Source organism: Planctomonas sp. JC2975 (assembly GCF_012985205.1).
Taxonomy (GTDB): Bacteria; Actinomycetota; Actinomycetes; order Actinomycetales; family Microbacteriaceae; genus Humibacter.
Map to the genome: position 1 here is coordinate 113210 of NZ_JABEKS010000001.1, position 461373 is coordinate 574582.

425 protein-coding genes, 9 tRNA genes, 1 other RNA gene and 2 pseudogenes (2 of these 437 only partly in view) are annotated in these 461373 nt (G+C 67.3%); 183 read left to right on the top strand and 254 right to left on the bottom strand.

Annotated features, from left to right (window positions below):
- Both HII28_RS00560 and HII28_RS00565 read left to right on the top strand, forming a co-directional pair.
- On the top strand, positions 1 to 706 hold the 3' portion of the coding sequence (locus HII28_RS00560; RefSeq protein ID WP_170023454.1) for a Ku protein. The gene continues 170 nt to the left of window position 1, outside the view; the window shows 706 of its 876 coding nt (coding positions 171-876); its start codon lies beyond the left edge, outside the window; it ends in the stop codon at positions 704 to 706.
- 162 nt (positions 707 to 868) lie between these two features.
- Complete coding sequence (locus HII28_RS00565; RefSeq protein WP_170023455.1) at positions 869 to 1753, top strand: NUDIX domain-containing protein; 885 nt, start codon at positions 869 to 871, stop codon at positions 1751 to 1753.
- A gap of 39 nt (positions 1754 to 1792) precedes the next feature.
- Here the strand turns inward: HII28_RS00565 and HII28_RS00570 are convergent, their stop codons facing one another.
- Both HII28_RS00570 and HII28_RS00575 read right to left on the bottom strand, forming a co-directional pair.
- Positions 1793 to 2254: a hypothetical protein gene (locus tag HII28_RS00570; RefSeq protein ID WP_170023456.1), complete on the bottom strand. Its 462-nt coding sequence runs from the start codon at positions 2252 to 2254 to the stop codon at positions 1793 to 1795.
- A 78-nt stretch (positions 2255 to 2332) separates the two neighbouring features.
- Positions 2333 to 3157, bottom strand: a complete 825-nt coding sequence (locus HII28_RS00575; protein WP_170023457.1) for a DUF1295 domain-containing protein — start codon at positions 3155 to 3157, stop codon at positions 2333 to 2335.
- A gap of 165 nt (positions 3158 to 3322) precedes the next feature.
- Here HII28_RS00575 and HII28_RS00580 point away from each other — a divergent pair, with 165 nt between their 5' ends.
- The 4 genes from HII28_RS00580 (at position 3323) to HII28_RS00595 (ending at position 5798) form a co-directional block, all read left to right on the top strand.
- Complete coding sequence (locus tag HII28_RS00580; protein WP_346769125.1) at positions 3323 to 3955, top strand: CDP-alcohol phosphatidyltransferase family protein; 633 nt, start codon at positions 3323 to 3325, stop codon at positions 3953 to 3955.
- The gene (locus HII28_RS00585) at positions 3948 to 4421 is read left to right on the top strand and encodes an FHA domain-containing protein (RefSeq protein WP_346769126.1); all 474 of its coding nucleotides are present in this window, start codon (positions 3948 to 3950) and stop codon (positions 4419 to 4421) included. Before HII28_RS00580 ends, HII28_RS00585 begins: the two co-directional genes overlap by 8 nt.
- Positions 4421 to 5128, top strand: a complete 708-nt coding sequence (locus HII28_RS00590; protein ID WP_170023459.1) for a MerR family transcriptional regulator — start codon at positions 4421 to 4423, stop codon at positions 5126 to 5128. The genes HII28_RS00585 and HII28_RS00590 overlap by 1 nt, the downstream gene beginning before the upstream one ends.
- 121 nt (positions 5129 to 5249) lie before the next feature.
- A complete protein-coding gene (locus tag HII28_RS00595; protein WP_170023460.1) occupies positions 5250 to 5798 on the top strand; it encodes a MerR family transcriptional regulator in 549 nt (182 codons plus the stop codon).
- Positions 5799 to 5987: 189 nt separating this feature from the next.
- Here the strand turns inward: HII28_RS00595 and HII28_RS00600 are convergent, their stop codons facing one another.
- Positions 5988 to 6791 (bottom strand): ParA family protein, encoded by an 804-nt coding sequence (locus tag HII28_RS00600; RefSeq protein ID WP_346769127.1) that lies wholly within the window; start codon positions 6789 to 6791, stop codon positions 5988 to 5990.
- Between the two features lie 79 nt (positions 6792 to 6870).
- Here HII28_RS00600 and HII28_RS00605 point away from each other — a divergent pair, with 79 nt between their 5' ends.
- The 3 genes from HII28_RS00605 to HII28_RS00615 all read left to right on the top strand — a co-directional run bounded on the left by HII28_RS00605 (position 6871) and on the right by HII28_RS00615 (position 12448).
- A complete protein-coding gene (locus HII28_RS00605; protein ID WP_170023464.1) occupies positions 6871 to 10275 on the top strand; it encodes a pyruvate carboxylase in 3405 nt (1134 codons plus the stop codon).
- 141 nt (positions 10276 to 10416) lie between these two features.
- Entirely contained in the window at positions 10417 to 11856 is a 1440-nt protein-coding gene (locus HII28_RS20575) for a MinD/ParA family protein (RefSeq protein ID WP_346769128.1), read from the top strand.
- A 100-nt stretch (positions 11857 to 11956) separates the two neighbouring features.
- On the top strand, positions 11957 to 12448 hold the full coding sequence (locus HII28_RS00615) for a peptide deformylase (RefSeq protein ID WP_170023466.1): 492 nt from the start codon (positions 11957 to 11959) through the stop codon (positions 12446 to 12448).
- 406 nt (positions 12449 to 12854) lie between these two features.
- On the opposite strand, the gene HII28_RS00620 is transcribed toward HII28_RS00615, so the two are convergent.
- On the bottom strand, positions 12855 to 14684 hold the full coding sequence (locus tag HII28_RS00620; protein WP_170023468.1) for an AMP-dependent synthetase/ligase: 1830 nt from the start codon (positions 14682 to 14684) through the stop codon (positions 12855 to 12857).
- Between the two features lie 102 nt (positions 14685 to 14786).
- On the opposite strand from HII28_RS00620, the gene HII28_RS00625 reads away from it, so the two are divergent.
- The 3 genes from HII28_RS00625 (at position 14787) to HII28_RS00635 (ending at position 17918) form a co-directional block, all read left to right on the top strand.
- On the top strand, positions 14787 to 15731 hold the full coding sequence (locus HII28_RS00625) for an ROK family glucokinase (RefSeq protein WP_170023478.1): 945 nt from the start codon (positions 14787 to 14789) through the stop codon (positions 15729 to 15731).
- A gap of 66 nt (positions 15732 to 15797) precedes the next feature.
- The gene (locus HII28_RS00630) at positions 15798 to 16487 is read left to right on the top strand and encodes a lysophospholipid acyltransferase family protein (RefSeq protein ID WP_170023480.1); all 690 of its coding nucleotides are present in this window, start codon (positions 15798 to 15800) and stop codon (positions 16485 to 16487) included.
- Positions 16488 to 16589: 102 nt separating this feature from the next.
- Positions 16590 to 17918, top strand: a complete 1329-nt coding sequence (locus HII28_RS00635; RefSeq protein ID WP_346769310.1) for a 3-deoxy-7-phosphoheptulonate synthase class II — start codon at positions 16590 to 16592, stop codon at positions 17916 to 17918.
- A 61-nt stretch (positions 17919 to 17979) separates the two neighbouring features.
- On the opposite strand, the gene pknB is transcribed toward HII28_RS00635, so the two are convergent.
- Positions 17980 to 19905 carry a Stk1 family PASTA domain-containing Ser/Thr kinase gene (pknB, locus tag HII28_RS00640; protein ID WP_170023484.1) on the bottom strand — a complete coding sequence of 642 codons (1926 nt, stop codon included), beginning with the start codon at positions 19903 to 19905 and terminating at the stop codon, positions 17980 to 17982.
- Between the two features lie 112 nt (positions 19906 to 20017).
- Here pknB and HII28_RS00645 point away from each other — a divergent pair, with 112 nt between their 5' ends.
- A complete protein-coding gene (locus tag HII28_RS00645; protein ID WP_346769129.1) occupies positions 20018 to 20371 on the top strand; it encodes an Rv2175c family DNA-binding protein in 354 nt (117 codons plus the stop codon).
- Positions 20372 to 20466: 95 nt separating this feature from the next.
- On the opposite strand, the gene HII28_RS00650 is transcribed toward HII28_RS00645, so the two are convergent.
- Positions 20467 to 21567, bottom strand: a complete 1101-nt coding sequence (locus HII28_RS00650; protein WP_170023486.1) for a polyprenyl synthetase family protein — start codon at positions 21565 to 21567, stop codon at positions 20467 to 20469.
- An 80-nt stretch (positions 21568 to 21647) separates the two neighbouring features.
- Between HII28_RS00650 and HII28_RS00655 the strand changes: the two genes are divergently transcribed.
- The 25 genes from HII28_RS00655 (at position 21648) to HII28_RS00775 (ending at position 50616) form a co-directional block, all read left to right on the top strand.
- A complete protein-coding gene (locus tag HII28_RS00655) occupies positions 21648 to 22031 on the top strand; it encodes a DUF3040 domain-containing protein (RefSeq protein ID WP_170023488.1) in 384 nt (127 codons plus the stop codon).
- A gap of 700 nt (positions 22032 to 22731) precedes the next feature.
- Positions 22732 to 23163 carry a division/cell wall cluster transcriptional repressor MraZ gene (gene mraZ, locus HII28_RS00660; protein WP_170023490.1) on the top strand — a complete coding sequence of 144 codons (432 nt, stop codon included), beginning with the start codon at positions 22732 to 22734 and terminating at the stop codon, positions 23161 to 23163.
- Positions 23164 to 23272: 109 nt separating this feature from the next.
- Positions 23273 to 24238 carry a 16S rRNA (cytosine(1402)-N(4))-methyltransferase RsmH gene (gene rsmH, locus HII28_RS00665; RefSeq protein WP_170023492.1) on the top strand — a complete coding sequence of 322 codons (966 nt, stop codon included), beginning with the start codon at positions 23273 to 23275 and terminating at the stop codon, positions 24236 to 24238.
- Positions 24235 to 24882, top strand: a complete 648-nt coding sequence (locus HII28_RS00670; RefSeq protein WP_170023494.1) for a hypothetical protein — start codon at positions 24235 to 24237, stop codon at positions 24880 to 24882. Before rsmH ends, HII28_RS00670 begins: the two co-directional genes overlap by 4 nt.
- 21 nt (positions 24883 to 24903) lie before the next feature.
- Positions 24904 to 26685 (top strand): penicillin-binding protein 2, encoded by a 1782-nt coding sequence (locus HII28_RS00675; protein ID WP_170023496.1) that lies wholly within the window; start codon positions 24904 to 24906, stop codon positions 26683 to 26685.
- A gap of 2 nt (positions 26686 to 26687) precedes the next feature.
- Complete coding sequence (locus tag HII28_RS00680; RefSeq protein ID WP_346769130.1) at positions 26688 to 28244, top strand: UDP-N-acetylmuramoyl-L-alanyl-D-glutamate--2,6-diaminopimelate ligase; 1557 nt, start codon at positions 26688 to 26690, stop codon at positions 28242 to 28244.
- Positions 28241 to 29656, top strand: a complete 1416-nt coding sequence (gene murF, locus HII28_RS00685) for a UDP-N-acetylmuramoyl-tripeptide--D-alanyl-D-alanine ligase (RefSeq protein WP_170025878.1) — start codon at positions 28241 to 28243, stop codon at positions 29654 to 29656. Before HII28_RS00680 ends, murF begins: the two co-directional genes overlap by 4 nt.
- Positions 29653 to 30762, top strand: coding sequence for a phospho-N-acetylmuramoyl-pentapeptide-transferase (mraY, locus tag HII28_RS00690; RefSeq protein WP_170023498.1), 1110 nt, complete (start codon positions 29653 to 29655; stop codon positions 30760 to 30762). Before murF ends, mraY begins: the two co-directional genes overlap by 4 nt.
- The gene (murD, locus tag HII28_RS00695) at positions 30759 to 32258 is read left to right on the top strand and encodes a UDP-N-acetylmuramoyl-L-alanine--D-glutamate ligase (RefSeq protein ID WP_346769131.1); all 1500 of its coding nucleotides are present in this window, start codon (positions 30759 to 30761) and stop codon (positions 32256 to 32258) included. Before mraY ends, murD begins: the two co-directional genes overlap by 4 nt.
- A gap of 355 nt (positions 32259 to 32613) precedes the next feature.
- The gene (gene ftsW / locus HII28_RS00700) at positions 32614 to 33753 is read left to right on the top strand and encodes a putative lipid II flippase FtsW (RefSeq protein WP_240977190.1); all 1140 of its coding nucleotides are present in this window, start codon (positions 32614 to 32616) and stop codon (positions 33751 to 33753) included.
- Entirely contained in the window at positions 33750 to 34856 is a 1107-nt protein-coding gene (locus HII28_RS00705) for a UDP-N-acetylglucosamine--N-acetylmuramyl-(pentapeptide) pyrophosphoryl-undecaprenol N-acetylglucosamine transferase (protein ID WP_170023504.1), read from the top strand. The genes ftsW and HII28_RS00705 overlap by 4 nt, the downstream gene beginning before the upstream one ends.
- Positions 34857 to 34925: 69 nt before the next feature.
- Entirely contained in the window at positions 34926 to 36323 is a 1398-nt protein-coding gene (gene murC, locus HII28_RS00710) for a UDP-N-acetylmuramate--L-alanine ligase (RefSeq protein ID WP_170023506.1), read from the top strand.
- A 3-nt stretch (positions 36324 to 36326) separates the two neighbouring features.
- Positions 36327 to 37529 (top strand): FtsQ-type POTRA domain-containing protein, encoded by a 1203-nt coding sequence (locus HII28_RS20580; protein ID WP_170023508.1) that lies wholly within the window; start codon positions 36327 to 36329, stop codon positions 37527 to 37529.
- A gap of 196 nt (positions 37530 to 37725) precedes the next feature.
- Positions 37726 to 38904, top strand: coding sequence for a cell division protein FtsZ (gene ftsZ, locus HII28_RS00720; RefSeq protein WP_170023510.1), 1179 nt, complete (start codon positions 37726 to 37728; stop codon positions 38902 to 38904).
- Complete coding sequence (locus tag HII28_RS00725; protein WP_346769132.1) at positions 38901 to 39602, top strand: YggS family pyridoxal phosphate-dependent enzyme; 702 nt, start codon at positions 38901 to 38903, stop codon at positions 39600 to 39602. Before ftsZ ends, HII28_RS00725 begins: the two co-directional genes overlap by 4 nt.
- Before the next feature lie 63 nt (positions 39603 to 39665).
- On the top strand, positions 39666 to 40145 hold the full coding sequence (gene sepF, locus HII28_RS00730) for a cell division protein SepF (protein WP_170023512.1): 480 nt from the start codon (positions 39666 to 39668) through the stop codon (positions 40143 to 40145).
- A gap of 64 nt (positions 40146 to 40209) precedes the next feature.
- Positions 40210 to 40512, top strand: coding sequence for a YggT family protein (locus HII28_RS00735; protein ID WP_170023514.1), 303 nt, complete (start codon positions 40210 to 40212; stop codon positions 40510 to 40512).
- Positions 40513 to 40612: 100 nt separating this feature from the next.
- Positions 40613 to 41293, top strand: coding sequence for a DivIVA domain-containing protein (locus tag HII28_RS00740; RefSeq protein ID WP_170023516.1), 681 nt, complete (start codon positions 40613 to 40615; stop codon positions 41291 to 41293).
- Positions 41283 to 42026 carry a signal peptidase II gene (gene lspA, locus HII28_RS00745; RefSeq protein ID WP_205864528.1) on the top strand — a complete coding sequence of 248 codons (744 nt, stop codon included), beginning with the start codon at positions 41283 to 41285 and terminating at the stop codon, positions 42024 to 42026. Before HII28_RS00740 ends, lspA begins: the two co-directional genes overlap by 11 nt.
- Positions 42027 to 42095: 69 nt before the next feature.
- A complete protein-coding gene (locus HII28_RS00750; protein ID WP_170023518.1) occupies positions 42096 to 43019 on the top strand; it encodes an RluA family pseudouridine synthase in 924 nt (307 codons plus the stop codon).
- Between the two features lie 114 nt (positions 43020 to 43133).
- A complete protein-coding gene (gene dnaE, locus HII28_RS00755; protein ID WP_170023520.1) occupies positions 43134 to 46664 on the top strand; it encodes a DNA polymerase III subunit alpha in 3531 nt (1176 codons plus the stop codon).
- A gap of 124 nt (positions 46665 to 46788) precedes the next feature.
- Positions 46789 to 47529, top strand: coding sequence for an SDR family oxidoreductase (locus HII28_RS00760; RefSeq protein WP_170023522.1), 741 nt, complete (start codon positions 46789 to 46791; stop codon positions 47527 to 47529).
- A 56-nt stretch (positions 47530 to 47585) separates the two neighbouring features.
- The gene (hisD, locus tag HII28_RS00765; RefSeq protein ID WP_170023524.1) at positions 47586 to 48893 is read left to right on the top strand and encodes a histidinol dehydrogenase; all 1308 of its coding nucleotides are present in this window, start codon (positions 47586 to 47588) and stop codon (positions 48891 to 48893) included.
- A 26-nt stretch (positions 48894 to 48919) separates the two neighbouring features.
- Positions 48920 to 49390 carry a transcriptional regulator NrdR gene (gene nrdR, locus HII28_RS00770; protein ID WP_170023526.1) on the top strand — a complete coding sequence of 157 codons (471 nt, stop codon included), beginning with the start codon at positions 48920 to 48922 and terminating at the stop codon, positions 49388 to 49390.
- Positions 49391 to 49578: 188 nt separating this feature from the next.
- Positions 49579 to 50616, top strand: a complete 1038-nt coding sequence (locus HII28_RS00775) for a quinone-dependent dihydroorotate dehydrogenase (protein ID WP_170023528.1) — start codon at positions 49579 to 49581, stop codon at positions 50614 to 50616.
- Here the strand turns inward: HII28_RS00775 and HII28_RS00780 are convergent.
- On the bottom strand, positions 50613 to 51533 hold the full coding sequence (locus tag HII28_RS00780) for an RNase H family protein (protein ID WP_170023530.1): 921 nt from the start codon (positions 51531 to 51533) through the stop codon (positions 50613 to 50615). The genes HII28_RS00775 and HII28_RS00780 overlap by 4 nt on opposite strands.
- 15 nt (positions 51534 to 51548) lie before the next feature.
- A complete protein-coding gene (locus HII28_RS00785; RefSeq protein ID WP_170023532.1) occupies positions 51549 to 52118 on the bottom strand; it encodes a DUF3043 domain-containing protein in 570 nt (189 codons plus the stop codon).
- Between the two features lie 39 nt (positions 52119 to 52157).
- Here HII28_RS00785 and HII28_RS00790 point away from each other — a divergent pair, with 39 nt between their 5' ends.
- From HII28_RS00790 to HII28_RS00810, 5 genes are all read left to right on the top strand, one after another.
- Entirely contained in the window at positions 52158 to 53564 is a 1407-nt protein-coding gene (locus HII28_RS00790) for a dipeptidase (protein ID WP_170023534.1), read from the top strand.
- Positions 53565 to 53610: 46 nt separating this feature from the next.
- Positions 53611 to 53985, top strand: a complete 375-nt coding sequence (locus HII28_RS00795) for an iron-sulfur cluster assembly accessory protein (protein ID WP_170023536.1) — start codon at positions 53611 to 53613, stop codon at positions 53983 to 53985.
- A 268-nt stretch (positions 53986 to 54253) separates the two neighbouring features.
- Complete coding sequence (coxB, locus tag HII28_RS00800) at positions 54254 to 55138, top strand: cytochrome c oxidase subunit II (protein ID WP_170023538.1); 885 nt, start codon at positions 54254 to 54256, stop codon at positions 55136 to 55138.
- Between the two features lie 12 nt (positions 55139 to 55150).
- Positions 55151 to 56890, top strand: a complete 1740-nt coding sequence (gene ctaD / locus HII28_RS00805) for a cytochrome c oxidase subunit I (protein ID WP_170023540.1) — start codon at positions 55151 to 55153, stop codon at positions 56888 to 56890.
- A 1-nt stretch (position 56891) separates the two neighbouring features.
- Positions 56892 to 57317: a cytochrome c oxidase subunit 4 gene (locus tag HII28_RS00810; RefSeq protein ID WP_170023542.1), complete on the top strand. Its 426-nt coding sequence runs from the start codon at positions 56892 to 56894 to the stop codon at positions 57315 to 57317.
- 515 nt (positions 57318 to 57832) lie between these two features.
- On the opposite strand, the gene HII28_RS00815 is transcribed toward HII28_RS00810, so the two are convergent.
- The 5 genes from HII28_RS00815 to HII28_RS00835 are packed head-to-tail and all read right to left on the bottom strand — an operon-like array spanning position 57833 to position 62945.
- Positions 57833 to 58726 (bottom strand): putative RNA methyltransferase, encoded by an 894-nt coding sequence (locus HII28_RS00815; protein WP_170023544.1) that lies wholly within the window; start codon positions 58724 to 58726, stop codon positions 57833 to 57835.
- A 31-nt stretch (positions 58727 to 58757) separates the two neighbouring features.
- The gene (locus tag HII28_RS00820) at positions 58758 to 60365 is read right to left on the bottom strand and encodes a cytochrome b (protein ID WP_240977191.1); all 1608 of its coding nucleotides are present in this window, start codon (positions 60363 to 60365) and stop codon (positions 58758 to 58760) included.
- On the bottom strand, positions 60362 to 61432 hold the full coding sequence (locus HII28_RS00825) for a ubiquinol-cytochrome c reductase iron-sulfur subunit (RefSeq protein ID WP_170023546.1): 1071 nt from the start codon (positions 61430 to 61432) through the stop codon (positions 60362 to 60364). Before HII28_RS00825 ends, HII28_RS00820 begins: the two co-directional genes overlap by 4 nt.
- Before the next feature lie 42 nt (positions 61433 to 61474).
- Entirely contained in the window at positions 61475 to 62284 is an 810-nt protein-coding gene (locus tag HII28_RS00830) for a cytochrome c (protein ID WP_170023548.1), read from the bottom strand.
- Between the two features lie 22 nt (positions 62285 to 62306).
- On the bottom strand, positions 62307 to 62945 hold the full coding sequence (locus tag HII28_RS00835; RefSeq protein ID WP_170023550.1) for a heme-copper oxidase subunit III: 639 nt from the start codon (positions 62943 to 62945) through the stop codon (positions 62307 to 62309).
- 221 nt (positions 62946 to 63166) lie between these two features.
- Here HII28_RS00835 and trpD point away from each other — a divergent pair, with 221 nt between their 5' ends.
- The 4 genes from trpD to dhaM are packed head-to-tail and all read left to right on the top strand — an operon-like array spanning position 63167 to position 66626.
- Positions 63167 to 64216 carry an anthranilate phosphoribosyltransferase gene (gene trpD / locus HII28_RS00840; RefSeq protein ID WP_170023552.1) on the top strand — a complete coding sequence of 350 codons (1050 nt, stop codon included), beginning with the start codon at positions 63167 to 63169 and terminating at the stop codon, positions 64214 to 64216.
- A 31-nt stretch (positions 64217 to 64247) separates the two neighbouring features.
- Positions 64248 to 65246 carry a dihydroxyacetone kinase subunit DhaK gene (gene dhaK, locus HII28_RS00845; RefSeq protein WP_170023554.1) on the top strand — a complete coding sequence of 333 codons (999 nt, stop codon included), beginning with the start codon at positions 64248 to 64250 and terminating at the stop codon, positions 65244 to 65246.
- 46 nt (positions 65247 to 65292) lie between these two features.
- The gene (gene dhaL, locus HII28_RS00850) at positions 65293 to 65928 is read left to right on the top strand and encodes a dihydroxyacetone kinase subunit DhaL (protein ID WP_170023556.1); all 636 of its coding nucleotides are present in this window, start codon (positions 65293 to 65295) and stop codon (positions 65926 to 65928) included.
- Positions 65925 to 66626, top strand: coding sequence for a dihydroxyacetone kinase phosphoryl donor subunit DhaM (gene dhaM / locus HII28_RS00855; RefSeq protein WP_170023558.1), 702 nt, complete (start codon positions 65925 to 65927; stop codon positions 66624 to 66626). The genes dhaL and dhaM overlap by 4 nt, the downstream gene beginning before the upstream one ends.
- 59 nt (positions 66627 to 66685) lie before the next feature.
- Here dhaM and HII28_RS00860 read toward each other — a convergent pair whose 3' ends face one another.
- Positions 66686 to 67204, bottom strand: a complete 519-nt coding sequence (locus tag HII28_RS00860) for a 2'-5' RNA ligase family protein (RefSeq protein ID WP_170023560.1) — start codon at positions 67202 to 67204, stop codon at positions 66686 to 66688.
- Positions 67201 to 68100: an aminoglycoside phosphotransferase family protein gene (locus tag HII28_RS00865; protein WP_170023561.1), complete on the bottom strand. Its 900-nt coding sequence runs from the start codon at positions 68098 to 68100 to the stop codon at positions 67201 to 67203. Before HII28_RS00865 ends, HII28_RS00860 begins: the two co-directional genes overlap by 4 nt.
- A 164-nt stretch (positions 68101 to 68264) precedes the next feature.
- On the opposite strand from HII28_RS00865, the gene HII28_RS00870 reads away from it, so the two are divergent.
- The 3 genes from HII28_RS00870 to HII28_RS00880 all read left to right on the top strand — a co-directional run bounded on the left by HII28_RS00870 (position 68265) and on the right by HII28_RS00880 (position 72381).
- Positions 68265 to 70667 carry a polysaccharide lyase family protein gene (locus HII28_RS00870; protein WP_170023563.1) on the top strand — a complete coding sequence of 801 codons (2403 nt, stop codon included), beginning with the start codon at positions 68265 to 68267 and terminating at the stop codon, positions 70665 to 70667.
- A 244-nt stretch (positions 70668 to 70911) separates the two neighbouring features.
- Entirely contained in the window at positions 70912 to 71247 is a 336-nt protein-coding gene (locus tag HII28_RS00875; protein ID WP_170023565.1) for an SdpI family protein, read from the top strand.
- Positions 71248 to 71820: 573 nt separating this feature from the next.
- The gene (locus HII28_RS00880; RefSeq protein WP_170023567.1) at positions 71821 to 72381 is read left to right on the top strand and encodes a DUF308 domain-containing protein; all 561 of its coding nucleotides are present in this window, start codon (positions 71821 to 71823) and stop codon (positions 72379 to 72381) included.
- Between the two features lie 74 nt (positions 72382 to 72455).
- Here the strand turns inward: HII28_RS00880 and HII28_RS00885 are convergent, their stop codons facing one another.
- Positions 72456 to 73223 carry an SDR family oxidoreductase gene (locus tag HII28_RS00885; protein WP_170023569.1) on the bottom strand — a complete coding sequence of 256 codons (768 nt, stop codon included), beginning with the start codon at positions 73221 to 73223 and terminating at the stop codon, positions 72456 to 72458.
- Positions 73224 to 73442: 219 nt separating this feature from the next.
- On the opposite strand from HII28_RS00885, the gene HII28_RS00890 reads away from it, so the two are divergent.
- The 4 genes from HII28_RS00890 (at position 73443) to HII28_RS00905 (ending at position 76427) form a co-directional block, all read left to right on the top strand.
- Positions 73443 to 73922 carry an NfeD family protein gene (locus HII28_RS00890; RefSeq protein ID WP_170023571.1) on the top strand — a complete coding sequence of 160 codons (480 nt, stop codon included), beginning with the start codon at positions 73443 to 73445 and terminating at the stop codon, positions 73920 to 73922.
- On the top strand, positions 73919 to 75190 hold the full coding sequence (locus HII28_RS00895) for an SPFH domain-containing protein (RefSeq protein WP_170023573.1): 1272 nt from the start codon (positions 73919 to 73921) through the stop codon (positions 75188 to 75190). Before HII28_RS00890 ends, HII28_RS00895 begins: the two co-directional genes overlap by 4 nt.
- Positions 75183 to 75971, top strand: a complete 789-nt coding sequence (locus tag HII28_RS00900) for a glycerophosphodiester phosphodiesterase family protein (RefSeq protein WP_170023575.1) — start codon at positions 75183 to 75185, stop codon at positions 75969 to 75971. The genes HII28_RS00895 and HII28_RS00900 overlap by 8 nt, the downstream gene beginning before the upstream one ends.
- A 90-nt stretch (positions 75972 to 76061) precedes the next feature.
- Positions 76062 to 76427 (top strand): RNA polymerase-binding protein RbpA, encoded by a 366-nt coding sequence (locus tag HII28_RS00905; protein ID WP_170023585.1) that lies wholly within the window; start codon positions 76062 to 76064, stop codon positions 76425 to 76427.
- A gap of 125 nt (positions 76428 to 76552) precedes the next feature.
- Here HII28_RS00905 and lnt read toward each other — a convergent pair whose 3' ends face one another.
- The 10 genes from lnt to HII28_RS00955 form a co-directional block, all read right to left on the bottom strand.
- Positions 76553 to 78151, bottom strand: a complete 1599-nt coding sequence (gene lnt / locus HII28_RS00910; RefSeq protein ID WP_170023587.1) for an apolipoprotein N-acyltransferase — start codon at positions 78149 to 78151, stop codon at positions 76553 to 76555.
- Positions 78152 to 78217: 66 nt separating this feature from the next.
- Positions 78218 to 80647 (bottom strand): DEAD/DEAH box helicase, encoded by a 2430-nt coding sequence (locus HII28_RS00915; RefSeq protein WP_170023589.1) that lies wholly within the window; start codon positions 80645 to 80647, stop codon positions 78218 to 78220.
- Between the two features lie 163 nt (positions 80648 to 80810).
- Positions 80811 to 81605 (bottom strand): twin-arginine translocase subunit TatC, encoded by a 795-nt coding sequence (tatC, locus tag HII28_RS00920; RefSeq protein WP_346769133.1) that lies wholly within the window; start codon positions 81603 to 81605, stop codon positions 80811 to 80813.
- A gap of 2 nt (positions 81606 to 81607) precedes the next feature.
- Positions 81608 to 81847, bottom strand: coding sequence for a Sec-independent protein translocase subunit TatA (gene tatA / locus HII28_RS00925; RefSeq protein ID WP_170023591.1), 240 nt, complete (start codon positions 81845 to 81847; stop codon positions 81608 to 81610).
- A 1-nt stretch (position 81848) separates the two neighbouring features.
- Positions 81849 to 82202 (bottom strand): hypothetical protein, encoded by a 354-nt coding sequence (locus tag HII28_RS00930; protein WP_170023593.1) that lies wholly within the window; start codon positions 82200 to 82202, stop codon positions 81849 to 81851.
- Between the two features lie 10 nt (positions 82203 to 82212).
- Positions 82213 to 83238: a WYL domain-containing protein gene (locus HII28_RS00935; RefSeq protein ID WP_346769134.1), complete on the bottom strand. Its 1026-nt coding sequence runs from the start codon at positions 83236 to 83238 to the stop codon at positions 82213 to 82215.
- Positions 83231 to 84253 (bottom strand): WYL domain-containing protein, encoded by a 1023-nt coding sequence (locus HII28_RS00940; protein WP_346769135.1) that lies wholly within the window; start codon positions 84251 to 84253, stop codon positions 83231 to 83233. Before HII28_RS00940 ends, HII28_RS00935 begins: the two co-directional genes overlap by 8 nt.
- A gap of 98 nt (positions 84254 to 84351) precedes the next feature.
- The gene (locus HII28_RS00945) at positions 84352 to 85323 is read right to left on the bottom strand and encodes a hypothetical protein (RefSeq protein WP_170023599.1); all 972 of its coding nucleotides are present in this window, start codon (positions 85321 to 85323) and stop codon (positions 84352 to 84354) included.
- Between the two features lie 59 nt (positions 85324 to 85382).
- Positions 85383 to 86420 carry a tRNA (adenine-N1)-methyltransferase gene (locus HII28_RS00950; RefSeq protein WP_170023601.1) on the bottom strand — a complete coding sequence of 346 codons (1038 nt, stop codon included), beginning with the start codon at positions 86418 to 86420 and terminating at the stop codon, positions 85383 to 85385.
- Positions 86417 to 87088 carry an HAD family phosphatase gene (locus HII28_RS00955; protein WP_240977194.1) on the bottom strand — a complete coding sequence of 224 codons (672 nt, stop codon included), beginning with the start codon at positions 87086 to 87088 and terminating at the stop codon, positions 86417 to 86419. Before HII28_RS00955 ends, HII28_RS00950 begins: the two co-directional genes overlap by 4 nt.
- A gap of 58 nt (positions 87089 to 87146) precedes the next feature.
- Here HII28_RS00955 and HII28_RS00960 point away from each other — a divergent pair, with 58 nt between their 5' ends.
- Positions 87147 to 88088, top strand: a complete 942-nt coding sequence (locus HII28_RS00960) for a PAC2 family protein (protein ID WP_346769136.1) — start codon at positions 87147 to 87149, stop codon at positions 88086 to 88088.
- Between the two features lie 19 nt (positions 88089 to 88107).
- Here HII28_RS00960 and mshC read toward each other — a convergent pair whose 3' ends face one another.
- The 3 genes from mshC to HII28_RS00975 are packed head-to-tail and all read right to left on the bottom strand — an operon-like array spanning position 88108 to position 91598.
- Entirely contained in the window at positions 88108 to 89379 is a 1272-nt protein-coding gene (gene mshC / locus HII28_RS00965; protein ID WP_170023605.1) for a cysteine--1-D-myo-inosityl 2-amino-2-deoxy-alpha-D-glucopyranoside ligase, read from the bottom strand.
- Entirely contained in the window at positions 89372 to 90241 is an 870-nt protein-coding gene (locus HII28_RS00970) for an undecaprenyl-diphosphate phosphatase (RefSeq protein ID WP_170023607.1), read from the bottom strand. Before HII28_RS00970 ends, mshC begins: the two co-directional genes overlap by 8 nt.
- A gap of 13 nt (positions 90242 to 90254) precedes the next feature.
- Positions 90255 to 91598, bottom strand: a complete 1344-nt coding sequence (locus tag HII28_RS00975) for a M20/M25/M40 family metallo-hydrolase (RefSeq protein WP_170023609.1) — start codon at positions 91596 to 91598, stop codon at positions 90255 to 90257.
- Between the two features lie 149 nt (positions 91599 to 91747).
- On the opposite strand from HII28_RS00975, the gene HII28_RS00980 reads away from it, so the two are divergent.
- Positions 91748 to 91833 (top strand) — tRNA-Leu (locus HII28_RS00980).
- Between the two features lie 214 nt (positions 91834 to 92047).
- On the opposite strand, the gene HII28_RS00985 is transcribed toward HII28_RS00980, so the two are convergent.
- Positions 92048 to 92791 (bottom strand): SUMF1/EgtB/PvdO family nonheme iron enzyme, encoded by a 744-nt coding sequence (locus HII28_RS00985; protein WP_170023621.1) that lies wholly within the window; start codon positions 92789 to 92791, stop codon positions 92048 to 92050.
- A gap of 162 nt (positions 92792 to 92953) precedes the next feature.
- Between HII28_RS00985 and HII28_RS00990 the strand changes: the two genes are divergently transcribed.
- Entirely contained in the window at positions 92954 to 93790 is an 837-nt protein-coding gene (locus HII28_RS00990) for a mechanosensitive ion channel domain-containing protein (RefSeq protein ID WP_170023623.1), read from the top strand.
- A 42-nt stretch (positions 93791 to 93832) separates the two neighbouring features.
- On the opposite strand, the gene HII28_RS00995 is transcribed toward HII28_RS00990, so the two are convergent.
- Positions 93833 to 94543, bottom strand: coding sequence for an SOS response-associated peptidase (locus tag HII28_RS00995; RefSeq protein ID WP_170023625.1), 711 nt, complete (start codon positions 94541 to 94543; stop codon positions 93833 to 93835).
- A gap of 208 nt (positions 94544 to 94751) precedes the next feature.
- Here HII28_RS00995 and HII28_RS01000 point away from each other — a divergent pair, with 208 nt between their 5' ends.
- The 4 genes from HII28_RS01000 (at position 94752) to HII28_RS01015 (ending at position 101307) form a co-directional block, all read left to right on the top strand.
- A complete protein-coding gene (locus HII28_RS01000) occupies positions 94752 to 95657 on the top strand; it encodes a hypothetical protein (protein WP_346769137.1) in 906 nt (301 codons plus the stop codon).
- A 24-nt stretch (positions 95658 to 95681) separates the two neighbouring features.
- Complete coding sequence (locus HII28_RS01005) at positions 95682 to 97337, top strand: DNA polymerase Y family protein (RefSeq protein ID WP_346769138.1); 1656 nt, start codon at positions 95682 to 95684, stop codon at positions 97335 to 97337.
- Between the two features lie 95 nt (positions 97338 to 97432).
- Complete coding sequence (locus tag HII28_RS01010; RefSeq protein ID WP_170023627.1) at positions 97433 to 100999, top strand: error-prone DNA polymerase; 3567 nt, start codon at positions 97433 to 97435, stop codon at positions 100997 to 100999.
- Positions 101000 to 101127: 128 nt separating this feature from the next.
- Positions 101128 to 101307, top strand: coding sequence for a CsbD family protein (locus HII28_RS01015; protein ID WP_170023629.1), 180 nt, complete (start codon positions 101128 to 101130; stop codon positions 101305 to 101307).
- A gap of 105 nt (positions 101308 to 101412) precedes the next feature.
- On the opposite strand, the gene HII28_RS01020 is transcribed toward HII28_RS01015, so the two are convergent.
- Positions 101413 to 101916 carry a DUF6328 family protein gene (locus HII28_RS01020; protein ID WP_346769139.1) on the bottom strand — a complete coding sequence of 168 codons (504 nt, stop codon included), beginning with the start codon at positions 101914 to 101916 and terminating at the stop codon, positions 101413 to 101415.
- Positions 101917 to 101998: 82 nt separating this feature from the next.
- Positions 101999 to 102487 (bottom strand): Lrp/AsnC family transcriptional regulator, encoded by a 489-nt coding sequence (locus HII28_RS01025; protein WP_170023631.1) that lies wholly within the window; start codon positions 102485 to 102487, stop codon positions 101999 to 102001.
- Positions 102488 to 102590: 103 nt separating this feature from the next.
- Here HII28_RS01025 and HII28_RS01030 point away from each other — a divergent pair, with 103 nt between their 5' ends.
- Complete coding sequence (locus HII28_RS01030; protein WP_170023633.1) at positions 102591 to 103826, top strand: PLP-dependent aspartate aminotransferase family protein; 1236 nt, start codon at positions 102591 to 102593, stop codon at positions 103824 to 103826.
- 167 nt (positions 103827 to 103993) lie between these two features.
- On the opposite strand, the gene HII28_RS01035 is transcribed toward HII28_RS01030, so the two are convergent.
- A complete protein-coding gene (locus tag HII28_RS01035; RefSeq protein ID WP_170025887.1) occupies positions 103994 to 105808 on the bottom strand; it encodes a DEAD/DEAH box helicase in 1815 nt (604 codons plus the stop codon).
- Between the two features lie 473 nt (positions 105809 to 106281).
- Here HII28_RS01035 and HII28_RS01040 point away from each other — a divergent pair, with 473 nt between their 5' ends.
- Positions 106282 to 107085 (top strand): SGNH/GDSL hydrolase family protein, encoded by an 804-nt coding sequence (locus tag HII28_RS01040; protein WP_170023635.1) that lies wholly within the window; start codon positions 106282 to 106284, stop codon positions 107083 to 107085.
- Positions 107086 to 107281: 196 nt separating this feature from the next.
- Positions 107282 to 108004, top strand: a complete 723-nt coding sequence (locus HII28_RS01045) for an aminoglycoside phosphotransferase family protein (protein ID WP_170023637.1) — start codon at positions 107282 to 107284, stop codon at positions 108002 to 108004.
- A 33-nt stretch (positions 108005 to 108037) separates the two neighbouring features.
- Here HII28_RS01045 and HII28_RS01050 read toward each other — a convergent pair whose 3' ends face one another.
- Positions 108038 to 109045 (bottom strand): sigma-70 family RNA polymerase sigma factor, encoded by a 1008-nt coding sequence (locus HII28_RS01050; RefSeq protein ID WP_205864529.1) that lies wholly within the window; start codon positions 109043 to 109045, stop codon positions 108038 to 108040.
- Positions 109046 to 109210: 165 nt separating this feature from the next.
- On the opposite strand from HII28_RS01050, the gene HII28_RS01055 reads away from it, so the two are divergent.
- A complete protein-coding gene (locus HII28_RS01055; RefSeq protein ID WP_170023639.1) occupies positions 109211 to 109786 on the top strand; it encodes a dihydrofolate reductase family protein in 576 nt (191 codons plus the stop codon).
- A gap of 15 nt (positions 109787 to 109801) precedes the next feature.
- On the opposite strand, the gene HII28_RS01060 is transcribed toward HII28_RS01055, so the two are convergent.
- Both HII28_RS01060 and HII28_RS01065 read right to left on the bottom strand, forming a co-directional pair.
- Positions 109802 to 111073, bottom strand: a complete 1272-nt coding sequence (locus HII28_RS01060; protein WP_346769140.1) for a D-alanyl-D-alanine carboxypeptidase — start codon at positions 111071 to 111073, stop codon at positions 109802 to 109804.
- Between the two features lie 23 nt (positions 111074 to 111096).
- Positions 111097 to 111942, bottom strand: coding sequence for an RNA methyltransferase (locus HII28_RS01065; protein ID WP_170023643.1), 846 nt, complete (start codon positions 111940 to 111942; stop codon positions 111097 to 111099).
- A 100-nt stretch (positions 111943 to 112042) separates the two neighbouring features.
- Between HII28_RS01065 and HII28_RS01070 the strand changes: the two genes are divergently transcribed.
- Positions 112043 to 112864, top strand: coding sequence for a Sir2 family NAD-dependent protein deacetylase (locus HII28_RS01070; RefSeq protein WP_170025889.1), 822 nt, complete (start codon positions 112043 to 112045; stop codon positions 112862 to 112864).
- The gene (locus HII28_RS01075; RefSeq protein WP_170023645.1) at positions 112861 to 113571 is read left to right on the top strand and encodes a histidine phosphatase family protein; all 711 of its coding nucleotides are present in this window, start codon (positions 112861 to 112863) and stop codon (positions 113569 to 113571) included. The genes HII28_RS01070 and HII28_RS01075 overlap by 4 nt, the downstream gene beginning before the upstream one ends.
- On the opposite strand, the gene HII28_RS01080 is transcribed toward HII28_RS01075, so the two are convergent.
- Positions 113538 to 114635: a glycosyltransferase family 1 protein gene (locus HII28_RS01080; RefSeq protein ID WP_170023647.1), complete on the bottom strand. Its 1098-nt coding sequence runs from the start codon at positions 114633 to 114635 to the stop codon at positions 113538 to 113540. The genes HII28_RS01075 and HII28_RS01080 overlap by 34 nt on opposite strands.
- Positions 114632 to 115573 (bottom strand): alpha/beta hydrolase, encoded by a 942-nt coding sequence (locus HII28_RS01085; RefSeq protein ID WP_170023649.1) that lies wholly within the window; start codon positions 115571 to 115573, stop codon positions 114632 to 114634. Before HII28_RS01085 ends, HII28_RS01080 begins: the two co-directional genes overlap by 4 nt.
- A 168-nt stretch (positions 115574 to 115741) precedes the next feature.
- Between HII28_RS01085 and treS the strand changes: the two genes are divergently transcribed.
- Positions 115742 to 117448, top strand: a complete 1707-nt coding sequence (gene treS, locus HII28_RS01090) for a maltose alpha-D-glucosyltransferase (protein ID WP_170023651.1) — start codon at positions 115742 to 115744, stop codon at positions 117446 to 117448.
- Between the two features lie 118 nt (positions 117449 to 117566).
- Positions 117567 to 118253: an exonuclease domain-containing protein gene (locus HII28_RS01095; protein ID WP_170023653.1), complete on the top strand. Its 687-nt coding sequence runs from the start codon at positions 117567 to 117569 to the stop codon at positions 118251 to 118253.
- Positions 118254 to 118730: 477 nt separating this feature from the next.
- On the opposite strand, the gene HII28_RS01100 is transcribed toward HII28_RS01095, so the two are convergent.
- The 3 genes from HII28_RS01100 to glgA all read right to left on the bottom strand — a co-directional run bounded on the left by HII28_RS01100 (position 118731) and on the right by glgA (position 121177).
- Positions 118731 to 118982, bottom strand: coding sequence for a type B 50S ribosomal protein L31 (locus tag HII28_RS01100; RefSeq protein ID WP_170023655.1), 252 nt, complete (start codon positions 118980 to 118982; stop codon positions 118731 to 118733).
- A gap of 113 nt (positions 118983 to 119095) precedes the next feature.
- Positions 119096 to 119959, bottom strand: a complete 864-nt coding sequence (locus HII28_RS01105) for an ABC transporter ATP-binding protein (protein WP_170023657.1) — start codon at positions 119957 to 119959, stop codon at positions 119096 to 119098.
- A 30-nt stretch (positions 119960 to 119989) separates the two neighbouring features.
- Complete coding sequence (glgA, locus tag HII28_RS01110) at positions 119990 to 121177, bottom strand: glycogen synthase (RefSeq protein WP_170023659.1); 1188 nt, start codon at positions 121175 to 121177, stop codon at positions 119990 to 119992.
- Positions 121178 to 121280: 103 nt separating this feature from the next.
- Here glgA and HII28_RS01115 point away from each other — a divergent pair, with 103 nt between their 5' ends.
- Together HII28_RS01115 and serB are read left to right on the top strand one after the other, a co-directional pair.
- The gene (locus tag HII28_RS01115) at positions 121281 to 122522 is read left to right on the top strand and encodes a glucose-1-phosphate adenylyltransferase (RefSeq protein ID WP_170023661.1); all 1242 of its coding nucleotides are present in this window, start codon (positions 121281 to 121283) and stop codon (positions 122520 to 122522) included.
- Positions 122519 to 123178: a phosphoserine phosphatase SerB gene (gene serB / locus HII28_RS01120; RefSeq protein WP_170023663.1), complete on the top strand. Its 660-nt coding sequence runs from the start codon at positions 122519 to 122521 to the stop codon at positions 123176 to 123178. Before HII28_RS01115 ends, serB begins: the two co-directional genes overlap by 4 nt.
- A gap of 32 nt (positions 123179 to 123210) precedes the next feature.
- Here the strand turns inward: serB and HII28_RS01125 are convergent, their stop codons facing one another.
- Entirely contained in the window at positions 123211 to 124527 is a 1317-nt protein-coding gene (locus HII28_RS01125; protein ID WP_170023665.1) for an SURF1 family protein, read from the bottom strand.
- A 29-nt stretch (positions 124528 to 124556) separates the two neighbouring features.
- The gene (gene fabG / locus HII28_RS01130; protein ID WP_170023667.1) at positions 124557 to 125267 is read right to left on the bottom strand and encodes a 3-oxoacyl-[acyl-carrier-protein] reductase; all 711 of its coding nucleotides are present in this window, start codon (positions 125265 to 125267) and stop codon (positions 124557 to 124559) included.
- 167 nt (positions 125268 to 125434) lie between these two features.
- Here fabG and HII28_RS01135 point away from each other — a divergent pair, with 167 nt between their 5' ends.
- A complete protein-coding gene (locus HII28_RS01135; protein WP_170023669.1) occupies positions 125435 to 125863 on the top strand; it encodes a DUF3099 domain-containing protein in 429 nt (142 codons plus the stop codon).
- A complete protein-coding gene (locus tag HII28_RS01140) occupies positions 125860 to 126108 on the top strand; it encodes a hypothetical protein (RefSeq protein ID WP_170023671.1) in 249 nt (82 codons plus the stop codon). The genes HII28_RS01135 and HII28_RS01140 overlap by 4 nt, the downstream gene beginning before the upstream one ends.
- Before the next feature lie 62 nt (positions 126109 to 126170).
- Here HII28_RS01140 and HII28_RS01145 read toward each other — a convergent pair whose 3' ends face one another.
- The 8 genes from HII28_RS01145 to HII28_RS01180 all read right to left on the bottom strand — a co-directional run bounded on the left by HII28_RS01145 (position 126171) and on the right by HII28_RS01180 (position 133519).
- Positions 126171 to 127769, bottom strand: a complete 1599-nt coding sequence (locus tag HII28_RS01145; protein ID WP_170023673.1) for an ABC-F family ATP-binding cassette domain-containing protein — start codon at positions 127767 to 127769, stop codon at positions 126171 to 126173.
- 101 nt (positions 127770 to 127870) lie between these two features.
- Positions 127871 to 128434: a GNAT family protein gene (locus HII28_RS01150; protein ID WP_170023675.1), complete on the bottom strand. Its 564-nt coding sequence runs from the start codon at positions 128432 to 128434 to the stop codon at positions 127871 to 127873.
- Positions 128431 to 128760 carry a metal-sulfur cluster assembly factor gene (locus HII28_RS01155; RefSeq protein WP_170023677.1) on the bottom strand — a complete coding sequence of 110 codons (330 nt, stop codon included), beginning with the start codon at positions 128758 to 128760 and terminating at the stop codon, positions 128431 to 128433. The genes HII28_RS01150 and HII28_RS01155 overlap by 4 nt, the downstream gene beginning before the upstream one ends.
- A 23-nt stretch (positions 128761 to 128783) precedes the next feature.
- Entirely contained in the window at positions 128784 to 129647 is an 864-nt protein-coding gene (gene sufC, locus HII28_RS01160; RefSeq protein WP_170023679.1) for a Fe-S cluster assembly ATPase SufC, read from the bottom strand.
- Positions 129648 to 129650: 3 nt separating this feature from the next.
- Complete coding sequence (locus HII28_RS01165) at positions 129651 to 129977, bottom strand: non-heme iron oxygenase ferredoxin subunit (protein ID WP_170023681.1); 327 nt, start codon at positions 129975 to 129977, stop codon at positions 129651 to 129653.
- Positions 129974 to 131140 carry a Fe-S cluster assembly protein SufD gene (gene sufD / locus HII28_RS01170; protein ID WP_170023683.1) on the bottom strand — a complete coding sequence of 389 codons (1167 nt, stop codon included), beginning with the start codon at positions 131138 to 131140 and terminating at the stop codon, positions 129974 to 129976. The genes HII28_RS01165 and sufD overlap by 4 nt, the downstream gene beginning before the upstream one ends.
- 2 nt (positions 131141 to 131142) lie before the next feature.
- Positions 131143 to 132561 carry a Fe-S cluster assembly protein SufB gene (gene sufB, locus HII28_RS01175; RefSeq protein ID WP_170023685.1) on the bottom strand — a complete coding sequence of 473 codons (1419 nt, stop codon included), beginning with the start codon at positions 132559 to 132561 and terminating at the stop codon, positions 131143 to 131145.
- A 268-nt stretch (positions 132562 to 132829) separates the two neighbouring features.
- The gene (locus HII28_RS01180) at positions 132830 to 133519 is read right to left on the bottom strand and encodes a DUF899 family protein (protein ID WP_170023687.1); all 690 of its coding nucleotides are present in this window, start codon (positions 133517 to 133519) and stop codon (positions 132830 to 132832) included.
- A gap of 101 nt (positions 133520 to 133620) precedes the next feature.
- On the opposite strand from HII28_RS01180, the gene HII28_RS01185 reads away from it, so the two are divergent.
- Positions 133621 to 134316: a TetR/AcrR family transcriptional regulator gene (locus HII28_RS01185; protein ID WP_170023688.1), complete on the top strand. Its 696-nt coding sequence runs from the start codon at positions 133621 to 133623 to the stop codon at positions 134314 to 134316.
- Here the strand turns inward: HII28_RS01185 and HII28_RS01190 are convergent.
- From HII28_RS01190 to HII28_RS01200, 3 genes are read right to left on the bottom strand one after another with little or no spacing between them, the layout of a single operon-like run.
- Complete coding sequence (locus HII28_RS01190; protein ID WP_170023689.1) at positions 134271 to 135071, bottom strand: carbohydrate ABC transporter permease; 801 nt, start codon at positions 135069 to 135071, stop codon at positions 134271 to 134273. The genes HII28_RS01185 and HII28_RS01190 overlap by 46 nt on opposite strands.
- Before the next feature lie 33 nt (positions 135072 to 135104).
- Positions 135105 to 136100 carry a COX15/CtaA family protein gene (locus HII28_RS01195; RefSeq protein WP_346769141.1) on the bottom strand — a complete coding sequence of 332 codons (996 nt, stop codon included), beginning with the start codon at positions 136098 to 136100 and terminating at the stop codon, positions 135105 to 135107.
- A 2-nt stretch (positions 136101 to 136102) separates the two neighbouring features.
- The gene (locus HII28_RS01200; protein ID WP_170023690.1) at positions 136103 to 137023 is read right to left on the bottom strand and encodes a heme o synthase; all 921 of its coding nucleotides are present in this window, start codon (positions 137021 to 137023) and stop codon (positions 136103 to 136105) included.
- A 598-nt stretch (positions 137024 to 137621) separates the two neighbouring features.
- On the opposite strand from HII28_RS01200, the gene tkt reads away from it, so the two are divergent.
- Genes tkt through pgl form a run of 6 tightly spaced genes read left to right on the top strand, consistent with a single transcriptional unit; the run spans position 137622 to position 145784 of the window.
- Positions 137622 to 139715: a transketolase gene (gene tkt / locus HII28_RS01205; protein ID WP_170023691.1), complete on the top strand. Its 2094-nt coding sequence runs from the start codon at positions 137622 to 137624 to the stop codon at positions 139713 to 139715.
- A gap of 45 nt (positions 139716 to 139760) precedes the next feature.
- Positions 139761 to 140888 (top strand): transaldolase, encoded by a 1128-nt coding sequence (gene tal / locus HII28_RS01210; protein WP_170023694.1) that lies wholly within the window; start codon positions 139761 to 139763, stop codon positions 140886 to 140888.
- Positions 140885 to 142498, top strand: coding sequence for a glucose-6-phosphate isomerase (locus HII28_RS01215; RefSeq protein ID WP_170023696.1), 1614 nt, complete (start codon positions 140885 to 140887; stop codon positions 142496 to 142498). Before tal ends, HII28_RS01215 begins: the two co-directional genes overlap by 4 nt.
- 18 nt (positions 142499 to 142516) lie before the next feature.
- Positions 142517 to 144055, top strand: a complete 1539-nt coding sequence (gene zwf, locus HII28_RS01220; RefSeq protein ID WP_170023698.1) for a glucose-6-phosphate dehydrogenase — start codon at positions 142517 to 142519, stop codon at positions 144053 to 144055.
- Entirely contained in the window at positions 144052 to 145017 is a 966-nt protein-coding gene (locus tag HII28_RS01225) for a glucose-6-phosphate dehydrogenase assembly protein OpcA (protein ID WP_170023700.1), read from the top strand. Before zwf ends, HII28_RS01225 begins: the two co-directional genes overlap by 4 nt.
- Positions 145014 to 145784, top strand: a complete 771-nt coding sequence (gene pgl / locus HII28_RS01230) for a 6-phosphogluconolactonase (protein ID WP_170023702.1) — start codon at positions 145014 to 145016, stop codon at positions 145782 to 145784. Before HII28_RS01225 ends, pgl begins: the two co-directional genes overlap by 4 nt.
- Positions 145785 to 145887: 103 nt before the next feature.
- Here pgl and HII28_RS01235 read toward each other — a convergent pair whose 3' ends face one another.
- From HII28_RS01235 to uvrB, 17 genes are all read right to left on the bottom strand, one after another.
- Positions 145888 to 146256: an RNA polymerase-binding protein RbpA gene (locus tag HII28_RS01235; protein WP_170023704.1), complete on the bottom strand. Its 369-nt coding sequence runs from the start codon at positions 146254 to 146256 to the stop codon at positions 145888 to 145890.
- A gap of 45 nt (positions 146257 to 146301) precedes the next feature.
- The gene (gene secG / locus HII28_RS01240) at positions 146302 to 146547 is read right to left on the bottom strand and encodes a preprotein translocase subunit SecG (protein WP_022899356.1); all 246 of its coding nucleotides are present in this window, start codon (positions 146545 to 146547) and stop codon (positions 146302 to 146304) included.
- Positions 146548 to 146757: 210 nt separating this feature from the next.
- Entirely contained in the window at positions 146758 to 147558 is an 801-nt protein-coding gene (gene tpiA / locus HII28_RS01245) for a triose-phosphate isomerase (RefSeq protein WP_170023706.1), read from the bottom strand.
- Entirely contained in the window at positions 147546 to 148763 is a 1218-nt protein-coding gene (locus tag HII28_RS01250; RefSeq protein WP_170023708.1) for a phosphoglycerate kinase, read from the bottom strand. Before HII28_RS01250 ends, tpiA begins: the two co-directional genes overlap by 13 nt.
- 20 nt (positions 148764 to 148783) lie before the next feature.
- Positions 148784 to 149794, bottom strand: coding sequence for a type I glyceraldehyde-3-phosphate dehydrogenase (gap, locus tag HII28_RS01255; RefSeq protein ID WP_170023710.1), 1011 nt, complete (start codon positions 149792 to 149794; stop codon positions 148784 to 148786).
- A 101-nt stretch (positions 149795 to 149895) separates the two neighbouring features.
- Positions 149896 to 150522: a superoxide dismutase gene (locus tag HII28_RS01260; RefSeq protein WP_170023712.1), complete on the bottom strand. Its 627-nt coding sequence runs from the start codon at positions 150520 to 150522 to the stop codon at positions 149896 to 149898.
- A 351-nt stretch (positions 150523 to 150873) separates the two neighbouring features.
- Positions 150874 to 151851, bottom strand: coding sequence for a DNA-binding protein WhiA (whiA, locus tag HII28_RS01265; protein ID WP_170025891.1), 978 nt, complete (start codon positions 151849 to 151851; stop codon positions 150874 to 150876).
- A 69-nt stretch (positions 151852 to 151920) separates the two neighbouring features.
- Positions 151921 to 152811 (bottom strand): RNase adapter RapZ, encoded by an 891-nt coding sequence (rapZ, locus tag HII28_RS01270; RefSeq protein ID WP_170023714.1) that lies wholly within the window; start codon positions 152809 to 152811, stop codon positions 151921 to 151923.
- A gap of 55 nt (positions 152812 to 152866) precedes the next feature.
- The gene (gene uvrC / locus HII28_RS01275; protein WP_170023716.1) at positions 152867 to 154966 is read right to left on the bottom strand and encodes an excinuclease ABC subunit UvrC; all 2100 of its coding nucleotides are present in this window, start codon (positions 154964 to 154966) and stop codon (positions 152867 to 152869) included.
- Positions 154967 to 154972: 6 nt separating this feature from the next.
- Positions 154973 to 157864 (bottom strand): excinuclease ABC subunit UvrA, encoded by a 2892-nt coding sequence (uvrA, locus tag HII28_RS01280; RefSeq protein ID WP_170023718.1) that lies wholly within the window; start codon positions 157862 to 157864, stop codon positions 154973 to 154975.
- 513 nt (positions 157865 to 158377) lie between these two features.
- Positions 158378 to 158908 carry a hypothetical protein gene (locus HII28_RS01285; RefSeq protein ID WP_170023720.1) on the bottom strand — a complete coding sequence of 177 codons (531 nt, stop codon included), beginning with the start codon at positions 158906 to 158908 and terminating at the stop codon, positions 158378 to 158380.
- Entirely contained in the window at positions 158905 to 160167 is a 1263-nt protein-coding gene (locus HII28_RS01290) for a DUF58 domain-containing protein (RefSeq protein ID WP_170023722.1), read from the bottom strand. Before HII28_RS01290 ends, HII28_RS01285 begins: the two co-directional genes overlap by 4 nt.
- The gene (locus HII28_RS19990; protein ID WP_346769311.1) at positions 160164 to 161099 is read right to left on the bottom strand and encodes a MoxR family ATPase; all 936 of its coding nucleotides are present in this window, start codon (positions 161097 to 161099) and stop codon (positions 160164 to 160166) included. The genes HII28_RS01290 and HII28_RS19990 overlap by 4 nt, the downstream gene beginning before the upstream one ends.
- A 155-nt stretch (positions 161100 to 161254) precedes the next feature.
- Positions 161255 to 161779, bottom strand: a complete 525-nt coding sequence (locus HII28_RS19995; protein WP_240977195.1) for a hypothetical protein — start codon at positions 161777 to 161779, stop codon at positions 161255 to 161257.
- Positions 161776 to 162513, bottom strand: a complete 738-nt coding sequence (locus HII28_RS20585; RefSeq protein ID WP_170023726.1) for a DUF4129 domain-containing protein — start codon at positions 162511 to 162513, stop codon at positions 161776 to 161778. Before HII28_RS20585 ends, HII28_RS19995 begins: the two co-directional genes overlap by 4 nt.
- A gap of 9 nt (positions 162514 to 162522) precedes the next feature.
- Positions 162523 to 163278 carry an HAD-IA family hydrolase gene (locus HII28_RS01305; protein WP_170023728.1) on the bottom strand — a complete coding sequence of 252 codons (756 nt, stop codon included), beginning with the start codon at positions 163276 to 163278 and terminating at the stop codon, positions 162523 to 162525.
- On the bottom strand, positions 163275 to 165344 hold the full coding sequence (gene uvrB, locus HII28_RS01310) for an excinuclease ABC subunit UvrB (RefSeq protein ID WP_170023730.1): 2070 nt from the start codon (positions 165342 to 165344) through the stop codon (positions 163275 to 163277). The genes HII28_RS01305 and uvrB overlap by 4 nt, the downstream gene beginning before the upstream one ends.
- A 209-nt stretch (positions 165345 to 165553) precedes the next feature.
- Between uvrB and HII28_RS01315 the strand changes: the two genes are divergently transcribed.
- The gene (locus HII28_RS01315; protein WP_170023732.1) at positions 165554 to 166876 is read left to right on the top strand and encodes an MFS transporter; all 1323 of its coding nucleotides are present in this window, start codon (positions 165554 to 165556) and stop codon (positions 166874 to 166876) included.
- Between the two features lie 62 nt (positions 166877 to 166938).
- On the opposite strand, the gene HII28_RS01320 is transcribed toward HII28_RS01315, so the two are convergent.
- The 5 genes from HII28_RS01320 to HII28_RS01340 are packed head-to-tail and all read right to left on the bottom strand — an operon-like array spanning position 166939 to position 176018.
- Complete coding sequence (locus tag HII28_RS01320; protein ID WP_170023734.1) at positions 166939 to 168240, bottom strand: acyltransferase; 1302 nt, start codon at positions 168238 to 168240, stop codon at positions 166939 to 166941.
- A complete protein-coding gene (locus HII28_RS01325; protein ID WP_170023736.1) occupies positions 168237 to 169769 on the bottom strand; it encodes an AMP-binding protein in 1533 nt (510 codons plus the stop codon). Before HII28_RS01325 ends, HII28_RS01320 begins: the two co-directional genes overlap by 4 nt.
- Complete coding sequence (cydC, locus tag HII28_RS01330) at positions 169766 to 173380, bottom strand: thiol reductant ABC exporter subunit CydC (RefSeq protein WP_170023738.1); 3615 nt, start codon at positions 173378 to 173380, stop codon at positions 169766 to 169768. Before cydC ends, HII28_RS01325 begins: the two co-directional genes overlap by 4 nt.
- Positions 173377 to 174408 carry a cytochrome d ubiquinol oxidase subunit II gene (cydB, locus tag HII28_RS01335; protein WP_170023740.1) on the bottom strand — a complete coding sequence of 344 codons (1032 nt, stop codon included), beginning with the start codon at positions 174406 to 174408 and terminating at the stop codon, positions 173377 to 173379. The genes cydC and cydB overlap by 4 nt, the downstream gene beginning before the upstream one ends.
- 41 nt (positions 174409 to 174449) lie before the next feature.
- Complete coding sequence (locus tag HII28_RS01340; protein ID WP_170025892.1) at positions 174450 to 176018, bottom strand: cytochrome ubiquinol oxidase subunit I; 1569 nt, start codon at positions 176016 to 176018, stop codon at positions 174450 to 174452.
- 136 nt (positions 176019 to 176154) lie between these two features.
- Here HII28_RS01340 and HII28_RS01345 point away from each other — a divergent pair, with 136 nt between their 5' ends.
- Positions 176155 to 176544, top strand: a complete 390-nt coding sequence (locus HII28_RS01345) for a BlaI/MecI/CopY family transcriptional regulator (protein WP_170025893.1) — start codon at positions 176155 to 176157, stop codon at positions 176542 to 176544.
- A gap of 5 nt (positions 176545 to 176549) precedes the next feature.
- On the top strand, positions 176550 to 177509 hold the full coding sequence (locus HII28_RS01350) for a M56 family metallopeptidase (protein ID WP_170023743.1): 960 nt from the start codon (positions 176550 to 176552) through the stop codon (positions 177507 to 177509).
- Between the two features lie 26 nt (positions 177510 to 177535).
- On the opposite strand, the gene coaE is transcribed toward HII28_RS01350, so the two are convergent.
- The 6 genes from coaE to polA all read right to left on the bottom strand — a co-directional run bounded on the left by coaE (position 177536) and on the right by polA (position 186036).
- A complete protein-coding gene (coaE, locus tag HII28_RS01355) occupies positions 177536 to 178141 on the bottom strand; it encodes a dephospho-CoA kinase (RefSeq protein ID WP_170023745.1) in 606 nt (201 codons plus the stop codon).
- 60 nt (positions 178142 to 178201) lie between these two features.
- Positions 178202 to 178762, bottom strand: coding sequence for an MOSC domain-containing protein (locus tag HII28_RS01360; protein WP_346769142.1), 561 nt, complete (start codon positions 178760 to 178762; stop codon positions 178202 to 178204).
- Between the two features lie 107 nt (positions 178763 to 178869).
- The gene (gene rpsA / locus HII28_RS01365; RefSeq protein WP_170023747.1) at positions 178870 to 180324 is read right to left on the bottom strand and encodes a 30S ribosomal protein S1; all 1455 of its coding nucleotides are present in this window, start codon (positions 180322 to 180324) and stop codon (positions 178870 to 178872) included.
- A 179-nt stretch (positions 180325 to 180503) separates the two neighbouring features.
- Complete coding sequence (locus HII28_RS01370) at positions 180504 to 181397, bottom strand: DUF817 domain-containing protein (RefSeq protein WP_170023749.1); 894 nt, start codon at positions 181395 to 181397, stop codon at positions 180504 to 180506.
- Positions 181398 to 181488: 91 nt separating this feature from the next.
- Positions 181489 to 183165 (bottom strand): DUF885 domain-containing protein, encoded by a 1677-nt coding sequence (locus tag HII28_RS01375; protein ID WP_170023751.1) that lies wholly within the window; start codon positions 183163 to 183165, stop codon positions 181489 to 181491.
- A 204-nt stretch (positions 183166 to 183369) separates the two neighbouring features.
- Positions 183370 to 186036: a DNA polymerase I gene (polA, locus tag HII28_RS01380; protein ID WP_170023753.1), complete on the bottom strand. Its 2667-nt coding sequence runs from the start codon at positions 186034 to 186036 to the stop codon at positions 183370 to 183372.
- 235 nt (positions 186037 to 186271) lie between these two features.
- Here polA and HII28_RS01385 point away from each other — a divergent pair, with 235 nt between their 5' ends.
- A complete protein-coding gene (locus tag HII28_RS01385) occupies positions 186272 to 186703 on the top strand; it encodes a hotdog fold thioesterase (protein WP_170023755.1) in 432 nt (143 codons plus the stop codon).
- Positions 186704 to 186778: 75 nt separating this feature from the next.
- Here HII28_RS01385 and HII28_RS01390 read toward each other — a convergent pair whose 3' ends face one another.
- Positions 186779 to 187381: a response regulator gene (locus HII28_RS01390; RefSeq protein WP_170023757.1), complete on the bottom strand. Its 603-nt coding sequence runs from the start codon at positions 187379 to 187381 to the stop codon at positions 186779 to 186781.
- Positions 187382 to 187574: 193 nt separating this feature from the next.
- Between HII28_RS01390 and HII28_RS01395 the strand changes: the two genes are divergently transcribed.
- A tRNA-Leu gene (locus HII28_RS01395) sits at positions 187575 to 187657 on the top strand.
- A 105-nt stretch (positions 187658 to 187762) separates the two neighbouring features.
- Here HII28_RS01395 and HII28_RS01400 read toward each other — a convergent pair.
- The 9 genes from HII28_RS01400 to HII28_RS01440 all read right to left on the bottom strand — a co-directional run bounded on the left by HII28_RS01400 (position 187763) and on the right by HII28_RS01440 (position 196483).
- Positions 187763 to 188533 carry an enoyl-CoA hydratase-related protein gene (locus HII28_RS01400; RefSeq protein WP_170023759.1) on the bottom strand — a complete coding sequence of 257 codons (771 nt, stop codon included), beginning with the start codon at positions 188531 to 188533 and terminating at the stop codon, positions 187763 to 187765.
- A gap of 16 nt (positions 188534 to 188549) precedes the next feature.
- Positions 188550 to 189758 (bottom strand): 1,2-phenylacetyl-CoA epoxidase subunit PaaE, encoded by a 1209-nt coding sequence (paaE, locus tag HII28_RS01405; RefSeq protein ID WP_240977197.1) that lies wholly within the window; start codon positions 189756 to 189758, stop codon positions 188550 to 188552.
- Between the two features lie 31 nt (positions 189759 to 189789).
- A complete protein-coding gene (gene paaD / locus HII28_RS01410; RefSeq protein ID WP_170023761.1) occupies positions 189790 to 190356 on the bottom strand; it encodes a 1,2-phenylacetyl-CoA epoxidase subunit PaaD in 567 nt (188 codons plus the stop codon).
- Entirely contained in the window at positions 190350 to 191135 is a 786-nt protein-coding gene (gene paaC, locus HII28_RS01415) for a 1,2-phenylacetyl-CoA epoxidase subunit PaaC (protein ID WP_205864701.1), read from the bottom strand. Before paaC ends, paaD begins: the two co-directional genes overlap by 7 nt.
- A 113-nt stretch (positions 191136 to 191248) precedes the next feature.
- Positions 191249 to 191554 (bottom strand): 1,2-phenylacetyl-CoA epoxidase subunit PaaB, encoded by a 306-nt coding sequence (gene paaB / locus HII28_RS01420; RefSeq protein WP_170025896.1) that lies wholly within the window; start codon positions 191552 to 191554, stop codon positions 191249 to 191251.
- Entirely contained in the window at positions 191554 to 192576 is a 1023-nt protein-coding gene (gene paaA / locus HII28_RS01425) for a 1,2-phenylacetyl-CoA epoxidase subunit PaaA (RefSeq protein WP_170023765.1), read from the bottom strand. The genes paaB and paaA overlap by 1 nt, the downstream gene beginning before the upstream one ends.
- Before the next feature lie 58 nt (positions 192577 to 192634).
- Entirely contained in the window at positions 192635 to 193102 is a 468-nt protein-coding gene (gene paaI / locus HII28_RS01430; RefSeq protein ID WP_170023767.1) for a hydroxyphenylacetyl-CoA thioesterase PaaI, read from the bottom strand.
- Positions 193099 to 195207 carry a phenylacetic acid degradation bifunctional protein PaaZ gene (paaZ, locus tag HII28_RS01435; protein ID WP_170023770.1) on the bottom strand — a complete coding sequence of 703 codons (2109 nt, stop codon included), beginning with the start codon at positions 195205 to 195207 and terminating at the stop codon, positions 193099 to 193101. Before paaZ ends, paaI begins: the two co-directional genes overlap by 4 nt.
- A gap of 67 nt (positions 195208 to 195274) precedes the next feature.
- Positions 195275 to 196483: an acetyl-CoA C-acyltransferase gene (locus HII28_RS01440; RefSeq protein WP_170023772.1), complete on the bottom strand. Its 1209-nt coding sequence runs from the start codon at positions 196481 to 196483 to the stop codon at positions 195275 to 195277.
- A 193-nt stretch (positions 196484 to 196676) separates the two neighbouring features.
- Between HII28_RS01440 and HII28_RS01445 the strand changes: the two genes are divergently transcribed.
- From HII28_RS01445 to HII28_RS01460, 4 genes are all read left to right on the top strand, one after another.
- A complete protein-coding gene (locus HII28_RS01445; RefSeq protein ID WP_170023774.1) occupies positions 196677 to 197342 on the top strand; it encodes a TetR/AcrR family transcriptional regulator in 666 nt (221 codons plus the stop codon).
- Positions 197343 to 197498: 156 nt separating this feature from the next.
- The gene (locus HII28_RS01450) at positions 197499 to 199232 is read left to right on the top strand and encodes an HAD family acid phosphatase (RefSeq protein ID WP_240977199.1); all 1734 of its coding nucleotides are present in this window, start codon (positions 197499 to 197501) and stop codon (positions 199230 to 199232) included.
- A 236-nt stretch (positions 199233 to 199468) separates the two neighbouring features.
- The gene (locus HII28_RS01455) at positions 199469 to 200113 is read left to right on the top strand and encodes a hypothetical protein (RefSeq protein ID WP_170023776.1); all 645 of its coding nucleotides are present in this window, start codon (positions 199469 to 199471) and stop codon (positions 200111 to 200113) included.
- A gap of 81 nt (positions 200114 to 200194) precedes the next feature.
- Complete coding sequence (locus HII28_RS01460) at positions 200195 to 200788, top strand: emopamil-binding family protein (RefSeq protein WP_170023778.1); 594 nt, start codon at positions 200195 to 200197, stop codon at positions 200786 to 200788.
- Between the two features lie 190 nt (positions 200789 to 200978).
- Here the strand turns inward: HII28_RS01460 and HII28_RS01465 are convergent, their stop codons facing one another.
- Entirely contained in the window at positions 200979 to 201353 is a 375-nt protein-coding gene (locus HII28_RS01465) for a hypothetical protein (RefSeq protein WP_170023780.1), read from the bottom strand.
- A 150-nt stretch (positions 201354 to 201503) separates the two neighbouring features.
- Here HII28_RS01465 and HII28_RS01470 point away from each other — a divergent pair, with 150 nt between their 5' ends.
- From HII28_RS01470 to HII28_RS01480, 3 genes are all read left to right on the top strand, one after another.
- On the top strand, positions 201504 to 202274 hold the full coding sequence (locus tag HII28_RS01470) for an SGNH/GDSL hydrolase family protein (protein WP_170023782.1): 771 nt from the start codon (positions 201504 to 201506) through the stop codon (positions 202272 to 202274).
- Positions 202275 to 202352: 78 nt separating this feature from the next.
- Positions 202353 to 202805: a group II truncated hemoglobin gene (locus HII28_RS01475; protein WP_170023784.1), complete on the top strand. Its 453-nt coding sequence runs from the start codon at positions 202353 to 202355 to the stop codon at positions 202803 to 202805.
- 22 nt (positions 202806 to 202827) lie between these two features.
- On the top strand, positions 202828 to 203463 hold the full coding sequence (locus HII28_RS01480; protein ID WP_170023786.1) for a phosphoribosyltransferase family protein: 636 nt from the start codon (positions 202828 to 202830) through the stop codon (positions 203461 to 203463).
- A 115-nt stretch (positions 203464 to 203578) separates the two neighbouring features.
- Here HII28_RS01480 and pyk read toward each other — a convergent pair whose 3' ends face one another.
- From pyk to HII28_RS01715, 47 genes are all read right to left on the bottom strand, one after another.
- Positions 203579 to 205027 carry a pyruvate kinase gene (gene pyk / locus HII28_RS01485; protein WP_170023788.1) on the bottom strand — a complete coding sequence of 483 codons (1449 nt, stop codon included), beginning with the start codon at positions 205025 to 205027 and terminating at the stop codon, positions 203579 to 203581.
- Between the two features lie 73 nt (positions 205028 to 205100).
- The gene (locus HII28_RS01490; RefSeq protein WP_170023790.1) at positions 205101 to 206558 is read right to left on the bottom strand and encodes a glutamate synthase subunit beta; all 1458 of its coding nucleotides are present in this window, start codon (positions 206556 to 206558) and stop codon (positions 205101 to 205103) included.
- A gap of 48 nt (positions 206559 to 206606) precedes the next feature.
- The gene (gene gltB / locus HII28_RS01495) at positions 206607 to 211184 is read right to left on the bottom strand and encodes a glutamate synthase large subunit (protein ID WP_170023792.1); all 4578 of its coding nucleotides are present in this window, start codon (positions 211182 to 211184) and stop codon (positions 206607 to 206609) included.
- A 134-nt stretch (positions 211185 to 211318) separates the two neighbouring features.
- Positions 211319 to 212311, bottom strand: a complete 993-nt coding sequence (gene lgt, locus HII28_RS01500) for a prolipoprotein diacylglyceryl transferase (protein WP_170023794.1) — start codon at positions 212309 to 212311, stop codon at positions 211319 to 211321.
- Between the two features lie 178 nt (positions 212312 to 212489).
- A complete protein-coding gene (gene trpA / locus HII28_RS01505) occupies positions 212490 to 213290 on the bottom strand; it encodes a tryptophan synthase subunit alpha (RefSeq protein WP_170023796.1) in 801 nt (266 codons plus the stop codon).
- Positions 213287 to 214498, bottom strand: coding sequence for a tryptophan synthase subunit beta (gene trpB, locus HII28_RS01510; protein ID WP_170023798.1), 1212 nt, complete (start codon positions 214496 to 214498; stop codon positions 213287 to 213289). Before trpB ends, trpA begins: the two co-directional genes overlap by 4 nt.
- 59 nt (positions 214499 to 214557) lie before the next feature.
- Complete coding sequence (gene trpC / locus HII28_RS01515; RefSeq protein ID WP_170025898.1) at positions 214558 to 215328, bottom strand: indole-3-glycerol phosphate synthase TrpC; 771 nt, start codon at positions 215326 to 215328, stop codon at positions 214558 to 214560.
- An 8-nt stretch (positions 215329 to 215336) separates the two neighbouring features.
- Positions 215337 to 215567, bottom strand: coding sequence for a DUF6704 family protein (locus tag HII28_RS01520; protein WP_170023799.1), 231 nt, complete (start codon positions 215565 to 215567; stop codon positions 215337 to 215339).
- A 39-nt stretch (positions 215568 to 215606) separates the two neighbouring features.
- Positions 215607 to 216383, bottom strand: a complete 777-nt coding sequence (locus HII28_RS01525; protein WP_170023800.1) for a Trp biosynthesis-associated membrane protein — start codon at positions 216381 to 216383, stop codon at positions 215607 to 215609.
- A gap of 2 nt (positions 216384 to 216385) precedes the next feature.
- Positions 216386 to 217933: an anthranilate synthase component I gene (locus HII28_RS01530; protein WP_170023801.1), complete on the bottom strand. Its 1548-nt coding sequence runs from the start codon at positions 217931 to 217933 to the stop codon at positions 216386 to 216388.
- Positions 217930 to 218298, bottom strand: coding sequence for a phosphoribosyl-AMP cyclohydrolase (gene hisI / locus HII28_RS01535; protein ID WP_346769312.1), 369 nt, complete (start codon positions 218296 to 218298; stop codon positions 217930 to 217932). The genes HII28_RS01530 and hisI overlap by 4 nt, the downstream gene beginning before the upstream one ends.
- Before the next feature lie 104 nt (positions 218299 to 218402).
- The gene (hisF, locus tag HII28_RS01540) at positions 218403 to 219167 is read right to left on the bottom strand and encodes an imidazole glycerol phosphate synthase subunit HisF (protein ID WP_170023802.1); all 765 of its coding nucleotides are present in this window, start codon (positions 219165 to 219167) and stop codon (positions 218403 to 218405) included.
- Positions 219168 to 219186: 19 nt separating this feature from the next.
- Positions 219187 to 220044, bottom strand: coding sequence for an ATP phosphoribosyltransferase (gene hisG / locus HII28_RS01545; RefSeq protein WP_170023803.1), 858 nt, complete (start codon positions 220042 to 220044; stop codon positions 219187 to 219189).
- 49 nt (positions 220045 to 220093) lie between these two features.
- Positions 220094 to 220357 (bottom strand): phosphoribosyl-ATP diphosphatase, encoded by a 264-nt coding sequence (locus HII28_RS01550; RefSeq protein ID WP_170023804.1) that lies wholly within the window; start codon positions 220355 to 220357, stop codon positions 220094 to 220096.
- Positions 220358 to 220574: 217 nt separating this feature from the next.
- Positions 220575 to 221234: a ribulose-phosphate 3-epimerase gene (rpe, locus tag HII28_RS01555; RefSeq protein ID WP_170025900.1), complete on the bottom strand. Its 660-nt coding sequence runs from the start codon at positions 221232 to 221234 to the stop codon at positions 220575 to 220577.
- A 5-nt stretch (positions 221235 to 221239) separates the two neighbouring features.
- Positions 221240 to 222607 (bottom strand): transcription antitermination factor NusB, encoded by a 1368-nt coding sequence (locus tag HII28_RS01560; protein ID WP_170023805.1) that lies wholly within the window; start codon positions 222605 to 222607, stop codon positions 221240 to 221242.
- Positions 222604 to 223566, bottom strand: coding sequence for a methionyl-tRNA formyltransferase (fmt, locus tag HII28_RS01565; RefSeq protein WP_170023806.1), 963 nt, complete (start codon positions 223564 to 223566; stop codon positions 222604 to 222606). The genes HII28_RS01560 and fmt overlap by 4 nt, the downstream gene beginning before the upstream one ends.
- 162 nt (positions 223567 to 223728) lie before the next feature.
- Positions 223729 to 225729, bottom strand: a complete 2001-nt coding sequence (locus HII28_RS01570; protein WP_170023807.1) for a primosomal protein N' — start codon at positions 225727 to 225729, stop codon at positions 223729 to 223731.
- Between the two features lie 6 nt (positions 225730 to 225735).
- The gene (metK, locus tag HII28_RS01575; protein WP_170023808.1) at positions 225736 to 226929 is read right to left on the bottom strand and encodes a methionine adenosyltransferase; all 1194 of its coding nucleotides are present in this window, start codon (positions 226927 to 226929) and stop codon (positions 225736 to 225738) included.
- A gap of 93 nt (positions 226930 to 227022) precedes the next feature.
- The gene (coaBC, locus tag HII28_RS01580) at positions 227023 to 228273 is read right to left on the bottom strand and encodes a bifunctional phosphopantothenoylcysteine decarboxylase/phosphopantothenate--cysteine ligase CoaBC (protein WP_170025901.1); all 1251 of its coding nucleotides are present in this window, start codon (positions 228271 to 228273) and stop codon (positions 227023 to 227025) included.
- Between the two features lie 47 nt (positions 228274 to 228320).
- Positions 228321 to 228578 carry a DNA-directed RNA polymerase subunit omega gene (gene rpoZ / locus HII28_RS01585; RefSeq protein WP_170023809.1) on the bottom strand — a complete coding sequence of 86 codons (258 nt, stop codon included), beginning with the start codon at positions 228576 to 228578 and terminating at the stop codon, positions 228321 to 228323.
- 86 nt (positions 228579 to 228664) lie between these two features.
- Positions 228665 to 229621 carry a guanylate kinase gene (gene gmk, locus HII28_RS01590; protein ID WP_170023810.1) on the bottom strand — a complete coding sequence of 319 codons (957 nt, stop codon included), beginning with the start codon at positions 229619 to 229621 and terminating at the stop codon, positions 228665 to 228667.
- Between the two features lie 43 nt (positions 229622 to 229664).
- Positions 229665 to 230564, bottom strand: coding sequence for an orotidine-5'-phosphate decarboxylase (gene pyrF / locus HII28_RS01595; protein ID WP_170025902.1), 900 nt, complete (start codon positions 230562 to 230564; stop codon positions 229665 to 229667).
- A gap of 2 nt (positions 230565 to 230566) precedes the next feature.
- Positions 230567 to 233854 carry a carbamoyl-phosphate synthase large subunit gene (gene carB, locus HII28_RS01600; RefSeq protein WP_170023811.1) on the bottom strand — a complete coding sequence of 1096 codons (3288 nt, stop codon included), beginning with the start codon at positions 233852 to 233854 and terminating at the stop codon, positions 230567 to 230569.
- Positions 233855 to 233857: 3 nt separating this feature from the next.
- Entirely contained in the window at positions 233858 to 235183 is a 1326-nt protein-coding gene (carA, locus tag HII28_RS01605) for a glutamine-hydrolyzing carbamoyl-phosphate synthase small subunit (protein WP_170023812.1), read from the bottom strand.
- Between the two features lies 1 nt (position 235184).
- Entirely contained in the window at positions 235185 to 235745 is a 561-nt protein-coding gene (locus HII28_RS01610) for a hypothetical protein (protein ID WP_170023813.1), read from the bottom strand.
- The gene (locus HII28_RS01615) at positions 235738 to 237096 is read right to left on the bottom strand and encodes a dihydroorotase (RefSeq protein ID WP_170023814.1); all 1359 of its coding nucleotides are present in this window, start codon (positions 237094 to 237096) and stop codon (positions 235738 to 235740) included. The genes HII28_RS01610 and HII28_RS01615 overlap by 8 nt, the downstream gene beginning before the upstream one ends.
- On the bottom strand, positions 237097 to 238047 hold the full coding sequence (locus tag HII28_RS01620) for an aspartate carbamoyltransferase catalytic subunit (RefSeq protein WP_170023815.1): 951 nt from the start codon (positions 238045 to 238047) through the stop codon (positions 237097 to 237099).
- Positions 238047 to 238616, bottom strand: a complete 570-nt coding sequence (pyrR, locus tag HII28_RS01625) for a bifunctional pyr operon transcriptional regulator/uracil phosphoribosyltransferase PyrR (RefSeq protein ID WP_170023816.1) — start codon at positions 238614 to 238616, stop codon at positions 238047 to 238049. The genes HII28_RS01620 and pyrR overlap by 1 nt, the downstream gene beginning before the upstream one ends.
- Before the next feature lie 123 nt (positions 238617 to 238739).
- A complete protein-coding gene (locus HII28_RS01630; RefSeq protein ID WP_170023817.1) occupies positions 238740 to 239333 on the bottom strand; it encodes a DinB family protein in 594 nt (197 codons plus the stop codon).
- Between the two features lie 50 nt (positions 239334 to 239383).
- Entirely contained in the window at positions 239384 to 240124 is a 741-nt protein-coding gene (locus tag HII28_RS01635; RefSeq protein WP_170023818.1) for a thioredoxin domain-containing protein, read from the bottom strand.
- Between the two features lie 226 nt (positions 240125 to 240350).
- Positions 240351 to 241058, bottom strand: coding sequence for a thioredoxin domain-containing protein (locus tag HII28_RS01640; protein ID WP_170023819.1), 708 nt, complete (start codon positions 241056 to 241058; stop codon positions 240351 to 240353).
- Between the two features lie 32 nt (positions 241059 to 241090).
- A complete protein-coding gene (gene nusB / locus HII28_RS01645) occupies positions 241091 to 241507 on the bottom strand; it encodes a transcription antitermination factor NusB (RefSeq protein WP_170023820.1) in 417 nt (138 codons plus the stop codon).
- The gene (gene efp, locus HII28_RS01650; protein WP_170023821.1) at positions 241507 to 242073 is read right to left on the bottom strand and encodes an elongation factor P; all 567 of its coding nucleotides are present in this window, start codon (positions 242071 to 242073) and stop codon (positions 241507 to 241509) included. The genes nusB and efp overlap by 1 nt, the downstream gene beginning before the upstream one ends.
- A gap of 118 nt (positions 242074 to 242191) precedes the next feature.
- Positions 242192 to 242653 (bottom strand): type II 3-dehydroquinate dehydratase, encoded by a 462-nt coding sequence (locus tag HII28_RS01655; RefSeq protein WP_170023822.1) that lies wholly within the window; start codon positions 242651 to 242653, stop codon positions 242192 to 242194.
- Between the two features lie 45 nt (positions 242654 to 242698).
- Positions 242699 to 243238, bottom strand: a complete 540-nt coding sequence (locus tag HII28_RS01660) for a GNAT family N-acetyltransferase (RefSeq protein ID WP_346769143.1) — start codon at positions 243236 to 243238, stop codon at positions 242699 to 242701.
- A complete protein-coding gene (gene aroB, locus HII28_RS01665) occupies positions 243235 to 244314 on the bottom strand; it encodes a 3-dehydroquinate synthase (protein WP_170023823.1) in 1080 nt (359 codons plus the stop codon). Before aroB ends, HII28_RS01660 begins: the two co-directional genes overlap by 4 nt.
- Positions 244311 to 244811 carry a shikimate kinase gene (locus tag HII28_RS01670; RefSeq protein ID WP_170023824.1) on the bottom strand — a complete coding sequence of 167 codons (501 nt, stop codon included), beginning with the start codon at positions 244809 to 244811 and terminating at the stop codon, positions 244311 to 244313. Before HII28_RS01670 ends, aroB begins: the two co-directional genes overlap by 4 nt.
- Positions 244808 to 246007 carry a chorismate synthase gene (aroC, locus tag HII28_RS01675; RefSeq protein ID WP_170023825.1) on the bottom strand — a complete coding sequence of 400 codons (1200 nt, stop codon included), beginning with the start codon at positions 246005 to 246007 and terminating at the stop codon, positions 244808 to 244810. The genes HII28_RS01670 and aroC overlap by 4 nt, the downstream gene beginning before the upstream one ends.
- A 51-nt stretch (positions 246008 to 246058) precedes the next feature.
- Entirely contained in the window at positions 246059 to 246988 is a 930-nt protein-coding gene (locus HII28_RS01680) for a shikimate dehydrogenase (RefSeq protein ID WP_170023826.1), read from the bottom strand.
- Positions 246972 to 248513: an endolytic transglycosylase MltG gene (gene mltG, locus HII28_RS01685; protein ID WP_170023827.1), complete on the bottom strand. Its 1542-nt coding sequence runs from the start codon at positions 248511 to 248513 to the stop codon at positions 246972 to 246974. The genes HII28_RS01680 and mltG overlap by 17 nt, the downstream gene beginning before the upstream one ends.
- A gap of 118 nt (positions 248514 to 248631) precedes the next feature.
- Entirely contained in the window at positions 248632 to 249084 is a 453-nt protein-coding gene (gene ruvX, locus HII28_RS01690; protein ID WP_170023828.1) for a Holliday junction resolvase RuvX, read from the bottom strand.
- A 4-nt stretch (positions 249085 to 249088) separates the two neighbouring features.
- On the bottom strand, positions 249089 to 251743 hold the full coding sequence (alaS, locus tag HII28_RS01695; protein WP_170023829.1) for an alanine--tRNA ligase: 2655 nt from the start codon (positions 251741 to 251743) through the stop codon (positions 249089 to 249091).
- Positions 251744 to 251824: 81 nt separating this feature from the next.
- On the bottom strand, positions 251825 to 252040 hold the full coding sequence (locus HII28_RS01700) for a hypothetical protein (RefSeq protein WP_170023830.1): 216 nt from the start codon (positions 252038 to 252040) through the stop codon (positions 251825 to 251827).
- Positions 252041 to 252309: 269 nt separating this feature from the next.
- Positions 252310 to 252717 (bottom strand): DUF948 domain-containing protein, encoded by a 408-nt coding sequence (locus tag HII28_RS01705; RefSeq protein ID WP_170023831.1) that lies wholly within the window; start codon positions 252715 to 252717, stop codon positions 252310 to 252312.
- Positions 252718 to 253019: 302 nt separating this feature from the next.
- The gene (gene rpsD, locus HII28_RS01710) at positions 253020 to 253691 is read right to left on the bottom strand and encodes a 30S ribosomal protein S4 (protein WP_170023832.1); all 672 of its coding nucleotides are present in this window, start codon (positions 253689 to 253691) and stop codon (positions 253020 to 253022) included.
- Positions 253692 to 253981: 290 nt separating this feature from the next.
- Positions 253982 to 255349: a replication-associated recombination protein A gene (locus HII28_RS01715; RefSeq protein ID WP_170023833.1), complete on the bottom strand. Its 1368-nt coding sequence runs from the start codon at positions 255347 to 255349 to the stop codon at positions 253982 to 253984.
- A 213-nt stretch (positions 255350 to 255562) separates the two neighbouring features.
- On the opposite strand from HII28_RS01715, the gene HII28_RS01720 reads away from it, so the two are divergent.
- The 3 genes from HII28_RS01720 to HII28_RS01730 all read left to right on the top strand — a co-directional run bounded on the left by HII28_RS01720 (position 255563) and on the right by HII28_RS01730 (position 258372).
- A complete protein-coding gene (locus tag HII28_RS01720; protein WP_346769144.1) occupies positions 255563 to 256375 on the top strand; it encodes a peptidylprolyl isomerase in 813 nt (270 codons plus the stop codon).
- A gap of 98 nt (positions 256376 to 256473) precedes the next feature.
- Entirely contained in the window at positions 256474 to 257703 is a 1230-nt protein-coding gene (locus HII28_RS01725) for a DUF349 domain-containing protein (RefSeq protein WP_170023835.1), read from the top strand.
- Positions 257704 to 257805: 102 nt separating this feature from the next.
- Positions 257806 to 258372, top strand: a complete 567-nt coding sequence (locus tag HII28_RS01730; RefSeq protein WP_170023836.1) for a hypothetical protein — start codon at positions 257806 to 257808, stop codon at positions 258370 to 258372.
- A gap of 140 nt (positions 258373 to 258512) precedes the next feature.
- On the opposite strand, the gene HII28_RS01735 is transcribed toward HII28_RS01730, so the two are convergent.
- The 9 genes from HII28_RS01735 to HII28_RS01775 form a co-directional block, all read right to left on the bottom strand.
- Positions 258513 to 260768: a bifunctional (p)ppGpp synthetase/guanosine-3',5'-bis(diphosphate) 3'-pyrophosphohydrolase gene (locus tag HII28_RS01735; protein WP_170023837.1), complete on the bottom strand. Its 2256-nt coding sequence runs from the start codon at positions 260766 to 260768 to the stop codon at positions 258513 to 258515.
- A gap of 76 nt (positions 260769 to 260844) precedes the next feature.
- Positions 260845 to 261192, bottom strand: a complete 348-nt coding sequence (locus tag HII28_RS01740) for a rhodanese-like domain-containing protein (RefSeq protein WP_346769145.1) — start codon at positions 261190 to 261192, stop codon at positions 260845 to 260847.
- Positions 261189 to 262211, bottom strand: coding sequence for a protein translocase subunit SecF (secF, locus tag HII28_RS01745; protein ID WP_170023838.1), 1023 nt, complete (start codon positions 262209 to 262211; stop codon positions 261189 to 261191). The genes HII28_RS01740 and secF overlap by 4 nt, the downstream gene beginning before the upstream one ends.
- Positions 262211 to 263947 carry a protein translocase subunit SecD gene (gene secD / locus HII28_RS01750; protein WP_170023839.1) on the bottom strand — a complete coding sequence of 579 codons (1737 nt, stop codon included), beginning with the start codon at positions 263945 to 263947 and terminating at the stop codon, positions 262211 to 262213. Before secD ends, secF begins: the two co-directional genes overlap by 1 nt.
- A 63-nt stretch (positions 263948 to 264010) precedes the next feature.
- Positions 264011 to 264412, bottom strand: a complete 402-nt coding sequence (yajC, locus tag HII28_RS01755; protein ID WP_240977201.1) for a preprotein translocase subunit YajC — start codon at positions 264410 to 264412, stop codon at positions 264011 to 264013.
- A gap of 77 nt (positions 264413 to 264489) precedes the next feature.
- Positions 264490 to 265524, bottom strand: coding sequence for a Holliday junction branch migration DNA helicase RuvB (ruvB, locus tag HII28_RS01760; protein ID WP_170023841.1), 1035 nt, complete (start codon positions 265522 to 265524; stop codon positions 264490 to 264492).
- A complete protein-coding gene (gene ruvA, locus HII28_RS01765; RefSeq protein ID WP_170023842.1) occupies positions 265521 to 266138 on the bottom strand; it encodes a Holliday junction branch migration protein RuvA in 618 nt (205 codons plus the stop codon). The genes ruvB and ruvA overlap by 4 nt, the downstream gene beginning before the upstream one ends.
- 48 nt (positions 266139 to 266186) lie before the next feature.
- Entirely contained in the window at positions 266187 to 266798 is a 612-nt protein-coding gene (ruvC, locus tag HII28_RS01770; protein WP_170023843.1) for a crossover junction endodeoxyribonuclease RuvC, read from the bottom strand.
- Between the two features lie 28 nt (positions 266799 to 266826).
- Positions 266827 to 267585: a YebC/PmpR family DNA-binding transcriptional regulator gene (locus HII28_RS01775; RefSeq protein ID WP_170023844.1), complete on the bottom strand. Its 759-nt coding sequence runs from the start codon at positions 267583 to 267585 to the stop codon at positions 266827 to 266829.
- A gap of 80 nt (positions 267586 to 267665) precedes the next feature.
- On the opposite strand from HII28_RS01775, the pseudogene HII28_RS01780 reads away from it, so the two are divergent.
- A pseudogene (locus HII28_RS01780) lies at positions 267666 to 267815 on the top strand (LuxR C-terminal-related transcriptional regulator); the annotation flags it as partial.
- An 11-nt stretch (positions 267816 to 267826) separates the two neighbouring features.
- On the opposite strand, the gene pdxT reads toward HII28_RS01780, so the two are convergent.
- Both pdxT and pdxS read right to left on the bottom strand, forming a co-directional pair.
- Positions 267827 to 268459, bottom strand: coding sequence for a pyridoxal 5'-phosphate synthase glutaminase subunit PdxT (gene pdxT, locus HII28_RS01785; RefSeq protein WP_170023845.1), 633 nt, complete (start codon positions 268457 to 268459; stop codon positions 267827 to 267829).
- A complete protein-coding gene (pdxS, locus tag HII28_RS01790; protein WP_170023846.1) occupies positions 268456 to 269355 on the bottom strand; it encodes a pyridoxal 5'-phosphate synthase lyase subunit PdxS in 900 nt (299 codons plus the stop codon). Before pdxS ends, pdxT begins: the two co-directional genes overlap by 4 nt.
- A gap of 121 nt (positions 269356 to 269476) precedes the next feature.
- Between pdxS and pdxY the strand changes: the two genes are divergently transcribed.
- Complete coding sequence (pdxY, locus tag HII28_RS01795; protein ID WP_170023847.1) at positions 269477 to 270328, top strand: pyridoxal kinase PdxY; 852 nt, start codon at positions 269477 to 269479, stop codon at positions 270326 to 270328.
- Between the two features lie 30 nt (positions 270329 to 270358).
- On the opposite strand, the gene HII28_RS01800 is transcribed toward pdxY, so the two are convergent.
- The 6 genes from HII28_RS01800 to HII28_RS01825 all read right to left on the bottom strand — a co-directional run bounded on the left by HII28_RS01800 (position 270359) and on the right by HII28_RS01825 (position 274905).
- Entirely contained in the window at positions 270359 to 270949 is a 591-nt protein-coding gene (locus tag HII28_RS01800) for an HIT domain-containing protein (protein WP_170023848.1), read from the bottom strand.
- Positions 270937 to 272931: a threonine--tRNA ligase gene (gene thrS / locus HII28_RS01805; RefSeq protein ID WP_170023849.1), complete on the bottom strand. Its 1995-nt coding sequence runs from the start codon at positions 272929 to 272931 to the stop codon at positions 270937 to 270939. The genes HII28_RS01800 and thrS overlap by 13 nt, the downstream gene beginning before the upstream one ends.
- Before the next feature lie 98 nt (positions 272932 to 273029).
- Positions 273030 to 274349, bottom strand: a complete 1320-nt coding sequence (locus tag HII28_RS01810) for an alpha/beta hydrolase-fold protein (protein WP_170023850.1) — start codon at positions 274347 to 274349, stop codon at positions 273030 to 273032.
- Between the two features lie 244 nt (positions 274350 to 274593).
- Positions 274594 to 274665, bottom strand: a tRNA-Val gene (locus HII28_RS01815).
- 31 nt (positions 274666 to 274696) lie between these two features.
- A tRNA-Cys gene (locus HII28_RS01820) sits at positions 274697 to 274770 on the bottom strand.
- 62 nt (positions 274771 to 274832) lie between these two features.
- A tRNA-Gly gene (locus HII28_RS01825) sits at positions 274833 to 274905 on the bottom strand.
- A gap of 194 nt (positions 274906 to 275099) precedes the next feature.
- On the opposite strand from HII28_RS01825, the gene HII28_RS01830 reads away from it, so the two are divergent.
- Positions 275100 to 275175 (top strand) — tRNA-Val (locus HII28_RS01830).
- A gap of 105 nt (positions 275176 to 275280) precedes the next feature.
- Here the strand turns inward: HII28_RS01830 and HII28_RS01835 are convergent.
- The 5 genes from HII28_RS01835 to HII28_RS01855 form a co-directional block, all read right to left on the bottom strand.
- Entirely contained in the window at positions 275281 to 275913 is a 633-nt protein-coding gene (locus tag HII28_RS01835) for a response regulator transcription factor (protein WP_170023851.1), read from the bottom strand.
- A complete protein-coding gene (locus HII28_RS01840) occupies positions 275906 to 277165 on the bottom strand; it encodes a sensor histidine kinase (protein WP_170023852.1) in 1260 nt (419 codons plus the stop codon). Before HII28_RS01840 ends, HII28_RS01835 begins: the two co-directional genes overlap by 8 nt.
- The gene (locus tag HII28_RS01845; protein ID WP_170023853.1) at positions 277162 to 277533 is read right to left on the bottom strand and encodes a hypothetical protein; all 372 of its coding nucleotides are present in this window, start codon (positions 277531 to 277533) and stop codon (positions 277162 to 277164) included. Before HII28_RS01845 ends, HII28_RS01840 begins: the two co-directional genes overlap by 4 nt.
- 185 nt (positions 277534 to 277718) lie before the next feature.
- Positions 277719 to 278993, bottom strand: coding sequence for an ammonium transporter (locus tag HII28_RS01850; RefSeq protein ID WP_170023854.1), 1275 nt, complete (start codon positions 278991 to 278993; stop codon positions 277719 to 277721).
- A gap of 315 nt (positions 278994 to 279308) precedes the next feature.
- Complete coding sequence (locus HII28_RS01855; protein ID WP_170023855.1) at positions 279309 to 281657, bottom strand: cellulase family glycosylhydrolase; 2349 nt, start codon at positions 281655 to 281657, stop codon at positions 279309 to 279311.
- A gap of 323 nt (positions 281658 to 281980) precedes the next feature.
- Between HII28_RS01855 and HII28_RS01860 the strand changes: the two genes are divergently transcribed.
- Complete coding sequence (locus HII28_RS01860) at positions 281981 to 283564, top strand: MFS transporter (RefSeq protein ID WP_346769146.1); 1584 nt, start codon at positions 281981 to 281983, stop codon at positions 283562 to 283564.
- 63 nt (positions 283565 to 283627) lie between these two features.
- Here HII28_RS01860 and zapE read toward each other — a convergent pair whose 3' ends face one another.
- Complete coding sequence (gene zapE / locus HII28_RS01865; RefSeq protein WP_170023857.1) at positions 283628 to 284680, bottom strand: cell division protein ZapE; 1053 nt, start codon at positions 284678 to 284680, stop codon at positions 283628 to 283630.
- A gap of 146 nt (positions 284681 to 284826) precedes the next feature.
- On the opposite strand from zapE, the gene HII28_RS01870 reads away from it, so the two are divergent.
- Together HII28_RS01870 and HII28_RS01875 are read left to right on the top strand one after the other, a co-directional pair.
- A complete protein-coding gene (locus HII28_RS01870; protein WP_170023858.1) occupies positions 284827 to 285729 on the top strand; it encodes a sulfurtransferase in 903 nt (300 codons plus the stop codon).
- 88 nt (positions 285730 to 285817) lie between these two features.
- Positions 285818 to 286255: a SufE family protein gene (locus HII28_RS01875; protein ID WP_170023859.1), complete on the top strand. Its 438-nt coding sequence runs from the start codon at positions 285818 to 285820 to the stop codon at positions 286253 to 286255.
- Between the two features lie 30 nt (positions 286256 to 286285).
- Here HII28_RS01875 and HII28_RS01880 read toward each other — a convergent pair whose 3' ends face one another.
- A complete protein-coding gene (locus tag HII28_RS01880) occupies positions 286286 to 287512 on the bottom strand; it encodes an alpha/beta fold hydrolase (RefSeq protein WP_170023860.1) in 1227 nt (408 codons plus the stop codon).
- Between the two features lie 83 nt (positions 287513 to 287595).
- Here HII28_RS01880 and HII28_RS01885 point away from each other — a divergent pair, with 83 nt between their 5' ends.
- From HII28_RS01885 to HII28_RS01905, 5 genes are all read left to right on the top strand, one after another.
- Positions 287596 to 288192: a DUF3000 domain-containing protein gene (locus tag HII28_RS01885; RefSeq protein ID WP_170023861.1), complete on the top strand. Its 597-nt coding sequence runs from the start codon at positions 287596 to 287598 to the stop codon at positions 288190 to 288192.
- Entirely contained in the window at positions 288185 to 289381 is a 1197-nt protein-coding gene (locus HII28_RS01890) for an HRDC domain-containing protein (protein ID WP_170023862.1), read from the top strand. Before HII28_RS01885 ends, HII28_RS01890 begins: the two co-directional genes overlap by 8 nt.
- A 73-nt stretch (positions 289382 to 289454) precedes the next feature.
- A complete protein-coding gene (locus tag HII28_RS01895) occupies positions 289455 to 290654 on the top strand; it encodes an acetyl-CoA C-acyltransferase (RefSeq protein ID WP_170023863.1) in 1200 nt (399 codons plus the stop codon).
- 8 nt (positions 290655 to 290662) lie between these two features.
- Positions 290663 to 292804, top strand: a complete 2142-nt coding sequence (locus HII28_RS01900; RefSeq protein ID WP_170023864.1) for a 3-hydroxyacyl-CoA dehydrogenase NAD-binding domain-containing protein — start codon at positions 290663 to 290665, stop codon at positions 292802 to 292804.
- Between the two features lie 60 nt (positions 292805 to 292864).
- A complete protein-coding gene (locus HII28_RS01905) occupies positions 292865 to 293422 on the top strand; it encodes a dihydrofolate reductase family protein (protein ID WP_170023865.1) in 558 nt (185 codons plus the stop codon).
- A 28-nt stretch (positions 293423 to 293450) separates the two neighbouring features.
- Here HII28_RS01905 and dxs read toward each other — a convergent pair whose 3' ends face one another.
- The 6 genes from dxs to dut all read right to left on the bottom strand — a co-directional run bounded on the left by dxs (position 293451) and on the right by dut (position 302846).
- The gene (gene dxs, locus HII28_RS01910) at positions 293451 to 295394 is read right to left on the bottom strand and encodes a 1-deoxy-D-xylulose-5-phosphate synthase (protein ID WP_170023866.1); all 1944 of its coding nucleotides are present in this window, start codon (positions 295392 to 295394) and stop codon (positions 293451 to 293453) included.
- Positions 295395 to 295542: 148 nt separating this feature from the next.
- Positions 295543 to 298422: an aconitate hydratase AcnA gene (gene acnA / locus HII28_RS01915; RefSeq protein WP_170023867.1), complete on the bottom strand. Its 2880-nt coding sequence runs from the start codon at positions 298420 to 298422 to the stop codon at positions 295543 to 295545.
- 195 nt (positions 298423 to 298617) lie between these two features.
- Positions 298618 to 300978, bottom strand: coding sequence for an HAD-IC family P-type ATPase (locus HII28_RS01920; protein ID WP_170023868.1), 2361 nt, complete (start codon positions 300976 to 300978; stop codon positions 298618 to 298620).
- Positions 300979 to 300997: 19 nt separating this feature from the next.
- Entirely contained in the window at positions 300998 to 301792 is a 795-nt protein-coding gene (locus HII28_RS01925) for a DUF3159 domain-containing protein (protein WP_346769147.1), read from the bottom strand.
- Complete coding sequence (locus HII28_RS01930) at positions 301789 to 302391, bottom strand: DUF3710 domain-containing protein (RefSeq protein WP_170023869.1); 603 nt, start codon at positions 302389 to 302391, stop codon at positions 301789 to 301791. The genes HII28_RS01925 and HII28_RS01930 overlap by 4 nt, the downstream gene beginning before the upstream one ends.
- On the bottom strand, positions 302388 to 302846 hold the full coding sequence (dut, locus tag HII28_RS01935) for a dUTP diphosphatase (protein ID WP_170023870.1): 459 nt from the start codon (positions 302844 to 302846) through the stop codon (positions 302388 to 302390). The genes HII28_RS01930 and dut overlap by 4 nt, the downstream gene beginning before the upstream one ends.
- A 38-nt stretch (positions 302847 to 302884) precedes the next feature.
- On the opposite strand from dut, the gene HII28_RS01940 reads away from it, so the two are divergent.
- The gene (locus tag HII28_RS01940; protein WP_170023871.1) at positions 302885 to 303343 is read left to right on the top strand and encodes a DUF3093 domain-containing protein; all 459 of its coding nucleotides are present in this window, start codon (positions 302885 to 302887) and stop codon (positions 303341 to 303343) included.
- 92 nt (positions 303344 to 303435) lie between these two features.
- On the opposite strand, the gene HII28_RS01945 is transcribed toward HII28_RS01940, so the two are convergent.
- Complete coding sequence (locus HII28_RS01945; protein WP_170023872.1) at positions 303436 to 303729, bottom strand: DUF4193 domain-containing protein; 294 nt, start codon at positions 303727 to 303729, stop codon at positions 303436 to 303438.
- A gap of 213 nt (positions 303730 to 303942) precedes the next feature.
- Between HII28_RS01945 and sepH the strand changes: the two genes are divergently transcribed.
- On the top strand, positions 303943 to 304995 hold the full coding sequence (sepH, locus tag HII28_RS01950) for a septation protein SepH (RefSeq protein WP_170023873.1): 1053 nt from the start codon (positions 303943 to 303945) through the stop codon (positions 304993 to 304995).
- A gap of 64 nt (positions 304996 to 305059) precedes the next feature.
- Here sepH and HII28_RS01955 read toward each other — a convergent pair whose 3' ends face one another.
- Entirely contained in the window at positions 305060 to 306196 is a 1137-nt protein-coding gene (locus HII28_RS01955; protein WP_170025907.1) for an alkaline phosphatase family protein, read from the bottom strand.
- Between the two features lie 98 nt (positions 306197 to 306294).
- Between HII28_RS01955 and HII28_RS01960 the strand changes: the two genes are divergently transcribed.
- A complete protein-coding gene (locus HII28_RS01960) occupies positions 306295 to 308790 on the top strand; it encodes a DNA topoisomerase IV subunit A (RefSeq protein ID WP_170023874.1) in 2496 nt (831 codons plus the stop codon).
- A gap of 92 nt (positions 308791 to 308882) precedes the next feature.
- Here the strand turns inward: HII28_RS01960 and HII28_RS01965 are convergent, their stop codons facing one another.
- Positions 308883 to 310967, bottom strand: coding sequence for a DNA topoisomerase IV subunit B (locus HII28_RS01965; protein WP_170023875.1), 2085 nt, complete (start codon positions 310965 to 310967; stop codon positions 308883 to 308885).
- Between the two features lie 257 nt (positions 310968 to 311224).
- On the opposite strand from HII28_RS01965, the gene HII28_RS01970 reads away from it, so the two are divergent.
- Positions 311225 to 311467, top strand: a complete 243-nt coding sequence (locus tag HII28_RS01970) for a hypothetical protein (protein ID WP_170023876.1) — start codon at positions 311225 to 311227, stop codon at positions 311465 to 311467.
- 63 nt (positions 311468 to 311530) lie between these two features.
- Here the strand turns inward: HII28_RS01970 and HII28_RS01975 are convergent, their stop codons facing one another.
- The 7 genes from HII28_RS01975 to HII28_RS02005 form a co-directional block, all read right to left on the bottom strand.
- A complete protein-coding gene (locus HII28_RS01975; RefSeq protein ID WP_170023877.1) occupies positions 311531 to 312583 on the bottom strand; it encodes an alanine racemase in 1053 nt (350 codons plus the stop codon).
- The gene (locus HII28_RS20590; RefSeq protein WP_170023878.1) at positions 312580 to 313614 is read right to left on the bottom strand and encodes an alanine racemase C-terminal domain-containing protein; all 1035 of its coding nucleotides are present in this window, start codon (positions 313612 to 313614) and stop codon (positions 312580 to 312582) included. Before HII28_RS20590 ends, HII28_RS01975 begins: the two co-directional genes overlap by 4 nt.
- 89 nt (positions 313615 to 313703) lie before the next feature.
- The gene (locus tag HII28_RS01985) at positions 313704 to 314444 is read right to left on the bottom strand and encodes a glutamine amidotransferase (RefSeq protein ID WP_170023879.1); all 741 of its coding nucleotides are present in this window, start codon (positions 314442 to 314444) and stop codon (positions 313704 to 313706) included.
- On the bottom strand, positions 314441 to 315730 hold the full coding sequence (locus tag HII28_RS01990) for a MurT ligase domain-containing protein (RefSeq protein ID WP_170023880.1): 1290 nt from the start codon (positions 315728 to 315730) through the stop codon (positions 314441 to 314443). The genes HII28_RS01985 and HII28_RS01990 overlap by 4 nt, the downstream gene beginning before the upstream one ends.
- A gap of 8 nt (positions 315731 to 315738) precedes the next feature.
- Positions 315739 to 317112 carry an RNA polymerase sigma factor gene (locus tag HII28_RS01995; RefSeq protein ID WP_170023881.1) on the bottom strand — a complete coding sequence of 458 codons (1374 nt, stop codon included), beginning with the start codon at positions 317110 to 317112 and terminating at the stop codon, positions 315739 to 315741.
- 219 nt (positions 317113 to 317331) lie between these two features.
- Complete coding sequence (locus HII28_RS02000; protein WP_170023882.1) at positions 317332 to 318645, bottom strand: MFS transporter; 1314 nt, start codon at positions 318643 to 318645, stop codon at positions 317332 to 317334.
- Positions 318646 to 318752: 107 nt separating this feature from the next.
- Positions 318753 to 319679 carry a PAC2 family protein gene (locus tag HII28_RS02005; RefSeq protein WP_170023883.1) on the bottom strand — a complete coding sequence of 309 codons (927 nt, stop codon included), beginning with the start codon at positions 319677 to 319679 and terminating at the stop codon, positions 318753 to 318755.
- A gap of 88 nt (positions 319680 to 319767) precedes the next feature.
- Between HII28_RS02005 and HII28_RS02010 the strand changes: the two genes are divergently transcribed.
- From HII28_RS02010 to HII28_RS02020, 3 genes are all read left to right on the top strand, one after another.
- The gene (locus HII28_RS02010; protein WP_170023884.1) at positions 319768 to 321243 is read left to right on the top strand and encodes a leucyl aminopeptidase; all 1476 of its coding nucleotides are present in this window, start codon (positions 319768 to 319770) and stop codon (positions 321241 to 321243) included.
- Positions 321244 to 321350: 107 nt separating this feature from the next.
- Positions 321351 to 322724: a dihydrolipoyl dehydrogenase gene (gene lpdA / locus HII28_RS02015; protein ID WP_170023885.1), complete on the top strand. Its 1374-nt coding sequence runs from the start codon at positions 321351 to 321353 to the stop codon at positions 322722 to 322724.
- A gap of 68 nt (positions 322725 to 322792) precedes the next feature.
- A complete protein-coding gene (locus tag HII28_RS02020) occupies positions 322793 to 324406 on the top strand; it encodes a 2-oxo acid dehydrogenase subunit E2 (protein ID WP_170023886.1) in 1614 nt (537 codons plus the stop codon).
- A 32-nt stretch (positions 324407 to 324438) separates the two neighbouring features.
- Here the strand turns inward: HII28_RS02020 and HII28_RS02025 are convergent, their stop codons facing one another.
- On the bottom strand, positions 324439 to 325968 hold the full coding sequence (locus HII28_RS02025; protein ID WP_170023887.1) for a protein kinase: 1530 nt from the start codon (positions 325966 to 325968) through the stop codon (positions 324439 to 324441).
- A 111-nt stretch (positions 325969 to 326079) separates the two neighbouring features.
- Here HII28_RS02025 and lipB point away from each other — a divergent pair, with 111 nt between their 5' ends.
- The 3 genes from lipB (at position 326080) to HII28_RS02040 (ending at position 328465) form a co-directional block, all read left to right on the top strand.
- A complete protein-coding gene (gene lipB, locus HII28_RS02030) occupies positions 326080 to 326715 on the top strand; it encodes a lipoyl(octanoyl) transferase LipB (protein WP_170023888.1) in 636 nt (211 codons plus the stop codon).
- Positions 326712 to 327698 carry a lipoyl synthase gene (gene lipA / locus HII28_RS02035; protein ID WP_170023889.1) on the top strand — a complete coding sequence of 329 codons (987 nt, stop codon included), beginning with the start codon at positions 326712 to 326714 and terminating at the stop codon, positions 327696 to 327698. The genes lipB and lipA overlap by 4 nt, the downstream gene beginning before the upstream one ends.
- A gap of 65 nt (positions 327699 to 327763) precedes the next feature.
- Complete coding sequence (locus tag HII28_RS02040) at positions 327764 to 328465, top strand: DUF4191 domain-containing protein (RefSeq protein ID WP_170023890.1); 702 nt, start codon at positions 327764 to 327766, stop codon at positions 328463 to 328465.
- 65 nt (positions 328466 to 328530) lie between these two features.
- Here the strand turns inward: HII28_RS02040 and HII28_RS02045 are convergent, their stop codons facing one another.
- Positions 328531 to 328956 carry an RDD family protein gene (locus tag HII28_RS02045; RefSeq protein WP_170023891.1) on the bottom strand — a complete coding sequence of 142 codons (426 nt, stop codon included), beginning with the start codon at positions 328954 to 328956 and terminating at the stop codon, positions 328531 to 328533.
- 221 nt (positions 328957 to 329177) lie between these two features.
- Here HII28_RS02045 and glnA (HII28_RS02050) point away from each other — a divergent pair, with 221 nt between their 5' ends.
- Positions 329178 to 330602, top strand: a complete 1425-nt coding sequence (gene glnA / locus HII28_RS02050) for a type I glutamate--ammonia ligase (RefSeq protein ID WP_170023892.1) — start codon at positions 329178 to 329180, stop codon at positions 330600 to 330602.
- Between the two features lie 5 nt (positions 330603 to 330607).
- On the opposite strand, the gene HII28_RS02055 is transcribed toward glnA (HII28_RS02050), so the two are convergent.
- The gene (locus HII28_RS02055; protein ID WP_170023893.1) at positions 330608 to 331684 is read right to left on the bottom strand and encodes a site-specific integrase; all 1077 of its coding nucleotides are present in this window, start codon (positions 331682 to 331684) and stop codon (positions 330608 to 330610) included.
- Between the two features lie 3 nt (positions 331685 to 331687).
- The gene (locus tag HII28_RS02060) at positions 331688 to 332281 is read right to left on the bottom strand and encodes a helix-turn-helix transcriptional regulator (RefSeq protein ID WP_170023894.1); all 594 of its coding nucleotides are present in this window, start codon (positions 332279 to 332281) and stop codon (positions 331688 to 331690) included.
- A gap of 282 nt (positions 332282 to 332563) precedes the next feature.
- Between HII28_RS02060 and HII28_RS02070 the strand changes: the two genes are divergently transcribed.
- The 9 genes from HII28_RS02070 (at position 332564) to HII28_RS02110 (ending at position 338508) form a co-directional block, all read left to right on the top strand.
- Positions 332564 to 332821, top strand: coding sequence for a hypothetical protein (locus HII28_RS02070; RefSeq protein ID WP_170023896.1), 258 nt, complete (start codon positions 332564 to 332566; stop codon positions 332819 to 332821).
- Between the two features lie 3 nt (positions 332822 to 332824).
- Positions 332825 to 333406, top strand: a complete 582-nt coding sequence (locus HII28_RS02075) for a hypothetical protein (protein WP_170023897.1) — start codon at positions 332825 to 332827, stop codon at positions 333404 to 333406.
- Positions 333406 to 333978, top strand: a complete 573-nt coding sequence (locus tag HII28_RS02080; protein WP_170023898.1) for a hypothetical protein — start codon at positions 333406 to 333408, stop codon at positions 333976 to 333978. Before HII28_RS02075 ends, HII28_RS02080 begins: the two co-directional genes overlap by 1 nt.
- A 107-nt stretch (positions 333979 to 334085) precedes the next feature.
- Entirely contained in the window at positions 334086 to 335039 is a 954-nt protein-coding gene (locus HII28_RS02085; protein ID WP_170023899.1) for a hypothetical protein, read from the top strand.
- Positions 335029 to 336234 carry a replicative DNA helicase gene (locus tag HII28_RS02090; RefSeq protein WP_170023900.1) on the top strand — a complete coding sequence of 402 codons (1206 nt, stop codon included), beginning with the start codon at positions 335029 to 335031 and terminating at the stop codon, positions 336232 to 336234. Before HII28_RS02085 ends, HII28_RS02090 begins: the two co-directional genes overlap by 11 nt.
- A gap of 139 nt (positions 336235 to 336373) precedes the next feature.
- On the top strand, positions 336374 to 337024 hold the full coding sequence (locus tag HII28_RS02095; RefSeq protein WP_170023901.1) for a hypothetical protein: 651 nt from the start codon (positions 336374 to 336376) through the stop codon (positions 337022 to 337024).
- On the top strand, positions 337021 to 337230 hold the full coding sequence (locus HII28_RS02100; RefSeq protein ID WP_170023902.1) for a hypothetical protein: 210 nt from the start codon (positions 337021 to 337023) through the stop codon (positions 337228 to 337230). Before HII28_RS02095 ends, HII28_RS02100 begins: the two co-directional genes overlap by 4 nt.
- A 140-nt stretch (positions 337231 to 337370) precedes the next feature.
- Positions 337371 to 337937 (top strand): helix-turn-helix domain-containing protein, encoded by a 567-nt coding sequence (locus HII28_RS02105; protein WP_170023903.1) that lies wholly within the window; start codon positions 337371 to 337373, stop codon positions 337935 to 337937.
- Positions 337930 to 338508 (top strand): hypothetical protein, encoded by a 579-nt coding sequence (locus tag HII28_RS02110; protein WP_170023904.1) that lies wholly within the window; start codon positions 337930 to 337932, stop codon positions 338506 to 338508. The genes HII28_RS02105 and HII28_RS02110 overlap by 8 nt, the downstream gene beginning before the upstream one ends.
- A 270-nt stretch (positions 338509 to 338778) precedes the next feature.
- Here the strand turns inward: HII28_RS02110 and HII28_RS02115 are convergent, their stop codons facing one another.
- A complete protein-coding gene (locus HII28_RS02115) occupies positions 338779 to 339303 on the bottom strand; it encodes a hypothetical protein (protein ID WP_170023905.1) in 525 nt (174 codons plus the stop codon).
- Positions 339304 to 339471: 168 nt separating this feature from the next.
- Here HII28_RS02115 and HII28_RS02120 point away from each other — a divergent pair, with 168 nt between their 5' ends.
- From HII28_RS02120 to HII28_RS02250, 27 genes are all read left to right on the top strand, one after another.
- A complete protein-coding gene (locus HII28_RS02120) occupies positions 339472 to 339627 on the top strand; it encodes a hypothetical protein (RefSeq protein WP_170023906.1) in 156 nt (51 codons plus the stop codon).
- Positions 339624 to 339809, top strand: coding sequence for a hypothetical protein (locus HII28_RS02125; RefSeq protein ID WP_170023907.1), 186 nt, complete (start codon positions 339624 to 339626; stop codon positions 339807 to 339809). Before HII28_RS02120 ends, HII28_RS02125 begins: the two co-directional genes overlap by 4 nt.
- 596 nt (positions 339810 to 340405) lie before the next feature.
- A complete protein-coding gene (locus tag HII28_RS02130; RefSeq protein WP_205864538.1) occupies positions 340406 to 340783 on the top strand; it encodes a phage terminase small subunit P27 family in 378 nt (125 codons plus the stop codon).
- Positions 340784 to 341502: 719 nt separating this feature from the next.
- On the top strand, positions 341503 to 343182 hold the full coding sequence (locus tag HII28_RS02140) for a terminase TerL endonuclease subunit (RefSeq protein ID WP_170023910.1): 1680 nt from the start codon (positions 341503 to 341505) through the stop codon (positions 343180 to 343182).
- Positions 343183 to 343196: 14 nt separating this feature from the next.
- Positions 343197 to 343424 (top strand): hypothetical protein, encoded by a 228-nt coding sequence (locus HII28_RS02145; RefSeq protein ID WP_170023911.1) that lies wholly within the window; start codon positions 343197 to 343199, stop codon positions 343422 to 343424.
- Complete coding sequence (locus tag HII28_RS02150; RefSeq protein WP_170023912.1) at positions 343421 to 345502, top strand: phage portal protein; 2082 nt, start codon at positions 343421 to 343423, stop codon at positions 345500 to 345502. Before HII28_RS02145 ends, HII28_RS02150 begins: the two co-directional genes overlap by 4 nt.
- Positions 345499 to 346704, top strand: coding sequence for a hypothetical protein (locus tag HII28_RS02155; protein WP_170023913.1), 1206 nt, complete (start codon positions 345499 to 345501; stop codon positions 346702 to 346704). Before HII28_RS02150 ends, HII28_RS02155 begins: the two co-directional genes overlap by 4 nt.
- A 75-nt stretch (positions 346705 to 346779) precedes the next feature.
- Entirely contained in the window at positions 346780 to 348006 is a 1227-nt protein-coding gene (locus tag HII28_RS02160) for a phage major capsid protein (RefSeq protein WP_170023914.1), read from the top strand.
- 61 nt (positions 348007 to 348067) lie between these two features.
- Positions 348068 to 348190, top strand: coding sequence for a hypothetical protein (locus HII28_RS20420; RefSeq protein WP_277348393.1), 123 nt, complete (start codon positions 348068 to 348070; stop codon positions 348188 to 348190).
- A 3-nt stretch (positions 348191 to 348193) separates the two neighbouring features.
- Positions 348194 to 348796: a hypothetical protein gene (locus tag HII28_RS02165; RefSeq protein ID WP_170023915.1), complete on the top strand. Its 603-nt coding sequence runs from the start codon at positions 348194 to 348196 to the stop codon at positions 348794 to 348796.
- Complete coding sequence (locus HII28_RS02170) at positions 348793 to 349137, top strand: hypothetical protein (RefSeq protein ID WP_170023916.1); 345 nt, start codon at positions 348793 to 348795, stop codon at positions 349135 to 349137. The genes HII28_RS02165 and HII28_RS02170 overlap by 4 nt, the downstream gene beginning before the upstream one ends.
- Positions 349137 to 349454, top strand: a complete 318-nt coding sequence (locus tag HII28_RS02175) for a hypothetical protein (RefSeq protein WP_170023917.1) — start codon at positions 349137 to 349139, stop codon at positions 349452 to 349454. The genes HII28_RS02170 and HII28_RS02175 overlap by 1 nt, the downstream gene beginning before the upstream one ends.
- Before the next feature lie 2 nt (positions 349455 to 349456).
- A complete protein-coding gene (locus HII28_RS02180; protein WP_170023918.1) occupies positions 349457 to 349870 on the top strand; it encodes a DUF3168 domain-containing protein in 414 nt (137 codons plus the stop codon).
- Between the two features lie 24 nt (positions 349871 to 349894).
- On the top strand, positions 349895 to 350461 hold the full coding sequence (locus HII28_RS02185; protein ID WP_170023919.1) for a hypothetical protein: 567 nt from the start codon (positions 349895 to 349897) through the stop codon (positions 350459 to 350461).
- Positions 350458 to 350766 (top strand): hypothetical protein, encoded by a 309-nt coding sequence (locus tag HII28_RS02190; protein ID WP_170023920.1) that lies wholly within the window; start codon positions 350458 to 350460, stop codon positions 350764 to 350766. The genes HII28_RS02185 and HII28_RS02190 overlap by 4 nt, the downstream gene beginning before the upstream one ends.
- A gap of 8 nt (positions 350767 to 350774) precedes the next feature.
- The gene (locus HII28_RS02195) at positions 350775 to 351134 is read left to right on the top strand and encodes a hypothetical protein (protein WP_170023921.1); all 360 of its coding nucleotides are present in this window, start codon (positions 350775 to 350777) and stop codon (positions 351132 to 351134) included.
- A gap of 9 nt (positions 351135 to 351143) precedes the next feature.
- A complete protein-coding gene (locus tag HII28_RS02200; RefSeq protein WP_170023922.1) occupies positions 351144 to 353279 on the top strand; it encodes a phage tail length tape measure family protein in 2136 nt (711 codons plus the stop codon).
- Positions 353279 to 354136, top strand: a complete 858-nt coding sequence (locus tag HII28_RS02205; protein WP_170023923.1) for a hypothetical protein — start codon at positions 353279 to 353281, stop codon at positions 354134 to 354136. The genes HII28_RS02200 and HII28_RS02205 overlap by 1 nt, the downstream gene beginning before the upstream one ends.
- A 4-nt stretch (positions 354137 to 354140) precedes the next feature.
- Positions 354141 to 355253 (top strand): hypothetical protein, encoded by a 1113-nt coding sequence (locus HII28_RS02210; protein WP_170023924.1) that lies wholly within the window; start codon positions 354141 to 354143, stop codon positions 355251 to 355253.
- An 8-nt stretch (positions 355254 to 355261) separates the two neighbouring features.
- A complete protein-coding gene (locus HII28_RS02215; protein ID WP_170023925.1) occupies positions 355262 to 355834 on the top strand; it encodes a hypothetical protein in 573 nt (190 codons plus the stop codon).
- 517 nt (positions 355835 to 356351) lie between these two features.
- Positions 356352 to 357431, top strand: coding sequence for a hypothetical protein (locus HII28_RS02220; RefSeq protein ID WP_170023926.1), 1080 nt, complete (start codon positions 356352 to 356354; stop codon positions 357429 to 357431).
- Positions 357428 to 358309, top strand: a complete 882-nt coding sequence (locus HII28_RS02225) for a hypothetical protein (RefSeq protein WP_170023927.1) — start codon at positions 357428 to 357430, stop codon at positions 358307 to 358309. The genes HII28_RS02220 and HII28_RS02225 overlap by 4 nt, the downstream gene beginning before the upstream one ends.
- Positions 358306 to 358770, top strand: a complete 465-nt coding sequence (locus HII28_RS02230) for a hypothetical protein (RefSeq protein ID WP_170023928.1) — start codon at positions 358306 to 358308, stop codon at positions 358768 to 358770. The genes HII28_RS02225 and HII28_RS02230 overlap by 4 nt, the downstream gene beginning before the upstream one ends.
- 28 nt (positions 358771 to 358798) lie before the next feature.
- Positions 358799 to 359269 (top strand): hypothetical protein, encoded by a 471-nt coding sequence (locus tag HII28_RS02235; RefSeq protein WP_170023929.1) that lies wholly within the window; start codon positions 358799 to 358801, stop codon positions 359267 to 359269.
- Between the two features lie 108 nt (positions 359270 to 359377).
- On the top strand, positions 359378 to 359656 hold the full coding sequence (locus HII28_RS02240; RefSeq protein ID WP_170023930.1) for a hypothetical protein: 279 nt from the start codon (positions 359378 to 359380) through the stop codon (positions 359654 to 359656).
- 2 nt (positions 359657 to 359658) lie between these two features.
- The gene (locus HII28_RS02245) at positions 359659 to 360018 is read left to right on the top strand and encodes a hypothetical protein (RefSeq protein WP_170023931.1); all 360 of its coding nucleotides are present in this window, start codon (positions 359659 to 359661) and stop codon (positions 360016 to 360018) included.
- A gap of 15 nt (positions 360019 to 360033) precedes the next feature.
- Positions 360034 to 362877 (top strand): DUF4038 domain-containing protein, encoded by a 2844-nt coding sequence (locus tag HII28_RS02250; protein WP_170023932.1) that lies wholly within the window; start codon positions 360034 to 360036, stop codon positions 362875 to 362877.
- 64 nt (positions 362878 to 362941) lie between these two features.
- Here HII28_RS02250 and HII28_RS02255 read toward each other — a convergent pair whose 3' ends face one another.
- Together HII28_RS02255 and HII28_RS02260 are read right to left on the bottom strand one after the other, a co-directional pair.
- Positions 362942 to 363109, bottom strand: a complete 168-nt coding sequence (locus HII28_RS02255) for a DUF4236 domain-containing protein (protein ID WP_170023933.1) — start codon at positions 363107 to 363109, stop codon at positions 362942 to 362944.
- Entirely contained in the window at positions 363109 to 363417 is a 309-nt protein-coding gene (locus HII28_RS02260) for a TM2 domain-containing protein (RefSeq protein WP_170023934.1), read from the bottom strand. Before HII28_RS02260 ends, HII28_RS02255 begins: the two co-directional genes overlap by 1 nt.
- A 274-nt stretch (positions 363418 to 363691) precedes the next feature.
- Here HII28_RS02260 and HII28_RS02265 point away from each other — a divergent pair, with 274 nt between their 5' ends.
- On the top strand, positions 363692 to 364507 hold the full coding sequence (locus HII28_RS02265; protein WP_170023935.1) for a CHAP domain-containing protein: 816 nt from the start codon (positions 363692 to 363694) through the stop codon (positions 364505 to 364507).
- Positions 364508 to 364541: 34 nt separating this feature from the next.
- Here the strand turns inward: HII28_RS02265 and HII28_RS02270 are convergent, their stop codons facing one another.
- On the bottom strand, positions 364542 to 364826 hold the full coding sequence (locus tag HII28_RS02270) for a hypothetical protein (protein ID WP_170023936.1): 285 nt from the start codon (positions 364824 to 364826) through the stop codon (positions 364542 to 364544).
- A 129-nt stretch (positions 364827 to 364955) separates the two neighbouring features.
- Between HII28_RS02270 and HII28_RS02275 the strand changes: the two genes are divergently transcribed.
- On the top strand, positions 364956 to 365999 hold the full coding sequence (locus HII28_RS02275; RefSeq protein ID WP_170023937.1) for a P63C domain-containing protein: 1044 nt from the start codon (positions 364956 to 364958) through the stop codon (positions 365997 to 365999).
- A gap of 306 nt (positions 366000 to 366305) precedes the next feature.
- Positions 366306 to 366935, top strand: coding sequence for a TM1812 family CRISPR-associated protein (locus HII28_RS02280; protein WP_170023938.1), 630 nt, complete (start codon positions 366306 to 366308; stop codon positions 366933 to 366935).
- Positions 366936 to 366939: 4 nt separating this feature from the next.
- Here HII28_RS02280 and HII28_RS02285 read toward each other — a convergent pair whose 3' ends face one another.
- Positions 366940 to 367089: a hypothetical protein gene (locus HII28_RS02285; RefSeq protein ID WP_170023939.1), complete on the bottom strand. Its 150-nt coding sequence runs from the start codon at positions 367087 to 367089 to the stop codon at positions 366940 to 366942.
- 161 nt (positions 367090 to 367250) lie between these two features.
- On the opposite strand from HII28_RS02285, the gene HII28_RS02290 reads away from it, so the two are divergent.
- Positions 367251 to 367634 (top strand): hypothetical protein, encoded by a 384-nt coding sequence (locus tag HII28_RS02290; RefSeq protein WP_170023940.1) that lies wholly within the window; start codon positions 367251 to 367253, stop codon positions 367632 to 367634.
- A 225-nt stretch (positions 367635 to 367859) separates the two neighbouring features.
- Here HII28_RS02290 and HII28_RS02295 read toward each other — a convergent pair whose 3' ends face one another.
- A complete protein-coding gene (locus HII28_RS02295; RefSeq protein WP_170023941.1) occupies positions 367860 to 368561 on the bottom strand; it encodes a hypothetical protein in 702 nt (233 codons plus the stop codon).
- A 444-nt stretch (positions 368562 to 369005) separates the two neighbouring features.
- Between HII28_RS02295 and HII28_RS02300 the strand changes: the two genes are divergently transcribed.
- On the top strand, positions 369006 to 369632 hold the full coding sequence (locus HII28_RS02300) for a TetR/AcrR family transcriptional regulator (RefSeq protein WP_205864539.1): 627 nt from the start codon (positions 369006 to 369008) through the stop codon (positions 369630 to 369632).
- Between the two features lie 52 nt (positions 369633 to 369684).
- Here the strand turns inward: HII28_RS02300 and HII28_RS02305 are convergent, their stop codons facing one another.
- Both HII28_RS02305 and glnA (HII28_RS02310) read right to left on the bottom strand, forming a co-directional pair.
- Positions 369685 to 372657 (bottom strand): bifunctional [glutamine synthetase] adenylyltransferase/[glutamine synthetase]-adenylyl-L-tyrosine phosphorylase, encoded by a 2973-nt coding sequence (locus tag HII28_RS02305; RefSeq protein ID WP_170023942.1) that lies wholly within the window; start codon positions 372655 to 372657, stop codon positions 369685 to 369687.
- Between the two features lie 29 nt (positions 372658 to 372686).
- Positions 372687 to 374024, bottom strand: coding sequence for a type I glutamate--ammonia ligase (glnA, locus tag HII28_RS02310; protein WP_170023943.1), 1338 nt, complete (start codon positions 374022 to 374024; stop codon positions 372687 to 372689).
- 109 nt (positions 374025 to 374133) lie between these two features.
- On the opposite strand from glnA (HII28_RS02310), the gene panB reads away from it, so the two are divergent.
- Positions 374134 to 375003: a 3-methyl-2-oxobutanoate hydroxymethyltransferase gene (gene panB / locus HII28_RS02315; RefSeq protein WP_170023944.1), complete on the top strand. Its 870-nt coding sequence runs from the start codon at positions 374134 to 374136 to the stop codon at positions 375001 to 375003.
- A gap of 54 nt (positions 375004 to 375057) precedes the next feature.
- On the opposite strand, the gene HII28_RS02320 is transcribed toward panB, so the two are convergent.
- Positions 375058 to 375246, bottom strand: a complete 189-nt coding sequence (locus tag HII28_RS02320; RefSeq protein ID WP_170023945.1) for an SPOR domain-containing protein — start codon at positions 375244 to 375246, stop codon at positions 375058 to 375060.
- A 12-nt stretch (positions 375247 to 375258) separates the two neighbouring features.
- Between HII28_RS02320 and map the strand changes: the two genes are divergently transcribed.
- Together map and ppgK are read left to right on the top strand one after the other, a co-directional pair.
- A complete protein-coding gene (gene map, locus HII28_RS02325; RefSeq protein ID WP_170023946.1) occupies positions 375259 to 376125 on the top strand; it encodes a type I methionyl aminopeptidase in 867 nt (288 codons plus the stop codon).
- Between the two features lie 83 nt (positions 376126 to 376208).
- Positions 376209 to 376979 carry a polyphosphate--glucose phosphotransferase gene (ppgK, locus tag HII28_RS02330; protein ID WP_170023947.1) on the top strand — a complete coding sequence of 257 codons (771 nt, stop codon included), beginning with the start codon at positions 376209 to 376211 and terminating at the stop codon, positions 376977 to 376979.
- 30 nt (positions 376980 to 377009) lie between these two features.
- On the opposite strand, the gene rnpB is transcribed toward ppgK, so the two are convergent.
- The 4 genes from rnpB to HII28_RS02350 all read right to left on the bottom strand — a co-directional run bounded on the left by rnpB (position 377010) and on the right by HII28_RS02350 (position 381905).
- Positions 377010 to 377397, bottom strand: an RNA gene (rnpB, locus tag HII28_RS02335) — RNase P RNA component class A.
- A gap of 45 nt (positions 377398 to 377442) precedes the next feature.
- On the bottom strand, positions 377443 to 378171 hold the full coding sequence (locus tag HII28_RS02340) for a C4-type zinc ribbon domain-containing protein (protein ID WP_170023948.1): 729 nt from the start codon (positions 378169 to 378171) through the stop codon (positions 377443 to 377445).
- A 76-nt stretch (positions 378172 to 378247) separates the two neighbouring features.
- Positions 378248 to 379063: a Nif3-like dinuclear metal center hexameric protein gene (locus HII28_RS02345; protein ID WP_170023949.1), complete on the bottom strand. Its 816-nt coding sequence runs from the start codon at positions 379061 to 379063 to the stop codon at positions 378248 to 378250.
- Between the two features lie 52 nt (positions 379064 to 379115).
- Positions 379116 to 381905: a cytosine permease gene (locus HII28_RS02350; RefSeq protein WP_170023950.1), complete on the bottom strand. Its 2790-nt coding sequence runs from the start codon at positions 381903 to 381905 to the stop codon at positions 379116 to 379118.
- Between the two features lie 111 nt (positions 381906 to 382016).
- On the opposite strand from HII28_RS02350, the gene HII28_RS02355 reads away from it, so the two are divergent.
- From HII28_RS02355 to HII28_RS20595, 3 genes are all read left to right on the top strand, one after another.
- Entirely contained in the window at positions 382017 to 382826 is an 810-nt protein-coding gene (locus tag HII28_RS02355) for a thymidylate synthase (RefSeq protein ID WP_170023951.1), read from the top strand.
- The gene (locus HII28_RS02360; protein ID WP_170023952.1) at positions 382823 to 383314 is read left to right on the top strand and encodes a dihydrofolate reductase; all 492 of its coding nucleotides are present in this window, start codon (positions 382823 to 382825) and stop codon (positions 383312 to 383314) included. Before HII28_RS02355 ends, HII28_RS02360 begins: the two co-directional genes overlap by 4 nt.
- Positions 383315 to 383774: 460 nt before the next feature.
- The gene (locus tag HII28_RS20595; RefSeq protein WP_170023953.1) at positions 383775 to 385130 is read left to right on the top strand and encodes a M23 family metallopeptidase; all 1356 of its coding nucleotides are present in this window, start codon (positions 383775 to 383777) and stop codon (positions 385128 to 385130) included.
- A 96-nt stretch (positions 385131 to 385226) separates the two neighbouring features.
- Here HII28_RS20595 and HII28_RS02370 read toward each other — a convergent pair.
- Together HII28_RS02370 and HII28_RS02375 are read right to left on the bottom strand one after the other, a co-directional pair.
- Positions 385227 to 385302, bottom strand: a tRNA-Val gene (locus tag HII28_RS02370).
- Positions 385303 to 385357: 55 nt separating this feature from the next.
- Positions 385358 to 385825, bottom strand: a complete 468-nt coding sequence (locus HII28_RS02375; protein WP_346769148.1) for a peroxiredoxin — start codon at positions 385823 to 385825, stop codon at positions 385358 to 385360.
- A gap of 376 nt (positions 385826 to 386201) precedes the next feature.
- On the opposite strand from HII28_RS02375, the gene aceE reads away from it, so the two are divergent.
- From aceE to HII28_RS02405, 6 genes are all read left to right on the top strand, one after another.
- Positions 386202 to 388928 (top strand): pyruvate dehydrogenase (acetyl-transferring), homodimeric type, encoded by a 2727-nt coding sequence (gene aceE / locus HII28_RS02380; RefSeq protein WP_170023955.1) that lies wholly within the window; start codon positions 386202 to 386204, stop codon positions 388926 to 388928.
- 11 nt (positions 388929 to 388939) lie between these two features.
- Positions 388940 to 390142 carry a helix-turn-helix domain-containing protein gene (locus HII28_RS02385; protein WP_346769149.1) on the top strand — a complete coding sequence of 401 codons (1203 nt, stop codon included), beginning with the start codon at positions 388940 to 388942 and terminating at the stop codon, positions 390140 to 390142.
- 133 nt (positions 390143 to 390275) lie between these two features.
- Positions 390276 to 391205, top strand: coding sequence for an ACP S-malonyltransferase (locus tag HII28_RS02390; RefSeq protein WP_170023956.1), 930 nt, complete (start codon positions 390276 to 390278; stop codon positions 391203 to 391205).
- Between the two features lie 2 nt (positions 391206 to 391207).
- The gene (locus HII28_RS02395) at positions 391208 to 392212 is read left to right on the top strand and encodes a beta-ketoacyl-ACP synthase III (protein ID WP_170023957.1); all 1005 of its coding nucleotides are present in this window, start codon (positions 391208 to 391210) and stop codon (positions 392210 to 392212) included.
- A gap of 142 nt (positions 392213 to 392354) precedes the next feature.
- Entirely contained in the window at positions 392355 to 392603 is a 249-nt protein-coding gene (locus tag HII28_RS02400) for an acyl carrier protein (protein WP_170023958.1), read from the top strand.
- A 90-nt stretch (positions 392604 to 392693) separates the two neighbouring features.
- A complete protein-coding gene (locus tag HII28_RS02405; protein WP_170023959.1) occupies positions 392694 to 393935 on the top strand; it encodes a beta-ketoacyl-[acyl-carrier-protein] synthase family protein in 1242 nt (413 codons plus the stop codon).
- 185 nt (positions 393936 to 394120) lie between these two features.
- Here HII28_RS02405 and HII28_RS02410 read toward each other — a convergent pair whose 3' ends face one another.
- Positions 394121 to 394624: a DUF3145 domain-containing protein gene (locus HII28_RS02410; RefSeq protein WP_170023960.1), complete on the bottom strand. Its 504-nt coding sequence runs from the start codon at positions 394622 to 394624 to the stop codon at positions 394121 to 394123.
- 267 nt (positions 394625 to 394891) lie between these two features.
- On the opposite strand from HII28_RS02410, the gene HII28_RS02415 reads away from it, so the two are divergent.
- Together HII28_RS02415 and HII28_RS02420 are read left to right on the top strand one after the other, a co-directional pair.
- Complete coding sequence (locus tag HII28_RS02415; protein WP_170023961.1) at positions 394892 to 395320, top strand: YciI family protein; 429 nt, start codon at positions 394892 to 394894, stop codon at positions 395318 to 395320.
- The gene (locus HII28_RS02420) at positions 395299 to 396600 is read left to right on the top strand and encodes an RNA polymerase sigma factor (protein WP_170023962.1); all 1302 of its coding nucleotides are present in this window, start codon (positions 395299 to 395301) and stop codon (positions 396598 to 396600) included. The genes HII28_RS02415 and HII28_RS02420 overlap by 22 nt, the downstream gene beginning before the upstream one ends.
- Positions 396601 to 396631: 31 nt before the next feature.
- Here HII28_RS02420 and HII28_RS02425 read toward each other — a convergent pair whose 3' ends face one another.
- The 6 genes from HII28_RS02425 to HII28_RS02450 form a co-directional block, all read right to left on the bottom strand.
- A complete protein-coding gene (locus HII28_RS02425; protein ID WP_170023963.1) occupies positions 396632 to 397471 on the bottom strand; it encodes a DUF1684 domain-containing protein in 840 nt (279 codons plus the stop codon).
- A 137-nt stretch (positions 397472 to 397608) separates the two neighbouring features.
- Complete coding sequence (locus HII28_RS02430; RefSeq protein WP_170023964.1) at positions 397609 to 399390, bottom strand: bifunctional 3'-5' exonuclease/DNA polymerase; 1782 nt, start codon at positions 399388 to 399390, stop codon at positions 397609 to 397611.
- Between the two features lie 87 nt (positions 399391 to 399477).
- Positions 399478 to 401997, bottom strand: a complete 2520-nt coding sequence (locus HII28_RS02435; protein ID WP_240977204.1) for a phosphatidylglycerol lysyltransferase domain-containing protein — start codon at positions 401995 to 401997, stop codon at positions 399478 to 399480.
- Positions 401998 to 402127: 130 nt separating this feature from the next.
- Positions 402128 to 402949 (bottom strand): isocitrate lyase/phosphoenolpyruvate mutase family protein, encoded by an 822-nt coding sequence (locus tag HII28_RS02440; RefSeq protein ID WP_170023965.1) that lies wholly within the window; start codon positions 402947 to 402949, stop codon positions 402128 to 402130.
- 49 nt (positions 402950 to 402998) lie between these two features.
- Positions 402999 to 403385 (bottom strand): DUF302 domain-containing protein, encoded by a 387-nt coding sequence (locus tag HII28_RS02445; protein ID WP_170023966.1) that lies wholly within the window; start codon positions 403383 to 403385, stop codon positions 402999 to 403001.
- On the bottom strand, positions 403382 to 403882 hold the full coding sequence (locus HII28_RS02450) for a hypothetical protein (protein WP_170023967.1): 501 nt from the start codon (positions 403880 to 403882) through the stop codon (positions 403382 to 403384). Before HII28_RS02450 ends, HII28_RS02445 begins: the two co-directional genes overlap by 4 nt.
- A gap of 240 nt (positions 403883 to 404122) precedes the next feature.
- Here HII28_RS02450 and HII28_RS02455 point away from each other — a divergent pair, with 240 nt between their 5' ends.
- Positions 404123 to 404959 carry a hypothetical protein gene (locus HII28_RS02455; protein WP_170023968.1) on the top strand — a complete coding sequence of 279 codons (837 nt, stop codon included), beginning with the start codon at positions 404123 to 404125 and terminating at the stop codon, positions 404957 to 404959.
- Between the two features lie 199 nt (positions 404960 to 405158).
- Entirely contained in the window at positions 405159 to 405284 is a 126-nt protein-coding gene (locus HII28_RS20020; protein ID WP_240977206.1) for a DUF1776 domain-containing protein, read from the top strand.
- Between the two features lie 86 nt (positions 405285 to 405370).
- Here HII28_RS20020 and HII28_RS02460 read toward each other — a convergent pair whose 3' ends face one another.
- The 5 genes from HII28_RS02460 to HII28_RS02480 all read right to left on the bottom strand — a co-directional run bounded on the left by HII28_RS02460 (position 405371) and on the right by HII28_RS02480 (position 408372).
- Positions 405371 to 405523 carry a hypothetical protein gene (locus tag HII28_RS02460; protein ID WP_170023969.1) on the bottom strand — a complete coding sequence of 51 codons (153 nt, stop codon included), beginning with the start codon at positions 405521 to 405523 and terminating at the stop codon, positions 405371 to 405373.
- A 100-nt stretch (positions 405524 to 405623) separates the two neighbouring features.
- Positions 405624 to 405854, bottom strand: a complete 231-nt coding sequence (locus HII28_RS02465; RefSeq protein ID WP_170023970.1) for a hypothetical protein — start codon at positions 405852 to 405854, stop codon at positions 405624 to 405626.
- A gap of 103 nt (positions 405855 to 405957) precedes the next feature.
- A tRNA-Ile gene (locus tag HII28_RS02470) sits at positions 405958 to 406031 on the bottom strand.
- Between the two features lie 21 nt (positions 406032 to 406052).
- Complete coding sequence (locus HII28_RS02475) at positions 406053 to 407309, bottom strand: glycosyltransferase (protein ID WP_240977208.1); 1257 nt, start codon at positions 407307 to 407309, stop codon at positions 406053 to 406055.
- Positions 407310 to 407403: 94 nt separating this feature from the next.
- Positions 407404 to 408372 carry a DMT family transporter gene (locus HII28_RS02480; RefSeq protein ID WP_346769150.1) on the bottom strand — a complete coding sequence of 323 codons (969 nt, stop codon included), beginning with the start codon at positions 408370 to 408372 and terminating at the stop codon, positions 407404 to 407406.
- Positions 408373 to 408413: 41 nt separating this feature from the next.
- Here HII28_RS02480 and def point away from each other — a divergent pair, with 41 nt between their 5' ends.
- Complete coding sequence (def, locus tag HII28_RS02485) at positions 408414 to 408980, top strand: peptide deformylase (protein WP_170023972.1); 567 nt, start codon at positions 408414 to 408416, stop codon at positions 408978 to 408980.
- Between the two features lie 68 nt (positions 408981 to 409048).
- Here def and HII28_RS02490 read toward each other — a convergent pair whose 3' ends face one another.
- From HII28_RS02490 to dusB, 9 genes are all read right to left on the bottom strand, one after another.
- Positions 409049 to 409378 (bottom strand): hypothetical protein, encoded by a 330-nt coding sequence (locus tag HII28_RS02490; RefSeq protein ID WP_170023973.1) that lies wholly within the window; start codon positions 409376 to 409378, stop codon positions 409049 to 409051.
- A gap of 258 nt (positions 409379 to 409636) precedes the next feature.
- Positions 409637 to 410299, bottom strand: a complete 663-nt coding sequence (locus tag HII28_RS02495; protein ID WP_170023974.1) for a response regulator transcription factor — start codon at positions 410297 to 410299, stop codon at positions 409637 to 409639.
- Positions 410296 to 411591 carry a histidine kinase gene (locus HII28_RS02500; RefSeq protein WP_170023975.1) on the bottom strand — a complete coding sequence of 432 codons (1296 nt, stop codon included), beginning with the start codon at positions 411589 to 411591 and terminating at the stop codon, positions 410296 to 410298. The genes HII28_RS02495 and HII28_RS02500 overlap by 4 nt, the downstream gene beginning before the upstream one ends.
- 56 nt (positions 411592 to 411647) lie before the next feature.
- Positions 411648 to 412526, bottom strand: a complete 879-nt coding sequence (locus HII28_RS02505; protein ID WP_170023976.1) for a sulfurtransferase — start codon at positions 412524 to 412526, stop codon at positions 411648 to 411650.
- A 126-nt stretch (positions 412527 to 412652) separates the two neighbouring features.
- Positions 412653 to 412725, bottom strand: a tRNA-Asn gene (locus tag HII28_RS02510).
- Positions 412726 to 412813: 88 nt separating this feature from the next.
- Positions 412814 to 413629: an ATP-binding cassette domain-containing protein gene (locus tag HII28_RS02515; RefSeq protein ID WP_170023977.1), complete on the bottom strand. Its 816-nt coding sequence runs from the start codon at positions 413627 to 413629 to the stop codon at positions 412814 to 412816.
- Positions 413630 to 413720: 91 nt separating this feature from the next.
- A complete protein-coding gene (gene dnaG / locus HII28_RS02520; protein WP_170023978.1) occupies positions 413721 to 415610 on the bottom strand; it encodes a DNA primase in 1890 nt (629 codons plus the stop codon).
- 99 nt (positions 415611 to 415709) lie between these two features.
- Complete coding sequence (locus HII28_RS02525) at positions 415710 to 417074, bottom strand: deoxyguanosinetriphosphate triphosphohydrolase (RefSeq protein ID WP_346769151.1); 1365 nt, start codon at positions 417072 to 417074, stop codon at positions 415710 to 415712.
- Positions 417064 to 418266: a tRNA dihydrouridine synthase DusB gene (dusB, locus tag HII28_RS02530; RefSeq protein ID WP_170023979.1), complete on the bottom strand. Its 1203-nt coding sequence runs from the start codon at positions 418264 to 418266 to the stop codon at positions 417064 to 417066. Before dusB ends, HII28_RS02525 begins: the two co-directional genes overlap by 11 nt.
- 76 nt (positions 418267 to 418342) lie before the next feature.
- Between dusB and HII28_RS02535 the strand changes: the two genes are divergently transcribed.
- Positions 418343 to 418813: a YbaK/EbsC family protein gene (locus HII28_RS02535; protein WP_170023980.1), complete on the top strand. Its 471-nt coding sequence runs from the start codon at positions 418343 to 418345 to the stop codon at positions 418811 to 418813.
- Positions 418814 to 418981: 168 nt separating this feature from the next.
- Here HII28_RS02535 and HII28_RS02540 read toward each other — a convergent pair whose 3' ends face one another.
- Positions 418982 to 419686, bottom strand: a complete 705-nt coding sequence (locus HII28_RS02540) for a DsbA family oxidoreductase (protein ID WP_170023981.1) — start codon at positions 419684 to 419686, stop codon at positions 418982 to 418984.
- Positions 419687 to 419738: 52 nt separating this feature from the next.
- On the opposite strand from HII28_RS02540, the gene HII28_RS02545 reads away from it, so the two are divergent.
- Positions 419739 to 420350: an AAA family ATPase gene (locus HII28_RS02545; RefSeq protein ID WP_346769152.1), complete on the top strand. Its 612-nt coding sequence runs from the start codon at positions 419739 to 419741 to the stop codon at positions 420348 to 420350.
- Between the two features lie 88 nt (positions 420351 to 420438).
- Positions 420439 to 421719 (top strand): alpha-L-fucosidase, encoded by a 1281-nt coding sequence (locus HII28_RS02550; RefSeq protein WP_170023982.1) that lies wholly within the window; start codon positions 420439 to 420441, stop codon positions 421717 to 421719.
- 30 nt (positions 421720 to 421749) lie between these two features.
- On the opposite strand, the gene HII28_RS02555 is transcribed toward HII28_RS02550, so the two are convergent.
- Together HII28_RS02555 and recO are read right to left on the bottom strand one after the other, a co-directional pair.
- Positions 421750 to 422562, bottom strand: coding sequence for an isoprenyl transferase (locus HII28_RS02555; RefSeq protein ID WP_170023983.1), 813 nt, complete (start codon positions 422560 to 422562; stop codon positions 421750 to 421752).
- Positions 422559 to 423311, bottom strand: a complete 753-nt coding sequence (recO, locus tag HII28_RS02560) for a DNA repair protein RecO (RefSeq protein WP_170023984.1) — start codon at positions 423309 to 423311, stop codon at positions 422559 to 422561. The genes HII28_RS02555 and recO overlap by 4 nt, the downstream gene beginning before the upstream one ends.
- A gap of 105 nt (positions 423312 to 423416) precedes the next feature.
- Here recO and HII28_RS02565 point away from each other — a divergent pair, with 105 nt between their 5' ends.
- On the top strand, positions 423417 to 424199 hold the full coding sequence (locus HII28_RS02565) for a TRIC cation channel family protein (RefSeq protein WP_170023985.1): 783 nt from the start codon (positions 423417 to 423419) through the stop codon (positions 424197 to 424199).
- A gap of 91 nt (positions 424200 to 424290) precedes the next feature.
- Here the strand turns inward: HII28_RS02565 and HII28_RS02570 are convergent, their stop codons facing one another.
- The 16 genes from HII28_RS02570 to hrcA form a co-directional block, all read right to left on the bottom strand.
- Complete coding sequence (locus HII28_RS02570) at positions 424291 to 425115, bottom strand: aminoglycoside 3'-phosphotransferase (protein ID WP_170023986.1); 825 nt, start codon at positions 425113 to 425115, stop codon at positions 424291 to 424293.
- Positions 425116 to 426879 carry a 2-isopropylmalate synthase gene (gene leuA, locus HII28_RS02575; protein ID WP_170023987.1) on the bottom strand — a complete coding sequence of 588 codons (1764 nt, stop codon included), beginning with the start codon at positions 426877 to 426879 and terminating at the stop codon, positions 425116 to 425118.
- A 177-nt stretch (positions 426880 to 427056) separates the two neighbouring features.
- On the bottom strand, positions 427057 to 427923 hold the full coding sequence (locus HII28_RS02580) for a fumarylacetoacetate hydrolase family protein (RefSeq protein ID WP_170023988.1): 867 nt from the start codon (positions 427921 to 427923) through the stop codon (positions 427057 to 427059).
- A gap of 67 nt (positions 427924 to 427990) precedes the next feature.
- A complete protein-coding gene (locus HII28_RS02585) occupies positions 427991 to 428755 on the bottom strand; it encodes an alpha/beta fold hydrolase (protein ID WP_205864543.1) in 765 nt (254 codons plus the stop codon).
- Between the two features lie 63 nt (positions 428756 to 428818).
- Positions 428819 to 430159, bottom strand: coding sequence for an ABC transporter permease (locus HII28_RS02590; RefSeq protein ID WP_170023989.1), 1341 nt, complete (start codon positions 430157 to 430159; stop codon positions 428819 to 428821).
- 110 nt (positions 430160 to 430269) lie between these two features.
- Entirely contained in the window at positions 430270 to 431040 is a 771-nt protein-coding gene (locus tag HII28_RS02595; RefSeq protein WP_170023990.1) for an ABC transporter ATP-binding protein, read from the bottom strand.
- 151 nt (positions 431041 to 431191) lie between these two features.
- Positions 431192 to 431848: a response regulator transcription factor gene (locus HII28_RS02600; protein WP_346769153.1), complete on the bottom strand. Its 657-nt coding sequence runs from the start codon at positions 431846 to 431848 to the stop codon at positions 431192 to 431194.
- Positions 431845 to 433041, bottom strand: coding sequence for a histidine kinase (locus tag HII28_RS02605; RefSeq protein ID WP_170023991.1), 1197 nt, complete (start codon positions 433039 to 433041; stop codon positions 431845 to 431847). Before HII28_RS02605 ends, HII28_RS02600 begins: the two co-directional genes overlap by 4 nt.
- Positions 433042 to 433173: 132 nt before the next feature.
- Positions 433174 to 434118 (bottom strand): GTPase Era, encoded by a 945-nt coding sequence (gene era, locus HII28_RS02610; protein WP_170023992.1) that lies wholly within the window; start codon positions 434116 to 434118, stop codon positions 433174 to 433176.
- Positions 434115 to 435479, bottom strand: a complete 1365-nt coding sequence (locus HII28_RS02615) for a hemolysin family protein (RefSeq protein WP_170023993.1) — start codon at positions 435477 to 435479, stop codon at positions 434115 to 434117. Before HII28_RS02615 ends, era begins: the two co-directional genes overlap by 4 nt.
- A 10-nt stretch (positions 435480 to 435489) precedes the next feature.
- Positions 435490 to 435951: an rRNA maturation RNase YbeY gene (gene ybeY / locus HII28_RS02620; RefSeq protein ID WP_170023994.1), complete on the bottom strand. Its 462-nt coding sequence runs from the start codon at positions 435949 to 435951 to the stop codon at positions 435490 to 435492.
- Positions 435952 to 436018: 67 nt separating this feature from the next.
- Positions 436019 to 437023 carry a PhoH family protein gene (locus tag HII28_RS02625; protein ID WP_170025915.1) on the bottom strand — a complete coding sequence of 335 codons (1005 nt, stop codon included), beginning with the start codon at positions 437021 to 437023 and terminating at the stop codon, positions 436019 to 436021.
- Positions 437024 to 437093: 70 nt separating this feature from the next.
- On the bottom strand, positions 437094 to 437450 hold the full coding sequence (locus HII28_RS02630) for an HIT domain-containing protein (RefSeq protein WP_170023995.1): 357 nt from the start codon (positions 437448 to 437450) through the stop codon (positions 437094 to 437096).
- Between the two features lie 124 nt (positions 437451 to 437574).
- Complete coding sequence (locus HII28_RS02635; RefSeq protein WP_170023996.1) at positions 437575 to 438312, bottom strand: 16S rRNA (uracil(1498)-N(3))-methyltransferase; 738 nt, start codon at positions 438310 to 438312, stop codon at positions 437575 to 437577.
- 10 nt (positions 438313 to 438322) lie between these two features.
- Complete coding sequence (dnaJ, locus tag HII28_RS02640) at positions 438323 to 439426, bottom strand: molecular chaperone DnaJ (protein WP_170023997.1); 1104 nt, start codon at positions 439424 to 439426, stop codon at positions 438323 to 438325.
- Between the two features lie 59 nt (positions 439427 to 439485).
- Positions 439486 to 440520, bottom strand: a complete 1035-nt coding sequence (hrcA, locus tag HII28_RS02645) for a heat-inducible transcriptional repressor HrcA (protein WP_170025916.1) — start codon at positions 440518 to 440520, stop codon at positions 439486 to 439488.
- 315 nt (positions 440521 to 440835) lie between these two features.
- Here hrcA and HII28_RS19845 point away from each other — a divergent pair, with 315 nt between their 5' ends.
- Complete coding sequence (locus tag HII28_RS19845; protein WP_205864544.1) at positions 440836 to 441540, top strand: DUF4870 domain-containing protein; 705 nt, start codon at positions 440836 to 440838, stop codon at positions 441538 to 441540.
- A 137-nt stretch (positions 441541 to 441677) separates the two neighbouring features.
- Positions 441678 to 442082 carry a DUF4870 domain-containing protein gene (locus HII28_RS02655; RefSeq protein ID WP_170023998.1) on the top strand — a complete coding sequence of 135 codons (405 nt, stop codon included), beginning with the start codon at positions 441678 to 441680 and terminating at the stop codon, positions 442080 to 442082.
- A 10-nt stretch (positions 442083 to 442092) separates the two neighbouring features.
- Here the strand turns inward: HII28_RS02655 and hemW are convergent, their stop codons facing one another.
- The 4 genes and pseudogenes from hemW to HII28_RS02675 form a co-directional block, all read right to left on the bottom strand.
- Positions 442093 to 443316 (bottom strand): radical SAM family heme chaperone HemW, encoded by a 1224-nt coding sequence (hemW, locus tag HII28_RS02660; protein ID WP_170023999.1) that lies wholly within the window; start codon positions 443314 to 443316, stop codon positions 442093 to 442095.
- Positions 443291 to 444148, bottom strand: coding sequence for a DUF1990 domain-containing protein (locus HII28_RS02665; protein WP_346769154.1), 858 nt, complete (start codon positions 444146 to 444148; stop codon positions 443291 to 443293). Before HII28_RS02665 ends, hemW begins: the two co-directional genes overlap by 26 nt.
- A gap of 71 nt (positions 444149 to 444219) precedes the next feature.
- The gene (lepA, locus tag HII28_RS02670) at positions 444220 to 446070 is read right to left on the bottom strand and encodes a translation elongation factor 4 (protein ID WP_170024000.1); all 1851 of its coding nucleotides are present in this window, start codon (positions 446068 to 446070) and stop codon (positions 444220 to 444222) included.
- Between the two features lie 44 nt (positions 446071 to 446114).
- Positions 446115 to 447336: pseudogene (locus tag HII28_RS02675) on the bottom strand (amidohydrolase).
- A 206-nt stretch (positions 447337 to 447542) separates the two neighbouring features.
- Between HII28_RS02675 and rpsT the strand changes: the two are divergent.
- Positions 447543 to 447803, top strand: coding sequence for a 30S ribosomal protein S20 (rpsT, locus tag HII28_RS02680; protein WP_170024001.1), 261 nt, complete (start codon positions 447543 to 447545; stop codon positions 447801 to 447803).
- A 205-nt stretch (positions 447804 to 448008) separates the two neighbouring features.
- Here the strand turns inward: rpsT and holA are convergent, their stop codons facing one another.
- The 10 genes from holA to HII28_RS02730 form a co-directional block, all read right to left on the bottom strand.
- Positions 448009 to 449010 (bottom strand): DNA polymerase III subunit delta, encoded by a 1002-nt coding sequence (gene holA, locus HII28_RS02685; protein WP_346769313.1) that lies wholly within the window; start codon positions 449008 to 449010, stop codon positions 448009 to 448011.
- A 157-nt stretch (positions 449011 to 449167) separates the two neighbouring features.
- The gene (locus HII28_RS02690; RefSeq protein ID WP_170024003.1) at positions 449168 to 451657 is read right to left on the bottom strand and encodes a ComEC/Rec2 family competence protein; all 2490 of its coding nucleotides are present in this window, start codon (positions 451655 to 451657) and stop codon (positions 449168 to 449170) included.
- The gene (locus HII28_RS02695) at positions 451657 to 452325 is read right to left on the bottom strand and encodes a helix-hairpin-helix domain-containing protein (protein ID WP_346769155.1); all 669 of its coding nucleotides are present in this window, start codon (positions 452323 to 452325) and stop codon (positions 451657 to 451659) included. Before HII28_RS02695 ends, HII28_RS02690 begins: the two co-directional genes overlap by 1 nt.
- 203 nt (positions 452326 to 452528) lie before the next feature.
- Positions 452529 to 455102 (bottom strand): leucine--tRNA ligase, encoded by a 2574-nt coding sequence (gene leuS / locus HII28_RS02700; protein ID WP_170024004.1) that lies wholly within the window; start codon positions 455100 to 455102, stop codon positions 452529 to 452531.
- Between the two features lie 140 nt (positions 455103 to 455242).
- Entirely contained in the window at positions 455243 to 456730 is a 1488-nt protein-coding gene (locus HII28_RS20600) for an anthranilate synthase component I family protein (RefSeq protein ID WP_170024005.1), read from the bottom strand.
- Positions 456731 to 456852: 122 nt separating this feature from the next.
- The gene (locus HII28_RS02710; RefSeq protein ID WP_170024006.1) at positions 456853 to 457785 is read right to left on the bottom strand and encodes an ABC transporter substrate-binding protein; all 933 of its coding nucleotides are present in this window, start codon (positions 457783 to 457785) and stop codon (positions 456853 to 456855) included.
- Between the two features lie 36 nt (positions 457786 to 457821).
- Positions 457822 to 458556, bottom strand: coding sequence for an ABC transporter permease (locus HII28_RS02715; RefSeq protein WP_170024007.1), 735 nt, complete (start codon positions 458554 to 458556; stop codon positions 457822 to 457824).
- The gene (locus HII28_RS02720) at positions 458553 to 459245 is read right to left on the bottom strand and encodes an ABC transporter permease subunit (protein ID WP_170024008.1); all 693 of its coding nucleotides are present in this window, start codon (positions 459243 to 459245) and stop codon (positions 458553 to 458555) included. The genes HII28_RS02715 and HII28_RS02720 overlap by 4 nt, the downstream gene beginning before the upstream one ends.
- On the bottom strand, positions 459242 to 460129 hold the full coding sequence (locus HII28_RS02725) for an ATP-binding cassette domain-containing protein (protein ID WP_170024009.1): 888 nt from the start codon (positions 460127 to 460129) through the stop codon (positions 459242 to 459244). Before HII28_RS02725 ends, HII28_RS02720 begins: the two co-directional genes overlap by 4 nt.
- Positions 460130 to 460342: 213 nt before the next feature.
- On the bottom strand, positions 460343 to 460990 hold the full coding sequence (locus HII28_RS02730; RefSeq protein ID WP_170024010.1) for a TetR/AcrR family transcriptional regulator: 648 nt from the start codon (positions 460988 to 460990) through the stop codon (positions 460343 to 460345).
- A 138-nt stretch (positions 460991 to 461128) separates the two neighbouring features.
- On the opposite strand from HII28_RS02730, the gene HII28_RS02735 reads away from it, so the two are divergent.
- Positions 461129 to 461373, top strand: partial view of a phosphatase domain-containing protein gene (locus HII28_RS02735; protein WP_240977211.1) — the 5' portion only. It continues 808 nt past the right edge of the window; only the first 245 of its 1053 coding nucleotides appear in the window; its start codon is at positions 461129 to 461131; the stop codon falls past the right edge of the window.

Genomic DNA, 461373 nt, shown 5'->3' on the forward strand with positions numbered 1-461373 from the left:
CGAGCACATCGTGAAGGCTTACGACTCCGGCGACCAGACGGTTGTGCTGACGGATGAGGACCTCTCGTCCTTGCCGGAGGAGCGCAGCAACGAGATCGAAGTGGTCGAGTTCGTTCCCGACGACCAGGTCGATCCGATCATGTTCGAGCGCAGCTACTTCCTCGAGCCCGATTCCCGCTCCTCGAAGGCGTACGTGCTCCTCCGGCAGACCCTGGAGGCCACCAACCGCACCGCCATCGTCAAGTTCGCATTGCGCCAGAAGACGCGACTCGGTGCGCTGCGCGTGCGAGACGGCATCCTCATGTTGCAGGGCTTGCTCTGGGCCGACGAGGTGCGACAACCGGAGTTCTCGAGCCTGTCGGAGACCGTGCAGATCACCGACAAAGAGCTCGACATGTCGTCGAAGCTCGTGGCGAGCTACGAGAGCGACTTCGAGCCGGAGAAGTACGACGACGACTACCAGATCCAGCTCCAGAAGCTCATCGACGCCAAGCTCGAGCAGGGCGACACCATCGACACCGAGGCCACGTTCGGCCAAGAGTCAGAGGGGGAGAAGGGCGAGGTCCTCGACCTCATGGAGGCGCTGAGGCGCAGTGTCGAGAAGAACCGCGGCGAGAAGGGGAGTGCGGCATCGGCCGGGAAGGCCGGCGGTTCTAAGGTGAGCGGCGAGCGGGCGACCCGCGGATCCCGCAAGAAGGCGGGCTGACGCAGACCGTGCGTCATCTCCGGACACGACGGGGATCGGCTCATCGGCGGGCCGCGTTCGGCTGGAAGACTGGGCGGATGAGGTCCTGCACGTCTTCGTCCGTCCCCGAACGCCGATGCGTACTCGCAGCGCGCGTGCTCAGCGAGACGGCGGTCTAGCAGCATGGTGCTGGAGAGACGTCCGCTCGGAAGCGGCGACGGCTGGGTGAACGGTCCGGACGGCCGCCGATTCTGGGGCACGTTCGGCGCGGCTGGACTGCTGGTCACGCTTCCCGATGCCGGGGTGCTGCTCCAGCATCGCGCGGAGTGGAGCCACTTCGGCGGCACGTGGGGTCTGCCCGGCGGCGCACGCCACAAAGGGGAGAGCGCGCAGCAAGGCGCCATTCGGGAGGCCTCGGAGGAGGCCGGAGTCCCTTCGGCGTCGGTGCGACCGCGGTTCCTCTCCCTGCTCGACCTCGGCTGGTGGTCCTACTCCACGGTCGTGGCGGCGACGAGCGAGTTCTTCGAGCCGGTGATCGGCGATGCCGAGAGCATCGAGGTGTGCTGGGTCCCCGTCGACGAGGTAGCGTCGTTGCCTTTGCACCCGGGATTCGCCGAGCGCTGGCCGCAGCTGCGCGACGACCTGGGCCGCGATCCCGTCGTCATCGTCGACGCCGCCAATGTCGTGGGGTCCCGACCCGACGGCTGGTGGCGCGACCGCGCGGGTGCCGCGGCACGGCTCGTGCACCGGCTGGCGACCCTGGACCAGGTGGGCTGGCCCGCCGACGCGCTCGGTCTGCCCCATCACGCGTGGTGGCCGAGCGTCGTGGTGGTGCTAGAAGGCGAGGCGAAGCGGATGCCCGACTCCGAGCATCCGAATTCCCTCACCATCGTTCGCGCCGAAACCGACGGAGATTCCGCGATCGTGGAACAGGTGCGCTCGCTGTCGCGGCCGGATCAGGCGATCGTCGTCACCGCGGACAGGGGACTCGCAGATCGGGTGACAGCCCTCGGCGCTTCAACGGCATCGCCCGGCGGCCTGCTGCGAGCGTTCGACGCCCTCGCCTGAGACGCTCCGCCCGGCGCGGGATCGGGCTACCGCTGGCCGTCAGCCCAGGGGGACGGTCACGTCCTCGGCGAGCGATTCCTTCCACCTCACGAGCGCGCGGACCGTCGAACTGGCGTCCTGCGCCAGTCGCTCCATGGCGTCGTCGGGCACGAAGTAGTTCACGGCGACCCAGCCGCGCACGGTCTCCGACCCGTCGGATGCGAGTTCCCGCAGCACGTCGCACGGAGTCGCCTCGTTGCGCGCGACGCAGCCACGCACCCCGGCGTCCGGATCGTGAGCCAGGGTCTCGAACAGGTCGGCCGGCGTGTTGTAGTTGCTCGCAACGCTCTCCCGGATCTTCGGGTTCTCGTGCTGGGCGAGCAGTCGCAGCCGGCGGATCTTGCTGTCCGTCAACGGCGGCATGGGATGCAGTGCGGCAGCCTCCTCCGCCGTCAGCATGGCGGGCGCTGCACGCCGCATCGCCTCACGCTGGGCAGGAGTGTTGAACCGGATGCACGACATGCCCTCCACGTTAATCCAGGCGCACGATACCGTGGCGAGGCGCGGCGCAGGTTGGAGCTCCGGCGACGCGTGCCGGGATCAGCGTGTGGCTGCCTCAGCCGCCCTGCGCCGCGGCGGCCACGGGACGATCGGCGACGTCGTGGCCTGGTAATCCGCGTACTCCGGATACCGCCTGCGCGAAATGCTCTCCGTGAACACGGTCGAACCGATGAACAGCGCTGTGAGGAGGACAGCGCCGAGCACCGTCCATTGCAGCACGGATCCGGCGGCGATCGCCCCGAAGAAGAACACCACCCACCACTGCGCCTGCTCGAAGAAGAAGTTGGGGTGCCGCGAGAAGCGGAACAGGCCCGACTGGAGGAAGCGCGGAGACGGCTCGCGTCCTGCCACGACTTCCGACGCCTTCCAATGGTGGAAGTCCCATTGCTGCTGATCGGCAACGGTCTCCCCGACGAGGAAGGCGAGGAACACGACGACAGCGACGACGTCCAGCACAGTGAACGGCGTGCGATGCTGGTACGCCGTCCACGCGGGGAGCGTGATCAGAAAGAGCAGCACGTTCTGGTAGATCACGATGAAGAAGAGGTTGAACAGGAACCACTTCCAGCCAGCGATCCTCGAGCGCAGGAACGCCCAGCGATAGTCCTCGCCGCCCGGTGCGTAGCCGCCCTTGCGGGCGAAGTTGAAGGTGAGGCGCGCTCCCCACAGCGTGACGAGCGCGGCCATCACATCCAGCCGCACGTCCGTCATCCCTGCGGCCACGGCATAGACCCACACATAGGCGACGGGGACCAGCGACCAGATCCGGTCGACCCAGGAGTATTCCTTCGTGATCAACGACAGCACCCACGTCGCGACGCAGATGGCGGCGAGGATCCACAGGCACACGATCACGGGGGACATGCTTCGGATTCTAGGGCCGCCGCCGTCCCCGCCAGCGCACACAGGTGCGGCGCGGAGCGCTACGAGGCCAGGGGACAGCCGGCGTCATCCCAGGAGCCTCCGCAACCCGTCACCCGATCGAGGGTCGTCAGCGATCACGGCCGAGGCAGCCTAAGATTGCGAGGCGTGGCACAGGCATCCGGCACGGTCTCCTCGCGAGTGCTGACCGTCCCCAATCTGCTGAGCTTCTTCCGGCTCGCGCTGGTTCCTGTCTTCCTGTGGTTCGTCATCGCCGCCTGGGATGCGTGGGCGCTTGTCGTGCTCATCATCGCCAGCGTGACGGACTTCTTCGACGGATATCTGGCCCGACGCCTCGGCCAGGTATCGCGCCTCGGCCAGTTGCTCGACCCGGCAGCGGATCGGCTGTACATCTTCGCCGCCCTGATCGGCCTCGCCTGGCGGGACCTGCTGCCGTGGTGGCTCGTGATCGCGATCATCGCCAGGGACGTGATGCTCCTCATCCTCGGCATCGTGCTGGCGAACCACGGACACGGTCCGCTCCCCGTGCACCATCTCGGCAAGGTGGCGACGTTCGCGCTCCTCGTGGCGCTCCCTGTGCTGATGCTGGGCGAGGCCTTCCACGAGATCGCCTGGGCGTCGCAGCCCATCGGCTGGGCGATAGCCCTTTGGGGTGCGTTCCTGTACTGGTGGGCCGGCATCCTCTATGTTCGCGAAACCGCCCGGGTGGTGCGGCGCGCGCCTGCCAACGATGGCGTGGCATCCGATACGCTTTCCGGAGAGGAGGTCGACGGTGGCTGAGCAGAACGACCCGAACCGCGAAGCGCAGCGAGCCGGGGGAGACGACACGACCGCGGGCTTCGGTGAGGAATTCGCCGCAGCGATGAACGCGCAGGCGGCTGGAGTCACTCCCGAAGAGCGCGAGGCTATAGGTGCATTGCCGAGCGGATCGGCCCTCTTGATCGTGCGACGCGGACCCAACACGGGTGCGCGGTTCCTCTTGGACGCCGACATCACGACGGCCGGCCGGCACCCCGATGCCGACATCTTCCTCGACGACGTGACGGTGTCACGTCGGCATGCGGAGTTCATCCGCCACGGGAACGTGTTCGAGGTCAAGGACCTCGGGTCGCTCAACGGCACGTACTTCGATGGCGTCCGCGTGGAGAGCGCCATCCTGAGCGACGGTGCCGAGGTGCAGATCGGCAAGTTCCGGCTCACGTTCTACGCCGCCCGCTCCGACCTGGACGCGTCAGCGTCGGCCTGATGTCCCGCGAGTCCACCCAGGCGCGCGAATCCGCGGCAGCCCGTGGACCGCTCCTCGGCATCGGTCAGGTGCTTGCGCAGCTGACCCCGGACTTCCCGGACCTGGCGCCGTCCAAACTGCGGTTCCTCGAGGAGCAGGGGCTCGTCACGCCCGCTCGCACGGCATCGGGGTACCGCAAGTTCTGCGCGGATGACGTCGAGCGACTCCGCACCATCCTCACCCTGCAGCGAGAGCACTATTTGCCGCTGAAGGTGATCCGCGGATATCTCGCCGAGCAGGACGCCGGCCGCACCCCGATCATCCCCGGTGCGACGGGCCCCACACGGCCGAGCATTCTCTCAACGGGCCGACGCTTCAGCAGGGAAGAACTGTTGAGCGAAGCGGATGCCGCTCCCGCGCTTCTTCAGGAGGCTATCGCCTCATCGCTCATCGTCCCCGCCGACGTGTACGGAGAGGACCAGCTCACCGTGCTCAAGGCGCTCGTCGAACTGCACCGGAGCGGAATCGAGCCGCGCCACCTGCGTGGCCTGCGGGCTTCGGCCGAGCGGGACATCGGTCTCATCGAGACTGCGCTGGCACCCGTCGCACGGCGTTCCGACACGAGCGCGCGTGCCCGTGCCGGCGAACTCGGCCGGGAACTCGCAGACGATCTGGAAACGGTGCGATCGGGCATCGTTCGAGCCGCCCTCGCGCGGCTGGCGCAGTGAGTGGCGCGCGACCGCGACACGCCGACCTGTTCGACCGGATGTCGTTGCTCGCCTCCGCGGGCACGGTTACCGTTGACTGTACGCCGCTGAGACGACGTATCCGGGGTGAGAGGGACAGCGCATGACCGAAGTTCGTCGAAACGACGACGCTCGCTACGACCTCGGGTTCCTCTTCACCGACGGGCTCCCAGAGATGGATGACGTGACGGGTTACCGCGGCGCAGTCGCTGCGCGGGCCGCGGGCATCAGCTATCGACAGCTCGACTACTGGGCACGTACGGGACTCGTCGAGCCCACCGTCCGCGGGGCCGCCGGCAGCGGATCGCAACGGCTCTACGGATTCCGCGACATCCTCGTGCTCAAGCTCGTGAAGCGCCTCCTCGACACCGGGATCTCACTGCAGCAGATCCGCACCGCCGTCGAGCAGTTGCGGCGAGAGGGCGTCAGCGACCTGGCGCAGACCACCCTCATGAGCGATGGCGCCAGCGTTTACCTCTGCACGTCGGACGACGAGGTCATCGATCTTGTGGGCCGTGGGCAGGGAGTTTTCGGGATCGCCGTCGGCAAGGTGCTGCGCGAGGTCGAGACCAGCCTGGTCGAGCTGGATGTGCAGGCAACTGACTCCATGGACGAGCTCGCCCAGCGTCGCGCATCGAAGAAGATCTCGTAGCCCCCGCTCCCTGAGCGAGCACGGCGGTCGTCACGGTTCCCCAGGTGCTGGCGACGAGTCGAGGGACACTGTTCCGAGCACGCGCACACGTCGGCGCTGCGGTTTTCGTGAGCAGCCTCACGCGCCGCTTTTGACCGCCGTGTCAGCCCACGACGACCCCACGGCTAGAAGGGATGAGTCGGCTGGCCGCTAATTGTCGGCGTAGTCGCCCATGCGTGCCGTCCTGAGCACGCGCTCGAGGAGCATGTCGAAGTTGTGTGCCATCTCCTGGGCGCTCTCGCCCGGCCACACATGAAGCGGCTTCGCAGCACCCTGAGCCTGCTGCAACGATGTGCGCTCCGGCAGCTGGGGCGACAGCACCAGCGGGCCGAACATGTCGCGCAACTCTTTGATGCGGAACTGGTGCTCGAGTGACTGAACGCGGGCGCGGTTCACGATGATGCCGAGCGGCTGCAAGCGGGGGGAGAGTCCGCGACGGATCTCTTCGATGGCGCGAAGCGCGCGGTCCGCTGCCGCGACGGAGAAGAGGCCGGGTTCGGTGACGACCGACACGCGGTCACTCGCCGCCCATGCGGTGCGCGTGAGTGCGTTGAGCGAAGGAGCGCAGTCGATGAGAACCAGGTCGTAGTCGTGCTCGACGTTGGCGAGGGCCTCTTCGAGCTTCCAGATGTCGCGGATCGAAGGGTGCGGTCCGTCGAAGTTGATGGCCGACGGGCTGCCGATCATCACGTCGACCTTGCCCGGATGCCCTCGCGTCCATCCACTCGGTGCGATCGCCGCTCGCACGACCTTCTCCTTCGGAGAGGCGAGCACATCCGCCACGTTGAGGTGGCCGGCGATCGTGATGTCCATGCCGGTTGAGACATCGGACTGCGGGTCGAGATCCACCACCAGAGTGCGCAGTCCCTTGGCGAATGCCGCCGAAGCGAGCCCCAAGGTCACCGTGGTCTTTCCGACACCGCCCTTGAGTGAGCTGACGCTGAGCACATGCACGAGAGGCAACGTTACCGTCAGTAGTCTTGGAGAACCTAACCGTTCGCTGAGCGGCGCGTGCCCCGCCAGAGAGGCCTTAATGTTCACGAAAATCTTGGTGGCCAACCGCGGGGAGATCGCCATCCGCGCGTTCCGAGCCGCATACGAACTCGGTGCGAAGACGGTCGCGGTGTTCCCTTACGAGGACCGCAACTCGCTCCATCGCATGAAAGCGGACGAGGCCTACGAGATCGGCGAACCCGGGCATCCGGTACGGGCTTACCTCGACGTCGACGAGATCATCCGGGTCGCGAGGGAGTCGGGCGCCGACGCGATCTACCCTGGCTACGGGTTCCTCTCGGAGAACCCCGGCCTCGCTGAGGCGGCCGCAGCAGCCGGCATCACCTTCATCGGACCGAACGCCGACGTGCTGCGCATGGCCGGCAACAAGGTCACGGCGAAAGAGCACGCGATCGCGGCCGGCGTTCCGGTCCTGGCCTCGACGCCGCCGTCGAAGGACATCGAGGAACTCCTTGCGGGAGCTGAGGCCGTCGGCTTCCCCATCTTCGCCAAGGCCGTCGCAGGAGGCGGCGGCCGCGGCATGCGGCGCGTGAACACGCTCGCGGAGCTGCGACCCGCTCTCGAAGAGGCCATGCGCGAGGCGGACAGCGCTTTCGGCGACCCCACGATGTTCCTCGAGCAGGCCGTGCTTCGGCCACGACACATCGAGGTGCAGGTGCTTGCGGATGCCACGGGCCGCACCGTTCACCTGTTCGAGCGCGACTGCTCGGTGCAGCGTCGGCACCAGAAGGTCCTGGAGATCGCGCCCGCGCCGAACCTGCCGGACGACATCCGTCAGTCCCTCTACAGGGACGCCATCGCGTTCGCATCCTCGATCGGCTACGTCAACGCCGGGACCGTCGAGTTCCTACTCGACACCGCGGGAGAGCGAGCCGGCCGACACGTGTTCATCGAGATGAACCCGCGCATCCAGGTGGAGCACACGGTCACGGAGGAGGTGACCGACGTCGACCTCGTGCAGTCGCAGATGCGCATTGCGGCGGGCGAGACGCTCACCGACCTGGGGCTGCACCAGGAGACCATCCAGCTGCACGGTGCAGCCATCCAGTGCCGGATCACCACGGAGGACCCGACGCAGGGCTTCCGCCCTGACACCGGGACCATCACGACGTATCGATCTCCCGGCGGAGGCGGAATCCGTCTCGACGGTGGAACCGTTGCCGCGGGCGCCCAGATCAGTCCGCACTTCGACTCCATGCTCGCGAAACTCACCTGCCGAGGGCGGGACTACGGTGCGGCGATCCTGCGTGCGCGCCGTGCGCTGGCGGAGTTCCGCATCCGCGGGGTCGCCACCAACATCCCATTCCTTCAGGCGGTGCTCGACGATCCATCATTCGTCGCCGGCGATCTCAGCACGTCGTTCATCGAGGAGCGGCCGCAGCTCTTCCGCGGCCGCGTGTCGAAAGACCGGGGCACGAAGCTGCTCAACTGGCTCGTGGACGTCACGGTCAACCAGCCGAACGGCCCGCGTCCGCAGGTGGCCGACCCCGCGGCGAAGCTGCCTGTCGTCGACCTCGATGTTCCTGCACCGGACGGGTCGAGGCAGCGCCTGCTGGAGCTGGGGCCCGCCGGATTCGCGCGCGAGCTGCGAGCGCAGACCGCGCTGGCGGTGACCGACACCACATTCCGCGACGCGCATCAGTCGTTGCTGGCGACGCGCGTGCGCACCAAGGACCTCACGGCGGTCGCGCCGTACGTCGCGCGTCTGACGCCTCAGCTCCTGTCCGTCGAGGCGTGGGGCGGAGCCACCTACGACGTCGCGCTGCGTTTCCTCGGCGAGGACCCGTGGGAGCGTCTCGCCGCCCTCCGCGAGTCACTGCCCAACATCAACATCCAGATGCTCCTGCGCGGGCGCAACACCGTCGGGTACACCCCGTATCCGACGGAGGTGACGGATGCGTTCGTGCGCGAGGCCGCATCCACGGGCGTCGACATCTTCCGCATCTTCGATGCCCTCAATGACGTCAGCCAGATGCGACCGGCCATCGACGCTGTGCTCGGCACGGGGACGGCGATCGCTGAGGTCGCGGTCTGCTACACGGGCGACGTGCTCGATCCGGCGGAGAACCTTTACACCCTCGACTATTACCTGCGGCTTGCGGACAAGATCGTCGAAGCGGGTGCGCACGTTCTGGCCATCAAGGACATGGCCGGCCTCCTCCGTCCCGAGGCGGCGGCGCTGCTCGTGCGCTCCTTCCGGGATCGGTTCGACCTGCCGGTGCATGTGCACACGCACGACACGGCGGGAGGTCAGCTCGCAACTCTTCTGGCCGCCAGTGCCGCTGGTGCGGATGCCGTCGACGTCGCGAGCGCACCGATGGCAGGCACGACGAGCCAGCCACCGGCATCCGCTCTGGTCGCGGCACTTGCGCACACCGGGCGCGACACGGGCATCGAGCTCAGGAACGTCACGGATCTCGAGCCATACTGGGCGGCTGTTCGCGGCATCTACGCGCCGTTCGAGTCGGGTCTGCCCGGACCGACCGGACGCGTGTACACCCACGAGATCCCCGGTGGACAGCTCTCGAACCTGCGCCAGCAGGCCAAGGCCCTCGGCCTGGCCGATGACTTCGAACTGATCGAGGACATGTACGCGGCCGCGAACCGCATCCTCGGGCGCATCCCGAAGGTCACGCCGTCGTCCAAAGTCGTCGGCGACCTGGCACTGCACCTGGCCGCCGTGCACGCAGACCCCGACGAGTTCGAACGGAACCCGCAGAACTACGACGTTCCCGACTCGGTCGTCGGCTTCATGGCGGGGGAGTTGGGCGACCTTCCAGGCGGATGGCCCGAGCCGTTCCGCAGCAAGGTGCTCGAAGGAAAGGACGTTCGCGTCGGCGTCACGCCGCTCACGGCCGAGGAGCGCGAGGGACTCGCCGGCGACGCCACGACCCGTCGCGCCACGCTGAACCGTCTGCTTTTCCCAGCACCTGCCAGGCAGTTCGAGCAGGTCAGGGAGCTGTTCGGCGATGTCTCGGTGCTCGACACCGCCGACTACCTCTACGGGCTCGAGTCGGGTACCGAGCACGTCATCCGGCTCGGTCGAGGCGTGCAGCTCTATGCGGGCCTCGAGGCGATCGGCGAAGCGGATGACAAGGGCATCCGCACGGTGATGACCACCTTGAACGGACAGTTGCGGCCCGTCTTCGTGCGCGATCGCTCGATCACCGTGGAGTCCAAGGCTGCGGAGAAGGCGGATGCGTCCATCCCCGGACACGTCGCAGCACCGTTCTCCGGTGTGATCACGCTCCAGGTGCAGGTCGGTGATCGCGTGACGGCCGGCGCCCCCGTTGCCTCCATCGAGGCCATGAAGATGGAGGCGGCGATCGCTTCGCCGGTGTCCGGTACCGTCACCAGGCTCGCCGTGCCCGGAACGCAACAGGTGGACGCCGGCGACCTGCTCATCGTCGTGACGCCGGCCTGACCTGAGCAAGCACCGTCCCCGTTTGGGGGGCAAGCGCTTTCTCCCTGCGGTCGGGCACCCCGGCACTAAACTGGGTGCTCGACGCAGGGGGAGGCGCTCGTGGCTGTAAGCAGCAGGAAGAGCGGAACCGCACGGGGAGCGGTGGCAACCAAGGCCAAGCCGGACGGGGACGCGCCCGCAGACGCGACGACCGTCGATGAAACCGATGCCGATGACGTCGACGTCGACGTGAACGACGGCGATGGGGCCGAGATCGACGAATCGGACGTCGGGGACCCTCAGCCCGGTGGCGTGTCGAGACTCGAGGACTCCGACCTCGTTCGTGACGAGGAGAGCCTCGAGGGCCGCGACATCGTCGTCACCGAATCCGGAAGCATCAGCGTGGTGGTTGATCTGCCGCCGGCGCCGAGAGAGCATCCACCGATCGAGGAGAGCGCCGTCGCCATCGACGACGTCTCGATCGATCCGGCAAAACCACTGCACACGCAGACGGCGTCGGTCACCATCGTGACGGCTCACCCGTTGCAGCGCGAACCGCTGCCGCCGAGGCGTACGCCGCTTCCGACCCACGTCGAGGTCGACGTGTCTCCTGGGTGGCAGCCGTCGCGACGGGGGCGCCGTGTCGGCGAGGTCTCCGCCGTGCCGGAGTCGTCGGCGATGCTCACCGCGGATCGCCTGCTCGTGCCCGGCCGGTTCGGTCGTCCGGCACCGGAAGGAGCAGGACGTCTCCTGCTCTACAAGGCCACCTTCGGAGTCGTCAATCTCGGGGACTCGCCCAAGGTGCGGGAGCGAAAAGAACTCGATCGGCGCATCCAGCGTCCGCTCGAGGGTGGGGCCCGGTTCGTCCCCGTCCTCACCCGCAAAGGCGGCGTCGGCAAGACCACGGTCTCCGCACTTCTCGGCATGGCACTCGCCGACCGCCGCGACGATCGCATCGTGGCGATCGACGCCAACCCCGACCGTGGCACGCTCTCGGAGCGCGTTGCCAAGCAGACGGATGCCACGGTGCGCGACGTCGTGCACCGCGCCGCCTCGATCACCGGCTACACCGACTTCTCCACGCTCGTCTCACGGGATGTGACCCGCCTCGACGTCCTGGCATCGGATACGGACCCGCAGCTGTCTGAGGCGTTCGACGAGAACGACTACAACGTCGTCGCCGACCTGGCTTCGCGTTTCTACTCGATCGTGCTCACGGATTGCGGCACCGGGATCGTCCACTCCGTGATGCGTCCGACTCTTCGACGGGCGGACTCGATCGTGATCGTGTCAGGAGGAAGCGTCGACGAGGCACGCCTCGCATCCGAGACGCTCACCTGGCTCGAGGTGAACGGCTACGAGGAGCTCGTTCGCAACGCGATCATCGCGCTGAACACGGCGACCCAGGGGACCAGCCTCGTCAACGTCGAGGAGATCGAGGCGCACTTCCAGTCGCGGGTCCGCGACGTCGTACGCATTCCGTACGACCCGCGGCTGGCGGCTGGTGCCGCCATCGACTACCACCGGCTGCGCCCGGCGACTCGCCATGCAGCCAGGGTGCTCGCCGCTCTCGTGGTCGAGGGGCTTCCCGCCAACAGATGAGCGGGCATCAGCTCCCAGGGTGCGTCTGACGATTCTCGGGCGGCGCTCTCACGGCGACGTGGCCTCCGAGCGGTCAGGCAGGCCCCAATAGAATGGGCGGATGCCCGAACGCCCCATCCGTCTCTACGGCGATCCCGTGCTCAGCATGGTCTCCGACCCCATCGACTCGATCGACGACGGCGTGCGCGCGCTCATCGACGACCTCATGGACAGCGTCGTGGTCGAGGGCCGTGCGGGAGTCGCCGCCTGCCAGATCGGTGTAGGCCTGCGGGCGTTCAGCTATAACGTCGACGGCGTCGTCGGCTACCTGATCAACCCGGAGATCATCGAGCTCGGAGACGAGGTCGAAGAGATCGAGGAGGGATGCCTCTCCGTTCCCGGACTCTGGTTCCCGACGCCCCGCGCCACCTACGCCAAGGCCCGAGGGATCGATCTCGACGGCAACGAGGTCATCGTGGAAGGCACCGGCGTGCTCGCACAGGCTCTGCAGCACGAGACGGATCACCTCGACGGCATCGTCTACCTCAAGCGGCTCCTGCCAGAGCGTCGTCGTGAGGCGCTGCGCAAGGTCCGCGAGAGCACCTGGTTCTGAGTCTTCTTGTGCGCCGGTCCCCGCCCGGCGCACCGCGGTTGGCTACTTAGGTGGCCCGTCCGGCGCCGTCCACGCCGCCGCCTTGTGGAGCGTGCTGCGTTTGCTCGTGGTTCGCCTGATGGTCGGTGACCGAGAAGGCGTGCCGTGGTCGGCTGTTCAGGTGGCCCGTCCGGCGCCGTGCATGCCGCCGCCTTGTGGAGCGTGTTGGGTTCGTTCGTGGTGCGCCTGAGGTCGATGACCAAGACGGGGCAGCGTAGTCGGCTGTTCAGGTAGCGGGTACGGCGCCGTGCACGCCGCGGCCTTCGGAGCGTGGTGGGTTTGTTGTGGTGCGTCGGAGGTCGGTGGCCGAGACGGCGCTCCGGACCCGGCTCGCGTGAGCGGATGCGGCGTACCTCGACCCCTTACCTCAGCGGAGCGAGAAGCCCTCAGTGGCCGGGGCGTTCGAGTACAGCGACTCGATGTGGCCGGCGAAGTCCTTCAGAATCACGTTGCGCTTGATGCTCAGCTTCGGCGTGAGGTGTCCGCTCTCCTCCGTGAAGTCGGTGGTGAGCACCACGAACTTGCGGATGGACTCGGCACGCGACACCTGCGCGTTGGCGGTGTCGACGGCCTTCTGCAGTTCCGCCAACACGGCGGGATGCTTCGCCGCCACCTCGAGCGACAGGGTGGCGTCATGTCCGTTGTTCGCCAGCCACACCGGCAGCATTTCGGTGTCGAGTGTGATCAGGCAGCCGATGAACGGCTTCTGGTCGCCGACGACGACCACCTGACTCACGAGCGGATTCGCCCGGATCGGATCCTCGAGCACGGCCGGCGCGACGTTCTTGCCGCCGGCGGTGACGATGATCTCCTTCTTGCGACCGGTGATCGTGAGGAATCCCTCGTCGTCGAGACCGCCGAGGTCGCCGGTCTTGAACCAGCCGTCCTCGAAGGACGCCGCCGTCTGCTCAGGGTTCTTCCAGTACTCCTGGAAGACATCGACACCCTTGACGAGAATCTCGCCGTCGTGGGCGATCCGGATCGAGACGCCGGGAAGCGGAACGCCGACGGTGCCGATCTTCGAGCGCTGCGGAAGGTTCACGGTCGCGGGTGCGGTGGTCTCGGTCAGGCCGTAGCCCTCGAGCACGTTGATGCCCAGGCTGTGGAAGAAGTGACCGAGCCGTGAGCCCAGCGGTGCGGATCCAGACACCGCGAATCGCACGTTGCCGCCCATCGCAGCGCGCAGCTTGGAGAAGACCAGGCGGTTGTAGAGGGCGTACTGCATCCGGAGTCCGAACGGGACGGGTGCGCTGGACTCCTTGGCCTTCGAGTACTCGATGGCGACGTTCGCGGCCTTGCGGAAGATGCCGCCCTTGCCGCCCGACTCCGCGTTCTGCTCTGCCGAGTTGTAGACCTTCTCGAAAACTCGCGGAACGGCGAGCAGGAAGCTCGGCTTGAAGCTGCCGAGCGACGGGAGCAGGTTGCGCGTGTCGGGCTGGTGGCCGACGCGTACACCACCGTGCACGGACAGCACGGCGATGAAGCGGGCGAACACGTGAGCAAGCGGAAGGAAGAGCAGAGTGGATGCTCCGCGCGGGTCCTCAACGAGCTCGTGGAGCGCTACCGCGGAGTTACGGGACAGCTCCACGAAGTTCGCGTGCGTGATGACGCAGCCCTTCGGACGGCCCATCGACCCCGACGTGTAGATGATGGTCGCGAGGTCGTCGGCATTCGCCAGCTTGCGGCGGCGTGCGATCTCCTCGTCCGGAACCGCTGTACCGCCGGCGACGATCTTGTCCAGGTCGCCGAGCTCGATCTGCCAGACGTTGCGAACGGCAGGGAGATCGGCGGCCACCTCATCGAACCGTGCGAAGTGATCCGCTGTCTCGAGGAACACGGCCGTCGCACCCGAGTCGCTCAGATTCCACTGCACCTGCAGCGGCGAGCTCGTGTCGTAGACCGGCACGAGGACCGCTCCGGCGTACCAGGTGGCGAAGTCGATCAGCGACCACTCGTACCGCGTGCGGCACATGATCCCGATCTTGTTCCCGGGCTCGACCCCCGCCGCGACCAGACCCTTCGCGAGTGCGATCACCTCAGCCTCGAACTCGGCTGCGGTGACATCGGTCCAGCCGTTGCCGCTCGGCTTCGCGAAGAGCACCTTGTCCGGCGTCTCCGCGACGCGATCCGCCAGCAGATCTGCGGAGTTCGCGTTCGGGTCGGCAGGCACGGCTGCAGGCGTTTCGGCATGGTTCACGGGGGTAGCTCCTTCGGCACCGATACAACCAGTACACTCTATGCTGCAACGGCCGACTGCTCTGACGGCCCCTCACTCCCTCGACGAAAGGCGACGTCTGGCGTGCACGCGATCGGAATCGACATCGGCGGCACGAAGATAGCCGGAGCCCTCGTCGACGAGCTGGGGACAATCATCCGCGACGATCGGGTGCCGACTCCGAAGGACGCCTCGCTGATCGAGGACGCCGTGGTCGAGATGATCACGCGGCTGAGTGTCGATGCGAACCCGGTCGGAGCCGGAGTGGCCGCGGCCGGATTCATCGATGCGGCGCAGTCGACCGTCTACTACGCGCCGAATATCGCGTGGCGCAACGAGCCGCTGCGCGAGAAGATCGAGTCCCGCGTCGACGTGCCCGTCGTCGTGGAGAACGACGCGAACGCAGCCGGGTGGGCCGAGTTCCGTTTCGGTGCCGGTCGCCTCGTCAGCGACATGGTGATCCTTACGATCGGAACCGGGGTCGGCGGCGCCATCGTCAGCGAGGACCGACTGTTCCGCGGCGGCTTCGGTGCGGGCGCCGAGGTCGGACACATGCGTGTGGTGCCGGGTGGCCTGCTCTGCGGATGCGGCGCCAGGGGCTGCATTGAGCAGTACGGATCCGGACGCGCGCTTCAGCGCTACGCCAACGAACTAGCGGATCAAGGCGGCATCGGACAAGCCCTCGCCGACGTGCGCCGGCGCACCGGTGCACTCAACGGTCCGGACATCAGCGAGCTCATCCAGCAGGGCGACCCCGGCGCACTGGCCGCACTCCGCCAGCTCGGCGACTGGCTCGGTCAAGCGAGCGCGAGCCTCGGCGCCGTGCTCGATCCGCAGATGTTCGTCTTCGGTGGCGGCGTCGCGCAGGCGGGCCACCTGCTGCTCGAGCCGATCCGTCAGGCCTACCTGGAGAACCTCCCTGCTCGCGGCTATCACCCGGAGCCGGAATTCCGCATCGCAGAGCTCGTGAACGACGCGGGTGTCGTCGGCGCGGCCGACCTCGCCCGTGTGCATGCAGCCACCCACTAGGCTTCTCGTGCACGCAGCGTCGTGTTGCGAGAGCCGGGTCATGGCGAGGAAAGGGTTGCGCCGACGGTGTTCTACTGGCTGCTGAAGTACGTGATCGCGGGACCCGCGCTCCGTGCCATCTTCCGGCCGTGGGTCGTGAACCTCGAGAATGTGCCCGAGAACGGCGCGGTCATCCTGGCCAGCAACCACCTGTCGTTCATTGATTCCATCTTTCTTCCTCTGGTCGTCGGCAGGCACGTGTCGTTCCTCGCCAAAAGCGACTACTTCACCCGGCGCGGGCTTTCCGGATGGCTCACCAAGACCTTCATGAAGGCGACGGGTCAGCTGCCCATCGACCGTGGTGGCGGCCCCGCCTCCGAGGCATCGCTGAACACCGGCCTCGGAGTGTTGGCGAGGTCGGAGATCCTCGGCATCTATCCGGAGGGCACGCGCAGTCCGGACGGCAAGCTGTACCGAGGCCGTACCGGAGTGGCTCGTATGATCCTCGAGGGCCGGGTTCCTGTCGTGCCCGTTGTCATGGTCGGAACGCAGGCCATCATGCCGATCGGCAAGAAGCTGCCGCGCATCCGCAGGGTTGGCGTCGTCTTCGGCGATCCACTCGACTTCTCGCGCTTCGAGGGGCTGGAGGGCGACCGGTTCATCCTGCGATCGATCACCGACGAGATCGTCTACTCGCTGCACCGCCTCGGAGGCCAGGAGTACGTGGACGTCTACGCCTCGACAGTGAAGGAACGTCGGCCGAGCGTCGCCAGGTAGGCTGAGATGTCGCGCCGACATCCGGCGCCGTGCCCCGCAAGAAGTGGAATTCCCGCCGTGCTGCTCGACCACTCCGACCCTGTCGTATCCGCCGATGAGTCCGTGATCGCCGGTCTCGACCACTGGCGAACGCTCGAAGCCAAGCAGCAGCCGACATGGCCCGATGCGGACGCCGCGATCGCAGCATCCGAGGAGCTGGCCACGCTGCCGCCGCTCGTGTTCGCCGGTGAGGTCGACCAGCTCAAGGACCGTCTCGCGGCCGCAGCCCAAGGACGCGCCTTCCTGCTGCAGGGCGGAGACTGCGCCGAGACGTTCGCCGGTGCGACGGCCGATCAGATCCGCAACCGCGTCAAGACGGTGCTGCAGATGGCAGTCGTACTCACCTACGGCGCGTCCGTCCCCGTCATCAAGATGGGTCGGATGGCCGGGCAGTTCGCGAAGCCGCGGTCCAGCGACAGCGAGACGCGCGGCGATGTGACGTTGCCCGCATACCGCGGCGACATGGTCAACGGATATGACTTCACCATCGAGTCACGCACCGCGGACCCGCGCCGGCTCGTCAAGGGTTATCACACGGCGGCATCCACGCTGAACCTCATCCGAGCCTTCACCCAGGGCGGGTTCGCGGATCTGCGACAGGTGCACAGCTGGAACCGCGGGTTCGCCGCCAACCCGGCCAATCAGCGCTATGAGCGCCTGGCACGCGACATCGACATGGCGATCAAGTTCATGGAGGCCGCAGGCGCGGACTTCGACGAGCTCAAGCGCGTGGAGTTCTACGCCAGCCACGAAGCGCTCCTGATGGACTACGAGCGGGCGATGACGCGCATCGACTCCCGCACGGGAACCCCGTACAACACCTCGGGCCACTTCGTGTGGATCGGCGAACGCACGCGTCAGATCGACGGGGCCCACGTGGACTTCCTGAGCCGGGTGCGCAATCCGATCGGCGTGAAGCTCGGTCCGAGCACCACCGCCGACGACATGTTCCGCCTTGTCGACAAACTCGACCCGGCGCGCGAGCCCGGACGGCTCACGTTCATCACGCGCATGGGCGCCGGCACGATCAGGGATGCGCTCCCGCCGCTCCTCGAGGCGATCAAGCGTCACGGCGCGACTCCGCTCTGGGTGACCGATCCGATGCACGGCAACGGTCTGACGACGCCCAATGGCTACAAGACTCGTCGCTTCGACGACGTGGTGGACGAGGTGAAGGGCTTCTTCGAAGCGCACCGCGATGCAGGAACGACTCCGGGCGGCATCCACGTCGAGCTGACCGGAGACGACGTCACGGAGTGCCTCGGCGGATCCGAGCACATCGACGAGGCGACGCTCGCGACGCGCTACGAATCGCTGTGCGACCCGCGCCTCAACCACATGCAGTCGCTCGAGTTGGCGTTCCTCGTCGCCGAGGAGCTGGGCGCGCGCTGAGCCGGGTTGCGCCGGACATTCGGCCGGCCGGACGCGGGGATCCGCCGCCCGGAGGTGGACGTCAGAGTGCGCTGCTGATGATGAGCGTGACCTTGGTGCCCTTAGGTTCCTGCGCGTTCGCCGACGGGTCGGATGCCGTGACCTTGGTGATGCTGTCGGGGAAGCTGTCCCAGACCCCGTTGTAATCGGGAACGAACCCGGCGTCGGTGAGGGCCTTCTTCGCCTGGTCCCTCGTCATGCCGACGACGTCGGGCACCGGGAACAGCTGCGGTCCGCGGGAGATGTCGATGACGATCGTGTCGCCGGGGCGGACCGGGCCCTGGTTCTGCGGAGCCTGCGACACCACGGATCCCTGCGGGACGTCGTCGCTGTACTCCTTCTTCCCTTCGATGGACTTCAGGCCGACCGCCTGCAGCGCCGCCTGTGCGTCCGCCTCCGGCTTGCCCGTCACGTCCGGCACCGGGCCGAGGGAGACCACCAGGTTCACCTTCTCGCCCTTGAAGTACCCGCCACCCTTGGAGAGATCGGCCTCGTCGTCCTCCGCCTTGGCCGCCGAGATCACCGTGCCCTTGGCGACGTCGCCGTTGAATTGCTCGTCGACGGTGCCGACGACCGCGCCGACATCGGTGATCGCCTTCTCCGCCTGCGCCTTGCTCAGTCCGGCCAGGGGCGGGATGGTGACGGGCTCGCGGCCCTTCGACACGTGCAGTGTCACTGCCGAGCCCTTTGGCGCCTTGGCGCCCTGCGCCGGATCGGATGACACGACCGACCCGGTCGGCACGGACGACGAATACACCTGGTCGTCCTTCGTCGTGAAGCCGGCCGTCGTCAGCGCGGACTTGGCGGCATCCAGGGTCAGGCCGTTGACGGTCGGGATCGCCACCTGGGATCCCGGCCCGCCGCCGAAGTACCAGCCAGTACCGCCGGCGACCGCCGCGAGCACGAGGACGAGTGCGAGGAGCCACCATCCGCGTGCCCGTCGCCGCCGCGTCATGGTGGCGAGCGCAGCCACAGCGTCCGTCGCGGATGCTTCAGGGCGCACCTGAGCCGCCGAGGCGATCAACTGCGTGTCCGAATCGGATGCCGTCACTCCTGATCCGGGCAGCACGAGTGTCTGCTGGGTGCCGGACTCCGAATCGGGAACGTGCAACTCTCGTTCCGCCTGCAGGAGGCGATCCAGCATCACTCCAGCGTCGGCCGGGCGGTCGGCTGGATCCTTCGCCGTCGCCCACAGCACGAGCTCGTCCAACTCTTCCGGAATGTCCGGACTCAGCGTGCTCGGCGCAGGAACGGCGTCGTTGGCGTGCTGGTAGGCGATCTGCATCGGCTGCTCGCCCTTGAACGGCTGCTCACCGGTGAGCATCTCGAACATCATGATGCCGAGCGCGTAAATGTCGCTCCGGGCGTCGGCGACGCCTCTGGTCACGAGCTCAGGGGAGAGGTACGCGATGGTGCCGAGCAGGGCCTGGCCGGTGCCCGTGCTATTCGTCACCGCCCTGGCGAGACCGAAGTCGCCGATCTTGATGCGGCCGTCGTCGGCCAGAAGCACGTTCTCCGGCTTGAGGTCCCGGTGCACGATGCCGGCGCGATGCGCTGCTGCCAGTCCGGACAGCACGGCGTCGGTGATGTCGATCGTCTGCTCGGGAGTGAGCTTGCCGTAGTCGCGGAGCAGGTCGCGCAGCGTGATTCCCGGGAGGTACTCCATCACCAGGTACGCCATGTCGGCGTCCTGGCCCTGGTCGAACACACTCACCACGTTCGGATGCGCGAGCCTGGCGGCCGAGCGCGCCTCCTGCACGAAGCGGTTCTTGAACTGGGCGTCATCGGCCAGATGACCGTGCATGACCTTGATCGCCACGCGACGTTCCAGGCGCAGATCTGTCGCCAGATAGACGGTGGCCATGCCGCCCCGCGCGATGCGTGAGCGCACCTGATACCGGCCGTCGACAAGACGGCCGAGCATCGGATCGGGCTGGCTCGCGGTCACTCGATGAGTCTACGGATGCCCCGGTGCGCGCCCCGGTAGAACACGGTAACGAATGAGGCACGCCGAAGTGCGGAAATAGGGAACGTCGTGGCACGCTAGTCGGGTGGCGAAAGTGAGTCTCGAATCCGAGGAAAGAAGCCAAGAGAGAACCTGGCTGACCGTTCCCGAACTGGTCGATCTGCTGGGTGTCGGAGTCGGACGCATCCACCGTCTCCTGGAGGACAAACACCTCCTGGGCAGCAGAGTGGATGGCGTCCTCAAGGTGCCGGCCGACTTCATCGCCGGTGATGAACCGCTGAGTGAACTCCGCGGCACTCTGATCGTGCTCTCGGATGCCGGGTTCAGTGACGAGGAGGCCATGACGTGGCTGCTCGAGACCGAGGAGAGTCTCGGCACGGCACCCATCGACGCCCTGCGGGCCGGTCGAAAGGCCGAGGTACGGCGCGTGGCTCAGGCTCTGGCCTGACGACCGGTCTTCGCCCGCCGCCGCGGCCTCTGGTCAGGTCACGCGTCGTGTCGCCGTGCGCCGGGTCCACCTGGGCGTGAACCGGCCATTGACCGCTACGCGACTCGGTCGCTGACCGATCGAGTGAGGTCCCTGAGCTGGTTCACGGCGGCGTCGGCGAGCGGGGCATCGTCGAGGGCGTGGGTCGCGCGCTGCACGTTCAGCTCGATCATCCGCTCCACTTCGGCTGTGGCACCGGAGGAGCTGATGGTGCTCTGCAGCATGCGGATCTGCTCGTCGTTCAGGTCCGGGTCGCCGAGGAGTTCGTCCAGAACGTGCCGGGCCGACGACGGCATCGCGTTCCGCGCGAGGGCGACGAGCACGGTCCGCTTGCCCTCTCGCAGGTCATCGCCACTCGGCTTCCCCGTGATGTCGGAATCGCCGAAGACGCCGAGCAGGTCGTCGCGGAGCTGGAACGCGATGCCGAGCGGCAGGCCGAATTCGCGGAGTGTGTCGAGCTGTCCGAGCGTTCCGCCGGCGAGCAGTCCGCCGAGCACGAGCGGGGACTGCACGCTGTACTTCGCCGACTTGTAGACGATCACGCGTTCGGCACGGGGGAGCAGGTCTTCTTCGCGGCCCGTGCGCCAGGACCGTTCTTCGAGGATGTCGAGGTACTGACCGGCGATGACCTCGGCGCGCATCCGACCGAACTCCCGTCGCACGCCGTTGGCACGATCGGCGGGAACGGCCTCGCTCAGGGTCTCGGCGAGCACGTCGTCGCTGAATCCGAGAAGGAGGTCGCCGAGCAGGACAGCGGCCCCCGTGCCGAAATCGGCCGCGGACCCGTCCCACCCGTTCTCCTTGTGCAACGCCTCGAAGCGGCGATGCGCTGATGGGGCTCCGCGACGGGTGTCCGAACTGTCGATGATGTCGTCGTGCACGAGAGCTGCGGCATGGAACAGCTCCAGCGCCGCTGCCGTCCCGATGACGGAGTCGAGCCGATCGGATTCTCCGGCGTCGCGGGCGTCGTGCACCGCGCGGTAGCCCCAGTAGCAGAACAGCGCCCTGAATCTCTTGCCGCCACTGAGAAACTGCCGGGAGAAAGCCGCGAGCGGTCCAACCTCAGGGGCGATGGACAAGACAATGGACTCGCGCGATTCGAGAAAGCGTCCGATTCGGTCGTCCACGAGGTCGATCAGTCGGTTGCTTTCAGGCACGTGCCTAGCCTAGCTGCGGCAGCAAGACTAGAATAAGAAGTCACAACATCGTCATTCTCGTAAGCCTGAGGGGGACAAGGATGCCGCTTTCGGAGCACGAGCAGCGCCTCCTCGATGAGATGGAGCGCAGCCTCTATCAGAACGACGCCGACTTCGTCGCGAAGGTCGGTGGAGCGCGCGTGCGCCCGACCTACCGTGCGGTCGTGCTCGGCATCCTTCTCGCAGTCATCGGCGTAGGCGTCTTGCTTACGGGGGTGTTCATCCAGCAGATCATCGTGGGGGTTCTCGGCTTCGTGCTGATGCTCGCCGGCGTTCTGCTCGCCATCACACCCAGCAGGGCCAAACGCGCTGCGGCTGCAGCCGGTGAGCCGTCGCAGAATCAGCAGCCCGCGAAACCCGCTGAGCCGGGCTTCATGGACAAACTGAACGAACGGTGGGACAAGCGCCAAGAGGGCGACCACTAGCCGGCACCTCTTCAGAGGTGGGTCGGCGTCTCCTGAGGCGTTCGACACTGGGCAAGTCGATCGCGCCCGGTCCGGTGGCTGATAGTCGCTGATCGTTGACGGTCGCCCTGTCGGAGACGGCACTCCGGCGGCCTCCGCAACCTCCGTCGGGGTGTCACTCCCTACTTGCTTTCCTCCTTCTCTCGTTCTTCTTCTTCTTTCTCTCCTACTCGGCATTACGACGTCCTCGTCCTCTCTCCCTCGTTCCCTCCTTCCTGCCCGGCGGCGACTCCTCACCAGATCCTCCACGCGATGCGTGCTCTGGTTCCGTCCGCGCAGGGACGGCGTCGACTCACGGTGTTCCGGGTTGGTTCATCCCCTCATGGGTCCGCGGTTCGAAGCCGCGATCCGTCCGAGGTCGGCGGGTCGGACGTCTCGTAGGCGCGTTCTCGATGCCTGCGCACGCCGAAGCGTGGCTCGCTGCCGCGTCGTCGAGCTCTTCCGCCAGGAGCTATCCAACGAGGCCGTCTGACACGCGCGCTCGCGCCTCGGTCCGCCCTGGTCCTCCACCGCGCTCCATCCCCGTACTTCCGCGTCTTTTCGCGCCACGGGGGAGGGGCTTACGCTGTGGATCCGTCATCTTTCCACTTCAAGTGGATGGATGTGGAGTAAAGTGGAGGATGTCGCAGGCTCGCGGCGCAGAACGACGGGGGAGGGGCCGATGTTTCTTGGCACCTACGCCCCGAAGCTCGACGAAAAGGGGCGCATCATCCTCCCGGCGAAGTTCCGTGACGAGTTCGAAGCGGGACTCGTCATGACCAGGGGCCAGGAGCGCTGCGTCTACGTCTTTCCCCGACGCGAGTTCGAGTCGCTGAACGAGAAGATCCGGCAGGCACCGGTCACGAGCAAGCAGGCTCGCGACTACCTGCGTGTGTTCCTCTCCGGAGCAAGTGACGAGGTCCCCGACAAGCAGCACCGCGTGACGATCCCTCCGCTTCTGCGGACGTACGCGGGTCTGCAACGGGATCTCACCGTGATCGGTGCAGGCAATCGCGCGGAGATCTGGGATTCCGCCGCGTGGGATGCCTACCTCGAGGCGAACGAAGCGTCGTTCGCGGAGACCGCCGAGGAGGTGATTCCGGGGCTGTTCTAGCGCCTGGCGCCGGACTCCCAGCCACAACCCGCACCCTGACTCACCTTCCCCGGTGTCAGGTGGCGTGTGGATGGGGATCCGGCCCCAGGGGCTACAGGCCCCGAGCTCCATGGTCGATTCCAACGATCCGCGCGACATCCACCTCTCGGTGATGCTCGAGCGTTGCGTCGAGCTGCTGGCGCCTGCCATCGAACAAGACGGCGCGGTGCTCGTCGACGCCACTCTTGGACTCGGGGGACACACGGAGGCGTTCCTGCAGCGCTTCCCCGGGCTCACCGTGGTGGGGCTGGACCGCGACCTCGAGGCGATCGACCTCGCGTCGCAGCGACTCGAAGCGTTCGGCGACAGGCTGAAAGCGGTGCACACCGTGTACGACGGGATCGCGGATGCCGTGGCATCCGTCGGATACAAGACCGTCGACGCCGTGCTGTTCGACCTCGGCGTCTCGTCTCTGCAGCTCGACAGGGTGGAGCGCGGCTTCTCCTACTCCAAGGACGCCCCGCTCGACATGCGGATGGATGCCACGAGTGAACTCACGGCCGAGACGGTGATCGCGGAGTACAGCGAGTACGACCTGCGACGCATCTTCCTCGACTACGGCGAGGAGAAACTCGCGGCTCGGTATGCCAGAGCCATCGTGCGAGCGCGGGCGGTCACGCCGATCGTGCGGTCGGGACAGCTGGTGGCGATCATCCAGGAGGCGACGCCGGCGGCTGTCCAGCGTACCGGGCATCCGGCGAAACGCGTCTTCCAGGCCCTGCGCATCGAAGTGAACCACGAGCTCGACGTTCTCGAGCGTGCGATTCCGCGTGCGGTCGATCTGCTGCGCGTCGGCGGACGGATCGCTGTCATGTCGTTCCAATCGCTGGAGGACCGGATCGTCAAGCGGGCGCTGCAGGCCAAGGCGACATCCACGGCGCCGGCAGGGCTGCCGGTGGAACTGCCGGAGCACCGGCCGGAACTGAAACTGCTCACCAGGGGGGCCGAGCTGGCCGATGACGAGGAGAGGGCGCGGAATCCGCGTGCGATCCCTGTGAGGCTTCGCGCGGCGGAACGTGTCAGGGGGACCACATGAGCCAGGCGACCGCGTCGCTTCCAGCGACAAGGCGAACTCCGGCCGAGAGCGGTGCACCCCGTCTCGAGGCGCTGCCACGGGCATCCCGACGATCTCGTCCCAAGCTCTTCTACGCCGCGATCGCGGTGCTGACCGTGATGATCGTCGTCGTCACGCAGTTGCTGCTCTCGATCGGCGTCTCGCAGGGCGCCTACAAGATCGAATCGCTGCAGGCGGACAAGGCTCGGCTCGCGCGCCAGTACCAGCAGGCATCCGAGACCGTCGACGCGTTGTCGTCGCCGCAGAACCTGGCAGCGAACGCCGAGGCACTCGGAATGGTGAACAACGGAACACCGGTCTACCTGCGGCTCTCCGACGGCGCGTTGATCGGCTCTCCTGCGCCAGCAACCGCCGCCGGTGGTGGTGGCACCGGGCAGCTCGTCGCCAACGCCTTGACGCAGGATCTTCCGCTCGTCAACGCTCCGAAGACCTCCAAGGGCAAGAACGGTGGGACGAGTGGAACGACCGGCGCTGCAACGACCGGCGCAGCGGGAGCCGCCGATTCGTCGACGGGATCGGGCACACCGACCACGGATCAGGCCAAGGCCGATGACTCGCCCGTACCGTGGACGACAGGGGCCATCCCCGCACCTTCGACCCACTGATCCGCCTGCGAGGTTTGCCGCATGACGTCCGCGAAGTCACATCGTCGTCGAACGGTCGTGGCGGTCGTGGCAGTGCTCGCCATCGTCGTCGTGTTCGTGGTGCGCCTGGTCGACGTGCAGGTCGTGCGGGCGGACGCGCTCGACCGCCAGGCCGCTGAGAACCGCGGCAATGTGCAGGAGATCCAGGGCACGAGGGGATCGATCGTGACCACCGACGGCACCGTTCTCGCGCGGAGCGTGCTGCGCTACGACTTCATCGCCACACCCAAGTTCACGACCACGAAGTTCGACATGACGGTGGACGGCAAGACGTCCAAGGTCACTCTGGATCAGGCGGCGGCGTCGATTGCCGCGATCACAGGGCAGCAGCCGAGCGACATCACCGGGCCGATCGCGTCGGCGCTCGCGAAGAACAAGGAGTCGATGTACGCGCCGATCGTGAAGAATGTCGACGCCGCGACGTACCAGAAACTCCAGGCACTCAACCTCGACTGGCTCAACGCGACTAGCCACCAGACGAGGGTCTACCCGAACGGAGCCGTGGCAGGCAACATCCTGGGGTTCCTGAACGGGGAGGGGGTGCCTCAGGCAGGGCTGGAGGACGGCGAGAACACATGTCTTGCCGGACGGAACGGCGAGGAGACCTACCAGGTCGGTGCCGACGGAGTGACGATCCCGGGCAGTACGAAGGTGCAGAAGGCAGCCAAGAACGGCGGCGAACTGGTGACCACCATCGACCCGGACCTGCAGTGGTTCGCGCAGGACCAGCTGGCACAGGTCGTACCGGAGCTGGGCGCTCAATTCGGCATGGTCAGCGTGGTCAGCATCAAGGACGCGAAGATCCGGGTCGCGGCCCAGTATCCGTCGGCGGATCCGAACAACCTCGATGCGACTCCCGTCCAGTACTGGAACGCCATGATGTTCCAGAACCAGTACGAGCCCGGCTCGATCTTCAAGCCGCTGACCGCGGCCGCGCTGATGGACACGGGCAAGGCCACTCCGGACAGCCATCTCGTGGTGCCCGACACTCTGACGCCGCAGAAGGGCGTGTACGTTGCCGACAACGAGTACCACCCCGTTCAGCACCTCACGTTGACCGGTGTGCTAACGGAGTCGTCGAACGTCGGCATGTCGGAGCTCGGCACGAGCATGGACGACCAACAGCGCTACGAGTTCATGAAGAAGTTCGGCATCGGCAGCAAGACGGCGGTGAACTTCCCGGGCGAGCTCAGCGGCGAGTTCACGAATCCATCGACGTGGGATGCGCAGACCCGCTACGCGACCACATTCGGGCAGGGTCTCTCGACCACGCAGGCCCAGATGCTCAGCGCCTACCAGGCGCTCGCGAACGGTGGTGTGCGCCTTCCGCTCACGCTCATCGACGGCTGCAAGCAGGCGGATGGAACCATGACGGACGTCCCCTCGACGAAGGGCGAGCGTGTCGTCTCCGCGAAGACGTCGCAGCAGATCCTCGGCATGCTGGAGAACGTGCTGAAGGGCGGTCCGATCTCGACGCTGCCCGACACGGAGATCCCGGGTTATCTGGTCGCGGCGAAGACCGGAACCGCGCAGGAGCCGGACGGCAACGGCGGATACCAGAAGAGCTACTACGTGTCGGTGATGGGCGTCGCTCCGGTCGACGATCCGCAGTACCTGGTTTCGGTCAACATCGGCTTCCCGACTACGATTACATCGTCCCTGGCGGCTGGTCCGCTGTTCAAGACGATGATGAGCCAGGTGCTCAAGGCATTTCGGGTTCAGCCGTCGACGGCGCCGGCAGCGAACTATCCCGATACCTATTGAAAGTGAGCCACGTGACCGGAACGGGCAGCGCGCTGCTTCGCCCCGAGCATCCCTCCTCCCGGTCGTTGTCGCAGTTGGTGGCCGACTTCGGGTTCGAGACATCCGAGCGGGTCGACACCGTCGAAGTCAGCGGCGTGACCGTCTCTTCGAGGGCCGTCGAGCCGGGTGATCTCTACGTCGGGCTCCCCGGCGCCCGTGTGCACGGTGCGTCCTTCGCCGCCGCAGCAGCAGAGGCCGGCGCAACGGCCGTGCTGACGGATCCCGCAGGTGCAGAGCTTGCGGTCGACGCGGGCATCCCGGTCATCGTCACCGACGCGCCCCGCGCCGTCCTCGGCGACGTCGCGGCCTGGATCTACCGCACGGCCGACAACCCGGCGACCCTGTTCGCGGTGACCGGCACGAACGGCAAGACCAGCGTGGTGTACATGATCTCGGCGATCCTGGCGCAGCTCGGCGTGCGCGCGGGCCTGAGCTCGACTGCGGAGCGCAGGATCGGCGACGTCGCCGTGACCAGCTCGCTGACGACCCCTGAGGCGAGCGAGCTGCACGGCCTGCTGGCTCGGATGCGCGAGGCCGAGGTGCGCGCGGCCGCCGTCGAGGTGTCGGCCCAGGCGCTCAGTCGGCACCGCGTCGACGGGATCGTGTTCGACGTCGTCGGATTCACCAATCTGAGCCACGATCACCTGGACGATTACGCGTCGATGGACGAGTACTTCGAGGCGAAGCTCGCGCTGTTCGCGCCCGATCGCGCGCGGCGCGGAGTCGTCACGGTCGACGACGAGTGGGGAAGCAGACTCGCCCAGGAGTCCCGCATCCCGGTGACGACGCTGTCGGCCGTCGCCGGTGTGGAGACGGATTGGCGACTCGAGCTGGGCGAGCAACGCATCGACAGCACGGAGTTCACGCTGTCCGGTCCCGACGGACGGTCGGTGACCACGAGCATCCCGATCCTCGGGTCCTTCATGGCGGCGAACGCGGCGCTGGCCATCGTCATGCTCGTCGAGTCCGGATACGACCTCGAGGCCATCGGGCAGGTGCTGTCGCGTGACGGCGGCATCCAGGCCTACATTCCAGGGCGCGCGGAGCGCGTTTCCGGCGAGAGCGGACCCGTCGTCTTCGTTGACTACGGGCACACCCCTGACGCGTTCGAGCGTGCCCTCGCATCGCTCCGCGTGGTCACACCGGGCAAGATCATCATGGTCTTCGGCGCGGACGGCGACCGCGATGCCACGAAGCGTGCCGACATGGGCGCCATCGCGGCGAGGGGAGCGGATGAGGTCATCATCACGGACTTCCATCCGCGGTTCGAAGACCCGGCAGCCATCCGCGCCGCACTGATCACCGGTGCGTTGGATGCGGTGCCCGACGCGCACGTCGAAGAGATCGCCGACCAGCGGGCGGCCATCCGCGCAGCCATCGCGCACGCCGCAGAGGGAGACGTCGTCTTCTACGCCGGACCGGGACACGAGGACTATCAGGAGGTTGCAGGAGTGCACTTGCCCTACTCGGCACGCGACGATGCGAGGCTCGCCCTGCGTGAAGCGGGGTGGCTGTCGTGATCGGCATGACGGTCGGCGAGATCGCGGATGCCGTCGGCGGCCGCGTCGTCGGGGGAGCGGGCGCTGAGACGGTCGTCGTCGACGGCCTCTCCTACACCGACTCGCGCGAGGTGACCACGGGCGGGATCTTCTTCGCGAAGCCCGGTGAGTTCACGGACGGACATCTCTTCGCCCCGCAGGCCGTCGAACGCGGGGCCGCACTTCTCGTCGTGGACCACGAACTCGACACGGAGACGACGCAGATCGTGGTGTCCGACGTCGTCGGGGCTCTGGGTGAACTCGCACGCACCGTGATCGCGCGAGTCCGCGCCGGCGAGCGTCTGCGCATCGTGGGCATCACGGGATCCAACGGCAAGACGACCACGAAGAATCTGCTGTCAGCGATCCTGTCGCCGGTGGGGGAGACGGTCGCGCCCCGGGCGTCCTTCAACAACGAGGTCGGCGCACCGTTGACCATGCTCGAGGTGACGGACGAGACGGCGTTCCTCGTCGCCGAGATGGGCGCGAGTCGTGAGGGCGACATCGCCCGCCTCATCCGCATGGCCAAGCCCGATGTGGGTGTCGTGCTCAAGGTCGGTCTGGCTCACGCCGGCGAGTTCGGGGGCATCGAGGCAACGCAGCGCGCGAAGTCCGAGATGGTGACCGACCTGGAGGCCGGTGACACCGCCGTGCTGAACGCCGACGACCCGCGGGTCGCGGCGATGGCCGGCATCACCGAGGCGAACGTCCTGTGGTTCGGGCTCGACGGAGACGATTCATCGGATCGGGTACGGGCCACGGATGTGAGTGCCGACCGATCCGGCACATCGTTCACCCTGCACCTGCCTGACGGCAGCAGCGCGCCCGTGTCGTTCCGTGTGCTCGGCGAGCACCACGTGGCCAACGCCCTGGCCGCGGCCTCCGCTGCCTTCGCGCTCGGCGTGGGCATCGACCGCATCGTGGCGGGCCTGGAGTCCGTCACCAGGGCCGAACGCTGGCGCATGGAGGTCATGGGCGGCGCGAACGGCGTGACAGTGATCAACGACGCCTACAACGCGAGCCCGGACTCGATGTCCGCCGCGCTGAAGACGCTCGTGCAACTCCGCGAACCCGGCGGGCGCGCGATCGCGGTCCTCGGCGAGATGAGCGAGCTGGGGGAGGCCTCTGGGCCCGAGCACGACCGGATCGGTCTCATGATCGTGCGGCTCGGCATCGACCAGGCCGTGATCGTCGGATCCGGGGCTCGCCGCATGCACATCTCCACGATCAACGAGGGCTCGTGGGACGGTGAGTCGAAATTCGTGGAGACGCAGGACGAGGCGTTCGACCTGCTGAAAGACCTGCTGAGGGACGGTGACACCGTCCTGGTGAAGTCGTCGAACTCCGCCGGACTTCGCCACCTGGGAGACCGATTGGGAGACCTTTTCTCGTGAGAGCACTACTGACGGCCGGAGCGCTCTCCTTGGCCTTCTCGTTGTTCTTGACGCCGGTGTTCGTCAAGATCTTCCATCGGTTGGGCTGGGGCCAGTTCATCCGAGACGACGGACCGCAGTCGCACCACGCCAAGCGCGGAACGGCGACCATGGGCGGCATCGTCATCATCCTCGCCACGTTGGTCGGCTATTTCGTCGCGGTGCTGATCAACGGCGGTGACGGCCTGTCCGTCTCTCCGCTCCTCGTGCTGCTGATGATGGTGGGTCTCGGCATCGTCGGTTTCGTCGACGACTTCATGAAGACCCGCAAACAGCGCAGCCTCGGACTCGGCGGATGGTCCAAGGTCGCGGGCCAGGTCGTTGTCGCGACGGTCTTCGGCATCCTGGCGATCAACTTCCCGAGCGAGCAGGGCGTCACGCCGGCATCGACGCAGATCTCATTCATCAGGGACCTCCCGATCGACCTGATGGTGATCGGCGGCATCCCGGTGATCGGCATCATCCTGTATCTGATCTGGGTGAACCTCATCACCACGGCGACGTCGAACGGCGTCAACGTCACGGACGGCCTCGACGGCCTCGCGACCGGCGCGTCGATCCTCGCGATCGGCTCGTACATCATCATCGGGTTCTGGCAGTTCAACCAATCCTGCTTCAGCGACACGATCGATACCGACAACCTCTTCAAGTGCTACACCGTGCGGGATCCGCTCGACCTCGCGGTCGTCGCGGCGGCAATCGTCGGATCCCTCGTCGGATTCCTGTGGTGGAACACGTCTCCCGCGCAGATCTTCCTCGGCGACACCGGCTCGCTCGCGCTCGGCGGCGCACTGGCCGCGCTGGCCATCCTCAGCCACACCGAGCTCCTGCTCGTGCTCATCGGCGGCCTTTTCGTGATCGAGGCGGGATCCGTCATCCTGCAGCGGGCGTACTTCAAGGTGTCGCACGGCAAACGCATCTTCCGCATGAGTCCGATCCATCATCATTTCGAGCTCAAAGGATGGGCCGAAGTCACGGTCGTCGTGCGCTTCTGGATCATTGCGGGCCTCCTCGTGGCCGCCGGCGTGGGCTCGTTCTACCTCGAGTGGCTGTCGAGGACGACGTGACCCCATCCGACGCCGCGTCAGCCAGGCTCGCCGAGCTGACCAGCTGGCGATCGGACTGGAGCGGCCTTCGCGTGCTGGTCCTCGGACTGGGCGTCGCAGCGTTCTCGAGCGCGGATACGCTCGCAGAGCTGGGCGCTGATGTGCTGGTGGCGGCGCACACGCGGCACGATGAGCGTGCTCGACTGCTCGATGTGATCGGTGCACGCCTCGTCATCGATCCGCTCGAGTCGGTCCCGGATGCCGTCACCTCCTTCGATCCGGAGGTCGTCGTCGTCACGTCAGGCGTGTTCCATCCCGATCACGCGGTCCTGGAGTGGGCGGACGCGCACGGAATCGCCGTCTGGAGCGACGTAGAGCTCGGGTGGCGGGTTCGGGACAAGGTGACTCCTGCCGCCGAGTGGATCTGCATCACCGGCACCAACGGCAAGACGACCACCACTCGGCTCGCCGCGACGCTCCTGGTCGCGGACGGTTTTCGAGCCGCACCGTGCGGGAACATCGGGATCCCCGTGCTCGACGCCGTCCGTGATCCGCAGGGTTTCGACGTCCTCGTCGTCGAGCTCTCCAGCTACCAGCTGCACTGGCTGAATCGGAACGCCGGCGGCGAGGTCTTCCCGTTCTCCAGCGTGTGCCTCAACCTGGCGGAGGACCACCTCGACTTCCACGGCTCGATGACCGAATACGCCAGTGCCAAGGGCAAGGTGTACGACAACACGAAGGTCGCCTGCGTCTACAACCGTGCGGATGCCGCAACCCTCAGCATGGTCGAGGACGCCGACGTGGTGGAAGGCGCTCGCGCGATCGGTTTCGGTCTCGATGCTCCTGGCCCGAGCGACTTCGGCATCGTCGACGGCATTCTCTGCGATAGGGCGTTCCTTGACGATCGCGCCACCGCGGCGCTGGAGCTCACGACGCTGGACGAGTTGCGAACGGTCGGCCTCGCGGCTCCGCACGTGGTCGCCAACATCCTGGCGGCGAGCGCTCTCGTCCGTTCGTTCGGCGTTTCGGCGCAAACGATCCACGAGGCCCTGGAGTCCTTCCGGCTCGATGCCCACCGCATCGAGCTCGTCGCCGAAGCTGGCGGTGTGGCATGGGTGGATGACTCCAAGGCCACGAACCCGCATGCTGCTGATGCGTCGCTGCGTGCCTACGACTCCGTTGTGTGGGTTCTCGGCGGTGACCTGAAGGGCGTCGAGATCGATGACGTGGTGTCCCGTCACGCCGATCGCCTCACCGGGGTCGTTGTGATCGGAGTCGATCATGAGCCCGTGCTGGCAGCATTCCGACGACACGCGCCGAACGTGCCGATCGTCGTCGTCGAGGCCGGAGAGACTGAGCAGGTGATGCCGGAGGCGGTCCGCTCGGCAGCGTCATTGGCGCGTGAGGGAGACACGGTCCTCCTTGCGCCCGCGGCAGCGTCGTTCGACCAGTTCTCCGGTTTCGCCGAACGAGGGGACCGGTTCGCGCAGGCCGTGCGCGACTTCCTCGGGGGCTGAGAACCACCGGGCACTTCCGGACTGCGCGGCGAGAGTCCGCGCAAGAGACCAGAGCGCGATTGCGCGACCGATCGGGGGAGGAGGCACCGTGACAGCTCCTACCCAGGCGGGCGGATCGCGTGCAACGCCCGCTCGACGCCAGGCGCAGACCTCTCGCGCCACCGCTCGGCCCGCCCAGCGAACGACTCAGTCGGCGTCGAGTTCCGTTCGGCCGGCGCCCAAAGCCTCGCAAACGAGGTCAGCGCCGACCAAGGCCACACAGCCGAGGTCTCCTCAGCCCAGATCCGGGCAGGCCAGGTCGGCTCAGACCGAAGTCGATGCGGCCACGCGCGGGCTTCTCGCTGCCCGCATCACCATGAGCCGGGTCTTCCAGTCGGAGTCGTCCAACTACTTCCTGCTGCTCGGCATCACGCTCTTCATGGTCGTCTTCGGCCTGGTGATGGTGCTCTCGTCGTCGTCCGTCGACTCGCACACGGACGACGACAACTTCTTCGCCCGCTTCCTCAGCCAGGGCATCTTCGCGGCGATCGGTGTTCCGCTGATGCTCGTCGCCTCGCGCATCCCATCCGCATGGTGGAAGCGGCTGGCATGGCCGATGCTCATCGCATCCTGCGGGCTGCAGGCCGCCACCGTGTTCACGAGCCTCGGCGTGCGGATCAACCAGAACAAGAACTGGCTGGAGATCGGCGGATACGCGTTCCAGCCGTCAGAGCTCATCAAGATCAGCCTCGTGCTGTGGCTGGGCATGTTCGTCGCGCTGAAGTGGGAGCGCATCCGTCAGTGGAAGTACGGGCTTCTGCCGGTGTGCATCGTCTCGGTCGTCGCGATCGGACTGGTGCTCGGCGGAGGCGACCTCGGAACGACGCTGATCATGGCTGCGATCGTGCTCGGCACGATGTTCTTCGTCGGCATCCCGCTGCGTCAGCTGTTCACAACGGCAGTGATCGCCTCGGGAATCGCAGTGGTCTTCGCGGTTTCGCGCACGAGCCGGCTGGAGCGCATCCTGAGCTTCTTGCATCCCGGCGGCACGGATCCGACGAGCACCGGCTGGCAGATGCAGCAGAGCGACTTCGGCTTGGCGCGCGGCGGCATCTTCGGAGTCGGCCTCGGCAACTCGACGTCGAAGTGGAATTGGCTTCCCGCTGCCAGCACGGACTTCATCTTCTCGATCATCGGTGAGGAGCTCGGACTCATCGGTGCGATCGTCGTGCTCGGGCTGTTCGTTTTCCTGGCCGTGGTGCTGATCCGTATCATGAACGCGAACACCGACCCCTTCGCCCGAACGGTGACGGCGGCGGTGACGGTCTGGCTGATCGGCCAGGCTCTCGTGAACATCGGCGTCGTCCTCGGGCTGGTTCCCACCTTGGGCGTCCCGCTTCCCCTGATCTCATCCGGAGGTACCGCCCTGATCTCCTCGTTGTTCGGCATCGGCGTCGTTCTGTCCTTCACCAGGACCACCTCGCCCAAGAAGGCGCGCAAGGCGCAGCCGCGATGACCGTGTACCTGATGGCCGGCGGGGGCACCGCCGGCCACGTCAATCCGTTGCTCGCCGTCTCCGACGCCCTGCGCCGTGCCGAACCGGACGCCGAGATCATCGTCCTCGGCACGGCCGAAGGGCTCGAGGCCAGGCTGGTACCGGCCAGGGGCTACGAGCTGGTGACCATCGCGAAACTGCCCTTCCCCCGCCGACCGGATGCGGCTGCCCTCCGCTTTCCTGCGCGATTCCGTTCCAGCATGGCGACCGTGCGACGCCTGATCGAGTCCAGGAAGGTGGACGCCGTCGTCGGCTTCGGCGGATACGCATCGGCTCCCGCATACTCGGCGGCGCACCGCGAGGGCATCCCGCTCGTGCTGCACGAGGCGAATGCGAAGCCGGGCATGGCCAACAAGCTCGGCGCTCGTTACACACGCTTCGTCGGCGTGGCCTTCGAGAACACGGCCATCTCTCATGCGCGATTCGTCGGGATGCCGCTGCGTCGCGAGATCGAGGATCTCGACCGCGCCGCCGCTCGCCCAGACGCCCTCGCATACTTCGGACTCGAGGATCGCCCAACGCTTCTCGTTACGGGCGGATCGCTGGGCGCCCGCCGCATCAACGCGACGGTGACGTCATCCGCCGAGGCTCTCGTCGGCGCCGGATACCAGGTGCTGCACATCCAGGGCGGCTCGGCCGAGTTCTCCGACCCGGGCGTGGACGGCTACCACCTGATCGACTACTGCGACCGGATGGACTTCGCCCTCGCCGTCGCCGACGCCGCGATCTCGCGTGCCGGGGCCGCGACTGTCAGCGAACTCTCGGCGCTGGGCATCCCGGCCTTCTACGTGCCATACGCGGTGGGCAACGGAGAGCAACGGTTCAACGCGGCTGGCGTCGTGTCGGCGGGCGGGGCCGTGCTGATCGACGATGCGGACTTCACCCCGGAACGCCTGCGCGACTCCGTGCTCCCGATCCTGGCCGACCCGGCGGCCCTGGCGCACATGGCCGAGGCGGCTGCCGCGGTCGGCGTTCGCGACGGCGCCGAGCGGATGCTGTCCCTGATCGCCGAAGCGCGGGTCCGTGACACTCAGCCGGGCCGCACAGACCGCTCCGGTCGCTGACGGCATACTGGATTCAGGCCGAGCTCCAGCGCACTCTCGCCGCTACGACAGACAGGACACCCCCGCACCGTGATCAAGCCCGATCTGACACTGACGCTCCCGGAGACGATCGGACGGGTGCATTTCGTCGGCGTCGGCGGCTCTGGCATGAGCGGGATCGCGCGGCTCTTCCTCCAGGCCGGCATCCCGGTCACGGGCTCGGATCGCGTCGAGAACGAGTACACGCGGGCACTGCGCGAACTCGGTGCCGACATCCACATCGGGCACGCTGCATCGAACGTCGCCGACGCGGACACGCTGGTGGTGACGGGCGCGCTCTGGCAGGACAACCCGGAGTATCAGTACGCGCTGAGTCATGGCATTCCTGTTCTGCACCGTTCCCAGGCGTTGGCGTGGCTCACGAGCGGCAACCGACTCGTCGCGGTGGCCGGTGCGCACGGCAAGTCGGGCACGACAGGCATGATCGCAACCGCGCTGGTCGGCCTCGGCGCCGACCCGAGCTTCGTGAACGGTGCGGTCATCGAAGGTCTGGAGACGAACGCCAGGCGCGGAGAGTCCGACCTGTTCGTCATCGAGGCCGACGAGTCAGACGGATCCTTCCTCCTCTACGACACCGCAGTCGCTCTGATCCTGAACATCGACGACGACCACCTCGACCATTACGGCTCGTACGGAGCGGTGGAGGACGCGTTCGTCGCGTTCGCGGACAAGGCGCGTGACCTTGTGGTCATCTCAGCCGATGACGAGGGGGCGCGGTCGGTGACTCCGCGCATCTCGAATCCGAACGTCGTCACCTTCGGTGAGTCCGAGGGCGCCGACGTTCGCGTGACCGACATCACGACGGACGGGCCCGTCGCTTTCAGCATCCTGTGGAACGGGGGGCGGTACGACGTGCGGCTGCGCGTGCCGGGCCGGCATCAAGCCCACAACGCTGCCGGGGCCTTCGCCGTCCTGACGTATCTCGGCATCGAACCGGATGCTGCTGCGGCCGCACTGGAATCCTTCGGCGGCACGCACCGCCGTTTCGAGCTGCACGGAACCATCGGCGGCGTGAGCGTCTACGACGACTACGCACATCACCCCGCTGAGGTGAAGGCCGTCCTCGAAGCTGCAAGGACCGTCGTCGGAGACGGGCGGATCATCGCCGTTCACCAGCCGCACACCTACAGCCGCACCCAACGGCTCGCCCAGGAATTCGCCGACACGCTGGAGCAGTACGCCGATGAGACGATCGTGCTCGACGTGTTCGGGGCGCGGGAGGACCCCGTTCCCGGAGTGACCGGTGCACTCGTCTCCGGTGGATTCCACGACCAGTCGAAGGTCGCCTTCATCTCCGACTGGCAGGAGGCGGCCGATCGCACGGCGGCCATCGCGCGCGACGGCGACTTCGTCATCACACTCGGCTGCGGTGACGTTTATCGCATCGTGCCCCAGCTCCTCGACTCGCTCCGACGGGCGGACGGCTGACGCGTGAAGCGTCCCCAGGGCTTCGAGAACCAGGCCGCGCGCCTCACGGCGCGGACGCCGTCGCGCCCCGCCGGGTCCGACGCCGCGTCGCGGGCGACCATCCGAAGCGGCACCGAATCGGGGAGCCCTGTCGCTGAGCCGAAGAAGCCCTCCGCGCGGACCACGGCGGTCCTGGATGCTCCGCGACGCTCGGAACCGGACGCCGACACGCAGCCGATCCCGGTGGTCCGTTCGGGCGCGATGCAGGGGAGCCGCGACGACGAGCCGGGCCCCGAGCCGCGAGCGAAGAAGACATCCGCGTCGAAGGCCACAACGACGAAGAGCGCGCAGAAGACCGCCGCAGCGAAGTCCGCTTCGACCGAAGCCTCTGCCGCGTCCAAGACGGCGTCGTCGCGGAACAAGGGACGGACGGGCGCAGGCTCCGCACTCCAGACCTCCCCGGCCACGACCCCGAGCGTCCGGACTGCTTCGCGTCGGCGGCGCCGATACGAGCGCGCCGAGGTCAAGAGGTTCACCCGCGCCGCTCGTCGCAGGCGGCTGGCATGGCTGATCGGCACGGGGTCCGTGGTGCTCGTGCTCGCCGGCGCAGCGCTCGTGTCCATTTCCCCGGCGATGGCGCTCCGGTCGATCGACGTCGTCGGAACCCAGCGGGTGCAGGCCAGCTCGATCCGGGATGCACTCAAGGGTCAGCTCGGAACGCCACTGCCACTGATCGACTACGGTGCGGTGCGCAAACAGCTCGCGGGATTCCCGCTCATCCGCAGCTACAGCACCGAGGCGGATCCCCCCGGAACGCTCGTGGTACGGATCCAGGAGCGCACGCCCGTCGCTCTGCTGCAGATCCCTTCCGGATATCAGCTGGTCGATCAGGCAGGCGTGGTCATGCAGACCACCGCGCAGAGACCGGGCGGATACCCGATCGTGTCGATTCCGGCCGACGCCTCGGAATCCTCGAAACGCAAGGAGTTCGCGGCCTCTGCTGCAGTGTTGGCGGCGCTTCCGGCAGCGACGCTCAGTCAGGTCGATACCGCGAGCGCCACCGGCTCCGAGGACGTCACCCTGAAGTTCCTCTCCGGAGTGACAGTGGTCTGGGGCGGCCCGGAGGATGCCGATCTCAAGGTGACGGTGCTGGTGGATCTGCAGAAGGCCGCGCCCGGCGCATCCGTCTACGACGTCTCGTCTCCGAACAGTCCCGTCAGCCGCTGAGCGCCCACCCGACGAACGAACGCGTCGACTCGTCACGCGGGACTGCCGCGGACCAATACGATGGGACGTCGGACGACACGCGGCAGATCTGCACGGTGGGGGAGCAGGGCGCGCATAACGTCGGGCGTAGTAAATGCATACCGAGCATAACTTTAAGCCTCGACTTGAAGTTGAAGGTTGCCAGCGGAGGCGTGTCGTGACAATGAACCAGAACTACCTTGCCGTGATCAAGGTCGTCGGCATCGGCGGCGGCGGTGTGAACGCCGTGAACCGCATGATCGAGCTCGGGCTTCGTGGCGTCGAGTTCATCGCCATCAACACGGACGCCCAGGCGCTGCTGATGAGCGACGCCGACGTCAAGCTCGACGTCGGCCGCGAGATCACCAGGGGCCTCGGCGCCGGAGCGGATCCCGAGGTCGGTCGTCGGGCCGCCGAGGATCACGCTGAGGAGATCGAGGAGGCGCTCACCGGCGCCGACATGGTCTTCGTCACCGCCGGTGAGGGCGGTGGAACAGGCACCGGAGGCGCGCCCGTCGTCGCCCGCATCGCCAAGTCGATCGGAGCGCTGACGATCGGTGTGGTCACCAAGCCGTTCGGATTCGAGGGCAAGCGTCGACAGGATCAGGCCGAGGCGGGGGTCGCTCGCCTGAAAGAAGAGGTCGACACCCTCATCGTCGTGCCGAACGATCGACTGCTCGAGATCAGCGACCGCGGCATCAGCATGCTCGAGGCGTTCGCCACCGCCGACCAGGTTCTCCTCGCCGGTGTCCAGGGCATCACGGACCTCATCACGACGCCGGGCCTGATCAACCTCGACTTCGCCGACGTGAAGTCGGTCATGCACGGAGCCGGATCCGCCCTCATGGGCATCGGATCCTCTCGCGGAGCGGATCGCGCGATCAAGGCCGCCGAGCTCGCCGTCGCGTCCCCGCTTCTGGAAGCGAGCATCGAGGGCGCGCGCGGAGTGCTGCTCTCGATCCAGGGCGGTTCCAACCTGGGCATCTTCGAGATCAACGACGCGGCCCGTCTCGTTCAGGAGGCCGTGCATCCCGAGGCCAACATCATCTTCGGTGCGGTCATCGACGACACTCTCGGCGACGAGGTGCGTGTCACGGTGATCGCTGCGGGCTTCGACGGAGGCGAACCGCAGACGAAGCCGGCCGAGGTGAGGCGGTCGACGTTCGTGGCAGGCGGATCGGCGCCGGCCGCCGGCGGTACCGGCTCCGAGCTCGAGGACACGCAGTCTCTCGAGGAGGAGGACGTTCCGACTCAGGGCACCTGGTCCGATGTCGACTCCAAGCTCGTCGAGGCAGCGGTCAATGACCCGTCCTTCGATGACGACGACGTGCTGGACGTGCCCGACTTCCTGAAGTGAACGATGCGTCAGGGGTGGACGGCCTCGCCGAACGGCTCGTTCTGGTGCAGCAGAGCGTGGCGGATGCCGCGCGTGCGGCAGGCAGAGACCCTTCGGAGGTCACGACCATCGTGGTGACGAAGTTCCATCCGCCTTCCCTCGTGCGCGACCTCGTCGCACTGGGTGTGCGCGATGTGGGGGAGAACCGGGCGCAGGAAGCCGCAGCGAAGGCCGCGGAGGTCGGATCGGGCACGACCGCCGATCCGCTGCGCTGGCACTTCATCGGGCAGCTGCAGACCAACAAGGCTCGGATCGTCCGCGGCTTCGCCTCAGCGGTGCACTCCGTGGATCGCCCGGCTCTCGCCGACGCGTTGCGTTCGGACGAATCCGAACTCGACTGCTTCCTCCAACTGGCTCTGACGGACGATCCCGGACGCGGCGGTGTCACGGGCGCCGATTTGCCGTCGCTGGCCGACCGCGTGCTGACGACTCCTGGTCTGCGGCTGCGTGGCGTCATGGCGGTCGCACCGTTGGGCGAGGAGCCGAGGAGGGCGTTCGCCAGGGTGCGTGAGGCATCCGAAATCCTCCGCACGATCGCTCCCGAGGCCACAGCGATCTCGGCCGGGATGTCGGGCGACTACGCCGACGCGATCGCCGAAGGCGCGACACACGTGCGGATCGGCACCGCAATCACGGGAAAGCGGCCGGAGCGTGCTTAGCCTTGAGTCGGAACGCGCCGACGACCGGCCAGACCGCAAGACCTCGAGTACACGGAGGATCCCATGGCTAACCCGCTCAAGAAGACGATGGCCTACCTCGGCCTCGTCGAAGACGAGCTTGAGTACGACGAAGAACCGGTCGCCCCTGCGCATCCGGCACCTGTCGCGCCAGTGCAGCAGCATCACGCTGCACCGGCCAAGGCGCCCGTCACACCCTTGCGCAAGCCGACCCCGGCACGGAATGCGACGGTGCAAGAAATGAATGAAATCCTGACGGTCCACCCTCGCCAGTACAGCGACGCGAAGATGATCGCGGAATCGTTCCGAGAGGGCGTCCCCGTCATCCTCAACCTGTCGCAGATGAGCGAGTCGGAGGCGCAGCGGATGATCGACTTCTCGAGCGGCCTGACGCAGGGCCTGCGGGGGAAGATCGAGAAGGTCACCAGCAAGGTGTTCCTGCTCTCGCCTGAGCACGTGATGGTCTCCGGGGGAGCATCAGCGGTGGGCAACGACGTCGAGGCGTCGTTCTTCGCCGGCGCCTGAGCTGTTCGGCCGACCTGAGAATCGCCGCAGGCGAGGCACAGGCGACGTCCCCCATACTTGTTCTGTGCCCCTCGCAGTTTCGATCATCGCGACCGTCGCGTACTACGTGTTCCTGATCTTCTTCGTGGTGCTCTGGGTGCGGTTCGTGCTTGATCTCGTGCGTACCTTCGCGAGGAGCTGGCGTCCGCGAGGCTTCGGTCTCGTGCTCGCCGAGGCCGCCTTAACGGTGACCGATCCTCCGATCAAGTTCTTCCGTCGTCTACTGCCTCCGTTGTCTCTGGGCCCCGTCGCCCTGGACTTCGGCTGGACGTTGACGATGTTCGTGTGCATCATCGGCATGTACATTGCTTCGTCGTTCATCTCATGACGCAGGTCAGGCCTGCAATGGCATCGTCGCAGCCGACTTTGCTAGCGTTAGCTGAACGTTATCCACTGTTCGAAATCACAAGCTCTAAGGGTGGTAGGCCATGGCGCTAACTCCGGAAGACGTCGTCAACAAGCGGTTCCAACCGACCAAATTCCGTGAGGGCTACGACCAGGACGAGGTCGATGACTTCCTCGATGAGGTCGTCGTCGAGTTGCGCCGTCTGAACCAGGAGAACGAGGAGCTCAAGCAGCGCCTCGTTGGATCCGACTCGCGGATCGCCGAGTTGCAGCGCAACGCCGCGTCCGAGCAGACGCAGGCCATCGCGGCACCCGCGCCGGTCGTCGTGGCGCCTCAGCCCGTCGTGTCCTCCGTGGATGAGACGGAGAGCACGAACAATCTCCTTCAGCTGGCCCGTCGTCTGCACGAGGAGCATGTGCGCGAGGGTGTCGAGAAGCGCGATGCGCTCATCGCAGAAGGTCACGCAACTGCCGCCCGCGTTGTGGCGGAAGCCGAGGCCAAGCAGCGTGCCCAGATCACGGCACTCGAGAGCGAGCGCACGGGTATCGAGCGTCAGATCGAAGAGCTCCGCTCGTTCGAGCGCGACTACCGCGCGAAGCTGAAGAGCTACATCGAGACCCACCTTCGCGACCTCGACAGCACAGGCGTAGGAACGAACGGATTCAAGACGGGTGGCAACCCCGCGGTCTCCGGACAGTTCGCTACGGTCGCCGCCGGAGACGACCGGCAGACGCCGCCGACGTTCCAGAGCTTTGGAGGCTAAACCCGTCGGGAAGGTCAGCGTTCGCGCGATCATCCTGCTCGTCCTCGTCGCGCTCGTCGTTCTCACTCTCGACCAGCTGGCGAAATGGTGGGTTGTGAACAACCTGCCGTTCCGCGAGCCGCAGAACATCCTGGGCAACCTGCTCATCTTCGAATACGACCGCAATCCCGGCGCTGCGTTCTCGATCGGCACCGGATCGACATGGATCTTCTCCATCGTCGCGACCGCCGTCCTGATCTTCGTCATCTGGTACGCGCGCCGGATTCGTTCTTGGGTGTGGGCCCTCGTGTTCGGGCTCGTCCTCGGCGGTCTGCTCGGCAACCTGACGGATCGTCTGTTCCGTCCGCCGGGGTTCGGAGTCGGCGAGGTCGTCGACTTCATCCGGATCCCGCTGTTGCCGGCCATTTTCAACCTGGCGGACTCCGCGATCGTCGCAGCGATGATCCTCTTCCTGCTGCTGACCGTGCTGGGCGTCGGCCTGGACGGCAAGCGTGCAGCGAAGACTGCGGATGCTGCCGAGGTACCCGCGGACGGCGCGACGGCGTCCGAGAACGGCGGCACGGCATCGTCAGCCACCGAGGAGGCGGATGTCGAGCCTTCGACCGCGGACGCCGACGGCAGCGAATCCTCGCAGGACCCCGAGTCCGGCAACTCCACGGACGGACGCGACCGCGCCGAGTCGCGGGCGCTGCTGCTGGGCGATGCCGGGGGTCCGGTCGACGGTCGTGCCTGACTCGACCGAGGACATCCGGGCGGCCGGTGCGATCGAAGCGGTGCGAGGCCGAACGGGGCGGTCGGACCGATGACCGAGTATCGCAGTCTGCCCGTGCCGGACGGCCTCGCCGGCTCGCGTGTGGACGCAGGCGTCGCCAAGCTCCTGGGATTCTCCCGTAGCTTCGCGGCCGAGGTCGCCGAGTCCGGCGGTGTCGTGCTCGACGGCCGCGTGCTCGGCAAGTCCGATCGGCTCGACGCCGGCGCCTGGCTGGAGATCAGTTGGGCGCCGAAGGCTCCTGTCCAGATCGTCCCGGTCGTCGTCCCCGAGCTCGGTGTGGTGTATGACGACGACGACATCATCGTGGTGGACAAACCGGCCGGGGTGGCAGCGCATCCGTCGATCGGGTGGGAAGGTCCGACGGTCGTCGGCGCCCTCGCCGGCGCCGGGTACCGGGTCTCGACATCGGGCGCGGCGGAACGCGCGGGCATCGTCCATCGTCTCGACGCTGGCACCAGCGGCCTCATGGTCGTCGCGAAGAGCGAGCGGGCGTACGCGGCGCTCAAGCGCGCGTTCCACGACCGCGAGGTCGAGAAGATCTACCACGCGGTGGTGCAAGGGCATCCGGATCCCCTGAGCGGAACGATCGACGCACCCATCGGGCGGCACCCGCGATCCGACTGGAAGTTCGCGGTGACGGCTTCGGGCAAGCCGTCGGTGACGCACTATGAGACGCTCGAGGCCTTCCCGGCCGCGAGCCTGCTGGAGATCCATCTGGAGACCGGCCGCACGCATCAGATCCGGGTGCACATGGCCGCGCAGCGGCATCCGTGTATCGGGGATGCCATGTACGGCGCCGACCCCACGCTGTCCGCCCGGCTCGGACTCACGCGGCAGTGGCTGCACGCGCATCAGCTCGCGTTCGAGCATCCGGCGGACGGCGAATGGGTGACCTTCACCTCTGCCTATCCGAGTGATCTTCAGCACGCCGTCGACGTGTTGGGCGAGGCCTGATCGCCGGATTCGACGACGCCATCCGACGAGGTTCGGGAACACCGCTGTCGACCTCGGGCCTCGGGCGACCGGCGAACTAGGCTGGGACTTCAATCGATCGGGAGGCATCCAGACGTGGCGACAGATTCCTTCGTCCACCTGCACGTGCACAGCGAGTATTCGATGCTCGACGGGGCGGCGAAGATCGGCCCCCTGATGGACGCCGCCGTCGGTCACGGAATGCCGGCGATCGCCGTCACCGACCACGGCAACATGTTCGCCGCTTTCGAGTTCTGGCGTGCCGCGACCGCCGCCGGCATCAAGCCGATCATCGGCACCGAGGCCTATCTGACGCCCGGGACGCATCGCAGCGACCGAACGCGCGTGCGCTGGGGCAACGGTGGCGAGGACGACGTCTCAGGCAGTGGGGCGTACACGCACATGACGATGCTCGCCGAGACGACGGAGGGCATGCACAACCTCTTCCGGATGTCGTCCCTCGCGTCGATCGAGGGCTACTACTTCAAGCCGCGCATGGACCGCGAGCTGCTCGAGAAATACTCGAAGGGCATCATCGCCACGACGGGCTGCCCGAGCGGCGAGGTGCAGACCAGGCTTCGGCTCGGGCAGTACGACGAGGCGGTGAAGGCGGCAGCCGAGTACCGCGACATCTTCGGCAAGGACAACTTCTTCGTCGAACTCATGGAGCACGGACTGGGCCTCGAGTCGCGAGTGCGCAAGGACCTGCTCCGCCTCGCCAAGGACCTGGATCTGCGCCTCGTCGCCACCAACGACCTGCACTACACGCATGCGGAGGACGCGAAGTCCCACGCGGCGCTGCTCTGCGTGCAGTCGGGGTCGACGCTGAACGACCCGAAGCGATTCCAGCTCGAGCCGGAGGGCGCCTACTACCTCAAGTCGCCGCAGGAGATGCGCGACCTCTTCCGGGAGCTGCCGGAAGCGTGCGACACCACGCTGGACATCGCAGAGCGTTGCGAGATCGACTTCGAACTCAGCACCGGAAAGTACATGCCGAAGTTCCCGGTGCCGGAAGGCGAGACCGAGGAGAGCTGGTTCGTCAAGGAGGTCAACTCCGGGCTGGAGCAGCGTTACCCGGAGGGGATCCCGGAGAAGGTCCAGGCGCAGGCCGAATACGAGACCGGCATCATCCTCCAGATGGGGTTCCCCGGCTACTTCCTCGTCGTCGCCGACTTCATCAACTGGTCGAAGAACAACGGCATCCGGGTCGGCCCCGGCCGTGGATCAGGTGCCGGATCGATGGCGGCGTACGCCATGCGCATCACGGATCTCGATCCGCTCGAGCACGGGCTCATCTTCGAACGATTCCTGAACCCCGATCGCGTCTCCATGCCGGACTTCGACGTCGACTTCGACGACCGTCGCCGCCTCGAGGCCGTGAAGTACGTCACGGAGAAGTACGGCGCGGAGCGCGTGTCCCAGATCGTGACCTACGGCACGATCAAGGCGAAGCAGGCCTTGAAAGACGCCGGCCGCGTGCTCGGCTTCCCGTTCTCGATGGGGGAGAAGCTCACCAAGGCGATGCCGCCCGCCGTGATGGGCAAGGACATCCCGCTCTACCAGGTGTTCGACAAGACCAGCCCCAGGTACAAGGAAGCCGTCGAGCTTCGCGCCGTCGTCGAAGGCGATCCGGAAGCCAGGACGGTGTTCGACACGGCGCTCGGGCTGGAAGGTCTGAAGCGCCAGTGGGGCGTGCACGCGGCTGGCGTGATCATGTCGTCGGACCCGATCATCGACGTGATCCCGATCATGAAGCGGGAGCAGGACGGCCAGATCGTCACTCAGCTCGACTATCCGGCGGCCGAATCCCTCGGCCTCATCAAGATGGACTTCCTCGGCCTGCGGAACCTGACGATCATCAGTGACGCGCTGGACAACATCAAGGCGAATCAGGCCTTCGAGCTCGACCTGGAGGGGCTGCCGCTGGACGACCGTCCCGCGTACGACCTCCTGACCAGGGGCGACACCCTCGGCGTGTTCCAGCTCGACGGCGGACCGATGCGCGCTCTGCTGCGCCAGATGAAGCCGGACAACTTCGAGGACATCTCGGCACTCATCGCGCTGTACCGTCCGGGGCCGATGGGGGCGAACTCGCACATCAACTACGCGCTTCGCAAGAACGGGCTGCAGCCGATCACGCCCATCCATCCCGAACTCGAGGAGCCGCTGAAGGACATCCTCAACACCAGCTACGGCCTGATCATCTACCAGGAGCAGGTGATGGCCATCGCGCAGAAGGTGGCCGGGTTCTCGCTCGGACAGGCAGACATCCTCCGCCGCGCGATGGGCAAGAAGAAGAAGTCGGAGTTGGACAAGCAGCAGGCCGGATTCTTCGGCGGGATGCAGGAGCGCGGCTATTCGCAGGCCGCCATCGACAAGCTCTGGGAGATCCTGCTTCCGTTCTCGGACTACGCGTTCAACAAGGCGCACTCCGCTGCATACGGTGTCGTCTCGTACTGGACCGCTTATCTCAAGGCGCACTATCCTGCCGAGTACATGGCGGCACTCCTGACCAGCGTCGGCGATTCCAAGGACAAGATGGCGCTGTACCTCAACGAGTGCCGTCGCATGGGGATCCGGGTGCTCCCGCCGGACGTGAACGAGTCCATCGGATTCTTCGCTGCCGTCGGAGATGATGTGCGGTTCGGGCTGGGTGCGGTGCGCAACGTCGGCAGCAACGTCGTGGACGGCATCCGCCAGGCTCGCGAGGAGAAGGGACGCTTCGAGTCGTTCCACGACTACCTCAAGAAGGTGCCGCTTCACGTCGCGAACAAGCGAACCACGGAGTCTCTGATCAAGGCCGGCGCTTTCGACTCGTTCGGAGACTCGCGCCGGGCACTGCTGGAGGTGCACGAGGGCGCCGTCGAGTCGGTGGTCAACGACAAGCGGGTCGAGGCGACCGGCCAGGCCGGGTTCGACTTCGACATGCTGCTCGCCGACGAGCCGGACGCGGGTCCGGTGTCACTCGTGCCTCAGAAGCCCGAGTGGGACAAAAGGCAGAAACTCGCTTTCGAGCGCGAGATGCTCGGCCTCTACGTGTCCGACCATCCGCTCGCGGGCCTCGAACTCGAACTCGCGAAGCAGGCGAGCACATCGATCGCCGACCTGACAGCGTCGGAGTCGACGCAGGACGGCGACACGGTGACGATCGCCGGGCTCGTGACGGGTGTGCAGCATCGCGTGGCGAAGCAGTCCGGCAACCAATACGGCATGATCACGGTCGAGGACTTCGGCGGCGAGATCACCGTCATGTTCATGGGCAAGGCGTACCAGGAGTTCGGACCGGCGCTCGTCGGCGATTCGATCGTCGTGGTGCGCGGACGCGTGAGCCTCCGAGACGACGGCATGAACCTGCACGCTTACAGCCTGTTCACCCCCGACCTCGGTTCGGCGATGGCGGGCCCGTCCGGTCCACTCGTGATCACGATGCCCGACCAGCGCGCGACGACTGATGTGGTTCAGGACCTCGGGGACATGCTCATCCGCCATGCAGGCGACGGCGAGGTGCGGTTGCGGCTGGTGAAGGGGAGCACGGCGCGCGTGTTCGAACTGCCTTATCGCGTCAGCGTGTCGGCGGACCTGTACGGAGAGCTGAAGGGTCTGCTCGGGCCCGCCTGCCTCGTCTGAGGTCCGCTGGATCCCGACGACGCCGTCGTCTGGCGCGATCGTCCGGTGTGCAGGTGCAGAGCAACCCTCGTTTCGTGCAGCGCTCGACGGCGGCCACAATGGGCAGTGGCGCGAAGGAGCGAGCATGGCACGATTCACCGATCGAGTTGCGATCATCACGGGTGCGAGCAGGGGAATCGGGTTGGCCATCGCCGCCCGACTCATCGATGAGGGTGCGCGGGTGGTGATCACCGGCCGACACCAGGAAGGCCTGGACGAAGCCATCGCCGAACTGGGATCGGATCACGCCACCGCCGTCGCAGGCAAGGCGGACGACGCGGCCCATCGTCAAGCGGTGCTCGCGCACGCACTCGATCGGTACGGCCGCATCGACCACCTGGTCAACAACGCGGGCATCAACCCGCTGTTCGGGCCATCGCTCGGGGCCGATCTCGGCGCAGTCCGCAAGATGGTCGACGTCAACGTCCTCGCAGCGTTCGAGTGGACACGGGATGCGGTCGCCTCCGGCCTGAGCGGATCCGTGGTGAACATCGCCTCCGTCTCCGGCATCTCCGCGAGTCCCGGCATCGCGTTCTACGGCGTGACGAAGGCGGCGCTCATCGGACTGACCACGCAGCTCGCGGCCGAACTCGCGCCGAGCATCCGGGTGAACGCCGTTGCCCCCGCGGTCGTGAAGACGGCGTTCGCGCGGAGCCTCTACGAAGGGCGCGAAGCCGAAGCCGCTGCGCGCTACCCCTTGCAGAGGCTCGGCGAGCCGGACGACGTCGCCGGCCCTGTGGCCTTCCTGCTGTCCGACGACGCTTCGTGGATGACCGGCCAGACACTGGTCATCGACGGCGGGGCGGGCATCCGGTCGTCGCTCTGAGGGCCTGGTCGCCGTCACGACGATCCGCCTCAGGTGACCGCCCCTACAATGTCGGGGTGCAGACCATCGACCTCCGTGGCCAGACCCTCGACGACGACGCCCTTCGCGGTGCTGTTCCCCGTCCCACCATCGACATCACGGTGGCGACGGATGCCGCTTCCGCGCTGATCGACGACGTGCGCCACCGCGGGTCGGCCGCTCTGCTCGACCAGGCCGAGCGTTTCGACGGGGTCCGTCCGTCAGCACTCCGAGTTTCGGATGCCGACATCCGGGCGGCGGTGGATGCCCTTGCACCTGCCGTGCGTGACGCCCTGGAGCACGCCATCAACCGGGTCAGGGCCGTGAGCGCCGCCCAGGTGCCTCCCGCGGCATCCACCCGCCTCGGCGCAGGTGCCGTCGTCGAGCAACGTTGGCAACCGGTCACGCGTGCCGGTCTCTACGTGCCGGGTGGCAAAGCACCCCTAGCCTCCAGCGTGGTCATGAATGCCATCCCCGCACTCGTCGCCGGGGTCGGTTCTGTTGCATTGGCGAGTCCGGCGCAGCGGGAGCACGACGGGGGAGTGCACCCGGTCATCCTGGGAGCCGCCGGCCTCATCGGCCTCGAGGAGGTGTACGCCATCGGCGGCGCGGGCGCCATCGGGGCACTCGCCTACGGAGTCCCCGACCTCGGACTGGATGCCGCGGACATCGTCACCGGCCCCGGCAACATCTACGTGGCGGCGGCGAAGCGCCTGGTGCGCGGGGTTGTCGGCATCGACGCCGAAGCCGGGACTACCGAGATCCTGGTCATCGCGGATGCGTCCGCCGACCCTGCACTGGTCGCCGCGGACCTGCTGAGCCAGGCCGAGCACGACGAGGCTGCTGCATCCCTGCTGGTCACCGACTCGGAGGAATTCGCAGCCGCAGTCCGGCGGCAGCTTGACGTGGCGGTCGTGCAGACGGGCAACGCCGCGCGCGCGGCGACCGCCCTCGCCGGGCCGCAGTCGGCGATCGTCCTTGTGGACGACGAGACGCAGGCTGTCCGATTCAGCGATGCGTACGCGCCGGAGCACCTCGAGGTGCACACGGTCGATCCGGCCCGCACCCTGGCCGGCATCCGGAACGCCGGCGCCATCTTCCTGGGCAGCCATTCTCCGGTCAGCCTTGGCGACTACATGGCTGGATCCAACCACGTGCTGCCCACGGGCGGATCAGCGCGCTACTCGTCAGGCCTTGGCGCGTACACGTTCCTGCGACCGCAGCAGGTCATCCGCTACGACGCGGAGGGCCTGGCATCCGTCTCGGACGACGTCGTCGCCCTTGCGACGGCCGAGCTGCTGCCGGCGCACGGGGAAGCCGTCAGCGCACGCTTCGCCACACGATGACCGCCGTCGGATAGCCTGAGCACACCATGTTCTGCCCCTTCTGCCGCCATCCGGACTCGCGCGTCGTCGACTCCCGCACCTCGGACGACGGGCTCTCGATCAGGCGACGACGCCAGTGCCCGGAATGCGGCAGACGCTTCTCGACCATCGAGACGGCGAGCCTCAACGTCATCAAGCGGAGCGGCGTCGCCGAGCCGTTCAGCCGCGAGAAGATCATGTCCGGTGTGCGCAAGGCCTGCCAGGGCAGACCCGTGACGGACACGGATCTCGCACTCCTCGCCCAGAAAGTAGAGGAGTCGGTCCGCGCGACCGGCGTGTCCCAGATCGACGCCAATGAGATCGGACTCGCCGTGCTGCCGCCGCTTCGCGAACTGGACGAGGTCGCCTACCTGCGCTTCGCCAGCGTCTACCAGGCATTCGACTCGCTCGACGACTTCGAAGCCGCCATCACGACGTTGCGCGAGGAGCACCACGGCCGACCGGCCGGCATCGAGTAGCGACGGGACCGATCGCGGCTGGGGCCACTCTTCCGCTCGATCGGCTCGGGGGAGCGAACGCGAGTTCGCTCCCCTCTCGCTTCAATCGCCTCTATCGCGGCTCCGCCGCTCATAGGCTCAATCGGCTCGGGAGCGCGAACGCGAGTTCGCTCTCCTCTCACCTCAATCGCCTATAGGGTTGCACAGGCATGTATCGCATCCTGTTCTCGCTCGTCTTCCGGCACATGGACCCCGAACGGGCCCACCATCTCGCGTTCGCGGTGATCCGGATGCTTCCCGCACTCGGCCTGCGCCGCCTCGCGTCGCGCATCACCATGCCGCGCACGGACCAATCGGTCAGAGCGCTCGGGCTCACCTTCCCGACCCCCTTCGGCGTAGCCGCCGGGTTCGACAAGAACGCCACCGCCATCCTCGGACTCGGTGCGCTCGGATTCGGTCACGTCGAGGTCGGCACCGTCACCGCCATCCCGCAGCCCGGCAACCCCCGGCCACGCTTGTTCCGCCTCATTCCCGACCGCGCGATCATCAATCGCATGGGCTTCAACAACGACGGCGCCCAGGCGGCGGCCGCGCTCGTGGCCAAGGCGCGCACGGCACGGCGCAGGCCGGTCATCGGCATCAACATCGGCAAGTCGCGCGTCGTCGATGTCGCGGATGCTGTTGCCGACTACCGCACGTCGGCTCGTGCCGCCGCCCCCGTCGCCGACTACCTCGTGGTGAATGTCAGCTCACCGAACACGCCCGGCCTTCGGGACCTGCAGGCCCTCGACTCGCTTCGTCCGCTGCTCGCGGCGGTCAAGGAGGAGGCGGGCACAACCCCTCTCCTGGTGAAGATCGCGCCGGATCTCGCAGACGACGACATCCTCGCCATCGCGGAGCTCGTCGGCGGGCTCGGCCTGGACGGCATCATCGCGACCAACACGACGATCTCCCGAGATGGACTCGCAACGGACGCGGCGACGGTGCAGGCCGCCGGCGCAGGCGGACTGTCCGGTCGTCCGCTCGCGCAGCGGTCGATCGAGGTGCTGCGTCTCCTTCGGGCCGCGGTGGCGCCCGAGCTGTGCATCATCTCGGTGGGCGGCGTCGAAACAGCGGACGACGTGCGCGAACGTCTGGATGCCGGTGCCACCCTCGTGCAGGGCTACTCGGCCTTCATTTATCTGGGTCCGCTGTGGGCACGGTCCATCAACCGCGGCCTCGACCGGCTCAGCGCCGCGACCCGCTAGTCGGTGGCGGGCGTTCCCTGGTGGAACCGCAGCCGCCAGCGTGGTCCGCTGCGAAGCCACAGCGAACTGCGCAGAGTCGTACCGCGGGCATCCGTCGTGCGATAGACCAGCTGCATGACCCCGGGCGAGACGAGGTCGACCGAAACGATGTCTGCGATCGTCCCCTCGGTGACGGGTGAGAGCGCCACCTCGTCCTTCGACCACAGCCGACCGGATCTACCGACCTCGACGAACTCCGGGTGGAGCAGCACACCGATCTCGGCGACGTCCTCGCGGATGCGTGGATCCAAGAGCGCCCGCTCCTGTCGGAGCACGGTCTCCTCATCCGTCTCATCGAGCGGAAGTTCGTCGAAGAGCGTCGGCGCGGGCGCCTGACCGGCATCCGTCATCTCGGGGCGCTGCCCGTGCGTCGGTCCGGCATCCGTCGAGACGATCGAGGTGCCGGAGCGCCGCGTACCGCCCCATCCGGGGCCGCCGTCGACCGGCGCGCGCTTCTGATACGCGGTCGCGGCGCCGCGCGCCCGCTCGTCGGCAGCCTCGTTGAGCTCGTGACCGTTGTGGCCGCGCACCCACTCGAACGCATAGTCGCGGCCGGCCAGCGCCGCATCGAGTCGCTTGAGCAGATCCAGGTTCTGCACCGGCGAACCGTCCGCCTTGCGCCAGCCGCGACGCTTCCACCCCGGCATCCACTTGGTGACGGCATTGATGACGTACTGGCTGTCGCACAGCACGCGCAGGTCGTCGGATTCTCCAGCGGTCGACTCGAAGAGATCGATCACAGCCATGAGCTCGCCCATGTTGTTGGTCCCGTGCGGCCATCCGCCGGCCGCCCAGGTGTCGTCGTCGACATACCACGCCCACCCTGCGGGACCGGGATTACCCAGAGCTGAGCCGTCGGCCGCGGCGATGATCGTCATCGGTCGTGGTCCGGGCTATGCCGGGTACTGGCCGCGCCTGACCTGCGGCTTCGGCATACGGATCATGCGGAACTGCAGGGCCCGCATGACCGCGTACCACGTCAGACCGCGCTCGATCGTGGCGAACTTGCCACGCAGCCGACGCTTCATCGTGAACGTCATGATCGCGGAGTCGATGATCGCGAGGGCGAAGAACAGCCAGAGCACGATGATGCCGTAGTACTGAAGGGCCGGCACGGGGATGAAGGTCAGCACGATGATCACCAGCATCACCGGCATCAGGAACTCGGCAACGGTGTACCGCGCGTCCACGTAGTCGCGGACGAAGCGCCGCTGCGGACCGCGATCGCGTTGCGTCAGATAGCGCTCGTCGCCGGCGGCCATGCCGACGCGTGCGCGCTCGCGCGCCTCGGCGTTCTTGCCGCGCGCGTCACGCGCCGCCGCCTTGCGGTCGGCCGGCACCAAGGGGCGCTTCCGCGCTGCCTCGCGTGTGGCACGGCTAGGGGTCGCGTGACCCTTGCCGCTCGTCGGCGTTTGCTCGGCTTCTTCAGCCGGTGTTGCGGTGGTTTCTGCTCGTTTGGCCACGGGAAAGTCCTTGATAGTCGTCCGATTAAGATTACCCGCATGAGCGAAGAGGATCAGCCACAGGCAGACCTGACAGTGTCCCTGAGTCGAGCCGTTCAAGACGGAATGCCGCTGGCGGTCGCCGATCTCACCGATCTGGTGCGCATCCCGTCCGTCTCCTGGTCGGCGTTCGATCCGGAGAACGTCGCTCGCAGTGCGGATGCTGTCGCCTCGCTCCTGCGCGCACTCGACGTCTTCGACACAGTGGAGATCGCCCAATCGACCATCGGCGACGGCGACGAGAAGGGCCGGCCGGCCGTCATCGCTCGCAGGGAGCCCAGGAACGGTGCTCCCACCGTCCTGCTGTATGCGCACCACGACGTCCAGCCGCCTGGAAAGGACGAAGACTGGGAGACGTCGCCGTTCGAACCGACGGTCCGCGGCGACCGGCTGTACGCACGTGGCGCCGCGGACGACAAGGCGGGCGTGATGGCCCACGTCGCATCCATCCGTGCACTCACCGCCGTCATCGGCAACGACTTCGACCTCGGCCTCGCGGTCTTCATCGAGGGGGAGGAGGAGTTCGGCTCGCGGTCGTTCGCGAACTTCCTCGCCGAGCACAAGGCGATGCTCGCCGCCGACGCGATCGTCGTGGCGGACTCCGACAACTGGAGCGTCGACATCCCGGCGCTCACCGTGGGGCTCCGCGGCAACGTCACCTTCCGGCTCACGGTGTCCACGCTCGCCCACGCATCCCACTCCGGCATGTACGGCGGGGGAGTGCCGGATGCCATGCTCGCCCTCGCGAAGCTGCTCGCGACCCTGCACGACGAGAACGGCTCGGTCGCCGTCGAGGGCATGACGTCGCACGATGCCGAGGTTCCGGAGTTCTCCGAGGAACAGCTGCGCACGGATGCCGCCGTGCTCGACGGCGTCGCGCTCGTCGGGCGTGGTCCGGTGCTGTCGCGACTCTGGAACCAGCCCACCATCACGGTCACGGGTATCGATGCGCCGAGCGTGGCCAATGCATCCAACACGCTGCTTCCTTCCGTCGCAGTGCGCATCAGTGCCCGTGTGGCACCAGGACAAGCGGCGCGCGAGGCGTACGCGGCGCTGGAGCGGCACATCCGCTCGCGCGACGCTTTCGGTGCGCACATCGAGATCGACGAGGTGGACCTCGGCGATCCCTTCCTCGTCGACACGAGCGGATGGGCGGCCACGGCCGCCAAAGAGGCCATGCGAGACGCGTGGGGTGCCGAACCCGTCGAGACCGGAATCGGCGGCAGCATCCCCTTCATCGCGGATCTGGTCCGCGAGTTCCCGGATGCGCAGATTCTGGTGACCGGCGTCGAGGATCCCGACACGCGGGCGCACAGCCCGAACGAATCGCTGCACCTCGGGGTCTTCCGGCGAGCGATCCTCACCGAATCCCTGCTGCTGGCTCGCCTGAATAAACCAGTCGGCTGATTTACACTGGGGACAGATTCGACGTTATGAAAGAACGAGGCACTCGATGAGCGACACGACTCTCACCGGCACGGGCACCCTCGCCGAGCCCAAGGCTCACGGCGTGCTGCTCACGGATGCCGCGGCCGGCAAGGTGCGCAGCCTCCTGGAGCAGGAGGGCCGTGACGATCTGCGTCTGCGTCTGGCCGTTCAGCCAGGAGGATGCTCCGGCTTGATCTACCAGCTGTACTTCGACGAGCGGTTCATGGACGGCGACGGAACGGTCGACTTCGACGGTGTCGAGGTGATCGTCGACAAGATGAGCGCACCGTACCTCGACGGTGCGACGATCGATTTCGAAGACACGATCCAGAAGCAGGGATTCACCATCGACAACCCCAATGCATCGGGTAGTTGCGCGTGCGGAGACAGCTTCCACTGACGCCTCGGGCAAGCGCAGAACGCGGTTCGTGCTTCCCTGAACCGATCGAACACGTCGAGCGCGGAGCGTGAATACGCGCCTTCACCCCACTTGCTGTTCACGAAAAGGACCGGCCGATCAGCCGGTCCTTTTCGCATCTCCGACCCGCCTCCTGGCGCCACGCGAGAGCGCCTTCGGCACGCACCACCCTCTCGGATGGCGATAGGCTAGGCGAAGGTCAACGCAGGGTGGATGCCGCTCTGCTCACGATTTACTCGAAAGGTCACCGGTGCGTCACAATCGCCGTTTCCGATGGGCTGCAATTCCGGTCGCAGCTTTAGTCGCTCTGGTTCTGGCCGGTTGCACCCAGTCTCAGTTGAATGGGTTCCTTCCCGGCTTCGACGGCAAGACTCCGGTCACCAACCACACCGAACTCGTCTCCGGGCTCTGGGTCACATCGTGGATCGTGCTCCTGCTGGTCGGACTCCTGGTGTGGGGCCTCATCATCTGGTGCGTCATCGTCTATCGACGTCGCAAGGGGCAGACGGGCATTCCGGCGCAGCTCCGGTACAACATGCCGATCGAGATCTTCTACACGATCGTGCCGTTCGTGCTGATCATCGGCTTCTTCGCCTTCACCACGCGTGCCCAGGACACCATCGAGAAGCCATACGCCCACCCCGACATGACCGTGCAGGTGTATGCCAAGCAGTGGTCGTGGGACTTCAACTACCTGTCGGACGGCGTGTACGACCCGGGCATCCAGGCGCAGCCCGACGACCAGTCCGGCGCATCGAAGGGGTCGGTCGTCGAGAGCCAGATCCCGACCTTGTACCTCCCCGTCGACAAGAAGGTCACGATCAAGCTGAGCTCGCGTGACGTCATCCACTCGTTCTGGGTTCCCGCCTTCCTCTACAAGAAGGACGTGATTCCGGGGCACACGAACTACATGTACCTGGAGCCCACCAAGGAGGGCACCTACGCGGGCAAGTGCGCCGAGCTCTGCGGTGAGTACCACTCGGCCATGCTCTTCAACGTCAAGGTGGTCTCCGAGGATGAGTACCAGCAGCACATTCAGGATCTGAAGGACCGTGGATACACCGGAACGCTCGGTTCCGATGTCGACCGCAATACGAACCTGCCCGGCACCGGCGCACCGAAGAACAACGACTAAGGCACGCGGAGAATGAGTACTACCACAGCACCTGCTCCTTCGACGGTCACGCCGTCGCCGACCACTCAGATTCTCGGTGCGACGAAGATTCATCGCAAGGGCAACATCCTGGTCAACTGGATCACCTCGACGGATCACAAGACCATCGGGTACATGTACCTGATCACGTCGTTCGTGTACTTCTGCATCGGCGGCATCATGGCGCTGATCATCCGCGCTCAGCTGTTCGAGCCCGGTCTCGAGGTCGTCCAGACCCGTGAGCAGTACAACCAGCTGTTCACGATGCACGGCACGATCATGCTGCTGATGTTCGCGACGCCGCTCTTCGCCGGATTCGTGAACGTGATCATGCCGCTGCAGATCGGTGCTCCCGACGTGGCGTTCCCGCGTCTGAACGCCTTCGCCTACTGGTTGTACAACTTCGGATCGCTCATCGCCGTCGCCGGATTCCTCACCCCGCAGGGTGCCGCGTCGTTCGGCTGGTTCGCGTATCAGCCTCTGGCGTCGACGACGTTCTCACCGGGGCTCGGCGGCAACATGTGGATGCTCGGCCTCGGAATCTCCGGTTTCGGAACCATCCTCGGTGCGGTGAACTTCATCACGACGATCATCACGCTGCGCGCTCCCGGTATGACCATGTTCCGCATGCCGATCTTCACCTGGAATGCGCTCGTCACGTCGATCCTCGTTCTGATGGCATTCCCGGTTCTCGCGGCCGCCATCTTCGCTGCAGCCGCGGACCGCATACTCGGTGCCCACGTCTTCGATGCTGCCAATGGCGGTGCGATCCTCTGGCAGCACCTGTTCTGGTTCTTCGGCCATCCCGAGGTGTACATCATCGCGTTGCCGTTCTTCGGAATCGTGTCAGAGGTGTTCCCTGTCTTCAGCCGTAAGCCGGTCTTCGGATACAAGACGCTGGTCTACGCGACGATCTCGATCGCTGCGCTGTCCGTCACGGTGTGGGCGCACCACATGTACGTCACGGGAATGGTGCTCCTGCCGTTCTTCTCCCTGATGACCATGCTCATCGCGGTCCCGACGGGCGTGAAGATCTTCAACTGGATCGGCACCATGTGGCGCGGTTCCATCACGTTCGAGTCTCCGATGCTGTGGGCGATCGGATTCCTCGTGACATTCACCTTCGGTGGCCTCACGGGTGTGATCCTGGCCTCTCCGCCGCTCGACTTCCACGTCTCCGACTCCTACTTCGTCGTGGCGCACTTCCACTACGTGGTGTTCGGAACGGTCGTGTTCGCGATGTTCTCCGGCTTCTACTTCTGGTGGCCGAAGTGGACCGGAAAAATGCTCAACGACAAGCTGGGCAAGTGGCACTTCTGGCTGCTGTTCATCGGGTTCCACACCACGTTCCTGATCCAGCACTGGCTGGGCGTCATCGGCATGCCGCGTCGCTACTACACGTATCTGCCGCAAGACGGATTCACGTGGATGAACCAGGTCTCCACCTTCGGTGCCGCGCTCCTGGCGATCTCCATGATCCCGTTCCTTCTGAACGTGTACATCACCGCACGTTCGGGAGCGAAGGTGACAGTGAACGACCCCTGGGGCTACGGACGCTCGCTCGAGTGGGCGACCAGCTGCCCGCCGCCGCGACACAACTTCACGTCGATCCCGCGTATCCGTAGCGAGTCGCCGGCGTTCGACCTGAACCATCCGGAGGTGGGAGTGCCGGTGGCTATCGGCGCCGGTGCCTCGACAACATCCGTTGGTGTCGACTCTGCAGAGGTGAAGTAGCATGCGCGTCAGCGCGACAGTTTTCTGGATCATCGCGATCTTCTTCTGGATAGTTGCGATCGCGTACACCGTGTGGGCGTGGTTCTACTATCCGAACCATGAGATCGAGCCTGTCGGCACGGTGGCTCTGACACTGACCGGCATCCTCGGTGCCTTCATCGCCTTCTTCCTCGGTCGCACGCATGCCACGCAGGGTGGCGTGGAGCTTCCGGAAGATCGTCTGGACGCCAATATCGATGACGGCGATCCCGAGCTCGGGCACTTCAGCCCGTGGAGCTGGTGGCCGTTCATGCTTGGTCTGTCTGTCGCGCTCGGCGCCCTCGGTATCGCGGTCGGATGGTGGATCGTTCCGATCGGCGGCGCTCTCGCCGCGGTGAGCCTCGTCGGATGGGTCTACGAGTACTACAGGGGCTACTTCGCCCGCTGATCCCACAGCTTGCTTCAACGAAAGGAAGGCGCGCCATCTGCATGGCGCGCCTTCCTTTTTGCTTATGTCTCGTCGTGCGTAATGGCCTGTCCGTGGCAGGTTGTTCTCCCGACCGGAATGCTATGTCTGGCCGCATCGATGCCGTTGTGGGATCGCCACAGGAGAGCGTCCCGCGAGTTTCCTAGGTCCGAGTGGTCGGCGTGCCGAGTCACATGGGGGCTGCACGACGCTCAACCAAGCGTAAGTGCAAGGAAGGCGAGTGCTTCTTCGGTTCGCTACAGGCACGTCGTCCAATGGCAGTAGAGCGACCGTGTGCGGTTGCCGTACAGGCCGTACAGGCCGTACACAGCGACCGTTGCGCAGGGTTGCTTCGGTCACACATGGAGTGATCGATGGATGATCCGGGCTATGGTGGGCTGCTCATAGAGCCCGTCCCTGTCACCGTGGAGTTGCCGGGCCAGTGCGGTCGCACTGCGCGACGTCGCACGGGCGTCCGTGCGCGGGCGACCTGCCGATCAGTCGACGGATGATGATGAAGACAGCTGGTCGTCGCTGCGGCGGGTGCGCGGCCGGACGGTGTTCGGTCGGAAGCGAAGCACGTCCACCGCGACAGTGACCTCGCGTGGCAACGCGGCAGGGACCATCGGACCCTGCGCCGCGGTGTGGTGGCCCGACGGGCCCATCGTGCGCAATGCAACGGCTGTGTCACGAGTGACCGAGAGACGGTATCGAGCCGTCGCACTGTGCTCCAGGGTGAAGTGCGCAGAGAAGTCTTCGGCGAGTCGTTGAGACTTGTCAGGCGGCACATCCAGCATGGGGAGCGCCTCGCGCAGCTCGATGAGATGATCCTGCTGGGGGAGTGCGATCACGAGTCGTCCATCGTCCTTGAGGACGCGACGGAACTCCTCAGGATTCCGTGGTGCGAAGACGTTGACCACGGCATCCGCAACGCCGTCGCGGATGGGCAGGGGCCGCCAGGTGTCTGCGACGAGTCCGTCGGCTCGCTCGCGGCCGATGTGGCGCACACTGCGTCGGACGGCATCCGCGGCGATGTCCGTCGCGAGGATCCGAGCGGAACGTGACAGCCGCGATGAGATCTTCGCCGAGTAGTGCCCTGTGCCGGTTCCGGCGTCGATGACTCGCTCCGTTCGACCGCCGAGCACATTCTCGGTGATGAGGTGCGCAACCGCATCGTAGGCACCGCTCGAGAGCAAGTCCGCCCGCGCGTCGAGCATCTGCGGGGTGTCGCCGGCCACGCGCGGCTGCGTGGCGAGCATGCTGACGTATCCGTGCTTGTTGACGTCGAACCGGTGTCCGTCGTCGCAGCCCAGGGCGAGCGGAGGCATCGCCTCGAGCGGCAGAAAACAGATCGGGCACCGAAGCCACTCCGACAACGTCGTGAGGGACATCGGTGCCCGACCGTGAATCAGTTCGACGGACTCAGTGGTGACCGTGACCGGACTCGAGCTCGCCCTTGGTCACGGGCTCGAGACGATCCTCGAAGAACCAACGGGACATGCCGGAACGGAGGCGGTTGCCAGCGGTGATCTTGCCGCGGGAGTTCGGGCGGAGCATGAGCGGCTGGTACGTGTCATAGCTCACCAGGCGCCACCGCTCGTACTCGTCGAGCTGCTGGTGGACCTCGATGAACTCGCCACCCGGCAGCTTGACGATGCGTCCGGACTCGTATCCGTGCAGGGCGATCGAGCGGTCCTTCTTCTGCAGAGCGATGCAGATGCGCTTCGTAATGAAATACGCGACGATAGGGCCGAGAATCAGCGTGACCTGGAGGGTGTGGATGACGCCTTCCATCGTGAGCTTGAAGTGCGTCGCCACGAGGTCGGAGCTCGCGGCTGCCCACATCGTCGCGTAGAACGTGACGCCGGCGGCGCCGATCGCGGTGCGGGTCGCCTGGTTGCGCGGACGGTCGAGGATGTGGTGCTCGCGCTTGTCACCGCTGACCCATGCCTCGACGAACGGATAGATCGCGACGAGGACGAGGAACAGCACCAGGATCACGACGGGCACCAGAATGTTCAGCGACCACGTCCTGTCAAGCCAGACGAACTCCCAGTGCGGTGGGACGAGGCGCAGCATGCCGTCGGCGAACCCGATGTACCAGTCCGGCTGTGTACCAGCGGAGACGGGCGATGGGTCGTACGGGCCATACAACCAGATCGGGTTGATCGTGAAGAAGGACGCGATGAGCGCGACGACGCCGAAGACGATGAAGAAGAATCCGCCGGCCTTGGCGGCGTAGACAGGGAGGATCGGGTAGCCCGAAACGTTCTGCTGCGTGCGTCCAGGGCCCGCGTACTGGGTGTGCTTGTGCACGACGACGAACACCAGGTGCAGCGCGATGAACGCAACGACGAGCGCCGGCAGCAGCAGGATGTGCAGCGTGTACAGGCGTCCGACGATCGCGGTGCCGGGGAACTCACCACCGAAGAGCAGGAACGACGTCCAGGTTCCGATCACAGGGATTCCCTTGATCAGACCGTCGATGATGCGCAGACCGTTTCCGGACAGCAGGTCGTCGGGGAGCGAGTATCCGGTGAAGCCCTCTGCCATGGCGAGGACGAACAGCGTGAAGCCGATCACCCAGTTGAGCTCGCGCGGCTTGCGGAACGCACCCGTGAAGAAGATGCGCAGCATGTGCAGGCCGATGGATGCGACGAACAGGAGCGCCGCCCAGTGGTGGATCTGACGGACCAGAAGACCACCGCGGATGTCGAACGAGATGTTCAATGTGGAGTTCATCGCAGCGGACATCTGGATGCCCTTCAGCGGCACCCAGGAACCGTGGTAGATCACATCGGCCTGCGAGGCCTGGAAGAAGAACGTGAGGAACGTTCCCGTGATCAGGATGACGATGAAGCTGTACAGGGCGATCTCGCCGAGCAGGAACGACCAGTGGTCGGGGAAGATCTTGCGACCGAATTCCTTGACGACGCCCGAGATGCTCGTGCGCTCATCGATGTAGTTCGACGCTGCAGCGGTGAAGCTGCGCTTCTTGGCCGTGGTTTCAGCGGCGGTGGTGGCGGTCAATGACGCTCCCAGAAACTCGGGCCCACGGGCTCATGGAAATCGCTCTGCGCGACGAGGTATCCGTCGGCATCCACTTCGATCGGCAGCTGCGGCAGCGGCCGGTTCGCCGGACCGAAGATGACTCGTGCCTCGTGGGTGATGTCGAACTGCGACTGGTGGCACGGGCAGAGGAGGTGGTGCGTCTGCTGCTCGTAGAGCGCCACGGGGCATCCGACGTGCGTGCAGATCTTCGAGTACGCGACGATGCCGTCGTAGGCCCAGCTCGCGCGCCCGTGCGTCGGGTGGAGGTCCTTCGGATCGAGACGCATGAGCAGAACGGCGGCCTTGGCCTTCTGGTCGAGAGCGTCTTCCTTGTCGTTGAGCCCCTCGGGGATGACGTGGAAGACGGACCCGATGGTCACGTCGGAGGCCTTGATAGGCGTGCCGGACGGGTCGATCGTGAGCCGGGTGCCTTCCTTCCACATCGTGTGGGAGAGGAGCTTGACCGGATCCTGGTCCATCGGGCCCAGGCCGCGGAAGAGCACGATCGCGGGCAGCGGGAAGGCGACGAGCGCGCCGATCAGCGAATTGCGGATCAGCGTGCGACGACCGAACCCGGACTCCTGGTCGGCTTCCTTGAAGATCTCGACGGCCCGGTCGCGGGTCTCATCGGACCCCTGGACGGGGTGCCGGATGTCGATGCCCTCCTTGTCGACCATCAGGGCCTTGGCCCAGTGCACGGCACCGAAGCCGATGGCGAGAAGCGCAAGCGTGATGCCGAGTCCGATGGCCAGCGTGCTGATGCGGAGATCCGAGATCTTTCCGGACTCGATCGGGAACGCGATGTAGGCGGCGATGGCCCAGATGCTTCCGACGATCGAAAGGTAGAAGAGCGTGTAGATCGTGCGCTCGGCGCGGCGCTGCTTGCGCGGGTCCTTGTCCGTGATCCGCGCGCGGTGCGGCGGGAACCCGGGGTTCTCCACCGCGTCCTGCACGATCACGGCAGTGCCAGGGTCGCCGGGACGGTGGTCGACGGCCGACGAGGCGGCGGGCGTGATCTCCGTGCCGCCGTTATCGTCCTGTGCCATTGCTCTCCTTCTTGCGCTCGTGTGCGATCCGCGCGACGCGCATCAGTTCGATTTGGCCGTGATCCAGACCGTCAGAGCGACGATCGAACCCAGGCCGAAGATCCAGATGAACAAGCCCTCGGCGACCGGGCCGAGCGATCCGAGTTCGAATCCGCCGGGCGAAGGGTTGGCCTGGATGAACTTCAAGTACGTGATGATGTCTCGCTTGCCCTCGGGCGAGATGTTCCGGTCGTTGAACACCGGCATGTTCTGCGGCCCGGTGAGCATTGCCTCGTAGACGTGAGTGGGCGTGACGCCGCGCAGCGGAGGAGCGTACTTGCCCTCGGTGAGCGCACCGCCGGCGCCGGCCACGTTGTGGCACATGGCGCAGTTGACGCGGAACAGTTCGGCACCCTTGGCGGCATCGCCGTTGCCGTCGGTGTACTCCGAGTCGGGGACACCGGGCCCGGGCGCCAGCGACGCGACATAGGCCGCAAGCTGGTCGATCTCGTCCTGCGTGAACTGGACCGGCTTCTCCTGGGCCTGCGGGCCCTGCATGGCCATCGGCATGCGACCGGTTCCGACCTGGAAGTCGACCGCGGCGGCGCCGACGCCGATCAGGCTGGGCGCCTCGTCGGTGCCCTGGGCTTCGAGCCCATGACAGGTCGCGCAGTTCGCCTGGAAGAGCTTCTTGCCGGAGTCGATATCGCTCGAGCTCGACGACGTGGCGTCGGCGTTCGATCCGGTCGCGTTGAACGCGGCGTACGCGCCTCCGGTCAGCCCCAGCCCGATCGCGATCAATGCGACAGTGGCGAGTGGATGCCTGCGGCCCGCCTTGCGCTTGCGAGCGGTCTTGTGCGTTGTCTCGCGCATTGAGGTGCTCTGCTCCTGATTTCTATTTGAGGACGTAGATGACCAGGAAGAGCCCGATCCACACGACGTCGACGAAGTGCCAGTAGTACGAGACGACGATGGCGCTCGTCGCCTCCTTGTCTCCGAACCTGCGAACGGCGAAAGCGCGTCCGACCACGAAGAGCATGGCGATGAGCCCGCCGGTGACGTGGAGTGCGTGGAAGCCGGTCGTGAGGTAGAAGGCCGAACCGTAGGCGTTTCCGTCGATGGTGACGCCCTCACCGACGAGGGTCGCGTACTCGACGACCTGGCCGGCAACGAAGATGGCGCCCAGTGCATAGCTGAGCGTGAACCACTCGACCATCCCCCACTTGCGAGGGCTCCAACCGGTCGACCTCGACTGGAAGCGCTCAGCGGCGAAGACACCGAACTGGCAGGTGAAGGAGCTGGCGACCAGGATCAGTGTGTTCGTCAGCGCGTAAGGAACGTTGAGGTGCGCCGTCTCCGCGGCCCACAATTGAGGCGACGTGGAGCGCAGCGTGAAGTAGATGGCGAAGAGTCCCGCGAAGAACATCACCTCGCTTCCCAGCCAGACGATCGTTCCGACGGCCACCACATTGGGGCGGTTGATCGTCGGCGCCGAAGCCGAAGGGGAAATCGAGGTGCTCGTCACGCTCCCCATTATGGCCGATTTCGTGGGACCGTTTTCGCATTCGCGCGCCGAATGCGGCCCGGACAGGGGCCATCGACAAGGGATATGCCCTGACGAGGCACCGGAACGGCGCCGGTCGACGCCCAAAGCAGATCGTCGGCGCCGCACGACGAAGGCGTGCGCCTCGTCCTGGCGATTTCAGCGTTTCCGCCCTGCGCGTGCGCTGGTCGGACACCCCTAAGATTTCAGACATGGCGGAAACCCGGACCTGGCCGACGATCATCTCCACTCTGCTCGATGGCGAGCACCTGAGTGTCGCCGACGCAGCATGGGCGATGGAACAGGTGATGACCGGTCAGGCGACCGATGCACAGCTCGCCGGATTCTTGGTCGCGCTGCGCACCAAGGGAGAAACGGTCGACGAGATCGTCGGATTCCGGGACGCCATCCTTGAGCATGCCGTCCCCCTGCGACTGGACCCGATGGCGCTCGATATCGTCGGTACAGGGGGCGACCGCTACGGCACCGTCAACGTGTCGACGACGGCGTCCATCGTGGCAGCGGCATCCGGAGTCCCCGTGATCAAGCATGGGAACCGCGCCGCCAGCTCGCGTTCGGGGTCGTCGGACGTGCTCGCGGCTCTCGGGCTCGATCTCGCCATGCCGGCCGAACGAGTCGCCGAGGTCTTCGACAAGACGGGGATCACCTTCGCCTTCGCCTCCCTCTTCCACCCGGGATACGGGAACGCGGCCGCCGTGCGTCGTGAGCTCGGCATTCCGACGGTGTTCAACATCCTCGGCCCCCTGATCAACCCGGCCCGTCCCGAAGCCTCCGCGGTCGGAGTGGCTCAGCTCGACCGCGTTCCGCTGATCGTCGGCGTCTTCCAGACCCGCGGGGCGACGGCGCTCGTGTTCCGAGGTGACGACGGCCTCGACGAGCTTTCGACGACCGGTCACAGCCACGTGTGGGAGGTCGCACGAGGCCTCGTCACCGAGCACGACATCGACCCACGTGACCTCGGTCTGCCCCGTGCCGACATCGCGGACCTCAAGGGCGGAGACGCCGTCCACAACGCGGCGGTCGTGCGTGCGGTCTTGGCCGGAGAGCGAGGACCGGTGCGCGACATCGTTCTGCTGAACGCGGCGGCCGGCCTGGTGTCGTACGAACTGGCGGCTGACCCTGCGAGCGGTCAGCGCAGCATCCTCGAGCGGTTCTCGGACAAGCTCGCGGTCGCGGCGCAGACGATCGATTCCGGCGCGGCGTCCGCCAAGCTCGACGAATGGATCGCTGCCGCCGGATGAGCCGGAAGGCTGACCGGTCGGGAGGTCGAACGTGAAGAAGCTGGTGAATGATCCCAGAGCGTTCGTAGCGGATGCCGTGGCCGGCTTCGCCGTGGCGCACCGCGACATCGTGCGGGTGGGCATCGATCCGACGTACGTCGCTCGCGCGGGTCGACCCAGCGGCAAGGTCGGGATCGTGTCGGGGGGAGGCAGCGGACACGAGCCTCTCCACATCGGTTTCGTCGGCGTCGGCATGCTGGATGCCGCAGTGCCCGGCGAGATCTTCACGTCGCCGACACCGGATCCCATCCTCGCGGCGACCAGGGCCGCCGACGGAGGCCGTGGCGTTCTGTACCTGGTGAAGAACTACACCGGAGACGTGCTCAACTTCGAGACGGCCGCCGAGTTCGCTGCGCTGGACGGCATCCAGGTGCGCACAGTCGTGATCGACGACGACGTCGCCGTGCAGAACTCCGAGTTCACGGCCGGTCGACGCGGTGTGGCGGGAACGGTCATCATCGAGAAGATCGTCGGCGCGGCCGCCGAGCGCGGCGATGATCTGGACTCCCTTGTCGGGCTCGCCCAGCGGATGGTGGCATCCACGCGGTCGATGGGCGTCGCGATCGCTGCGCCCACCGTTCCGCATTCCGGCAAGCAGAGCTTCGAGCTGGCGGACGATGAGATCGAGTTCGGAATCGGCATCCACGGCGAGCGAGGTCGGGCCCGCATGACGATGGCCGCCGCCGACGAACTCGCCGACATGGTTCTCGATGCGGTGCTCGAGGATCTTCCGCGGGCTCGAGGCGAGCGCGTGATCGCGCTCGTCAACGGCATGGGCGCGACGCCGGTCGCCGAACTCTACGTGATCTATCGACGGGTGGCGGAACGGTTCGAGGCCGCGGGCGTCGAGATCGCCAGGTCGTTGGTCGGATCGTTCGCGACTTCGCTGGACATGGCCGGCTTCTCCGTGTCGTTGGCCTCGGTCGACGACGAACTGCTCGGCCTATGGGACGCACCGGTGCACACGGCCGCACTGCACTGGGGCATGTGATCACGGGCGCTGATCGGTGGACGCGAAACAGATCGATGAGGATGAGATGACTTTGGACACGGCATGGACGATCCGCTGGCTGACGCAGGCGGCCGACGACATCGAGGTGCGTGCGCCTGAACTGAGCGAACTCGACCGCGCGATCGGCGACGGCGATCACGGCGAGAACATGAACCGCGGGTTCGCCGCGGTGCGGTCGGTCCTCGCCGAGTCAGGAACGGACGCGACCCCGTCGGACGTCCTGCGGACGACGGCGATGCGGCTGATCTCCTCCGTGGGCGGCGCAGCGGGACCGCTGTACGGTACGGCATTCCTCCGGGCGGCAGATGCCGTGGCGGGCAAAGATGTGCTCGACTCCGCTGATGTGGTCGCGCTGCTCGATGCGGCGCTGGGCGGCATCGAGGAGCGCGGTCATGCCGCGCCGGGCGACAAGACGATGGTGGACGCTTGGTCTGCTGCAGTCGCGGATGCGCGAGGAGCGGCATCCGCTGGCGCAGACCCGGCAGCGGTGCTGGCTGCTGCGGCTTCAGGGGGCGAGCGGGGCGCTTCTGCGACGGATGCATTGCTGCCGCACAAGGGGCGGGCGAGCTATCTGGGTGAGCGTGCGGTTGGGCATCGGGATCCGGGGGCTGCGTCGACCGTGATCCTTCTGCAGGCCGCGGCGGAGGCGGCAGTCGCATGAGCGACCAGCCGCTGGTCGGACTCGTCGTGGTGTCGCACAGCGACCTGATCGCGCGCGGCGTCGTTGACCTCGTCGGGGAAACGAGTCCCGACGTCACGGTCATCGCGGCGGGCGGCACGGCAGACGGGCGACTCGGCACGGATGTCGAGCGCGTCATGCAGGCGATCCGCGACGCGGACACCGGTGCCGGCGTGGTCGTCGTCTCCGACCTGGGTTCGGCGGTGATGGGTGCAGAGACCGCGCTGGAGCTCCTGGGGACCGACTGGACCCGGCGCGTGGTCCCGGCGGACGGGCCGCTCGTGGAGGGCGCGGTTGCGGCCGGCGTCAGGGCTCAGACAGGGGGAGTGCTTGCGGAGGTCGCGCAGGCGGCCACCGGTCGGCCGGACAGTGGATCGGCACGCACGATCGAGGTGGGGCAGCCGTCGTCCGAGAGCACCGCAGGGTATTCACGGTCGGCGACCCTCATCAACCCCGACGGACTCCACGCCCGGCCGGCCGCAGAGTTCGTGAAACTGGCGACCTCGCTCGGTGGCAAGGTGACGGTCAACGGGAAGGACGCGCGGAGTCTGCTGGGAATCCTCTCGCTGGGGCTCTCCCAGGGCTCTTCCGTGGAGATCGCCACCGATGATCCGGCCGCGACGGATGCCGTCGACGCGTTGGTCGCGCTGGTGGAGTCGGGGTTCGGCGCCGGCTCCTGAGGGCTTGGGTTCGCGCCACTCGGACGGACTCGGGCGGAGCCGATTCCGGTCAGGCTCGATCATCCGCCGAGCACGGTCATCGACACGACCCGTCGACGGTGACGGTCGCCGTCGGGATGCTGGTCGACCGAGGCGACCGTGGGCAGCGAGACGGCGGATCCGGGCTGGATGTCCGACGCGTGCCGAGTCGTCACGTGCGGTCGGTATCCGTCACGGACATGGTGCGCGTCGAAGGGCTGCCTGATCGAAGGTTCGAGGGCGTCGAGCAGCGCGACATGCAGGCGGAGCAGCTCCGGAGACAAGTCGAGCGTGACGACGGGAACATCGCGGCGACGGCCGAAGAACTGTTTGCCGGTCGCATGCACGGTCAGCGTGGCGATGCCGTTGCAGGCGGTCTCGATGATGCGGGACAACGCAGGTGGAGCCATCGGTGCGCTGAAGGGCGGCACGAGCGTGACGTGGAGTGGCCACGCATCCGCGGCGAACTCGTCGCCGACACGAAGCGGCACCAACGGGGCGACGATGACGAACCGACGCAGCTCGCGATCGCGGGCAACACCTTCGTTTGCTTCGCTCATAGCACCAGGCGGAGAAGTCGTGTGGACTCGGCAGCGAGCTCGTCGAGACGATCCGGTCGTCGATCCAGAGCCCACCGGACGACGTCCAGTGCGTGCAGGGCCGTGAGCTCGTCGAGGACGGGTTCGACCTCCGACGAGCGGAGCCCCGCACCGCTGAGGACCACACCCCAGGCATCCGGAGTCACCACTGACTCCTCGTCGCCGAGCAGCATCCAGCGGCGGATGCGTTCGAGGTCGGCCAACAAGGTCGGGCCGACCTGCGCCGTACCCCAGTCGATGATCACGTACCCGTCGTCAGCCACCACGTTCCTGGTGGAGAGGTCGCCGTGCACGATGCCTTGCGGCAGGCTCCTGGATCTCAGAGAAGACAGGAGACTGTGGAGCGGCTTCCGGTCGCTCATTGCGTAGACACCGAGACCGATCAGCGGATCGACGTCGGCCAGCGAGCTCAGGTTGTATGCCAGGTGCTCGTCCCAGGCTGCGTCGAGGTCGCGACCGAAGCGCGAGAAGAGTGCCTCAGGCGCCGTCGACGTGTCGATGTGCGAGAGTGCGGCGATGAACTCACCGATCGCCCTCCACGCCTCGAGGTCGTCGGCGGATGCCGGTGCTCCCGGAACGTAGTCGACGACCAGATAGGACGTGTCGTCGAGCCACCCGCGGGCCACGAGGCGCGAGCTGCTCACACCGGTGCGCTCCAGCTCCCGAAGGGACCACGCTTCGATGTCGAACGGATCGTCGTTTCGTGCGCCGTCTCTCGCGAACCGGACCACGATGTCGCTCCGGTCGCCGGACACCCGTACGACGTGGTTCTCGTTGCCGCCGGGGAGGATGACTGCATGGCTCGTCGGCAGTCCGAGTGATGCGGCGATCGCGCACGCCAGCTGTCTGGGATCCACGGAACGACGCTATCGCTCGTCCTTGCTCTTCCACTCCGGTCGCGCTGTCGAATGATTCGAACATCGAATCAGACTGATAGGCCATGCGCGCGCTGGACGAGAGTAGGCTCCCACCTGCATGTGAAACGATTCATTCACCACAGTGAAACGCAAGGGAGCAGTTCATGGAGTTGGGGAAGCAAGGGTTGTCTCGACGTTCCGCGTTGGGGTTGTTCGGCGCGGTGACCGCCGGAGCCATCGCAGCCAGCACGGCGGAGGCGTCCGCCGCGCACGCGACGGCAGACCTGCCGCCAGGGCACGGCGACGTCAGCGCGACCATCGGCGGTCAGCCCGCGGCAGTGGGGGACTATGCGTTTCCCGATCAGGTGCCGTCTCTTGTGCTCGACAACGGGCTCGTGAAGTTCACGTTCGGGCGGGACGACGCCGTGGGCGGGGTTGTCACCGGGTGGACGGACACGTCGATCACGGCGACGTCGATCGTTGTGGACGGCACCGAACTGGCGCACAACCTCAACGGCGTCGATCCGCGGGATCCCGATCGCCAGCACTCGTTCTACATCGACGCCGGCGGCGGTAAGACGAGGCTCGTCTGCACGCAGGTGCGCGTGCTCCGTGTCTCGCGGGATCTCGTCGAGGTCGCGTTCCTCGATACGACCAGCACGCCGCTCCAGCACGAACACCACCTGATCATGCGCCGGGGGAAGCGAGGCCTGTACGGCTACGACATCCTCACGGCCGCGGCGGCCACGTCGATCAACGAAGTGCGCATGAACGCCCGCTGGGACAGGGCGATCCTGGACAACGCGTACAACTGGGAGCGCGGCGGCGGGAAGCAGCCCACGTACGCGTACCTCGCCACGCAGCAGCAGGTGCAGGACGAGACCTGGCGAGTCGACGGTGTGAACAACCCGAACCTGCCGTCGCCGGACGACAATTCGGGCAACCTGCCCGCCGGCTACATCTACACGAAATACAACTGGAGCCTCTACCACCACGAGAACCCGATGTTCGGGCACTACGGCCACGGCTTCGGCGCATGGCTGACACCGTTGGGCGGGGTCACAGAAGACACGCTGTGCGCGTTCTACGGAGTCGGCCCCGACCATCAGGACCTGGCGATCCACCAGGACGCACTGATCCTCAACTACTTCGGCGCGAACCACTACGGGTTGCCGAGCTACGCGCTGAACCAGGGCTATCGGCGACTGTACGGACCCTGGTACACGCACCTGTCGACGGGTGCGACGGATGACGAGGTCATCGCCAACGCGGCCGCGGCGGCCCAGATCGAGATCGCCGAGAACCGGGCGGGCGCTTCCTGGATCGTGGACGGCCTCTATCCGGATCCGGGCGCGCGATCGACCGTCACCGGGACGCTCCGGCTCGCGGACGGACGGCCCGCCGACGGCTTCTATGTGCTGCTGTCGACGCAGACGGTCACCGACGTGTACACGATCCACGAGCCCACGTACTGGGTGAAGACGGATGCGGACGGCTCATTCTCGCTGCCCGGCATCCCGCCGGCATGGGCTCCGGGAACGACCACTCCGGCCAGCTACACCTTGTATGCGTTCGCCTCCAAAGGCTCCGTGGTCGAGCAGTATCAGCAGACGGGTGTCTCCGTCACAGGAAAGAAGACGGATCTGGGCACGATCACGTGGGCGCCGACGAGCAGGTCGACGTTCTTGTGGCAGATCGGTCGGTCCGACCGCAGCACCCAGGAGTTCGCTCTGGCGACGAAGTCTCCCGTGCACTCGGAGCCGCGTGCCTACGAGAAGCCAGGGGAAGTGCCAGGAACGCTGGCGTTCGCGGTAGGGGAGAACTGGGAACCGACCGACTGGTACTACGCGCAGACCCAGGGCGGGACGTGGACCGTCTCGTTCACACTCGACCGCGTGCCGTCGGGCACGGCGTACCTGACAGTGGCGACGGCCATGCAGCAAGGCAGCCGTCCCACGGTCGCCGTGAACGGGAACACGTCCGTGGTCACAGGATCGCTGCCGAACAACAACGACTCGACGATCGCGCGCCAGGCAGACCGGAGCGGATACCCGCGCACCGCAGTCCTGACCTTCCCGGCGAGCGCCTTGGTCGTCGGGAGCAACACGATCACGTTCACCCGGGGGAGCGGCGCAGCTGCCGGCAACGGCCTGGGATGGGACACCATCCTGCTCGAGGTCGATGAAGGCCAGTCGCAGGGCAAGGCTGTGCTCGACGCAACAGCCGAGCTCGTGGAGAAGAGCGGCAACAGCAAGGGCACCTGGAAGGTGACGGTCCACAACACCGGCAATGCCGCGGCGAACGACGTGCGGTTCGACTCCGTGCAATGGCGGGCCAACGGCAGGGTTCAGGTGCGCGGCCTGCCGCCGGTGACCGGACGGGATCCCAACAAGTTCCCGGTCCCGATCGTCGCGAGCATCCCGCCAGGGGGTTCGGCCACGGCTGAGATCGAGGTGGACGCGAGCGGTGTACTGGGCGGAATCGGATCCGGAGTCCAGATCGGGGTGAGCGCCAACGGCGGTCGAGCCGTCGCGGACGTCACGGCCAAGAACGGACCGGGAGCTTGACCTCCGGCTCGAGCTGATCACCGGACATTCGCCCGGACGGGCACGTCCGAGACCGGCCCCTCCCACGTGCATGACGCCAGGGGAGGGGCCGATCTCGCGGAGTCCGCACCGATCCCCGGCCCCTTTCCGATTCGAGGGAGCCGCCGTCAGGGTGCGGCGAGGCGCCGTGGCGTCCGGTTGTCACGACATTGCCAGCGGTACATTCGCTTCGGCGAGGCGAACTCGCGGAGCGAGGGGAGTGGTCGTGCTGATCGATGTACTCGCATGGATCTTCACAGGTCTTCTCCTCGTGCTGGCGATCACCTGTGTCGTGGCGGGCCGCGGAGGACTTGGGCGGAACAGGTACTTCGGCGTCAAGATTCCGGCGCTCGAGCGCAGCGACGACGCGTGGAGAGCGGGCCACGCGGCAGCGGTGCTGCCTGCGACGATTGCGTTCGTGGTGGCCCTCGTAGCGAGCATCTTCGGGCTCATCGCACCCGCGACCTACTGGATTGCCGTTCTGGTCGCGGTTCTCGGCGTGATCTGGGTGTTCATCCGTGCGACGGCAGCCGCCCGGCAGCAGCGTCCGAGCGCTCACTGACCGCAGCCTCCGAGCAGCAACCAGGTGGGTGGCTAGCGCTGACCGGGCGACCAAAGGGGAGGCTGTCTCAATCCAATCTGACATAATGTGCATTATCGGACATCAATCGAATCGTGGCTCCGGTTATCGCCTGGCCGTTCATCCGATGTGGTTTCCGGTCCTGATCAGCGATTGTCGTCCGTGTTCGTCGGCCGAGAGGCACGGCACTGCGTCATCGAGATGGCTTCCGAAACCTTCGATAAGTACATGAAACTTCGGGTTCTGATGTCCCTGGTACACAGACCTGTCTACATCGTCTGGTGTCTTGTCGACGCAGTGCACGAGCGGCCCGCTGGGCTTATGCGACACCCGGAACGAGACGGTCCTTGCACAGTCGCGTCCGTGGTTCCCTTCGACACGAGCGCCTGGCCGACGGCACTTCATGATCGACGGACGCCCGTGCTCTCTCCCCCACGGCTGCGTCACGGGTGTGACACGAATCGGGTGAATCCGTTCGGATGAGCCGGGTTCGGCGGCGACTCGCGCTTAGGCTGCGGTCAAAGCTCACAGCATGCTCTCAGGGAAGGTAGCCTCATGTCCGCTGAAAGTCCTGCCGCGAAATCAGCGGTGAATGGGATCCGTACCGCGCTCGGCGTCGGCGGTGTCGTCGCCCTCGTGGTCGGGATCCTCATCCTGGTGTGGCCGGCGAGGACCGCCATGGTCGTGACGGCCATCATCGCCATCTATGCGATCGTCGGCGGCCTGGTCTATGCCGGCCTCGGCATCTTCGCGAGATCGATGGGTGGTTGGGCGCGAGTCGGCCACATCGTCCTCGGAATCCTCTTCATCATCGCCGGCGTCATCGCGTTTATCGAACTCGGTCAGACCACCGCGTGGCTCGCCGTGTTCCTCGGCATCCTGGTCGGAATCATGTGGATCGTCGAGGGCATCGTCTCGCTGACGGCGCTCGGGGAGGCACGGTCGAAGGGCTGGACGGTGTTCTTCGCGATCCTCAGCATCATCGCGGGCATCATCCTGCTGTTCTCCCCGCTCTGGGGTGCAGCGGTGCTCTGGTGGCTGCTGGGCATCTCGCTGGTCGTCCTCGGCATCATCCAGGTCATCCGCGCCTTCACCTGGAAGGGCGCCGACGCCTGATCCGTCATGAAGAAGGTCCCCTGAGCCGTTCTGGCTCCGGGGACCTTCTTCATGAGGAAGCGGATGTCAGACCATCACGCCTCAGCACCGAAATCGTCGATCTCGCCGATCAGCCGCGTGTGGTCCGCCGGGACCGGCTCGACGGCGGCCCTCGCCACCTCTGCGGCGAACTCACTCACGTTGTAGAGGCGACCGGCGGCATCCTTGCGGGCCTGGATCGCACCGGGGTTGGCCCGCTCCAGCAGTGTGGCCGTGATGGTGCCCTCGATCATGTCGCCCGAGACGACGACGAAGCCGATGCCGCGTTCATCCAGTTCGGGGATCAGCTCACGCAGCGCGTCCTCCCCCGCACGCTTGCTGAGCGCGACCTGCTCGTACTCCGGCATGGTCGGCGTGGTGCGGATGAAGTGCGCCTGGTGGCTCGTCACGAAGACCACGCGGGATCCGTCGCCGAGAAGCGGGAGCGCCGCTTCGAGGACGTTCACCTGCGCATCGCGGTTCAGCTTCATGGCGTAGTCGGACTCCATGCCGGCCTCCATGCCGCCCGACGCATTGAGCACCAGGATGTCCAGCCCGCCGAGCTTCTCCTCGGCGTCGGCGAACATCGCGGCGACGGACTCGGGATCGGTCAGGTCGGCGCCGATCACGACGGCGGTCCCGCCGGATGCCTCGATCGAGTCGGCGAGCTTGCGCGCGCGAGCCTCTTTGTTGCGGTAGTTGATCACGACGCTCGCGCCGGCCCCAGCGAAGTACGAAACGGTGTCGGCGCCGATGCCGCGCGAGGATCCCGTGACGAGGGCGCGCTTGCCGCTCAGGGACGACGGGGCGAGAGGACTGGTCACTGGTGGATCTCCTTGCACGATGCGGCACGAACGGTCGGCCCGAAGGCACCAAGACAGTATCTCAGGCACCGAATGCGCCCCCGAATCGCCATCCGAGCCCCGTCGCGGTCGACGGGTATGCGCGAACAGGCATCGAACTCACGGAATCGCACCGGATCTCTTGTGGTGCCGCAGTCGCATGCTGGTAGCGTCTCACCGAGCGCGGAGGGAGCAAGCGACATGGACGTCGTTTCGTCGTATGCCTGGATCGGCTGGCTGGTGCTGATCCTCGTGTTCATCACGATCGAGATGCTCTCGCTCGACTTCGTGTTCCTCATGCTCGCGATCGGATCCCTCGGCGGTCTGATCAGCGGTCTCTTCGGCTTCCCCTGGTGGGCGCAGCTCCTTGTAGCCGCCGTGCTGTCGATCCTCCTGCTCTTCCTGTTGCGACCACCGCTGTTGAAAGCACTCCGGCGTGGCGAGGATCCGACGAAGAGCAACGTCGCCCTGCTCCTCGGCCAGGAGGGCAGGGTCGTCCAGACATTCGGCGGCGACGGCAAGGGCTTGGTGCGGCTGGCCAACGGCGAGGTCTGGACCTCCCGTCTTGTCGCGGATGCAGCAGATCAGCGTGCGCAGCTCGAGCCGGGCGCGCTGGTGCACGTGAAGGCTATCGAGGGTGCGACAGCGGTCGTCGCGCCAGCGGGGGGTTCGACGAGATGACCGACGTGGAGGTACTCGTGATCCAAATCATCGTGGCGATCATCGTCGCGATCGTTCTCATCTTCGTGCTGGTCACGCTGTTCCGGTCTGTGCGCATCGTGCCACAGGCGACCGCAGGAATCGTCGAGCGGCTGGGGCGCTACCACAAGACGCTCATGCCCGGATTGAACCTGCTGGTGCCGTTCATCGATCGGCTGCGTCCTCTCATCGACATGCGCGAACAAGTGGTGAGTTTCCCGCCGCAGCCCGTGATCACCGAGGACAACCTCGTGGTCTCCATCGACACCGTCGTGTACTTCCAGGTGACGGATGCCCGTGCAGCAACCTACGAGATCGCCAACTATCTCAGCGCGGTCGAGCAGCTGACCACCACAACGCTCCGTAACGTCGTCGGCGGGCTCAACCTGGAGGAGACGCTCACCAGCCGCGACAACATCAACAGCCAGCTGCGCAGCGTGCTCGACGAGGCAACGGGCAAGTGGGGCATCCGAGTGAGCCGCGTCGAGCTGAAGGCGATCGACCCGCCCGCGTCCATCCAGGACTCGATGGAGAAGCAGATGCGCGCAGAACGTGATCGTCGAGCGCTCATCCTGACCGCGGAGGGCACCAAGCAGTCGGCGATCCTCACGGCGGAGGGCACGAAGCAGGCCGCGATCCTGAACGCCGAGGGATCCGCGCGTGCCCAGGTGCTCAACGCCGAGGGTCAGGCGAAGGCCATCCAGACGGTCTTCACGGCCATCCACGAGGGTCAGCCCGACAACCTGCTGCTGGCGTACCAGTACCTGCAGACTCTGCCGAAGATCGCGGAGAGCCCGTCGAACAAGATGTGGTTCATCCCGAGCGAGTTCACGGAGGCCCTGCGCGGAATCGGCGAAGGCTTCGCCACACGCGGCAAGGGCGGCCCGTTCGCGGGCTTCATGCCACCGAGTGCGGGCGGAGGGGCGGAGGCGCCAGACGCGGATGCTCCGGCCGCCACTGCTCGGACGATCGACTATGCCGACCTGTCGGATGACTCGGCCGACGCGGCGGTTGCGGAAGCGGAGGCCGAAGCAGCCAAGGCGGAAGAGCGTCCCGTTCCGGGCCTGACCGGTGCACCCGTCGTTCCGCCTGTCGCCTCTGGCGACGGATCATCGGCGGACGTCGCTCCGGCACCGCCTGCGGCCCAACCGGCACCGACGTCGGCCGACGAGGCATCCGGAACGAACAACGGGGCCTCGGGCGCCGATGGTCGGGGCGCCGACGGTCCTGCGCACCGCTCGGATGGCTGATCCGGTCAGGTATTTCGATGGGAAGCCCCCGCGTGCGATCGCGCACCGGGGGCTCGCCCTTGCCTGCGCGGAGAACACGTTGCCCGCCTTCGCTGCCGCGCTGAAGGCTGGGGCTGACATTCTGGAGACGGACGTGCATGCCAGTGCAGATGGCGTTTGCGTGATCTTCCACGACGACGACCTCGCCCGTGTCACCGCTGTCGCCGGCCCGGTGGAGAGTCTGCGGATGGATGAGCTGCGCGCCTTGGAACTCGCAGGCGGCGGACGACTGGCGACGTTGGCGGAAGCTCTCGCGGAGTTCCCGTCGGCGCGATTCAACATCGACGTCAAGACGGATGCCGCACTCGATCCTGCGCTGAACGCCATCGCCGCGGCGGATGCAGCATCCCGCGTGCTCATCACCTCCTTCGACCAAGGCCGTCGTCGTCGAGCCGTGCGGCGCCTGCCGGGAGCCGCCACGTCGGCATCCACACCCGGAGTCGTGCTCACCCTGATCGGTGTCTGGCTTCGACTGGGCGCTCTGGTGCGGCTGGCCTTGCGCGATGTCGACGCCGTGCAGGTTCCCCATCGTCGCGGCGCGATCCGGGTGGTCTCCCCCGCGTTCGTGCGGGCGGTGCAGAACGCCGGGCGCGAGGTGCACGTCTGGACCGTGAACGATTCACAGGAGATGCACGAACTGCTCGGGATGGGCGTCGACGGCATCATCTCGGACCGCTGCGACACCCTCGTGGGAGTGATTCGAGGCCTGGGCGAAAACGGTCGAATGAAGAAAATCTCCTGAAAGGAGGCTGAATCCCCGCGCGCGCCGGGCAGAGAATGCCCAGCTTGACGGTTTATAAGTGTGGATGCATCGCGAGAAGGAGACCACACAATGGCAGATCGCAGCTTGCGCGGTATGAGACTGGGCGCCCAGAGCCTACAGAGCGAAGAAGGCGTCACGTTTTCTGCCCGCACGACGTACAACTACAAGTGCTCGAAGTGCGACCGGGAGACGCCCGTCGTGTTCGCAGCCGACGCCGAAGCACCCGAGACGTGGGAGTGCAAGTACTGCGGGCACGAGGCCACATTGCTCGTCAACGACTCACCCGTCGAGGTGGACCGCTCAGACGTGAAGGCCCCGCGCAGTCACTGGGACATGCTGCTCGAGCGCCGCACGCGTGCCGAGCTGGAGGAGCTCCTCGAGGAACGGCTCGCATACCTGCGGGCACGCCGTGGAGAGCACAAGATCGGCGCCTGATCGCTCGTCGGCCACCGGCCGGACATTCGTGACGCAGCCTGCTCCGGCGGGCTGCGTCTTCGTGTGCGTGCCGTGACGTGCTACCGGATTCGGGCTTTCGCCCCGGCATCCGGCCGTGCGGTCCGTCAGCGCCGGCGCGCGCCCTTGGAAGCTCGGGCGGCACGCGGAGCCGTGAAGGCCGCGACCACGAGGGCGCCCAGCCCGAGCCCGCACGCCAAGACCTCCAGCGCACGGCTGAGCAAGGTCGCAGGCGTCGTCGTGGTGCCGAGCGGGACATCCTCGATCATCGCCCCCGGCTTGTAGGCGGCGATCTGCGCGATCGTGCGGCCGTCAGGATCGATGATCTGGCTGGTGCCGACCGTGGAGATGTTGACGAGGCTGCGGCCGGTCTCGATCGCTCTGAGTCGAGCGATCGCCAGCTGCTGCATGTTCTCCTTCGTGCGCCCGAAATCGGCGTTGTTGGTCTGCGCCAGAATGACCTGCGCTCCGCCGTTCATCATGTCTGTCGTGAGCTGGTCGTCGACGATGTCGAAGCAGATGGAGATGCCGGCACGTATGCCGTTCACGTCGAAGACGTTGTCGCGGGTTCCCGGAGTGTATTGACGTTGGATCAGGCCCAGCAGGCTCGGGGCGAACGGCATCCAGAACGAGCGATCCGGAACGTATTCGCCGAACGGGACAGGATGCTTCTTGTCGTAGTAGTCGACGACGCCCTTGCCCGACTTCCAGAGCAGCGACGTGTTGAAATACTTGCCGTGCCGGTTGGTGATGGTGCCGACGATCATGGGGGCGCCGAGGCGCGCGCTGAGGTTGTCGAGCACGTCGGCGGACGACCAATCCCTCGTCGGGTCGATGTCGGCGCTTCCCTCCGGCCACACCACCATGTCGGGGTGCTTGCCGATGAGTGGGATCGTGGCCTGAATCTGCGCGTTCATCACGTCGCCTGGCTGGGCGCCGTCGAAGTATCCGGCCGGACCGTTGCCCTGCACAGCGCCGATCCGTGTGGTGCCGGAGGTGGTGGCGGGCCACAGCGGGACCCCGAGCACCAGGGCGATCGCCGCCAGCGCGACGGCGATGCGGATCCAGGGACGCCGAGCCGTGGCATCCGTCCGTCCTGATGCGGGATCGAGCGACGGCGCGAACGGGCGCTGGGGGTACCGGACGCACTCGATCGCCAGCGCGACGAGCCAGACCATGATGAAGGAGACGCCTGCGATGCCGAACCACGCGACGAGGTGGGCGAGCGGACCATGCGACTGGGACAGCGCAGCCCTCCCCCATGCGAACCCGCCGTACGGCCAGTTGCCGGACAGCCACTCCCGACCCGTCCAGAGCCCTGCTATGGCCACCGGGAGCAGCCCCAGGCGCCCTGGAGCGCTCGGGAATGCTCGAGGGATCCAGCGGTACGCCAGGGTGATCGCGACCGCTCCCAGAGCGAACAACAGGGACTCGAAGACCGAGAGCGCGATCCACGGCACCGGACCGAGGTACAGCGCCGTCCACGACACCTGGGTCAGGTAGAACGCCAGTCCGGAGAGGAATCCGACGAGGATCGCTCCACCGATGGAACGGCCGATGAGCGCCACCAGCATGAGCGCCAGCCCTACGAAGGCGAGGGGCCAGACGTCGATCGCGGGGAACGCGCCGTCGTAGACCACTCCCCCGCCGATCCCGAGGATGACCGCGGCCCACAGCGGCAGAAGCGGGCGGCGCGGCGGATTCACGAAGATCGAGCATAGGGGACGGTGCCTTGCATCCACCGCACGTCGGCTCGGAGCCGCCCGCGGGTCTTATCCGACGCCCGAGTACGCGACGATCCCCCGCCGAACAGCGACCAGCGCGTCTCGCGCGACGGATGACAGCCCACCCGTTGCCACTCCCGTGAGCTGATCGAGCAGATCGATCACCTGCTTCGCCCACCGCACGAAGTCGCCGGCCGGCAGGTCAGCCTCGGTCAGCACGGCAGCCAGAGAACGTCCGGACGCCCACTGGTGCATCGCGACGCACAGTGCCGTGGCCAGCGGATCGCTTCCAGGGAGCCGGTTCTCGCGCTCCAGCTCGTCAAGCCGCGCCCAGAGCAGCTCGGTCTTCTGCAGCGCCTCGCGGAACGGCCCGCGCGGGAGGAACCGCTCTGCCGGATTCTGCTCGTCCCGTCGCGGCTCGAACACGAGGGCGCAGGCCATCGCGGCGAGACCCGGTGCATCGAGCTGGGTCCAGACGTTGCGCCGTAGGCACTCGGCGACCAGCAGGTCGCGTTCGCCGTAGATCCGACCGAGGACCCGTCCGTGCTGCGTCGGCGCCAGCGTTCCGTCGCGGTCCGTGAGGTAGCCGAGCTCGAGGAGCACGTCGGCCACTCGATCGAAGACTGTCGCGACGGCGCCCGTTCGCGTGCGGATCTGGCGCGTGAGGGCATCCGTCTCCCGCTTCAGGCGCCACCAGCGCTCAGCCCATCTGGCGTGCTGCTCGCGTTCGGCGCAGCCGTGGCAGGGGTGTTGCTTCATCCGACGTCGCAGGTCCGCCAGCTCGCGACTGCGACGCTCTCTGGCGGCATTGCTCTGCGAGCCGGACCTGGCGCTCGTGCGCTCCAGATCGCTCAGCTGACGGCGCAGGGCAGCGTATTCCGCGAAGTCGCCGAGGTGGCACTGCATGGCACGCTGGTATCCGGCGAGGGACTCCTCCTGTTTGCGCACCGTGCGCGCCAGGTCGACGACGGCGCGGTCCGCCTGGAACTGCGCGAACGACGACTCGAGGATCTCGCGGGTGCGGTCCCGGCCGAACTGGGCGACCAGGTTGACCGCCATGTTGTAGGTGGGTCTGAAGCTCGAGTTGAGCGGATAGCTGCGGCGCGACGCCAGCGCCGCCACCGCCTGCGGATCCAGCCCATCGCGCCACTGGATGACGCAGTGCCCTTCGACGTCGATCCCTCGCCGTCCGGCACGACCCGTCAGCTGCGTGTACTCCCCCGGCGTGATCGGCACCCTCGCCTCGCCGTTGAACTTCTCCAGGCGCTCCAGGACGACGGTACGGGCCGGCATGTTGATGCCCAGCGCAAGTGTCTCCGTCGCGAACACCACCTTCACGAGCTTGCGTTGGAAGAGTTCCTCGACGACCTCCTTGAAAGCGGGCAGGAGCCCGGCGTGGTGCGCCGCCACTCCGCGCTGCAGGCCCTCCAGCCACTCCCAATAGCCGAGAACGGCCAGGTCCTCGTCAGCGATGGTGCGGCAGCGCTCCTCCGCCACCCGACGGATCTCGTCGCGCTCGTGCGCTTCGGTGAGACGGATACCCGACCGCAGCACCTGCGCGACCGCCTGATCGCACCCCGCCCGGCTGAACACGAAGACGATGGCCGGCAACAGATTGTGGTCGTCGAGGAGACGCACGACATCCGGACGGTCCAGCCTTCCGGTATCCGGGCGGCCGCCTCGTGAATGCCGCCGACCGCGGTCGCCGAACTGACGGGATCCAGACGGACGTCCGCCGACACGGGCCATCTGGACGAGCTCCGGATTGACGCGGTTGGCCGCACCCCTGGCCGCCGATTCGAAGAGGTCGACGAGACGCTGCCGCACGAGCACGTGCTGCTCGAGCGGCACCGGACGGTTCTCGGACACGATCACATCGGTGTCCCCGCGGACGGCTTGCAGCCAGTCTCCGAACTCCTCCGCGTTGGACACGGTCGCCGACAGCGACACGAGCCGCACCTCGCTCGAGAGGTGGATGATCACCTCTTCCCAGACGGCACCGCGGAACCGGTCTGCGAGGTAGTGCACCTCATCCATCACGACGTAGGCGAGGTCGGCGAGCAGATCCGATTCGGCGTAGAGCATGTTGCGCAACACCTCGGTGGTCATCACCACCACCCGGGCACCCGCGTTCACGTTGGTGTCGCCGGTGAGGAGGCCGACGTCATCCGGGCCGTACTCGTCGACGAACTCCTGGTACTTCTGGTTGGACAGCGCCTTCATGGGAGTCGTGTAGAACACCTTGGCGCGCTTCTCGCGCATGGCGAGGGCGACGGCGAACGCCGCGACGATCGTCTTGCCTGCTCCCGTGGGAGCCGCGACGAGCACGCTGTGGCCGTCTTCCAGGCTCGCGCACGCTTCGCGTTGGAACGGATCGAGATCGAAACGCTGCCGTTGCCGGAACTCCTCGAGCCGAGGATGCCCGCCACGGCCGCGTGAGACGGCATACCGTTCGGCCGGCGAGAGCTGGTCGGTCATCAGGCCAGCCTATGGCGTGGCCCCTGTCGCCACGCAGGAGTGACCGCGACGTCGCACGGGGACGGCTCCGGACGGTGGAGCGTGCCCAGCACGGTCCTTGGCGCCTACCCGGACAGCGCGGAGCCCGTCACCCAAAAGGCGACGGGCTCCGCGCTGTCTGCGATCAGGACGCGAGCTCTGCCTCGATGTCGAGTGCGCGCTTGGCGATGCGGCGGTCGTGCAACCAGGACACACCCCACGCGAGCAGGTAGAGCACCACCAACGGCAGCGCGAGCAGGAACATCGAGATGACGTCGGCACTGGGGGTGGCGATCGCGGTGAAGACCATGATCGTCAGAATCGCCCAACGCCAGGCCTTGATGATCGCCTTCGCACTGATGACTCGCATGAAGTTGAGCAGCACGACGAACACCGGCAGCACGAACGCGATGCCGATGACGATGATCAGCTTCAACACGAAGTTGAAGTAGTCGGACGCCACCAGCAGCGTGGTCTCACCGCTCGGGACGAAGCTGGTGAGCACGTTGACGATGTGCGGAACAACCCACCAACCGGCCGCGCATCCCGCGAGGAAAAGAGGTACGGCGGTGAAGAAGAACCCGAAGGTGTAACCCTTCTCCTTGCGGTTCAGCCCTGGCGTGAGGAACGCGAAGATCTGATACAACCACAGCGGCGACGTGATGATGATGCCGATGTAGACACTCAGTTGCAGCTTCAGGTCGAAGGCGGCAGTGACGTTCGGCCAGTTGATGCTTGCGTGTTGCGACTTTGCAATCTCGTGCACCGGCAGGCTGATCGCGGTCCATACATACGGTTCGAGGAACCAGCCAGCGATCGCGCCGACGAGGATTCCCCCAGCGATCCAGAAGAAGCGGTTCTTCAGTTCCCGAAGGTGTGCCCCCAGGGACATCCTGCCTTCGGGGTTGCTGCCGCGCTTGGTTCGAGCGGCGGTGCTCACGGCTAGATCTTGTCGGCGGGCTTCTCAGCCGCAGCCGGCGCAGCCTTGGACTCAGCCTTCGAATCCTTGGCGGCCTCGGCGGCCTCGTCTTCTTCGTGTCCCTCGCGGATCTCCTTCTTGAAGATGCGCGTGGACTGGCCGATGCTCCGCGCCAGTGCGGGCAGACGGGTCGCGCCGAACAGGAGCACGATGATGAGCAGGATGATCCAGATGTGCCATCCGCTGAAGAGATCGCCAAGCATGTCAGTTTCGCTTTCGGAGTAAGTGGGAGAACCGACTGGGGTCGGCACTCACGAGGAGTTTACCGCGTCGGATTCGGACTTCCCGCCGAGTATGCCTGATCGTTGCAATGCGTGCACGTCGGGCCTCCCAGAGCCCAGCGTATTCACGGACGGGTCCCAGCACGGCGGGATGGAACGCCGGCTCCGCGGTCTCGTCGAACCGAGCGGACAACAAGTCGGACTTCTCGGTGAGTTCGCCCAGTGCCCGTAGAGTCGTCATCGCCTTCACGAACAGCCGGTAACCGAGGTAGCCGACCATGCCGAGCAGGGCGAGCACGAGCACCACCCAGATCACGACCCACGACCACCACGGCATGTCATCAAGCCTACGCGTCGGGCCCCTTGCCGGCGGATTCGGCGGCGGATGCCTGGCCGGCCTCCTCGTAGCGCTCGGCGCCGGCACGCACCCATTCGGCGACGGCGGCCCTTGCGTCATCCGGTGCGGTCACGACGACCTGCCCCGCGAACCGCGCGACAAGGCGCTTGAGACCGTGATAGTGCGCGACGCGCACCTTCGTATGCACGAGGTCGCCCTCGTGGACGCGTTCCGCGTCTTCCGGGATGTAGTCGGCGATCAGCGGAAGCGACGGTGCAGCGACGTCGACGGAGACGGTGAGATCCTCTGCCGAGCCCTGGAACATCCGCTCGGGGAGCACGACGCCCGCCGCGTGTTCGCTGATCGGCTTTCCGGTGGAGACGAGGTGGTCGATGCGGTCGATGCGAAAGGTGCGAACCGCTTTGCGGAGGTGGCACCAGCCGCGCAGATACCAGTCGTCGTTGACGGACTCGACGCGCAACGGGTCGACCGTACGGCGTTCCGAATCGCCGCGCGCGCTGACGTAGTCGAAGTCGAGCTGAGTGCGACGCTCGATGGCCTCGCGCACGGTCGCGACGGTGTCGCGCAACGCAGCCGGCGCGACGGCCACCTGGGCAGCGCCGGTCGCCGTTCCGCGTTCCAGCTTCGCCATGAGGGATGCCATGGCGTCGCGATCCGCGTGCTCCGGCAGCGAGCTGAGGTACTGGAGTCCGGCGATCAGTGCCGCGGCCTCGCGCGCCGACAGCCTCGGTGTGTCGTCGATCGCGACGGTGTGCGTGAGCGCGATGCGATCGTGCTCCTCCAGCTCGTCCCAATCGATGTCGAAGAGATCGCCGGGGAGATAGGCGTGCGACTCTCCGGGCAGCCCCGACACGGCGATGAGGTGAACGGCATCGCGGATCTGCTTCGGCGAGACGTCGAAGGCGGCGGCGGCATCTGCGACGGGGACGCTCTCGTTGTCCATCAGGTACGGGATGAGCGAGAGCAGCAGGGCCAGCTTGTCGCGGGCGTCGCGGGGTGTTGCGGTGTCAGCCACGGGCATCCGCCTCTCCGTTTCCGGCGGTGACGGCCGTGTGCGCGTGCAAGGCGATGCCGAGCCTGTCGCGCACCGCGTCGACGAGCCTGGACGGCCAGATGACGCGGACCTCCGGCCCGTATCCGGCGAGTTCGTCGGCGAGGAGTGCCGTGTCGGAGTAGTGCACCATCAGATTGCCGTCCTCGTTGACCCGCGTGTCTTCGCGCTTGCTCAGCCGCACCCAGGCATCCGTTCCCGGCTGCACGTCGAGTTCGGCGGCGTTGCGCTCCCAGATCGCCTGCAGTTCGTCGATCGCTTTGGAGGCGTAATCCGTGCCCCGGCGGGTGAAGGACAGCTGCGTGACGCGTGGCTTGCCGATGACGCGGGACAGGAGGAAGGTGCGCGGGGCATCCACTCCCCTGTCATGGGCGTGCAGCAGCCAGCGGCCGTGGAACTGCACGAGGGCGAGCGGCTCGACGACGCGCTTGGTCGGCTGGCTCTCGCCGGGTTTCAGGTACTCGAAGTGCACCACGGCGTTTCGCTCCAGCGCGACCTCGAACGGCTCGAAGGCGGCCTCGCGAGTGCGCACGCGCGGCGCGAACCCCACCACGGGGTCGTCGGCCTCCACGCCGAGCGTGCGCAGCTTCATGATCGCGCGGCGGGAGTCGGACGACAGGGACCCCTCGCGCCACACCGTGGCGGCGAGGCGGAGCAACGCCATCTCGCGCGGCGTGAACGTGATGTCGGCGGGCAGGTCGTAGACGGCCTTGGGGATGCGGTAGCGCAGCGCCTGGTTGTTGCCGGGGTCCCCCGGATTCTCGACCGTCTCCAACGGGATGCCGAGCTCGCGGATGTCGTCCTTGTCGCGCTCGAACTGGCGCTCGAGCGCACTGTTGTCTCCGCCGTCGCGGAAACGGGAGTTGTATCCCTGGACGCTGGAGAGGATCTCGTTCTTCGTCAGCCCCGATTCCGTGGCCACGAGCGTGAGCACGAGAGAGAAAAGGCGCTCCTCGACCGATACCTTCTGTGGGGACACGCAGGCCATCCTAAGGTGCGGCGCGAGCGCGTGCGAGGCAGCGCGCGTGGTCGTCGCGCGCTGTCCGACACCCGCCTTCCGGTGTTCCGAAGCGGTCGCTACTTGGCGATGCCCAGGATGTCGACGACGTAGGCGGTGGCGTTGCTGCCGGGGGTCACGATGATGAGCTGGCTGCCGACCTGCTGACCCGTCAGCTGCTTCGACACCGTCGTGGGCACCGAGCCGTCGCTCTCCGGCCAGATGGCCGCGGAGCCATCGCTCCACGAGGAGGACGCCACGGTGTCGGGGGCGCTCCACGCCACGGCCGTGTAGTTGACGACGACCGACTCGTTCTTCTTGATCACGGCGCCGGAGCCCTGCTTGAGCACAGCGGTCTTGAGGGCGGTCGGCGCGTCGTGCGACGGGATCTTGATGCCCGGCTGGCCGTTGGGTGCGAGCACGACGGTGGGCATTCCCGGCTGTGCGGGACGCGGTGCGCCGTTCGCGCGGGCGAGGAAGGCCTTCGTCACGTTGGTGACCGCCACGACGGTCGTCGAGGCGGGAAGGCCCGACTGCTGCTGGCTGCCGAGGATCTGCCCGACGGTGCCGGTGACGGCGATGCGGGAGCCGACCCGGCTGCACAGCAGCGCCTTCTGCACGCCAGGGATCGTGCTCCCCGACGTCGAAGCCGAGATGAGTCCGCTCTCCGGCGAGGACAGCGCTTTGCCGTTGAGGCCGTTGAAGATTCCCAGCGTGATCACGACGGGCTGGCCGGCCGTGATCTGGTCGCCGGAACCCGCCTTGATGGTGCTCTTCTGCAGCGAGTCGGCGTGCAGAGGCTTCGGGAACGAACCGGTGGACTCAGTCGGGCTGGCCGACGAACGCACCAGGGTCGAGGCATCTCCCGGCTGCACGCAGGAACTGCTCGCGGAGGCCGAGCATCCGGTGAGTGCCAAGGCGACGAGCGCCGCGGCGGACAGGACGACTCCGATCCGACGAGCGGGGACGCTGCGTCCGGTTCCAGTGCGGTCGGCGGCCGGACGGTCCGAGACGATGCGGTCCATGGCTGTGCGTGGCAGGAGTGTGCGCACGATTCCTCTTTCGATGAAAGACGACGGGATCGGAGCAGGCGGCGCTCCGGCACCCCATGCTAGTCGACGGTGTTATCACCCTCCGCCGGAGAGGAGTCCCCGGCGCTCTCGTCGCGTTCGCGAGCGAGTCGGGCGGATTCGGATGCCTCGCGCACTCGCTTGCGCAGGCTCTTCGGGCTCACCACCCGCTCGCCGAGGGCGCCTGGCGTCCAGGCCTCGACGTCTTCGTCGCTGTACTCGCTCTTCGACGCCCGTCGCTTCAACTCGGGGAGAACGGTGCCAGGAGCGAGAAGACGCGCCGTGATGAGGAATCCGGTGTGCGCGATCATGCGGTGGTCCGGTCGCACGGCGAGACCCTCGACGTGCCATCCGCGCACCATCGTCTCGTTGGAGACGGGCCGGGTGAAGGATCCGCTTGCACGGATCGCCTCAGCCACGCGGGACAGCTGGGTGACGGTCGCGACGTAACAAAGGAGTACGCCGCCGGGCTTCAGGGCGGTGGCGCAGGCATCCACGCACTCCCAGGGCGCGAGCATGTCGAGCACGATCCGGTCGACACTGCCGTCGGGGAGCGCGTTCGGCAGCTCCTCCTGCAGGTCGCCGACGGTGAGGGACCAGGTGTCGGGCAGGCGGCCGAAGAAGGTCTCGACGTTGCCGCGCGCGACATCCGCGAACTCGTCACGGCGCTCGAAGGACGCCAGGCGCCCTTCCGGACCGATGGCGCGCAGCAGCCACAGGGACAGGGCGCCGGAACCCACGCCGGCCTCGACGACGGTCGCCCCGGGGAAGATGTCGGCCTGCGCGAGGATCTGCGCTGCGTCCTTCGGATAGACGATCGCGGCGCCACGCGGCATGGACATGACGAAGTCGGTGAGCAGCGGGCGCAGTGCGAGGTGCTCGATGCCGGCCTCGTTGGCGACGACGGACCCGTCTGGCCGGCCGATGATGGCATCGTGCGGCAGCGGGCCGCGGTGCGTGTGGAACACCTTGCCCGGCTCGAGCGTGATCGTGTGCAGGTGTCCGCGCGGGCCGGTCAGCTGCACACGATCGCCTGCGCGGAACGGACCGGACGCGGCGGGAAGCTCGTGGTCGCTCACGCTGCACGCTCCTCGAACAGTGCCGCCAGGTCGGTGAAGGTGCGGCCGTCGAGCGTGGGCCACAGGGTGTGCTCGTCGCTTTCCGGCAGCGGAATCATGTGCGGAACGCCGATCGCGACGGTTCCGGCCGCGACGGCGGAGGCCAGCCCGTTCATCGAGTCCTCGATGGCGATGCAGTCCTGCGCGCGCACGCCGAGCAGGCGGGCCGCATCGAGATACGGGTCTGCGAACGGCTTCGGCCGCTCCACCTCGTCGCCCGTGACGAGCACGTCGAAGCCCTCGAACGGGATGTGCCCGACGATCTGCTCAGCCATGTCGCGGATCGACATGGTCACCAGCGCCGTCTTGACACCGTGCTGACGGATGTCGAGCAAAAGCTCCTTAGCGCCCGGACGCCACGGCACCCCGTGCTCGTCCAGCTGCTGCTGCACGCGACGCGTGAGCGTCGCCACGATCGTGTCGGCGTCGAGGTCCACACCGTGCTGCTGGAACACCTTGGCCGACTCCCAGAGACCGGATCCGACGAGGATGAGCGCGTCGTCGTGGGTCCAGGATCCGCCGTGCTCGTGCACGAGCTCCGTCTCCGCCTGCATCCAGTACGGCTCGGTGTCGACGAGGGTGCCGTCCATGTCGAACAGGACGGCGGAGGGGAATGCGGTCACGGGCATCCAGCCTATCCTGGGTAGGCGTGTCCGACCGGGCACGGAGCGGGAGCGGAATCCAAGCGTGAGCAACGACAGCCGGATCTTCGACGGACGCATCCTCGTCGTCGCGTTCGAGGGGTGGAACGACGCAGGAGAGGCAGCCAGCGGGGCCGTGCGCACCCTCAAGGACGCGCTCGACGTGGTGCCGGTGGCGACCATCGACCCCGAGCTCTACTACGACTTCCAGTTCAACCGTCCCACCCTCGCGGCAGACGAGGAGGGCCAGCGACGGCTGGAGTGGCCGGGATCTGTGGTGTACGCGCCGGTGTCGCCCGGCATTCGGATCGACCCTCTCGAGGACGTCGCCGAGTACCACGCGAGCGGCACGGGGGTCGGCAACCTCTTCCTCCTGCTCGGAACGGAGCCGTCCCGCAGCTGGAAGGCGTTCACGGCCGAACTGATCGATGCAGCGCTCGCCGCAGGGATCGACGCCGTCGTGCTGCTCGGATCCATGCTCGCCGACGTTCCGCACACACGTCCCATCTCGGTGCACTCCTCGAGCGAGAATCAGCAGGTGCGCGCGGAGCTGGGGGTGGAGCGGCCGACGTACGAAGGGCCGGTCGGAATCCTGAGCGTGTTCGCCGATGCGGCGGAGGCGGTGGGCATTCCCACGCTGTCGCTGTGGGCATCCGTTCCGCACTACGTGCACAACTCCCCCAGCCCGAAGGCGATGCTGGCGCTCATCGAGAAGCTCGAGCAGATCATCGACGTGACTGTTCCGCGCGGCGACCTCGTCGCCGACTCCGCAGCCTGGGAGAGCGGCATCGACGCGCTGGCAGCGGACGACGAGGACATGGCCGCCTACATCGAGCAGTTGGAGCAGGCGCGCGACACCGTCGACTCGCCAGAGGCGAGTGGCGAGGCGATCGCTCAGGAGTTCGAGCGCTACCTGCGTCGTCGAGGCGACGGTCGCGGTGACAAGGGCGACGGCCGGGGGCCGGACGAGCCCTGGCGTCGCGAGTAAGGACAGCGAACAGCAGCGGTCAGAGCACGACGCCGAGCAGCGCGTCCACCAGGCCGCTGACGAGTTCTGGATCGTCGACACCCGAATCGGCCGCCGCATCGACTGCGGCCAAGGCGCCAGGGGTGTCGAGGTCGTCTGCGAGGCGCGCACGGACAGTGGCGAGAACGTCGTCCGCCTTCACGCCGGCCGGATCCGCGCGGATGCTGCGCCAGGCAGCCAGCCGTGACTCCGCCTCGCGCAGGCCCTCCGGGGTCCACTCCCATTCGGTGCGATAGTGGTGGGCGAGCAGCGCGAGCCGGACAGCCGCGGGATCGACGCCCTCCTCCACCAGCCGTGAGACGAGGACCAGGTTGCCCAGAGACTTGCTCATCTTCTCGCCCTGGTAGGCGATCAAGCCCGCGTGGCTGTAGACCTTGGCGAGCGGATGTCCGCTCAGCGCAGCTGCGTGCCCGGCACTCAGTTCGTGGTGCGGGAACAGCAGGTCTGCTCCGCCGCCCTGCACGGTGAAATCATGTCCGAGGTGCTTCAGTGCGATGACCGAGCACTCGATGTGCCAGCCGGGACGGCCGCGGCCCACCACGGAGTCCCACGCCGGCTCGCCGTCGCGTGCCGCCCGCCACAGGAGCGGATCGAGTTGGTCGCGTTTGCCCGGTCGATCCGGGTCGCCGCCGCGCTCGGCCGACAGGGCGAGCATCGTGGCCCGGTCGAGGTTGCTCTCGTCGCCGATTCGCCAGGGGCTCGTCTGCGCGGCCGCCGCGACATCGAAGTACACGTCGTCGGTGTCGGATCCGTCGCCGGCCCCGGTGCCCCCCTTGGTGTCTGGGGTGGGCACGCGGTAAGCCGTGCCGCGCTCGAGGAGGAGGGCGACGGCATCCGCGATCTCATCGATCACCTCGGTGACGGCGACGTAGTCCTGAGGAGGAAGGATGCGCAGCGCCTCCATGTCGCCCCGGAACAGCTCGATCTGCTGGGCGGCGAGGTCGCGCCAGTCGACGCCGGTGGCTGTTGCGCGCTCCAGGAGCGGGTCGTCGACATCCGTGATGTTCTGCGCGTAGTGCACTTCGAGGCCCGCGTCCAGCCAGACCCTCTGCAGCGTGTCGAAGGCGAGATAGGTGTTGGCATGCCCGATGTGCGTCGCGTCGTACGGGGTGATGCCGCACACGTAGAGCCGCGCGACCGGGTCCTCGGGGGTCGAGCACTGGTAGCTGTTCGACGCGCTGTCGAACAGCTGCGGCGCCGTGCCGCTTCCCGGCAGCCGGGGAACGGACGGCCTTGGCCACGCCTCAGGCACTCAGGACCCCCGTCGCCAGAAGGATCATGAGCAGTACGCCGATGACGATGCGGTAGATCACGAACGGCAGGAAACTGTGGCGCGAGATGTACCGCATGAAGAACGCGATCACGAGCAGGCCGACCGCGAACGCGACGACCGTGGCTCCGAACGTGTCGAGCGCGTTGAACACCTCGGGCGTGCACGTGCCTGCTGCAGCCTCGGCGCTGCCCGCGATGCACGGATGCTTCACGGACTTGTACAGCTCGTACAGTCCGCTGCCGAACACGGCCGGCATGGCGAGCAGGAACGAATACCGGGCAGCAGCGCTGCGCTGATAGCCCATGAACAGTCCGGCGGAGATGGTGCCGCCGGATCGTGAGACGCCAGGAATCAGCGCGAGGGACTGGGCGAGACCGTAGATGGCCGCGTGACCCCACGTGAGCTCTGACACGCGGCGCGTCTTCGCACCGAAGTGATCGGCGAGCCACAGGACGATCGCGAACACGATGAGCATGATCGCGACGATCCACAGCGAGCGGAACGTCGTCTCGATGTCTTTCTGGAACAGCAGGCCGAGGATGACGATCGGGATGCTGCCGACGATGATCATCCAGCCCAGCTTGGCGGTCGCGTCGCCCCGCGGAATGCGCCCGAACAGTGCCAGGAACCACTGCTTGATGATGTGGGTCACGTCGCGCCAGAAGTACACGAGCACCGCCAGCTCGGTGCCGAGCTGGATGATGGCGGTGAATGCAGCCCCGGGATCCGCTCCCGTGCCGATGAGCTCGCCGACGATGCGCACGTGAGCGCTCGAGGAGATGGGAAGGAACTCGGTGAGCCCCTGCACGAGGCCGAGGATCAGCGCGTTGACGAAGTCCATCGCACCCTTTCGGTCAGTAGGTGGCCAGGAGGTGGCGCAGGACGGTGCGTCCGAACACGAGCGAGTCGAGCGGCACGCGCTCGTCGACGCCGTGGAACATGGCTGGGAAGTCGATGCCTGCCGGCAGCTGAAGCGGAGCGAATCCGTATCCGGTGATGCCGAGGCGGCTGAGTGCCTTGTTGTCCGTTCCTCCGGAAAGGAGGTACGGCAGCACGACGGCGTCGCGATCGTGCGTCAGCAGGGCATCCCTCATCGCATCGACCAGTTGGCCGGCGAACGGAGCCTCAAGCCCGATGTCGCGATGAACGATCTCGATGTCGACCTCGTCGTCGACCAACTCGCGCACCTTCAGGAGCACGTCGTCCTCTTCGCCGGCGAGCGTGCGGATGTCCACGAGCGCTTCCGCGCGCTCCGGCACCACATTGTGCTTGTAGCCAGCCTTCAGCAGCGTGGGGTTGCTCGTGGTGCGCAGCGTCGCGCGGATGAACCCGGATGCCGTTCCGCTGCGCAGCACCACCTCGTCGGGTCCGAGAGCGACCGGGTCGACCCCGAGCAGGCGTGCCAGCTCTCCGATCAGCTGCGTGGTCGTGTCGGTCAGCCGCAGCGGCCACTCGTGCCGTCCGATGGCGACGACCGCCTCGGCGAGCTTGGTGACGGCGTTGTCCGCGACCATACGGGATCCGTGGGCGGCGCGACCGCGGGCGATCAGCCGGATCCAGACCAGGGACTTCTCCCCCGTCTGCAACAGATACGCGCGCTTTCCGCCGACGTCGACCGAGTATCCGCCGACCTCGCTGATGGCCTCTGTCGCGCCCTCGAACACCTCGGGATGCTCGTCCACCATGAAATGCGAGCCGAAGAGTCCACCGTCCTCCTCGTCGGCGAAGAACGCGATGACCAGGTCGCGTTCCGGAGCCTCCCCCGCCCGGACGATGTCGCCGAGCGCCGTGAGGATCATCGCGTCCATGTTCTTCATGTCCACGGCGCCGCGGCCCCAGAGCAACCCGTCGTGGATCTCGCCGGCGAACGGATCGAAGGTCCAGTCGGCGGGATCCGCTGGGACGACATCCAGGTGCCCGTGCACGACCAGGGCCGGCTTGTCCTTGCTGCGTCCCTCGACGCGTGCGATGACCGTTGTGCGGTCTGGACGGGACTCGTACGTGCGCGGCTGGAGCCCGAGGGAGGCGAGGTGGTCGCTGACGTAGGCGGCGGCATCCGTCTCGCCCTTGGCCCGCCCCTCACCCCAGTTCGTGGTGTCGATGCGGATGAGGTCCCTGGCGATCCGGGCGGTCTCATCGAGCTGCGGCTCGGGCTCCCGCTCGACGGCACTCTGCTCGGCGTCGTTCGGGGTGGTCATGCTGCAACGCTACCGGCCATGCGCACACCGCGACCAATCGGATCCCCTGCGATCCGCCCCCTCCAGTGGTGCTCCCGGTGTGCACGGAGGCCCTCTGAAACCGTGCTAATCTCGTACGTCGGCGGTTGAAACCTCAACTTCCGAACTGCGCGCGGGTGGCGGAATAGGCAGACGCGCTAGCTTGAGGTGCTAGTGCCCTTTATCGGGCGTGGGGGTTCAAGTCCCCCCTCGCGCACAAACCAAAGAGAGCCGGTCCAGTGGACCGGCTCTCTTTCGTTTGCGCATAAGGGTGTCCCCTTGAACCGCCCCGGGTGGGCCCCCGCGGCCAGAGGCTCCGCGCGCTGCGAAGCAGGGTGTGGAGGGGCCGCAGGGACAAGTCCCCCCTCGCGGTTTCGAAGCATCGCTTCGAAGCCGAGCCTCGGTCTCGGTGCTCGACGAACCGGACCCACTCAGCGCAACGGCGTCCAGCCGAAGGGGACGGGACCGGATCCCAGCGCCCGTTCGCGGTCGGCAATGGCCGACCACCCCTGAGCCTCGTCCTCGGAGTCGAATCCACCGCGGGCGAGGCGGACGCCCACGTCGTCCTGATGTGTGCGCGGGTCGCCGCCGCGGCGAGTCGATGCGCGGACGCTCCATGCGTCATCCGCGAATCCACCGCCGCGGAACACGCGATAGGCGCCGTAGCGTGCGGGGTCGAGCAGGTCCCAGCACCATTCCCACACGTTGCCGAGGGTGTCGAACAGGCCGTTCAGGTTCGGATGCTTGCCGCCAACGTTCTGCGGCGATCCGACGCCATCTGTGCTGGTCCAGGCGATCTCCGCGAGCGGCCCGTACTGCGGACCGATCGAGCCGGCACGACACGCGAATTCCCATTCGGCCTCTGTCGGAAGGCGGTAGCCGTCCGAGTCCACGTGCCAGGTGACGTCTTCGCCGTCGAACGTGTACGCCGCATCGAGGCCCTCCCACTCGGATGCGGCGTTGCAGACGCGGATCGCGCGCAGCCAGCTGACATCGACGGCCGGCCGGCGTGGATGCGACGCCGTCTCGCCGATGAGCTCGGCCAGCTGCTCCTGGGTGAGGGCATAGACCCCGATCTGGAACGGCTCCAGCTCCACCGGGCGCTTCAGCGACCGGCGGGCATCGTGGAGGGTCACGGATCCCCCGGCGGCGGGCGCCAGCTCGATGTCGGCCACCGCGGCAGTATGCCACGGCGCCGCCGCCGGACCGTCGTGTCGGCATCGGCAGTGGGCAGCGAACGGCGGATGCAGGCGGACGCTCCGCGCGCTGCCGCGTGGCACAGGCACCCGCTGCAGACGCCGTGCCACGCTGACGTGGACGCGACGAGAGGGGACTCGATGCACGCGGACACGCCGAATGCCAGCGACGCGGCGGGATTCCTCGCAGGGCTCGATCCCTGGGATGTGGCCTTCGCGGTGATCAGCGTTGTGCTGGGCATCGTCTTCGGGGTGCTGGCCAAGCGCGGTACTCAGGCTCTGCTCGCCCGCATTCCCAGCATCCCTGAGACCGTGGCGAAGCGGATCGCCAGCACGGTGCGGCTGGTGCTCATCCTGCTCGGCGTCGGGATAGCGCTCACGTTCCTCGGTGCTCCCATCCAGCCGGTGATCGCTCTGGCGATCGTGCTCGCGGTGATCGCGGTTCTGGCGCTGCGCGGGATCGCCGAGAACTATGCGGCCGGACTCGTCATCCAGACGCGGCGGCCGTTCACCAGGGGTGACGTCGTGCGGATCGGCGACTACGAGGGCGTGGTGGCCGAGATCAATGGGCGGTCGGTCGCCGTGCGGCAGTTCGACGGATCCATCGCGCACATCCCGAACGCGAGCGTGCTGTCCAATCCGTTCCTGAACGAGTCGGAGCGCACGGCGCTCCGCGGCGAGCTCGAGGTGCGGGTGAGGTATCGGGATCGCGACGATCTCGACTCGGTCGTGGAGGGCATCCGCTCGGCCTGCGCGGGGGTGAGCTCGCTCATCGACGGCAAGCACGCCGAGGTGCTCTTCGTGGCACTCGCCCCGGATCGTGCGACGCTCGCCGTGCGCTACCGGCACCGTCCGACGCACAAGGGCGCGACTCGATCCGACATCGTCTCCGCCGTCTATGGCGCCGTTGCCGACCGGGATGCCGTCGTGACATCGGAGAAGGTGGATCCGCCGCTCACTCCCCCGGCCGTTCTCTAGTCGACGCGATGTGGTGCATCGGTGTCACCGAGTCGCGTCGCGTCAGGATGCGAGCGGCTCGATGAGCGACGGATCGTCGGGATCGGCCGTGCGGGAGTTGTTCACCTTCGGGTCGACTTCGTAGCTCGTGACGGTGCCCGCCACCTTCTCGGATTCAGCCGTCAGCAGCTGGACCATGTTCTGCTTGCCGGGCTCGTCGAGCTTGTCGGGGGTGAGGAACTCGTCCCAGGCGTCCCGCTCGAGGAAGACCGGCATGCGGTCGTGGATCTCGCCTGAGGCGTCCCTGGCCTCCCTGGTGATGATCGCGGTGGACACCTGCCACTCGTCGTCGACCTTGCGCACCGTGTAGATGCCTGCAGCTGCCAGCAGGCCGCCGTCGCCCGAGTGCAGGAAGTGGGCGCGCTTGTGGCCGGGCTCGCCCGTCCACTCGTAGTAGCCGCGCATCGGGACGATGGCCCTCGAGGAGGCGAATGCACCCTTCCAGAGTCCGTTGCTCGTCACGGTCTCGATGCGGGCGTTGAAGTTGGGACGCTTGGATTCGCGCATGAAGGCGGGGTGGAAGTCCCACACGGCGCCGTCGACGCTGCGTCGCACCTCCCCCGTGCCCTTGTCGACTCGCTCCCTCACGATGGGCACGACGTCGGTCGGCGCGATCGAGTAGCTCGGACGCCAGTCGTTCAGGTCGCCGCCCGCGGCGACGAACTCCGTGATGAGCTCGTTGACGTCGTCGTCCATCGCGAAACGTCCGCACATGTGCGACCTCCTGTCGGCGGTGCTTCTCAGCCTTGTGTTGTTCTCTCGGAAGGCTACTCGGCACCGCAGATGGGCTCACTCGTCTCGCTCAGCGGTCCACGGGTGAGCAGGAACGAGCGTCGAGGACGGAATTCTTCCCCGAATGAGTGAACGGGACAACACGCCGTAGAGGTTTGACAGTTTCGAATATGCGTTCGAAACTGGAAGAGTGACGCTTCTCGCCGAGTACTACTCCCCCGCCTCCCCGGCGGAGCCATGGGAGAGTGCCGCTGCGGAGCGGCGTGCTGGTGCCGACGAGTCGTGGGATGGCGCTCGAGCCGGCTCCTCTGAGCGCGCGGGGCAGGACGATCGCGCAGCAGTCGAGCGGGCACGAGCCGACCTGGATCGGCTGCTGAGCCTGCGTTCGAAGCTGGGCGAGCTGGAACGCACCAGGGTGGACGACGGCGCACTGCCAACGCATCCCGCGCTGGGGGCGCTTCTCCCCGGCGGCGGGCTGCAACCGGGTGGGGTGTACTCGGTCGGAGGGTCCACTTCCATCCTCATGGCGCTGCTCGCAGGCCCCAGCGCCGACGGTGCATGGTGCGCCGTGGTGGGGATGCCGGGGTTCGGCGCCGAGGCTGCCGCACTGTCCGGCGTCGACCTCGACCGGCTGGTGCTGGTGCCGTATCCCGGCGACAGGTGGTTCAGCGTGACGGCGGCGCTGGCGGATGCGGTGAGCGTCGTCGTCACCACTCCCAGGACCATGGTCGGCGATGCGGAGGCGGCCAGGCTGGCAGCCCGGTTGCGGCAACGCGGCGCCGTGCTGCTCGTCTGCGGGCGATGGCCGCGCGTGGATGCCACGGTGGGTGTGGCATCCAGCGCGTGGTCGGGGGTCGGTGAAGGGCACGGTTACCTGGCGGCACGCGAGCTCACGGTGACGGCGGAGAGCCGGTCGTGGGGGCGTGAGCGTCGGGCGACGCTCCTGCTGACACCCGATGGACGCCTGCAGGACGCCGCGCCCGCGACGAAAGCACCGCGTCCGATTCCGCTGCACGCCGTGCGCGCCGGCCAATCGCAGGGCAGTCGTCCCGCCTTGGCGTCCGACGTGTCGCAGCGGCTGAGGGCGGTGGGCTAGGTGCTCCCAGAGAGGGACCGCGATGTGCAGACCGTGCTGGCACTCGACAGCGGTGTGCCGGGCGGGGACCGGCGCACGGAACAGCACAGTCCACGCCGCACACTGCTGCTCTGGTGCCCGGACTGGCCGGTGCGGGCCGCGGTGGCTGCCGGGCTGGCGGAGGACGGGCATCCGGTCGCGCTCATCGACAAGGGGCTGGTGTTCGCCTCATCGGCAGAGGCGAGGCGCGAGGGCGTGCGTCGTGGGCTGCGCGTGCGGGAGGCGCAGTCGCGGTGCTCGTCCCTCGTCGTGCTGCCCTACGACGCCGCACTCGACCAGCGGGAGTTCGAGCCGTTGCTGACGGCGATCGAGCAGGCGATCCCCGGCGTGCAGCCCGTTCGGCCGGGGCTGTGCGCTCTGCGGGCGCGCGGGCCTGCGCGGTTCTACGGCGGGGAGGATGCCGCGGCATTCCAGCTGCTCCGCGTCGCCGCCGAGCACGGCTCCCCCGACGCCTGCGTGGGCATCGCCGACGGGCCGTTCGCCGCTGAGCAGGCGGCGCGGGCTGCATCGCGTCCGTGGGGAAGGCGGAGCGCGAGGGCGCCGGACGCCGCAGCGGCGAACGATCGTGTGCTGATCGTCGAGCCGGGCGGATCCGCAGCGTTCCTCGCCCCGCTGCCGGTCGACGCGTTCGGATACGACGTGCAGCTCACCACGCTGTTCCACCGGCTCGGCCTGGACACGATCGGGGCCGTGGCGGCGCTGGATCCGCTCGAGCTGGAGGACAGGTTCGGTCAGGAGGGCGTCCGCGCGCACGCCCTCGCCACGGGTGTGGAGCGGACAGTCGTGGTGCCGAGGGATCCGCAGGCCGTGCTGGAGCGATCCATCCCGTTCGAACCGGGACTGGAGCGTGCGGACGAGGTGACATTCGCCTTCCGGCAGACCGCTGACGACTTCGTGGCATCCCTCTCCGCCCAGAAGCTCGTGGCCACGGCGGTGACGATCGTGGTGCGCTCCGAGTCGGGGGCGGAGAGCGAGCGCACGTGGCTGCATCCGAGGTGGTTCACGGCGCCCGACGTCGTGGATCGTGTGCGATGGCAGCTGCAAGGTGCCGGCGTCGACAGCGGACTGGACTCCGCCGTCGTCGAGGTGACGGTGAAGCCGGAGGCGGTGGACGCCGCGAGCCACCACGAGGACGGCCTGTTCGGCGGCGGCCCTGACGAGCGAGTGCACCACGCGCTCTCCCGCGTGCAGAGCATGCTCGGGCACGACGCCGTCGGCACCGCCGCCGTCGCGGGAGGACGGATGCTCGCCGATCGCACGGTACTGGTCCCGTGGGGCGATCGTGCTCCGGATGCCGTGGCCGGCGACCGAGCGAAGCCGTGGCCCGGATCCCTCCCGCCGCCGCTGCCGTCAACGGTGTATTCGCCGCCGGTGCGGTGCGCGGTGCTGGCGGCATCCGGCGCTCCCGTCGACGTGGATGACGCAGGCGAGCTCACGGCCGATCCGGTGGGCTTCTCCCCCGTGCCGGGCAGGCCGCTCGGCGTTGCAGGATGGGCGGGACCGTGGCCAATCGAGGAACGCTGGTGGGATGCGGACGCCGTCCGCGCCGTGCATCGCCTGCAACTCGTCGACTCGAGCGGCGGCGCCTGGCTCGTGCTGCTCGAACGAGGCCAGTGGATGCTCGAGGCTCGCTATGACTGAGCTCCGATCGCTGGTCGGGCTTGGCGGAAGCAGGAGGGGATCTCTCGGCCGGCTGGTTCCGACAGGCTCACTCATCGGCGCGGGGGTGACCTGACATGGGCTGGAAGAACCCGCCGATCCCGTGGTCGGAACTGGAGCGCACCCTGTCTGGGCGTCGTCCGCCTGAGGGAGATCTCGCTGCGCTGGACTCTCCGGCCCGCAGCGTGAAGCGACGCACGTACCGAGGTGAGCCGATCACGCCGATCGACGGCCCGTATGTGCCGTACGCCGAGCTGCACGCGCACTCCCACTACAGCTTCCTCGACGGCGCCAGCGCGCCCGAGCGGCTCATCGAGGAGGCCGCACGGCTGCGACTGAACGCCATCGCCCTCACGGATCACGACGGGATGTACGGCATCGTGCGCCTCGCGGAGGCGGCGGAGATCCACACGGCGGTGAAGACCGTGTTCGGCGCAGAACTCTCGCTCGGGCTCGGGAAGCCGCAGAACGGCGAGGCGGATCCGGAGGGCACGCACCTGCTGGTGCTCGCTCGCGGCGAGGAGGGATACCACCGGCTGGCTGGCGCGATCACCGACGCCCAGCTGCATCCCGATGCCGAGAAGGGACGGCCGGTGTACGACATCGACGCACTCGCCGACCAGGCCGGCGGCCACTGGACCGTGCTCACCGGATGCCGCAAGGGCGCGGTGCGGCAGGCGCTCGCCGCAGGAGTGGGCGCGGGCAGCGGCGGCGGCGTCTTCGGCAGATCGGTGCACCAGGAACTCGACATGGGCACGGTGTTCGGAGACGTCAGGGTCTTCGGGGAACGGACCGCGGATGCCGCGCTGCAGGGCTTCGATGCGACATCCGGAGTCGACGTGGGGGCGGCATCCCGCGCCATCGACGAGCTCGTCGAGCTGTTCGGCGCCGAGCACGTGGTCGTCGAGCTGTTCGACACCGGGTCCCCGCTGGACACCGTGCACAACGATGTTCTGTACGCGCTGGCCGAGCGCAAGGGTCTGGCATCCGTCGCGACGGGTCTCGTGCACTACGCGTCGAAGGCGGAGCGGCCGCTCGCCACGGCGATGGCAGCCGTGCGGGCACGCCGCAGCCTGGACGAGATCGACGGCTGGCTTCCCGCGGCGGCGACCACCGGGATGCGCACGGGGGCGGAGATGGCGAAACGGTTCGCGCGCTACCCGGGCGTGATCGAGCGCACGGTCGAGATCGCCGACAGCCACGCCTTCTCGCTGAGCTCGGCCAAGCCCAAGCTGCCCAAGCAGGACGTGCCGCATGGCCACACGCCGATGAGCTACCTGCGCCGGCTCGTCGAGGAGGGCATCGCGGAGCGATACCCGGCCGACTATCCGCACGCGAGCGCCGAAGCGGTGCTGGCGCGCATGGAGCAGGAGCTGTCGGTGATCGAGGCGAAGGACTTCCCCGGCTACTTCCTCATCGTGTACGACATCGTGCGGTTCGCGCGGGAGCGCGGCATCCTGTGCCAGGGTCGCGGATCGGCCGCGAACTCGGCCGTCTGCTACGCCCTGAAGATCACGTCGGTGGACTCCATCCAGTACAAGCTGCCGTTCGAGCGCTTCCTCTCCAGCATGCGGCCGGAGGAGCCCGACATCGACGTGGACTTCGACGCCAGGCGGCGTGAAGAGGTCATCCAGTACGTCTTCGGCAAGTACGGCCGCAGAAATGCCGCCCAGGTGGCCAACGTGGTCAGCTACCGGCCGAAGAACGCGGTGCGCGACATGGCGAAGGCGCTCGGCCACTCCACGGGACAACAGGACGCCTGGTCCAAGCAGGTCGAGAGATATGGGCCGGATGTCTTCACCGGCGACCACGACATCCCGGATGCCGTGGTCACGCTCTCGAAGCAGCTGCTGACCGCGCCGCGGCACCTGGGTATCCACTCCGGCGGCATGGTGCTCACGGATCGTCCCGTCGGCGAGGTGGTTCCCGTCGAACACGCCCGCATGGAGAACCGCACGGTGCTCCAGTGGGACAAGAACGACTGCGAATGGATGGGCCTGGTCAAGTTCGACCTGCTCGGTCTCGGCATGCTCGCCGCCGTGCAGTACATGTTCGACATGGTCGAGCAGCACCTCGGGGAGAAGTGGACGCTCGCCGACCTGCCCAAAGAGGAGCCGGCGGTCTACGACATGCTGTGCAGGGCTGATGCCATCGGCGTGTTCCAGGTGGAGAGCCGCGCCCAGCTCGGCACACTCCCCCGCCTGCTGCCGCGCGAGTTCTACGACCTCGTGATCGAGGTGGCGCTGATCCGGCCGGGACCCATCCAGGGTGGGGCCGTGCATCCGTACATCCGCCGCAGGGCTGGCAAGGAAGACGTCGTGTACGCGCACGAGGATCTCATTCCGGTGCTGGAGCGCACGAAGGGCATCCCGCTGTTCCAGGAGCAGGTGATGCAGATGGCGATGGCCATCGGCGACTGCACGGGAGAAGATGCGGACCTGCTGCGGCGGGCGATGGGATCCAAGCGCGGCATCGAGAAGATCGGCACGCTGCGCGACAAGGTCTTCGGCGGCATGGCGAGGCGCGGACTCGACGAAGCGGCACAGCAGGGCATCTGGTCGCAGATCGAGGCGTTCGCCGACTTCGGATTCGCCGAGAGCCACGCGCTCAGCTTCGCGCTCATCGTTTACGCCAGCTCGTGGCTCAAGCTGCACTATCCCGCGGTGTTCCTTGCCGCGTTGATCAAAGCGCAGCCGATGGGCTTCTACTCGCCGCAGTCGCTCACCCAGGATGCCGTGCGGCACGGCGTGATCGTGCGTCACGCCGACATCAACAGCTCCGGCGTGCATCCGGACCTCGAATCGGTCGACGAGCGCACAGCCGCTGCGGCGACACCTGGCGGCATGGACTCCTGCCTCGCACAGAAGCAGCCGTCCATTCCGAAGAAGTTCGACCGCACCGACCAGGATGTCTCCCTCTCCCACCGCAGAGACGGCGCGCTCGCCGTGCGCCTCGGCCTCGCCGGCGTGAACACGATCGGTGAGAAGCACGCGGGGCGCATCGTCGAGGAACGGGATGCATACGGCCCGTACACGAGCATGGACGACCTCGCCCGCCGCGTCGGCCTCACCGCCCCGCAGCTGGAGGCGCTGTCAGCGGCAGGCGCGTTCGAGTCCCTCGGGCTCACCCGCAGGCAGTCGCTGTGGGCTGCAGGGCCGGCATCCAGGGAGCGGCGGGACTACCTGCCCTCCACAGCCGTGTTCGTGCAGCCTCCGCTGCTGCCCGTGCTGTCGGCATCCGAGCAGACCGTCTACGACCTGTGGGCGACGGGGATCTCGCCGGGCGACCACCCGATGCACCACGTTCGGGAGGCGATGGCGGGGCGTGGCATCCGCCCCATCGCCGACCTGCAGCACGTGGAGACCGGCACCAGGGTCGAAGTCGCCGGAGTGGTCACGCACCGGCAGCGGCCCGCGACGGCCAGCGGGATCACGTTCATGAACATCGAGGACGAGGGCGGCATGCTCAACGTGATCTGCAGCGTCGGGGTGTGGGGGCGCTACCGCAGGATCGCGCGCGAGTCGCCGGCGCTGGTGGTGCGCGGCATCCTGGAGCGCACGGAGGAAGGGGTCGTGAACATCGTCGCCGACCGGTTCGAGTCCCTTGCGCTGAAGGCGCGCACCGTCTCGCGCAACTTCCAGTAGAGCTTGCGCACGCAGAGACTTCCGGTGCCGGAACCCGGATGTCAAGCCCTGGTGAACACTGCGCCTCTCGACGAGCATCGAATGACTCGATCAGTTCGGGTGAGCAACCACCTCGAGAGGGAGGCGACATGGGCAACGAAGAGAAGTTCGAGAACAAGAAGGACGAGCTCTGGGGCAAGGCCAAGGAAGCGACCGGTGACGCCACCGGCGACGACGAGCTGAAGCGGCAGGGCAAGTTCGATCAGACCAAGGCGAACCTCAAGCAGGCGGGCGAAAAGGTCAAGGACGCCTTCACGGACAACGACTGACCGAGTACCCGCAATCGTCACCGTGCATCGGGCCGCCTTTCTGGCGGCCCGATGTCGTGTCTGGGGCCCTCTCGCTGCTCGGTTCGCAGATCTCTCCGTCGCGGGTCAACCTCTGGCCCGCCTGGCCGCCAGCGGCAGAAGGATCCAGAGCGCCACGACGACCGCCGCCGTGATGCCGCCGGCCACGAGCCCGGCGGCGCGCGACAGCACGACGTCGAAGATGAACAGCACGACGCCGATCACGAGCAGGCCCACCGTGGCGAGCGTGATGCGCAGCAGCACGTTGCCGATCACCACGAGCTCGCGCTTCACGTGCCTCCGGAACAGCCAGCGGTGCAGGCTCACCGGGGTGAGGTTGAGCGCGGTCGCTGTCGCCGCGAGGCACACGAGCACGAGATAGATGGTCGACGAGAAGGCGTCCAGAGTCGTGAATCGGGGCTGGAACGCCAGCGCGAGCAGGAACCCGGTGATGATCTGAGTGCCGGTCTGCGTCACCCGCAGCTCTTGCAGGATGTCCGACCAGTTGCGGTCCGACCGCTGCACGACCGTCTCCGTGCGGCCGTCGTCGGGGATGTCATCGGTGATGTCGCCGAGCTCGCTCTGATCCACTCGTGAATGCTAGGCCGAGTCCCACGATGGCGGATGTGCGCGGCGCGATCGCCTGCCGCGCACGGACATCACGCCGCCGCGGTCACGGCCCGTCGAGGAGCTGCTGCCATCCGTCTCCCGCGGCGTTCTCGAAGATGAGGCTCGTTTCGGTGTGCGCGACGGCGGGGTTGCCGGTGAGGTGGTCGAGCACGAAGTCGCGCAGCTCTCCGGCATCCCGTGCTGCGACGTGCAGCAGGTAGTCGTCGGCACCCGCCGTGTGGAACAGCGCGATCACGCCTGGCAGGTGCGGTGCAGCGGCGCGGAATGCGTCGATCTGGGCGCGGGAGTGCTTCGCCAGCCGCACCGCGATCATCGCCTGCAGCGGGATGCCCGCAGCCTTCAGGTCCACGTCGAGCCGGTATCCGGCGATCACGCCCCTTCGCTGCAGGTTCCTCAGCCGCAGCGAGACCGTCGACTCGGCGACGCCCGCCTCCGCAGCCAGAGCGGCACCGGAGATGCGGGCGTTGCTTGAGAGTGCGAGCACGAGCGCACGGTCGACGGGATCGAGTTCGGGAACCTTCGATTCGGACATCCGAACGGCCTGCTCTCCCACAGAATCTGTGATGAAAGGTGATTTCCTCGCAGCATATTCGACTCACAGACGCAAGGGTGGTGGATTCTGCTGTCATTGAGGCATGACAGTGTCGTCGATCCACCCCAGTACGCCCTCTTGCGCCCACCTGGAGACCCGCGCGGTCCACGCGGGCATGGAGGGTGTTGCCGAATCCGGATCGCACGTTCCGCCGATCGATCTCTCGACGACGAATCCGCTGCCCGGCATCGAGGCGGGCGGAGATTCGTACGAGAACCTCGCGACCGGCGGTGTGCTGAATCCGGGAGACTCTGCTGTCTATCAGCGGCTGTGGCAGCCGGGCGTCGCCCGATTCGAGCGTGCCCTCGCGGATCTGGAGGGAACGGAGGAGTCCGTCGCCTTCGCCTCGGGGATGGCCGCGCTCTCCGCCTGCCTGATGGCCGCCGTCGCCGCCGGCACGCCGCACATCGTCGCGGTGCGTCCGCTCTACGGCGGCACGGATCACGTGCTCGCCACCGGCCTGCTCGGCACGAGCGTGACCTGGGCGACGCCGGACGGTATCGCCGACGCCATCCGGCCGAACACGGGTCTCGTCGTGCTGGAGACGCCGGCGAACCCCACGCTCGAGCTCATCGACATCGCGGATGCTGTCGCGCAGGCGGGCAGCGTGCCGGTCCTCGTCGACAACACGTTCGCCTCCCCGGTGCTGCAGCGCCCGGCCGAGCAGGGCGCGCGGCTGGTGCTGCACAGTGCCACCAAGTACCTCGGCGGTCATGGTGACGTGATGGGCGGAGTCGTCGCGACGGATGACGCCTGGGCGCGCCGCCTGCGCGGACTCAGAGCGCTCACCGGCGGCCTGCTGCATCCGTTCGCGGCGTACCTGCTGCACCGCGGCCTGCGCACGCTACCCATCAGAGTGTGCGCCCAACAGGAGACCGCAGCGGAGCTGGCCAGGCGGCTGCAGGATCATCCTGCTGTGCGACGGGTGATGTACCCGGGGCTGCCGGGACAGGATCCGCTCGGCCTGCTCGGTCGGCAGCTGGAGGGTCCCGGATCACTCATCTCGCTCGACCTCGGCGACTACGACGGTGCCGTGCGCTTCACCGAGGCGTGCCGCTTGGTGTCGCACGCGGTGTCGCTCGGCGGTGTGGATTCGCTGGTGCAGCATCCGGCGTCGCTCACGCATCGCCCTGTCGAGGCCGACGCGAAGCCGAACGCCGGTGTCGTGCGGCTCTCGGTCGGGCTCGAACACGTTGACGACCTCACCGACGACCTGATGGCCGCGCTCGACGTCGCCGCGGGCATGCGGAGGGAGACGACCGACATGCTCGCTCGATAGGAGGGGTTGTGTCAACCGACCGCGGTGCGCCCGGCGGGGACGGGCGCAGCATTTCGGTAACGGGACACGCTCTCGCTTGCGGCGGCGTGTACGCCGCAAGTATCGCGACTGTCCGGCGAGTCGACCGCGGTGCGCCCGGCGGGGACGGGCGCACAAAACAAAACAGCTCAGTGGTGTCCGAGACGCTTGCGGAGCAGGTCGATGCGCGCCTGCAGCTGCGTCACGCTCGCCTGTGCGACGGTGGGACCACCGCACAGGCGGCGCAGTTCGGCGTGCACGAGCCCGTGCGCCTCCCCCGAATTCTTCGCGTACAAGCCGACGAGGCTGTTCAGAAGACTGCGCTGTTCCTTCAGCGTGCGGTACACGGGTGCCGGCGGTGACTGCTGCGGTTCACCGGATGCCGACGGCTTGCGATTCGCCGCCCGCTTGGCCTGCCTCGCCTGCCTGGTGCGCAGCAATTCGTGCACCTGGTCCGGTTCGAGCAGCCCGGGGATGCCGATGAAGTCCCACTCCTCGTCGCTGCCCGGCTCGGCGAATCCGCCGAACTCGGTTCCGTCGTACATGACGCGGTCGAAGGCCGCATGCGAGTCCAACGCCTCGAACGCGAACTCCTGCTGCAGCGAATCGGATGCCTTGTCGTTCCGTTCCGCTGCCGCCATCATGGCGTCCTCGGGGTTCCACAGGTCTCCTTCGCCGTCCGTCGACATACGGTCGAGCGCGTGGTCGCGCTCCAGTTCGAGCGCCCGCGCCAGCGCCATCAGCACTGGAACGTCGGGCAGGAACACGGATGCCGTCTCCCCGCGCCGCCTGGCCCGCACGAAGCGTCCGATGGCCTGGGCGAAGAACAGCGGAGTGGAGGCACTCGTTGCGTAGACGCCGACGGCCAGCCGTGGCACGTCCACGCCTTCGGAGACCATGCGCACCGCGACCATCCATCGCGAGTCGTCTTCGGCGAACTCGGCGATCCTCTCGCTGGACTCCTTCTCGTCCGAGAGGACGACGGTGACCTTCTCGCCGCAGATGGACTCCAGGATGGCGGCGTACGCCCGCGCCGCGACCTGATCGGTCGCGATAACCAGTCCACCGGCATCCGGAACCTGCTGCCGCACCTCGGACAGCCTCCGGTCGGCGGCGTGCAGCACCTGCGGGATCCATTCGCCCTTCGGATCGAGCGCTGTGCGCCACGCCTGCGACGTGATGTCCTTCGTGTTGCCCTCGCCGAGCCTGGCCTCCATCTGGTCGCCGGTCTTCGTCCGCCAGCGCATGTGGCCCGCGTAGACCATGAACAGCACAGGGCGCACGACGCCGTCGGCAAGCGCGCGGCCGTATCCGTAGTTGTAGTCGGTGCGCGAGGTGCGGATGCCTTCCCTGTTCTGTAGGTACGTCACGAACGGAATCGGCGACGTGTCGCTGCGGAATGGCGTCCCGGTGAGGGACAGCCGCCGCTCTGCCCGCTCGAACGACTCGCGGATGGCGTCGCCCCAGCTGAGCGCGTCGCCTCCGTGGTGCACTTCGTCGAGGATGACGAGCGTGCGGCGGTCCATGGTGATGTCTCTGTGCAGCGACGCGTTCACCGCCACCTGGGCGTACGTGACGGCGATGCCCCGGTAGTGCGATCCGTAGCGGCCGTGCGCGTTCTTGAAGTTCGGGTCGATCGGGATCCCGACCCGCGCCGCCGCCTCCGCCCACTGCCGTTTGAGGTGCTCGGTCGGTGCGACGATCGTGACCCGCTCCACAGTTCGCCGTTTCAGCAGCTCGACCGCGAGCCGGAGCGCGAATGTGGTCTTCCCTGCTCCAGGGGTCGCTGCGGCGAGGAAGTCGCGCGGCTCGTATCGGAAATAGGCCTCCAGCGCCTCCGCCTGCCACGCCCTGAGCTTGCTCGCCGTTCCCCACGGAGCTCGGGCGGGGAACGACGGTGAGAGGTGCTCGATGGCCCAGGTGCCGACCGTGCGAGACGTGTCCGCGGGCGCGGCGCGGGACATGGCTCCGATCCCGGCGTCGTCGCGCGTGGTGCCGTCGAGTGCGGTGCCGTCTGGTGCTGTGTCGTCGGGTGCGGTGCTGCCTGGCGCTGTGCCGTCGAGGCGGGTTCCGTCGATGCGCGTGAGCACGGCATCCTCGTGCGCGTCATCGGGCTGCCAGTCGTCGGCCGGGGCGGAGGCGGGGGTCGAGGTGCTCACTTGGATCCACGGTACCGAACACGGCTGACAGTCGCCGGGCATCCGCCCGGTGACCGCCGGTTTTCTCGGCCGGCTTCTCCGCCGGATCCCTTGGTGCCCCTCCTGAGCGTTCCGAATGCCGGAGGGTGCAACCGAGACCGGAGCATTCCTCCGGTCTCGGTTGCGAGAGCGTGATCTCTCCGGTCCTTGTCCCGCCGACCTCGCAGGCCGTACCGGCCGGCGGCGGGCCGGGGCGGGCTAGGGCCGGGGCAGCGGCGTGCGAGAGCAGAATGGAACGCATGACGGAACCGCTGCATCCCTTCCATCGGTACGTCGCTCTCGGCGACTCGTTCACGGAAGGGATCGGCGATCCCGACCCGAATGCGCCGGGCGGATTCCGCGGCTGGGCGGACCGCGTGGCGGAGGTGCTCGCGCGCAGCACGGACGACTTCGCATATGCGAACCTCGCGGTGCGCGGCAAGTTGATCCGGCAGATCGCCGACGACCAGGTCGATGCTGCCGTCGCGCTCGAGCCCGACCTCATCACCATCTCCGCGGGCGGCAACGACGTGATCCGTCCTGGCACGGATCCGGATGAGATCGGTCGCCTCTTCGACGACGTCATCACCTGCCTGTCGGTCACCGGCGCCACGATCGTGGTATTCACCGGCGTCGACGTCGGCTTCTCGCCCGTCTTCAAGACCATCCGCGGCAAGGTCGCGATCTACAACGAGAACGTGCGCGTGATCGCGGAGCAGCACGGATGCCTCGTCGCCGACCAGTGGGCGCTCACCGAGGTGCAGGATCAGCGCCTGTGGTCGAGCGACCGTCTGCACATGAATCCGCTCGGCCACCACACCGTCGCGCGCATGGTACTGCAGACGCTGGGCGTGCCGAACGACCTGCATCCCGCAGAGCCGCAGCCTCTGCCTGAACGCTCGTGGCGCGAGGCACGCGCCGAGGACCTCACGTGGGCGAAGGAGTACTTCGTGCCGTGGATCGTGCGTCGCATCAAGGGCGTGTCGAGCGGCGACAACGTTCGTCCGAAACGGCCGGAGCCGGAGCCTGTGACACTGCCCGGCGACCGCGACGCCGCCCTGTAGGGCGCCTGGGTGCCGCGTCGCGTGTGACTCGGCTCGACGCGCGCGCTCTGCTCAGCCGGGCCAGGGCGTCGGCGATGACTTCGGTCTTCAGCGTCCATCCGGTCACCGGAATCGTCGCGGTGGGGTCGCACGACCGACGCGCCGGTATCCTCGCAGAGCCCGTCGACGCGCGGCGGCAACGTCGCCGGAGGCCTACATGGATGAAGAGGTGCTCGAGGGCGGCAGAACCACTCCGGGTGTCGTGCGGATCGGAGACGCGGTGCATCGCCCACGCGATCACCGGTCGGACTTCGCGGCACGGGCGCTGCAGTTCCTGAACACGGTGGGGTATCCCTGGGCACCCCGCTGTCTCGGCATCGACGATGCCGGTCGCGACGTCTTCTCCTACGTCGAGGGAGCGACCACCGAGCACCCCTTGCAGCGCGACGAACGCTCCTACGCTCAGATGGGCCGCATGCTCCGACGGCTGCACGAGCTCACGGCAGGGACGGAGATCGCGCTCGGCGGTCGTTGCCTGGTCCATGGCGATCCGGGACCGTTCAACGTCGTGATGGTGGAGGGGATGCCGGCCGCCCTGATCGACTGGGACAGTGTGCACCCCGGCGATCCGATGCACGACGTCGGCTACGCAGGCTGGTCCTGGTGCATCACGACCTCCGGCAATGTGCCGGTATCCGATCAGGCGCGCAGGCTGGCCGAGTTCCGGGACGGCTACGACATCACGATGCCGAGCCAGGCGCTCCTGGCAGCCGTTGAGGAGCGGCAAGCCGCCATCATCGACGCGGAGTCCCGTCATGCGGCGGATCCCCGGTTGTCGGACGCACGTCGCGCGCACGCCCGTGCGGCTGTCGCGTGGGCGCGGGGCGACAGGGCCATCGTCGCGGCCAACCTCGGCGTCTTCCTCGAGCATCTCGGGTGAGGCCGCCTACGCCGGAGTCTCCCCCAGCACCGATCAGTCGAGCGCCGGCGGCAGGCCGAAGAGCGACAGCATACGGCTCTCGAAACGGTTCATCGCAGCGACGCGGTCGCCCGCCAGCTCGATGACCATGAGGCCGGTGCCCACGGCGGATCCGTCGGCCGTTCGCGTGTAGATGCCGAACGCCGGCTGACCGTTCGCTCTGGTCGGAACGAGTCGGATGGCGCGTCCGGACGCGAAGAGCAGCGCGCAGAACTCGCCGACGATCTCGCGTCCCCGATACTCGAGAGCCATCGGCGGCATGGACATGAACACGTCTGCGGTCAGGAGACGGATGACCGCCCGCACGTCTCCCGCCTCGTATGCGGCGACGAAACGCGCAACGGTGTCCGCCTCGGATCTCGAGCCCGCAATGGGAGGCGTGATGTCTGCCGCCGACGGGACCGCCCGCCGAAGACTGCTCCTCGCGCGTTTGAGGGCGCCGTTGACCGAGTCGACGGTGGTTTCCAGCATGTCGGCCACCTCGTCGGCGTGGAATCCCAGCACGTCTCGCAGGATCAGCACGGCCACCTGGCGAGGCGGCAGGAGTTGGAGCGCGGTGATGAAGGCGATCGAGATCGCCTCCTTCTGCTCGTAGTGCGACTCTGGACCGGGCGGTGCCACCGATGCATCGAGCAGCGCATCCGGGAACGGCTCGAGCCAGGCCACCTCGCCCAGGCTGGTCGGCTCGGGCGGCGTGACTCCGGGGATCCTCCATTCCTCGGCCTTCCTGCGCGCCGCGGATCGGCGCACATTGAGGCATCTGTTCGTCGCCACGCGATACAGCCAGGTGCGCACCGATGAGCGGCCCTCGAACCCGTGAAGCCCTTGCCACGCTGCCAGGAGCGTGTCCTGGAGCGCATCCTCAGCGTCCTGCATCGAGCCGAGCATCCGGTAGCAGTGCACCCGCAGCTCGCGAAGGTGCGGCTCGGTGAGATCGCGGAACGCATCGCCGTCACCGGCGCGAGCGCGGGTCAGCAGGTCGTCGGCCGTCACAAGGGTCATCGTCGCAGGTCTCCTTCTGCTGGGGGTAGGCATCCGCCGCACCTGTATCGACACCGCGCATCGCGCGAACTGGTCGGTGCCTGAACGACGAGTTCGCGCTCCGGCAGCTGTCTGCATCGCTGAACACGCCGGAGACACGGCGGTACGAACGAGAAGGAGATCACGATGGCCGAGCTCATCGTCACCGAGAACATCACACTCGACGGAGTCGTCTCCGTTCCGATGGAAGAAGACGGATCGAAGGACGACTGGTTCGAAACGTCCATGCGAGACGACCGGGCCGCGTGGGCGGAGGTGGAGGTCGCCGAGGCGATCGAAGCGACAGCTCTCCTGCTCGGACGTCGCACCGACGAGTACTTCGGACGGCGCTGGAACAACCGAACGGGGGTGTGGGCGGAGCGCCTCAACGCTCTGCCCAAATTCGTCGTCTCGTCGACGATCGATGAGGCGACGTGGCAGAACTCGACCGTGCTGTCGGACGACGTGGCCGACGAGGTCGCCGAACTCAAGCGCAACCTCGACGGCGTCATCGTCACCTACGGCAGCAGGCAGCTCATGCAGGCTCTGCTGAAGAACGACCTGGTCGACGAGGTGCGCCTGCTGGTGTTCCCTGTCATCCAGGGGTCCGGCGAACGATTGTTCGACGCGATCGGATCGGCGACAGCGCTCCGACTCGACTCCGTGCGACAGGTGGGCGAGGGCATCGCGCGGCTCACGTACCGGGTCGAGCGGGCCCAGTGACGCGCGGACGACCGGTTACGGGAACAGCAGCAATGGGTGCGTCAGCCTCCAGCCGAGCCCGGGATCCGTGACGGCCTTCGCCACCGTCAGCGTGCTCGTGAAGGTCTGACCGCTGCCGCTGTACGTGACGGTGCCCACGGCATCCCCCGGCTTCACCAGGGTGACGGATGCCGAACGCACGGTCACGGTGACCGGTGCGTTCGAGAAGACGAAGATGCTGCCCGCCTTCTCGCTCTTCAGGTCGGCCGAGTCGCCCCACACGCTGCGGTACGAGCCGTAGTCGGTCGACGCCGTGCCGACATTCACCTGGTGGAATCCGTCCTCGACGCTCTTCAGGAGAGTCGGCACGTCCGACCAGAGATTCGAGTAGTCGGGTGCACCGGTCACGACGCCGACGAGCTTCAGCGGATGCCCGTGCACCGTCACCGAGGCCGCGAACAGCAGGCAGTGTCCGGCCTGATCCGTCCAGCCGGTCTTGATGCCAACGATGCCGTCCTGCCCGAGCAGCTGGTTGCCGTTGTTCACGGTGCCCGCACCGGGCAGGGTGGCGGTCGGCGTGTCCACGATGACGGAGAGCACAGGGTCTGCGAGCACGAGCTTGCCGATCCCCACGAGGTCGACGGGCGTGCTCACGCTGCCTGGATCCAGGCCGGACGGATCGGTCAGGCGCGTGCCCGTGAAGTGGTGGGCGCTCAGCCAGGAGTTCGCGTACGTGAGGAACGCGTCCACGGAGCCGAATCCCCAGTTCGCCAGCGAGATGGCGTAGTTGTTCGCGCTGGGCAGGAGCATGGCCGTCAGCGCCTGCTTCTCGGTCAGCTGCTCTCCCGCGGAGACGGGCGCCCAGGAGCCGTCCTCGTCCCAGACCTGCTGCAGGATCTGCACGTCCGCGTTCGTGAACGTGATCGTCGGCCCATCGCTGCCCGCCGCAATCGGATGCTTGTCCAACAGCACCAGCGCGGTGATCGTCTTCGTCATGCTCGCGATCGGCTCGCTGGCCATGCTGCCGTTCTTCACCAGCAGGTCGTCCCGACCGACCATGCCGACGGCGGCACTCCCCCAGGCTGGGAACGCCGGTTGCACTGCTGCCGGCGTGATGGTGGACGTCGAGGACGCGGATGCAGCCTCTGCGGCGGCCGGGAGCGGAGCGATCGCGGCGAGCACGGTGTATGCGGCGACGGCGGCGACGACGCCCAGCCCGGTGAACACCACGGCGCGCCGGCGACGCAGTCCACGCCGCCGTCTCAGGGCGCGCGCAGTCCTGTCGATCGTCTCGTCATCTTCGGGCACGGCTGACATGGTACGGACCATCCCTATGCGCTCGACTCAGGAACGCGGTCTCTCTGGGAGGTCGCTGGAACCCGCAGCGCATACAGCGCCACGGCCGCAGCGGATGCCACATTCAACGAGTCCACGCCGTGCGCCATCGGGATCGTGACGACGGTGTCCGCCGCGCTCAGTGCACGACGGCTCAGGCCGTCGCCCTCTGCACCCATCACCATCGCCACCCGCTCCGGCGGATGTGCGGCGAACTCGTCGAGACTCACGGCATCGTCTGCCAGCGCGAGAGCGGCGATGTGGAATCCGGCGGCGTGAAGCCGCGGCGCGGCATCGTGCCACTCATCGATCCGCGTCCACGGCACCTGGAGCACCGTGCCCATGCTCACGCGCACACTGCGTCGATACAGCGGATCCGCGCACCGAGGCGACACCAGCACGGCGTCCGCACCGAGACCGGCGACCGCCCGGAATGCAGCGCCGACGTTGGTGTGATCAACGATGTCCTCGAGCACCACCACGCGCCGGGCGCCCTCCAGCACCTCCTCAACAGGAGGAAGCACGGGGCGGTGCATCGCCGCCATCGCGCCGCGGTGCAGGTGGAAGCCGGTGAGCGCTTCGAGCGCGCTCTCCGTGCCCACGTACACGGGGACATCCGGATGCTCCGCCAGCAGCGGCTCCAGATCCGCGAGCCACCTGTCGTGCACGAGCACCGAACGCGGGATGTGCCCAGCAGCAAGCGCGCGCGAGATCACCTTCGTCGACTCCGCGATGTACAGACCGCCGGCGGGCTCCAGCGCTCGCCGCAGCGCCACGTCGGTGAGGCGGGCGAAGTCGGACAGCTCTGGGGCATCGACCGAATCGATGGGGATGATGCGCATGCGGCGTCTTTCGCCTCAGGTCTTCCAGGTGCGGGAAACAATTCCGAAAACTGCGCTGTTTACACTGACGTCGAATGAGGGGGCGCGTGTGAGCACAGTGATGACGGCGGATCCGGCTCTGCAATCCGCTATCGACATCCTCGCAGAACGGTCGGTCGCGGTGCTCACGGGCGCCGGGATCTCCACGGACTCCGGCATACCGGACTACAGAGGTGAGGGCGCGCCGCGCCGCACTCCGATGTCGTTCGCCCAGTTCCTGGGCGATCCGCGTTCCCGCAAGCGCTATTGGGCCGGAAGCCACCTGGGATACGCCCGTTTCCGCGCTGCCGCCCCCAACGCCGGGCACCGCGCGCTCGCCGCGATGGAGGCGGCGGGCGTGATCCCCGGCGTCATCACCCAGAACGTCGACGGGCTGCACAATCAGGCCGGCTCCCGCGTGGTCGTCCCGCTGCACGGCACCATGGACCGCGTCGTGTGTCTCACATGCGGGCAGATGTACGCCCGCGAGGACATCGCTGCGCAGATCGATGAGCTCAATCCGTGGATCTCGCGACCGGAGTCGGTCACGATCGCACCGGACGGCGACGCAGAGGTGGCCGACGTCGACTCGTTCGTCATCCCCGTCTGCAGCATCTGCGGCGGCCCGCTCAAGCCCGATGTGGTCTTCTTCGGCGAGTTCGTTCCTCCGCTGCGATTCGAAGCGGCCAGGGAGCTCGTCGACGGAGCGGATGCGCTTCTCGTCGCCGGATCGTCGCTGGCCGTGAACTCCGGCATCCGCCTGGTCGAGCAGGCGCGGCGCCGTAAGCTGCCGATCGTGGTGGTGAATCGCGGAGACACGAAGGGCGACGCACGTGCGGCGCTGAAACTGAACGCCGGAACGTCCGAGACCCTCGTCGCGCTCGCCGACGCGCTGATTCCGTGACGCGCGACCACGCGCGCGGCAGCCGAGAGCGCGCCCGGGCCGCCGACCCGGTTCACCGTCGCACCCTGCTGACCCTCGTGCGGCACGGCGAGACCGATTGGAATCTTCAGCGACGCATCCAGGGTTCAGCGGACATCCCACTGAACACCACCGGAATCGCGCAGGCAGGGGCAGCGGCGGCGAGCCTCGCCGGCGCCGGATACTCGGCCGTCTACTCCAGCCCGCAATCCCGCGCGCTGCACACGGCGCGCATCATCGCAGACGCCATGCACGCCGACCCGGAGACGGATGCCGATCTGCGCGAACGCTCCTTCGGGGAGGCCGAAGGTCTCACCGATCCCGAGGTCATCGAGCGATTCCCCGACCAGGTGGTGCCTGGCAAGGAGACCAGGCGATCCGTCGTCGAGCGAACGCTGCCGGTGCTGCATCGCATCGCGCGACGGCATCCGGGCGAATCCGTGCTCGTCGTCACGCACGGCGCCGTCATCAGCTCACTGGTGCTGCACCTCACGGACGGCGCACTCCCTCGGCCCGGCGACTCGATTCGCAACCTGTCGCTCAGCCATTTCACCCACGAGGACGGCTCACTCGGGCTCGGCGACTTCAATGTGCCATCGCACGACGCCGAACTGATCCGGGCCGAATCACCCGCCGCGGTCGCGGCGGCCGCGGCTCAGGATCCTGCCGTCTCCTGGGTTCGCGCCTGACCAGCGACCTCGTTCAGCACCTCGAGAAGCGATGTGGCCGACCGTGCCCAGGTATAGCGGGATGCCGCTTCGACACTGAGTGCGGAAGCTCGCGCCCACTCCCCCGTCGCCTCCAGCCCGCGCACGGCATCGGCGAACGACGACGGATCGTGCGGGTCTGCGTACACAGCGGCATCCGCTCCGATCTCCCGGAAGATGGGAATGTCGCTCACCACCACCGGCGTCCCCACGCTCATCGCCTCGACGAGCGGGATGCCGAAGCCCTCGTCGAACGACGCAGTCACGAGCGCCGTCGCTTCGCGGAGAAGCCCGAAGTACTCCTCGTCGCTCGCCCCGTTGTGGAACACCAGTCGGGCCGTGGGCGCTGCAGCGGTGAGCCGAGCGCGATCCGCATCGCCGACCCGGCTCATCAGGTGCAGCTCGTACTCCGGCAGCTCGGCGACGGCTTTCGCCAGTGTCTCCACGTTCTTGTACGGCATGAACGATCCCATGTAGACGAGTGCCTTGCTGGACGGTGCATCGCGCGGTGTCGTCGGAACGCCGGCGGGAACCTCCGGTGCGTTCGTCACGACCCGGACCGGCTTGCGTGTGAGTCGATGCTCGGCGATCAGCGACCGAGTGGTCTCTGAGACGGCGACCACCGTGTCCGACCGGTTCAGCAGCATCCGCTGCGGCCACCACGACAGGTGATACAGCCGCCAGAGGCCCCGAACGAAAGCGGGCAGGTCGCGCGGAGGTGTGCGGTTCCGGTAGTAGATGAGGTCGTGCACCGTCAGCACGAGCCGATAGCGGCGGCCGATCGAGCCCATGGTCTGCATCGGCGTGAACACGATGTCGGGATGCAGTCTGTTCACCTGGAGAGCCACAAGCGGTTCACGCACGCTGGTGGGCGCCGACGCCATCGCCCACGGCAGGTCGGGCAGCATGTCGAGTTGCGCCCTGTCGTTGATCAGCATGGTGACGTCGTGCAGCTTCGCGAGCTCGCTGACCAGGGATGCCGTGAAGCGGCTGATCCCGTCGTGCCTGCCGATGCGCGTATACCGGCAGTCGAAGACGATCTTCATGCGTCGGTGCCGTGCTCGATCACGAAGGCGCGCACCTGGTCGGCGGCCTCCTCGGGGGCCTCGTAGTGCACGAGGTGCCCGACTCCGTTCACGACGTGCAGGCTCGCATCGGGGAACAGCGTCTGCAGGCGGCGCTGGGCAGCGATCGGCGTGATGTCGTCGCGGTCGGCGGCGATCAGCAGCACGGGCTCGGTGATCGACGACGCGTACTCCGAGACGTCGTGACCGACGGATGCCTTGAAAGCCTCCAGCACGACCGCCCGGTTCGCGAACGCACTGAAGTACTGCGCGTGCTGCCCATGGATCCATGCTCGCAGCCGTCGGTCCTTGGTCTTCGCCATCGCCTCGCTCATCACGCGCACGATGGCACGGTTGCGCAGGAGTCCGAATCCGAGGGACTCCGGCAATGCAGCGGCGAGCCAGTAGTAGAAGATGGCCAAGCGCGTGAAGATCGCCCGTGGACCCTTCAGCGCCGGTGCACCGATCGGGTTGACCAGCACGACGAGGTCGGGGCGGGGCGATTCGGGGACGGATGCCGCGGAATCCGCTCGTCCCAGCATCGCCGAGACCACGATGGAGCCGAACGAGTGCCCGAGGAGCACGAATCGGCCGGTCGGCCGCACGTCCGCGATGAAGGCGCTGAGCCACGCGGCGTAGCCGTCGATGTCGTGGACTCGCTCGGACAGCGGATCCGACGCGCCGAACCCAGGCAGGTCGGGCACGATCACACGGAACTCCGTCAGCCGCTCGGCAATCGGCTGGAGACCGTGGTGATCGCCGCGGAAGCCGTGAACCAGCACGAGCGTCGTGGCGGCGTCCGCGGCGCCGTAATCCCAGTAGGCCGTGGTGGAGCCGTCCACCTCGAGCGTGCGCGGACTCGGCTCGCGGGGTGCCGGTTGGCGCGCCGACGACGCTGTTGGCGTGGGACGGGCAGACATCACGCTCCAGTGTAGGTGGCCGATTCTGCGACCCAGCCGGGTCGGCGCTGGCAGGCACGCGGCCCACGACTCCGAAGTCCTGTACACGCGTCATAGACTCGTCAGAGCGCCATCTCGCCGCCGACGTCGTTCCGTTGTCAGCCATCGAAGCCGCAGGAGGACTCGTTCGTGACCTTCACCGCGCCCATCCAGTTGCCCGGTCTCGCCCTCGATCTCCTGTGGTACAGACGCGCGGTGTTCTACGAGGTGATGGTGCGCTCGTTCGTCGACAGCAACGGTGACGGGACGGGCGACATCCAGGGCCTCATCTCCAAGCTCGACTATCTGCAGTGGCTGGGCGTCGACGCGTTGTGGCTGCCGCCGTTCTTCGTCTCGCCTTTGCGGGACGGCGGCTACGACGTGGCGGATTACCGCGCGATCATGCCCGAGTTCGGCACCCTCGACGAGTTCCAGGAGCTCGTCACGAAGGCGCACGAGCGCAACATGCGGGTCATCATCGACCTGCCGCTGAACCACACCAGCGACCAGCACGAGTGGTTCCAGCAGTCGCGGAGCGACCCCGACGGGCCGTACGGCGACTTCTACGTCTGGAACGACACGGACGACAAGTGGCCCGACATCCGCATCATCTTCACCGACACGGAGGAGTCCAACTGGGCGTTCGACTCCGTGCGCCGGCAGTTCTTCTTTCACAGGTTCTTCTCGCACCAGCCCGACCTCAACTACAACAACCCGGCCGTTCACGAAGCCGTGTTCGAGATCGTGCGGTTCTGGCTCGACATGGGGGTCGACGGCTTTCGACTGGATGCCATCCCCTACCTCTACGAGTCCGATGAGGGCAACGGTGAGGGCGAGCCGCCGACACACGAGTTCATCAAGATGCTGCGTGCCATGCTCGACCGCGACTATCCGGGCCGCGTCATGATCGCAGAGGCCAACCAGTGGCCGCGCGAGGTCGCGGCGTTCTTCGGCACGGAAGAGGAGCCGGAGTGCCACATGGCGTTCGACTTCCCCGTCATGCCGCGCATCTTCTACTCGCTGCGGTCGCAGCGCGCCGACGAGCTCGTGCGGGTGCTCTCCGAGACCACCGACATCCCCGACGGTGCAGGCTGGGGTGTCTTCCTCCGCAACCACGACGAGCTCACGCTCGAGATGGTCAGCGAGGAGTACCGGCAGGCCATGTATGGCTGGTACGCCTACGACCCGCGCATGCGCGCCAACATCGGCATCCGGCGTCGCCTCGCTCCCCTGCTCGACAACTCGAGGGCGGAGCTGGAGCTGGCTCACGCGCTGCTCTTCGCGCTGCCAGGCAGCCCGTTCCTGTACTACGGGGACGAGATCGGGATGGGCGACAACATCTGGCTGCCGGATCGTGACTCGTCCCGCACCCCCATGCAGTGGACGCCTGACCGCAACGCCGGATTCTCCACTGCGGATCCCGGCAAGCTCTACCTGCCCGTCGTGCAGTCGCTCGTCTACCACTTCAACCAGGTCAACGTCGAGGCGCAGCTCGCACAGTCGAGATCGCTCCTCCACTGGGTGCGCAACGTCATCTACGTGCGGAAGGCGCACCCCGCTTTCGGCCTCGGCACGCTGAAGGTGCTGCCGACCGACCACTCGTCCGTGCTCGCGTTCGTACGCTCGTACGCCGGCAGCGGCACCGTGCTCGGGGACCAGTCGGAGAACATCCTCTGCGTGTTCTCGTTCTCGCACAATCCGGTCTCCGTGACCTTCGACGCCCCGGACTTCGCCGGCAGCGAGCTCTACGACCTCTTCGGCGGATCCCGGTTCCCGAACATCGCCGATGACGGCCGCTTCACCCTGACGCTCGGCACTCAGGCGTTCTACTGGCTGCACATCGAGCCGCCGCGATAGGCGTCCGGAGCTCGCTTTTACGTCGTTTCAGCCGGCGTCGCCCCTGCACTTCCGCCTTCGTCGTGCTCGTCTGGCGTGGCTCCTCGGCGTGTCGGACGTGCGCCATAACGTTGCAGTCATGAAGCAATGGCACGACGAACTGGGCGTTTTCGATCTCGAGACAACAGGAGTGGATGTCGCCACGTCGCGTATCGTCTCCGCCCACGTCGGCGTGCTCGACTCCACCGGCGCGATCGTCGAGCGTCTGGACTGGCTGGTGGATCCCGGCGTGCCCATCCCGCCCGGCGCCAGTGCGGTGCACGGCATCACCACTGAACGCGCCCGCGCCGAAGGGCGCCCCGCCGCGGATGCCGTTGTGGAGATCGTCGCGGCGCTGCGCGGGCTGCTGCTGCGCGGCATCCCGGTCGTCGCGTACAACGCGCCCTACGACCTCTCGTTGCTGCATCACGAGGCGCTTCGCCACGGAGTGGAGCCGCTCTCCGACCCGACCCCGGTGATCGACCCGCTCGTCATCGACAAGGCAGTCGACAAGTACCGGAGGGGCAAGCGAACGCTGACCGTCACGGCCGAGCACTACGGTGTCGACCTGATCGGTGCCCACGATGCGGCCGCCGATGCGATAGCCGCAGGGCGGGTCGCGCAGGCCATCGCGCGGGCGTTTCCCCTCGAGCTCGCAGTGGCCGCCGACGAGCTCCACAGCCTGCAGGTGCGATGGTCGAACGAGCAGGCTCTCGACTTCCAGGACTACATGCGCCGGGTCAAGGATCCGACGTTCACGGCGCGCGGCGAGTGGCCGATCCGGTGATCCAGCGTGCGCAGTCCTCGACTGGGACTGCGCGGGACGCGGTGCGGCCGGTGTCGACCTCGGCTCGCTGCGTTGCGACGCCGCGATGTGCTTCGGACCTGGCCACGCCGACGCCGTGCTCCGGACCTGGCAACGCCGACGCCGTGCTCCGAGGATGGGAGCGCGAGGCGGGACATCCGGCAGCCTCCGTCGCCCACTGGGACGTCGTGGCGGAGCCCAGCACGCCATCGGACGTCTCGTGGTTCGCGCCCGCGATCGCCGGGATGACGGGTCGGCCGGATCTGACCGCAGCCATCCTTCGGGAACGTCGCGATGCCTTCCTCGCCGACGCGGTCGATCGGCTGGGTGCGGTTTCGACCCGATCTCTCGCTCGGTGCGTTTGCGGCTCAAGCACACCCTGACGGCATGCGAAAGGCGGTCGACGGATCATCCCGTCGACCGCCTTCGTCGGTCGTGCAGCGCGCCGAGGCGCGGCTGCTACTTGCCGAAGTTCTTGAAGCGCTGGTTGAACTTCTCGACGCGGCCGGCGCTGTCGAGGATGCGCTGCTTGCCCGTGTAGAACGGGTGCGACTCGCTGGAGATCTCGACGTCGATCACGGGGTAGACGCTGCCGTCCTCCCACTCGATCGTCTTGTCGCTGGAGACGGTGGAGCGGGTCAGGAACGTGGCGCCCGAAGCGAGGTCACGGAACACGACCGGTGCGTACGCGGGGTGAATGTCAGACTTCATCAGGACTTCCTCGGAGGATGGGATTCGAAACTCGACGCGCCGACCGAATCAGGCGCGAAAGCGTGAAGTGCCGGGATGTGGATCCGCGGCCAAAGATCAAGTTTAGCAGACGCTCAGGCTTGGGCGGACGCCTCGGCGCCGTCGCCGTCGCCACTGCCTTCCACGTCGGTTGCGGCTTCGGCCGCTCCCCCCTGACGTGCGCGGGCCACGTAGCGCCCGGCCTCCGACGACACCGTGATCGGCAGTCCGAAGGTCTCGGTGAGGCGTTCCGACGTGAGGGTCTCCTCGAGGGGCCCCGCCGCCACGATCTTGCCGTCCGCCAGCAGCAGCACGTGGGTGAACCCGGTCGGGATCTCCTCTGCATGGTGCGTGACCATGATCATGGCCGGCGATCGCGGATCGCTCGCGTATCCGCCGAGCAGCGTGACGAGTTCCTCGCGGGAGCCGAGGTCGAGGCTTGCGGCCGGTTCGTCGAGCACGAGGACCTCGGGATCCGTCATGACGGACCTCGCGATCTGCACACGCTTCTGCTCGCCGTCGCTGAGCGTGCCGAACGAGCGGTCGGCGATGCCGTCGAGCTTCCACTCCGCGAGCACGCGACGTGCACGGCGGAGGTCGATCTCCTCGTACTCCTCGTGCCAGCGTCCGGTGACCGCGTAGGCCGCCGTGAGCACGACGTCGAGCACTGTCTCCCGCTTCGGGATGCGCTTCGCGAGTGCGCTCGATGCATAGCCGATGCGCGGCGTCAGCTCGGCGAGATCCGCCTTGCCGAGCTCTTCGTCGAGCACGGTGACCGTCCCGGACGTCGGATGGGCCGCCGCGGCGGCCATCTGCACGAGCGTGGTCTTCCCCGCCCCGTTCGGACCGAGGATGACCCATCGCTGATCGGCGTCGACCGTCCAGTCCACCCCGTCCAAGATCGCATTGCCACCGCGCACGACCGAGACGGAGTTGAACTTCAGGACGGTGTTCGACATGTGCTCTAGCTTAGGGCGCGCCACAGAGCGCTATTGCACGAGGAGTCGGCGGTAGAGCGACAGGGTCTGCTCGGCGATGGCGGACCACGCGAACTGCGTCTGCGCCCGAAGCCGGCCAGCACTTCCCTGCTCTCGCGCGCGATCCGGATCCGACACGACCTCCGTGAGAGCTCGCGCCATGTCGGCAACGAAGCGGTCCGGATCCAGGGGTGTTCCGGTGCCGTCCGTCGCCTGGTCCAGCGGCACCAGACGCCCCGTCACGCCGTCCTCGACGACTTCCGGGATGCCGCCGGTGGCGGTCGCGACGACGGGCAGTCCGCACGCCATTGCCTCGAGGTTGACGATTCCGAGCGGTTCGTAGATGGACGGGCACACGAACACGGTCGCGGCGCTGAGCAGCGCGGCGAGCTCGTTCTGCGGCAGCATCCTGTCGATCCAGACGACGCCGTCGCGGCTGGCCTGAAGGTCGCGGACGAGCCCTTCGACCTCCGCCATGATCTCGGCCGTGTCTGGGGCTCCCGCGCACAGTACGAGCTGCACCTCGGGTGGCAGGGCTGCCGCCGCTCGGAGGAAGTACGGCAGACCCTTCTGCCGCGTGATCCGTCCGACGAAGATGACGGTCGGCCGATCCGGGTCAACGCCGAGGGACCGCACGAGATCCGGCTCGTCGACGATGCGCCACCGGTCGAGGTCGATGCCGTTGTAGATGACGTGCGTGCGCGCCGGATCGACGTTCGGATAGACCCGCAGGATGTCGCGACGCATGCCTTCGCTCACGGCGATGACGGCATCCGCGCTGTCGTACGCCTCGCGCTCCACCCAGCTCGAGACACGGTAGCCGCCGCCGAGCTGTTCGGCCTTCCACGGCCGAAGGGGCTCGAGGCTGTGCGCCGTGACGACGTGCGGGATGCCGTGCAGCATGCTCGCGAGCCGCCCGCCGTGATTCGCGTACCACGTGTGCGAGTGCACGAGGCCTGCGCCGGCGGCGTCCTGTGCGAACTGCAGATCGACGCCGAGCGTTCCCAGCGCCGCATTGGCACCTGCCAGTTCCGACGGCACCGGATAGCCCGTCGTGTCCGGTTCATCGCGGGGCGCGCCGAAGCAGCGCACCTGGACTTCGATCGATCGTCGCAGCGCACGGACGAGTTCCGTGACGTGCACTCCTGCGCCGCCATAGATGTCCGGCGGATATTCCCGGGTGAGGAGGTCCACTCGCATGTCAGCGACGGTAGCGCGTGGACGGCACCGGCGCATCCGGTCTTCGGCAGCGAGCCGGAGACACGCGCTGGTACGTGACTCTCGGCGCCTCTACTGTTGAGTCATGGCGGGCAAGAAGATCTTCGGCATTGTGCTGGCTGGTGGCGAGGGAAAGCGCCTGATGCCGTTGACGGCGGATCGGGCCAAGCCCGCCGTGCCGTTCGGCGGGCAGTACCGGTTGATCGATTTCGCACTCTCCAACCTGGTGAACTCGGAACTGCGCCAGCTCGTCGTGCTCACGCAGTACAAGTCGCACAGCCTCGACCGGCACGTCTCTCAGACCTGGCGCCTCGACGGCATGCTCGGCTCCTACATCGCCTCGGTCCCCGCCCAGCAGCGACTCGGGAAGCGGTGGTTCTCCGGTTCGGCGGACGCCATCCTGCAGAGTCTCAACCTGGTCCGCGACGAGAAGCCGGACATCGTGGTCGTCGTCGGTGCCGACCACGTGTACCGCATGGACTTCGGACAGATGATCGACGCGCACATCAGCTCTGGTGCGCCCGCCACCGTCGCGGCCATCCGCCAGCCGATCTCGCTCGCTGACCAGTTCGGCGTCATCGAGGTCTCTCGTGGCAATCCGGAGCGGATCGCGGCATTCCGCGAGAAGCCGAGCGACCCGGTGGGGCTGCCGGACTCGCCGAGCGAGGTACTGGCATCCATGGGCAACTACGTCTTCGATGCGCAGGCGCTCATCGATGCCGTGCAGCGCGACGGCGAACGGCCGGATTCCAATCACGACATGGGCGGCGACATCATTCCGGACTTCGTCTCGCGCGGTGAGGCCGGCGTCTACGACTTCCAGCGCAATGACGTTCCCGGATCGACGGATCGAGACCGCTACTACTGGCGCGACGTCGGAACGATCGACTCCTTCTTCGAAGCGCACCAGGATCTCGTTTCCGCGCTGCCGATCTTCAACCTCTACAACGACGAGTGGCCGATCTTCAGCCAACAGCTCAACTCTCCGCCCGCCAAGCTGGTGCGCGACGTGCGAGGGGCCATCGGCACAACGATCGACTCCATCGTCTCGCTCGGATCCGTGATCAGCGGCGCCCACCTGGAGCGCAGCGTCCTCGGGCCGTGGGCGAAGGTCGAGTCGGGCGCGCACGTGGTCGACGCCGTCATCTTCGACCGCGCGGTGATCGAGCCGAACGCATTCGTGGGCCGGGCTATCCTCGACAAGGACGTCGTGGTGGCAGAGGGTGCCAAGATCGGCGTCGACCCGGAGCGCGACCGCGCCCGTGGTTTCACGATCACGTCGTCGGGCCTCACGGTCGTCGGCAAGGGAGTCCACGTCGTTCCATGAGCACCTCCGCGCCCACGTCCGCCCGTTTCCTCGTGGTCCTGGACGTGGACTCAACGCTCATCCACGACGAGGTCATCGAGCTGCTCGCCGAGCACGCGGCGACCGGTGAGCTGGTGGCGGACATCACCTCACGCGCCATGCGCGGCGAGCTCGACTTCGAGCAGAGCCTGCGGGAGCGGGTCTACACGCTGCGCGGACTGAGCGACGCGGTCTTCGGCGAGGTGGCGCAGCGAATCCGCGTCACCGACGGCGTTCCGGAACTCGTCGCGGCCGTTCATGCGGCCGGCGGGCTCGTCGGCGTCGTCTCTGGCGGGTTCCACGAGCTGGTCGACGGGCTCGCGGAGCGGCTCGGGCTCGACCTGTGGCGCGCGAACCGGCTCGAGGTGGTGGACGGCATCCTCACCGGTGCCGTCGACGGCCCGGTGGTGGACGCCGACGCGAAGCGCCGGGCGCTGCGCGAATGGGCGGCGGAGGCCGGCGTGCCCGCTGCTAGGACCGTCGCCATCGGCGACGGCGCGAACGACCTGCTGATGATGGACGAGGCGGCGCTATCGGTCGCCTTCTGCGCCAAGCCTGCTGTGCGTGCCGCGGCGAGCGTGGCTATCGACACCAGGGATCTCGCCCAGGTGCTTCCGCTTCTCGGACTGCGCGGCTGACACCGGATAGGTCGGATGCGGTTGCCGACCGCCTAGCGGTCGGTGTCCTCGATGCGCACTGCGTCATCGGAGCGCACCGCATCGTCGGCGCGCGTGGCGTCGCCGACCTGCGGCGTGCGTGACTGTCGGATCTGAGGATCGGACGCCGCCGCGCCCGTTCCGCGCGATTCCAGGACGTACACCTGACCGTCCTGCTGCGGGGCATCCTCATCGGCCACAGCTTCGGCCTCGTCGTCCGCCGCATCGAACGAGATGGGCGTTCCGGTCAGTGCCGGCTTCGCCGGACCGGATGCCGCTCCTAGCGGGAGTCCGGGACGTCCCGTCCACCTGCTCAGCGGGATGAAGCCGTCAAGCGACTCGTCCTCGATCTCCTCGTCGGTGAACGACTTGCCGGCCCGTTTGCGGACGCGCTCGGCCTCCCTACGCTGTTCGTCCGGGTCGTCGGCGTTGATGCGACGGAACTCGCGCACCGCGCCGCGCCAGAGCAGGAAGAAGCCGATCAGGGCGAAGGCGATCCACTGGATCATGTACGAGTAGTGGTATCCGACGCCCTCGGCCGGAGGCGACGCCTGGATTCTCGCGAGGCCGTCCGCCGACGCGCGCGGCGAAACGATGACCCCCCAGGCCGACGAGTACACGGCGCCGCCGACGACGGGGGCGAGCTCGGACAGATCCACTGACTCGATCTGGTGTGCGCTCACTCCGCCCTCACCCCGCTTGGCCTGGCTGGGTTGCAGGCGGGCGACGAGGGCGATGGATCCGCTCGGGGGTGCTGGTCGGGACGACGGCTCGGATCCGTTGTCGGTGGCTGCCACCCATCCGCGGTTCACGAGGAAGGCATCTCCGGAATCGAGACGGAACGCGGTGATCACGTCGTACCCGGTCTCGCCGCTGCGAACGCTGTTGCGCAGGTAGTACTGATGTGCGCCATCCCACCTGCCGTGCAGGCTGACGGCTCGCCAGACCTGGTCTTGTGAGTAGGACGACAGGGTCGGCAGCGCCTCGGTCAACGGCGTCGCCGCCATGGCGAAGTTGCTCGTGTACAGCTGGTTGTCGGCCGAGGCGCCCCTCCCTCTGTCGAACTGCCACAGGGCGAGGCCGCCGCAGACGAGCGCGAAGATGACGGCGATGGCGAGGTAGCCGGCCCATCGCCAGGTGCGCAGGAATTGCCAGCCCGTGAGGCCCTCTGTGACCGTGTCATACACCGCAGCGGGACGCGCGACGGCGCCCGAAGCGGTGCGACGACTCAGCTCACCCGCACTCGTGCGGGCAAGCTCGTTCGCGGTGTCGCCGGCCGTGGTCGCTCCTGACGATGGTGATGAAGGCTTGCTGAAGGAGGGTATCTCCACAGGCTGGAGAACACTCGGGATGCCTTCGCTCAGTGCCCCATGCCCATGCCGCCGTCGACGGGGAGAACAGCTCCGGTGATGTAGCCGGCGTCATCGGACGCGAGCCACGCGACGGCCTTCGCCACCTCGGACGGCTGGCCGTAGCGGCCTGCAGGAATCGACTTCTTGTACTCGGCCTGCTGTTCCTCGGGGAGCTCAGCCGTCATGTCCGTCTCGATGAATCCGGGTGCGACGACGTTCGCGGTGATCCCGCGGGCTCCGAGCTCGCGGGTGAGCGACCGTGCGATGCCGAGCAGGCCGGCCTTCGAGGCGGCGTAGTTGACCTGCCCGGGCGAACCCATGTGACCGACGACGCTGGAGATCAGGATGACGCGGCCGAAGCGAGCTTTCAGCATCCCCTTGGATGCACGCTTGATGACCCGGAAGGCGCCGCCGAGGTTGGTGTCGACGACCGCGTCGAAGTCGTCGTCGGTCATCCGCATGAGGAGCATGTCTCGCGTGATGCCCGCGTTGGCCACCACGACCTCGACCGGGCCGAGCTCGGCCTCGACGGCCGTGAAAGCGGCGTCCACCTCGGCGGAGTCCGTCACGTCGGCGCGAACCGTGAGCGATCCGACGGGCCCATCGCCGCTGCGGGCGGTCACCGCGACACGGTGCCCCTTGGCGATGAATTCCTCGGCGATGGCGCGGCCGATGCCGCGGTTGCCTCCGGTGATCAGCACGGTGCGGGGGGTCGTCATGAAGTGATCCTCGTGATGGTGGACGGCATGCAAACGGCTATCAGTCTAGGTCGTGCCGCCGTCGGCACCGACGACGCACGGATGTCAGCGCGTCGCGTTCGAGCCCGGGCACTGGCCGTAGGCTTGAGGGGTGGATCGCCCCGACGATCCACCCGGGAGCACAGACCATGAAGCACGAGTCGATCACGTCGCTGCCGCCGTCTCCGGCGGTGGAGCGTCGCAATCGCATGCTGGAGTACACGGTGATGATGTCCATCCGTGTGATCTGCCTGATCTCGTTGCTCTGGGTGCGCGGCTGGTGGCTGGTCATCCCGGCTGCCGGTGCGATCTTCCTGCCCTATTTCGCCGTCGTCGTGGCGAATGCCACGCGCTCCAAGGGCGGCACACCGGAACGTCCGGGCGCCCTTGCGACGCTCGGGCCGCAGCAAGGCGCATCCGCGGATGGCCCGGAATCCTCCAGTGCTCCGACATCGGATGATGCGGCTTCGGACGCCACCGCATCAAATGCCACCGGTTCAGAGCCCACCGAGTCGGCCGGCGCCGCTTCAGACGGGTCGGCCTCCGATCGCACGGACGAGGAGAACGGAACTCGATGACGCTTCTCGATGCGTTCGGCGGCGATCCCGTTGAGCCCATGTGCTCCCGCGCCGGATGCCGCGAATCCGCGAGCTGGCGGATCGACTGGCGCAATCCGCGCATCCACGCCGCCGATCGCCGCAAGACGTGGCTGGCGTGCGAGGAGCACGTCGAGTTCCTGCGCGGGTTCCTCGCCTCTCGCGACTTCCCGCTCGAGGTGCTCCCGCTGACGGGAGAGTCGCAAACGGTCGAACTCGACCGCTGAACCACTGGCTGTCGCGCCGGTCGAAGCGTTCGACAGCGCGCGTTGCGCCGAGCGAGACCGGATCAGGCCAGGGCGATCAGATCCGCGTAGTCGGCGTTCCAGTGGTCCTCGACGCCGTCCGGCAGGATGAGCACGCGTTCGGGATTCAGCGCCTCGACCGCTCCTGGATCGTGCGAGACGAGCACGACGGCGCCCTCGTAGTGCGCGAGCGCATCCAGGATCTGCTCGCGGCTGGCCGGATCGAGGTTGTTGGTCGGCTCGTCGAGCAGCAGAACGTTCGCGCCCGAGACCACGATCATGGCCAGCGCCAGACGGGTCTTCTCGCCTCCCGACAGCACGCCGGCCGGCTTGTGCACGTCGTCGCCGGTGAACAGGAACGAGCCGAGCACCTTGCGGGCCTCGGTCTCGGTGAGGTTCGGCGAGCTGGAGACCATGTTCTGCAGCACGGTGCGTGCCACGTCGATCGTCTCGTGCTCCTGGGCGTAGTACCCGATCCGCAGGCCGTGTCCTGGCTCGATGGCGCCGGTGTCGGGGATGTCGACCCCGCCGAGGATGCGCAAGAGCGTCGTCTTGCCCGCGCCATTGAGCCCGATCACCACGACCTTCGAGCCGCGATCGATGGCCAGGTCGACGGCCGTGAAGATCTCCAGCGATCCGTAGCTCTTCGACAGGTCGGATGCCATGAGCGGCGTCCGCCCGCAGGCGGCAGGCGTCGGAAAGCGCAGCTTCGCCACGCGATCCTCCTGACGGACCTCCTCGAGGCCGCTCAGCAGGCGCTCGGCGCGGGCGACCATCTGGTGCGCCGCCGCTGCCTTTGTGGCCTTCGCCCCGAACTTGGCGGCCTGCGCCTGGAGGGCTGAGGCCTTCTTCTCCGCGTTGGCGCGCTCCTTCTTGCGGCGCTCCTCGTCGGCGGCACGCTGGTTCTGGTACGCCTTCCAGCCCATGTTGTACATGTCGATCACCTGGCGGTTGGCGTCCAGGTAGAAGACGCGGTTGACGGTCTCCCCCACGAGCACGACGTCGTGGCTGATCACGATGAGTCCGCCCTTGTACCCCTTGAGGAATTCGCGCAGCCACACCACGGAGTCCGCGTCGAGGTGGTTCGTGGGCTCGTCGAGGATCATCGTGTCGGCATCCGAGAAGAGGATGCGGGCCAGCTCGATGCGGCGCCGCTGACCGCCGGAGAGCGTGCGCAGCGGCTGGTCCAGGATGCGATCCGGCAGCGAGAGATTGTGCGCGATGGAGGCGGCCTCCGCCTCGGCAGCGTATCCGCCGAGCGATTCGAACCGCTCGGTGAGGTTGCCGTAGCGGCGCATGGCCTTGGCCGCGACATCCGGGTCGTCCGACGCCATCTGCTGCGACGCCTCGTGCATGCCGATGGTGAGGCTGCCGAGTCCACGTGCGTCGAGGATGCGCGTGCGTGCAAGCATGTCCGGGTCGCCTGTGCGCGGATCCTGCGGCAGATAGCCGAGGTCGTCGGAACGCTCGACGCGTCCCTCACTGGGCAGCAGGTCCCCGGCCAGCACCTTGGTCAGGGTCGTCTTGCCTGCGCCGTTGCGTCCGACCAGCCCGATCTTGTCACCTGGCTGAACGCGGAAGGTCACACCCGACATGAGGGTGCGTGCGCCGACGCGGATCTCGAGATCGTGCACGGCGAGCACAGCGGACGTCCATTTCTATCGGGGAAGGGAAAGCGCGAAAGCGCCCATCAAGGCTACCGGACTTCACCGGCAGTCGGCTGCGAGTGCATCGCGGCGTGCGGCTAGGCCGCGAGCCGTTCCTCGAGGCGGGCGCGCACATCGGGCCACTCCTCCCGCAGCACGCTGAAGTAGTCGATGTCGGCGATGGTTCCATCGGCGGCAGGCCGGAAGCGCCTGAGCGTTCCCTCGAACGAGGCGCCCAGTCGCAGGATCGCACCGTGCGACCGCGTGTTCCTGTGGTCGCATCGCAGTGCGACGCGCTCGAGTCCGAGCAGGTCGAAGGCGTGCCCGAACAGCAGCAGCTTGGCGGCCGGATTCACGGTCGTGCCCCAGACGTCGCGCGCGTAGATCGTGTTGCCGATCTCCGCCTTCAGTCCGGGCACCAGGTCGTAGAACGTGGTCCTGCCGACGAAACGGTCGCGCAATTCCACCGCGAACGCCAGGTTGTGCGCATCGGCGATGATCGACTCGAACTGAGCTGCCATCTCCGCATCGGATGCAGGCAGGGGCGAACTCATGCCGGCCCATGACTCCGTGTCCACGATCGCACGCAAGCGAGGAGCGTCTTCGACGGAGAGGGGCCGCAGAGCGAGATCGCCTCGCCGCAGGATCGTGTCGTGGATCAAATCGCGAAGCCGAGCGCGCGCATCATGTCGCGGCCGTCTTCGGTGATGCGCTCAGGACCCCACGGCGGCATCCACACCCAGTTGATGCGGAATCGTTCCACGACGCCGTCGAGCGCCTCACCGGTCTGCTCCTCGAGCACATCGGTGAGCGGGCATCCGGCACTGGTGAGTGTCATCGAGATGATGAGTGCGTCGTTCTCGTCATCCCAGGCGAGGTCGTAGATGAGGCCGAGGTCGACGATGTTGACGCCGAGCTCGGGGTCCATCACGTCCTTCAACGCGTCTTCGACCTGGTCGAAGAGAGCGGGAGCGAGGGTGGTGGCCATGGTTCGAGCCTACGCTTCCGGCACTACGACCGAGCGGCCGCGTCCGCGGCCTGCTCGTCCTGCAGCACGGCGTCCGTGTCCTGTTCGCCCTCGGAGACGAAGCGCACGTAGCCCTCTTCCTCCAGCTGCTCTGCCAGCTCGGGTCCGCCCTCTTCCGCGACGCGGCCTGCGACGAACACGTGCACGAAGTCCGGCTTGATGTAGCGGAGGATGCGCGTGTAGTGCGTGATCAGGAGCACACCGAGGTTGGTGTTGTCGTGGGCACGGTTCACGCCCTCCGAGACGATCTTGAGCGCGTCGATGTCGAGGCCGGAGTCCGTCTCGTCGAGCACCGCGAACTTGGGCTGGAGCAGCTCGAGCTGAAGGATCTCGTTCCGTTTCTTCTCGCCGCCGGAGAAGCCCTCGTTGACGTTGCGCGAGGCGAACGACGGATCCATCTTCAAATTGGACATGGCCGTCTTGACGTCCTTGGTCCAGGAGCGGATCGAGGGCGCCTCGCCGTCGATCGCCGTCTTCGCGGTGCGCAGGAAGTTCGTGTTGGTCACGCCGGGGATCTCCACCGGATACTGCATGGCGAGGAACAGGCCGACGCGTGCGCGCTCGTCGACGGTCATGGACAGCACGTCCTGGCCGTCGAGCGTGATGCTGCCCTTCGTGACGGTGTACTTCGGGTGGCCGGAGATCGTGTAGGCGAGGGTCGACTTGCCGGATCCGTTCGGCCCCATGATCGCGTGGATCTCGCCGGTGTTGATGGTCAGGTCGACACCCCGGAGGATCTCCTTGGTGCCCTGGTCGGTCTCGACGGTGACGTGCAGGTCGCTGATGACCAGCGTGTGCGCGGTCTGCGTGTGCTCGGCCTTGGGGTTCTCAAAGGACTGGGTTGACATGAGTCAGATGGCTTTCGTGATGGTCGGGTCGATGAAGATGTCTCCGTCGATGATCTCGACGGTGAAAACGGGGACCGGCTCGTAGGCCGGCAGGTTGAGCGGCTTGCCGGTGAGGAGCGAGAACTGCGAGCCGTGTGCCCAGCACTCGATCGCCTCCCCTTCGACGAAGCCCTCGCTGAGGGAGATGTCGCCGTGCGTGCAGGTGTCTCCGATGGCGTGGATGTCGCCGGCCGAGTCCTTGACGACGGCGATCGGCACACCGCCGAGCACGACGCGTTTCGCCTCGTTCACGGAGATCTCGGATTCCGCGCAGACGCGTTCCGCGCTCATGCCTGCTCTCCCGCGACGGACTGGGCGCCGGCTGCGTTGCCCGTCAGTTCGGCCTCGATGGCCGCCTGCAGGTGCTCCTCCAGCTCCGGCGAACCGATCTGCTGCACGATCTCCACGAGGAAGCCGCGGACGACGAGCCGTCGTGCCTCGTCCTCGGTGATGCCGCGCGACTGGAGGTAGAAGAGCTGCTCGTCGTCGAACCGGCCGGTCGCGCTGGCGTGGCCGGCCCCAACGATGTCCCCGATCTCGATCTCGAGGTTGGGCACCGAGTCCGCACGCGCACCGTCGGTGAGCACGAGATTGCGGTTCTGCTCGTACGAGTCGGTGCCGACCGCGTTCTGGCCGATCAGCACGTCGCCGATCCATACCGTGTGAGCGGATGCGCCCTGCAGCGCTCCCTTGTAGGTCACGCGGCTGCGCTGATGCTGCTCGTCGTGGAAGACGTACACCTGATGCTCGATGTACTGGCCGGCATCCGCGAAGTACGCACCGTAGGCCTCGATCTCGGCACCCGGTCCCGCGAGGTGGATGGCCGGGTTCAGGCGGATGAACGACCCGCCGAGGGAGACGACGATGTGCTTGAGGCGCGCGTCGCGGCCGACGCGCGCGAAGTGCGTCGAGACGTGACGCGAGTCATCCGTCCACTCCTGCACGCTCACGAGCGTCAGCTGAGCGCCGTCGTCGAGCACGATCTCGATGTTCTCCGTGAGGCTCGCGTCGCCGGTGTTGCGCAGCACGAGGGTCGCCGTGCTGCCTGCTGTCGCGTGAATCACGGTGTGCGCTGCGCGGTTGGCTGTCCCGAGGCCGCCGCGTGCGAGCACGGCCTCCCCCGCCTCGCCGGAGACGGTCACCACGAGCGCTTCGTCGAAGGTCGTCCACGCGTTGGCCGATGCCTTCTCCTCCGGAATGCCGGCAGCACCCACGAGCTCGTGGTCGCGTGCGACCCACTCCGTGGTCACGTCGCCCGCTGCGCGCAGCTCGACGTCGTATCGGGAACCGTCGAGGCCCTGCTCGAAGAGCGCGGCGATCCGTGCGACGGGCGTGTACCGCCAGGTGGCCTCGCGGCCGTTCACCGTGTCGAAGTCGTCGACGCGGGTGGAAGAGAATCGCTCGGATCGGGTCTGGACCGGGATGAACGTGGGTTCGGTCTCGGTGATGGTCATCTCTAGCCGACCGATCCTTCCATGCCCATCTCGATGAGCTTGTTGAGTTCGAGTGCATACTCCATGGGCAGCTCGCGGGCGATCGGCTCGATGAAGCCGCGCACGATCATGGCCATGGCCTCGTCTTCCGGCATGCCGCGGCTCATCAGGTAGAAGAGCTGCTCCTCGCTCACCTTCGAGACTGTCGCCTCGTGACCGAGCTGCACGTCGTCGACGCGGATGTCGATGGCCGGGTACGTGTCGCTGCGGGAGATCGTGTCGACCAGCAGCGCGTCGCAGCGCACGGTGTTCGCCGCGTGGTGCGCATCCTTCTCCACGCGGACCTCGCCGCGGTATCCGGCACGGCCGCCGCCGCGGGCGATGGACTTGGAGACGATCGACGACTGCGTGTACGGCGCCATGTGGATCATCTTCGCGCCGGCATCCTGGTGCTGACCGGGGCCGGCGAACGCGACGGAGAGGGTCTCGCCCTTGGCGTGCTCCCCGACCAGGTAGATCGACGGATACTTCATGGTCACCTTGGACCCGATGTTGCCGTCGATCCACTCCATCGTCGCGCCCTCGTACGCCATCGCGCGCTTGGTGACCAGGTTGTAGACGTTGTTCGACCAGTTCTGGATCGTCGTGTAACGCACTCGGGCGTTCTTCTTCACGATGATCTCCACGACGGCGGAGTGCAGCGAGTCGCTCTTGTAGATGGGCGCGGTGCAGCCTTCGATGTAGTGCACGTAGCTGTCTTCGTCGGCGATGATGAGCGTGCGCTCGAACTGGCCCATGTTCTCCGTGTTGATGCGGAAGTAGGCCTGCAACGGAATCTCGACGTGCACGCCCTTGGGCACGTAGACGAACGATCCGCCCGACCACACGGCCGTGTTGAGCGACGCGAACTTGTTGTCGCCAGCCGGGATGACGGTGCCGAAGTACTCCTCGAAGAACTCGGGGTGCTCCTTCAGCGCCGTGTCGGTGTCCATGAAGATGACACCCTGCGCCTCGAGGTCGTCGCGGATCTGGTGGTAAACCACCTCCGACTCGTACTGCGCTGCGACGCCGCCGACGAGGCGCTGGCGCTCCGCTTCGGGGATGCCGAGCTTCTCGTACGTGTTCTTGATGTCTTCAGGCAGGTCGTCCCAGGTCTGGGCCTGCTTCTCCGTCGACCGGACGAAGTACTTGATGTTGTCGAAGTCGATCTCCGACAGGTCGGCGCCCCACGTGGGCATCGGCTTGCGCCGGAACATCTGCAGGCCCTTGAGGCGTCGCTGCAGCATCCATTCCGGCTCGCTCTTGAGAGCGGAGATGTCGCGGACCACCTCGTCGGAAAGACCGCGTCGGGCGCTCGCCCCCGCTTCGTCTGAATCGGCCCAGCCGAATTCGTACTGACCGAGGCCAGCGAGTTCGGGACGGTCGATGAGAACGTCTGACATTGTGATTACCTCGTTTTCTTGCCGCCCGTGACCGGCTTCAGACCGGCTCCGACCTCGATTCGTGCCAGCGCGGGTCGCTGGCACCGAGGCGCGGATTGTGCGGATGGCGATCGAGTGCGAACGGTGCACTCCGTGAACCCTTCGATTCTATAGGGCGCGACGCAGCCACGGGAGGATGCCCGGCATGCTCCCGGCTGGCGCCCTGACGGCGTCCATCGGCGCGTCGGCCTCTGCGGACGACGAGCCGGGGCTGTCCCCGCGCTCTACCTCACTCGGAGCCCGGCCCGTACGCCGCCGCGATGTCCTGCGAAGATCCCCATCTCGCGCCTGCCTCCTCGCCCTTCGGCCATCCATCAGGCGAGTCCTGCCACGCTTCGCGCCTGCCGTACGGCAGGAGATCGATGAGCGGGAACGTGTGACTGAGCTGTTCGGTACCGCGTCCGTTCGTGTGCCACGTTCGATAGACGGTGTCCCCGTCGCGGAGGAACACGTTCACCGCGAAGCCGCCGCCGGGAGGGGCGCCGACATCGGCGCCGAACGGGCTGTTCGCGGTCGAGTACCAGGTCATCCGGTTGCCGACGCGACGCTTGTACTCGAGCGCCTCATCGATCGGACCCTGCGTGACGATGACGAAACGCGCGTCGTAGGGCTTCAGGAAATCCAGGCGCGTGAACTGAGCGGTGTACCCGGTGCATCCAGGGCACTGCCACTCCTCGCCTTCGAACCACATGTGGTTGTAGACGATCAGCTGATGGGTGCCCTCGAACACGTCGGCAAGGCTCACCGGACCGTTCTCGCCCTCGAGCGTGTAGTCCGGCATCCGCACCATGGGCAGGCGTCTGCGCTGGGCCGCGACGGCGTCGAGCTCGCGGGTCGCCGCCTTCTCGCGGATGCGCAGCTCGTCCAGTTCGCGCTGCCAGGTGTCGCCGTCGACGACGGGAGGCATGGCCGTGGTCATCGTTGCTCCTCGGGGATTGTGCTGGCCGGATCCGCGACCGGCAATGTGTACAGTGTGAACATCTGCAACGACCGTAACAAGTGCTGCGAGGGGGATCAAGGGTGATCGCGGATTCCCGTCCCTACCATCACGGCGACCTCCGTCGGGCGCTCATCGACGCAGGACTCGACGTCACACGGCAGGGCGGGCCGGATGCGCTCGCGCTTCGCGAGGTCACGCGGCGCCTCGGTGTGTCAGCCAACGCCGCGTACCGTCACTTCGCCGACCGGGAGGCGTTGCTGGACGCCGTCGCCGCCGAGATCTTCGAGCGGGTCGCCGATCGCATGGCTGCGTCCATGCCGACGCACAACTTGTCTCGGGCGGATGCAGCACTCCAGCAGCTGCGCGCCGTTGGCCTCGGCTACATCGGCTTCGCGCGACGAGAACCCGGCTGGTTCCAGGTGGTGTTCTTCGGAGGCCGCGCCGGCGAAGCCCTCGCCACTCCCCCACCCGCTCCGTATCGTGCGTTGACCGACGCTCTCGACGCGCTGGTCGTGGCAGGGCTCCTCAGCGTCGACCGCCGCGGCAGCGCGCCATGGGTCTGCTGGTCAGCGGTGCACGGGTTCGCCGAACTCGTCATCCACGGTCCGCTGCGCACGGTCGCGCACCAGGAGGTGGATGTGCTGGCAGAGCGCTGCGTCGACGCCGTCATCGCCGGAGTGCTGGCGCCGGTCGCGTCCATGCGGCAGAGCGTTCCAGCGACGCTCGACGTTCAACGGTCGGCGAGAGCGCCGGCGATGCCGCCCAGCGAGAAGTAGCGGTGCAGCACCCCGAACAGGATGAGCGGCGGCAGCACGATCACGAGGATGAGACCCGGCGTGCGCGCGGACTGCAATCCGATCGGGAGCGTGTAGAGCGCGTTCGACTTGATGAAGACGAGTGCCACGAGGTAGTCGTTCCACGTGAGCAGGAAGCAGTAGATGGCGGTCGACACGATTCCCGGCCAGCACGCGGGGAGCACGACGCGCCAGAACCCGCCGAAGACGGAGCATCCGTCGAGCCAGGCCGATTCCTCGAGCCTGGCGGGGATCGTGTCGATGTAGGCGGTCATCATCCAGATGGCGACGGCGACCGACAGCCCGATGTAGATGAGCGTGATGCCGCCGAGCGAGTCGACGAGCCCCGCCCCCGCGAACAGGATGAAGAGCGGGATGACGAGCACGACGACCGGAAGCGACTGCACCACGAAGAGGATCAGCGAATACGCAGAGACGAGCCGTCCGCGAGCCCGTGACAGGGCGTAGGCGGCCGGCGCCGCCACGACAAGGGCGACGACGGTGGTCGTCACGGACACCAGCAGGCTGTTGCCCAGCCAGGTGAGCGCCGGCGTGAACTGGAACGTCGCGAGGATGCCGGCCAGCGGTCCGCCGGGGCCGCGCATTCCGACCGCAGCGGTCAGCGTCGGCAGCAGCGGCGATACCACCAGCAGCGTGATGATCACGACTGCCACGAGGCGCAGGATCATGCCGATGAGGGCGCCAGGGCGACGGATCAGGCGGTTGCGGCGAGGCATCGCCCGTCGGACGTCGCCAGAAACGGCCTGCACTCAGCTCGCTCGCTCGAGCGGCGCACCGGCCGCTCCGACCGACGCTGTGTCGGGTTCCGCGGTGTGCACGCTCGGGAACAGCTGCGGATTGACGTCGAGCAGCACGCGCAGCGCTCCCACCCAGACCATCGCAGCGAGAACGAGATGCACTGCGACAAGCAGGGCAGGCAGCGCGGTCAGCGCCTGGATGAGTCCGACGACGCCCTGCAGCGCAACGATGACGAGGAATCCGAGCGTGCGGACGAGTGGGAGCGTGGCGTGGGAGCGCCAGAGCAGCATCGCCAGCACGACGGCGACGACGAGCGTCGAGGCACCGAGCACACCGTGCACGATCGTGATGTCGATCCAATCGAAGCCCATGCGGGGAACGTCGGCCGAGTCGCCGGAGTGAGGTCCGGATCCGGAGACGAGGGTTCCGACCACGATGAGCACGGCGGTGAGGGCCGCCAACGCCCAGCTCAGGGCGCGGGCGGCTGCGGTGATGCGGGCGCGGGCATCCGCGGTCACCGGCTTCTCGTGCACTCGGTGCCAGGTGAGCGTCGTCGTCGTGAGCAGGCCCATCGCCATCACGAAGTGGAACGCCACGACGTACGGGTTGAGGCCCGTCCACACGCTGATGCCGCCGGCGACAGCGTTCACCACGACGAGCCAGAACTGCGACCAGGCAAGGCGCGTGATGCTGCGCACACGCGGCCGCTGCAGCCTGGCGGCGATGATCACCCACGCCACGGCGACGCACAGCAGCACGGTGAGCATGCGATTGGAGAACTCGATCAGGGCGTGGATGCCCATGGCCGGCGTCGGCGTGATCGAGCTCGCGTCACAGGTCGGCCAGGTCGGGCAGCCCAGACCGGAGCCGGTGACGCGCACGATGCCGCCACCGAGCACGATGAGGATGCTCACGACGAGAGACGCGGTGGTCGCCCAGCGGAGCGACCGCGGCGAAAGCGTCCAGCGGTCGGCGAGCCAGCCGAGCGGGGTTTTCAGCGTTGCCACGATCAGAACGGGAGGAGGGGATCGATGGCGATCGCCACGAACAGCACCGACAGATACGTGATCGAGCCGTGGAAGACGCGCATCGGCGAAGGATTCTCGTGGCGGATCGCGAGGGCGTACAGGCGGTGCGTCTCGTAGACGAACCAGACGCCGGAGACCAGCGCCGTCACGGTGTAGACGAGTCCCATGTGCGCAACGGGGATGAGCAGCAGCGAGCACGCGACAGTCGCCCAGGCGTACAGGATGACCTGCAGTCCGACGACGGCGCGACCGCGCGTCACGCCCAGCATGGGCACCCCGACCGACTTGTAGTCGTCGCGGTACTTCATGGACAGCGGCCAGTAGTGCGGCGGGGTCCAGAGGAACACCACGCCGAACAGGATGAACGGTGCCCAGTCGAGCGAGCCGGTCACGGCGGCCCAGCCGATGAGCACGGGGAAGCATCCAGCGATCCCGCCCCAGATGATGTTCTGCTGGGTGCGGCGCTTCAGCCAGAGCGTGTAGATGAAGACGTAGAAGAGGATGGCGGCCACCGAGAGCACGGCGGCGAGCCAGTTCGTCGTGAAGCACAGCCACACCGTGGAGCCGACCGCGAGTGTCCACGAGAAGACGTACGCTTCGCGCGGCGTCAGTTCGCCGGTGACGAGCGGCCGCTTCTTGGTGCGGTTCATCACCTTGTCGATGTCGCGGTCGATGTAGCAGTTGAACGCGGCGGCGGAGCCGGCGCTCATCGCGCCGCCGATCACCGTGGCGACGACGAGCCAGAGGTTGGGCACGCCGCCCTGGGCGAGGAACATCACCGGGATGGTGGTGACGAGCAGAAGCTCCATCACCCGAGGCTTCGTCAGAGCGACGTAAGCGGCGAACTTGCGCCGGAAACCGATCCGCGCCGGTGCCAACCGGCTCTCTACAGCAACGCCCATCGCTCCTCAATCACGCACAAACCCGCCTTCGAGTCTAGAGGCGATTGAGGTGAGAGTCGTGCGAGCTTGCTCGTACGACCGAGCCGATTGAGCCTTTGAGGGGCGAAGCCGCGATAGAGGCGATTGAGGTGAGAGTCGTGCGAGCTTGCTCGTACGACCGAGCCGATTGAGCATTTGAGGGGCGAAGCCGCGATAGAGGCGATTGAGGTGAGAGTCGTGCGAGCTTGCTCGTACGACCGAGCCGATTGAGCATTTGAGGGGCGAAGCCGCGATACGGGTGATCGAGGCGCGGTCGTGCGAGCGTGTGCTCGTGCGACCGCCCGGCCCATCCATCCGCGGCCTCGACTCCCTGACTTCCGGGAGGCGGCTTTGTGGGGATGGCACAGCACCGACCGGCCGCAGACCATGGCTTTCTGGCAATCTCCCTATACTTGGTGGTGCTCGCCTCTCGATGCATTCCCCTGCCCACGGATCTTCTCCGCGGGCGTCGTGTGCACGGGTGCCGAAGAAGTCTGGGGCGCGCGCACTACCTCCACCGGTGCGGGTCCGTTCTACGGGACCCCTCTCGCATCGACGACACAAGAAGGGTCAGTCTCAAGTGGCAGCACTGCAATGGGATCCCATTGACAACAAGGCAGTCGACACCGCGCGCATCCTGGCGGCGGACGCCGTGGAGAAGGTGGGCAACGGGCATCCCGGCACGGCCATGAGCCTCGCTCCGGCGGCGTACCTGCTGTTCCAGCGCGTGATGCGCCGCGATCCGAAGGACCAGCACTGGCTGGGCCGCGACCGCTTCGTCCTGTCGGCGGGTCACAGCTCGCTGACCCAGTACGTGCAGCTCTACCTGGGCGGCTATGGCCTCGAGCTCGACGACCTGAAGGCGCTGCGCACCTGGGGCTCGCTCACGCCTGGTCACCCCGAGTACCGCCACACCGACGGCGTCGAGATCACCACCGGCCCGCTCGGCCAAGGCCTCTCCTCCGCCGTCGGCTTCGCATACGCGAGCCGCTACGAGCGCGGACTCTTCGACCCGGATGCCGCGCCAGGCACGAGCCCCTTCGACCACTTCGTCTACGTCATCGCCAGCGACGGCGACCTGGAAGAGGGCATCACGAGCGAGGCCTCCTCGCTCGCCGGCCACCAGGAACTGGGCAACCTCGTCGTCATCTACGACAGCAACCAGATCTCCATCGAAGACGACACCAACATCGCCTTCACCGAAGACGTCGCTGCGCGCTACGAGGCGTACCACTGGCACGTGCAGGTCGTCGACTGGAAGAAGACCGGCCAGTACGTCGAAGACGTGCAGGAGCTGTTCGACGCGATCGAGACGGCCAAGGCCGTCAGCGACAAGCCGTCGATCATCATCCTGAAGACCATCATCGGATGGCCGAGCCCGAAGAAGCAGAACACCGGCAAGATCCACGGATCCGCGCTCGGCGCCGACGAGCTGCGCGCCGTCAAGGAGGTGCTCGGTTTCGACCCGGAGCAGACCTTCGAGGTCGCCGATGAGGTCATCGAGCACACCCGCGGAGCCATCGAGCGCGGCGCGGACCAGCGTGCCGCGTGGCAGGTCGGCTTCGACGCTTGGGCTGCCGCCAACCCGGAGCGCAAGGCGCTCCTCGACCGGCTGCTGAGCGGGGAACTGCCCGATGGCGTCGAGGATGCACTCCCGGCGTTCGAGGCTGGCAAGGACGTCTCCACGCGCGCAGCCAGCGGCAAGGTGTTGAGCGCACTCGGACCCGTCGTGCCCGAACTGTGGGGTGGATCGGCGGACCTCGCCGAGTCGAACAACACGACCATCGAGGGTGCGGCATCCTTCGTACCGAGCGAGCGCTCGACGCACGAGTGGGCCGGAAACCCGTACGGCCGCGTGCTGCACTTCGGCATTCGCGAGCACGCGATGGCCGCCATCCTGAACGGCATCGTCCTGCACGGACCGACGCGTCCTTTCGGCGGCACCTTCCTCATCTTCAGCGACTACCAGCGTCCGTCGCTGCGCCTTGCCGCCCTGATGAACGTGCCGTCGACGTTCGTCTGGACGCACGACTCCGTCGCGCTCGGCGAGGACGGCCCGACGCACCAGCCCATCGAGCAGCTCGCGACGCTGCGCCTCATCCCGAACTTCACCGTTGTGCGCCCCGGCGACGCGAACGAGGTGGCGTACGCCTGGCTCGAGATCCTGAAGCGTCGTGGCGGACCGGCAGGCATCGCGCTGACGCGGCAGAACATCCCCGTGTTCGAGCGCGGCGACGGTGCGGCATCCGGTGAGGTCTTCGCATCCGCGGCGAACGTCGCCAAGGGCGGGTACGTGCTCGCCGAGGCGCCGAACGGCACGCCGGACGTGATCCTGATCGCCACCGGATCCGAGGTTCAGCTGGCCGTGAACGCTCGCGAGGAGCTGAAGGCGGCGGGCGTCAACGCCCGTGTCGTCTCGATGCCCAGCCAGGAGTGGTTCGAGGAGCAGAGCGCGGAGTACAAGGAGTCGGTGCTGCCGGTATCCGTCACCGCTCGCGTCTCCGTCGAAGCCGGCCGCGCGCTCACCTGGCGCGACTACGTCGGCGACAAGGGTCGTAGCGTCTCGATCGAGCACTTCGGTGCGTCGGCCGACTACAAGACGCTGTTCACGAAGTTCGGCATCACCACGGAAGCCGTGGTGGCCGCAGCCAAGGAGACCATCGCCGCCCAGTAGGGCCGCGATGACAGGCGAAGAAGTCAAGAAGAAGAGGCGAGAGAAATGACCGAAACCAGCACCGCACGACTCGCGGCGGAAGGCGTGAGCATCTGGCTCGACGACCTGTCCCGCGAACGCATCACCTCCGGCGGGCTGCAGAAGCTGATCGACACGCGCAACGTCGTCGGCGTCACCACCAACCCGACCATCTTCGCGACAGCTCTCTCGAAGGGCGAGTCGTACGACGAGCAGGTCCGTGAGCTCGCGGCGGCAGGCAAGGACGTTCACGAGGCGGTCTTCGAGATCACCACCACGGATGTCCGCAACGCCGCCGATGTGTTCGCGCCGGTCTACGAGGCGTCGGCCGGCAAGGACGGCCGAGTCTCGATCGAGGTCGAGCCGGGTCTCGCGCACGACGCGGCCGGCACCATCGCGCAGGCCAAGCAGCTCTGGGCGAAGGTCGACAAGCCGAACGCGATGATCAAGATCCCGGCGACGGTCGAGGGCCTCGAGGCCATCGCCGCCGTCACCGCTGAGGGCATCAGCGTCAACGTGACGCTGATCTTCAGCCTCGAGCGTCACCGCGAGGTCATCAACGCCTACCTCACCGGCCTCGAGCGGGCGAAGGAGGCGGGCATCGACCTGTCGACGATCCGCTCCGTCGCGTCGTTCTTCGTCTCGCGCGTCGACACCGAGATCGACAAGCGCCTCACGGCGATCGGCACGCAGGAGGCGCTTGCCCTGAAGGGCAAGTCGGCCGTCGCGAACGCACGTCTCGCCTACCAGGTGTTCGAGCAGGCGTTCGACTCCGAGCGCGCCAAGGTGCTGCTCGCCGCCGGCGCGAACAAGCAGCGCCCGCTCTGGGCGTCCACCGGCGTCAAGGACCCGGCATTCCCCGACACGCTGTACGTGACAACGCTCGTCGCTCCCGACGAGGTGAACACCATGCCGGAGAAGACGCTCGAGGCCACCTTCGACCACGGCGACATCACCGGCAACACCATCGAGGGCACGTACGACGAGTCGAACGAGGTCCTGAACCAGATCGCCGCTCTCGGCATCTCCTACGATGACGTCACCCAGACGCTCGAAGACGAAGGCGTGTCGAAGTTCATCGTGTCATGGGACGAACTGCTCGACACCGTCTCCGCCGCGCTCGCACACGCCGGCGCCAAGGAGACCGTGCAGTGAGCTTCAAGATCCACGTCAGCGGCGACGCGGAGGCCGCGGTCAAGCGGCACGTGCCGTCGCTCGTTGCGGATCTGGTGGCATCCGGGATCACGGCCCAGGATGCGGCGCTCTGGGGGCCGGACGCGGAGTCGGAGGCTTCCGTCCGGCTGAGCTGGACGGAAGCGGTCGCCATCGCGCGGCCCCTTGTCCCGCAGATCGTGGAGCTTCGCGAGAGGTTTCTCGCCGAGGGCGTCAACCACTTCGTGCTGGGCGGCATGGGCGGCTCGTCGCTCGCGCCCGAGGTGATCACGCGCACCGGCAACCTCGAGTTGACCATCCTCGACACCACTGATCCAGGCCAGGTGCTCGACGCGGTCACGGACCGCATCGCCACCAGTGTGCTCATCGTGTCGTCGAAGTCCGGCTCCACGGTCGAGACGGACAGCCATCGCCGCACGTACGAGAAGGCGTTCCGCGACGCCGGCATCGACCCGGCAGGACGCATCGTCGTCGTCACCGACCCCGGCTCGCCGCTGGACGCGTCGGCCCGCGAAGCCGGCTACGCCGTCTTCAACGCCGACCCGAACGTCGGCGGTCGCTATTCGGCGCTGACCGCGTTCGGCCTCGTGCCGTCCGGGCTCGTCGGATTCGACATCGAGGAGTTGCTCGAAGAGGCGGAGACCATCTCGCTCGAGCTGGCCATCGACGATCCGACGAACCCCGGCCTCATCCTCGGCGCGGCGATCGCCGGCACTCAGCCGCTTCGCGACAAGCTCGGCATCATCACCGACGGCACGCACATCGTGGGCTTCGCCGACTGGGCCGAGCAGCTCATCGCGGAGTCGACGGGCAAGCTCGGCAAGGGCCTGCTGCCCGTGGTGCTCGACGTGGTCTCCCCCGAGCTCGACGAGAAGCTGCCCGACCTGCAGGTCGTGCGCCTCGTCGACAATGCCGAGGCGCACCATCTCTTCCCTGCGGATCGCCACCACGGCGAGATCCTGGTCTCCGGCACGCTGGGCGCCATGTTCCTCGTGTGGGAGTATGCAACGGCGATCGCGGGCCGGCTGCTGGGCATCAACCCGTTCGACCAGCCCGACGTGGAATCCGCCAAGGTCGCCGCGCGTGGCCTGCTGGACGCCCGTCCGGAGCCGACCGATCCGGCGTTCGTCGACGGCGGCATCGAGGTGCGCGGCGACGCCGCTCTGCTCGGTGACGCGGCGACGGTCGACGACGCGATCGGCAGGCTGCTGGCACTGCTGCCCGCCGACGGATACGTCGCAGTCCAGGCCTACGTGAACAGGGTCGCGCTGCCGCAGCTGGCCGGCATCCGCGATCTGCTGGCGGCCCGCGCCAAGCGCCCCGTGACCTTCGGGTGGGGGCCGCGCTTCCTTCATTCCACGGGCCAGTTCCACAAGGGCGGGCCGGCAGTCGGCGTGTTCCTGCAGATCCTGAGTCACGAGACCGACGATCTTCAGGTGCCCGACCGTCCGTTCACCTTCGGCCAGCTCATCACGGCCCAGGCGGAGGGCGATGCGGCGGTGCTCGCCGAGCACGGTCGTCCCGTGCTGACTCTCACGCTCACCGACCCCGCCGCCGACATCGAAACGCTGTTCGGCGACGTCGACGCCTGAACCGATACGAGGAGATCCATGTCACCGGTGGAGATCACCGCGAACTCCAACCCGCTGAGGGTGCCGACGGACCGTCGGCTCAACCGCATCGCCGGCCCGAGCAGCCTCATCATCTTCGGCGTGACGGGTGACCTGTCGCGCAAGAAGCTGATGCCGGCCGTGTACGACCTGGCCAACAGAGGCCTCCTCCCCCCTGGCTTCGCGCTCGTCGGCTTCGCCAGGCGCGACTGGGAGGATGAGGACTTCGAGAAGGTCGTCTACGACGCGGTGAAGCAGTACGCGCGCACCGAGTTCCGCGACGAGGTCTGGAAGCAGCTCGCGCAGGGCATCCGCTTCGTTTCGGGCGAGTTCGACGACGATGAGGCGTTCGAGCGCCTCAAGAAGACCGTCGATGAACTCGACCGGGACCGCGGAACGATGGGCAACCACGCGTTCTACCTGTCGATCCCGCCGAAGGCGTTCCCGCTCGTCACCGAGCAGCTGCGCCGATCCGGCCTCGCAGAGCAGTCCAAGGGATGGCGCCGCGTCGTCATCGAGAAGCCCTTCGGGTCCGACCTCAAGACGGCGCGCGAGCTCAACGCCGTCGTCGAGTCGGTCTTCCCGCCGGACTCCGTGTTCCGCATCGACCACTACCTCGGCAAGGAGACGGTGCAGAACATCCTCGCTCTGCGCTTCGCCAACGAGCTCTACGAGCCGATCTGGAACGCGAACTACGTCGACCACGTGCAGATCACCATGGCCGAGGACATCGGCGTCGGCGGTCGTGCCGGATACTACGACGGCATCGGAGCGGCGCGCGACGTCATCCAGAACCACCTGCTCCAGTTGCTCGCCCTCACGGCCATGGAGGAGCCGGTGTCGTTCGACGCCGCAGACCTCCGCGCCGAGAAGGAGAAGGTGCTGAAGGCGGTGCGGCTGCCGAAGGATCTCTCGACGGCGACCGCGCGCGGCCAGTACTCCAGCGGCTGGCAGGGCGGCGAGAAGGTGGTCGGCTTCCTCGAGGAAGACGGCATGAACCCGCAGTCCACCACCGAGACCTACGCGGCGATCAAGCTCGACATCGGAACCCGCCGCTGGGCCGGCGTGCCGTTCTATCTGCGGGCCGGCAAGCGGCTCGGGCGACGCGTCACCGAGATCGCGGTCGTCTTCAAGCGGGCGCCGCAGCAGCTCTTCGCGAAGAGTCAGACGTCGGCGCTCGGACAGAACGCGCTCGTCATCCGCGTGCAGCCCGACGAGGGCGTGACCATCCGCTTCGGCTCCAAGGTGCCGGGCGCCGGCATGCAGGTGCGCGACGTGAGCATGGACTTCGGCTATGGACACGCCTTCACCGAGGCGAGCCCTGAGGCGTACGAGCGTCTCATCCTCGACGTGCTGCTCGGCGATCCGCCGCTGTTCCCGCGGCACGAGGAGGTCGAGCTGTCCTGGAAGATCCTCGACCCGATCGAGGAGTACTGGGCGTCCCACGGCGCACCGGAACAGTACCGGCCGGGAACGTGGGGTCCGGCATCCGCCGATGAATTGCTTGCCCGCGACGGCCGCACTTGGAGACGCCCATGATCGTCGACCTGCCAGACACCACGACCAGCAATGTCTCGAAGACGCTGATCAAGATCCGCGAAGAGGGCGGCGCCGTCGCCCTCGGCCGGGTGCTCACGCTCATCATCGCCACGCAGCTCGGCCAAGAAGAAGAGGTCATCGAGGCCGCCAACGAGGCGTCGCGCGAGCATCCGATGCGCGTCATCGTCGTGTCGACCGCCGATCGAGACCACCCTCATGCGGATGCCGGCAGCCGGCTGGACGCGCAGATCCGTGTCGGCGGTGACGCAGGGGCCAGCGAGGTCATCGTGCTGCGCGCCTACGGCGACACCGCCAGCGATGAGGAGGGCCTGGTCACGGCGCTCCTGCTGCCGGATGCGCCCGTCGTCGTGTGGTGGCCAGGGACCGCGCCCGACGTCGTGTCCACGTCGCCGCTCGGCCGGATCGCCACCTGCCGCATCACGGATTCGTCTGCCGCAGGCGACCCGCACGAGGCGCTGCTGCACCTGGCCGAGACGTACGCCCCTGGCGACACGGACTTCGCCTGGACGCGTCTCACGCTCTGGCGTGCACAGCTCGCCGCGGTCCTCGATCAGCCGCCGTACGAGCCCGTCGTGTCCGTCGAGGTGTCGGGTGCGCCGGATTCGCCGTCGACCGTTCTGCTCGCCGCCTGGCTGCGACTGCAGCTGGATGCTCCGGTGCAGCACGACCTGACGGCTCGCCAGCGCGGCCTGAGCGGCATCCACGGCGTGCAGCTGGTCCGTGCCTCCGGCACGATCGAGCTGGTGCGCGACATGCCCGATCTGGCAACGCTCACGCAGCCGAACCAGCCGACGCACGACATCGCACTCCCCCGCCGCAACCTGCGCGACTGCCTCGCGGAGGAGCTGCGTCGACTCGATCCCGACGAGCTGTACGGTGAGGTGTTGACCAAGGGACTTCCGCTGCTGGAGGCCGAGGAGCAGGGAGCCGGAGCGCGATGAGCGGGGAACGGCGGGTGCTCGTCCACCCGGACAAGAACGCACTCGTCGCGTCGGTCGCGGCGCGGTTCCTCACGAAGACGGCGGACATCATCCGTGACCGCGGCACCGCGCACGTCTGCCTCACCGGCGGCACCGCCGGAATAGCCGTGCTGGCGGCGGCGGCCGTCTCGCCGGCGCGCGACACCGTCGACTGGGCTTCCGTGCACTTCTGGTGGGGCGACGAGCGGTGGGTTCCTGCCGACTCGGACGACCGGAACGACAAGCAGGCGCGCGAGGCCCTGCTGGACGATCTCGACCTGCCGGCGGGCAACGTGCATCCGTTCCTCGCGTCGGACTCCGGCGTGGAGCTCGACGAGGCCGCTGACGCGTACGCGAGCGAGTTGGCCCGCTTCGGCAACGACGAGCTCGCCTATCCCCGGTTCGACATCACGTTCCTCGGCGTCGGCCCCGACGGACACATCGCCTCGCTGTTCCCGGATCGCAGTGGCATCCGCGAGACGGAACGATCGGTGATCGCCGTCCGCAACTCGCCGAAGCCGCCGCCAGAACGGCTCAGCCTCACGCGCCCGGTGCTGAACGCGTCCGCCCGCATCTGGCTCGTGCTGTCCGGCTCGGACAAGGCGTCAGCCCTCGGGCTGGCACTGGCTGGTGCCAGTTACACGGAAGTGCCGGCGGCGGGAGCGAAAGGACGCAAGCGCACCGTGTTCTTCGTGGACCGCGATGCAGCGGCCGAGGTTCCTGAGAGCCTCATCTCGCCGGAGTACTGACTCCGTCCTGACGAACGACGAAAGGGGCGGTTCCGATCATCAGATCGGAACCGCCCCTTTTCGCTCCGTATGGGACTCGCTCGTGCGAATCGTCCCGTACGGGTCAGTTCGTGGGCGTGAGACGTCCTCGGCGCTCGCGCAGCTGCTGGAGCGCCTCATCGAGGAGCTGCTCCGCCTCCTCTGCCGTGCGGCGCTCCTTCACGTATGCGAGGTGCGTCTTGTACGGCTCGAGCTTCGACAGTGCCGGCGGGTTGTCCTTGTCGCGGCCGGCGGGGAGCCCGGACGTCGGGCAGTCGATGGTGTCGGGAATCTCCTCATCGGGGAGGTTCGCCGCGAAGTAGCGCACCGTCTCGTTGCCGAGCGCGTCCCAGTACCGAACCGCAATGCGGTCCGCGTGGTAACCGTGGTCCTGCTCCCCCATCGGACCGGATCCGACTCGGGATCCCCTGATCGCACTGCCGCCTGAAGCCATGAATCCTCCTTGATCGTTCGAACGTCGTACCGGCCGTGAGGGCCGCTACGCGCTGAACTTCGTGATGAGACCCAGCACCACGATGCAGGCGATCCAGACCAGGGCGAGGATGACCGTGATGCGGTTGAGGTTGCGCTCAGCCACACCGGATGCCCCGAGGTTGGAGGTCATGCCGCCGCCGAACATGTCGGACAGGCCGCCGCCGCGCCCCTTGTGCAGCAGGATGAGGAGGGTCAACAGGAGGCTCGTGATGCCGAGCAGCACCTGGAGAACGACCGTGAGAATCTGCACGAGGTGAAGCCTTTCGGGTTGTGGTCCGGTCCGGCGAACACGCGCTGGACCGACATTCATTATATCGACTAGCTGTGGCGTCGCACCGATCACCGATCGTCAGCCGTCGCGGCGGTCCGATGGCCGCCGGGACGAGAACGGGCGTCCGGACTGAGACGGCGCCCGGCGCCCTCCCCTTCCGAACGCCCGACCAGCGTGGAATTCCGTCGGCTACACGCCGACGTGCTTCTGGTATCGCGCGATGGCGGAGAACCCTTCGACGTCGAGGCTGGCGCCTCCGACGAGCGCGCCGTCGACGTCCGCCTGACGCATGAAGCCGGCGATGTTGTCCGCCTTCACCGAGCCGCCGTACAGGATGCGCGTGGCCGCTGCCGCCTCGTCGCCGAGGTGCTCCGCGATCGTGTCGCGCAGTGCCTTGGCGACCTGCTGCGCCTGTTCCGGCGTCGCGGCCTGCCCCGATCCGATCGCCCAGACCGGCTCGTAGGCCACCACGAAGTCGGATCCCTTCGGGATCGACGCCAGCGCGACCTTCAGTTGGGCGACGGGCACAGCGCTGGCGCCGCGCGTCTCGAGGTCCTCGGCGGTCTCGCCGACGCAGATCAACGGGACGACTCCCGCGCCGATGGCCGCCGCGGTCTTCGCCGCGACGATCTCGTCGGTCTCACCGTGCAGCGTGCGGCGCTCGGAGTGTCCGATGATCACGTAGGCGCAGTCCAGCTGGGCGAGGAACGGAGCCGCGATCTCGCCGGTGAACGCCCCGGAGGCGTGCTGGCTGACGTCCTGCGCCCCGTAAGCGATCTGCAGCTTGTCGCCCGACACGAGGGTCTGCACGCTGCGCAGGTCGGTGAACGGCGGGAAGACCGCCACCTCGACGGCACCGAAGTCGTGGCGGGCGTCCTTGAGACTCCATGCCAGCTTCTGCACGAACGCGATGGCCTGCAGGTGGTTGAGATTCATCTTCCAGTTGCCGGCGATGAGCGGAGTGCGTCCGCCCGTTGTCACGCTTGCCATCCGAGTACCTCCAGTCCGGGGAGGGACTTGCCCTCGAGGAATTCGAGGCTCGCGCCGCCTCCGGTCGAGATGTGGCCGAACTGGTCGTCGTCGAATCCGAGCGCGCGCACAGCGGCCGCGGAGTCCCCACCGCCGACCACGCTCAGGCCGCGGGTCTCGGTCAGCGCCTGCGCGACAGCACGCGTGCCGTCTGCGAACGGTGCCAGTTCGAAAACGCCCATCGGGCCATTCCAGAACACCGTGACGGATTCGCGGATGATCTCCGCGAACTTCGCCGCGGTCTCCGGTCCGATGTCCAGGCCCAGGCCGGCGGATCCCCATGGCGAATCCTCGATGGAGGATGCTGGGCGTACCTCGTGCTCGGCATCCGCCCCGAACTTCGAGGCGACGACGACGTCGGTCGGCAGGATGAGCTCGACGCCCAGCTCCTCGGCCTTCTCGAGGTAGCCGCGGACGGTCTCGATCTGGTCGGATTCGAGCAGGCTGGAGCCCACCTTGTGCCCCTGCGCGGCGAGGAAGGTGAAGAGCATGCCGCCGCCGATGAGCAGCGTGTTCACACGCGGCAGCAGGTGGCCGATGACGCCGAGCTTGTCGGAGACCTTCGAACCGCCCAGCACGACCGTGTAGGGACGCTCTGGGCTGCCGGTGAGGCGATCGAGCACCTCGAGCTCGGCAGCGATGAGCAGTCCGGCAGCACTGGGAAGCGCCTTGGCGAGTTCGTAGACGCTGGCCTGCTTACGGTGCACGACACCGAATCCGTCGGACACGAAAGCGTCGCCGAAGGCGGCGAGCTTCGCCGCGAACGTCGAGCGCTCCTCCTCCGATTTGCTCGTCTCCTCCGGGTTGAAACGGAGGTTCTCGAGCACGGCGACATCGCCGTCCGCCAGGGATGACACGGCATCCTTCGCGGATTGACCGACGGTGTCGGAGGCGAACCGAACGGGTTTGCCGAGCAGCTCCCCCAGCCGCTTCGCGACCGCGCCGAGGCTGTACTTCGGATCGGGAGCGCCGTCTGGACGTCCCAGGTGCGAGACGACGACGACGCGGGCGCCCTGGTTCGTGAGGGCGTTGATGGTGGGCAGCGACGCACGGACACGGCCGTCGTCCGTGATCTCCCCGTCCTTCAGAGGGACGTTGAGATCACAACGGACGACGACCGTGCGGCCGGCGAGCGAACCCAGTGAGTCGAGAGTGCGGAGCGTCACCGGAGTTCCTTCGTGGTGGACTAGAGGCGCTCGGCCACGTACTCGGTGAAGTCGACGAGACGGTTCGAGTAGCCCCACTCGTTGTCGTACCAGCTCGAGATCTTGACCAGGTTGCCGCTGACGTGGGTCAGGGTGGAGTCGAAGATCGACGAGTGCGGGTTGCGCTGGATGTCGGTGGAGACGATCGGGTCCTCGTTGTACTCGAGGATGCCCTTCAGGCGACCCTCGGACGCCGCGGCCTTGAACGCCGCGTTGATCTCGTCGACGGTCAGGTTCTCGCGCGACGTGACGAGCGTGAGGTCGACGATCGAGCCGGTGGGAACCGGAACGCGGTACGAGGAGCCGTTCAGCTTGCCGTTCAGTTCGGGCAGCACGAGGCCGATGGCCTTGGCTGCGCCCGTCGAGGCAGGGACGATGTTGATGGCGGCGGCGCGAGCGCGGCGCGGGTCGCTGTGCGGGCCGTCCTGAAGGTTCTGGTCGGCGGTGTAGGCGTGCGCGGTCATCATGAATCCGCGCTCGATGCCGAACTCGTCGTTGAACACCTTCGCCAGAGGGGCGAGGCAGTTCGTCGTGCAGGAGGCGTTGGACAGGATGTCCATGGTCGCCGGGTCGTACAGATCCTCGTTGACGCCGACGACGAACGTTCCGTCGTCACCGCTGGCGGGAGCCGAGATGATGACCTTCTTGGCGCCGGCGGCGAGGTGCTTGCGGGCATCCTCTGCCTTGGTGAAGCGTCCGGTGGACTCGATGACCACGTCGACGCCGAGGTCGCCCCAGCCGAGGTTCGCAGGGTCGCGCTCGGCGAGGACCTTGATGGCCTTGCCGTTCACGATGATGCTGTCGCCCTCGACCTCGACGGTCGCGTCGAGACGGCCGCCGACCGAGTCGTACTTGAGGAGCTGTGCCAGAGCCGCCGGATCGGTGAGGTCGTTGACGGCGACGATGTCGAGGTCGCTGCCCTTCGCCAGTGCTGCGCGGAAGTAGTTGCGACCGATGCGGCCGAACCCGTTGATGCCGATCTTCACGGACACGGAGATCTCCTGTTACTGGGGCGCCGTTCGGCGCTGGATTGCGATAAGGGAACGAACGGACGACGGTGTCCCGGGCGGATCCCACCCGGGACACCTACCCGCTAAGACAGTAGCAGCAGGCCCGACGTCTTTTCGCGGGCCTTGGTGAAGCGCTCCTGCACGTCACCCCAGCCCACGATGTTCCAGAACGCCTTGACGTAGTCCGCCTTGACGTTGCGGTAGTCGAGGTAGAACGCGTGCTCCCACATGTCCAGCATGAGGAGCGGCACGGTGGCCGTTGCGAGGTTGCCCTGGTGGTCGTAGAGCTGCTCGATGATCAGCTTCTGTCCGAGGGAGTCCCAGGCGAGGATCGACCAGCCGGAGCCCTGGATACCGAGAGCCGACGCCGTGAAGTGGGCGCGGAACTTGTCGAACGATCCGAAGAACTCGTCGATCGCGGAGGCCAGTTCGCCCGTCGGCTTGTCGCCGCCGTCCGGAGACAGGTTGGTCCAGAACACCGTGTGGTTCACGTGGCCGGCGAGATTGAACGCGAGGTCCTTCTGCAGCTTGTTCACGTAGGTCAGGTCGTCGGCGTCACGCGCTTCCTGGAGCTTCGCGATGGCGGTGTTCGCCCCGTCGACGTATGCCTTGTGGTGCTTGTCGTGGTGGAGCTCCATGATCGTCCCGCTGATGCTCGGCTCGAGCGCCGAGTAGTCGTAGGGAAGATCAGCGAGCGTGTAGTCAGCCATTCACTCTCTCCTCGTTCTTCGAGCGCGATGCGAGGGCCGCACCGCGGTCTGAGCAACGTTTCCACTCTAGTGAGACGGCACCGCGCGCGGCGGAGCGGGCCTGTGGTGCACCGCGGGAGGTCAGAGGGCGCGGGATGGTGTCGCGCGGGGCGTTGGCCCCTCTTGGAGGCGGCGGCGTGCACGCCGCCGGTGGTGTGGTCTCAGGAAGTCGACGGCAGCGCGCCGGGCAGGGACCGGCGAATTCATGGGGATGTGAGCCGCTCCTGGAGGCGGCGGCGTGCACGCCGCCGGTGGTGTGGTCGCAGGAAGTCGACAGCGGCGCGCCGGGCAGGGACCGGCGCGCAAGAAAGCTCAGAGGTCGAGGTCGGCGGGGAGGTTGGCTTCGGTGCCAGGGATGCCGAGCTCGATGGCGCGCTTGTCGGCCATGGCGAGCAGGCGGCGGATGCGGCCGGCCACGGCATCTTTCGTCATCGGCGGGTCTGCATGGTGGCCGAGCTCGTCGAGACTGGCGTCGCGGTGCGCGAGACGGAGCTCGCCCGCGTAGCGCAGGTGGTCGGGCATCGTCGGTCCGAGGATCTCCATGGCTCGCTCGACACGGGCGCACGCTGCGACGGCGGCCTGAGCGGACCGGCGCAGGTTCGCGTCGTCGAAGTTGACGAGGCGGTTGGCGGTAGCCCGCACCTCGCGGCGCTGGCGGAGCTCTTCCCAGGTGCGAACGGTGCCATCGGCGCCCATGCGCGTGAGCATGGCGCTGATCGCCTCGCCGTCGCGGATGACGACCCGATGCACCCCGCGCACCTCGCGCGCCTTCGCCGGCACCCCGAGCCGACCAGCAGCTCCGACGAGGGCCATCGCGGACTCGTTGCCGGGGCAGGTGATCTCCAGCGCAGCGGAGCGGCCGGGATCGGTGAGCGAACCGTGTGCCAGGAAGGCTCCGCGCCAGACGGCGGCGAGGTCTTCCTTCGATCCGGTCGTGAGCCTGTTCGGCAGACCACGGATAGGTCGGCGGTGCTGATCGAGGAGTCCGGTCTGCCTGGCCAGCGTCTCGCCGCCGTCGAGCACCCGAACCGTGTACACGGTGGTCTTGCGGATGCCGCTCGCCGACGTCACTGACACCTCGCTGCGCACTCCGTACAGCTCGGCGAGTGCCTTGCGCACGTGCCTGGCCAGGCCGGGCGAGTCCAGTTCGGCCTCGACGGCGATGCGACCGGAGATGAGGTGAAGTCCACCGGCGAGACGCAGGATGGTGGCGAGTTCCGCCGCGCGCACCGTGTTCTTGCCCGCCTCAACGCCGAGGAGTTCTTCTTTGACGTCAGCGGTCAGTGCCAATCGCGTGGGTCCGTTCTGTGTTTCGTGCATGGTCGCCGGGTGCGGCAGAGGAGCAGCGCTCAGTGCCCGTCATTCCCGGCCGAGGTCGCGATGCTTGATCGAGACCGCCACGCCGGGAGCATCGCGCAACCGTGCAGCCAAAGCCTCCGCAATGCAGACGGAGCGATGCTTACCCCCAGTGCAGCCTACCGCGATGGTTGCGTGCCTCTTGTTCTCACGCCGATACCCCTCGAGCACTGGACGCAGTGCACGCGAGTAGTCGTCGACGAAATCCAGGGCCCCTGGCTGGTCGAACACGTAGTCGCGCACGGGCGCGTCGAGTCCGGTCAGCGGCCGCAATTCCGGCTGCCAGAACGGATTCGGCAGGAACCGGGCGTCGGCGACCATGTCGGCGTCCGGCGGCAGTCCGTATTTGAAGCCGAAGCTGAGTAGCGTGAGCTGGATGTCTGCCGCGTTCTCCGCGGAGAAGATCTGGTTGATCTCGACCGCTAGCTGGTGGATGTTCAGGTCGGACGTGTCGATGATGATGTCCGCCGACTCGCGGAGCTCGCGCACCCGTGCCCGTTCGGCCATGATCCCGTCGAGGATCGTGCCTGAAGCCTGAAGCGGATGCGGACGGCGAACGGATTCGAAGCGGCGCACGAGCGCGGCATCCGTCGCATCCAGGAAGAGCACTCGCACCTGCGTTCCGCTGCGCAACGACTGGAGCATGTCTTGCAGGTCGGAGAAGAAGCCCCTCCCCCGAACATCGACGACGGCCGCAATGCGCGGCAGTGTCGATCCGGCACGCGCCACGAGGTCGATGAGCGGCCGCAGCATCTGAGGCGGCAGGTTGTCGACGACGTACCAGTCGAGGTCCTCGAGTGCGTTCGCCACGGTGGATCGTCCTGCCCCGGACATGCCAGTGACGACCAGCAGTTCTTGGTGCTGGCCCTCTGTTTCCGTCTGCTCCTCGCTCATCCCCCGCCTCGGATCGAGAATCGACTGTCTCTCAACCCTACGGGGTGTTGGGCGATCAGCGGCTGGAAGCGGTGCGCTCGGCGACCGCGGATTCGTCGGATACCACCTGTGCGTGCGGGGATTCCGGTCGTGATGCGGTGTTCTCGGTCTCGGTGTGCAGGGTGGAATGGATCGTCGCGGCCAGCGTCGGTCCGATCCCCTTCACCTCGGCGATGAGCTCTGGCGTCGCCTGCCGCAGGCGCGCGACCGAGCCGAAGTGCTTCAACAGCTCTCTCACGCGCGCAGGGCCGAGTCCTGGGATGTCGGCGAGCGTCGACGAGATGTCCCGACGTCGCTTCGCTCGCTGATAGGTGATCGCGAAGCGGTGCGCCTCATCGCGGATGCGCTGCACGAGGAACAGCGCGTCGCTGTTGCGCGGCAGGATGACCGGGAAGTCGGAGTCCGGAAGCCAGAGCTCTTCGAGGCGCTTGGCGATGCCTGCCAGCTGGATGCCGGTGACACCGGATTCCTCGAGGGCGCGCCGCGCTGCAGCGACCTGCGGCTGCCCGCCGTCCACGAGAAGGAGCTGCGGTGGGTAGGAGAACTTCCGCGGGCGGCGTCCCACTTCGGGAAGATCGGACTCCGCCTGCTCGGCCTCTGCAGACTCCCCGACAGCTGCGTTCTCGCCGGCGTTCTCGACGGATACCAAGGCGGCAGCCGTGTCGAGCTCATCGTCGAACGATCCGTCTCTGCCATCAGGACGCAGGTACGCGAGACGCCGCGTGAGCACCTGGTAGATGGACTCGGTGTCATCGGTGGACGCCGGAATGCTGAACCGGCGGTACTGATCTTTGCGGGGCAGTCCGTCTTCGAACACCACCATCGAGGCCACGATGTTCGTGCCGGAAAGGTGGGACACGTCGTAGCACTCCATGCGCAGCGGCGCTTCCGTCATGCCGAGCGCGTCGCGGATGTCCTCGAGCGCCTGCGACCTGGTGACGAAATCCGCGCTGCGCCGCGTCTTGTAGAGCATGAGAGCGTTCTTGGCGTTGGTCTCGGCTGTCTGCGCGAGCGCCGCCTTCTCCCCGCGCTGCGCAACGTGGAGCCGCACCTTCGATGGGGCGATCCCCCTGGTTCGCCGGGACTCGGCGTCCTCAGCCCGACGGCCTCCGAGCCACAGCTCGAGTTCGGCGGCATCGTCCGGCAGGACGGGGACCAGGATTTCCCGCGGCGGCGCGAACTCGCCATCGTAGGCATTCTCGAGCACGGTCTCGATCAGCTCCGCGACCTCGACGTCGAGTTCCTTGTCGACGACCCAGCTGCGCGTACCGCGGATACGTCCACCCCGAACGATGAACTGCTGAACGGCTGCGGCGAGCTCGTCGTCGGCGATGCCGAAGACGTCGACGTCGACGTCCTCGGAGAACACAACTGCGGTCTTCTCCATGACGGCGCGCATGGCCTGGATGCTGTCACGGTAGCGCGCGGCCGCTTCGTATTCCTGCTGCCCGGCGGAGTCGCGCATCCGCTGCTCGAGGGCACGGATGTAGCTCGTGTCGTTGCCTGCCATGAACGACACGAAGTCGTCGGCGACCTCGCGGTGCTCCTCTTGTGTCACGCGGCCGACGCACGGCGCGACGCACTTGCCGATGTCGCCGAGCAGGCAGGGGCGTCCGGTCAGCTCCGCCCGCCGATACACGCCGTCGGAGCAGCTGCGCATCGGGAACGCCTTGAGCATGAGGTCGAGCGTCTCGCGGATGGCCCACACCTTCGTGTACGGGCCGAAGTAGCGCGCCCCCGCGATCTTGCGGTTGCGCGTCACCATGGCGCGAGGGATGTCGTCTGCCAGGGTGACCGCGAGATACGGATAGGTCTTGTCGTCGCGGAACTGCACGTTGAACGGAGGGTTGAACTCCTTGATCCACGTGTACTCGAGCTGCAACGCCTCGAACTCGTTTGCGACGACCGTCCACTCGACGCTCGCCGCTGTCGTCACCATGCGGCGGGTGCGGTCGTGCAGGTTGCGCAACGGCTGGAAGTAGTTGCTCAGCCTGGCGCGCAGGTTCTTCGCCTTGCCGACGTAGAGGACCCGCTTCGTGGCATCCCTGAACCGGTAGACGCCCGGCTCCGTCGGGATCTCGCTCGTCTTGGGACGATAGGCGACGGTGTCTGCCATCGCGGCTCAGGCGGTCTTCTGCTCGGGGCGGGCGTCGGCATCCAGGATCTCGCGCAGGAAGACGCCGGTGTGACTGCCCTTCACCCTTGCGATCTTCTCGGGAGTGCCCGTCGCGATCACCTTGCCGCCTCCTGAGCCCCCCTCGGGCCCGAGATCGATGATCCAGTCGGACGATTTCACGACGTCGAGGTTGTGCTCGATGACGATGACCGTGTTGCCCTTGTCGACCAGGCTGTTCAAGACCTCGAGCAACTTGCGCACGTCCTCGAAGTGCAGGCCCGTCGTCGGCTCGTCGAGCACGTAGACGCTGCGACCGTTGCTGCGCTTCTGCAGCTCAGTGGCGAGTTTGACGCGCTGGGCCTCGCCGCCGGACAGCGTCGTGGCGCTCTGGCCGAGCCGCACGTAGCCGAGTCCGACGTCGACGAGCGTCTGCAGGTAGCGGTGGATGGCCGTGATGGGACGGAAGAACTCGGCGGCCTCCTCGATCGGCATGTCGAGGACCTCCGCGATGTTCTTGCCCTTGTAGTGCACCTGCAGCGTGTCGCGGTTGTACCGCGCTCCCCCGCACACCTCGCACGCCACATAGACGTCGGGCAGGAAGTTCATCTCGATCTTGATCGTGCCGTCGCCGGAGCACGCCTCGCAGCGTCCGCCCTTGACGTTGAAGCTGAATCGTCCCGGCAGGTAGCCCCTGGCCTTCGCCTCGGCGGTCTCGGCGAAGAGCGTACGGATGCGGTCGAAGACGCCCGTGTACGTTGCCGGATTCGAACGCGGGGTGCGTCCGATCGGCGCCTGGTCGACGTGCACCACCTTGTCGAGGTTGTCCGTTCCGAGGACGCGCGTGTGCTTGCCCGCCACCTTGCGCGCCCCGTTCAGCCGGTTGGCGAGCACTCGATACAGGATGTCGTTCACCAGCGACGATTTGCCCGACCCGCTGACGCCCGTGACCGAGACGAACACGCCGAGAGGGAAGTCCACTGTGACGTTGCGCAGGTTGTTGGCGTTGGCCCCGACCACCCGGAGCATCCGCTCGGGATCGACGGGACGACGACGCCGCGGCGTCTCGATGACCCGACGACCGGCGAGGTAGTCGCCGGTCAGCGACTCCGTGTTGTCGAGAAGGTCGTCATACGTTCCGGAGTGCACGACGCGGCCGCCGCCCTCGCCGGCGCCCGGTCCGATGTCGACGATCCAGTCCGCGGTGCGGATGGTGTCTTCGTCGTGCTCGACGACGATGAGCGTGTTGCCCAGGTTGCGCAGTGCGACGAGGGTCTCGATGAGGCGCCTGTTGTCGCGCTGGTGCAAGCCGATGCTCGGCTCGTCGAGCACGTACAGCACACCGGTGAGACCGGAGCCGATCTGAGTGGCGAGGCGGATGCGCTGCGCCTCTCCCCCGGACAGCGTGGCCGCAGCCCGCGCCATGCTCAGGTAGTTGAGGCCCACCTGGATGAGGAAGTCCAGCCGCACCTTGATCTCGCGCAGCACCTGGGCTGCAATGACCTGCTCGCGCTCGGTGAGGTCGAGCTTGTTCATGAACGCCCTGGCGTCGGCGAGGCTCAGGTCGGCGACATCCGCGATGCTGTGGCCGTGGATCAGCACGGCGAGCACCTCCGGCTTGAGTCGCTTGCCCTGGCACACCGGGCACGGGACCTCACGGAGGTACTCCGACCAGCGCTGCCGCTGCGTGTCGGAGTCGGCCTGGAGGTACTGGCGCTCGATGTACGGGACGACGCCCTCGAAGCCCGAGGTGTAACTGAGCTCACGACCGTAACGGTTGCGCCACTTGACCTTGACCTTGAAGTCCTTGCCGCGCAGGATCGCGTCGCGCACGCCGCGCGGCAGCTCATCCCACGGCGTCTGGAGGTCGAAGTCGAGGTCGCGCGACAGACCGTCGAGCAGCTTGTCGTAGTACTGGTACAGACCCTTGCCCTGCGTGCTCCACGGAAGGATCACGCCCTCGGTGATGCTCAGCGTCTGGTCGCCGAGGAGCAGCTCCTCGTCGACGGACATGCGGGTTCCGAGTCCGGAGCACTCGGGACAGGCGCCGAAGGGGGCGTTGAACGAGAAGGTGCGCGGCTCGATCTCGGTGAGCTGGATCGGGTGGCCGTTCGGGCACGCGAGCTTCTCGCTGAAGTTGCGCGTGGCATCCGGTCCGGACTCGTCGACGAACGAGACGGTGACGAGGCCGTCGGTCAGCCGGAGCGCCGTCTCGAGCGAATCGGTGAGCCGGGTGAGGATGTCGGGGCCCGCGACCAGGCGGTCCACCACGACCGAGATGTCGTGCTTGTACTGCTTCTTGAGTGTCGGAGGGCTGGAGAGTTGGATCTGCTCGCCGTCCACCATGGCACGCGAGTAACCGGACGCCGACAGCTCGGCGAAGAGGTCGACGAACTCGCCCTTCTTCTGCTTCACCACCGGACTGAGCACCAGGTAACGCGTACCGGACTCGAGTTCCATGAGCTGATCGGCGATCTGCTGCACGGTCTGCCGCTGGATTCTCTCCCCGCAGACGGGACAGTGCGGAACGCCGATGCGCGCCCACAGAAGACGCATGTAATCGAAGATCTCGGTGATCGTGCCCACCGTGGACCGGGGGTTGCGGTTGGTGGACTTCTGGTCGATGGAGACCGCCGGGCTGAGTCCCTCGATGAAATCGACATCGGGACGGTCCACCTGGCCCAGGAATTGGCGCGCGTAGGCCGAGAGGGACTCCACGTAACGCCGCTGCCCCTCGGCGAAGATCGTGTCGAAGGCGAGGGACGATTTGCCGGACCCGGAAAGACCGGTGAAGACGACGAGGGAATCACGAGGGATCTCGACGTCGACGTTGCGGAGATTGTGCACGCGGGCACCGCGAACGCTCAGTTTGGAGTGGGATTCCACTTTCGAGATCGACACCCGAAAAGTCTAGGTAAGGGCACCGACATTTTCCGGCGTGTGCGCTCAGGGCGGAGACGGACCGCCCCATAGGCGCGGATCCCGGTGACATCGACGCGACCGATCGCACGCGAAACGGGAATGTCGGTGGTCGTCGATACTGTGCCGTCATGGCGGCGATGGCAGATGACGGGTGCGGCCTGGACGACAGGCTGGAGCACGAGCTCTTCAGCAGAAGCGTGGCATCGGTGATGCTGCAGCAAACGGTGCGGCCGGCGGTGCCGAGGCAGGCTCGAGGCCGACAGGATGCCCTTCGGCACGTACCTGATCGGCACGAGCTGATCCGGCGAGAGCTGAGTTCGCAGGAACAGATTCGACACGAACGGGGCGGACACGAGCTCGTTCCGCAGGGACTGATGCCGCAGACGCCGCGGCGTCAGGCAAGCGGGCGGCTGAGCGATGTCGCACGGCGCGACGCAGTGCGTGAACATGCGTCACTCCATCGCGCCGTCGCCGCGCGCTTCCGCGAGAGCGTCAGCGCCGCCTGACGACGAGGAAGGCGGCAACCCCGACCGCCAGTACCGCCAGCACTGCGAAGACACCGGGGAGAACGGCGGAGCGCAGGCCGCCGGACGACGACAGCACCAGGGTGGCGGCGAGCACGGCCTGAGTGGGCACCTGGATGACGATCCAGCGCCTCAGCGGCCGGCCGAGAGCCCGAACCTGCATGCGTCCGACCGGCTCGACGACGAGAGTCATCGCCCCGAGCACGTGCAGGAGATGCACGACAGCGAGCACCGCATACGGATGCCAGTCGGCGGCATCCGCAGGACGCGCGAGTTGCGCCAGACCGATCACGAGCGCCGCGCCCCACGCCGCCAGGCTCGCCGGAAGCACGGTGCCCAGCAGGGCGAGCCCCGCGGAGATGACGGTGAAGGGTTCCGGCACCAGAAGGAACGAGGCCGCACCGCCGACGAGCGCGACGAGCAGGCGGGGAGTGATGGACGGCATCCAGGCGCCGATGGCGATGACGCTGTGCGGACGCCGCTGAGAGTGATCGGTCATGGCCGCCTCCGTTGCCGGGTGAGGGCGCGCAGCGCCGTGAGACGGGACTCGGCGTCGGCGTCCCAGCGAAGGCGATCTGCGCCGACCGCGAAAAGGTCGTGCAGGCGGTCGTCTCTGCGGCCGAGCACGACCCGGAGCGCCGTCAGGCGCTCGCGCGACAGGTCGTCGGTGATCAGCCTAGGCAGCGTGTCGACAGCGATGACCCGGTGTCCGGCCGCCCTCCACAACTGGGCGAGGTGTCCAGGATCGTCGTCGAGGAACGGCGAGAGCACGAAGACGAGAGCCCCAGGGGCCACCTGCGGCGTCCTCGCCCGTGCGAATCCACGCGGATGCGCGGACACCCTGGCGATCGCCGCGCGGAGGAGTTCGCGGTGCCGGGCTCCTGCACCGCGCCGCACGGATCCTCTTGCGCGGGAGAGCACCTGGAATGACACGGAGTCCCCGGCATCGAGATACCCGCAGGTGAGGCTCCACGCCGCCTCGCGTGCGACGTCGAGTGTGGTGTTGCCGCCGACAGCAGGATCGCCGAACGGCCACGTGCTGACGCGCTCCCCGACGTCGGTGTCGTCGTCGATCACGATCGCGACGTGCGCGTCGGACGTCGCATGCGTGCGACGGACGAACAGGTCACCCGGACTGCGGGTCAGTCTCGCGGTCGCCTTCCAGTCGATCCTGCGGAGACGGTCGCCTGCCACGAACGGGTGGATGTCGCGGAACTCCCCGCCGTCGCCCGGACGGGACGAATCGTGGGTACCGGTGAGTCCGCGAAGCCGGGAGGGCAGCGGCAGCGACCGGAGATCCACCGCCACCGGCTCGACGACGATCCTGGAGGCCACCTCGTCGGCCGGTCCGCTGACCCGCACCGCGTCGGCCGAGGCCTCGCGGAATGTGACCGCGAGCAGTTCCTGGTCTCCGGTGTGGAGCACGGGGATGTCGACGCGCACGTCTCGCGCGCCCGACGCCAGAGTGACGCGGCGCAGCTCGGAACCCATGGCGGTGAGGCGAAGTGTCGCGAAGTCGGTGTCCGCAGCAGTCTGCACGTGGATCTCGGCATCCACTCGACCCGCGTGCCGCTTCCCCATCGCGATCCGGGCGGATCCGGCCGCCGCGCGTGGTTTCGACGCGGCGACGCCGACGGCGGTGATCAGCGTGAGCGCGACGACCAGGACATCCGCGCGCCCCAGGATGACGGACGTCACGGTGAGGATGAGCGCAACGGCGATCCCGGCCGCGACGACCGGCGATCGCAGGGTCTTCACGACACGCCGGCGGTGCGGGACACCGCCGGCGGACCGGCGACGGCGTCGACGAGGCCGCCGACCACGGATTCCGGCAGCGTGCCTGCCGCCCAGGCGGCAGGCGTGAGCGTGAGCCGGTGCGCAAGGGCCGGCACGGCGACGGCCTTCACGTCGTCGGGCGTGACGAAGTCGCGTCCGTCGATCACGGCCAGGGCCCGCGCGACGAGCATGAGCGCCTGGGATCCGCGAGGCGATGCGCCGACTTCGACGGAGCGGTCAGCACGAGTGGCGGCGGCGAGGTCGACGCAGTAGCGGAGGATGTCGGGGTCGACGTGGAGCCGTTCGACGCCGGCCTGCATCGCCGCCAGGCCGGCGGCATCCGTCACCGGATCCACCGTCGTCGCCTCCGTGCGCCTGGCCAACCGGTTGCCGAGGATGCGCTCCTCCTGCTCCCGCTCCGGATACCCGACGGAGAGTCGCACGAGGAAGCGGTCCAGCTGGGCTTCTGGCAGCGCGTAGGTACCCTCGTACTCGATCGGATTCGCCGTTGCGATCACATGGAACGGCGCCGGCAGCGCGAAGCTGTTGCCCTCGACCGTGACCTGATGCTCCGCCATCGCCTCGAGGAGGGCCGACTGCGTCTTGGGCGCCGTGCGGTTGAGCTCGTCGGCGAGGAGGAGCCCGGTGAAGACTGGGCCTGGCCGGAAGACGAAGTCGCCGCTGGCCGGCGCATAGACGTACGACCCGGTGATGTCAGCCGGGAGCAGGTCGGGCGTGCACTGAAGCCTGCGGAACGGCAGCCCCATCGCGGCGGCGAGACTGCGCGCGGCGAGCGTCTTGCCGAGGCCCGGCACGTCCTCGAACAGCACGTGCCCACCCGCGAGGATGGCCGCCAAGGCGATCCGCAGCGGTGTGTGCTGGCCTATCACCACTTCCTCAACGGCAGCAAGGATGCGCCCTGCGCGCTCCGAGATCTCCTCAGCGCTGAGCGTCTCGGCGCTGGGTGTCTCGGCGGCGGGCGGCTCGGCGCTGTGCGATCCCGTGCCCGCCTGCACTGCGCGAGGTTCCTGGATGCGGCCGTCCGGGCCGAGGATGTCGTCGCCTTCGTTCACGTTCGTGCGGGTCCTTCCGTGGTGCGTACCGCTCGGGGGGTCACCAGCGCGCCTTGTGCGCCGAGGACGTCCAGTGCGTCCAGGCACTGTTCGACGGCGCGCAGCGAGGGCATGATGCCGTGGTGCGGGGTGAGTGTGGCGTATGCGCTCTGCCCGATGAGTGCAACGATGCGCTCTCGGTCGGCCGGATCGCCGAGCCGCAGTTCGTGCCGGTCCAATCGAGACTGTGCGAGGGCCCGTACCGCCGCGAATCCCTGTTCCCGCACCGAGCCGCGGTTCTGTTGGAACATCGGGGCGAGACGTGCGACATCCGTTCGTGATCCTGGGCGGGGCTCTCGCGACGGGGTGGCCCAGACGAGCGACGATTCGTCGTCCGAGCGGAAGACGCCCCACATCACGCAGATCAGTGCGAGGAGCACGCCCATGGCAGCGGCGAACCAGGCGTCGACGCCCAACAGCCACAGGCCGGCGCCGAGGATCAAGCCGGCCACCGACGAGCCGACGATTCGTCGTACGGTCATCGGATGCCCTCTGTGCCGACCGAATGCCAGGATGCCCGGAGCGCGAGCAGGCACGCGCGAGCCGTGTCGACATCCGCTGCCATCGCGGGATGCGCACCGAACCGCACACCCTGGTAGAGGCGGAGCAGCCGAGTCGCTGCAGCGTCGTCGGCGCCGATGCGGCTGATGATGCGTGCCGTGTACTCGGCAGGCGTCTCCGACGGACGGCGTCGCACGCCGGAGTCGGCGGCGGCCTCCTGCAGGCCGAGCCACGCCGCGACGATCGCGTCGCCTGGCTCTCGAGGCTCATCCACGAGCTGGAGTGCGCGGGCGATGCCCCGCGCGACGGCGGGTGCCGGGTCGGACTCCTCGAGCTCCTCCTCGGCCGGCGTCTCGGCGAGGGCGACGGCGCCGGATGCCGCGTCGTGGGTCAGGCGGTCGCCTCGTCTGCTCAGCAGTCGCCACAGCAGATAGGCGAGCAGGATCGCCGCAATGATCGCCAGAACGATGAGCACTTTCGGCGCGACGGTCGCCACGATCGAGGACTGCGTGTGCTGCGGATTCGCAGGCGCACCTGTACGCGGCACGACCGTCGGTGCGATGTGCACGGGACTCTCGGTCGGTGGGATCCAGGGCGGTGCACCGATGCGGATCGGTCCGGCGACGAGCACCGCGAAGACGGCCACGAGGCCGAGGACGACCGGCAGGATGACGGCGACCGCTCGGGTCCGACCTGTGCCGACGTCACTGCCCACGCGACAACGCTAGCGCGTGTTCACACGCTCGCCGTGCGCCCTCGTCCCCGCGCGGATGACACGGATCGCCTCGGCGTGCGTCACGCCGTCGTTGACGATGTACGAGCCCTGCACCAGGATCGGACGGATGCCGGCGCCCGCCGCACCCTCGACATCCGCAACGGGATTGTCGCCGATGAGCCAGACCTCGTCCGGATGGCCGAACTCCAGCAGGGCATGACGGAAGATCCCCGCATTCGGCTTCTCCCAGCCGATGGCCGCTGAGGTGAACACGCGCTCGAAGTAGTCGCCGAGGCTGAGGCTGTCGACGATCTCCGGCAGCTCCGGAACGTGATTGCTGAGGATGGCCTGCCGTGCGCCGGCATCGCGGAGGGTCTCCAGCGCCGTCCTGGCCTCGGGGATGACGCGCCACGTGTCCGGGTCCCTGAAGCGCGGACGCACGCCGGTGACGGCGTCGTCGACTACGGAGACGGACACGCCCGCCGCGAGGTACGCCGCCCGCAGCACGGCGTCGATCGCCCGCCACCAGTCGTCGGGCCGGATGAGGTGCGTTCTGTCGATGCTCGTGTCCTGCCAGGGAAAGCCGTGCCGGAGATACAGCTCGAGACTTTCCGCCGTGAGGATGCTGTCCGGCTCGACTCGGAGGAGCGCGTCGATCATGCAGGAGGACCAGTGTCCTGGGCGTTCGGCGATGGTGCCGTCGAAGTCCCAGAAGACGACCGTTCCGCTCAGGTCGCGCCCACCGAGGTCGGAGAGCGCCGTCACGCGTGCCCCGCCTTCTCCATCTGGCGCAGGTCCCGTTTCAGGTCGGAGAGCTCATCGCGCAGCCGCGCTGCGAGCTCGAACTTGAGTTCGCCGGCCGCGGCGAGCATCTGGTCGTTGAGATCGGCGATCAGCGACTCTAGCTCCTGGGCACCCTCCGCGGCAATGCCCTCCCTGCGGAGGTTCGGCGTCGGCGCCTTCTTCTTCGATGATCCGTCGCGGGCGGCGAGCATCTTCTGCGTGTCGGCACCTTCGCGCGCCAGCACGTCGGTGATGTCGGCGATGCGTTTGCGAAGAGGCTGCGGGTCGATGCCGTTGACGGTGTTGTACTCGATCTGCCGTTCACGGCGACGATTGGTCTCCTCGATGGCGTTCCGCATCGAATCAGTGAGCACGTCCGCGTACATGTGCACCTCGCCCGACACGTTGCGGGCCGCGCGACCGATGGTCTGGATCAGCGACGTCGACGAGCGCAGGAAGCCCTCCTTGTCGGCGTCGAGGATGGCCACCAGCGACACCTCTGGCAGGTCGAGACCCTCGCGCAGCAGGTTGATGCCGACGAGCACGTCGTAGACGCCCTGACGCAGCTCCGTGAGCAGCTCGACGCGTCGCAGGGTGTCGACGTCCGAGTGCAGATAGCGCACCCGAACGCCCGCTTCGGCGAGGTAGTCGGTGAGCTCCTCGGCCATCTTCTTCGTCAGCGTCGTGACGAGCACCCGTTCGTTGCGCTCAACGCGCACACGGATCTCCTCGAGCAGGTCGTCGATCTGCCCCTTCGTGGGCTTCACGATCACCTGCGGGTCGACGAGGCCCGTCGGACGGATGATCTGCTCCACGATGCCGTCGGCGATGCCCAGCTCATAGCGTCCCGGGGTCGCCGACATGTACACCGTCTGGCCGATGCGCTGCGTGAACTCCTCCCACGTGAGCGGGCGGTTGTCGAGCGCGCTGGGGAGTCGGAAGCCGTGCTCAACGAGTGTGCGCTTGCGCGAGGCATCCCCTTCGTACATCGCCCCGATCTGCGGCACTGTCACATGCGACTCGTCGATGACGAGGAGGAAGTCCTCCGGGAAGTAGTCGAGCAGGCAGTGCGGCGCCTCGCCGGGCTGCCTGCCGTCGATGTGGCGCGAGTAATTCTCGATGCCCGAGCAGAAGCCGATCTGCTCCATCATCTCGATGTCGAACGTGGTGCGCATGCGCAGCCGCTGCGCTTCCAGCAGCTTGCCCTGCCGCTCGAGCTCTTCCAGCCGCTCAGCGAGCTCGGTCTTGATGGTGCCGATTGCGCGGTGCATGGTCGCGGGGCTGGCCGCGTAGTGCGTGGCGGGGAAGACGGAGACGGCGTCGAGCTGCTTGATCACTTCGCCGGTGAGCGGATGCAGCGAGTAGAGCGCCTCGATCTCATCGCCGAAGAGCTCGATGCGGATGGCGTGCTCCTCGTACATCGGGATGATCTCGATGGTGTCTCCGCGGACCCGGAACTTGCCGCGCGAGAAGTCGATGTCGTTGCGCTGGTACTGCATGTTCACGAACATGCGGATGATGTTGTCCCGCCCGATGTTGTCGCCCACCTGAAGGGCGGCCATGGCGTCGAGGTACTCCTCGGCGGCGCCAAGACCGTAGATGCACGACACGGTGGAGACCACGACCACATCGCGCCGGCTGAGCAGCGAGTTCGTCGTTGAGTGCCGCAGACGCTCCACCTCGGAGTTGATGGACGAGTCCTTCTCGATGAAGGTGTCCGTCTGCGGGACGTACGCCTCCGGTTGGTAGTAGTCGTAGTACGAGACGAAGTACTCGACAGCATTGTGCGGCATCAGGTCGCGGAATTCGTTGGCGAGCTGGGCCGCCAGCGTCTTGTTGTGCGACAGCACGAGGGTGGGACGCTGGACCTGTTCGATGAGCCAGGCGGCCGTCGCGGACTTGCCGGTTCCGGTTGCACCGAGCAGCACGACATCCGTCTCCCCCGCATTGATGCGGGCGGCGAGCTCCTTGATCGCTTGCGGCTGGTCGCCGTTCGGTGCGTATTCGCTCACGACCTCGAAGGGGCGCACGACTCGGGTCGGTTGCATGCGTTCCAGTCTAGGAAGACCCCCCGACGAACGTGCGGCAGGCGGCCACGGTGACGGTCGCGCTGCCTCTCGGTGCCGCGCTCGTCGCGCGCGGTGTCTGGTGGAATCCATGAGCACTCAGGAGACTGCTGACATGCGCATCAGGTGTACTTACGGTTAACAGGTACTTTCCGAAGAATGCTCTCAGCTACCGGCTATGGATCGAAACGATGACGATTACTGACACGAAACCGATGACGAAGCGGGGAACCCCCATCCTGTGGCACAGGCGACGAGGACGTGTGGTGGTGCTGCTCTGCATCATGTACTTCATCGCATACTTCGACCGGAACAACATCGCCACCGCCGGTCCGAGCATCATGAAGGAATTCGATCTCACCAATGCGCAGTTCGGACTCGCGGCCAGCGTCTTCGCTTTCTTCTACGCGCTGCTGCAGGTGTTCGGGGGCTGGATCGGCGAGAAGATCGGCCCGCGCCGTGGGCTCCTGATCCTCGGACTGCTGTGGGGGCTCTCCACGCTCTTCACCGGTCTCGCCGTCGGCCTCGTCACGCTGCTCGTGGCGCGCGCCATCCTCGGATTCAGCGAGTCGGCCACCTTCCCCACCGCCACTCAGGCGATGAGCCGGTGGGTGCCGAAGGATCGCAACGGGCTCGTGCAGGGCATCGTGCACTCGGCATCCCGGTTGGGAACGGCGCTCGCGCCGATCGCCGTCGCCGCGCTGATCCTGTGGAGCGGATGGCGCTCCTCCTTCATCTACGTCGGCATCCTGAGCATGCTGTGGGCGCTCATCTGGTACGCCATGTTCCGAGACCGCCCCAAAGACATGAAGGGCATCACGAAGCAGGAGCTCGCCGAGGTGCCGGATCTGCCGAACGCGGCCGACCTGCCTCCTGTGCCGTGGAAGCGGCTCATCCGCACGATCCTTCCTGTCACGCTCGTGGACTTCGCGTACGGCTGGGTCGCGTGGGTCTTCTTCACCTGGATCCCCACGCTGCTGTCGACCACCTACCACCAGGACGTCGCGAAGTACGGGCTCCTCACCTCGCTCATCCTCATCGGCGGCGTCGTCGGCGACACGCTGGGCGGTGTCGCGAGCGACTGGCTCATCCGGCGCGGCAGCCCGGCGAGAAGCGCTCGTCGCACGCTGCTGCTGATCGGCTTCATCGGCTCGGGCGTCTGCCTGATCCCGCTGGTCTTCACTCCCCCGCTCACCGTCACCGTCGTCGCGCTCTCGCTGTCGTTCTTCTTCCTCGAGTTGACGAACGCGCAGCTGTGGGCGATCCCGATGGATGTCGCACCCATGTGGTCGGGGACCGCGAGCGGCATGATGAACACCGGCTTCGGCGTTGCCGGCATCATCTCGCCGATCATCGTGGGTTCCATGGTCGACTGGACGGGCGGATTCGCCTGGCCGTTCGGCCTGTCGATCGGAATCCTGGTCGCCGCGACCCTGCTCGCCGCGCTGATGCGGCCGAAGCCCGTGCGACCGAACGTGTCGGCGGAGGACGCGGCGTTCACCGGGCAGGCGTAGCTTCGGCACGTGCAGCGGAACGGGATCCGATCACCAATGCCCGAACCATGCGGCTGAGCCGTTCACGCCTTCGACGAGACCGGGGACCCGTCGTGCGGAGCCGGCTCGGTGACGGATCCGTCGGCCGGCGACCCGACGCGAGGCGCCTGGGTGGCTGCGCCCGGACCGCCGGACTGCGCACCTCGCGGACGTGCCTTGTAGCGACGACCGGTGAGCGCCAGGCTGAGCGGCGTGCGGCGAGCGACCTCCGTGATGAGCACGGCGCCGATGATCACGAGCACATAGGTGACGAGCGTGAGCCATGGGGTCGGAACGGTGCGCTCGAGCCAGTCGTCTCCCACCCAGAGAAGGATCCAGATCACCATCGGGTGCGACAGGAAGATGCCGAAGGAGCGGTCGGAGGCGAGATCGACGACGCGCGCCGTGACTGATCCGGCCTTCCGCCGGTCGGCCCACCACGTGCCGATCGCGAGGAATCCGATCCCGACCGCGACGCCCCAAAGGATCATCACCGGCTGCATCGGCGTGCCCGCCCCGTAGAAGCTGTGGTGCCCGACGAGCACCTCGACCCAGTACATGCCCAGCATGATGGCGGCGGACGCCAGCACCAGCCATCCGATCAGCGCGCGGTGCGTGCGCACCCACGTCAGGAATTGCGCCGCGTGATCGGCGGCGACGGCGCCAGCGATCACGAAGAACGAGTACGTGAAGACGATCTGCTTCGCCCAGTCGCCGTACCAGCTGTACGACGACTGACCGTAGTGGTACCACGCCATGAGTCCGGCTTGCACGGCGAGGGCGCCGAGAAGCAGGAGCCAGTGCTTGCCGCGAGTGCGGCGCACCAGCCACACGATCACGGGCACGAGCAGATATACCTGCATCGTCACCAGCAGGAAGTACAGGTGGTACCACGCGCTGCCGGTCAGAGTGGTCACGACGAACTTCAGGACGAGGTCGCCGACGCTGCCGGTCGGGTGGTGCAGATATCCGGCGACGACGTAGATCGCCGACCACGCGACGTACGGAACGCCGACGAGCAGGAACCGCTTCGGCCAGAACTTCCGCATCGGCACCGGACGTGCCAGGAAGCTGTAGACGAGCACGAATGCCGTCAGCGCGAAGAACACCTCGCGGGTGAAGTGCATGAGGTCGAGCAGCATGTAGAGGCCGACATCGTCGGGGCCCGCTGTGTGGCTGGTGGTGTGCACGCCGATGACGCAGACGAACGTCAGGATGCGCAGCACGTCGATTTCGTAGAGGTGGCGCTGGCTGCTGCGCGGCTTCGCAGCGGTGTCGCTCGCGGCGACAGAGTCCTCCGCGGCCGCAGAACGCTCTGGATGGAGTGCCGGACTGTCGCCGCTCACTCGGCGCTCGCCGAGACCTCGGCCACGGCGCTGCGCAGGCGCACGCGCTGGACCTTGCCCGTCGCGGCACGCGGCACGTCGTCGACCACGGTGATCGTGCGCGGTCGCTTGAACCTGGGCAGCCGCTCCTCCGCGAGACGGCCGAGCCGGTCGACGAGCTCGTGGTCTCCGTCCTCGGTGCGCGTGGCATCCGCTGGGATGACGAAGGCGACGGGCACGAATCCGAGCACGTCGTCCGGAGCGCCGACGACGACGACCTCGCGCACGGCAGGATCCGTCAGCAGCACCTCTTCCACCTCGAGCGGATAGACCTTCTCGCCTCCGCGGTTGATCACGTCGTCGACACGGCCGGCGAGCGTGACGTATCCGTCGGCGTCGATCGAGCCGAGGTCGCCCGTCTTGAGCCAGCCGTCGGCATCGAAACGGTCAGCGGCCGCACCGCGGAAGTAGGCGTCGACGACGCCGCGTCCGCGGATCCACAGCTCCCCGACCTGGTCGAGCTGGAGGACGCCCTTCTCGCCGCGTGCCTGCACTTCGGTGCCGACCGGGATGCCGACGGTTCCGGCGCGTGGAGCGTCGACGGGAGTCGCGGTGATCTGGCTGGCCGCCTCCGTCATGCCGTAGCTGACGACGAGCGGAATGCCCGCGAACGCATCGGCGACAGGGCCGGGCAGCGGAGCCGACGCCGTGCGGATGAGCCGCAGGCGCGGCGGCGGGCTGATCGTCTCGGTCGCCAGCACCGCGAGGATGGCCGGAACGGCATTGATCCAGCTGATGTCGCGCTGCTCCATGAGCGGCCAGAACCCGGTGCGGTGGAACCGCCGGTCGACGACGAGCGTCGCGCCGGCGGTGAGGGTCGCGAGCAGGCCGACCACTTCGGCATTGATGTGGAAGAGCGGAAGCGAGTTGTACCCGCGATCGGCCTCCGTGAGCCGGAGGTGCTCGGCGACTGCGGCCCCGACGAATGCCAGGCGGTCCGCGGTCAGTTCGACGCCCTTCGGCGTGCCGGTCGAGCCCGAGGTGAACAGCATCGCCGAGCCGCCGGAGCGGAACGCGGATGCCGCGTCCGTCGTGGGCTCGCCACCGACGTTCACGTCCTCGGATCCGCCGCCCTCCAGAACGTCGGCAACATGGGGCGGGGCGATGCGGCGCAGCCCTGCGGCATCGGCACGCGCGGGATCAGTCGTGACCAGGGCGGTCGGACCGTCCACGAGTCCGGCCAGACGAGTGACGTCCTCTGCCGTGAGAGCAGGATCCAGCGGCACGGATCGGTGACCGGCGGCCACCGCGCCGAGGTGGGCGACGGCGAAGACGAGCGGATCCGGCTCGTCGACGAACACCGTCGAGTGCTCATCGAGTGCGGCAGCGCTGAGGAACGCGTCGATCGCGCGGACGGTGTCTGCGTACGTCAGCATCCGGTCGTTGCGGGCGTCCTCGAGGTACGGCCGATCCCCGTGAAGGAGCGCCGCGCGGGTCAGAAGCTCTCCGATGGTCGGAATGCCTGCACCGTTCGTCCACTCTTTCGTCACCCGACGATGGTATCGGCGGCTCCTATGCGGATCCCGTGCGTGGGCTCGGCGCCATCCGAGCGGCCGTGGTACGTCGGCGTGCGACGAGTGGGCGTGTGCCGTGAGGTCGCTCCCAGCTCGATCACCTGGTCGGCTCCCCTGGCCTCTGCCGCATCGTGCGTCACGAGCACGGCAACGCGGTCCTTGAGCGCCAGCCGCAGGTCGGTCATCAGCTCGGCGGAGGCCTGGGCGTCGAGCTGCGCTGTGGGCTCGTCGATCAGCACGACATCGCCGCCGGCCAGCAGCGTGCGCGCGACGGCGACCCGCTGGCGCTGTCCGCCCGAGAGCCTCTCCCCTGCAGCGCCGATACGGGTGTCGAGACCCTGTGGAAGCGTCGCGAGCAGGGGCGCCAGACCGACGCGGGTCAGCGCATCCGTGAGCTCGGCATCCGAGGGACGGTCGGTGCGAGGGCGCGCGAGGGCGAGGTTCGCGCGCAGGGTTGAGTCGAAGAGATGACCCTCCTGCGGGCACCATGCGATGCGGGTGCGAAGAGCGTGCGGAGGGATGGCGGCGGCATCCGTGAACCCGTCGCCCTGGCGCAGCAGGTACCGGCCGGCAGTGGGATCGGCGAAGCGGAGCAGCAGCGCCAGGAGGGTGGACTTGCCGGATCCGCTCGGACCCGTGACGGCGAGCCATTTCCCGCGGTCGGCCCGTCCGCTGATCCCGCTGAACACCGGGCGGAGGGCCGCCGGGTAGCGGTAGGAGACGGCGTCCAAGCGGATGCCGTGCACGGGCGCCGTCCTCCGCTCGTCGTCCCCGAGCGCGGTGGTCGCGGCCCCGGCGGCCTCGTGAGCGGACGGCGTTGAATCGTCCAGCACGGAGGTGACGCGGTGCAGTCCGGCGAGGACGCGCGCGAGTGCCGGTGCCCTGGTCGCGGCGGCGACGCCGTCGAGCAGGGGCTCGATCATGCCGAGCGGCACGAGGACGAGCACCGCGACGAGCTCGGGACGCAGCGCGCCGGATGCTACGGCGCCGGCCGCCAGAGGCAGCATCGCGACCGCCGCCGCGCAGCACGCCAGCACAGTGATGGCGGATGCCGCGCCCTCCACCAGTGCTGTGCGGCGCTCGCTGGAGGCGGCAGCGGCATCCGCGGACTCGATGCGGCGGATCACGCGTCGCGCCGCGCGTGGCGTGAGATCCTGGGCGGCGACCAGCAGATCGGTGAACGACTCGAGAACCGCGGCCCGTGCGGCCTCGTCCCGATGCGCGGCGATTCGGCCGGCGGTGACGGCGAGCACCGGAGCCACGATGCATGCCGCGACGGCCAGGCAGGCGACGACGATGAGCGACGGCGGGTACACGAGGCCCAGCGCGACGGCGGACGCGACCAGCACCGCACCGGCGGCGACCGGAGGCTGGACGACCCGGGGAATGAGGTCGCGCACCCTGTCCGCGGAACCGATCAGCGCCGAGAGGGCGTTCACCGGGGTGAGAGCGACGCGACCCGCCGGCCCGGATGCGGCGAGCGCCTGCCACACCCGCACCCGCAGAGCCGTGACGGCGCGGAAGACCGCGTCGTGCGTGAGCAGGCGTTCGGCGTAGCGGAGCGCTGAGCGCCCGATGCCGAAGAAGCGCACGCCGACGATGGCGACGAGCAGGTACATGATGGCGGGCTCCTGGCTCGCCCGCACGATGAGCCAGCCGGAGACCGCCGTGAGCGCGATGGCGAAGCAGGTGGAGAGCACTCCGACACCGATCGCGGCGAGCATGCGGAGCCGGACCGGGTGGACCACCGTGAAGAGCTCGGACAACGCGCCGGTCGCGGGCGCGCCCCCGCGCGTCGGGTCGTCGAGAGCAGGGTCCGCCGCGCCACCCGCGCCGCGAGTGGGCTTGGTCGCGCCGGCGGGGGTACCGGCGTCGAGTTCGGGCGGGGCGGACGCGGCGGACGTTGTGGGAAGCGCCGGTGCGGCACTCGCAGGCGCCGACGCTGCTGACGATCGGGGTTCAGCGGAGATCGGCTCGACGTGATCGGCCAGCAGGTGGATGCGGGCATCGTGGGAGGCGACGACGACGGTCGTCCGTTCGCGCAATGTCGCGATCTCCTCGCGAAGCAGCGCCGCCGAGTCCGGATCCAGGTGCGCGGTCGGCTCGTCGAGGAGCACGAGCCGCGCACCGGCGTCCACGGCGGCCAGCATCCTGGCGAACGCGAGACGACGGGCCTCGCCGGGGCTGAGCGAGGCGGGATGCGCGAGGGCGCGCTCGCCGAGACCGACGCGGCGGAGGAGCGCCATGGCATCCGCACCGTCAGTGCCCGTTGCGGCGGCACCTTCGCTTGTGTTCCGGCGGTGGTCGTCGCCGTGTCGGCCGGCGGCGTAGAGGGAGACCTCGTCGAGCAGCGTGCCGGACGAGAAGTGCGGATGCTGCGGCATCCACGCGATCGCGTCGACACCCGGTGAGGTGACGGATCCGGTACACCGGGCCTCGTCGTCAAGGAGGGGGCCGCGGCCGGCGAGTACGGCGAGCACGGTGGACTTGCCTGCGCCGCTTCGTCCGGCGAGAAGCGTCATGCCGTGCGCGGGCGCGTCGAAGGAGACGCTCGCCACCGCCGGTGCCGTGCGCCCCGCGTACGTGACGGTGAGGCGGCGCACGGCGACGGTGTCGCCGTCGGTGTCGTGACGGACGAGGTGATGTCCGGCGGGAATCCGCCGGATGGCGGTGCGGACGCGGCGAAGCGCCTCGCGGCCGGCGTCGGAGGCGTGGAACGCCGCGCCGATCTCGCGGAGGGGCGCGAAGCACTCCGGCGCGAGGATGAGCGCGACGAGTCCTGCCTCGAGTGAGAGCTGTCCGTGCAGCAGGCGGATGCCGATGACCACGGCGACGAGCGCGACCGAGATCGTGGCCAGCAGGTCGAGCGCGAGCGCGGACAGGAACGCGGTGCGGAGTGCGGTCATGCTGCGTCGCCGGTGGTCGTCGGAGATCTCGGCGAGAGCCTGGGTCTGTTCCCGATCCCGACCCAGGCCGACGAGCACCGGTAGTCCCCTCGCGAGCTCGACGAGATGGTCGGAGAGTCGGCCGAGTGCGTCGAGTGACGCGGCGACCCTGTCCCTGGTGTGCATGCCGATGAGGGCCATGAAGAGCGGGATGAGGGGCACGGTGGCCACGATGATCAGGGCGCTCACCCAGTCGGCGGCGAGGTTGCGCGCACCGACGAGAAGCGGAACCGTCGCGGCCCCGACGAGAGACGGCAGGTACGACGTGTAGTACTCGTCCAGCTCGTCGAGCCCAGCGGATGCCAGTTGCGCGTCCGCTCCGACCGATCCGCCTTCACGAGCGCGGAACGACGATGCCAGCCGCGATCGCAGATCCTGCTTCACCCCTGAGGCGGCTGCCTGCGACACGACGCGCAGCCCCCACGCCGCGCCCGCCCTGATGAATGCGCCGGCAAGTCCTTCCAGCACGGCGACCGTCACGTCGCCGTGCCCGATCACCGTGACGATCCCGAAGGCAATGGCGTCGGCGACCAGCACCAGGCCGAGCGCCTTCAGAGCGCCGAGGCAGGCCAGCATAAGGATGCGTCGCCGGCCGATCTCCGCGATCCCCTCCAGCCCTCGCGGGCGTCGTGCGGCGGTCATTGGGGCTTCACCGCCGCTTCGACCGCGTGCGTCGCCGGGATGCTGGCGCCGCTGATCCGCTTGCGGAACACCCAGTACGTCCAGCCTTGGTAGGCGAGCACGAGCGGGATGCCGAACGCGGCCACCGTCGTCATGACTCCGAGCGTGTACGGCGAGCTGGAGGCGTTGGCCACTGTGAGGTCGAACGCCGGGTCGAAGGTCGACGGCAGGACGGTCGGGAACACGTTCGCGAAGATGGACGCTGCGCCCAGCACGAGGAACGCGCCCATGCCGGCGAAGGTCATGCCCTCGCGGTCGCGACGGGCAGCGATCCAGGACCATACGGCGGCGGCGACCGCGATCGCGACGAGGATCCAGGTGTATGCCTTGCCGTTCATGAGCTCTACGCCGAGCACCCAGACGGCGAGCGGGATGAGGAGCACGGGCATCCAGCGCACCGTGAATCTGCGCGAGCGGACGCGGACATCACCGTCGCTCTTCAGTGCGAGGAAAGCGGCGGAGTGCGCGAGGCAGAATCCGACGACGGCGAGTCCGCCGACGATCGCCCAGCCGTTGAACCAGCCGAACGGTCCGCCGACGCCGTCGCCGTTGGAGTTGATCGGCAGACCCGTCGTGGTGAGGGCCAGGGCCGCCCCAACCCCGAACGCCGCGACGAACGAACCGACGCCGAGCGCGACATCCCAGGCCCGCGTCCACCGCGCGGTGTGGCCCTTGCCGCGGTACTCGATGGAGACGGCTCGGAAGATGAGGCCGAGCACCGCCACGACCAGCGGGATGTACAGCGTCGAGAACAGTGACGCATACCAGAACGGGAATGCTGCGAAGGTGGCGCCGCCGGCCGTGAGCAGCCACACCTCGTTGCCGTCCCAGACGGGTCCGATGGTGTTGAGCATGACGCGGCGATCAGTCTCGTTGCGTGCCGAGAGGAGCATGTGCATGCCCACGCCCAGGTCGAATCCCTCCAGGAAGAGGTATCCGGTCCAGAGCACGGCGATCAAGATGAACCACAGTGTGGGGAGGACGTCCACGATCGTTCCTTCTTCTGGTGTCTCGTGTGGATGATGCGGTGTCAGTACGCGAAGGCGAGCACGTCGTCATCTGCGGGAGCGTCGGGATCTTTCGGCTTCTCGGTCAGCTCGGGCAGGGCGGCGGCGACTCCGCCGCGGATGTACTTGGTGAGCAGCCGCACCTCGACCACCATGAGCACGGCGTAGACGATCGTGAACGAGACGAGCGAGAAGAGGATCTCGCCGAAGCTCACGCCGGGCGACACGGCCGCCGCCGTGAACATGAACACCCCGTCGATTCCGCCCGGTGTCGGGTTCGGCGCCACCACGAACGGCTGGCGGCCCATTTCCGTGAAGATCCAGCCGGCCGAGTTCGCGGCGAATGGTGCGAAGATTCCGGTCACCGCCAGCCACATCAGCCAGCGCGGTGCGGGAACGGTCCCCCGTCTGGTGAGCCAGAGCGCGACGACGGAGGCGAACGCAGCCAGCGCACCGAACAGGATCATCAGCCGGAATCCCCAGTACGTGACGGCCATGATCGGCACGTAGTTGATGGTCTCGCCGGCCCTCGATCCGAGCTTCGGATCGTCGGGCAGGTGGGTGCCGTACTTCTGCTGGTAGATCGGTACGAGCTCGTTCACACCCTTGACGGGCTCGTTGAAGTCGCCGTTGGCGAGGAATCCGAGCACGCCCGGCACCTCGATGACGTTGACGACGCCCTTGCAGTCCTTGGAGCCGATGTCGCCGAAGGCCAGCAGCGAGAAGCTGGTTCCCGTGTGACACGCGGCCTCGGCTGACGCCATCTTCATGGGCTGCTGCACGAACATCAGGCGGGCCTGAGCGTCGCCGGTGATCGCGACGCCGGCGAACGCGATGATCGCGGTCACGGCGCCGATGCGCAGCGACGTCAGCCAGACGTTGTGGTCCGCCTTGTCCCGGCCGGGCACGTCAGGAGCCTCGCCGACGATGACGCGCTTGTCGAGCCCCACTGTGTCGATGCCGTCACGGCGCCGCTGCCACAGGTGGTACCAGCCGACTCCGAGCAGGATCGCGCCGCCCACCGCGAACGCCCCGAAGATCGTGTGGGTGAAGGCCGCGACGGCGGTGTTGTTGCCGAGCACCGCCCAGATGTCCGTCATGATCGGGCGGCCGTCGACGAGCTTCACGCCGACCGGATGCTGCATCCACGAGTTCGCCGCGATGATGAAGTACGCGGAGACCACCGATCCCGCCACGGCCAGCCACAGGCAGGCCAGGTGGATGCGCCCCTGCAGTTTGCCCCATCCGAAGATCCAGAGACCGAGGAACGTCGACTCGACGAAGAACGCCAGCAGCGACTCCATGGCCAGGGGGGCGCCGAAAACGTCTCCGACGAATCGGCTGTACTCGCTCCACGCGAGCCCGAACTGGAACTCCTGCACGATGCCGGTGGCGACACCCATGATGAAGTTGATCAGGTAGATCTTTCCCCAGAACTTCGTCATGCGGTAATAGCGGTCGTTTCCCGTGCGCATCCACAGCGTCTGCATGAGCGCGACCAGCGGACCGAGACCGATCGTCAGGGGCACCATCCAGAAGTGGTACACGGTGACGATGCCGAACTGCCATCGGGCGATGAGCAGCGGATCCAGGTCGGTGACGACGTGCACGGTTCCTCGCTTCACGAGTCTTCTACGCTGCGTAGAATTCTACGCGCTGTAGAACGTTGTACCACTGGCGCCCGAAGATTTCTACACGCGGTAGAATCGATGCATGGCAGGTCGCACGTTGGTCAATCTCGGGGAGCTCGAACGAGCCGTCATGGACGTCGTCTGGGACTCCCCCGCGCCCATCGCCGCGACCGATCTGCGCGAGAAGCTGCAGGCATCCGCCGACCAGGGCAGTGCGGAGCAAGGCGACGCGGTGCAGGGCAAGGGCCCGGCGATCACGACGGTGATGACAGTGCTCTCCCGGCTGGAGGCCAAGGGCTTCGTCGTGCGCGACAGGGATGCCAGGCCGCACCTCTACCACGCGGCCATGAGCCGCGAAGTCCACGTCGCCGAACTCATGCACGAGGTGCTCGGATCGGCATCGGACCGCGACGCCGTTCTCGCTCGCTTCGTCGGACAGGTCACGCCGCACGACGCTGAGCGTCTACGCAGGCTCCTGGACGTCTGACGTCCATGCTCGCCGTCGCCGCATCGTTGGCGCTCCTCGCCTTCGCACTCGCCTGGCCCGTGCCCGTCGCCCTGGCCCGGGCTGAGTGGCCGCGACGCATGCCGGGACAGGCGCTCGTCCTCTGGCAGGCGATAGCGCTGGCCGGGGGCCTTTCCATGATCGGATCCCTGCTGGTCTTCGGCCTGATCCCCTTCGGCTCCGATCTCCCTCACGCGGCGGGCGCCTTCACCGCAGACCTCGTGGCCGGACGCCTTCCGACCGACGCCAACTTCTTCGAGATGTTCGCGCTCGCGGGTGCCGCGCTGCTCGGCGCCCACCTCCTGCTGAACCTCGTTCGCACGGCCTGGCGTGCCGAGCGGCAGCGCCGTCATCACGCTCAGTTGCTCCGTCTGCTCTCCGATCCGATGCCGGAGCGTCCCGGAACCCGTGTGATCGACCACGCCACGCCAGTCGCGTACTGCCTGCCGGGCACACCGCGGGCGGTCACCGTGCTGTCGGCCGGTCTGCTGGAACTGCTCTCCGACGAGGAACTCGCCGCGGTCGTCGCGCACGAACGGGCCCACGTGACGCAGCATCATCACGTGCTGCTCGTCGCGTTCAGCGCCTGGCGCAGCGCGCTGCCGTGGTTCCCGATCGCCACCAGGGCGCACGAGGCGGTCGGACTCCTCGTCGAACTGCTCGCCGACGACCACGCGCGGCGAACCGTCTCCGAACGCAACCTGTCGCGTGCCGTCGCCAGGGTCGCACTGGCGGGCGCTCCCCGTGTCGATGCCTCGTCGGCGGTTCCGGCTCGGGCCTTCGCCTCCGAAACGTCGTCTCCCGGCGAGTGGGCGGATGCCAGGGTCGCCCGCCTCACGGAACTCACGGCGCCCAGCGCTCCCGCGCTGCGCTTCTCCGTGCTCGCCATGGCGCTCGCGCTCGTCGTGGTTCCGACGATGCTGCTGCTGGGACCCGCGCTGTACTGATCCGCGGACTACCGGTTCCCGTGGAGTCAGCGGGCGAGCAGCTGCTCCCAGAGCGCGTCCACCTGCCGGATCAGGGCGTCACGGTCGCCGTTGTTGTCGAGGATCACGTCGGCGACCGCTCGACGCTGCTCGTCGTCCGCCTGGGACGCGATGCGGCTGACGGCATCCGCCTCGGCCATGCCGCGATCCTGGATCAGACGGCGGACGCGCTCGTCGCGCTCCGCCTCCACCACGACGATGCCATCGAAGCGGAGCGGACGATCGGCGGATGCCTCCACCAGAAGTGGCACGTCGTACACCACGATCGCGTCGGGGTCGGACGCCTTCGCCCGCGAGAGGCGGTCCTGAACGGCCTCCCACACGGCCGGATGGGTGATCGCATTGAGGTCGCGGAGCGCCTCGGAGTCGTGGAACACGATCGCGCCGAGCGCGGCCCGATCCAGTGTGCCGTCACCCGAGATGACACCATCCCCGAAACGTGCCCGAACGGCCTCCAGGCCCTTGGTACCCGGCTCGACCACTTCGCGGGCGAGGCGATCGGCGTCGACGATCACGGCGCCGTGCTCGGCGAGCCGTGCGGACACAGTTGACTTGCCGGAGGCGATGCCTCCCGTCAGGGCGATGATCAGCACGCCCGCAAGCCTAGGGTGTGCGCCGATCCAGAGCGGACCGCTGGGCGGTTCGCGTACGCGTCACACGGGTTGGAGCGCAACGGGAACACCCGTTGGAAGCTCTACGGTCACCGAGTCGCCAGGACGTACGAGGCCGCCCTCGAGCACGACGGACATGACTCCCGCCTTGCGCACGATCGTGCCGTCGGCGGCCCGGCTTACCATCTCCTTCATCAGCCCCGGCGCGAGCCCATTGATCTGATCGCACGGGTTGCGCAGACCGGTGAGTTCGACCGTCGCCGTCTCGCCCAGGTGCAGAACGGTTCCCGTCGGCAGCGCGAGCAGGTCGATGCCGGCCGTTGTGATGTTCTCGCCCATCTCGCCCGGACGCACGGCGAAACCGTGGCCGGCGACCTCGTCGAACAGTTCGGCCTGGATCAGATGCACCTGACGGAGGTTCGGCTGCAAGGGATCTCGGGCCACCCGCGACCGGTGCTGCACGGTGGTGCCGGCGTGTGCATCGCCTTCGACGCCCCACGCCTCGATGAGCCTGATCTCGGCAACGACGGGCTTGCTGAATCGGTGACCGTCGTCCCGGCTGACGGCGACCACCTGCGCCCCACGCACGTCCCTGCTCTCCACCCGGACACTCTCCCATGCGTGGGCGCTGCCGTCCAAAGCGGTGCCGCACGCGGAAACGGCAACGGCCGGGCCCACGAAGGACTCGGCCGTTGCCGTTGATTGCAGTTCTACGAGTTGCTGGACAGCTTCTCGCGAAGAGCAGCGAGCGACGCGTCGTCGGCAAGAGTGCCGCCGGTGCTGGAGTCGCTGGAGTAGGTCGCACCGCTGCGGGCGGACTCGGCCTGCGTGGCCTCCTCCTCGATGCCCTTGGCCACCTGGCGCTTGTGCGCCTCCCAGCGAGTCTGAGCCTCGGCGTACTCCTGCTCCCACTTCTCGCGCTGAGTGTCGGAGCCTTCCTTCCACTCGCCCGTCTCGGGGTCGAAGCCCTCCGGGTACTTGTAGTTGCCCTGCTCGTCGTACTCCGTGAGCATGCCGTAGAGAGCCGGGTCGAACTCGGTGCCCTCGGGGTCGACGCCCTCGTTCGCCTGCTTCAGCGACAGCGAGATGCGGCGACGCTCGAGGTCGATGTCGATGACCTTGACGAAGACCTCGTCACCGACCGACACGACCTGCTCGGCGAGCTCGACGTGCTTGCCCGACAGCTCGGAGATGTGCACGAGACCCTCGATGCCGTCCGCGACGCGCACGAACGCACCGAACGGAACGAGCTTCGTGACCTTGCCGGGCGCGAACTGGCCGATGGCGTGCGTACGGGCGAAGACCTGCCACGGGTCCTCCTGCGTCGCCTTGAGCGACAGGGAGACGCGCTCGCGGTCGAGCTCGACGGAGAGCACCTCGACGGTGACCTCCTGGCCGACCTCGACGACCTCGCTGGCGTGCTCGATGTGCTTCCACGACAGCTCGGAGACGTGCACGAGGCCGTCAACGCCGCCGAGGTCGACGAACGCGCCGAAGTTGACGATGGAGGAGACGACACCCTTGCGCACCTGGCCCGGGTGGAGGTTCGCAAGGAACGTCGAACGGCTCTCGGACTGCGTCTGCTCGAGCAGGGCGCGGCGGGAGAGGACGACGTTGTTGCGGTTCTTGTCGAGCTCGAGGATCTTCGCCTCGATCTCCTGGCCCAGGTACGGCGTGAGGTCGCGCACGCGGCGCAGCTCGATCAGGGATGCGGGCAGGAAGCCGCGCAGTCCGATGTCGACGATCAGACCGCCCTTGACGACCTCGATGACCGAACCGGTCACGACGCCATCGGCTTCCTTGATCTTCTCCACGTCGCCCCACGCACGCTCGTACTGCGCGCGCTTCTTGGACAGGATCAGGCGGCCTTCCTTGTCCTCCTTCTGGAGAACGAGGGCCTCGACGGTGTCGCCGACGCCGACGACCTCGCTGGGGTCGACGTCGTGCTTGATCGAAAGTTCGCGGGAGGGGATCACACCCTCGGTCTTGTATCCGACGTCGAGGAGAACCTCGTCGCGGTCGATCTTCACCACGGTGCCTTCGATAAGGTCACCGTCGTTGAAGAACTTCAGAGTCTTCTCGACCGCGGCAAGAAAGTCCTCGGCCGAGCCGATGTCGTTGATCGCGACCTGCTTGGCCTTCTTGTCGGTCGTTGCGGTTGTCATTGAGTGGGTACTCCAGTGTGGACATGAATCAGGCCCGGAAAATAATGCTTCAGTTGGAATTTTGCCGGGCAGGCGAATAGGACCGTCACAAAAGTGACTCTCCAGACTACCGTTCTCCGGCAGCCTTTCGCAACAACGCTCCCCCGGGCTCCGCTATTCCACCCCTTGCCGGTGCCGAGTCAGTCCAACCCCGGCCGTAGGGACGCCACGGGCTGGGGGTCCGGCCGGCGCGGCGGATACACCCATGTGACCAGCACGACGGAGATGATCATCAGGAGGAACCACGACACCAGCTTCGCCGCCGAGACCGGATGCCATCCGTCGACCTGGTCCGGATACGTCCACGCGTGCGAGTAGGTCGCGATGTTCTCGGCGAGCCAGATGAAGAAGGCGACGAGCGCGAACGCGACGACCAGCGGCATCCTGAACCGACGACGGAAGACGTGGAACTGCATCATCGACGCGCCGAACACGGCGAGCACGGCGGCCAGCAGCACCCAGCGCAGGTCGACCATGAAGTGCTGGGTGAAGAAGTTGGCGTAGATGGCGGCAGCCACGATGGCGGTCAGCCAGCGTGGCGGGTAGCGCGTGAAGCGCAGATCGAAGAGCCGGTACACCCGCACCAGGTACGAGCCCACCGCGCCGTACATGAAGCCGGTGAAGAGCGGCACGCCCATGATGTGCAGCACGCCGCCCGGATCGTAGCTCCAGGAGCCGACGTCGGTCTTGAACAGTTCCATTCCGGTTCCGACGATGTGGAACACGACGATCACGCGCAACTCGCTCCGCGTTTCGAGGCCGCCCCACACCATGGCGATCTGGATGAGGACGGCGGCGATCGTCAGCGCGTCGTTGCGCGCAAGGACGGCGTCCGGCGGGTACCAGAGCCGGGCGGCGAGGATGACCGCCAGCAGTGCGGCACCGAACACGCACGCCCACGCCTGCTTGGCGCCGAACACGAGGAATTCGACGAGTCCGGCCCACGCCCTGCTCGTCGGGCCGCGGTCGAGCAGTCGGTTGGCTGCGTCGTCGAGGTGCCGCTCCAGTGCGGTGAGGTCGGGACGGCGCGCCATGCTCCGATGGTAGAAGGCTGCCGCACGTCACCCCGGCGGGCGACGTGCGGCAGTGAGAAGCGCTGAAGCTGCGGTCAGCCGACCGTGCCCATCAGCCCAGCAGGGCCGTCTTCAACGTGTCGAGGCCGACGCCGCCGATGTCGAGAGCCTTCTTGTGGAACGCCTTGATGTCGAATGCGTCGCCTTCACGGCGCTTGGACTCGTCGCGGAGCTGCTCCCAGATGCGCTGCCCGATCTTGTACGACGGCGCCTGGCCCGGCCAGCCGAGGTAGCGGTTCACCTCGAAGCGCACGAACCCCTCGTTCATGTTCACGTTCTGGCCGAGGAACTCGAAGGCGTAGTCGCCGGTCCAGACACCCTGGCCGTCCGGGCGCTGCTTGCCGAGGTGAACGCCGAGGTCGAGGACGACCCGGGCGGCGCGCATCCGCTGGCCGTCGAGCATGCCGAGGCGGTCGGCCGGGTCGTCGAGGTAGCCGAGCTGCTCCATGAGACGCTCAGCGTAGAGCGCCCAGCCCTCGCCGTGTCCCGACACGAACTGGTTGCGTCGCCACGTGTTGAGTTGCGCTGAGTTGTAGATCGCGATGCCGCACTGAAGGTGGTGCCCTGGAACACCCTCGTGGAACACCGTGGTGAGCTCGCGCCAGGTGTCGAACTCGGTCACGCCTTCCGGCACGCTCCACCACATGCGTCCTGAGCGCGAGAAGTCGTCGGTCGGCGGCGTGTAGTAGATGCCGCCCTCCTGGGTCGGCGCGATCATGCACTCGATCCGGCGCAACGGCTCGGGAATGTCGAACTGGGACCCGTTGAGCTCGGCGACGGCACGGTCGGCCGTCTCCTGCATCCACCGTTGGAGGGCGTCGGTGCCGTTCAGCTTGCGCGACGCATCGCCGTCGAGGAAGGCGATGGCTTCCGCGACGGATGCGCCGGGCTTGATCTCCCTGGCGATCGCCTCCTGCTCGTCCACCATGCGGCGCAGCTCCTCGACGCCCCACTCGTAGGTCTCGTCGAGATCGACGGCAGCGCCCAGGAATCCACGGGATGCGATGGAGTAGATGTCGCGGCCGACGGCGTCGTCCTCTGGCGCGTGCACCGCGAGCTCGTCCTCGAGGAACACCGCCAGCTCGCCGTACGCCGCTGCGGCTTCCGTCGCGCCCTTCCGCAGATCGATCTTCAGCGACTCCGGAAGATCGGCGCTCTCGCCCTTGGCGTTCTCGGCCAGGGCGAAGAAGAATCCGCTCGGTGCCACCTGCTTGTTCGCCTGGGCGACTCCCTCGCGCACCTGCCTGATGGCCGGAACGTTGCCGGCGTGGATGCCGCTGCGCAGCGTCGCGATGTAGCCGCGCATCGCATCCGGAATGTTGTGCAGGCGGGTGGCGATGGCCTCCCAGTCCTCGACTGATGCGGTCGGCGCGACATCGAAGACGTCGCGCAGCCCCTGCACGGGAGAAGCGATCACGTTGAGGTCACGCTGCTCGAAGCCCGCCTCGTGCTTCTCCGCCTCCAGACGCAGTTCACGGGTCAGGTCGAGCTTGGTCACGCGGTCGACGTCGTCGACGGGTTCCGCCGCCTCGATGCGGCGGAGCGCGGCTGCCGCCGCTTCGGCGGCGCGGGCGGCACCGTCGGGTGAATAGTCTGCGTACTCGCCCTCGCGCCCCGGACGCCCCAGATAGACGTGCATCTCGGGGAAGAGTTCGAGCTGGGTGTCCACCCATTCCTCAGCGATCGTGTCGATGGGGGTGGGAGTCCGTTCCTGTTCCTGATCGGTCATGCTGGCCAGCTTATGGGCGATTGAGGTGAGCGCCGCGGGAACTCGTTCACGCGGCCGAGCCGATTGAGTCCGTGAGTGGCGCAGCCGCGATATGGGCGATTGAGGTGAGCGCCGCGGGAACTCGTTCACGCGGCCGAGCCGATTGAGTCCGTGAGTGGCGCAGCAGCGACATGGGCGATCGAGTGGCGCGGGGGCACCGGCCGGTCAGTGTGCTGCTGCGTCCCAGTTCGGACCGCCGCCGACCTGCACCGTGAGCGGCACCCGCAGATCAGCGGCCCCTGACATCCGCTTGGTGACGATGGCGGAGAGGGAGTCCCACTCCCCCTCCTTCACCTCGAAGATCAGCTCGTCGTGCACCTGCAGCAGGAGACGAGACTGGAGGCTCGCCTCGCGCATGTCAGAGTCGATGCCGATCATGGCGATCTTCATGATGTCGGCCGCTGAGCCCTGGATCGGTGCGTTGAGCGCTGCCCGTTCCGCGTTGTCGCGCAGCACCCGGTTGGTGCTCAGGAGATCGGGGAATGGACGACGCCGACCGTAGATCGTCTCGGTGAAACCGTCGACGCGGGCCTTCTCGACCACGTCGCGCAGGTAGTCGCGCACGGCCCCGAATCGGGCGAAGTAGTCGGTCATCAACTGACGGGCCTCGGCCGTCTCGATGCGCAGCTGCTTGGAGAGCCCGAACGCGCTCAAGCCGTAGGCGAGACCGTACGACATGGCCTTCACCTTGGTGCGCATGATGGGCGTCACGTCTTCGGGAGCCACGCCGAAGATGCGCGCGCCGACGAAGCGGTGAAGGTCTTCCCCTGCGTTGAACGCCTCGATGAGACCGGCGTCCTCGGAGAGGTGCGCCATGATGCGCATCTCGATCTGGGAGTAGTCGGCGGTGAGCAGCGTGTCGAACTCGGCTCCGCTGATGAACGCCGAGCGGATCTGCTTGCCAACCTCTGTGCGCACCGGGATGTTCTGCAGGTTGGGGTCGTTCGACGAGATGCGTCCCGTCGAGGCGCCGGTCTGGTCGTACGTCGTGTGGATGCGGCCGTCGGATCCGACCGACTTCTCCAGCGTCTCGATGATCTGCTTGAGCTTCGTGGCGTCCCTGTGCTGCAACAGGAGGTCGAGGAACGGATGCGGGCTCTTCTCCTGCAGGTCGGCCAGCGAGTTGGCATCCGTCGAGTACCCGGTCTTGGTGGAGCGGGTCTTGGGCATTCCGAGCTCGTCGAAGAGCACCTGCTGCAGCTGCTTCGGGGATCCGAGGTTCACCTCGTGGCCGATCTCCGTATAGGCGGCCTGTGCGAGGCCGTCCGCGCGCACCGTGAGCTCTTCGCGCTGCGTGCGCAGGATGTCGGAGTCGATGGCGACGCCGTTCAGCTCCATGCGCGCGAGCACGCCGGAGACGGGTTGCTCGATGGTCTCCAGCACCCTGCGCGTGCCCTCTTCGAGGCCGGCCGAGACGGCTTCGGCGAGCCTGTGCACGTACCAGGCTTCGGTCGCCGCGCCGATCGGTTCCACCTCGGGCACCAGCTGTGCAGGGTCCGACTGCGGCAGCTGCTCGCCGAGCACCTCGTACACCTGATCGGCGAGACCGCTCGGCGTTCGGTTCGGGTTGCCCAGCCAGAAGGCCACCCGTGCGTCGAATGCGAGTCCGTCGACGACTATGCCGGCTGACCCGAGTGCTTTGAGCTGGTTCTTGGCGTCGTAGAACTGCTTCGGCGACGGCGAGGCCAGCCAGTCGACGAGCGTGTCATCCCAGAGACCGTCTTCATCGGGGCGCAGCTGCACCGACGCGTCAGCTGTGGACAGCCCGACGGCGGCGACGCGTGCGCCCGCGTAGTCGAGCTGCACCGCGATCGGACGCGAGCCATCAGCGGATGCCGCGGCGAGCCATCCGCTCAGCTCCTCGCCCTCCAGCTCCTGAACCTCGGGCGCCGAGACGGCATTCGCGTGCGAACCGGTGACGGCGCCGCTGTCCGAGCCGTCGCCATCGATCAGCTTGAACACGCGCTCCAGCAGCGTGCGGAACTCGAGCCTGGCGAACAGGTCGCGGACCGCCTGCTCGTTCATCGGCCGGCGCGCCAGGTCGGAAGGGCCGAACGGCAGCTCCACGTCGCGCACCAGCTGGTTCAGCCGGCGGTTGCGCAGCGCCTTCTCCTTCTGGTCGCGCAGGTTCTGCCCGACGACGCCCTTGATCTCATCGGCGTGCTCGATGAGATTCTGCACGTCGCCGTACTGCAGCACCCACTTGACGGCGGTCTTCTCCCCGACCTTGTCGATGCCGGGAAGGTTGTCGCTGGTCTCGCCGACGAGCGCAGCGATCTCCGGATACTTCTCCGGCGGAACGCCGTACCGTTCGAGCACCGTTGCAGTGTCGTAGCGCTTGAGCTCCGAGACGCCCCGCACGTTCGGGTAGAGCAGGGTGACGTCGTCGTTCACGAGCTGGATCGTGTCCCTGTCGCCTGAGACCACGAGCACCCGGTACCCCTGGTCGGCTCCCTCGGCCGCAAGAGTGGCCAGGATGTCGTCCGCCTCGAATCCCGCCTTCTCGATGACGGGGATGTTCATCGCGTTCAGCGCGTCCTGCAGCAGCGGGACCTGGCCGGAGAACTCGGGCGGCGTCGCCCCGCGGGTGCCCTTGTAGTCCGCGTACTCGTCGGTGCGGAACGAGTGGCGCGACACGTCGAACGCCACGGCGAGGTGGCTCGGACGCTCGTTCTGCAGAAGCAGGAGAAGCATCGAGAGGAATCCGTGGATCGCGTTCGTGTGCTGTCCGTCGCGCGTGGTGAAACTGTCGACCGGAAGCGCGTAGAACGCACGGAAAGCCAGCGAATGGCCGTCGACGATGAGGAGGGTAGGCTTTTCCGAGTCGGACACGCCTGCCAGCCTACAAGCGGCCTCGGACACTCGATTGTGGTCCAGACGCAGACGCTTGCATCTGTGGCTGGACCGATTGAGAGCGTCGAGCGGCGTGGCCGCGATCACACTCGATTGACGCTCGGACGGGGACGCTCGCGTCCATGGCCGGGGTCGATTCAGGAGCGGCTCGGCGTGGCCGCGAACACACTCTTCGGCAAGGCCGGAACCGGCCTCCGAGCACGACAGGAGAGCCATGTCCGACAGCCATGGAGCGGATGCCGCACCCGACGCGCTCGAGTACGTCCGACGTCGCGGCATGGGAGCCCTCGCCGCGAAGATGGGCATCGAGATGATCGAGTTCTCGGTCGATCGGGCCGTCGCCACGATGCCCGTCGAGGGCAATACGCAGCCCGCGGACCTGCTCCACGGCGGAGCCTATGTCGTGCTCGGGGAGACCCTCGGATCCATGTCGGCCAACCTGTGGGCAGGCCAAGGCCGGCTGGCGGTCGGCATCGAGATCAACGCCACCCACACGCGGTCGGCGACGAGCGGCTTCGTCACGGGCGTCTGCACGCCCGTTCATCTGGGCCGCACGCTCACCACCCACGAGATCGCCGTCACCGACGACAAGGGCCGTCGCTGCTCGACGATCCGCATCACGAACCTGATCAAGGATCTGACGTAGTCGGCTCTGGGGTGCTCGGGTGCGACGCACCCGGGTCGACCGGAGGCGTGGGACGTGCGGCGTCGCCGCCCGTCCCTACTTCTTCGGCGCCAGCTGGTCGATGATCGCCTTGGCGACGTCGTGCATTGTCAGGCGACGGTCCATGGACGCCTTCTGGATCCAGCGGAACGCCTCGGGCTCCGAGAGGCCCATCTTCTCATTCAGCAGACCCTTGGCGCGGTCCACCAGCTTGCGGGTCTCGAACCGCTCGTTGAGGTCGGCGACCTCGGCTTCCAGCGCGATGATCTGCGCGTAGCGCGCGAGTGCGATCTCGATCGCGGGCAGCAGGTCGTTCGGGGTGAAGGGCTTGACGACGTAGGCCAACGCGCCGGCCTCGGTAGCCCGCTCGACGAGTTCCTTCTGGCTGAAGGCGGTCAGGAGCACGACCGGTGCGATGTGGTCCTTGGAGAGACGCTCTGCCGCGGAGATTCCGTCGAGCTGCGGCATCTTCACGTCCATGATGACGAGGTCGGGACGGAGCTCCGTTGCGAGTGCGACGGCCGTCTCGCCGTCGCCTGCTTCGCCGACCACCTCGAACCCGTTGTCACGCAGGATCTCGACGATGTCGAGACGGATCAGCGATTCGTCTTCCGCAACGACGACTCGTCGCGGTGCAGCGGTGTTCTCAGTGTCTGTCACGAACGACAAGCCTACGACATGAGCGACCCGAGGTCTGGGTGGGGCAAGCGTGCCCGGGCCTCCCGAACCGCGTGCGCGTTCGCGGCGACGCCGCGGCAGGGGCGATCGAGGTTCGCGGATAGTGTGCCGTGACATGGCGGAGCGCTCTTGAGCACTGCCTGGCCGCGATAGGGTGGAGCGCGGCGTGCGGCAGGCCGGTGTGGCGGAATGGCAGACGCGGAGCACTCAAAATGCTTTGTCCGAAAGGGCGTGTGGGTTCGAGTCCCACCACCGGCACGGACTATGGCTTCGCACGTCGCAACTGATCGAGGACCCCGACTGCGCATGACGCAGGCGGGGTCCTCGACGCTCCCCCGTCATGGGACGGCATCCTTCACGGGATCATCGCCCGCGGAAGACGGGCTCCCGTTTCCCCTGGAACGCCGCGAATCCCTCTCGGTAGTCGTCGGTGTCGCAGAGCGCGGTCTGAGCGACGTTCTCCGCGGCGACGGCCGACCACAGGCCGAGGCGCTGCTCGCGGAGATCGGCGACGAGCCGCTTGCTGGCACGGAACGCGGCCGTCGCGCCGTGCGCCGCCCTGCGCGCGGCGTCCTCGGCCGCCTGAAGGACGTCGTCCCCAGGGAGCACCTGGGAGAACAGGCCCGACTGCACGGCCTCCGAACCCGACATCAGCCGGCCCGTATAGATCAGATCGAGGGTCTTGTGCGCACCGAGGCGCTCGTAGAACAGTGCGTGGCCGCCGGAGTCGAGGGTCGCGCCCAGTGCGGCGAAGGGTGATCCGATCGTGGCGGTGTCCGCAACGTAGACCACATCCGTCGCGATGAGGAGACCGAGGCCGACGCCCAGGCAGGCGCCGTGGGCGGCGGCGAAGGTCGGCGCAGGGAAGGCCGACATCTGCTTGAGGAGTGGCGTGACCAATCCGTCCAGGTAGCCCATCACGTCGTCGTCCTTCGGGTCGACACCCGAGATGTCGCGGCCGGCGCAGAACGCGCGGCCGGATCCGTGCAGTACGAGGGCCCTGGCATCCGCTCGCTCCGCGTCGGCGTACGCCTCGCTGAGGTCGCGCACCGCCTGTTCGTCGAGGGCGTTGAGCTTGGCCGGGTTGTCCAGGGTGATGTACGCGACATCGCCGTCGATGCTCAGGTCGATCACGGAATGCTCCCCTTCGTCATACGTCGTAGTCCACGCGGACGCGTTCCGACGTCGGATGCGACTGGCACGTGAGCACATAGCCCCGCTCCAGCTCCTCCGGTTCGAGCGCGTAGTTCTCGCTCATCGTCACGGATCCGTCGAGCAGCCGGGCCCGGCACGTGCCGCACACGCCGCCTGCGCATGCGAACGGCACGTCCGGTCGTACACGGAGCGCCGCGTTCAGGATGGTCTCGTTCGCCGCCACAGGGCTCTGCACCGTGGAGGACTGACCGTCGAGCGTGAAGTCGATGGCGACGACCGGCTCGTCCTCCCGCACGACGACGGGGCTGCCGCTGTAGCCGGACGGGCCAGCGCCGTGCGACGCGTCATCGTCGGTGGTGAAGAGCTCGTAGCGGATGTGCTCCCGGGGCACCCCGATGTCGGCGAGGGTGTCGCGGCAGAGTTGCACCAGGTCGAACGGCCCGCAGAGGAACCACTCGCTGATGGTCTCTGGCAGCACGAGTTCGTCGAGGATCGTGCGCAGCCGTGGCTCGTCGATGCGCCCCGAGAGCAGGGGCGCCGAGCGTTGCTCCCGCGACAGCACGTGATGGAGGGCGAGGCGGGTGGGATGCCGGTCCTTCAGATCAGCGAGCTCGTCCAGGAACATCACGTCGCTCGTCGACCGGTTCGTGTAGACGAGCGTGAACTGCGAGGTCCCTGACCGGGAGAGCACGGCGGTCGCGAGCGCCATGAGCGGGGCGATCCCGGATCCGGCCGCGATGCCGGCGAGGTGCTTGCCGTCGAGGTCCGCGATGGATGACGTGAACGTGCCCTCCGGACTCATCACGTCGAGCGTGTCGCCGACCCCCAGCTCGGTCTGGGCCCACGTTGAGAACACTCCCCCGATGTCGCGCTTGATCGCGACACTCAGCGACCCCGGCTCCGGCGGACGGCAGAGGGAGTACGACCGTCGAAGCTGCGCGCCGTCGATCGTGGCGCGCAGGGCGACGAACTGTCCAGGCAGATAGTCGTATTCGCCGACAAGCTCCGGCGGCACGGCGAACGTCACCTCGACGGAGTCCGCGGTGAGTCGACGCACCCCCGAGACGGCGAGTGGATGGAACCGCGCGCGCCGACGCGGGCCGGCGGGCGGCCCTCCGACGGTGCTGCGCAGGAACGTCGTTGCGACGTGGTCGGCCTCCGCCTGGTCGCGGGGAGCGGCGGAACGCGGTTCGATCATCGCCATCGGGATGCCCCCGACATCGCGTGGCGCACGATCAGTGCACCTTGAAGTGGTCGAACGGCTCGAGGCAGGCGAGGCACTCGTAGAGCGCCTTGCACGAGGTGGAGCCGAACCGGGAGAGTTCTCGGGTGTCGAGGGATCCGCAGTGCGGGCAGCGCACGCTCAGCTGCAGCCGGACCGGCCCGGCCTGCGCTCTGCCTGCCGGCGCGCGCCCTGTTGGTGGAGCGATGCCGAACTCGGCCAGCTTGCGCTTGCCGGCAGGCGTCATCCAGTCCGTTGTCCAGGCCGGCGCGAGTGTCAGGCGCACGACGATGTCGTCGAATCCCGCGGCGGCGAGCGCACGGACGACGTCGTCGCGGATGGCTGCCATCGCAGGACATCCGGAGTACGTCGGCGTGATCGTGACAGTGACGCGTCCTTGCTCGATTCCGACCCCTCGGAGAACGCCGAGGTCCTCGATGGTGAGCACGGGGATCTCCGGATCGCAGACGCGTGCCGCCACCTCCCACGCACGCCGCTCGTCGGGTGTGGCTGCGGTCCGCAGAGTCGTGTCAGCTTCCGGTGCCACTGCGCCGGTGGCATCGCGTGTCGTCGTCACCATGTCGCTCCCGGATGCCGTCGTGCGAGCACCTGCAGTTCCGTCAGGATGAAGCCCAGCGTCGGAGAGTGGCTGCCGTGCCGCCCTCCGGCGGAGGATGGCCGCACGTCCGGTGCCGCCAGCTCGGCTTCGGCGAACACGGCGTCGACCGTCGCGTCGAATCCCGCTCTGAGAGTGGACGGCAGCGGCGCGATCCCGGCGAGGCGATCCGCGGGCGGCTCGTCGCGGAAGAGCTCGTCGACGTAGGGCCAGACATCCGTCAGCGCGGCGATCATGCGACGGCGGGACTCGTCCGTTCCTCCTGCCAGGCGCAGCGTCCACTGCACGGCGTGATCGCGGTGGTAGTCGACCTCCTTCACAGCCTTGGCGGCGATGGCGGCGAGCGCCGCATCCGTCGAGGAACCGAGTGCCGTGTAGAGCTCGAACTGGTAGGCGGAGGCGACGAGCTGCCTGGCGATGGTGTGGGCGAAGTCGCCGTTGGGCTGCTCGAAGAGCCACGCGGATCGGAATTCGGGCTCGTCGCGCCAGTAGGCGAGATCGTCTTCGGTGCGTCCGTCGAAGCTTCCCGCGTAGCGGAGCAGGCTGCGCGCGTGGCCGAGGAGGTCGAGAGCGATGTTCGCCAGCGCCATGTCCTCCTCGAGCTCCGGCGCCCTCGCGATCCAGCCACCGAGCTGTTGCGCGAGGATCAGGGCGTCGTCGCCGAGCCAGAGAGCGTATTCGGCGACCTCCGGGCTGTCAGGCGTGCTCTCGGTGCCCTCCAGCTCGGCGGACAGGTGCACCAGGTCGACGACGACGTCGCCGTGCGTCTCCACTTCTGTGCTCGCCGGCTCGACAGGGTCGCTTGCTGCCGCTGCCGGCGCGGTCCTCGTCCGAGTGGGCGTCGTCCTCGACTCCGTCACAGGTGCGGCACCCCCTCCGATGCCGTGTAGTAGCGGGCGTGCCGGTAGTTCTTGCCTGCCGCGGATTCGAAGAAGGCGCCTTTGGCATCCGGGTCGCTCGTGGTGATCGCCTCAGAGGGGACCACCCAGATGGACACTCCCTCGCCGCGACGGGTGTACAGGTCGCGGGCGTTGCGCACGGCGAACTCGGCGTCCGGTGCGTGCAGTGAGCCGACGTGCACGTGGCTGAGGCCGCGGCCCGCCCGCACGAACACTTCCCACAGCATCCAGGTCTCCCGGTCGGATGCTCCCGGCGCGCTCATCATGCGGCCTCCCGTTCGGACTTCGCGGCCTGTTTGCGCGCGTATTCGGCGGCGGCCTCGCGCACCCACGCGCCTTCCTCGTGCGCGTCGCGCCGGTTCTGCAGCCGGAGTGCGTTCAGCGGACCGCGTCCGGAGAGCACCTCGGTGAACTCGTTCCAGTCGATCTCGCTGGTGTGCCAGCGGGCGCGTTCCTCGTCCCAGCGCAGCTCAGGATCCGGCAGCGTGACGCCCAGCACCTCCGCCTGCGGCACGAGCATGCCGATGAAGCGCTGTCTCAGCTCGTCGTTGGAGAATCTCTTGATCTTCCAGGCCATCGACTGCGCGGAGTGGGTTGACTTGTCATCCGGCGGTCCGAACATCATCAGGGACGGCCAGTACCAGCGATTCACCGACTCCTGCGCCATGTCGCGCTGCGCCTGCGTTCCCTGCATGAGTGTGAGCAGGATCTCGAAACCCTGCCGCTGGTGGAACGACTCCTCCTTGCAGATGCGCACCATGGCGCGCCCGTACGGTCCGTACGACGCCCGGCACAGCGGCACCTGGTTGCAGATCGCTGCGCCGTCGACGAGCCAGCCGATGGCGCCCATGTCGGCCCAGGTCGGGGTCGGATAGTTGAAGATCGACGAGTACTTCGCTGTGCCGTCGATGAGCTGCTGCGTCATCTCGTCCCTCGCGATGCCGAGCGTCTGCGCCGCCGAGTACAGATACAGTCCGTGGCCCGCTTCGTCCTGAACCTTGGCCATCAGGATGGCCTTGCGCTTCAGGCTGGGTGCTCGGGTGATCCAGTTGCCCTCCGGCTGCATGCCGATGATCTCCGAATGGGCGTGCTGCGAGATCTGGCGGATGAGCGTGCGACGGTACGCGTCGGGCATCCAGTCGCGCGGCTCGATGCGCTGCTCGGCTGCGACGATCGCGTCGAACGCCGCCAGTCGTTCGGATTCGCCGGATTCCTCCGCGTCGGTGGTTGTCGAACCGGCCTCAGGCGTGCCGTCCGCCGGCACGTTGTCAGGGAGTGTCGTCATCGTCCGCTCCTTTACAGAACGATCGTTCACTTATTGTAGATCGGGTGCCACGCACCGGCTAGGAGGCCGGTCGGCGGCCGAGGGACTCGGCGGTCGCTGACGCGTCTGCTGACGTGCGATCCGTCGTCAGGGAGCGCCCGCGCAGCTCGGCCACGACGTCGCCCGTCTCGTCGGTCACCGTGACGTCGTACAGGCCGCCCCTCCCCGCTACGACGCGGCGCACGGCGGAGGCGGTGAGCGTCTGTCCGGCGTGAGTCGCCTTGAGGAACGCGATGTCTGCGCCCGCCGCGACGGTCACCCGCTCGTCCTCGTTGCAGGCCAGCGCGAAGGCCGTGTCGGCGAGCGCGAAAACCAGGCCCCCGTGCGTGATCGCGAACCCGTTCGTCATGTCCTCACGCACGACCATCGAGACGACGGCCGTGCCCGGTTCGTCCCGTTCGACGACCATCCCCAGTGCCGCCGAGGCGCGATCGCGCTGCATCATCGCGCGGTGCCCCTCTCGTGCGCCGTCGAGCCTGCTCGTCATGCGCCGGCCGTCTCGTGGAGGGTGTCGGCGCTGTATTCGTGAGCCCGCTGCTCGTCGGCGTGCTTGGCGACCAGGGTCAGCACGTCGTAGGCGGCGACGGTCTCGTCGCGCTGGTTGCGGATGACGGCATCCCAGCGCACCTCGCCGTAGTCGTCCGTCTCACGCGGGGTGATCTGCTTCGCCGTGAGGGTCACGCGGATCGCGTCGCCCGGTGAGACCGGCGTCAGGAACCGGAGGTTCTCCAGTCCGTAGTTGGCGAGCACCGGACCGGGATCCGGATCCACGAACAGCCCGGCAGCCCAGGACACGAGCAGGTACCCGTGCGCGACCCGTCCGGGGAAGAACGGGTTCGCTGCCGCCGCGTCCTCGTCCATGTGCGCGTAGAAGGTGTCGCCGGTGAAGTGCGCGAACGTCTCGATGTCCTCAAGGCTCACCTCGCGCGACGCGGAGGCGAGCTGGTCGCCGATGCGCAGCTCGTCCAGCGACTTGCGGAACGGATGCCGGTCCCCAGCGGAGGCTCGGGCCCCCTGATGCCACTCCCCCGTGAGCGCCGTCAGCAGATCCGGCGATCCCTGCACGGCCGTGCGCTGCATGTAGTGCAGCACGGAACGGATGCCACCCAGCTCCTCGCCGCCACCCGCGCGGCCTGGTCCGCCGTGCACGAGGTGCGGAACAGGCGCTCCGTGTCCGGTGGACGTGCGCGCGTCGTCCCGGTCCAGGAAGAGCACGCGGCCGTTGTACGGAGCGATCCGCGTGAAGAGTTCGGCTGCGACGTCGGGGTCGTGGATGGCCACGCTGGTGACGAGGGATCCGCCGCCCAGATTCACTAGGGCCGCCGCCTCGTCGAGCGTCGAGTACGTCAGAACGGTGGACACCGGGCCGAACGCCTCCACCCGGTGCGCTTCTGGCGTGGCAGCATCCGCGAAGCCGATCAGCATCGGGGCGACGAAGGCCCCCTCCGGTGCCGGGCCCCGTGTGCCGTCCGCCCGCACGACCTCGGGTGCGTCCGTCGAGCCGAGGAGAAGCGTACCGCCGGCGTCCCGCAGGTCGCTGATGCGACCGAGCACCTCGTCGCGCTGGCCGAGCGACACGAGCGGACCCATCGTGACACCCTCAGCGTGCGGATCCCCGATCACCACCCGTTCCTCGATCATCGTCCGCACGGCACCGACGAGGGCGTCGGCGGTCGCCGCCGGAACGATCGCCCTGCGGATGGCTGTGCACTTCTGGCCGGCTTTCGCCGTGAGCTCGACGAAGAGCTGACGGACGTACGCGTCGAACTCGGGTGTGCCTGCCACGGCATCCGGCCCCAGAACGGATGCGTTGATCGAGTCCGTCTCGCTCGTGAAGCGCACGTCGGGATCCGCCTGCCTTCGCAGCCTCTCGGCCGTCGTCGCACTGCCCGTGAAGCTCACCAGGTCGCCGAGCCGCAGCTGGTCGAACAATCCGGGCACGCTCCCGCTGACCAGTTGCAGCGAACCGGATGGAAGGAGTCCCGAGTCGACGAGTATGCGCACCCACGCCTCGGCGACGTACGCGGTCGGCGTCGCGGGCTTCACGATCGACGGCACGCCGGCGAGGAACGCCGGGGCGAACTTCTCCAGCGCGCCCCACATCGGGAAGTTGAACGCGTTGATCTGCACCGCCGCCCCCGGCAGCCGCGCATACAGGTGACGACCGAGGAACGAGCCGTCCTTCGACAGCGACTCCGGCGGTCCGTCGAGATAGACCCTGGCATTCGGCAGCTCACGCCGTCCCTTCGACGAGTACGTGAACAGCACGCCTATTCCACCGTCGATGTCGCTGAGCGAGTCCCGTGCTGTCGATCCTGCGTGCTTCGACAGCTCGTACAGCTCCTCCTTGCGCTCGCCGAGCGCCTTGGCGAACTGCTTGAGCAGCAGTGCGCGCTGATGGAAGGTCAGCTCGCCGAGGCTGCGCTGCCCGACCGTTCTGGCGTGCTCGAGCGCCGCGGCGAGATCGACTCCCCTCGTGCCGACGCGAGCGACGGGTTCGCCGGTCGACGCGTCGCAGACCGAGACGGTGTCTCCGTCGTCCTCGGGACGCCACCACGCGTCCCGGAGATAGCTGGGCAGGATTTCGGTCATTGCTCGCTCCCTCGGTCGATTGCGCGATCGGGATCCGACCGGTCTTGCTGGAAGGTGGTCACCGGTCTCATGCGGCACCACCCGATGCGGCGCCGACACGTTCGAGGATCACCGCTGTCCCCTGCCCGACGCCCACGCACATTGTTGCCAGGCCGAAGCGAGCGTTCTCGCGTTCCATGCGGCCGAGCAGGGTGACGAGGATGCGGCATCCGCTCGAGCCCAGCGGATGCCCGAGCGCGATCGCCCCGCCGTCGAGGTTCACCCGGTCGAGGTCGATCCCGAGCCGTCTGGCGGATGCCAGAGACTGCGTCGCGAACGCCTCGTTCAGTTCGACGGCGCCGATGTCGTCGATGGTCAGGCCGGCCCGCGCCAGCGCCTTCTGCGTGGCCGGCACCGGGCCGAGTCCCATGATCTCGGGAGCGAGCGCTGCCGATGCGGAGGCAACGATGCGCGCCCGCGGGGTGAGTCCATGGCGCTCGACGGCGGCACCGCTGGCAACCAGGACGGCGGAGGCGCCGTCGTTCAAGGAGCTCGAGTTGCCCGCCGTGACCACACCGTCCGCGGTCACGACGGGTCTCAGCGCGGCGAGCGCTTCCATCGTCGTGTCGCGCCGGGGTCCCTCGTCCGTCGTGATGATCCCCTCCATCGTCGGCACGGACACGATTTCCGGCGCGAATCGCCCGCCGTCGATCGCGTCGACCGCCCGGCGATGGCTGCGAAGGGCGAATGCGTCGGCATCTTCCCGAGTGATGCCGTCGAGGCGTGCGACCTCCTCCGCGGTCTCCAACATCGAGAACGTGGCCTTGTCTCGCGACGCCAGTCGCGGGTTGACGAAGCGCCAGCCGAGCGAGGTGTCGAACGTCGCGCCCGGCTTGCCCCACGCCTTCTCGGGTTTGGCCTGCACCCACGGGGCGCGGGTCATCGATTCCACTCCGCCCGCGACGATGAGGTCCGCGTCGCCGGCACGGATCGCCTGGCCGGCGAGCACGATCGCCGACATGCCGGAAGCGCACAGCCGGTTGACGGTGAGCCCAGGCACGGAGTCGGGCAACCCCGCAAGCAGCACGGCCATACGGGCGACGTTGCGGTTGTCCTCCCCCGCCTGGTTCGCGGCCCCGAGATAGACCTCGTCCAGTTCCTCTGCCGGCGCTCCGGACCGGGTCAGCACCTCACGCACGACGAGCGCCGCCAAGTCGTCGGGACGCACGCGGGCGAGGGAACCGCCGTAGCGGCCGACCGGGGTTCGCACCCCCGAGACGAGAAACGCTTCGGACATCGTCATCCTCGGTTCGCCAGCGGTTCGCCACTACCATGTGGGTGTCGGATGGGATTTCCCAACCGATCGGTCAGTAATGTTGCCACGTGGAGCGCGGGCGCGCAACGCCCGCACCGGCTCGTCGTGCACAGCGCCGCACGCGAGCCGCGCAAGGAGCGGATGCCGCGCATCCGCCCGTCGAAAGGGGAACCCCATGAGCGTGGCCGGCACGGCTGCACCGCACTGCGACCCGCCGACCCGTTCGCGTCGCGGCCGGCCCGGCCACGACCGGGAGCAGGTGCTCGTGGCGGCGGTCGCGCTCTTCAACGAAAAGGGATACGACGCCACCTCGGTCGCGGACCTCGCCGACCGGCTCGGTCTGACGAAGTCGGCGCTCTATCACCACTTCGAATCGAAGGAGGAGCTGCTCTCGCTGGCCCTGGACGAGGCGTTGGCCGGACTCGAGCGGGTCATCGACGAACCCGCGGCCCGAACCGGATCTGCGGCAGCGCAGCTCGCGCACGTCATCACCGGCGCGGTCACCGTGCTGATCGAGAAACTCCCGTACGTCACGCTGCTCCTTCGCGTGCGCGGCAACAGCCCCGTGGAGGCGGCGGCGCTGGAGCGGCGCCGTGAGTTCGACAGGCGGGTTGCCGACGTCGTGCGACGGGCGCAACGCGATGGACTGTTGCGGGACGACGTCGACGCATCCGTTGCCACCCGCCTTCTCTTCGGCATGGTCAATTCGCTCGTCGAGTGGTACAGGCCGGACGGGACCTTGGACGCGCACGCCATGGGCTCGATCGTGCTCGCAACGGCGCTCGACGGACTCAGGGCGCGCGGCGGATCCGTGGACGCCTCGGCGTCACCGCTCCGTTGAGCCACGGCTTCGGCCGCACACCGAAAGCATCGTGTGCAGGTGCATCCGCATGCCTGCTCTCCTGAGCATGCCCCTTTCGGGGGCAGCTGTGCTCCTCCTATGTTGTGGGGGACGACAACCCATCCCCCGAAGAGGGGGTGAACGAGAGGCGGAGCAATGGCGCAACCCAGGAAGTCGGAACGAGCGGGCGTCCACGTGAGAGGCCGGGCAGGAGCGATCGGTGGCGTCGCGGCGACCGCAGCACTGGCCATCGCGCTCACGCTCGTCGGTGCGAGCGGCGCACAGGCGCTGCCGTCCGGCGCCGCCTCCCAGGGGCAGAACGGTCAGGGGCAGAACGGCCAAGGCCAGGGCGGACACGGCCAGAACGGTCAGCTCGCGCCGCGCACCCAGTTTACGATGGCGCCGGACGGCTCCAGCGGAGCGACCCAGGGCGGCGACGGCATTCCGAACATCGACTCCGTCAAGAAGACCATCGCCACGTACTACGGCGACCCCGGCACGGGGATCGCGAACACCCAGTCCTCGCCGTACATCTCTGAGATGACCCGCATCGTCGCGCGAGCGACGTCGCAGCTCCGGCACACCTACGACAAGGCAGTGGCCAAGGGCGAAAAGCCCGCCATCGTGTTCGATGCCGACGACACAACGCTGTGGACCTACGACATGGAAGTCGGCGACATGCACTTCAACTACAACCCCGCCGAACAGGATGTCTGGGTGCAGGGCGAGAGATTCCCGGCCGTCCCCGGCATGGTCGCGTTCGTGAACCAGGCGGCAGCCATGGGATACACCGTGTTCGGCTTGACCGGACGAGCCGACAACCAGAAGGCAGCAACCCTCGGCAACCTCGCGAAGGTCGGCTACACGGCCTTCACGTCCGACGACTACTTCACGAAGTGGACAGGGCAGGGCGCGTCGCAGCAGCCGTCGTACATCACGTGTGCGACGACCAGCTGCACGACCGTCGAGTACAAGGCGCTCACGCGCAAGCACATCGAGCAGGATCTGGGATACACGATCACGCTCAGCGTCGGCGACCAGTGGTCTGACCTGCAGGGCGGATACGCGGACAGCATCCTGAAGCTGCCCAACCCCACGTACTATCTGCCGTCGCCCGACCTTCCCGGTCTCTCCGAGCCGAAGCTGGCGCCGCGCACTCACTTCACGATGAAGCCGGACGGCTCCAGCGGGGCGACGGAACCGGGTGACGGCATCCCGAACATCGACTCCGTGAAGAAGACCATCGCCACCTACTACGGCGACCCCGGCACGGGCATCTCGAACAAGACCGCCTCGCCCTACATCACCGAGATGAGGCGAATCGTCGGCCAGCAGATTCCGTCGGTGACCCAGCGGTGCCGTCTCGAGGCCGAGCAGCACCGCAACCCGGCCATCGTGCTCGATGCCGACGACACAACGCTGTGGACCTACGACATGGAAGTCGGCGACATGCACTTCAACTACAACCCCGCCGAACAGGATGTCTGGGTGCAGGGCGAGAAGTTCCCGGCCGTCCCCGGCATGGTCGCCCTCGAAGAGGCGGCGAAGAAGGCTGGTTGCACAGTGATCGGGCTCACGGGGCGAAACGACAACCAGAAGGCGGCAACGCTCGGCAACCTCGCGAATGTCGGCTACACCGGCTTCACGGCGGCGAACTACTACACGAAGTGGACGGGGGTCGGAACCTCCCAGCAGCCGTCGTACATCCACTGCGCAGCCGCGAGTTGCACCACCATCGAGTACAAGTCGCAGACCAGGGCCCACGTGGAGTCGGCAGCAGGCGGACGGTACGACATCGTTGCCAACTTCGGCGACCAGTTCAGCGACCTGATCGGCGGCCACGCTGACCGCACGATCAAGCTGCCGAACCCGACGTACTACCTGCCGTGACGATGACGGAGCGGGTCTGAGACGCCCCGCTCGTGCGGTGATCCCTCCGACGGTCCGGTGCTCCGACACCGGGCCGTCGGCGTGTTCCTCTCGTGCGCGCACGGCAGTGCGCCACGCTTATGGGGCGCGTCATGCGCCGCGGATGGCTGCGGCGGAGCAGTGTCCGATGCGCGCTGCCGCTCGAATCCGTCTCCTCGTCCTCCGATCGTGGACGCCGAAACCGTCAAGGAGTGTCCATGGACTGGACCGCGTTCGCCGACTTCGGAACGGCGATCGGAACGCTCGTGCTCGCCTTCGCGACGTTCGCGGCCACCCGGTCGGCGAATCGCTCGGCGCGGCTCGCGGAGAAGGCGCTCCTGGAAGGCCTTCGGCCGCTGCTGCTGCCCTCGAATTTCGGCGACGAGACGCAGAAGGTGCGGTTCCAGGACGGCCGCTGGCTCGTCGTGAAAGGCGGCCGCGCGAGCATGCAGATCAACGCGGCCTCCGTGGCGCTGGTCATGTCGGTGCGCAACGTCGGATCCGGTCTCGCCGTGTTGCACGGTTGGAGCATCCCGAAGGACCCTCAGGAGGCCCCGGCGGATCCCGCGGCCTTCCGCCGCCTCACCCGCGACATCTACGTGTCCACCCAGTACGTCGGATTCGTGCAGGTGGCCATCCGCGATCCGGAGTCCGAGGCGTACCGCACCGTCGTCGAGCGTGCGCGGAGCGAGGACTTCGTGCTCGTCGACGTCCTCTACGGCGACGCAGAGGGAACACAGCGCGTGATCAGCCGCTTCAGCGTGTCGAAGGGACCGGCGGAGCATCCATCCGACGACGGGGAGGAGTACTTCGTCACGGTGTCGCGGCACTGGAACATCGATCTTCCCTCGCCTCGCGGCTGACTCAGATGCGCCTGTCGGGCGGAGTCGCGCGGCTGAGCGGAGGTCCAGAGTACGGCACGGTGTGGCGATAGTCTGCACACCATGTCACATGCCCCCGCCCCGACGGGCGTGAGCGCTGCATCCGACGCCGCGCCCGCGCAACCCGCATCGTCCACACAGCCGGAGCCGCCGTCGTCGCGTCCAGCGAACCTTCCGCTGTCCAAGCGGCCGATCGACATCGTGTTCCTGGTGATCTTCGCGATCTTCATCGTCACGTGCATCATCAGCGACTCGGTAGAGGGACTCGGTCTCGACCAGGTGAAGGACTCCCCCAACATCCTCGTGCAGTGGAACTACTGGTACGCGTCGAACTTCGACCCGCTGTACCAGTCGCACCCGGTCTGGCTTCGGTTCATCAGCGGTACGTCGGCGTTCGTCTACGTCGCGTTCTACGTGCTTCTGATCATCTCGATCCTGCGGAAGTGGAACTGGATCCAGCTCCCGAGCGTCATCTACGCGACGATGATCATCTCACTGACCGGCATCCCGATCTTCGGCGTCGAGTTCTTCGGATCCGCCGCCGAACGTACCCCGAACCCGGGCGTGTTCCTCGCATTCAACCTGCCGTACATCGTCTTCCCGCTGCTGCTGCTCATCCGCATGCGCAAGCCGCTGCCTTTCACGCGCACGTTCTGAGCCTCCGCGCGAGACGCGCTCGACGGCCGATCGATCGTCTGTGCCGGCTTCACGGCTGCGCAGGCTGCCGCATGGAACGTCTTGTCCGGCTCGGACGTGATGAGGCTTCGACCGATGATTTCCGCAGAACCGACGACGAGACCCTGATGCCCATCAAGGGCACCAGGGTCTCGTCGGAGAGAGGTCGCGGTTACGCGAAGACCTTCACGCCGTTCGCCAGCTTGAACGTCGGCGCGATGACGATCGCGAAGAACGGCACGATGATGCGCAGGAAGTAGACGAGCGGCACGATGTGCCCGAAGTCGCCGATCGCGAAACCGACGACGGCGATGAGACCGAACAGCAGCGCCAGGCCGAAACCCTTCACCGTGCTGAGGAAGGGAGCGGCGAAGCCCACGCTGGCGATCACGATGCCGACGTCCACGACGAACGGCTGCCAGGCGCCCGTGTTGCCGAGCGCTACGCCCGCCACGATCCAGGCGGCGATGGCGACGAGCCAGAACACCACGAACACGGCACCGGCGATGCGCTTGTCGAGTTCGCCCTTCGGCGGCCGAGCAGTCATCTTCGAGTAGTCCTTCCGAAGGCGGTTGTCCCCGTCGGGGACACCGGACGAGGGGCCGAACGGCCTCCTCGATAGTACCGCCGGACAAGGCTCCCCGAGCGCGACGGACGGCACAGCAGGCTGTCCGGCGCCCCCGATACGGTGGAGCTCATGTACACCAGCTACGTCGCGATCGGCGACAGCTTCACCGAAGGCGTCGGCGACGATCTCCCTGACGGCAGGGTCCGCGGATGGGCGGATCTGGTCGCCACCGGGCTGGCCGCCGCTGCCGGTGAACCGGTGCTCTACGCCAACCTGGCGATCCGTGGTCGCAAGCTCGGCCCCATCGTCGGCGAGCAACTGAATGCCGCGATCGCGTTGCATCCACAGCTGCTCAGCATCAACGGCGGCGGCAACGACATCATGCGTCCGCGGGTCTCCGTCGACGACGTCGCTTCGCAGACCGCGGTCGCGGTCGGCAAGGCAGTGGATGTCGGCATCCACGTGCTGCTGCTCAGTGGTGCGAATCCGAGCGACAACCTGCCCGGCGGGCGAACGGTACAGCGTCGAGGTGACGAGCTCGCGGACCGGGTGCGCGCCGCGGTCCCCGATCATGGTGTGACCTTCGTCGACAACTTCGCCGACGAAGGGCTGCGCGACCTGCGGTACTGGTCTCTCGACCGGCTACATCTGAACGCCTTCGGGCACGCCAGGGTGGCGTCCAACGTGCTGCGCGCCCTCGACGTTCCCGTGCCGGATTCGTGGCGCGTCGACGAGGTCGCCGCGCAGGAGCCGCTCGGCAGACGCCGGCCGTCGCTCGCCTACTACCGCGAGTACGTGCTCCCCTGGATCGGCCGTCGCCTCACCGGGCGCTCCTCCGGTGACGGGCGCAGCGCCAAGTTCCCGGCATTGGCCCCGGTCGACCCCGACATCGTCTGCTGACTCGGCCGATCGGGTGCCCGCACGTCGTCGAGACGGGAGGCGGATCCGGACCCGTTCCTGCACCGTAAACTCGCAGGCGTGACGACGGTGTACGACGCGGCGGGCGGGGCATCCGGACTTCTGAGCCTCGCGGCGGCCTGGCACGAAAGAGTCATGGCCGACGAGGTCGTGAGCCACGCGTTCAGCCACGGCTACCGCGATGACCACATCGAGCGTCTCGCGGCGTACTGGGGCGAGGCGCTCGGCGGTCCGCGCGATTACACGTCCCGGTACGGGGACGAGACCGGGGTCGTGCGGCTGCACAGCGGCAACGGGCTGCACGAAGAGATGAACCAACGTGCCATCGACTGCTTCGATCGTGCCTTGGCGGATATCGGCCTGGACGCCGACGAACGGCTGCGCGCGGTTCTCCACGACTACTGGTCGTGGGCTACGACCACCGAGATGTATCGATATCACGCATCGGCCGACGATGTTCCGCAGGGGCTCGCCGTGCCGCACTGGTCCTGGGAGGGGCTCGTCGAGGCGTGAGCCCCGGCCGGGAAGGACGCGCATGATCTTCGAGGATCGACTGGATGCGGGTCGGAGACTGGCCGCCGCATGCGCGCAGTATCGAGGGCGCTGGCCGCGCGCGATCGTGCTCGGGATCCCGCGAGGCGGGGTACCCGTCGCGGTACCCGTCGCACAGGCGCTGAACGCCCCGCTCGATGTGATCCTGGTGCGCAAACTGGGCTTCCCACGCAACGAGGAGGTCGCCATGGGCGCCATCGGCGAGGGAGTCCGGGTGCTCGACGACGGCCTGATCCGCATCATGGGCGTCACGGACGACGAACTGGAACGCGTCGAGGACCGCGAACAGCGTGAGCTCGAGCGGAGGGTGCGCAGCTACCGGGAGGGACGGCATCCGCTCGAGCTGGGCGGCACGACGGCCGTCATCGTCGACGACGGGCTCGCGACCGGGTCGACCGCTCGCGCGGCGTGCGCTGTCGTGCGCGCCAAGGGTGCGGCATCCGTCGTGCTCGCGGTGCCCGTCGCGCCCCCGGACTGGGAGCCGCAGCCGGGAGTGGACGCCGACACCTTCGTCTGCGTCGCCCGTCCGCACGGATTCTTCGCGATCGGTCAGTGGTACCACGACTTCACGCAGACGACGGATGCCGAGGTGCGGGCCGCGCTCGACGCCGCTGGTTGAGCCTGGCGGCTCCGGCACGGCGTCCCGGTGCCCGATGCCGGACGTCGCATGCGGGACCCGGAGATGCGAAACGCCCCGCCGGAGACCGGTCGAGGCGTTTCGCAGGAGCGACGCGCTACTTGAGCGCCGCGTACGCGGGCGCTGCCTCGTTGTGCACGTCGCCGACGACGTGCACGCGCACGTCGTTCGTGGAGCCGGAGATTCCGGGCGGGGACCCGGAGATGACGACGACCTTGTCGCCGACCTGGGCGAGGCCCCGGCCGATGAGCACGTCGTCGACCTGGCCCATCATCTGGTCGGTGTGCGTCACCCGGTCGACGAGGAACGACTCGATGCCCCAGGTGAGCGAGAGGCGACGACGGATGTTCTCGTTGGTGGTGAACGCCTTCATCGGGATCTTCGACCGGAGCCGCGACATGCGGCGCGCAGAGTCGCCCGACTCGGTGAAGACGCAGAGGAACTTGGCGTCGACGAAGTCGGCGACCTCTGCAGCGGCGAGCGTGATCGCGCCGCCCTGCGTGCGCGGTTTCGTGCCGAGCGGCTGAATGCGGTCGAGGCCGTGGTCCTCGGTCGACTCGATGATGCGAGCCATCGTCTGCACGGTGACCACCGGGTACTCCCCCACGCTCGTCTCGCCGGAGAGCATGACAGCGTCGGTGCCGTCGAGCACGGCGTTGGCGCAGTCGGATGCCTCTGCGCGCGTCGGCCGCGGGCTCGTGATCATCGACTCGAGCACCTGCGTTGCGACGATGACCGGCTTCGCCATGCGGCGGGCGATCTCCACGGCGCGCTTCTGCACGATCGGCACCGCCTCGAGCGGGAGCTCGACTCCGAGGTCGCCGCGGGCGACCATGATCGCATCGAACGCGTCGACGATCTCCTCGAGGGCGTCGACCGCCTGCGGCTTCTCGACCTTGGCGATGACGGGAAGGCGGCGGCCTTCCTCCTCCATGATCTCGTGCACGCGCACGATGTCCGACGCGTCGCGCACGAACGACAGCGCGATGTAGTCGGCGCCGAGCTTGAGACCCCAGCGCAGGTCCGCCTCGTCCTTCTCGCTGAGCGCCGGGACGTTCACGGCGACGCCGGGGAGGTTGATGCCCTTGTTGTTGGAGACTGGTCCGGGCACGACCACCTGGGTCTTCACGCGCACGCCGTCGGTCTCCAGAACGCGCAACGTGACCTTGCCGTCGTCGATGAGAAGCGGATCCCCTGGCTTCACGTCCTGGGGCAGCCCCTTGAACGTCGTCGAGGAGACCTCCTTGTTGCCGAGGATGTCCTCCGTCGTGATGGTGAAGATGTCGCCCTCGGCGAGGTCGTAGGGTCCGCCCTCGAACTTGCCCAGACGGATCTTCGGCCCCTGCAGGTCCACCATCACGGCGACGGCGCGGCCGGAGTCCTCGGACGCACGGCGCACGTTGGCGTAGACCGCCTCGTGCACGTCGTAGCTGCCGTGGCTCAGGTTCATGCGGGCGACGTCGACGCCCGCATCGATGATGGCTCGGATGTTTTCATAGCTGGACGTGGCGGGACCCAGCGTGGCGACGATCTTGGCTCGTCTCATTGCTTTTCTTTGTACTCCGTAGATGTGTGCGCATTCGCGCGTGATTCGGCCACATGGGCCTGGGTCGCGAGCGCTAGATCGTGATCCCGCGGTCGGTCGGCTTGATAGGCGAGGGCAGAACGGTGTCTCCTTCAAGATACCGGTCGACGGCAGCCGCTGCAGCCCGGCCCTCTGCGATGGCCCACACGATGAGCGACTGGCCGCGCCCCGCGTCGCCCGCAACGAACACGCCGGGCTCCTGGGTCTGGTAGTCCCCGTCGCGCACCACGTTGCCGCGCTGATCGAACGGCGTCCGGAGCTGGTCGGTGAGCGTGTCCTGCTCGGGGCCGGTGAATCCGAGGGCGAGGAGGACGAGGTCCGCTGGGATCTCGCGCTCGGTTCCGGCCTTCGGCACCCGGCGTCCGTCGAGGTACTCGGTCTCGGCGACACGCACGGCCACGACCTCGCCGACGTCATTGCTGACGAATTCGACGGTGGAGGCGAGGAACTCGCGCTTCCCGCCCTCTTCGTGAGCGGTCTGCACTTCGAACAGGGTCGGCGTCATCGGCCACGGCTGGTGCTCCGGACGCTCCGACGGGGGCTGGGTGCCGATCGCGAGGTTCGTGACGGACGCGGCCTTCTGACGGTGAGCCGTGCCGATGCAGTCGGCACCGGTGTCGCCGCCCCCGAGAACGACGACATGCTTGCCCTCGGCCGTGATCTGCGTGGGAACGTGGTCGCCCGCACCGGCGCGGTTCTGCTGAACGAGGTACTCCATGGCGAAGTGCACGCCTGCGAGGTCACGACCGGGGATCGGCAGGTCGCGCGGCACCATTGCGCCCGTCGCGATGACGACCGCGTCGTAACGCGCCTTGAGGTCGGCCCAGCTGATGTCGACACCGATGTTCACACCGGCGCGGAACCGGGTGCCCTCCGCCGTCATCTGCGCGAGACGCGACTCGATGTGCTTCTTCTCCATCTTGAAATCAGGGATTCCGTACCGCAGCAGGCCGCCGATGCGGTCGTCGCGCTCGTAGACCGCGACGGTGTGTCCGGCACGGGTGAGCTGCTGGGCGGCTGCGAGTCCGGCAGGACCGGATCCCACGACGGCCACCGTCTTGCCGGTGAGACGCTGCGGCGGATGCGGCTGCACCCATCCGTTTGCCCACGCCTGATCGATGATGTCGTGCTCGATCTGCTTGATCGTGACGGCCGGCTGGCTGATCCCCAGCACGCACGAGTCCTCGCAGGGCGCAGGGCAGAGGCGCCCGGTGAACTCCGGGAAGTTGTTCGTGGCGTGCAGACGCTCGATGGCCTGACGGCCCTCGCCGCGCCACATGAGGTCGTTCCATTCCGGAATCAGGTTGCCCAGCGGGCATCCCTGATGGCAGAACGGCACACCGCAGTCCATGCAGCGGCCCGCCTGGCGACGGAGCTGAGTCGGATCGCCGGCCTCGTAGACCTCTTTCCAGTCCATCAGACGCACGGAGACCGGCCGCCGCTTGGGCAGCTCGCGCTCCGTGACCTTGAGGAAGCCCTTCGGGTCAGCCACGGAATACTCCTCTGTCACAGGGCAGGAAGCCCTTCGGGTCAGACAGACTCATCCGCCGGTCACCTCCATGATGCGGTTCCACACGATGTCGCCGTCGGGGTCGAGTCCCTCGTCGACAGCGTTCTTGCGGGTTTCGAGCACCGCCGCGTAGTCACGCGGCAGCACCTTGGTGAAGCGGGCGGATGCCGTCTCGGAGTCGGCCAGCAGCCCCTTCGCAACGACAGAGTCGGTCTCCGCGACGTGCTGTTCGAGCAGGTCGCGCACGATCTCGATGTCGCCGCTGCCGAGGGCGGAGAGCTCCAGCTCGCCGCTCGCCAGAGACTCGCGGTTCACCCGTTCTTCGCGCAGGTCGAGGATGTAGGCGGTTCCACCTGACATGCCTGCTCCGAGGTTGCGGCCCGTCGTGCCGAGAATCAGCGCCAGACCACCGGTCATGTACTCGAGGGCGTGATCTCCCACGCCTTCGACGACCGCCGTCGCACCGGAGTTGCGCACGAGGAACCGTTCGCCGACCGTGCCGCGGATGAACATGCTGCCCTGCGTCGCGCCGTAGCCGATCACGTTGCCGGCGATGACGTTCCGTTCGGCAGGGAACACGCTCGAGCGGTCGGGACGCACCACGATCCGTCCGCCGGAGAGACCCTTGCCGACATAGTCGTTCGAGTCGCCCTCCAGGCGCAGCGTGATGCCGCCCGGCAGGAATGCACCGAAGGACTGGCCGGCGGATCCGGTGAGGGTCACGTCGATCGATCCAGCGGGCAGTCCGTGCTCGCCGTGACGCAGGGTGACCTCGTGGCCGAGCATCGTGCCGACCGCGCGCTCCGTGTTGCGGATCGGCAGCGACAGCTCGATGCTGCCCCCGTGGTCGAGCACGTCGGCAGCCTTCTCGATGAGCTGGTTGTCGAAGTGCTTCTCGAGTTCGTGGTCCTGCGACCGGCGGTTCCTGCGCGGAGCGTCCTCGTCGAAGACGGGTCCGTGCAGCACCGGATCCAGGTCGAGGCCGGACGCCTTCCAGTGCTCGATGGCACGGTCGACGTCGAGCATCTCGACGTGACCGACAGCTTCCTCGATGGAACGGAATCCGAGAGCCGCCAGGTACTCGCGCACCTGCTCGGCGATGAACTCGAAGAAGGTGACGACGAACTCCGGCTTGCCGGTGAAACGGCTGCGGAGCACAGGGTTCTGCGTTGCGACACCCACCGGACACGTGTCCAGATGGCAGACGCGCATCATGACGCATCCGGAGACGACGAGCGGAGCGGTGGCGAAGCCGAACTCCTCTGCGCCGAGCAGGGCACCGACGATGACGTCGCGTCCGGTCTTCAGCTGTCCGTCGACCTGAACGACGACGCGGTCGCGCATGCCGTTGAGCATGAGCGTCTGCTGCGTCTCCGCCAGGCCGAGCTCCCACGGCGTTCCCGCGTGCTTGAGCGAGTTGAGCGGGCTGGCGCCCGTTCCGCCGTCGTGACCGGAGACGAGGATGACGTCGGCCAGCGCCTTCGCGGTACCGGCCGCCACAGCGCCGATGCCCGTCTCGCTCACGAGCTTGACGTGCACGCGAGCCTGCGGGTTCGCTCGCTTCAGGTCGTAGATGAGCTGCTTGAGGTCTTCGATCGAATAGATGTCGTGGTGCGGCGGGGGCGAGATGAGTCCGACACCGGCGGTCGCGTGGCGGGTGCGGGCCACCCACGGATACACCTTCGCCGGTGGCAGCTGTCCGCCCTCGCCCGGCTTGGCGCCCTGCGCGAGCTTGATCTGCAGATCCGTCGCGTGCGTGAGGTACATGCTCGTCACGCCGAACCGGCCGGACGCGACCTGCTTGATGGCGCTGCGCCGCTCCGGATCGAGAAGGCGGTCGATGTCCTCGCCGCCCTCGCCCGTGTTGGACTTCGCTCCCAGGCGGTTCATCGCGACGGCCAGCGTCTCGTGCGCCTCCCGGGAGATGGATCCGTAGCTCATCGCACCGGTCGAGAACCGCTTCGCAATCGAGGAGACCGACTCGACCTCCTCGATCGGTACGGGCGGCCGAACGTCGGTGCGCAGCGAGAACATGCCACGCAGCGTCATGAGCTGCTCGGCCTGGTCGTCGACGAGATCCGTGTACTCGCGGAAGATGTCGTACCGACGGTTGCGTGTCGAGTGCTGTAGACGGAACACCGTGTCAGGGCTGAAGAGGTGGGGAGCGCCGTCGCGACGCCACTGATACTCGCCTCCCGTGGACATCCGCTCGTGAGCCAGTACTGCGCCCTCTTCGGGATACGCGGACAGGTGCCGTGCCAGGTTCTCGGCGGAGATGACGTCGATGCCGACGCCGCCGAGCTTCGAGGAGGTTCCCGTGAAGTACTGGTCGACGAAGTCCTGCGCGAGGCCGACGGCCTCGAAGGCCTGGGCGCCCGCATACGACGAAACGGTGGAGATGCCCATCTTCGACATGATCTTCAGCACGCCCTTGCCGAGCGCCTTGATCAGGTTCTTCACGGCCTTCTCGCTGGAGATGCCGGTGATCATGCCGCTGCGCACGAGGTCCTCGCACGTCTCCATGGCGAGGTACGGGTTGACCGCGCTCGCACCGTAGCCGATCAGCAGGGCGACGTGGTGCACCTCCCGCACGTCACCGGCCTCGACGACCAGACCGACCTTGAGTCGGTTCTCGGTGCGGATGAGGTGGTGGTGCACGGCGGACAGCATGAGCAGCGACGGGATCGGCGCCAGGTCCTTGTTGGAGTCGCGGTCGCTCAGCACGATGAACTTCGCACCGTCGGCGATGGCCTGGCTGACCTCCTCGCACATGGCCTCGAGGCGGCGCTCCATGGCATCCTTGCCCGCATCGAAGCGGTAGAGGCCGTGGATGGTCACCGTCGTGGAATGCCCGGGCCGCGGGTCGATGTGCTGGATCTTGGCCAGCTCGTCGTTGTCGATCACCGGGAAGTCGAGCACGACCTGGCGCGTGTGCTCCGGGCCGGGTTCGAGCAGGTTGAGCTCTGGGCCGAGGCCGAGGCTGAGGGAGGTGACGACCTCTTCGCGGATCGAGTCCAGCGGCGGGTTCGTGACCTGCGCGAACTGCTGCGTGAAGTAGTCGAACAGGAGGCGCGGCTTGGTGGCCAGCACGGCGATCGCCGTGTCGGATCCCATCGCACCGATCGGCTCTGCCCCGGTCTTCGCCATGGGCGAGAGAAGGATCCGCACCTCCTCCTCCGTGTACCCGAACGTGCGCTGACGTCGGGTCACCGAGGCCGGCGTGTGCACGATGTGCTCGCGCTCCGGGAGGTCTTTGAGGTGGATGCGCCCGGCATCCAGCCACTCGCCGTACGGCTCCGCAGACGCGAGGGACGCCTTGATCTCGTCGTCCTCGATGAGCCTGCCCTCGACGGTGTCCACGAGGAACATCTTGCCCGGGCGCAGACGGCCCTTGCGGACGACCCGGCTGGGGTCGATGTCGAGCACGCCCGTCTCGCTGCCGAGTACGACGAGTCCATCGTCGGTGACGAGGTAGCGGCCGGGACGCAGACCGTTGCGGTCGAGCGTCGCACCGACGAGGGAACCGTCGGTGAACACGAGCGCGGCCGGTCCGTCCCACGGCTCCATGAGCATCGAGTGGTACTCGTAGAACGCCCGGCGCGCCGGGTCGATCTCCGTCTGCTTCTCCCACGCCTCAGGGACCATCATCATGACGGCGTGCGGCAGGGAGCGGCCGCTCAGCGTGAGTAGCTCGACGACCTCGTCGAAGGACGCGGAGTCGCTCGCCCCCGGTGTGACGATCGGATACAGCGGGCGAAGGTTGCCGAGCAGGTCGCTGTGCAGCTGGGTCTGGCGCGCGCGCATCCAGTTGCGGTTGCCCTGCACCGTGTTGATCTCGCCGTTGTGCGCGATCATGCGGAACGGTTGCGCGAGCGGCCACGACGGGAACGTGTTGGTGGAGTATCGCGAGTGCACGAGCGCGAGCTTGGACGCGAATCGCTCGTCAGACAGGTCGGGATAGAACGGCTCCAGCTGGAGCGTCGTGACCATGCCCTTGTAGACGAGAGTGCGCGCAGACAGCGATGCGAAGTACACGTCGAGTTCGCGTTCCACGCGCTTGCGGAGGCGGAACGTGAGCCGATCGAGCGCTATGCCCGACAGCGGTGCGCCGTTCTCGCCCGTGCGCTCCGAGTCGACGTACAGCTGCTCGATCGCCGGCATCGCCTGCCGCGCGAGGTTGCCGACCTCGTCAGGGCGCACAGGGACCGGGCGCCAGCCGAGGACGCGGAGACCCTCTTCGTCGGCGATCTTCTCGATCGCTGCCTTGACGGGAGTGCGCTCCGACTCGTCGATCGGCAGGAACGCGTTGCCGACGGCGTAGCGTCCGACGGCGGGAAGGTCGAACTCGGCGACCGCGCGCAGGAAGGCGTCGGGGATCTGCGTGAGGATGCCAGCACCGTCACCGGTGCCCGCGTCCGAGCCGACGGCGCCACGGTGCTCGAGGTGCCGCAGCGCGTTCAGCGCGTGGTCGATGATGTCGTGCCCGGCCGTTCCGCGCAGCGTCGTGACCATGGCCAGACCGCAGGCGTCGCGCTCGGCGCTCGGGTCGTAGAGACCTTGAGCGTCGGGCACGGTACTGAACCGGGAAAACGGGGGGCGCTGCGCCATGGGTACCGTCCTCACATCGATGAAGGGTGCGGGACGACGTCGGCCCGTGGACAGGGAAAGTGTTCCGTGCTGTCCGCCCTGTGAGGTCGGATGCACGACAAGTGAACTGCCGGGTTCGCCGTTAGTGCCTGGAATCAGCCGGCAGAGCTTGTGGCTGCGGCCTTGGCTTCAGCCGATCCGCTGTCGTTCGAGGCGTCGTCTTCGTCGTTGCCCTCGTCGTCCGGATCGGTGTCGAACGAGTCTACCGCAGCGTCGCCTTTCTTCCATTCGCGGCCGGGGCGGTACACGCTGAGCTCGAGGCCGGGGTGCCGCCTGGACTGCACGATGAAGAGCACGATGCCGAGCACGAAGGCGAGGATGGCGGCCCACACGTTGAACGGGATGCCGAGGAACGAGTACTCGCTCGGGTCGATGCGGATGGACTCGAGGTAGCTGCGGCCCAGGCCGTACCACATCAGATAGCCGGCGAACATCTTGCCCCACCGCCACTGGAAGCGCTTCTCCAGCGCGATGAGCACCAGGACGCCCACCACGTTCCAGATGATCTCGTAGAGGAAGAGCGGCTGGAACAGGGTGCCGTCCGGAAGTCCCGTCGGGAACGCCGTGTTCGTGCTCTCGATCTGGAGACCCCAGGGCAGATCGGTCGGAAGTCCGTACAGCTCGTGGTTGACGTAGTTGCCGAGGCGGCCGATGGCCTGGGCGAGAAGGAGGCCGGGGGCGAGGGCATCCGCGAAGGAGAGGAAGCGTACGCCGGTCTGACGGCTCGCGATCCAGGCGCCGATGCCGCCGCCGATCAGCGAGCCGAAGATGGCGTTGCCGCCCTCCCAGATGAAGAAGATGCGCCATGGGTTGGCACCGGGGTAGAAGTAGTCGTCCGGATGCGTGAACACGTGGTAGAGCCGTGCACCCAGGAGCCCGAGCACGACGGCCCAGATGAGGAAATCGATGACGACCCCGGGCTCGCCCCCGCGCTTGGTGAGGCGGCGCGACGTCCAGAGCGTTGCGACGATGATGCCGACCAGGATGATCAGCGCATACGTCTTGATGTCCCAGTGCAACCCGAACAGGTCGATCGGGATCGACTGCCAGGACGGCGGCGGGCTCGGAATGCTGAGCGGTGCGATCACCTGTCGGGTTCCCTTTCGTTCGGACGACGGGCGTCATCCGTCTCGACGTCATGCTGAGGCCACGGCCTCGGCCAACATAGTCTAGGAGCTTAGGAGAAGAGGCTCAGTCGAGCCGGTCGCGCCAGGATCGTGAACGACCGATCTCGCGCAGCCGGGACGCCGGTCCCTGTGGTCATTCTCAGCCGGCGATGCCGGCGGCGAGGTCCTTCGTGGCGTCGATGACGCCGGCCACTCCGCCCTCGCCGAGCGCGCGGACCAGCGCAGTTCCCACGATGGCACCGTCGGCATACCCGACGACCTCGCGGACCTGGTCGCCGTTCGAGATGCCGATGCCGACGCAGACCGTCTGCGCGTCGACGGTGCGGAGCCGCGAGACGAGCGTGCGGGCCGCCGCATCCACATCGGACCGCTCCCCCGTGATGCCCATGGTCGACACGGCGTAGACGAATCCGCGCGAGGAGTCCGCCGCCATCCGCAGCCGCTCGTCGCTCGAGGTGGGAGCGGCCAGGAACACCCGGTCGAGGCCGGCACGATCGCTGGCGGCGATCCAGTCCGCTGCCGAGTCCGGCGTGACGTCGGGCGTGATCAGTCCGCTCCCGCCGGCGGCGGCGAGCTCATCGGCGAACCGGTCGAGCCCGAACTGCACGACAGGGTTCCAGTAGGTCATGACGAGTGCCGGCACGTCCACCCTCGAGCGGATCTCCCGCACGGCCGTGAAGACGTCGCGAACCCGGAATCCGGCGTGCAGGGCCTGCTGCGTCGCCGCCTGGATGACCGGACCGTCCATGACCGGGTCGGAGTACGGCAGGCCGAGCTCGAGCACGTCGGCTCCGTTCTCGGCCATGGCGACTGCGGCGTCGATGCTCGTGCCGAGGTCGGGGAATCCGATCGGCAGGTAGCCGACGAGGGCGCCACCGCGTGCGGCCTTCGCCGCGTGGATCGCCGTCTCCGCGTGCGCGAGGACCGTGGCGTCGCTCATGTCTGGTTTCCGTTCTCGTCGAGAAGGTCGAAGTATGCGCCGGCCGTCTGCACGTCCTTGTCGCCGCGACCGGACAGGTTCACCAGGATGACGGCGTCCGGTCCGAGCCGCTTTCCGAGGTCGATCGCGCCCGCCAGGGCGTGCGACGACTCGATCGCCGGGAGGATGCCTTCGGTGCGACTGAGCAGCCGGAACGCCTGCATCGCTTGGTCGTCGGTGATCGGCAGGTAGCTGGCGCGTCCGATGTCGCGCAGCCAGGCGTGCTCGGGTCCGACGCCCGGATAGTCGAGGCCGGCCGAGATCGAATGCGACTCCATGGTCTGACCGTCTTCGTCCTGCAGCACATACGTCTTGGTGCCGTGCAGGATTCCAGGGGTCCCCTCGCTGAGCGTCGCGCCGTGCTCTCCGGTCTCGATGCCGTGGCCGCCCGGCTCGAAGCCGTACAGCTGCACGTCTGGATCGTCGAGGAAGGCGTGGAAGATGCCGATCGCGTTGGATCCGCCTCCGACGCACGCGGCGACGGCGTCAGGAAGGCGTCCGGTGAGGTCGAGGACCTGCTGGCGGGCCTCCTCGCCGATCACCTTGTGGAAGTTGCGCACCATCGTCGGGAACGGATGCGGACCGTTCACCGTGCCGAGCAGGTAGTGCGTGGTGTCCGCGTTGGCGACCCAGTCTCGGAAGGCCTCGTTGATGGCATCCTTCAGCGTGCGCGAACCGGTCTTGACCGGCACGACCTCTGCGCCGAGAAGGCGCATGCGGGCCACATTGAGCGCCTGGCGCTTCGTGTCGACCTCACCCATGTAGATGGTGCACGACATGCCGAAGAGAGCGGCCGCCGTTGCCGTGGCGACACCGTGCTGGCCGGCTCCGGTCTCGGCGATGAGCCGGGTCTTGCCGAGTCTGCGAACGAGCAGCGCCTGGCCGAGCACGTTGTTGATCTTGTGCGAGCCCGTGTGGTTGAGATCCTCGCGCTTGAGGATGATGCGCGCGCCGCCGGCGTGCTCCGCGAACCGCGGAACCTCGGTGATGATCGACGGACGACCGGTGTACGTGGCGTGCAGGCGGGCGAGCTCCTCGGCGAAGCCGGGATCCTGCTGGGCAGCTTCGTACTCTGCTGACAACTCGTCGAGCGTGGCGATGAGCGACTCCGGCATGTACCTGCCGCCGTAGTCGCCGAAGTCGGGACCGCTCTGGTCGCGTAGGGCCATGGTCACTTCCTGGAGGATGGGCCGGTCTTCACAACCGGCACGGAACGTACGGGTTCTTGTCAGACCGCAAGGAATTCGGCGAGCCTGGCCATCGGATCGCCCGTGACGAGCGCTTCGCCTACCAGCACGACGTCTGCACCCGCCTCGCGGTAGTGCGCGACGTCGGCCGGGCCGAGCACCGCCGACTCGGCGACGCGCGTGACACCGGACGGGATGCGGTCGGCGAGCGTTCCGAAGAGGTCGCGGTCGAGCTCGAACGTGTCGAGGTCGCGGGCGTTCACCCCCACGAGCGACGCGCCGGCGTCGAGTGCCCTCGACACCTCGTCAGCCGAATGCGTCTCGACCAGAGCGGCCATGCCGAGCTCGGTGGCCAGGTCGTGCAGCGCCACCAGCGTCGGCTGGTCGAGTGCGGCCACGATGAGCAGCACGATGTCGGCTCCGGCGGCTCGCGCCTCGTACACCTGGTACGGGTCCGCGATGAAGTCCTTGCGCAGCACAGGGATGCCGACGGCCGCACGGACGGCCCTGAGGTCGTCCAACGACCCGAAGAACTGGCGCTGCTCCGTCAGTACGCTGATCGCGCTGGCACCGGCCTGCTCGTACACGGATGCCAGTGCAGCGGGATCCGGGATGTCGGCAAGGCGTCCGCGCGACGGGCTCGCGCGCTTGACTTCTGCGATGATCTTGACGCGGTCCACAGGCGCGAGCGCCGACAACGCGTCGATCGCCGGCGCCGCGGCGGCCGCAGCGGCCATCACGTCGTCGATGGGCGACTCGAGGGCCCTGGCGCGGGCATCCTCGACGGACCCGCCGACGAGTTCAGCGAGCAACACGGAGCTCAGTGGCCCTTCGGCTGGTACTTGGGGCCCTTCACGCCGTAGCCGGCCCTGGCCATGATGCCGCCGACGATCGGTCCGATGATCACGACGACGGCGGACCCGACGACGACCCACGGCTGCTCGAACCAGAAGGCGAACGTGCCGACGATGACGCCGATCAGCATGATGATGACGGCCGTCCATGCGGCCGGCGAGTGACCGTGGCCCGGATCCGAGGACTCAGCGCTCATGACTCTCTTTTCGCTCTGGGGGTGGGGATTGTTCCCATTCTATCGAACGGGCGGGGTGCCGCCGTCGGCCTCGCCATCGGCTTCAGATGCGTCGACTTCTGCCTCTCCGGCCGCCGGATCGTCGGCGGCCGGATCGTCGGTATCCGTCGGGTCGTCGCCCCGGCTGAGCTCGTCCCAGTCGTCGATGGCCGCGTCCCTGGCCCGCGCACGCTGATCCGCGGCTGACAGCTGGTCGTCGTCCTCGGCGTTCGCAGCCGAGTCGTCCTGATGGATCGGCGCCGAGGCATCCTGCGTCGCACCGTACCGACGGGACGCGGTCGGCCAGCGGTGCGCGGTGACGGCAGCGGCGATCGCGGCCAGGGCGAGAACGATGCCGGCGACGAGCGCGACGGCGGGCCAGGCAGTGGCATCCGCACCGGCGATCACGGCGCGCACGCCAGCGTCTCCTGCGATGCCGGTCGCCTTCGTCACGACCGTAATGCCGGTGGCGGCGGGATCGACCATGGCCGATGCCACCGATCCGATGATGCTGGCGGCCAGCACGATCCCGAGAACGGCCAGCACGTACCGCAGCACCCGGCCGGCGAGGGCGAGGGCGCCGCCGAACGCGACACCGGCGAGGGAGAGTGCCGCGATCGCGGGCGCGGCATCCGCTCCGGACACCGTGAGCGTGCCGGAGTGCCCGGATGCCGCGGTGAGGTGGAGCGTGTACCACGTCTGAGTCGATGCGGTCAGCACGAGAGCGCTCGCCAGGACGGCTACCAGGATGACCGAGTACTTGATGCGTGAGCCCGTGCGGCGCGATGAGGTTTCCACGATCAGACCACGCGTTCCAGCGCGTTCGCGATGGCGACGGCACGCAGCGGTGCAGCCGCCTTGTTCTGCGACTCGATGAACTCGCTCACGGGAACGGAATCGGCCACGAGGCCGCCGCCGGCCTGCACGCGCGCGATGCCGTCCATGATCGTCGCCGTGCGGATGGCGATGGCGAGGTCGGCGTCGCCGCCGAACCCGAAGTAGCCGACCACTCCCCCGTAGACGCCGCGCTGGGCCGGCTCGAGCTCGTCGATGATCTCCAGCGCGCGCGGCTTCGGTGCGCCGGAGAGCGTGCCGGCCGGGAACGTCGAGCGGAACACGTCGATGGCCGTCGACTCCTCGAGGAGGTCGCCCTCGACCGAGGAGACGATGTGCATGATGTGGCTGAACCGCTCGACCCGCATGAATTCGGTGACCTCGACCGTGCCGGCGACGCATACCCGTGCGAGGTCGTTGCGGGCGAGGTCGACGAGCATCAGATGCTCCGCGCGCTCCTTCTCGTCGGCGAGCAGCTCCGTCTCGAGCTCGGCGTCCTCCTCGGGAGTCGCTCCCCGCGGCCGGGATCCGGCGATCGGATGCGTGTACGCGCGCCTGTCCTGCACCTTGACGAGCGCCTCCGGCGATGAGCCGACCACGGTGTAGGGCGCCCCGCCGGAACGCTCCAGCGTGAGCAGGTACATGTACGGGCTCGGGTTGAGGCTGCGCAGCACGCGGTACACGTCGAGCGGATCCGCATCCGTCGGCAGCTCGAACCGTTGCGAGATCACGACCTGGAAGACGTCACCGGCGCGGATGTGCTCCTTCGCCGTGTCGACCGACGCCAGGAAGTCCTCGCGTCTCGTGCGCGAGGCTGCGTCGGGCACGACGGTGAAGTCCGCCGACTCCAGATGCGCCTCCGCCGGCCGGGACAAGCCGGCCTGCATCCGGTCGAGACGGGCCTGGGCATCGGACCAGAGGGCTTCGGCATCCGGCTGCGTCGCGTCGTCGACGAGCGCGTTCGCGATGAGTCGCACCGTGCCGAAACGGTGGTCGACCGAGACCAGGTCCGCAACGAAGCAGAGGGCCTGACCCGGAACGTCGAAGTCCGCCGGCGGCTGATCCGGGAGCCGCTCCAGCTGTCGAACTGCTTCCCAGCCGATGAATCCGACGAGGCCGCCGGTGAGCGGCGGCATGCCCTCCACCGGCTCGGAACGCCAGCGTTCGTACAGGCGCGCCAGCAGGTCGAGGGAAGGGGTGTCGGCGAGGTCGGGAGCGGCATCCGCTCCGAATGCACGGTCGGCAGGCAGACCGTAGTCCAGCCAGACGGAACGGTCGCCGTGCTGGGTGAGCACGCCGAACGATGCGACGCCGACGAAGGAGTAGCGCGAGAAGATGCCGCCCTGCTCGGCCGACTCGAGCAGGAACGTGCCGGGTTTCGCGGCGGCGAGCTTGCGATAGATGCCGACGGGCGTCTCGCCGTCTGCGAAGAGTTCGCGCGTCACCGGGATGACGCGTCGGGATCCGACGAGTTCGTCGAACTGCTCGCGGGTAGTCGTGCCCGGCTGGCTCATGCGTCGCCTTCGGATGATGAGACGAGCGACGGGACGTCGATCTCGACGGGGTGCAACTGGTCGGCGTCGAAGCAGGTGCGGGTTCCGGTGTGGCAGGCGGCGCCGATCTGCTCGACCCGCACGAGCAGCGTGTCGCCATCGCAGTCGAGTGCCGCCCCGCGCACGTACTGCGCGTGACCCGACGTGTCGCCCTTGCGCCAGTACTCCTGGCGGGAGCGCGACCAGAACGTTACGCGGCCCTCGGTCATCGTGCGGAGGAACGCCTCGCGGTCCATCCAGCCGACCATGAGCACCTCTTTGCTGTCCCACTGCTGGATCACGGCGGTGAGGAGTCCTTTGTCGTCGAACCGCACGCGATCGAGGATGCCGGATGCATCGTCCCGCGAGAGCGCGCCGCTCGGGTCGGTGCTGCCGATCGTGTTCGCATCCGCTGTGCCGGGGTTCTGGCCCGTTCCGCTCTCCGCTGCACTCACCGTCGAACCTCCTCGCCCGCATCGAGCAGGGCATTCTTCACGTCGCCGATGGTCATGAGCCCGTCGTGGAACACGCTCGCGGCCAGCACGGCATCCGCTCCCGCTTCGACTGCAGGCGCGAAATGCTCGACGGATCCGGCGCCGCCGGACGCGATGACCGGCACGGTGCTCACCTCGCGCATCCTCCTGACGAGCTCCAGGTCGAAGCCCTGTTTCGTTCCGTCGGCATCGATCGAGTTGACGAGAAGCTCGCCGGCCCCGAGTTCGACGGCCTGCGCGGCCCAGGCGAGGGCATCAAGTTCGGTCTCGGTGCGTCCGCCGTGGGTCGTCACGACGAAGCCGGAGGCGGTGCGCTGTGAGCGCTTGACGTCGAGCGAGAGCACGAGCACCTGAGCGCCGAACCGATCGGCGATCTCGCCGAGCAGGGCGGGGCGGGCGATCGCCGCGCTGTTCACGCCGACCTTGTCTGCGCCGCTGGCGAGGAGCCGGGCGACGTCATCGGTGGAGCGCACTCCCCCGCCGACCGTGAGCGGGATGAACACCTGTTCCGCCGTGCGGCGCACGACGTCGTAAGTGGTGGCACGCCCTTCCACCGTGGCCGTGACGTCGAGGAACGTGAGCTCGTCGGCGCCCTGCTCGTAGTAGCGCGCGGCGAGTTCGACGGGATCGCCGGCATCCCTGAGGTTCAGGAAGTTGATGCCCTTGACGACGCGGCCGTTCGCCACGTCGAGGCACGGGATGACGCGGATCGCGAGAGTCATGTCTGTCGCCCGCCCTTCGTCAGAGCCGCGCCGCGTGGATGGGCGTCACCAGGATCGCGCGAGCACCCAGCTCGTACAGGTCGTCCATGATGCGGTTCGTCGAGGTGCGCGGCACCATGGCCCGAACGGCGACCCATCCGGAGTCGCGCAGCGGCGAGATCGTCGGCGACTCGACACCCGGGGTGAGAGCGACGGCCTTCTCGATCAGGTGCGAAGGAAGGTCGTAGTCGATCAGCACGTACTGCCTGGCGACCATGACGCCCTGCAGGCGGCGGTGCAGGGTGGCCTGCCCGGATGCCGGCTCCGCATCGCCCTGTCCGTCCGGCGCCGCGATGAGCACCGCCTGCGACTGAAGGATCACCGGGCCGAAGATGTCGAGGCCCTGCTTGCGGAGGGTCGAGCCTGTCTCGACGACGTCGGCGACGGCATCCGCCACTCCGAGGCGCACCGCGGATTCCACGGCGCCGTCGAGGCGCACGAGCGTCACGTTCACCCCTGCCTCGCGGAGCCAGGCGCCGACCAGTCCGTCGTAGCTGGTCGCGACGCGAAGGCCCTCGAGCTCTTTCACGTCGGTGAACCGGCCGGCGGGACCGGCGAACCGGAACGTGGAGGCCGCAAACCCGAGCTCGTCGATCTCGCGCGCAGGCGAACCGGAGTCGAGCAACAGGTCGCGACCGGTGATGCCCACGTCGAGGGCGCCGCTTCCGACATAGGTCGCGATGTCACGCGGGCGGAGGTAGAAGAACTCCACGTCGTTCGCCGGGTCGGCGACGATGAGTTCCTTGGGGTCTTTGCGACCCGTGTAGCCCGCCTCGGCGAGCATCTGGGCGGCGGTTTCGGAGAGCGAGCCCTTGTTGGGCACGGCGATCTTCAGCATGCGGCTGGTCTTCCTGGGGTCTGCGGACGAACGGATGTCGATGTCGTCGTCACAGATGTCGGTAGACGTCCTGCAGCGTGAGGCCCTTCGCGAGCATCAGCACCTGCAGGTGGTAGAGCAGCTGCGAGATCTCCTCGGAGGTCTCGTCGTCGCTCTGGAATTCTGCAGCCATCCACACCTCGGCGGCCTCTTCGACGATCTTCTTCCCGATGGCATGGATGCCCGCGTCGAGCTCGCGCACCGTGCCGGACCCCGCGGGACGGGTCTCGGCCTTGGACGTCAGTTCGGCGAACAGTTCGTCGAAAGTCTTCACTCGTCAAGGCTAGCGGAGCTTGCGCTCCTCAAACGCTCCATCGCCTCGGCCATGCATGCGGTGCATGCGCGGCTCTCGGCTCAGTCGCATCTATCGGAGCTTGCGCTCCTCAAACGCTCCATCGCCTCGGCCATGCATGCGGTGCATGCGCGGCTCTCGGCTCAGTCGCATCTGTTGGAGCTTGCGCTGCTCAAAGGCCCCGGCTGCGTGCTGCCGTTCAGTGCGCGTGCTGCGCCGCCGTGTCGCGGAGCAGCGTGATCTGCGCGGCCGTGTCGGCGGCGCGGAAGACGCTGGATCCGGCGACGAATGTGTCCGCACCGGCCTTGGCGGCCGTGACGATCGTCTCCTCCGTGATGCCGCCGTCGACCTGCAGCCAGACATCCAGACCGCGTGCGGAGACGGCCTCCCGGAGCGCGGTCAGCTTGGGCATCGTCTCCGGCATGAAGCTCTGGCCGCCGAACCCCGGCTCGACCGTCATCACGAGCACCTGGTCGAATTCCTCGAGAAGGTCGATATACGGATCCGCAGGGGTTCCCGGCTTGAGCGCGACGCCCGCCCTGGCGCCCATCGAGCGGAGCCGTCGTGCCAGTGCCACCGGATCGGAGGCCGCCTCTGCATGGAACGTGACGGAATACGCTCCGAGCTCGGCATAGCCGGGCGCCCATCGGTCCGGATCGTCGATCATGAGGTGAACGTCGAGCGGGATCGCCGAGACGTCGTGGATGCGCCCCACCATCTGCGGCCCGAACGTGAGGTTCGGCACGAAGTGGTTGTCCATGACGTCGACGTGCACCAGATCGGCCGTGGCGATCCGATCGAGGTCCCGCTGCATGTTCACGAAGTCGGCCGCGAGGATGCTCGGGTTGATGCGCGGCATGGCTGTCACTTCTCCTTCTCCAGCAACGTGATGAACATGGCGTCAGTGCCGTGCCTGTGCGGCCACAGCTGCACCTGGGCGGGGTCGCCGGCGAGGTCGAGCGGATTAACCGCCAGCCCCTGCAGCACGTCCTGGGTCGGCAGCTCCTTCAGCTGTCCAGGGTGCCGCTTCAGCGCGTCGCTCACCTGCACGCGGGTCTCCGCGAGGTGCGGCGAGCACGTGACGTAGCAGAGCAGTCCGCCGGGCCGCAGTGCCTTCACGGCCGAGTCCAGCAGCGCCGCCTGCAGCCTGGCGAGCTCCGGAACGTCGCCAGGCGTCTTGCGCCAGCGCGCCTCTGGCCGGCGGCGCAGAGCACCGAGGCCCGTGCACGGCGCGTCGAGCAGGATGCGGTCGTACCGGCCGGGCTCGTCCATGCCGATCGTTGTCCCGTCCCGCTCGGAGAGCTCGACCGCGGATGCCGCAGGCGCGGTCGCACGCTTCACCAGTTCCAGCCTGGCCGGCACGATCTCATTGGCGACCAGTCGCGCGCCGGAGATGAGTGCTGTTGCCGCGAGGATGGCCGCCTTGCCGCCCGGTCCGGCGCACATGTCCAGCCACAGCTCGCCTTCGGCGATCTCCCGTGCGGCCAGCAGAGTCTGCACCGCCAGCTGCGAGCCTTCGTCCTGGACGCGGATGGCGCCGTTCGTCTCCTCCACGATCGCTCGCGGGTCGCCGCCCTTCCAGACGAATCCGATCGGCGAGTAGCGGTCGAGGTCGGAGTCCTCCGGGCGGTGCGCGAGAGCGGGAAGCGCGGCGAGGTTGACGCGCGGCGCCTCGTTGTCGGCGGCCAGCAGCTCCTCGAGCTCCGTCTCGCGATGTTCGGCGGCGAGCGAATGCCGGAACGCTCGGACGACCCAGGTGGGGTGCGAGTGCAGCGCGGCCAGCTGGTCGTCCTGATCGCGGGCCGCGTCGAGCACGCGTGAGCGCCAGACGTCCGGCTTCTTGCGGGCGATTCCGCGCAGCACGCCGTTCGCGAAGCCGACCGCCGACCGCGATCCCGAGGCACGCACGAGCTCGACCGTCTCGAACACGGCGGCGTGCGTGGCCGTGCGCATCGCGAGCAACTGATGGCAGCCGAGCCGGAGGGCGTCGAGGACCGGTTCGTCGATGCGGTCGACCGACCGATTGGCGGCGAGTTCGATCACGCGGTCGTAGTACCCCTGCATTCGCAGCGTGCCGTACGTGAGTTCTGTGGCCAGCGCAGCATCGGCCGGTGTCAGGTGGGCGCGCTCGAGGCGGGCGGGCAGGAGGAGATTGGCGTAGGCATCCGAATCGGTCACGGCGCGGATCACGTCGTACGCCACCGAGCGTGCTGACGACCTCTCCCCGCTCATGATGCGACTCCGCCGTTGATGGACGACGCAGCGTCCGCATCGGGTGCCTCGTCGACCCGCGCGCGTCCCTGCAGACCTCGCAGCCAGTCGGCGCCGGCCATCGCCCGCTTGCCGGCGGGTTGCACTGTCACGAGCTCCAGCGGGGCGGATGCCGTGCCCAGGTACGCGCGGGAGCCCTGCAGCAGCAACTCCCCCGGCTGCAACTGCTGCGCACCGGAGCGCGCCGCGGCGAGCACCTTGACCCGGGTTCCCCCGACGTTGACGAAGGCGCCCGGCTCAGGCGTCACCCCGCGGATCCGCGAGTACACGGCCCTGGCATCACGCTGAACATCGAGTCGCCCGTCGCCGAGGGTGAGCTTCGGCGCGAGTGTCGGCTCGCCCTCTTGGGGGGTTGCAACGGCCGTGCCGTTCGCGATGGCGTCCACGACTCGGAGTACGAGTTCCGACCCGGCGACGGCCAGCGAGTCGAGCAGCTCGCCCGCCGTCTCGTCCGCCCCCACCGGCCGCTCGACGGCGTCGAAGACGTCGCCGGCGTCGAGCTCGGGCACGAGCCGGAACACCGCTGCACCGGTGCGCTCGTCGCCCGCGATGAGCGCGCGCTGCACCGGCGCGGCTCCGCGCCAACGCGGAAGCAGGGAGAAGTGGAGATTGATCCAGCCGTTGTCGGGGGCGGAAAGGAGTGGCTCCCGTACCAACCCCCCGTATGCCACGACGACACCGAGTTCGGGGTGCGTCCTCAGGATGCCGTCGGTCGCTTCCGCATCGAGCCGCGCCGCCTTGAGCACGGGAAGTCCCAGCTCGGTCGCGGCCTGCGCCACCGGCGACGGCGTGAGCACGCGCTTCCGGCCGAGCGGGGCGTCCGGCCGGGTGACGACGCACACGATCTCGTGGTCCCCTCCGGCGAGAGCGCGCAGGGTCGGGACGGCGGCGGTCGGGGTTCCGGCGAAAACGATCCTCATCCGGTTCGGTCTCCTTCGCGGGTCGTTGGGCGGCGGGCAAGAGCAAACGCTCGACGGATCCGTTCGGAGGCGGGACGGAACGGCCGAGGCTCCAGGCGGAGCGCGGACCGCGGAGGGCACCGCTGCCCGTCGCGTGATCGATCCCCCTCGAGACTCCCGCCCTTACACGACCTCCGGGTCGTCGAGCCTGACTCTGAGTGTAGGCGGCGGACGGTATCCGCGGTCGCTGCGCGGCTTGCGTCCCTTCGTCGCCGAGCGCACGATCGACGACCGCAATGCGGATGCCACCGCCGCGCCGTGCGCGTACTCGAAGCGCACGATGGCGCGCACGGCGTCAGAGGACACGCTGCCCTGCCTCGCCGTGGTCGCGTGCGGATCGACCGGCGTCGGACCGAGCACGTCGATGACCGTCTGCGGATCGAGGGCGGCAACGGCGTCGCCGACGGCCTTCGGCGTGCCCGTCACGGTTGCGACGCGCACGGCCGGCGGGAACCGGAGAACCCGACGATCCTTGAGCTGCGCGCTCGCGTACTCCGGCTGTCGCCAGGTGGCCAGTGCCTGCGCGAGCGGTCCGGAGACCCCGACGAGCACGACGGGAGCGCCAGGAGCGGCGAGGGATGCCGCGTTCGACCACCACCGCAGGCAGTCCTCCGCCACGTTCAGGGACTCCCTGGCGAGCATCCGTTCGCCGTCGAGCAACAACACGGCTCGGTACCCGCTCGTTGCGATCGGCTCGGCACCACGGGTCGCAACGACGAGCGCCGGCCGGTCGTCGACGGCGGTCACCCGGCGTTCCCCGTCGGACACGACAACCCGCACGCCGGGGAACGCACGGCCGAGCTCCTCAGCGGTGCGGGACGATCCGCGCGAGACGAGTCTCACTCGCGTGCCGCCGCAGTTGGAGCAGGTCCATCCGGTGGCGATCGCGCCGCACCAGCGGCACGAGGGCGCGGCTCCCGCTCGGTCCTGACCGAGCGGACCGCCGCAGCGCGAGCAGTGAGCGGCCTCACGGCACTGCGCGCAGGCCACCACCGGCGCGTATCCCGGCCGTGCCACCTGTACCAGCACGGGGCCGGCGTCCAGCCCTTCTCGTGCCGCCCGCCAGGCTCCTGCGGGAACGCGCGACGGGGCTCCCTCCCCTGCCTGAGCGGCGGTGACGACGACGCGCGGGCTCTGCGCGCGCTCCGGCGCGTGAGCGGTGAGCCATCCGAGGTCGACGAGCCGCTGCACCTCGATGCTGCGGGTATGTCCGACGAACGCCAGCCCGCATCCTTCGGCTTCGGCGCGCACGAGTGCGACATCCCTGGAGTGCGCGTACGGCGCGAGCGGCTCCACGTGGAGCGGATCCGAGTCGTCCCACAGAGCGATGAGGCCCAGCCGATACGCGGGTGCGTAGACCGCCGACCGGTTACCGATCACCACCACCGGGCGCGGCTCGAGGCAGCGCAGGAACGCGCGGTAGCGATCCGGATTCGACTGGCCTGCATCGACGCGAGCGATGGCATCCGTCTCCACGGCGTCGGCGAGGGCGGCCTGGAGCTGATCCAGGTCGCGGTAGTCGGGCACAGCGAGGATCGCGCTGCGACCGGATGCCAGGCGCCGGGCTGCGAGCTCGGCCATCGTCACGGCCCACGCGCCCACCCACGTGCCGTCGCCGGTGCGCGCGAGTCGCGGCACGGCATCCACCGCGATCCGGCCGGCGGCATCGACGGATGCAGCCAGGTCGTCGCGGTATCCGCGCACCGGCAGCCGCTCGGCGACGGGGATCACGTCGGCATCCTCCGCTCGCGGATGCTGGGCCGCCAGCCATGCCTTCTCCACCCTCACCATGCGCGGCGGGACAGCCAGGCGCAGCACGTCGCTCGCGCTGCCGGCCGATCGGTCGGCGATCCGCCTGGCCAGCGTCGCCACGGATGGCGTCAGCACCCTGGCGGCCGAGACGACGGACTCCAGTTCGCTGAGGTCTCCCTCGAAGTCGGCGTGATCGGTGACCTCGACGATGTAGCCTCCGGCGAGCCGCCCCGCCGTGCGCAGCGGGACGTTCACGCGCACGCCGGGGACGGCCTCATCGGCCAGCCGTTCGGGGATCGCGTAGTCGAACAGTCGATCCAGTTGCGGAAGCGGGGTGTCGACGATCACGCGGGCGACCCGCGCAGCCGGCATGGCGCTCTACAGCCCCGCGGCCGACCGCAGGTCGTCGACGCGGTTCAGTCGCTCCCAGGTGAAGTCGGGGAGCTCCCGGCCGAAGTGGCCGTAGGTCGCCGTCTTCGCGTAGATCGGACGCAGCAGGTCGAGGTCGCGGATGATGGCCGCCGGACGCAGGTCGAAGACCTCGCGGATGGCCGCCGTGATGCGGTCCTCAGGCAGGTGGCCCGTGCCGAACGTCTCGACGTACAGGCCGACCGGGGACGCCGTGCCGATCGCATAGGCGACCTGCACCTCGAGACGATCCGCGAGGCCCGCGGCCACGGCGTTCTTCGCCACCCAGCGCATGGCGTACGCGGCCGAGCGGTCCACCTTGGACGGGTCCTTGCCGCTGAACGCGCCACCGCCATGGCGGGACGCCCCGCCGTACGTGTCGATGATGATCTTGCGTCCCGTGAGGCCTGCGTCGCCCTGCGGTCCGCCGATCTCGAAGCGCCCCGTTGGGTTGATCAGCAGCTTCACGTCGCGCGAGTCGAGGTCGACCCGGTCGAGGACCGGGCGGATGATGTGCTCGGCCACCTCGGCACGGAGCTGTTCCGTCGACACCGAAGTCGAGTGCTGCGTGGACAGCACGACGGTGTCGATGGTCGCCGGAGTGATGCCGTCGTATCCGACGGTCACCTGGGTCTTGCCGTCGGGACGGAGGAAGTCGAGTTCGCCGGCCTTGCGCGCCTCGGAGAGCCGCTCGGCGAGGCGGTGCGCGATCCAGATCGGAACCGGCATGAGTTCCGGCGTCTCCGTCGTGGCGTAGCCGAACATGATGCCCTGGTCGCCTGCACCCTGCTGGTCGAGCAGGTCGTGCGATGAGCCCTCACGGGTCTCGTACGCGGAGTCGACTCCTTGGGCGATGTCGGGCGATTGACCGCCGATCGACACCGAGACTCCACAGGACCGGCCGTCGAACCAGACGTCGGACGACGTGTAGCCGATGCCGGTGATGGTCTCGCGGACGATCGCGGGGATCTCCACGTACCCGCTCGTCGTGACCTCGCCGGCGACGTGGACGAGACCGGTGGTGACGAGCGTCTCGACAGCGACGCGACTGTGCGGATCGACCCGCAACAACGCATCGAGGATGCTGTCGGAGACCTGGTCGCAGATCTTGTCGGGATGCCCTTCGGTGACCGACTCGGATGTGAAAAGGCGCAAAGAAGTCATGGATACTCCAGCTGATCCTCAGGGCGCGCCCGGGCTCCGTAGGCTACGGAGCCGGCGTCGCGCCCCTCGCCCCATCCACGTTCTGGTCGCGGGTCAGGCGGAGGTGATGACGTCGAGAATACGATCGGCCACCGACGTCTTGCTGCCGGCGGCCTCCATCACTATATCGCCGTGCGAATCGAGCACGACGACCTCGTTGTCATCGGTGGAGAACCCCGTCTTCCAGCCCACGTTGTTGATGACCAGGAAGTCGCAGCCCTTGCGCTTCAGCTTGCGGCGACCGAGCTCGATGAGCGCCTGCGGGTCGCTCTCGGTCTCGGCCGCGAAACCCACGATCACCTGGTCCGGGCGCTTGCCGGCCGAGAGGCCGGCGAGGATGTCGGGGTTGGCGACCAGCGAGAGTTGCAGACCTTCGCCGACGTCATCCTTCTTGATCTTGCCCTCCTGCAGCTTGGCGGGCCGGAAGTCGGCGACGGCGGCCGCCATCACCACGACGTCGGCGCCGGATGCGGCATCCGTCACGGCTTTCTGCAGTTCGAGCGCGCTGGAGACGGATCGGGTCTCCAGTCCGTCGGGCACGGGAACGTCGAGGTGGGCGGCGATGAGAACGACATCCGCTCCCCTGTCGCGCGCCGCCGTCGCGATCGCGACACCCTGTTTGCCGCTGGACCGGTTGCCGAGGAATCGCACGGGATCGAGCGGCTCGCGGGTTCCACCCGCCGTGACGATGATGCGGTGACCGGCGAGGTCGCGGCGGGAGAGGCGCGCGGATTCGTCGGTGGACGACGCGGATGCTCCGCGCCCACGACGTGCTGACGGCTTCCTGACGAGTGCCAGCGCCGCCTCGACGATGACTTCCGGCTCCTCAAGACGCCCCGGGCCGGAGTCGGATCCGGTCAGCTGTCCCGTCGCGGGACCGACCAGCGTCACACCCCTGGAGCGCAGCGTCTGCACGTTCGCCTGTGTCGCCTTGTTCTGCCACATCTCGGTGTGCATGGCCGGCGCCACGACGATCGGGGCGGTCGTGGCGAGGATCGTGTTCGTCAGGAGGTCGTCCGCCAGTCCGTTCGCGATCTTCGCGAGCGTGTTGGCCGTCGCGGGCACGATGACGACGAGGTCGGCGCTCTTCCCGATGCCGACGTGGCGCACCTCCGACACGCCCTCGTACAGGTCCGTGTTGAGCGGATTGCGGCTGATCGCCTCGAACGTCGGGGCGCCGACGAACCGGAGTGCGGCATCCGTCGCGATGACGTGAACATCGTGTCCGAGGAGCACGAACGACCGGATGACCGAGACGGCCTTATATGCGGCGATGCCGCCGGTCACGCCCACGACGATGGTCAGGGGCGTGCTGGCGGCATTGCTGTTCACGGGGACGCTGCCGCGTGAGGTCACTCGTCGATGGGACGGGCGACGAGCTTGTCTTCGTTGATCTCGTGCAGCGCGACCGAGAGGGGCTTGTCATCGATCGTGGAGTCCACGAGGGGTCCGACGTTGTCGAACAGGCTGCCCTCGTGCAGATCGGCGTAGTAGTCGTTGATCTGGCGGGCGCGCTTCGACGCGAAGATGACCAGCGCGTACTTCGACTCCACGCGGGACAGCAGCTCGTCGATCGGCGGGTCGATGATGCCCTTGGCTGCGATTGCCATGAATGCTCCTTCTGTTGCGGCCGCGGTCGTGACGGGGCCGCCGAGATGGTGGGGTCGGCGGACGGCGAAGCTACTGACTTCGACGTTCAGCGACCGGATGACGTTGCGGCGCGGCGCGACCGGCGCGCGCGCACTTCCATCAAGTCTACGACCTCGCGCGCGGCGTCGGCCACGGTGCTGTTCACCACGCGGGCGTCGAACTCGTCCTGGGAGGCTAGTTCGACCTTCGCCGTCGCCAGGCGCCGGCGCTGCTCCTCCTGCGATTCCGTGCCTCTGCCGATGAGCCGGCGCACCAGCTCGTCCCAGCTCGGCGGTGCCAGGAAGACCAGCACGGCGTCCGGCATCGCTGCTCGCACCTGGCGGGCACCCTGCAGGTCGATCTCGAGCAGCACGCTGCGACCCTGTTCCAGGGCGTCCTCGATGGGAGCTCGCGGTGTGCCGTATCGATGGCTGTTGTGCACCTTCGCCCACTCGAGCAGCTCGTGCTCGGCGATCATGCGGTCGAACTCGGCGTCGTCCACGAAGTAGTAGTCGACACCCTCGACCTCGCCTGGACGCGGCGTGCGGGTCGTGGCCGAGACGGAGAGCAGCACGTCGGGATAGTTCTCCCTGATGTGCCTCGCCACGGTTCCCTTTCCGACGGCCGTCGGACCGGCGAGCACGGTGAGCCGGGTGCGGTGATGCGTGGTCGGCTGTTCGAAGCGCTCGATCAGGAACTCGCGCAGGCGGGCTCGCTGATGCTTGCCGAGGCCGCCGAGCCGTTTCACCGGCGCGATCTCGAGGCGGGAGAGGATGTCGGCGGTCTTCGTCGCCCCGATCGCCTTCAGGCTCATCAGGAAGTCGGTGATCCGCAAGGTGCCCTCTGGACCGGACGGATTCCGGGAGGCGGTGTCGAGCACCTCGACGGGCGAACGCGTGCCGGCCGCTATCTCGGTCTTCACCGAGGCACGGGCACGGCGGGCGGCGACCGCGGCGCGCGATGCGGCGACGCGGTCGACCTCTGGGGGACGGATGCGCTGGGAACGGAGTGCGGTGTCGGGCATTGTCTCGGGGGTGATTCGCAGCGGGGGCTGCAGCGTCGGATGGTCAGGCAAGTGCGGTTCGCACCTCGGCGGCGCGAGTCGCGATGGTGTCGGCAAGGCCGTCGGGTCCGGCGGACAGGATGCCGCGCGACTCGCTGACCACGAGCATCCGAGCGTACTCGCCGTAGATGCTCGCCGCGTCTTCGATGCGTGCGCCCTGGTGTCCGAACCCCGGTGCGAGCACCGGCAGTTCGGGCGTGGGCGCCGACGACACGTCGATGCCGAAGACGGACAGGTCCAGGGTCGCGCCGAGCACGACACCGAGCGGGCCTGCCACGTGCCCGATCGCCTGGTTCTGAACCGTCACATCTTCGATGATGGCACGGGCCACCGATCGTCCCGAATCAGGCGCTACGGATGTCTGGATCGCGGCGGCCTCCGGGTTGCTCGTCGCAGCGAGCACGAACAGTCCCTTGCCCGACTCCGCCGCGAGCCGGATGGGGCCGGCCAGCGAACCGACCCCCTGGAACGCGGAGATCGTCATCGCGTCCGCCTCCAGGGGGGCGCCAGGCGTCAGCCAGGCCTCGCCGTACGCCTCGACGCTGGTGCCGAGGTCGCCGCGTTTGACATCCGCGATGACGAGGAGCCCGGCGGCGCGGGCCGCGGCGAGCACCTCTTCGAGAGCCGCGTAGCCCGCGGAGCCGAAGCGTTCGAAGAAGGCGACCTGCGGCTTCACGATTCCTGCCCCGCCCCTGGCGGCAGCTTCCACGACCGCGAGGCCGAGCTCGCGGGCGCCGGACGCGTCATCGGGCAGGGCCCAGTCGGCGAGCAGGTAGGAGTGCGGATCGATCCCCACGCACAGGCCGCCGCGTTCAGCGATGATCCGTTGCAGCCGGGTTCCGAAGCCGTCAGAAGCGGCTGCGCCGTCGCCTTCTCCGGCCCGCACTCCCCCGTGCTGTGCCATGCTCACGCCCGTCCTGCCCTGTCGATCGCGTACTCCTGCAGCGATCGCACGTCGAAGCCCTCGCGGATCGCGTCGATCGACGCCACCGCAGCGCTGAGCTCGGCGATGGTCGTGAACAGCGCGATGTCCGCGGCGACGGCCGCAGCACGGATCTCGTATCCGTCAGCACGAGCCGAACGGCCGCTCGGCGTGTTCACGACGATGTCGATCTCACCCCTGTTGATCAGGTCGACGATGCTGGGCTCGTCGCCGGAGGGCTCGTCGCTGAACTTGCGCACCGTGTCGGCGGCGATGCCGTTGCGCGCCAGCACCTCGGCGGTGCCCGAGGTGGCCACCAGGCGGTACCCCTGCTGCGCGAGGCGAAGAGCCGGCAGCACGATGGACCGCTTGTCGCGGTCGCTCAGCGAGACGAAGACCGTGCCGGTCAGCGGCATGCCTCCGTACGCCGCGGTCTGGCTCTTCGCGAATGCGCGCGGGAAGTCGCGGTCGATGCCCATGACCTCGCCCGTGGAGCGCATCTCGGGTCCCAGCACAGAGTCGACCATCTGGCCGTCGCGGGTGCGGAACCGCTTGAACGGCAGCACGGCTTCCTTGACCGAGACCGGGGCGTCGAGCGGCACGACCGATCCGTCTTGAGCCGGCAGCAGGCCGACATCCTTCAGCGAAGCGATCGACTCGCCGACCATGATGCGGCTAGCCGCCTTCGCGAGCGGGATGCCAAGGGCCTTGGACACGAACGGCACCGTGCGGCTGGCCCGAGGGTTGGCCTCCAGCACGTAGAGCACACCGGCCGCGATGGCGAACTGCACGTTCAGCAGTCCGCGCACACCGATGCCCTCTGCGATCTTCAGCGTCGCCTCGCGCACCCTGTCGATCTCGGCACGGCCGAGCGTGACGGGCGGGAGCGTGCAGCTCGAGTCGCCGGAGTGGATACCGGCCTCTTCGATGTGCTCCATGACGCCGCCGATGTAGAGCTGCTCACCGTCGTACAGCGCGTCGACGTCGATCTCGGTGGCGTCGTCCAGGAAGCGGTCGACGAGGAGCGGATGCCCCGGTCCGATGATCGCCTGGTCCGCGACACGTGCGAAGTAGTCCTCCAGCGACGGGCTGTCGTAGACGATCTCCATGCCGCGTCCGCCGAGCACGTAGCTCGGACGCACCAGCACGGGGAAGCCGATCTCGCCGGCAACGGCCTGCGCACCGAGCACGTCGTAGGCGATGCCGTTGCGCGGGGCGAGCAATCCGGCGTTGTCCAGGATCTCCGAGAACAGCCCGCGCTCCTCGGCGAGGTCGATCGCGCTCGGCGTCGTGCCGAGGATCGGGACACCAGCCGCCTCGAGGCCCTTGGCGAGGCCCAGCGCCGTCTGGCCGCCCAGCTGCACCACGACGCCGACGAGCTCACCGGATTGCGACTCGGCGTGGATGACCTCCAGCACGTCCTCGAGCGTGAGCGGCTCGAAGTAGAGCCGGTCGCTGGTGTCGTAATCCGTCGACACGGTCTCCGGGTTGCAGTTGATCATGATCGTCTCGAACCCGGCGTCGTGCAGCGCGAACGAGGCGTGCACGCAGGAGTAGTCGAACTCCACACCCTGGCCGATGCGGTTCGGGCCGGATCCGAGGATGACCACCTTGCGCCTGTCGCTCGGCTCCACCTCGGTCTCGCTGTCGTAGCTCGAGTAGTGGTACGGCGTGAGCGCCGGGAACTCGCCGGCGCACGTGTCGACCGTCTTGTAGACGGGACGCACACCGAGGATGTGGCGTACCTCGCGCACCTCGGCCTCGCCGAAGCCGCGCAGCTGGCCGATCTGGGCGTCTGAGAAGCCGTGGTCCTTGGCCAGCAGCATCGTGTCGGTGTCGAGCATGCCTGCCCCGGCGATCTGGTCCGCGACCTCGTTGATGAGGACGATCTGGTCGAGGAACCAGGGGTCGATGCCGGTCGCGTCGTAGAGATCCTGGATGCTCGCGCCCTTGCGCAGCGCCTGCTGCACGGTGACGATCCGGCCGTCCGTCGGAGTGGCGGCGATCCGCACGAGCTCCTCGACGCTGCGCGACTCCTCGCTCCAGTGGAACGAGGACCCGTTCTTCTCCAGGGATCGCAGCGCCTTCTGCAGAGCGCTCGCGAAGCTGCGGCCGATGGCCATTGCCTCGCCGACCGACTTCATGGTCGTGGTGAGCGTGGGGTCCGCCGCAGGGAACTTCTCGAACGCGAACCTCGGCACCTTCACGACGACGTAGTCCAGCGTCGGCTCGAAGCTGGCCGGCGTGACGCGCGTGATGTCGTTCGGGATCTCGTCGAGCCGGTATCCGATCGCGAGCTTCGCAGCGATCTTCGCGATCGGGAAGCCGGTGGCCTTGGACGCGAGCGCACTGGAGCGCGACACGCGGGGGTTCATCTCGATGACGATGACCCGTCCGGTGACGGGATTCACCGCGAACTGGATGTTGCAGCCGCCGGTGTCCACGCCGACCGCGCGGATGATGTCGATGCCGATGTCGCGCAGCCGCTGGTATTCGCGGTCGGTGAGCGTGAGGGCAGGCGCCACCGTGATGGAGTCGCCCGTGTGCACGCCGACAGGGTCGACGTTCTCGATGGAGCATACGACGACCGTGTTGTCGGCCGTGTCGCGCATGAGCTCGAGCTCGTACTCCTTCCAGCCGAGGATCGACTCCTCGAGGAGCACCTCGTGCGTCGGCGAGTCGTGCAGGCCGGCGCCGGCGATGCGGCGCAGGTCGGTCTCGTCGTACGCGAAACCGGATCCGAGGCCGCCCATGGTGAAGCTGGGGCGAACGACGAGCGGATACCCGAGCTCGGCGGCTCCCGCCAGCACCTCATCCATCGTGTGGCAGATGCGGGAGTCGGCGACGTCCGCGCCGCACTCGATGATCAGCTCCTTGAAGATCTGGCGATCCTCGCCCTTCTGGATGGCTTCGAACTTGGCGCCGATCAGCTCGACCCCGTACTTCTCGAGGATGCCGTGCTCGTGCAGCTGCATGGCCGCGTTCAGCGCGGTCTGGCCGCCAAGGGTCGGCAGGATGGCATCCGGCTTCTCCTTGGCGATGATCGTCTCGATCACCTGCCACGTGATGGGCTCGACATAAGTGGCGTCGGCGAAGTCGGGGTCGGTCATGATGGTGGCCGGGTTGGAGTTCACCAGGATGACGCGCACGCCCTCCTCGCGGAGCACGCGGCACGCTTGGGTTCCCGAGTAGTCGAACTCGCAGGCCTGCCCGATGACGATGGGCCCGGAGCCGATGACGAGGACGCTGGAGATGTCTTCTCTCTTAGGCATGGATCAGGCAGCTCCCTTGTTCTTCTTCGACTTCTTGCGACCTGTGCCGCGCTGTGACTCAATGACCATGTCGCGGAACCTGTCGAACAGGTAGTTGGCGTCGTGCGGGCCGGCCGCGGACTCCGGGTGGTACTGCACGCTGAACGCGGGGATGTCCAGGCAGTTCAGGCCCTCGACGACGTTGTCGTTGAGGTCGTAGTGGCTGACCTCGACGCGTCCGAACCCTGCCGCGGAATCGCTCACGGCGTCGAGAGGCGCGTCCACCGCGAATCCGTGGTTGTGGGCTGTGATCTCCACGCGTCCGGTCGCGCGGTCGAGCACCGGCTGATTGATGCCGCGGTGTCCGAACGGCAGCTTGTAGGTGCCGTAGCCGAGCGCCCGTCCGAGGAGCTGGTTGCCGAAGCAGATGCCGAAGTACGGCACGTCGTTGCGCAGCACCGTTCGCAGCAGCTCGACGTGCTGATCGGACGCCGCAGGGTCGCCTGGACCGTTCGAGTAGAACAGCGCGCTCGGCTGCAGCGCCATGATGTCGTCGGCCGTCGAGGTCTCCGGCAGCACGATCACGTCGAATCCGCGATCGGCGAGGTAGCCCAGCGTGCTCGTCTTGACGCCGAGATCGAGCACGGCGACGGATCCGATCCGCTCCCCGCGCGCCGGGATCGTGTACGGCTGCGGCGTGGAGACCACGGCCGACAGGTTCAGTCCGCGCATGTCGGCGCCGCTGCGCACGAAGTCGAGCTGTTCGCTCGCGCTGGCCAGCGCATCCGCTCCGGAGAAGATGGCGGCGCGCATGGCACCTGCCGAGCGCAGGTGACGTGTGACGGCTCGGGTGTCGATGCCGCTGATGCCCACGATGCCGTTCGCGGCGAGGTCGTCGTCGAGGCTGCGCTGGGAGCGGAAGTTGGAGACCACGCGCGACGGCTCGCGCACCGCGAAACCGGCGACCCAGATGCGCTTCGACTCCATGTCGACGTCGTTCATACCGGTGTTGCCGATGTGCGGCGCCGTCATGAGCACGATCTGGCCCGCATACGACGGGTCGGTGAGCGTCTCCTGGTAGCCGGTCATGCCGGTCGCGAAAACGGCCTCGCCGAGCGTGCGGCCGAGCGCGCCGTATCCGCGTCCATCGAACCGTGAGCCGTCCTCCAGGACGAGAACCGCAGGCTCGCGCCGTGCGCCCGCCGCTGCGGCCGACGGGGCGGAGAACTCGACCTGCGGCGTCGGCGGGGCCGCGGGTACGCCGTTCTGGGCCGCGTCGTTCTGCTGGTCGGGCTGCTCCTGCTCGTGTGGCAGGTTCTGCTCGTCGGGCACGTTCTGGTCGTCTGACATGTCAGGCCTCGCTTCCGGTGGTCTTGTCAGTTGTCTCGTCTGTTGCGTCGTCGTCGGCGTCGTTCGTCGTTGAGCTGATGCTGCTGATGCCCGCGATGAGTCGTCGGCGCTCGTCCGGGTCGGTCACGCGCAGGTACGTGTCGAGCACCGGGCCTTCGGCATCGGCGGGCACGCGCCAGGCGATCATCAGCAGGCCGTCGCGCTCGACGGTGCGGTCGATGGTCCAGGTCGCCGCGCCGACTCCGAGGATCGCGGACGCCGCGATCGCCACGCTGCTCTCCCCCGGCGCCGTCAGGGTCACGCCGCCCTGGGAGACGGTGACGGATGCCGTTGAGCGGAACGCGAGACCGGCGACGACGGCTCGGTCCAACGGCTTGTCGTGGTAGGTGGTGGCCACGTGCAACGCCTTCGCGCTGAGCAGCGTCGCGCCGGCATCCTCGAGTGCGGTGGGAACGACGACCACGGAATCGCGTCGTGCCCGTCGGCGCCAGCCGAGCCACATGCCGAGGAAGACAAGCGCGAGGACGACGAGGATCAGCAGGGTCGGCCAGAGCTTATCCATGGAGCACCTCCTCGCTCGTCGCCCGGACCTCGCGCGCCAGGGCCGCAGCCTCATCGGGGGCGATGAGCTCGCCGTCGCGCAGCGTTGCCGTTCCGTCGTGGAACGTCCAGCGAACGCGTCCGGGAAGTTCGCGACCGAGGTACGGCGAGTTCACGCCCTTGCCCGCCAGGCGATCGAGGTCGAAGACTCCGCCGTCGGCGGGGTCGTAGAGCGCGAGGTCGGCCCGATTGCCCGTGCCGACGGACGTGCCGCGGTTCACGCGACCGATCCTCGCCGGCGTCTCGGACATCACCCGTGCGACATCCGTCCACTCCATCAGTCCGGTCTCCACCATGGCCTTGTGCACGACGCTGAGCGCGGACTCGAGGCCGACCATGCCGTTGGCCGCTGCGTCCCACTCGCAGTCCTTAGCCTCGATGGGGTGCGGAGCATGGTCCGTTGCGACGATGTCGATGGTCCCGTCGGCGAGCGCCTCGCGCAGGGCCTGCACGTCCTCGGCACGACGCAGCGGCGGGTTCACCTTGTACCGGGAGTCGTAGCCGGCGACGAGATCCTCGGTGAGGAGCAGGTGGTGCGGCGTCGCCTCGGCCGTGACGTCGATGCCGCGCGCCTTGGCCCAGCGGATTATGTCGACCGATCCGGCGGTCGAGACGTGACAGACGTGCAGCCTGCTGCCGACGTGTTCGGCCAAGAGCACGTCGCGGGCGATGATCGACTCCTCGGCGACGGCGGGCCATCCGGCCAGGCCGAGCGTGCCGGAGAGGGCGCCCTCGTTCATCTGCGCCCCGGCGGTCAGCCGTGGCTCCTGCGCGTGCTGGGCGATGACACCGTCGAATGCCTTCACGTACTCGAGCGCGCGGCGCATCAGCAGGGGGTCGAAGACGCACATGCCGTCGTCCGAGAACACCCGGACGCGTGCGCGGGAGGCCGCCATGGCGCCGAGCTCTGCCAGACGCTCCCCCGCCAGACCCACGGTGACGGCGCCGATGGGCTGTACAGTCGCGTATCCGGCGGAGCGTCCCAGCGAGAGTTCCTGTTCGACGACGCCCGCCGTGTCGGCCACCGGAGAGGTGTTGGCCATCGCGAAGACGGTGGTGAATCCTCCTGCGGCCGCAGCACGCGTGCCGGTGAGGACCGTCTCGCTCTGCTCGAAGCCGGGCTCGCGCAGATGCGTGTGCAGGTCGACCAGACCGGGCAGGGCGATGAGGCCGGAGGCGTCGATGCGGGTGGCGCCGTCCGCGGCATCCGCTGCTTCGGCTCCGACCGTCAGCACACCGTCCGCGACGAGGATGTCGGTGCGCACGCCGTCGGCGAGCGTCGCGCCCTCGATGAAGAACTTTTCGCGTGACACCTAACCGACCTCCCGATCGCCCGACAGCAGCAGATAGAGCGCAGCCATGCGCACAGAGACACCGCTCGCGACCTGATCGCGCACGAGCGAGCGCGGCGAATCGGCGGCTGCGGCGGAGATCTCCAGACCCCTGATCATGGGGCCCGGATGCATCACCATCGTATCCGGGCGCAACCTGACCAATCGCTCGGCGTCCAGCCCCCACGTTCGCGAGTACTCGCGCGTGTTCGGGAAGAAGGCGGCGTTCATGCGCTCCGCCTGGATGCGCAGCATCATCACGACGTCCGGATCGGCGTCGATCGCAGCGTCGAGGTCGTAGCCGATCCGCGCCGGCCACAGTCCGGTGTCCACCGGCAGCAGCGTCGGCGGTGCGACGAGGGTGACCTCGGCGCCCAGCGTGTCCAGCAGCCAGACGTTCGAACGGGCGACCCGGGAGTGCAGGATGTCGCCGACGATCACGACTCGCAGTCCGTCCAGCGCCTTGCCTCGGCTGGCGTCGCCGTGCAGGCGCTTGCGCATCGTGAAGGCGTCGAGCAGTGCCTGCGTGGGATGCTCGTGCGTGCCGTCCCCGGCGTTCAGGATGCCCGCGTCGATCCATCCGCTGGAGGCGAGCGTGTGCGGCGCTCCCGATGCCGAGTGCCGAACGACCACCGCGTCGGCACCGATCGCCGCGAGGGTCTGCGCCGTGTCTTTCAGGCTCTCGCCCTTGGAGACGCTGGATCCCTTCGCGCTGAAGTTGATCACGTCGGCCGACAGTCGTTTCGCCGCGGCCTCGAACGAGATGCGCGTGCGCGTCGAATCCTCGAAGAACAGGTTGACGACCGTCTTGCCGCGCAGGGTCGGGAGCTTCTTGACCTCGCGGGTGGCGACATCCGCCATGTCCTCGGCGACGTCGAGGATGCCGACCGCGGTGTCGCGATCGAGGTCGCGTGTGGAGAGCAGGTGCCGCATCAGGCTTCACCGCCTTCGGCCGTCGAGGTGTCGTGGTCGCCGCCGTCGATCGTCACGGCGTCCTCGTCGTCCACCTCGCTCACGCGCACGTTGATGCGTTCCCGGGTGGAACTCGGCAGGTTCTTGCCCACGAAGTCCGCCCGGATCGGGAACTCCCGATGCCCGCGATCCACCAGCACGGCGAGCCGTACGGCCTTCGCCCGACCGAGGTCGCTCAGCGCGTCGAGTGCGGCGCGGATGGTGCGTCCTGAGAACAGCACGTCGTCGACCAGGACCACGGTCTTGCCGTCGATCGAGACCGGAACGCTCGTCGGCGCAGGAGTGCGCGTCGGATGCTTCGCCAGATCGTCCCGGTACATGGTCACGTCGAGCGACCCCACCGGCGGCGCCGTGCCGTCTTCGATGCGCGCGATGGTGGATCCGATGCGCTGGGCGAGTGCGACGCCGCGCGTCGGAATGCCCAGGAGCACGAGATCGCCTGAACCCCGGTTGGACTCCAGGATCTCGTGTGCGATCCGAGTCAACGCCCGGGCGATGTCAGCCTGTTGCAGCACAGTACGTGCCGTCATGCCGACCCCCTTCCCCGCCTCACAGGACGGCCCTTAAAGGTTGCCAAACTCCACCAACCCTATCAGGGCATCGGACCCTCCTTCGCGGCCATGCCCCTCCGGAGTCGGCCGGCGGACGGCGCGTCAGCCGCCGAAGGCGTCGGCGACGGCCTGCAGCCTCGCGCGGTACGCAGCCCACCACTGCGCGTCGTGGTCAGGCAGGTTGGACACCGCCGGGCGCAACCCGACCGAGCCGTCGACGAGTTCGCGCACGATGTCGGCGTGGCCGGCGTGGTGCGCCGTCTCGTCGATCAGGTGCACGATGATCTGCCGCAGCGTGACATCGCGCCGCTCAGGGCTCCACCAAGGCACGATGCCGGGCGAATCGAGCTCGAGCTCGGCGATGGTCCTGTCGCCGAACGACTGAGCACCGACATAGAACTCGCGCACCCAGTCGATCGACTCCTCAGCCGTCGCCCACATGTCCGCGTTGTCTTCGGCGCCCGCCTCGAGCCACGGCATCGGCACGCCGGGATCCCTGCCGAAAACCTCGCCGAAGTATCCGTACTCCATGCTCGCCACATGCTTGACGAGACCGAGCAGATTCGTGCCCGTCGGCGTCATCGGGAGGCGAGCTTCACGTTCGCCGAGTCCGTCGAGCTTCCAGACGAGGGCGTCTCTCGACTCCTGGAGGTACCGGGTGAGGAACGCCTTCTCGGCCCTCTCGTCATGCGTCATGCGCACGACGGTACGCCTCCGACGACCTAGCCGCCCCGGCGAAGCCCGGACTACTTGCCGCCGGAGCCGATGTACTTCAGCAGCGCCGAGGTGTCGGTGATGGAGCCCGGATACTGGTGGCCGTTCACGAGGATGGTCGGCGTCCCCTTGATCGCCTTGAGGTCGCTGCCCGGAATCGGTCCGTTCAGCGCGGACTGCGTCGCATCGGTGATCCAGGCCTCATAGCGCGGCGACGGAATGCACGCGTCGGCAGCCGAGGCACCGACGGAGTCCGCGAGCGACTTCAGCTTGGTGTCAGAGAGGCCGGACGATTGCTCCTCGGGCTGGTTCGCGTACAGAGCGGCCAGATAGGTCAGGGTGGCTTTCGGATCGGATGCCGCAACGCAGGTGAGCGCGGCGCCCGCCCGCGACGAGTACTTCGTGCCCTGCGAATTCGGGTCGAGGAAGTTGAGCGGATGCACGCGCAGCGTGATCGTCCCGTCGTCGACCTTCTGAGCCAGGGCTCGCCCGCTCGCCTTCTCGAACTCGCCGCAGTACGGGCACATCGGATCGATGTACGTGTCGACGACCGTCTTGCCGTCGCCGACGACCAGTGCGCCCCTGTCGAAGTCCGCGGCGCCCGTCACACCGGTCGGCAGGGTGATCTTCTGGTTCTGGCTGCCGCCGCCAGTCGTGGAGGTCGGAGCGGATGAGGTGCAGGCGGCGAGCACCGCAACGAGGGCGGCCCCGAGAAGGACAGCGCCGACGCGGCGTGCGAGGGATCGGGACATCGGGTGCTTTCGGGTCGTCACGGCGCAGTCTCGGTCCCGCGCCGGTCACTGTGCGACGGCCGTGTCGATCGCCCAGAGATCGATCCGGAGGATCGCGAAGCCGGTCGGGCCCACCCAACCTACCAGCGGATCCGACGCCTCGTGACTGGTCATTCGACTCGTCACCGAAGGGTCCGGGACCTGCCGTCCACCCCGAGTCCGGCAGCGCGTCCATGCACACCAAGGCTCTGCGCTGCCTCTCGGCGACCTATTTGCCGCCCGAGGTGATGAACTGCTGCAGCGCGGCCGTTGAGGTGATGTCGCCCGCGTACAGGTGACCGTTCACCAGGATGGTCGGGGTCTGGGTGATCGCCTTGATGTCTGCGCCGGGTATGGGTCCGTTCACCGCGTTCTGCGTGATCTGCGTGACCCACTGCGCGTACCGGTACGACGTGATGCATCCGTCGGCGGCATCGGCCCCGACGATGTGGGCGAGAGACGTGAGCCCCTTGTCGCTCAGGCCGCCCGTTCCCTCTTGGGGCTGGTTGTCGTACAACTCCCCGAGGTAGGCGAGCGTGGCCTTCGGAGTCGACTCCGCCACGCAGGCGAGTGCGCTCGAGGCGCGCGACGAGTACGAGGTCCCCCGCGAGCTGCGGTCGAGGAAGTTCATCGGATGCACGCGCAAGGTGATCGCGCCGTCGTTGACCTGTTGTGTCAGCGCTTTCCCGTTGGCCCGTTCGAACGCCCCGCAGTACGGACACATCGGGTCGACGTACGTGTCGACGACGGTCGGACCCGAGCCGACGACGAGCGCATCGGCATTGAGGTCGAGGACCCCGCCCGAGCTCGTGGGAACAACGGTCTGCGTCTGGTGCGCGAAGATCGGCGAGTTGGGCGACGCGCATCCCGCGAGCAGGAGCGCTGCGGCCGCACTCAGCAGCACGCATGCCATGCGTTCTGCGAGTCGTGCGGTCATGACCGAGCGCCTTCGAATCCGCTCCGGAAGGATCAGTGCGAAGCTGTGGTACCGATCTTTGCGAGCACGCCGTTGACGAACTTCGCGGAATCATCGGTGGACAAGATCGTAGCCTGTTCGACTGCTTCCGAGATGGCGACGGGATGCGGGATCGCAGGGTTGAAGAGCAACTCCCACACGCCCATCCGCAGGATCGCGCGATCGACGGCCGGCATCCGCTCCAGGGTCCAGCCCTGCGCGTACGTCTGGATGAGCTCGTCGATCTCGTCGCTGTGGTCGATCACGCCGTCGACGATTTCCCTGGCGTAGAGCCAGGACGCCTCGCGTGCCGGCTCGTTCGCAGCGCGCTGCGCCTCGTCGGCGAGGGCGCGGCCGAACGGGATGCCCCGCACGTCCGCGCTGAAGAGGATGTCGATGGCGCGCTTGCGTGCCTTGGTGCGCGCCCCCACTAGTCGTTGACGCGACCGAGGTAGTCGCCCGAGCGGGTGTCGACCTTGACCTTGGTGCCGGTCTCGAGGAACAGCGGAACCTGGATCTGGTAGCCGGTCTCGACAGTGGCGGGCTTGGTGCCGCCCGTTGAGCGGTCGCCCTGGAGGCCCGGCTCGGTGTACGTGATCTCGAGCACGACGGATGCCGGGAGCTCGACGTACAGCGGGTTGCCGTTGTTCATGGCGATCGTCACGTTCTGGTTCTCGAGCATGAAGTTGGCCGCGTCGCCCACGATGGTGCCGGGAACGGTGAACTGGTCGTAGTCGCTCGTGTCCATGAAGACGAAGCCGTCTCCGTCGCTGTACAGGTACTGGTACTCGCGGCGGTCCACGTTCTCGAACTCGAGCTTGGTGCCGGCGTTGTACGTGCGGTCGACGACCTTGCCGCTGACCACGTTCTTGAGCTTGGTGCGCACGAACGCACCGCCCTTGCCCGGCTTGACGTGCTGGAACTCGATCACGGTCCAGAGCTGGCCGTCGATGTTGAGAACGGCGCCGTTGCGGATGTCAGCGGTATCGGATGCCATGCGTGATGATCCTTCGAAGTACGAGTGGGAAACGGGAAGTCGGACGGTCAAGGCGCGCCACGGCGCCGACCATCAGGCGATTCTACCGGGTGCGGGCAGGGAATTCGCCGGATGGACCTCAGTCGTCGACGTGTCCGGTGATCACGTCGACGAGCTTGGAGACGGCGATTCCGTATCCGGCGACGCCTTCGCCGATCACGTGCACGGCGGCGATGTCGCGCACGTACGAGAAGCGCCTGAACTCCTCACGGGCGTTCACATCGGAGATGTGCACCTCCGCGACGGGCAGGGCGACGCTGGACAGGGCATCCCGCAGCACGACAGAGGTGTGGGTGAGGCCGCCCGGGTTGATGACGATGCCCGCGCACTCCGTTCGCGCCTCGTGGATGGCGTCGATGAGCACGCCCTCGTGGTTGCTCTGCACCGCGCGCACCTCGAATCCGTGTTCCGCCGCGGTCAGTTCGACGAGGGCGACCACGTCGGCAAGGGTCTCCGTGCCGTAGATCTCGGGTTGGCGAACGCCGAGAAGGTTGAGGTTCGGTCCGTTGACGAGCAGAAGGCGGCGTGGGGTGTCGGTCACGTCGGCACCCTAGCAGCGCGGTACGCCGCCGTTGGATTCAGCGATTCAGGCCGCGAGGGATCGCGACATCACGATCTCCGAGCCGATCGGACCCTCGATCGTCTCCCCTGTCGCGGTGAACCCGGCACGGCGATAGGCACCCTGGGCTCGGTGGTTGTCGGCGTGCACGTCGAGAGTCAGCGCACGGGCGCCGACCTCTGCCGCCCAAGCGGCGGCTGCATCGAACAGTCGATCGATCGTGCCGTCCCCTCTGTGCGTAGGGGCGACGTACACGCCGACGACATCGGCTCGCGCCGTCTCCACGCGGCGATCGAGGTGGTCCATGGTGCCGGCAGGTCGCACGAGCACCGTCACGGTTCCCACCCACGCCTCGTCCTGGGCAGGCTCGCCGATGGCCACGAACTGGGCGGCCGCATCACCGCTGGCCGCGTTGTCCGTGCGGGTCATCCAGAAGTCGTCCGACTTGGTCGCCGCCTGCTCGTAGGAGTCCAAGAACGCGATCGCGGCATCCGGATCCTGCAGCGCCTCGAGACGAAGGCCGCGCACCTGGCGCCACTCCCCGTGCTCGACGCGCCGCACGATCACGACCCGATCTCCTGGTATGCGGCGAACATCAGGCTCGGATCCGGAGCCTGCATCACGGTCGGCCGGGCGAGGTCGTCGAGCACGATGAAACGCAGCGTGCCGCCGCGCGCCTTCTTGTCGCGCTGCATGGTGGCCAGCAGCGTCTGCCAGCGCCCGACCGGGTAGCTGACGGGTAAGGTCATGGACTCGAGGATGCTGCGGTGCCGGTCGGCGACGGCATCGGACAGCCGGCCGCTCAGTCGTGCCAGTTCCGCGGCGTACACCATGCCGATGGAGATCGCCGCTCCGTGCCGCCACTGGTAGCGCTCCGCGTGCTCGATGGCGTGTCCGAGCGTGTGCCCGTAGTTGAGGATCTCGCGCAGCCCAGCCTCGCGGAAGTCCTCGCTGACCACCTTCGCCTTCATGTCGATGGCGAGCTCGAGGTTGCGGCGGAAGACAGGGCTGTGCGGATCGATAGCGGTTTCGAGGTCCGCCTCCACGTTGTCGAGGATCTCCGGAGCCCAGATGAAGCCCGCCTTGACGATCTCGGCGTAGCCGGCGAGCACGTCGTTGGGCGGCAGTGCATCGAGCGTGTCGAGGTCGCACAGCACCCCGGCCGGGGCGTAGAACGCACCGACGAGGTTCTTGCCCTCTGCCGTGTTGATGCCGGTCTTGCCGCCGATGGCCGCATCGACCATGCCGAGCACGGTCGTCGGGATCTGCACGAGCCGCACGCCGCGAAGCCAGGTCGCGGCGACGAAGCCGGCGAGATCCGTTGCCGCTCCCCCGCCGAAGCCGATCACCGCGTCGCTGCGCGTGAAGTCCGCCTGGCCCATGATCTGCCAGCAGAATGCGGCGACCTCGACACGCTTGGCGGCCTCGGCGTCCGGCACCTCAGCCAGCAGCACCTCGAAGGAACCGGCGAGCGATTCCCGCAGTTCGGATGCCGCGGCCGCGAGCGTCGGCTGATGCACGATCAGCACCTTCCGCACCCCTGAGCCGAGAAGTTCTGCAGCCTCGAAGCGGATTCCCCGGCCCACCCGGATCGGGTACTCGTTCGTCCCCGTCACCTGCAGCTCCGTGGTCGTCTCGCTCATGCTTCCGCCTGCTCCTGTTCCTCGCACCACTGCGCGATCTCCTCGACGATCGTCGTCATCGGGCGATGCGACGTGTCGGCGGTGTAGTCGGCCAGCGACTCGTACAGCGGCAGGCGCTTGCCGACCAGCTCCCGCCACGACTCGATGCCCTGCACCAGTGGACGCTTGCCGTCGGTGATGCGGGCCGCGGCCGCCTCGGGTGTCACCGTGAGCAGCACGACGTGCGTGGTGCGCAGGTCCTCCTGCGTGCGCGGATCCAGCACCGCTCCCCCGCCGAACGAGACGACACCGCCGAGTGCGAGGGCCTCGCTGACCACAGTGCGTTCGATCGCGCGGAACTCCTGCTCACCGCGCTCGGCGAAGATGCCGGAGATGGGTCCGTGCTTGGCCACGATGACGGCATCCGTGTCGATGAACGGGACGCCCAGCCGCCTGGCCAGCCGCTTGCCGACCCGTGTCTTGCCAGCGGCCGGCGGACCGATGAGAACGATCGTCACGCGCGCACGGTTTCGGTGTTCAGGGCTGCAGGGATCGCATCCAGGTAGCCCTGCAGGTTGCGCTTCGTCTCGGCGAGCGAGTCGCCGCCGAACTTCTCCAGCACGGCATCCGCGAGCACGAGAGCGACCATGGCCTCTGCGACGACGCCGGCCGCAGGAACGGCGCAGACGTCGGAGCGCTGGTGGTGCGCCGGCGCCGCGTCGCCCGTCGCGATGTCGATCGTGCGCAGTGCGTGCGGGATCGTCGCGATGGGCTTCATGCCGGCACGTACCCGCAGGAGGGATCCTGTCGTCATGCCGCCCTCGGTTCCGCCCGCCTTGTCGCTCGTGCGCGAGATGGTCGTGCCGTCGGTCACGAGTTCGTCGTGCGCGGCGGATCCGCGGCGCCTCGTCGTCTCGAACCCGTCGCCGACCTCCACGCCCTTGATGGCCTGGATGCTCATCAGAGCCTGCGCGAGCCTGCCGTCGATCTTGCGATCCCATTGCACGTGCGATCCGAGGCCGGCCGGCACGCCGTACACCAGTACTTCGACGACACCACCGAGCGTGTCGCCGTCCTTGTGCGCGGCGTCCACCTCGGCCACCATGAGCTCGGACGTCGCCGGATCGAAGCAGCGCAAGGGATCCGTGTCGAGCGCGTCCACGTCGGACGGCTTCGGCAACGCCGATCCCTCGGGAACGCGCACGGGTCCGATGGACAGCGTGTGGCTGACCGTCGTGACGCCGAGCTCGGCGAGGAACGCCTTCGCGATGGCGCCGAGCGCAACGCGTGCCGCCGTCTCGCGCGCACTGGCGCGCTCAAGCACGGGCCGCGCCTCGTCGAAGCCGTACTTCTGCATGCCGACGAGGTCTGCATGGCCAGGACGCGGGCGGGTCAATGCGGCGCCACGACCCGTCGCGAGGACGGAGGGGTCCACCGGCTCCGGGTTCATCACGTCGACCCACTTCGGCCACTCCGTGTTGCCGATGCGCAGGGCGATCGGACTCCCCATGCTGAGGCCGTGGCGCACGCCGCCGGAGAACGCCAGCTCGTCCTGCTCGAACTTCATGCGGGCCCCACGCCCGTAGCCGAGCTTGCGGCGCGCGAGATCGGCGCGCACGGCATCCATCGAGACGGGCACGCCTGCGGGCAGGCCCTCCAGGAGCGCGACGAGTTCGGGGCCGTGCGATTCCCCAGCGGTGAGCCAACGAAGCATGGTGTCAATTCTGGCACGCGGGCGCGCGGCGCCCGGCCATGCGCTGAGGCGTCAGACGGGGCGGCCGGATGCGTCCAGCCCCACCGCGGCGAGCATGGCTCCCAGCACGGCCGGCTCGTCCGGTAGCTCGCGTTCCGGATCTCCCGTGACGAAGATGCGCACCTGCAGCAGCGCCTGATGCACCAGCATGGCGAGGCCGGAGAGCACGTTGTGCGACGCGGTGCGCCCCATCGCGCCTCCCCTGGCGTCCCAGACCTTGACGACCTCGGTCGGCCATGGGTCGTAGGCCACGTCGAGCAGCAGGATGCCGTCCGCCGCGGCTCTCGCCGTACCCTTGCCCCTCACAATGCGGTTCGCCCCGCCGTCTGCGCCCGCCGACCCGGGCAGAGTGCTGATCACGAGGTCGGGACGCTCGGAGACCTCATCCTGGAACGAGCGGATCTCCACCCGCAGCCCCACCGCGTGGCCGAGCCCGATCAGTTGCTCGGCGCGAGCAGGCTCGCGGACCTGCACCGTCACGACATCCGCTCCGAGCTCCGCGGCCGCCACGACGGCCGACGCCGCTGTGGCTCCGCCGCCCCAGACGAGCACGGATCTGGCGTTGGAGGTGCCGGCAGCGGTGAGGGCGCGCACGATGCCGATCACGTCGGTGTTGAAGCCCCGGAGTTCACGACGACCGGACGCATCCGTGTCGAACAGGATCGTGTTCGCGGCGCCCGTCAGCCGGGCGATCTCGTCCATCGACGACACCAGCGGCAGCACGGACTGCTTGAGCGGCATGGTCAGGGACAGCCCGCGCCAGTCATCCGGTCGGCTCTGCACGTAGTCGCCGAGCGTCGCCGGGGTGACCTCGGCGCGGTCGTAACTCCACGGCAGGCCGAGCTCTCGGTAGGCCGCCGCATGCAGCGCCGGCGACTGAGAGTGCGCGATCGGCGAGCCCAGCACGGCGAGCCCGCGCGGACCGTCACTGGCAGTAAGCATCGTTCGCCGCGCTCGCGTTGCACCAGTCCTGCAGCTGCTGCACGGCCTTGTTGTGCTCGTCCTCCGTGTTGGAGAACACCGTGGTGCCGTCCTTCAGGTCGACCGTCACGAAGTACAGCCATCCGCCCGGTGTCGGGTTCATCGCCGCCTTGAGCGCGTCGTCGCCCGGGTTAGAGATCGGGCCCACGGGCAGTCCCTCGTGTGCGTACGTGTTGTACAGGTTGCCCGCGTCCGCGCGCTGCGCATCGGTCGTGAAGACCGTCTTCACGCCAGCCCCGTACGCCACCGTCGCGTCTGACTGCAACGCCATGCCCTGGTCGAGGCGGTTCTGGAACACGCGGGCCACCTTGCCCATGTCCTCCGTGCTGCCCGCCTCCTTCTGCACCACCGACGCCAGGACCACGGTGTTCCACACCTTGTCCTTCGGAACGCCGTCCGCGTCGAAGGCCTTGAACGCCCGATCGACGAGCGTCTTGATGACGGTCTTCGCGTCCACGCCGGGATCGAAGGTGTAGGTGGCCGGGAAGAGGAAGCCGTCCAGGTTCTTCGCCTGCGACGGCACGCCGAAGTCCGCCGGGTTCGCGGCCGCCGCCTGCAGATCCTGCAGCGGGACACCCGTCGTCTTGGCGAGGGCCGGCAGGATGTCCGCCTCCGTGTCCCCCTCAGGAATGGTGAGCGTGCGTGCCAGCTTGTTCTTCGGATCCTGCAGCGCGGCCAGCGCGGACTTGGCGCTCATGTGCTTCTTCAGCTGGTACACGCCGGGCTGGAACACCGGATCCGGCTTGGTATGCAGGAGCAGCGTGTAGAACGCATCGGAGGTCATGACCACTCCGGCCTTCTGCAGCGTCGTCGCGATGTCGCTGCCGTTGTCGCCGTCCTTGATCGTGATCGTCACGGGTGAGGTGCCCGATCCGGTGTAGTCGTTCGGCTCGTTCAGTGCGAGCAATTTGCGCACTTCGGGCTGGAACGAGTTCCACACGTAGACGCCGCCGGCTCCGATCAGACCGAGCACGACGACCAGCACGATCGTGGTGATGAGCCAACGACGCTTCTTCTTCGGCTTGTCAGGCTTGCCGTCGGTCGGATAATCCAGGCTCGACCAGGTGTTGGGCCGCGTCGGGCGCTGGTCGCCGTTCCCATCTGCGTTCTCGGATGCGTCGCCGAGGTTCCCCCAGAACGCGTTCTCGAGCTCGCTCTCACCCGAGGAGTCATTGCCGTCGTCGGCGTAGCCGTCCGCGATCCTACGACCGCCCTGAGCGGTCTGCAGTTCCGTCGGTGTGGAGATGACGGGGATGGATGCCGTGTGCACGGACTCGAACGAGATGGGCGATGTGACCGGGTGTGCTCCGTCCCACTCCGACGTTTCGCCCTCACCCTGGCGTCCGCCGTCCGAGCCGGCCCCTGCGATCGGGATCGGACCGCTCAGCGGATACGACACCGGGATCTGGCCGCTCGGCGGATCGACGATCTCGCCGCGCTCCCTGGCGAGGCGTGCCTCGCGCTCGCGGGCCTCTCTCCGGGTCATCGGCGGTCGCTCGGCGTCGAGCGACGGGTCCGGCTGGGGTGCGCCGGGCGGGTTCGGATGGGTCACGTCAGGAGTCCAATGTTCACGGGTCGACTCTGTTCACTGGGCGGGAATCGACCTAGGTCGCGAGCGTTCCCGGGGGGTTCCCGCTCGCACGCTCGGCGTCGAGCGCGTGTTGCAAAATTACCGTGGCCGCCGCCTGATCGACCACGGAACGCGAATTCCTCGTGGTTCGGCCAGACGCGCGGAGCGCGGACTGCGCGGTCACGGTGGAAAGGCGCTCGTCCACGAGCCTCACCGGGATGCCGATCGCCTCGGCGAGGCGTTCGGCGAATCCGACGGCGTCGTCCGTCGAGAGCGTGTGGACTCCCGAGAGGGACAACGGAAGACCGACGATAGCTTCGACGGCTCCGAATTCCGTCACAAGCGCCTGTATGCGGGCGATGTCGCTGCCGTCATCGGCGCGTGCGACGGTCTCGACCGGGAGGGCGAGCATCCCGTCGGGATCACTCCGGCTCACACCGATCCGCGCCTTCCCCACGTCGACGCCGACGCGAACTCCGGGCCGCACGGCGCTATCCGATCGCGGTCCGAACGGATGCCAGCGCCGCGTCGATCGCCGAGGCGTCCGATCCGCCGCCCTGGGCGAGGTCGTCCTTGCCGCCTCCGCCGCCACCGAGAACGGATGCCGCACCCTTCGCCAGCTGACCGGCCTTGGTCCCGGCATCCCTGGCCGCTTTGTTCGTGGCAGCGATGACCACGGGGCGGTCGGAGACGACGGCGGCGAGAGCCACGACGGCGGGATCGGAGCCGAGACGCTCGCGCAACGTGGTGACGAGCATCCGCAGATCGTCTGCCGAGCCGAGCGAGCCGACGTTCTGCGCGACGAGTCGGGTGGACCCGATGCGCTCCGCCTTCTCGAGAAGGGCCGGGATGCGATCGAGCACCGCACGAGCCTCGAACGCCGCGATCTTCTTCTCCGCCGCTTTCAGGCTGGAAACGAGATCGTTGATGCGCTCGGGAAGCTGCTCGCGGGGTGTCTTCAACGCACCGCTCAGCTGCGACACGATCGTGCGCTCGACCGCGAGGTCGCGGAACGCCTCGATGCCGACGAGCGACTCGACGCGTCGGTTGGTCGAGCCGACGGAGGATTCGCTGACCAGGTTGATCATGCCGATCTCGGAGCTGGAGGTCACGTGCGTGCCTGCGCAGAGCTCGCGCGACCACGGACCGCCGATGTCGACGACACGCACGACCTCGCCGTACTTCTCGCCGAACAACGCCATCGCGCCGAGCGACTTCGCCTCGTCGAGGGGCATCTCACGCGTGACGACCTCGAGGTCGTCACGGATCGCGTTGTTCGAGATCTCCTCGATCTCGCTGCGCGTCTCCGGCGACAGGCCCTGGTTCCAGGAGAAGTCCAGACGCAGGTAGCCGGCCTTGTTGTACGAGCCGGACTGGTGGGCGTTGGGGCCGAGCACCTGCCGCAGCGCCGCGTGGATGATGTGCGTTCCGGAGTGCGCCTGGCGCGCACCGCGCCGGTAGTCGCCGTCCACCACGCTCGTCGCCGTGTCGTCGACGCCGACCTCGCCTTTCGTGACCTGCACGGTGTGGCTGATCAGCCCCTTCACGGGCTTCTGCACGTCGAGCACCTCGAGCTCGTAGCCCGGGCCGACGATGACACCCTGGTCGGCATCCTGACCGCCGGACTCGGCGTAGAGCGCCGTCTCCGCGAGGATGATCTCGGCGATCTGCCCCTCGGATGCCCGTGGCACGGCGACGCCGTCCACGATGATCCCCAGCACGCGCGACTCGGTCTGCAGCTCGGTGTATCCGGTGAACACCGTCTCGCCCTTGCCGCGCAGGTCGCTGTAAACGGACAGGTCCGCCAGCGCACGCTTCTTCGCCCTGGCGTCCGCCTTGGCCCGTGCCTTCTGCTGCGACATCAGCGAGTCGAATGCTCCTCGGTCGACCGTCAGTCCGGCCTCCTCGGCCATCTCGAGCGTGAGGTCGATCGGGAATCCGTAGGTGTCGTGCAGAAGGAACGCCGTCTCGCCCGCGAGCTCCGTGCGGCCGGACGACTTCGTGTTGGTGACAGCTGTGTCGAGGATGGTCGTGCCGCTGGCCAGCGTGCGAAGGAACGTGTCCTCCTCAGAGAAGGCGAGGTGCGAGATCCGGTCGTAGTCGGTTGCGACCTCCGGATAGGTCGCCTTCATCGCGTCGCGGGACTCGGCGAACAGCGCCGGGAACGTCGCGGTCTCCACACCGAGCAGGCGCATGGCGCGCACCGTGCGGCGCAGCAGGCGGCGCAGGATGTAGCCGCGACCCTCGTTCGACGGCGTCACGCCGTCGGACATCAGCATGAGGGCGCTGCGCACGTGGTCTGCGATGACGCGCATGCGCACATCGTCCTCGTGGTTCGCGCCGTACGGCTTGCCGCTGATCTCCGCTGCCTTGTCGAGGACCGGCCGCACCTCGTCGATCTCGTAGAAGTTCTCGACGCCCTGCTTGATGAACGCCACACGCTCCAGGCCCATGCCGGTGTCGACGTTCTTCTTCGGCAGTTCGCCGATGATCTCGAAGTCCGTCTTGCCCGTGCCCTCGCCGCGGAGGTACTGCATGAACACGAGGTTCCAGATCTCCACGTAGCGATCGTCGTCGGTCGCCGGACCTCCATCGATGCCGTACGCGGGACCGCGGTCGAAGAAGATCTCCGAGCACGGTCCAGCAGGCCCGGGGACGCCGGTTGACCAGTAGTTGGTGTCTTTGCCGAGGCCCTGGATGCGCTCATCAGGAAGGCCGGCGACCTCGCGCCAGTAGCGGCGCGCCTCGTCATCGTCCTCGTAGACCGTGACCCAGAGGTCCTTCGGGTCGAAACCGAGCCCGCCCTGGTCTTCCGGCGAGGTCAGGAGGTCCCACGCGAACCGGATCGCGTCCTTCTTGAAGTAGTCGCCGAACGACCAGTTGCCGAGCATCTGGAAGAAGGTGCCGTGGCGAGGGGTCTTGCCGACCTCTTCGATGTCGAGCGTACGGATGCACTTCTGCGAGTCGGCCACCCGTGGGTACGGCGGCGGGACGAGCCCCGTCAGGTACGGCACGAACGGCACCATTCCGGCGATGGTGAAGAGGAGCGTCGGATCGTCGCTGACGAGCGACGCGGACGGCACGATCGTGTGGCCGCGCTCAGCGAAGAAGTCGAGGAATCGGCGGCGGATCTCGGCGGTCTGCATGGTTCCGTTCGTTACGTGGTGGGGTGGTGAAGGGGAGTTCCCGGTCGCGTTCCGGCCGCCTGCGTGCGGCCGGAACCCTGCTCAGGAGAGGCCGGCGATGGTGTCTTCCGCGTCGTCGATGGCCGAGCGCAACTCGGCCTCGCGCTTGCGATATCCCTCGTTCACCGCGGCGCCGAAATCGTGCGCCTTGCGGTCGAGCTCGTCGAAGAACTGCTTGCCCTGCTCGGTCTTGTTCACCTGGTGCGCGATCGCGAAGCCGGCTGCGATGCCGACGACGAACCAGAGGAAGCTCTTCATGGCGGATCTCCTAGGGTCGTTGACCTGTGGTCGGTGGCTGAACGTGGTGCTGGGATGGTGCTGGGTACGTGAGGCTGTGCCCGACCCCGAACTCGACGCGGAGTCCACGGGTCGACGTGGTGCTGGACCGGTCGGATCGGGTTGGAGGTGATCGTTCAGGCGTGCGGCGGAGCGGACACCGGGGATGCCGCACGAGCCGCACGCGCACAACCCGACCCAGTTTAGTGCCGCGGCCGAAGGCACGTGCCGGGACGCGGGGAGGCGGCGGCTCACTCGGTTGCGTCTGGTCTGTCGCCGGCTCCGGCACGACCGGAAGCGCCTGACCTACCCGGTCGTCCGAAGCGGAAAGCGGCGCGAACGGCGGCGCTGAAACCCGCCAGCTTGATCAGCGGCCCGCCTACGGTCGCCGCGAACAGGGCCACCAGGGCAGAGACGTTGCCGGTGATGTCCTGCACATTTCGTGTGATCGCGTCCACCCGCGCGAGCTGCTTGTTGGTCTCGCGCAGCGTCACCGTGGTCTCGTCCAGGATCGGCGTGATCCCGTCGCTGACCTCCTTGATGGAGTCGGTCGTCTGGTCGAAGACCTTGCCCAGTTTGACCAGCGGGACCGCCAGAAGGGCGACGAGCACGGCGAAGACGCCTGCGGCGATCAGACCGGCGATGTCTCCACCAGACAAGGGCGCACCATCCATTCCGCTCGGGGAATACGTCGAAGGGCGAGCCGTCACAAGACGACTCGCCCTCCAGCGTATCGGTTGGTCCAGCCGTGAAGGCGATGGCCTGAGGCAGAGTCCGAGCGAATCCTGGGCGTGCCCGGGAATCGGACGCTCCGCGGCTGTATTCCTGGCGCCGCGTAAGCTCTGCTCTTCGGCCGCTTCGCGGCTGAGTTGTTACATCGCGCTATCGCAGCTTCGCTGCTCGAACGCTCATTCGCCTCGGTCGAACGGGCAAGCCCGCTCGACTCTCGGCTCGATCGCGTCTAGCGCGCGGCGTAATACTCGACGACCAGCTGCACGTCACAGGTCACGGGGACCTCGGCGCGCTTCGGGCGACGCACGAGGCGCGCCTGCAGCTTGTCCAGCTCGACCTCGAGGTACGCAGGGGTCTTGGCGAGGACGTCGGCGTGACCACCGGCGGCCGCGACCTGGAACGGCTCGGAACCCTCGGAGCGGGCCTTGACGTGGACGAGCTGACCCGGCTTCACGCGGAACGACGGGCGGTCGACGATCTTGCCGTCGACGAGGATGTGGCGGTGCACGACGAACTGGCGGGCCTGCGCGGTGGTACGGGCGAAGCCGGCGCGCAGCACGAGCGCGTCGAGACGCATCTCGAGCAGCTCGACGAGGTTCTCACCGGTCAGACCCTGGGTGCGACGGGCCTCGTTGAACGCGATGCGGAGCTGCTTCTCGCGGATGCCGTACTGGGCGCGCAGACGCTGCTTCTCACGCAGACGCACTGCGTAGTCGCTGTCGGCCTTGCGCTTGGTGCGGCCGTGCTCACCGGGAGCGTAGGGGCGCTTCTCGAGGATGCGCGCGGCCTTCGGGGTCAGGGCGACGCCCAGCGACCGGGAGAGGCGGGTCTTGCTGCGGGAACGTGAAGACACGTTTGTCCTTTCGTAGGTTCTTCTCACTTGTGCTACCCCCTGCCGCATCCGATCGATGAACGATCGGTTCGGTGGGCAGCCATTGGCTGATCCGGCGACGCACGTCGGATGACGCGCACGGAACAGTGCTCGTGCACAGCTCCGCCGTGGTCGCTTTCGCAATGGGAGGGATGGCCGGGGTTGCTCGGCTAAAGAGCACTGCCCTCGAAGATCGAGTCTTGCGAAGAACAGCCCTGACGATCGGATGCCCGCAGCCGCACGGAATCCAGATCTCGGCCCGTCAATGGTACCAGAGTGCGGCTCGTCTTCCGCCCGCTCCCCCGGCGACCGTGAGACACCTATTTGCCGCGCGTGATGCGCCGCAGCTTCGCCAGGCGCGCAGCGATCTCCCGCTCGTTTCCGTGCTCCGTCGGCGAGTAGTACAGGGAGTCCTTCAGCACGTCGGGCAGGTAGTCCTGCCGCACGACCCCGAGATCGTCGTCGTGCGGGTACTTGTACCCCTTGCCGTGTCCAAGTCGCTTGGCACCCGGATAGTGCGCGTCGCGGAGGTGCTTAGGGACGCGTCCGATCTTCCCGGAGCGCACATCGGCGATCGCCGCGTCGAGCGCCATGTACGCGGCGTTCGACTTCGGCGCCGTGGCCAGGTGCACGACGGCCTGCGCGAGCGGGATGCGCCCCTCCGGCATCCCGATGTACTGCACGGCGTCCGCAGCGGCGACGGCGACGCCGAGTGCCGTGGGATCCGCCATGCCGATGTCTTCGGAGGCGAGCACGATGATGCGTCGGGCGATGAACCGGGGATCTTCGCCCGCCTCGATCATCCGGGCCAGATAATGCAGCGCCGCGTCGACATCCGACCCGCGAACGGACTTGATGAACGCGCTGATCACGTCGTAGTGCTCGTCGCCGTTGCGGTCGTATCTCAGCAGCGCGCGATCGACGGCGGATGCCACCAGTTCGGCCGTGACGGTCGGCTTGACATCCGCTTCGTCCGTGCCGCGCTCGGCGTCTTCGCTCGTCGCGGCGTTGTCCTGCGCGGAGTTCGCGGCGGCCTCCAGCGCAGTGAGGGCCCTGCGTGCATCGCCCGACGCGAGGCGGATCAGGGCCGCGCGGGCGTCGGAGTCGACGACGACGGCATCCTTCAGCCCGCGCTCGTCTTTCACGGCGCGATCGATGAGCACGCCGAGGTCGTCGTCGGAGAGCTGCTCGAGTGTGAGCAGAAGGGACCGGGACAGCAGCGGCGAGATGACGGAGAACGACGGATTCTCCGTCGTGGCGGCCACGAGGATGACCCATCCGTTCTCGACCCCTGGAAGCAGGGCATCCTGCTGCGCCTTCGTGAAGCGGTGGATCTCGTCGAGGAAGAGCACTGTGGACACGCCGTACAGGTCGCGGTTGGTCTGCGCCTCGTCCATGACAGTGCGCACGTCGCGCACGCCGGCCGTCACGGCGGAGAGCTCGACGAATCGCCGTCCCGAGGAGTGTGCGATCACCTGTGCAAGCGTGGTCTTCCCGGTGCCGGGCGGACCCCAGAGGATGACGGACACCGAGCCGCGCTCCCCCGTCTTGTCGCCGGCGAGACTGACCAGCGGGGATCCGGGCGTGAGCAAATGGCGTTGTCCGGCGATCTCGTCGAGCCGACGTGGACGCATCCGCACCGCCAGCGGGGTCGCGCCCGCGCGCAGCCCCTGCTGTGTGCTCACCATGACGTCCAGGATAGGAGGTGGCGCCGACAAGCGGCCGCGGCCGGCTGCGGCGAGAAGGATGCCTGCACCGGTTCATTTGGAGCACATGGGCTCGGTGCGTAAAGTTCAGCCTGGGATCGGCCCGGCCTCGGTCCTGGGTCTCGTGTCGTACGACGAACGCGACCCCGTACACCCCTGACTCGGTGCCGCCGCGCACCCCGGTGGAGGATGCCCGTGTCCGCGAAGAAGCAGAGCGACCGCGACGCGCGCCAGGCGCGCGAACGCCTGCGCGCCTATCAAGCGCGCCAGTCGGTGCACGAGCACGCACGACGGAGACGGATCAGGGACAACGCGATCGCCGGCGGCGTCGTGGTCGTCGTTCTCGCCCTCGCCGTCGTCTTCCAGCTCACCTATTTCTCTGCCGGACCCGGCAAGCCTGTCGCCTCACCGAAGGCATCCGCCTCCGCGACTGCGACGCCGACGCCGACGCCGGCAGCGACCGCTCAGAACCAGGGCGATGTGCCCCCGAAGTCGCTGGCGGAGAACCGCACCTGGACAGGCACGCTCACGATCAACGGCATAGCCCTCGGGGTCTCGCTCGACGGCGCGAAGGCGCCGCAGGCCGTTTCTTCCATGATCTCGTTGACCCAGAAGAGCTTCTTCGACAACACCGTGTGCCACCGCCTGACGACCGGTACCACGTTCAAGGTTCTGCAGTGCGGCGACCCGAAGGGCGACGGGACCGGTGGGCCGGGGTACAGCTTCGGCCCGATCGAGAACGCCCCGTCGGACGGCAAGTATCCGGAGGGCACGATCGCGATGGCTCGGCAGTCGGGCAACGCCGACAGCAACGGCAGCCAGTTCTTCATCGTTTACGGCGACACCACGATCCCCAACGACTCGGCCGGCGGGTACACGGTCATCGGCAAGGTGACGAGCGGGCTGAGTCAGTTGAAGACCGACGTCACCGACAAGGGCACGAAGGACGGCAGCGCCGACGGCGTCCCTGCCGTCACACCGAAGATCGACTCCTTCACACTCAAGTAACGCTCGTCGAAGGCCGGATAGGCCGGGCCGGGACGTGCAATAGGCTTTTGTAGGCAATCGACGACCGAACCGGGGTCGTCTACGAACAGGTGAGGCTCGTGTCAACTTCTGATCAGCACCCGTGGGGACGCGTCGACGACGCGGGAGTCGTCTACGTCCGCACCGCCGACGGAGAGCGTGTCGTCGGCGAGTACCCGGATGCCTCCGCAGACGAGGCGCTCGCGTACTTCGAGCGCAAGTACGCCGATCTCGCAGGGCAGGTGGGGCTCCTCGAGCAGCGCGTGCGCCGCGGAACTCCGGCATCGGATGTCGCCAAGGCGGTCGCGTCGCTCCGCGAGTCGGTGGCGAACGCCAACGCCGTCGGCGACCTCGCGTCACTCGACGAGCGTCTCGCCAAACTCGGCGGCACCGTCGAAGAGCTCACCGAGCAGCAGAGCGCGGAGGCCAAGGCCGCGCTGGCCGACGCCATCGCCGAGCGAACCGCCATCGTGGAGCAGGCAGAGGCTCTCGCCGCTGAGGACCCTGCGAAGACGCAGTGGAAGCAGACCAGCGCCCGCCTGGACGAGCTCTTCAACGCGTGGCAGACCCATCAGCACGAAGGCCCTCGCCTTCCGAAGAACGATGCCAACGAGCTGTGGAAGCGATTCCGTGCCGCCCGGACCACGATCGAGCGCAACCGCAAGGCGTTCTTCGCGGAGCTGGACTCGCAGCATCGTGACGTGCGGTCGCGCAAGACCGAGCTCATCGAGCAAGCTGAAGCACTGGCACCGCTCGGCGCGGACGGCGTTTCGCAGTACCGTTCCCTCCTCGACGACTGGAAGCGCGCCGGACGGGCAGGCAAGCGAACGGATGACGCGCTCTGGGCCAGGTTCAAGGCTGCCGGCGACGTGCTCTATGCAGCGAAGGCGGAGACCGACGCCATCGAGAACGAGGAATACCAGCACAATCTCGAGCAGAAGCTCGCCCTTCTCGACGAGGCCGAGCCGCTGCTGAAGGCGACGGATCGCACGTCCGCAAGAGCGACGCTCCTGTCGATCCAGACCCGATGGGATGCCGTCGGCCGCGTTCCGCGCGACCAGGTGAAGTCCGTCGAGGAACGGCTTCGCAAGGTGGAGTCGGCGGTGCGCAGGCTGGACGACGAGCACTGGGAGCGCAGCAACCCGGAGAAGAAGGCACGTTCAGAGGGCCTTGCTGCGCAGCTGACGGATGCCATCGCGAAGCTCGAGGAGGAACTCGAGGCTGCGAAGGCGACCGGCAATGCCAAGGCCATCGCACAGGCCCAGGAGGCGCTGGACGCGCGGAAGGCGTGGCTCTCCGCCATTCGCTGATCGTAGGCCTGCCGTCCTCCACGAGACCTGCGTCCGGATTCTTATCCACGATTCGCGTGCGACGCCACCGGCGGATACGGCGCGGGCGGCAGCATGTATGCCATGGCGAACGCGATGGCATCGGTTCTCGGGCCCGGAGTGCTACCCCTGGCTGAACTCTGCGCGGCTCGCCTCGACGGCGAGCTGTTCGCCGTCGACGAGCGGTTCGCACCCGTCGATGAACCGGACGGCGTCTGGTTGCGTGCGTCAGCTCTGCGCGCGCTCGTCGGTCAGCGGTTCATCGCCGAGCTGGACAGCGCTCTGTGGGTTCACGGTGTGCACTCGTCCCCGCCTCCGGTGCACACGGTGTGCGTCACGCGTGCCGATCGCATCAAGTTCCCTCCGTCGCCTCGGGTCGTCGTGCGGGAGATCGGGCACTCGCCAGGCGACGTCGAGGTGATAGCCGGCCTGCGCGTGACGACGATCGCGCGCGTGCTGTTCGATCTCGCCTTCGCGGGAGGGCCTGACGTCTCCGAGGTGGCCGGTCGCCTCGTCTCGGCGCGGCCCGACCTCGTCTCGGCCTGCGTCGATCGGCTGTCCGACGCCCCCAAGGTCCCCGGCAAGACGGCGGCGCTCGTGCGGCTCACCGAGTGGAAGCGGTCGGCCGACGCGACGGGCGTACCGGAGTGATGCGGATCGTGACGGTTCTGGCCGGTGCGACCGCCCCGTTCAGCAGCGGCGCTGCTCGACTGCGGCGCTGGCCGACATCGGGTCGTGATCGTCGGCGGTCCTCAGCCCGCGCTGATCGACCGCGGCATCGTCGCTGGTCCTCAGCCCGCGCTGACGCGGTACACGTCGTAGACCGCGTCGATGCGGCGCACGGCGTTGAGCACGCGGTCGAGGTGGGTGGTGTCCCCCATCTCGAACACGAAGCGGCTGAGAGCCAAGCGGTCGCTCGACGTCGACACCGTCGCAGAGAGGATGTTCACGTGATGCTCGGAGAGCACACGCGTGACATCCGAGAGGAGGCCGGCGCGGTCGAGCGCTTCGACCTGGATCTGCACCAGGAACACGCTCTTCGACGACGGCGCCCACTCGACATCGATCATCCGCTCCGGCTCGCGCATCAAGTCCTGGACGTTGTGGCAGTCGGTCTGATGAACGCTCACGCCAGACCCGCGGGTGATGAATCCGACGATCGGGTCGCCCGGAACCGGCGTGCAGCATTTCGCGAGCTTGACGAGGATGTCAGGCGCCCCGCGCACGAGCACTCCGGAATCGCTGTTGCGCAGCTGGCGGCCGCGCACACGAGCCGGCGGCGGCAGCTCGGTGACGTCGCTCTCCGTCTCCGACTGCAGCGAGGCGACGACCTTCTCCAGCACCGACTGGGTGCTGATGTGCCCTTCGCCGATGGCGGCGTAGAGCGCGGACACGTCGTCGTACTTCATCTGCGCCGCGACCTCGCCCAGTGAGTCCTGGGTCATCAGCCGCTGCAGCGGGAGGTTCTGCTTGCGCATCGCGCGGGCGATGGCATCCTTGCCCTGCTCGATCGCCTCGTCGCGTCGTTCCTTCGTGAACCATTGGCGGATCTTGTTGCGCGCGCGGGGGCTCTTCACGAAGTTGAGCCAGTCCTGGCTCGGACCGGAGTCGGGGTTCTTCGACGTGAACACCTCGACGACATCGCCCGTGGACAGCGGCGACTCCAGCGGGACCAGGCGGCCGTTCACCTTGGCGCCCATCGTGCGGTGGCCCACCTCGGTGTGCACCGCGTAGGCGAAGTCGACGGGTGTCGCACCGGAGGGCAGGCCGATCACGCGGCCCTTCGGCGTGAAGACGTATACCTCTTTCGCACCGATCTCGAAGCGCAACGAGTCGAGGAACTCGCTCGGGTCCGCCGTTTCCGCCTGCCAGTCCGAGATGTGGGCGAGCCACGCCATGTCGGTGTCGACCTTGCCGATATCGTCGGACTTGGATCCCGCGACGCGCTCCTTGTACTTCCAGTGCGCGGCGACACCGAACTCGGCCCGCTGGTGCATCTCCTCAGTGCGGATCTGGATCTCGACAGCCCGCCCCTCCGGCCCGATCACCGTCGTGTGGAGCGACTGGTACAGGTTGAACTTAGGGGTGGCGATGTAGTCCTTGAAGCGGCCGGGCATCGGCGTCCACCGGGCGTGGATCTGGCCGAGGACGGCGTAGCAATCCCGCACCGAGTTCACGATGACGCGGATGCCGACCAGGTCGTAGATCTCGTCGAACTCGCGTCCGCGGACCACCATCTTCTGGTAGATCGAATAGAACTGCTTCGGGCGGCCGACGACCTTGCCGCGGATCTTCGCCGACTTGAGGTCGTCGTTGATGGCATCCGTCACCTGCTGCACGACGCGTTCCCGTTCGGGCGAGCGCTGCTTCACCAGGTTCTCGATCTCGACGTAGAGCTTCGGGTACAGCACGGCGAAAGAGAGGTCTTCCAGTTCCCACTTGATCGCCTGGATTCCGAGGCGGTGTGCAAGAGGGGCGTAGATCTCTAGCGTCTCTGTGGCCTTGCGCGTCGCGCTGGCCGCAGGCACGAACCCCCAGGTGCGCGCGTTGTGCAGCCGGTCGGCCAGCTTGATGATGAGCACCCGGATGTCTTTCGACATCGCCACGATCATCTTGCGGACCGTCTCGGCCTGGGCGCTCTCGCCGTACTTGACCTTGTCGAGCTTGGTCACGCCGTCGACGAGCATGGCGATCTCATCGCCGAAGTCGGCGCGCAGCTCATCGAGCGAGTAGTCGGTGTCCTCGACGGTGTCGTGCAGAAGTGCGGCGGCGAGGGCCTTGGAACCGATGCCCAGGTCGGCCAGAATCTGCGCCACCGCGACGGGATGCGTGATGTACGGCTCGCCGCTGCGTCGCGTCTGACCGGAGTGCGCTCGTTCCGCGGTCGTGTATGCGCGTTCGATCAGTGCCAGATCGGCCTTGGGATGGTGCATCCGCACGGTCTTCAGCAGTGTGTCGACAGCACCGGCCGGCTGCTGGGCGCGGGAGAAGAGCCGGGGAACCAGACGGCGCAGGGAAGCGGTCTGCTGCGTTGTCGCGTCGACCATCAGCATCCCCTCCCGACACTCATTATCGTGGGTGGGTTCGGGTCCTGTCGGCGGGTCCGCTCACAGCGCACGTCGCTCAGCGGTCCGACACCGACCCGTCGTCTATCACCACGTCGCCGCCGGATGCCTGCCACGCGACGAGTCCACCCGTGATGTCCACTGCCGGGTAGTCGGCACGCACCAGGGCGTCCGTCACCTGGCGCGAGCGATACCCAACGTGACACATCACGGCGATCACCGTGCCGTCGTCGGGCAATTCGTCCTGCCGCAGTCCGAGTTCGCCGATCGGGATGTGGTGCGCGCCCGGCGCGTGGCCGGCGTTCCATTCGTGGTGCTCGCGGACATCGAGCAGCCAGACGCTGTCGGATTCGATCAGGGCGATGGCGTCGCCGGCCGGAATCGATACGCCTGGCTCCAGCGTCACTTGGACGGCACCACTTCCGTGATCGGGGCCTTGGAGCGTGCCGCCATGACCTTGCGGTCGTGCTTCACGATCTCCTTCTCACCTCGGCGGAAGTCCGCGTAGAGCGGAGCTGCGATGAAGATCGTGGAGTACGTGCCGATCAGGATTCCGATGAACAGCGCGAGCGAGATGTCGCGCAACGTGTCGGCACCGAGCGCGAAGGCTCCGATGAAGAGGATCGCCGCGACGGGAAGGGCTGCCACGGCGGCCGTGTTGATGGATCGCACCAGGGTCTGGTTGACGGCGAGGTTCACGGACTCGGGGAACGTATGGTTCACCGCGTCCTTGTCGTGGCGTGTGTTCTCGCGGATCTTGTCGAACACGACGACCGTGTCGTAAAGCGAGTAACCGAGGATCGTGAGGAATCCGATCATCGTGGCCGGCGTGATCTCGAAGCCGACGAGGGCGTAAATGCCCGCCGTGATGATCAGGTCGTGGAACAGCGAGATGATCGCAGCGGCCGACATCTTCCACGTTCGGAAGTAGAGCGCCATGGCGATGAACGCGAGGAGGAGGAAGACCACCAGACCCTGGATGGCCTGCCGTGAGACATCCGCTCCCCAGCTGGGGCCGATGTAGGTGGAGGCGACATCGGTTTGGGGCACGCCGTAGGCGCGTCCGAGGTTCGCGGCGACAGCCTTCGTCTGATCGGTCGTCAGCTGGTCCGTCTGCACGCGGACGCCATCGCCGCCGGCGCCGTGCGTCACGCTGACCTGAACGGTGGCGTTCGGCTTCACATCGTGGACGGCCTGCTCGGCGAGCGACTGGTCGGTCGTCTTCACGTTGGAGACCGTGAACTGGGACCCTCCGCGGAAGTCGATGCCGAAGTTGAATCCGCCCTTGGCGATGGGGATGATCACCGACACGATGATCAACACGACGGCGATCGAATACCAGATCTTGCGCTTGCCGACGAAGTCGATGGAGCGCGCGCCGGTGTAGAGGTCGTTGCCGAACTTCTGGAAACGGGTGGCAGCCATCAGGACTCCTTCTCGTCCTTGTCGGACTTGTTGCCGGCGGCGACGAGCTCCGCCTGCTTGCGCTCGGCGATGGTCTGACGCTTGGCCGCCTCACGGCTGCTGGCTGCCCGCTTCGAGTCGCTCACGGACGCCGCGGTGCGGAACTGCGCAGCACCGCGATACACGGCGCCGAGCGCCGTCGGATCCAGGCCGGTCCACCTGTTGCCGCTGGAGAAGAACCTGGTGCGGGCGAGTAGCTGCAGTGTCGGATGCGTGAACATGATCACGATGAGCACGTCCAGCACGGTCGTCACGCCCAGCGTGAACGCGAAGCCCTGCACGTTGCCGACGGCGAGCACGTACAGCACGATCGCAGCGAGCAGGTTGGTGGACTTCGACGCGTAGATCGTGCGGCGCGCTCGCTTCCAGCCGGCCTCGACGGCGGATTCGAGACTTCGCCCGTCCCGCAACTCATCGCGTATTCGTTCGAAGTACACGATGAACGAGTCGGCGGTGAATCCGATGGCCACGATGAGTCCGGCGACACCGGCCAGCGACAGTCGGTAGTCGATGCGCCACGACAGGATCGTGATCACGAGGTAGGTGAGCAGTGCGGCCACGACCAGCGATGTGATCGTCACGAGGCCGAGCAGCCGGTACTGGAACAGCGTGTAGATGACGACCAGGAGCAGACCGATGGCGCCGGCGATGAGACCGCTGAGGAGCTGCGCCGATCCGAGGGTGGCCGAGATCGTGTCGGAGCTCTGCACCTTGAAGCTCACGGGGAGCGCACCGAACTTGAGCGAGTCGGCGAGCGACTGTGCGCTGGTCTGGTTGAAGCTTCCGCTGATCTGGGCCTCGCCGTTGGTGATCGCACCCTGCATGGCCGGTGCCTCGAGCACCTTGCCGTCGAGCACGAACGCGAAGCGGGCGCGCGGGTCGGTCGAGTCGGCGCTGTAGTAGCCGTACAGGCGGGTGCTCACCGTGGCGAAGGCCTTGGTGCCCTTGTCATTGAACGTGAGGTTGACGACCCACTGGCCGGTGGTGTTGCCGCTGGAGTCCGTGGCGATGCCTGCTGTCGCATTGGTGATGTCGGAACCCTCGACCTCGACGGGCCCGAGCAGGTACTTCGCCGAGAGGTTGTCGTCGCAGGTGATCAGCGGCTGGTCTGCAGGTGCCACGTTCGTCGTGCTGTTCTTCAGCGATGAGCAATCGAAGGCGTCGTACTGGGCCTGCAGGGCAGGAGTCACCCATGCCGTGTCGCTTCCGTTGGTGGGCTTCGCTGTCGGCGTCGACTGCAGCGTCGGCGCCGGCGTCGGATACGGTGTGGTCTTGCCGTTCGAGCCCACGAACGTGTTCGTCGGAGATCCGGTGAGCAGCACAGGGCGCAGGTCCATCTTCGAGGAGGACTTGATGCGGTTGAGCGTCGCCTGGTCGGGTCGTCCGGGGATGGACACCACGATGTTGTCGCTGCCCTGGGTGCTCACCTGGGCCTCGGACACACCCGAGGCGTCGACGCGCTCACGGATGATCGACACTGCCTGGTTGAGCTCGTCGCTGCTGATCGACTGCCCGTTGGCCAGCTGCGGAGTGAGGATGATCTCCGTCCCGCCCTCGAGATCGAGGCCGAGCTTCGGCAGCCAGCTGGCGTTCGCGAAGAGCACGCCTCCGCCGAGCACGAGCACCAGGGCGACCACGATGACGCCGAGCCAGATCAGCGATCGCGAAGCACTCTTCACGGGAGACGACTTTGCCACGGAAGAACTCAGCTTTCTGTACTCGCGCGACCGCCGTGGAAGGCGGCCGCGCGGGGGGAGGTTTTACTCGTCGGTCTTCTTCGGCGACGAGTCCGCGTCGTTCTCGATTCGCTCGCCGAACTGCGGCTTGTCGTCGACCGACGTCGCGTCGGCGGCGGATGTCGTGGCATCCGCGTCGGCGCTCTCCTCCACGACCTCGGGAGAGGTCTCCACACGGCTGATCGTCTGGCGGTGCACGGTGAGGATGTGGCCGGGGCTCGTCTCGAGCTCGACCTTGTTGTTCTCCTCGTCGATCGACACGATCGTGCCGAAGACGCCGAAGTTGGTCATGACCGAAGCGCCTGGGACGACCTGCTTCTGGAGTTCCGACTGCTGCTTCTGCCGCTTACGGCTGCTGCGGAACATGAAGAAGATGAGGACCGCCAGGACGACGACCATGCCAATGGTCAGGATGTTCTGATCCAACGTGGAGATACCTTCCGAAGATGAGGGGGGAGCATGGACAACCACCTCATACATGGGGGCTGCAGGCTGATAAAGAATTATAGGTCATCCGTGAAGAGCGCTTGCTGCGCGTCGGCCGGGCGCTTCCTTGGTATTCCCAAGTGATCCCAGGCCATCGGCGTCGCGACGCGACCTCGCGGAGTGCGTGAGAGCAGTCCGATCCGCACCAGGAACGGCTCGACGACCGACTCGATCGTGTCCGCCTCCTCCCCCACGGAAACCGCCAGCGTGTTGAGTCCGACGGGACCGCCGTCGAAGCGCGTCAGGATGGCCTGCACGACGGCCCGGTCGATCCGGTCCAGTCCCAGCTCGTCGACGTCGTAGAGCTCGAGCGCGGCACGGACGGCTCCACGATCGGCTGCTCCGCCGTGCACGAGCGCGTAGTCCCGCACACGTCGCAGCAACCTGTTGGCGATGCGCGGGGTGCCGCGGCAGCGACCGGCGATCTCCGCGATCGCCTCCTTGTCGATCTCGAAGTCGAGCATGACGGCAGCTCGAGTGAGCACCTGCTCCAGCTCGTCCTCGTCGTAGAACTCGAGGTGCGCGGTGAAGCCGAAACGGTCGCGGAGCGGGTTGGGGAGCAGTCCGGACCGGGTCGTCGCTCCGACGAGGGTGAAGGGAGCGAGATCCAGCGGGATCGACGTGGCGCCCGCCCCCTTGCCGACCATGATGTCGATGCGGAAGTCCTCCATCGCGAGGTACAGCATCTCTTCGGCCGAGCGCGCCATCCGGTGGATCTCGTCGATGAAGAGCACCTCGCCTGGCACGAGCGACGACAGCAGCGCCGCGAGGTCGCCTGCGTGCTGGATGGCCGGTCCACTCGACATCCGCAGCGTGCGACCGCTCTCGTGGGCCACGATCATCGCGAGAGTCGTCTTGCCGAGGCCGGGAGGGCCGGCGAGCAGGATGTGGTCGGGCGTGCGCTCCTGCATCCGTGCCGCAGTGAGCAGCAGCTGGAGCTGTCCGCGCACCTTGGACTGACCGACGAACTCGGCGAGCGACTTGGGACGCAGGGCACCCTCGAACGCGAGCTCTTCGGTCTGCGCTTCTGGCGTCGTGAGGTCTTCGCTCATGCCTGCTGCCTCGCCGTCGGACCCAGGCGCGAGAGTGCAAGGCGGAGCAGGCCCTGCACGGTGTCCCGCTCGGATTCGTCGTACTCGTCGACGAGCTCCCGCACGACCTCCGTGGCGGTCTTCTCAGCCCAGCCGAGGCCAACGAGCGCGATGACGACGCTGTCCGAGACGTCGGACCGCGGGATCTGCGCGACGTTCTGCACCTGTTTGGCGGGGGCGAACAGCTTGCCGGTGAGCGAGACGACGATGAGCTTCGCCGTCTTCGGCCCGATGCCGCTCACCTTGCGGAACGCCGTGTCGTCGTCGGAGGCGACGGCAAGCGCGATCTCATCGGGAGCGAGCGCCGCGAGCACGCCGAGCGCCGATTTCGGCCCGACACCCGAGACGCCGATCAGCGCTTCGAAGACGCCGAGGTGCTCCCGAGCGGGGAATCCGAACAGGGCGATCGACTCCTGCCTAACGATCATCGACGTGTGCACCGTGGCTTCGTCGCCGATCCGGAGCGACCGTGCGTGATCGGGCGTGACCTGAACGGCGTAGCCCACTCCCCCGACGTCGATGACAGCGACACCGTCTGAAGCCTGCAGCACTGTTCCGCGGAGGGAGGAGATCACCGTCCAAGCCTAGGGGCGATTCAGGTGAGAGCCGTTGAGGGCAAGCCCTCAACGGCCGCGCCGATTGAGTCCTTGAGCGCCTTTGGGCGCGATAGGGGCGGCGTCCGACCTTCCCGCGGCCTTCTCGGCTGCGCGCCATGCGCGTTGGGCCGGTGTCATGGCGGACGGATTCTCTCCCGCCGTCGCGATCGGAGTGCGCCACGCGTGGCAGATCGCGATGGCCAGTGCGTCGGCGGCGTCCGCGGGCCTCGGGATGTCCGCCAGGCCCAGCACCTTCGCGACCATGTTCTGCACCTGACGCTTGTCGGCCGTCCCGTACCCGGTGATGGCCGCCTTGACCTCGCTCGGCGTGTGCAGCGCGACGGGCAGCGCGCGCTTCGCCGCAGCGTGGAGCGCGACGCCGCTGATCTGCGCCACGCCCATCACGGTGCGCACGTTCTGCTGAGCGAAGACCCGCTCGATCGCCACGACATCAGGACGGTGCTCGTCCATGAGCGCCTCGATGCCGTCGCCGATGGTCAGGAGACGACGTTCCAGCGCGAGATCCGGGGAGGTGCGGATCACCGTCACGGCCACGAGCGTGGCGCGCCGGTCGGCCGCGACATCCACGACGCCGACGCCGCAGCGGGTGAGGCCCGGATCGATCCCGAGAACCCGCACGGTCCGCGACCCGCTCGTTGTCCTCGACCTACTCGTCGTCCTCGAGCTCGGCCTGCACCTGAGGGGTCAGGTCGATGTTCGTGTAGACGTTCTGCACGTCATCCGAGTCCTCGAGGGCATCGATGAGCCGGAAGACCTTGCGTGCCGTCTCGGCGTCAGCCTCGACCTTGACCTGGGGCACGAACTCGACGTCGGCCGAGTCGTAGTCGATCCCGGCCTCCTGGAGCGCGCTGCGCGTCGCGACGAGGTCGGTGGCCTCGGTCAGCACCTCGAAGGAGTCGCCCTGCGGGGTGACCTCCTCTGCACCGGCGTCGAGCACCGCGGTGAGCACGTCGTCTTCTGACGTTCCCTCGCCGGGAACCACGATGACGCCCTTGCGGTGGAAGTTGTACGAGACGGAGCCGGGATCGGCCATGGTGCCCCCGTTGCGGGTCATGGCGGTCCGAACGTCAGCAGCTGCTCGGTTCTTGTTGTCGGTCAGACACTCGATCAGGAACGCCACACCGTTGGGACCGTAGCCCTCGTACATGATCGTCGTGTAGTCGATCGACTCGCCCGTGAGACCGGCGCCGCGCTTGATGGCACGGTCGATGTTGTCATTGGGGACCGAAGTCTTCTTCGCCTTCTGCACGGCGTCGACGAGGGTCGGGTTGCCGGAGAGATCGGCACCGCCGATCTTCGCGGCCACCTCGATGTTCTTGATCAGCTTGGCGAACGACTTGGCGCGTCGCTGGTCGATGACCGCCTTCTTGTGCTTGGTCGTCGCCCATTTGGAATGCCCGGACATAGTGCTCCCGTACGAGAAAGAAAACCTGGGTGCTCCTGCCGCACCGCCTACCAATTGTAGGGTGCGTGCGAGGATGAGCCCTCGGCAACGCCGAGATCGCGTCGGCCACCTACCTCAGCGAAGCGACGGTAAAGAGCCACGTCAGGTCGATCCTGCAGAAGCTGGACCTGCGCAGTCGGGTGCAGGTCGTCGTCTACGCATACGAGAATGGGCTCGTGAGGGCACGATGAGCGCCGGGAGCTCACTCTCCGGCGGTCGCCCCCACCTTCGCGAGGAAGTACTCGTGGAACCTGTGCTCGCCCGTGATCTCGGGGTGGAAACTCGTTCCGATCAGGTTGCCCTGCTCCACGGCCACCACGCGACCGTCTGACAGCGTTGCTAGCGGCGTAGCAGCCGGGCCGACGGCGTCCACCACCGGTCCGCGGATGAACACCGCATGTACAGGCGGCTCTCCCAGAGCCGGCACCTCGAGATCGGTCTCGAACGACTGGTTCTGCGATCCGAACGCGTTGCGCCGCACAGTGATGTCGAGTCCGCCGAGCGTCTGCTGACCCGTGATGCCGTCCTCGATGCGGTCGGCCAGCATGATGAGGCCGGCGCACGTGCCGTACACCGGCATCCCGCCGGCGATGCTCGCACGCAGCGGTTCGAAGACACCGAACGTGCGCGCGAGCTTGTCCATCACGCTGGACTCGCCGCCGGGGATCACGAGACCCGCTACGGTGTCCAGGTCCTCCGGTCGTCGCACGAGGGACACCCGGGCACCGAGCGATGCCAGCACCCTGGCATGTTCACGGAAGTCGCCCTGAAGGGCGAGGACTCCGACCCGAGGGCCGGAGTCCGCAGAGAACTCCGATTCGTCGCGGAGTGTCACCAGCCGCGCTCGGCGAGACGGTGCGGCGCCGCGAGGTCCGCAACGTTGATGCCGACCATCGCCTCGCCGAGGCCGCGCGAGACCTCTGCGATAACGGACGGGTCGTCGTAGAACGTTGTCGCCTTCACGATCGCCGCTGCACGCTTGGCCGGGTCGCCCGACTTGAAGATTCCGGATCCGACGAAGACGCCGTCCGCGCCGAGCTGCATCATCATGGCGGCGTCGGCGGGAGTGGCCACACCGCCAGCGGTGAACAGCACGACGGGGAGCTTTCCCGTCTCGGCGATCTCAGCGACGAGCTCGTACGGTGCCTGCAGCTCCTTGGCCGCGACGTACAACTCGTCCTTGGTCATGGACTTGAGCGCGTTGATCTCGCTCGTGATCTTGCGGATGTGCTTGGTCGCCTCCGAGACGTCGCCCGTTCCGGCTTCGCCCTTCGAGCGGATCATCGCCGCGCCCTCGTTGATGCGGCGGAGCGCCTCGCCCAGGTTGGTCGCGCCGCACACGAAGGGCGTGGTGAACTGCCACTTGTCGATGTGGTTCACATAGTCAGCGGGAGAAAGCACCTCTGACTCGTCGATGTAGTCGACGTTCAGCGCCTGGAGCACCTGCGCCTCGACGAAGTGTCCGATGCGGGCCTTCGCCATCACGGGAATGGAGACCTCGGCGATGATCGCCTCGATGAGGTCGGGGTCGCTCATGCGGGCCACGCCGCCCTGGGCGCGGATGTCCGCAGGGACGCGCTCGAGGGCCATCACGGCGACAGCGCCGGCATCCTCGGCGATCCTCGCCTGCTCCGGGGTGACGACGTCCATGATGACGCCGCCCTTGAGCATTTCCGCCAGTCCGCGCTTGACGCGGCTCGATCCGACAAGGCCGGTGGTGTTCTCAGTCACGCAAAGGATCGTACCGTCACGGCGCTGAGGAAGATCACATCGGGCGGGATGAGGCCCGTGCGTCGGAGGCCACCTTGGTTGCCGAATCAAGGCCTCCGGCCGTCCGTGACATGATCGATCGGTGAAGATCCTGTCCATCCAATCGGCTGTCGCATTCGGTCATGTCGGCAATTCTGCGGCCGTCTTCCCGCTGCAGCGCATCGGCGTCGAGGTGCTGCCGGTCTACACGGTGAACTTCTCGAATCACACCGGATACGGCGCCTGGCGAGGGCCGCTGATCGCCCCGTCGGACGTCGCCGAGGTGATCAAGGGCATCGAGGAGCGCGGGGTGTTCGGCGAGATCGACGCGGTGCTGTCCGGCTACCAGGGAAGCGACGGCATCGGAGACGTGATCCTGGACGCCGTCGCTCGCGTCAAGGCGGCCAACCCGGCGGCCGTGTACGCGTGCGATCCGGTGATGGGCAACGCGAAGTCCGGATGCTTCGTCGCCCCCGAGATCCCCATCCTGCTGCGCGACCGCGTGGTGCCGGCCGCGGACATCGTCACGCCCAACCAGTTCGAGCTGGGCTATCTCACCGACACCGAGCCGGACACGCTCGAGAAGACGCTCGCATCCGCCGACCAGCTACGCGCAACAGGACCCGACACCGTGCTCGTCACGAGCGTTGAGCGACCGGATTCTCCGGCGGACACGATCGAGATGCTCGCCGTGGATCGTGCGGGAGCGTGGATCGTGCGGACACCGCTCATCCCGATGAAGGCCAACGGATCGGGCGACGTCACGGCCGCACTGTTCACGGCCCACTACCGTTCGACGGGGGATGCAGCCGACGCGCTCGCGCGCACCGCCTCGAGCGTCTTCGACCTGCTGACGAACACCTACGAGAACGGATCGCGCGAACTGCTGCTCGTGGAATCGCAGGAGTCCTACGCTCACCCGCGCATGCAGTTCACCGTCGAGCAGGTGCGCTGAACCAGGCGCGCTGCGCCGCGACTCGCCCGTTCAGCGCGGCCAGGCGTCGGCGATCGCCGTTCGGACTTCGCCGAGGAGCTGAGGCAGCGCCTTCGTCTTCGCGATGATCGGCAGGAAGTTGGCGTCGGCACGCCACCGCGGCACGAGGTGCTGATGCAGGTGAGACGCGATGCCGGCTCCGGCGATCTCGCCCTGGTTCATGCCGATGTTGAAGCCGTCGTTGCGCGACACCGAGCGGATGACACGCATCGCCGTCTGCGTGATCGTCGCGATCTCGTCGGTCTCCTCCGGCGTCGCGTCGTCGTAGAGGGACACGTGTCGGTACGGGCACACGAGCACGTGACCGCTGTTGTAAGGGAACAGGTTCAGCAGGGCATATGCGTGCTTTCCCCGGTGGACGATCAGCGCTTCCTCGTCTGACAGCGACGGTGCGACGCAGAACGGGCACTCGTCGCCGTGCGGCGACTGCTGTCCTTGCTGGATGTATACCATGCGGTGCGGCGTCCAGAGTCGCTGGAACTCGTCCGGAACTCCGGTGAGATGCGACGGGTCGTCGATCTGCACGGAGTCCCGGTTCTCGCCCTCCCCCGGCTCGTAGGAGTCGAGCGTCAGGCGGGCCATGCCGTGACGACCTGCTCGTGCTCGCGAATGGACCGCACGATGCGTTCGACCGCGTCGTCGACGGGCACGCCGTTCAGCTGGGACCCGTCCCGGAAACGGAAGCTGACGGTGCCGCCTGCGCGGTCCTGCTCCCCCACGATCAGCTGGAACGGGATCTTCTGCGTGGTCGCGTTGCGGATCTTCTTCTGCATGCGGTCGTCGGAGCGATCGACCTCGATGCGCACGTCGTGCTCGCGCAGACGACGTGCGACCTCTTCCAGGTACGGCGCGTACTCGTCGGCCACCGGGATCCCGATCGCCTGAACGGGCGCGAGCCACACCGGGAACGCGCCCGCGTAGTGCTCGAGCAGGATCGCGAAGAACCGTTCGATGGACCCGAGCAGCGCGCGGTGGATCATGACAGGACGCTTGCGGCTGCCGTCGGCGGCCGTGTACTCGAGCTCGAACAGCTCGGGCTCGAAGAAGTCCAGCTGCACGGTCGACAACTGCCAGGTGCGGCCGATCGCGTCGCGCGCCTGCACGGAGATCTTGGGCCCGTAGAACGCGGCTCCGCCCGGGTCGTCGACGAGCTCCAGCCCGGATTCGAGGGCGACCTGGCGCAACGTCTCGGTCGCGTCCTCCCAGACGGCGTCGTCGCCGACGTACTTGTCAGGGTCCTTCGTGGACAGCTCGAGGTAGAAGTCGCTGAGGCCGTACCCGCGCAAGGTCTCCAGCACGAGCTCGAGCTGAGTCGCGATCTCGCCCTTGACCTGCTCGGGCGCGACGTAGGCGTGCGCGTCGTCCTGGGTCAGCCCGCGAACGCGGGTGAGGCCGGAGAGCGTTCCGCTCTTCTCGTACCGATACACGGTGCCGAACTCCGCCAGGCGCAGGGGCAGCTCACGGTAGCTGCGTCCGCGCGCGCGGAAGATCAGGTTGTGCATCGGGCAGTTCATCGGCTTCAGGTAGTAGTCCTGGCCGGGCTTGACGACGTTGCCGTCGGCATCCGTCTCCTCGTCCACGTGCATGGGCGGGAACATGCCGTCGGCGTACCACTCGAGGTGCTTGCTGATCTCGTAGAGGTGCGCCTTGGTGATGTGCGGAGTGTTGACCAGCTCGTAGCCGTTCCGCAGCAGCTGGGAGCGCAGGTAGTTCTCGATCTCGTACCGGATGATCCCGCCCTTGGGGTGGAACACCGAGAGGCCGGAGCCGATCTCGTCGGGGAAGGAGAAGAGGTCGAGTTCTGCACCGAGCTTGCGGTGGTCGCGGCGTGCGGCCTCCGCCATCCGCTCCTGGTACGCGCGCAACTCGTCCTTCGACGGCCACGCCGTGCCGTAGATGCGCTGCAGCTGCGGGTTCTTCTCGCTGCCGCGCCAATAGGCGGCGGCGACTCGGGTGAGGGCGAAGCCGTTGCCGATGAGCCGGGTGTTCGGCAGATGCGGACCGCGGCAGAGGTCCTTCCAGAGCACCTCGCCGGTCTTCGGGTTCACGTTGTCGTAGATCGTCAGCTCTCCGCCACCGACCTCGACGTTCTCGTTGTCGGTGCCGAGCACGTGCTCGCCGTCATTCGCCGACGACGCCGAGCCGCCCTTGAGCCCGATGAGCTCGAGCTTGTACGGCTCATTCGCGAGTTCTGCCCGCGCTTCGTCGTCGGTGACGACTCGGCGCACGAAACGCTGACCCTGGCGGACGATGCGATCCATCGCCTTCTCGAGCGCCTTCAGGTCTTCCGGAGTGAACGAGCCGTCGACGTCGAAGTCGTAGTAGAAGCCGTCGGTCACCGGCGGGCCGATGCCGAGCTTCGCCTCGGGGTTGATCGACTGCACGGCCTGCGCGAGAACATGTGCTGCCGAGTGCCTCAAGATGTTGAGTCCGTCGGCGGAATCGATGGTCACCGGGATCACGTCATCCGTCGTCGTGACGGTCGTCGCCAGATCCTTCAACTCGCCGTTGACGCGCATGGCGACAACGGAACGGTCGGGAAAAAGCTCGAAACCGTCCGGCACTTGTCCACTCCTGGATCGATGAAGGAAAAGGGATGTCGTCCCACTTTATCCGCCGGAACGACCGCCCGCCGACGGCCTCGGTCCAGTCGAGCGCCGGGTCAGCGAGACGCTGTCGAACAGCGAGCGCAGGCGCTCGTCAGGCCGAGCTCCGGCGCGAGTTTCGCGAAGCCGGCTGTGAGTCCGGCCGTCAGGTTCTTGCCGACGTGGGCGACCCCAGGAAGGGTGAGCAGGGTCACGTGCATGCCGGCCGACTGCGCCGCTGCGGCGAGTGATCGCGTCGCGGGCCCGAAGGCCGTGTCCAGGGCGCCGGTCGTGAAAACGGCGTCGACACCGCCGTACGTACCGGCGTGCGCCGCGAGGATCGTCTCCGGCTTGTCCGCCGACCACGCAGAGGTACTGCCGTCGTAGACCGAGTCGATGACGGTCTGGGTGTAGTGCATCCCGGGGTACGCCTCGGGAGAGATCGAGAGCACGTTGCGGAACACGTTCGGCTTCTCGGCCGCGAACTTCACCGCGCACGTCGCTCCGTTCGAGTAGCCGGCCAGCGTCCAGTAACGCGGGTCCTCGATGACCCGCAGGTGCTTGGTGGCCCAGTTCACGACGTCCGACTCGATGTAGGTGGCCGCGTTGCCCCTCGCCACCGAGTCGGCGCACGCCGGATCGCCGTTGGAGCCCACCTGGTCGGCGACGATCACGATCGGCGCGAGACCGTCGTGACGGCTCGCGAATGCATTCATCACCGTCGAAACGGGTTCAGGGTTGGGAGTGCCCGGATAGCCCATCATCATGATGACCAAGGGCAGCGCGGGCGCGTTCTTCACGAGCGCCGCCGGCGGCAGGTAGAGCCCAGCCGGTCGGGCGTGGAAGCCGGACACCGTCGCGGGTATGACGACCGTGCCGGTCTTCCCGATAGCCGGCATGCCATGCGGTGCCACCCAGCCGGCCGTGAGTGCGGGTCCATCGGTAGAGGCAGGTGTCCCATGATTCTTCGGCAGCGCGATCGGATGTCGCACCACAACGCCCAGCAAGTCGCCGACCGTCGGGTTGAGGCCGAACGCCGCGTTCACCTGGACCACACCGGTCACGGCGAACACGCCGATCCCCACGATTGCGAGCGAGCGGCGCCACCACGTCGTCTTCCACAGACTGACCGCGCCGAGGCCGACGGCGGCGAAGGTCGCGATCGACCAGGCGGCAACGTCGATCGGCAGGGGGATCTCGAACATTGCGGTGACATCCGCGACGATGACGAGCCCCAGGGCGATGACCGCCCCGGCGAGAATCCCGGCGCCGGCGAGGATCATCCACCGAGCATGGGGTCGCCGCAGCACGAGTGCGAACACGAGGGAGGCGGACAGCACGCAGAGCACCCAGGGAACCGGCCCGCCGATGATCTGCGTTGTGAGCAGTGCGTCCATACCTTGCCTCCTCTCGAATCGGTTGTCACGCTACGTTGCGACCGTCGTGCACCGCTGTGGACGGAGAGGTCCGACGCTGAGAGTTCGATCACCACGGGATATCCGGAATCCAGCTGAACGCCAAGCCTCCGTCATGAACGCGACGCGATCCGAGTCATGGGCGACGTCGGTCGGAGGCGACACGTCTCGACGCTCAGCCGCCAGAAATGCAGAAAACCCCCGGATCACCGGGGGTTTCTCTCTGTGCGCGATACTGGGATCGAACCAGTGACCTCTTCCGTGTCAGGGAAGCGCGCTACCGCTGCGCCAATCGCGCCTGTGAAGGCTCTTGTCTTATCGATCGAGAGTGGAGGTGGCGACGGGATTCGAACCCGTGTATACGGCTTTGCAGGCCGCTGCCTCGCCTCTCGGCCACGCCACCGTGTGTGGGTTCGTGTGCGGTTTCCCACATCCTTGCATCGGCCGGCGGCCGACTCACACTCGAGCGGATGACGAGACTCGAACTCGCGACCCTCACCTTGGCAAGGTGATGCGCTACCAACTGCGCCACATCCGCATTTTGCTTCGCATTTCTGCGTGCTTTGAAACTGTAGCCGATGATCCTGCGGATATTCAAACCGAGCGCCAGTGGGTCGTATCCCGGGCGCGTCGAACGACTTCGACGCGCCCGGACGTCTCCGTAGATGTGCGGCCGGCCCCGAACGTCCGCTAGTATCGGTAGCCGCGGCGGTCGAGAGATCGAGTGCCCGCGGGCGATTGGCGCAGTTGGTAGCGCGCTTCCTTCACACGGAAGAGGTCATCAGTTCGAGTCTGGTATCGCCCACCAGCGAAGCCCCGGAGAACCGGGGCTTTCGTGCATTTAGGTGGCAGCGCGGCAGTCATGGCGACCAGCACTGTGCCGGAGCACTGCACAAACGCACACGCGGGTGGCTCATCCCAGAAGCCCGCGCCGATAGCCCTGCGATACGGCTGCCGCCCGATCCGTGACCTCGAGCTTGGCGTAGATGTTCAGCAGGTGGCTCTTCACCGTTGCCTCGCTCACGAACAGCGTGTCGGCGATCGCCCGGTTCGTGCGGCCGTCGGCGACGAGCCTGAGCACCTCCAGTTCCCGCTCGCTGAGCGACCCGTTGGCCGGTCCGCGGAGACGGCCCACCAGCTTGGAGGTCACAGACGGGGCCAGCGTCGTCTCGCCCCGTGCCGTCGCGCGGATGCCCGCCAGCAGCTCACCGCGCGTCGCATCCTTCAGCAGGTAGCCGGTCGCGCCCGATTCCAGCGCTTGCGAGACATCGCGGTCCCCGTCGTAGGTGGTGAGCACCAGAATGCGGGTGTCGTCGCCGCGCCCGCGGAGGGTCCGGATGGCGTCCACTCCCCCGCTTCCCGGCATCCGCAGGTCGAGAAGGACGACGTCGGGCCGAAGGGTCTCGCACGCCGTGACGGCCTCGTCGCCGTTGCCGGCCTCCCCGACGACGACGAGACCCGGATCGGAGCTGATCATCCCGATCAGGCCGTCCCGCACGACGGGGTGATCGTCCACCACCAGCACGGAGATGGTCTCGTCAGACATCGTGAGCACTCCCCTCGCCCGCCTGATGCGGCACCTCGGTCAGCGTTTGGTCGGTCGGATCGACGGGCAGCGCAACGGACAGCGCCGTGCCGCGGCCGGGCTCCGACTCGATCTCGACGAGCCCTCCGAGCTGCCTGATGCGGTTCCGCATCGCCGACAGGCCGTATCCGCCTTCGAGCGGGTCGCGCTCGATACCCGAGCCTGGGTCGAATCCGATCCCGTCGTCGCGCACGTCAACCAGGACCCGGTCATCGAGATAGGTCAGGGTCACTCCGACACGACTCGCGCCCGCGTGCTTCGCCACGTTCGACAGCGATTCCTGCACGACGCGCAACAGCGCGTGCTCCGCGTCGTCGCTCAACGCACGCTCCGACCCCGTCGCCGTGTAGTCGGCACGCACGGAGTGCATCCCCGCCCACTCGTCCACAGCGGACTCCAAGGCCTTGGCGAGGCTCACCCTCGAGCTGGCGTCGGGGTCGAGTGCGAGCATGGTCCTACGCGCCTCGACGAGGCTCGAGCGTGCGAGCCGGGTCGCGGCATCCAGATGGCGAGCGTGATCACTGCTGTCCGGGGGCACCTGCGCCGCTGCCTCCAGCTGCGTGACGATACCGACCAGTCCCTGGGCCACGGTGTCGTGCAGCTCCCCTGCCATGCGCTGCCGCTCGGCCTGGATGCCCGCCTCGCGTGCCTGGCTCACCACCTGTTCGCGGAGCCGTTCGTTCTCCTCGAGGGCGACACGTCGCTGCTCGCTCTGCACACCGGCCCTCCAATAGATCCAGGCGAACAGACACAGGGCGACCACGTTGAGCGCGACCACTGCGGCATAGACCAGAAGCCCTGCGACCGTGTTCTTCGGCACGGCGGATGCCTGTGCCGTTCCGGCCAGCACCGCGCAGACCGACACCGACAGGAGGCGCCAGGGCCACGGGACGACGGCGAACGAGTAGATGTAGCCGGCAACGGCGAGCACGCCGTACCAAGGGGCGAAGAAGACGAGCGACGTGAAGATGGCGAGCAGGACCGTCACGAAGACGGCCATCGCCCGGACGCTCCTGCGTCCGGCGGGGCGAAGGGTGTACGCGAGGAGCATCCAGGCGATGGCAGCCCCGAGCAGGACCAGCTGAGCGGTCTTGGCCGGCGTCGGCGCCACGGTCATGATCGTGAAGATCGAGGCGAGGACGAGCACCACGTACGGTCCATACGCGACCACTCCTGGTCCGAGGCGCGAGGTGCTCGCCGATGCGGCGCTCATGCTGTCGTCTGCCTCCTGAAGATGAGCACGGCAACGGCGATGAGGAGGAGTCCGCACACGATCTGTTCCAGCTGCAACCAGAGTGGGAACAGCCCGGGTATCGAGACGACTACGGCGATCGCCACAATCATGATGGCGACGACGATACGCCAGCGCAGTAGCGCACGGCTTGAGCCGCGCACCGCACCCCGTGCGAAGGCGAGCATCAGGAGTGAGGTCGCGAAGACGATGCAGAGCCGGATCCAGGCGGCGGTGGTCGCGACCGGCGAGTCCGCCAGGGTGAGGGCGACGAGGACGACGAGCGAGCAGGCGCTCAGGCCCGCGTAGCAGGCGACCAGGAGACGGGCTGTTTTCAGTGGAGTGTTCATACCTCTACGGTCCCGTGACGCTGAGGCGGCGGCATCCGTAGTCCGGTCGGATCCGGATCAACCGATCGGCTGGTGGACAGGTCGTGGTCTCTCCTGGTTCCTGCGGTCGTCGCGAAGCGCAGCATCACGACAGAAACGTGGGACGCCGCGCGCGCGACGTCCCACGTTTCTGTCGTGATCGAGGATCAGGCGTTCTCGAGTGCGTAGCCCTCCTCGCCGTGCACGAAGGTGTCGACGCCGGCGATCTCGTCCTCGGTCTTGATGCGGAATCCCATCGTCTTCTGGATGACCCAGCCGATCGCGAAGGCCAGCACGAAGGAGTAGATCATCACGCTGAAGGCGCCGATCGCCTGCGCACCGAGCTGCTGGAAGCTGCCGCCGTAGAGCAGGCTCGAGTACGGCTTGGTCGGGTCGCCGTCCACGTGGGTGAGGCCGAAGAAGCCGATGTACAGCGTTCCGATCAGACCACCGATGAGGTGGATGCCGACCACGTCGAGCGAGTCGTCGAATCCGAGCTTGAACTTCAGGTCGATCGAGAATGCGCACACCGCACCGACGAGCAGACCGAGAACGATGGCCCAGAACGGCGTCAGGATGTTGCACGCAGGGGTGATGGCGACCAGGCCGGCCACCGCACCGGATGCTGCTCCGATCGATGTTGGCTTGCCGTCCTTGATCCGTTCCACGATCAGCCAGCCGATCGTGGCCGCCGCCGGTGCGGCGAGGGTGTTGATCCAGGCGATGGCCGCGACGCCGTCGACAGCCGCCTCGGATCCGGCATTGAAGCCGAACCAACCGAACCACAGCAGCGCAGCACCGAGCAGTGTGAGCGGGACGTTATGCGGCTTCGTCATGCCCTTCTGGAATCCGACGCGCTTTCCGAGCACCAGGGCGAGTGCGAGTCCCGCCGCTCCGGCGTTGATGTGCACTGCCGTTCCGCCTGCGAAGTCGTTGACGTGCAGCACTGATGCGATCCAGCCGTCCTGCAGGTTGAACACCCAGTACGCGACGGGGAAGTAGACGACGGTCACCCAGATGCCTGCGAACACCATCCATGCGCCGAAGCGGGCGCGGTCAGCGATCGCGCCGGAGATCAAGGCGACGGTGATGATCGCGAACGTCGCCTGGAAGCCGGCGAACGCGAGAGAGTTCAGGTCGGGGGTCGCGCCGTCCTTGCCGAGCAGACCCGAGAGGCCCCAGTCAGGTGTGCCGAGCACGTGCGGGATCAGGGGTTTGCCGAAGGACAGCCCGTAGCCGTACAGCACCCACAGCACGGCGACGATCGCGATGGCGCCGAAGCTCATCATCATCATGCTGATGACGCTCTTCGCCTTGACCATGCCGCCGTAGAAGAACGCCACTCCAGGCGTCATGAGCAGAACGAGTGCCGCTGCGACGAGCAGCCACAGCGAGTTCACGCTCGTCTGCGCGTCGTACGCGGCCGCTGCGTGGAACAACATAGGGGTCTCCCTCTCGAAGAAAGCCGGTGTCGCCGTCACCATCCGGCTCGGGTGCCGATGTTCCTGGTGAGGTGTCGTCAGTCTCCTGCCGCCAGATTTCGCGTGAGAGGTTCGGTTGTTTCGCGGCCGTTACGGCCGAGTCCCCGATGTAAACATCGTGTTTCGGGAGGCGGGGAGGTCGCTGCCATTACGGGGTCTTCTGACGTGCCGTCAGGTGCTCTGGGCGACCGTGCTGGGCGGATCCGCGCTACGCGTCTCCAGTCACGGGTTCGCCGGGAAGGGCCGGAGCCGGGTTGCAGGCGCCCGCGAGGGCCCTCAGGATGACACGCGCGCAGCGGCAGTCAGGCTGTAGCTGCCGTCCGCGCATCCGGTGACGGTCCAGCCGCCGGAATCGGGGGTCGTCTTCACGTTCGCCAGACCCGTCGAATGGATGATCGGCCTTTTTGCGCCCGGCACCCACACGTCCAGTCCGCACGACCGGTGCCGCGTCGCTCCGGCAAGTTGCACGTTCGCACCGCTCGAGGTGAGGCTCGAGATCGTTCCGGGTGCGGACCGCGGGTAGGCGCGCCCGAGGATGGTGAGCAGGTCGTCGCGGGGAGCGGCGTCCTGACCGGTCGCGCAGTCTTCGGGGATGAGTCCGTCACCGGTCGGACCGATGCCGTTCTGCGGGTCGCCGCAGGCCTGCTTCCACACCCAGTACGCGCTACCCAGGCGGTTCGCATCCTCCGCCTTCGCGTAGCGGGTCAGCCGGGCGTCGACATCGGAGGTCGAGCCCCAGTAGCCGAATTCGCCCGACCAGACGGGGGCGTTGTACTCGTCGGCGACGCGCTGCGCGAGCGTGAACTGCCGGTCGATGCCGACGATCGGCGGGAGGCCGAGCGAGCGGTCCATCGTGATGGACTCGGCGTACAGGTGCGGCGAGAAGACGATGTCGTGGTCGGAGGTGAACGCGGGCGCGGGGCCGCTGTCGAAGCCGAGGCCCGACCACAGGATGCTCGGCTCGACGAACACCATCTGCCGTGAGCCCGCCGCGCGGATCGCCGCGATCGCCCTGTCGTAGTAGCGGCCGAGGAGATAGGACGTCGTCACCGGCGCGGTCTCGCCGAACCCGGGTTCGTTGAGGAGGTCGTACCCAGCCACCGTGGGGTCGTCGCCGAATGTCGCAGCGAGCCGACCCCACGTCCGAACCAGGGCCGATTGCACGCCGTCGGTGTCGAAGTAGAAGTTCTGGAAGGCGCGGTCGCCCGCGGGCGAGATGTCGCGTCCGGTGAACTCGCAGCGAGCTGCGCCGTCGGAGATCGTGGCCCATGCGGGAGCGCCGTCGTATCCCCACATCGGGTCGGTGCCCGGCCGGCAGGTCGTGCCCGCCGTCGTCGCACCCTTCCACCACCCGTCCTGGTGCATGTCGAGCACGATGTACACGCCGTGACGGTGCGCCCAGTCGACCGCGGAGGTGATCCGGGCGAGGTACTTCTGGTCGAAGACGCCCCGCTGCGGCTCCAGGGCCGACCAGGAGAGATTCAGTCGTACGACGTCGAATCCTTCCGCGGCGATCTGCGCGAAGTCCTCCTCGGTGAGCGGACGGGTGGCGGGCACGTCGGGCCGCGGCTGATAGAAGTCGACCAACTGGTTGACGTTGACGCCGCGCAGCAGCACCTGGTTGCCGCGGCCATCCGTGATCACGCGTCCCGATGCGCGGAGGAATCCGGCCGGCGCGGAATCCGCCTCTGATGCGCTGGCCGCTGTCTCCGGGAGTGCGACAGGCACGACGAGCGCGACTACGAGGGACGCGACGACGATCGCCGCGGAGGTCACCAGTGGAAGGCGTGCGCGTCGCGCTGCTGGAACCCGCTCGACGACCAGGGCCGCGACGCCGGCGACCCACCCCAGGCACGCGCCGAACGAGAGACCGTCGGCGATGGCGACGTAGGCGGCCATCGCCGGCCAGAGATCGCCGCTCAGGCCTCCGTCCACGAGGAAGGCGATGAGCGCCTGAACGAGACCAACGATCCCTCCGGCGACGAGAGCTGCCAGCCATCCGCCGAGGATGCCCGGGACGCGGGCGCGCATCCAGCGCAGGCAGAGCGCGGTGACCAGTGCGAGAAGGAGCATCGCGACGATGAGGGACAGAGGGCCGCGATCTGCTCGGGCAACGGGGACTCCGGGGGCATACGCCGCACTTGTCCACCAGAGTCCGGCGACGAACGGCGCGATGGCGGCGAAGAGCGCCGCCGGGATCAACGGCGATCCCGACGGGAATCGTTGCCGCGTGGTCCGTCCTCCGAACCACCGTGCGAATGCCGCCACGATGAGTCCGGTCGGCACGGCTTTGGCCGTCACATAGCCTGCTGCCCAGGTGCTCGCCGCGAGGTTCCCGGTCATCACCAGACACGCCGTGGCCTGCGCCAGGAGCACCGCGAGGACGACCCCTGCCGCCAGCGTCCAGTACCGCTCGCCCGCGCGCACAGCCGCCCACCACACCACGGCGAGGAGCACTGGGACGAACACGAGGGACGCCGCAAACGGCCAGATGCCGGAGGCGAGGACGGGCGCCGCGCCCGACCATCCCGCGAGCGCGAGTAGTCCGGTGGGATCTGCCACCGCCTCGACGACGACCAGGCCGAGCGCGGCGGACACCGCGACGAGGGGACGGCGAACCGACATCGTGACACTCCATCGTGACGACAAGCAGGGGCGCGGCCGGCGAGGGCAGCCAGCACAGAATGAACGATCGATCCCGCAGAATCAAATCCGCCGTCGCTGCTGAGACGACACCGCGGGCGTTCCCATGAGGATGTCTCTGGTTTTGCGGCACGGTTCCACGTACTGTGCGATCTAGCGGACACACCAGGACCGGGGGCCAGTCCGCAGACGCCGGCGTGTCAGCGAGGTGCTTCGCACGACGACGGCCGCTTCCCGGGTCGACGCGGCCCTGACGCCGTTGCGCTGGAGCTTGGGGGTTCGAGATGGCGGAACGATGGGGAGCGGTGACGGTCCTGGGTGCGGCCCAGTTCGTCATGGTGCTGGACAGCACGGTGATGAACGTGTCGATCTCGACCGTCGTCAAGGATCTGCACACGACGATCACGGCGATGCAGACGACGATCACCTTCTACACGCTCACGATGGCGGCGTTCATGCTGCTGGGAGCCAAGCTGGGCGACATCTGGGGTCGCAGACGCGCGCTCGTCATCGGGTCGATCGTCTACGCCATCGGATCGGGAACCACGGCGCTCAGCCCGAACATCGGGGTGCTGTTCGTCGGCTGGTCCGTGGTGGAGGGTCTCGGGGCCGTTCTGGTGATCCCTGCCATCGCCGCACTCATCGCCGACAACTACTCGGGTCACGCCAGGGTGACGGCGTTCGCTGTCATCGGCGCGTCATCGGGCGTGGCAGTCGCCGCCGGACCTCTCATCGGCGGATTCCTCACCACCTACGCGAGCTGGCGTTACGTGTTCGCGGGCGAGGTCGTCATCATGGCGGTCGTCCTGCTCTTCAGCCGCGTGGTGCACGACAGCGGCGCGCGGGAACGTGTGCCGATCGACCTCCTGTCCGTCGTGCTCTCTGCATTGGGCCTCGTGCTCGTCGTCTGGGGTCTCCTGCAGACGAAGACGTGGGGCTGGATCCTGCCCACCCAGGACGCCTCCCTGCTCGGGCTCTCCCCCGTTCCATTCATCGTCGCCGCCGGCGCAGTGGCGCTCTGGCTGTTCTTCGTCCGGCAGCGCCGCTTGATCGCAAAGGGTCGGACGCCGCTGCTCGACCCGTCGATCCTGCAGCTCCGTCAGCTCCGCGCCGGGATCGGAAGCCTCGGACTCCAGTACACGGTGACGGCGGGACTGTTCTTCATCGTGCCGATCTACCTGCAGCTCACGCTGGGGCTGAACGCCTTGACCACCGGCCTTCGGATCTTCCCGTTGTCCGTGTCGCTGGTGCTGTTCTCGATCGTCGGCACCGTGCTGGCCCGGCGGGTCTCGCCGAAGCGCATCTCACGGATCGGCCAGCTCGCGCTTGTCGTGGCGAGTCTCATCCTTCTCGGCTCGGTCGATCCCGAGCTCGACACGTTCGTCTTCGGCCTCGGCATGTTCATCGCAGGCGCGGCGCTCGGCCTGCTCGCGTCCCAGCTCGGAAACGTGACGATGTCGGCGGTCGGACCGGATCAGCTCAGCGAGGCCGGCGGCGTGCAGGGCGTCTTCCAGAACCTCGGATCGTCACTCGGCACAGCACTGATCGGTTCCGTGATGATCGCCGCGTTGTCCACAGCGTTCGCCGGAAACGTCGCCGCGAGCAGCCTGCCGCAGAGCTTGCAGAGCCAGGTGCAGGAGCAGACGCAGCACGGCGTCGGCGTCATCCCGGTATCCGGTGTCTCGCAGATCGCGCAGGATCAGGGACTCTCCTCGTCCGACAGCGAGAAGCTGGCGTCCCTCTACAGCTCGTCGCAACTCGAAGCGCTCCGGCTGTCGTTCGCCGCACTCTCGCTCATCTCGTGCGCCGCCCTGTTCTTCTCCCGGAACCTGCCGAGCGAGGTCCCTGGAAAGGACGCGCGCACGAAGGCGAAGGGGGTACCCGCTTGACGCATGTCTCTTGCCAGGCGATCGGCATGCGCCGGCCACGGGCCGAGTCGAGGTGCGGCCCACTCAGTCGTGCGGCGGGAGTTCGCCGGAGGTGAGCGCGATCAGCCGGGACGTCGCGCGCAGGTACTTCTTGCGGTATCCGCCCTGGAGCATCTCGGCATCGAACACATCGCTGAGTGGCACGCCGCTTGCGACGATGGGGATCTCGGCATCGTAGACGCGGTCGATGAATGCGACGAAGCGCAGCGCCTCCATCTGGTCGTGGAGCTGCTCGACGTCGGCGAGCGCGATCACGTCGACTCCGGCGACCAGCTTGATGTACTTGGAGGGATGCACCGTGGCCAGATGGTCGACGACCTCGCGGAAGCGGTCGGCGGTCACGTGCTCGCCGCGACTGCGGATCGCGCCGACAACACGCGCGAGCGTGCCGTCGTCCACGGACGCCGCCTCACCCGAGACATCGCGGCGGCGGTAGTCCAGCCCGTCGATCCGGATCGTCTCGAAGTGCGAGGAGAGCGACTGGATCTCGCGCAGGAAGTCCGATGCGGCGAAGCGTCCCTCACCGAGTGCCTGAGGCGGTGTGTTCGACGTTGCCGCGATGCGGGTGCCGCTGGCGACCAGCGCACCAAGCAGCCGCGTCATCATCATGGTGTCACCGGGATCGTCGAGCTCGAACTCGTCGATGCAGATCAAGCGGGACCCGCGGAGCAGGTCGATCGTCGGCTGGAAGCCGAGCGCTCCCACCAGCGCGGTGTACTCGATGAAGGTTCCGAAGTACTTGGGGGCGGGTGCCGCGTGCCACAACGCCGCGAGCAGATGCGTCTTGCCGACGCCGAAACCGCCGTCGAGGTAGACGCCCGGCTTGTGCTCGACGACCTTCTTGCGACCCCACCCGAAGAATCCGCTCGGCTGCTGGGGCGCCCACGTGCGGACCAGCGACTGCAGGGTGCTCACGGCTGCGGCCTGCGAGGGGAATTCCCGATCGGGCCGATACGAGTCGAACGTGGCAGTGTGGAACTGAGGCGGCGGAACCAACTCGGCCGCGATCTCGCGACCCGTGATCGACGGCGTCACTGCGGTGAGACGATCGGCTTCCGGAAGCGAGTTCGCGGACATCTGTTCCTTTGTGTGTCGAAGTCTTACTCTTGCCCCTGCGCAGCCGACGGGCCGTGCGTAAGTTCGCGTGAGGGACAGGCGTCAAGCTTAACCGGCAGGATCCGGCCCCTTCGCCCCCGCAGTACGCGCCCAACAAGGAGGAAACCATGAGCGTGGGATTCGACGATTCCGCGAAGTTCGCCGAGTACGCACATCCGGAGAGGCTGGTGAGCACCGAATGGCTCGCCGCACACCTCGGCGACGAAGGTCTCGTGGTGGTGGAATCCGACGAAGACGTTCTCCTCTACGAGACGGGCCACATCCCGACGGCCGTCAAGATCGACTGGCACACCGACCTCAACGATCCCGTCCTCCGCGACTTCGTCTCGGCGGAGCGCTTCGCCCAGCTGCTGGGCGAGAAGGGCATCTCCCGCGACACCACCGTCGTCATCTACGGCGACAAGAACAACTGGTGGGCCGCGTATGCCCTGTGGATCTTCACGCTGTTCGGGCACGAGGACGTTCGCCTCCTCGACGGCGGCCGCGACAAGTGGATCGCCGAAGGGCGCGAGATCACGACGGAGCAGACTCAGGTGACGCCCGCCTCCTATCCGGTGGTGCAGCGCGACGACACTGTCATCCGTGCGTTCAAGGACGACGTGCTGGCCCATCTCGGACACGGACCCCTCATCGACGTCCGTTCGCCGGAGGAGTACAGCGGCGAGCGCACCGAGATCCCCGGCTACCCGACGGAGAGCGCTCTGCGTCCCGGTCACATCCCCTCCGCGGCATCCGTGCCGTGGGCGCGCGCAGCGGCGCCGGATGCGACCTTCAAGACCCGCGCCGAGCTCGAGGCCATCTACAAGGGCGAAGCGGGCCTCCAGGACGGTGACGACGTGATCGCCTACTGCCGCATCGGCGAGCGTTCCAGCCACACGTGGTTCGTGCTCAGCCACCTGCTGGGCTTCTCGAACGTCCGCAACTACGACGGCTCGTGGACCGAGTGGGGCAGCGCAGTGCGCGTTCCGATCATCAAGGGGACCGAGCGGGGCGAGGTGCCTGCGGTCTGACCGCGACGGAAGGGGCGGCGGGGCACGTCTCCGCCGCCCCTTTTCGGTTCCAGAACTCTCCAGTCCGCCGTGCGAAAATGGATGCCTCATGACCACCGACACACTCCCCGCCACTCTTCAGGAGATCAAGGAGGAGTTCCTCGCGCTCGAACTGCGCGAACGACTCCAGCTCCTCCTCGAGTTCTCCAACGAGCTCCCGGAGCTTCCTGAGCGGTATCGGGATCATCCCGACTTGTTCGAGCGGGTCGTCGAGTGTCAGTCCCCCGTGTTCATCTTCGTCGAGGTGGATGACGACGACATCGTTCACCTCTACGCCACGGCCCCGCGCGAATCCCCGACGACCAGGGGCTTCGCGTCGATCCTGGCGCAGGGTCTCGCCGGCCTCACCGCGGACGAGGTGCTCGCCGTCCCCGACGACTACCCGCAAGAACTCGGCCTCAACGAGGCGGTGTCACCGCTGCGCGTCCGCGGGATGACGGCGCTCCTCGGTCGCACGAAGCACCAGGTCCGACTGAAGCGCCACTGAGCCCACTGGTGAACTCGTTGCGCGCGAGCGTCAACGGTCCTCACCACGTGCCGAGTACGACGTGTCCTCGTCGTTCACCGCGCCGAGGTCGGCCGAGAGCTCGTCGAGCCAGTCGGCGATCGCATTCGTCCACCGCACCGGATCGTAGTTCCAGAGCTTGGTGTGCTTCGCCTGCGCGAAGGGCACGAACGTGACGATGTCCGGACGCAGGTGCGCGAGTCGATGGGATCCGCCGGCCGGCACATAACCGTCGTCGTCACTGTGCATCAGCAGGACGGGCACCGAGAGCTCGTGGGCGCGCAGGGTGAAGTCCAGGCCTGCGAGGCCGATCGGCGCATCCTGCCCAACCAGGCTCGTCGCCCACGCCGAGTCCAGCAGGAGGAGCGCACCCTCGGTCACCGGCCGCGGCAGTCGCATCTCGTCGGCCTGGAAGTCCAGCGTCTCGACCCAGTCGATGACCGGCGAGTCGAGCACGAGCCCGCGGATGCTGTCCGCGCGCGGCGATCGCACTGCCGTCTGCAGCGCGATAGCTCCGCCCATGGACCATCCGACGAGAAGGATGTCCTTGGCACCGCTGGCCAGCGCGTAGGCGATGGCCGCATCCACATCGTGCCATTCCGTCGCGCCCAGACCGTAGCGATGGTCGGCGCTGTCAGGGGCGTCCCCGTCGTTGCGGTAGCTGATGGCAAGACTCGTGTAGCCCTTCTCGTGGAAGAGCGGGATGGCCCGCAGCGTCTCCTGCCGCCGTGCGCCGCGTCCGTGCACGTGGATGGCCCATCGGTCGGATGTCTCGGCTGCGGGGAAGAGCCACGCGGGCGCCGTGCCGTCGTCGACGACGATGTCGACGCTCTCAACGGGAAGCCCGAGCTCTGCCGGGGACGTGAAGAACCATCCGCCCAGCCGTCCGCGCCTTGCTTCGTCCAGCGCGCCCCAGCGCACGCTCTCGACAGCGCGCGTGACGGTTCCGTCCTCGGCCTCCGCGATGACGTCGCCGAGCAGCGCGTATCCGCGGTCGTCCGAGAACCACAGGCCGTAACGACCGGGCACGGCAAGGGCATCGGCCGTGCCGGAGACTGTGACGGCCGACAGGTCGGGCGCGACGGACAGGATGTCGACATCCTGCTTTCTGCGCCGGGCGGGCGTCACCACTGTGCGTGCCACCATCGTCGCCGCCGCGACGTACGCGGTGACCGCGACTGCCCCCACCGCCGCCAGGATGGCGAACGGAACCAGGATCCGCCCCACTCGGTTGCCCACGTCGACTCCCCTCAGCACGAAGGCACGCGGACGATGCGGCGTGCCTTCCTCGAACTCCCGAGGCGAAACTCTAGTCTGCCAACGTGTCCCCTACTCCCGCTGCTCCCGGCATTCCCGCGGAGTTCAGCGTGGCCGCGGATTCGGTAAGACGGATCGACGTGCGGCAGGAGCTGACCGTCGACGAGATCCCTGCGCCGACGGGCCTCGCGCCGTATGCGGTTGCCCTTGCGGCGGATGTCGCACCCGTCAGGCACGGCCGTGACTCGGACCTCGGGACCGGTCGCTTCGTGCTGCTCTACGACCCGGCCGGATCGGATGAATGGGGCGGCCGCTTCCGCGTCGTGTGCTTCGCCCAGGCTCCCCTCGAGACGGACATCGGCCTCGATCCGTTCCTGGCCGACGTGACCTGGTCGTGGCTCATCGACGCGCTCGACGAGCGCGGCGCAGACTATGTTGCGGCGTCCGGCACCGCCACGAAGGTGATCTCCACGGGATTCGGCGAACTCGCCCGGCAGGGCGATGGCGCCCAGATCGAGTTGCGCGCATCCTGGACGCCGACCGGCTTCGATATGAAGGCCCACGTGAGCGCGTGGGGTGATCTTCTGTGTATGCTCGCGGGCATTCCACCGCTCCCCGACGGGGTGCGGCTCCTGACCCAGCGAAGAGCACCGCGTGACTGAATACGAAGTCGTCGACACCCCCGAGAAGTACCACCAGGCCGTCGACGCGTTGAGCTCCGGCACGGGACCGGTGGCCGTCGACGCGGAGCGCGCGTCTGGATTCCGCTACTCGCAACGCGCCTACCTGATCCAGATGTTCCGTCGCGACTCCGGCGTTTTCCTGTTCGATCCGCCGGCGATCGGCGATTTCACCGAGCTCCAGGATGCCGTGGGCGGCGTCCCCTGGATCCTCCACGCGGCCAGTCAGGACCTGGCGTGCTTGCGCGAAGTGGGCCTCGACCCCGTGACGATCTTCGACACGGAACTCGGTGCCAGGCTCCTCGGCTTTCCTCGCGTCGGACTCGCGACCATCGTCGAGGAGCTGCTCGGCATCCATCTCGCCAAGGAGCACTCAGCTGCCGATTGGTCCACGAGGCCGCTCCCCCAGCCGTGGCTCACGTACGCCGCGCTCGACGTTGAGCTCCTCGTCGACCTGATGGAGGAAGAGGAGAAACTGCTGGCCGATGCCAGCAAAGGAACCATCGCAGAGCAGGAGTTCTCATTCGAGCTCGCTCGGGCGCCGAAGGCGGCGCGAACCGAGCCGTGGCGGCGCCTCTCGGGCGTGCACTCCATCCGCGGTCTGCGCAACCTCGCCGTCGCCCGCGAGTTGTGGAACGCGCGCGATGATCTCGCCCGTACGAAGGACGTCGCACCGGGACGACTCCTCCCCGACGCGTCGATCACTGCGGCGGCCCGCGCGATGCCCGCCAGCAAGCGGGACCTGTCCGCGATGAAGGACTTCACGGGGCGCGCCAGCCGCACCGAGATCGACCGGTGGTGGGATGCCATTTCCCTTGGCCGCACCACCGACGATCTCCCGGTGCTCCGTTCGACCGGGGAGAGCATCCCGCCGCCGCGCGCGTGGGCGGATCGCAACCCGGAAGCGAATCAGCGACTGCGGATCTCGCGCGCAGCGCTCACCGAACTGGCCGGATCGTTGCACCTGCCTGTGGAGAATCTGCTCGCCCCCGACACGCTTCGACGTCTCGCCTGGGCGCCGCCGGAGCAGCACGACGCTGCCGGCATAGCCGCGGCGATGCAGGCGGCGGAGGCTCGTCCGTGGCAAATCGCCGCAACCGCTGAGACGGTGGCGGATTCCTTTGTCGAAGCGGACCAATCGCCCGTCTCACCGTCTGATCCCGCTTCGTAGGGTTGCTCAATCGATTCCTCGCGCTCAGGTCACGTTTCTAGGATCGTGAAGAGACCTGACCATGGGAGGCAAAGTGGCCGAAAGAGCTGACGTTCTGTTCGTCGACGGGGTTCGTACCCCGTTCGGGCGTGCGGGCGAAAAGGGCATGTACTGGAACACGCGGGCGGACGATCTCGCGGTGAAGACGATCGTCGGACTCCTCGAGCGCAATCCCGGTCTGCCGAAGGATCGCGTCGACGACGTCGCGATCGCTGCGACGACGCAGCAGGGCGACCAGGGACTGACTCTCGGCCGATCATCGGCGATCCTCGCCGGCCTTCCGTCGACGGTTCCCGGATTCGCGATCGACCGCATGTGCGCCGGAGCGATGACGGCCGTGACGACCACGGGATCGGGCATCGCGTTCGGACAGTACGAGGTGGTCATCGCCGGTGGCGTCGAGCACATGGGCCACCACCCGATGGGACAGGGCGTCGACCCCAACCCGCGGTTCGTGTCCGAGAAGCTCGTCGATCCCGCTGCCCTCAACATGGGCAACACGGCTGAGCGCCTGCACGACCGCTTCCCCGCGCTGACCAAGGAGCGCGCCGACAGGTTCGGCATGCGCAGCCAGCAGAAGGTCGCGGCGGCGTACGCGGCGGGCAACATCCAGCGCGACCTGGTGCCGGTGTCCTTCCGCACGGAAGAGGGCTGGGGCCTCGCCACCGAGGACCAGGGCATGCGTCCGGAGACGACGATGGAAGGCCTGGCCACGCTGAAGACGCCGTTCCGTCCGCACGGTCGCGTCACGGCAGGCAACGCTTCGCCTCTGACGGATGGCGCGACGGCCGCGCTCCTGACCTCCTCGCGCGCCGCCAAGGAGTTCGGCCTCGCACCGAAGATGCGGATGGTCTCGTTCGGATTCGCAGGCGTGGAGCCGGAGGTCATGGGCCTCGGCCCGATCCCGTCGACCGAGCGGGCGCTGAAGAACGCCGGACTGTCGATCGACGACATCGGCCTCTTCGAGCTGAACGAGGCGTTCTCCGTTCAGGTGCTGAGCCTGCTCGACCACTTCGGCATCGACGACGACGACCCCCGCGTCAACCCGTGGGGTGGTGCCATCGCGATCGGACATCCGCTCGCCGCCAGCGGCGTTCGGCTGATGATCCAGCTCGCGCGCCAGTTCGAGCAGCATCCTGAGGTCCGCTACGGCCTCACGGCGATGTGCGTAGGACTCGGCCAGGGCGGTTCCGTCATCTGGGAGAACCCGCACCACGCGAAGTACGGAAAGTGAGCATCGGCGTGACCGACTATTCCTCCATCGATTTCACCGATCTGCTGGCCTTCGCCGACGACGAGGTCGTGACGCACAGCTTCGTACGCGACGTGAAGCTCGCATCGGGCAAGGTGCTCGCGCTCGTCACACTCGACAACGGTCGCGACCACACTCGTCCGAACACGTTCGGGCCGGTCGGCCTGCTCGAGCTGGCGAAGGCCTACGACGAGTTGTCGGCGCGCGCCGCACAGGGTGAGATCCACGCCGTGGCCACCACGGGCAAGCCGTTCATCCTGGCCGCCGGTGCCGACCTCTCCAAGGTGGCACAGGTGCCGAGCCGTGAGATCGCCAAGAAGCTGGCGCAGCTCGGGCACTTCGTGCTCAGCAAGCAAGCGAAGTTCGGCGTTCCCAGCTTCGTGTTCATCAACGGTCTCGCACTCGGCGGCGGCCTCGAGCTCCCGCTGAACGCCGACTACCGAACGGTCGACTCCTCGGCGGCCGCGATCGGCCTCCCCGAGGTGTTCCTCGGACTGATTCCGGGCTGGGGCGGCACGTTCCTTCTGCCCAATCTGATCGGCATCGAGAACGCGCTCAAGGTCGTCATCGAGAACCCCCTCAAACAGAACCGGACGCTGAGGGCGCAGGACGCCTTCGACCTCGGAATTGCCGACCGCATCTTCTCGCCGGTCAACTTCCTCGAGGACTCGATCCGCTTCGCCGACGGCGTTCTGAACGGCACCGAGAAGGTGGATCGGAAGAACACGCCGGGCAAGATCGAGCGGATGGCGAAGTGGGACATCGCCATCAAGATCGCGCGCGACACCGTCTCTTCGCGCCTGGGCACCGTTCCGAAGTCGCCGTTCAAGGCGCTGGAACTCCTGAAGGCTGCCAAGAGCGGCGACAAGGAGGCGTGCTTCGCGCTCGAGGACGACGCCTTGGCCGACCTGATCGCAGGCGACCAGCTGCAGGCGTCCATCTACGCGTTCAACCTGTCGCAGAAGCGTGCGAAGCGGCCGGCGGGAGCCCCCGACAAGGCTCTCGCGAAGAAGGTGACCAAGGTCGGCGTGCTCGGCGCCGGCTACATGGCATCCCAGTTCGCACTCCTGTTCCTGCGCCGCCTCGAGGTACCGGTCGTGATCACCGACATCGACCAGGAGCGGGTCGACAAGGGCGTCGCGTACATCACCGATGAGATCGCCAAGCTGTTCGACAAGGGCCGCATCTCGGGCGACGACGCCAACCGGCTCCGCGCTCTGATCCACGGAACCACCGACAAGACCGAGTTCGCGGACTGCGACTGGGTCATCGAGGCGGTCTTCGAGGAACTCGGCGTGAAGCAGGACGTCTTCGCGGAGATCGAGAAGATCGTCTCGCCGGAGGCTGTGCTGGCCACCAACACGTCGAGTCTTTCGGTGGAGAAGATCGGCGCCAAGCTGGAGCATCCGGAGCGTCTCGTCGGCTTCCACTTCTTCACTCCGGTCGCTGTGATGCCGCTGATCGAGGTCGTGAAGGCTCCCGCCACGGATGATGCGACGCTGTCGACCGCGATGGTCACCGCGGCGAAGCTGCATAAGAACGCCGTGATCACGGCGGACACGCCTGGATTCGTCGTCAACCGGGTGCTCGCCAAGCTGCTGGGCGAAGCGATGTACGCGGTCGACAACGGAACGCCATTCGAGGTGGTCGACAAGGCGATCGCGCCGCTCGGCCTGCCGATGGCGCCGTCCGTGCTGCTCGACCTCGTCGGTCTCAAGGTGGGCGCGCACGTGCTGGACACGCATCACGCCGCGTTCCCGGACCGGTTCTACCGGAGCGAGAACCTGCACAAGCTGGCCGACTACGGAAAGCTGCTCGAGAAGGACTCGAAGGGAAACGTCAAGGGCTTCGACAAGGGTGCACTGAAGGTCATCTCGACCGGAAAGAACCCCCAGTCCGAGCAGGAGATCCTCACCCGCCTGCAGGATGGCCTGGCGGACGAGATCCATCGCATGCTTGCAGACGATCAGGTGGTCGCGGCACCAGAGGACATCGACCTGTGCATGATCCTCGGCGCGGGCTTCCCGTTCCAGATGGGCGGCATCACGCCGTATCTCGACCGTGTCGGAGCGAGCGGACGTGTCTTCGGCGACACGTTCCACCATCCCGTGATCAAGGGCGTCGGCGCGTAACGATCAGGCTCAGGAGAACCCCCGGCACACTCTGTCGGGGGTTCTCCCTATGGTGGCCGGATGACGCGATTCAGATACTACGTGGCATCCAGTCTCGACGGGTTCATCGCCGACCGGGACAATCGCATCGATTGGCTGACCTCCCGCGAGACGGGCGTCGAACCCGATGACACCGCGGAGGCGGGGATCCCGGCTTTCATCGCCGGAATCGGCGCCGTGGTGATGGGGGCGTCGACGTACGAGTTCCTGCTCGGACTCGATCCCGACGCGGACTGGGGCTACACCGTGCCCGCCTGGGTGCTCACCCATCGGGATCTCCCGATCGTCGCTGGCCACGACGTGCGGTTCCACAGCGGCGACGTCGCAGCCATCGTCGACGATCTGGTCGCGACCGCCGGCGACCTGGACGTCTGGCTGGTGGGCGGTGGCGACCTGGTCGCGCAGTTCGCCGCGATCGGTCGACTCGACGAGATCGAGGTGACGATCATCCCGATCGTGCTGGGGGCGGGTGCACCGCTCCTCGCCGCACGCGAGCACCTCGACCTGCGTCTCGCAGACAGTGCGGCGCACGGAGACGGAACCGTCTCCCTCCGCTACGAAGTGCCCGTCCGCTCGTGACGATCCACGTCAGGGCGGAGAGGCGCGCTCAGTCCCGTGACGCGATGATCTGCTGACTGCCCGTGTCGCTGGACACGCCACGCGCGTACGGCAGCTTCGAGCCCAGCACCATGCCCATGACGTCGTGCGCGATGTGCTGCGGCGTCATCCGCGTCGCCTCCATGATGTCGGCACGAGCACCGTGTTCCAGGAACTCGTCGGGAAGCCCGATCTCGGTGACGGCGGTGTCGACGCCCGCTTCGCGCAGATCCTGCCGGATGCGCGTGCCTATGCCGCCGACGCGGATGCCGTCCTCGATGCACACCACGAGCCGATGCTCGGCGGACATGGTGACCACGGATCCGGGGACAGGCACCACCCAACGCGGATCGATGACCGTGCATCCGATCCCCTGCGCTTCGAGACGCCGCGCGACGTCTAGCGCGGTCGACGCCATGGCACCGACGGCGACGATCAACACGTCGTGCGCTGGATCCTCGCTGAGCACGTCCACGCCGTCATCGGTGCGGCGCAGCGCCACGATGGGCGCCGGCACGACGCCCTTCGGATACCGCACCACCGTCGGGGCATCCGTCACGGCGACCGCTTCGCCGAGCTCCTCGCGGAGACGGTCGCCATCTCGAGGAGCCGCGATCCGGATGCCCGGCACCACCTGAAGCGTCGCAAGATCCCAGATGCCGTGATGGCTAGGGCCATCGGGACCGGTCACACCGGCGCTCGCGAGCACGAAGGTCACGCCGGCCTTGTGCAGGCCGACGTCCATCAGCACCTGATCGAAGGCGCGGTTCATGAACGTGGCGTAGAGCGCCACGACGGGATGCAGGCCGCCGAACGCCATGCCTGCGGCGCTGGTGGCCGCGTGCTGCTCGGCGATGCCGACGTCGATCACCCGTCCGGGGAAGCGTTCGGCGAACCGGTGCAGCCCGACGGGCCGCAACATGGCCGCGGTGATGCCGACGAGCGTGTCATCCTTCTCTGCGAGGCGCACGATCTCGTCGGCGAAGACCGACGGCCACATGATTCCCGCCGCTTGAGCGATCGGCTCTCCCGTCTCGGGATCGATCGGGTTCACGCTGTGGAACTGGTCGGCGACGTCGCGCAAAGCAGGCTCGTATCCGCGGCCCTTCTCGGTGATCGCGTGCACGATGACCGGGGCGTTGTACTCCTTGGCCTGCTCGAGGGCTTCGGTGAGCGCCGTGATGTCGTGACCGTGGACGGGGCCGATGTATTTGATGTCCAGGTTGGAGTACAGCGCCTCGTTGTTCGAGAAGCGCGAGAGGAAGCCGTGCACTCCCCCGCGTATGCCGCGGTAGACAGCGCGTCCAGGCGATCCGAGCTTGTCGAACGCCGCCCGAGACGTGAGGTAAAGGCTCTTGTAGCCGCGGCGCGTGCGTACAGTGTTCAGGAATCGCGCCATTCCACCGATGGTCGGCGCATAGGACCGACCGTTGTCGTTCACGACGATGATGAGGCGACGGTCGTTGTCGTCGCTGATGTTGTTCAGCGCCTCCCACGTCATGCCCCCGGTGAGGGCACCGTCGCCGACGACCGCGATCACATAACGATCGCGTTGCCCGGTCATCGTGAAGGCGCGGGAGATGCCGTCCGCCCACGACAGGGAACTGGACGCATGCGACGACTCGACGATGTCGTGTTCGGACTCCGTGCGCTGCGGGTATCCCGCGAGACCACCCGTCTGACGCAGCGTCGAGAAGTCCTGGCGCCCCGTCAACAGCTTGTGCACGTACGCCTGGTGCCCTGTGTCGAAGACGATGGCGTCGTGCGGTGAGTCGAAGACACGGTGCATCGCGATCGTGAGCTCCACGACACCGAGATTGGGACCGAGGTGGCCACCCGTCTTCGCCACGTTGGCCACGAGGAACTCCCGCACCTCCGAAGCCAGTTGCTCGAGTTGCTCCTTCGAGAGAGCGTCGAGGTCGCGAGGACCTCGGATCGTCTCGAGAAGGGTCATTGCGGCCGCCTTTCGCTCCTGCCCCACGAGTCTACGCATGGCACCCTGCCGAACACCCGGACCTCCCCGAGCGTCCGGCACGTTCATCTCTTATGAAGGACGGGGCCGGAGGTTCCCCTCCGGCCCCGTCATCCGTGTGCCCTCTCGGCTACGCCACCAAGCTGCGCAGCACGTACTGCAGAATGCCGCCGTTGCGGTAATAGTCGGCTTCACCGGGCGTGTCGATGCGCACGACGGCGTCGAACTCGACGGGCGACTTGCCAGCCGCGGAGTGCGCGGTCGGCGTCGCGACGACGTGAACCGTCTTCGGCGTGCTGCCCTCGTTCAACTGCGTGAGACCGGTGATCGCGAACTCCTCGGTCCCGTCCAGGCCGAGGCTGTCGGCGGACTCGCCTGCTGGGAACTGCAGCGGAACAACGCCCATGCCGATCAGGTTCGAACGGTGGATGCGCTCGAAGCTCTCCGCGATAACGGCGCGCACGCCGAGGAGCGACGTGCCCTTGGCTGCCCAGTCGCGCGACGATCCGGATCCGTACTCTTTGCCTGCCAGGATGACAAGCGGGATGCCTGCGTCCTGGTAGTTGACCGATGCGTCGTAGATGAACGACTGCGGTGCGTCGTCCTTCGTGAAGTCGCGGGTGAATCCACCCTCGACACCATCGAGGAGCTGGTTCTTCAGGCGGATGTTCGCGAACGTTCCGCGGATCATGACCTCGTGGTTGCCGCGACGCGAGCCGTAGGAGTTGAAGTCCTTGCGCTCGACGCCGTGCTCGGTGAGGTAGCTGCCGGCCGGGCTGTCCGCCTTGATGGATCCGGCGGGGCTGATGTGGTCGGTCGTCACCGAGTCGCCGAGCTTGGCGAGTGCGCGCGCGCCGGCGATGTCGGCGACCGGCGTCGTGTCCAACGTCATGCCCTCGAAGTACGGGGGCTTGCGCACGTAGGTGGAGACGGCATCCCACTCGAACGTCGAACCGGTCGGCGTCGGCAGCGAACGCCACCGCTCGTCGCCGTCGAAGACGCTCGCATACTCCTTGGTGAACATCTCCTGGTTGATCGACGAGTCGATCGTGGACTGCACCTCTGCTGCGTCCGGCCAGATGTCGGCGAGGAAGACGTCCTTGCCGTCCTGGTCGGTGCCGAGGGCATCAGCTTCGAAGTCGAAGTTCATCGACCCTGCGAGAGCGTAGGCGATGACCAGCGGCGGGCTGGCCAGGTAGTTCATCTTCACGTCGGGGTTGATGCGACCCTCGAAGTTGCGGTTTCCGGACAGCACCGCTGTGACCGCGAGGTCGCTGCCGTTGACCGCGGCGGAGATCTCCTCGGGGAGCGGTCCGGAGTTGCCGATGCACGTGGTGCAGCCATAGCCGACCAGGTAGAAGCCGAGGTCTTCGAGGTAGCCGGTGAGGCCGGCCTTCTCGTAATACTCGGTGACGACCTTGGACCCGGGCGCCAGCGTGGTCTTGACCCACGGCTTGGCCTTCAGACCCTTTCGCGACGCGTTGCGTGCGAGCAGGCCGGCGGCCAGCATGACCTCGGGGTTCGAGGTGTTGGTGCACGAGGTGATGGCCGCGATGGCGACAGCACCGTGGTCGATCGTGAACTTGTCGCCGTTGTACTGCACCGGCGTCGGGTGGGATGCCGTGTGCGGTGCGTGGCTCTGGTGATGGTGCTGGTGCGCGCTGTGAGCGTCCGCCGGCTGGAGCTCACCAGGGTCGGACGCGGGGAACGACTCCGAGATCGTCAGGTCGACGATGTCGTGGTCGATCCGCGCGTAGTCGTGCAGATCGGTGTTGAACTGATCCTTGGCGTGGCTGAGCTCGATGCGGTCCTGCGGGCGACGGGGGCCGGCGATCGACGGCACGACCGTTCCGAGATCGAGTTCGAGGTACTCGCTGAAGACCGGCTCGGTCTCCGGGTCGTGCCACAGGTGCTGCGCCTTCGAGTACGCCTCGACCAGGCTGACCTGCTCCTCGGAGCGGCCGGTGAGACGCAGGTAGTCGAGCGTGACGTCGTCGATCGGGAAGATCGCGGCCGTCGAGCCGAACTCCGGGCTCATGTTTCCGATGGTGGCGCGGTTGGCGAGCGGAACCTGGGCGACACCTGCGCCGTAGAACTCGACGAACTTGCCGACGACGCCCTGCTTGCGCAGCATCTGGGTGATGGTGAGCACGACATCCGTCGCGGTGACGCCCGCCGGAATGGTGCCGGTGAGCTTGAACCCGACCACCTTGGGGATGAGCATGGAAACCGGCTGGCCGAGCATGGCAGCCTCCGCCTCGATGCCGCCGACGCCCCAGCCCAGCACGCCGAGCCCGTTGACCATGGTCGTGTGCGAGTCGGTGCCGACGAGCGTGTCGGGGTACGCCTGAAGGGCGCCGTCCACCTCGCGCGTGAAGGTGACGCGCGCAAGGTGTTCGATGTTGACCTGGTGCACGATGCCGGTTCCCGGCGGGACGACCTTGAAGTCGTCGAACGCGGTCTGGCCCCAGCGCAGGAATTGGTACCGCTCGCCGTTGCGCTCGTACTCGAGCTCGACGTTGCGCTCGAACGAGTCGAGCGTGCCGAAGACATCCGCGATCACGGAGTGGTCGATGACCAGCTCGGCCGGCGCCAGCGGATTGATCTTCTTCGGGTCGCCGCCGAGTGCGCTCACCGCTTCGCGCATGGTGGCGAGGTCCACGATGCACGGCACGCCGGTGAAGTCCTGCATGACGACGCGAGCAGGCGAGAACTGGATCTCGGTGTTCGGCTCGGCGGTCGGCTCCCAGTTGCCGAGCGCGGAGATCTGCTCCCTGGTCACGTTGGCGCCGTCCTCGGTGCGCAGGAGGTTCTCCAGCAGCACCTTCAGGCTGAACGGAAGCTTGTCGTAGCCGGGTACCGCGTCGATACGGAAGATCTGGTAGTCGGTCGAGCCCACCGTGATGGTGTCTCGGGCTCCGAAGCTGTTCACTGTAGAAACGCTGTCCGCAGACACGCTGCCCTCTCCTTCGTCGGCACGGGGAAACGAGAACTCCCGCCCCTTGAACATTCTGGTGATCGGCTCGGCGGGGTCTCTAGCAAGGCCGCCCTTACCCGCGACGTGCGCGAGGCATCCCGAATGCCGAATTTATCTTGATGTCGAGATAACTGTAGCACCATGCCGAAGTCCGGAATCGGCGTCGAACTCGGCGGAACGTCCCCTTCGTCGTGGGTGCGAAGTACCGCGGCCCCGCCTCCCGCACGGTCAGACGCGGTCGAAGATGAAGCCCCTGCGCTTCGCGAACCGGGCGAACAGCTCGATGACCGCCGCGCCGACGGCGCCGACGACGAGCCCGTATGCGAGCGCCGCATCCGCGTGCACCTGCAGCATGAAGAACGATCTGGTGAACGGCACGATGCAGACGAGAGCACCTGCAATGCTCACGGAGGCGACCAGGATGACGCGCGGAACGCTGAACGGCCGGGCGAGCACCACGACGATCCAGAGCGACACGGTGAAGAGCGTGATCGTCGCCACACTGCGCGCCTCGTCGAGGCCGACGGCATGCCGCAACGGGAGGAAGGCGAGGATGCACGCGGCGGCTGCGATGACACCCGCCGGAATCGAGAACTTCAGGATTCGCGGCAACACCCCCGGCGTGTAGATGCGGCGATTCGACGCGAGCGCGAGGAAGAACGACGGGATGCCGATCGCGAGGGTGGACACCAGCGTCAGCTGCCGAGGCAGGAAAGGGAACGGTAGCGCTGCGAACGCGGTCACGAGTGCCAGCACGATTCCGTAGGTGGTCTTGGCGAGGAAGAGGTTCGCCACCCGTTCCACGTTGGCGATCACCCTTCGACCCAGCGCCAGCACGTCCGGCAGCCCGCCGAATCGGTTGTCGAGAAGCACGATGCGCGAGACGGCCTTCGTCGCGGCCGTCGCCCCTCCCATCGCGATGCCGAGGTCGGCGTCCTTGATGGCCATCGCATCGTTCACGCCGTCACCGGTCATCGCCACCGTGTGGCCGAGCTCGCGGAGTATGCCGATCGCCTCTCGTTTCTGATCCGGCGTGACCCGGCCGAAAACGGAGTGCTGCGCGAGCGCTTCCCGCCAGGCGTCGGCGTCCGTGAGGCTCGCAGCGTCGATCGCATGCGAGTCGATTCCCAATGTGCGTGCCAGGGCCGCGACCGTCACCGGGTTGTCTCCCGACATCACCACGACGCGAACCGCCTGGCCTGCGAAGTAGTCCAACGTCCGGGCAGCGTCGGATCGAAGCGTCTCGCGAAAGGTGAGCAGTGCGGCGGGCACGACGTCGACGTCCAAGGACGGACCGGTCGCAGCATCCGGGAACCCGGTGGCGGAACGCACGAGAGCGAGCACACGAAGGCCGGATGCCGCTTGCGACTGGGCGAGCGCGAGGTCGGCCGGATGCTCGGCAAGGAGTCGTTCGGGCGCACCGAGCAGCCAAGTGGTCTCACTGCCGTCGAGCACGAAGCGCACACCGCTGTACTTCGTCGTCGAGTCGAAGGGCAGCCGAGACGTGGGATCCGCAACGGATGCCGTGAAGTGCCGGGCGAGCACACCGATCGTGGAATTGCCCGCTGCATCCGATGCGAAGGCCGCGACCGCCGCCGAGGAGTCGCGTTCGGACACCCGGTCGAGCGCGATGAGGCGGTCGAACGCCACCTCTCCCGTGGTGAGAGTGCCGGTCTTGTCCAGGCACAGTACGTCAACGCGGGCGAGCACCTCGACGGCCGCCAGCTCCTGCACCAGGACCTTCTTCGTCGCCAATTGGATGGCGGCGACTCCGAACGCCAGGCTGATGAGCAGCACGAGGCCCTCCGGGATCATCCCGACGACACTGGCGACGGCGTCGCGCACGGCGAACTCCCAGAAGTGCTGGCCGGTCATCGCCCGGAATCCGCCGTATGCGACGATCCGTCCGGCCAGCGTGATGACGATCAGCGGGCCGAGGATCCAGGAGATGTAGACGAGGATGCGGTTCGTGGCGTTGCGCAGCTCGGACGACACGAGCGAATGGCGCCGGATCTCGCTCGTCAGTCGGCCGGAGTAGGACTTCTCGCCGACGGCTGTCACTGCGGCGGTGCCGGTTCCCGCGATGACGTGGGATCCGGAGAGGAGGTCGTCTCCGGCACCCTTCAGCACGGGCTCCGATTCGCCGGTGAGGAGGGACTCGTCCAAGGCGAGGCCGTTCGAGTCGGTGAGCCGCGCATCCGCCGGCAACTGATCCCCCGGTCGCAGCACCAGCACGTCGTCTTCGACGACCTCCTCGATGCGCACCGTTCGCGGCTCGCCGTCACGGATGACGAGACTCTCCGATGCCGCGAGAAGCGCCAGCCGGTCGAGCACGCGTTTGGCTCGCAGCTCCTGCACGATGCCGATCAGGGCGTTCACGACGACGACCCCGAAGAAGAATCCGTCTCGCAGGTCGCCGATCAGCACGATCGCGATGAAGCACGCGGTCAGGATGCCGTTGAACAGCGTGAAGACGTTCTCCCGCAGGATGCCCGCGACGGATCGCGACGTGCGCTGCCTGGCGACGTTGGCCCGTCCGCTTGCGTGACGTTCGGCGACCTGCGCCGACGTCAGCCCCTGTGGCTGCATGGCTCCCGCGTCGCTCGGTTCAGTCCGCTGACGCCTGCTCGGGCTTCTTCGGCGGGTAGATCGCCCGCGCGACGAGCCACGACACCAGCACCAGCGAAGCGTAGAGCGGAAGGCCCATCAGCAGCTTCGTGAAGCCGAGCGCAACGGTGAGTCCCGCGAAGTAGAGCGGCAGCTGGACCGCGAGCCGGCCGACGAAGAGCCCGAGCCAGCACGCGGTGAGGACCTGCATGGCGCGCAGCTTGCGTCGATCCTGCCGCCACGCGATCCCATCGCCCATCAGGTAGCCGATGACGAGGCCCAGGAGCGGCCACCTCACGAGCATCGAGATGAGCACGGCCAGCGCGTAGCCGGCGTCGATGAAGAATCCGAGGAGGAAGTTGTTGGCGGCGTTGCCCGTGAGCAGAGCGAGGATCGCCGACGCGGCGACACCGATCAGGCCCGCGACGGCCTGGGTGACCTGGCTCTTGCCGATGATGCGCACGAGCGTGAAGACGAGCGCGACGAGAACCGAGGCGCCAAGCGAAACGGGCATCGCCCACTGCTGCGCCCACGGCTGTTGGATGCTCGTGAGCACCGTGAACGGAATCAGGAAGACAAGACCGGGAAGGATGGTCTCGCACAGGCCCCGCACGCCGCCCATCGCCGCGAAGAGCGCTTTGCCCGTCGGCGTCTCCTCGTCTGCGAGGGCGCCGAGCCCCGACTGGCCGGCGGCCTGTGCGATCGCCTGCTCCCACCCGGGTGCGCGCTGGTCGGTGCCGGACTCCTTCGAGTCGGATGCCGCGCGCTGCGGCACGGGTCGCTCGTCGTTGCTCACGTGTCGCTCGGTGTGGCCGGCATCCGCAGCGGGATGAGGTCACGCGGCGGCATCGGCTGACCGCCGCGCACGACGACGACGCTGCGGAAGAGGTCTTCGACCTCGACAGCGGCCTTCGCGTCGATGGCTCCGTCACCGGCGATGACGCCGCGCAGGAACCAGCGCGGCCCGTCAACGCCGATGAAGCGCGCGATCCGGGTCTCACCAGGAACGCCAGGCTGGGCGACAGGGATCTCCGCGACGAGCTCCGGCCCGAACGGACCCTGGCGTTCACTCGTGCGTCCACCCTGTCGCTGGATCTGATCGGCGATCTGGGCGCGGATCTCGTGCCAGAGTCCCGTCGAGCGCGGAGCGGCGAACGGCTGGACCTGCAGCGTGGAGCCTGCGTAGTCGAGTCCGACGGCGACGACTCGGCCGGTCTCCTCCTCCACTTCCAGGCGGAGCTGGAGGCCGTCGCGCGGCAGCACCTTGACGCCGCCGAGGTCGATGTACGGGCGAACCGGGTTGGCTTCGCTGTCGTCGAAGGGGCCTTCGGTCTCCCGGTCCTCGGGTGCCGACTTCTCCCATTCGTCGGGGGCGATGTCGCCTGTGTCGCTCACGGGTTGTCTCCTGACTGAAGTGCTGTGTATCCGGTGGAGCCGAATCCGCCCTCGCCGCGAACGCTCTCCGGAAGCGTTGCCACCGGCACGAATGCGGCCCTGGTCACCGGCATGACGACCAGCTGGGCGATGCGGTCGCCGGCCGCGATCGTGTACGGCTCAGCGGCATCCGTGTTGAGCAGCGTCACGCGGATCTCGCCCCGGTATCCGGCATCGACGGTGCCGGGCGCGTTGACGATCGTGATGCCGTGACGTGCGGCCAGGCCACTGCGCGGGACCACGAATGCGGCATACCCCTCTGGAAGGGCGATCGCCACGCCGGTGCCCACCGTCGCGCGCTCGCCGGGGGCCAGCGTGATGGCATCCCGCGAGCACAGGTCGGCGCCCGCGTCGTCGTGATGGGCGTACCGAGGGGGCTCGGCCGCCGTGGTCAGCACGTCGACGGATTCGGTCACGTGTCGAGGGTAGTGCAGAACTCTGGTCGAATAGACCCATGACCGTGTACCGAGAGCGGCTGTGGGCCGCCCCCTGGCTTTTCGTCGCGACAGCACTCGTGATCCCCGCCAGCATCATCGTGTTCGCGCCGATCAACATGACCGCCGGCATCATCGTGGCCATCGTGCTCTACGCGGCATGCGTGGTCAGCCTGATCCTCGGATCGCCGACGATCGAGCTCACCTCCGACGAGTTGCACGCCGGCCGGGCGCACATCGAGCGGAGCTATCTCGGCATGGCGGAGGCCTTCGACGGATCCGAGGCGAGTCTGCAGCGGGGACGGCTGCTGGACGCCCGTGCATGGCTCCTCATCCGCGGCTGGGCCAGCGGAGTCGTTCGCGTTGCGATCCTCGATCAGGACGACCCGACGCCGTACTGGCTGCTCTCGAGCAGGCATCCCACCGAGCTCGCCCGCGCACTCAACGACAGGGCGGGCGGTGATCTGCCTTCGGCATGACGACAATGCCGGCGGCGTTCCGCTGCCGGCTTAACGACAGAGCCGGCGACAATCCGTCGCCGGCTCTTTCTTACTTTGTGATCCTGATGACGTCAGGCCGCGCACTCCACACAGATCGGTCCCAGCTTCGTCTCGTGGTCGATCTGCGAGCGATGCTTCACGAGGAAGCAGCTCACACACGTGAACTCGTCGGCTTGCGGGGGAAGCACGACGACGTCGAGATCGAGGTCGGAGAGGTCGGCGCCGGGCAGCTCGAATCCACCGGGATTGTCGGCATCGTCGACGTCGACCACCCCGGACATCTTGTCCGGGACTCGCTCCTTCAGAGCCTCGATCGACTCGGAGTCGTCGTCGGTCTTCCGCGGCGCGTCGTAATCGGTTGCCATGCCCATCCACTTCTTGATTGACTGCGTACCGAAGAAATCGGCGGGCATAGTTTGCACCAGGCGCCCTGGAATAGCAAACAAGCCCTCAGGTTCTTCGGATCTTGCGACTGCCCACCCATCAACTCGCGGCGCGCCCCGGTTATTCCCGGGGAATCCCGTTCGCGCATGGCAAGGTGGGGGACGAACGCAACCAGGTCGAAAGAGGCGTTTCGCATGCAGGATTTGAAGGTCATCGGCGTCGAGAACGGCGCACTGCTCGCCGCGAACGACAGTGGTGAACGATTCCGCATCGCCATCGACGAGATGTTGCAGTCCAGGCTCCGTCAGCTCAAGCCGGAGCCCGTCAACGGGCCGAAGGTGTCGCCGCGCGAGATTCAGGCGCACATCCGCTCCGGCATGTCCGCGGACGAGGTCGCTGCGCTCACCGGCGCGGCGATCGGCTATGTGGAGCGCTTCGAGGGCCCCATCATCGCCGAGCGGGAGCACATCGTGTCGTCGGCACTCTCGGTTCCCGTGCGTACAGGCGCCGACATCGACCCGCTCAGCGAGGGATCGACGTTCGGCTCGGTGATCCGCGACCGGCTGGCATCCATCGGTGCTTCCGGCGAGCGGTGGACGAGCTGGAAGGAACCGGAGTCGGGCTGGCTCGTGAAGCTGACGTTCACCGCCGACGACGTCGACCACGATGCACGCTGGAGCTTCGAACCGCGGAAGCTCGCGCTCGCACCGACCAACACCGATGCGCACACCCTCTCTCAGCAGGGCGAGCTTCAGACCGGTCTAATCCCCCGGTTGCGTGCCGTGACGCCGATGGTGCCCGTTCCAGAGGAATCGAAGTTCGACAGCGGGGCTTTCGCATTCGACGATGCGCCGCAGGCCGCCGTCCGCTCCGAGCCTCCCTTCGGACGAACGCCCCAGAACATCAACAACGGCATCACCATCCAGGCCATCAAGCGTGCCGACGACGACGAGCCGCGCGACGTGCACCAGACGGCGGATCTGCTGGAAGCGCTGCGGAAGCGCCGTGGGGAGCGCGAGGCCGCCGGCCTGCGGGACTCGCAGCCTCAGGCGGTCGACATCCCACTGGATGCCTTCGAGGCGCCCGAGCCGGCCGCACCGGTGCTCCCCCAGGCTCCTGCACCCTCAGCCGCCAACGAACGGCAGACGCAGACAGGTCCCGTTCGAGGCTCGAAGCGCGGACGCAAGTCGATGCCGAGCTGGGACGAGATCGTGTTCGGTGCGCGCACCGACGACGACCTCGCCTGAGAGTTCCGGCAGAGACGTCTCTTTCCATGGGCGCCCTGCAGAGGCGCTGTCAAAGGGGCCAGGACTATTCGAATGCGCCCAGACGGACGAGCGGCACCTTCTGCTCCTCGGGCGTGAGCGACCCGTGCTGTCCGACCATGCGTCGCGACTTGGCGTTCTCCGGTTTCGAGTCGTAGTACGCGATCCGCGCCCGTGCGGCGACCAGTACGTTGCCGATGCGCGGCGCCACGGCGGCGTCGACCTCGGGTCCGAACCAGCCGGCCTCGATGGCCTCCGCCCTGGAGGCCACCCACGAGCGATGTCCCTCCGCGTCGCGCCACGCAGCGGCGAGGGCGGCTTCGTCGTCGTTCGTCGAGCCGGCCGGCAGGTAGAGCTGGAGCATCCGCGGGTCTCCCCCTACGTGCGCCACTCCGTCCGTCAGTTCGGGCACGCTGTCGTACAGCACATGCGACGACGACGGCACGTCGAGGATGCCGTGGTCGGCCGTGACGAATGCTCCTTCGCCCGAGCGAAGTGTGCGGGCGAGCATCGACATCACCGAATCGAGCTCTTCGAGGGCTATCAGCCACGACGTGGACTCGGATCCCTCGGCGTGCGCCGCGACGTCCAGTTCGGGCACGTACAGGTAGACGAGCCGCTTGCCGCCGCGATCGAACAGCTCTCGTACGAGCTCCACCCGACGCTCCATGCTGCTCGCGCCGATGTACTCCGCACCGCGCAGCACTGCTGCCGTGTACGACGACGACCGATATCGTTCAGGACCGACGGCGTAGGCCGACACCCCGAGGGGCGCAGCCTGCTCGAAGACCGTCTCGCAAAGCTGCCAGGTCGCAGGTGGCGGCGATCCGGTCCATCCGCTCAGGTGGTTGAAGACGCGGTCCGTATCCGGGTCGAATCCGCGGTAGCCGACGATTCCGTGCTCGCCTGGCATCCGTCCCGTGCAGAGAGTGGCGATGGCGGATGCCGTGGTGGTCGGCGATCCGCTGTCGATCGTGGACGACTTCGTGAGACGCAGACCGAGGAAGCGCGCGTGTCCGGATCGTGCGCGAAGGGCTTGCGCCCCCAGGCCGTCCACGAGCACAACGACGGCCCTCTGGACCTCCGGGATCGGGATGGTCGGACGCGTGCCCGTCATTGCGGCAAGACAACTGCTCAGAACGTCGGCCAGGCTCGTCTTCGACGGGAATCCGGCCGGTAGCATTGTCCCCACTTGGCCAGTCTGACACACCCGAGTCGACTGGGATCCGTCGTCGGGTCGGCGTGGGACAACCCGTCGCGGACCCCCGTGAGATTGCACGAATGAGCGCAGCAGACAACCGCAGATCCAGCCGAACACCCGCCGCGGAGTCGGCCACTCCCGAGCGCATCGAAGACATCGACGTCTCCGCCGAGATGCAGAGCTCGTACCTCGAGTACGCCTACTCGGTCATCTATTCGCGCGCGCTCCCGGATGCCAGAGACGGGCTCAAACCCGTGCAGCGGCGCATCCTCTACCAGATGAGCGAGATGGGCCTCCGTCCGGATCGCGCCCACGTGAAATCCGCCCGCGTCACGGGCGAAGTAATGGGCAAGCTCCACCCGCACGGCGACGCAGCGATCTACGACGCCCTGGTGCGCATGGCGCAGGACTTCACGCTGCGGCTTCCGCTCATCGACGGTCACGGCAACTTCGGCTCGCTCGACGACGGGCCCGCCGCCGCGCGGTACACGGAGGTGCGGTTGGCTCCTGCATCGCTGACGATGACCGACGGGCTCGACGAGGACGAGGTCGACTTCGTCCCGAACTACGACAACCAGCTCATGCAGCCGGACGTGCTGCCTTCGGCCATCCCGAACCTGCTCGTGAACGGTGCGAGCGGCATCGCCGTCGGCATGGCGACCAACATGGCCCCGCACAACCTCGTGGAGGTGGTCGGAGCCGCGCGGCACCTGCTCGTGAACCCCGAGGCATCCCTCGACGAGCTCATGGAGTTCGTGCCGGGACCGGACCTTCCTGGCGGCGGCATCATCGTCGGACTCGACGGGGTGAAGGATGCCTACATCTCCGGCCGAGGCACGTTCCGCACTCGCGCGAAGGTCACCGTCGAGCCGATCACCGCGCGCAAGACCGGACTCGTGGTCACGGAGTTGCCATATCTCGTGGGTCCCGAGAAGGTGATCGAGAAGATCAAGGACGGCGTCAACGCCAAGAAGCTCGCCGGCATCTCCGACGTCACCGATCTCAGCGACCGCAGCAGAGGTCTGCGCCTCGTCATCGGCATCAAGACGGGATTCAGCCCGCAGGCGGTCCTCGAGCAGCTGTACCGCTTCACGCCGCTCGAGGACGGCTTCTCGATCAACAACGTCGCCCTCGTCGACGGCAATCCGCGCACGCTCGGCCTGCGCGAGATGCTGCGGGTGTACCTCGACCACCGCATCGAGGTCGTGACGCGCAGGTCGAAGTACAGGCTCGCCCGCAAGCGCGAGCGTCTGCACCTGGTCGAGGGCTTGTTGATCGCCATCCTCGACATCGACGAGGTCATTCAGGTCATCCGCACGAGCGACGACTCCGACCAGGCGCGAAGCCGTCTGATGCAGGTCTTCGATCTCAGCCAGGTGCAGTCCGAGTACATCCTCGAGCTGCGCCTGCGCCGGCTGACGAAGTTCTCTCGGATCGAGCTGGAGACCGAGCGCGACACCCTCATGGCGGAGATCGCAGAGCTCGAGGAGATCCTCGCCAGCGATGCGCGCATCGAGGCCGTCGTGTCGGATGAACTCGACGCGGTGGCGGAGAAGTACGGCACGCCGCGGCGCACTCTCCTCACGTCGGCGCGTCCGTCTCGCGCCACGACGGGGGCCAGGGCATCCGCAGCTGTTCTCGAGGTGGCCGACGTTCCGTGCCGCGTCTACCTCTCATCGACGGGACGCTTGGTTCGCGTGGACCTCGAGCCGGATGCCGATGGCGTCGCTCCGCGCATCACTCCCCCGACCCGACGCAGCAAGCACGACGCGATCGCGTGGTCGATCGCCACCACCAGCCGCACCGAGATCGGTGCCGTGACCAACCGCGGACGCATCGTCAAGATCACGCCGGTCGACCTGCCGGCGGTTCCGGCGAACTCCGTGCAACTCGCGGCCGGCGTGCGCGCGTCGGATTACGTCGGTCTCACCGACAAGGGCGAGCACGTGCTGGCGCTCGTGGCGTCCGATTCCGCTGTCCCGCTCACGCTCGGCACCGCGCAGGGCGTCGTCAAGCGGCTCATCCGCGGTGATTGGGCGAACAAGCCGGAGTTCGAGGTGATCGCTCTGAAGCCGGGTGACGTCGTCGTCGGCGCATGCGAGGCATCCGACACCGACGAGCTGGTCTTCGTGACGACGGATGCCCAGCTGTTGCGGTTCGCGGCGTCGAGCGTCCGTCCCCAGGGCCGCGGCGCAGGCGGTATGGCGGGCATCAAGCTGAGCGAGGGTGTAACGGCCGTCTACTTCGGCGCGGTGTCGCAGGAAGCGGCCGCGTCCGCTGTGGTGGTCACCATCGCGACCAGCGCGGACACGATCGCCGGAACCAACCCGGGCGCGGGCAAGGTCTCCGAGTTCGCGGAATTCCCGCCGAAGGGACGTGCGACGGGCGGTGTCCGTGCGCAGCGGTTCCTCAAGGGAGAGGACCAGCTGGCACTGGCCTGGGTCGGAGCGGCGCCCGCTCTGGCCGTCTCGGGCGACGGCACGACTCGCACCCTCCCCGAGGCCGGGGCGAAGCGTGACGCGTCGGGTACGCCGCTGGACGGCGTGATCGGCGCCATCGGCGGGCCCGTTCGCTGACAAGGACTGTGCCCGGACCTAGGTCCGGGCACAGTCCGATCTCTCTGAAACGGCCGCGTACTCCGGCCGAGGGTGGCGTGGCCGCACCAGGATCAGGCGTCGATGCGCTCGCGGCTCAGCTGGTCGCTTCCCGAGATGATGAATTCCTTGCGCGGCGCCACGTCGTTGCCCATCAGCATCTCGAACACCTCCGCCGCGCGCTCCGCGTCGTCGAGGCGTACTCGGCGCAGCAGTCGGTGCGTGCGGTCCATGGTCGTGGTGGCCAGCTGGTCGGCGTCCATCTCGCCAAGGCCCTTGTACCGCTGCGGCGGCTCCTGCCAGCGGCGTCCGGCCTTCTTGAGGTTGCCGAGCACGGCGTGCAGTTCCTTGTCCGAGTACGTGTAGATCGTCTCGTTCGGCTTCGATCCCGGATTGATCGCGATCACGCGGTGCAGCGGCGGCACAGCCGCGAACACGCGGCCCGCCTCGATCATCGGCCGCATGTAGCGGAAGAACAGGGTCAGAAGCAGCGTGCGGATGTGCGCGCCGTCGACATCCGCATCGCTCATGATGATGACCTTGCCGTAGCGGGCGGCGTCGATGTCGAAGCTGCGCCCGGAACCGGCACCGATGACCTGGATGATGGACGCGCACTCGGTGTTCGACAGCATGTCGGAGACCGACGCCTTCTGCACGTTGAGGATCTTGCCTCGGATCGGCAGCAGTGCCTGGTGCTCGCTGTCCCGCGCCCGTCGCGCGGTCCCGAGTGCGGAGTCGCCCTCCACGATGAACAGCTCGCTATTGGCCACGTCGGTGGACCGGCAGTCGACCAGCTTCGCGGGCAGCGACGACGTCTCGAGCGCGTTCTTGCGCCGCTGGGTCTCTTTGTGCGCCCGCGCCGAGATGCGGGACTTCATCTCGGAGACCACTTTGTCGAGCAGCAGAGCCGACTGGGCCTTGTCGTCGCGCTTGGGCGACGAGAAGCGCGACGCGAGCCCGTCCGCCACGACCTTCGCGACGATCGCCCGCACGGCAGGAGTGCCGAGGACTTCCTTCGTCTGTCCCTCGAACTGCGGCTCGGGAAGGCGAACGGTCAGCACGCCGGTGAGCCCTGCGAGTATGTCGTCCTTCTCCAGCTTCTCGCTCGCGGTCACCTTGAGTCGACGGGCGTTCTGCTCAACCTGCTGGCGGAAGAACTTCATCAGGCCCTGGTCGAAGCCGGTCTGGTGGCTTCCACCCTTCGGCGTGGCGATGATGTTGACGAACGTGCGGAAGACGGTGTCGTACCCGGTGCCCCAGCGCAGCGCGACGTCCACCTCGCATTCGCGCTGCACCTCGGTGGGCAGCATGGCGCCGTGCTCGTTGAGCACGGGAACGGTCTCGACGAAGGATCCGGATCCGGTGAGCCGCCACGTCTCCGTGATGGCCGTGTCGGGCGCGAGGTAGTCCGCGAACTCGCTGATGCCTCCCTCGTAGAGGAAGTCGGTGCGCTCGGGGACGTCCAGGCGGGCATCCGTGAGCCCGATCGTCAGACCCGGAACGAGGAACGCGGTCTGGCGGGCGCGCCCGATGAGGTCGTCGGCGCTGAACTCCACGTTCTTGCCGAAGATCTGACGGTCGGCCCAGTAGCGGATGCGCGTGCCCGTCACGCCCTTGGCCACCTTGCCGACGACGCGCAGCTCGCTGCCCGACTCGAACGGAGAGAAGGCGGAATTCGGGCTGGGCTCGCCCTTGTCGGCGAACACGCCCGGCTCGCCGCGATGGAACGACATCGCCCAGGTCTTGCCGTCGCGATCCACCTCGACGTCCAGGCGCTCGGACAACGCGTTGACAACCGAGGCGCCCACACCGTGAAGGCCGCCGGACGACGAGTACGACCCGGATCCGAATTTGCCGCCTGCGTGCAGCTTGGTGAAGACCACCTCGACGCCGGAGAGCCCTGTCTTGGGCTCGATGTCGACGGGAATGCCGCGCGCCGTGTCGCGCACCTCGATGCTCTCGTCCGGGTGGAGCAGAACCTCGATGTCGGTCCCGAACCCGGCCAGCGCCTCATCGACGGAGTTGTCGATGATCTCCCAGAGGCAGTGCATGAGGCCGCGCGCGTCCGTTGATCCGATGTACATGCCGGGACGCTTGCGCACGGCCTCCAGTCCCTCGAGGACCGAAAGGTGTCTGGCGGAGTAGTCGTTCGTCGCCACGGAATCTCCTGTCGTGCAATCGGTGCGCTTCGGGTGCGTCCACGTGTCTGGAGGGCGTGTGTCATCCGGACCGTCTTTCAGACTATCGAGGTGACATGGTCGCGCCGGCCACCGACACCCTCCGCTGGGAGACACCTGGCCTTTCGCATACGCGCACAGCGAAATGCGGTGCATTCGGGCATACCTGCAATGCCGACGTGCTTGTATGGAATGCAAGTACTCGTAAAGGGTTCGGGTTTTCCAGAAAGGAGCTCAGCATGTCGAACTACGCAGGCCATGTCGCCACCCCCGGTGCCGACGAGCTCCCCTCGGGCCCCGCGCTCACGGCGGCTGACCGCTGTGACGCGTGCGGCGCTCAGGCTTACGTGCGGGTGACCGTGAACGGCAGCGAGTTGCTGTTCTGCGCCCACCACGCCAAGAAGCATCACGAGAAGCTCTCGAGCATCGCCACCAACTGGCATGACGAGACGGACCGCCTGTTCGAGGATCAGCGCGCCTGACCCTCTCTCGCAACCAATCGTCCGAAGCCCCATCGCGTCAGCGGTGGGGCTTCGTCGTGGTGGTCAGCGATAGATGCGCGGGATCCGCCTGTCCACCTTCAGCACGACCTCCTCGCCGATGGTGTCGATGAGCTCCGCCCACTCGGTGGCCGTCGGTTCGCCGACATCCCCTGGCCCGAAGACCGCGACGTCGTCACCCACGAGCACGTCTTCGTCGGCGGCGATCGTCATCCAGTCGGTGCCGATCTGTTGAACCAGACGGCCGCGACCTTTCACGCCGACCCGCCCACGACCGGCCGCGATGCTGGGCACGCCATGCCATGCGCCGAGCGGCAGCACGGCGCAGTCGCCGCGTCGCTCGACCACATGAGTGCGCAGCGACATGACGGGGCTGATTCCGAGCTCCTCCTCGTGCGGTCCTCCGGCCGGCGAGATGCCGTAGACGAACGCGCCGACCCTGACCATGTCGTAGCGGAACTCCGCGCGAAGGAAGGACGCAGCACTGGCTGCGAGGTGGCGATATTCCGGGGCGAGCCCCGCTGCCTCGGCGCCGGCGAGGGCGAGGTCGAAGCGGCGTCGTGCTTCGTCGTCGTCATCGTCTGAGGCCTCCGAGATGTGGCTCCACACGCCGTCGACGAGGATGCGGCCCTCATCCTGGAGCTCGGCGGCACGGGCCACGAATGCGCCCCAGTCCTCACCCCTGACGCCGTTGCGGTTGAGCCCGGTGTCGATCTTGAGGTGCACGCGGACCGGCTGCGCCGTCGCGGCCGACGCCGCAGCCTCCAGCACGGATCTGTCGCCGATCCCGAGGTCGACGCCGGCATCCGCCGCCGCGGCGAGGTCGTCGCGGGCGCTCAGCAGCCAGGCGAAGGTGCGCACGCCGGGATCCACGATTCCGCGGATGTGCAGCGCCGTCTCGACGTCGAGCGCCCCGATCCAGCGCACGCCTTGCGCGACCGCCCGAGGGACGAGTACATCGGATCCGTGTCCGTACGCGTCGTTCTTGACGACGAACATGGTCTCCGCCGGTGCGACGCGCGAGCGGACCGCCGTGAGATTGGCATCGAACCGCGCAAGGTCGACGACGGCATACGTCTGCGGGAGGGGTTCGCTCATCGGGTGTAGCTCCGTGCCACTCGAGGGCCGATGCCGGCAGCCAACTCGACGGGGTCGAGCCCCGTGATGGCGGACCAGTCGGCGACCACTGGTTCATCCGCTCCCTGGTCGCCGAGGAATACCGCCTCGTCCCCTGCCTTCGCCGGCAGGTCCCCCAGGTCGATCACGACCACGTCCATGGCGACTCGGCCGATGACGCGTGCGCGCCCGCCGTTCAGCGCCACGGTCGCGTGATTGCCGATGCTGCGCGGAATCCCGTCGGCGTATCCGCACGTGACGAGCGCGATCGTGCCGTCCGACGGCGCGCGGTAGATGTATCCGTACGACACGCCCTCCCCTTCGGCGATGCGCTTCACCGTGACGACCTGTCCGGACAAGCGCGCGACGGAGGCACCGGTCGGCGTTCCGTCGCGCAGCGGGATGCCGTACAGTCCTCGCCCAACGCGCACGTAGTCGTCATCGGCGCCGTACCCGTCGAGGACCCCGCGTGTGCCGTGCACATGGCGTGGCACTCCGGGGACCAGTTCGGCCGCAGTCTCGAGAGCGGCGGAAGCGGCGGACGGGGATGTCGCGCCATCCGTCACACCCATCACGGCGTCCACTCGTGGTGCGACGTCCGCTATCGCCTCGAACGCGTCGCGGTCGTGCGGTGAGATCCCCCTGCTGACGTCACCGCACGCGACGACGACATGGATGCCGTCCGCTCCCCTGGCGGCCGCGGCCTCGGCTTCGGCAACCGTGCCGGCCGCGACGGAGACCCCGAGAGCATCGACGTGTCCACCGGTCGGGCGCAGCGCGAGCGTCGGCGTGTCGATCCCGGCGGCGCGGAGTCGCAACGCCTCATCGAAGTCGGCGACGGCGAGCATCGCGGCTCCTGCTGCAGCGCACTCGCGTGCAACGGGAACGAGCCCGAGACCATAGCCGTCGTGATCGATCCGCGCGATGAGCGCGCGAGAGGACGACCGGTAGCGACGCACGTTCTGCGCGAGTCTGTCGAGCCGGACAGCGAGTCGGCGGGAGTCTTCGGTCACGGCATCGTGCTCCTAGGGTGTGTCCGGCAATACGGGGGTGCCGCTGTGCGCTCGGCACACCCCAGTCGCTGCAGAACGGATCGCTCCGCTCACTGGATGGTCGTGAACACCGACGATACGTGCGTGCGCATGCGTTCCGTGGAGCGCGCGGCGAATCGGTCGAACTCCGCGAGAGAGGAGTCCGGCGTGTACTCCAGCCCGGCGTGCGCGGCGGCAGCCGCGGCGAGCCGATCTGCGAGGCCGGGATTCAGCGGCAGCAACGGCCCCTGCAGAAGGGTGCCCGTAAGCGTCTCAGTGCGGATGCCGTCGGGCCGGGTCACCGAGCCCGTCACATCGCGGACGATGGTCGCGAACGGGGTCTCCACCCCAGACAACTCCGTCGCCTGGTCCTCGAATCCGATGACCTGACCGTGCACGGTGTCCGCGATCGCGTATCCGACGCGGCGCTTGCGGCCGCGGTGCGCCGTCGCCGACACGATCCCGAGGCCGTCGAGAGTGCCGGTCGGATCTTCGATCCGTGCGCAGAGCAGTTCCAGGCCGGCGCCGACGGCGAAGAATGGCACGCGCCCAGCCCAGTCCGCGAACGTCGAGCGGTGGATCACGGCATCGGGAAGCACGCGGCGCAGAGCGGACAGCGGGCCGTTGCCGATCACGACGAGATCGGGTTCGGGTCTGAGCTGGCCACCAGGACGGTAATGGTCGATGGTGACGGGAATGCCCGAGCGGGTCAGTCGCGTGCGCAGCACGTCGACGTTTCCCGCGTCACCGGTGACGCCGAGCTCGTCGGGGTACAGCTGAAGGATCCGCACTCCGGCGGTGGCGTCCGTCACAGGCGGGTCTCCAGGTCGGGGAATCCGAGGTGCTTGCGGGCGAGCATCATCTGCTCGTAGTTCACGAACCACAGCTTGCGGTCGTCGCGCGGGGCGGGGAGGCGACGCATGATCTCGATCGCCTTCTCCAGATCAGGCTCGACGGCGGTGATCGGCACGCCGGCGTAGACGAGTCGCAGCGCGACCTGCCAGGCCTTCTCACCCGTGACGACGTCGACGTGGTCGAGCGAGTCGAAGTTCACGTCGTAGATCCACGAGATGTCCGGAGTTCCCTCGTCGAGGGCGAACATCACCTGCTCGGGCGGCGTGGTCAGCGAGTCGAGGTTCAGCTGGAGGCTGGGGCCGTTCTTGAACATGATGAACTCGACCGACTCGTCGCCGAACGGGATCACCTCGCCGCGACCGTAAGCCGGCCGCATGTTCGAGAACGCGTCGACCACCTTCGACGGGTCGAAGTCGGCAGCCATCACCAGCTTCGCGGTGGCGGATGCCGCTGCGGCATCGATCGCATAGTGCAGTCCGCGCGCGGGCAGCTCGACGCTCAGTACCTCGCCTGCCGAGCCGGATCCGCTCACGGCGATGGTCGCCTCACGCCCCGCGAACGAACGCACCTCTGACAGCGCGGACGGACGGGATGCGTTCTCTCCGTCGCGGAAGTCGGGCGCGTTCAACAGGCCGTGCTTGCTCGCGGCGAGCACCGCATCCGACACTCCGAAGTACGAGACGGCCGGCACGGATCTCGATCCGAGGCGCTCCTTCACACGGCTGAGCAGCGGGTCCTCGCGGTTCGTCACGATGTGCGCCGTAGCCAGGACGGAGGCATCCAGCATCATGTCGGCCACGCGCTCGGTCTCATAGAACCGGTAGAGCTGGTCGACCTGGCAGTTCAGCATCAGCACGGTGCGCGGGCTGAGCAGCTTCGCCAGGTCGACGGCGAAGGCCTCGTCGACCTCCAGCACTGCGACGTCGGCGGGCAGTTTGCCGGACAGCGTCACCTCCGAGAGCATCGCCGAGGCGATGCCCTGCGGGAGGTTGGCGCCACTCGGATTCGTGAACACACGCAGGCCGTGTGCGCGCAGCAGCTCCGACACCATGTGCGTCGTGGTCGACTTGCCGTTCGAGCCGAGAACGAACACGACTCCGTGGCTCCACTGCGCTGAGACGTCCTCGATGAACCGAGGCCAGACCTTGCGCACGAGATAGCCGGGGAAGGCCGACCCTCCCCCTCTGAGCCGTGTGGCGAACCGCGCGAGGCGGCCGAGCAGGATCGCGAAGAAACGCCGCACGCGCCGGCCTACTCGAGGTAGTCGCGGAGCGACTGCGAGCGGGACGGATGACGCAGCTTGGCCATCGTCTTGGACTCGATCTGGCGGATGCGCTCCCGGGTGACCCCGAACGTGTCGCCGATCTGGTCGAGCGTCTTGGGCATGCCGTCACCGAGCCCGAAGCGCATGCGGATCACACCAGCCTCGCGCTCGGACAGGGAGTCGAGCAGGCTCTCCAGCTGCTTCTGCAGCATCGTGAAGCCCACCGCGTCGGCCGGAACGACCGCCTCGGTGTCCTCGATCAGGTCGCCGAATTCGCTGTCGCCGTCCTCGCCGAGAGGCGTGTGCAGCGAGATCGGCTCGCGGCCGTACTTCTGCACCTCGATGACCTTCTCAGGGGTCATGTCGAGCTCCTTGGAGAGCTCCTCAGGCGTGGGTTCGCGACCCAGATCCTGCAGCATCTGCCGCTGCACGCGGGCCAGCTTGTTGATGACCTCGACCATGTGCACCGGGATGCGGATGGTGCGCGCCTGGTCGGCCATCGCACGTGTGATGGCCTGGCGGATCCACCACGTGGCGTAGGTGGAGAACTTGAAGCCCTTCGTGTAGTCGAACTTCTCGACGGCACGGATCAGGCCCAGGTTGCCTTCCTGGATGAGATCGAGGAACTGCATGCCGCGACCGGTGTACCGCTTGGCGAGGGAGACAACGAGGCGCAGGTTGGCGCCGAGGAGGTGGCTCTTCGCGCGCTGGCCGTCGCGGGCGACCCAGCCGAGGTCGCGTCCCAACTGGGACCGCTTCTCCTGGTCGGTCATGGCGCCGAGCTTCTCCTCGGCGAACAGTCCGGCCTCGATGCGCATAGCGAGCTCGACCTCTTCAGCCGCGTTCAGCAGCGGGACCTTTCCGATCTGCTTCAGGTAGTCCTTGACCGGATCCGCCGTCGCGCCCGTGATCTGCGTCGAGTAGACGGGGACGTCGTCCTCTTCGTCGACTGCACGGAGAACGATGGCGCCGGTGGGCAGCGGTTCGCTGGGCTGCGCCGCGTCGCTGTCGGAGTCGTCAGTCGACTTCGTGGTGGTCGTGTCGCCTGCGTCGGACGAATCGTCACCGGACTCGGTGTCCTCTGACGCGTCGACAGCCTCGAGGTCGCCCGATTCGGCGTCCTCGAGCTCTTCCTCGTCGAGCTCTTCCTCGTCGTCCGACTTCGTCGGAGATGCCTTGCGGGATGCCTTGGCCGGCGAAGCCTTCGAGCTCGCCTTCGCCTTGCTCGCAGCCGGCTTGGCGGCCGTCTTCGCGGTCGACTTCGCTGCTGTCGTCTTCGACGCGGCGCGTGCCGGCGCCTTCTTCGCGGCAGCGGTCGTGGGCTCCTCTACGGTGGGGGCGTCAGCCGTTTTGGTTGCCATGGAGTTCACCTTCCAGCCTCCCGATTCACACGCGCAGCGGTGAGGATCGCGGGGGTTCGGGTCGCTTGCGGACACTATGAGGACCCATGTCAAGTCCGGAAGCTGGTAGCGCGGCCCGGGATGGCCACTGGCCGATCCGCGAACGCCGTACTGTTCCGAAGGTGAACGGGTCCAATCATCGATTATTGCACGGTTCGGACGCCGGCCACGCAGTGCCGCTCAATGGCGGCTCCGGTTCCACCGTGCAACTACTGCAACCCAGAGCGGACCCACTTCTATTCCCTCGTCGTCGAGAAGGCGCTTGCGGGTCCGCTTGCGTGCGCCGACGAGGAAGATCACTCCGACACCAACGACCAGGTATTGCACGGTGAACGCGATCTTGAACCCGTCGACCGTGTAGAGGCCGGTGGATGCCAGATGGCTGTGCCAGTCGAGCAGAACGCCCATCAGGTAGATCATCAGGAAGCTCGCAGCGAATCCTCCGACATTGACGAAACCGTTCGCGGATCCGAGCGCGTGCATCGGGTTCGATGTGCGCGCGAAGTCGAATCCGATCAACGAGCCGGGACCTCCCGCTCCGATCACCACGAGCAGGAGCACGACGAGCCACACCGGCGGCGATCCCGGCCAGAGGAGCATCAACGTCCAGACGACGGCCATCGCGATCACGATCGTGAGCACGATGTTGCTCCTGCGCAGGGGGAACCGTGCCGTGAGGATGCCGAGCAGGGGCCCGACCACCAGCGCGGCGCCGACGATGATCGTCAGCATCCAGGACGCCTCAGTCGGGCTGTAGCCCAGCGCGAACACCATGAACGGGAATCCCCACATCAAGGCGAACATGGTGCCGGAGGACTGCGTGACGAAGTGGGACCAGAACCCCAGCTGGGTGCCGGGGCGCACGATTGCGATGCCGAGCTGACGGAACGACTGACGCCAGGTCGCGGGCCGCTCCCCCTCGTCCGAGCCTTCTGGACCGTTGCGCACCGCCACCAGGATCGCGACGAAGGCGACGATGGCGACGCCGGCCGCCGAGAGGAACGCCACGGTCCATCCCGACTGGTGCAGCAGAAGCGCGAACGGCACGGCCGAGAGCACCTGGCCGAGCTGGCCGATGTTGCCAACCCACTGCGACAGCTGAGGCACTTGGCGCCCGGAGAACCACGAGTTCACCAAGCGGATGAGCGAGGTGAAGATCATCGCGTCGCCTGCGCCCACCAGGATGCGGCCGAGCACGGCGATGCCGATGACGCTCGAGAACGCGACGGTCGTCTGTCCGACGGCCATCAGCGCCGTGCCGGTCAGCATGAGGGCGCGTGGTCCGACGCGGTCGATGAGCACCCCGACCGGGATCTGCATGCCGGCGTAGACGACAAGCTGGAGCACCGCGAGGGTGGACAGCAGCGAGGCCGTCGAGTGGAAGCGTTCGGTTGCGGACACGCCGGCGACGCCGATGGTCGATCGCTCCATCACGGCGACGAGGTATCCGAACACGCCCGCGGTGAAGATCAGCCACGAACGTACGGAATTCACTCCTCTACGTTACGTGCGGATTCCAGGGGTCCCCGACGCCTCGTCCCCACAGCTTTCGGCGTGCACTCGCCGTCGCGGCACAGAGCCGCCGCCGGATGCGCCTGTGCCTATCGGCCGGACGCGTCCTCGTCGCCCTTGCGGCGATAGGCCAGGAAGTTCTCGAGCTCCGCTGCGATCTCGTCGGCCGACGGCAACGCCCCATCGAGGTGGGTCAGCGGCGACTTCACGGGGCTGTCCTGCATGTATGCATCGTGACGCTGTTCGAGTGCGCCAACGAGGCGTTCGAGCTCCGGATTGCCCGCGACCTGCTCGTCGATGTTCGCGATGAACTCGCGGTCCTCTTCGCGCAGCTTGTCCGTCGGGAAGATCAGACCCGTCACCGTGCTGATGCTCTCGATCGCGGTCACCGCCGCAGCCGGGTACTCGGTGTCTCCCAGGTAATGGGGAACGAGCAGCACGAATCCGATGGTGGAGGCGCCGACCTCCTGCAGGCGGTACTCCACGAGATGCATCGCCGTCGCGGGCGCCTGAGTGGTGGGACGCCACACCGACATCGAGTCGGCGAGGCCGTCGCGGTTGCCGCTCACGGTGACGCCGATCGGCCGTGTGTGCGGCACGGGCATCGGGATGCTGTGCACCCAGATCGTGGACCGCACCTTGAGCAGGGACACCAGGTCGAGAACAGCGGTCGAGAACCGCTCCCACTGGAAGTCGGGCTCGTATCCGGTGAGCAGGAGGAACTGCTGCCCGAGCTCGTCGCGCATCAGATAGAGGCTCAGCTGGGCGGGACGGTAGTCGGTGAGGTGGTCCTGATCGAACGTGATGATCGGACGCCGCGCGCGGTAGTCGAGCAGCGCATCCGAGTCGAACCGAACGATCTCCTCGTTGTCCATCGTCTCCAGCAGATACGTGCTCAACTGCGAGACGGCTGCGCCTGCGTCGGCGAATCCGGTCAGACCAGCGACGAGGTACAGGCCGGTCGGCACACCGTCCAGTGCCGACCGAACGTCGTAGAGCTCGCGAGGATCCTGCATGAAAACCATGCTAGCCAGCGGTCCCCGGCGCTCTGGGAGGCTGGAGCAAGCCCTCAGCGAACAGCCCGTGCGCCGTAGCATCCTCGATATGGCTTCTCCCTCTCTTGCCCTCGCCTCCACTCGTCCCGACCCGGCGTCTGGCGACGTCCTCGTTCTCTTCGTGCGCTCAGGAAGCGATGCGCCGACCGTGCTCGGCCGTGATGTCGCGACTGATCTGCTCGCGCAGGTGAAGTCGACGGGAGCTGCTGACCAGGTGATCCGGATGCCCGCCGGCGTCGTCGACGACCTGCCCGTCGTGCTCGCCGGCGTCGGACCGGCCGCCACCACCGCGGCGCTCCGAGCGGCGGCGGGTGCCGCGGCACGCTCGGCAGCAGGAGACGGACGCCTCATCCTCGATCCCAGTGCGGAGACGGATGCGCAGCTCACGGCGGTTCTGGAAGGCGCCGCCATCGGTGCATACGCCTTTCACGGTCGTTCGAAGCGCGGTGGCGATCGAGCCCCTGTCGCCGAAATCGTCGTTATCGGTTCGTCGGACGCCGCCGTGCAACTCGTCGACCGCGCACGAGTGCTTGCGGACGCCGTCTTCCTCACGCGCGATCTCGCGAACACCCCGCCGTCGGAGCAGGGACCGCAGGACCTCGCGGAAGCGGCCGTCGCCGCGGCCGCCGACCTCCCCATTGCGGTGACGGTCTGGGACGAAGAGGCGCTGGCGGCCGATGGATTCGGCGGAATACTGGGCGTCGGCAGCGGATCCGCTCGCCCGCCGAGGCTGGTCCGCCTGGACTACGCGCCTGCCGAAGCCGGTGCTCATGTCGCGCTCGTCGGCAAGGGCATCACGTTCGACTCCGGCGGCCTCTCGCTCAAGCCGCCGGTGTCGATGGTCGGCATGAAATACGACATGGTGGGTGCGGCATCCGTTCTCGCGGCCGTCGTGGCCATCGCCCGTCTGGGCCTTCCCGTGCACGTCACCGGATGGATGTGCATCGCCGAGAACCTGCCCTCCGGTTCCGCCATCCGTCCGAACGACGTGCTCACGATCAAGGGCGGCACACGCGTCGAGGTCCTGAACACCGACGCGGAGGGACGGCTCGTGCTGGCTGACGGGCTGCAGGCGGCGTCGGACGAGCATCCGGACGTCGTGATCGACATCGCGACGCTCACCGGAGCCCAGATCGTCGCACTGGGCACGAGGTATTCAGCCGTCATGGGCGACGACGAGGTGGTGACCCGCATCAGGGACGCCGCCGCACGCGCCGACGAGCTCGTCTGGCCGATGCCGCTGCCTGCGGAGCTGCGCGCCACACTGGCATCCGAGGTCGCCGACCTCACGAACGCCACGCCGGGCAACACGGCGGGAGGGATGCTTTTGGCCGGCGTCTTTCTGCGCGAGTTCGTGGGCAAGGCATCCGACGACGCTGGCGCAGGAACCGTGCCGTGGGCGCACTTGGACATCGCCGGATCCGCACAGAACTTCGGATCACCGCACGGCTACACGCCGAAGGGGGCGACCGGAGTTCTGGTGCGAACGCTGGTCGCCGTGGCCGAGGACTTCATAGCCCAGTAGTAGGGTCGTATGGGCAGGAATCGCCTGCCGACTGACGGCCGCCTGCAGCCGAAGACCGATCGCTCGCAGACGGTGACGTCCACCATCCCGACCCGAGGAGTGAATGGGTGTCTGAGCAGAACTTCGACATCGTGGTTCTGGGCGGCGGGAGCGGAGGCTACGCAGCGGCATTGCGCGCAAGCGAGCTCGGCTTCTCTGTTGCCCTTATCGAGAAGGACAAGGTCGGAGGGACCTGCCTGCATCGCGGATGCATCCCGACGAAGGCGCTCCTGCATGCAGCCGAAGTCGCCGACTACTCGCGCGAATCGTCGAAGTTCGGCGTGACCACCTCGTTCGAGGGCATCGACATCGCCGGAGTCACCACGTATCGCGAAGGCATCGTCGCGAAGAAGTACAAGGGCCTTCAGGGCCTGGTCAAGGCACGCGGCATCACAACCGTCGAGGGCGAGGGCCGTCTCGTCGCGCCGAAGACCGTGCGGGTGGGCGACGTCGACTACGTCGGCAAGAACATCGTGCTCGCGACCGGCTCGTACTCGCGTTCGCTGCCAGGGCTGGAGATCGGCGGCCGCGTCATAACCAGCGAGCAGGCTCTCGAGCTCGATTTCGTTCCGAAGAAGGTCGCCGTCCTCGGCGGCGGTGTCATCGGCGTCGAGTTCGCCAGTGTGTGGAAGTCGTTCGGCGCCGAGGTCACCATCATCGAGGCGCTCCCCCATCTCGTTCCCAACGAGGACGAGTCGATCAGCAAGTCCCTCGAGCGCGCTTTCCGTCGCCGCGGGATCGACTTCCGCCTCGGCATCCGCTTCCAGGGCGTGACGCAGAACGACGACGGCGTCGTTGTGACGCTGGAGAACGGTGACACCGTCGACGCCGAGCTGCTGCTCGTCGCGGTCGGCCGCGGACCCGTCACGGCCGGGCTCGGATACGAGGAAGCCGGCGTCACCGTCGACCGCGGATTCGTGATCACCGATGAGCGCCTCCACACCAGCGTGGAGGGCGTCTACGCCGTCGGCGACATCGTGCCCGGACTGCAGCTCGCGCACCGCGGATTCCAGCAGGGCATCTTCGTCGCGGAGGAGATCGCCGGCCTGTCGCCAATCGTCGTGTCGGATGTGAACATCCCCAAGGTCACGTACTGCGACCCGGAGGTCGCGTCGATCGGACTGAGCCAGGCGAAGGCCGAGGCGGAATACGGCGCAGAGAACGTGACGTCGTACGACTACAGCCTCGCAGGCAACGGCAAGAGCGAGATCATCGGCACCACGGGTTCGATCAAGGTCGTGCGCGTCAACGACGGACCGGTCGTCGGCATCCACATGATCGGTGCACGTGTCGGAGAGCTCATCGGAGAGGCGCAGCTCGCCGTGAACTGGGAGGCGTACCCCGAGGACATCGCGCCGTTCATCCACGCGCACCCCACCCAGAACGAGGCTCTCGGCGAGGCGTTCCTCTACCTCGCAGGCAAGCCGCTGCATGCGCTGTGACCACGGCGCCGGGCCGGGCACTGCAATAAGCTTTCGTATCGAATCGCATTCTTAAAGGAGACATAGTCATGAGCGAATCCGTCAGCCTCCCGGCACTCGGCGAGAGTGTCACGGAAGGCACGGTAACCCGCTGGCTGAAGCAGGTGGGCGACCGCGTCGAGGTCGACGAGCCGCTGCTCGAGGTATCGACCGACAAGGTGGACACGGAGATCCCGTCGCCTGTCGCCGGTGTCATCGAGCAGATCCTCGTGCAGGAGGACGAGACCGTCGAGGTCGGAACTCCGCTCGTGACGATCGGTGACGGCTCGGGCGCTGGTGCCGAGGCACCTGCCGCCGAGCCGCAGGCGGAAGCCGAGGCGCCCGCAGCTCCGGCCGAGCAGGCCGCCCCTGCGACTCAGGAAGCCCCTGCCGCCCAGGAAGCCCCTGCGTCCCAGGAGGCAGCGCCGGCGCAGCCGGTCGCTGCGGCTGAGCCCGCGCAGGCGCAGGTTTCACCGGCGGCCGAGGTTCCGTCCGCCGCCGCAGAGACTCCGGAGCAGGCGCCCGCGCCGGCTCAGGTGGAGCAGCCGCCTGCTGCGCCGGCTCCTGCTGCGCCGGCTCCTGCTGCGCCGGCTCAGGTGGAGCAGCCGCCTGCTGCGCCGGCTCCTGCTGCGCCGGCTCCTGCTGCGACCGCTCCTGCTGCGCCGGCTCCTGTTGCTTCGGCTCCGGCTGCCCCGGCCCCCGTTGCTTCGGCTCCTGCTGCCCCTGCCCCGGCGCCCGCAGCCCAGGCGCCTGCTGCTTCCGGATCCCATGCGGGATCCGGCTACGTCACCCCGATCGTGCGCAAGCTCGCGAACGAGCAGGGCGTTGATCTCGCGGCCGTCACCGGCACGGGCGTCGGCGGGCGGATCCGCAAGCAGGACGTGCTGAGCGCGGGCACTGCGGCTCCTGCGGCAGTGGCTCCGGCCAGCACGAAGCTCGAGACGTCCCCACTGCGTGGAACCGTGCAGCCGATGTCCCGACTCCGCAAGGTCGTCGCCGACCGCGCCGTCGTGTCGCTGCAGAACTCCGCTCAGCTGACGACCGTCGTCGAGGTGGACGTCACCAAGGTGGCAGGGCTGCGCACCCGTGTGAAGGGCGAGTTCGAGAAGGCGGCCGGAACGAAGCTGTCGTTCCTTCCGTTCTTCACGCTGGCTGCCGCCGAGGCGCTGAAGGCGTACCCGGTGATCAACGCGACGGTCGACGGCGACAACATCGTCTATCCGGATCACGAGAACATCTCGATCGCCGTCGACACCGAACGCGGATTGCTGACCCCTGTGGTGCGGGACGCGAGCGGCCTGACGATCGCCCAGCTGTCGCAGCAGATCTCCGACCTCGCTCAGCGCACCCGTGACAACAAGCTGAAGCCGGATGAGCTCGCCGGAGGCACGTTCACCGTCACGAACACGGGATCCCGTGGCGCGCTGTTCGACACTCCCCTGGTGTTCCTCCCACAGGTCGCCATCCTCGGCACGGGCATCGTGACGAAGAAGCCCGTCGTCGTCCAGGCGGACGGCACGGACTCGATCGCCATCCGCTCGACCGTGTACCTCGCGCTTTCTTATGACCACCGCATCGTGGACGGGGCGGATGCCGCTCGGTTTCTCGTCGCGGTCAAGAACCGCCTCGAGGAAGCCGCGTTCGACAACGACCTCGGAATCTGACTCCGATCGCGTAACCCGCGCCATCAACGACGTCAGTCTTCGAAGAATGCACGAAGACGCCAGCCGGCTTCGGTCCTGATCACCAGGAGCGAAGCCGGCTTCGTCGTCTCCGCATCATCGGGCGCGACGGCGATGACGGATGTGGCTCCCATCGACTCGATCAGTGACAGCCGCGCCTCGGTCGGCGTGTCCGTTGGCCGGCCACCTCGAGCCATGAGTGCGATGTCCGCCTCGAGCAAGGGCGAGCCCTCCTGATCGACGTCGGCGAGACATCCGGATTCCGAGCGAGCGAAGCACGTGGACCGGCGCTTCAGGAGCGCGGCTGCAGCTTTCACGGGGTCGTCATCCGGCGAGGATTCGCGGGACGCCGATGCCGGCGGAGTGGACGTCGACGGCGAACCGGTGCGGGCAGACGTCGTCCCAGCGGATGTCCGTGCCGACGGCGTCGGCGCAGCGCGCGAGTCGGCCGTGCCTGCGGGCGCCATCGTCGGTGCGGACGTCTGTGCGTTGCCGGCCGGAGGCCCGGGCATGGCGAAGAGTGCGAGCGCTGTCAGCGCGGCAGCCGCACCGATCCCCACGACCACCGCCCGCCTTCGACCGTGCAGCAGACGGCGCAGCGGATCCGAGAGCACGGCGCCGATCCCCTGCTCCATCGCGGCGGCGACGAGATGCGATCCGTGTCGCCAAGCGGCCGATTCCCGGCCTTCAGCGCTCGTCGGCGCCGTGCTCTGGCGTCGTCGATCGACGCCGGGCACGACGGTTCGGTCGCCGGCCTCTGCGCTGCGGGCCCGGCCGGTGCTGACGGGTCCGGCTGGACCCAGCGCGAAGAGTGCCTCCTCGGCGTTCGCGATCGCCGTCCTCTCGCCGCTGTCCGCGGCCATCAGCGCTCGCAGTCCGCCCCGAACGTTCGCGATCGCCGCGTCGGTTGCTCCTTCGGACCCCACGACGACGGACTCGATGACGGTCGCAGCGGCCCCCCAGTCGGCCGACATCCGCTGGCCGGTGGAGCGGAGTGCTCCGCCGAATCCGATCAGAACGGGACACCCTGCCGCATCGAACAGGATGTTCGTCGCCGTCACCGCACCGTGCGTCCAGCCCGAGCGATGGACCGCGGCGACCGCTCGAACGATGGACACCCCGATCGTGACCGCTTCCGCCACGTCGATGAAGTCCCTGTCGCGCAGCCAGGACGCCAGGGAAGGGCCGTCGAGCCGTTCCAGTACGACGCACGACGGATGGTCGGCACCCACCGCGACATCCAGGATGCGCACCACATGCGGATCGTCGAGCGCCGAGAGGCACTCGACCTCGTGACATTCCTCCGCAGAGGCGTCGTCGAGAGCGGAATCGTCGGAGTTCCTGCGCATCTTGACGACGACCTGGCCGTCGTCGCCGGTTGCGAGATAGCAGACGCTGCGCGTGCCGGACCCGAGAGTACGGAGCAGGCGGTATCCGCCGACTTGAGTGCGCACTGTCGCCGGGGCCGATGCATCGCCAGCTGCAGGATGCGGATCGCGCCGCCGTGCGTGCCGCTGCGTGCGCGGTTGGGTGCGTCGTGACATGGACAGCAGGATTCCTGGTCCACCGGGCCGGATGCCCGTCAGGACCTCACTCTGTGCACCCAGGGCGCTGGTGGAACATGAGGACGACGAGACCCACGTAGACTTGCCGCCGTGATCGACTACGTCGACACGGGGCTAAGCGCCAACTCCGTGCCGTATCTCGTCGCCCTCGACCAGCAACGCGCTGTGCACGCTGCTGTCGTCGACGGGCGGGCGCCCGACACCGTCCTCCTCCTCGAGCACGAGTCCGTGTACACAGCGGGCAAGCGCACCGAACCCGACGAACGGCCTGCCGACGGCACGCCGGTGATCGATGTCGACCGTGGAGGCAAGATCACCTGGCACGGGCCGGGGCAGCTCGTGGGGTACCCGATACTCCGCCTGCCTGAACCCATCGACGTGGTCGGCTACGTGCGCCGTCTGGAGGGCATGTTGATCGACGTGCTCGCCGACCTGGGCGTCGACAGCCACCGGGTCGAGGGCCGCAGCGGTGTCTGGGTGTCGCAGGAGGGGCCGGACGCGAAGATCGCGGCCATCGGCATCCGCGTCGCCTCCGGTGTCACGATGCACGGGTTCGCGCTGAACTGCAGCAACGACCTCGCGCCCTATGACCGCATCGTCGCCTGCGGGATCCGCGACGCCGGTGTGACGACGATCTCCAGGGAGCTCGGCCGGACAGTAACTCCTCAGGATGCCGCGCCCGTCGTGCGGGCGCACTTCGACGCTGTGATCGGCGTCGTCGCATGACGGCCGCACCTGAGGGGCGCAGGATGCTGCGCCTCGAGGCACGCAACGCCGAGACGCCGATCGAGCGCAAGCCCGAGTGGATCAAGACGCGTGCTCGGATGGGTCCGGAATACACGCAGCTGCAGAACCTCGTGAAGTCCGAGCAACTCCACACGGTCTGCCAGGAGGCGGGCTGCCCCAACATCTACGAGTGCTGGGAGGACCGCGAGGCCACGTTTCTTATCGGCGGCAGCCAGTGCACCCGACGGTGCGACTTCTGCCAGATCGACACGGGGAGGCCTGCTGACTTCGACGCTGACGAGCCTCGGCGCGTCGGTGAGAGCGTCGCCACGATGGGCCTGCGCTACGCGACGGTCACGGGAGTCGCGCGCGACGACCTGCCTGACGAGGGCGCGTGGCTCTACGCGGAGACGATCAGGGAGATCCACCGCCAGGCACCGGGAACGGGTGTGGAGATCCTCGTTCCGGACTTCAGCGGACGGCCGGAGCACCTCGGGCAGGTGTTCGACGCGGCACCCGAGGTGTTCGCACACAACGTGGAGACCGTGCCGCGACTTTTCAAGCGCATCCGTCCCGCGTTCCGCTACGAGCGATCGCTCGACGTGATCACCCAGGGTCGCGACGCGGGAATGATCACGAAGTCGAACCTCATCCTTGGCATGGGCGAGGAGCGGCACGAGGTGAGCGAGGCGCTGGTGCATCTGCGGGACGCGGGGACCGACATCCTCACCATCACGCAATACCTGCGTCCGAGTCCACGGCACCTCCCGGTGGCACGGTGGGTGCGGCCGGAGGAGTTCGTCGAGTTCAAGGAGGAGGCCGAGGCACTCGGATTCCTCGGTGTGCTCGCCGGTCCCCTTGTGCGGTCGTCGTATCGCGCCGGGCGTCTGTGGGCTCAGTCGATGGCGGCGAAGGGCCGCGAGATCCCGGCTGCGATGCAAGCGTTGGCGGATGCCTCGCTCGGCTTCGCGCAGGCAGTCTGACGCGTCCGTGTCCGAAGCAAGTGCACCCGCATTTTCGCAGGTGTTGACCCGGTATTCTTTTCTCCATGGCACGTAAGGATTCGGCAGCGACGAAGGAACCCGGCCGCATCAAGCAGATGTGGCAGGTGTTCCAGATGACCCGTCGTTACGACGCACGGGCTCCCTGGTACATGCTCGGCACGCTCCTGCTCGGCGCCGTCATCGGCGTGGTGCTGGCACTGACGATCACGGGCGGCAACGTCTTCTCGATCGTGCTGTGGATCCTGGCGGGCGTGCTCGCCGGAGCCCTCGGCGGGATCCTCGTCCTCGGCCGTCGTGCGGAGCGAGCCGCCTATTCGCAGATCGAGGGACAGCCCGGTGCTGTCGGCGCCGTGCTGCGCAGTTCGCTGAAGCGTTCGTGGCGCGGCAGCGAGATGCCGGTGGCAGTGAACGGTCGTACGCGTGATGCCGTGTACCGTGCGGTCGGCCGTGGCGGCATCGTCCTGATCGGCGAGGGGCCGCAGACGCGCACGCGCAAGATGGTCGACGACGAGAAGCGCAAGATCGCGCGCATCGTTCCGAACGTGCCGATCAACGTGTTCTCCGTCGGTCCCGATGCGGATGCCGTTCCCCTGCACAAGCTCGCCGGTCGGATGGCCAAGATCAAGGTCGCGCTGACGAAGCCCGAGGTGCTCGCGGTGGACAACCGGTTGAACTCGCTCGGCACGCAGATGCCGATCCCGAAGGGTGTCGACCCGCTGAAGGTTCGTCCGCAGCGGGCTCGCTGAAGAAATCTGAGCGGATGTGCGGCGGTCGAATCGACCGCCGCACATCCCATTTCGGGCCGGAAGGCTCAGGTGCGGATCAGCACCGTTCCCGCGACCTTGTCGTGGAATCCGCGCTGATCGGAGTCCCACACGATCGCCGGAATGACAACGCACAGCAGAACGGTGCGCACCAGCGGACGCCACAGACCCGCCCACTTGCCGTTCAGCGCGACCAGGCGAAGCCCGACGAGGCGGTGTCCGATGCTCCCCCCGATCGTCGGGATGAAGACGTACTGGAGCAGGGCGAAGATGCCGAGGGTCGCCCAGCTGTCGTAGTGCGCGAATGCGAGGGAGAGCAACGATGCGATCGCCCAGTCGATGACGAGTCCGAGGATGCGTCGCCCGGCTCGTCCAACCGAGCTCGGACCGCTCTCGGGAAGCCCGAGGCGCTCCCCTGGATAGTGACTGGGGGCGAGGTCACCGAAACGGCGCGGCGGCGTGGAGCTGGACACCGGGCGAGTCTATCCGCGCACCACGAGAGACTCCGCCGTTCATGGTCATCGACCATGCGGACGAGTTCGCCGATGCACCTGCTCGAGCGGCATGGATCGGCAGCCTCCACGTAACATCCCGGAAACAATCGCGATACGGTGGGGAAACCGCTGGCACCTAGCCTTGCAGCGGCTGCTCGCGCAGTCCGACCCGCCTCCCGACACTCGCTTGGAGATTCCGCATGTTCAGTGATTCTTCCGAGGTGCTCAAGTTCATCAAGGACACGGACGTCAAGTTCCTCGACATCCGTTTCACCGATCTTCCCGGTGTGCAGCAGCACTTCAACATTCCCGCCTCCACTGTCGATGAGGAGTTCTTCTCCGTCGGGCAGCTTTTCGACGGCTCGTCGATTCGCGGATTCGCGTCGATCCACGAGTCCGACATGCAGCTGATCCCCGACGTGACGACGGCGTACATCGACCCGTTCCGCGCCGAGCGCACGCTGATCATGGTGTTCGACATCTTCAACCCGCGCAACGGCGAGGTGTACGGCAAGGATCCGCGCCAGGTCGCCAAGAAGGCGGAGAAGTACCTTGCTTCCACCGGTATCGCCGACACCGCGTTCTTCGCCCCAGAGGCCGAGTTCTACATCTTCGACGATGTGCGCTACGAAGTGAAGCAGAACGGCGCCTTCCACATCGTGGACTCCGAAGAGGCGGCCTGGAACTCCGGTCGCACCGAAGAGGGCGGCAACCTGGGCAACAAGACCCCGTACAAGGGCGGCTACTTCCCCGTGTCCCCTGTCGACAAGACGGCGGATCTGCGGGACGACATCTCACTCAAGCTGATCGACGCCGGCCTCGAACTCGAGCGTGCGCACCACGAGGTGGGCACCGGCGGACAGCAGGAGATCAACTACCGCTTCGACACGATGGTGCACGCGGCGGACGACATCCTGAAGTTCAAGTACATCGTCAAGAACACCGCGGAGCAGTGGGGCAAGACCGCCACGTTCATGCCGAAGCCGCTGTTCGGCGACAACGGCTCAGGCATGCACACGCACCAGTCGCTGTGGAACGAAGGCAAGCCGTTGTTCTACGACGAGGCCGGCTACGGAGGTCTGTCGGACCTCGCGCGCTGGTACATCGGCGGCATCCTGAAGCACGCTCCGGCGCTGCTCGCCTTCACGAACCCGACGGTCAACTCCTACCACCGTCTGGTCCCGGGCTTCGAGGCTCCGGTCAACCTGGTGTACTCGGCCGGCAACCGTTCCGCGGCCATCCGCATCCCGATCACGGGTACGAACCCGAAGGCCAAGCGCATCGAGTTCCGCGCCCCCGACGCTTCGGGCAACCCGTACCTCGCGTTCGCTGCTCAGCTGATGGCCGGCATCGACGGCATCCGCAATCGCATCGAGCCGCACGAGCCGGTCGACAAGGACCTCTACGAGCTCCCGCCCGAGGAGGCGAAGTCGATCCCGCAGGTTCCGGGAACGCTCGACGCCGTGCTGGACGCTCTCGAGGCCGACCACGACTTCCTCACCGCAGGCAACGTGTTCACCCCGGAGCTCATCGAGACCTGGATCGATTACAAGCGCGAGAAGGAGATCAAGCCCCTCGCGCAGCGTCCGCACCCGTTCGAGTTCGAGCTCTACTACGGCGTGTAGCTAGATCACTGGGCAGAAGCGGCGCTAGTCCGCACTGAGTCCGCACGAGCAGCGAGAACATCCGCGACCGCTGCTCGTGCGGACTCGTCTTTGTCGGGCCACATGTGGCCGTACGTGTCGAGCGTCGTCTTCGCGGACGCATGCCGAAGCCGCGCCTGCACCGTCTTGATGTCGAGACCTGCCGCGATCAAGAGCGACGCGAAGTAGTGCCGAAGGTCGTGGATCCGGAACCCGTCTGGAAGACCTTCGACGGTCTTGCGAGCACGGATCCAGTGCGTCTCGATCGTGTACGGCGCGATCGGCCGGCCGATCTCGGACACGACGAGCGTGCTACTCCCCCACTCCGCCGGTATCCGATTCAGCATCAGTGCGAGCTCGTGTGGAATCGGGATCGGATTCTTCGACTCCTCCGTCTTGAGCGGCTCGGACGGGTACTGAATCGATGGCGTGATGATGCCGCGCATGAAATCCACGTCGGACACGCGAAGCGCGGCGATCTCAGCCACCCTCAGCCCAGCGAACGCGCCGAGCAGCACGACCGGCCGCAGCCCGTCTGGCATCGCGTCATACAGGGCCCACACCTGCTCGGTCGTCGCAACGTAGGGCCGCTGCTTGCCAGCCGGCGGAGACGTGCGTCGCGATGTCGGTGACTTCACGACGAGACCGTCGTGCACGGCATCCGTGAACAGCTGCGACAGCCTGGCGTGGATTGCGTAGACGTACGACGGCGCACGCCCTTCGCTTTGCAGTTCAGCCATCCACGACCGGATCTCCGATGGTCGGATCGACGAAAGCTTCCGGGCGCCGAACTTCGCCCGAATCAGCTTGATATGCGTGCGCGCCTGCCGGTAGGTCGATGGCCGCTTCGTGGCGTAGCCCTCGAGCCACGCATCGCACCACTCGCCTATCGTCGTTGCCGCTCGTCCTGGACTGATCCATGTCCCAGAGTCGATCTTCGCGAGCTCGGTGCGCTCCCACTCCTGGGCCGCATGCTTCGTGGCAAAGTGCTTCGCATGCTCGCGCCCGTCGGCATCCCTGTACCGGGCGCGCCACTTCCCGTCAGGACGACGCTTGATGCTCATCGCTCACTCGTCGATCTTGAAGTTCGTCAGATCGACACCAAGGTCTTCGAGCTTCTGTGCGACGGACTCCAGTTCCGCCTGCCGCTCGGCGAGAACGTCACCGCGCTCCGGATCCTCCTGCACCTTCTGCGCAAGGCTGTCGACCTCGTCGGTCAAGATGTCATGCTCCTTCAAGAGTCGCAGCATCGTACGGGCGAGGGTGAATGATGCAGCAACCGAGTTCGCTTTCGCCATTGCTGGGTCGGGTCGGTCGCGGTCTCCTCTGAATGGTGATGGCCAATACGTGATCCATTCAGCGAGGGCGCCAGCTCGCAAGTTCGCGACGGTCCCCTTCTGTCGGCCGTCGATTACTCGTACCCATCGCATAGGTTCCTCAACCGGCACCATGAGGACGACCGGCGGAACCTGGAGAGCGTACGCAATCGCCAGGATCTGATCGACCGTGACGTCCTTCTTTGACCCGCGCTCGATATTGGCGATCATCACCCGCGAGAGCTGCCCCCCGAGCGCGTCGCTTAGTTGCTGGGCGCTCATCCCGGCGAGCCTGCGGTATCGGGCCAAGCGTTTTCCAAGGCCATCCGATGGGTTCACACTCATGCGGACATGTTAGCCCCTAGTTGCTTCTGTTCGACAGCGCGTGTTATTGTTTCGCGCGTGAACAACTTGGTGCTCACGCGAACAATGAGGAGATGAGATGTCGAAGGGCAGGTTGCTGTTGGTCCCAGAGATCGCGGAGCGCATCAGACGTTCGGATCAGGCGACGAGGTGGCTTATTCACACAGGCGCGCTCGCGCCCACGGCTGTCGTCGGTGGCCGGCGTGTCATGGCTGAGGATGACCTCGAGGCGTGGATCGACGCTCAGTTCGCCAAGGAGTCCGCGTGAAGGATCCGACAGCTAAGGCAGCAGAACGGAACATCGAGTCTGCGGGCCTGAAGCACGCGCTGATCCTGTCGATGTCGCAAGGCCCGGTACGGATCCGCATCAGCACTGACGTCGCACGGACGTTGTCGAGCTTGCTCGTGATCCGTGCTGACGAAAACCGCGAACCCTTCGCGGTCGCACTCAAAGAAGAAGCGGCCGACCTGTTGCAGCAGGGCGACCGCGAGAAGTCAGAAACCCCCTACAAGGAGAACTAACCCGTGAACACCCTAAACCCGATCGACGCCCAGATGTACACCGAGTGGCGCGAAAGCATCCTCCGCCAACGCGCCGCGATGCCGCCTCTGACCGAGGATGACCCACGCTGGCTCGCCTACGCCGACTTTCCGGCATGGCGCGAGAACGGCTACACCACCGTCGACGAGGTGATTACTCGTCTCAAGAAGATCGAGGGTGCAAGCAGGTTCCGGATCACTAACCGGAGCCATCTCGACCTGATCTTCATGCACACCGCGGAGATCCCCGACCCGCCGCTCCCCCAGCCGTCCTGGGCGATCACCACGGAGACCAGGATGTGCGCGAACGCCCGCCACGTACAAGTCGTGTATGACGGCGAAGTTACCCAGCTCGGCGAGTGGTGCGCGAAGGTGCAGCAAGTCGTAGAGCACGATCTGAAGACCGGACGCATCGCGGAACGCGCCACCGTCGTCCGGTATGGCGAGCAGTACCGCAACGGCGAGATCGGCTGGAACCACACCCTCACCGGCCAAGACGCGGAACGGATCGGTGCGATCTTGCTGAAGACCGTGGCCGCGGCCACGGAGCTTGGGGCAAAGCTCTGATGCCGACCGACACGCCTTACACGCCGCTCGACAGCCTCAAGGAGGTCGTCAATCAGGTGGTCGGCTTGCTCGAGCACATCAGCGACTATCTCAGCGGTAACGACAAACTCGACGATGAGGATGAGACCTTCGAGATCATCGATTCCGCTCGCTATGAGCTGACCATGGCTCTCGCTCGACACGTCGGCGGCATCACATGGGATGAGTACCCGAGGTACACGGAAGGCGCCAGGCGCGCTTCACTCACATTCGACGACGGGACAGCTGTTGTGCAGCCCGTAGAGCTGCGCAAGGGTGTCACCAGTCTGTGGAGGCCGCGTCGCGACGGGACGCTCGACAAGTTTGTGTCGACGATCGTTGGGTCGCTCCAAGGAGTCTCGTCGCCCGAGGACAGAAGAGGTCTGGAAGGCATAGCCGAGGTCTATCTGCAGATGATCCCGACGTCGGACCACGTACATGACGGCTTATACGTGCGCCTGGCCGCGAAGTATGGGGTCCCGGTCGGCCGGATCAGCAACCTTTCCGGCCTCGCTCCGTCCGTCGTCATCACTTTCCTGGAAGCGAGCGACTGAGACGTGATCGGCCAGTACGAGTCAAGGACAGCCGCGACGGAGCAGTCGCGGCTGTCCTTGGGCAGGGGCGAATAGTGGCTAGGGACAGAGCGAACATTCGCGTCGACATGTGGGCAGACGAGGACTGGAGGAACCTCAGCCAAGGAGCTCAACACCTCTATCTGCTGTTGCTGACCCACTCCACATTGAACTATGCAGGCGTCGCCGAATGGCGGCCGCGACGCCTCGCAGCGATGACCGCCGGCAAGACAGCAGACGATATCAAGCACGACGCCGCGGAGCTCGCCGCCGGATTGTTCATTGTGGTCGACGAGGAGACCGAGGAGGTCCTGGTTCGGTCGTTCGTGAAGCATGACGGCCTGATGAAGCAGCCGCGGCTTGTCGTTTCGATGACCCTGGCCTTCGCGTCTGTGGCGTCGTCGCGGATCCGCCAGGTGATCGCGTTCGAGGTGCAGAAGCTCCGTGAGAAGCAGCCCGACTTGCGAGCGTGGGATGTCGCACAGGCCCAAACCGTGCTTGCGTTTTCGGGTAGGTCAGCAGCAGAGTTTGCCCTCGGGTTTGCCCATGGGTTTACCCCAAACGTTGACCAAGACTTAGGGTTGCGCACTACTACAGCTACAGCTACTAAGAACAAATCTTCTTCGTCGGAAGTCGCTGACGCGACTCCGCGACCCGAGGTTTTGGAACTGCTGGATCTCCTCGATGCTGAGATCGAGCGCAACGGAGGCAAGAAGCCTTCACGAACGAAGAAGAACGTCGACGCTGCTCGTCTCCTGCTCGATCGTGATCAGCACACGGTGGAGCAGGTGGCCGCAGCCATTCGGTGGGCTCAGGGTGACGAGTTCTGGCGTTCGAACATATTGTCGATGTCGAAGCTTCGCGAAAAGTACGACCAGTTGCGGCTTGCAGCGAAGCGGAAGCCCGGAGTTCCGACTCCAACGGCCGTCAAGCAACCACCGGCGGTAACTGTGGATGAGTCTCGGCGGCGTCGCGAGGAAGCTGCCGAGCGTGCGCGTCTCGCAACGCCGGACTTCCTGAAGGGTGCCGCTCATGTCGCTTGACCCGGAGCTGCTCCTCATCGGTGGTTGCCTCCTCAACGAGCAGGCGCTCGGCGACGTCACGGTCACAGGAGATGACTTCGAGAATGCGATCTACGCGAACATCTTCGACCGGATCCTCGAGCGCTGGTCGAAGCGGCTCGGCGTCACGCAGGCTCTCCTCGCCGAGGACTTCCCCGATCATTCGGCGACGATCTGGAACTCGACGAACGCGTACACCGACGCAGTGCGAGTCATCGAGAACAACCGGGCGGTGCGCGAACGTGCCACGCGCCGAAAGCTCCGCGAAGCGGCGGCCAGGATCATCGAGTGGTCCAACACGATGCCAGTCGAAGACCTCGTCGACACGGCGCGGCGCGAGGTCGACGACGCCGCATCCATGCGCGACCAACGCGTCACGTCGATGCTCGACGACGCCGAAGACGTGATCAACAGGCACCGTGCTGGTGTGACATTGATGCCGTCCCCGTGGCGCTCGCTGAACGCGGAAATCACAGGATTCGGCGCTGGTCGCGTGTACGTCATCGGTGCTCGGCCGAGCGTGGGGAAGTCCGCGATCGCTTCTCAGATCGCGTACGAACTGGCCGGCCACGGTGCAGTCATCTTCGCGACGATGGAAATGGACCGGGGTGAGGTCTACTCGAGGATTCTCGCCCAGCAGGCTCAGCTCCCCTATGGGCAGACCATTTCAGCCGAGTGGGCGGTCGCTCGGGAGCGAGCGTGGATGGCGAGCTCAAGGCGCGACATACGAGTGCTGGACTCCGGCACTCAGACAGTGGCATCGATTCGCGCGGCTACCCGCTCCGTGATTCGCGAAACGCATGTCGCCGCGGTCATCATCGACTATCTGCACCTGTTGTCCACGCCGCGGTCGGAGAACGAGACAACACGGATCGCGGACATCACGCGCGGGCTGAAGCAATTCGCGATGGACCTGCAAGTGCCGGTGATCGCACTGTCCCAGCTGAACAGACAAGGGGACGGCAGGCCGTCCCTGGCGCACCTTCGCGGGTCAGGCGCGATCGAACAGGACGGCGACGTCGCGATCTTCCTGTACAAGGAGGACGACACGGACGGCAATCCAATCCCAGGCGACCTCCACCTGTATGTGGCGAAAAACCGCCAGGGCCCATCACATCAGGACATCCGGCTCTGGTGGCAGGGCGAGTTCGTTCGGGCAGTGGAGCGTGACTCGTGAACGAGTGGCCGCCCGGCATCCCGGCGGATCCCCGTGACCCAGGCTCACCGACGATCGCCGCCGGCGCACGGGCCTGGGGACCGGGAGAAGCAACCGCAACGTGGTGGCTGGAACACACGAGCAATGAGCAGCCCGCAGCGTGACCAACACCAAGCCCGAGAGAGGACCAACCGGCGTCATGAGCTATCTCGAATGCATCACCAACGAACTCGAGGGAGTCCGATCCTGCACCGTCAAGGATGAGCATCGAGACAACTGCCAGTACGAGCAGTGCGGCGGATGCTTACCTCAGCCTTCCCGGGTTGGGCTGCTCTGTCTCCGTTGCTGGCGTCGCCTCGAAGTGACACTCGCGGAGTGGTACCTCGCGGAGAATGTCATCGCCTCCCATACGACGCTAATCAGTCACGACAACGCGGGCGTGCACGGCCACCAGGATGGGTACGTCAACCTGCCGATGACAACCCTCGCGGTTGACGAAGTGCGGTCATACCTTCGTGGTGCCCCCGCGGAGGCCGAAGCGTGGGTGTCATCGACGTCCGGAGCGACGAACGCTGTCCGTTTCAGCATTTGCGCCGAGCGTGCGCTTAGGGCATTTCCCATCCAAGAGCGAGAGCGTCCCTTGCGTCGCATGCGTTGCCCGAACCCAGTCCACGGCGCCTACCCGCCAATTGTGCAGTGGATCCCGCCCCAAGCATTCGCGGACCCCATCACAGTGAGATGCATCTGCGGTTGGGAACAGAGCGACCAGGACAAGATCGACGACATCTTGGCGATAGAGGCGATCCATTGAAACCCTGGCTCACCTTCCATGAGGCCGCCCTCATCACCGGACGATCCAAGCGCACGCTCCGACGGTGGGTCGCTGCGCATCTCGTGGTCATCCGCGAGGAGAACGACACAACGCTGCTCCTCGCCGCCGACGTCATTGCAGTCGAGGCCCAGAAGACCGGTTACCGAAGGCATCCGACTTTTGCCCGATCACCTGAGGGGCGCTAGGCGAACACGGCGCGCACATGCCGAGGATGCGACGAACGTCGTGTCGGGTGATCAGAACGCGCTGACCTTCGGCGGCAATTGCTCGCACCTTCTGCGAGAAGGACACTGGCGCAACGCGACGAGTACGGGCACGCTTCGTCATGGCACCCGAGGAATTCTGGGATGCCGCTGTCAGCGAGCGGCCGAACGCGTTCGCCGGGTCCGCGCTCGCGTTTCGGCCCGCTGCTGGCTTCTGGAGCAGACACGAAAGGCGGACAGCCCCAATGAAACCTCAATCGGCCGAGGAGACCGTCTCGACTTCACTCGAGGTTGTCGAGCGGAGACCTTCCCGCGAGGAATGCTTGCGTGCCGCCGCGAAGATCCTTCTCGCCGCCGCAATTCGCATCGAGCGCGAACGCCTCGAACGCGAGCTGCGCGAGAGCTCTCCGCAAGAGAGCAGTGATTCGCGACCCCCTGCAGGGCTGCGCACACCATCGACCAGGACTAACGAGATTCCTGCAGCATTCGAGGCGGTTCGCCTGTACTCCGTGGCTTCAGTGGCGGACCACCTCCAGGTGTCACGCGGCTGGGTTTACGAGCGCATTAGTCGTGGCGAACTCAGGAAGGTCGAGCTCGGGGACATGACCGCGAAGACTCGGATCCGCGCTGACGACCTTCAACGCTTCGTCGATGACAGGACCTTTCCGAAGGAGGAACACGATGGCTGACAATCCGGATCCGGTGCAGTTCCCGTCTTGGGTCGACATGCTCGCCGCCGAGCGAAGGGGTCAGGAGGACCGACTCAAGGAGAACCTCGCGGCACACCCCAAGACGTGGGAAGCCGTAAGGTGCGGGCTCGGCCGAGATATCTACCCGCTCGCGTTGATCGGGTCCGCACATCTCATGGATCTCGACGAGCTTGCTAAGGCGGTAGTAGACGCGTGGACGATGCCAGACAGCCCGCAGACTCAGCTCAGCCACCGCGACTGGCTCGGCTACTTCAACGAGGTCGGATACCTCGACAACGCCACTCGCCGGCCATTCCCGACTGAGAGCATCACCGTCTGGCGAGGAGCAACGCCGTCGAGGCGTCGACGATGGTCGTGGACCACAGACCGTGAACGTGCAGCCTGGTTCGCGAACCGCCTAACATATGCCGGGCTGGATGCCCGTGTCTGGACGCTCACAGCCCCGCCAAGTGCACGGCTCGCCCACTTCCACGGCGGAGACTCCCGAGACGAAGATGAGCACGTCATCAACACCAGCGGTTTAAGCCTCGCTGAGGTTACGCATGGCTGACTTCTGCGCTGATTCCTCGATGCCAGGTGCCTGCGCTTCAAGTCCGAAGCAAGGAACATGGCTACATCTCCGCCGCCAGCGATCGTGAGACTCGCCTCGGGTCCGGCGATAAGGAGGCGAACGCCGTGCGGGCCGCCGATTCACGACACGCCAGCCATCATGACTGGACCGGTTCAATATGTCCAATGTGACCGCACCAGAATGAAAGAGTGCCCGTAGTGGGCAACCCAAAACCCCGGGGATCTGCCAACGCGGTCGCCGGGGTTTTCCTCATGCCTTGGGCCCTATTGAATCGCGAAGTGCTTCAGTGAGGCCAGGGAGACGTCCGCGCGACCGCGGTGACTGGTCGAGCGGCAGCGCCACGACGGGCGCATCTTCGTGCACAACGACCACACGGAGATCTCCGGGCCATGACTCGAACGGGTCTCTCGACCCGAACACGCTGGTCTCGGCCTGCACGCCGATAGCCTTGATCCGCTCGCGTGGATACGCAATGGGCACCACGTCGCCGCCCTCAGCGACGTCGCTGAGGATGATCCGCGTGCCGGTGAAGACAACCACTCGAGCGAGGGTGTCTCCGTCCTGTCGAGACGCCGTGACGTATTCGACGGGCTCGCCATTCAGCATCCAGGCCAGGCTCGACAAGAGCACCCCGTACCAACGCGGCAGATCAGGTTGCATCGCAATATCCCGCCAGGTGTTCATCATCTTGAACTCGGACTCGTGCAGATCTTGTGCCGTTGTGAGGAACGGCTCCGGGATATTGACCATGCCGCTCACAGTCGCAGAGGTCAACCGCTCGCACTATCCCGCGAACAGGTCACCAGCCCTGATCTTGCCGTCGCTGCGTCAACACGGCGCGGCATGGAACGTCGCCCGTGAAGAACGCTCATGACGCCGCTCACCTTTCCGGCGAGGCGTATCTGCGCAGCGACGGCACACACACCCACCCGAGGAGTTGACATGGCTGACGCCAAGACCGACACAACGCCGGACACTGCACCCGAGACCACTGCACCCGAGGCAACAGCGCCCACGAGCGAGCAACCTGAGTGGCCGAAGATCGAGCCCGAAGCACCCAAGGGCTACGACCAGACGACGGGAGCGTTCACCGCATGATGGCCACGCCGACGCCTCGCACGCTCGAATACACGCGCACGCTCGGTGAGTTCACGGAGACAGTACTCATCCCGATCCAGCACGGTGCGCACGGCGACATCATCGAGGTCACACCCGAAGCAATGGACACCCTGCTCCGTGCAGCCGGGTACGTCCAGCGTGCCGACGAGTACGTGATCTGACCATGCCGTACAGAGCACCGACAATCTGCGCTGAGCAGGGCTGCGGTGCACTCGTCTACGACGGCAACCGATGCGAAGAACACCGCACCGAACGCCGACGCGAAGCAGACCGACGCCGACCCAACGGAACCGCACGCGGATACACACGCGAATGGGCAGCGTTCTCCAAGAACTACCTGGCACACCACCCGTACTGCACCTCACCCGAGTGCACACGACTACCACTATGGCAACGCCCCGAGAGCACCGACGTCGACCACATGCACGGGCACTCACGCACCTGCCCCCACGCATACGACGAGCAACACCTGCAAGCCCTCTGCCACCCATGCCACGCGAAGAAAACAACACGCGAAGACGGATCATTCGGCAGAACACCAGCGACGCAACGCTGCCAAGGGTGACGACGACGACCGACCACACCGGTAGGGGTCAACGAATCTCTACCGGTGTGAGCCCGAAGCCCGTCTGGGCAGTCTCGCGCGTTGCGTCTCACTACGTCGATAGGGGGGTCTGTCGTGCCTCGAGCTACTGCACCGGCCGCTCTGCGGCTCATCGGAGGGCGTAGCGTCGGCCGCGATTCGGGTGGGCGCGAGGTGGCAGAGCCTCCGAAGTTCAAGCGCTTGCCGCCCGTCGCACCCGAGTGGCTATCCCCCGAGGCACACGCGGAATGGGATCGGGTCGTGCCTGAACTCTCACGACTCGAAGTGCTCAAGAGCGAGGATCGCGCCGCGCTGGCTGCGTACTGCGAGACGTGGGCGACGTTCGTCGAGGCGACGCGCATCATTGCAACTGAGGGGCTGACGATCGAGGCGAAGCAGGGCACCCTGCCGCACCCGGCGGTCGGCATTGCTCGCAACGCAGGGCGCGAGCTCCGAACGTGGGCCGGCCAGTTCGGGCTGACCCCCGCCGCGGAGAACAGCCTCGGCATCAAGGGCGAAGACGAGGGCGATCAGAGCGACCCATTCGCCTAACTGCCCGGTAGGATCAGAAAGTCCCCGCACCTGTTGGCGCAGGCCGGGGTTTGGCTAGACCGGTTAGGGGTCCAACGTGGTCAAGAATACTTGTTCAGTCCCCGGATGTGACTATCCGACGCGGACGCCTTCGGTAGATCTGTGCGGTGCGCACTACGAGCGCAAGCGCAAGACCGGCTCGACGAGCCCCGAAGTACCCGTGAAGCGATTGAGGACATCCTGCGCAGTGGCGGGATGCGATCGTCGGCACGAATCGCTGGGGTATTGCGCGCTGCATTACGACAGGCTCCGCAAGACCGGCGATGTCCGAGCCGCAGTACCGCCGCGAATTGTTCGCGCTGTGGTCAGGGACGACGCGGGGGCGCGATGGTGCCACGTCTGCGAGCAGTGGCTTGCCGAGGTGGAATTCGATAAGGCGAACGTCTGCATCCGTTGCCGCCAAGTGAGCAACTTTGGCCTGAATCGCCTCCAGTGGGAGGCGATATTCGAAGCGCAAGGCCGCGTCTGTGCGATCTGTAGTTCGGACTCACCGGGTGGAAGCGGCTGGGCCACAGACCACGACCATTCATGTTGTCCCGGATCGCGTGCGACCTGCGGTCGATGCGTTCGAGGGATTCTCTGCTCCCGATGCAATACCGGCATCGGCTTACTTCATGATGACCCGGAGATTCTGATAGCGGCCGCTGCGTATGTGCGGAGTTATCGGGAGGTGAAGCACCATGGAGAGCAGCCCGGAAGTGCTGGCCTACATGGAGGCCCGAGGCATTCCGCTCGCTGATTGCCCGCCAAGGGTAATGACGCCCGAACCGCGCAACGTGAAGGGCGCTGGATTCGACTTCGAGCGGGTCGACAAGGTGCTGAAGGCCTTCCGCGCACTGCGGCATGTCAGCGGCCAGTGGGCCGGATCTCCATTGGTCCCTGACCCCTGGCAGATCCAGTACATCATCGCGCCGGTCTTCGGCTGGGTTGTCTGGGATGAGGATGCCGGCGGTTACGTCCGCATCATCCGGCAGCTCTACGTCGATGTGCCTCGCAAGAATGGCAAGTCGACGCTGGTCGGCGGGTTCGCGATCTACATGCTCGCGGCCGACGGCGAGGAGGGCGCGCAGATCGTCACCGCGGCGACCAGCGAGCGTCAGGCCGGGTTCGTGTTCAACCCGATCAAGACGCTCGCGGATAAGGCGCCCACGCTGAAGAAGCATGTGCGCACGGTCGGCAAGAAGGTGCTGCACCCGCGCTCGGGTTCGTACATCGAGGTTGTTTCGTCGGTCGCCGACGCGCAGCATGGCGCGAACCTGCATTTCGTGTGCGTCGACGAGTTGCACGTGCACAAGACACCGGATCTCGTGGAGACGCTTGAGACCGGCACCGGCTCCCGCCGGCAACCGCTGGTCTGCATCATCACGACGGCGGACAGCGGCAAGCCGGGCACTATCTACGCGCGGAAACGTGAGTACATCGAGCAGCTTGCGCGGGGCGCGATCAAGGATCCGTCGACGTACGGCGTCGTCTGGGCGGCCGAGAAAGGCGCTGACCCGTTCGTCGAGGCGACGTGGAAGTCAGCGAACCCGGGATATGGGATCTCGCCGACGCGCTCGTACATGAAGTCCGAGGCGGCGAAGGCGCAGAACTCGCCCGCGGATCGTGCGAAGTTCGAGCGTCTGCACCTCGGGCTGCGGACGAAGCAGGAGACGAAGTACCTCAAGCTGGACGTCTGGGATCGCAACGCGTCGCTCGTGTACGAGGACAAGCTCAAGGGCAGGGACGCGTTCGGTGGTCTCGACCTCGCGTCGACGTCGGACCTCACCGCCCTGTGCTGGCTGTTCCCGTCCGAGGAGCGCGGCGGGTTCGATGCGCTGTGGCGGATCTGGACGCCGGAGGCGAACCTCGAGGACCTCGACAAGCGGACGGCCGGCGAAGCGACCGTGTGGGTCCGTGAGGGGCTGCTGACCGTGACACCGGGGAACGTCGCCGACTACGACGCAGTCCGCACGCAGATCAACCACGACCGGGAAGCGTTCAACGTCCGCGGCATCGCGTTCGACCCGTGGAACTCGTCGCAGCTCGTCAACGACCTACTTTCCGATGGGGCGCCGATGATCAAGACGGCGCAGACGCTGCAGAAGCTGTCGGCCCCGACGAAAGAGCTGCAGAAGGTGCTCCTCGAGGGCACTGTCGAGAAGCCGTTGTTCCGGCATGGCGGGAACAAGGCTGTGCGGTGGCAGGCCGACAACTTCGCGGTGTGGATGGATGCCAACGGGAACGTGAAGCCGGACAAGGCGCACGCCGCGGACAAGATCGACGCGATCGCTGCCGCCGTGAATGCCATGTCGCTGGTGCTCGGGCTCGAGCCGAAGAAGCGATCCAAGTACGAAGACGAGGACCTCGCGGTCATCTAGAGGAGGCACTCGCCATGGGTCGACGCGACAAGCTCATCCGCCAGCACCTCCGCGAGCGTTTCGTGGTCACGCTGCGCAATGGTGAGTCGTTCGACGGGCTGCTCGTCGACGCCGACGAGAAGACCTATCGCATGGTCGACGTGGTGGCTGTTGGCGAGCGTAGCCGTGTCGCCGTCGATGGCGAGCTGTTCCTTCCGCGTGCTGACGTGCTGTACCTGCAGAAGCCGGGAGGTGTCGCGTGATCATCTCTGGCGGCCAAGCTCTCGACTTCGCACCTCAGGCTCTCGGCGAGACCACGCCGACTCTCTCGAACGGTTACTTCTACGCGCAGCAGGGTCTCGGGCTGCTGAATCAGTTCGCCACGTATGCGGCCCTGTATCGTGCGCAGCCGGCTATCGCGACGCTTGTGGACAAGATCGCGAATGCTGCCGCGCGCCTCACGGTGAAGGTCTGGGATGTCACCGGGGACGGACGTGTTCAGGACACGTCGTCGGCGTACGCGAAGCTGATCGCCCGGCCGTCGACTGAGATGTCTCCGTACGCGTTCTGGCGGTGGACGTTCTCGACCTATGAGGTCTTCGGTGAGGCGTTCTGGTACAAGCAGCGCGCCAACATCGCGAAGGATTCGTTCGGACGCACCGTCCAGTCCGGCCCGGTCGTGAATCTGCTGCCGATGCACCCGTCCCGGGTGGCTGTGCACCGCAAGGAGGACGGCCAGGTCGAGTACATCTTCACTCTCGGTGTCGCCTCTGCTGGGATCCTGTACGCGCCTGAGGAGGACGTCGTCCCGTTCCTCCGGTACAACCCGGAGAACCTGATGCGCGGGCTGTCGCGGCTTGAGCCGTTACGGTCGACGCTGCTGAACGAGGACGCTGCCCGCCGCGCGAACGCGTCTTGGTGGCTGCGTGGCGCTCGCCCGTCGGCGGTGATCACGCACCCCGGCGAGCTGTCCGCGACCGCGCAGGACCGTCTGAAGGCGAAGTTCGACGCGGCGCACGGCGGCGTGGACAACATGGCCGGCACGGTTGTGCTCGAAGAGGGCATGACCCTTGTGGCGATGCAGCTCAACGCCGAGGAGATGCAGTACATCGAGTCACGGAAGATGAACCTGCAGGAAGCGTGCATGGTCTTCGACGTGCCGCCGCCTGTGGTGCACATCCTCGATCACGCGACGTTCTCGAACATCACCGAGCAGATGCGCTCGATGTACCGGGACACGATGTCGCCGCGGCTGGAGGACATGGAGTCCGTCATTGACTACGCACTCCTGCCGGAGTTCTTCGCCCCTGGCGCCCGGGAAACCGAGTTCGACATGACCGAGGTTCTCCGCGGCGACTTCGAGACCCGCGCCGACAAGGCGGTCACTCTTCGCCAGTCGGGCATCTTCACCGGCAATCAGGCGCTCGAGATTGTGGGCATGCCGAAGTCGGATGACCCGGAGATGGACAAGGTGTACGCGAACGCGGCTCTTGTCCCGCTGGGTGTGCCGGCGCAGCGCGTGTCGATCACGGAGGCTGTGCCGCCGGATCCGCAGCAGGCGGCGCAGGCGCAGCAGAGCGCGCGGGGTGCGCAGGAGGCCGCCAGCGACGCAGCCGCCTCGGAGATCTCGAAGGCGGTCACGGTTCGCAGCGTGATGGGAAAACTCGCACGGGTCAAGGGCTCGAAGTCCGCGATCCGTGACGCCCTGACCGACGAGCACCGTAAGGAGCTCGGGAAGCTGTTCGACCGTCAGCGGGCATCCGTGAAAGCGGCGCTGACAACGAAGACGGCTGGCGTGTTCGACCCGTCTGCATGGGACGGCGACCTGGCCAGCATCCTGCACACCCTGTCGCAGGCGACCGCGCAAGCGATCGGCGCGAAGGTGGCGGCCGACCTCGGCGGCAAGTACTCGAGTGACGAGATCACCGAATGGCTGCTCTCCAACTCGCAGGCGACGGCGAAGAAGATCAACCAGGCCACGGCCGACGAGATCACGGCGGCGCTCGAGCGAGCCGCGGATGACGACGAGTCGGACGACGACACGATCGACGGTCTGTTCGACGGAACGATCGAGGCACGAAAGAACCAGATCTCCCTCACTCGTGTGCTCGTCGTCGGCGGGCTCGCCGCGCTCGTCGCCGCGCGCCTGTCCGGCGCCCGCACGAAGACATGGAGCACTGGACCGAATCCACGAGCCGATCACGCCGAGATGAACGGCGAAACCGTCCCGCTCGGTGAGCTGTTCTCCAACGGGATGAACGGCCCCGGCGACTACAGCGGCGGCGCGGACGAGGTTGCCGGCTGCAACTGCGATCTCGACTTCAGCACGGAGGAATCATGAAGATCACCCAGAAGGACGCGTCGATCACGAATACTGACGACGAGTTCCCGGGCTCGTTCGAGGTCGTGCTCTCGGCACCGACGAAGGACCGGGATGGGGACACGCTGCTGCCCGACGAGTGGAAGCAGCCCCTCCCGGACAAGATCACGTTCGATAGTGACCACGGCATGTCTGTGGCGACAACCGTCGGGTCCGGTGTTCCCTCGATCAACGACGCGGGCGAGCTGGTCGTGTCTGGCACCTACTCGTCGCTGCCGCGAGCGCAGGAGGTGCGCACCCTCGTGAACGAGGGGCACATCAACACGACGTCTGTCGCGTTCATGACGGAGCGATCGACGGCGAAGGATGGAACGAAGACCGTCACCCGTGAGCTGCTGAATGGTGCATTCGTGGCCATCCCTTCCAACAGAGAGGCGCTCGTGCTCTCGTCAAAGGCAGCAACGGTGAAGGTTGGCGCTCGCAACTCTGCGACCGACGCCGAGCACATCCAAGCGATCCACGACCACGCGGTCGCTCTCGGCGCGAAGCCCAGTACGGAGGATGACGAGAAGAAGTCATTCACGGTCGACCGGAAGACGGTCGGCGGGTCGTTCGAAGAGGCGCAGTGCGCGCTCGGCGACGCCGTGCACGCCTTGTACCCGACGGACGACATCTGGGCGTACGTCGTGGCAACTTTCCCTGACTCCGTCGTTTACCGCGTCAGCGGTGGCGCAGATACGGGCCAGTGGCAGGCGAGCTACACCATCGGCGACGACGGCACTGCAACACTCGGCACGCCGGAGAGGGTCAACCTCGTCGAGCAGATCCTGCCCGTGTCGAAGAGCGTGCATCGCAAGGACGCTGACACGGACGCGGATGATGACCCGGCCGACCTGATCTCCGCGACGGATGCCGCGATCGATGAAGCGATCGACCTGTTCTCCACGGTCGATCTCACAGACTTGCCGCCTGCCGTCGCGCAGGCGGTCGCGCTTGTCCAGGCGGCGGACACCGCCATCGACAAGCTCATGAGCGTGGTCGGGATTCCCGACCCGGACGAAGATGCCGACACTGCCGGCGCATCTTCCGCCCCCGTGGCCGGCGCTGCGAAAGCAGCCCCCGCCGCCGGCACGAAGGATGCCCCCGCCGAAGAAGCCGAATCGGTTACGGCCAAGGACCTCGAAGCGCAAGCTCTCCGGATCCAGGCCGCGCAGTTCATCTAGTTCACCCTCTTCGGCAACTCAAGGCACCCCGACCGGGTGCCTTTTTTGTTGCCCGGAAACTGATTGGAGGCTGCCATGTCGGCAGTTATCGAAGCCAAGCGGGCGATGGCCGAGCTTGGTACCAAGGCGCGGCAGGTCGTCAACGACGAGTCGCTGACGAACGCCGAGAAGAAGACGCGTCTCGACGCGTACCAGGAAGAGCTCAAGGGCTACAGCGAGACCATCGCCGTGCACGAGCAGGCACAGCGTCTGCTCTCCGGCGGCGACGCTGCACCCGAGGCCACCGCGCCCACTGTCGAGCGTCGTTCGTTCGCTCAGCAGGTCGTCGAGTCCGACGGCTACAAGTCGATGATCAGCAAGGGCGTCCAGGGAGTCCAGATCGAGGTCAAGGCAGCGGCCACCATCGACGAGGGAATCATCCCGACGTTCTCGGGCGGTGCCGGTCTCGCCGGTCAGCTCGTCGCGCCGCAGCTTCTCCCGGGCATCGTCCCGCTGAAGTTCCAGCCCCTCACCATCGCGGACCTGCTCGCGCAGGGCACGACGAGCTCCAGTTCGATCAGCTACGTGATTGAGGCCGCGTTCCAGGACCTCACCGGGGCCGTGCTGGAGAAGGGCGCGATCCCGCAGCTCGACCTCACCCTCGCGCGTCGTCAGGACAACGTCGGGAAGATCGCGAACATCGCGAAGCCGACCGTCGAGATGTTCCAGGACGCGGAGCAGTTCCAGGCGTACCTGCAGAACCGCATGGTGTTCGGCATCCAGCGCAAGGAAGAGAGCGCGCTGCTGAACGGCAACGGAACGGCACCGAACGTGCTCGGCATCCTGAACCGCTCCGGCCTTGCGACCCCCGTGGTCACGGCCGCCGGCCTCACCGCGGTGAAGGCGATGGAGGGCATCTTCAACCAGATCACCGCCCTTCGCGCCGTGTCGTTCGTCGAGCCGGATGCGATCGTCATCCACCCGACGGACTGGCAGACGATCCGTCTCGGCAAGGACAGCCAGGGCCAGTACTACGCCGGTGGCCCCTTCACCGGCGCGTACGGCAACCCGGGCCCGGCGAACGTCGCCAACCTGTGGGGCGTGAAGACGGTCATCACGACCGCGATCGCGCAGGGCACCGTCCTCGTCGGCGGATTCCAGGAGTCGGGCCAGGTGTTCCGCCGCAACGGAATCACCCTCGACATGACCAACTCGAACAACAACGACTTCGAGACCGACCTCGTCACGCTCAAGGCGGAGGAACGTCTCGCTCTCGCTGTGTACCGGCCCGCCGGGTTCGGAACCGTCACCCTCACCGCGTGATCCACCTGCGGGGCATCGGCTGCGCAAGTCGGTGCCCCGCACTCAACGAGAGGAGAGCGTCATGGCTCCCACCGATTACGTCTCGGACTACGAGACGCTCACCGGCAAGACCATCGAGACTAAGGTCATCGCCGCCCCCGAAACGCCCGAGGTCGCCCCGGCCACGACTGCTGAGGTTCAGTAGCTGATGCCGAACACGCTGCTCGCCAACGTCGAACAGCTCGGCGCGTACATGCAGACGACGTTGGCGAGCGGCGACCCCTCGGCGATCCTGTACCTGCAGATCGCGTCCGGCATGGTGCGCGACGCACTGCAGCAGGCTCTCGACGCGATCCAGGACGACATCGTCACCCTGGACCCGATCAACGGCGCATATATCGTGCTGCCCGAGCTTCCCGTCGTCTCGGTGACGCAGTTGGAGATTTTCGACGCCACGCAAGGCACCTGGACGACGGTGGATCCGAGCCTCTACACCGTCTCGACGCGTCTGGGCATCATCGCCGGTCGTCCGGGCTGCGGTGTCTTCTGGCCGCCGTCGCCGGGCTCGTGGCGTGTCACGTACTCGCACGGGTTCGTCACCGACTCGACCCCGATCGACGGTTTCGCTCAGCTTCCGTCGTCGATCCTCGGCGTCGTCCTCGGTGTCGCCGCACGCGCCTATTCCAGCCCCGTGAGCATCGAAAGCGAACGCATCGGCGGATACCAGGTCAAGTACGCGATGGAGGCCGACGGGTTCTCCGCTATCGAGGCGAAGACTCTGGCGAAGTACAAGGACGCGACCATCTCATGAGCGTGATCCGTCTGATGACGCAGCCCGTCATCGTGCAACTGATGGAACCTGGCCCGCCGGACGACTACGGAAACACGCCGCTGACCGCGCTGGGGCAGCCTGTCGACGAGCTCGGGTATCTCGACCAGAAAGACACCGTCGAGTACCTCAACGGCCGCGACACGACCGTCACGAAGTGGAAGGCGTTCCTCCACCCGGATTCCGTCGTGACGCCGCTCGCGGTGATCAGCTTCCCGGGGCAGGCGCAACCGTTCCAGGTCGATGGTCAGCCGTACCAGGTGTACAACCCGCGGACGCGGACGGTGTCGCACATCGAGGTCACGCTCACGACGGTGACGTGATGGCCGACGACGACATCCGATTCGAACCGGCCGAGGGGCTCGACGACAAGGTGCTCGAGCTGCCCCTGGTGGGTGCGAGTGCGGAGGAGATCGCGAATCGGATCGCCGAGGTCGCGCGTGACTCCGCCCCGGAAGAGACGGGCGAGTACGCGGCCGGGATCACCGTCCAGAAGACGAAGACCGGCGCCCGCGTCTTCGCATCCGACTTCAAGTCGGCGTGGCTCGAGTTCGGCGTTCCGTCGCGCGGTGTGCCCGCCCGGTTCATTCTCCGGCGCGCTGTCGAGGCGGCCGGGTACAAGTTCAAGAAGCGGAGCTGACGATGCCGAATCCCATCGTCGCCATCCCGGATGACGAGCTCGCGCTGCTGCAGTACCTCAAGGCACGGCCAGAGGTGCTCGCCCTCATCCCCGCGACGCAACTCAGCAGCGACATGCCGGCGAGCCCGGTGTATCCGATTGTGCTCGTCAACCGGGCAGGGGGGACGGCGCACGATCGCGCGTACATCGACGAGCCCGCTCTGCAGGTCGACGTGATGGCGTCCACGAAGCGTGCCGCGAAGCAGCTCACGAACGTGGTCCGCTCGGCGATCCTCGCGATCGCGAACGACGTCGTCGCGGAGGGGACGCTCGTGTCCGCCGCCGAAGAGGTCGGCCCCGGATGGCTGCCCGACACGATCTCCGTCCCGCCCGTGCCGCGCTACACGGCCCGCTACCAAGTCCTGCTCCACAAGTAACCCGCTCTCGAAAGGAGCACCACGATGCCCACGACTCCCACCCTCGACGCGACGCAGATCCGCGTCGCCGGCACGGGCGCGATCTGGAAAGCTCCCGTCGGGAGCACCGCGCCGACCGACTCCGTCACCGCCCTGGACGCCGCGTTCCACAACCTCGGCTTCGCGGCCAACGGGTTCACGGTCACGCCGTCACTGAAGACCACGCCCGTGATGGGCTGGCAGTCGGTGCAGGCGCTGCGGAACATCATCACGGAGCTGACCCGCAAGATCGCGTTCGAGCTGCAGCAGACGAACATGGACACCGCCGCGCTCGCGTGGGGCGGCACCGTCGTGCCCGGCACTGCCGGCGCCTACACCCTGCAGATCCCCGACCAGGTCGCGCTCATGGAGTACGCGTTCGTGATCGACTGGTCCGACGGCAGCGTCAGCCAGCGCATCTACATCCCGCGCGCCTCGCTCATCACCCTGCCGACGATCACCGGCACGCGCACGAAGGAAACCTCGTACGCGTTCGAGTTCCAGCCGCTCGTGCCCGCGACCGGCAACTCGATCCAGATCTTCGGTCTCGACCACGCGGTGTCCGGCGTATGAGCATCCTGAGCGAAGCGCCCGACGGCGCGGAGGTCATCGACCTTGCCGCGTCCCGTGCCGCGCGCGCCGAGGTCGACGCGACACTCCCGCCCGTGTTGCTGAAGATCGAAGCCGGGTACATCCAGGTCAAACGCGACCTCGACGTGCTGTGCGCGGAGGACTTCACCGCCGGGCGCTTCCGTACCGGGCTCGCGAAGCTGCTGCAGGATCCGGCCGACGTCGACGAGCTCGTCAAGCGTGGCCTGTCGAAGGACGACCTTTCCGCGATCGTCGCTCACGTCACCGGTTCGTCGCTGGGGGAATAACCGGCCTCGTGCTGCTACTCCGCTCGGAGTGGGAGCACCTCGAGGCCGACTTCACCCGCTACTACGGCGCAGATCTGCGAGCGCTCTGCTGGGGATCGTCCCGGTGGAGCGCTCGCCGCATCCTCGGGCACATCCGTTCACTGCCGCATGACTCCGCGACAGTGCGCGCGCACCTGACACCCGAAGCGCAGTGGGAGACCACGCACGAGCTGCTCGCGGCCGTCGTCGACGTGCTGCGCGCGCAAACCGTGTCACTCGTCCGCACGTGGGGCGGCGAGATGGACGACCCGAAACCTCTCCCCCGCCCCGGCGAGAAGCCGGCAGAGATCCCGACCATCTCACTCGCCGAGTGGGCTGCGACCTTGTAGGAGGCGTCCGTGAGCGGTGGCGAGACTCTCTCTGGCGGCACCGTTTCCGTTCCCGTCAAGCCGGACACGAAGGGCTTCGGCTCGAAGCTGTCCGAAGGGATCATGGGCGAGTCCGGCGGTCTTGCCGGTATCGGGTCGAAGCTGGGCGAGACGCTTCTCGCCGGGCTCGGCGCGGTTGGCATTGCGGTCGGTGTCGGCGAGTTCATCAAGAAGGGCGTCGAGGAGTACTCCGCAGCGGACGCCCTGAACGCACAGTTCGCCGCCGGCATCCAGTCGACGAACAACGCCGCCGGACTGACCGTGAAAGGCATGGACGAGCTCGCTGCGTCCATCTCCGGCTACTCGGGTCAGGCGTATGACTCGATCGGTAAGACCGAGCAGGTTCTGCAGACGTTCACGAACATCAGGAACGTCGGCCCGGACAAGATCTTCGACGACGCGACGACCGCTGCCGCGAACATGGCGGCGAAGCTCGGCGGTGACGCGTCATCGTCGGCGATCCAGTTAGGCAAGGCGCTGAACGACCCTGTCAAGGGGATCACGTCGCTCACCCGCGTCGGCGTCACGTTCACCCAGTCGCAGAAGGACCAGATCTCCGCGATGGTCGCCGCCGGCGACACGATGGGCGCCCAGAAGGTCATCCTGAACGAGCTGAGCACCGAGTTCGGCGGCGCAGCGAAGGCGGCAGGCGAGACGCTGCCGGGCGAGATCAACCGCTCGAAGGTCGCGTTCGGTGAGCTCACGAAAGCGATCGTGAGCGGTGTCATGCCAGCCGTGACCCCGCTCGTCGGTGGCATCGCTGACGTGATGAACAAGATCACTCCGGTCATCGAGGGATTCAGCGAGCACGTCCGCTCGGCGTTCGAGTATCTCCACGGTTACATCAGTGGCGAGGGTTCGGATGCCGACGTCGGCGCGTGGGAGAAGCCTCTCGAGACGATCGGCAACATCGCGATCGCTGTGGGGGCCGGTTTCAAAAGCACCTTCGAGGCTTTCAAGCCTGTCATCTCTGCGGTGGGATCCGCGTTCGCGCAACTGGCGCCCACCTTCGCGCCGTTGCTTCCGCAGGTGCTGCAGCTCGCCTCGGCGTTCTCACCTCTGTCGCTGATCTTCCACGCACTGCTGCCCGTGCTGCCCAGTCTCATCACGCTTGTGACGGGGCTCGCCACGCAGCTCGGCGGGGATCTGGCTGGCGTTTTCAAGGTGCTCTTGCCAGTCATCACGTCCGTCGTCACGATGCTCACGGGTGACCTCGCAGGCGTGTTCAAGATGCTCGTGCCGATCATCACTGAGATCGTCAACATCCTCGGCAAGACGCTGGGCAGCGCTTTCAAGGAATTGATGCCGGCGATAACGATGCTGGTTCAGTTCTTCGGGAAACTTGTCCAGGTCTCGATGCCAATCGTGAAAGTCATCTGGGATCTGATTGGGGCACTGCTCCCACTCCTCGAACCGCTACTTCAGCTCATTGGGCCGATCCTCACCCCACTGATCAGCCTCTTCACCGAGCTGCTGCAGCCGATCCTGCAGCTCGTGTCCACACTGCTGACCGCGCTGATGCCGATCATCACAGTGTTGATCCAGGCTCTCGCCGAGATCCTTCCTCCGGTAATCAAGGCACTCATGCCATTGATCCAGGCGGGAGCTGAGGCGTTTTCTGGGATCCTCGGGCCCGCGATCAAGATGGTCACCGACATCCTGAACGGCATCATCGTGTTCCTGACGGGCGTCTTCACCGGCAACTGGCAGAAGGCGTGGCAGGGCATCGTCGACATCTTCTCCGGGATCTGGAATGGGATCGTCGGGATCGTCAAGGGCATCATCAACGGGATCATCGATGCGATCAACGGCGTCATCAAGGGCGTCAACTCGATCGGCGGCGCGGTCGGAATCCATGTCGGCACGATCCCTCACCTCGCGCAGGGCGCGACGATCCTGCCCACACCTGGCGGCACCGTCGTGCGTGTCGCTGAGGGCGGCAAGCCGGAGTCGGTCGTCGATACGGGCAAGCTCAACGCGCTCCTCGACCGTGCGCTGAACGGGCCGTCCGGCAAGGGCGACACGTTCGAGATCTACGAAGCCGTGTCGGCTGAGGCGACGGCGAAGCAGGTCATGCGGATCAAGAATGCGAAGGCGGCGATCTGATGCCATTCCTCGACGCGTATCCGACGATCGGCTCGCTCGTCCTGATGGAGACCGACGAGAACGGGGTCGACTGGATCACGGAGGATGTCGTCGCAGACTCGCCGGCCGGCACGCTGTCACCGCAGCAGAAGGTTCGTGAGCGTGGCGCGTGGGCCGGGGATTCGTACTCGAAGCCTCGGCCCATCGTCGTCAGCGGCACCGCGATCGCCCCCACCCCGGCGCTCGCGGTCGCGGCGTACGACAACCTGGTCGCGGCCGTGTCGCTGAGCAATCAGACCTATACCCTCACCGAGCACGGTCTCGCACGCTCGTGCACCGTCCGCCGTGATGGCGACGTGATCCACAAGTGGCTGAACTCCACCGCGTTCACGTGGTCGTTTCAGGTGGCCGACCTCGACGGGCGCATGCTCGGGCAGACTCTCACCGCGACGACCCGGCTGCCGTCGTCGAGTGGCGGCCTCACGATCCCCTCCGGCGGTCTGACGATCCCGTCCGGCGGACTGACGATCCCCGCAATCGTGGCGAATGGGCAGGTCGAACTGTTCAACCCGGGCAACGAGGTCGGCCCTGTGATGCTGCGCATTGACGGCCCGTGCCAGGGGCCGCAGATCGCGCACGTCGGGTCCGGGCTTGTCCTCACGTTCTCCTCGTCGCTCGTGCTGGGCGCCGGCGAGTTCCTCATCGTCGACATGGAGAACCACCTCGCGCTCGCGCAAGGGCAGGCATCCAGGTCGCGGTTCATCACCAACCGGCAATGGTTCGGCTTCGAGCCCGGTGACAACACGTTCACGTTCTCCGCCACCGGGTACGACTCGGGCGCGCTGCTGACCGTCATGGCAACTCAGGCTTGGGGGTAGGTCGGTGCAACTGCAGTGGGTCGCGACGGAGATGCTCACCGGGGACGTCATTTGTGACCTCAACGGTCTCGACTGCTCCGAGGTGGCGCAGACCATCGGCCGGTACGAAACCGCCACGATGAGTCTCCCGATTCCGTCAGCGCCGCCGGAGTGGCAGCGCGCCACAACGGAGGGCGGCACCGGGCTGTGGCTGCTGACCGACAATGTCCCACAGTGGGGCGGCTACATCGCCACGGCGACGGATTCCGAGTCGGACACGATCGCGCTCTCGACGCCGACGTGGGAGAACTACCTCGACCAGCGCCTCACCGGGACCCGCACGTACACGAACGTCGGCCAGAACGACATCGTCGCCGACCTCATCACGAACTGCGTCGCGGCCGGCCCCGACGGCGGTCTCCCCATCCGGGTGCAGTACACCACACCCGGGGTGGGACAGCTCCGCACGATCACGTACAACGACCAGGACGACAAGACCGTGTACTCGGCGCTGCAGGATGCCATGAACTGGGAGGGCGGCCCCGAGTGGTACATCGGGGGCGAGTGGAACGGCACCGGCCGGATCACGCTCGTGCTGTACGTCGGCGACCGTGTCGGGACTGCCGTCGAGCCGGGGCTTGAGGCGAACGCGCAGTTCGACATGCCTGGCAACGTGTCGAAGTTCTCCCGCGTGCGCTCGTTCGGGCAGGGCAAGGGTGCGAACGCGATCCTTGCCTACGCATCGGGTCAGGGCACGACGCGCCTGCAATCACCGGTGCAATCGGCGCCCGACCCGCTGCGGCCGACGTTCGAGTACCGGTGGACGCCGTCCTCGTCGATCACCGACGTCAACACTCTCACCGCGTACGCGACGGCGGCGCTGGCGAACATGAAGGGCGGCACCCGGTCGCTCTCGCTCGAGGCGGATGCCGACGACACCCGCACGCCGAAGATCGGCACCGACTGGAACCTCGGCGACGACATCGGTTACGACATCGGCGGCAAGGACACGAAGGGTCGCGAGACCGTGCCAGCGTTCCCCGGCGGCATCAAGGGAACAGCTCGCGCCATCGGCTACAAGCTCACGCTCGGCCCGACTCGCACGGTCACGCCGGTGCTCGTCGGATCCGACATCTAGGAGGACACGTGCCCGGCAGCATCCTGAACAACATGCCGCCGCAGGACGACGACGACATCCGCCGTCAACGCGACGCGCAGCGCGCGAACGTCGAGCGCTCCGCCGCACTCGCGTACGCGTTTGCCACGCCTGAGTCCGAGTTCGGAAACGGCTTCGGCTTCGCCGTGCCAACCGGCGTGTCAGGTTCCGATCCGAGCGACGACACCGACGTCGCCGTCTGTCAAGTACCGGTCCCAGACGGCTTCACCACGGCGAGCGTCGTCGTGTTCGGGCAGGTCGTGGCGAACTGTCAACCGCCCAGCGGTACCACGGACTGGTTCTACAGCAGGCTGCGGACGGCCGCGTCAAGCACTGGCGGGTTCGGTGTCAGCCAAGAGATTTCGATCTACGCCCAGACGAATACGTCTGCGATCGCCGGTCCCGTCTACTACCCGAACCTCACACCTCAGTTGCTCTGGAGCTTCACTGGGCTGTCGGGTGGGCATGTCGAAGCCGCGTTGCAGGTTCGTTCGGACCACGGGTGGGCCCCATCCACGTTCAATGTCGCATCGGTGAACCTGTTCGTCATGTTCACCCGTTAGAGCCACCTGGGCCGCCAGGGTTCGGCAGCGGGATCGCAGGCGGCGCTACCGGTGCCGGCGGGTTCGGGTCGACTGGCGCCGACGTTGGAGTGCCGCCGCCGGTCCCGGAGCCAGCGCTCCCGCGGTTCGGATCAGGCACCACGACCGACTGCGGCGTCGTGGGCGACGGATCGCTCGGCACAGGCGGCGTGGAGTCACTGGGCGCCGGGTCACTGCTTGACGTCGTCGGGGTTACCGGATCCCTCGGCATCGGGGTGGGCGTTTCGGTCGGTTCCGATGTCGCGGTCTCTGTCGGTCCGGTGGTCTTGGTGATGCTCACGGGGCTCTCCCCTCCAGTCGCCTGCCGCGCCGTCGCAGCGGCGATCCCGATTCCTGTCGCGGCAACAACGATGCCGAGGGCGATGCCGCCAGCTATCAGGTTGCGTCGCAGTCGCAGTTTCGTGGTCTCCCCCGTGTCAGACACCTCGCAACTTAAACACATTCCCCCGACACGCACGTATACCCCCAAGGAGGGCACATGGCCGGCACAGCGTTCGCGTTCAACTGGTCGACGGCGGGTGACCCGTCGTACACGGCGCGGCAGCTCCGACAGATGATGGTCTCCCCGTTCGTCGCAATCGGATCCGCCGCTCGCCCTCTGGGCGCGAAGTCCGGCATCCGCGTCGGCACACCGGGCAGCATCGCCGCGGTCGTCGGCACGGGCCCGTACACGTACGCGGTGCAGCCGTTCGTCGGTGTGATCGATGCAGAATCGAACGCTGGGGCGGCCCCGTACACGTACGCGTTCGCCGCGGCCGAGACGGGGAACATCAACCCGGCCGGCGGCGTGCTGCGAGTGGATAGCCTCGACGTCGTCCTGTCCGACAAGGACGAGGGCGACAGCAGCGGCGCTCGGACGGTGCAGCTCGTCTACACGGCTGGCGCGGCGACGGGCAGCCTGCCACCTTCGGCACCCGCACGGTCGCACCGTGTCGCGTACATCAACGTGCCGACGGCTGGCGCGCCGACCATCTCGTGGGTGCCTGAGTGGTCCGGGGATCCTGGCGAGTGGACGTTCAATACGTACGCCGAGGTGCAGGCGTACGTGACGAAGATCACCGCGACGAACGTCCCACCTCAGCAGCAGGCCACCGTCCTCGCCGATCCGACACCCGCCTACAACGGGTTCTACTCGTGGAGCGGGTCCGCGTTCGTGCCCGCACCTGGTGCGGTCCGGTTCAAGGCGTCGATTCTGGCCGCGACCGCGCTCACGGGACTCGTGAATATCCCCTATTCCACGATCGTTGAGGATACGCACTCCGCGTGGAACTCGACGAACAAGAACTGGGTCGCGCCATTCGCCGGCACGTACATGGTGGTCACGGATCTGAAGCAGTCCACGGCGGTGGCGTTCTGTCTGAAGGTCATGAAGAACGGGACCTCGGAGAAGGAATCGGGGAACGCGCAGGCCATTGCGAACTCGCTCTGCTCGGTCACCGAGTACTTGCCGTTGGCCGCCGGCGACACGATCGCGATCCAGCCGAACACCGGAGTGTCGGCGACGGCATCCCCTGGAACGGCTCACGTAAACACGCTCGAGATTGTGAGGATCGCATGACCTTCTCACGCCGTTCGAGCGACGTCGGCTTCTACAACGGCCCGAACCCTGACATCAGCGGCTGCGAGAACGTGTTCGTGTGCACGCTGCGCTGCAATCAGGGTGAGGTTGCGGTCACGACGTACGCGCAGACGCAGACGGGGTGGGTGGCGCAGCAGCTCGGGTCGTCGTCGGAGTACGTGTTCAATGGTCCGTTCGACGCGTACACGGTGGGTGTGACGTTCGCGCAGCATTGCCTGTTCGCGTTCGTGGTCGGGAAGTCGGGGATCCTCATCGACTGCGAGGACGAAGGTGACACGAACACGCACGCCTGGGGGTCGAAGGAAGCGATCGACTTCGCGACCGGTGTCCGCTCGGTGCGGCCGGATATTCCGTGGTCGGCGTTCTTCCCGTACTTCAACAAGTCCGTGAACGACCGGTTCAACTGGCAACCCTGCGTCGACCTCGGCATGGGCCGCGTGTACGCGCGTCCCGGCGGTCCCGACGACTACGGGTATTGGCCGAACCCGGACCCGCGATACATCAAGCAGGACGGCACCGTGAACGGGCTCGACGCCGACTGGCACAACACGGCGTGGGCCGACATCATCGCCACCCCCGAAGAGGAAGAGAACGACATGCCCCTCATCATCCAATGCAACGACGTCGGCGGGGGCATCTTCGCCCTCGACGGCGGCAAGCTCGCGCACATCATCGAGAACGGAACCGCATCGGCGTTGCACGCCGCCGGTTCGAAGGTGATCGTCGTTTCCCTGGCGGAACTGCAGAACCTGCAAGCCCAGTTCCCTGCCGGGAACCCGACCCTCAGCACGGGCGACATCACCGTCACCGTGCCCGACTTCGACGTCACTCTCACCGGAAAGGCGGTCCACGCATGAGCGACCCCACCATCCAGGTCCCCGCAGGCCAGGACGCAACCCAGTACCCCGCAGATGCACCCCTGCCGGTGTCGAACCAGGACCCGGCCGCCGTTGCCGCAGCGATCGCCGACCCGGACAACGGGATCACGAAGGAACCCGCCACGCCGGTCGGGATCAAGATCGACCCGACGAGTGCGCAGGAGATCGGGCAGCACATCGCCGACGCGATCAACTCCACCGCAGGGCAGACCATCGAGGGCGAGATCGTCGACTCCCTGTCCGGCGCGCCGAAGTGGCTCCGTGGCACCATCTATGGCGGCATCGGCGCGATCGGTACCCTTGGCGGAAGCATCCTCGGATACGCGGCCACGAACCCTGGCATCCTCCCCGGATGGCTCGTCGTCACGGCCGGTATCCTGACCGCCCCGTCGGTCGCGCTGGTCGGGTCGACCGGATTCGCGAACCTCGGCAAGAAGTAGCCCTCCCCGCCTGAGGAGGGCACCAAAGATGGACTGGAACTGGCTGTCCAACCAGATCGGCGGCGTCACCCTGGCTCAGATCATCGTCTGGGTGATCGTCGCCGTCCTGGTCATCATCGGCATCCGTCGTGCGTGGCCGGCGCTGAAGGCGATCGTGTTCTTCGCGGACACGTGGGCGAAGCTGCCGAAGTTCATGGCGGACACGTCCACGATGATGGACCGCCTCCGAACGCAGGTGGAGAACGACCACAAGACGAACCTGCGCGAGGAGCTCACCGAAGCGCTCGAGACGGTGCGTGAGTTGCAGACCTCGATGGAGGGCATGCACGGCCGGATGGACTCGCTCGAGGCGTCGAACGACCGGCAGGAGCAGACCCTGACGGATGTGCAGGACAAGCTCGTCCGCGATCACAAGCGTCTCGGCGTCCTGGAGGACACGCTCCCGAAGGAAGCCGTCCGGGAGCTCACGGAGCGTGCGGAGGACGAGCCCGGTGAGTGAGCACTCCTGCTCCTGCCGTCACCCCTGCAGCGATCCCGACTGCTGCTGTGGCGTCACGTGCGACCACTGCGAATCCGCTTGGCATCACCCGAACAACTAGGAGAACTCATGTCCGATGAAGTGATCACGAAGCGTCGTGTGACGATGCGCAGCGTTGTGGCTCTGCCCGACGGTGGCACCGCGGAGCACAAGGCGATCGACTACGTGCGCCCCGACTTCCTCGACGCGTACGTCGCCGACGCGCGGACCCGGTGGCAGTCGGTGGAAGTGTCCGACGAACCCGACGCTGGCCCGGCCGGGTACCACGGCGCGACCCACGTCCCCGCGAACCTGAATCACCCGTTGGCGGGGCAGACGTTCCCGGCCACGACCCCTGAGGGAGAGTAGTCATGGCAATCTCGATCCTTGCCCAGCGGAACGCTGTCGCGACCGCGTACGGCGTCGCAGCCCCTTACGGGTGCCTGTTCACCTCGACCGGTCCTGGCACGTCCGGTTCGGCGACGAACGAGGTCACGGGTGGTTCTCCGGCGTACGCGCGGAAGGCCATGTCGTGGAGTGCCCCGTCGAATTCCGCGATCACCGGCGCACCGACGTTCGATGTTCCTTCAGGGACCACGGTCACGTATGCGGGTGTCGCTGTGTCCGCGACCGCTGGTACCGCCGACATCCGCGACGCGACCTCGATCACGTCGCAGGTGTTCTCCTCGCAGGGCACCTATCAGGTGACGTTCACGTACACGCAGGCGTAAGGCGGGAGGCCGGGCATGGCCGCACTAGGTGCCGAGTACGGCTTCCCTGAGAGCTCAGGCAGCACGTCGGCCGATTCGTCGGGCAATGGGAACACGGCGACCATCGTCTCGGGCACGTTCACCACGTCGGGGCACACCGGCAACGGACTGCAGACCTCATCGGCGGCCGGTGCCACGTCCACCCCGTTCCAGGCGTCTACACCGTTCTGGACGCTGATGGCGTGGGTGAAGTTCACCAGCTTCGGATCCGGGTACTCGTCCGTGATCGAGATGCCGGAAGCATCCAACCGGGCATTCTTCCTGGAAGCGTCCGGTTCCGGCGCGCTGGACACGTTCTTCCGCACCACCGCGTCATCCTCTGGCGAGGTTGACTACGGAACGACTCTGTCGACGGGGACTTGGTATCACCTGGCGGTTGCGTTCTCGTCCGGGTCCGGCGGTCACGGCACACTCACCCTGTTCGTCAATGGTGCGTCCGTGGGCACGGCGGATCTGCCGACACCGGGAGCGTTCACCTCGGCGGACACTTTCTACATGGGTGGTTCGACTGACCAGCCGGGGTCGATGATCGTCGACGATGCCCGCTTCTACCCCTCGGCGCTGGTCGCGGCGGACGTCACGACGGCGATGAACACTCCGGCGACCACGCCGAGCACGCCCGGGGCGGCAGCCTTGTCGGGCACGGGCACTCTGGCCGCGTCCGGCCACGCAGGATCCGGTACGGCGGCGCTGTCCGGCAGCGGCACCCTGACCGCGCATGGTCCGGTCGTGACGCCACCGTTCGCGACGACCGTGACCGGGAACCGTCTCCTCGACCAGTACGGGGCACCGTTCCTGATCCGCGGCGATTCGCCGTGGTGCCTGCCGCAGAACGTGTCCACCACGGACGCGATGACCTACATGGACCAGGCGCAGACGGCCGGGTTCAACCTGATCATCGTGCAAGCGCTCGGGACCTCCGGTGCCGGTGTGGCGTCGTCGGTGTCTGCCACGTTCGACGGGGTGGCACCGTTCACGAACTATGCCGACTGGTCGACCGGGTACAACGAGTCGTACTGGACCCGCCTCGACGCCATCATCACGGGTGCCGCATCCCGCGGGATCACGGTGATGCTGTTCCCCGCGTTCGGTGGGAAGTCCGGCTCCGGGGCACTGTACGACCTCGCCGCGCAGGCAAGCTCGCACTGGACCGCGTTCGGCACGTTCCTCGGCACCCGGTACAAGACCGCACCGAACCTGATCTGGGGTGCCGGCGGTGACTGGCCGTCAACGAACTGGGCGTCCAGCGTCGCATCCGTGAACGCGATGATCGCCGCCATCAAAGCGGCAGGCGATACCCACCTGTGGACGACGGAGAACTACCAGGACCAGTGGTCCAGCTCGAACACGTCCATCGTCGGCGGCGTCGACCTTGAATACGGGTACACGTACCAGGCCGCCTACAAGCTGGCCCGCACCGCGAAGGCCGCCACGTCGAAGCCGTACTTCCTCGGGGAGTCGGAGTACGAGGGCGAGAACAACGAGAACGGGCCCGCGACCACCGACCAGACGCTTCGACGGCAGGCAGCATGGTCGTACGCGCAGGGCGCGATCGGTGACATCTCCGGCACCCACTACTGGGACCTGCACACCGGCTGGTCGGGTTCGCTCGCGACAACCGCGATGGGCGAGCTCGGGAAGATCCGCAACGCTGTCGCAGCACTGACCGGGTGGCAGAACCTCGCACCGTCCACGACGCTCATCACCTCGGGCGCCGGAACGGACACCGCGACAGGAACCATGACCGGCAGCGGTGTGGATCCGCTCGAGTCGTCGTACGCGGTGGCATCCGTCACCGCAGACAAGAGCCTCGCGCTGCTGTACAACCCGGACTCGTCGGTGAACACGTCCGTGGTGCTCGACGCGACGAAGGTGGGCGCAAGCCCGAGCCTGACCCGCATCGACCCGACATCCGGGACGAGCACGTCGCTGACGTGGACGACCACGCTGACGAACCCTGGCGCGAACGCGGCCGGCGATCACGACTGGCTCTACGTCATCACCGCAGCCCCCGCCGTCACCGGCTCGGCCTCACTGTCCGGCACCGGCACCCTGGCCGCGTCCGGGAAACCGTCCACGGCGGGATCCGCAGCACTGTCCGGTACAGGAGGCTTGACCGCTACCGCGGCACCGTCCGTTCCGGCCGCCGCCACCCTCACCGGTGCGGGCACGCTGAGCGCGACAGGGAAACCGGCAGGCGTCGCAGCTGCCGCCCTGGCCGGGGTGGGCACGCTCACCGCGTCGTCGTCAAGCGCCGCCACCACGGCCGCACTCGGCGGAACGGGAACGCTCGCCGCAACCGCAACACCCGGACTCACCGGGGCCGCGGTGCTCAACGGCACAGGACTGCTCCACGCGACAGCAGCGGGGACCGTGGTCGCGATCGCAGCCCTCACCGGTTCCGGTGTCCTGACCGCAGTGGCCAGCGACACGAAACCGGTGATCCCCGCCGTGCGCACCCTGACCGGCCACGCACCCATCCACACCCTCACCGGGTACGCAGAAGTCCACACGTTGAAAGGCGATCCCATGGGCGCTGAAGTCAAACAAGGCGAAAAGCGGTCGATCACCTTCACCGCGAACGCCGACCTCACAGGGTGCACGGTGCAGCTGTGGTGCCGCCAGGTCGGCGGCACTGCGACCACCGTGCTGGACTCGACGATCACGGACCCGGTCAACGGTGTCGTCACGTGCAAACTGGACGGCACCCTCGACGCCGGAACCTACACGGTCATGCTCGAAGCGACCACGACCGACGGAGATGACGACAAGTTCCCGTCTGACGGGTTCGAGTTCCTCACCGTCGGCGCCAGCCTCTGACACCTCCACGACAACGCCCCCGCGGCTAGCCTCACGGCTGGTCGCGGGGGCGTTTCTCGTCGTGTCAGAGCTTGGTGCGGAACGTGAGCCCGGGGAGCACGCGCACGCTGAGCCGCCCGCGCGAGCTGAAGGTGACCCGGCCGACGCGCTTCGAGACGGAGGCGCCTGTCTTCGAGATGTTCACGTGGGTGCCGCGGCCGAGCGCGACCCGCTTGCGGACGTAGAGACCCATCAGCGGATCCCCGCCGCGCGGCGCGCGTTGACCGTCTTCGTCTGCGACGGCAACGTGAAGAGGTCGACGATCGTGCCGATGCCGAAGATCCCGAACGTGAGCAGCCACAGGATGCCGCGGCCGATCTTCCCGAGGTAGAAGTGCTGGATGCCGGCGACACCGATCAGGGTGAACAGCACGAGCAGGTACGCAGTGGCTGCGTTGCGGGGCGGCAGCGGCGGCCCGTACGCGCCGGTGGGCGTGGCATTCACGTAGACAGTTGTCGGCGCGGGAGGCGTCGCCTGGGGCGAGGGAGTCTCGTTGCTCATGGCGCGATCCTAGGCTCGGTCGGCGGACGGCTCTACGACCCGGTTGGGGGTAGCCAACGCAGCACAAACGTTCCGCCTCGCGTCTTGGCAAGTCGCTTCGGGGCGTCACGGGGCGCCGTGCCAAGAAGTTGAGGGCTGGTCGTTTTATTGACATTTGGCAACCAATTCCGAACCTATCGACTGCCCCCATATGAGGGATAGACCCACTATTGGGAGCTTCGCCGGCACCTTCCCTGTCGAGAGGATCTGGGCATCCAAATGCAAGGAGGAACGCTTGGTCACCTCAGATGCGAACACCGCACTCGAGTCCGGCCTCTCGCGTCGCTCGCTACTCGCCGGAGCTGGCACGTTGGCAGCCTTGAGCGTCATGGGAGGAGTCGTCATCTCGACGGCCCCGGCCCACGCTGCCTCGCCGCTGTCACTCAACCAGGTGAAGGCGATGGCGGTCGGTGAGACCGGACGCACCCTGGCCCAGGTCAAGAGCGACTTAGCAGTCACGGATCCGTGGCTCAGCTGGAGCGGAGAGTGGTGCGCCTGGTTCGTCACCTGGCTCCTCCACAACAACGGTCTTGGGATGTTGGTCGACGCTGAAGACCCGTACCCCTTCTACCGTTCACAGGGCCGAGTCGGCACGGTTCCCACGACGGGCGCCTTGATCTTCTTTGGAAGCACTACTTCCAGCATCGACCACGTTGGGCTCGTCTACGACTCGGCCAACGGCGTTGAAACGGTCGAGGGCAACGCGGGGTCAAACCCGTGGCCTTCGTCCGTCGTTCACCACAACACCAATCGCGGACAGTCCGCCATTGGATACGCATATCCGGTCTATTCCGGCTACGACTCGCTCCCAGGCGTCGGGGGCAACCCCGGCGGCGCAGCACCAGTCCCAACCTTGAAAGGAACCGACGTGTTCTACGTTGCTCGTAACGGAAGTGTCTACCTCATCGTGCCGCAGGGCGCCCAGAACTACGCGGTCGTGATGGGAGGCCAGGACAACCTCGGGAACATTCCCATGGTCACCTTCAACTGGGACACGTCGTGGGCTGCTTTCAAGAACACCGTGGTGAACGCGAGCAGCCTGCCCGCATAGTTCGCAACGCTCGTCGCCCCCGCGACTGGCCTTTTTACGGCCGGGCGCGGGGGCTTTTCACCGTCGTTGGCGGGTATCCGGCGAACGGGGTGACCCCGGTCGGTGTCGGGTCGTACAGGACGAGATCGTTCGCCTTCTCGAGCGAGTCGACAACGTTCATCAGCTGCCGTTTCTGCGGGTCTATGTCCCACCGGAACAGCAGGTACCGGTCGCCTTGCCGGTGGTGCACTCGCTGGATGACGGCCTTCGGGAGGACCTTGTCGTTCCGCATCACGATCCACGTGTCGACGTCGAAACGGATAGGGCGCGGCTCGATCATGACTCGAATGTATGTTCGACGATCACTTGATGCAAGGCGGCGGAATCACGGCGAGCGGACGGAACCCTTCGGTATACGAACGCGCAAGCATCGCGCGCAAAATGCTTGCAACCGATGTACAATGCAAGCATGACGGGCGACAATCAGCAGGCGAGCAACACGGGCCTATTTGAGGCAGAAGGGCGAGCTGCCGGGGGCAAGGCGCGAGCCGCGAGCATGAGTGCAGACGAGCGACGTGAGGTGGCGAAGAAGGGGGCGGCCGCTCGATGGGCGGAGATACCCACTGTCTACGCGGGGTCGGTGGATCGGCCCCTGATCATCGGGGACATCGAGATTGAGTGCTACGTCCTCGACGATGGAACCCGGGTGATCACCCAGGGTGCCTTGCTTCGCGCGCTTGGAAGGCACACTCGTGCCGCAGGTACAGACGCGGATGATGTCGATCCGCAGCTTCCGCCGATTCTTCAAGGAAAGGCAATCCGTCCGTACACCGCCGGGATCGGTGAAGAAGCACATCCGGTTGCCTTCCGCCTTCCGCAAGGTTCCAGAGCAAACGGTTACCGGGCTGAGCTGCTTCCGAAGATCTGCGAGGTGTATCTCGCCGCGAGGAGCGACAGGAAGCTGCCCGCGAATCAGCAGCGCATCGCAACGCAGGCAGAGATCCTGATCCGTGGACTTGCGACCGTCGGAATTATCGCCCTAGTCGACGAAGCCACTGGCTATCAGGAGATCCGCACCAAGGACGCCCTGTCGCGAATACTGCAGGCCTTTGTGGCGAAGGAACTGCAACCCTGGGTCAAGACCTTCCCGGCTGACTTCTACAAGGAGATGTTCCGGCTACGCGGACTTCCGTACGATCCGGCATCCGTGCAGCGGCCGCAGTACTTCGGGAACCTGACGAATGACATCGTCTACGACCGCCTGGCTCCTGCTGTGCGGGATGAGCTCAAGCGTGAGCAGGCGAAATCCGCCAAGACCGGTCGGATGTTCCAGTACCTGACCACAGACATTGGCTATCCCAAGCTGCGGGAGCACCTCGGATCAGTAGTCACCCTAATGAAGCTGAGCTCGAACTATGCGGAGTTCAAAGCCAAGCTCGATCTCATCCACCCTTCCTACAAGAAGAACATGCCTGCCCCGCTCTGGCTTGATGCCAGCGATCTGGGACTCTGACCTACGGCCAGCCGGCCCCGTCTACTTCGGTAGGCGGGGCCTTTTCGGTATATCGCCCCACAGGGCGCGGGTGGCGTGCCAGTCTGGGCCGTGCGCGCCGGCCGGGGTCTTCAGACATTCTCCGACCGGTGCGTGCCCGACATCAGCGGCGGTCATCGAGGATGCGGATCTCATCCTCGCGCGCTCGCAGGTTGTACAGCCGCCGCATCCACTCGTCGACGCGTGACTGATCTGAGTCTGGGGCATCCGCCGCCGACCGACTGTAGCTCCTTCCGGTACGGTGAGCAGCTAGACAAGGAGGCCACGATGGCTGACTCACCCGAATCTGGCTGGGAATACGAGACGAGGCGCCACGCCAATGATCCCGTTCATCCCAATCCTGCCTATCGCATGAGCGCATACGAATTCGTTGACCATCGGCTTGAACCAGCGATCTCTAGCATTCTCTTCGAAGAGAACCGATTGCCATGGGCCGTAATCGATGCGTGGGCGCGCGCCGAATGGGCGCTTCGATCTGCGCGAGCCTTCCTGTCCTCCGAAGACGACGAGATTCGAAGGCAGACTTGGCTCGAGCTGCCGAAGCGTAAGGAACTAATCGAGGATGTCATCAGGTTGATGCAAGAGCGCAACCAACCGCTGCCCAACGACTTCAAGAACGTTCTCACAAAGCTGTATTCGTTCCGGAACGACTTCGCACATAGTCAGATGCGGCCGGTACCCGACGAGCTCGCGCGAGGGGTCCGCTTCCTTCGGAAGCTTCAATGGGACCGAGGCGAGATCGTGACCCGTTCATACAAGGAACTGCACAGCACAATGAATCGTGCCACTGATCTGATGAAGCTACTAACCGAGCGTGTGCCAGAAGCGCAGATCACGAATCAGGACCTACCCGAGCGCGAGAAGAAGCTTCTGCGCTCGGTGATCGGAGTCGACTGACCAGTCAGCGCTGGTCGTTGATGTCGGGGATCTCGTCCTCAATCGCGCGCTCGGCAGCGAGCCGGCGCATCCCCTCATCGACACGCGCCTGCTCTTCTGGCGTCAGCAGAGCGTCGTCGGGTTGCTCGGAGTCGAAGGTTGGGCGTTCGCGCACACTTCGACCGTACGCCCAAGGACTTCTGGCGCGTGACGGCGACGTGTGCAGCATGGACCTCACGGCTCCGACAGTTGCCGGAGCTCGAGACAGACGAGACTATGGGCTGTATGCAGCCGCAACTTCCGGCGAGTCCGTCCTTGGCCCAAGTCCGAGAAACGGTGAGCGCATCCCGCGGTTCTGATTGGTACCGCATTGGAAACCGGGATCGAGCCATCTTCCAGCGCGCGGTCGCTCTAACGATCACATGGTCGGAGGAACGTGACGAGCCGGACTACACCGGGCATCCAGCATTCAAAAGCCCGAACCCACACCCCTACCTCATTGAACTGGCGTGGCACGGAGCCGTCATCGAGGAGGCAAGGGCGGTTTACGAGAACAAGGGAGGCGCCTACCTCCCGCAGCCGAGCAGACGCGGGAAGTTCTGGTACGCCACTCCCTGGCAGCGCGACATTGCCGCGCTAGTCACCGAACTCACGACGGGTTTGCCGTTCGACGAAGTGCTCGTGGCCTCCGACATCCGGATCAGGGAACGTGGAGTCTAGTCCGCATTTAGTCCGCAAAACATCCAAATCCGGCCCGGCATGCTCAATCGCCACCGATCATTGAATCCCTGATCAGCTAAAGAATCCAATCAGTCTCAATCAACGTCGAAACGGGCTCGAATGTTCGAGCTCTACTACGGCGTGTAGGCACCAGACCGCCAAGACGCAAGTGGGTCGTCTCCTCTGGGAGACGACCCACTTCGTCGTTCAGGCGCGCGCTCCTAGTCAGCAATCTGCGTTGAGTGAGGACGGCGCCACGATCGAATCAATCGCGCCATTCGTGGCCCTGACGATGACACCGAGGGAAGGATCGGCCGTTTGTGCAGTGTCGAGAACTCGGTCCCAATGACCCTCATAGTCACCGGAGTCATGCGGATGTCCTGAGACACCCGCGAAGTACGAGGCCCAGTCGCTGCCGATTCTCGCGCCGTTGGGTGTCGTCAGCGCGATCGGGGCCGACGAAACGCGGCTGAACACCGAGTATCCGCCGTTGGGCCACATCGTCTTGTCGGTGTACTCGGTGAGCTCGAGCGCGGGCCACTGGTATGTGGTCCAGCCTCCGCCGCACTTCTCCGGGGCATCGGACGCCACGACCGGGTCGCCGAGCAAAGTCGTCAGTTCATTGATGGCATCCTTGGGCGAGCCGGAATACGCGTAGTCGCCGAGACTGGATCCATCTGTCGCGTGAACGCGCAGGGAGGATGCGTCGACGATGATCGCGTCCGCTACGGGAACAGTCGACGTGGGTTTCGCCGTCTGGCCCGAATGTTGCGCCGTCTGCGAAGCCGTCGGGCCCGAATGTTGCGCCGTCTGCAAAGTCGTCGGGTCGGCGGACGCTACTGGTGACGCGCAACCGGAGAGCAGCAACACGGTCGCGGAAATGACCGCAAGGGAGGCTGAGATGCCTTTCAGGGACGAGATCTGCACGTGTGCAAAATAGCAGAGCGCCTACGCAACCGGGGAGCAAACGATGATCACGGTTTCGACTCGGAAGGTTCGGCTGGCCGGGCATGATGAAGGGGCCGACGTCCCCCCGAACGCCGGCCCCCATCGATCACGCCAGACAAAGCTGGCGACGAATTCCGGAACGAGGTCGTCATCGCGAGCCGACCCGAACAGCTCGTGGCACTGAGCACCGAATGGTCCGGAACTCGATCGCCCGACCGCCGCGAGATCTACTGAACTCGTTGCGTCCGTTGCAGTCGCCGCCCCGGTGCTCTCCTCTCCTCGCCGGAACCCGTTATGCAAAGCAGACCAGACTGTTGGACAGTTGGCAAGCATAAACTTGACAAGCGCCCAAACTGTGAGCGGCCGCAACTGGCCGAACCGGCACAAAGTTAGGATCGTCAGAAGCCCGGAGAAGGGATCGCCGTGTCGAATGCATCAGTGCGCGCCGAGAACGCGCGCGTCGACAAGTTCGGCGATCGGCGCCGCATGCTCGCAGAATCCGCTCTCGCTGCCATTGCCGAGCACGGCTACGCCCAGACGGGTCTGCGGGACGTCGCACAGCACTCCGGACTCTCGCACGGCTCGTTGCACTACTACTTCGATGACAAGGACGACCTCGTCGCTCTCGCGGTATGGAACTACAAGTCCGAGTGCGCACGGCGATACGACCCGATCGTCGAGACCGCGGCCGACGGTGTCGAGTTCGTCCAACGGATCGGCAATGAGATGGCGAGCACGATGCGTGAGGACGCGTCACTTCATCGGCTCTGGTACGACCTCCGCAATCAGGCGCTCTTCACGCCGGGATTCCGCGAGACGATCATCGACATCGATCGGCTGCTGGAAGAGATGGTCTGGGCGATCGTCTCCAGGTATGCGGAGCTCGCCGGGCGACGACCGGCTATCAACCAGGAGATCGCTTACTCACTGTTCGACGGCCTTTTCCAGAACGCCCTCATCCGGTTCCTGCGCGGCGACAAAGAAGCGGGCGATCGGCTCAGCATGGAGATCGGGCTCCTTCTCGATCGCACCCTTGGCGATCCGGTGTGATCGCCGCAGTCCGGTGAGGCGTTCGACGCACGAGTTCCACGCACGCGCAGAGTCAGGAATCGTAGAAGTTGCGCTCGAACACCGCGCGTGACCGCCGTGTCACAGCGAGATACTCCTCCTCGAGCTGTGTCGCCGATCCGCGCGGATAGCCGAGCAGACGCGCCACGCCCTCCAGAGCGCGGCGCTCGGTGGGCAGCAGATCCGAGGTCTTGTCCGTCCAGAGCGTGACGGCACTGCGCGCACGGGATGCGAGGATCCATGCCTCGCGCAGGCGCGCGGCATCAGTCGCGTCGAGCAGCTCGAGCTCCACGCAGGCCGTGAGCGCGTCGAGTGTGGAGGTCGTGCGGAGCGACGGCGAGGAGGCCGCATGGCGCAACTGCTGCAGCTGGACGAGCCATTCGACATCGCTGAGCGATCCGCGGCCGAGCTTGAGGTGCCGGGCCGGATCCGCGCCCTGCGGCAGCCGCTCGTTCTCCACCCTGGCCTTGATGCGCTTGACCTCGCGCACGTCGCGATCCGAGATCGAAGTCGGATATCGCACGGAATCGGCGAGCTTGGTGAAATCGGCCAGCAGCCCTTCGTCCCCCGCGAAGCCACGCGCTCGCAACAGTGCCTGGGCTTCCCAGGTGAGCGACCAGCGCTCGTAGTACGCGCGGTAGGAGTCCAACGACCGGGCCGGTGTGCCGTTCTTGCCCTCTGGGCGCAGGTCCATGTCGAGCTCCAAGGGCAACCGTGCGTCTTCGGTCAGCCGCTTCAGCTCGGAGACGATGCTCAACGCAGCGCTGTGTGCGACGCCGTTGTCGACGCCCTCGCCGGGACGGAACACGTAGATCACGTCGGCGTCGGATCCGAAGCCGAGCTCCCGTCCGCCGAATCGACCCATCGCGATGACCGCGAACTCGAAGTCGGTGGTCTGGCGCTGCCTGACGGCCGCCAGGATACCCGTGATCGTCAGTTCCGTGACATCCGTGAGACCGCGGGCGAGGTCTTCGACGCTTCCGATGCCCAGGATGCCCGCGAACGCCAGCCGCAGCACCTCGCGACGTCGCACGGCGCGGATGGCGCGCGCCGCGGCGTCCGGCTTCTCGTGGCGTTCGAGGATGGCAGCCACCTCATCGTCGAGGGACGCGCGCGTGCGCGCATGCAGGTCGGCGTCGTCGTCCAGCCAGGCAACGCTCTCCGGGATCAGGCCGAGCAACTCGCCGGCGAATCGGGATCCGGAGAGCACCCTGGTGAGACGCTCGGCGGCGCCCGACGAGTCGCGCAGCATCCGCAGGAACCAGTGCGTGCTCCCCAGGTCCTCGCTCAACCGCCGGAACGTGAGCAGGCCGTAGTCGGGATCCACGCCATCCGCGAACCACTGCAGCATGACCGGCAGAAGGGTTCGCTGGATGGCGGCTCGCCGTGAGACGCCCGCGGTCAACGCCGCGATGTGCACCAGCGCACCGTGCGGGTCGACGAATCCGATCGCTGCGAGGCGCGCCTCCGCCTGCTCCCCCGTCAGAGCACTCTCGTCGCCGGGGAGTGCCGCGACCGCGGCCAGCAGCGGACGATAGAAGAGGCGTTCGTGGAGTCCGCGGACACGACGCTTGACGCCGTTCCACAGCTCCGTCAGCTCGGCAGCGTTCGATGCGATGCCCGTCGCGCGTGCCAGCGTGCGAAGACGGTGCTCGTCGCGGGGCATGAGGTGCGTGCGACGCAATTCCGACAGCTGGATGCGGTGCTCGATGAGCCGCAGCACACGGTAATCGCGGGCGAACTCGGCGGACTCGGACCGTCCGATGTACCCGCCGGCCGCCAATGCCTCGAGGGCGGGCAGCGTTCCTGCAACACGCACCGCGTCATCCGTGTGACCGTGCACGAGCTGCAGCAGCTGAACGGTGAATTCGATGTCGCGCAGCCCGCCCGGACCCAGCTTCACCTGGCGGTCGACCTCGTCGGCCGGGATGTTGTCGGTCACGCGCTTGCGCATGCGCTGGACCGACTCCACGAAGTTCTCACGTGCGGCGCTCGCCCACACGAGCGGACCGATCGCCTCCGCATACCGCGCACCGAGGCCCGGATCCCCGGCGATCGGGCGCGCCTTGAGGAGGGCCTGGAACTCCCAGCCCTGCGCCCAGCGGTCGTAGTAGGCCATGTGGGACTCGAGAGTGCGCACGAGTGCGCCGTCCTTGCCCTCGGGCCGCAGGTTCGCGTCGACTTCCCAGAGCGGCGGTTCCACGGCGAAGGAATCGATCCCGCGCATCGTCAACGACGCCAGTCGCGTGCCGATGTCGACGGCTCTGGCCGAGGAGACTGCCGCCGACTCGTCGCCTTCGACCACGTAGATGACGTCGACGTCGCTGAGGTAGTTGAGCTCCTCTGCGCCGGTCTTGCCCATGCCGATGATCGAGAGCCGGGTCGCCGCGACTTGCCCAGCGGGGAATCGACCAGGTCCGGATCCGGACGCCATGGCGCGCGCAACTGCGAGTGACGCGTCCAGCGCGGCTCCCGCAAGGGCGGCGAGGGTACGTGCCACGGCATCGAGGCCGCCGACAGGATCCCGCTGCTGCAGGTCGAAGGCGGCGATTTCCGTCAGCCGCGTGCGGTATCGGGCCCTCAGTGCCGTCCACGCCGTCTCATCCTCAGCGGATGCCACGCCGTCGGCAGCTCCGACCGCATCCAGCAGGTCGGCGCGCAGCTCGGCCTCGGACGGCAGGGCGTGCACTGGGTCGTCGAACACGCGCAGCGCGGCTGGAACGCGAACAACGAACTCCGCCAGGCCGCTGGATGCTCCCAGCACGAGGAGGAGGCGCTGCAGCGCATCGGAATCGGCCAGCGTCGCTGCGGATGCGGCAGGATGTCGCTGCAGAAGGGTCAGCAGCCGTGCGAGAGCGGCGTCCGGATCCGCGACACGCGCCACCAGGGCTATGAACTCCTCGGGCGCCGGTCCGCCGAGTCCGGCGAGCTCATCGAGCTGCGTGCGGGCATTCGACAATCCGACGAAGCCCGCTCGCGCCAGCGCGGTCAGCGTGATCGGCGTCACGCGCGAGACCCCTCCCGCCGACGCACCGCTCAGAGGATCTCGAGGTTCGTGCGCAGCTCGTACGGCGTCACCTGGGCGCGGTACTCGCGGAACTCGCGCTGCTTGTTGGCGAGCACGTAGTTGAAGACCTGCTCCCCCAGCGTCTCGGCGACGAGCTCGGACTCCTCCATGCGCTGCACGGCCTGCTCGAGACTGGCGGGCAGCGGGTTGAATCCGAGCGCACGACGCTCTGCGTCGCTCAGAGCCCAGACATCGTCTTCCGCCTCGGCCGGAAGTTCGTACTCCTCCTCGACGCCCTTGAGACCGGCGGCCAGCAAGAGCGAATAGGCGAGGTAGGGGTTCGCAGCCGAATCGATCCCGCGGTACTCGATGCGCGCGCTCTGGCCCTTGCTGGGCTTGTAGAGCGGCACTCTGACAAGCGCGGACCGGTTGTTGTGGCCCCAGCACACGTAGCTCGGCGCCTCGTCACCGCCCCAGAGTCGCTTGTAGGAGTTGACGAACTGGTTCGTCACGGCGGTGATCTCCGGCGCGTGGTGCAGCAGCCCGGCGATGAACTGGCGAGCTACCTTCGACAGCTGGTACTGCGCACCCGCCTCGAAGAACGCGTTCGTGTCGCCCTCGAAGAGCGAAAGATGCGTGTGCATTCCGCTTCCCGGGTGTCCCGTGAGCGGCTTGGGCATGAACGTCGCGTAGACGCCCTGCTCGATCGCCACCTCCTTGATCACCGTGCGGAAGGTCATGATGTTGTCCGCCGTGGTCAAGGCATCCGCGTAACGCAGGTCGATCTCGTTCTGGCCCGGCCCCGCCTCGTGGTGGCTGAACTCCACCGAGATGCCGAGGTCCTCGAGCATCCGCACCGACCGGCGACGGAAGTCATGCGCCGTGCCGCCCGGCACGTTGTCGAAGTATCCGGCTGAGTCGACCGGCGTCGGGCCGTTCTCGCCGAACTGCGACGACTTGAGCAGATAGAACTCGATCTCCGGATGCGTGTAGAACGTGAATCCGCGATCCGCCGCCTTTTCGAGGGTGCGCTTGAGCACGTTGCGAGGATCCGCGACGGCAGGTTCGCCGTCCGGTGTCGTGATGTCGCAGAACATGCGGGCGGTCGGGTCGATCTCGCCGCGCCACGGCAGGATCTGGAACGTCGTGGGATCCGGGTGCGCAAGCAGATCGGACTCGAACGTGCGCGTGAGGCCTTCGATCGCTGACCCGTCAAAGCCGAGGCCCTCGGCGAAGGCGCCCTCGACCTCGGCAGGGGCGAGCGCCACCGACTTGAGGGTGCCGACGACGTCCGTGAACCACAGGCGCACGAACTTGACGCCGCGTTCCTCGATGGTGCGGAGCACGAAGTCACGCTGCTTGTCCATCTGATCCCTTTCCTCGTTGTCTAAGGCTAGTGGGTAGGGTGCCGGCGCCGGCGCGTGATCGGGGCCCGCGAGATCCGTTGCCTGCCGCGCCGTCGATAGACTGACCGGCATGGCTGATGAGGCGAGCACATCGACGTCCGCGACGGCCGAGGAACGGCCCTATGGAGGCACCTCGGAAGGCCCCAAGCGCGTGAGGACGAGGCACTTCCAGAACGCGAAGGCCAGCGGCATCAAGATCACCGGGTTGACCAGCTACGACATGTTGAGCGCCCGCATCTTCGATGAGGCCGGTATCGACTTCCTGCTCGTGGGCGATTCGGCCGGGAACAACGTTTTCGGATACGACACCACTCTTCCGGTGCGCGTCGACGACCTGATTCCACTGACCAGGGCCGTCGCCAACGCCGTGTCGCGTGCCTTCGTCGTTGCTGACATGCCGTTCGGCTCCTATGAGACCGACGTGCAGGACGCGCTGCACACCGCGGTGCGCTTCATGAAGGAGACGGGCGCCCACGCCGTGAAGCTCGAGGGCGGCAAGCGGAGCGCCAAGCAGATCCGGCGCATCGTCGATGCCGGCATCCCTGTCATGGCGCACATCGGCTACACGCCTCAGAGCGAGCATCAGCTCGGCGGTCACATCATCCAGGGTCGCGGGGACAGCGGCATCGAGTCGCTGCTCGCCGACGCTCACGCAGTCGAGGATGCCGGCGCGTTCGCCGTCGTGCTCGAGATGGTCCCAGCGGATGCCGCAGCTCAGGTCACGAAGGAGCTCACGATCCCCACGATCGGCGTCGGTGCAGGCCCGAACGTCGACGGGCAACTCCTCGTCTGGACGGACTGGGCCGGATTCACCACCGGACGAGTCCCGCGATTCGTCCGCCAGTACGCCGACCTCCAGGGTGTGCTCGCCGACGCGGCCCGTCGCTACAAGGACGACGTCGAACACGGCGAGTATCCGGGGCCGGAGCACAGCTACTGAGCTGCAAAGACGGCGCACCCGCTACAGGAACCGGCGTTCCGCGGCCCCTCGGGCTCAGCTGTCTTCTTCGGCCCAGCGCGCGCTGTTCTCGCGCAGCGTCTCGAGCGCGTTCTCGGCCTCGGCATGGGTGTCGAACGGGCCGACCCGATTGGGAGCAGGCGACTTGAAGCCCTGCTCAACGGCACCGGTCTTGATGTTGTACCAGTACTTCTTCTCGATGTCTTGGTCGAACCCGTCCACCATAAGCTTGATTCTATGCCCAAGGACTCCGCCGGCCACTTGATCCCCGGCCGCATCTCGCCTCGTCGCCCCGTACCCGATTCCATTCCCCGACCGGAATACGTCGGCAAGCCGGGTCCGGCTCGCGACGACCGGGGCGATGTCTACACGCCGGAGGAGGTCGAGCTCATCCGCGTCTCAGGACGCATCGCGGCACAGGCCATCGCACTCGTCGGCGAGAACGCGGTTCCCGGGGTGACCACGGAGCATCTGGATGCCCTCGCCCACCAATTCCTCATCGACAACGGCGCGTATCCGTCGACGCTGGGATATCGCGGCTATCCGAAGTCGATCTGCACGTCCGTCAACGAGGTGATCTGCCACGGCATCCCCGATGACACGGTGCTCGAGGACGGCGACATCGTGAACGTGGACATCACGGCGTTCAAGAACGGCGTGCACGGCGACAGCAACCAGACCTTCATCGTCGGCCAGGCGTCCGAGGACGTCGCCCAGCTCGTCGAGCGGACCCGCGAGGCGCTGAACCGCGGCATCAAGGCCGTCGCGCCAGGTCGCCAGGTCAATGTCATCGGCCGCGCGATCGAGTCGTACGCCAAGCGGTTCGGCTATGGCGTGGTGCGCGACTTCACGGGGCACGGCGTCGGCCGGTCCTTCCACTCCGGCCTGATCATCCCGCACTACGACTCCGCGCCGAACTACGACACCGAGATGGTGCCGGGCATGGTCTTCACCATCGAGCCCATGCTCACGCTCGGCGGATACGACTGGGACATGTGGTCGGACGACTGGACCGTCACCACGAAGGACAAGTCCATCACCGCGCAGTTCGAGCACACGTTGGTCGTCACCGAGCGCGGCGCGGAGATCCTCACCCTCCCCTGAGCACACGCAATCCGCGCCGCCGACACCAGCCGCGGGGCGGGGCGAGCGTCATGCTTGATCCGCGCGCCGGGTAGATTCTCCTCATGACCTCCACGACGGCAATCGGCATCGACATCGGCGGCACGGGGATCAAGGGTGGTGTCGTCGATCTCGAGACCGGAGAGCTCGTCAGCGATCGGGTCAAGCTCCCCACTCCGAAGGGCGGTGAGCCCGACGAGGTGGTCGAGGTCACCCGAGAGGTGCTCGATCAGCTCACCGGCGGCAACCCCGCCGATCCGGTCGGCGTGTGCTTCCCCGCGATCATCAAGGGCGGCCGCACGATGTCGGCGGCGAACGTCTCGAAGAATTGGATTGGGCTCGAGGCGGAACAGAAGTTCGAGAAGGCGCTCGGGCGCGACATCCACTTCGTCAACGATGCGGATGCCGCAGGATACGCGGAGACCACCTTCGGCGCAGCGAAGGGCGTCGGCGGTCTCGTGATCCTCACGACCCTCGGGACGGGGATCGGCAGCGCGCTCATCTACAACGGCGTCCTCGTGCCCAACGCGGAACTCGGACACCTCGAGATCGACGGCCACGACGCGGAGTCCAGGGCGGCCTACTCCGCGAAAGAGCGCGAAGACCTCGACTGGAAGCACTGGACCAAGCGGCTCAACAAGTACTACGGATGGCTCGAGTTCCTGTTCTCGCCCGACCTGTTCGTGATCGGCGGCGGTGTCTCGAAGAACTGGGACGAATTCGCCCCGATGCTGGAGCTGAACACCAAGGCCGTGCCTGCGACGTACCGAAACAACGCCGGGATCCTGGGCGCTGCGGCGCTGGCTTCGAACGACCCCCGGGCCGACAGGGGCTGACATCCGCCGCTCGCACTCCGTGCTGAGGTGGGAACGGGCCGGCTGATACGCCGGGTTCTGTTGGAATGTGCTGTGCTTGCGGCACGGCACATCCTGGACGGCCATCTATCTCGGAGCCGCGTTGCCGCGGCCCTCTAGCGGTCTACCCGGGAACGAGGCGAGCAGCCTCATGGTCCCCTGTCTGACCTTGCTCCGGACGAGGTTTACCGAGCCGGCCGGGTCGCCCCGGTCGCTGGTGGTCTCTTACACCACCGTTTCACCCTTACTCACGCGAACGCGAGCGGTCTGTTTTCTGTGGCACTGTCTCGCGGGTTGCCCCGGGTGGGTGTTACCCACCGTCCTGCTCTGTGGAGCCCGGACGTTCCTCGGCGGCCTCCGATACGAGAGCGGATGCCGACGCGACCGTCTTGCCGGCCCGTTCGCCCTCCAGCGTAGCCGAGCCGTGCTGGGCGTCTTGCCCCGGTCAGGAGTTCTCGTCGCGGATCAGGATGGCCCCGCTGTCGGGGCAGAGCACCACCTCGTCCGGCGCCGCTGCGCGTACGACAGCGAGATCCGACGGAGACAGCTTCATGTTGGAGCCGAGCGAGACGCCGCCGACGAGGCGGGCGGCGCCGACACCGTAGCGTCCACGCTGCTTCTCGTACAAAGCGACGAGATCGACGGGAAGTGCCGAGGCGATCGTGGTGCGGTCGGTCGTGGCATCCGCTCGCTTGCGCTCCCAGTCGGTGACCTCGACCGCGCGCTCGGCCTCGAGCCGCGCCACCTCGCCCTCGGTCTCGGCGCCCTCGGCGTCGATCGTGGCCAGGCCGGCCTCGAGGGTCTCGATGCGCTCCATGATGTTCAGCTCGATGTCCTCGAGGTCGCCGCGTCGCTTGCGCAGCGCTTGCAGCTCTGCTTCGAGGGCCGCGACGTCTTTCACGGATGCGGTGTGCTGCATCCGGTCGGAATCCCGCTCCATGCGCGCCTCGACGACCGCGACATCCGATTCCATGCGGGTGAGCTCGGCTTTGGCGTCGTCGAGCTCACCGGAGACCGCCAGACGTCTGCTGCGGATATCGGCCGCCGTCGGCTCCAGTGTCGCCAGTGCCTTCGCCTGCGACGGATTCGCGATCGCCCTCGTCGCCTGGACGATGGCGTTGTCCAATTCCTGTACTCGCAGGAGCTCTGACTGGTCGCGCGGGTCGGCTTTCACGGCACTCTTCTCCGACCGGGTCAGCCCTCGGTCTCTTCGATCTGAACTACGTTATTGCACCGACCCGCTGCCCGGATCACTGCACGACGGCGAAGTCCCACGGATCGGTGCGCAGCTCGCTCACCTCGACCGCCACGCCCGGCAGCGCGTCGCGCAGTTGCCGTGCCGCGGTCTCGAGCCACAACCATTCCGCGGCCCAGTGCGAGACGTCGATCAGCGCCGGTCCGCCGGTCAGTCTGCTCTGCTCGACGAACTCCGACGCCGGATGATGGCGGAGGTCGGATGTGATGTAGACGTCTGCTGAGCGCACGCCCGGCTCCGCGAGGAACGCGTCACCCGCGCCGCCGCACAGAGCCACGGTCGAGATCGGGCGTGCATAGTCACCTGCGACCCGGATGCCGGTGGCGGTCGGCGGCAGGAGGTCGGCGAGGGCTCGCGCGAGGTGCCCGAGCGTGGCGGGCTCCGGCATCCGTCCGACTCGGCCGAGGCCGGAGTCCTCCGTCGTTCCCGGCACCAGCGGTCGCACGTCCACGAGGCCGAGTCGGTGCGCGAAGACATCCGAGACGCCGTCGGGCACGACGTCGGCGTTCGTGTGGGCGGCGACCAACGAGCATCCTCCGCGGATGAGCTTGGCGATGAGCGCGCCCTTGTAGCGGTCCTCCGCCACGCTCGTCACGCCCCGCAGGAGAAGCGGATGGTGCACGGCGAGCACGTCGAATCCACCGTCGACCGCTTCGTCGACCGTTTCCGACACCGCGTCGACAGCGAGCAGAACACGGGTGACGGAGCCTTGCGGATCGCCGGTGACGGGCCCAGGCGCATCCCATGCCTCGGCTCCCGCAACGGGCCAGAGCCGTTCGACCACGGAGAGGAATTCGGCGAGAGTCGGCATTCTTCGAGCCTACCGGCGCCCGCGGCGCGCGCACCGTGACGACTGTCGCGGCTCAGCGACTGGCGGCCTCCTGCGCCGGCACGGCTCGTCGACCGGTCAGCAGGCCCAGCCCGAGGCCGAGCACGAGAGCGAACAGGACCCCGAGATCGGAACTCGCGAGCGTGCCGTGCGGGTCGACACCGAGCCCCCGATAGATGAACCCCTCCCACTGCAACCAGGTTGCGTCGGCACGCATCAGACCCAAGCCGATCACACTGATCATGGCGAGCCCGCCGACGTTCCACCACCGCCAGTCCGGATACACGCCGCCGCGGTGCAGCAGCGAGTCGGTGGCGAGCCGACGTCGGCGCAGCAGGAAGTCGCCCAAGAAGATGCCTGTCCACGCCGCGATCGGCACGGCGAGAGTCGTCGGGTATCCGAGCACGAGCGATCGCACGTCGGGCACCGCGGCGACCAGTCCCCCGCCGACCAGCGCGACCAGCACCCCGAGCATGACAACGGATGTCCATCGCGGCAGATGGACCCCGACGGCCTGCACCGCGAATCCGCCCGAATACAGACTCACGACCAGTGCCGACAGCAGGCCGATGGCGATCGCCGCCACGACGGGGACGGCGAACCAGCTCGGAGTGCCTGCCACGAGCATCCGCACCGGATCCGCGGTCAACCCGCCCTGCTGCGCCGGCACCGCGAGCGCCACGATCGCACCGAACAGCACGAGCGCGAGCATCGGCAGAGCGGCGCCCAGACCGGTCAAGAGCGCCGTCGCGGTGCCGGCCGACCCCGGCCGCTGGTACCGCGCGAGATCGCCGCCTGCGCTCGCCCAGGCGAGTCCGAGGATGCTGAACACGAGGACTGCGCCCTCGACGACGACGATCCACTCTCCATATGGCGCGGCAACGACTCGATCCCACCCAGCCCGAGGCCACGCCACGAAGATGATGGCAAGGGCGAGGATGGATGACGCGACGGCCGCGACCGCCTGGACGGCTGCGACAAGCGCGTAGCCGAACACGGCGACCACCACGCAGACCACGATGCCGACGGCGAAGACTGTCCAGAGCACCAACGGCCGGCTGCTGGTCCAGCCGGATGCGACGGCGGCGTCCGCGATCGTCACGGACAGCAACCACAGCAGAGCGGCGCTCCAGAAGAGTCTGACCAGCAGGATCAGCGCCGCGGGCACGATGTTGCCGACCACGCCGAAGGTCGCACGTGAGACGACAACGGTGGGCTGGCCGCTCCAGACCCCGGTCAGCGAGCTGAGTCCCAACGGGATGAAGGACAGCGCGATACCGAGCACCGCGGCGACGAGAACCTGCACCAGATTGAGGCCGGCGGCGACCAGGAGGGCGCCCAAGCCGATGATGACGACGGATGCTCCCGTCGCGAACCACAGCCAGAACAGACGGCTGGCGCGTCCGACCCGGTACTCCAGCGGCGTGGGCTCGACGCCGGTCTGCTCGATCGAGAACACCGGCATCGCCTTCGGCGTGCCCACCGTGAGCACGTCTTCACCCGCACGCACGCGAGGCGTTGCGATCGGCACAAGACCGTAATCGCCGGATGCCACGTCATCGACGTCGTCCGGCACGTCGACATCGAGTTCGTCCTCCGCGATGACCGGCACCTCTGCGGTGACAGGGCGACGGTGATCCACCAGGATGCCCGCACCGGCAGCCCCGGACACGTTGCCGTCGTCGGTTCCGGGCGTGCGCAGATCCGTTGAGGCGGTGGCTGATGTGTCGGTCACTGCGCCGTCTGTCGGGGTCGCCTCGGCAGCAGCGGCAGCCGCCACCATTGCCGCCACCTCAACCGGATGCCTTCGTGCGGTGCTCGGGAGGGTGTCGTCCATGTCCGGAGCATCGGAGGGAAGACCTCGCGGGATCGTGTCGTCGGCGGGAATCTCTTCCGGGAGGTCGAGTTCCGCCGATGGTGCGGCCTCAGCGCCTGCCACCCCGGTCGTCGTGACGGAAGACTCGGGCGCCGCTCGTTCGCCGTCCGAGGGTTCGGATGCCGTCTCGTCGACTGTCGGCGAGGCATTCAGGTCCCCCGAGAACGGAGCATCAGCCTCGTCGATCTCGGCGTCGTCCGGGGCGCGGACTTCGGACGCCGTTGCGCTGACCTCATCGGGCTGCGGCAGGGCCGTGCGTTCGCCTTCAGGCTCTGTCGCGGCTGCCCGCTCGCGCTCCGCGCCCTGTTCGGCCTCGACGCCTGCCTGCTCGTCCGATCTCTTCTCATCCGAGGTCGCCTCAGGTCCGCGCCTCGCGGCGATCAGGGCCTCCAGACGCTCGATGGCGGCAAGGGTGTCGCCCTGATCCGCCTGCGCTGCGATCTCACGTTCGACGGGCGTCTTCGGCTCGTATGGAGGCTCGGGCGGCTGGACCGGTGTGAAGAGCGACTCGGGGCGGATGATCGGCAGCGACGCCGTGAGCAGCGACACCTCGTGCTCGAGGGCGTTCGCGATCTCGTCATCGTCGTGCGTGTCATCGCCGGCCTCCTGCTCCGCGTCCGCTCCGCGCCGAGCAGAGGTGGTCGACGCGGCAGTTCCTGGCGTGACAGCTGGAGGCCGCAGCAGCGGCGCATCATTCGAGGGCGCGTCGGCGAGCCCTGGCTCTTCCCTTCCAGAGTCCGAGTTGCGATCGCCCTCTGGCTGGGCCGCCGCGGAACTCTCGCCGTCAGTTCCGCCCGCGGCCTCGTCCTCGTCGGCTGCCTCGCGACCGCGTTCTGCGGGTGCATTGGGCTGCGCCGCGGGCGCACCTTTCGGCGGCACGAAGCTCGTGCGCCGCCGTGGCGGCTCGGGCACCGCGCCGTCGTCCGGCTCCCCCAAGTCGGTCCCCATAGCGTGAGCCTATCGACGGATACCCGCACCGTCGGCGCTCCACACGCAAGTCACCGATCCCGGCGGCGAGGTGCCCTCGGCTTGCGTGCACGCAACGTACCATCGGGAGTCATGGACTCGGCGATCCCCACCCCGTACGAAGATCTCCTCCGCGACGTGCTCGAGCACGGATCCCCGAAGTCCGATCGGACCGGCACGGGCACGCTCAGCGTCTTCGGCCGTCAGCTCCGCTTCGACCTCGCCGAAGGTTTCCCGCTCATCACCACCAAACGCGTGCACTTCCGCTCCGTCGCGTACGAGCTGCTCTGGTTCCTTCGAGGTGATTCGAACGTCCGCTGGCTTCAGGAGCACGGCGTGACGATCTGGGACGAATGGGCAGACGCGAACGGGGACCTCGGGCCGGTGTACGGAGTTCAGTGGCGATCGTGGCCGACCCCGGATGGCGGACACCTCGACCAGATCTCAGCAGTGCTCGACACCCTGCGCAGCGACCCGGACTCTCGTCGGATGATCGTGTCGGCGTGGAACGTCGCGGAAATCCCGCAGATGGCGCTCGCGCCGTGCCATGCGTTGTTCCAGTTCTACGTCGCGGATGGCAAGCTGTCGTGCCAGCTCTACCAGCGCAGCGCCGACCTCTTTCTCGGCGTCCCGTTCAACATCGCCAGCTACGCGCTTCTCACCCAGTTGGTCGCCGACCAGGTAGGTCTGGAGCCGGGCGAGTTCGTCTGGACCGGCGGCGACTGCCACATCTACGACAACCACCTCGATCAGGTGCGCGAGCAGCTGTCCAGGGCTCCGTTCCCGGCGCCGCGGCTGGCCATCACCGGGCATCCGGAGAGCATCTTCGACTACGAGTTCGAGGACTTCGAGGTGGTCGGCTATCAGCATCACCCGGCGATCCGCGCTGCGGTAGCCGTATGACCATCGGGCTGATCTGGGCGCAGGCGAACGGCGGGATCATCGGCGCGGATGGTGCGATTCCGTGGCACGTGTCGGAGGACAGCAGGCACTTCCGCGCCGTGACGACGGGTGGGGATGTCGTGATGGGACGCAAGACGTGGGATTCGCTGCCGCCGCGCTTCCGTCCGCTCCCCGGGCGACGCAACATCGTCGTGTCTCGCGACCTCGACTGGCGTGCGGACAGTGCGGAACGCGTTGGTTCCGTCGCGGATGCCATCGCACTGGCCGAGGCTGACGTGTGGATCATCGGTGGCGGACAGATCTACGCGGAAGCCATCGACCTCGCCGACCTGCTGGAGGTGACCGAGATCGACCTCGACGTCGACGGAGACACCGTCGCTCCCGCGATCGGTGACAGCTGGCGCCTCTCGTCCGTCGAACCCAGTACCGGATGGGCGACGTCGGATGCGGGCGTGCGCTACCGATTCCTGAGCTACGTACGACGCTGAAGCTCTGCGGATCCAGATGCCCTGCGGATCCGGCGGGACTCCCTAGGTCGTCCGAGCCGAATGCCCCTGAGCCGGAGTTCGTGCCGGGTGCGACTCAGCGCGAGCGGTAAGGGGTGTGGCCCATCTGAATGGCGGCACCGATCCCGAGAATCGCTCCGACGATGCCGATGACGCCGATGATTCCCCAGAGGATCGCTTCAACCATGGTGTCCATTATTCCATCGTCAGAAGTCGCCCGTGCGCAGTGCACCGACCGGCTGCCGGCGGCATCGTCGAACGCGGTCCGACCGAACCCGGGAATCCTCCCAGCGCACGTTGTCCGCCCCGGCGCCCGGTGCCAGACTCGTAGGCGAGCAGGTATTCGGCTGGACCAGTGGGTACGGGGTATTTCGGGGTTATGACAGGGCAGTCGCGGGCCGGCGCATCGTGGAGACGCGGTGCAGGATTCCGACGCACGGCGGTGCTCTGCACGATTCTGCTGACGGCGACCTTCGGCGGAATCGGCGCTGCGCGGGCGGACGACCCCGCAACCCCTGCACCGACGACAACGCCGGCCGACACGTCCACGCCGACACCCGATCCGTCGACGACTCCCACCCCGGATCCCACGGACACGCCCACCCCGGATCCCACGGGAACACCGACACCCACACCGACGGGCACGCCGGATCCCACGGGAACACCGACACCCACGCCGACGGACACCTCGACTCCGACGGACGGCGACACCGGAGATCCTTCGAACCTGCCATCCCCCGAGTCGACAGGGGACGGCGACACCGCGGCGCTCACGGACGGCGGCGGACTCAGCGACAGCGCCATGCAGGCCCTCCAAGATGCGATCGACAAGGCGCAGAGTTCGCTGGACAGTGCGCAGTCCGTGCTCGATTCCGCGACGACGGACTATGACGCGGCCAAGGCGGCGTACGCGAACGCCAAAACCCTCGCGACGGCCGCGGACCGGATAGCAGACAACGCCGACACCGCGGCGAAGGCGGCCGCCGCGAAGCTCATGGTGGCGCTCAACCAGTCCCACTCCGACTCCGCAACGACGACACTCGGCGCTGTGCTGGGCAACCCCGGAGCTTCATCAAGCAGCGAGAACCTCCTGCAACGGCTCACCGCCGCGAACCAGCTGGGCAACATGCACGGCCCGCTTGACGAGCTCACCGCACGGGCCATTTCCACCGCCAAGCACGCGAACGCGCTGAAGGACGCGGCGCAGAAGGCGGATGCCACGGTCGCTTCCGTTCCGCTCGCCCAGAAGAAGACTGCTAAGAAGGCTGCCCAAACGGCGGTGGACGCCGCGCAGGCATCCCTCGACGCGGCGATCAATGCGATGGTCCAGGCGTCCAGCGGTACTGCCGACGACAGCTTCTCAGACGACTTCCGGCTGTCGTCCGGAAGCTGGGTCGATCCGGTGAAGGGGCCCATCACCGACGTGTTCGGCCCGCGTCCGTCGCAGCCGGCCGGATCGCCCGTCTTCCATCCCGGTGTCGACATCGGTGCGGCGTGCATGACCGTCATCGTCGCTGCCGCGGACGGCACCGTCAGCTTCGCGGGACCGTACAGCGGCTACGGGAACTTCATCCTGATCGATCACGGCGACGGCGTGCAGACCGCATACGGTCATATCTCCGACGGCACGATCATGGTCACGCCCGGACAACAGGTGACCGCTGGCCAGCCGATCGCGCGCGTGGGAAGCACCGGCGAGTCGACCGGGTGCCACCTGCACATCGAAGTCCGGATCGACGGCACGGCGATCGATCCGATGCCGTTCTTCGCCGACCGGGGTGTGACCCTCGGCCAGTGACGGATGACGCACCGCACCTGCACGGTCTGCGTGGTGCGACTTCGTTCGGCGATCGGAAAACTCTGGGGACCGTCTTCGGCGTGATCGACGACCTATTGGTGGGCCCTGCCGGGATCGAACCGACGACATCCACGGTGTAAACGTGGCGCTCTACCGACTGAGCTAAAGGCCCGCGCGTGCAGTCTATCGGCCGGATCGCGTGCGTCCGGCAGGCGACATCCGTTCGCTCAGGCCGCCTTGAGCTCCTCCAGCGCGATGCGGTACGCCTCGAGGGTTCGCGCCTCGCCCGGCGCCGTGATGAAGCTCTCGCGGATGATTCCGCTCGAGTCGATGAGGAAGGTGGCGCGGTTCGCGAAGCCTTTGTCCTCCAAGAACACGCCGTACTGCTTTGCGGTGTCGCCGTGCGGCCAGAAGTCACTCAGCAGCGTGAAGTCGTACGACTCCTGCCCCGCCCAGGCGCGCAGCGCGAACTTCGAGTCGACCGAGATGCCGATCAGTTCGACGCCGTCCGCCCGGAAGATCTCGAGGTTGTCGCGCAGCTCGCACAGCTCGCCGGTGCAGGTGCCGGAGAAGGCGAGGGGGAAGAAGACCAGCGCCACAGCGCTCTTTCCGCGGTAGTCACTGAGCCGGATGTGCTCGCCGAACTGGTTCGGCAGCTCGAAATCAGGTGCCTGAGTGTCGTTCTCGAGGGCCACCGTCGCTCCTTTCGGGTGATGAACACCACACGAATCGCTGGATGCACCGCCTGCCGGCGCGCACGGTACGAAAGCATAGACCGCGGGTCGCGGGCCGGATCGGCGTGCGCGCCGAACGATCAGGATCGTGATCATCGCGGCTCGCGCCGCTCAGCGACTCGATGGGGTCCGTTACCGATGCCGGCGAGAATACCGAATCCTCAATCGTGGCTATCGTGGCTCACGCCACTCATCGACTCAATCGGGTCGGTTCCGGCGCGAGCGCCGGAACCGCTCCCCCCAATCGTCGATAGGCTGGCCTACGGCGTGCCGCCTGTCGTAACCCGACAGAGCCGAGCGCCGCCCACGATCGATCCACACAAAGAAAGAGGTCGCGGTGTCTGTCAACGACCAGGACCCGTATTCGGTGAACTACATCGACTCGGACCCTGAGGAGACTGCCGAGTGGCAGGAATCCCTCGAATCGCTCGTAGCCACCGAGGGCCACCAGCGGGCGCGGGAGATCATTCTCAGCCTGTTGAAGAGGTCGAAGGAACTCCACCTCGGCGTGCCCATGGTCCCCACCACGGACTACATCAACACCATCGCCCCGGAGAACGAGCCGGACTTCCCCGGTGACGAGGAGATCGAGCGTCGATACAGGGCGTGGATCCGCTGGAACGCCGCGATCCTCGTGCACCGTGCGCAGCGTCCCGGCATCGCGGTCGGCGGCCATATCTCCACCTACGCGTCGAGCGCCGCCCTCTACGAGGTCGGCTTCAACCACTTCTTCCGCGGCCAGGACCACCAGGGCGGCGGCGACCAGATCTTCATCCAGGGGCACGCCTCCCCCGGCCCCTATGCACGCGCCTTCCTCGAGGGACGCCTGTCGGCGGATCAGCTGGACGGGTTCCGTCAGGAGAAGTCGCACGCCCCGAACGGTCTCTCGTCTTACCCGCACCCGCGGCTCATGCCGGAGTTCTGGCAGTTCCCGACGGTGTCCATGGGCCTCGGACCGATCAACGCGATCTACCAGGCGCAGCTCAACAAGTACCTCACCAACCGCGGCATCAAGGACACGTCCGACCAGCATGTCTGGGCGTTCCTCGGTGACGGGGAGATGGACGAGGTCGAAAGCCGCGGCCAGCTCCAGGTCGCTGCGAACGAGGGCCTGGACAACCTCACCTTCGTGATCAACGCGAACCTGCAGCGCCTCGACGGACCGGTGCGGGGCAACGGCAAGATCATCCAGGAGCTCGAGAGCTTCTTCCGTGGCGCCGGCTGGAACGTCATCAAGGTCGTCTGGGGTCGTGAATGGGACGACCTGCTCGCCAAGGACACCGACGGCGCTCTGCTCAACATCATGAACACGACGCCCGACGGCGACTACCAGACGTACAAGGCCGAGAGCGGCTCGTACGTGCGCGAGCACTTCTTCGGGAAGGATCCGCGCGCACTGGAGCTCGTGAAGGACTACTCCGACGAGCAGATCTGGAACCTCAAGCGCGGTGGCCACGACTACCGCAAGGTGTACGCGGCGTTCAAGGCGGCACTCGAGCACAAGGGCCAGCCGACAGTCATCATCGCCAAGACCATCAAGGGCTACGGTCTCGGTCCGCACTTCGAGGGCCGTAACGCGACCCACCAGATGAAGAAGATGACGCTGGACAACCTCAAGACGTTCCGCGACTCGATGCACATCCCGATCACGGATGAGCAGCTCGCCGAGAACCCGTACCTCCCGCCGTACTACCACCCGGGCGAGAACGACGAGGCCATCCAGTACATGCTGGAGCGTCGCCGCGCACTCGGCGGATTCCTGCCGGAGCGCCGCTCCAAGTACACGCAGATCCCTCTGCCCGACGACAGCGCCTACGCCGTCTCGCGTCGTGGATCGGGTACGCAGGAGATCGCCACCACGATGGCGTTCGTGCGTCTGCTGAAAGACCTGCTGCGCGTCAAGGGCTTCGGCCACCGCATCGTGCCGATCATCCCCGACGAGGCCCGCACGTTCGGCATCGACGCGTTCTTCCCGAACGCGAAGATCTACAACCCGAACGGTCAGCACTACACGTCGGTCGACCGCGAGCTGCTGCTCTCCTACAAGGAGAGCCCGCAGGGTCAGATGATCCACGTCGGCATCAACGAGGCGGGCGCCATGGCCGCCTTCACCAACGTCGGAACGTCGTACGCGACGCACGGTGAGCCGCTCATCCCCGTCTACGTCTTCTACTCGATGTTCGGGTTCCAGCGCACCGGCGACGCGATGTGGGCGGCCGGCGACCAGATGGCGCGCGGGTTCATCATGGGAGCCACGGCCGGACGCACCACGCTCACAGGCGAGGGCCTGCAGCATGCGGACGGTCACTCCCCCATGCTCGCAGCGACCAACCCCGCCGTGGTGACCTACGACCCGGCATACGCGTACGAGATCGGGCACATCGTGAACGCCGGTCTGGAGCGGATGTACGGCGGCAATCATCCTGATCCGAACGTCATGTACTACCTCACCGTGTACAACGAGCCGATGGTCCAGCCCGCCGAACCGGAGGGCCTCGACGTGGACGGCGTCGTGCGGGGCATCTACAAGCTGCGCGCCGCCGAGGGCGACGGACCTAGGGCGCAGCTCCTCGGATCCGGTGTCTCGGTGCCGTGGGCTCTCGAGGCGCAGGAACTGCTGGCGAACGACTGGGGCGTGCGCGCCGATGTCTGGAGCGTCACCAGCTGGAACGAGCTCCGCCGGGACGGCCTGGCCGCCGACGAGCACAACTTCCTGCACCCGCAGGAGGAGAAGCGCGTTCCCTACGTGACCAGCAAGCTCGCCGGTGCGGAAGGCCCCTTCGTGGCCACGACGGACTACGCTCACGCGGTTCCCGACCAGATCCGCGCGTACGTTCCGGGCGAGTTCGCGACGCTCGGCGCCGACGACTTCGGGTTCTCGGACACCCGTGCCGCTGCACGCCGCTTCTTCAAGATCGACGGACCGTCGATGGTGGTGCGCACGCTCGAACTGCTCGCTGCACGCGGACAGGTCGACCCCTCGGCCCCCGCTCAGGCGATCGAGCGCTACCGGCTCTACGACGTCAATGCCGGCACCACGGGGGTCGCCGGCGGCGAGAGCTAGGCAGCGAGCACGTGGCGAAGCCGAAGACCAAGGACGAGACCCTCGCCTGGCTGCGGAAGATCTCGGGTGAGCTGGCGACAGCGACCCTGAAACGGCTCGAAGACACGCTTCCGTGGTACCGAGAGATGCCACCGGGCCGGCGCTCCGCCGTCGGCCTGGTGGCCCAGGCCGGCATCACCTCGTTCATCGCATGGTTCGATGATCCGCGTTCCACGCCGTGGATCGCGGCGGACGTGTTCGGTGCGGCCCCTCGCGAGCTTCTCCGATCGGTGTCGCTGCAACAGACGCTGCAGCTGATCCGCGTGACGGTCGAGGTGGTCGAGGACCGCGTGCGCAGCGGAGGCAACGAAGAGCTGCGCGAGGCCATCCTGCTGTACTCCCGTGAGATCGCCTTCGGGGCAGCGGATGTCTACGCACGCGCCGCTGAGGCACGCGGGCTCTGGGACGCGCGCCTGGAGGCGCTGGTCGTCGACTCGATCCTCACCGGCGAGTACGACGACGAGTTGCCGAGTCGGATCGCCGCCCTCGGCTGGCATGGTCACGGCGAGGTGAGCGTGCTCGTCGGCACCGCACCGACGCAGCTGGATGTCGACGCCCTGCGCCGGATCGCTCGGCACATGGCGGCCGATGTACTCATCGGAGTACAGGGATCGCGGCTGGTGCTGGTGATCGGACGAGCTCAACCGCGCTCCAGCGAATCCGACGAGGTCGGTCCGTCTAACTCGATCACGTTCATCGAGATTGCTCGACAGCTCGAGTCGGGCTTCGGACCCGGGCACCTGGTGCTCGGCCACGAGGTACCCGGCCTGGTCGACGCCTCGAAGAGTGCGCGTGCGGCCCTCGCCGGATTCGCCGTGGCGAAGGCGTGGCGGAACTGCCCGCGTCCGGTGCACGCTGACGATCTGCTGCCCGAGAGGGCGTTCGCAGGCGATCCGCTTGCCAGGAGCACGCTCGTCGGCCGCATCTACCGCCCGCTGCAGGCGCATTCGCCGGAGCTGCTGAACACGCTGTGGAGCTACCTCGACAACGGCCGCTCGCTCGAGGCGACGGCACGCGAGCTCTTCGTGCATCCGAACACGGTGCGGTACAGGCTCAAGCGCGTGACGGATGTCATCGGCTGGGACGCCACGGGAGCGCGCGAGGCCCTCATTCTGCAGGCGGCCCTGATCGTCGGTTCCATCAACGAGCCGGACGCACCCGCCCGACGACGGTGATGTCGCCAAGGCCACCGCGACCGAGAATCCGAACAGGAGAGCGCACGACGATGTACGACACCGACAAACGATCCGCCGGTAGTTCATGGAACCCCGACACGGATGCGTTCGAAGCGATTGGCAGACTAGAACGGTGATCGTCGTCGCCTGCCCTGGACAGGGTTCGCAAACTCCTGGCTTCCTCGCGCCCTGGTTGGCCGACTCGGCTTCCCGCGCGCTCGTAGAGCGGTTCTCGGAAGTCACCGGCGTCGACCTGATCCGACACGGCACCGAGTCGGACGCGGAGACCATCCGCGACACGGCCATCGCCCAGCCGCTCATCGTCGCCGCCAGTCTTCTCGCGCTGCACGCGCTGCGTGCTGCGGCCCCGGATGCGGTGATCGGCGGCATCGCCGGCCACTCTGTCGGTGAGGCGGCTGCCGCCGCCGGTGCCGGCATCCTCTCCGAGGACGACGCGCTCCGCTTCGTGCGAGCGAGGGCCCTGCTGATGGCCGAGGCCGCCGCTGCGACGCCGACTGGCATGAGTGCCGTCCTCGGCGGCGACCAGGACGCGGTGATCGAGCACATCACAGAGTTCGGCCTGGAGCCGGCCAATTACAACGGCGGCGGTCAGATCGTGGTCGCCGGCGCCCTGGATGCGCTGGGCAGACTCGGCGAGGATCCGCTCCGCGGAACGCGCGTCGTTCCGCTCCAGGTGGCCGGTGCCTTCCACACGCACTACATGCAGCCAGCGAGGGACGGCCTGGAGAAGGTCGCAGCGGACTTCGCCGTGACGGATCCTGCGCTCACCATCTGGACCAACAGGGATGGATCGGTCGTGGACTCCGGATCGGAGTACCTCCGGCTGATTGTCGGTCAGGTGGCCTCACCCGTGCGCTGGGACCTGTGCATGGCTTCCTTCGAGTCGGCGGGGATCACCGGCCTGATCGAGCTGACCCCAGGCGGCGCCCTCACCGGCTTGGCGAAGCGCGGTCTGAAGGGCGTGCCGGCCGTCGCGATCAAGACGCCCGACGATCTCACCGCGGCAGTGGAACTGCTCGCCGCCGCAGGAAGCGAAGACTGAACATGAGCACACCCCGACTGAACCAGTCGACGGGACCGCAGTACACGCGGATCCTCTCGCTCGGAGCGGCACGCGGCAGCAACGCCGTGCCGAACGACGACCTCGTCGGACCGATTAACTCGTCGGACGAGTGGATCCGGCAGCGCACCGGCATCATCACCCGCGCCCGCGCCCCGCACGATGTGCTCGCGATGGATCTCGCGACGGATGCAGCCCGCGAGGCCGTCGAGAAATCCGGCATCGCGCCGTCCGACATCGACCTCGTGCTCATCGCCACGATCAGCAACGTTCGCCAGACGCCGTCGATGTCGGCCGTCGTCGCGGATCGGATCGGCGCCAACCCGGCTGCCGCGTATGACCTGAACGCGGCCTGCGCCGGATACGCATACGCGGTCGCCCAGGCCGACGCGCTCATCCGTGCCGGCGCCGCCCACTACGCGGTCGTCGTCGGCGCCGAGAAGCTGTCGGATGTCGTCGACCCTGCCGACCGCAGCATCTCCTTCCTCCTGGGCGACGGTGCCGGCGCAGCCGTCATCGGGCCGAGCGACGAGCCCGGCATCGCCCCCACGGTCTGGGGATCCGACGGATCCAAGGCCGACACGGTCGGCATGGATCACACCCTCGTCGAGTTCCGCGACGGCGAAGCCGGCTGGCCGACGCTGCGGCAGGACGGACCGTCCGTCTTCCGCTGGGCGGTCTGGGAGATGGTCAAGGTGGCGCGGCGCGCCATCGAAGCAGCCGGCATCGAGCCAGGCGACCTCTCCGCGTTCATCCCCCACCAGGCGAACATGCGCATCGTCGACGAGCTGGCGAAACAGCTCAAGCTTCCGGAGACGGTCGTGATCGCCCGCGATATCGAGACCACGGGAAACACGTCAGCGGCCTCGATACCGCTCGCCGCCCACCGACTGCTGTCGGAGCATCCGGAACTGAGCGGCACGCTCGCTCTGCAAATCGGCTTCGGTGCCGGCCTCGTGTTCGGGGCGCAGGTCGTCGTGCTGCCCTGAACGGCCCCTCGATCGCCTCTATCGTGGCTTCGCCCCTCAATAACTCAATCGGGTCGGCCGGACGAGCAAGCTCATCCGGCTCTCGCCTCAATCGCCTTTAGACTGTTCTGCTGTCACCTGACACCCAAGGAGAAACAAACCCATGGCACTTTCCCGCGAAGAAGTCCTCGCCGGCCTGGCCGAGCTGATCAACGACGAGACCGGCATCGCGACGGACACCGTCGAGTACGAGAAGTCCTTCACCGACGACCTCGACATCGACTCGATCTCGATGATGACGATCGTCGTCAACGCCGAGGACAAGTTCGACGTCAAGATCCCGGACGAAGAGGTCAAGAATCTCAAGACCGTCGGCGACGCCGTCGACTTCATCGTCAACGCTTCGGCGTGACCTGATCGGCGCGGCTCGCTGGCCGCGCCGATCCTCTCCTTCCTTCCACCCGCTTGCACAGGCGCTTCAGCGCGCCCGAGGTTCGGACACATGACACCCAAGAAGATCGTCGTCACCGGTATCGGAGCCAGTACGCCCATCGGCGGCACCGCAGTCGACAGCTGGAACGCTCTCCTGGCGGGCGAATCCGGAACGCGCACACTCACCCACGAATGGGTCGAGAAGTACGAACTCCCGATCCGGTTCGCGGCAGAGGCGAAGGTGCGCCCCGAGGAGGTCCTGGAGCGGCCCGTGGCCAAGCGTCTCGACCCGGTTGCCCAGTTCGCGCTCGTGTCCGCTCTGGAGGCATGGGCCGATGCCGGTGCCCCCGAGGTGGATCCCGATCGACTGGGCGTGGACTTCGCGACGGGCATCGGCGGCATGTGGACGCTTCTGGACGCTTGGGACACACTGCGTGAGCGCGGCCCGCGCCGCGTGATGCCGCTCACGGTCCCGATGCTGATGCCGAATGCGCCGGCGGCCGCGATCTCGATGCACTTCAACGCCAGGGCCTTCGCTCGAACCGTCGCATCGGCTTGCGCCTCGAGCACGGAATCCATTGCGAATGCTTACGAGCACTTGCAGGCGGGTCTGGCCGACGTGGTGATCGCCGGAGGATCCGAATCGGCCGTTCACCCCATCACGATGGCCGCGTTCGCGTCGGCGCAGGCGATGTCCAAGCGGAACGACGATCCCGAGCACGCGTCCCGTCCGTACAGCGTCGATCGCGACGGCTTCGTCATGGGCGAGGGCGCTGCGAGCCTCGTGCTCGAGACGGAGGAGCACGCGATCGCCCGCGGCGCCCACATCTACGCGGAGCTCGCGGGTGGTGGGGTGACCGCCGACGCGTACCACATCACAGCGAACGATCCTGAGGGCAAGGGCGCTCGCCGGGCGCTCATCCTGGCGCTCGAGCAAGCGGGAGCCTCACCCGACGAGGTGACGCACATCAACGCGCACGCCACCAGCACTCCGGTCGGCGACATCGCGGAGTACGTCGCACTGAAGTCGGTCTTCGGCGACCGCGTGAACTCGATTCCGACGTCTGCGACGAAGGCGTCGACTGGTCACTTGCTCGGTGGCACGGGCGCACTCGAGGCGATGTTCACCGTACTGGCGTTGCGCGACCGCATCGCTCCTCCGACGATCAACATCACCACTCAGGATCCGGAGATCCCGTTGTCGGTGTCCGGCGAATCGCAGAAGCTGCCGGATGGCCCGCAGCTCGCGGTTTCGAACTCCTTCGGATTCGGCGGCCACAACGCGGTCGTCGCATTCCGCAGCGTGGACTGATCAGGGGACGAGTTCCGATAGACCTGACGCCGGGAGGGTCCGATGGATCCCTCCCGGCGTCGTCGTCTCCCCGCGTGCCGCCCCTTGTCCCTCTGCGGGCCCGCTTCGCTTTCGCAGCGCCGGGAATGCACATCCGGCCACCGCTAATCGCGCCGCAGGCCCGCTGAGGAACCCTTGTGCCGGCCTCACCCCACCTTGTGCAGCCAGATCACCGGCGCGTCATCGCTGGCGTGTCGGAATGGTTCGAGCTCGTCGTCCCATGCTTGTCCCAACGCCAGCCGCAGTTCGCGCTGCAGTTCCATCGCGTTGGCGCCCGCGATCTCCATCGCGTACCGAACGCGGTCCTCGGGAACGACCATGTTGCCAGCTGTATCGGTCTGGGCGTGGAAGATGCCGAGGGAGGGCGTGTGGATCCACCGTCCGCCGTCCGTACCAACAGCGGCATCCTCCGTCACTTCGAAGCGGAGGTGCTGCCAGCCGAGCAGGCCGGAGGCGATCCGCGCTGCGGTTCCGCGCTCGCCTTCCCAGAAGAACTCGGATCGCACCGCGCCGGGCAGCACCGGCTGGTCCTGCCACTGGAAGTAGACGGGACGCTGAAGCGCGCGTCCTACCGACCATTCGACATGGGGGCTGAGCGCGCGAGGAGAGGAGTGCACGAAAAGCACCCCTCGAGCCTGTGTTGGCGCCATGGTGTCCTCCGTTCGATGTGGTGCGTCTTCCCCTACGACCACGAACGGATGCGCCATGCGGCGTTGTCTGCCGGCTGACGCCGACGGACAGCATTATCCCCCGGTGAGGCCGCGAATCACAAGGGTGTGATCCTCGTGTCGCTCTCGCGGTCGCTCTCGCGGTCGTGGCATTGCGGTGAGAACTGCTGTGTCGGATTCGGAGCGCCCTGTTCGACGTGAGTGTGAGGCGAGAGCGCTCATCCACCCCCGACAACCAGGAGACGTCAGATGAAGTACATGCTGCTGCAGGCATCCGATCCAACGCGGGGGGACGGCGAGGCCGCCGGCGCGGATCCTGCCGCGATGGATGCGTTCAACGACCGCTTGATCCGCGCAGGGGTGCTGCTGGCCGGTGACGGTCTCGAGGTCGGGGATGCCGGCATCCGCGTGTCGTATTCCGGTGACGGCAGGGCAGTGACGGCGGGTGCACTCTCCGCTCCTTCCGAGCCGGTCTGCGGCTTCTGGATCCTTCAGGTGGCATCGCGAGAAGAGGCCGTCGAATGGGCGCGTCGGATGCCGCTCACCGGGGGCACCGTCGAGGTGCGGAAGGTGCTCGACTCGACCGAGCCCGACACGCGCGGCACGGGCGCAGGGCGTGCGAGACTGCACGCGTTGGATGACACGGATGAGGACGCATGGCGGACGCGATCGAGGTGACCGGCGAGCCTGGCGGCGTGGACGCGGCGACGGCAGCGGCGGTACGGCGGGAGATCGAGACGGTGTGGCGACTCGAGGCGGCCAAGGTCGTGGCGACTCTGGCGCGCATGGTGGGCGATCTCGGACGTGCGGAAGATCTCGCCCAGGACGCGCTCGTCGAGGCGATGCAGTCGTGGCCTCGCACCGGCATTCCGCGCAACGCGGCGGCGTGGCTCACCTCTGTGGCGAAGCGTCGTGCCATCGACGCCTGGCGTCGTGACGAGCGCGCCAGCGAGAAGTACGCCCTGATCGCGGCGGCGGACGCCGGCGACGAGGAGCAGCCGGAACCTGACGAGACCCGCATCGACGACGATCTGCTGCGCCTTGTCTTCGTCTGCTGCCATCCCGTGCTTCCTGCTGCGTCGCGGGTGGCACTGGCGCTTCGCGTACTGTGCGGGCTCTCGACGGACGAGATCGCACGCGCGTACCTCGTGCCCTCCGCAACGATCGGCCAGCGCATCACCAGGGCCAAGCGCACGCTGCAGGCCGCCAATGTGCCGTTCGAGGTGCCCGATCGCACCGAGTTCGATGAGCGACTCGAGTCGGTGCTCGAGGTCGTGTACTTAGTCTTCAACGAGGGCTATGCGGCCACATCGGGCGAAGAGTGGATGCGACCGACGCTGGCCGAGGAGGCCATGCGGCTCGGTCGAGTGCTCGCCGAGCTCGTGCCGGATCACGCGGAGGCGCACGCACTCGTCGCGCTGATGGAGCTGCACGCCTCGCGGTTCGCATCCCGCCGAGCGCCGGACGGCGCTGCGATCCCACTGGCGACGCAGGACCGCGCTCGGTGGGACCGGATCCTGATCGCGCACGGGCTGGCTGCCCTGCAGCGCGCGGATGCCCTCGGTGGTGAGCGCGGCCCTTACGCTCTGCAGGCGGCCATCGCCGCCTGCCACGCGAGGGCCATGACGACCGAGGACACGGACTGGGCGCAGATCGCTGGCCTCTACGACGCGCTCGCCGAGCGCACGCCCTCCCCCGTCGTCGATCTCAATCGGGCCGTCGCCGTAGGGATGGCTTATGGCCCCGAGGCGGGCCTGGACGCCCTGGAGCCGCTGAACGATGTCAAGGCCCTGTCGTCGTATGCTCTGCTTCCCGCAGTGCGTGGCGACCTCCTGGAGCGTCTCGGAAGGCTGTCCGAGGCGCGCGGCGCGTTCCTCGAGGCCGCTGCCCTCACCTCGAACGAGCGGGAGCGGGACGAGCTCCTGCGTCGCGCTGCAGCGGCCGACCCGCTCGGGTGAGCGAAGGAGTCCGCGTTGGCCTGGGACCGGATCAGAACTCGTGCAGCAACGATCCGTCCTTCTTCAGCACGTTCTTCTCCCCCGCCTCGATCCTGACCGTGAACCTGTTCTGCAGAGGCGGCATCGGGCAGTTGAAGGCGTAGCTGAACGCGCAGGGCGGCAGGATCGCCCGGTTGAAGTCGAGCGTGATCGTGCCGTCGGCGTTGGGGGCGACGAAGAGGAATCGGCCGACCGAGTACGTGTCGGTGCCGCTCGTGGCATCCGAGAAGACGAGCTGCAGCGCTCGCCCCGCCTTGAACGCAGCCAGGTTGTAGTCGACGCCGTCCTTCTGGAACGTGATCTCGCCGGGGATGGCCTTCTCGCGTGACGCGCCCTCGTCCTTGAGGTGCTCGAAGCCCACGGAGAGACCCTCGACGGGCGTGAACGTTGCCTGGATGACCCAGTCGGGGTCGTATCGGTAGGCGTCGATCGATCCGAACTCCTGGATGCCCTCCGATTTCGTGTCCCACACCCGCAGGCCGTACTCGCCGGCCTCGTTCGCGATGACCGTGCCCGTCACGGTGTCGCTGAACGCGATCGTGCTGGGCGTATCCGAGTCCTTTCCGCGCACGATCGCCTCTCCGTCGACGACGACGCCGTCCACGATGACGCCGTCCGAAGCGGATGCTGCGACCTTCAGCCCCGACTCCCCCGCAGGCAACGGTGACCAGACGCCGGCAGCGGCCCACACGGGCTGCGGTGCGGCATCCGTGATCCACTGCGTGTTCACGAGAGCGAGGTTGCCCGTCGGCTGGACGACGGAGAGCTCGCGACGGGAGTGGAAGGTGTCGAGGAGCGCTGCGGGATCTGCAGGGGTCACGGTGTCGGTCATGCTTCCATCCTGATGGGTCTGAGGGGCGTCGGTGGTCAGGCTGTCGCCGTGTGACGTGATCTGTGCAACGGCGGGCGCCGACGGTTTATTGCCGCTGTCCTCGAGTCGGGCTTCTCGTGCGGTGCTCTCCGGATCCGTCACTTGGCCTGGTCGTAGCTGTCGACGACCGCGACGCTCAGCGGGAACTCGACGGGGAAGCCGCCGAAGAGCAGCCGACCTGCTGACTTCGCGGATTCGCGGATGGCTTCTGCCGCCTGTTCGGCGAGTGATTCCGGCGCGTGCACGACGACCTCATCGTGCAGGAAGTAGACCAGATGAGGGCTCCGATCGAAAGGCGGGGCTGCCGCTCCACGCGGGTCGGCGTGCATGGTCGCGAGCCGGTTGCGGAGGTCGGCCATCCAGCACAGCGCCCATTCGGCGGCCGTGCCCTGCACGACGAAGTTGCGCGTGAAGCGTCCCCAGTCCCGCGCCCGCGATCGCGCGCGGCGCTCCTGTTCGGCGTCGGCGTCTGGCAGCGATGCGTTCCGCTGCTGCTCGAACCACGCCTCTGACGGCGCAGGCGATGTGCGGCCGAGAAGGGTGCTCACGCGATCTCCGCGCTCGCCTGCCTCTGCCGCGTCCGAGACGAGCGCCAGAGCCCGTGGAAACGCACGCGCGAGGCGCGGGAGCACCCGGGCGCCGTCGCCGGTCGTGCCGCCGTACATGGCGGCCAGCATGCCGACCTTGGCATGTTGACGGGAGTCGACGACTCCGGACGCGACGAGGCCGTCGTAGAGGTCACGGCCACGGCCGGCATCGGCCATCCGTTCATCGTGCGCCAGTCCGGCGAGGATGCGCGGCTCCAGCTGCGCCGCGTCCGCCACGATGAGTTTCCAGCCGGGGTCCGCCACAACGGCAGCGCGGATCTGCTTCGGCAGTTGCAGCGCTCCGCCGCCGTTGGTGGCCCACCTGCCCGTGACCACGCCACCTGGCACGTATTCCGGGCGGAACCGTCCGTCGTGCACCCACGATTCCAGCCACACCCAGCCGTTGGCGGTGAAGAGCCGCGACAGCTTCTTGTACTCGAGCAACGCGTGCATCACCGGATGATCCACCTCGCGCAGCTCCCGCGCTCGTGTGGAGGTCGCGTTGATGCCGGCGCGCTGAAGAGCCTTCATGAGGTCGCCGGGCGAATCCGGATTCAGCGTCGAGGCGCCAAGGTGATTGCGGATCTCCCGGGCCAGTGCCTCCATGCGCTCCGGGCGACGGCCCTGCGGGCTGCGTCGGCCTAGGGCATCCGTCAGCAGGCGGTCGTGGACGTCCGCCCGCCACGGCAGGCCGGCATGGCGCATCTCGGCGGCGACGAGCGAGCCCGCCGATTCCGCAGCGAGGAGCAAGCGCAGGCGGGACGCGGCGGCAGCGTCGCGGACGGAGGCTATGGCATCCGCCTGGCTGCGCAGCTCGGCGAGTTCGTCAGTGGCCGCGATCGCGTCGGCGGGCTCGGCGTCGAGGCGGAAGAGCGCGTCATCGGGCTCGACGGACTCCGGCGTCTCCATCGGCCAGGGTGGCGGCGCGCCGTTCAGAGACGAACCCTGCGTGGTCGCCGAGCCGCGAAGAATGGCCCCGCAGAGCGCGAGGTCAACGCAACGCTCCACACGGATGCCTGCCTCGAGGAGTCGCGGATACCACGTGCGCGACGTGCGCCAGGCCCACCGCGGATGCTCCGCCTCCTCTCGGGAGACGAGTGCTCTCCACTGGGCGAGGGTCCGACGCTCCTCCACGAACGGGACTCCTGCGGCGTCAGCGCGGGTGACGACTACGGCGGATTCGTCATCCGCTGTGCGTCTCGTGGCGTCGCGGTCCCTCTCGCGACCCCTGCCGTCCTCACTCCGCGAGAGCACATAGGCGGCGCGTCGGACATCGTCTGATGAGACGGCCATGGCTCCTCGCGGAATCGGCGGATGCGACCTCGAGCCGGACGACTCGAAACTGTCTTCGATCGTAGTGGCTACGACCGACCCCGCAGACTACTGCGGGCGGAGCACCGACATCGCGTCCCGAAGCGTCAGGCCGGGAAGGTACGCGCGCACCAAGGCGAGACCGATGGCGGGAAGCGCAGCCGGATCCGGGTACGCCAGGAGCAGCGGCCTGAGCTCCGGCTGGAACTTGCGCTTGAAGGCGAGGAGCGAGCGGAATCCGTACATGGCCTCGAGCGAGGCGGCCAGGAAGCGCAGCACGGCGTCGACGGTGCTCTCCGCCGACTCCTCGGACGGGGTGCTGCGTGCCAGCGGTGCTGCCGACAGGCTCAGGTACGTCATCCCGTCGTCGCGGGCCTGCTCGGCCGCGCCGGCGATGAGGAACTCCATCACACCGTTCGGGCCGTCGATCCGCCGACGCATGAAATCGAGCGTCCAGCCGACGACACGCCCTCGGTCGAAGCCGGGCATCCAACTGGTCACCGCTTCGATCGAGCCGTCTTGCGCGCGAGCGAGCATGAGTGCGACATCCAGGTCTCGCAGCTCGTCCAGGCCGCCCAGCGTGAAGCCCATCTCCGGGAGGTCCTTCTGCGCGACCCATTGCTCGGAGATGTCGGCGACCTGGGACATGGTCTCGCGGGAGAGTTTCGAATGGCTCGTCCACTCGAGCGTGAGCCCGTCCCGGCGGGCTCGGTTGACGGAAGTGCGGACATCCTGCCAGCGCTTCCCCGTTGTCGACCAGTTCTGCGGTGAGATGACCGCTTCCTCGGCCACCACGATCCGGTCCCACCCGATCTGCTCGAAATGCTCGTCCCAGTCGGCGGCGTCGATGCTGTAGAACACAGGCGTCCAGCCGTGGTCGTCGCAGTGCCTGGCGAACTCCGCCATCGCGCCGGGTCTGGACTCGTCGCGGCCGAATGCACCGCCGATCGTGATGGCCACGCCGCCGACGACCCGGTATCCGATCGCCGTGTCGTTGCCGGAACCGAACCAGTAGGAGGTCTGAGTCCAGGTGGTCATGAACGACAGGTGGTCGCCGCCGAACGTGGTCAGGATCCGCCTCGCGCGTTCGGCCTCGGCCGCTGACGACCCCGGCCGCGCAAGGATCGCCGGCACGGCGGCGATGATCGCGACGGCCCAGAAGACAGGACCGACCCCGTGGTACAGGATTGCGCCGGCCGGCGTCGACGGCAGGAAGTCCGGCACCTCGCGATGCAGGAACTCCACGGGGACGAACCGCTCGAGGGCATCGAACATGAGCTCCCATACGGTGACCGGGTGGGAGAACGCGACGTCGCGCAAAGCCCAGCCCAACGAGACGTACAGCGCCGCAAGCGCTATCGCCGCGCCGGCGACGATCGTCAGGTAGCGCAGCAGGGCGTGACGTGCCGGCGCAACGGTGAAGCTCCGCCGCGTCGCGATGAGCAGTACTGCGGTCACCGTGGGGGCGACGACTGTGGCCCCGAGGGTGACGACGACGCCCCACGAACTCCGCTGCGGAAGGCCTTCGACACCGGGAACGCCTGCGTGCGGGAGGAACCCCAGGTAGTAGCCGGCGAAGACGGCGAGCAGGAGGTTCATGGCGATCCCCAGCACGACCGCGAACCTCCGCCCGCGCAGGACGCCCCACGCCACGACGAGGAGGGTGAGCAACGGGAGAATGCTCAGGGCGATGGCGCCTGGCGAGGCGATCCGCTCGAGCGTGATGGCCTCGACGCAGGAGCGGCTAACGGCGTAGACGCTGCACGCCCGAAGGCCCTGCGGATCGGATGCAGACCCCACGTCGAGCAGCATGGCGATCGGCGCCAGCAGGCCGTGCGGTCGACGCGACGCCGCAGCGATCAGCGGCCCGATCGCGCCCGCCGCGACGACGGATGCCATGAAGACCCGGATCTCGTGATGCGAACTGCGTCCCCACTCCCGCGCCCGCCCTCCCGGCCTCAGCACGACACCGAGCAGGAACCCGACACCGACGGCCAGCGCACGGTACACGTCGACAGGATCACCGCGGTAAAGCAGAAACATGAGCACCGCGAGCGTGGTGAGCACGCGCATCCGCCGCCGGGTTCTCGGTGTGGCGAACGCGCTGGCCGCCATCACCGCTCCGGCCACACCCGTCAGCGGATCCACGATCAGGGATGCACGCACACTGGCGTCCCAGATGCCACCCGCATAGCCGATGACCGCCTGGAAGGCGGCGCCCAGCACGTCGGCTGCGATCGCCGTGGCGAAGAAGGCCAGGATGGTTCGCCACGTGCCGAGTCGCCGTTCGCTGATCGCCAGCAGGACGCCGCCCCCGACGAGCGCCACGATCAGGGCAACATAGTCCTGTGCCAGCATCAGCGACGTGACGGGCGACCACCAGTGCCCCCAGAATGCGAGCGGTTCGAACCCGGTCGCGAACATCCATGGGACGGGTGCGCGAAGACCGCCGGGACGGGCGAGCACCAGGGTCATCACGGCCACCACGCTCAGGTAGATGATGGTGAACGGGATCCTCGACGCACCCTGAATCATGCGGCGTACCGTCGCTTCGCGCCCGGGCATCTTCGTGGCTTTCACGGAGGTCATCGCAGAAGAGTCTTCTCCTTCGTGGGGGCGCCCCCGACCGGCTGAGCGCGTGCTTCAGAATTGTGACAGCCCACGCACATGTCGCGCTACGCGCACTCACGGCCGGTGCCGGTGAGGCGTGAAGGTCCTCTCAGCGTGAGCGGGCCGCGTACTCCTCGAGGCGTTGCTGGGCCTGCGCATATCCCGTGGCAGCCGGTGCGACTCCGCCGTCCCTGATGGTGGTGGCGACGGCGACCGCAGCGTCGATGGCTGCCCGGTACGGAAGCGACCCTGTGCTGACCCTGCGGACGCCGAGCTCTCCGAGCTCGGAGAGCGTCAAGAGAGCGGTGACGAGCACATTGAGCGGGACCGGGACCCCTGCCGCCAGCTTCTCGAGCGCCTCGGGCGGCAGGCCTCCGGCGTCTGGGGCCCCTGTTCGTCCTGGCACGAAAACGCCGTCGGCACCCGCTTCGACGTAGACCTTCGCGCGTTCGAGCGTGCGTTCAGGCGTCGCATCGATACCGAACCAGTAGGTGTCGACGCGCGCGTTCACGAAGACTCCCGGTGCCGCGGCCTTGATCGCGCGGATCTTCCCGGCGACGACACCGGGATCGACGAGTCGGCCGGACTGCGAGTCCTCGAGGTTCACCCCCGCCACGCCCAGTTCCGCGACATACGCGGCGACTTCACCCGCGTCATCGCTGAATCCGTCCTCCACATCGGCGGTGACGTGCACAGGCAGTACTCGGAGGGCGTGCACCAGGTCGCGCGTGGTCTCGCGGCTCGCGCCGCCTGCATCCGGGGTTCCATGGGCGGCATTCACGCCGAAGCTCGTGGTTCCCACTGCTGGGAATCCGGCTTCCGTGAACGCCAGCGCGGAGGAGACATCCCAAGCGTTCGGCAACAGCAGCGGCAGGGGACCTCGATGCAGCTCGGCGAAGCCCGGCCGCGCGTCGGACGGTTCAGCGGTCATCGTGATCCTTTCGCGCACACTGGGTGCAGCCGCTGCCTCTACCTCGGACTCAGCTTCTGAGAGCTTCGGCGAGCCCGTTCAGCAGACCGTTCAGGCGGTCGAGCACCACGGTGTCCGCGGACAGCCCATAGGTATCGGCCAGCCCGCGAGGGTCGTGATACGCGACCCTGGTCTGTCCTCCGTCATCCCAGATGAGCATGCGGAGCGGGAGATCGAGTCCAACCGCTGGCTCGCTCTGCATGAGAACGGTGCCGACGGCAGGGTTCCCGAAGACGAGCACCACCTCGTCCGCGAGCTCGAGGCCGGCGGCTCTGGCCCCGGCCGCGTGGTCGATGGTCGCGAACAGCTGGATGCCTTTTCCCGCGAGCTCCTGCTCCAGGCGCCGCGCAGCATCCGCCACCGAACCCGGGATTTCGGCGACTACCGGACCGTTCATGCCGACACTTCCTTCGTTTCGACCGCCTCTTCCTGCCTGATGCGGACTCGGATGGCCAGAATCCCGACCGCGACGCCGAGCAAGGCCACGGCGACCACGACCCAGATGGGGAGGCGCAGGTCGATCGCCAGCACGATGCAGAAGCCGTCGAAGAACGAGATGAGCACGAACCCAACGTGTCCGAGGAACGCTCGACGCCAGGTCGATGTCTGGGCCCGGAGTGTCCGCCGCGCACGTTCCGTTCGCCAGAGCATGTACAGGCCGAGGACTCCGAGAATCGGGAACGCGATGCGCCTGGCGACGTCGAGCTCGGACCAATCGACCGACACGACCACCACGAGTGCGATCACGGCAGTCCACACGCACGTGGCATAGGCCACGAAGCCGGCCGATCTCGGCGAGTTCGGCAAGCGCACGAACACCACGATCCCCAAAGTGAATGCCGCCACGGCGGCGGCCGCGTGCACCGTGATCAGAAGAATGTGCAAGAAGTCCATGGCGCCTTCGACGAACGGATGCGTGCGAGTGAGGTCGAGTCTGCCAAAGCGGCTCACAACCGAGTCGGACCCGCCCACCGCACCGGATGACGTCATCGTACGGCCGGCAGTCGCTCGGGCGATAGCGCGGATGCTCTGCCTGCGGGAACGAAGCACTCCGGATTCCCTGATGCGGTCCCGGACGTACCCTGGGCGTGATCGCTCCGCCCCGCGGAGCGGGGGTCGCGAAAGGTACGAATCGTGGACGAGCGGCGGCGACTGCTGGAACGCGTGTATTCGCGCGCCGGCGCATCCGAGGAGCCGGAGCCGCACGTGGATCCCGTCACCGGTGAGGCCGTGAGCATGACGAGGAGCCAGTGGGCGCTCGCCGAATACGACCGCGTGCGCGGGTCGGAGACAGCCCGAGCGTCGGGCGTCCGCGCACGGGATGACACCATCGATCCACCGGAAGACTGGAACGACGATGAGGTCGATGACGAGCTGCCGCCGGCCGGTCCGAGGCCGGAGTGGCGATCCGGACCGATGGCGAATCGTCTCAGGAAGGCGGCGCCTGTGCTCGCGGTCGTCGGTGGACTCGCTCTCGGGTCCGTCCTGACGCTGGGTGTCGAGGAAGCGGTGACATCGGCCCCGCCCCAGAACATTGCCGACGGGACGCCGGGACCGTCGTTCGCTCCGGTCGGCGCGCCCGCGGTCGGTTCGGGGGACGGCGACGAGGCGGACACTCTGTCCACCGTCGCGCGCTACTTCGCGGACACCCCCACGGCGCTCCCCCTTTCCGTCGAGACGACCCGCGGGTTCGATGCGACGTCTTTCCGACTCGTCGCAGGCGGCGTCAGCACACGGGAGAGCAGTGCTATCTATGCCGCCCACCGACTCGACGGCGACTACTGTCTCGTCGCGGTCACCGGAGCCGGCCGAGCGGCCGAGACATGCGCCACGCTGGACGGCATCACACGGAACGGACTCTGGCTCGCGAAGGAGGCCTCACAGGCGAGCAACGGCCGACGCCTCACCGTCACCGTGACCTGGGCAACCGACGGGACGATCACCTGGGTGGCGGTACCAGCCGTCGGCTGAGCCCGTTGCAGCGTCCCAGTCGGCGCGAGTAGGTGCGGGAGGAAGGCGCCGCCTTTTCGCGCCTCTATGGTTATCGATATGCAGATCCGGGACGCCCAGCCATCCGATCAGGCGCGCATCGACGCCGTCGTCGCGGCGGCGTTCGACGAGGAGTCGGACGGTCGGGTCGTCAGGATGGTTCACGCGCTCGACGACGGTCATGACCGTGCTCCGCGAGGTCGTCATCGTCACCGCATCCCCTACCGATCCGCTCGTCCACCGCTTCGCCAGGGACCTCCGCCGCCGAGGGCTGCCCCACTCGACCCTGGCCGGCGACCAGTCGTAGGTACGTCATGATGCGGACCGCGTCGAGAGGATGCTGATCCGCCCGGTCAATCGAAATACCCTGATGAACGATGAGGGCACGAACGCTCAGGGGCGGTAGTCGTCGCGAGGTTGCTCATACAGCTTGGTCGCGTAGTCGTCCGCGCTGCGGCCGCCGTTGAGTGCCCCGCCAACCTGTTTCAGCACGTCAGTCGCCCGAAGACGGAGTCGGCCGAGCGAGTGCATCAGTCGAGCGAACATATCCAAACCGTACGCCCCGGCGAAAGCGCGCAGAAGGGGCGTCGACGAGCACGCTGCCGTATCACTCGTGTTGCGTAGCGGGATAACGCTTCGAGCGTGGCTATCCGTTGCCGTCAGCGCAGGTCTGGTGGGCGGCTGTTTGGCCGTGGCCGTTGGTGTCGAGCTGTACCGGAGTGGAAGCGGTCGTCGACCCTCCCGTGTCGCCACCCTTGGATCCGCCCTTGGTGCTGGCATCGGACGGTGTGCTCGGCTGTGGCGAATACGCGGATGACAGGAGGGCGCCGCCGGTACCACCGGTGAGGGTGTCCGACGCGGCGATCAGGAGGTTCACGCCGCCCTGAATCGGCCGTGGAAACAAATGTGGGCAAAACCATCCTGAAACACAGGAACGGCAGCCCATCGAGGACTGCCGTTCCCAGTGTTCACAAAGGGTGTAGGGCGGGCGGGACTTGAACCCGCGACCCAGGGATTATGAGTCCCCTGCTCTGACCAGCTGAGCTACCGCCCCTCGGCGAACCGAACGTTCCGCCTAGTCCGCGGCCGCGGGCGCCACGTCGTCGACGACGAGGTCCGGAACCGCCTCACCACGATACAGGCACTCGAACGTGTTCAGCGTGCGCTCGATGTCGTGCGCGGCGATGAGGCGCAGCGACTCCTTCTTCATGGCCGTGAGCTCATCCTGCGGCATGCGGAAGATGTGCTCGAGCTTGTCCGCGAGCTCATGCGCGTTGCCCGGCTGGAACAGGTATCCGTTCTCACCATCGTGCACCAGATGCGGCAGCGCCATGGCGTTGGCCGCCACGACCGGGAGTGCGGATGCCATGGCCTCCATCGTCACGATCGATTGCAGCTCGGCGATGGACGGCATCGCCAAAACGGTGGCGCGCGTGTACGCCTCGCGCAGCTCGTCATCCGACACGTATCCGGTGAACGTCACGCGATCGGAGATGCCGAGCTGATGCGTGAGCTGCTCGAGGTTCTTCAGCTGATCGCCACCGCCGACGATCTCGAGCTTCGTGTCGAGATCCCCGGGAAGCAACGAGATGGCGCGGATGAGCACGTCGATCTGCTTCTCGCCCGTCACGCGACCGACGAAGATCACCCGGTTCTCCGTGCGCGGCTCGAAGCTAGGCGTGTACTTCTGAGCGTCGATGCCGCAGGAGATGGCGTACACGCCGCGCAGGCCGGTGTTCCGCTCAAGGAATTCGGCGGCCTTGTGCGTGGGCGTTGTGACAGCGGCGGCTCGGCTGAACGAGCGCTCGGCGGCCTTCCAGGCCAGACCGATCGACCACTGCTGCAGCCACTTGGGGATGGGAGCGAAGTCGAGCAGGTTCTCCGGCATGAAGTGGTTGGTTCCGATCAGCCGGATGCCTCGCTTCTTCGCCTCGACCGAGAGCCCCCGACCGACCACGATGTGCGACTGGAAGTGCACGACATCGGGTTTGACCTCGTCGAGCACGCGAGCGCTTCGCTGCTTGATGAACCACGGCAGCGTGAACCGCAGCCAGTCGTGCGGATACCACCGCCAGCTCGGGAGCCGGTGCATCACCATGCGCTGGCCTTCGTGCTCCTCGATCCACGTTCCGTGCTTGCGAGAGGCCGACGGCGCCACGACGTGCACCTCGTGCCCGCGCGCAACGAGCCCCGCGGCCAGTCGCTCCGCGAATCGGGCTGCACCGTTCACATCCGGGGCGAAGGTGTCTGCACCGATCAGAACCTTCAGAGGCTTGCGCTGCTGCGCCGGTGAAGGCGCGGGGGTCGCAGCGGCATCGCGTGAGTCCGTCAAGGAGCCGTCCTTTTCTTCGTGTCGTTGGGAGGGGGGCGTCGGCACGATTCGTCTCACCGGGCTCGACGGCCCGGCGGTGATACAAGCCCTTAGTCTATGCAGGGCCCTGGCCGCGAGAGGATTCCTGCGCATTCCCGTCGTCATATGTGCGCACACCAGGGTGCGCCCGAGCAAGCAGGAACACGCCGACGATGGCGACGACGCCGGTGAGAATGAAGGCCACCACCTGCCACGGCGCTGCGCCGGCCGCCTCGTTCAGGATCGTGATGCCGATGGCCACGGCCACAAGCGGATCGATCACAGTAAGACCCGCGATCACCAGATCCGGCGGCCCTGATGCATACGCGTTCTGCACGAAGTACGCACCGACGATCACCGCAGCCAGCAGGGCGATCACGCAGAACAGCGTGAGCAGGTCGAACTCCTGCTGCTCGATGCGCGAGATGACTGACTTCGCCAGGGTCGCGACGAATCCGTAGAGCACGCCGGCGCCGACGACGTAGCCGAGGGCACGAAGCCGCTTGCGCAGGAAGAAGAAGGCGGTCCCGAACACGACGAGGACGCATCCGAGCACGATGAGGATCTCGACCAGATCGCGCTCGGTCACCGGCTGCTCGCGCGCCGCGAAGGCTGCCACCAGCACGAACGCTCCGACGCCGCCCACGCACAGGCAGATCGCGACGATCGATCGCTTGTTCAGCTTCGTGTGGCTCACCCGCGCGTTGATGAACGCGGTGATCACGAGCGAGACTGCGCCGAGCGGTTGCACGACGATCAGCGGGGAGAACGCCAGGCTGGTGAGCTGGAGGGCGATCGCGAGTCCGAGCATCAGGGTGCCGAGCACCCACGACGGACGCGCCAGGAGCAGAGCCAGTTGTCGGAACTGCAATCCGCCACGGCCGTCGTGGTCGGTGTTCCGTTCCACCTTGGTCACGCCTCGGTGCTGCAATTGCGCGCCGATCGACATGAACACGGCTCCCAGCAAGGCGATGGGTATGCCGATGAACTGTCGCGGCTGAAGAGCCACCAGGTCGGTCGACGATGCGGCCAAGTCGGTGATCACCCCATGACACTAATGGTTCGGCACGCAGATACCCTGGTCGAATGGCCGTTCTCCCCATCCGCATCTGCGGCGATCCCGTGCTCCACTCCCCTGCCGCCGAGGTCACAGAGTTCGATGCGGCACTGCACGACCTGGTTCGCGACATGTTCGACACGATGGCCGCCGCCCCGGGTGTCGGCCTGGCCGGCCCGCAGTTGGGAGTCGCCAAACGGCTGTTCGTCTACGACTGGACGGATGACGCCGACGTGCGTCACCGCGGAGTCGCCGTGAATCCGACGCTCTGGATCACGCCGACGCCCGCGGCCGATGCCGATCCCGACACCGAATCCGAGGGATGCCTCTCTTTCCCCGGCGAGCGGTTCCCGCTCAAGCGTTCGGCTGAGGCGATCCTCCAGGCCGTCGACGCGGACGGCGAACCGTTCGAGGTGCGCGCCGCCGGCTGGCTCGCACGAATCTTCCAGCACGAGTACGACCATCTGGACGGCCTCATCTACGTCGACCGGCTCACGGACGGCTACGCGCGCACGGCCGCCAAGATCGAGCGCAAGCGAGGCTGGGGCATCCCAGGACAGAGCTGGCTGCCGGGCGTCGACCACCTCGAAGACTGAGACGCGTCGCGCCTGAGTGCGGCGGATCCACCCGCGCGACCTGCGTGATCGCGCGGGCGGAGCATCCGTCAGCGGGGTGATGGGCCGGGGCGGTTCGCCCGCAGCACCTCGAGACGCTTGCGGTACTCGACCTCGTCGATGTCGCCCTGGGCGAACCGTTCGGCGAGGGTGGACTCCGCGTTGCTGCTCGCGGCGAACGGGCCGTACGGTCCGTGTTCGCGCCAGTAGCTGCGACGACGCCTGGTCACCAGGAAGATGATCAACCCGATCACGAGGATCCAGAAGATCGGGATGATGAAGAAGAACGGGAAGAACCCGCCCGCCCACGGTCCGACCCAGTGCGCGCCTACGGCTGTCACGCCGGCCGCTGCGCCAAGGGAAGCGACGAGTGCGCTCATGATGTGTCACTGCCTTTCTCTGCTGTTCACACCCTGCGGTGGGCCCTTTCGCGGGCCGATTCCAGAGTCCCGCCTCGCCGCGGTTCGGGCGTCCGCCGGCGGGAGGCATCCGAGTGCTCCTCTGGGAGCAGCCGCGTGTGCAGCGGGAGCAGCGACCGCTGCCGTGTGGACAGGGACCAGCGCGATGAGAATCGTGTGGCGACCAGGCGGTGCGTGGACCGCCGGCCGGCCGGCGCCGGTCAGAAGCGGCCGGACGTCTCAGAAGCGGCCGGGCGTCACGAGTCCCGACTCGTACGCGATCACCACGAGGTGCACGCGATCACGTGCGTCGAGCTTCGTGAGGATGCGCGAGACGTGCGTCTTCGCCGTGAGCGGACTCATGAAGAGGCGCAGCCCGATCTCGGCGTTGCTGAGGCCCTCCGCGACGAGCCCGAGCACCTCGCGCTCCCGTTCGGTGAGCGGTTCGAGGACGGATGCCGTGACCTCCGGCCGCGGCGTCGCCGCCAGTCGCGAGAGCAGCCGCTTGGTCACGCCGGGCGACAGCAGTGCGTCGCCGGCGGCCGCGACCCGTACGGAACGGATCAGCTCCACCGGTTCCGTGTCCTTCACCAGGAATCCGCTCGCCCCTGCACGGATCGCTTCCGACACGTACTCGTCGAGCTCGAATGTCGTCACGATCACGACGTGCACGTCGCCGAGTCCGGCATCGCGCACGATCTCGTCGGTGGCCCAGAGCCCGTCCCCGTCCGGCATGCGGATGTCCATGAGCACCACATCCGGCCGCTCGCGTCGCACGAGGGAAACGGCCTCGCGCCCGGTCGACGCCTCCCCGACGACATCGATGTCGGCCTCGTGATCGAGTAGGGCGCGGAATCCGGCGCGCACGAGGTGCTGATCGTCGGCCAGGACGACTCGGATCACGTGGTCCTCCGTTCCCCGCGCACCGGCAACCAAGCGGTGACACGGAATCCTCCGTCGGCAGTGTGCTCGGCCTCGAGCGTGCCGCCGAGCGTTTCGGCCCGTTCTCGCATCCCGAGGATGCCACGACCGCCTTGCGCGTCCGCCGCGGACGGGCCATGGGTAGACGAGATGCCGGAGCCCTGGGCGGCATTCCTGGCGGACGAGCGCTCGGTTGATCCCGGTCCGTTCTCGATGCGGAGCTCGATCCCGCGCGGAGACGCCGTGACCTGCACGGAGACGTCGACGGTGCCCGCGTGCCGACGCACGTTCGTGAGGGACTCCTGCACGATGCGGTAGGCAGCGGAGCCGACCGCGGAACCGACAGAGGAGCCGGGGGTCGAAGCAGCATCCGGTGGCCGCGTTCCGTCTACGACGTTCCCCGACGCTCGCACGTTCAGTCCGCTGGCCCTGGTCTCGTCGAGGAGCCGGGGTATGTCATCCAGCGACGGACCGGGCCGCAGCGGCGCATCCGATTCGTCGTCCTGACGCAGCACGCCCAGCACGCCGCGCACCTCCTCGAGGGCGGTCGTGCTCGTCTCGCGGATCGCGCGCAGGCTCTCCCTGGCGCGCTCCGGCTCGTCGTCGAACAGATGGAGCCCGACGCCTGCCTGCACGCTGATCTGCGAAAGGGAGTGTGCGAGCACGTCGTGCAGCTCACGCGCGATGCGGAGACGTTCCTCTTCGGCGGCGGACCGCCTCTTGGATGCCTCCTCTCTGGTGGCCGCGCGGAAGCGCTCGCGTCGCGCGCTCGCGCCCGTGACAGCGCCGGCGACGACGCAGAGCACGATCGTGGCGACGAGCACGCGGATGCCCTCACCGGTGAGGCCCGGGACGGCGATGAGCACGATTCCCACGATGGCCATGCAGGCGAGGCTGATCCAGGTCCAGGCGGCCTTGCCGCCCAGCACGGCCCGCGCCGCAGCGAAGGCCACCGCGAGGACCGCGAGCGGAGGCCCGGGCGCCAGCGCGATCGCCGGTGTCGCGAGCGCTGCCACGACCACGACGGCCGGGCCGCGCCAGCGCAGCAGGAGCATTCCGGAGGCCACGAAGCCGAGGAGAACGGCCACGAGCTGCACTGGATCGACGAGCGTGCGGTGAGCGCTGTGCCAGCCCTGGGCGAACGTGAACGCCAGGCCGGGCAGCTGCACGAATGCGCTCAGTGCCGCGGCGAAGACGCGGGCGCGGAAGGATCGCCTGGCCCGTTGCTGCGGTGACGGCTCGGGCCCGGTGCGCAGCCAGGGCGGGTACGGCATTCCCTCATGGTAGCCAGCGCTCTCCCGGCGCTGATCGGCCAGTGGGCTGCCGAGTGCTACTCCCCTGGGAGTATGCGTCGCTCCTCGCCGACCGCCACCGGCCGCTCGAACTGCTGCGACCAGGCGCTGTACGAACCGGGATACAGCGCCGGCTCGAATCCCGCGAGCATCAGGGCCGCAGCGTTGTGCGCGGCCGTGACGCCGGATCCGCAATACGTCGCGATGGGTGCGCCGTCATCGACACCGAGCTCGACGAACCGGGCACGCAGCTCGTCTGCGGCGCGGAAGCGGCCGGAGGCGTCGACGTTCTCCGTCGTGGGAGAGCTCAGCGCTCCTGGGATGTGGCCGGCACGGGGGTCGATCGGCTCCGTCTCCCCGCGGTATCGTTCGCCGGCCCGCGCGTCGAGCAGTGATCCATCTCGCGCGACCGCTGCCGCCTCGTCCGCCGAGACAACGGGAAGAGCGCCGTAGACGAGGTGGACGTCGCCAGGGGCCGCCTCCACCTCGCCGGACTCGAGCGCTCGGCCGGACGCGCGCCAGGCGGCCAGGCCGCCGTCGAGCATCCGCACGTTCGCGAACCCGCCGTAGCGCAACAACCACCACGCACGGGCCGCCGACATGTTCGCGAGGTCGTCGTACACCACAACGAGGTCGCCGTCCGAGACGCCCCATGCGCGTGCGTCAGCCTGCAGGCGCTCGACCGGAGGCAGCGGATGCCGTCCCTGCCGTGGATCGCCCTTCTGCGCGAGCTGTCGGTCGAGATCGACGTATACCGCAGAGGGAATGTGTCCCTGCAGGTAGTCCGGACGGCCGTCGGGACGGTCGAGGCGCCACCGGACGTCGAGGACGCGCACGGGACTTCCGCCATTCGCGGCCGTGGTCAGGCGCTGTGCGAGGTCATCGGCGGTGATCAGCAGGTCGGATCGATCGGGCATCCCTCAACGCTAGCGACTTCGCCGCATCGCTCCGGCAGCCCGGTGCGTGCCTGGCAAGCTCGAGAAACCGCATCTGCCGATGCAGAAGGCCCTCGCCGCATTCACGACGAGGGCCTTCATGATCTGCTCCCCCACTTGGACTCGAACCAAGAACCTGCCGGTTAACAGCCGGCTGCTCTGCCAATTGAGCTATGGAGGAATGCCCCCGGAAGGGGCTTGACTACTTTACCAAAGCAGGGGCGGCGAACAAAAACGAGAGCACCCCGGGCGCGCCAGCCCTGTTCACCTCATTCGCTGAGCCGCAGCGCCTCCGCTAGCTGGGCCACATAGGGGTGCGTCGGTGCGGTGAACACGGCCTCCATCGTGCCGTATCCCACGAGGGATCCGGACTTCAGCACGGCCACCGTCGCAGTCGCGTTCCGCAGTACCCGGGCGTCGTGGCTGACGATCACGGCGGCGAAGTCGTGCTCGCCGTGCAGCTGCGCCAGGAGGTCGACGACGGAGTCCCGTACGGTCACGTCGATGCCGGCCGTCGGCTCGTCGGCGATCAACACGCTGGGGCCGAGGACGAGCGCCTGCGCGATCGCGACGCGCTGACGCTGTCCGCTGCTCAGCTCGTAGGGATACTTCTCCAGCACGCCCAGCGACAGCTGCACCGAGTCCAGCATCGAGGCGACGCGCATGCCGGCCTCGCGAGCATCGAAGTGCTTGTCCCGCTCGTAGATGGGCGAGGCGACCAACTGCGCGACGGTGGCCGTGCGGTCGAGGCGGGTGCCGGCATCCTGTTGCAGATAGCCGACGTGGAACGTGAGGCGTCGGCGGTCCCGGGTGTGCAGACGACGCATGGCGTAGCCCATCACCGTGGCGTCCCCGCCGGTGATGCGCGGCGCTGCGCCGCCGTCCAGTCCTGCTCGTCCCGAGATGATGCGGGCGAGGGTGCTCTTGCCGGATCCGCTCTCGCCGAGGATGCCCAGGACCTCGTCGGGCCGCACCCTTAGGCTGATGCCGCGCAGGGCGACGCATCCCGCAGACGGCCCATGCGGCGGGTACTCGGCGGAGAGGTCGCTGAGCACGATCGGGTCGCGGTATTCCTGTGCTGTCATGCTGAGACTCCGGCGTGCATGGGCCTCAGCCTATAAGCGCGCCCCCTTGGCCCGTCGAACGGATCAGCGTGCCGTGAGTCGCGGAGACCGGTCAGTCGCCACGAAGGCGGGAGCGCTCCGCGTCGATCAGCACGAGCTCCTGCTGCACGGCGCCTCGCGCGACGGCATCGGCCGGATCCGCGCGCTGGAGTCGGCCGAGCGCATCCGCTTTGCGTCGCAGCAGTTCCCGGTCGACGAGCGACGCCGTCACCGACGACGCGTATGAGGAGACGCCGGCTTCGTCGCGTGCCGGCACGGGAGCGACGCTCAGCTGCCTCACGAGACTGGCGAACGGGGGCGGCACTTCGCCCGCGACCCGCTCGACCCAGGATGCCGCGCCGTACACGTCGAGGTTGGCGGCGACGGCATCCCGCACGACGGCGAGCGAGGGGTTGGAGAACCGGGCCTCCGCAACGGCCCTGGCACGCTCCGGCCACACGTGCTGCGGATACTGCAAAATGGCCATCAACGCCTCGCGCTCCAGGCGCGTCGCCGGATCCGTCCCGAGACTGGCCAGGGTCACCTCGGGCTCGCGCACCACGGGCGCACCGCCAGGCTCACCCTGCCGTGCTCGCGACTGCTCGTTCGCGGGTCCGCCGTTCGGACGAGCGGATCCCTGCCCTGAGGATGCCCGGCGCACGGCGACCTGCACCTCGCCCAGCTCGACGCCGAGCATGCGGGCCAGCTGGCGCGTGTATCCGGGCCGCAGCGCGGGATCCCGGATGCCGGCGACGATCGGGGCGCACTCGCGCAGCGCTGCCACGCGGCCCTCGACCGTCTCGAGGTCGTACTTGCCCAGCGCCTGCCGGATGACGAACTCGAACATCGGACGCTTGCTGTCGATCATGCGCCGCACGGCGGCGTCGCCCTGCACCAGTCGCAGATCGCAGGGATCGAGGCCCTGCGGCCCGACGGCGACGTACGTCTGCGCGGCGAATCGCTGCTCCTCGCCGAATGCCCGCAGCGCTGCCTTCTGTCCCGCCTCGTCCGGATCGAACGTGAAGACGACCTCGCCGAGCCCGCTGTCGTCGCCGAGCACTCGGCGCAGCACCTTGATGTGGTCGACGCCGAAGGCGGTGCCGCAGGTTGCGACGGCCGTGTCGATACCGGCGAGATGGCACGCCATGACATCTGTGTAGCCCTCGACGACGACGACCCGATGAGATCGGGAGATCTCGCGCTTGGCGAGGTCGAGTCCGTAGAGCACCTGCGCCTTGTGATAGATCGCGGTCTCCGGCGTGTTGAGGTACTTCGGACCCTTGTCGTCGTCGAGCAGCCGGCGTGCACCGAATCCGACGGTCTGGCCGGTGACGTCGCGAATGGGCCAGATGACCCGTCCGCGGAAACGGTCGTACGCGCTCCCCCGCTCGCCTGTCGACACCAGCCCGGATGCCGCCAGCTCCTCGGCCGTGAACCCGCGACCACGAAGGTGTGCGCCGAGCGAGTCCCACGTGTTGGGAGCGAACCCGACGCCGAAATGATCGGCGGCGACCGGGTCGAAGCCGCGCTCGCCGAGGAAGCGGCGTGCGGCATCCGCATCGGGGGCGCCCAGCCGCTCGCGGAAGAACTCCTCTGCCGCCGCGTTCGCGGCGATGAGCCGAGCACGGTTGCCGGTCTCCGCGGCGGCGGGCCCGCCGTCCTCGTAGTGCAACGTGTAACCGAGGCGGGCGGCGAGCCGCTCGACGGCGTCGGCGAACGTGACGTGGTCCATGTTCATCAGGAACTCGTACACGTCGCCGCCCACGCCGCAGCCGAAGCAGTGGTACAGCCCGACCCCTGGGCGCACCTGGAAGCTCGGGCTGCGCTCGTCGTGGAAGGGGCAGAGTCCCTTGAGTGACCCGACGCCTGCGGTCTTCAGAGTCACGTAATCGCCGACGATGTCGGCGATGTTGGTGCGGGCCTTGACCTCATCGACGTCGCTCTGTCGAATGCGGCCCGCCATGGGCTCGATTCTAGTTCGGCGGCACGGCGCTCATCGGCGACTGTGCACTGGCGCGCTTCGCCCTTCGACTCGCTTCGCCCGCCAGGGAACTCGGAGATGCTACGAGTGGGCCAGGCGCTCGAACCACGCGATCGCGGACTGGTCCGTGAGGCTCGCGACCTGATCGACGACCACGCGCCTGCGCGCGGCATCATCGGTCGCCAGGCGCCAGTCCTCGGCGAATCCCGGGTCGAGGTTCGCGTCTTCCGTGCGCAGCAGGGCGTCCGCAAGCTCGGCGAGCATGGTGCGCTGCCTGGCGTAAATGGGCTGCCTCGTGTTGCGCGACATCACGAAGGTGGCGACGATCCCCTTCAGGACGGCGATCTCGGCCTGGATCTCCCTCGGCACGACCACGTCTGCACCGAAGCGGATGAGGCTGCCCTGCTGGTACGCGTCTCTGGTGGCTCGTGCCGACGTCACGGCGAAGCGCCCGATCAGCTGGCTGGTCAGGTTCTTCAGGCGGGCTTGCGCACGACGCGAGCCGTCCCAGTCATCGAGCCAGACATCCAGTCGATCCAGCCGGTCGAAGGCGGCGATGAGCTCGTCGTGGCCGACCTCGCCGCCGATCCACTCGTACATCGACGACACAAGGGCATCGTGATCGACTCGTGCGCCGAGTGCCGCGACGTCGATGTAGCCGTTCACGACGGCATCCTCGAAGTCGTGAACGGAGTACGCGATGTCGTCAGAGAGGTCCATGACCTGCGCCTCGATGCACCGCACCCGATCCGGGGCGCCTTGGCGCAGCCAGTGGAACGCCGGCTCGTCGTCGGCGTAGAAGCCGAACTTGGCGCGACCGCTCGGGTCGGCGACAGAGGACGATGCCGGCCACGGGTACTTGCAGCTGGCGTCGAGGCTCGCACGGGTGAGGTTGAGCCCGTACGGATGCCCGTCCGCACCGAAGACCTTCGGCTCCAGTCGGGTCAGCAGTCGCAGCGTCTGCGCGTTGCCCTCGAATCCCCCGACGTCGCTCGCCCACTCCGAAAGAGCACGCTCGCCGTTGTGACCGAAGGGCGGATGCCCGATGTCGTGCGCCAAGCACGCTGTGTCGACCACGTCGGGATCCAGTCCGAGACTGGAGGCCAGCTCGCGGCCGACCTGTGCCACCTCGAGGGAGTGCGTGAGCCTGTTGCGGGCGAAGTCCAGACCGGCCGTGGGGCTGAGAACCTGGGTCTTCGCCGCGAGCCGTCGCAACGCGCTGGAGTGCAGCAGACGAGCCCTGTCGCGCGCGAAGTCGCTGCGGCGGGTCGAGTGTTCCTCGGGCAGCCAACGCTCTCGATCGAAGGCCGTGTAGCCGGCCTGTTCGGCCGAGTAGTTGTGGTGAGCAGGAGAATCGGGCTGCGCCGAATGGTTCGACCGTCGCGAAGAATCGGGATGCTCCGGGGACAGCCCGGAATTCGGAGTGGTGCCGAATTCACCCGCCACTCGTGTTCACCTCTGCCTCTGCCAGCTCGGCGTGCTGGTCGGCCGCGATGCTGCGGGACTCGAGCCAGCGATCGGGAAGTGCGGGGTTCTTGGGCGTGCCGGCGCGGCCTCGCGGGCCCTCGGCATCCTCACCCGGGTAGGCGATCGACGGATCCAGCGTGCCGAGCAGATCGTCCAACTGCTGCAGCGACTGGACGGTGGCCAGCTTGGCGCGCAACTCTCCGCCGACCGGATACCCCTTGAAGTACCACGCGACGTGCTTGCGGATGTCGCGGCATCCGCGCTCTTCGCTCTCGAAGAACTCGACGAGCAGCTCGGCGTGACGGCGGAACGCCGCCGCGACCTGGCCGAGCGACGGATGCGCTGTCGCGGCGGCCGCCTCGGCCTCGGTGATCTCGCCGGCACGGGCGCGGAAGGCGGCGGACAGGTCGCCGAAGAGCCATGGCCTGCCGAGGCATCCACGGCCGACGACGACGCCGTCGCATCCGGTCTGCTCGACCATGCGGATGGCGTCCTGCCCGGTCCAGATGTCGCCGTTGCCCAGCACCGGAACGCTCGTCACGGTCTCTTTGAGCTTGGCGATGGCGGACCAGTCCGCGTGGCCGGAGTAGAACTCCGAGGCCGTGCGCGCGTGAAGCGCGATGGATGCGACGCCCGCATCCTCGGCGATGCGGCCGGCCTCCAGATAGGTCAGGTGGTCGGAGTCGATGCCCTTGCGCATCTTGATCGTCAGCGGCAGGTCCCCCGCGGCCTGGACGGCGTTCCTGACGATGTCGCGGAACAGGTCGAGCTTCCACGGCAACGCCGCGCCGCCGCCCTTGCGCGTGACCTTGGGAACCGGGCAGCCGAAGTTGAGGTCGATGTGATCGGCCCTGTCTTCTGCGACGAGCATCGTGACGGCCTCGCGCACGGTCTTCGGGTCGACGCCGTAGAGTTGGATGGACCGCGGCGTCTCGCTCTCGTGGTGCCGGATCAGCCGCATGGACTCCGGGGTACGCTCGACCAGTGCCCGGGAGGTGATCATCTCGCTCACGTAGAGCCCGGCACCGAACTCGCGGCAGAGCCTGCGGAACGCCGTGTTCGTGATCCCCGCCATGGGCGCCAGCACCACGGGTGCGTCGAGGCGCAGCGGGCCGATGGCCAGCTGTCCTGCCGTGAGGGGTTCAGCGCTTAGTGTTGCGGAGGGAGACATCGCTCACGATTCTCCCAGATGGCGCCTGAAAGAACAGGAGCCCCGGGGAACCGCCACCGCAGGAGGGACGAGGAGCATGGCCCAGGGACGCGAACGAGTGCTGGAGGATGCTGCGGCACGCGGCGTCGTGGTGCGGATCGTCGAGCGCCCCAAGGCGAACTCGCTGCACGAGGCAGCCACGCTCCTCGGCCTCGAGCCGTCCGGCATCGTGAAGACGCTCGTCGTCAAGCGTCACGACGGCGACTTCCTCTTCGCGCTGGTACCAGGCGGTCGCAAGATCTCGTGGGCGAAGCTGCGCACCCTTGTCGGCGTGAACAAGCTGTCGTTGCCGGACGCGTCCCTCGCGCTGGACGCCACCGGATACGAACGCGGAACGATCACGCCGTTCGGATCCACAACGGCCTGGCCGGTGTTCGCGGACTCGGAGGTGGCCGGACGCATGGTCGCCATGGGCGCGGGCGAGCACGGCTACAGCGCTTTCGTCGACGGCGATGCGCTGATAGCCGCGTTCGGTGCGACGGTGGCGGACATCACCGATCCGGAGTAGCGGCTCTTTCGGGAGTCGAGCAGCTCAACCTCCGATGCGTCGGATGCACCAACGCGTCGGATCAACCGGCGGCGGACGCCTCTTCTTCGGGCGCCTGGGCCCAGGGCACGGCGCACACGTCGCCGTCGCAAACGACGGCATTCGGGTCGCCGAGCGGCTTCAACCCGCTCATGCTCCGGCCACGACCGAGTCGTCAGCAGCAGCATCCGCTTCGGAGCCCCGTTCGTCCCACACCTGCTCGAGGACCTGTGCGAACGTCGTCGCCTCCTGTGCGCCGGAGACGCCGTACTTGCCGTCGATCACGAAGAACGGAACTCCGTTGATGCCGTACTCCTGAGCGTTCGCCTGATCCTCGCGGACTGCCGAGAGGAACTCGTCGCGCTCGAGCGCTCCACGCGCCTCCTCGCGGTCGAGTCCGATCTCTGCTGCGTAGTCGGCGAGGTCGTCGATGCGTCCGACGTGGCCGCCCTCGGTGAAGTACGCCTTCAGCAGGCGTTCCTTCATCTCGATCTGCTTGCCGTGCGCCTTCGCATAGTGGATCAGTTGGTGGGCCTTGACGGTGTTCGTGTGCTGCATGGCAGGAAAGTCGTAGTCCAGGCCGACCTGCTGGGCGATGCCGCTCACGCGCTCGAGCATCTGCCCGGCCTGCTCGGGGCTGATGCCCTTGTGCTGCGCAAGGTAGTCGGCCTCGTTGCCCTCGAAGTCGACGGGGGTGTCCGGCGAGAGTTCGAACGAGTGATACTCCACCTCGACGCTGCGGCCCTCGCCGGATCCGGCGAAGAGTCCGGCCCCCGCCTCGAACTTGCGCTTGCCGATGTAGCACCACGGGCAGGCCACGTCGGACCAGATGTCAATCTTGATGGGATCACTCACGAAGGGTCCAACCGCGCGCGGTGACGGCCTATTCCGTTGATAGCATCCAGTGGTGCTCGGTCCGGACGATCCGCTGCCCGCCGTGCGCCGCGTGCTGGTCGCCGGTGTGACCGGATCGGGAAAGACCACTCTGGCCCGCCGTCTGGGCGCCGAATGGCGGCTTCGGCACATCGAGATCGACGCGCTGTTCCATGGCCCGCAGTGGACGCCACGGCCAGAATTCCTCGACGACGTCCGTGAGTTCGCCGCCGAGGAACGCTGGATCACCGAGTGGCAGTACTGGAGTCAGGGCACCGATGCCCTCCTCGCACCACGAGCGGATCTGGTCGTCTGGCTCGACTATCCGTACCGAGTGGTCCGATCTCGACTCATCCGGAGAACGTTGCGCCGGAGCATCTTGCGGACCGAACTGTGGAACGGCAACGTCGAACCGCCCATCTGGAAGTGGTTCTCGAAGCCGGAAGACGAGGACATCCTGCGCTGGCAGACCGCGACGCTCCAGAAGTGGCGCGAGCGGATGCCGGACATCGAGCGTCTCTACCCGCATCTGATGATCGTGCGGTTGCGTCATCCGCGGGAGACGAAGCGGTGGCTCCATACTCATCGATCCGATGATTCCCTGATTGCGAAGCCATCGACGCCGGAATCCGGGCGTCTCCACTGATGAAACATCCGATGAATGAGCTAGCGTGGAATGCAGACGCCGCCGCCCATCGAACGCGACGCCCGACCGCCATGGAGGATTCAGCTCGATGTCCGATTCCACTCTCGACTGGTTCGTCCACGACCGGTTCGGTCTCTTCGTGCACTGGGGACTGTATTCGCTCGGCGCACGCCACGAGTGGCTGATGAACAGGGAGCGCATCCAGGTCGCGGACTACGAGAAGTACGCCCGCCACTTCGAGCCGGACCTCTACGACCCGGCACAGTGGGCTGCGCAGGCGAAGCAGGCGGGAATGAAGTACGTCGTTCTCACGACCAAGCATCACGAGGGCTTCTGCCTCTGGGACTCCAAGCTCACCGACTACACCGTGATGAACACGCCGTACGGCAAGGACGCCGTTCGCGAGTACGTCGAAGCCATTCGCTCCGCCGGCCTCAAGGTCGGCTTTTACCACTCTCTGATCGACTGGCACCACCCGGACTTCCCGATCGACGGCCACCATCCCCGTCGTGACGACCCCAACGCGGTGGCGCAGAACGAGCACCGTGACATCGCGCGCTATCGCGAGTACCTGCACGGCCAGGTACGCGAGCTTCTCACGGAGTACGGGCAGATCGACTATCTCTTCTTCGACTTCTCGTACGAGCACAGCGACCACGACGAGATCTGGGGTGGAAAGGGCGCCGCCGCCTGGCGATCGGAGGAACTGCTCGCACTGGTGCGTGAGCTCCAGCCCGGCATCCTCGTGAACGATCGACTCGGCATTCCAGGCGACTTCGTGACCCCCGAGCAGTACCAGCCCACCGCTCCGATGGAGGTCGACGGGGTGCGCGTTCCCTGGGAGGCCTGCCAGACGATCAACGGCAGCTGGGGCTACTACCGGGACAACCACAACGACAAGTCCGCCGACATGCTCGTTCGAATGCTCATCGACGGCGTCTCCAAGAACGGCAACCTGCTTCTGAACGTGGGCCCGACGGGTCGCGGAGACCTGGACCCGACGGCGTCGGCGACGCTGGAGGGTATCGGCACGTGGATGCGACGCCACTCGCGGTCCATCTACGGCGCGGGGCCGAGCGACTTCACTCCTCCTGCGGATGTCCGCTACACCCAGCGCGGCGACCGGCTCTACGCCCACCTCTTCGCGTGGCCGTTCGAGAACCTGCACCTGCCAGGCCTCGCGGGCAAGGTCGAGTACGCCCAGCTGTTGAACGACGCGTCAGAGCTCGGCATGAGGGTGATCGATCCATCGCTCCGAGCGCAGAACACGGGCATCGGCGGTCAGCCGGAGGGAACCCTGACCATCACGCTGCCGGTGATGCGACCAGCCGTGATCGTGCCCGTCGTCGAGCTCTTCCTCCGCGACTGACGCAAAGACGGGCCCGAACTCGGACCCGGATCAGACGTCATCGTCCCCTGGCGCGTCCACCGCACCGCCGAAGCGACGGTTGCGGGACGCGTACAAAGTGATCGCCCGCCACAGATCCGTGCGGGAGAAGTCCGGCCACAGGGTGTCGAGGAACACCATCTCCGCGTAGGCGCTCTGCCAGAGCATGAAATTGCTGGTGCGCTGCTCCCCGGAACTGCGCACGAAGAGATCCACGTCGGGAAGGTCCGGCAGGTAGAGGTGCCGCTGGATGGTCTTCTCCGTGACGGCCGACGGCCGCAGCCTGCCGGCCGCCACCTCCGCGGCGATGTCCCGCACGGCATCCGCCAGCTCGTTGCGTCCTCCGTAGTTGACGCACATCGTCAGCGTGAGCACGTCGTTGCCGGCCGTAAGTCGTTCCGCGAACTGCAGCTCCTTGATGACGGATGTCCACAGCCGGGGCTTCCGACCTGCCCACCTGACGCGCACCCCCCATTCGTTCAACTGGTCACGTCTGCGGTGCAGCACGTCTCTGTTGAACCCCATGAGGAATCGCACCTCATCGGGCGATCGCCGCCAATTCTCGGTGGAGAACGCGTACACGCTGAGGTGCTTCACGCCGATCTGGATCGCTCCTGCGACCACATCGAGCAGCACGGCCTCCCCCGCCTTGTGCCCCTCGATGCGCGTCAGCCCCTGACGGTTGGCCCAGCGGCCGTTCCCGTCCATGACGAGTGCGACGTGGCCCGGCACGGCGGATGACGGCAGCTCGGGCGGGTAGATCCCCGTCCAGTCGACGGGACGATACTCGACGGCGTCCTTGTGCGTGTACGGCTTCGGGGTCATGCACTGGCTCCGGTCTGCTGGGAAGATTCGCGCGACACGTACGGCAGGGACCGCAGGCCTCGCTCGAGGTGCCACTGGGTGTAGGCGGCGACGATGCCACTCGCCTTGTCGCGGGTGGCGGCATCCGTGGCCTCCGCTGCCGCCCAGTCTCCACGTAGGAGCGCGGAGAGCAGTTCGATCACCTCGCGTCCGACACGTGGCGCGCCGGGCGGCGCACAATCGGCGCACACGACTCCGCCGAGCTGCACGACGATGGCGGAGTGCTCGCCGACCGTCCCGCACCGCGAGCAGGTGTCGAAGCTGGGCGCCCATCCTGCGATGGACAGCGCGCGCAGCAGGTACGAGTCGAGGGTGAGGGATGCCTCGTGCTCGTTCCGTGACAACGATCGCAGCGCGCCGATCAACAGCAGATATTGCTGAGGGGATCCCTCGGCCTCCGTGAGCCTGTCTGCAGTCTCGACCATGGCGTTGGCGGACGTGAAGCTCGCGTAGTCCATCGCGATCGGCGCCCCGTAGGCGCCAAGGGATTCCGCCTGCGTCACGATGTCGAGGCTGCGACCCTCGTACAGCTGCACGTCTGCCACCATGAACGGTTCCAGCCGTGCGCCGAACTTCGAGGCGGTGCGCCGTACGCCTTTCGCGACGGCACGCACCTTGCCGTGTCCACGGGTCAGCAGCGTGACGATCCGGTCGGCTTCGCCCAGCTTGTGGGTGCGCAGCACGACGGCTTCATCACGGTAAACGGGCACCCGTCGATTATCCCGCGTGCACCCGACGTCCCGTGTCCGGCCGTCCGGACGGATCCGTTCCCGCGCCTCACGGGACGCAGCATCCCGCGTGGTAGAAACTGAGCCATGACCTCGACGTTCAGTCTCCCGCTGTGGGCGGAGCTCGTCGCGGTCGCCGTCGGCAGTGTGCAGGGGGCGGCCTATGCATCCGGATTCCGCGACCGTCGCATCGACCTGCTCGGCGTCGCCATCATCGGGGCCGTCACGGGACTCGGCGGTGGCGCGCTCCGCGACATCCTGCTCGCCACCGGGCTGGTGGCGCTGCAGACCAACTGGTACCTGCCGGTCGCGGTGCTCTCCGCCCTGGCCGGGATGCTCCTGGCACGACTGTTCCACCGCATCGACTGGACGATCACCATCCTCGACGCACTCACGATCGGACTCTTCGGCGCGATCGGCGCCACCAAGGCGCTCTCGATGGGGCTGCCGGGCGTGCCCGCCGTCTTCGTGGGCGTGGTCTCCGCTGTCGGTGGGTCGATCTTGCGCGACATCCTGCTCGGCACGCCGATCGGCGTCATGCACGTCGGATCTCTCTACGCTGTGGCCGCGGGAGCCGGGACCACCGTACTCGTCGTCGGCGTCGAGCTCGGCCTTCCGATCGCACCCGCGTCGATCGCCTGCACCGTCGTCACGATGGCCGTGCGACTGCTCGCAGTGCGGTTCGGATGGAGCCTGCCGGAGCAGCGCACGCTCTCCCTTCGGCGGCCGCGCATCAGCTTCGCACGTCTCGGCCGCAGAGGGCCGGATGCCCGCACCGCTTCCCCGCGCACTGGCAGCATCCCCACCTACCGCGAGGTGAAGCGCACGGACGACACCGAGCCCCCCGAGTCGGGTCCCGCCCCGTTCTGATCTCGCCGTTCGGGCGGATACCTTCTGTCCGCGCTGTTACGAAAGGTCAGTCCGACACGATCCACGTCGACAGGATCCAACTCGACAGGACTCAGGTGGCGTCCCAGAGAGCGCGGTAGAACGCGATTCGCTCCGCGTCGGGACGCACGCCGTACGACTCGTAGTACAGGTCCGTGTAGCCGGGGCCGTAGTTCCACTCGGTGCTCCAAGCGCCGATCGCGATGTCCGCCCAGCGATCCGCGACGCCGAGACGCCCCAGGTCGACGTAGCCGGCCACCGTGCCGTCGTCGGCCAGTAACGTGTTCGGGGCACAGGCATCCGCGTGGCACACGACGAGCCGGTCGATGGACGGCGCGGGTCCCAGCACGTCGAGCGCGGCGACGCGCTCCGCGATGCCTTCGGATCTGCTGCGCGCGATGCGGTCGGAGACGGACCACGAGTACGGGCATCCCTCGACAGGAACCGCGTCGTGGAACGCGCGGAGACCACTGCCCAGCGCACGCACCGCGCGCTCCGGATCTGCTCGCCAGCGCTCGGTCACGGCGTTCGCTCCGGAAAGCCCTCGCGTCACGAGCACCTCGCCGTCATCGTCGACGCGAAAATCGAGGACGATCGGCACCCGGACGAATGTGGCCGCCCAGGCAAGGCGCTCGGCCTCCGCCTCGAGATCGAGCTCACTGTTCGGAGGCGCCCACTTGGCGAAGACGATGTCGTCGCCAACGCGCGCCCGCACCGTGACGCCGCCCACCTCGTTGACCCACGTGACCTCATCGATGTCGTCCCCGAACCGCCTCGTGAGCGGTTCGGGGACGGCGAACGACGCGTCAGGCGTGCCGGAGAACGCGCGCACGTCGTGCGACCCCGCAGGCGTCCCCGAGTCCGGGACGACGTCGGCGGGAACCGATTCCCCCGTCATTCAGACGGAAGCGAGCTGGCGGGAGCCGACACCGCCGACGCGCACGGCGCGATTGACGGCAGACACGATGGCCTTCAGTGATGCCGCGACCGTGTCGGCGTCGATCCCGACGCCCCACAGCCGCTGGTCTCCGACCTGCAGCTCGACGTACGACGCGGCCTGGGCGTCGCCGCCCTCCGACATCGTGTGCTCGACGTAGTCGTAAAGGGACACGTCGATGCCACGGTCAGCGAGCAGCGTGAGGAACGCATTGATCGGACCGTTGCCACCGGCCTCTGCCCACTGCACGCCGTCGCCGTCGCGGAGCTGGACGCGCAGGTTGACCGTGCCGTCCGCATCCTTCGTGGTCGCAGTGGACTGCACCTCGAAGCGGCCCCACTTCTCGGTCTGCTCGACGTTCGGCAGGTACTCGTCGGTGAAGATCGCCCAGAGCGCATCGCTCGTGACCTCGCCGCCCTCGGCATCCGTCTTCGCCTGCACCACACCGGAGAACTCGATCTGCAGCTTGCGAGGCAGGTCGAGCGAGTGGTCGGTCTTCAGCAGGTAGGCGACGCCGCCCTTGCCGGACTGGGAGTTGACGCGGATGACCGCCTCGTAGCTCCGGCCGAGATCCTTGGGGTCGACGGGCAGGTACGGAACGGCCCACACGATCTCGTCGATCTCCGCCCCCTCGTCGCTCGCCCGCGCCGCCATGGCCTCGAAGCCCTTCTTGATGGCGTCCTGGTGGGATCCGCTGAATGCCGTGAACACGAGATCCCCGGCCCACGGGTGACGCTCGTTCACAGGCAACTGGTTGCAGTACTCGACGGTGCGCTTGATGCCGTCGATGTCGCTGAAGTCGATCTGCGGGTCGATGCCCTGCGTGAACAGGTTGACACCGAGCGCGACGATGTCGACGTTGCCGGTGCGCTCTCCGTTGCCGAACAGGCATCCCTCGATGCGGTCGGCACCCGCCATGTAACCGAGCTCCGCGGCGGCGATCGCGGTGCCGCGGTCGTTGTGTGGGTGCAGGGACAGGATGACGTTCTCGCGGTGGTTCAGGTGGCGGGACATCCACTCGATTGAGTCGGCGTACACGTTCGGGGTGGCCATCTCGACTGTTGCCGGCAGATTGATGATGACGTTGCGCTCGGGCGTCGGAGCGAAGATCTCGAGCACCTGGTTGCAGATGTCGGCCGCGAACTCCAGCTCGGTTCCCGTGTAGCTCTCCGGCGAGTACTCGTAGTAGACCGTCGTGCCGGGAACGCTGGATTCCATCTCGACGCACTTGCGAGCGCCGTGCAGCGCGATGTCGACGATGCCCTGCTGGTCGGTGCGGAACACCACTTCACGCTGCAGAACGCTCGTGGAGTTGTAGAGGTGCACGATCGCCTGCTTGGAGCCCTTGATGGCCTCGTAGGTGCGCTCGATGAGGTGGTCCCTCGCCTGCGTCAGTACCTGGATGGTGACGTCGTCGGGAATGGCGCCCGTCTCGATCAGGCTGCGGACGAAGTCGAAATCGGTCTGGCTAGCGCTCGGGAAGCCGACCTCGATCTCCTTGTAGCCCATGCGCACGAGCAGATCGAACATGATGCGCTTGCGCTCGGGGCTCATCGGATCGATCAACGCCTGGTTGCCGTCGCGCAGGTCGACGGCGCACCAGCGCGGCGCCTTGGAGATGCGGGCGTCTGGCCACGTGCGGTCCGGCAGGTCGACGCGGATCTGCTCGTGGAACGGTCGGTACCGGTGGATCGGCATCGACGACGGCTGCTGGGTGTTCTTCATGGTCTTCTCTACTTCTCGTTCTCGCGATGGGTTGTCAGCCGACGACGAACTCCGCGACGAGGAAGGCCGAGAGAACTAGGCCTCGTCGCGGCAGCTAAGAAGGAGCAGGCCGGAGCGCACGTCGTTCAGACTACACCCGGCGACGTGTGCACTTGCCTGCGCCGTGGAGCCCCGAGGTCACGCCTTGGCCACGAAACGCTGCCGGATGCTGCCCAGTCCCTCGATCTCGCTGGTCACGGTCTGCCCGGCCTCGAGGTAGACCCTGGGGTTGCGGCCGAGGCCGACGCCATCCGGCGTACCCGTGAAGATCACGTCGCCAGGGAGCAGTTCGACCAGCGCGGACAGACGAGCGACGAGCGTGGGAATGGGGAAGATCATGTGCCTGGTCCGGCCGTTCTGCAGCACCTCTGTCGTGCCGTCCGCACGCGTCAGGGTGCAGCCGATGGCCAGGTCGGAGCGGTCGGATCCCTGCGCCAGCTCGTCGAGGGTGACCACGGCCGGCCCGATGGGAGCGAAGTTCTTCAGGGACTTGCCGATCGAGAACTGCGAGGGGTCGCCCCAGAACTGCACGGTGCGGTCGCTGATGTCCTGTCCGATCGTGAGGCCGGCGATGTGGTCCCAGGCGTCCGACTCGGCGATGTCGCGGCCGCCCTTGCCGATCACGGCCACCAGCTCGACCTCCCAGTCCACGGTGTCGCCCGTGAGCTCGACGTCGACATCGGCCCCGGCGAAGCTCGAGACGAACTTGGTGAAGACCATCGGGTTCTCCGGGACGCTGAGCCCGGACTCCCCCGCGTGGCTGGCGTAGTTGAGACCGATCGCGAAGACCTGCGGCGGACGCGGGACCGCAGGGCCGAGCTGTCGTGCGTCGTACGCGACGCCCTCGGAGGCATCCTGGGTCGCAGCCCACGCCACGAAGTCGTCCCACACTTCGTAGACGGCTTGCGGATGCGAGGCGAAACGCCCCGCGCTGGCGCTCTCCACATCGAGGGCACGGTCGTCGGTGAGGAGGACGAGACGTCCGGAGAGGTTTGCGATACGCAACGCAGCCTGCTTTCGTGTCGAAGAGGAAGGGACGGAAACATCGGATGTCTCCGGCCGTTCTTGAACTCTAGCGCGTGAGGAAGTCGCGGATGCTCACGCCCAGTGCCCGGTCAGTCACGGCGCTCATGTGATTGCCGGGGATCTCGACGTAGCGGGCGAGCGGCATCGCATCCGCAAGTTCGGCACCGGATCCGAGTCCGTGGTCGTCGGCGCCGATCACGACGAGCGTTGGCGTCGTGATCTCGGCGAGCTCCGCCTCTGTCGCGCCGACCGAGGTGTCCAGAACGAGCCGCAGTGCAACGGGATCCCCGTCGTTCGTCTTGAGGAACGCCTCCGACCGCCACTCCGCGCTCCCGCGTCGGTGACTGCCGAGCCCCTCGAACACGCCGCGGTAGAACTCGTTGCGCTTGTCCACCTCGGTGATGCCGGCGAGCCCCATGCCGGCGACGACCGCGCGGCCGGGATCGGCGCCGCGCACCAGCATCCGCACCGTCGTGCGCGCCCCCAGAGAGTAGCCGCCGAGGTCGTAGTCCGTCAGGCCGAGGTGATCGATCAGGGCGAAGGCGTCGTCGGCGAGCACGTCTCGCGTGTACCGCTGGGGTTCGTGGGACCTGTCGCTGCCGCCGTGCGCGCGCAGATCGGGCATGATCACCCGGAACCCGGCCTCGGCGAGAATGTCGGCCGTGCCGTACCTGACCCAGTTGACGTATCCCGTGGAGAAGAATCCGTGGATGAGCACGAGCGGATGTCCTTCGCCGAGTTCGCGGTACGCCATGGTCGCGCCATCGGCGGCGGGAAAGTGGTTCAGCGGCAGATCCGGACGACGAGGCACCTCACCAGGGTAGACGCGCGTGCGCTCGGTCTCGTCGAGCCGGACATCCGCACCGCGACAGCTCTATTCGGTCGCCATGGCATCGACCGGTGAGACCCGCACTGCACGACGTGCGGCGACTGCGGATGCCAGGGCGGCCAACACGATCCCACCCGCGGCGATGACCGCGACGACACTCCACGGGATGTCGAGTGCGATGAGCCCGTGCACGGCGCTGCCCATCAGCGACTGAGCGGCCGCCCATCCGTAGATGCAGCCAAGGACGAAGCCGAACAGGAGCGCGGTGATCGTGACATGGCCGCTCTCGATCGCGATCATGCCTCGAAGCTGGCCGCGGCTGAAGCCGAGCGAGCGGAGCAGGCCGAGCTCTCTGGTGCGCTGGAGCACGCCCATCAGCATCGTGTTCACGAGACCGACGCCGGCGATCAGGGCGGAGAATCCGATCAGTCCGGTCAGCACCCAGAGAGCGACTGTCACCGACTGGTCGAGCATCGCCAGGTCGGCGGACGAGTGGTCGAATCGCGCCGTGACGGCGTCACGGAACCCGGTGAGCGCGACGGCGAACGTCGTGACGAGCGTGACGCCGATGACGAGTGCGATGCTGCTGCGGGCGCTGCGCTCCGGATACCTGCCGACTCCGGCGACAGCGATGCGTCCGGCCGGCCCTCCGCGCCAGAGACGTCCGACCACACGCAGCATCGGCGGCATGATCCGTCCGGCGCCGAGCACGATGCCGGTGAACGACAGCACCCCGCCGAGGAACGCGATGAGAAGTCCGGCGGGGCTGATGAGCCCGGCGAAGGCACCCAGTGCGAGGAGCATCCCTCCGATCACTATCAGGGCGACCATGCCGGCGGAGGCGATTCGCGCGCGTCGCCGTGGCGCATCCTGCACCGCGGCGACGGCCGTCGCCTCCAGGGGACTCACCGTCGTGACGCCGCGGCATCCGATCCACGCCGCCCACCACGTCGTCAGCACGACGACCACGGCGGGCAACACGGCGAACGGCGTGTCGAGCGAGTAGTCCGCTGCTGGCAGCCAGCCGCCGGCGATCCCCGATCGCACCACGAGCAGTGCCACGAGCAGACCGACCAGCGCGCCGACGACCGCCCCGATGACGCCCGCCCCGAGGCCCTCGAGCGCGACCGCGCGGCGCACTTCCCTGCCTTCGGCACCCACCAGTCGCAGCAACGCGATCGAGCGGCGACGGCCGGCGATGACGGCTCCGAACGCGTTGATGGTCACCACGCAGCCGACATAGACGGCCACCGCCAGGAACACGGATGCGACCACGCTCAGGCCGATTCCGATCTTGTCAGAGGCGGCATCCGCGCCGGTCGCGCCGACAACGCCGGAGACCACGACGACCGATTCGACGAGGATCGTGCCGAAGAGACTCGTCATCGCCCCGACCACGAGCGTCGACGCATGGTCGCGTCGGCGACCGGTCCGAAGTGCGGTTCCTCGGCGTGCGCCACGCGATGGTGCGGCGGCGGCGGGCAGTGCCGTCCCCGTCACGCGCTCGCCCCTGCCGACTCCACACCGAGCATGATGCGCGACACGTCTTCGGCGGATGCCCGGCCCAGGTCGTCGACGACCCGACCATCGGCCAGCACCAGGATCCGATCGGCGAAGCTCGCCGCGACCGGATCGTGCGTGACCATCGCGATGCTCTGTCCGTGCACGCTCGAGGCCTCCGCGAGCAGCGCAAGCACCTCGCGTCCCGTTCGGGAGTCGAGGTTGCCCGTCGGTTCGTCTGCGAAGATCACGCTCGGCCGGGTGGCCAGGGCGCGTGCGATCGCCACGCGCTGCTGCTGTCCGCCCGAGAGCTCGTGCGGACGATGCCCGAGGCGGTCCGTCAAACCCAGGGTGTCCACGAGCTGTGCGATCCAGGCCTCGTCTTCGGCGCTCGAACGTCGTCCGTCGAGCTCGAACGGGAGGCGGATGTTCGCCAGCACGTCGAGCACAGGCACGAGGTTGAACGACTGGAACACGAATCCGGCGGCTCGGCGCCTGACCCGCGTGAGCTCGCGGTCGCCGAGCCCGCTCAGCTCGGCGTCGCCGAGCCAGACGCGGCCGTCGGTCGGCGAATCCAGTCCGGCCATCATGTGCATGAGCGTCGACTTGCCGGATCCGCTGGCGCCGATGATGGCGGTGAACTGGCCCGCGCGCAGGCCGACCGAGACGTCGTCGAGCGCTGTGACCGCGCTGGCTCCGCTGCCGTAAATCTTGGTGAGGCCCGCGACGCGCGCGGCCAGTCCCATGTCGGACGAAGTGATCTCCATGACCACCGACGCTACGGGCGGCGATGGGGCTAGGCATCCGGCGGCGGAGGCATCCGTTGTCCACCTCAGGGATGACATCCGGCGACCGGTCGTGGCGGAGCCTCGAGACAGGCGAGCAGGCCCGCTGGCCAGCCGAACCGTCGGAACGGCTCTACTCGACCAGTCCGTTCTCGTACGCGAAGGCGACCAGCTGCACGCGGTCCCGCAGGCTGAGCTTCGCGAGCACGCGAGAGATGTGCGTCTTCACCGTGGCCTCGGACAGGTACTCGTGCTCGGCGATCTCCGAATTGCTGAGCGCCCTGGCTGCGAGATCGAAGATCTGGCGCTCCCTGGCCGTGAGGGCCTGGAGCTCGACGGGCGCGCGCCGCGGCTCCTGCGCCGTGAACTGTTCGAGAAGCCGTCGCGTTGCGGAGGCCGCGATCACGGCGTTGCCCGCGTGCACCGTGCGAATGGCCGCGAGCAGGAACTCCGGATCGGCATCCTTCAGCACGAACCCGCTCGCCCCGGCTTGGATGGCGCGCGCTGCGCTCTCGTCCACGTCGAACGTCGTCAGAACCAGAACGCGCGGCGTGGAACCGAGGCCCAGCTCGACGATCCGGGCTGTGGCCGCCACGCCGTCGAGTTCGGGCATGCGGATGTCCATGAGCAGCACGTCCGGACGCGCCGAGGAGGCGAGCTGCACGGCCTCGAGGCCGTTGGACGCCTCACCGGCGAACTCAAGATCCGCCTGGGACTCGATCAACATGCGCACGCCCGCGCGGAACAGCGCCTGATCGTCCACCAGTCCGACTCGGATCCGTTCGCTCACGACACAGCCTTTCCCGCCGGTGCGATCGGCAGCACGGCATTCACCTCGTACATTCCGCTCATCATGCCGCCGGCCGAGAGGCTGCCGCCCGCCAGTGCAGCACGCTCGCGCATGCCTGGAACACCGTGCCCGGCAGGCGGCGTTCCGTCCGCAGCGACAGTCGGCGCCCCCTCCCTTCGCACGACGTTGCGCACCCGCAGGTGCACTCCTTCCGACTCCCACAGCACGTCGAGATCGACGGTCTCGGTCGGCTCGCCGTGCCGGAGCGCGTTCGTCAGCGCCTCCTGCAGGATGCGGTAGGCGGCCATACCCGTTCCCTGCAGCAACGGCACCGGCGTGCCGCTCGTGGACTCCGCGATGTGCAGGCCTGCGCGGCGCATGCCCGCCACCAACGCCGGGAGGTCGTCGAGCGAGGGCTGCGGCCCGTCCGGCACCTCTTGGCGTAGCTGTGTCAGGAGCAGCCGAACCTCGATGAGGGCCGAACGTGCGGTCGAGGAGATGGTGGCCAGAGCATCCGATTGCACCTGCGGGCTGCCGGCTCCGGCATAGCGGGCGCCGTCGGCCTGGGCGATGACGACGGCCAGCGAGTGGGCGACGACGTCGTGCATGTCGCGTGCGATGCTCGTTCGCTCTTGCTCGATCGCGGACTCGTATGCCGCGCGCTGGGCTGCGACCGCCGCCTGCACCCTCGTCTCGCGCGACTGCCGCACGGTGCGCGCCAGCAGGCCGAGCGTCCAGCTCAGTCCGAAGAGGGTGATCATGCCGATGCTCAGGGCGAACAGCGTGACCAGGGTGTGCGAGACACCACCGACGGGGTTGAAATACGAATCGCGCGACGCAAGTGTCAGGTAGAGGGCGGCGATGACACCGCCGCCGACCGCGGACGCCAGTCCCAGCCAGCGCACCGTGCGGCCGCCGTACGCGGCTGTCGCGTACGCAACGCCGAGCACGGCGACATCCGCCACGGTCGCGGGCAGGAGTGTGATCATCTGCAGCAGCGCAGCACCCCACACCCCGGCGAGGGCGATCGCAGGTGACAGCCGGCGCACGGCCAGCGCGCCGCACATCAGAAGCACGACCACCGGACCGGCGAGCGGCGATTCGGCCGCTGCGCTCCAGATCGAGACCAGCAGGAGCAGGCTCGCCACGACGATGTCGTAGATGAGCTGAGCTCTGCTGATGGAACGGATCACCCGTCAACGGTACGCGGTGCAGGCGTCCGACCACGGGCGATCGGAACCGAATCATCCTGCAGACGGATGCCTGTGCATCCGCAGCAGCATCTGCCGCGGCGCGTCAATGGCTCGCTGCCTGCAACGGCGGCCTCAGAACCCGAGGCGCCCCAGCTGCTTCGGATCCCGCTGCCACTCCTTGGCCACCTTCACGCGGATCGACAGGAACACCTTGCCTCCGACGAGCGGCTCGATCTGCTTGCGTGCGCTCTCCCCGATCGCCCGAAGACGCGAGCCGCCCTTGCCGATCACGATCGCCTTCTGGCTGTCCCGCTCGACGAAGAGGTTCGCGTAGATCTCCGTGATCGGCTTGTCTTCCCGCTCGACAATGTCGTCGATTGTGACGGCCAGCGAGTGCGGCAGCTCGTCGCGCACGTCCTCCAGCACCGACTCCCTGATGTACTCCGCGATGCGGTCCTCGAGCTGTTCGTCCGTGATCGTGTCGTCCGGATACAGCTGCGGCGACGAGGGCAGCAGCGCGATCAGCTCATCGACGAGCTCGTCGAGCTGGTGGCCGCGCACGGCGGACAGCGGGATGATCAGATCCCACTCCCGCAGTTCGGACACCGCCACCAGCTGATCCGCGACGGCCGCCTTGGACGCGATGTCGGTCTTCGTGACGATCGCGACCTTCTTCGCTCGCGGATAATCGTCGAGCCGTTCGTTGATGAAGCGGTCTCCCGGGCCGATCTTCTCGTCGGCGGGCACGCAGAATCCGATCACGTCGACGTCGCCGAGGGTGGACTGCACGAGTGAGTTGAGCCGCTCGCCGAGGAGTGTGCGCGGTCGGTGCATGCCCGGGGTGTCCACGACGATGAGCTGGCCGTCCGGCCGATTGACGATGCCACGGATGGCACGCCGTGTGGTCTGCGGCTTGGAGCTCGTGATGGCGACCTTTTCGCCGACGAGGGCGTTCATCAGCGTCGACTTGCCCACATTGGGCCGGCCGACGAAGGAGACGAAGCCCGCACGGAATACCGGTTCCTGCACGGCCTCGCCGCCTGCCGGATCGTCCTTCGGTCGCTTCTGCCTGCTCATCGGTCGTGTCCTCTCCCTCGGCCGCCCGCCTGGGCGGGGACGGGTCCGGTGTGGTGTTCGCTCGAGCTGCGTTCGCGACCGTCGGCGGACACCGCGCCGAGGTCGAACAGTGTCGTGTCCCGTCGCGCGACAACCGTGCTGATCCGACGCGAGCGTCCTTCCGAGCGCTCGGCGGTGAGCAACAGGCCGTCCACCGTCGCGACGGATCCCTCGACAGGGAGCCTTCCGAGCGCCTTCGCCAGGAGCCCGCCGACGGAGTCGACGTCGTCGTCGTCGAGTTCCAGTCCGAAGAGGTCGCCCAGTTCGTCGACAGCGAGCCGCGCGCTCACGCGATACGTGTCATCCCCGAGGGGCTCGACGAGCGGAACCTCGTGGTCGTACTCGTCCGAGATGTCACCGACGAGCTCCTCGATCAGGTCTTCCAGCGTGACGAGCCCTGCGATCCCGCCGTATTCGTCCACCACCATGGCGAGATGGTTGGACTCCAGCTGCATCTGTCGCAGCAGCGCGTCGACGTTCTTCGACTCCGGCACGAAGAGCGCAGTACGCGCGAGCTCCGCGATACCGGCCACGTCGACGTCGAGCGGTCGCTCGTACGCCTGCTTGGCAACGTCGCGCAGGTACAGGATGCCGAGCACCTCGTCGGCGTCGTCGCCCACAACCGGCATGCGCGAGACGCCCTTGGCGAGGAAGAGGCTCATCGCGCCGGCGACCGTCGCATCCGAATCCACCGTGATCATGTCGGTGCGCGGGATCATCACCTCGCGCACCAGCGTCTCGTTGAACTCGAAGATCGAATGGATCAGCTCCCGGTCGTCCTCCTCGAGGACGTCGAGCTCAGCCGCTTCGTCCACAATGCTGAGCAGCTGCTCCTCGTTCACGACGGCAGCCGAACGTGCCCGTGACGGAGTCACGCGGTTGCCCAGCTCGACGAGGCCTCGCGCGATGGGCCCGATGAGCACGCGGATGCCGTGCACGAGCCACGCGGTCCCCGCCAGCAATCCCTTCGCGTGCGCTCTGCCGACGCTGCGCGGGCTGGTCCCGACGAGCACGAAGGACGCACCCGTCATGATCGCCGCCGAGAGGATCAGCGCCAGCCACCACTGAGGGAAGATGCTCGCGAACGCGAGGGTGACGAGCACCGCTGCCGTCGTCTCCGCGATGATGCGGCTGAAGCTCACCGCGTTCAGGTGCGCGCCGGGATCGGCGGCGATCGCCTCCAGGGAACGCCGGAATCGCGACGTCTGCGCCAGCTCTGCGATGTCCGCGCGGGACTGCACGGAGATCGCCGCGTCGACCGCGGCCATGAGCCCGCCGAACGCCACCAGCAGCAGCGCGATGACGAAGAACAGCGCGATCACGGCCCGCCGCCTATCGTCGGCGTTCGGCGACCGCGAAGCCCACCAGGATGTCGCGCTGAATGGCGAACATCTCGCGCTCCTCCTCGGGCTCGGCGTGGTCGAATCCGAGCAGGTGGAGGATGCCGTGCGCCGTCAGCAACTTGAGCTCGTCCATCAGGTCGTGTCCGGCGGTCTCCGCCTGGGCTCCTGCCACCTGCGGGCACAGCACGACATCGCCGAGCAGGCCGGCAGGCGTCGGCTCGTCCTCGGTTCCCGGACGCAGCTCGTCCATCGGGAAGCTGAGCACGTCCGTCGGCCCCGGCTCGTCCATCCACTGAACGTGCAGCTGCTCCATCGCCGCCTCGTCGACGAGCAGGATCGCCAGCTCCGCCTCGGTGGAGACGTGCATCATGTCGAGCGCGTACGCGGCGAGACGCTGAAGAGCCGCTTCGTCGACCTCGATCGCCGACTCGTTGTTGACTTCGATGCTCACGGTGTCCTGCTCGTTCTCATTCGGATGGCTGCTGATCTCGGTATTCGGCGGGAGCTGCGTCGACGCCTCATCGGCGCTTCGGGAGATGGTCGCGTGGCGCTCCGGCTCTGCGCTCGGCGCGGTTGGCGAACTCCCTGGCCTGCTCGCGTTCGAAATGGTCGGCCTGCTTGCGCGCGTCGTACTCGGTGTAGGCATCCACGATCCGTCCCACGAGGGTGTGCCGCACGACATCGTCGCTGGTGAGGCGGGTGAAATGAATGTCGTCGATCCCGTCGAGCACGCGCGTCACCAACCGCAGCCCGCTGGCGGCGTTCGGCAGGTCGATCTGCGTGATGTCGCCGGTGATCACCATGCGGGAGCCGAACCCGAGGCGCGTCAGGAACATCTTCATCTGCTCGGGCGTGGTGTTCTGCGCCTCGTCGAGCACGATGAACGAGTCGTTGAGCGTGCGACCGCGCATGTAGGCCAGCGGGGCGACCTCGATGGTGCCGCTGGCGAGCAGCTTGGGCACAAGCTCCGGGTCGAGCATCTCGTTGAGTGCATCGTAGAGCGGGCGCAGATACGGATCGATCTTGTCGGTCAGGGTGCCCGGCAGGTAGCCGAGTCGCTCGCCGGCCTCTATCGCAGGGCGCGACAGGATGATCCGGTTGACCTCCTTGCGCTGCAGAGCCTGAACGGCCTTCGCCATGGCCAGGTAGGTCTTGCCGGTCCCAGCTGGGCCGATCCCGAACACGATCGTGTTCTGGTCGATGGCGTCTATGTACTGCTTCTGTCCGAGGGTCTTGGGACGGATGGCCTTGCCCCGGGTGGTCAGGATGACCTGCCCCAGCACGTCCGCCGGCCGCGTTCCGCTCTCGATGATGCGAGCGGAGCTCGCCACCTCGACCGGGCTGAGGTCCTGTCCCTCGCGCACCATGATCAGCAATTCCTCCACGAGTCTGCGTGCGGATTCCACCTGTTCCGGGTCACCGGTGATGGAGATGTCGTTTCCCCGCACGTGCACGTCGACCAGCGGGTACTGCTTCTCGAGAGTCGTCAGAAGTCTGTCCTGGGCGCCGAGCAGCCGCACCATGGCCACGCCGTCGACGTGCAGGCGGGCTTCCGCGCCCTCTGACGCGACGCCGGACGGCGCCTGCGCCTCATCACTTCGAGCCAAGGGTTCCTTCCGCAAGACCTCCTGCGAGCACGTGGGCGTGCACGTGGAAGACCGATTGCCCGGCGTTCTCACCGGTATTGAAGACGAGGCGGAACTGTCCGTCAGCATGCTCGTCGGCTATCAGCTTCGCCACCTTCACGAGGTGCGCGAGCAGAGCAGGGTCGGCGGCAGCCAATTCGACCACGTTGCCGAACGCGGCAGTCTTGGGCACGACGACCACGTGCACGGGAGCCTGCGGCGCGATGTCGTTGAACGCGATCACGCGGTCGTCCTCGTACACGACATCGGCGGGGATCTCCCGGTCGATGATGCGCGTGAAGATGCTCGGTTCGGTCTGCGTCATGGCGTCCATTCTACGAAGAGCGGCCCGCTCGGGCCCGGTGGACGGGTGCGGGTTCGCCGTAGGCGTGACGGCGACAGGTGCCGCACGACGACGGCTCGGGCAACTGCGGTCGCGCTGGCACCGCCTACCAGCGGCCCAGCGCGACGTTGAGCACGGCGATGGCGGCCGGTCCGGCGCTCGAGGTGCGCAACACGGAGTCCCCCAGCCGAACCGACGTGGCGCCGGCGGATGCCAGTCGTGCCGACTCCTCGGGCGTGATGCCGCCTTCCGGGCCGACGACGACCACGATGTCGCGGTCATCCCCATGCTGGAAACGGATGCCGCTGAGCGGCTCGTCCGCGCCCGGCTCGAGCACGAGAACGCGACTCGACTGCACTGTCTGCGCCAGCTCGGCGGACGTCACCGGTTCGCGCACCTCGGGGATCCAGGAACGCATCGATTGCTTCGACGCCTCGCGCACGATGGCAGTCCACCGCTGGACGCCCTTGTGCACCTTCTCACCGCTCCACCGCGACACGGACCTGGATGCCTGCCACGGCACGATCACGTCCACGCCGAGCTCGACGGAGGCCTGCACGGCCAGTTCGTCTCTGTCGCCCTTCGCCAGCGCCTGCACGAGCACGATGCGCGGTCGCATCGCGGCGACGCGACGCACGGCATCCGCTCGCAGCACAACGCGGGACGGACCGGCGACGAGCACCTCGCCGTCCACCACGAGCCCGCGTCCGTTCGACACGGTCAGCGCATCGCCGACCCGCGTGCGGCTCACCGAGACGATGTGTTTGGCCTCCTGGCCGGTCACGACGATGTCGGCACCGGGTTCGACATCCGTGAGTTCCTCGAGCAGGTAAAGGTTGGCCATGCCTGCCTTCCTACAGGAAGCGGTCGCGCAGCTTGGAGAACAGGCCCTGCTGGAACCGTGCCAGGGTCGGGGACTCCGCCTTGTGGTGCGCCGCGAACTGCTCGATGAGCTCGCGCTCCTTGCGATCGAGCTTCGTCGGGGTGACGACCTGCACGCCGACGCGAAGGTCGCCGCGTCCGGTGCCGCGCAAGTGGGTGATGCCCCTGCCCTTCACGGTGATGACGTCGGCGCCCTGCACGCCCGGCTTGAGCTCGACGTCGATGTCGCCGTCGAGCGCCTTCACCTTCGCGTGGGTGCCGAGCACGGCATCCGCCATCGAGACGCTCAGGGTGCACAGCAGGTCGTCGCCGTCGCGGCTGAAGATGTCGTGGTGCCGCACCTTGATCTCCAGGTAGAGATCGCCGTTGGGGCCGCCGGCCGGGCCGGCCTCACCGCTTCCCGGCATCTGCAGACGAAGGCCTGTGTCCACACCCGCGGGGATGTCCACCGGAACGGTCCGGCGCGCGCGCACGCGGCCCTGGCCCTGGCACGTCACGCACGGTGTGGCGATGACCGTTCCGTATCCTCGGCACGTTCCGCACGGCGACGAGGTCATCACGTTGCCGAGGAGCGAGCGCACGGTGCGCTGGATGCTGCCCGTTCCGTGGCAGATGTCGCACGTGACGGGCGCTGTGCCCGGCTGGCAGCAGGATCCGCCGCAGGTCTCGCACACGACGGCGGTGTCCACTTCGAGGTCGCGATGGGCGCCGAAGACGACCTCGTCGAGATCGACTTCCACCCGGAGCAGCGCGTCTTGTCCTCGCTCGCGGCGGGATCGGGGACCGCGTTGCGACCCACCGGCTCCCCCGCCGAAGAACGTCTCGAAGATGTCGCCGAATCCACCGAAGCCGGCGCCGTCGAATCCGCCGGCCTGTGGGCCGAGGTCGTACTGCTGACGCTGCTGCGGGTCGCTGAGCACGTCGTAGGCGTGCGTCACGAGCTTGAACCGCTCCGATGCCTCAGGGCTCGGGTTCACGTCGGGGTGGAGCTCGCGGGCGAGACGGCGGTACGCCTTCTTGATCTCGTCGGGGCTGGCGTCGCGAGAGACACCGAGGACTTCGTAATGGTCGGCCACGAAGGGGATTCCTTAACTCTGGGGGCGTGAAGACGTGGGTCGCGGCTGCTGAATCGGGTTCATTCGCCGAGCAGGCGGGACAGGTAGCGGGCCACCGCTCGCACGGCGGCCATGTTGTTGGAGTAGTCCATTCGGGTGGGTCCGAGCACGCCCAGCCGGGCGACATCGGTACCGCGTCCGGCGTATCCGCTCGCCACCACTGACGCCTCCGAAAGAGGTGCTGACGCGTTCTCGCGTCCGATCCGCACCGACACCCCGTGCTGATCCTTGGCCATCTCGCCGAAGAGCTTCAGCAGCTCCACCTGTTCCTCGATGGCCTCCAGCACGGGCGTGACGCTGCCGCTGAAGTCGTGTTCCGTGCGCACCAGGTTGGCCGCACCCGCCATGATCAGCCGTTCTTGCCTGGTGCCCTCGATCTGGTCGACGATCACCTGGCACAGGGATGCCACGACCTCGCGACGAGCCTGCGTCCATCCTTCGGCGGGCATCCGCTCGGCGAGCGATCGCAGCACGGATGCCGCATCCGACAAACGCAGACCGGCCGCCTCCGCGTTCACCCGCGCTCGCAACTCGGCGAAGGCGTCCTCCGACAATTCGCCGTCGGGCTCCGCGATGCCCTGCTCCACCACTCCCGAATCGGCGATCAGCACGCACAGCACGCGTTGCGGAGCGAGCGGCACGAACTCGATGTGACGAACCCGCGCTCGAGACACCGACGGATACTGCACGAGAGCGACCTGCTGCGTCAGCTGCGCAAGCAGGCGCACCGTACGGGCGAGAACGTCGTCGACGTCGACGGACTGACCGAGGAACAGCTCGATCGCCTGCCTCTGAGCAGTGGAAAGCGGACGCAGCTCGGACATCCGGTCGACGAACAGGCGGTAGCCCTTGTCGGTCGGGACGCGTCCGGAGGACGTGTGCGGAGCAGCGATGAGCTCCTCTTCCTCCAGCGCCGCCATGTCGTTGCGGATGGTCGCGGCAGACACCCCGAATCCGTGTCGCTCGACGATGCTCTTCGATCCGACGGGCTCGCGGGAGGCGACGTAGTCCTGCACGATGACCCGCAGCACTTCGAGACTGCGTTCCGACACCATCGCGATCGCTCCCTCCCGCTCATGAAGTCCGTACACCGTCTCCGTGCCGGAGATCCGGTGCAGACGGGCACCTATTGGCACTCCCGGCATTCGAGTGCCAATCATATCGTGCGGCCCTCGACGCGCGCTGAGCCGCGCCGCACGTGGGTGCGGGAAGCCCGGCCGCGATCCGGGGTGTCGACACTGCGACCCCGACCTTTGCGGCCGCGCCGCCGTGGGCAGTACCGTAGCGCTAACTCGCGCGGCGACGTGGCTGTGCTGGCCCGTCCGAGCCCAGAGCGAGACAGCGACCGAGCCATCGAAAGGCACAGTGCCATGAGCGATCCCAACAGCCCTGAGCAGCCGGGCCAACCCGAGCAGCCGGGCCAACCCGAGCAGCCAGGCCAACCCGAGCAGCCAGGCCAGCCCCAACAGCCGGGCCAACCGCAGCAGCCTGCTGCGCCGCAGCCACCCCAAGCCCCGCAGCCGCCTCAGTACGGACAGCAGCCTCCGCAGCAGCCGTACGGCCAACCGCAGTACGGGCAGCAGCCGCCTCAGTACGGGCAGCAGCCTCCGCAGTATGAGCAGCAGCCTCCGCAGTATGGTCAGCAGCCTCCGCAACAGCCCTACGGCCAACCGCAATACGGCCAGCCCTACGCGGCAGCGCCTGCACAGCCGTTGAGCCCCGAGGCGGACAAGACAGCAGCCATGTGGGCGCACATCGGCGGAATCGTCGGATTCCTCCCATCCCTGATCATCTGGCTCGTGCTGAAGGACCGCGGTCCGCGCACCAACGTCGAAGGCAAGGAAGCCCTGAACTGGCAGATCACCTTCACGATCCTCTACGTCGCGCTCTGGATCGTGATCTCGATCATCGGCGGCATCACCTCCGCGGTCGGGCTCTGGTTCATCGGCGGCCTGCTCGCTCTTCTGCTCTGGGCACTCTGGATCGTCAACGTGATCTTCTCGATCATCGGCGGCGTCCGGGTGAACGCGGGCGGAAGCTACCGCTATCCGTGGAACTTCCGCTTCATCAAGTGACGACTCGCCAACGCTGAGTTGCGCGAAGAGCCCGGGACGGCGCGCCGTCCCGGGCTCTTCCCCTGCACGCTGTCGTGCCCTATGTTGTTGGCGCGAAGCGTCGCGCACTGTGGCGCGGCCACTCGAAGGAGTCAGTGATGAGTAACGTTCCTCCCCCGCCCCCACCCCAGAACCCCTACCAAGGCAGCACCGCCATGGATCCTGCGGCCGAGAAGACCTGGTCGATCCTCATTCACCTGGGAGGTGCTGTCGTCTCGTTCATCACGTACGCCAGCCTCGCCTTCCTTCCGGCACTGATCGGATTCCTCGTACTCAAGGACCGCGGTCCCTTCGTGCGCGAGAACACCAAGAACGCGCTGAACTTCCAGCTGACCATGCTGATCGGCGTGATCGTGGGCTGGATCACGGCCTTCATCATCATCGGATTCGTGATCCTGCTCGCCGTCTGGGTCGTCAATATCGTCTTCAGCATCATCGCGGCCGTCCGCGCGAACCGTGGCGAGGTGTACAGGTACCCCATCACGATCCAGTTCGTGAGGTAACGGCCGGCGTTCACGCCAGCAGCCGACGCACCACGGCGTCGGCAAGCAGCCGCCCTGTCCTGGTCAGTTCGACCGACCCATGCAGGGCGGCTTTCGCATCCACGAGTCCGTCGGCGATCAGGCCCGCGACGGCCGCCCGTCCAGCACCGTGCAGCGCCGACACCGGCAGGCCGTCGCGGATGCGCACGCGGAGGAGCACATCCTCGAGCTCGCGAGTGGTCGCATCGAGCGTCTCGCGGCCGGCGGCGGGCGATTCTCCGGCGAGGACGCGCTGGGCGTACGCGGCCGGATGCTTCACGTTCCACCACCGCACCCCGCCGACGTGGCTGTGCGCACCGGGACCGACGCCCCACCAGTCGTGGCCGAGCCAGTACGCGAGGTTGTGCCGGGACCGGTGCGCGGCATCCTTAGCCCAGTTGCTCACCTCGTACCATTCGTAGCCGGCGGCCTCGAGCCGCTCGTCGACGAGTTCGTACATGTCGGCCTGAAGGTCCTCATCGGGCTCCGGCACCTCGCCCCGACGGATCTGTCTGGCGAGCTTCGTGCCGTCCTCGACGATGAGCGAATAGGCCGACAGATGGTCGGGGTCGCACGACAGCGCCGCCTCGACGGAGGTGCTCCAATCCGTCAGCGACTCCCCCGGCGTTCCGTAGATGAGATCCAGGCTCACCTGCAGGCCGGCGTCCTTCGCCCACTGCACCACGAGCGGGATCCGCTCCGGGTCGTGCGTGCGCTCGAGGGTCCGCAGCACGTGGGGAACAGCGGACTGCATGCCGAACGACACCCTCGTGAATCCCGCTGCGGCGAGATCGGCGAGGTAGCCGGCATCCACGCTGTCGGGATTCGCCTCCGTCGTCACCTCGGCATGCTGCGCTAGACCGAAGGTCGACCGCACCGCGGCGAGCATGGACGCGAGGTCGGCCGAGGGAAGGAGCGTCGGCGTGCCGCCGCCGAAGAACACGGTCGCCGCTTCGCGCGACGGAATGCCGGAGAGCGCGAGAACCTCGGCGCCGAAGGCCACCTCGGTCGCCGCCTGCTCTGCGTAGTCGGCCTGGCGCGCGCCGCGGAGTTCGGTCGCCGTGTACGTGTTGAAATCGCAGTATCCGCACCGCACGCGGCAGAACGGGACGTGCAAGTACACACCGAAGTCCCGCGAGGTCGCGTCGACGGCCGCGGACGCCGGAAGCAGGCCGTCCGACGGCGCCGGGTCAGCGATCGGCAGTGTGCTCGGCATGCTCGACCCGTGCGGTGACCTCCGCCGCGGGGTCGCGGTGCACCTGGACATCGACGGACGGAATCGTCCCCGCGGTGTCATCCGTCTCGCCGGCGACCGACGCCTCTGCGATCACCGGGTTGCCCGTCACCGGATGCAACGCCCTGAGGTAGCGCTTGGCGAGCTGAGCCTGGCCGATGCGGACGAAGGGCGCGATGAAGGCCCTGGCACCGCCTGCCGTCTTGGAGAACGATCGCATCGTCAGCCACACCGAGTCGTCGTCGCGCCTCTCGAGTACGAACGCCTCTTCACCGGACAGCGGATGCCCGCGCATCGTCCCGTAGCCGAACCCCACCCGGTTCTCCTCCTCGATCACGTAGACCACGCGCACCGGCGCGTTGAGGTGGAAGGGCCCGAACGGCACGCGCAGCAGGGCGGTCATTCCATTGGAGATGTACGGATGCCCGTCCTCGTCGAAGACCGCCTCCGTGCCTCGATGGCGCTCGAGACGCTCAGGGGTTCCGTCTTCCGCGTAGTGCACTCCGGCGTATTCCTCGCCCGTACCCGGATCCACGCTGACGACCTCGACGCCACTCCCCCGCTGAACGCCCCACGTCATCAGGGCGCGCAGGGACGTCTCGAAGCGATCGTCCCCGCTGCCCAGCCGAATGGACCGGGCGTACGGACGGTATCCCTTTGGCGGATGCTGCGTCAGGTCGTGAGAGAGCGTCGCGCCAACGGCTGCGTAGGTCACCGGCTGATCGGTGAAGGTACTGCGTCGCATGGCCTTCGTGAACGTGCCCTTCGTCTCGGTGCCGGTATCGCTGCGGGTCGTGTGGGCGATTCGAGCCACCCGTCGTGTCGCCCAGGAAGTTTAGCCGAACCGGCGCAGCGCATCCTGCACGCCTGGTCAGGGCCGGAACCCTACTTGCGTTCCTTGCCCTCGACGTCGCCCGACAGCGCCGCGATGAACGCCTCCTGAGGGACTTCGACGCGACCGACCATCTTCATGCGCTTCTTTCCCTCCTTCTGCTTCTCGAGGAGCTTGCGCTTTCGCGTGATGTCGCCGCCGTAGCACTTGGCCAGAACGTCCTTGCGCATGGCGCGGATCGACTCGCGCGCGATGATCCTGGCGCCGATGGCGGCCTGCACCGGCACCTCGAACTGCTGGCGCGGAATCAGCTTCTTCAGGCGCTCGGTCATCATGACCCCGTACGCGTAGGCCTTGTCGCGGTGGACGATCGCGCTGAAGGCATCCACCTGCTCGCCCTGCAGCAGGATGTCGACCTTCACGAGGTCGGCCTCCTGCTCGCCGGACGGCTCGTAATCCAGGCTCGCGTAGCCCTGCGTCCGGCTCTTCAGCTGGTCGAAGAAGTCGAAGACGATCTCGCCGAGCGGCATCGAATACCGGATCTCCACCCGGTCCTCGCCCAAGTACTCCATCCCGAGCAGCGATCCGCGCCTGGACTGACACAGCTCCATCACCGTGCCCACGAAGTCCTTGGGCGTGAGGATGGCGGCCCTCACGACCGGCTCGCTCACCGTGTTGACCTTGCCAGCCGGATACTCGCTCGGGTTCGTGACGGTGATCTGCTTGCCGTCTTCGGTCGTGACCTCGTAGATCACACTCGGAGCGGTGGTGATGAGGTCGAGGCCGAACTCGCGCTCGAGACGCTCGGTGACGATCTCCAGGTGGAGCAGGCCGAGGAAGCCGCAGCGGAACCCGAAGCCGAGCGCCACAGAGGTCTCCGGCTCGTAGACGAGCGCGGCATCCGAAAGCTTGAGCTTGTCCAGCGCCTCGCGCAGCTCCGGGTAGTCGCTGGCGTCGATCGGATACAGACCGGAGAACACCATGGGCTTCGGCTCCGTGTACCCGGCAAGGGCCTGAGTCGCGGGCTTCGCGGCGGAGGTGACGGTGTCGCCCACCTTCGACTGGCGAACGTCTTTCACACCCGTGATGAGATAGCCGACCTCGCCGACGCCCAGACCCTTCGATGGGGTGGGCTCGGGCGAGGAGACTCCGATCTCCAGAATCTCGTGAGTCGCCCGCGTCGACATCATCTGGATGCGCTCGCGCGGGGTGAGCTGCCCGTCGACCATGCGCACATAGGTCACGACGCCGCGGTAGCTGTCGTAGACCGAGTCGAAGATCATGGCGCGTGCGGGAGCATCCCTCACGCCTGAGGGGGCGGGCACCAGCTCGGTCACGCGGTCGAGCAGCGCGTCGACGCCTGCGCCGGTCTTGCCGCTGACACGGAGCACGTCGTCGGGACTGCCGCCGATGAGATCCGCCAGCTCACGCGCGTACTTCTCCGGCTCGGCCGCCGGAAGGTCGATCTTGTTGAGCACCGGGATGATCGCGAGGTCGTTCTCGAGCGCCAGGTAGAGGTTCGCGAGGGTCTGCGCCTCGATGCCCTGCGCGGCATCCACGAGCAGGATCGCTCCCTCGCACGCCGCCAACGACCGGGAGACCTCGTAGGTGAAGTCGACGTGACCGGGGGTGTCGATCATGTTGAGCGCGTACGTGTCGCCCTCGAACTGCCATGGCATGCGAACGGCCTGGCTTTTGATGGTGATGCCGCGCTCGCGCTCGATGTCCATGCGGTCGAGGTACTGCGCGCGCATGGCGCGCTCCTCGACCACACCGGTCAACTGCAGCATGCGGTCGGCGAGCGTGGACTTGCCGTGGTCGATGTGCGCGATGATGCAGAAATTGCGGATGCGCGCAGGGTCTGTCGCGGCGGGCTCGAGGGCCGTTGTGGCACGTGGGGACATCGTTCGGCAATTCTCCCATGAACGGCCGGGCGCTCCGTGCGCCCTTATCCGGCGAAGCGCTCCGCACGCTCGACGACCACGCCCTGCCCGTTCTCCCAGCGATAGACCTCGGCCCCCGAGATGAAGACACGCTCCGCGCGGCTCATCACATCGAGCGGATCACCGGACCAGAGCACCAGATCGCCGTCCAGGCCGGGACGGATCGACCCGACCCTGTCGTCGAGTCCGAGGAAAGAAGCGGGATTGATCGTCAGCGCCTCGAGCGCGGTCTGCGGATCGAGCCCTTCCTTCACCGCGAGCGACGCCTGGTGAACGAGGAAGTTGATGGGCACAACCGGATGATCGGTCGTGATGGCGACGCGCACCCCGGCCGCGGCGAGCCGTCCGAGGTTGGAGATCGCACGGTCGCGTAGCTCCACCTTCGAACGCGACGTGAAGAGCGGGCCGAAGATGACCGGGATGTCCCGTTCGGCGAGGATGTCGGCGAGCTTCGCGCCATCCGTTCCGTGGTTGATGACAGCGGTAGCCGAACTCGTCCGCAAGACGCAGCGCTGTCGCGATGTCGTCGTGCCGGTGCACGTGCTGATCCCACGCGAGTTCGCCGTCCAGGACCTGCACCAGCGTCTCCTTGGCGAGATCGCGCGCGAAGGGCTCGCCCTTGGTCGCGGCGGCGTCGCGGGACGCCCGGTAGTTCTGAGCATCGACGAACGCCTGCCTCAGCACGTACGCGACACCGAGCCGGGTGCTCGGAGTCTGCTTCTTCTCGCCGTAGACCCGCTTGGGGTTCTCACCTAGCGCCGACTTGACGCTGACGGCTTCCTTGATGACCTGCTCGTCGATGATCCGGCCGCCCCAGGTCTTGATCGCCACGGTGCGGCCGCCGATCACGTTTCCGCTGCCGGGCTTCACGACGACGGACGTGATGCCCCCGCTCAGCGCGTCGCGGAATCCCTCGTCATCGATGTCGATAGCGTCGATGGCCCGCACGCCGGCGGTGTTCGGATCCGTCAGCTCGTTGGTGTCGTTGCCGGCAGACCCGTTGGCCTCCTCGTGGATGCCGACGTGGCCATGCGCCTCGATGAAGCCTGGCAGCAGCCGGCGACCACCGGCATGCAGAACGCGGATGCCGTCTGGCACGACGACCTCGGTGCCGACAGCCGTGATGACGCCGTCCTCGACGAGAACGGTTCCGTTCTCGATCGGATCGCCGACGACGGGTACGACGTGTGCGCCGACGATGGCGATGGATGCTCCGGTTCTGCTCATGATCTCCACCCTAGGCACGGCGCAGGCGCCGCCTCTGGAACGTCGGTCGAGGTGGCCGGGGCGAGTGGCCGCGCGCCCGTCATCGGCTCTGCTACCATGGTTAGTCGGCTTGCGCACGTGTCCCACACGCGTGCGAATTGCCGCCGGTGGCCCCTCTACCCACCAGGCGGCTTTCATCAGTCCGTTCACAACGAAAGAACACATCAGTGGCAAACATCAAGTCGCAGCTCAAGCGAATCAAGACGAACGAGAAGGCGCGCGAGCGCAACAAGGCCGTCAAGAGCGAGCTCAAGACCGCGATCCGCTCCACCCGCGAGGCCATCTCCGCCGGCGACAAGGACAAGGCCACCACGGCGCTCGCCCGCGCGTCGAAGAAGCTGGACAAGGCCGTCAGCAAGGGCGTGATCCACAAGAACCAGGCCGCGAACCGCAAGTCGGCCATCGCGAAGCAGGTCGCAGCGCTGTAGCCGTTCGCGCCGATGTAGGGCGCAACGTACGGCTCGGGCACCGAGCTAGGAACCCCGTCTTCGGACGGGGTTCTTTGCATTTCAGCACCCCCCGATCGAAGACCCCCGTTCGAAGCGCGCGCTCATGCCGAAGCAGGTTTCGGAAATGGCGTCGGGAATGGAGACCCCCGCTCCTCATTGGAGCATTCGGGCAGCGCCCACTCTCTCAGCGCGCGGTGTCTCCGCGAGCATTCTCTCCGCGAGCGCTGAGCACCTCGATCATGCGCTCCAGTGCGAAGACCGGATCGCGCCCGGCGCCCTTCACGTTGGCGTCGGTGTCGGCGACGACCTCGATGCTTCTGGCGAGTCCGCCCTCCGTCCACCCCTGAAGGTCGCGCCGTGCGCGGTCGACCTGCCACGGTGCGAGTCCGAACTGCGACGCGAGCTGCCCCGAGCTGCCCCGCGCGCCGTAGAGCTTGGCCATGGTGCGGAGCTTGCTGGCGAAGGCGGCGACCAGCGGCACCGGATCCGCACCCGACGCCAGCGCGTGCCGAAGCGTGAGCAGCGCTTCTCCGTAGCGGCCGGCGAGTGCGGCATCCGCCACCTTGAAGGCGTTGGTCTCGACACGACCGCTGTAGTACCTGTCGACGGTCGCTTCGGTGACCTCGGCACCCGTGTCGGCGATGAGCTGCTGGCACGCCGCCGCGAGCTCGGCGAGATCATCGGTGAAGGCGCTCGTGATCGCCCGCAGCGCGCCCGGTGTGACCTTCTTGCCCGCGATGCGGAACTCGGCCTGTGCGAAGTCGTATTTGTCGCTGTCGCGCTTCAGCTCGGCGCATACGATCTCGACGCCGTCACCGCTGCCGGAGCGGATGGCATCGAGGAATCGCTTGCCGCGCACGCCGCCACCGTGGCGCACGACGACGGTGGTGTCGTCGGCCGGTGCCTGCAGGTAGGCGACGAGGTCCTCGACGAACGCGTCGTTGCACCGCTCGGCGCCCGAGACGCGCAGCAGGCGGGGCTCGCCGAAGAGCGAGGGACTGGCCACGGAGGCCAATTCCCCCGCCGTGTAATCCGGTGCGCTGATGTCCGTGATCTCGAGGCTCGGATCCACCTCGCGCAGCCGATCGCGCAGGATGCGCATCGCCCGCTCCGCGAGCACCGTCTCCGTTCCGCTCACCAGCACGACCGGTGCGGCACGCACCTCGTTCCAGGCGAGCTGCGGGATGACGGTCTTCGCCGATGGCCGAGAGCCGCCGCGCGCCGCAGTCGTACGGGATGCGCCGCGCGATGTCGCGGTTGCGCGTGCACCACCGGAACGTGCACCTGGTCCACTCGCTCGGGCTGCCACTGACTCCGCTTCCATCGAATTCTGCTCGGCAAGCCTATCCGCCGCCTGCGACGCCGCGGGCTGTGCCCGGATGCGCCAGCTGTGCGGCCGTCGCGTGCTTCTGCGTCCACGTCTTCAGCCCTCCGTCCGGAGATGCCTCGACCATGAGGATCCCCTGCACGTCCGTGCGCATCACCACTGTGCCCACGCGGCGAAGGATGCCCAACGCGGTGGCCGTCGGATGGCCGTAGTCGTTGCCGGCGCCGCTGGAGATGAGCCCGATGGATGCTCCCAGATGCTGGTACAACGACTCCGATTGATCCCTCGAGCCGTGGTGCGACACCTTCACGACGTCGACACCGGGCACGCGTCCGGTCTGAAGCAACGCATCCTGCGCTCGTTCGTCGAGATCACCGAGGAAGAGCGAGCGGATGCCGTCACCCTCGAACAGCATCGTGACGCTGCGTTCGTTTCCGTCCGTCATGCCGTGGCGGTCCGTGTCGGGCCACAGCACGCGCCAGTCCGCGTCGCCGAGTCGTCCCGCATCGCCTGTCTGAGCGACGTGCACGGAAGCCCCTCCGGCGGCCAGCTGCGCGTCGAGCCGTTCGCCGCGGTCGTCGACGGGCGGTCCGACCATCGCCACTCCGACACGGCCGATCACCGCCGCAGTACCGCCGACGTGGTCCATGTCGTAATGGGTGAGCACGAGCAGGTCGATGCGGTGGATGCCGAGCTCGTCCAGGCACGCGGTGAGGCGGTCGGGATCGGGTCCGGTGTCCACCAGTGCGTGCGCTGATCCGCTCTGCAGCAGCACGGCATCGCCTTGGCCGATGTCGCAGGCGGCGATGTTCCAATGCGAAGGACGCGAGAGCGCTTCCGCCACCCTCGACCCGGCGACGCCGGCGAGCGAGCACGCCGCGATCGCGGCGACTGCGACGAGCGCGCCGGCACGCGCCATCACCGCGAACCTGCGCGTCGGACTGATCACGAGCATCACTATGGCCACTGTCAGGAGAACCATCAGCACGAAACCGACCGCACCGTCGATCCAGCCCAGCCCGCTTCCCGGCAACGCGGCGCTCACTCGCGCCACCGCTGCGATCCACGCGGATGGGATCCAGGCAACGTGCGCGAGCACGGCGCCCGCCGCGGGCCACAACGGGAGCAGCAGGCACGCCGAAAGCCCGAGCACGGTGGCGATCGGCGCGGCCGGCTCTGCCGCGAGATTCGCGAGCACGCCGTAGAGGGGAACGGTGGGGTTCAGTAGGAGAAGCACGGGCTGGCACGCCACTTGCGCGGCGATCGGCACCGCGAGAATCGCCGCCAGCCGAGCAGGCAGCCAACGTTCGAGCTTGTGCGCGAGGGGCGGAGCGAGCAGCAGCAATGCCCCGGTCGCGAGCACCGAAAGTACGAACCCGTAGTCCACCGACAGCCACGGATCGATCGTGAGCAGCACGACGATCGCCAATGACAGCGCGGAGACGGCGCGACCCGGTCTGCCCGCCCAGGCTCCGGCGACGATCACGGCGGCCATGACGGCAGCGCGAAGCACGCTCGGCTGCGGCGTCACGAGAACCACGAAGCCGCCGAGCGCGATGAGCGACGACACGGCCCTGATGCCGCGTCCGAAGCCCAGGCCCGCGGCCGCCGCCCCCACGAGCGAGACGACGACCGCGCAGTTCGCGCCCGACACCGCCGTCAGGTGCGTGAGGCTCGCGGCCTTCATCGCATCGCCGAGCGGTGCCGGAAGCTGGTGCACATCCCCGATGGCCAATCCGGGGAGCAGGTCGCCGCCGTCGCCGGGCAGGCCGTCCGCCTGAGCCGAGAATCCGGATCGGATGCCGTTCATCGCTGACAACAGCGCGCTCGGGTCGGCCACCACTCGTGGTTTCGCCGAGGCGTACACGAGTCCCGCCGTCTCCGATCCGGATGGCAGCAGGGTCACGGTTCCGACCACCGTGACGGCCTGGCCTATCTGCACCCGCGTGCCCATCGGTGCGAACACGAGGACGGGCATCCGCACCGATCCTGACGGACGGTCGCGCGACGACGTGGGTTCCGTCGCACCCGAGGAGCCCGTCGCACCCGTCGCATCCGTGGAGCTCGCGGATCCCGTGGAGATCGCTGTGACGGTCGCGGAGAACCGCACGCCGCCGCCCGCGTTCGCGGAGGCCGCCGATGGCTGAGCCATGGAGGCGACGTCCGCGCGAAGAGTGACGGTGTGGTGGGCCAGCCGAGCGATGACATCCGGACGACGGGAAGGCATGGCGGCGTTCGCAGCTGTTGCGACCAGAGCCGCGGCTGCCGCGGCGACGCACACTGCTGCCGCGATCGTTGCGAGACGACCGACCGCACGGCGCGACGGGCGCTGGAAACCGTCGCTGTCGCGCTGATCCCGAAGGCGAAGCGTCACAGCGGCCCCGGCTGCGGCCACCGCTACGCACCACAGAATTATGGCGAACCAAAGACCCTCGGGCATCCCGATCGCGACTGCGGCGCTCATCCACGCCGCGAGAGCCGGAAGCACGAGGCGGAGGTCGTGCATCAGACGGTGATCATGTCTTTGAGGCCGTCGAAGGTCTTCTGTCCGATGCCGCTGACGTTCATCAGGTCGTCGACCGATGTGAAACGACCGTTCTGGGTGCGCCACGCCAGGATCTTCGCCGCCATCGCCGGCCCGACCCGCGGCAGCGACTCGAGCTGCTCCTCCGTCGCCGTGTTGAGGTTGACCTTGGCGCCGGGCACGGCGCCGGCGGATGCGGATCCGCCGACCACCGTGCCTGCTGCCGGCAACGGATCGCCCACGTGCGGGACGACGAGCTGCTCGCCGTCGGAGAGCAGACGGGCGAGGTTGACGCCGGACTGCTCGGCATCCGCCGTCATGCCCCCTGCTGCACCGATGGCGTCCACGACGCGGGATCCGCCCGCCAGCGTGTACAGACCGGGGCGGTTCACGGCGCCGAGTACATGGACGTACAGGAGCGCACTCGGCGTGGGGAACGGCGTCGCGCGGCCGGCAGCCCCCGCCGTCACCGCGACCGCGGGCACGTCGGCGGTGTCACCCTGCGGCGCGAGCAGCCCGACGAGAACGGCGACGCCGAACGCGACGATGACCAGCACGATCGCGGCGCCAACGCCGATCCGCACCTTGAGCGAGCGCGGGAGCGTGCGCGAGCGCGGAGCCAGTTGGGCGAAGGGGTCGTCGGCATCCACTCGTGCGACGCTAGGAGCTGACAGAGCCTCGCGTGACGGGCTGCGGCCGATCGGCGGATGGCGTCCATCACCGCCATCCTGTGGACGCAGGGAACGTCGCCGCGATCACGACTCTCGCCTGCTTGCCCGCGAGGGCGAGGGCCGGCGTCGACGTTCGTCCCCGCGGCGTCCGGGCCATCAGCGACCCGGACGCGCGGTGCGGACTACTTCGCCGTCGCGATGTTGACCACGCGCGGTGCGCGCACGATCACCGCTGAGATCTCACGGTCTCCGAGCGAGCGCTGAACAGCCTCGGATGCCCGTGCCAGCGCCTCTAGCTCGTCAGAGCCGATCCGCGGCGAGACCTCGATGCGGTCGCGCACCTTGCCGTCCACCTGGACGATCGCCGTCACGGACTCCTCGACCAACAGGCTCGGATCCGCCTTGCGCCAGGGCTGCAGCGCCACTGTCGGCTGGTATCCGAGTGTCGCCCACATGTCCTCCGCCGTGTACGGCGCGAACAGGTTGAGCACCAGCGCAACGGCCTCGGCGGCCTCGCGCACGGCGGCGTCCTTGGGACCAGGGCCACCGTCGATGGCCTTGCGGGTGGCGTTCACCAGCTCCATGAGGCGTGCGACGACCACATTGAACTTGAACGATTCGATCAGGGCCGGGGCATCCGCCAGCAAGCGGTGCGTGACGCGGCGCAATGCCGCGTCACCCGAACGCCACTCGATGTCCGGTGAGCTGTCAACATCGTGTGCGACGCGCCATGCGCGGGCCAGGAATTTGGCGCTGCCCGCGGCCGAGACGTCGGCCCAGTCGATGTCATCCTCCGGCGGGCCGGCGAACGCGAGCGTGACCCTCAGGGCGTCAGCGCCGTGCTGCCGCAGCTCGTCGGCGAACTCGACGAGATTCCCCTTCGACTTGCTCATCGCCGAGCCGTTCAGGATGACCTGCCCCTGGTTCAGGAGGGAGGTGAACGGCTCGGTGAACGAGACGTAGCCCAGGTCGAACAGCACCTTCGTGATGAAGCGCGAGTAGAGGAGGTGCAGGATGGCGTGCTCCACCCCGCCGACGTACTGATCGACGGGTGCCCACTTCTCGACTTCGGCCGGGTCGAAGGCCTGCGTGTCGTCGTTCGCCGAGAGGAACCGCAGGTAATACCACGAACTGTCCACGAACGTGTCCATCGTGTCGCTGTCGCGCGTGGCCTTGCCGCCGCACTTCGGGCAGTCGACGGTGGACCACTCGGTCGCGGCCCCCAGGGGGCTGGTGCCCTTCGGCTTGAGGTCGAGGCCGTCGGCGTCCGGGAGGCGAACGGGCAGCTGGTCTTCCGGCACCGGCACCTGACCGCACTCCGGGCAGTGGATGATCGGGATGGGCGTGCCCCAGTAGCGCTGGCGTGAGATGAGCCAGTCGCGGAGCCGGAAGTTGCGGGACGCGTGGCCGATCGACGACGCGGCCAGAGCATCCGTGATGCGGTGGATGGCGTTGTTCTTGCTCAGGCCGTTGAACGGGCCGGAGTTGATCAGCCGGCCATCACCGGTCAATGCCACGCCTGTCTCGGACGGATCGAGCGGCGGCAGATCCTCGGGCAGGATCGCCTCGCCCGTTTCCGGGTCCCTCGGGATGATCGGGATCGCGCCCGTGACCGGAGCGTTCGTGTCCACGACGACCCGCACCGGCAGACCGAACGTGCGTGCGAAATCGAGGTCCCGCTGATCGTGCGCCGGCACGGCCATGATGGCGCCGTGCCCGTACTCGGCGAGCACGTAGTCGGCGGCCCAGATGGGCAGACGGTCGCCGCTCAGCGGGTTGATCGCGTACCGCTCCAGGAACACGCCCGTCTTCTCGCGCTCCGTGCTGAGGCGCTCGATGTCCGTCGCCGCCTGCGTCTGCTTGAGGTACGCATCGAAGCGGGCACGTACCTCGGGCGAGGCATCCGCGACCAACTCGGTCGCCAGATCGGAGTCGGGCGCGACGACCATGAACGTCACACCGTAGAGCGTGTCGGGACGCGTCGTGTAGACGGGCAGCGTCTCGTCGCGACCCTCGATCTTGAAGTTGACGTCGGCGCCGACGGAGCGTCCGATCCAGTTGCGCTGCATGGTCAGCACGCGGGGAGGCCACGCGCCCTCCAGCTGGTTCAGGTCGTCGAGGAGCCGGTCCGCGTAATCCGTGACGCGGAAGTACCACTGCGTCAGCTTCTTCTTCTCGACAGGGAAACCGCAGCGCTCGCAGTGCCCGTCGATGACCTGCTCGTTCGCGAGCACGGTCTGGTCGTTCGGGCACCAGTTGACGCTGCCGTCCTTGCGGTACGCGAGCCCCTTCTCGTACAGCTTCAGGAACAGCCACTGGTTCCACTTGTAGTACTCCGGGTCGCTGGTGTGCAGCTCACGGGTCCAGTCGAAGGAGGGGGCGTACAGGCGGAAGCTGCGCTTCTGCTGCGCGATGTTGTCGTAGGTCCAGCCGCGCGGGTCGATTCCGCGCTTGATGGCGGCGTTCTCGGCCGGCAGTCCGAACGAGTCCCAGCCGATCGGGTGCAGCACGTTGAAACCCTGCTGACGCCAGTACCTGGCGACGATGTCGCCGAATCCGAAGGCCTCGGCGTGACCCATGTGCAGGTCGCCAGAGGGGTACGGGAACATGTCGAGCACGTACTTGCGCGGCCGCTTGTCGTCGGGCGCATCCGTGCGGAACGGCTGGAGCTGCTCCCACACCGGCAGCCACTTGGCCTGGATGGCGGCGAAGTCGTAGCGGGCGTCGGACGCTTCTCGCTCGTCGTGTTCTGGCACGTCGCTCTCAATCTCTGTGCGGGGAAGGTGTGCGGACAGCCCCGTCCGCACGGAAAAAGGGGCGTTCCAAGATTACTCGCTCGTGTCGCACGGATTGCGGCCGGGCATCAAGGTGCCGAAGAGTGCAGCGGATGCCGTGCTCACCCGCCGAGAGCAGCGAGCAGAGCCGCCGCCTTCAGCTTCACCTCGGCGAGCTCGTTCCGCGGAACGGACAGGGCCGTGATCCCTCCCCCTGTGCCGATCGCCGCCTGCCCGTCGCGCATCACGATGGAGCGGATGACCATGGCCAGTTCGGCGCTGCCGTCGCATCCTATGCGGCCGAAGCATCCGCTGTAGATGCCCCGCGGCCCGGCCTCCAGCCCGTGCAGGATCCGCATGGCGCTGAGCTTGGGCGCTCCGGTCATGGAACCGGCCGGGAAGGACGCCTCGAGCACGTCGAACACGTCGACCCCATCCGCCATCTCGGCGCGGACGGTGCTCACGAGCTGATGCACGTGCTCGTGCGTCTCCACCTCCAGCAACTCCGTCACGCTCACGCCGCCCAGGCGGGCGATCCGGCCGAGGTCATTGCGCATGAGGTCGACGATCATCAGGTTCTCGGCACGTTCCTTGTCGTCCGCCGCCAGCTCCGTTCGCAGCTCGGCGTCTTCGGCCGCGGTCCTCCCCCGTCGCCTCGTGCCCTTCACCGGACGACTCACCGCGACCCCGTCGCCGACGGTCAGGTACAGCTCGGGCGACGCGCTGAGCAGTGCGGTGTCTCCCACGCGGATGAAGCCGCCGTGGCCGGCGAGCGATCCGCACCGCACCCTGAGGTAGACGTCGAACGGATCCTCGTCCGTGGTCACCGACACCTGGGTCGTCAGGCAGAGCTGATACGCATCACCGTCGTGGATGGACTCCTGGCAGGAGGCGATCATCCGCAGGTACTCGTCGTCGGAGTTCCTCCACCGGGGCGCGTCCACCATGTGTCGACCGCTGTCATTCGGTTTCGGCGCGGACGTCGGATCGGAGGCGAGCCGTTCCAGCTCGTGCCGGGTCCGCCCGGCCCATGCTCGGCCGTCCTCGTCGTCGACGAACCAGAGGCACGTCGCGCCCGTCGCATGATCGATAGACACGATCCGGTCCGCGGCCAGAAGGGCGGCATCCGGTGCGGACGTCGCCTTTCCTGCGGCCGCGTCGACCAGAGTCGGATCGACGATCGCCGCACCGTACTCGTAGCCGAGCCAGCCGACCCATCCGATGGGCGATGCATCGATCGATGCATCGCCCTCAGACACCGGAATCGATGGATGCCGCTGCCGCATTCCTTGCTGCGGCATCCGTTCCGAGCCCAGTTCTGCTCGCACGCGCTCGTGAAGGGTTCCCTGCACTGCGCGTTTCCGGCCATCGAGGACTTCCTCGAGCCGGCCACCGGTCACGAGGTAGCTCGGCCTGACCGGCGATGCCGTCCCGAGCATGCTCCGTCCCGCGTTCGAGCGGATGCCCGCATCCAGCCAGAACGCGCCCCACGCCCCCGCGAACAACTCCTGGAACACGCGCACGGGGTCTACGGAGAACGGGAGTGGCTCCCTGCCCGACTGCGCTACCGCGCCATCTGCAGCAAGCCACTCCCCATCGTTGTCACGCACGGTACCGTCCCGATGGGATCACGGATCCGATCGCTCGAACATACGCAACGGAATCCGCGGGTCCGCGGCCACCCCGCGACCACCGCGGCGTCTCGGCCGATGTCAGCGCGATCGTGGCACCGCTACTTGGTGAAGAGGTTCTTCTCGGCGAGCCACTCCTTGGCGATCTGCTCCGCGGACTCCTTCGCCGACCCGGAGCTCTTGTCGTTCATCGTCACCAGGTCATCGGTGGTGAGGGTCGCCGAGACCTTGTTCAGGATGTTCGACACCTTGTCGTCGACCTTGCTGGAGTTGATGATCGGCACGACGTTCTCGGCGATGATGATGTTCTTCGGATCCTTCAGGGTCACGAAGTCGTTGTCCTTGATCGCGGAGCTCGTCGTGTAGATGTCCGCAAGCTGCACGGTGCCGTCCTGCAGCGCCTTCACCGTGAGCGGGCCACCACCGTCACTGATCGGGTCGAGCGTGGCCGTCACGCCGTACGCGGACTTGAGCCCCTTGATGCCGTACGGACGATCGGCGAACTCCGGGTTGGCGCCGACGGTGAGGGGCACCGTGACCTTCGTGAGGTCGGCGAGGCTGGTCACGCCCCACTTCTGCGAGAACGCCTTGGTGACGTTGTACGAGTCGGCATCCTGCGCCTTCGCCTGGTCGAGCACCTGATAGCCCTTCGGGAGGGCGTCACTCAGTGCCGCATAGACGTCATCGCTCGACTGGGCTGTGCTGCTGGGGTCGTAGTACTGCAGCAGGCTTCCTGAGTACTCGGGAATCAGGTCGATGGAGCCGTCCTGGAGCGCCTTCAGGTACACCTCACGAGCGCCGATGTTCGGCTTGATGCTCGAGTCGACGCCGTTGTCCTTCAACGCCTGCGTGTAGATCTGGGCGATGATCTCCGACTCCGGGAAGTTCGCGGAGCCGACGACGATCGGTCCGCCTGCCTTCGCGGTGGACGTCGACGATGAGTCGAGCGGGCTGCTCGACGCGCATCCCGCGAGGGCCACGGCGCTCAGCGCCGCGACTGCGGCGAGGGCGATGCTGCGTGATTTCAATGACATGGTGCTTCGCTTTCTTCTCTGGGCGGGCTTCGAGCCTCAGCCGGCTGTGGTGGATTGCGAGGTCGGTGCGAGTTTTCTGGATTGTCGTGCGCGAACGTCGGATGCACGCCCGACGACGACGCCGCGGGGAACCACGAGACGCTGCACGATCGCGAACACACCGTCGGCGACCAGCGCCAGCGCGATGACGAGCACAGATGCGCCGAGCATCTCCGCGTAGTTCTGCACCGCGTAGCCGTCGTAGATGAACCGACCGAGTCCGCCGAGAGGCAGGTAGGCGGCGACCGTCCACGTGGCGATGACCTGGAGGCATCCGGATCGCAGGCCGCCGATGATGATGGGCAACGCGAGCGGGAGCTCGACCTTGACCAGGACCTGCCAGCCCGTCATCCCGATCGAGCGCGCGGCGTCGATGGTGGCACGGTCGACGGATTCCACCCCGGAATACGCACCGGCGAGCAGCGGGGGCAGCGCCAGGATCACCATGGCGATCAGCGGTGGACCCAGCCCGAGACCGAACCAGAGCGCCAGCAGAAGCACGACACCCAGGGTCGGCAGGGCGCGCAGCGCCCCCGACAACTGCACCGCAACGGCTCGGCCTTTGCCCGTGTGACCGATCGCCAAGCCGATCGGGATAGCGATCACCGCAGCGAGGACGAGCGTCACGAGCGTGTACACGACATGCTCGCCGAGACGGGTCGGGATACCGCCGGGTCCGACCCAGTTGGCCGGATCCGCGAGCCAGACGAATGTCGACTGCCAATTGTTCATGAGATACCCGCCGCCTCGAGGTCAGAGGAGGTCCGCACGCCCGTGCGACGTGACCGCGTGCGCCGGTTCCATGGCAGGAGCAGTCTTCCCGCCAGGGCCAACACCGCGTCGAAGATCACGGCGATGACGATGATGGCGACGATGCCCGTGATGATCTCCAGCGGGAACGAGCGCTGGAAGCCGTCGAGGAAGAGGTAGCCGAGGCTCGTCACGCCCATCACCGCCCCCACCGTGAGGAGGCTGATCGTGCTCACGGACACGACGCGGATTCCGGAGAGCAGCACGGGTCCGGCCAGCGGGAGCTCCACTGTCCAGAACCGTCGCCACGTCGAGAAACCGACCGCAGTGGCCGAGAGGAGCACATCGACGTCGACCGACGCGAACGCGTCGGACGCCGTGCGCACCATGATCGCTATCGCGTAGATGGTGAGCGCAACCACGATGTTCACCGGATCGAGGATGCGCGTTCCGAGGATTCCCGGCAGCACGATGATCAGCGGCAGTGACGGCACCGCGTACAGCAGTCCGACGATCGTCAACACGGTTCCGCGGCTCAGCCGGTAGCGGTTGGTCAGCCAGCCGATCGGGATCGCAAGCACGAATCCGAGGATGATCGGAACCGCCGACAGACCGGCGTGCACCAAGGTCAGCTGCCAGACCTGCCCCGCGTTCTGGATCAGCCAGTTCACCGCGGCTGATCACCCTGCGCCGAAGCACCCGAGGCGGTGTCACGCGCCTCGGCCTTGTCATCCGCGGTGTCCCGGCCGACGAGTACGCCGGCCGGCCGCCCGTCGCCGTCCACCACGATGTCCCTTCCGGACTCGTTGCGCAGGTGCAGTGCCCGCTTGCCGCGATCCGCCCCGACGAACCGTGCGACGAACTCGTCGGCCGGATCGGCCAGGATCTCCTCCGGCGTGCCGATCTGCTCGACGATCCCGCCCTTCTTGAAGATGACGACCTTGTCGCCCAGCAGGAACGCTTCGTCGATGTCGTGGGTGACGAAGACGACCGTCTTGCCGAGCTCGTGCTGCAGGCGAACGAGTTCGTGCTGCAGTTCTGCACGCACGAGCGGGTCGACGGCTCCGAACGGCTCGTCCATGAGCAGGATGTTGGGATCCACCGCGAGGCCGCGGGCAACGCCGACGCGCTGCTGCTGGCCGCCAGAGAGCTGGCTCGGGTACCGGTCGGCGAGCGAACGGTCCAATCCGACGCTGTCCATGAGCTCGAGGGCACGCGCACGGGCGTCCTTGCGCTTCACCCCGCGCAGTAACGGGACCGTCGCGATATTGTCGGCGACCTTGCGATGCGGCAGGAGTCCGGAGTTCTGCATCACGTAGCCGATACTGCGCCGAAGGCCTACCGGCGCGAGTGTGGCGATGTCGTCGCCGTCGATCTCGATCGTGCCGCTCGTGGGGTCGACCATGCGGTTGATCATGCGAAGGATGGTCGTCTTGCCGCTGCCGGAGGATCCCACCAGCACCGTGATCTTGCGCGAAGGGATGACAAGGCTGAAGTCCCGCACCGCGACGGTGCCGTCGGGGAACTGCTTGGTCACCGATCGGAATTCGATCATGTCTGGTGGCTCATTCCTGCGGGAGTGGACGCGATCGTCGCACGTCGGTCAGCATCACCCCAGCGAAGCACGGTTGCAGCCGGGGGTCGAGGGCGAATCGACGAATCCCACTATGTCGCACTCCCCCGACATCCACGGCGATGTACAGGAAACGCGCCGCAACACAGATCGGCGCGGCGACGAAATCAGGCCGGGCGCATCGCGCCCGACGCGTCAGGCGTAGTACTTCTCGAGGTAGGCCACCGCGACGACGGATGCCTCGCGCAGGGTCCGCTCGTCGCCGTGCTGCTGACGCAAGTGGGCGCGTTCGGTCAACGCCTCCGCCATCTGGCTCGCGATGTCCAGATGGAAGACGAGTTCGTCGTCGTGCGTGAATCCGTATCGACTGGCAAGGATCTCGGCCACGCGCTCCGCGAACTCGTGCACGTGGTCGACGACCGGCGTGTCTTCGTCCACGCCCCGCACTTCCTCGAACCGCATGATGCGGAATCCCGGCTCGATGCGGAACATCGTGGCGAACTCGTCCGCCAGGCACGTGATAGCGTCCTGCCAGGTGGCCGGCTGGGCCGTCTCGATCGCCTCCGCCGCCGCGATCCGATAGCGCAGCACCGCACGATCGCGCAGTGCGACCAGCAGCGCGATGCGGTCTGGGAAGTAGCGGTAGACCGTGCCGATCGACGCCCCGGCCAACTCGGCGACCTGCGCCGTCGTGAGGCGATCGAAGCCGACCTCGTCGACGACGTTGGCTGCGGCATCCAGGAGTGCATCGATGCGGGCGAGGCTTCGCTCCTGCGCTGGCTCGACGCGAAGTGCTGCCCCGTTGGGGGCGTCCTGCGTTCCGACGAGGATCTGCTCGATCATTCGACTGTCTCCTTCCGTGCGCCGCGCTGCGCACGCACCGTGTGGTGCCTCGTGGTTTCGACGGTATCCGACGAAGCTTCATGTTCCCAGGGGGTCAGGGGACTCCGTCGACATCCGTGCTCGTGAAAGACTGTACCGATGGCCCGTCATCCCCGCCCCGTGCAGAGGATGCACCGTGCCGCGCGTGTGGAGGACGCCTTCCACGCCTTCCGAGGGCGCCGTGCGCTCAAGCGCGGTTACCTGCCCACCGTCCTCTCCTACAGCGGATACGGCACCACCGAGTGGATCCGCGTGCTCGGCCGGGTCGTCCTGGCGAGGGATCCGCGTCCCGGTTCCCGCGCAGAGCGCACGAACCGCAAGCGCGAGGAGAGTGTCCGCGGCTG

Excerpts from the sequence above, each read along its gene's own strand:
- HII28_RS00565 (WP_170023455.1), top strand. The coding sequence starts at position 869 with ATGGTGCTGGAGAGACGTCCGCTCGGAAGCGGCGACGGCTGGGTGAAC.
- HII28_RS00570 (WP_170023456.1), bottom strand. The coding sequence starts at position 2,254 with ATGTCGTGCATCCGGTTCAACACTCCTGCCCAGCGTGAGGCGATGCGG.
- HII28_RS00575 (WP_170023457.1), bottom strand. The coding sequence starts at position 3,157 with ATGTCCCCCGTGATCGTGTGCCTGTGGATCCTCGCCGCCATCTGCGTC.
- HII28_RS00590 (WP_170023459.1), top strand. The coding sequence starts at position 4,421 with ATGTCCCGCGAGTCCACCCAGGCGCGCGAATCCGCGGCAGCCCGTGGA.
- HII28_RS00595 (WP_170023460.1), top strand. The coding sequence starts at position 5,250 with ATGACCGAAGTTCGTCGAAACGACGACGCTCGCTACGACCTCGGGTTC.
- HII28_RS00605 (WP_170023464.1), top strand. The coding sequence starts at position 6,871 with ATGTTCACGAAAATCTTGGTGGCCAACCGCGGGGAGATCGCCATCCGC.
- HII28_RS00615 (WP_170023466.1), top strand. The coding sequence starts at position 11,957 with ATGCCCGAACGCCCCATCCGTCTCTACGGCGATCCCGTGCTCAGCATG.
- HII28_RS00655 (WP_170023488.1), top strand. The coding sequence starts at position 21,648 with ATGCCGCTTTCGGAGCACGAGCAGCGCCTCCTCGATGAGATGGAGCGC.
- mraZ (WP_170023490.1), top strand. The coding sequence starts at position 22,732 with ATGTTTCTTGGCACCTACGCCCCGAAGCTCGACGAAAAGGGGCGCATC.
- rsmH (WP_170023492.1), top strand. The coding sequence starts at position 23,273 with ATGGTCGATTCCAACGATCCGCGCGACATCCACCTCTCGGTGATGCTC.
- HII28_RS00670 (WP_170023494.1), top strand. The coding sequence starts at position 24,235 with ATGAGCCAGGCGACCGCGTCGCTTCCAGCGACAAGGCGAACTCCGGCC.
- HII28_RS00675 (WP_170023496.1), top strand. The coding sequence starts at position 24,904 with ATGACGTCCGCGAAGTCACATCGTCGTCGAACGGTCGTGGCGGTCGTG.
- ftsW (WP_240977190.1), top strand. The coding sequence starts at position 32,614 with ATGAGCCGGGTCTTCCAGTCGGAGTCGTCCAACTACTTCCTGCTGCTC.
- HII28_RS00705 (WP_170023504.1), top strand. The coding sequence starts at position 33,750 with ATGACCGTGTACCTGATGGCCGGCGGGGGCACCGCCGGCCACGTCAAT.
- sepF (WP_170023512.1), top strand. The coding sequence starts at position 39,666 with ATGGCTAACCCGCTCAAGAAGACGATGGCCTACCTCGGCCTCGTCGAA.
- HII28_RS00740 (WP_170023516.1), top strand. The coding sequence starts at position 40,613 with ATGGCGCTAACTCCGGAAGACGTCGTCAACAAGCGGTTCCAACCGACC.
- HII28_RS00750 (WP_170023518.1), top strand. The coding sequence starts at position 42,096 with ATGACCGAGTATCGCAGTCTGCCCGTGCCGGACGGCCTCGCCGGCTCG.
- HII28_RS00760 (WP_170023522.1), top strand. The coding sequence starts at position 46,789 with ATGGCACGATTCACCGATCGAGTTGCGATCATCACGGGTGCGAGCAGG.
- nrdR (WP_170023526.1), top strand. The coding sequence starts at position 48,920 with ATGTTCTGCCCCTTCTGCCGCCATCCGGACTCGCGCGTCGTCGACTCC.
- HII28_RS00775 (WP_170023528.1), top strand. The coding sequence starts at position 49,579 with ATGTATCGCATCCTGTTCTCGCTCGTCTTCCGGCACATGGACCCCGAA.
- HII28_RS00780 (WP_170023530.1), bottom strand. The coding sequence starts at position 51,533 with ATGACGATCATCGCCGCGGCCGACGGCTCAGCTCTGGGTAATCCCGGT.
- HII28_RS00790 (WP_170023534.1), top strand. The coding sequence starts at position 52,158 with ATGAGCGAAGAGGATCAGCCACAGGCAGACCTGACAGTGTCCCTGAGT.
- HII28_RS00795 (WP_170023536.1), top strand. The coding sequence starts at position 53,611 with ATGAGCGACACGACTCTCACCGGCACGGGCACCCTCGCCGAGCCCAAG.
- ctaD (WP_170023540.1), top strand. The coding sequence starts at position 55,151 with ATGAGTACTACCACAGCACCTGCTCCTTCGACGGTCACGCCGTCGCCG.
- HII28_RS00810 (WP_170023542.1), top strand. The coding sequence starts at position 56,892 with ATGCGCGTCAGCGCGACAGTTTTCTGGATCATCGCGATCTTCTTCTGG.
- HII28_RS00815 (WP_170023544.1), bottom strand. The coding sequence starts at position 58,726 with ATGTCCCTCACGACGTTGTCGGAGTGGCTTCGGTGCCCGATCTGTTTT.
- HII28_RS00825 (WP_170023546.1), bottom strand. The coding sequence starts at position 61,432 with ATGGCACAGGACGATAACGGCGGCACGGAGATCACGCCCGCCGCCTCG.
- HII28_RS00830 (WP_170023548.1), bottom strand. The coding sequence starts at position 62,284 with ATGCGCGAGACAACGCACAAGACCGCTCGCAAGCGCAAGGCGGGCCGC.
- HII28_RS00835 (WP_170023550.1), bottom strand. The coding sequence starts at position 62,945 with ATGGGGAGCGTGACGAGCACCTCGATTTCCCCTTCGGCTTCGGCGCCG.
- trpD (WP_170023552.1), top strand. The coding sequence starts at position 63,167 with ATGGCGGAAACCCGGACCTGGCCGACGATCATCTCCACTCTGCTCGAT.
- dhaL (WP_170023556.1), top strand. The coding sequence starts at position 65,293 with ATGACTTTGGACACGGCATGGACGATCCGCTGGCTGACGCAGGCGGCC.
- dhaM (WP_170023558.1), top strand. The coding sequence starts at position 65,925 with ATGAGCGACCAGCCGCTGGTCGGACTCGTCGTGGTGTCGCACAGCGAC.
- HII28_RS00860 (WP_170023560.1), bottom strand. The coding sequence starts at position 67,204 with ATGAGCGAAGCAAACGAAGGTGTTGCCCGCGATCGCGAGCTGCGTCGG.
- HII28_RS00870 (WP_170023563.1), top strand. The coding sequence starts at position 68,265 with ATGGAGTTGGGGAAGCAAGGGTTGTCTCGACGTTCCGCGTTGGGGTTG.
- HII28_RS00880 (WP_170023567.1), top strand. The coding sequence starts at position 71,821 with ATGTCCGCTGAAAGTCCTGCCGCGAAATCAGCGGTGAATGGGATCCGT.
- HII28_RS00890 (WP_170023571.1), top strand. The coding sequence starts at position 73,443 with ATGGACGTCGTTTCGTCGTATGCCTGGATCGGCTGGCTGGTGCTGATC.
- HII28_RS00895 (WP_170023573.1), top strand. The coding sequence starts at position 73,919 with ATGACCGACGTGGAGGTACTCGTGATCCAAATCATCGTGGCGATCATC.
- HII28_RS00900 (WP_170023575.1), top strand. The coding sequence starts at position 75,183 with ATGGCTGATCCGGTCAGGTATTTCGATGGGAAGCCCCCGCGTGCGATC.
- HII28_RS00905 (WP_170023585.1), top strand. The coding sequence starts at position 76,062 with ATGGCAGATCGCAGCTTGCGCGGTATGAGACTGGGCGCCCAGAGCCTA.
- HII28_RS00915 (WP_170023589.1), bottom strand. The coding sequence starts at position 80,647 with ATGACCGACCAGCTCTCGCCGGCCGAACGGTATGCCGTCTCACGCGGC.
- tatA (WP_170023591.1), bottom strand. The coding sequence starts at position 81,847 with ATGCTTGGCGATCTCTTCAGCGGATGGCACATCTGGATCATCCTGCTC.
- HII28_RS00930 (WP_170023593.1), bottom strand. The coding sequence starts at position 82,202 with ATGCCGTGGTGGTCGTGGGTCGTGATCTGGGTGGTGCTCGTGCTCGCC.
- HII28_RS00955 (WP_240977194.1), bottom strand. The coding sequence starts at position 87,088 with ATGCCCGTGACCGCATTCCCCTCCGCCGTCCTGTTCGACATGGACGGC.
- HII28_RS00970 (WP_170023607.1), bottom strand. The coding sequence starts at position 90,241 with ATGGACTTCGTCAACGCGCTGATCCTCGGCCTCGTGCAGGGGCTCACC.
- HII28_RS00975 (WP_170023609.1), bottom strand. The coding sequence starts at position 91,598 with ATGACCACCCCGAACGACGCCGAGCAGAGTGCCGTCGAGCGGGAGCCC.
- HII28_RS00990 (WP_170023623.1), top strand. The coding sequence starts at position 92,954 with ATGCACGCGGACACGCCGAATGCCAGCGACGCGGCGGGATTCCTCGCA.
- HII28_RS00995 (WP_170023625.1), bottom strand. The coding sequence starts at position 94,543 with ATGTGCGGACGTTTCGCGATGGACGACGACGTCAACGAGCTCATCACG.
- HII28_RS01010 (WP_170023627.1), top strand. The coding sequence starts at position 97,433 with ATGGGCTGGAAGAACCCGCCGATCCCGTGGTCGGAACTGGAGCGCACC.
- HII28_RS01015 (WP_170023629.1), top strand. The coding sequence starts at position 101,128 with ATGGGCAACGAAGAGAAGTTCGAGAACAAGAAGGACGAGCTCTGGGGC.
- HII28_RS01025 (WP_170023631.1), bottom strand. The coding sequence starts at position 102,487 with ATGTCCGAATCGAAGGTTCCCGAACTCGATCCCGTCGACCGTGCGCTC.
- HII28_RS01030 (WP_170023633.1), top strand. The coding sequence starts at position 102,591 with ATGACAGTGTCGTCGATCCACCCCAGTACGCCCTCTTGCGCCCACCTG.
- HII28_RS01035 (WP_170025887.1), bottom strand. The coding sequence starts at position 105,808 with ATGTCCCGCGCCGCGCCCGCGGACACGTCTCGCACGGTCGGCACCTGG.
- HII28_RS01040 (WP_170023635.1), top strand. The coding sequence starts at position 106,282 with ATGACGGAACCGCTGCATCCCTTCCATCGGTACGTCGCTCTCGGCGAC.
- HII28_RS01045 (WP_170023637.1), top strand. The coding sequence starts at position 107,282 with ATGGATGAAGAGGTGCTCGAGGGCGGCAGAACCACTCCGGGTGTCGTG.
- HII28_RS01050 (WP_205864529.1), bottom strand. The coding sequence starts at position 109,045 with ATGACCCTTGTGACGGCCGACGACCTGCTGACCCGCGCTCGCGCCGGT.
- HII28_RS01055 (WP_170023639.1), top strand. The coding sequence starts at position 109,211 with ATGGCCGAGCTCATCGTCACCGAGAACATCACACTCGACGGAGTCGTC.
- HII28_RS01065 (WP_170023643.1), bottom strand. The coding sequence starts at position 111,942 with ATGCGCATCATCCCCATCGATTCGGTCGATGCCCCAGAGCTGTCCGAC.
- HII28_RS01070 (WP_170025889.1), top strand. The coding sequence starts at position 112,043 with ATGACGGCGGATCCGGCTCTGCAATCCGCTATCGACATCCTCGCAGAA.
- HII28_RS01080 (WP_170023647.1), bottom strand. The coding sequence starts at position 114,635 with ATGAAGATCGTCTTCGACTGCCGGTATACGCGCATCGGCAGGCACGAC.
- HII28_RS01085 (WP_170023649.1), bottom strand. The coding sequence starts at position 115,573 with ATGTCTGCCCGTCCCACGCCAACAGCGTCGTCGGCGCGCCAACCGGCA.
- HII28_RS01095 (WP_170023653.1), top strand. The coding sequence starts at position 117,567 with ATGAAGCAATGGCACGACGAACTGGGCGTTTTCGATCTCGAGACAACA.
- HII28_RS01100 (WP_170023655.1), bottom strand. The coding sequence starts at position 118,982 with ATGAAGTCTGACATTCACCCCGCGTACGCACCGGTCGTGTTCCGTGAC.
- HII28_RS01105 (WP_170023657.1), bottom strand. The coding sequence starts at position 119,959 with ATGTCGAACACCGTCCTGAAGTTCAACTCCGTCTCGGTCGTGCGCGGT.
- glgA (WP_170023659.1), bottom strand. The coding sequence starts at position 121,177 with ATGCGAGTGGACCTCCTCACCCGGGAATATCCGCCGGACATCTATGGC.
- HII28_RS01115 (WP_170023661.1), top strand. The coding sequence starts at position 121,281 with ATGGCGGGCAAGAAGATCTTCGGCATTGTGCTGGCTGGTGGCGAGGGA.
- serB (WP_170023663.1), top strand. The coding sequence starts at position 122,519 with ATGAGCACCTCCGCGCCCACGTCCGCCCGTTTCCTCGTGGTCCTGGAC.
- fabG (WP_170023667.1), bottom strand. The coding sequence starts at position 125,267 with ATGACGACCCCCCGCACCGTGCTGATCACCGGAGGCAACCGCGGCATC.
- HII28_RS01135 (WP_170023669.1), top strand. The coding sequence starts at position 125,435 with ATGAAGCACGAGTCGATCACGTCGCTGCCGCCGTCTCCGGCGGTGGAG.
- HII28_RS01140 (WP_170023671.1), top strand. The coding sequence starts at position 125,860 with ATGACGCTTCTCGATGCGTTCGGCGGCGATCCCGTTGAGCCCATGTGC.
- HII28_RS01155 (WP_170023677.1), bottom strand. The coding sequence starts at position 128,760 with ATGGCCACCACCCTCGCTCCCGCTCTCTTCGACCAGGTCGAAGACGCG.
- sufC (WP_170023679.1), bottom strand. The coding sequence starts at position 129,647 with ATGTCAACCCAGTCCTTTGAGAACCCCAAGGCCGAGCACACGCAGACC.
- HII28_RS01165 (WP_170023681.1), bottom strand. The coding sequence starts at position 129,977 with ATGAGCGCGGAACGCGTCTGCGCGGAATCCGAGATCTCCGTGAACGAG.
- sufD (WP_170023683.1), bottom strand. The coding sequence starts at position 131,140 with ATGACCATCACCGAGACCGAACCCACGTTCATCCCGGTCCAGACCCGA.
- sufB (WP_170023685.1), bottom strand. The coding sequence starts at position 132,561 with ATGTCAGACGTTCTCATCGACCGTCCCGAACTCGCTGGCCTCGGTCAG.
- HII28_RS01180 (WP_170023687.1), bottom strand. The coding sequence starts at position 133,519 with ATGACCACGGCCATGCCTCCCGTCGTCGACGGCGACACCTGGCAGCGC.
- HII28_RS01190 (WP_170023689.1), bottom strand. The coding sequence starts at position 135,071 with ATGCCTCGCCGCAACCGCCTGATCCGTCGCCCTGGCGCCCTCATCGGC.
- HII28_RS01200 (WP_170023690.1), bottom strand. The coding sequence starts at position 137,023 with ATGGGCGTTGCTGTAGAGAGCCGGTTGGCACCGGCGCGGATCGGTTTC.
- tal (WP_170023694.1), top strand. The coding sequence starts at position 139,761 with ATGACCGAAACCAGCACCGCACGACTCGCGGCGGAAGGCGTGAGCATC.
- zwf (WP_170023698.1), top strand. The coding sequence starts at position 142,517 with ATGTCACCGGTGGAGATCACCGCGAACTCCAACCCGCTGAGGGTGCCG.
- HII28_RS01225 (WP_170023700.1), top strand. The coding sequence starts at position 144,052 with ATGATCGTCGACCTGCCAGACACCACGACCAGCAATGTCTCGAAGACG.
- pgl (WP_170023702.1), top strand. The coding sequence starts at position 145,014 with ATGAGCGGGGAACGGCGGGTGCTCGTCCACCCGGACAAGAACGCACTC.
- HII28_RS01235 (WP_170023704.1), bottom strand. The coding sequence starts at position 146,256 with ATGGCTTCAGGCGGCAGTGCGATCAGGGGATCCCGAGTCGGATCCGGT.
- tpiA (WP_170023706.1), bottom strand. The coding sequence starts at position 147,558 with ATGGCAAGCGTGACAACGGGCGGACGCACTCCGCTCATCGCCGGCAAC.
- HII28_RS01260 (WP_170023712.1), bottom strand. The coding sequence starts at position 150,522 with ATGGCTGACTACACGCTCGCTGATCTTCCCTACGACTACTCGGCGCTC.
- rapZ (WP_170023714.1), bottom strand. The coding sequence starts at position 152,811 with ATGAGCGAGGAGCAGACGGAAACAGAGGGCCAGCACCAAGAACTGCTG.
- uvrC (WP_170023716.1), bottom strand. The coding sequence starts at position 154,966 with ATGGCAGACACCGTCGCCTATCGTCCCAAGACGAGCGAGATCCCGACG.
- HII28_RS01285 (WP_170023720.1), bottom strand. The coding sequence starts at position 158,908 with ATGACCGATCACTCTCAGCGGCGTCCGCACAGCGTCATCGCCATCGGC.
- HII28_RS19995 (WP_240977195.1), bottom strand. The coding sequence starts at position 161,779 with ATGACCGTACGACGAATCGTCGGCTCGTCGGTGGCCGGCTTGATCCTC.
- uvrB (WP_170023730.1), bottom strand. The coding sequence starts at position 165,344 with ATGCAACCGACCCGAGTCGTGCGCCCCTTCGAGGTCGTGAGCGAATAC.
- HII28_RS01315 (WP_170023732.1), top strand. The coding sequence starts at position 165,554 with ATGACGATTACTGACACGAAACCGATGACGAAGCGGGGAACCCCCATC.
- cydC (WP_170023738.1), bottom strand. The coding sequence starts at position 173,380 with ATGACCGCCGCACGACGCCCGCGAGGGCTGGAGGGGATCGCGGAGATC.
- HII28_RS01350 (WP_170023743.1), top strand. The coding sequence starts at position 176,550 with ATGCTCGCCGTCGCCGCATCGTTGGCGCTCCTCGCCTTCGCACTCGCC.
- rpsA (WP_170023747.1), bottom strand. The coding sequence starts at position 180,324 with ATGACAACCGCAACGACCGACAAGAAGGCCAAGCAGGTCGCGATCAAC.
- HII28_RS01370 (WP_170023749.1), bottom strand. The coding sequence starts at position 181,397 with ATGGCGCGCCGTCCCGACCTCACCGCACTGGAGCGGCACCTCGACGAC.
- HII28_RS01375 (WP_170023751.1), bottom strand. The coding sequence starts at position 183,165 with ATGACCGATCAGGAACAGGAACGGACTCCCACCCCCATCGACACGATC.
- HII28_RS01385 (WP_170023755.1), top strand. The coding sequence starts at position 186,272 with ATGTCCGACAGCCATGGAGCGGATGCCGCACCCGACGCGCTCGAGTAC.
- paaE (WP_240977197.1), bottom strand. The coding sequence starts at position 189,758 with ATGGCGATGATCGAACCGCGTTCCGCCGCTCCCCGCGACCAGGCGGAG.
- paaD (WP_170023761.1), bottom strand. The coding sequence starts at position 190,356 with ATGGTGACGACGACACGCGATGCCACCGGCGCAGTGGCACCGGAAGCT.
- paaB (WP_170025896.1), bottom strand. The coding sequence starts at position 191,554 with ATGAGCGCGCCGGGAGCATCCGACCGGGAGACCTGGATGCTGTGGGAA.
- paaA (WP_170023765.1), bottom strand. The coding sequence starts at position 192,576 with ATGACGACACTCCCTGACAACGTGCCGGCGGACGGCACGCCTGAGGCC.
- paaI (WP_170023767.1), bottom strand. The coding sequence starts at position 193,102 with ATGACGAGCAGGCTCGACGGCGCACGAGAGGGGCACCGCGCGATGATG.
- paaZ (WP_170023770.1), bottom strand. The coding sequence starts at position 195,207 with ATGACCGAAATCCTGCCCAGCTATCTCCGGGACGCGTGGTGGCGTCCC.
- HII28_RS01440 (WP_170023772.1), bottom strand. The coding sequence starts at position 196,483 with ATGTCCGAAGCGTTTCTCGTCTCGGGGGTGCGAACCCCGGTCGGCCGC.
- HII28_RS01445 (WP_170023774.1), top strand. The coding sequence starts at position 196,677 with ATGAGCGTGGCCGGCACGGCTGCACCGCACTGCGACCCGCCGACCCGT.
- HII28_RS01450 (WP_240977199.1), top strand. The coding sequence starts at position 197,499 with ATGGCGCAACCCAGGAAGTCGGAACGAGCGGGCGTCCACGTGAGAGGC.
- HII28_RS01455 (WP_170023776.1), top strand. The coding sequence starts at position 199,469 with ATGGACTGGACCGCGTTCGCCGACTTCGGAACGGCGATCGGAACGCTC.
- HII28_RS01460 (WP_170023778.1), top strand. The coding sequence starts at position 200,195 with ATGTCACATGCCCCCGCCCCGACGGGCGTGAGCGCTGCATCCGACGCC.
- HII28_RS01465 (WP_170023780.1), bottom strand. The coding sequence starts at position 201,353 with ATGACTGCTCGGCCGCCGAAGGGCGAACTCGACAAGCGCATCGCCGGT.
- HII28_RS01470 (WP_170023782.1), top strand. The coding sequence starts at position 201,504 with ATGTACACCAGCTACGTCGCGATCGGCGACAGCTTCACCGAAGGCGTC.
- HII28_RS01480 (WP_170023786.1), top strand. The coding sequence starts at position 202,828 with ATGATCTTCGAGGATCGACTGGATGCGGGTCGGAGACTGGCCGCCGCA.
- pyk (WP_170023788.1), bottom strand. The coding sequence starts at position 205,027 with ATGAGACGAGCCAAGATCGTCGCCACGCTGGGTCCCGCCACGTCCAGC.
- gltB (WP_170023792.1), bottom strand. The coding sequence starts at position 211,184 with ATGGCGCAGCGCCCCCCGTTTTCCCGGTTCAGTACCGTGCCCGACGCT.
- trpA (WP_170023796.1), bottom strand. The coding sequence starts at position 213,290 with ATGAGCGACGCCACGGTCCTCGCGCACGCGGAGACGGCGATCCACGCG.
- trpB (WP_170023798.1), bottom strand. The coding sequence starts at position 214,498 with ATGGCCCTACGCGACCAGAGCGGTCCCGACTTCGGCGACTACGGCGGC.
- HII28_RS01520 (WP_170023799.1), bottom strand. The coding sequence starts at position 215,567 with ATGAGCGCTGAGTCCTCGGATCCGGGCCACGGTCACTCGCCGGCCGCA.
- HII28_RS01530 (WP_170023801.1), bottom strand. The coding sequence starts at position 217,933 with ATGAGCCAGCCGGGCACGACTACCCGCGAGCAGTTCGACGAACTCGTC.
- hisF (WP_170023802.1), bottom strand. The coding sequence starts at position 219,167 with ATGACTCTCGCGATCCGCGTCATCCCGTGCCTCGACGTGGCGAACGGC.
- hisG (WP_170023803.1), bottom strand. The coding sequence starts at position 220,044 with ATGCTGAAGATCGCCGTGCCCAACAAGGGCTCGCTCTCCGAAACCGCC.
- rpe (WP_170025900.1), bottom strand. The coding sequence starts at position 221,234 with ATGCCGCGCATCAACCCGAGCATCCTCGCGGCCGACTTCGTGAACATG.
- HII28_RS01560 (WP_170023805.1), bottom strand. The coding sequence starts at position 222,607 with ATGAGCGGGGAGAGGTCGTCAGCACGCTCGGTGGCGTACGACGTGATC.
- fmt (WP_170023806.1), bottom strand. The coding sequence starts at position 223,566 with ATGAGGATCGTTTTCGCCGGAACCCCGACCGCCGCCGTCCCGACCCTG.
- HII28_RS01570 (WP_170023807.1), bottom strand. The coding sequence starts at position 225,729 with ATGCCGGCTGCGCGGGTCGCCCGCGTGATCGTCGACACCCCGCTTCCG.
- metK (WP_170023808.1), bottom strand. The coding sequence starts at position 226,929 with ATGACTTCTTTGCGCCTTTTCACATCCGAGTCGGTCACCGAAGGGCAT.
- rpoZ (WP_170023809.1), bottom strand. The coding sequence starts at position 228,578 with ATGGCAATCGCAGCCAAGGGCATCATCGACCCGCCGATCGACGAGCTG.
- gmk (WP_170023810.1), bottom strand. The coding sequence starts at position 229,621 with ATGCCCGACACCGCACTCCGTTCCCAGCGCATCCGTCCCCCAGAGGTC.
- pyrF (WP_170025902.1), bottom strand. The coding sequence starts at position 230,564 with ATGGCACAGCACGGGGGAGTGCGGGCCGGAGAAGGCGACGGCGCAGCC.
- carB (WP_170023811.1), bottom strand. The coding sequence starts at position 233,854 with ATGCCTAAGAGAGAAGACATCTCCAGCGTCCTCGTCATCGGCTCCGGG.
- carA (WP_170023812.1), bottom strand. The coding sequence starts at position 235,183 with ATGTCAGACGACCAGAACGTGCCCGACGAGCAGAACCTGCCACACGAG.
- HII28_RS01610 (WP_170023813.1), bottom strand. The coding sequence starts at position 235,745 with ATGGATAAGCTCTGGCCGACCCTGCTGATCCTCGTCGTCCTCGCGCTT.
- HII28_RS01620 (WP_170023815.1), bottom strand. The coding sequence starts at position 238,047 with ATGCGGCACCTGCTCTCCACACGCGACCTCGATCGCGACACCGCGGTC.
- pyrR (WP_170023816.1), bottom strand. The coding sequence starts at position 238,616 with ATGACGGCACGTACTGTGCTGCAACAGGCTGACATCGCCCGGGCGTTG.
- HII28_RS01630 (WP_170023817.1), bottom strand. The coding sequence starts at position 239,333 with ATGACGCATGACGAGAGGGCCGAGAAGGCGTTCCTCACCCGGTACCTC.
- HII28_RS01640 (WP_170023819.1), bottom strand. The coding sequence starts at position 241,058 with ATGACCGCACGACTCGCAGAACGCATGGCATGCGTGCTGCTGAGTGCG.
- efp (WP_170023821.1), bottom strand. The coding sequence starts at position 242,073 with ATGGCATCCGATACCGCTGACATCCGCAACGGCGCCGTTCTCAACATC.
- aroB (WP_170023823.1), bottom strand. The coding sequence starts at position 244,314 with ATGAGCGAGACGACCACGGAGCTGCAGGTGACGGGGACGAACGAGTAC.
- aroC (WP_170023825.1), bottom strand. The coding sequence starts at position 246,007 with ATGCTTCGTTGGCTCACCGCTGGGGAATCGCACGGCCCCGAACTCGTC.
- HII28_RS01680 (WP_170023826.1), bottom strand. The coding sequence starts at position 246,988 with ATGCTTACTGCCAGTGACGGTCCGCGCGGGCTCGCCGTGCTGGGCTCG.
- mltG (WP_170023827.1), bottom strand. The coding sequence starts at position 248,513 with ATGACCCGGAGAGAGGCCCGCGAGCGCGAGGCACGCCTCGCCAGGGAG.
- alaS (WP_170023829.1), bottom strand. The coding sequence starts at position 251,743 with ATGCAGACCGCCGAGATCCGCCGCCGATTCCTCGACTTCTTCGCTGAG.
- HII28_RS01700 (WP_170023830.1), bottom strand. The coding sequence starts at position 252,040 with ATGAAGAGCTTCCTCTGGTTCGTCGTCGGCATCGCAGCCGGCTTCGCG.
- rpsD (WP_170023832.1), bottom strand. The coding sequence starts at position 253,691 with ATGCGGCAGGGGGTAGCACAAGTGAGAAGAACCTACGAAAGGACAAAC.
- HII28_RS01715 (WP_170023833.1), bottom strand. The coding sequence starts at position 255,349 with ATGGTGAGCACACAGCAGGGGCTGCGCGCGGGCGCGACCCCGCTGGCG.
- HII28_RS01730 (WP_170023836.1), top strand. The coding sequence starts at position 257,806 with ATGGCGAACGCGATGGCATCGGTTCTCGGGCCCGGAGTGCTACCCCTG.
- HII28_RS01735 (WP_170023837.1), bottom strand. The coding sequence starts at position 260,768 with ATGGTCGACGCGACAACGCAGCAGACCGCTTCCCTGCGCCGTCTGGTT.
- secF (WP_170023838.1), bottom strand. The coding sequence starts at position 262,211 with ATGGCTGCCACCCGTTTCCAGAAGTTCGGCAACGACCTCTACACCGGC.
- ruvB (WP_170023841.1), bottom strand. The coding sequence starts at position 265,524 with ATGAGCGAAGACCTCACGACGCCAGAAGCGCAGACCGAAGAGCTCGCG.
- HII28_RS01775 (WP_170023844.1), bottom strand. The coding sequence starts at position 267,585 with ATGTCCGGGCATTCCAAATGGGCGACGACCAAGCACAAGAAGGCGGTC.
- HII28_RS01800 (WP_170023848.1), bottom strand. The coding sequence starts at position 270,949 with ATGGCCCGCCTGACGCTCGACTCCTACGAGCCGGGGGAGGGCGAGAAC.
- HII28_RS01810 (WP_170023850.1), bottom strand. The coding sequence starts at position 274,349 with ATGGACGCACTGCTCACAACGCAGATCATCGGCGGGCCGGTTCCCTGG.
- HII28_RS01835 (WP_170023851.1), bottom strand. The coding sequence starts at position 275,913 with ATGTCTGACGAGACCATCTCCGTGCTGGTGGTGGACGATCACCCCGTC.
- HII28_RS01840 (WP_170023852.1), bottom strand. The coding sequence starts at position 277,165 with ATGAGCGCCGCATCGGCGAGCACCTCGCGCCTCGGACCAGGAGTGGTC.
- HII28_RS01845 (WP_170023853.1), bottom strand. The coding sequence starts at position 277,533 with ATGAACACTCCACTGAAAACAGCCCGTCTCCTGGTCGCCTGCTACGCG.
- HII28_RS01850 (WP_170023854.1), bottom strand. The coding sequence starts at position 278,993 with ATGTTGTTCCACGCAGCGGCCGCGTACGACGCGCAGACGAGCGTGAAC.
- HII28_RS01855 (WP_170023855.1), bottom strand. The coding sequence starts at position 281,657 with ATGTCGGTTCGCCGTCCCCTCGTCGCGGTGTCCGCCGCGCTCGGCCTG.
- zapE (WP_170023857.1), bottom strand. The coding sequence starts at position 284,680 with ATGTCCGCGAACTCGCTTCCGGAAGCCGATCGTCTCACCGCAGTGACG.
- HII28_RS01870 (WP_170023858.1), top strand. The coding sequence starts at position 284,827 with ATGAGCGTGGGATTCGACGATTCCGCGAAGTTCGCCGAGTACGCACAT.
- HII28_RS01875 (WP_170023859.1), top strand. The coding sequence starts at position 285,818 with ATGACCACCGACACACTCCCCGCCACTCTTCAGGAGATCAAGGAGGAG.
- HII28_RS01905 (WP_170023865.1), top strand. The coding sequence starts at position 292,865 with ATGACGCGATTCAGATACTACGTGGCATCCAGTCTCGACGGGTTCATC.
- dxs (WP_170023866.1), bottom strand. The coding sequence starts at position 295,394 with ATGACCCTTCTCGAGACGATCCGAGGTCCTCGCGACCTCGACGCTCTC.
- acnA (WP_170023867.1), bottom strand. The coding sequence starts at position 298,422 with ATGTTCAAGGGGCGGGAGTTCTCGTTTCCCCGTGCCGACGAAGGAGAG.
- HII28_RS01920 (WP_170023868.1), bottom strand. The coding sequence starts at position 300,978 with ATGCAGCCACAGGGGCTGACGTCGGCGCAGGTCGCCGAACGTCACGCA.
- HII28_RS01940 (WP_170023871.1), top strand. The coding sequence starts at position 302,885 with ATGACCGTGTACCGAGAGCGGCTGTGGGCCGCCCCCTGGCTTTTCGTC.
- HII28_RS01945 (WP_170023872.1), bottom strand. The coding sequence starts at position 303,729 with ATGGCAACCGATTACGACGCGCCGCGGAAGACCGACGACGACTCCGAG.
- sepH (WP_170023873.1), top strand. The coding sequence starts at position 303,943 with ATGCAGGATTTGAAGGTCATCGGCGTCGAGAACGGCGCACTGCTCGCC.
- HII28_RS01955 (WP_170025907.1), bottom strand. The coding sequence starts at position 306,196 with ATGCTACCGGCCGGATTCCCGTCGAAGACGAGCCTGGCCGACGTTCTG.
- HII28_RS01960 (WP_170023874.1), top strand. The coding sequence starts at position 306,295 with ATGAGCGCAGCAGACAACCGCAGATCCAGCCGAACACCCGCCGCGGAG.
- HII28_RS01970 (WP_170023876.1), top strand. The coding sequence starts at position 311,225 with ATGTCGAACTACGCAGGCCATGTCGCCACCCCCGGTGCCGACGAGCTC.
- HII28_RS01975 (WP_170023877.1), bottom strand. The coding sequence starts at position 312,583 with ATGAGCGAACCCCTCCCGCAGACGTATGCCGTCGTCGACCTTGCGCGG.
- HII28_RS01995 (WP_170023881.1), bottom strand. The coding sequence starts at position 317,112 with ATGGCAACCAAAACGGCTGACGCCCCCACCGTAGAGGAGCCCACGACC.
- HII28_RS02005 (WP_170023883.1), bottom strand. The coding sequence starts at position 319,679 with ATGCAGGATCCTCGCGAGCTCTACGACGTTCGGTCGGCACTGGACGGT.
- HII28_RS02010 (WP_170023884.1), top strand. The coding sequence starts at position 319,768 with ATGGCTTCTCCCTCTCTTGCCCTCGCCTCCACTCGTCCCGACCCGGCG.
- HII28_RS02020 (WP_170023886.1), top strand. The coding sequence starts at position 322,793 with ATGAGCGAATCCGTCAGCCTCCCGGCACTCGGCGAGAGTGTCACGGAA.
- HII28_RS02025 (WP_170023887.1), bottom strand. The coding sequence starts at position 325,968 with ATGTCACGACGCACCCAACCGCGCACGCAGCGGCACGCACGGCGGCGC.
- lipA (WP_170023889.1), top strand. The coding sequence starts at position 326,712 with ATGACGGCCGCACCTGAGGGGCGCAGGATGCTGCGCCTCGAGGCACGC.
- HII28_RS02040 (WP_170023890.1), top strand. The coding sequence starts at position 327,764 with ATGGCACGTAAGGATTCGGCAGCGACGAAGGAACCCGGCCGCATCAAG.
- glnA (WP_170023892.1), top strand. The coding sequence starts at position 329,178 with ATGTTCAGTGATTCTTCCGAGGTGCTCAAGTTCATCAAGGACACGGAC.
- HII28_RS02055 (WP_170023893.1), bottom strand. The coding sequence starts at position 331,684 with ATGAGCATCAAGCGTCGTCCTGACGGGAAGTGGCGCGCCCGGTACAGG.
- HII28_RS02060 (WP_170023894.1), bottom strand. The coding sequence starts at position 332,281 with ATGAGTGTGAACCCATCGGATGGCCTTGGAAAACGCTTGGCCCGATAC.
- HII28_RS02080 (WP_170023898.1), top strand. The coding sequence starts at position 333,406 with ATGCCGACCGACACGCCTTACACGCCGCTCGACAGCCTCAAGGAGGTC.
- HII28_RS02085 (WP_170023899.1), top strand. The coding sequence starts at position 334,086 with ATGTGGGCAGACGAGGACTGGAGGAACCTCAGCCAAGGAGCTCAACAC.
- HII28_RS02090 (WP_170023900.1), top strand. The coding sequence starts at position 335,029 with ATGTCGCTTGACCCGGAGCTGCTCCTCATCGGTGGTTGCCTCCTCAAC.
- HII28_RS02105 (WP_170023903.1), top strand. The coding sequence starts at position 337,371 with ATGGCACCCGAGGAATTCTGGGATGCCGCTGTCAGCGAGCGGCCGAAC.
- HII28_RS02110 (WP_170023904.1), top strand. The coding sequence starts at position 337,930 with ATGGCTGACAATCCGGATCCGGTGCAGTTCCCGTCTTGGGTCGACATG.
- HII28_RS02120 (WP_170023906.1), top strand. The coding sequence starts at position 339,472 with ATGGCTGACGCCAAGACCGACACAACGCCGGACACTGCACCCGAGACC.
- HII28_RS02125 (WP_170023907.1), top strand. The coding sequence starts at position 339,624 with ATGATGGCCACGCCGACGCCTCGCACGCTCGAATACACGCGCACGCTC.
- HII28_RS02140 (WP_170023910.1), top strand. The coding sequence starts at position 341,503 with ATGGAGAGCAGCCCGGAAGTGCTGGCCTACATGGAGGCCCGAGGCATT.
- HII28_RS02145 (WP_170023911.1), top strand. The coding sequence starts at position 343,197 with ATGGGTCGACGCGACAAGCTCATCCGCCAGCACCTCCGCGAGCGTTTC.
- HII28_RS02155 (WP_170023913.1), top strand. The coding sequence starts at position 345,499 with ATGAAGATCACCCAGAAGGACGCGTCGATCACGAATACTGACGACGAG.
- HII28_RS02160 (WP_170023914.1), top strand. The coding sequence starts at position 346,780 with ATGTCGGCAGTTATCGAAGCCAAGCGGGCGATGGCCGAGCTTGGTACC.
- HII28_RS20420 (WP_277348393.1), top strand. The coding sequence starts at position 348,068 with ATGGCTCCCACCGATTACGTCTCGGACTACGAGACGCTCACCGGCAAG.
- HII28_RS02165 (WP_170023915.1), top strand. The coding sequence starts at position 348,194 with ATGCCGAACACGCTGCTCGCCAACGTCGAACAGCTCGGCGCGTACATG.
- HII28_RS02170 (WP_170023916.1), top strand. The coding sequence starts at position 348,793 with ATGAGCGTGATCCGTCTGATGACGCAGCCCGTCATCGTGCAACTGATG.
- HII28_RS02175 (WP_170023917.1), top strand. The coding sequence starts at position 349,137 with ATGGCCGACGACGACATCCGATTCGAACCGGCCGAGGGGCTCGACGAC.
- HII28_RS02180 (WP_170023918.1), top strand. The coding sequence starts at position 349,457 with ATGCCGAATCCCATCGTCGCCATCCCGGATGACGAGCTCGCGCTGCTG.
- HII28_RS02185 (WP_170023919.1), top strand. The coding sequence starts at position 349,895 with ATGCCCACGACTCCCACCCTCGACGCGACGCAGATCCGCGTCGCCGGC.
- HII28_RS02190 (WP_170023920.1), top strand. The coding sequence starts at position 350,458 with ATGAGCATCCTGAGCGAAGCGCCCGACGGCGCGGAGGTCATCGACCTT.
- HII28_RS02205 (WP_170023923.1), top strand. The coding sequence starts at position 353,279 with ATGCCATTCCTCGACGCGTATCCGACGATCGGCTCGCTCGTCCTGATG.
- HII28_RS02220 (WP_170023926.1), top strand. The coding sequence starts at position 356,352 with ATGGCCGGCACAGCGTTCGCGTTCAACTGGTCGACGGCGGGTGACCCG.
- HII28_RS02225 (WP_170023927.1), top strand. The coding sequence starts at position 357,428 with ATGACCTTCTCACGCCGTTCGAGCGACGTCGGCTTCTACAACGGCCCG.
- HII28_RS02230 (WP_170023928.1), top strand. The coding sequence starts at position 358,306 with ATGAGCGACCCCACCATCCAGGTCCCCGCAGGCCAGGACGCAACCCAG.
- HII28_RS02235 (WP_170023929.1), top strand. The coding sequence starts at position 358,799 with ATGGACTGGAACTGGCTGTCCAACCAGATCGGCGGCGTCACCCTGGCT.
- HII28_RS02240 (WP_170023930.1), top strand. The coding sequence starts at position 359,378 with ATGTCCGATGAAGTGATCACGAAGCGTCGTGTGACGATGCGCAGCGTT.
- HII28_RS02245 (WP_170023931.1), top strand. The coding sequence starts at position 359,659 with ATGGCAATCTCGATCCTTGCCCAGCGGAACGCTGTCGCGACCGCGTAC.
- HII28_RS02250 (WP_170023932.1), top strand. The coding sequence starts at position 360,034 with ATGGCCGCACTAGGTGCCGAGTACGGCTTCCCTGAGAGCTCAGGCAGC.
- HII28_RS02255 (WP_170023933.1), bottom strand. The coding sequence starts at position 363,109 with ATGGGTCTCTACGTCCGCAAGCGGGTCGCGCTCGGCCGCGGCACCCAC.
- HII28_RS02260 (WP_170023934.1), bottom strand. The coding sequence starts at position 363,417 with ATGAGCAACGAGACTCCCTCGCCCCAGGCGACGCCTCCCGCGCCGACA.
- HII28_RS02270 (WP_170023936.1), bottom strand. The coding sequence starts at position 364,826 with ATGATCGAGCCGCGCCCTATCCGTTTCGACGTCGACACGTGGATCGTG.
- HII28_RS02275 (WP_170023937.1), top strand. The coding sequence starts at position 364,956 with ATGACGGGCGACAATCAGCAGGCGAGCAACACGGGCCTATTTGAGGCA.
- HII28_RS02280 (WP_170023938.1), top strand. The coding sequence starts at position 366,306 with ATGGCTGACTCACCCGAATCTGGCTGGGAATACGAGACGAGGCGCCAC.
- glnA (WP_170023943.1), bottom strand. The coding sequence starts at position 374,024 with ATGGACAAGCAGCGTGACTTCGTGCTCCGCACCATCGAGGAACGCGGC.
- panB (WP_170023944.1), top strand. The coding sequence starts at position 374,134 with ATGGCTGATGAGGCGAGCACATCGACGTCCGCGACGGCCGAGGAACGG.
- HII28_RS02320 (WP_170023945.1), bottom strand. The coding sequence starts at position 375,246 with ATGGTGGACGGGTTCGACCAAGACATCGAGAAGAAGTACTGGTACAAC.
- map (WP_170023946.1), top strand. The coding sequence starts at position 375,259 with ATGCCCAAGGACTCCGCCGGCCACTTGATCCCCGGCCGCATCTCGCCT.
- ppgK (WP_170023947.1), top strand. The coding sequence starts at position 376,209 with ATGACCTCCACGACGGCAATCGGCATCGACATCGGCGGCACGGGGATC.
- HII28_RS02345 (WP_170023949.1), bottom strand. The coding sequence starts at position 379,063 with ATGCCGACTCTCGCCGAATTCCTCTCCGTGGTCGAACGGCTCTGGCCC.
- HII28_RS02350 (WP_170023950.1), bottom strand. The coding sequence starts at position 381,905 with ATGGGGACCGACTTGGGGGAGCCGGACGACGGCGCGGTGCCCGAGCCG.
- HII28_RS02355 (WP_170023951.1), top strand. The coding sequence starts at position 382,017 with ATGGACTCGGCGATCCCCACCCCGTACGAAGATCTCCTCCGCGACGTG.
- HII28_RS02360 (WP_170023952.1), top strand. The coding sequence starts at position 382,823 with ATGACCATCGGGCTGATCTGGGCGCAGGCGAACGGCGGGATCATCGGC.
- HII28_RS02395 (WP_170023957.1), top strand. The coding sequence starts at position 391,208 with ATGAGCACACCCCGACTGAACCAGTCGACGGGACCGCAGTACACGCGG.
- HII28_RS02400 (WP_170023958.1), top strand. The coding sequence starts at position 392,355 with ATGGCACTTTCCCGCGAAGAAGTCCTCGCCGGCCTGGCCGAGCTGATC.
- HII28_RS02405 (WP_170023959.1), top strand. The coding sequence starts at position 392,694 with ATGACACCCAAGAAGATCGTCGTCACCGGTATCGGAGCCAGTACGCCC.
- HII28_RS02410 (WP_170023960.1), bottom strand. The coding sequence starts at position 394,624 with ATGGCGCCAACACAGGCTCGAGGGGTGCTTTTCGTGCACTCCTCTCCT.
- HII28_RS02415 (WP_170023961.1), top strand. The coding sequence starts at position 394,892 with ATGAAGTACATGCTGCTGCAGGCATCCGATCCAACGCGGGGGGACGGC.
- HII28_RS02420 (WP_170023962.1), top strand. The coding sequence starts at position 395,299 with ATGGCGGACGCGATCGAGGTGACCGGCGAGCCTGGCGGCGTGGACGCG.
- HII28_RS02425 (WP_170023963.1), bottom strand. The coding sequence starts at position 397,471 with ATGACCGACACCGTGACCCCTGCAGATCCCGCAGCGCTCCTCGACACC.
- HII28_RS02430 (WP_170023964.1), bottom strand. The coding sequence starts at position 399,390 with ATGGCCGTCTCATCAGACGATGTCCGACGCGCCGCCTATGTGCTCTCG.
- HII28_RS02435 (WP_240977204.1), bottom strand. The coding sequence starts at position 401,997 with ATGACCTCCGTGAAAGCCACGAAGATGCCCGGGCGCGAAGCGACGGTA.
- HII28_RS02440 (WP_170023965.1), bottom strand. The coding sequence starts at position 402,949 with ATGACCGCTGAACCGTCCGACGCGCGGCCGGGCTTCGCCGAGCTGCAT.
- HII28_RS02445 (WP_170023966.1), bottom strand. The coding sequence starts at position 403,385 with ATGAACGGTCCGGTAGTCGCCGAAATCCCGGGTTCGGTGGCGGATGCT.
- HII28_RS02450 (WP_170023967.1), bottom strand. The coding sequence starts at position 403,882 with ATGGACTTCTTGCACATTCTTCTGATCACGGTGCACGCGGCCGCCGCC.
- HII28_RS20020 (WP_240977206.1), top strand. The coding sequence starts at position 405,159 with ATGACCGTGCTCCGCGAGGTCGTCATCGTCACCGCATCCCCTACCGAT.
- HII28_RS02460 (WP_170023969.1), bottom strand. The coding sequence starts at position 405,523 with ATGTTCGCTCGACTGATGCACTCGCTCGGCCGACTCCGTCTTCGGGCG.
- def (WP_170023972.1), top strand. The coding sequence starts at position 408,414 with ATGGCCGTTCTCCCCATCCGCATCTGCGGCGATCCCGTGCTCCACTCC.
- HII28_RS02490 (WP_170023973.1), bottom strand. The coding sequence starts at position 409,378 with ATGAGCGCACTCGTCGCTTCCCTTGGCGCAGCGGCCGGCGTGACAGCC.
- HII28_RS02500 (WP_170023975.1), bottom strand. The coding sequence starts at position 411,591 with ATGCCGTACCCGCCCTGGCTGCGCACCGGGCCCGAGCCGTCACCGCAG.
- HII28_RS02505 (WP_170023976.1), bottom strand. The coding sequence starts at position 412,526 with ATGCCCGATCGATCCGACCTGCTGATCACCGCCGATGACCTCGCACAG.
- HII28_RS02515 (WP_170023977.1), bottom strand. The coding sequence starts at position 413,629 with ATGACAGCACAGGAATACCGCGACCCGATCGTGCTCAGCGACCTCTCC.
- dnaG (WP_170023978.1), bottom strand. The coding sequence starts at position 415,610 with ATGGCGGGCCGCATTCGACAGAGCGACGTCGATGAGGTCAAGGCCCGC.
- dusB (WP_170023979.1), bottom strand. The coding sequence starts at position 418,266 with ATGTCTCCCTCCGCAACACTAAGCGCTGAACCCCTCACGGCAGGACAG.
- HII28_RS02535 (WP_170023980.1), top strand. The coding sequence starts at position 418,343 with ATGGCCCAGGGACGCGAACGAGTGCTGGAGGATGCTGCGGCACGCGGC.
- HII28_RS02550 (WP_170023982.1), top strand. The coding sequence starts at position 420,439 with ATGTCCGATTCCACTCTCGACTGGTTCGTCCACGACCGGTTCGGTCTC.
- HII28_RS02555 (WP_170023983.1), bottom strand. The coding sequence starts at position 422,562 with ATGACCCCGAAGCCGTACACGCACAAGGACGCCGTCGAGTATCGTCCC.
- HII28_RS02565 (WP_170023985.1), top strand. The coding sequence starts at position 423,417 with ATGACCTCGACGTTCAGTCTCCCGCTGTGGGCGGAGCTCGTCGCGGTC.
- HII28_RS02570 (WP_170023986.1), bottom strand. The coding sequence starts at position 425,115 with ATGACGGGGGAATCGGTTCCCGCCGACGTCGTCCCGGACTCGGGGACG.
- leuA (WP_170023987.1), bottom strand. The coding sequence starts at position 426,879 with ATGAAGAACACCCAGCAGCCGTCGTCGATGCCGATCCACCGGTACCGA.
- HII28_RS02590 (WP_170023989.1), bottom strand. The coding sequence starts at position 430,159 with ATGACGAGTCTCTTCGGCACGATCCTCGTCGAATCGGTCGTCGTGGTC.
- HII28_RS02595 (WP_170023990.1), bottom strand. The coding sequence starts at position 431,040 with ATGGAGATCACTTCGTCCGACATGGGACTGGCCGCGCGCGTCGCGGGC.
- era (WP_170023992.1), bottom strand. The coding sequence starts at position 434,118 with ATGAGCAGGCAGAAGCGACCGAAGGACGATCCGGCAGGCGGCGAGGCC.
- HII28_RS02625 (WP_170025915.1), bottom strand. The coding sequence starts at position 437,023 with ATGGTGCGGCTGCTCGGCGCCCAGGACAGACTTCTGACGACTCTCGAG.
- HII28_RS02630 (WP_170023995.1), bottom strand. The coding sequence starts at position 437,450 with ATGACGCAGACCGAACCGAGCATCTTCACGCGCATCATCGACCGGGAG.
- HII28_RS02635 (WP_170023996.1), bottom strand. The coding sequence starts at position 438,312 with ATGGCCAACCTTTACCTGCTCGAGGAACTCACGGATGTCGAACCCGGT.
- hrcA (WP_170025916.1), bottom strand. The coding sequence starts at position 440,520 with ATGGTGTCGGAACGCAGTCTCGAAGTGCTGCGGGTCATCGTGCAGGAC.
- HII28_RS19845 (WP_205864544.1), top strand. The coding sequence starts at position 440,836 with ATGAGCGATCCCAACAGCCCTGAGCAGCCGGGCCAACCCGAGCAGCCG.
- HII28_RS02655 (WP_170023998.1), top strand. The coding sequence starts at position 441,678 with ATGAGTAACGTTCCTCCCCCGCCCCCACCCCAGAACCCCTACCAAGGC.
- hemW (WP_170023999.1), bottom strand. The coding sequence starts at position 443,316 with ATGCCGAGCACACTGCCGATCGCTGACCCGGCGCCGTCGGACGGCCTG.
- lepA (WP_170024000.1), bottom strand. The coding sequence starts at position 446,070 with ATGTCCCCACGTGCCACAACGGCCCTCGAGCCCGCCGCGACAGACCCT.
- HII28_RS02690 (WP_170024003.1), bottom strand. The coding sequence starts at position 451,657 with ATGCACGACCTCCGCCTCGTGCTTCCGGCTCTCGCGGCGTGGATGAGC.
- HII28_RS02710 (WP_170024006.1), bottom strand. The coding sequence starts at position 457,785 with ATGTCATTGAAATCACGCAGCATCGCCCTCGCCGCAGTCGCGGCGCTG.
- HII28_RS02715 (WP_170024007.1), bottom strand. The coding sequence starts at position 458,556 with ATGAACAATTGGCAGTCGACATTCGTCTGGCTCGCGGATCCGGCCAAC.
- HII28_RS02725 (WP_170024009.1), bottom strand. The coding sequence starts at position 460,129 with ATGATCGAATTCCGATCGGTGACCAAGCAGTTCCCCGACGGCACCGTC.
- HII28_RS02730 (WP_170024010.1), bottom strand. The coding sequence starts at position 460,990 with ATGATCGAGCAGATCCTCGTCGGAACGCAGGACGCCCCCAACGGGGCA.